371 protein-coding genes, 6 tRNA genes and 3 rRNA genes (1 of these 380 cut by a window edge) are annotated in these 461,373 nt (G+C 42.9%); 174 read left to right on the top strand and 206 right to left on the bottom strand.

All coding sequences use genetic code 11. From position 1 onward, the window contains the following. Positions 1–304: the 3' end of an aconitate hydratase gene (locus MuYL_RS04815; RefSeq protein WP_094569448.1), read on the top strand. The gene continues 1,964 nt to the left of window position 1, outside the view; 304 of the gene's 2,268 nt are visible here — the last part of the coding sequence; the start codon falls outside the window, past its left edge; the stop codon is at positions 302–304. 145 nt (positions 305–449) lie between these two features. Further along, positions 450–770 carry a hypothetical protein gene (locus tag MuYL_RS04810; RefSeq protein ID WP_094569447.1) on the top strand — a complete coding sequence of 107 codons (321 nt, stop codon included), beginning with the start codon at positions 450–452 and terminating at the stop codon, positions 768–770. Positions 771–878: 108 nt separating this feature from the next. Here the strand turns inward: MuYL_RS04810 and MuYL_RS04805 are convergent, their stop codons facing one another. The 7 genes from MuYL_RS04805 to MuYL_RS04775 all read right to left on the bottom strand — a co-directional run bounded on the left by MuYL_RS04805 (position 879) and on the right by MuYL_RS04775 (position 9,724). Beyond that, positions 879–2,528, bottom strand: coding sequence for an ABC transporter substrate-binding protein (locus MuYL_RS04805; RefSeq protein WP_094569446.1), 1,650 nt, complete (start codon positions 2,526–2,528; stop codon positions 879–881). 52 nt (positions 2,529–2,580) lie between these two features. Further along, complete coding sequence (gene ftcD / locus MuYL_RS04800) at positions 2,581–4,266, bottom strand: glutamate formimidoyltransferase (RefSeq protein WP_094569445.1); 1,686 nt, start codon at positions 4,264–4,266, stop codon at positions 2,581–2,583. 59 nt (positions 4,267–4,325) lie between these two features. After that, positions 4,326–5,528: an imidazolonepropionase gene (gene hutI, locus MuYL_RS04795; protein WP_094569444.1), complete on the bottom strand. Its 1,203-nt coding sequence runs from the start codon at positions 5,526–5,528 to the stop codon at positions 4,326–4,328. Between the two features lie 250 nt (positions 5,529–5,778). Continuing rightward, entirely contained in the window at positions 5,779–7,452 is a 1,674-nt protein-coding gene (hutU, locus tag MuYL_RS04790; RefSeq protein WP_094569443.1) for a urocanate hydratase, read from the bottom strand. Further along, the gene (hutH, locus tag MuYL_RS04785) at positions 7,430–8,989 is read right to left on the bottom strand and encodes a histidine ammonia-lyase (protein WP_094569442.1); all 1,560 of its coding nucleotides are present in this window, start codon (positions 8,987–8,989) and stop codon (positions 7,430–7,432) included. The genes hutU and hutH overlap by 23 nt, the downstream gene beginning before the upstream one ends. Then, positions 8,982–9,491: a MarR family winged helix-turn-helix transcriptional regulator gene (locus MuYL_RS04780; protein ID WP_094569441.1), complete on the bottom strand. Its 510-nt coding sequence runs from the start codon at positions 9,489–9,491 to the stop codon at positions 8,982–8,984. The genes hutH and MuYL_RS04780 overlap by 8 nt, the downstream gene beginning before the upstream one ends. A 20-nt stretch (positions 9,492–9,511) precedes the next feature. After that, a complete protein-coding gene (locus MuYL_RS04775; RefSeq protein WP_094569440.1) occupies positions 9,512–9,724 on the bottom strand; it encodes a hypothetical protein in 213 nt (70 codons plus the stop codon). A 46-nt stretch (positions 9,725–9,770) separates the two neighbouring features. Here MuYL_RS04775 and MuYL_RS04770 point away from each other — a divergent pair, with 46 nt between their 5' ends. Then, entirely contained in the window at positions 9,771–11,603 is a 1,833-nt protein-coding gene (locus MuYL_RS04770; protein WP_094569439.1) for a patatin-like phospholipase family protein, read from the top strand. A gap of 612 nt (positions 11,604–12,215) precedes the next feature. Here the strand turns inward: MuYL_RS04770 and MuYL_RS04765 are convergent. From MuYL_RS04765 to MuYL_RS04745, 5 genes are all read right to left on the bottom strand, one after another. Beyond that, on the bottom strand, positions 12,216–12,533 hold the full coding sequence (locus MuYL_RS04765; protein WP_094569438.1) for a 2Fe-2S iron-sulfur cluster-binding protein: 318 nt from the start codon (positions 12,531–12,533) through the stop codon (positions 12,216–12,218). Between the two features lie 81 nt (positions 12,534–12,614). Beyond that, positions 12,615–13,625 carry an NAD(P)/FAD-dependent oxidoreductase gene (locus tag MuYL_RS04760; RefSeq protein WP_094569437.1) on the bottom strand — a complete coding sequence of 337 codons (1,011 nt, stop codon included), beginning with the start codon at positions 13,623–13,625 and terminating at the stop codon, positions 12,615–12,617. Positions 13,626–13,699: 74 nt separating this feature from the next. Continuing rightward, positions 13,700–14,599, bottom strand: coding sequence for a LysR substrate-binding domain-containing protein (locus MuYL_RS04755; protein ID WP_245845777.1), 900 nt, complete (start codon positions 14,597–14,599; stop codon positions 13,700–13,702). 54 nt (positions 14,600–14,653) lie between these two features. Continuing rightward, positions 14,654–14,866: a hypothetical protein gene (locus tag MuYL_RS04750; protein ID WP_094569436.1), complete on the bottom strand. Its 213-nt coding sequence runs from the start codon at positions 14,864–14,866 to the stop codon at positions 14,654–14,656. Positions 14,867–14,985: 119 nt separating this feature from the next. Next, complete coding sequence (locus MuYL_RS04745; RefSeq protein WP_094569435.1) at positions 14,986–15,375, bottom strand: VOC family protein; 390 nt, start codon at positions 15,373–15,375, stop codon at positions 14,986–14,988. Between the two features lie 232 nt (positions 15,376–15,607). Here MuYL_RS04745 and MuYL_RS04740 point away from each other — a divergent pair, with 232 nt between their 5' ends. Together MuYL_RS04740 and MuYL_RS04735 are read left to right on the top strand one after the other, a co-directional pair. Beyond that, positions 15,608–16,081 carry an RNA polymerase sigma factor gene (locus MuYL_RS04740; RefSeq protein ID WP_157740605.1) on the top strand — a complete coding sequence of 158 codons (474 nt, stop codon included), beginning with the start codon at positions 15,608–15,610 and terminating at the stop codon, positions 16,079–16,081. A gap of 3 nt (positions 16,082–16,084) precedes the next feature. After that, positions 16,085–16,669: a cupin domain-containing protein gene (locus MuYL_RS04735; protein ID WP_157740603.1), complete on the top strand. Its 585-nt coding sequence runs from the start codon at positions 16,085–16,087 to the stop codon at positions 16,667–16,669. Between the two features lie 31 nt (positions 16,670–16,700). On the opposite strand, the gene MuYL_RS04730 is transcribed toward MuYL_RS04735, so the two are convergent. The 3 genes from MuYL_RS04730 to purU all read right to left on the bottom strand — a co-directional run bounded on the left by MuYL_RS04730 (position 16,701) and on the right by purU (position 21,097). After that, a complete protein-coding gene (locus MuYL_RS04730; protein ID WP_094569432.1) occupies positions 16,701–19,364 on the bottom strand; it encodes an outer membrane beta-barrel protein in 2,664 nt (887 codons plus the stop codon). A 109-nt stretch (positions 19,365–19,473) separates the two neighbouring features. Then, a complete protein-coding gene (locus MuYL_RS04725) occupies positions 19,474–20,229 on the bottom strand; it encodes a PIG-L deacetylase family protein (protein ID WP_094569431.1) in 756 nt (251 codons plus the stop codon). Between the two features lie 40 nt (positions 20,230–20,269). Further along, entirely contained in the window at positions 20,270–21,097 is an 828-nt protein-coding gene (purU, locus tag MuYL_RS04720; protein ID WP_094569430.1) for a formyltetrahydrofolate deformylase, read from the bottom strand. 170 nt (positions 21,098–21,267) lie between these two features. On the opposite strand from purU, the gene MuYL_RS04715 reads away from it, so the two are divergent. The 4 genes from MuYL_RS04715 to MuYL_RS04700 all read left to right on the top strand — a co-directional run bounded on the left by MuYL_RS04715 (position 21,268) and on the right by MuYL_RS04700 (position 26,464). Then, positions 21,268–21,465 (top strand): YqaE/Pmp3 family membrane protein, encoded by a 198-nt coding sequence (locus MuYL_RS04715; RefSeq protein WP_094572853.1) that lies wholly within the window; start codon positions 21,268–21,270, stop codon positions 21,463–21,465. A gap of 105 nt (positions 21,466–21,570) precedes the next feature. Beyond that, positions 21,571–23,526 (top strand): tetratricopeptide repeat-containing sensor histidine kinase, encoded by a 1,956-nt coding sequence (locus tag MuYL_RS04710; protein ID WP_094569429.1) that lies wholly within the window; start codon positions 21,571–21,573, stop codon positions 23,524–23,526. A 140-nt stretch (positions 23,527–23,666) separates the two neighbouring features. After that, complete coding sequence (locus MuYL_RS04705; RefSeq protein WP_094569428.1) at positions 23,667–24,998, top strand: Gfo/Idh/MocA family oxidoreductase; 1,332 nt, start codon at positions 23,667–23,669, stop codon at positions 24,996–24,998. A gap of 116 nt (positions 24,999–25,114) precedes the next feature. Further along, positions 25,115–26,464, top strand: coding sequence for a sigma-54-dependent transcriptional regulator (locus MuYL_RS04700; protein WP_094569427.1), 1,350 nt, complete (start codon positions 25,115–25,117; stop codon positions 26,462–26,464). A gap of 56 nt (positions 26,465–26,520) precedes the next feature. Here the strand turns inward: MuYL_RS04700 and MuYL_RS04695 are convergent, their stop codons facing one another. The 3 genes from MuYL_RS04695 to MuYL_RS04685 all read right to left on the bottom strand — a co-directional run bounded on the left by MuYL_RS04695 (position 26,521) and on the right by MuYL_RS04685 (position 27,852). Then, positions 26,521–26,880 (bottom strand): hypothetical protein, encoded by a 360-nt coding sequence (locus MuYL_RS04695; protein WP_094569426.1) that lies wholly within the window; start codon positions 26,878–26,880, stop codon positions 26,521–26,523. 25 nt (positions 26,881–26,905) lie between these two features. Beyond that, complete coding sequence (locus MuYL_RS04690; RefSeq protein WP_094569425.1) at positions 26,906–27,259, bottom strand: glycoside hydrolase; 354 nt, start codon at positions 27,257–27,259, stop codon at positions 26,906–26,908. Positions 27,260–27,495: 236 nt separating this feature from the next. Continuing rightward, the gene (locus MuYL_RS04685; RefSeq protein WP_157740601.1) at positions 27,496–27,852 is read right to left on the bottom strand and encodes a glycoside hydrolase; all 357 of its coding nucleotides are present in this window, start codon (positions 27,850–27,852) and stop codon (positions 27,496–27,498) included. Between the two features lie 391 nt (positions 27,853–28,243). Between MuYL_RS04685 and MuYL_RS04680 the strand changes: the two genes are divergently transcribed. The 6 genes from MuYL_RS04680 to MuYL_RS04655 all read left to right on the top strand — a co-directional run bounded on the left by MuYL_RS04680 (position 28,244) and on the right by MuYL_RS04655 (position 37,548). Beyond that, positions 28,244–30,253: a glycoside hydrolase family 127 protein gene (locus MuYL_RS04680; RefSeq protein ID WP_094569423.1), complete on the top strand. Its 2,010-nt coding sequence runs from the start codon at positions 28,244–28,246 to the stop codon at positions 30,251–30,253. An 81-nt stretch (positions 30,254–30,334) separates the two neighbouring features. Further along, complete coding sequence (locus tag MuYL_RS04675; RefSeq protein ID WP_094569422.1) at positions 30,335–32,557, top strand: putative Ig domain-containing protein; 2,223 nt, start codon at positions 30,335–30,337, stop codon at positions 32,555–32,557. Between the two features lie 25 nt (positions 32,558–32,582). Then, a complete protein-coding gene (locus MuYL_RS04670) occupies positions 32,583–33,506 on the top strand; it encodes a dihydrodipicolinate synthase family protein (RefSeq protein ID WP_094569421.1) in 924 nt (307 codons plus the stop codon). Between the two features lie 112 nt (positions 33,507–33,618). Beyond that, the gene (locus MuYL_RS04665) at positions 33,619–35,193 is read left to right on the top strand and encodes an aldehyde dehydrogenase (NADP(+)) (RefSeq protein ID WP_094569420.1); all 1,575 of its coding nucleotides are present in this window, start codon (positions 33,619–33,621) and stop codon (positions 35,191–35,193) included. Between the two features lie 85 nt (positions 35,194–35,278). Continuing rightward, positions 35,279–36,277 (top strand): 4-hydroxyproline epimerase, encoded by a 999-nt coding sequence (locus tag MuYL_RS04660; RefSeq protein ID WP_094572852.1) that lies wholly within the window; start codon positions 35,279–35,281, stop codon positions 36,275–36,277. 23 nt (positions 36,278–36,300) lie between these two features. Continuing rightward, entirely contained in the window at positions 36,301–37,548 is a 1,248-nt protein-coding gene (locus MuYL_RS04655; protein WP_094569419.1) for an NAD(P)/FAD-dependent oxidoreductase, read from the top strand. Between the two features lie 69 nt (positions 37,549–37,617). Here the strand turns inward: MuYL_RS04655 and MuYL_RS04650 are convergent, their stop codons facing one another. Continuing rightward, positions 37,618–38,157 (bottom strand): O-acetyl-ADP-ribose deacetylase, encoded by a 540-nt coding sequence (locus tag MuYL_RS04650; protein ID WP_094572851.1) that lies wholly within the window; start codon positions 38,155–38,157, stop codon positions 37,618–37,620. A gap of 132 nt (positions 38,158–38,289) precedes the next feature. On the opposite strand from MuYL_RS04650, the gene MuYL_RS04645 reads away from it, so the two are divergent. Then, positions 38,290–39,168: an AraC family transcriptional regulator gene (locus MuYL_RS04645; protein ID WP_094569418.1), complete on the top strand. Its 879-nt coding sequence runs from the start codon at positions 38,290–38,292 to the stop codon at positions 39,166–39,168. A gap of 21 nt (positions 39,169–39,189) precedes the next feature. Here the strand turns inward: MuYL_RS04645 and MuYL_RS04640 are convergent, their stop codons facing one another. Both MuYL_RS04640 and MuYL_RS04635 read right to left on the bottom strand, forming a co-directional pair. Beyond that, positions 39,190–40,092, bottom strand: coding sequence for a hypothetical protein (locus tag MuYL_RS04640; RefSeq protein WP_094569417.1), 903 nt, complete (start codon positions 40,090–40,092; stop codon positions 39,190–39,192). 224 nt (positions 40,093–40,316) lie between these two features. Next, entirely contained in the window at positions 40,317–40,940 is a 624-nt protein-coding gene (locus tag MuYL_RS04635) for a polysaccharide deacetylase family protein (RefSeq protein ID WP_094569416.1), read from the bottom strand. Between the two features lie 163 nt (positions 40,941–41,103). Here MuYL_RS04635 and MuYL_RS04630 point away from each other — a divergent pair, with 163 nt between their 5' ends. From MuYL_RS04630 to MuYL_RS04610, 5 genes are all read left to right on the top strand, one after another. Continuing rightward, on the top strand, positions 41,104–42,546 hold the full coding sequence (locus MuYL_RS04630) for a TolC family protein (protein ID WP_094569415.1): 1,443 nt from the start codon (positions 41,104–41,106) through the stop codon (positions 42,544–42,546). Positions 42,547–42,653: 107 nt separating this feature from the next. Next, positions 42,654–43,985 carry an efflux RND transporter periplasmic adaptor subunit gene (locus tag MuYL_RS04625; protein ID WP_094569414.1) on the top strand — a complete coding sequence of 444 codons (1,332 nt, stop codon included), beginning with the start codon at positions 42,654–42,656 and terminating at the stop codon, positions 43,983–43,985. Positions 43,986–44,200: 215 nt separating this feature from the next. Beyond that, complete coding sequence (locus MuYL_RS04620; RefSeq protein ID WP_094569413.1) at positions 44,201–45,208, top strand: NAD(P)H-dependent glycerol-3-phosphate dehydrogenase; 1,008 nt, start codon at positions 44,201–44,203, stop codon at positions 45,206–45,208. 25 nt (positions 45,209–45,233) lie between these two features. After that, positions 45,234–45,548: a hypothetical protein gene (locus tag MuYL_RS04615; RefSeq protein ID WP_094569412.1), complete on the top strand. Its 315-nt coding sequence runs from the start codon at positions 45,234–45,236 to the stop codon at positions 45,546–45,548. Between the two features lie 52 nt (positions 45,549–45,600). Next, positions 45,601–45,924: a hypothetical protein gene (locus MuYL_RS04610; protein WP_094569411.1), complete on the top strand. Its 324-nt coding sequence runs from the start codon at positions 45,601–45,603 to the stop codon at positions 45,922–45,924. 175 nt (positions 45,925–46,099) lie between these two features. On the opposite strand, the gene MuYL_RS04605 is transcribed toward MuYL_RS04610, so the two are convergent. Next, entirely contained in the window at positions 46,100–47,926 is a 1,827-nt protein-coding gene (locus MuYL_RS04605; protein WP_094569410.1) for a DEAD/DEAH box helicase, read from the bottom strand. A gap of 172 nt (positions 47,927–48,098) precedes the next feature. On the opposite strand from MuYL_RS04605, the gene MuYL_RS04600 reads away from it, so the two are divergent. Next, positions 48,099–48,968 carry an alpha/beta fold hydrolase gene (locus tag MuYL_RS04600; protein WP_094572850.1) on the top strand — a complete coding sequence of 290 codons (870 nt, stop codon included), beginning with the start codon at positions 48,099–48,101 and terminating at the stop codon, positions 48,966–48,968. A gap of 93 nt (positions 48,969–49,061) precedes the next feature. Here the strand turns inward: MuYL_RS04600 and MuYL_RS04595 are convergent, their stop codons facing one another. Continuing rightward, on the bottom strand, positions 49,062–49,529 hold the full coding sequence (locus tag MuYL_RS04595) for a DUF4293 domain-containing protein (RefSeq protein ID WP_094569409.1): 468 nt from the start codon (positions 49,527–49,529) through the stop codon (positions 49,062–49,064). Positions 49,530–49,640: 111 nt separating this feature from the next. Here MuYL_RS04595 and MuYL_RS04590 point away from each other — a divergent pair, with 111 nt between their 5' ends. The 3 genes from MuYL_RS04590 to MuYL_RS04580 all read left to right on the top strand — a co-directional run bounded on the left by MuYL_RS04590 (position 49,641) and on the right by MuYL_RS04580 (position 52,922). Beyond that, on the top strand, positions 49,641–50,159 hold the full coding sequence (locus MuYL_RS04590) for a DUF892 family protein (protein ID WP_094569408.1): 519 nt from the start codon (positions 49,641–49,643) through the stop codon (positions 50,157–50,159). A 91-nt stretch (positions 50,160–50,250) separates the two neighbouring features. Further along, a complete protein-coding gene (gene truA / locus MuYL_RS04585; RefSeq protein WP_094569407.1) occupies positions 50,251–51,024 on the top strand; it encodes a tRNA pseudouridine(38-40) synthase TruA in 774 nt (257 codons plus the stop codon). Positions 51,025–51,113: 89 nt separating this feature from the next. Further along, positions 51,114–52,922: an ABC transporter ATP-binding protein gene (locus MuYL_RS04580; protein ID WP_094569406.1), complete on the top strand. Its 1,809-nt coding sequence runs from the start codon at positions 51,114–51,116 to the stop codon at positions 52,920–52,922. Between the two features lie 4 nt (positions 52,923–52,926). On the opposite strand, the gene MuYL_RS04575 is transcribed toward MuYL_RS04580, so the two are convergent. The 9 genes from MuYL_RS04575 to MuYL_RS04535 form a co-directional block, all read right to left on the bottom strand. After that, positions 52,927–53,124 (bottom strand): hypothetical protein, encoded by a 198-nt coding sequence (locus MuYL_RS04575; protein WP_094569405.1) that lies wholly within the window; start codon positions 53,122–53,124, stop codon positions 52,927–52,929. A gap of 427 nt (positions 53,125–53,551) precedes the next feature. Continuing rightward, positions 53,552–54,451: an ATP synthase F1 subunit gamma gene (gene atpG / locus MuYL_RS04570; protein ID WP_094569404.1), complete on the bottom strand. Its 900-nt coding sequence runs from the start codon at positions 54,449–54,451 to the stop codon at positions 53,552–53,554. A 110-nt stretch (positions 54,452–54,561) separates the two neighbouring features. Then, entirely contained in the window at positions 54,562–56,136 is a 1,575-nt protein-coding gene (gene atpA, locus MuYL_RS04565) for a F0F1 ATP synthase subunit alpha (RefSeq protein ID WP_094569403.1), read from the bottom strand. A 28-nt stretch (positions 56,137–56,164) separates the two neighbouring features. Then, on the bottom strand, positions 56,165–56,716 hold the full coding sequence (gene atpH / locus MuYL_RS04560; RefSeq protein ID WP_094569402.1) for an ATP synthase F1 subunit delta: 552 nt from the start codon (positions 56,714–56,716) through the stop codon (positions 56,165–56,167). A 149-nt stretch (positions 56,717–56,865) separates the two neighbouring features. Beyond that, positions 56,866–57,360, bottom strand: a complete 495-nt coding sequence (locus MuYL_RS04555; RefSeq protein WP_094569401.1) for a F0F1 ATP synthase subunit B — start codon at positions 57,358–57,360, stop codon at positions 56,866–56,868. A gap of 89 nt (positions 57,361–57,449) precedes the next feature. Then, positions 57,450–57,692 carry an ATP synthase F0 subunit C gene (gene atpE / locus MuYL_RS04550; RefSeq protein WP_094572849.1) on the bottom strand — a complete coding sequence of 81 codons (243 nt, stop codon included), beginning with the start codon at positions 57,690–57,692 and terminating at the stop codon, positions 57,450–57,452. Between the two features lie 54 nt (positions 57,693–57,746). Continuing rightward, positions 57,747–58,814 carry a F0F1 ATP synthase subunit A gene (atpB, locus tag MuYL_RS04545; RefSeq protein WP_094569400.1) on the bottom strand — a complete coding sequence of 356 codons (1,068 nt, stop codon included), beginning with the start codon at positions 58,812–58,814 and terminating at the stop codon, positions 57,747–57,749. Positions 58,815–58,829: 15 nt separating this feature from the next. After that, a complete protein-coding gene (locus tag MuYL_RS04540; RefSeq protein ID WP_157740599.1) occupies positions 58,830–59,216 on the bottom strand; it encodes a hypothetical protein in 387 nt (128 codons plus the stop codon). Further along, the gene (locus tag MuYL_RS04535) at positions 59,213–59,431 is read right to left on the bottom strand and encodes an AtpZ/AtpI family protein (protein ID WP_094569398.1); all 219 of its coding nucleotides are present in this window, start codon (positions 59,429–59,431) and stop codon (positions 59,213–59,215) included. Before MuYL_RS04535 ends, MuYL_RS04540 begins: the two co-directional genes overlap by 4 nt. 126 nt (positions 59,432–59,557) lie before the next feature. Between MuYL_RS04535 and porW the strand changes: the two genes are divergently transcribed. The 3 genes from porW (at position 59,558) to uvrC (ending at position 66,809) form a co-directional block, all read left to right on the top strand. Beyond that, a complete protein-coding gene (gene porW / locus MuYL_RS04530; RefSeq protein ID WP_449406599.1) occupies positions 59,558–62,656 on the top strand; it encodes a type IX secretion system periplasmic lipoprotein PorW/SprE in 3,099 nt (1,032 codons plus the stop codon). Between the two features lie 6 nt (positions 62,657–62,662). Then, on the top strand, positions 62,663–64,906 hold the full coding sequence (locus tag MuYL_RS04525) for a transglycosylase domain-containing protein (protein ID WP_094569396.1): 2,244 nt from the start codon (positions 62,663–62,665) through the stop codon (positions 64,904–64,906). 76 nt (positions 64,907–64,982) lie between these two features. Further along, a complete protein-coding gene (gene uvrC, locus MuYL_RS04520) occupies positions 64,983–66,809 on the top strand; it encodes an excinuclease ABC subunit UvrC (protein ID WP_094569395.1) in 1,827 nt (608 codons plus the stop codon). Between the two features lie 125 nt (positions 66,810–66,934). Here uvrC and porN read toward each other — a convergent pair whose 3' ends face one another. The 17 genes from porN to MuYL_RS04435 all read right to left on the bottom strand — a co-directional run bounded on the left by porN (position 66,935) and on the right by MuYL_RS04435 (position 87,634). Further along, positions 66,935–67,900: a type IX secretion system ring subunit PorN/GldN gene (gene porN / locus MuYL_RS04515; protein ID WP_094569394.1), complete on the bottom strand. Its 966-nt coding sequence runs from the start codon at positions 67,898–67,900 to the stop codon at positions 66,935–66,937. 7 nt (positions 67,901–67,907) lie between these two features. Continuing rightward, positions 67,908–69,446, bottom strand: coding sequence for a type IX secretion system motor protein PorM/GldM (gene porM, locus MuYL_RS04510; RefSeq protein ID WP_094569393.1), 1,539 nt, complete (start codon positions 69,444–69,446; stop codon positions 67,908–67,910). A gap of 42 nt (positions 69,447–69,488) precedes the next feature. After that, positions 69,489–70,298: a type IX secretion system motor protein PorL/GldL gene (gene porL, locus MuYL_RS04505; RefSeq protein ID WP_094569392.1), complete on the bottom strand. Its 810-nt coding sequence runs from the start codon at positions 70,296–70,298 to the stop codon at positions 69,489–69,491. A gap of 50 nt (positions 70,299–70,348) precedes the next feature. Then, complete coding sequence (gene porK, locus MuYL_RS04500) at positions 70,349–71,668, bottom strand: T9SS ring complex lipoprotein PorK/GldK (RefSeq protein ID WP_094569391.1); 1,320 nt, start codon at positions 71,666–71,668, stop codon at positions 70,349–70,351. Between the two features lie 467 nt (positions 71,669–72,135). Then, a complete protein-coding gene (locus MuYL_RS04495; protein WP_094569390.1) occupies positions 72,136–72,894 on the bottom strand; it encodes a uroporphyrinogen-III synthase in 759 nt (252 codons plus the stop codon). Positions 72,895–72,918: 24 nt separating this feature from the next. Then, positions 72,919–73,887: a DUF4271 domain-containing protein gene (locus MuYL_RS04490; protein WP_094569389.1), complete on the bottom strand. Its 969-nt coding sequence runs from the start codon at positions 73,885–73,887 to the stop codon at positions 72,919–72,921. A gap of 138 nt (positions 73,888–74,025) precedes the next feature. Next, entirely contained in the window at positions 74,026–74,508 is a 483-nt protein-coding gene (locus tag MuYL_RS04485) for a DUF2147 domain-containing protein (RefSeq protein WP_094569388.1), read from the bottom strand. Positions 74,509–74,551: 43 nt separating this feature from the next. Next, complete coding sequence (locus tag MuYL_RS04480) at positions 74,552–75,874, bottom strand: DUF3570 domain-containing protein (protein WP_094569387.1); 1,323 nt, start codon at positions 75,872–75,874, stop codon at positions 74,552–74,554. A gap of 24 nt (positions 75,875–75,898) precedes the next feature. Continuing rightward, positions 75,899–76,120, bottom strand: a complete 222-nt coding sequence (locus tag MuYL_RS04475) for a DUF4266 domain-containing protein (RefSeq protein WP_094569386.1) — start codon at positions 76,118–76,120, stop codon at positions 75,899–75,901. Positions 76,121–76,135: 15 nt separating this feature from the next. Next, positions 76,136–77,029: an FAD:protein FMN transferase gene (locus MuYL_RS04470; RefSeq protein ID WP_245845774.1), complete on the bottom strand. Its 894-nt coding sequence runs from the start codon at positions 77,027–77,029 to the stop codon at positions 76,136–76,138. Between the two features lie 1,360 nt (positions 77,030–78,389). After that, on the bottom strand, positions 78,390–79,157 hold the full coding sequence (locus tag MuYL_RS04465) for a LytR/AlgR family response regulator transcription factor (protein WP_094569384.1): 768 nt from the start codon (positions 79,155–79,157) through the stop codon (positions 78,390–78,392). 11 nt (positions 79,158–79,168) lie between these two features. Further along, positions 79,169–80,218: a sensor histidine kinase gene (locus MuYL_RS04460; protein WP_094569383.1), complete on the bottom strand. Its 1,050-nt coding sequence runs from the start codon at positions 80,216–80,218 to the stop codon at positions 79,169–79,171. A 31-nt stretch (positions 80,219–80,249) separates the two neighbouring features. Beyond that, positions 80,250–80,624 (bottom strand): DUF2147 domain-containing protein, encoded by a 375-nt coding sequence (locus MuYL_RS04455; RefSeq protein ID WP_157740593.1) that lies wholly within the window; start codon positions 80,622–80,624, stop codon positions 80,250–80,252. A 21-nt stretch (positions 80,625–80,645) separates the two neighbouring features. Next, a complete protein-coding gene (locus tag MuYL_RS04450; RefSeq protein WP_094569381.1) occupies positions 80,646–81,272 on the bottom strand; it encodes a hypothetical protein in 627 nt (208 codons plus the stop codon). 65 nt (positions 81,273–81,337) lie between these two features. Continuing rightward, positions 81,338–85,813, bottom strand: coding sequence for an efflux RND transporter permease subunit (locus tag MuYL_RS04445; protein WP_094569380.1), 4,476 nt, complete (start codon positions 85,811–85,813; stop codon positions 81,338–81,340). A gap of 40 nt (positions 85,814–85,853) precedes the next feature. Beyond that, complete coding sequence (locus MuYL_RS04440) at positions 85,854–86,945, bottom strand: efflux RND transporter periplasmic adaptor subunit (protein WP_094569379.1); 1,092 nt, start codon at positions 86,943–86,945, stop codon at positions 85,854–85,856. Positions 86,946–87,232: 287 nt separating this feature from the next. Continuing rightward, entirely contained in the window at positions 87,233–87,634 is a 402-nt protein-coding gene (locus MuYL_RS04435; protein WP_094569378.1) for a LytR/AlgR family response regulator transcription factor, read from the bottom strand. An 80-nt stretch (positions 87,635–87,714) separates the two neighbouring features. On the opposite strand from MuYL_RS04435, the gene hemW reads away from it, so the two are divergent. The 8 genes from hemW to MuYL_RS04395 all read left to right on the top strand — a co-directional run bounded on the left by hemW (position 87,715) and on the right by MuYL_RS04395 (position 94,039). Beyond that, positions 87,715–88,836: a radical SAM family heme chaperone HemW gene (gene hemW, locus MuYL_RS04430; protein WP_094569377.1), complete on the top strand. Its 1,122-nt coding sequence runs from the start codon at positions 87,715–87,717 to the stop codon at positions 88,834–88,836. A 191-nt stretch (positions 88,837–89,027) separates the two neighbouring features. Next, positions 89,028–89,576, top strand: coding sequence for a fasciclin domain-containing protein (locus MuYL_RS04425; RefSeq protein ID WP_094569376.1), 549 nt, complete (start codon positions 89,028–89,030; stop codon positions 89,574–89,576). A 187-nt stretch (positions 89,577–89,763) separates the two neighbouring features. Next, the gene (locus tag MuYL_RS04420) at positions 89,764–90,645 is read left to right on the top strand and encodes a cupin-like domain-containing protein (RefSeq protein WP_094569375.1); all 882 of its coding nucleotides are present in this window, start codon (positions 89,764–89,766) and stop codon (positions 90,643–90,645) included. A gap of 116 nt (positions 90,646–90,761) precedes the next feature. Then, the gene (locus MuYL_RS04415) at positions 90,762–91,643 is read left to right on the top strand and encodes a cupin-like domain-containing protein (RefSeq protein WP_094569374.1); all 882 of its coding nucleotides are present in this window, start codon (positions 90,762–90,764) and stop codon (positions 91,641–91,643) included. Between the two features lie 111 nt (positions 91,644–91,754). After that, positions 91,755–92,033, top strand: coding sequence for a hypothetical protein (locus MuYL_RS04410; protein ID WP_094569373.1), 279 nt, complete (start codon positions 91,755–91,757; stop codon positions 92,031–92,033). A gap of 91 nt (positions 92,034–92,124) precedes the next feature. Then, complete coding sequence (locus tag MuYL_RS04405; protein WP_094569372.1) at positions 92,125–92,532, top strand: DUF983 domain-containing protein; 408 nt, start codon at positions 92,125–92,127, stop codon at positions 92,530–92,532. Then, positions 92,510–93,172 carry a DUF2461 domain-containing protein gene (locus MuYL_RS04400; protein ID WP_094569371.1) on the top strand — a complete coding sequence of 221 codons (663 nt, stop codon included), beginning with the start codon at positions 92,510–92,512 and terminating at the stop codon, positions 93,170–93,172. The genes MuYL_RS04405 and MuYL_RS04400 overlap by 23 nt, the downstream gene beginning before the upstream one ends. 18 nt (positions 93,173–93,190) lie before the next feature. Then, complete coding sequence (locus MuYL_RS04395) at positions 93,191–94,039, top strand: OmpA/MotB family protein (protein ID WP_094569370.1); 849 nt, start codon at positions 93,191–93,193, stop codon at positions 94,037–94,039. Positions 94,040–94,113: 74 nt separating this feature from the next. Here MuYL_RS04395 and rfbC read toward each other — a convergent pair whose 3' ends face one another. The 3 genes from rfbC to MuYL_RS04380 form a co-directional block, all read right to left on the bottom strand. Continuing rightward, on the bottom strand, positions 94,114–94,662 hold the full coding sequence (gene rfbC / locus MuYL_RS04390; RefSeq protein WP_094569369.1) for a dTDP-4-dehydrorhamnose 3,5-epimerase: 549 nt from the start codon (positions 94,660–94,662) through the stop codon (positions 94,114–94,116). Between the two features lies 1 nt (position 94,663). Continuing rightward, positions 94,664–94,966, bottom strand: a complete 303-nt coding sequence (locus MuYL_RS04385) for a DUF4286 family protein (RefSeq protein ID WP_094569368.1) — start codon at positions 94,964–94,966, stop codon at positions 94,664–94,666. A 117-nt stretch (positions 94,967–95,083) separates the two neighbouring features. Beyond that, on the bottom strand, positions 95,084–96,895 hold the full coding sequence (locus tag MuYL_RS04380; protein WP_094569367.1) for a tetratricopeptide repeat protein: 1,812 nt from the start codon (positions 96,893–96,895) through the stop codon (positions 95,084–95,086). A 178-nt stretch (positions 96,896–97,073) separates the two neighbouring features. Between MuYL_RS04380 and MuYL_RS04375 the strand changes: the two genes are divergently transcribed. Genes MuYL_RS04375 through MuYL_RS04365 form a run of 3 tightly spaced genes read left to right on the top strand, consistent with a single transcriptional unit; the run spans position 97,074 to position 101,318 of the window. After that, positions 97,074–98,969, top strand: coding sequence for a S9 family peptidase (locus tag MuYL_RS04375; protein WP_094569366.1), 1,896 nt, complete (start codon positions 97,074–97,076; stop codon positions 98,967–98,969). A gap of 9 nt (positions 98,970–98,978) precedes the next feature. Further along, complete coding sequence (locus MuYL_RS04370; RefSeq protein ID WP_094569365.1) at positions 98,979–100,622, top strand: sensor histidine kinase; 1,644 nt, start codon at positions 98,979–98,981, stop codon at positions 100,620–100,622. Positions 100,623–100,625: 3 nt separating this feature from the next. Next, positions 100,626–101,318 (top strand): response regulator transcription factor, encoded by a 693-nt coding sequence (locus tag MuYL_RS04365; protein ID WP_094569364.1) that lies wholly within the window; start codon positions 100,626–100,628, stop codon positions 101,316–101,318. Positions 101,319–101,382: 64 nt separating this feature from the next. Here MuYL_RS04365 and MuYL_RS04360 read toward each other — a convergent pair whose 3' ends face one another. Then, the gene (locus MuYL_RS04360; protein ID WP_094569363.1) at positions 101,383–102,003 is read right to left on the bottom strand and encodes a class I SAM-dependent methyltransferase; all 621 of its coding nucleotides are present in this window, start codon (positions 102,001–102,003) and stop codon (positions 101,383–101,385) included. Between the two features lie 110 nt (positions 102,004–102,113). Between MuYL_RS04360 and MuYL_RS04355 the strand changes: the two genes are divergently transcribed. After that, the gene (locus MuYL_RS04355) at positions 102,114–103,955 is read left to right on the top strand and encodes a CocE/NonD family hydrolase (protein WP_094569362.1); all 1,842 of its coding nucleotides are present in this window, start codon (positions 102,114–102,116) and stop codon (positions 103,953–103,955) included. A gap of 195 nt (positions 103,956–104,150) precedes the next feature. Here the strand turns inward: MuYL_RS04355 and MuYL_RS04350 are convergent, their stop codons facing one another. From MuYL_RS04350 to MuYL_RS04330, 5 genes are all read right to left on the bottom strand, one after another. Further along, positions 104,151–105,038 carry a UbiA family prenyltransferase gene (locus tag MuYL_RS04350; RefSeq protein ID WP_245845771.1) on the bottom strand — a complete coding sequence of 296 codons (888 nt, stop codon included), beginning with the start codon at positions 105,036–105,038 and terminating at the stop codon, positions 104,151–104,153. A 21-nt stretch (positions 105,039–105,059) separates the two neighbouring features. Continuing rightward, positions 105,060–106,361: a metallophosphoesterase gene (locus MuYL_RS04345; protein ID WP_394338981.1), complete on the bottom strand. Its 1,302-nt coding sequence runs from the start codon at positions 106,359–106,361 to the stop codon at positions 105,060–105,062. Between the two features lie 21 nt (positions 106,362–106,382). Then, positions 106,383–107,888, bottom strand: coding sequence for a sigma 54-interacting transcriptional regulator (locus MuYL_RS04340; protein WP_094569360.1), 1,506 nt, complete (start codon positions 107,886–107,888; stop codon positions 106,383–106,385). 86 nt (positions 107,889–107,974) lie between these two features. Next, entirely contained in the window at positions 107,975–109,072 is a 1,098-nt protein-coding gene (locus tag MuYL_RS04335) for a vWA domain-containing protein (protein WP_094569359.1), read from the bottom strand. 156 nt (positions 109,073–109,228) lie between these two features. Continuing rightward, positions 109,229–110,089 (bottom strand): carbohydrate kinase family protein, encoded by an 861-nt coding sequence (locus MuYL_RS04330; protein WP_094569358.1) that lies wholly within the window; start codon positions 110,087–110,089, stop codon positions 109,229–109,231. 62 nt (positions 110,090–110,151) lie between these two features. On the opposite strand from MuYL_RS04330, the gene MuYL_RS04325 reads away from it, so the two are divergent. Both MuYL_RS04325 and MuYL_RS04320 read left to right on the top strand, forming a co-directional pair. Further along, on the top strand, positions 110,152–110,574 hold the full coding sequence (locus tag MuYL_RS04325; RefSeq protein WP_094569357.1) for a YybH family protein: 423 nt from the start codon (positions 110,152–110,154) through the stop codon (positions 110,572–110,574). Between the two features lie 92 nt (positions 110,575–110,666). Next, positions 110,667–111,488 (top strand): helix-turn-helix domain-containing protein, encoded by an 822-nt coding sequence (locus MuYL_RS04320; RefSeq protein WP_094569356.1) that lies wholly within the window; start codon positions 110,667–110,669, stop codon positions 111,486–111,488. An 11-nt stretch (positions 111,489–111,499) separates the two neighbouring features. Here MuYL_RS04320 and MuYL_RS04315 read toward each other — a convergent pair whose 3' ends face one another. Beyond that, positions 111,500–112,096, bottom strand: coding sequence for a hypothetical protein (locus MuYL_RS04315; protein ID WP_094569355.1), 597 nt, complete (start codon positions 112,094–112,096; stop codon positions 111,500–111,502). A 12-nt stretch (positions 112,097–112,108) separates the two neighbouring features. Next, positions 112,109–112,591 (bottom strand): RNA polymerase sigma factor, encoded by a 483-nt coding sequence (locus MuYL_RS04310; protein WP_094569354.1) that lies wholly within the window; start codon positions 112,589–112,591, stop codon positions 112,109–112,111. Between the two features lie 188 nt (positions 112,592–112,779). On the opposite strand from MuYL_RS04310, the gene MuYL_RS04305 reads away from it, so the two are divergent. Continuing rightward, a complete protein-coding gene (locus tag MuYL_RS04305) occupies positions 112,780–114,231 on the top strand; it encodes an alpha/beta fold hydrolase (protein WP_094569353.1) in 1,452 nt (483 codons plus the stop codon). A 52-nt stretch (positions 114,232–114,283) separates the two neighbouring features. Continuing rightward, positions 114,284–115,465 carry an alpha/beta hydrolase-fold protein gene (locus MuYL_RS04300; RefSeq protein WP_094569352.1) on the top strand — a complete coding sequence of 394 codons (1,182 nt, stop codon included), beginning with the start codon at positions 114,284–114,286 and terminating at the stop codon, positions 115,463–115,465. 63 nt (positions 115,466–115,528) lie between these two features. On the opposite strand, the gene MuYL_RS04295 is transcribed toward MuYL_RS04300, so the two are convergent. From MuYL_RS04295 to MuYL_RS04225, 15 genes are all read right to left on the bottom strand, one after another. Continuing rightward, positions 115,529–116,104, bottom strand: a complete 576-nt coding sequence (locus MuYL_RS04295; RefSeq protein WP_094569351.1) for a DUF420 domain-containing protein — start codon at positions 116,102–116,104, stop codon at positions 115,529–115,531. A gap of 59 nt (positions 116,105–116,163) precedes the next feature. Beyond that, complete coding sequence (locus tag MuYL_RS04290; RefSeq protein WP_094569350.1) at positions 116,164–116,865, bottom strand: SCO family protein; 702 nt, start codon at positions 116,863–116,865, stop codon at positions 116,164–116,166. Next, on the bottom strand, positions 116,865–117,218 hold the full coding sequence (locus MuYL_RS04285; RefSeq protein ID WP_094569349.1) for a cytochrome C oxidase subunit IV family protein: 354 nt from the start codon (positions 117,216–117,218) through the stop codon (positions 116,865–116,867). The genes MuYL_RS04290 and MuYL_RS04285 overlap by 1 nt, the downstream gene beginning before the upstream one ends. 20 nt (positions 117,219–117,238) lie before the next feature. Continuing rightward, complete coding sequence (locus MuYL_RS04280; RefSeq protein WP_094569348.1) at positions 117,239–117,967, bottom strand: cytochrome c oxidase subunit 3; 729 nt, start codon at positions 117,965–117,967, stop codon at positions 117,239–117,241. A gap of 18 nt (positions 117,968–117,985) precedes the next feature. Continuing rightward, positions 117,986–118,567 carry a cytochrome c oxidase subunit 3 gene (locus tag MuYL_RS04275; protein WP_317043868.1) on the bottom strand — a complete coding sequence of 194 codons (582 nt, stop codon included), beginning with the start codon at positions 118,565–118,567 and terminating at the stop codon, positions 117,986–117,988. Beyond that, a complete protein-coding gene (cyoE, locus tag MuYL_RS04270) occupies positions 118,564–119,427 on the bottom strand; it encodes a heme o synthase (protein ID WP_094569347.1) in 864 nt (287 codons plus the stop codon). Before cyoE ends, MuYL_RS04275 begins: the two co-directional genes overlap by 4 nt. Beyond that, entirely contained in the window at positions 119,424–120,482 is a 1,059-nt protein-coding gene (locus tag MuYL_RS04265) for a COX15/CtaA family protein (RefSeq protein ID WP_094569346.1), read from the bottom strand. The genes cyoE and MuYL_RS04265 overlap by 4 nt, the downstream gene beginning before the upstream one ends. 164 nt (positions 120,483–120,646) lie before the next feature. Further along, positions 120,647–122,533 carry a cytochrome c oxidase subunit I gene (locus MuYL_RS04260; RefSeq protein WP_094569345.1) on the bottom strand — a complete coding sequence of 629 codons (1,887 nt, stop codon included), beginning with the start codon at positions 122,531–122,533 and terminating at the stop codon, positions 120,647–120,649. 16 nt (positions 122,534–122,549) lie between these two features. Next, positions 122,550–123,740, bottom strand: a complete 1,191-nt coding sequence (locus MuYL_RS04255) for a cytochrome c oxidase subunit II (RefSeq protein ID WP_094569344.1) — start codon at positions 123,738–123,740, stop codon at positions 122,550–122,552. Positions 123,741–123,789: 49 nt separating this feature from the next. Beyond that, the gene (locus MuYL_RS04250) at positions 123,790–125,064 is read right to left on the bottom strand and encodes a quinol:cytochrome C oxidoreductase (RefSeq protein WP_094569343.1); all 1,275 of its coding nucleotides are present in this window, start codon (positions 125,062–125,064) and stop codon (positions 123,790–123,792) included. 11 nt (positions 125,065–125,075) lie between these two features. Then, complete coding sequence (locus tag MuYL_RS04245) at positions 125,076–125,660, bottom strand: c-type cytochrome (RefSeq protein WP_094569342.1); 585 nt, start codon at positions 125,658–125,660, stop codon at positions 125,076–125,078. Further along, on the bottom strand, positions 125,644–126,180 hold the full coding sequence (locus MuYL_RS04240; RefSeq protein ID WP_094569341.1) for a DUF3341 domain-containing protein: 537 nt from the start codon (positions 126,178–126,180) through the stop codon (positions 125,644–125,646). The genes MuYL_RS04245 and MuYL_RS04240 overlap by 17 nt, the downstream gene beginning before the upstream one ends. A gap of 2 nt (positions 126,181–126,182) precedes the next feature. Beyond that, complete coding sequence (nrfD, locus tag MuYL_RS04235) at positions 126,183–127,655, bottom strand: NrfD/PsrC family molybdoenzyme membrane anchor subunit (RefSeq protein WP_094569340.1); 1,473 nt, start codon at positions 127,653–127,655, stop codon at positions 126,183–126,185. 24 nt (positions 127,656–127,679) lie between these two features. Continuing rightward, positions 127,680–130,730 carry a TAT-variant-translocated molybdopterin oxidoreductase gene (locus MuYL_RS04230; protein WP_094569339.1) on the bottom strand — a complete coding sequence of 1,017 codons (3,051 nt, stop codon included), beginning with the start codon at positions 130,728–130,730 and terminating at the stop codon, positions 127,680–127,682. Between the two features lie 38 nt (positions 130,731–130,768). Continuing rightward, positions 130,769–132,061, bottom strand: coding sequence for a cytochrome c3 family protein (locus MuYL_RS04225; protein ID WP_094569338.1), 1,293 nt, complete (start codon positions 132,059–132,061; stop codon positions 130,769–130,771). Positions 132,062–132,639: 578 nt separating this feature from the next. On the opposite strand from MuYL_RS04225, the gene MuYL_RS04220 reads away from it, so the two are divergent. From MuYL_RS04220 to MuYL_RS04200, 5 genes are all read left to right on the top strand, one after another. Continuing rightward, positions 132,640–133,506: a DUF4349 domain-containing protein gene (locus tag MuYL_RS04220; RefSeq protein ID WP_094569337.1), complete on the top strand. Its 867-nt coding sequence runs from the start codon at positions 132,640–132,642 to the stop codon at positions 133,504–133,506. A 74-nt stretch (positions 133,507–133,580) separates the two neighbouring features. Further along, entirely contained in the window at positions 133,581–133,754 is a 174-nt protein-coding gene (locus MuYL_RS04215) for a DUF3606 domain-containing protein (protein WP_094569336.1), read from the top strand. A gap of 11 nt (positions 133,755–133,765) precedes the next feature. After that, positions 133,766–136,498: a DNA ligase D gene (ligD, locus tag MuYL_RS04210; RefSeq protein ID WP_094569335.1), complete on the top strand. Its 2,733-nt coding sequence runs from the start codon at positions 133,766–133,768 to the stop codon at positions 136,496–136,498. A gap of 99 nt (positions 136,499–136,597) precedes the next feature. Continuing rightward, positions 136,598–136,795 carry a KTSC domain-containing protein gene (locus tag MuYL_RS04205; RefSeq protein ID WP_094569334.1) on the top strand — a complete coding sequence of 66 codons (198 nt, stop codon included), beginning with the start codon at positions 136,598–136,600 and terminating at the stop codon, positions 136,793–136,795. A 96-nt stretch (positions 136,796–136,891) separates the two neighbouring features. Beyond that, positions 136,892–137,077 carry a hypothetical protein gene (locus MuYL_RS04200; protein ID WP_094569333.1) on the top strand — a complete coding sequence of 62 codons (186 nt, stop codon included), beginning with the start codon at positions 136,892–136,894 and terminating at the stop codon, positions 137,075–137,077. Between the two features lie 75 nt (positions 137,078–137,152). Here the strand turns inward: MuYL_RS04200 and gldB are convergent, their stop codons facing one another. Continuing rightward, positions 137,153–138,196, bottom strand: a complete 1,044-nt coding sequence (gene gldB, locus MuYL_RS04195) for a gliding motility lipoprotein GldB (protein WP_094569332.1) — start codon at positions 138,194–138,196, stop codon at positions 137,153–137,155. A gap of 97 nt (positions 138,197–138,293) precedes the next feature. On the opposite strand from gldB, the gene MuYL_RS04190 reads away from it, so the two are divergent. Further along, entirely contained in the window at positions 138,294–139,943 is a 1,650-nt protein-coding gene (locus MuYL_RS04190) for an NAD+ synthase (RefSeq protein ID WP_094569331.1), read from the top strand. A 544-nt stretch (positions 139,944–140,487) separates the two neighbouring features. On the opposite strand, the gene MuYL_RS04185 is transcribed toward MuYL_RS04190, so the two are convergent. Both MuYL_RS04185 and MuYL_RS04180 read right to left on the bottom strand, forming a co-directional pair. After that, entirely contained in the window at positions 140,488–141,291 is an 804-nt protein-coding gene (locus tag MuYL_RS04185; RefSeq protein WP_094569330.1) for a phytanoyl-CoA dioxygenase family protein, read from the bottom strand. A 253-nt stretch (positions 141,292–141,544) separates the two neighbouring features. After that, entirely contained in the window at positions 141,545–142,345 is an 801-nt protein-coding gene (locus MuYL_RS04180) for an SDR family NAD(P)-dependent oxidoreductase (RefSeq protein WP_245845763.1), read from the bottom strand. Between the two features lie 194 nt (positions 142,346–142,539). Between MuYL_RS04180 and MuYL_RS04175 the strand changes: the two genes are divergently transcribed. After that, entirely contained in the window at positions 142,540–143,772 is a 1,233-nt protein-coding gene (locus MuYL_RS04175; RefSeq protein ID WP_094569328.1) for a hypothetical protein, read from the top strand. Between the two features lie 50 nt (positions 143,773–143,822). On the opposite strand, the gene MuYL_RS04170 is transcribed toward MuYL_RS04175, so the two are convergent. The 4 genes from MuYL_RS04170 to MuYL_RS04155 all read right to left on the bottom strand — a co-directional run bounded on the left by MuYL_RS04170 (position 143,823) and on the right by MuYL_RS04155 (position 148,947). Further along, positions 143,823–144,035 (bottom strand): heavy metal-binding domain-containing protein, encoded by a 213-nt coding sequence (locus MuYL_RS04170; RefSeq protein WP_094569327.1) that lies wholly within the window; start codon positions 144,033–144,035, stop codon positions 143,823–143,825. Positions 144,036–144,037: 2 nt separating this feature from the next. Beyond that, on the bottom strand, positions 144,038–145,480 hold the full coding sequence (locus MuYL_RS04165; RefSeq protein WP_157740590.1) for a PepSY-associated TM helix domain-containing protein: 1,443 nt from the start codon (positions 145,478–145,480) through the stop codon (positions 144,038–144,040). Positions 145,481–145,484: 4 nt separating this feature from the next. Then, positions 145,485–147,848, bottom strand: coding sequence for a TonB-dependent receptor (locus tag MuYL_RS04160; protein WP_094569325.1), 2,364 nt, complete (start codon positions 147,846–147,848; stop codon positions 145,485–145,487). Between the two features lie 712 nt (positions 147,849–148,560). Further along, a complete protein-coding gene (locus tag MuYL_RS04155) occupies positions 148,561–148,947 on the bottom strand; it encodes a hypothetical protein (RefSeq protein ID WP_094569324.1) in 387 nt (128 codons plus the stop codon). A 137-nt stretch (positions 148,948–149,084) separates the two neighbouring features. Between MuYL_RS04155 and MuYL_RS04150 the strand changes: the two genes are divergently transcribed. The 4 genes from MuYL_RS04150 to MuYL_RS04135 all read left to right on the top strand — a co-directional run bounded on the left by MuYL_RS04150 (position 149,085) and on the right by MuYL_RS04135 (position 152,692). Beyond that, on the top strand, positions 149,085–149,555 hold the full coding sequence (locus MuYL_RS04150) for a hypothetical protein (protein WP_094569323.1): 471 nt from the start codon (positions 149,085–149,087) through the stop codon (positions 149,553–149,555). A gap of 206 nt (positions 149,556–149,761) precedes the next feature. Continuing rightward, a complete protein-coding gene (locus MuYL_RS04145; RefSeq protein ID WP_094569322.1) occupies positions 149,762–151,117 on the top strand; it encodes a Gfo/Idh/MocA family protein in 1,356 nt (451 codons plus the stop codon). Positions 151,118–151,122: 5 nt separating this feature from the next. After that, complete coding sequence (locus MuYL_RS04140) at positions 151,123–152,166, top strand: DUF6807 domain-containing protein (RefSeq protein ID WP_094569321.1); 1,044 nt, start codon at positions 151,123–151,125, stop codon at positions 152,164–152,166. 25 nt (positions 152,167–152,191) lie between these two features. Further along, positions 152,192–152,692, top strand: coding sequence for an SMI1/KNR4 family protein (locus tag MuYL_RS04135; RefSeq protein WP_094569320.1), 501 nt, complete (start codon positions 152,192–152,194; stop codon positions 152,690–152,692). A 65-nt stretch (positions 152,693–152,757) separates the two neighbouring features. Here MuYL_RS04135 and rrf read toward each other — a convergent pair. From rrf to MuYL_RS04110, 5 genes are all read right to left on the bottom strand, one after another. Then, positions 152,758–152,869, bottom strand: a 5S ribosomal RNA gene (rrf, locus tag MuYL_RS04130). Positions 152,870–153,082: 213 nt separating this feature from the next. Continuing rightward, a 23S ribosomal RNA gene (locus MuYL_RS04125) occupies positions 153,083–155,960 on the bottom strand. 260 nt (positions 155,961–156,220) lie between these two features. Continuing rightward, positions 156,221–156,294, bottom strand: a tRNA-Ala gene (locus tag MuYL_RS04120). Between the two features lie 100 nt (positions 156,295–156,394). Continuing rightward, positions 156,395–156,469: transfer RNA gene (locus MuYL_RS04115), tRNA-Ile, on the bottom strand. A 309-nt stretch (positions 156,470–156,778) separates the two neighbouring features. After that, positions 156,779–158,299, bottom strand: a 16S ribosomal RNA gene (locus MuYL_RS04110). Together the 16S, 23S and 5S rRNA genes with 2 tRNA genes alongside form the textbook arrangement of a ribosomal RNA operon. A gap of 678 nt (positions 158,300–158,977) precedes the next feature. Between MuYL_RS04110 and MuYL_RS04105 the strand changes: the two genes are divergently transcribed. Together MuYL_RS04105 and MuYL_RS04100 are read left to right on the top strand one after the other, a co-directional pair. Beyond that, entirely contained in the window at positions 158,978–160,363 is a 1,386-nt protein-coding gene (locus tag MuYL_RS04105; protein ID WP_094569319.1) for a methyltransferase RsmF C-terminal domain-like protein, read from the top strand. A gap of 121 nt (positions 160,364–160,484) precedes the next feature. Further along, complete coding sequence (locus MuYL_RS04100; RefSeq protein ID WP_094569318.1) at positions 160,485–161,777, top strand: HAD-IB family phosphatase; 1,293 nt, start codon at positions 160,485–160,487, stop codon at positions 161,775–161,777. A 73-nt stretch (positions 161,778–161,850) separates the two neighbouring features. Here MuYL_RS04100 and MuYL_RS04095 read toward each other — a convergent pair whose 3' ends face one another. The 4 genes from MuYL_RS04095 to MuYL_RS04080 form a co-directional block, all read right to left on the bottom strand. Further along, positions 161,851–162,333: a universal stress protein gene (locus MuYL_RS04095; protein ID WP_094569317.1), complete on the bottom strand. Its 483-nt coding sequence runs from the start codon at positions 162,331–162,333 to the stop codon at positions 161,851–161,853. Positions 162,334–162,412: 79 nt separating this feature from the next. After that, on the bottom strand, positions 162,413–163,939 hold the full coding sequence (locus MuYL_RS04090) for an outer membrane beta-barrel protein (protein WP_094569316.1): 1,527 nt from the start codon (positions 163,937–163,939) through the stop codon (positions 162,413–162,415). Further along, positions 163,936–164,523 carry an RNA polymerase sigma factor gene (locus tag MuYL_RS04085; protein ID WP_094569315.1) on the bottom strand — a complete coding sequence of 196 codons (588 nt, stop codon included), beginning with the start codon at positions 164,521–164,523 and terminating at the stop codon, positions 163,936–163,938. The genes MuYL_RS04090 and MuYL_RS04085 overlap by 4 nt, the downstream gene beginning before the upstream one ends. A 173-nt stretch (positions 164,524–164,696) precedes the next feature. Next, on the bottom strand, positions 164,697–165,455 hold the full coding sequence (locus tag MuYL_RS04080) for a hypothetical protein (protein ID WP_094569314.1): 759 nt from the start codon (positions 165,453–165,455) through the stop codon (positions 164,697–164,699). A 184-nt stretch (positions 165,456–165,639) separates the two neighbouring features. Here MuYL_RS04080 and MuYL_RS04075 point away from each other — a divergent pair, with 184 nt between their 5' ends. Together MuYL_RS04075 and MuYL_RS04070 are read left to right on the top strand one after the other, a co-directional pair. Continuing rightward, positions 165,640–166,599: a tryptophan 2,3-dioxygenase family protein gene (locus MuYL_RS04075; RefSeq protein WP_094569313.1), complete on the top strand. Its 960-nt coding sequence runs from the start codon at positions 165,640–165,642 to the stop codon at positions 166,597–166,599. A 119-nt stretch (positions 166,600–166,718) separates the two neighbouring features. Beyond that, complete coding sequence (locus MuYL_RS04070; RefSeq protein ID WP_094569312.1) at positions 166,719–167,786, top strand: branched-chain amino acid aminotransferase; 1,068 nt, start codon at positions 166,719–166,721, stop codon at positions 167,784–167,786. Between the two features lie 108 nt (positions 167,787–167,894). On the opposite strand, the gene MuYL_RS04065 is transcribed toward MuYL_RS04070, so the two are convergent. The 7 genes from MuYL_RS04065 to MuYL_RS04035 form a co-directional block, all read right to left on the bottom strand. Next, positions 167,895–170,336, bottom strand: coding sequence for an ABC transporter permease (locus MuYL_RS04065; protein WP_094569311.1), 2,442 nt, complete (start codon positions 170,334–170,336; stop codon positions 167,895–167,897). A 382-nt stretch (positions 170,337–170,718) separates the two neighbouring features. Then, positions 170,719–171,168: a KTSC domain-containing protein gene (locus MuYL_RS04060; protein WP_094569310.1), complete on the bottom strand. Its 450-nt coding sequence runs from the start codon at positions 171,166–171,168 to the stop codon at positions 170,719–170,721. 211 nt (positions 171,169–171,379) lie between these two features. Beyond that, positions 171,380–172,402: an asparaginase gene (locus tag MuYL_RS04055; protein ID WP_094569309.1), complete on the bottom strand. Its 1,023-nt coding sequence runs from the start codon at positions 172,400–172,402 to the stop codon at positions 171,380–171,382. A 45-nt stretch (positions 172,403–172,447) separates the two neighbouring features. Beyond that, a complete protein-coding gene (locus MuYL_RS04050; RefSeq protein ID WP_094569308.1) occupies positions 172,448–173,215 on the bottom strand; it encodes a TatD family hydrolase in 768 nt (255 codons plus the stop codon). Between the two features lie 45 nt (positions 173,216–173,260). After that, the gene (locus tag MuYL_RS04045) at positions 173,261–174,205 is read right to left on the bottom strand and encodes an FKBP-type peptidyl-prolyl cis-trans isomerase (RefSeq protein ID WP_094569307.1); all 945 of its coding nucleotides are present in this window, start codon (positions 174,203–174,205) and stop codon (positions 173,261–173,263) included. Positions 174,206–174,256: 51 nt separating this feature from the next. Then, a complete protein-coding gene (locus MuYL_RS04040) occupies positions 174,257–175,240 on the bottom strand; it encodes an FKBP-type peptidyl-prolyl cis-trans isomerase (protein ID WP_094569306.1) in 984 nt (327 codons plus the stop codon). 6 nt (positions 175,241–175,246) lie between these two features. Continuing rightward, positions 175,247–176,257: a DHH family phosphoesterase gene (locus MuYL_RS04035; protein WP_094569305.1), complete on the bottom strand. Its 1,011-nt coding sequence runs from the start codon at positions 176,255–176,257 to the stop codon at positions 175,247–175,249. Positions 176,258–176,464: 207 nt separating this feature from the next. Between MuYL_RS04035 and MuYL_RS04030 the strand changes: the two genes are divergently transcribed. Both MuYL_RS04030 and MuYL_RS04025 read left to right on the top strand, forming a co-directional pair. Then, on the top strand, positions 176,465–176,884 hold the full coding sequence (locus MuYL_RS04030) for a nucleoside-diphosphate kinase (RefSeq protein WP_094569304.1): 420 nt from the start codon (positions 176,465–176,467) through the stop codon (positions 176,882–176,884). Positions 176,885–177,022: 138 nt separating this feature from the next. Next, the gene (locus MuYL_RS04025; RefSeq protein WP_094569303.1) at positions 177,023–177,220 is read left to right on the top strand and encodes a hypothetical protein; all 198 of its coding nucleotides are present in this window, start codon (positions 177,023–177,025) and stop codon (positions 177,218–177,220) included. On the opposite strand, the gene MuYL_RS04020 is transcribed toward MuYL_RS04025, so the two are convergent. Further along, a complete protein-coding gene (locus MuYL_RS04020; RefSeq protein WP_094569302.1) occupies positions 177,207–177,497 on the bottom strand; it encodes a DUF721 domain-containing protein in 291 nt (96 codons plus the stop codon). The two genes, MuYL_RS04025 and MuYL_RS04020, sit on opposite strands and share 14 nt — an antisense overlap. Next, entirely contained in the window at positions 177,490–178,590 is a 1,101-nt protein-coding gene (gene recF / locus MuYL_RS04015) for a DNA replication/repair protein RecF (RefSeq protein ID WP_094569301.1), read from the bottom strand. The genes MuYL_RS04020 and recF overlap by 8 nt, the downstream gene beginning before the upstream one ends. A gap of 254 nt (positions 178,591–178,844) precedes the next feature. Between recF and MuYL_RS04010 the strand changes: the two genes are divergently transcribed. From MuYL_RS04010 to MuYL_RS03985, 6 genes are all read left to right on the top strand, one after another. Next, complete coding sequence (locus MuYL_RS04010; RefSeq protein ID WP_094569300.1) at positions 178,845–179,522, top strand: YfgM family protein; 678 nt, start codon at positions 178,845–178,847, stop codon at positions 179,520–179,522. A 111-nt stretch (positions 179,523–179,633) separates the two neighbouring features. Beyond that, positions 179,634–180,128 carry a 6,7-dimethyl-8-ribityllumazine synthase gene (gene ribH / locus MuYL_RS04005; protein WP_094569299.1) on the top strand — a complete coding sequence of 165 codons (495 nt, stop codon included), beginning with the start codon at positions 179,634–179,636 and terminating at the stop codon, positions 180,126–180,128. A 235-nt stretch (positions 180,129–180,363) separates the two neighbouring features. Beyond that, on the top strand, positions 180,364–180,693 hold the full coding sequence (gene ytxJ / locus MuYL_RS04000) for a bacillithiol system redox-active protein YtxJ (RefSeq protein WP_094569298.1): 330 nt from the start codon (positions 180,364–180,366) through the stop codon (positions 180,691–180,693). 131 nt (positions 180,694–180,824) lie between these two features. Beyond that, positions 180,825–181,703, top strand: coding sequence for a lipoyl synthase (gene lipA, locus MuYL_RS03995; protein ID WP_094569297.1), 879 nt, complete (start codon positions 180,825–180,827; stop codon positions 181,701–181,703). A gap of 26 nt (positions 181,704–181,729) precedes the next feature. Further along, on the top strand, positions 181,730–182,281 hold the full coding sequence (locus MuYL_RS03990) for an RNA polymerase sigma factor (protein ID WP_094569296.1): 552 nt from the start codon (positions 181,730–181,732) through the stop codon (positions 182,279–182,281). Continuing rightward, positions 182,278–183,123 (top strand): anti-sigma factor, encoded by an 846-nt coding sequence (locus MuYL_RS03985; protein WP_094569295.1) that lies wholly within the window; start codon positions 182,278–182,280, stop codon positions 183,121–183,123. The genes MuYL_RS03990 and MuYL_RS03985 overlap by 4 nt, the downstream gene beginning before the upstream one ends. A gap of 345 nt (positions 183,124–183,468) precedes the next feature. On the opposite strand, the gene MuYL_RS03980 is transcribed toward MuYL_RS03985, so the two are convergent. The 5 genes from MuYL_RS03980 to MuYL_RS03960 all read right to left on the bottom strand — a co-directional run bounded on the left by MuYL_RS03980 (position 183,469) and on the right by MuYL_RS03960 (position 189,454). After that, a complete protein-coding gene (locus MuYL_RS03980) occupies positions 183,469–184,974 on the bottom strand; it encodes an NAD(P)H-hydrate dehydratase (RefSeq protein WP_094569294.1) in 1,506 nt (501 codons plus the stop codon). Between the two features lie 39 nt (positions 184,975–185,013). Further along, a complete protein-coding gene (locus tag MuYL_RS03975; protein WP_094569293.1) occupies positions 185,014–185,265 on the bottom strand; it encodes a Txe/YoeB family addiction module toxin in 252 nt (83 codons plus the stop codon). Next, a complete protein-coding gene (locus MuYL_RS03970) occupies positions 185,262–185,516 on the bottom strand; it encodes a type II toxin-antitoxin system Phd/YefM family antitoxin (RefSeq protein WP_094569292.1) in 255 nt (84 codons plus the stop codon). Before MuYL_RS03970 ends, MuYL_RS03975 begins: the two co-directional genes overlap by 4 nt. A gap of 59 nt (positions 185,517–185,575) precedes the next feature. Continuing rightward, positions 185,576–188,422 carry an excinuclease ABC subunit UvrA gene (gene uvrA / locus MuYL_RS03965; protein ID WP_094569291.1) on the bottom strand — a complete coding sequence of 949 codons (2,847 nt, stop codon included), beginning with the start codon at positions 188,420–188,422 and terminating at the stop codon, positions 185,576–185,578. Positions 188,423–188,641: 219 nt separating this feature from the next. Continuing rightward, a complete protein-coding gene (locus tag MuYL_RS03960; RefSeq protein WP_094572846.1) occupies positions 188,642–189,454 on the bottom strand; it encodes a lytic transglycosylase domain-containing protein in 813 nt (270 codons plus the stop codon). A 234-nt stretch (positions 189,455–189,688) separates the two neighbouring features. On the opposite strand from MuYL_RS03960, the gene MuYL_RS03955 reads away from it, so the two are divergent. Continuing rightward, positions 189,689–191,194: a pseudouridine synthase gene (locus tag MuYL_RS03955; protein WP_094569290.1), complete on the top strand. Its 1,506-nt coding sequence runs from the start codon at positions 189,689–189,691 to the stop codon at positions 191,192–191,194. Positions 191,195–191,379: 185 nt separating this feature from the next. After that, on the top strand, positions 191,380–192,519 hold the full coding sequence (locus tag MuYL_RS03950) for a lactonase family protein (RefSeq protein ID WP_094572845.1): 1,140 nt from the start codon (positions 191,380–191,382) through the stop codon (positions 192,517–192,519). Positions 192,520–192,700: 181 nt separating this feature from the next. Here MuYL_RS03950 and MuYL_RS03945 read toward each other — a convergent pair whose 3' ends face one another. The 3 genes from MuYL_RS03945 to hemA form a co-directional block, all read right to left on the bottom strand. Continuing rightward, positions 192,701–193,963 carry a glucose-1-phosphate adenylyltransferase gene (locus MuYL_RS03945; protein ID WP_094569289.1) on the bottom strand — a complete coding sequence of 421 codons (1,263 nt, stop codon included), beginning with the start codon at positions 193,961–193,963 and terminating at the stop codon, positions 192,701–192,703. Beyond that, positions 193,960–195,384, bottom strand: coding sequence for a glycogen synthase (locus MuYL_RS03940; protein ID WP_094569288.1), 1,425 nt, complete (start codon positions 195,382–195,384; stop codon positions 193,960–193,962). The genes MuYL_RS03945 and MuYL_RS03940 overlap by 4 nt, the downstream gene beginning before the upstream one ends. Positions 195,385–195,725: 341 nt before the next feature. Next, entirely contained in the window at positions 195,726–196,952 is a 1,227-nt protein-coding gene (gene hemA, locus MuYL_RS03930) for a glutamyl-tRNA reductase (RefSeq protein ID WP_094572844.1), read from the bottom strand. 151 nt (positions 196,953–197,103) lie between these two features. On the opposite strand from hemA, the gene MuYL_RS03925 reads away from it, so the two are divergent. From MuYL_RS03925 to MuYL_RS03915, 3 genes are all read left to right on the top strand, one after another. Then, complete coding sequence (locus MuYL_RS03925) at positions 197,104–197,481, top strand: DoxX family protein (RefSeq protein ID WP_094569286.1); 378 nt, start codon at positions 197,104–197,106, stop codon at positions 197,479–197,481. 228 nt (positions 197,482–197,709) lie between these two features. Next, positions 197,710–198,540: an alpha/beta hydrolase family protein gene (locus MuYL_RS03920; RefSeq protein ID WP_094569285.1), complete on the top strand. Its 831-nt coding sequence runs from the start codon at positions 197,710–197,712 to the stop codon at positions 198,538–198,540. 153 nt (positions 198,541–198,693) lie between these two features. After that, the gene (locus tag MuYL_RS03915; RefSeq protein WP_094569284.1) at positions 198,694–199,683 is read left to right on the top strand and encodes an MBL fold metallo-hydrolase; all 990 of its coding nucleotides are present in this window, start codon (positions 198,694–198,696) and stop codon (positions 199,681–199,683) included. Positions 199,684–200,263: 580 nt separating this feature from the next. Here the strand turns inward: MuYL_RS03915 and ilvA are convergent. The 12 genes from ilvA to ilvD all read right to left on the bottom strand — a co-directional run bounded on the left by ilvA (position 200,264) and on the right by ilvD (position 214,749). Then, entirely contained in the window at positions 200,264–201,505 is a 1,242-nt protein-coding gene (ilvA, locus tag MuYL_RS03910) for a threonine ammonia-lyase IlvA (protein WP_094569283.1), read from the bottom strand. Positions 201,506–201,555: 50 nt separating this feature from the next. Then, the gene (locus MuYL_RS03905; RefSeq protein WP_094569282.1) at positions 201,556–203,073 is read right to left on the bottom strand and encodes an alpha-isopropylmalate synthase regulatory domain-containing protein; all 1,518 of its coding nucleotides are present in this window, start codon (positions 203,071–203,073) and stop codon (positions 201,556–201,558) included. Positions 203,074–203,194: 121 nt separating this feature from the next. After that, on the bottom strand, positions 203,195–203,791 hold the full coding sequence (leuD, locus tag MuYL_RS03900) for a 3-isopropylmalate dehydratase small subunit (protein WP_094569281.1): 597 nt from the start codon (positions 203,789–203,791) through the stop codon (positions 203,195–203,197). Positions 203,792–203,881: 90 nt separating this feature from the next. Continuing rightward, positions 203,882–205,288: a 3-isopropylmalate dehydratase large subunit gene (leuC, locus tag MuYL_RS03895; RefSeq protein ID WP_094569280.1), complete on the bottom strand. Its 1,407-nt coding sequence runs from the start codon at positions 205,286–205,288 to the stop codon at positions 203,882–203,884. A 23-nt stretch (positions 205,289–205,311) separates the two neighbouring features. Next, entirely contained in the window at positions 205,312–206,490 is a 1,179-nt protein-coding gene (locus MuYL_RS03890; RefSeq protein WP_094572843.1) for a 2-isopropylmalate synthase, read from the bottom strand. A gap of 126 nt (positions 206,491–206,616) precedes the next feature. Continuing rightward, on the bottom strand, positions 206,617–207,372 hold the full coding sequence (locus MuYL_RS03885; RefSeq protein ID WP_094569279.1) for a class I SAM-dependent methyltransferase: 756 nt from the start codon (positions 207,370–207,372) through the stop codon (positions 206,617–206,619). A gap of 78 nt (positions 207,373–207,450) precedes the next feature. Further along, positions 207,451–208,527 (bottom strand): 3-isopropylmalate dehydrogenase, encoded by a 1,077-nt coding sequence (gene leuB / locus MuYL_RS03880; RefSeq protein WP_094569278.1) that lies wholly within the window; start codon positions 208,525–208,527, stop codon positions 207,451–207,453. Between the two features lie 152 nt (positions 208,528–208,679). After that, positions 208,680–209,738, bottom strand: coding sequence for a ketol-acid reductoisomerase (gene ilvC / locus MuYL_RS03875; RefSeq protein ID WP_094569277.1), 1,059 nt, complete (start codon positions 209,736–209,738; stop codon positions 208,680–208,682). 121 nt (positions 209,739–209,859) lie between these two features. Then, positions 209,860–210,438 carry an O-methyltransferase gene (locus MuYL_RS03870; RefSeq protein WP_094569276.1) on the bottom strand — a complete coding sequence of 193 codons (579 nt, stop codon included), beginning with the start codon at positions 210,436–210,438 and terminating at the stop codon, positions 209,860–209,862. 53 nt (positions 210,439–210,491) lie between these two features. After that, positions 210,492–211,097, bottom strand: coding sequence for an acetolactate synthase small subunit (gene ilvN / locus MuYL_RS03865; protein WP_094569275.1), 606 nt, complete (start codon positions 211,095–211,097; stop codon positions 210,492–210,494). Between the two features lie 118 nt (positions 211,098–211,215). Then, on the bottom strand, positions 211,216–212,952 hold the full coding sequence (gene ilvB / locus MuYL_RS03860) for a biosynthetic-type acetolactate synthase large subunit (RefSeq protein ID WP_094569274.1): 1,737 nt from the start codon (positions 212,950–212,952) through the stop codon (positions 211,216–211,218). Positions 212,953–213,045: 93 nt separating this feature from the next. Continuing rightward, complete coding sequence (ilvD, locus tag MuYL_RS03855) at positions 213,046–214,749, bottom strand: dihydroxy-acid dehydratase (RefSeq protein ID WP_094569273.1); 1,704 nt, start codon at positions 214,747–214,749, stop codon at positions 213,046–213,048. Between the two features lie 440 nt (positions 214,750–215,189). Between ilvD and MuYL_RS03850 the strand changes: the two genes are divergently transcribed. Continuing rightward, positions 215,190–216,749 (top strand): toll/interleukin-1 receptor domain-containing protein, encoded by a 1,560-nt coding sequence (locus tag MuYL_RS03850; RefSeq protein ID WP_094569272.1) that lies wholly within the window; start codon positions 215,190–215,192, stop codon positions 216,747–216,749. Here the strand turns inward: MuYL_RS03850 and MuYL_RS03845 are convergent. From MuYL_RS03845 to MuYL_RS03830, 4 genes are all read right to left on the bottom strand, one after another. Next, positions 216,746–218,371, bottom strand: coding sequence for an ATP-dependent DNA ligase (locus MuYL_RS03845; RefSeq protein ID WP_094569271.1), 1,626 nt, complete (start codon positions 218,369–218,371; stop codon positions 216,746–216,748). The two genes, MuYL_RS03850 and MuYL_RS03845, sit on opposite strands and share 4 nt — an antisense overlap. Continuing rightward, positions 218,368–219,513, bottom strand: coding sequence for a ligase-associated DNA damage response exonuclease (locus tag MuYL_RS03840; protein ID WP_094569270.1), 1,146 nt, complete (start codon positions 219,511–219,513; stop codon positions 218,368–218,370). The genes MuYL_RS03845 and MuYL_RS03840 overlap by 4 nt, the downstream gene beginning before the upstream one ends. 86 nt (positions 219,514–219,599) lie before the next feature. After that, complete coding sequence (locus MuYL_RS03835) at positions 219,600–221,750, bottom strand: carboxy terminal-processing peptidase (protein WP_094572842.1); 2,151 nt, start codon at positions 221,748–221,750, stop codon at positions 219,600–219,602. 245 nt (positions 221,751–221,995) lie between these two features. Then, positions 221,996–222,613 (bottom strand): tetratricopeptide repeat protein, encoded by a 618-nt coding sequence (locus tag MuYL_RS03830; RefSeq protein ID WP_157740588.1) that lies wholly within the window; start codon positions 222,611–222,613, stop codon positions 221,996–221,998. Between the two features lie 193 nt (positions 222,614–222,806). Here MuYL_RS03830 and MuYL_RS03825 point away from each other — a divergent pair, with 193 nt between their 5' ends. Then, positions 222,807–224,132: an amino acid permease gene (locus MuYL_RS03825; RefSeq protein WP_094569268.1), complete on the top strand. Its 1,326-nt coding sequence runs from the start codon at positions 222,807–222,809 to the stop codon at positions 224,130–224,132. A 76-nt stretch (positions 224,133–224,208) separates the two neighbouring features. Continuing rightward, a complete protein-coding gene (locus MuYL_RS03820) occupies positions 224,209–224,721 on the top strand; it encodes a hypothetical protein (RefSeq protein WP_094569267.1) in 513 nt (170 codons plus the stop codon). Positions 224,722–224,765: 44 nt separating this feature from the next. Here the strand turns inward: MuYL_RS03820 and MuYL_RS03815 are convergent, their stop codons facing one another. After that, positions 224,766–225,608: an isoaspartyl peptidase/L-asparaginase gene (locus MuYL_RS03815; RefSeq protein ID WP_094569266.1), complete on the bottom strand. Its 843-nt coding sequence runs from the start codon at positions 225,606–225,608 to the stop codon at positions 224,766–224,768. A 98-nt stretch (positions 225,609–225,706) separates the two neighbouring features. Then, positions 225,707–226,615, bottom strand: coding sequence for a cyanophycinase (locus MuYL_RS03810; RefSeq protein WP_094569265.1), 909 nt, complete (start codon positions 226,613–226,615; stop codon positions 225,707–225,709). Between the two features lie 192 nt (positions 226,616–226,807). On the opposite strand from MuYL_RS03810, the gene cphA reads away from it, so the two are divergent. Both cphA and MuYL_RS03800 read left to right on the top strand, forming a co-directional pair. Next, entirely contained in the window at positions 226,808–229,435 is a 2,628-nt protein-coding gene (gene cphA, locus MuYL_RS03805; protein ID WP_094569264.1) for a cyanophycin synthetase, read from the top strand. A gap of 140 nt (positions 229,436–229,575) precedes the next feature. Next, positions 229,576–230,358: a PI-PLC domain-containing protein gene (locus MuYL_RS03800; protein WP_094569263.1), complete on the top strand. Its 783-nt coding sequence runs from the start codon at positions 229,576–229,578 to the stop codon at positions 230,356–230,358. A gap of 542 nt (positions 230,359–230,900) precedes the next feature. On the opposite strand, the gene MuYL_RS03790 is transcribed toward MuYL_RS03800, so the two are convergent. Continuing rightward, entirely contained in the window at positions 230,901–231,164 is a 264-nt protein-coding gene (locus MuYL_RS03790) for a hypothetical protein (protein WP_094569261.1), read from the bottom strand. Between the two features lie 147 nt (positions 231,165–231,311). On the opposite strand from MuYL_RS03790, the gene MuYL_RS03785 reads away from it, so the two are divergent. Further along, on the top strand, positions 231,312–232,016 hold the full coding sequence (locus tag MuYL_RS03785; RefSeq protein WP_094569260.1) for a pseudouridine synthase: 705 nt from the start codon (positions 231,312–231,314) through the stop codon (positions 232,014–232,016). A gap of 359 nt (positions 232,017–232,375) precedes the next feature. Here the strand turns inward: MuYL_RS03785 and MuYL_RS03780 are convergent, their stop codons facing one another. From MuYL_RS03780 to MuYL_RS03770, 3 genes are all read right to left on the bottom strand, one after another. Beyond that, complete coding sequence (locus MuYL_RS03780) at positions 232,376–233,419, bottom strand: DUF4097 family beta strand repeat-containing protein (protein WP_157740586.1); 1,044 nt, start codon at positions 233,417–233,419, stop codon at positions 232,376–232,378. A gap of 82 nt (positions 233,420–233,501) precedes the next feature. Next, a complete protein-coding gene (locus MuYL_RS03775) occupies positions 233,502–234,053 on the bottom strand; it encodes a sugar O-acetyltransferase (protein ID WP_157740584.1) in 552 nt (183 codons plus the stop codon). A gap of 10 nt (positions 234,054–234,063) precedes the next feature. Continuing rightward, positions 234,064–234,699: a DNA-3-methyladenine glycosylase family protein gene (locus MuYL_RS03770; protein ID WP_094569258.1), complete on the bottom strand. Its 636-nt coding sequence runs from the start codon at positions 234,697–234,699 to the stop codon at positions 234,064–234,066. A gap of 63 nt (positions 234,700–234,762) precedes the next feature. Here MuYL_RS03770 and MuYL_RS03765 point away from each other — a divergent pair, with 63 nt between their 5' ends. The 6 genes from MuYL_RS03765 to MuYL_RS03740 all read left to right on the top strand — a co-directional run bounded on the left by MuYL_RS03765 (position 234,763) and on the right by MuYL_RS03740 (position 239,974). Continuing rightward, positions 234,763–236,043: a replication-associated recombination protein A gene (locus MuYL_RS03765; RefSeq protein WP_094569257.1), complete on the top strand. Its 1,281-nt coding sequence runs from the start codon at positions 234,763–234,765 to the stop codon at positions 236,041–236,043. Positions 236,044–236,140: 97 nt separating this feature from the next. Then, positions 236,141–237,619 carry a DUF5687 family protein gene (locus tag MuYL_RS03760; protein ID WP_094569256.1) on the top strand — a complete coding sequence of 493 codons (1,479 nt, stop codon included), beginning with the start codon at positions 236,141–236,143 and terminating at the stop codon, positions 237,617–237,619. 1 nt (position 237,620) lies between these two features. Next, positions 237,621–238,364, top strand: a complete 744-nt coding sequence (locus MuYL_RS03755) for an ABC transporter ATP-binding protein (RefSeq protein WP_094572840.1) — start codon at positions 237,621–237,623, stop codon at positions 238,362–238,364. Positions 238,365–238,407: 43 nt separating this feature from the next. Then, a complete protein-coding gene (locus MuYL_RS03750) occupies positions 238,408–238,902 on the top strand; it encodes a GNAT family N-acetyltransferase (RefSeq protein ID WP_094569255.1) in 495 nt (164 codons plus the stop codon). Between the two features lie 29 nt (positions 238,903–238,931). Then, on the top strand, positions 238,932–239,483 hold the full coding sequence (locus MuYL_RS03745; protein ID WP_094569254.1) for a hypothetical protein: 552 nt from the start codon (positions 238,932–238,934) through the stop codon (positions 239,481–239,483). Between the two features lie 59 nt (positions 239,484–239,542). Beyond that, on the top strand, positions 239,543–239,974 hold the full coding sequence (locus MuYL_RS03740) for a DUF1801 domain-containing protein (RefSeq protein ID WP_094569253.1): 432 nt from the start codon (positions 239,543–239,545) through the stop codon (positions 239,972–239,974). 81 nt (positions 239,975–240,055) lie between these two features. Here the strand turns inward: MuYL_RS03740 and MuYL_RS03735 are convergent, their stop codons facing one another. The 14 genes from MuYL_RS03735 to MuYL_RS03670 form a co-directional block, all read right to left on the bottom strand. Continuing rightward, a complete protein-coding gene (locus MuYL_RS03735; protein WP_094569252.1) occupies positions 240,056–241,282 on the bottom strand; it encodes a transglutaminase-like domain-containing protein in 1,227 nt (408 codons plus the stop codon). A 106-nt stretch (positions 241,283–241,388) separates the two neighbouring features. After that, the gene (locus MuYL_RS03730) at positions 241,389–242,144 is read right to left on the bottom strand and encodes a LytR/AlgR family response regulator transcription factor (RefSeq protein WP_094569251.1); all 756 of its coding nucleotides are present in this window, start codon (positions 242,142–242,144) and stop codon (positions 241,389–241,391) included. Next, the gene (locus tag MuYL_RS03725; RefSeq protein ID WP_094569250.1) at positions 242,141–243,817 is read right to left on the bottom strand and encodes a sensor histidine kinase; all 1,677 of its coding nucleotides are present in this window, start codon (positions 243,815–243,817) and stop codon (positions 242,141–242,143) included. Before MuYL_RS03725 ends, MuYL_RS03730 begins: the two co-directional genes overlap by 4 nt. 156 nt (positions 243,818–243,973) lie before the next feature. Further along, positions 243,974–245,017 (bottom strand): NAD(P)-dependent alcohol dehydrogenase, encoded by a 1,044-nt coding sequence (locus MuYL_RS03720; RefSeq protein WP_094569249.1) that lies wholly within the window; start codon positions 245,015–245,017, stop codon positions 243,974–243,976. 148 nt (positions 245,018–245,165) lie between these two features. Then, a complete protein-coding gene (locus tag MuYL_RS03715) occupies positions 245,166–245,576 on the bottom strand; it encodes an SRPBCC family protein (RefSeq protein WP_094569248.1) in 411 nt (136 codons plus the stop codon). A 103-nt stretch (positions 245,577–245,679) separates the two neighbouring features. Beyond that, positions 245,680–246,054 carry a hypothetical protein gene (locus MuYL_RS03710; RefSeq protein ID WP_094569247.1) on the bottom strand — a complete coding sequence of 125 codons (375 nt, stop codon included), beginning with the start codon at positions 246,052–246,054 and terminating at the stop codon, positions 245,680–245,682. A 161-nt stretch (positions 246,055–246,215) separates the two neighbouring features. After that, entirely contained in the window at positions 246,216–247,469 is a 1,254-nt protein-coding gene (locus MuYL_RS03705; RefSeq protein WP_094569246.1) for an efflux RND transporter periplasmic adaptor subunit, read from the bottom strand. Then, positions 247,459–248,718: an efflux RND transporter periplasmic adaptor subunit gene (locus tag MuYL_RS03700; protein ID WP_170309722.1), complete on the bottom strand. Its 1,260-nt coding sequence runs from the start codon at positions 248,716–248,718 to the stop codon at positions 247,459–247,461. Before MuYL_RS03700 ends, MuYL_RS03705 begins: the two co-directional genes overlap by 11 nt. Then, on the bottom strand, positions 248,705–249,940 hold the full coding sequence (locus MuYL_RS03695; protein WP_094569244.1) for a TolC family protein: 1,236 nt from the start codon (positions 249,938–249,940) through the stop codon (positions 248,705–248,707). Before MuYL_RS03695 ends, MuYL_RS03700 begins: the two co-directional genes overlap by 14 nt. A 4-nt stretch (positions 249,941–249,944) precedes the next feature. Further along, a complete protein-coding gene (locus MuYL_RS23690) occupies positions 249,945–251,837 on the bottom strand; it encodes an efflux RND transporter permease subunit (protein WP_094569243.1) in 1,893 nt (630 codons plus the stop codon). Then, positions 251,834–253,108 (bottom strand): efflux RND transporter permease subunit, encoded by a 1,275-nt coding sequence (locus MuYL_RS23685; RefSeq protein WP_094569242.1) that lies wholly within the window; start codon positions 253,106–253,108, stop codon positions 251,834–251,836. The genes MuYL_RS23690 and MuYL_RS23685 overlap by 4 nt, the downstream gene beginning before the upstream one ends. A 60-nt stretch (positions 253,109–253,168) precedes the next feature. After that, a complete protein-coding gene (locus tag MuYL_RS03680; protein ID WP_094569241.1) occupies positions 253,169–253,402 on the bottom strand; it encodes a heavy metal-binding domain-containing protein in 234 nt (77 codons plus the stop codon). 132 nt (positions 253,403–253,534) lie between these two features. Continuing rightward, on the bottom strand, positions 253,535–253,918 hold the full coding sequence (locus MuYL_RS03675; RefSeq protein ID WP_094569240.1) for an HYC_CC_PP family protein: 384 nt from the start codon (positions 253,916–253,918) through the stop codon (positions 253,535–253,537). Positions 253,919–254,057: 139 nt separating this feature from the next. Next, positions 254,058–254,441 (bottom strand): DUF6799 domain-containing protein, encoded by a 384-nt coding sequence (locus tag MuYL_RS03670; protein WP_094569239.1) that lies wholly within the window; start codon positions 254,439–254,441, stop codon positions 254,058–254,060. A gap of 390 nt (positions 254,442–254,831) precedes the next feature. Between MuYL_RS03670 and MuYL_RS03665 the strand changes: the two genes are divergently transcribed. After that, a complete protein-coding gene (locus MuYL_RS03665) occupies positions 254,832–257,183 on the top strand; it encodes a TonB-dependent receptor (RefSeq protein ID WP_094572839.1) in 2,352 nt (783 codons plus the stop codon). 36 nt (positions 257,184–257,219) lie between these two features. Next, positions 257,220–258,344, top strand: coding sequence for a PepSY-associated TM helix domain-containing protein (locus MuYL_RS03660; RefSeq protein WP_157740582.1), 1,125 nt, complete (start codon positions 257,220–257,222; stop codon positions 258,342–258,344). 140 nt (positions 258,345–258,484) lie between these two features. Here the strand turns inward: MuYL_RS03660 and glmS are convergent, their stop codons facing one another. The 3 genes from glmS to MuYL_RS03645 form a co-directional block, all read right to left on the bottom strand. After that, entirely contained in the window at positions 258,485–260,320 is a 1,836-nt protein-coding gene (glmS, locus tag MuYL_RS03655; RefSeq protein ID WP_094569237.1) for a glutamine--fructose-6-phosphate transaminase (isomerizing), read from the bottom strand. Positions 260,321–260,529: 209 nt separating this feature from the next. Then, positions 260,530–261,918 carry a DUF4270 family protein gene (locus tag MuYL_RS03650; RefSeq protein ID WP_094569236.1) on the bottom strand — a complete coding sequence of 463 codons (1,389 nt, stop codon included), beginning with the start codon at positions 261,916–261,918 and terminating at the stop codon, positions 260,530–260,532. Between the two features lie 15 nt (positions 261,919–261,933). Next, entirely contained in the window at positions 261,934–262,758 is an 825-nt protein-coding gene (locus MuYL_RS03645; protein ID WP_094569235.1) for a glycogen/starch synthase, read from the bottom strand. Between the two features lie 154 nt (positions 262,759–262,912). On the opposite strand from MuYL_RS03645, the gene panC reads away from it, so the two are divergent. Then, complete coding sequence (panC, locus tag MuYL_RS03640; RefSeq protein ID WP_317043865.1) at positions 262,913–263,752, top strand: pantoate--beta-alanine ligase; 840 nt, start codon at positions 262,913–262,915, stop codon at positions 263,750–263,752. A 76-nt stretch (positions 263,753–263,828) separates the two neighbouring features. On the opposite strand, the gene MuYL_RS03635 is transcribed toward panC, so the two are convergent. Next, positions 263,829–264,755, bottom strand: a complete 927-nt coding sequence (locus MuYL_RS03635; protein ID WP_094569233.1) for an NAD(P)-dependent oxidoreductase — start codon at positions 264,753–264,755, stop codon at positions 263,829–263,831. Between the two features lie 164 nt (positions 264,756–264,919). Between MuYL_RS03635 and MuYL_RS03630 the strand changes: the two genes are divergently transcribed. Then, on the top strand, positions 264,920–265,471 hold the full coding sequence (locus MuYL_RS03630) for a hypothetical protein (RefSeq protein WP_094569232.1): 552 nt from the start codon (positions 264,920–264,922) through the stop codon (positions 265,469–265,471). Positions 265,472–265,583: 112 nt separating this feature from the next. Here MuYL_RS03630 and rsmA read toward each other — a convergent pair whose 3' ends face one another. Next, entirely contained in the window at positions 265,584–266,363 is a 780-nt protein-coding gene (gene rsmA / locus MuYL_RS03625) for a 16S rRNA (adenine(1518)-N(6)/adenine(1519)-N(6))-dimethyltransferase RsmA (protein ID WP_094569231.1), read from the bottom strand. A 185-nt stretch (positions 266,364–266,548) separates the two neighbouring features. On the opposite strand from rsmA, the gene pdxA reads away from it, so the two are divergent. The 3 genes from pdxA (at position 266,549) to MuYL_RS03610 (ending at position 272,767) form a co-directional block, all read left to right on the top strand. Then, a complete protein-coding gene (pdxA, locus tag MuYL_RS03620; RefSeq protein WP_094569230.1) occupies positions 266,549–267,610 on the top strand; it encodes a 4-hydroxythreonine-4-phosphate dehydrogenase PdxA in 1,062 nt (353 codons plus the stop codon). Positions 267,611–268,049: 439 nt separating this feature from the next. Further along, positions 268,050–271,136 carry a SusC/RagA family TonB-linked outer membrane protein gene (locus MuYL_RS03615; protein WP_157740580.1) on the top strand — a complete coding sequence of 1,029 codons (3,087 nt, stop codon included), beginning with the start codon at positions 268,050–268,052 and terminating at the stop codon, positions 271,134–271,136. 26 nt (positions 271,137–271,162) lie between these two features. Then, positions 271,163–272,767: a RagB/SusD family nutrient uptake outer membrane protein gene (locus MuYL_RS03610; protein ID WP_094569228.1), complete on the top strand. Its 1,605-nt coding sequence runs from the start codon at positions 271,163–271,165 to the stop codon at positions 272,765–272,767. Between the two features lie 244 nt (positions 272,768–273,011). Here the strand turns inward: MuYL_RS03610 and MuYL_RS03605 are convergent, their stop codons facing one another. Next, on the bottom strand, positions 273,012–277,664 hold the full coding sequence (locus tag MuYL_RS03605) for a cadherin-like beta sandwich domain-containing protein (RefSeq protein WP_094569227.1): 4,653 nt from the start codon (positions 277,662–277,664) through the stop codon (positions 273,012–273,014). Between the two features lie 481 nt (positions 277,665–278,145). Between MuYL_RS03605 and MuYL_RS03600 the strand changes: the two genes are divergently transcribed. From MuYL_RS03600 to MuYL_RS03590, 3 genes are all read left to right on the top strand, one after another. Next, complete coding sequence (locus tag MuYL_RS03600; RefSeq protein WP_094569226.1) at positions 278,146–278,547, top strand: hypothetical protein; 402 nt, start codon at positions 278,146–278,148, stop codon at positions 278,545–278,547. A gap of 118 nt (positions 278,548–278,665) precedes the next feature. Beyond that, the gene (locus MuYL_RS03595; protein WP_094569225.1) at positions 278,666–281,188 is read left to right on the top strand and encodes a TonB-dependent receptor; all 2,523 of its coding nucleotides are present in this window, start codon (positions 278,666–278,668) and stop codon (positions 281,186–281,188) included. A gap of 227 nt (positions 281,189–281,415) precedes the next feature. After that, complete coding sequence (locus MuYL_RS03590; protein ID WP_094569224.1) at positions 281,416–284,535, top strand: WD40/YVTN/BNR-like repeat-containing protein; 3,120 nt, start codon at positions 281,416–281,418, stop codon at positions 284,533–284,535. Between the two features lie 35 nt (positions 284,536–284,570). Here MuYL_RS03590 and MuYL_RS03585 read toward each other — a convergent pair whose 3' ends face one another. Further along, positions 284,571–285,050, bottom strand: a complete 480-nt coding sequence (locus MuYL_RS03585) for a hypothetical protein (protein ID WP_157740578.1) — start codon at positions 285,048–285,050, stop codon at positions 284,571–284,573. 235 nt (positions 285,051–285,285) lie between these two features. Then, the gene (locus MuYL_RS03580; protein ID WP_094569222.1) at positions 285,286–288,678 is read right to left on the bottom strand and encodes a cadherin-like beta sandwich domain-containing protein; all 3,393 of its coding nucleotides are present in this window, start codon (positions 288,676–288,678) and stop codon (positions 285,286–285,288) included. A 170-nt stretch (positions 288,679–288,848) separates the two neighbouring features. On the opposite strand from MuYL_RS03580, the gene MuYL_RS03575 reads away from it, so the two are divergent. From MuYL_RS03575 to MuYL_RS03525, 11 genes are all read left to right on the top strand, one after another. Next, positions 288,849–289,370: a YceD family protein gene (locus MuYL_RS03575; protein WP_094569221.1), complete on the top strand. Its 522-nt coding sequence runs from the start codon at positions 288,849–288,851 to the stop codon at positions 289,368–289,370. A gap of 18 nt (positions 289,371–289,388) precedes the next feature. Beyond that, on the top strand, positions 289,389–289,580 hold the full coding sequence (gene rpmF / locus MuYL_RS03570; protein WP_073407314.1) for a 50S ribosomal protein L32: 192 nt from the start codon (positions 289,389–289,391) through the stop codon (positions 289,578–289,580). Positions 289,581–289,595: 15 nt separating this feature from the next. After that, positions 289,596–290,534, top strand: coding sequence for a phosphate acyltransferase PlsX (plsX, locus tag MuYL_RS03565; RefSeq protein ID WP_094569220.1), 939 nt, complete (start codon positions 289,596–289,598; stop codon positions 290,532–290,534). Positions 290,535–290,546: 12 nt separating this feature from the next. Then, positions 290,547–291,536, top strand: a complete 990-nt coding sequence (locus MuYL_RS03560; RefSeq protein WP_094569219.1) for a beta-ketoacyl-ACP synthase III — start codon at positions 290,547–290,549, stop codon at positions 291,534–291,536. Between the two features lie 121 nt (positions 291,537–291,657). Next, positions 291,658–292,647 (top strand): beta-ketoacyl-ACP synthase III, encoded by a 990-nt coding sequence (locus tag MuYL_RS03555; RefSeq protein ID WP_094569218.1) that lies wholly within the window; start codon positions 291,658–291,660, stop codon positions 292,645–292,647. 234 nt (positions 292,648–292,881) lie between these two features. Further along, entirely contained in the window at positions 292,882–293,346 is a 465-nt protein-coding gene (gene accB, locus MuYL_RS03550; RefSeq protein ID WP_094569217.1) for an acetyl-CoA carboxylase biotin carboxyl carrier protein, read from the top strand. Positions 293,347–293,493: 147 nt separating this feature from the next. Further along, positions 293,494–294,834 carry an acetyl-CoA carboxylase biotin carboxylase subunit gene (gene accC / locus MuYL_RS03545; protein WP_094569216.1) on the top strand — a complete coding sequence of 447 codons (1,341 nt, stop codon included), beginning with the start codon at positions 293,494–293,496 and terminating at the stop codon, positions 294,832–294,834. Positions 294,835–294,903: 69 nt separating this feature from the next. Then, complete coding sequence (gene tatC, locus MuYL_RS03540) at positions 294,904–295,791, top strand: twin-arginine translocase subunit TatC (protein ID WP_094569215.1); 888 nt, start codon at positions 294,904–294,906, stop codon at positions 295,789–295,791. 185 nt (positions 295,792–295,976) lie between these two features. Beyond that, entirely contained in the window at positions 295,977–296,411 is a 435-nt protein-coding gene (rpiB, locus tag MuYL_RS03535) for a ribose 5-phosphate isomerase B (RefSeq protein WP_094569214.1), read from the top strand. 108 nt (positions 296,412–296,519) lie between these two features. Continuing rightward, positions 296,520–298,106 carry a M28 family peptidase gene (locus tag MuYL_RS03530; protein ID WP_094569213.1) on the top strand — a complete coding sequence of 529 codons (1,587 nt, stop codon included), beginning with the start codon at positions 296,520–296,522 and terminating at the stop codon, positions 298,104–298,106. Between the two features lie 110 nt (positions 298,107–298,216). Further along, entirely contained in the window at positions 298,217–299,602 is a 1,386-nt protein-coding gene (locus MuYL_RS03525) for a LutB/LldF family L-lactate oxidation iron-sulfur protein (RefSeq protein ID WP_094569212.1), read from the top strand. Positions 299,603–299,635: 33 nt separating this feature from the next. On the opposite strand, the gene MuYL_RS03520 is transcribed toward MuYL_RS03525, so the two are convergent. Beyond that, positions 299,636–300,493, bottom strand: a complete 858-nt coding sequence (locus tag MuYL_RS03520; protein ID WP_094569211.1) for a DUF4198 domain-containing protein — start codon at positions 300,491–300,493, stop codon at positions 299,636–299,638. 247 nt (positions 300,494–300,740) lie between these two features. Between MuYL_RS03520 and MuYL_RS03515 the strand changes: the two genes are divergently transcribed. The 4 genes from MuYL_RS03515 (at position 300,741) to MuYL_RS03500 (ending at position 305,096) form a co-directional block, all read left to right on the top strand. Continuing rightward, positions 300,741–302,717, top strand: a complete 1,977-nt coding sequence (locus MuYL_RS03515) for an alpha-ketoacid dehydrogenase subunit alpha/beta (protein WP_094569210.1) — start codon at positions 300,741–300,743, stop codon at positions 302,715–302,717. Between the two features lie 252 nt (positions 302,718–302,969). Then, entirely contained in the window at positions 302,970–303,848 is an 879-nt protein-coding gene (locus tag MuYL_RS03510) for a cell division protein FtsX (protein ID WP_094569209.1), read from the top strand. A gap of 66 nt (positions 303,849–303,914) precedes the next feature. After that, positions 303,915–304,202, top strand: a complete 288-nt coding sequence (locus MuYL_RS03505; protein ID WP_094569208.1) for a DUF3098 domain-containing protein — start codon at positions 303,915–303,917, stop codon at positions 304,200–304,202. Between the two features lie 99 nt (positions 304,203–304,301). Next, complete coding sequence (locus tag MuYL_RS03500) at positions 304,302–305,096, top strand: undecaprenyl-diphosphate phosphatase (protein ID WP_094569207.1); 795 nt, start codon at positions 304,302–304,304, stop codon at positions 305,094–305,096. A 61-nt stretch (positions 305,097–305,157) separates the two neighbouring features. On the opposite strand, the gene hflX is transcribed toward MuYL_RS03500, so the two are convergent. The 4 genes from hflX to MuYL_RS03480 form a co-directional block, all read right to left on the bottom strand. Further along, the gene (gene hflX, locus MuYL_RS03495) at positions 305,158–306,342 is read right to left on the bottom strand and encodes a GTPase HflX (RefSeq protein ID WP_094569206.1); all 1,185 of its coding nucleotides are present in this window, start codon (positions 306,340–306,342) and stop codon (positions 305,158–305,160) included. Positions 306,343–306,466: 124 nt separating this feature from the next. Continuing rightward, on the bottom strand, positions 306,467–308,050 hold the full coding sequence (locus MuYL_RS03490; protein WP_094569205.1) for a M1 family metallopeptidase: 1,584 nt from the start codon (positions 308,048–308,050) through the stop codon (positions 306,467–306,469). Positions 308,051–308,123: 73 nt separating this feature from the next. Further along, positions 308,124–308,702, bottom strand: a complete 579-nt coding sequence (gene gldD, locus MuYL_RS03485) for a gliding motility lipoprotein GldD (protein WP_245845759.1) — start codon at positions 308,700–308,702, stop codon at positions 308,124–308,126. Continuing rightward, positions 308,699–309,499, bottom strand: coding sequence for a shikimate dehydrogenase family protein (locus tag MuYL_RS03480; protein ID WP_094569203.1), 801 nt, complete (start codon positions 309,497–309,499; stop codon positions 308,699–308,701). The genes gldD and MuYL_RS03480 overlap by 4 nt, the downstream gene beginning before the upstream one ends. A 180-nt stretch (positions 309,500–309,679) precedes the next feature. Between MuYL_RS03480 and MuYL_RS03475 the strand changes: the two genes are divergently transcribed. The 4 genes from MuYL_RS03475 (at position 309,680) to MuYL_RS03460 (ending at position 314,420) form a co-directional block, all read left to right on the top strand. Beyond that, a complete protein-coding gene (locus MuYL_RS03475; protein ID WP_157740576.1) occupies positions 309,680–310,117 on the top strand; it encodes a hypothetical protein in 438 nt (145 codons plus the stop codon). A 244-nt stretch (positions 310,118–310,361) separates the two neighbouring features. Continuing rightward, on the top strand, positions 310,362–312,932 hold the full coding sequence (locus MuYL_RS03470) for a phosphatidylglycerol lysyltransferase domain-containing protein (RefSeq protein ID WP_094569201.1): 2,571 nt from the start codon (positions 310,362–310,364) through the stop codon (positions 312,930–312,932). Positions 312,933–312,938: 6 nt separating this feature from the next. After that, a complete protein-coding gene (locus MuYL_RS03465; protein WP_094569200.1) occupies positions 312,939–313,646 on the top strand; it encodes an AcvB/VirJ family lysyl-phosphatidylglycerol hydrolase in 708 nt (235 codons plus the stop codon). A gap of 183 nt (positions 313,647–313,829) precedes the next feature. Continuing rightward, positions 313,830–314,420 (top strand): AcvB/VirJ family lysyl-phosphatidylglycerol hydrolase, encoded by a 591-nt coding sequence (locus MuYL_RS03460; protein ID WP_157740574.1) that lies wholly within the window; start codon positions 313,830–313,832, stop codon positions 314,418–314,420. Between the two features lie 6 nt (positions 314,421–314,426). On the opposite strand, the gene MuYL_RS03455 is transcribed toward MuYL_RS03460, so the two are convergent. From MuYL_RS03455 to MuYL_RS03440, 4 genes are all read right to left on the bottom strand, one after another. Continuing rightward, positions 314,427–315,056 carry a hypothetical protein gene (locus tag MuYL_RS03455; protein WP_157740572.1) on the bottom strand — a complete coding sequence of 210 codons (630 nt, stop codon included), beginning with the start codon at positions 315,054–315,056 and terminating at the stop codon, positions 314,427–314,429. Positions 315,057–315,126: 70 nt separating this feature from the next. Then, positions 315,127–316,287, bottom strand: a complete 1,161-nt coding sequence (locus MuYL_RS03450) for a BamA/TamA family outer membrane protein (RefSeq protein ID WP_157740570.1) — start codon at positions 316,285–316,287, stop codon at positions 315,127–315,129. A gap of 537 nt (positions 316,288–316,824) precedes the next feature. Then, the gene (locus MuYL_RS03445; RefSeq protein WP_094569196.1) at positions 316,825–317,580 is read right to left on the bottom strand and encodes a phosphosulfolactate synthase; all 756 of its coding nucleotides are present in this window, start codon (positions 317,578–317,580) and stop codon (positions 316,825–316,827) included. Positions 317,581–317,735: 155 nt separating this feature from the next. Continuing rightward, positions 317,736–319,139, bottom strand: a complete 1,404-nt coding sequence (locus MuYL_RS03440; protein WP_094569195.1) for a tetratricopeptide repeat protein — start codon at positions 319,137–319,139, stop codon at positions 317,736–317,738. Positions 319,140–319,414: 275 nt separating this feature from the next. Between MuYL_RS03440 and amaB the strand changes: the two genes are divergently transcribed. The 11 genes from amaB (at position 319,415) to MuYL_RS03395 (ending at position 328,790) form a co-directional block, all read left to right on the top strand. Continuing rightward, the gene (gene amaB / locus MuYL_RS03435; protein ID WP_094569194.1) at positions 319,415–320,956 is read left to right on the top strand and encodes an L-piperidine-6-carboxylate dehydrogenase; all 1,542 of its coding nucleotides are present in this window, start codon (positions 319,415–319,417) and stop codon (positions 320,954–320,956) included. Between the two features lie 105 nt (positions 320,957–321,061). Beyond that, on the top strand, positions 321,062–322,714 hold the full coding sequence (locus tag MuYL_RS03430; RefSeq protein WP_094569193.1) for a S8 family serine peptidase: 1,653 nt from the start codon (positions 321,062–321,064) through the stop codon (positions 322,712–322,714). Between the two features lie 144 nt (positions 322,715–322,858). Then, positions 322,859–323,842 carry a pyruvate dehydrogenase complex E1 component subunit beta gene (locus MuYL_RS03425; RefSeq protein ID WP_094569192.1) on the top strand — a complete coding sequence of 328 codons (984 nt, stop codon included), beginning with the start codon at positions 322,859–322,861 and terminating at the stop codon, positions 323,840–323,842. Between the two features lie 133 nt (positions 323,843–323,975). Further along, a complete protein-coding gene (locus MuYL_RS03420; protein ID WP_094569191.1) occupies positions 323,976–324,500 on the top strand; it encodes a hypothetical protein in 525 nt (174 codons plus the stop codon). Between the two features lie 4 nt (positions 324,501–324,504). Next, the gene (locus tag MuYL_RS23825; RefSeq protein WP_211710241.1) at positions 324,505–324,609 is read left to right on the top strand and encodes a PhnA domain-containing protein; all 105 of its coding nucleotides are present in this window, start codon (positions 324,505–324,507) and stop codon (positions 324,607–324,609) included. A 127-nt stretch (positions 324,610–324,736) separates the two neighbouring features. Then, positions 324,737–324,946 carry a hypothetical protein gene (locus tag MuYL_RS03410; RefSeq protein ID WP_094569190.1) on the top strand — a complete coding sequence of 70 codons (210 nt, stop codon included), beginning with the start codon at positions 324,737–324,739 and terminating at the stop codon, positions 324,944–324,946. Positions 324,947–324,968: 22 nt separating this feature from the next. After that, positions 324,969–325,196: a hypothetical protein gene (locus MuYL_RS03405; RefSeq protein WP_094569189.1), complete on the top strand. Its 228-nt coding sequence runs from the start codon at positions 324,969–324,971 to the stop codon at positions 325,194–325,196. Between the two features lie 112 nt (positions 325,197–325,308). After that, the gene (locus MuYL_RS23100) at positions 325,309–325,509 is read left to right on the top strand and encodes a hypothetical protein (protein ID WP_157740568.1); all 201 of its coding nucleotides are present in this window, start codon (positions 325,309–325,311) and stop codon (positions 325,507–325,509) included. Between the two features lie 4 nt (positions 325,510–325,513). Next, positions 325,514–325,867 carry a hypothetical protein gene (locus MuYL_RS23505; RefSeq protein WP_211710240.1) on the top strand — a complete coding sequence of 118 codons (354 nt, stop codon included), beginning with the start codon at positions 325,514–325,516 and terminating at the stop codon, positions 325,865–325,867. Beyond that, a complete protein-coding gene (locus MuYL_RS03400; protein WP_211710239.1) occupies positions 325,825–326,367 on the top strand; it encodes a hypothetical protein in 543 nt (180 codons plus the stop codon). Before MuYL_RS23505 ends, MuYL_RS03400 begins: the two co-directional genes overlap by 43 nt. Before the next feature lie 152 nt (positions 326,368–326,519). After that, complete coding sequence (locus MuYL_RS03395; protein WP_094569188.1) at positions 326,520–328,790, top strand: Tex family protein; 2,271 nt, start codon at positions 326,520–326,522, stop codon at positions 328,788–328,790. A 114-nt stretch (positions 328,791–328,904) separates the two neighbouring features. On the opposite strand, the gene MuYL_RS03390 is transcribed toward MuYL_RS03395, so the two are convergent. After that, complete coding sequence (locus MuYL_RS03390; protein WP_073403246.1) at positions 328,905–329,381, bottom strand: Lrp/AsnC ligand binding domain-containing protein; 477 nt, start codon at positions 329,379–329,381, stop codon at positions 328,905–328,907. A 152-nt stretch (positions 329,382–329,533) separates the two neighbouring features. Between MuYL_RS03390 and MuYL_RS23095 the strand changes: the two genes are divergently transcribed. Beyond that, positions 329,534–329,645, top strand: a tRNA-Asp gene (locus tag MuYL_RS23095). A 400-nt stretch (positions 329,646–330,045) separates the two neighbouring features. Continuing rightward, positions 330,046–330,119 (top strand) — tRNA-Ala (locus MuYL_RS03385). Positions 330,120–330,616: 497 nt separating this feature from the next. Here MuYL_RS03385 and MuYL_RS03380 read toward each other — a convergent pair. Further along, positions 330,617–332,116: a catalase gene (locus tag MuYL_RS03380; protein WP_094569187.1), complete on the bottom strand. Its 1,500-nt coding sequence runs from the start codon at positions 332,114–332,116 to the stop codon at positions 330,617–330,619. 193 nt (positions 332,117–332,309) lie between these two features. Between MuYL_RS03380 and MuYL_RS03375 the strand changes: the two genes are divergently transcribed. From MuYL_RS03375 to MuYL_RS03340, 8 genes are all read left to right on the top strand, one after another. Continuing rightward, positions 332,310–333,245 carry a hydrogen peroxide-inducible genes activator gene (locus MuYL_RS03375; protein WP_094569186.1) on the top strand — a complete coding sequence of 312 codons (936 nt, stop codon included), beginning with the start codon at positions 332,310–332,312 and terminating at the stop codon, positions 333,243–333,245. Between the two features lie 153 nt (positions 333,246–333,398). Then, a complete protein-coding gene (locus MuYL_RS03370) occupies positions 333,399–334,037 on the top strand; it encodes an MBL fold metallo-hydrolase (protein WP_094569185.1) in 639 nt (212 codons plus the stop codon). A gap of 786 nt (positions 334,038–334,823) precedes the next feature. After that, positions 334,824–336,050, top strand: coding sequence for an FtsX-like permease family protein (locus MuYL_RS03365; RefSeq protein ID WP_094569184.1), 1,227 nt, complete (start codon positions 334,824–334,826; stop codon positions 336,048–336,050). Positions 336,051–336,059: 9 nt separating this feature from the next. Beyond that, positions 336,060–336,428: a hypothetical protein gene (locus MuYL_RS03360; protein WP_094569183.1), complete on the top strand. Its 369-nt coding sequence runs from the start codon at positions 336,060–336,062 to the stop codon at positions 336,426–336,428. Positions 336,429–336,520: 92 nt separating this feature from the next. Then, positions 336,521–336,892, top strand: coding sequence for a 30S ribosome-binding factor RbfA (gene rbfA, locus MuYL_RS03355; protein WP_170309721.1), 372 nt, complete (start codon positions 336,521–336,523; stop codon positions 336,890–336,892). A 2-nt stretch (positions 336,893–336,894) separates the two neighbouring features. Beyond that, positions 336,895–337,599, top strand: coding sequence for a peptidoglycan DD-metalloendopeptidase family protein (locus tag MuYL_RS03350; RefSeq protein ID WP_094569181.1), 705 nt, complete (start codon positions 336,895–336,897; stop codon positions 337,597–337,599). Between the two features lie 114 nt (positions 337,600–337,713). After that, the gene (locus tag MuYL_RS03345; RefSeq protein ID WP_094569180.1) at positions 337,714–339,678 is read left to right on the top strand and encodes a glycoside hydrolase family 97 protein; all 1,965 of its coding nucleotides are present in this window, start codon (positions 337,714–337,716) and stop codon (positions 339,676–339,678) included. A gap of 301 nt (positions 339,679–339,979) precedes the next feature. Continuing rightward, entirely contained in the window at positions 339,980–341,953 is a 1,974-nt protein-coding gene (locus MuYL_RS03340; protein ID WP_094569179.1) for a KUP/HAK/KT family potassium transporter, read from the top strand. A 132-nt stretch (positions 341,954–342,085) separates the two neighbouring features. Here MuYL_RS03340 and MuYL_RS03335 read toward each other — a convergent pair whose 3' ends face one another. From MuYL_RS03335 to MuYL_RS03325, 3 genes are all read right to left on the bottom strand, one after another. After that, positions 342,086–342,823, bottom strand: a complete 738-nt coding sequence (locus tag MuYL_RS03335; protein WP_094569178.1) for a head GIN domain-containing protein — start codon at positions 342,821–342,823, stop codon at positions 342,086–342,088. A gap of 128 nt (positions 342,824–342,951) precedes the next feature. Next, positions 342,952–344,610, bottom strand: a complete 1,659-nt coding sequence (locus tag MuYL_RS03330; protein ID WP_094569177.1) for a M1 family metallopeptidase — start codon at positions 344,608–344,610, stop codon at positions 342,952–342,954. Positions 344,611–344,674: 64 nt separating this feature from the next. Next, positions 344,675–346,549, bottom strand: coding sequence for a CocE/NonD family hydrolase (locus MuYL_RS03325; protein ID WP_094569176.1), 1,875 nt, complete (start codon positions 346,547–346,549; stop codon positions 344,675–344,677). Between the two features lie 350 nt (positions 346,550–346,899). On the opposite strand from MuYL_RS03325, the gene nagB reads away from it, so the two are divergent. The 4 genes from nagB (at position 346,900) to MuYL_RS03305 (ending at position 352,608) form a co-directional block, all read left to right on the top strand. After that, positions 346,900–348,819 carry a glucosamine-6-phosphate deaminase gene (gene nagB, locus MuYL_RS03320; protein WP_094569175.1) on the top strand — a complete coding sequence of 640 codons (1,920 nt, stop codon included), beginning with the start codon at positions 346,900–346,902 and terminating at the stop codon, positions 348,817–348,819. A gap of 47 nt (positions 348,820–348,866) precedes the next feature. After that, positions 348,867–348,940, top strand: a tRNA-Pro gene (locus tag MuYL_RS03315). Positions 348,941–349,073: 133 nt separating this feature from the next. Beyond that, positions 349,074–349,595: a nuclear transport factor 2 family protein gene (locus MuYL_RS03310; RefSeq protein WP_094569174.1), complete on the top strand. Its 522-nt coding sequence runs from the start codon at positions 349,074–349,076 to the stop codon at positions 349,593–349,595. A 139-nt stretch (positions 349,596–349,734) separates the two neighbouring features. Next, positions 349,735–352,608 (top strand): M16 family metallopeptidase, encoded by a 2,874-nt coding sequence (locus MuYL_RS03305; RefSeq protein ID WP_094569173.1) that lies wholly within the window; start codon positions 349,735–349,737, stop codon positions 352,606–352,608. 97 nt (positions 352,609–352,705) lie between these two features. On the opposite strand, the gene MuYL_RS03300 is transcribed toward MuYL_RS03305, so the two are convergent. From MuYL_RS03300 to aspS, 11 genes are all read right to left on the bottom strand, one after another. Continuing rightward, entirely contained in the window at positions 352,706–353,206 is a 501-nt protein-coding gene (locus tag MuYL_RS03300; protein ID WP_094569172.1) for a heavy-metal-associated domain-containing protein, read from the bottom strand. 132 nt (positions 353,207–353,338) lie between these two features. Then, positions 353,339–354,019 carry an OmpA family protein gene (locus MuYL_RS03295; protein WP_094569171.1) on the bottom strand — a complete coding sequence of 227 codons (681 nt, stop codon included), beginning with the start codon at positions 354,017–354,019 and terminating at the stop codon, positions 353,339–353,341. Between the two features lie 247 nt (positions 354,020–354,266). Continuing rightward, positions 354,267–355,109 (bottom strand): DUF6515 family protein, encoded by an 843-nt coding sequence (locus tag MuYL_RS03290; RefSeq protein WP_094569170.1) that lies wholly within the window; start codon positions 355,107–355,109, stop codon positions 354,267–354,269. Positions 355,110–355,267: 158 nt separating this feature from the next. Then, on the bottom strand, positions 355,268–356,605 hold the full coding sequence (locus tag MuYL_RS03285) for a sensor histidine kinase (RefSeq protein WP_094569169.1): 1,338 nt from the start codon (positions 356,603–356,605) through the stop codon (positions 355,268–355,270). Between the two features lie 119 nt (positions 356,606–356,724). Further along, entirely contained in the window at positions 356,725–357,408 is a 684-nt protein-coding gene (locus MuYL_RS03280; RefSeq protein WP_094569168.1) for a response regulator transcription factor, read from the bottom strand. A gap of 6 nt (positions 357,409–357,414) precedes the next feature. Further along, the gene (locus MuYL_RS03275; protein WP_094569167.1) at positions 357,415–358,299 is read right to left on the bottom strand and encodes a hypothetical protein; all 885 of its coding nucleotides are present in this window, start codon (positions 358,297–358,299) and stop codon (positions 357,415–357,417) included. Between the two features lie 25 nt (positions 358,300–358,324). Further along, on the bottom strand, positions 358,325–358,669 hold the full coding sequence (locus tag MuYL_RS03270; RefSeq protein ID WP_094569166.1) for a hypothetical protein: 345 nt from the start codon (positions 358,667–358,669) through the stop codon (positions 358,325–358,327). Between the two features lie 233 nt (positions 358,670–358,902). Continuing rightward, complete coding sequence (locus MuYL_RS03265) at positions 358,903–359,850, bottom strand: FAD:protein FMN transferase (protein ID WP_094569165.1); 948 nt, start codon at positions 359,848–359,850, stop codon at positions 358,903–358,905. Between the two features lie 211 nt (positions 359,851–360,061). Then, positions 360,062–361,135, bottom strand: coding sequence for a peptide chain release factor 1 (gene prfA / locus MuYL_RS03260; RefSeq protein ID WP_094569164.1), 1,074 nt, complete (start codon positions 361,133–361,135; stop codon positions 360,062–360,064). Between the two features lie 247 nt (positions 361,136–361,382). Further along, positions 361,383–362,690: an amidohydrolase gene (locus tag MuYL_RS03255; RefSeq protein ID WP_094569163.1), complete on the bottom strand. Its 1,308-nt coding sequence runs from the start codon at positions 362,688–362,690 to the stop codon at positions 361,383–361,385. 111 nt (positions 362,691–362,801) lie between these two features. After that, positions 362,802–364,547, bottom strand: coding sequence for an aspartate--tRNA ligase (aspS, locus tag MuYL_RS03250; protein ID WP_094569162.1), 1,746 nt, complete (start codon positions 364,545–364,547; stop codon positions 362,802–362,804). A 460-nt stretch (positions 364,548–365,007) separates the two neighbouring features. On the opposite strand from aspS, the gene MuYL_RS03245 reads away from it, so the two are divergent. From MuYL_RS03245 to MuYL_RS03195, 11 genes are all read left to right on the top strand, one after another. Further along, positions 365,008–367,401 carry a TonB-dependent receptor gene (locus MuYL_RS03245; RefSeq protein WP_245845756.1) on the top strand — a complete coding sequence of 798 codons (2,394 nt, stop codon included), beginning with the start codon at positions 365,008–365,010 and terminating at the stop codon, positions 367,399–367,401. 96 nt (positions 367,402–367,497) lie between these two features. Continuing rightward, complete coding sequence (pnuC, locus tag MuYL_RS03240; RefSeq protein ID WP_094569161.1) at positions 367,498–368,133, top strand: nicotinamide riboside transporter PnuC; 636 nt, start codon at positions 367,498–367,500, stop codon at positions 368,131–368,133. Further along, positions 368,134–369,252 carry an acyl-CoA dehydrogenase family protein gene (locus tag MuYL_RS03235; RefSeq protein WP_094569160.1) on the top strand — a complete coding sequence of 373 codons (1,119 nt, stop codon included), beginning with the start codon at positions 368,134–368,136 and terminating at the stop codon, positions 369,250–369,252. Positions 369,253–369,333: 81 nt separating this feature from the next. Next, positions 369,334–371,043: an alkaline phosphatase PafA gene (gene pafA, locus MuYL_RS03230; protein ID WP_094569159.1), complete on the top strand. Its 1,710-nt coding sequence runs from the start codon at positions 369,334–369,336 to the stop codon at positions 371,041–371,043. 112 nt (positions 371,044–371,155) lie between these two features. Then, positions 371,156–371,782 (top strand): thiamine phosphate synthase, encoded by a 627-nt coding sequence (locus tag MuYL_RS03225; protein ID WP_094569158.1) that lies wholly within the window; start codon positions 371,156–371,158, stop codon positions 371,780–371,782. Between the two features lie 72 nt (positions 371,783–371,854). Continuing rightward, on the top strand, positions 371,855–372,424 hold the full coding sequence (locus MuYL_RS03220; protein WP_094569157.1) for a hypothetical protein: 570 nt from the start codon (positions 371,855–371,857) through the stop codon (positions 372,422–372,424). A gap of 269 nt (positions 372,425–372,693) precedes the next feature. Beyond that, complete coding sequence (locus MuYL_RS03215; RefSeq protein WP_094569156.1) at positions 372,694–373,719, top strand: DUF6515 family protein; 1,026 nt, start codon at positions 372,694–372,696, stop codon at positions 373,717–373,719. A gap of 84 nt (positions 373,720–373,803) precedes the next feature. After that, the gene (locus tag MuYL_RS03210) at positions 373,804–374,886 is read left to right on the top strand and encodes an SGNH/GDSL hydrolase family protein (protein WP_094569155.1); all 1,083 of its coding nucleotides are present in this window, start codon (positions 373,804–373,806) and stop codon (positions 374,884–374,886) included. A gap of 157 nt (positions 374,887–375,043) precedes the next feature. Then, a complete protein-coding gene (locus MuYL_RS23415; RefSeq protein WP_094569154.1) occupies positions 375,044–375,325 on the top strand; it encodes a hypothetical protein in 282 nt (93 codons plus the stop codon). An 84-nt stretch (positions 375,326–375,409) separates the two neighbouring features. Then, positions 375,410–376,393: a DUF2157 domain-containing protein gene (locus MuYL_RS03200; RefSeq protein WP_094569153.1), complete on the top strand. Its 984-nt coding sequence runs from the start codon at positions 375,410–375,412 to the stop codon at positions 376,391–376,393. Continuing rightward, positions 376,390–377,559 carry a hypothetical protein gene (locus tag MuYL_RS03195; RefSeq protein ID WP_094569152.1) on the top strand — a complete coding sequence of 390 codons (1,170 nt, stop codon included), beginning with the start codon at positions 376,390–376,392 and terminating at the stop codon, positions 377,557–377,559. Before MuYL_RS03200 ends, MuYL_RS03195 begins: the two co-directional genes overlap by 4 nt. Before the next feature lie 64 nt (positions 377,560–377,623). Here MuYL_RS03195 and MuYL_RS03190 read toward each other — a convergent pair whose 3' ends face one another. The 4 genes from MuYL_RS03190 to MuYL_RS03175 form a co-directional block, all read right to left on the bottom strand. Further along, a complete protein-coding gene (locus MuYL_RS03190) occupies positions 377,624–379,747 on the bottom strand; it encodes a xanthine dehydrogenase family protein molybdopterin-binding subunit (RefSeq protein WP_094569151.1) in 2,124 nt (707 codons plus the stop codon). 134 nt (positions 379,748–379,881) lie between these two features. Then, positions 379,882–382,044 (bottom strand): xanthine dehydrogenase family protein molybdopterin-binding subunit, encoded by a 2,163-nt coding sequence (locus MuYL_RS03185; protein ID WP_094569150.1) that lies wholly within the window; start codon positions 382,042–382,044, stop codon positions 379,882–379,884. Positions 382,045–382,123: 79 nt separating this feature from the next. Next, positions 382,124–383,104: an FAD binding domain-containing protein gene (locus MuYL_RS03180; RefSeq protein WP_094569149.1), complete on the bottom strand. Its 981-nt coding sequence runs from the start codon at positions 383,102–383,104 to the stop codon at positions 382,124–382,126. After that, positions 383,101–383,745: a (2Fe-2S)-binding protein gene (locus MuYL_RS03175; protein ID WP_094569148.1), complete on the bottom strand. Its 645-nt coding sequence runs from the start codon at positions 383,743–383,745 to the stop codon at positions 383,101–383,103. Before MuYL_RS03175 ends, MuYL_RS03180 begins: the two co-directional genes overlap by 4 nt. Before the next feature lie 420 nt (positions 383,746–384,165). Between MuYL_RS03175 and MuYL_RS03170 the strand changes: the two genes are divergently transcribed. Both MuYL_RS03170 and MuYL_RS03165 read left to right on the top strand, forming a co-directional pair. Next, positions 384,166–386,217, top strand: coding sequence for a prolyl oligopeptidase family serine peptidase (locus tag MuYL_RS03170; RefSeq protein WP_245845752.1), 2,052 nt, complete (start codon positions 384,166–384,168; stop codon positions 386,215–386,217). A gap of 55 nt (positions 386,218–386,272) precedes the next feature. Further along, entirely contained in the window at positions 386,273–387,061 is a 789-nt protein-coding gene (locus MuYL_RS03165; RefSeq protein WP_094569146.1) for a GDSL-type esterase/lipase family protein, read from the top strand. Positions 387,062–387,133: 72 nt separating this feature from the next. On the opposite strand, the gene MuYL_RS03160 is transcribed toward MuYL_RS03165, so the two are convergent. The 5 genes from MuYL_RS03160 to MuYL_RS03140 form a co-directional block, all read right to left on the bottom strand. Beyond that, the gene (locus tag MuYL_RS03160; RefSeq protein WP_211710238.1) at positions 387,134–387,673 is read right to left on the bottom strand and encodes a hypothetical protein; all 540 of its coding nucleotides are present in this window, start codon (positions 387,671–387,673) and stop codon (positions 387,134–387,136) included. Positions 387,674–387,819: 146 nt separating this feature from the next. Continuing rightward, positions 387,820–388,410, bottom strand: a complete 591-nt coding sequence (ruvC, locus tag MuYL_RS03155) for a crossover junction endodeoxyribonuclease RuvC (RefSeq protein WP_094569145.1) — start codon at positions 388,408–388,410, stop codon at positions 387,820–387,822. A gap of 126 nt (positions 388,411–388,536) precedes the next feature. Continuing rightward, complete coding sequence (gene aat / locus MuYL_RS03150; RefSeq protein WP_094569144.1) at positions 388,537–389,178, bottom strand: leucyl/phenylalanyl-tRNA--protein transferase; 642 nt, start codon at positions 389,176–389,178, stop codon at positions 388,537–388,539. A gap of 10 nt (positions 389,179–389,188) precedes the next feature. Then, positions 389,189–391,129 (bottom strand): DUF3857 domain-containing protein, encoded by a 1,941-nt coding sequence (locus MuYL_RS03145; protein WP_094569143.1) that lies wholly within the window; start codon positions 391,127–391,129, stop codon positions 389,189–389,191. Between the two features lie 5 nt (positions 391,130–391,134). Then, the gene (locus MuYL_RS03140; RefSeq protein WP_094569142.1) at positions 391,135–393,120 is read right to left on the bottom strand and encodes a DUF3857 domain-containing protein; all 1,986 of its coding nucleotides are present in this window, start codon (positions 393,118–393,120) and stop codon (positions 391,135–391,137) included. A 362-nt stretch (positions 393,121–393,482) separates the two neighbouring features. On the opposite strand from MuYL_RS03140, the gene MuYL_RS03135 reads away from it, so the two are divergent. Next, complete coding sequence (locus MuYL_RS03135; RefSeq protein WP_094569141.1) at positions 393,483–394,862, top strand: DUF1800 domain-containing protein; 1,380 nt, start codon at positions 393,483–393,485, stop codon at positions 394,860–394,862. A gap of 73 nt (positions 394,863–394,935) precedes the next feature. Next, positions 394,936–396,135 carry a DUF1501 domain-containing protein gene (locus tag MuYL_RS03130; protein WP_094569140.1) on the top strand — a complete coding sequence of 400 codons (1,200 nt, stop codon included), beginning with the start codon at positions 394,936–394,938 and terminating at the stop codon, positions 396,133–396,135. 60 nt (positions 396,136–396,195) lie between these two features. Here the strand turns inward: MuYL_RS03130 and ffh are convergent, their stop codons facing one another. Then, positions 396,196–397,521, bottom strand: a complete 1,326-nt coding sequence (gene ffh, locus MuYL_RS03125; RefSeq protein ID WP_094569139.1) for a signal recognition particle protein — start codon at positions 397,519–397,521, stop codon at positions 396,196–396,198. Positions 397,522–397,797: 276 nt separating this feature from the next. Between ffh and MuYL_RS03120 the strand changes: the two genes are divergently transcribed. Continuing rightward, positions 397,798–398,805 carry a DUF3078 domain-containing protein gene (locus tag MuYL_RS03120; protein WP_094569138.1) on the top strand — a complete coding sequence of 336 codons (1,008 nt, stop codon included), beginning with the start codon at positions 397,798–397,800 and terminating at the stop codon, positions 398,803–398,805. Between the two features lie 15 nt (positions 398,806–398,820). Here MuYL_RS03120 and MuYL_RS03115 read toward each other — a convergent pair whose 3' ends face one another. The 3 genes from MuYL_RS03115 to treA form a co-directional block, all read right to left on the bottom strand. Further along, the gene (locus MuYL_RS03115) at positions 398,821–399,741 is read right to left on the bottom strand and encodes a TIGR01777 family oxidoreductase (RefSeq protein WP_094569137.1); all 921 of its coding nucleotides are present in this window, start codon (positions 399,739–399,741) and stop codon (positions 398,821–398,823) included. A 24-nt stretch (positions 399,742–399,765) separates the two neighbouring features. Beyond that, entirely contained in the window at positions 399,766–400,587 is an 822-nt protein-coding gene (locus tag MuYL_RS03110) for a thiol-disulfide oxidoreductase DCC family protein (RefSeq protein ID WP_094569136.1), read from the bottom strand. Positions 400,588–400,731: 144 nt separating this feature from the next. After that, positions 400,732–402,306 carry an alpha,alpha-trehalase TreA gene (treA, locus tag MuYL_RS03105; protein WP_094569135.1) on the bottom strand — a complete coding sequence of 525 codons (1,575 nt, stop codon included), beginning with the start codon at positions 402,304–402,306 and terminating at the stop codon, positions 400,732–400,734. Positions 402,307–402,799: 493 nt separating this feature from the next. Between treA and MuYL_RS03100 the strand changes: the two genes are divergently transcribed. Next, a complete protein-coding gene (locus tag MuYL_RS03100) occupies positions 402,800–403,474 on the top strand; it encodes a MarC family protein (protein ID WP_094569134.1) in 675 nt (224 codons plus the stop codon). 195 nt (positions 403,475–403,669) lie between these two features. Continuing rightward, positions 403,670–404,410 carry a M17 family peptidase N-terminal domain-containing protein gene (locus MuYL_RS03090; protein ID WP_094569132.1) on the top strand — a complete coding sequence of 247 codons (741 nt, stop codon included), beginning with the start codon at positions 403,670–403,672 and terminating at the stop codon, positions 404,408–404,410. Between the two features lie 466 nt (positions 404,411–404,876). On the opposite strand, the gene MuYL_RS03085 is transcribed toward MuYL_RS03090, so the two are convergent. The 8 genes from MuYL_RS03085 to metG all read right to left on the bottom strand — a co-directional run bounded on the left by MuYL_RS03085 (position 404,877) and on the right by metG (position 424,704). Continuing rightward, complete coding sequence (locus tag MuYL_RS03085) at positions 404,877–406,883, bottom strand: fibronectin type III domain-containing protein (RefSeq protein WP_094569131.1); 2,007 nt, start codon at positions 406,881–406,883, stop codon at positions 404,877–404,879. 13 nt (positions 406,884–406,896) lie between these two features. Further along, positions 406,897–414,066, bottom strand: coding sequence for a hypothetical protein (locus MuYL_RS03080; RefSeq protein WP_157740564.1), 7,170 nt, complete (start codon positions 414,064–414,066; stop codon positions 406,897–406,899). A gap of 78 nt (positions 414,067–414,144) precedes the next feature. Continuing rightward, positions 414,145–415,827 carry a hypothetical protein gene (locus MuYL_RS03075; RefSeq protein WP_094569129.1) on the bottom strand — a complete coding sequence of 561 codons (1,683 nt, stop codon included), beginning with the start codon at positions 415,825–415,827 and terminating at the stop codon, positions 414,145–414,147. A gap of 69 nt (positions 415,828–415,896) precedes the next feature. Then, the gene (locus MuYL_RS03070; RefSeq protein WP_094569128.1) at positions 415,897–418,008 is read right to left on the bottom strand and encodes a collagen-like domain-containing protein; all 2,112 of its coding nucleotides are present in this window, start codon (positions 418,006–418,008) and stop codon (positions 415,897–415,899) included. A gap of 150 nt (positions 418,009–418,158) precedes the next feature. Next, a complete protein-coding gene (locus tag MuYL_RS03065; RefSeq protein WP_094569127.1) occupies positions 418,159–418,800 on the bottom strand; it encodes a response regulator in 642 nt (213 codons plus the stop codon). A gap of 39 nt (positions 418,801–418,839) precedes the next feature. Further along, positions 418,840–421,803 carry a sensor histidine kinase gene (locus MuYL_RS03060; RefSeq protein WP_211710236.1) on the bottom strand — a complete coding sequence of 988 codons (2,964 nt, stop codon included), beginning with the start codon at positions 421,801–421,803 and terminating at the stop codon, positions 418,840–418,842. A 624-nt stretch (positions 421,804–422,427) separates the two neighbouring features. Then, positions 422,428–422,499: transfer RNA gene (locus MuYL_RS03055), tRNA-Arg, on the bottom strand. A gap of 135 nt (positions 422,500–422,634) precedes the next feature. Next, positions 422,635–424,704, bottom strand: a complete 2,070-nt coding sequence (gene metG, locus MuYL_RS03050) for a methionine--tRNA ligase (protein WP_094569125.1) — start codon at positions 424,702–424,704, stop codon at positions 422,635–422,637. 300 nt (positions 424,705–425,004) lie between these two features. Between metG and MuYL_RS03040 the strand changes: the two genes are divergently transcribed. Together MuYL_RS03040 and MuYL_RS03035 are read left to right on the top strand one after the other, a co-directional pair. Next, on the top strand, positions 425,005–425,922 hold the full coding sequence (locus MuYL_RS03040; protein WP_094569123.1) for a S66 peptidase family protein: 918 nt from the start codon (positions 425,005–425,007) through the stop codon (positions 425,920–425,922). Positions 425,923–425,971: 49 nt separating this feature from the next. Then, positions 425,972–426,388, top strand: a complete 417-nt coding sequence (locus MuYL_RS03035; RefSeq protein WP_094569122.1) for a DoxX family protein — start codon at positions 425,972–425,974, stop codon at positions 426,386–426,388. A gap of 45 nt (positions 426,389–426,433) precedes the next feature. On the opposite strand, the gene MuYL_RS23085 is transcribed toward MuYL_RS03035, so the two are convergent. Then, positions 426,434–426,658, bottom strand: coding sequence for a hypothetical protein (locus tag MuYL_RS23085; RefSeq protein ID WP_157740560.1), 225 nt, complete (start codon positions 426,656–426,658; stop codon positions 426,434–426,436). Positions 426,659–426,995: 337 nt separating this feature from the next. On the opposite strand from MuYL_RS23085, the gene MuYL_RS03030 reads away from it, so the two are divergent. Next, on the top strand, positions 426,996–427,562 hold the full coding sequence (locus tag MuYL_RS03030) for a Crp/Fnr family transcriptional regulator (RefSeq protein ID WP_094569121.1): 567 nt from the start codon (positions 426,996–426,998) through the stop codon (positions 427,560–427,562). Between the two features lie 162 nt (positions 427,563–427,724). Continuing rightward, positions 427,725–428,126: a hypothetical protein gene (locus MuYL_RS03025; protein WP_094569120.1), complete on the top strand. Its 402-nt coding sequence runs from the start codon at positions 427,725–427,727 to the stop codon at positions 428,124–428,126. A 97-nt stretch (positions 428,127–428,223) separates the two neighbouring features. Here the strand turns inward: MuYL_RS03025 and MuYL_RS03020 are convergent, their stop codons facing one another. The 7 genes from MuYL_RS03020 to MuYL_RS02990 all read right to left on the bottom strand — a co-directional run bounded on the left by MuYL_RS03020 (position 428,224) and on the right by MuYL_RS02990 (position 441,438). Next, a complete protein-coding gene (locus MuYL_RS03020) occupies positions 428,224–429,192 on the bottom strand; it encodes a carboxypeptidase-like regulatory domain-containing protein (protein ID WP_157740558.1) in 969 nt (322 codons plus the stop codon). Between the two features lie 302 nt (positions 429,193–429,494). Beyond that, positions 429,495–430,466: a hypothetical protein gene (locus MuYL_RS03015; RefSeq protein ID WP_094569118.1), complete on the bottom strand. Its 972-nt coding sequence runs from the start codon at positions 430,464–430,466 to the stop codon at positions 429,495–429,497. A gap of 204 nt (positions 430,467–430,670) precedes the next feature. Beyond that, positions 430,671–431,645 carry a BT_3044 domain-containing protein gene (locus MuYL_RS03010; RefSeq protein ID WP_094569117.1) on the bottom strand — a complete coding sequence of 325 codons (975 nt, stop codon included), beginning with the start codon at positions 431,643–431,645 and terminating at the stop codon, positions 430,671–430,673. 103 nt (positions 431,646–431,748) lie between these two features. Next, the gene (locus tag MuYL_RS03005; protein WP_094569116.1) at positions 431,749–433,218 is read right to left on the bottom strand and encodes a SusD/RagB family nutrient-binding outer membrane lipoprotein; all 1,470 of its coding nucleotides are present in this window, start codon (positions 433,216–433,218) and stop codon (positions 431,749–431,751) included. Positions 433,219–433,262: 44 nt separating this feature from the next. After that, complete coding sequence (locus tag MuYL_RS03000; protein WP_094569115.1) at positions 433,263–436,502, bottom strand: SusC/RagA family TonB-linked outer membrane protein; 3,240 nt, start codon at positions 436,500–436,502, stop codon at positions 433,263–433,265. 432 nt (positions 436,503–436,934) lie between these two features. Beyond that, on the bottom strand, positions 436,935–438,371 hold the full coding sequence (locus MuYL_RS02995; protein WP_094569114.1) for a RagB/SusD family nutrient uptake outer membrane protein: 1,437 nt from the start codon (positions 438,369–438,371) through the stop codon (positions 436,935–436,937). Positions 438,372–438,393: 22 nt separating this feature from the next. Further along, positions 438,394–441,438 carry a SusC/RagA family TonB-linked outer membrane protein gene (locus MuYL_RS02990; protein ID WP_094569113.1) on the bottom strand — a complete coding sequence of 1,015 codons (3,045 nt, stop codon included), beginning with the start codon at positions 441,436–441,438 and terminating at the stop codon, positions 438,394–438,396. A gap of 299 nt (positions 441,439–441,737) precedes the next feature. On the opposite strand from MuYL_RS02990, the gene MuYL_RS02985 reads away from it, so the two are divergent. The 14 genes from MuYL_RS02985 (at position 441,738) to MuYL_RS02920 (ending at position 460,946) form a co-directional block, all read left to right on the top strand. Further along, a complete protein-coding gene (locus MuYL_RS02985; RefSeq protein ID WP_094569112.1) occupies positions 441,738–442,070 on the top strand; it encodes a PadR family transcriptional regulator in 333 nt (110 codons plus the stop codon). 20 nt (positions 442,071–442,090) lie between these two features. Then, positions 442,091–443,743: a PspC domain-containing protein gene (locus MuYL_RS02980; RefSeq protein ID WP_094569111.1), complete on the top strand. Its 1,653-nt coding sequence runs from the start codon at positions 442,091–442,093 to the stop codon at positions 443,741–443,743. Between the two features lie 123 nt (positions 443,744–443,866). Next, positions 443,867–444,055 carry a bacteriocin-like protein gene (locus MuYL_RS02975; RefSeq protein ID WP_094569110.1) on the top strand — a complete coding sequence of 63 codons (189 nt, stop codon included), beginning with the start codon at positions 443,867–443,869 and terminating at the stop codon, positions 444,053–444,055. Positions 444,056–444,339: 284 nt separating this feature from the next. Beyond that, on the top strand, positions 444,340–446,079 hold the full coding sequence (locus MuYL_RS02970) for a sensor histidine kinase (RefSeq protein ID WP_094569109.1): 1,740 nt from the start codon (positions 444,340–444,342) through the stop codon (positions 446,077–446,079). After that, positions 446,076–446,834 (top strand): LytR/AlgR family response regulator transcription factor, encoded by a 759-nt coding sequence (locus tag MuYL_RS02965; protein ID WP_094569108.1) that lies wholly within the window; start codon positions 446,076–446,078, stop codon positions 446,832–446,834. The genes MuYL_RS02970 and MuYL_RS02965 overlap by 4 nt, the downstream gene beginning before the upstream one ends. Before the next feature lie 11 nt (positions 446,835–446,845). After that, complete coding sequence (locus MuYL_RS02960; RefSeq protein ID WP_094569107.1) at positions 446,846–447,910, top strand: TlpA family protein disulfide reductase; 1,065 nt, start codon at positions 446,846–446,848, stop codon at positions 447,908–447,910. 241 nt (positions 447,911–448,151) lie between these two features. After that, entirely contained in the window at positions 448,152–449,264 is a 1,113-nt protein-coding gene (locus MuYL_RS02955) for an acyltransferase family protein (protein ID WP_094569106.1), read from the top strand. Positions 449,265–449,592: 328 nt separating this feature from the next. Next, positions 449,593–451,959: an ABC transporter permease gene (locus MuYL_RS02950; RefSeq protein WP_094569105.1), complete on the top strand. Its 2,367-nt coding sequence runs from the start codon at positions 449,593–449,595 to the stop codon at positions 451,957–451,959. A gap of 184 nt (positions 451,960–452,143) precedes the next feature. Then, positions 452,144–453,451, top strand: coding sequence for a DASH family cryptochrome (locus tag MuYL_RS02945; RefSeq protein WP_094569104.1), 1,308 nt, complete (start codon positions 452,144–452,146; stop codon positions 453,449–453,451). A gap of 115 nt (positions 453,452–453,566) precedes the next feature. Then, on the top strand, positions 453,567–455,072 hold the full coding sequence (locus MuYL_RS02940; RefSeq protein ID WP_094569103.1) for a cryptochrome/photolyase family protein: 1,506 nt from the start codon (positions 453,567–453,569) through the stop codon (positions 455,070–455,072). Between the two features lie 97 nt (positions 455,073–455,169). Continuing rightward, on the top strand, positions 455,170–455,760 hold the full coding sequence (locus MuYL_RS02935; protein WP_094569102.1) for a Crp/Fnr family transcriptional regulator: 591 nt from the start codon (positions 455,170–455,172) through the stop codon (positions 455,758–455,760). A 67-nt stretch (positions 455,761–455,827) separates the two neighbouring features. Beyond that, positions 455,828–456,718, top strand: a complete 891-nt coding sequence (locus MuYL_RS02930; RefSeq protein WP_094569101.1) for an SDR family oxidoreductase — start codon at positions 455,828–455,830, stop codon at positions 456,716–456,718. 236 nt (positions 456,719–456,954) lie between these two features. After that, a complete protein-coding gene (locus MuYL_RS02925) occupies positions 456,955–457,818 on the top strand; it encodes a leucine-rich repeat domain-containing protein (RefSeq protein WP_094569100.1) in 864 nt (287 codons plus the stop codon). Between the two features lie 674 nt (positions 457,819–458,492). Beyond that, on the top strand, positions 458,493–460,946 hold the full coding sequence (locus tag MuYL_RS02920) for an outer membrane beta-barrel family protein (protein ID WP_094569099.1): 2,454 nt from the start codon (positions 458,493–458,495) through the stop codon (positions 460,944–460,946). Positions 460,947–461,373: the final 427 nt, after the last annotated feature.

Genomic DNA, 461,373 nt, shown 5'->3' with positions numbered 1-461,373 from the left:
GGGTGTACGTGCCATACTGGTAAAATCATTTGCCAGGATCCACGAAACCAACCTGAAAAAACAAGGTATGCTGGGCATCACCTTTGCCGACAGCAATGATTATGATAAAATCCAGGAGGACGACATCATCGATATCACCGGTTTAACAACATTTTCACCTGATAAACAATTAACCGTGGTATTGCACCATAAAGATGGTTCAACAGAATCATTCCAGGTAAACCATACTTATAATGCGCAGCAAATAGAATGGTTTAAAGCCGGCGGTGCATTAAACATCATCAGGAAGCAAATGGCTTCGTAATTAATTCGTACTTAGAATATTTAAGCCTTCTCATTTATGGGGAGGCTTTTTTGTTGGCATTTACCTGTAATAAAATTATTACTTCACCACGCTAAACCGGTAGGTGTTTTCCCGGTCTTAAGGTTATAATCAAAACCTTAAACTTATGAAACGTTACCAGTTTATCATTTTAGGATTCGCCTTCCTGCTCTCGTCCTGTGCATCCGTATCTTATTTTGGCGACAGGTACACCCCCGTAAAGTCAGATGTGGAAATTTATTATTCGGTGCACGATGTTAAAAAACTGTACAAAGTTATTGGCCGTTTAACCAGCCCTAATTATAACCAGGAACGGTTGAAGGCAGAACTAAAAAACTATGCCCGAACCGTAGGCGGCAATGCCGTTGTAATTAATAAGCCGGATGTTACCAACGACGGGCAGTCAGTAACTGTAACTGCTGATGTGTTGCGGTATGCGGATGAATAAGGCTTGTGGTTTCGCATTGCTAAGCGTCTTACTGAATGATTAAATGATGTTGCATTCGATAAACATGCCCTAACTAACCTCTAATCACTAACCTCTAAACGCTAACCTCTAATCTCTTTTAACCACCCTTTTTAGCACCAGCAAATTTTGCCCGTTAAGGCCATAGCCCGAGATGTTGTTCTGGTACAGGTTTACCCGCTTATCGTAATACAAAATAACCACCGGCGATTGCTGCATTACCAGGTTATCCATTTCGCGGTAAAGTACATAGCGTTTTTCGTCGTCAACTTCGTGGTACGCCTGCTCAAAAAGGGCATCAAACTGTTTGTTGTTAAAGCCGGTATAGTTGGGGCCGAAAGGAATCTTATTTTTGGAGTAAAACACCGACAGGTAGTTCTCAGCATCCGGGTAATCGGCAATCCAGGTACCGTAAAAAAAGTTGACGCCATTTTTTGATACCAGCTCGCGCAAACTTGCACCCTGGGTTATTTCAACACTTGTTTTAATCCCTACCCTGTCCAGCTGGCCCTGTACGTATTCTATCAATCCGCGGTAGCCTACGGTGGTATGCAGCACAATTTCGGGCATGTTTTTACCATCAGGGTATCCTGCTTCCTTCAGCAGCTGCCTTGCTTTTTCGGGGTTGTAACTGTATCCTTTAACCTTTGCCGCATCAAACCCCGGCATCCCCATCGGGATAAAACCTGCAGTGCCGGCCGTGCCCATGCTGTTGCGCAGGTATTTAATCATCTTTTCTTTATCAATAGCATAATTAATGGCCTGTCTTATCTTTAGTTTACGCAACGGCGACGACTTTACAATAGCCAGGCTGCTGTCAACCAGCATCCCCAGGTAAATGGTGTTGGTATAGGGGCCGGTGTTAAGGGTAAATTTTCCTTTATATTTTTGGGTGATGGCCCCCGCTTTGGTCAGGATATCATCGCGATAGCTGCCATCAATATCATTTAAAAAATCAAGCTTTTTGCTGATGAACTCCATAAAGGCGGTTTGCTTATCGCCAATAAATGTTGCGCGAATGGCATCAAGGTGCGGCAGGGCTGAGCCGTCTTTATCTTTCTCCCAGTACTTTTCGTTCTTCAGCAGTACCATAATCTCGCCCTCTTTCCAGTATTTAAACTTAAAGGGGCCGGTACCAACAGGGTGCTGCCTGAAATCCTTCCCATAATGATCAACCACCTCATGCGGCACAACAGAGCAATACTGCGCGGTGATCATGCTTAACAGCGGCGGGAAAGGCTGCCTGAGGGTAATACGAAAAGTGCTGTCATTTACCGCGATAAACGGATTATCACAAACCTTATCGCTAAAGATCCATGAGCCGGACGATGCCACTTTCGGATCAATAAGCCGGTGGAAACTGTACACAAAATCACCGGCTACAACTTTACGCCCCTGGCCGTTTGCAAACAGCGGATCATCATGAAAATGCACATCGCTGCGTAAATGGAAGGTATAAGAAAGTCCGTTTGCCGAGATTTCCCAGCTTTTGGCAATACAGGGCCGGGTTTTAAGGCTGTCGTCAATTTGCAGCAGGCCGTTATAAACCTGGTTGGTCATCCAGATGGTGTTTTGGTTGCGCGCAAAAGCGGGATCGAGCGAACTCAGGCCTTCATCCAGGTTAATATTGAAGATTGTCTTTTTTGTGGTGGATTTATCCGGGTTGCAGGAAATGAATAGCAGAAGGAATAGTAATTTGAAAATGTGGTGATTTGAAAATTTGAAAATTTGCTGCGTCATTATCCTTATAAAGCTAGCTATTTTCAGATCATCTAATTGTCAAATCATCAAATTAAACAATCTTCCCGTTAACCAGTTCAATTATCTCCCCCTCCAGCGCTATAGCTTTCCGCTCCAGTTCGCCGCCATCGGAAATAACTTTAATAACGTAGTCTTTATCCTTATAACCGGATGCATTTATCTTCACGTTCATAAAGGCGCCTATTACCGCACTGCGGGCACAAAGGGCTGCTACTCCGGCATCAGTTACCGAGTTTGGGTTACCGGTTTCGGCCATTGCTTTGATCACCGTCAGGCTGCCGTATGCCGCATGCATTACTCTTAAAGGAATTTCAATAGCATAACGGGTAGCATCCTGAATGGCCTTATCCCTCGCGGCTTTTTCCTCATCTGTAACTTTTGGCAGGCTGAACGCTTCCATTATTTTGTTAAAAGCTGCCGTATCCAAATCAACCAATCTCACCAGTTCATCTTTATATTGCTGGCCTTTCTCTGCCCAGTTGCTGAACTCTTCCCAACGGTTGTCCCAGCCTTTTTTGTGCGATGAAAGGTTAGCTACCATGGTTGCCAGTGCTGCGCCTAAAGCACCCATGTAAGCTGATATGGAACCCCCACCCGGTGCCGGGCTTTCACTCGCTGTTTCATCAGCAAACTCAATCAGGGTCATTGAAGCCAGTTTGGTGGATGCATTGTCTTTCAGTAAATATTCAATGATCCTTTCCTCCGGAACGAATGGAGACAGCTCCGACAAGCCCATTGATTTTATGGCGATCTTAACCAGTTCTTTCTCACTTACCCCAACCGAACGCTGTTGTTTCAGCAGGAAATATTTGCCGGCATCCAGCATGGCTTTTAAGGGGACCAATCCCACCAGTTCGCTGCCGGTTACCCGCATCCCGCGCTCTGCCGCTTTGGTGCAAACCTCGTCAAAAGCGATGTGTAAAGGGGTAACTTCAATATTGGTGAGGTTCATAGAGATCTGCGCTATGCCATACTCCTCAATGTACCAGCCGATAGCCTTTACCGATTTTAAGGAACCGGGGATAGATTTTGGCTTGCCGTTTTCATCGTTAATTATTTTGCCATTAATCGGGTCGCCTTCGCGCATTACGCGGCCTGCCTCGCGTATATCAAACGCAATGGAGTTTGCCCTGCGGGTACTGGTGGTATTTAAATTTACATTGTAGGCAATCAGGAAATCCCGTGCACCAATCACGGTGGCACCACGCCTGGCATCATACTCCGCCGGGCCGAAATCAGGTTTCCACTCCGGGAGTTTTATCTTCTTAAAAAAGCCTTCATACTCGCCCGCCCGGATCACCGAAAGGTTATTGCGCTTTTTATCAGCCTGGGCATACTCATATAAATACGCCGGGATGCCTAATTCCTCACCCACCCGTTTGGCAAGTTGCCTGGCATATTCTGCAGTTTCTTCCATGCTGATGTTGGCAATAGGGATCAGCGGACAAACATCTGTAGCGCCCATCCGTGGGTGTTCGCCTTTGTGTTTGCTCATATCTATCAGCTCACCGGCCTTTTTTATCGCCAAAAAAGCAGCTTCAATAACCTTTGCCGGTTCGCCTACAAAAGTTACTACGGTACGGTTGGTTGCCTTGCCGGGATCAACATTCAGCAATCTTACACCCTCAATTGATTCAACCTCATTGGTGATCTGTTTAATAATATCAAGGTTTACACCTTCAGAAAAATTTGGAACGCATTCGATGAGTTGTGTCATGGGGGTTAGAGATTAGAGGCTGGAGATCAGAGATTAGTTGTTTGAATTAGATATAGTAATTAGTTTTTTGGTTTTAGCTTTCCCTGCTGATATAGAATTTCTCTATAATCATTAGCAGGATATATTTGCAGGTCTGCCCGCATACCTGCTGCCAATATGCCCCGGTCAGTTAAGTTCAACGCCTTTGCAGCGCGGAAGGTTAATCCGGCAAACACCTCGGCAGTGCTTAGCTTTTCGGCAGCGCTCATTACGGCAGCCTGCATCAGCAGGTCGCCCATTGGTGCCGAACCGGGATTCCAGTCGCTTGCAATGGCCAGGCAGGCGCCGGCATCCAGCAGCTTCCGTGCAGGTGCATAAGGCATGCCCAAACCCAGCGATGCACCGGGTAAAGTTACGGCTACTGTATTTGAATTGGCTAATAATTTTATTTCTGCATCTCCGCTGGCTTCCAGGTGATCGGCAGAAACAGCGCCCAAATTTACAGCTACCTTACTGCCGCCTGTGGTAAACTGGTCGGCATGTACGGTTATATCAAAGCCCATTTGTTTGGCTTTGGTTAAATAAATGGTTGCATTCTCTGCATTAAAAGCGCTTTCTTCAATAAATATATCAACCCTGCTGGCCAGGTTTTCTTTTTTGATAACAGGCAGCAAACCGGTTAAAATGTGTTCCAAATAATCATTTTGGCTGCCGTTAAAATCTTTCGGAGCCATGTGCGCCGCCAAACAGGTAGTTAAAATACTGGCTTTTGTTTGGGTTGATGCCACTTTAATGGCCCTTAACTGTTTTAACTCCTGCTCAACAGATAGTCCATAACCGCTTTTAACTTCAATGGTGGTTACCCCTTCGGCTAAATGGCGCTCAATTCTTTTTAATAACAGTTCGGTAAGTAAAGCTTCGTCAGCCGCCCGGGTTTGCGTTACGGAATCCCAGATGCCGCCGCCAGCTTTGGCAATCTCCAAATAGGTTTTCCCCTGGATACGCATGGCGTAATCCTTTGCCCTGCTGCCTGCAAAGCAAATATGGGTATGGCAGTCAACAAAGCCTGGTAGCAACACGCCGTCGCCTTCAATTAAATTTATTTGTGCCGATGGATTTTCTTTGCGTAAAGTTTCAAAATCGCCAACAATCAGGATCAGCCCATTTTCAACCATAATCCCGCCGTCAGGAATAACCTGCAGCTGATCATCTGTCAATGCTCCTTTTAAAGGCATCCCCGTTAGGGGCAGGATCTGGGTAAACGGACCGTGGAGTGTTTTCATTATTTATTTATTTAATATCTTCCTTTTCTCCGCGCATCATTTCGAAGCAACCGCTGCTAAGGACAATCAACGAACGTATGTTTCGTTGGGACCTTAAAGCCGCTTGGCTGGTGCCCACATCGCTTTTTATTCCGGTGCGTGTATGGTTCAGAGATTGCTTCGAAGCTGGTTGCAAGCAACCAGGCTCGCAATGACGTTCTATGGGCAAATTCTATTTCCTCGCCCTTCGCCTTTCAGCTTTCACCTCTCCCTACCACACTTTCAAATCAAACTTTTTGGCCCATTCTTCGGCCTTATCGTATCCCGCATCTGCATGGCGGAAGATGCCCATTGCTGGGTCATTGTAAAGCACACGGCTTAAACAGGTTGTTGCCCGGTCTGTTCCATCCGCCAAAACAACCATCCCGGCGTGCTGCGAATAACCCATGCCCACGCCACCACCGTGATGGAACGATACCCATGTGGCTCCGCCTGCCGTGTTCGCCATCAGGTTTAATAAAGGCCAGTCAGAAACCGCGTCCGAGCCATCTTTCATCGCTTCCGTTTCGCGGTTGGGTGATGCTACCGAGCCGCAGTCCAAATGATCGCGGCCTATTACTATGGGGCCTTTCACTTTGCCGGTTTTCACCAGTTCGTTAAACATAAGCCCTGCCTTTTCCCTGTCGCCCATGCCCAGCCAGCAGATACGGGCAGGCAAGCCCTGGAACGAGATCTTTTCCTGCGCGTTTTTAAGCCATTTAATCAGTGGTTTATCTTCCGGGAACAATTCCATCAAAGCACGGTCGGTAGTAAAAATATCTTCCGGATCACCTGATAAGGCTACCCACCTGAACGGCCCCTTGCCCTCACAAAACAGCGGACGGATATAGGCCGGGGTAAAGCCCGGGAAATTAAAGGCATCGGGTTCACCTCCCTGCCTGGCAAACTCGCGCAGGTTATTGCCATAGTCAAAGGTAATGGCACCGCGCTTTTGCAATTGCAGCATCAGGCTTACATGCCTTGCCATGCTGGCTAACGATAATCTTTTATATTCTAACGGGTCTGTTTTTCTTAATACCGACGCCAGGGTTATAGAAAGGCCGTTGGGGACATAACCATTCAGCGGGTCGTGCGCCGATGTTTGGTCGGTTAACAGGTCGGGGATAAAGTTATCCTTCAGCAACCTTTGCAGCAGGTCGCCGGCATCACTCACCAAACCAACCGACAGCGTTTCGCCTTTTTGCATGGCGTCCTTTACCCAGGCAATGGCCTCGGCATAACTATGGGTCATTTTGTCGATATACTGGCTGTCCAGGCGTTTTTGGATGCGTGTTTCATCCACATCGGCACCTAAAAACACGGCACCGGCCATAGTTGCAGCCAATGGCTGTGCGCCACCCATACCACCCAAACCTGCGCTCACAATCAGCTTACCGGTTAGGTCGCCGTTAAAATGCTGGTTCCCGGCCTCAACAAAAGTTTCGTAGGTACCCTGTAAAATACCCTGTGTACCTATGTAGATCCAACTGCCGGCGGTCATTTGCCCGTACATCATCAGGCCTTTTGCCCTCAGCTCGTTAAAGTGTTCCCAGTTTGCCCATGCCGGCACCAGGTTACTGTTGGCGATGAGTACCCGCGGCGCTTCCGGGTGTGTGCGTACAATACCCACGGCTTTACCCGACTGTACCAGTAAGGAATGGTGCTCATCCAGCTCCAGCAGCAGCTCAATTATTTTGCGCAGTGCCTCCGGGTTGCGGGCAGCCTGGCCTATGCCGCCATAAACCACCAGCTCGTCGGGGTTTTCGGCCACCTGCCCGTCAAGGTTATTGAGCAGCATGCGAAGCGGCGCTTCTGTTTGCCAGCTTTTGGCATGCAGCTGCATACCCCTCGGTGCCTTATACACCGGGTGCGTGGCGTAGGTTTTAATAAATTCCGAATTCGTCATCTTTCAGGTTAATTTGGTGAGCGGTTGCTGTATGGTTGGCTGTTGCAAGTAATGAGCCGTCAGTAATTATTTTATGTAAGGCATTAATATCATCGGCAAAAATACGGTCGTCATCAATGTGTGGTACATGCTCACGCACCAGCGCATGACAGGCCTCCACAACGGGGGTTGATTTTAACGGCCGCCTGAAATCAATAGCCTGTGCCGCGTAAAGCAGCTCAATGGCCTGAATATATTCCAGGTTATCAATTACCTGGTTAAGCTTGCGCCCGCTGATGGAACCCATGGATACATGATCTTCCTGCCCTAAAGACGTGGGTACGCTATCGGCACTTGCCGGAAAACAAAGGGTTTTATTTTCGGTAACCAATGCCGCTGTAGTGTATTGTGGGATCATTAAGCCCGAGTGCAGGCCGGCATTACTGGTTAACAGTTTGGGCAAACCGTACCTGCCTTCGCTCATTAAATAACACCTTCTGTCAGCTATATTACCTAATTCTGCTGCCGCGATAGTTGCATAGTCAAGTACCATAGCCAACGGCTGCCCGTGAAAATTGCCCCCGCTAATGGTATCATCGGCATTAAAAACGATGGGGTTATCGGTAACAGAGTTCAGTTCAATTTCGGTAAGTTCTTTTAAATGCAGCCAGGCATTGCGCGATGCACCATGCACCTGCGGCATACACCGCAGCGAATAAGGGTCCTGCACGCGGTCGCAGTTTACGTGCGAATTACAGATGCCGGAATCTTTTAATAAGGTATGCAGGCGTTTGGCAACCAGCTTTGTGCCTTTATAAGGGCGCAACCGGTGCAGCCGCTCATCAAAAGGCCTTGCAGAACCCATTAATCCTTCTAACGATAATGCGCCTATCAGATCGGCACGGTTAAGGGCATCGTCCAGCCGCTGTACCGCCTTTAAAGCAAATGCCAGTATAAATTGTGTACCGTTAATTAAGGCCAAACCCTCTTTGGGGCCTAAAACCAATGGCTGCAGGCCGTGCGCCGCCAAAACTTTGGCAGCCGGTAAGCGCTCACCATTTTCATATACCTCGCCTAAGCCCAGCAGGGGTAAAAACAAATGGGCAAGCGGAGCCAGATCGCCGGAGGCCCCTACCGAACCTTTTTCAGGAACTATGGGGATGATATCTTTATCAATATGCCAGATGATGCGTTGCAATGTTGCTAACGCGATGCCTGAGAAACCCTGCGCCAGTGCCTGCACTTTGCAGATCATCATCAGCTTGGCTATCTCCTGCGGGATAGGATTGCCCACGCCAACGCTATGGCTTTTGAGCAGGTTGCTTTGCAGCAGCGAGGTATCGGCTTCAGAGATCCGGGTATCGCACAGCGGACCAAAACCTGTATTGATGCCGTAAACCGGGTGTTGCGCATGCACTATCTTTTCCACCTCGCGCCATGATGCAGTGATCATTCCGGCGGCCGCAGCGTCAATTACGCCTTTAACCTTTCCGCCTGCAATGTCTAAACAAAGGCCGATGGTAAGGTGGCTGCTGCCGTAGTTAAAAGTATTAGTCATGGGTTTCGGCTTTTAGTTCCATATTCAGTTTATTGCTGATGCGTTCAGAAAGGCTTGTGCTTTTAAAAGCGTTTTCAAGGGCGGTAATACCGGGCAGCAGGTTTTGGCAGGCCGCATCATTCGCCATTACGTCGTCCATTGCTAAAAGTATGGCATCCCAAACCGGCAATATCTGCGCCAGCAATTCACGGCCACTGTCGGTTAACTGCACCATTTGCCTGCGGCCATCGTCGGCACAGGTTGCACTGGTTACCAGCTTTCTGTTTTTTAAATTGGTGATGAGCTGACTTGCCGCCGGGTGCGAAACCTCGGTATGTGCGCTCAGCTCCTTTATAGAAAGTGATTCGTTTTTTGACAGTAAATAAAACACCGGGAACCAGCTGGCATCAAAATCAATCCCTTCAATTTGGTAAGCCCGGTTAATTTCGGCCAGGAAACCCTCGCTCAGCCGCCTTAAACGGCTGCCTAAAACAAGGTATCCCAAACTTTGATATAAATTCATGGCGCAATTTATATAAGTGCTTATACAAATGCAAATAATAAAACCATTATCGGACACTTGATCTGCTTTTTCAGGATGATTGTCAATCTTTTATAAACCAGGTGGTCATTTAGCACGAGGAATCTGCACCAATAACCTGATGATGCGCCGCTATTGGCCGCCATGGTAAAGGGCAGTTGATCTCCGCTTAAGAATTTTCCAATTTGCTGTAACAGAAATTCTTTTTTATCCATATTAATTCCCTAATTTTATAAATAACAACCTTAAAACCTTACTGGTATGGAAAGTACAACCCCATCTGCCCAGCCTGCTGCACTTACATTGCAGGTTAATTGCATTAGCCCTTTTGAAAATATTGCGCTCGCCTTTTCGGGCGGTGGTTTCCGCGCGGCTTCGTTTGCGCTGGGGGTACTCTCCTATCTTGATCATGCAAAGTTTGGCGATGCCGCCGATCCGCTTAACGGCACCTCGCTGCTGCAGCAGGTAACCTACCTGTCATCGGCATCGGGCGGCACCATTGCCACTGCGCTGTACGCTTTGTATAACACCGGCGGCAAAACCTTTGGCGAGTTTTACGTTAAGTTGTACGAAACCCTGCAGGGCGAACAAATCCTAAAAAATGCGCTCGAAATACTGTCAGACAAAAACAGGTGGAAGAACCGGCCCGACAAAAGCCGCAACATTATCAATGCGTTTGCCATGGCTTATGATGAATATATTTTTGAGGGTAACACGCTTAAAGCACTCAATAAAGATGGCGCCGGCAGGCACCTGCAGGAGGTTTGCTTTAACACTACTGAATTTTATACGGGGCAGTCGTTCAGGCAGGATAAGAAGTTGGTTTACGATAATAAGCCTGACAGCTACTTTAAATTTGGGAACCACATTATTTTCCTGGATCCCGCAGTTGCTGACGACCTGAAGCTGAGCGACCTGCTGGCGGCATCGTCCTGCTTCCCGGCCGGGTTTGAGCCCATTATTTTCCCGGACGATTTTACGCACCAGGGACTGAGCGCCGATACCCTGAAAAAAGCCCTTACCATGCAGCCGCAAACCGGCGATAAGCAGGAACGGGAGTTTATTGATAAAAAACGCGTTGGCTTTATGGATGGCGGCATAACAGATAACCAGGGCCTGCAAAGCATGATGTACGCCGACCGGCGCAGGATAGAGAATGAAACTGATTATAAGCCCTTTAACTTAATGCTGGTTAATGATGTCGGCAGCCACTTTATAAAGCCCTACGTAATGCCCGCCGCACCAAAAAAAGGTGGGTTGAGCCTTTGGGCCTTAAACTTTTTTGTTGTTGCCTTTTTTATACTGGCCATTGCCGCTACCGTTACAGGCGTATGGAAACACTGCACCCCGTTAATTATTGCAGGAAGCTTGCTGATCCCACTACCGGTGGTGTTTATGAGCGTTGTTTTATGGCTGAGGGGCAAGGTTTTTGGCGCTTCGGAATCGCCCTCAAGATCGGGTTTGTTAAAAAGCTTTACCGAGCGGATTGTGGTGTTGCTGGTGAAATACTTTACCCGCACGCCGTTGCCAGTGCTTAAACAAATGCTGCAGGCCAGGGCCGAATCAGTACTGCTGCTGAATATGAGTGTTTTTTTAAAGCGGATAAGGCAGCTGCTTTACAACACCTTTTATGGGTCGCCGGAGTGGAAGAACCGTGGTAAAGGCAACCACATTTATGACCTTTCGTTCTCCAATAATATTAACCGCAACCGTAGCCCTGTACCGCCGCCAATGGTACCAAGCCGCGATTTGCAGATTGTGGCCCAGGTAGCCTTTAACATGGGCACTACCCTGTGGTTTGACCAGGCTGACGGCCTGCAGCTGCACGACGAAGCCTGCATTATTGCCTGCGGACAGTTTACCACGTGCTATAACCTGCTGGAATATGTTAACAGGCTGATAAAAAACCCGTCTGCTTATGATGCCGCTTATAAAAACAGGCTGCTGAACCTGCAGCAACAACTAACCGGCGACTATGAGCATTTTAAAACCGATCCGTTTTTTATGTATAACGATGCCGGTAAAACGTATCAGATTCGGGGCTTTAAACCGCTATCTGTAAAAGACATCCCTTTCCCTACCAATTGGGAGTAAAGTTTGAGAACGATGGTGTTCGGTTTGTTTCACCCTGTTTCGGACAAAAAACGAACGGAACAAGACCCATCGCAATTGTTCTTTAGCTATCCGTAAACACATCCGGCTGCCAGCCAATTGGCAGTGGGTTTAAGAACGATGGTGTTCGGTTTGTTTCACCCTGTTTCGGACAAAAAACGAACGGAACAAGACCCATCGCAATTGTTCTTTAGCTATCCGTAAACACATCCGGCTGCCAGCCAATTGGCAGTGGGTTTAAGAACGATGGTGTTCGGCTTGTTTCACCCTGTTTCGAACAAAAAACGAACGGAACAAACACCTCAGTTATTCGTTATTTTTTTAAGCTGATGTTTAAGTAAGGGGATATTACTATTGATATATATAATAATATAAATAAGCATGGCTGATTACCACCATGCAGACTGATAAGCGGTGCTATATTATTATAGTGAGTTATAATAAACCTGTAAGATCAGTAAAAAAGAGAGCCGCTGTCACTAAATGAGACATCCCCGCCAATGTTGTTCCGTTCGTTTTTTGTTCGGAACAACCCGAAACAGGAGTGAAACAGGAAACTACTTCAGCCGGGCGGTAGTTTAAGATAATTCCACTTTACTCCTCGCCCAATATCCTGAACACCATTCCGTCCATATCCTCGCTGATGCGGAGCTGGCAGGCCAGTCGGCTGTCATGTGCGGCATCGGGAAGGGTATCCAGCAGGTCAAGTTCCTGATCTGTGGCGTGGAAATACTTTTCGGGGCCCTCAACAACCTGTACATGGCAGGTGGCGCAAAGGGCCATACCACCGCAGGTAGCCAGTATGTGGTGGTCGGTTGCTTTTAAAACCTCCATCAGGCTCAAACTTATATCTTCGGGAATCTCAACAGGCCTGCGGCTGCCGTCCCTGTCTTCAATAGTTAAATTGATCATGTTATATTTTAAATAATCACCGCCATTAAAATAACGGCATCCAAAAACCTTTTCCCCTTCGCCTTTCAGCTTTTACCTTCTTCAAAACGCGCTCACACCATACACGGTAGTGTATTTAAAGCTTAGTTTCTGGTCGGGATAAACCTGCTTAAAAGCGCTTTGTGCCATCAGGGCCGCTTCGTGAAACCCGCAAAGGATCAGCTTTAGCTTACCGGGATAGATATTGATATCGCCAATGGCATAAACCCCTTTTACATTGGTGCTGTAATCAACGGTATCAACCATAATAGCCGATTTATCTACATTTAACCCCCATTCGGCAATGGGCCCCAGTTTTGGGGTAAGGCCAAACAGCGGGATCAAATTATCGGCAGCTATAACAGATATGGCGTTATCCCGGTCAACAATCTCCACTTCCTGCAAATGGCCGTTACCGTTTATAGCTTTAATATGTGCCTGTAAAACAAGGTTAATGCGGCCCTGCTTGGCCAGCTCAAACACCTTTTCGGCACTGTCCGGCGCACCGCGGAAGGTATCACCACGGTGAATCAGCGTAACTTCTTCGGCTATATCGGCTAAAAAAATAGTCCAGTCGAGGGCCGAGTCGCCACCACCTGCCAGCACTACTTTGCGGCCACGGTACGCCTCGGGATTTTTAACCATGTAGGCTACGCCCTTGCCTTCAAATTCTTCCAGGTTATCAATAGCCGGTTTGCGGGGCTCAAAGCAGCCCAGTCCGCCTGCTATCACCACTACCTTGCTGTGCACTTCGGTACCGTCGCTGGTGGTGGTTATGAACGAGCCGTCGTCCAGCTTTTGCAGTTCATTAACCCGTTCGCCCAGGCTAAAAGTGGGCTTAAAGGGTTCTATCTGTTCCATCAGCCCATCAACCAGCTGCTGTGCGTTAACAGTAGGGAAGCCGGGAATATCATAAATAGGTTTTTGTGGGTAGATCTCGGAAAGTTGCCCACCCACCTGTGGCAAAACATCAATAAGGTGGCAGCGCATTTTTAACAAACCGGCTTCAAAAACAGCAAATAAACCAACCGGGCCTGCGCCTATAATGCAAATATCAGTAGTTATGGGTTCCATGAAAGTACTATTAAATAATGCTTAAAGGTCGTGCTAATTATAACCTTAAACCAATGATAAATAGTAATTACTGATTACTTTAAGTTATAGCTTGAAAGGCAGAATCTTTTAAAAAGATCTATCAGTTTGGAGTTTTTTCCATGAAGCTGGATGAACTGGAAAGTTCGGAAGATTTCGAGCCCTTTAATTTCGATAATGCTCAGCTCATTGTATTTTAATTCGCTTATTACCGATTGAATAGAAAGAAAGGTAGCGGTTTCTGAATACAGCAGGTATTGTTTTATGGCGATGCTGCTTTCGAGCTGAATTTCAATCTGCAGGTCCTTCGGGTTTACACCGGCGCTGTTCAGGGCGTTAAAAATCACATCCAGCGTACCGGAACCTGCCTCGCGTAAAATAAGGGGGATATTTAACAACTGTTTTGGGGTGATCTCCGCTTTTTTTGAAAGCTGGTTATTGGCGCGGGTTACCAGCACAATCTCGTCCTTGGCGAAGGGAGCATACGCTATCTGCGGATAATGGGCGGCCCCTTCAACTATGGCAATATCAATCTTTTCGGCCAGTACCAACTGCGTTATAACATCTGTATTGCCCTGTATAAAGGTAAAGTTTACGGCCGGGTAGGTTTTTTTAAACAAAGCCAGGATCTTGGGCAAAATGGTTTGGGCAACAGTGGTGCTGGCGCCAATGTGTACCGTTCCGGCTTCCAGGTTATTTAACTGGGCAAGCTCGGTTTCCAGATCGGTATAAGTTTGAAAGATCCTTTCGGCATATTGCTGCATGATCTTACCCGCCCCGGTGAGCACGATGCTATTGCCATTGCGCCTAAACAGCTGAACGTTAAGCTGGTGCTCCAGTTCCTTAATATGCTTGGTAACCGCAGGCTGGGTAATAAACAACTCTGCGGCAGCTTTGGTAAAGCTTAGCCTTTGCGCAACCGTGTAAAATACCTTAAGCCTAAAATCGAAGATCATTGTGGCGAAGATAGCTAAAAGCTTAAAGCAGAAAGCTAAAAGTTTATGGTTTGCTTAAGCTTTCTTTGCTGTTGCTACAACTACTATCCCACCAATAACCAGGATGCCGCCAAGGTACGGTGGCCAGTTAACAGATTTTTGCTTATCAACGGAAATCTGCAGCGGCCCGGCATCAACAACTTTTTCTTTTTTGGTGTAAGTAAAGCCTGTCCATATCAGCATAGCGGCTCCAATTACGATCAACACAATTCCTATAGTTCGGTTCATGCAATAAATATTAAATATTTAATACACAATAATAAATTGGCAGAATTGTTTTAACTGATTCAGAATAGCGGGCTGCGGCATGTGCGTGCAAATATCGAATGGGGATGATCGTTATTGTTTCAGGAATTCCCCGGCAAAATTCTTAGCACCGAAATCACTATCCGGAAGCCGTCAGGATCGGTAAAAGTAATACCGTTACCTGCCCAATAAGGGTTTTTAGGTGGCACCGGCCTTATCTTATTATCAATAAATTTTTGTTTAATGGCGTTAAACTCCTCAACAGACTCGGCATAAAATATCAGCAGGTCGTCATGATCGGGGTAGTGTACAGGCGCTATGCCGGAGGTAGTAAATTCCAGGTGCCAGTCGGCGCCGGGAATGCCTAGGAAGATCCCGTTGTAATCGTGATGATCCCTAAATTCACCTAAAACTTTTAACCCCAAAACTCTCCCGTAAAAGTCAATTATGCGGTTTAAATCTTTTGTGTGCCTGGCTGTCCTGAACTTCATAAATTATAATGGCCAAAACTAAACATATCTTTTTACAGAAAAGAATGAAGATGTAATGAGTAATATTTTGACTGAGCGATCCCATGAAATTCCTTTAAGGAATGCTTTATAAAATTAACCTTTCAGATATTATGGTTTGTTTTCTTATCTTCAACCCAATATATTTTAACAAATTAATGAAGAGGCGTGTTCGGCAAAAGACGCTTCAAATTTGCAGGAGTGCCCAGATATTGTGGATAAAAACTATACTTCCCAGCCCGCTTTAGTTGAATTACTTTTACGCCGCGACCCAAAAGGTTGCCAACATTTGTGCGAGAGTTATTCGGGCAGGCTTTACGGCTTCATCGTCCGCATAGTTAAGGATGCAAAGGCTGCCGACAGGGTGCTTGAAAAAACTTTTACCGCTATCTGCAATAACATTCATCAATATACACACAGCCAGCTTACATTTTTAACGTGGGCGCTGCAGCTTGCTCGTTCAGAAAGTATTGATTACCTTTGCATTAGCAAACAAAAAGCATCATTTAAAGAGGATAAAAATAAAGATAACACCGACGATACCACAGCTGTAGCTGAAATTGCCGTTTTTAACATGATACACCAGGGCTACAAAGTTTATGAAGTGGCCGAGTTACTGGGTATGACCGTGGAAGACGTGAAACTGAATATTCGCAAAGCGATGAAACAAAAGAAAAACGCTAACTAACTGATGGATATACAACAGTATATTGAAAGCGGTATTTTGGAAGAATATTGCATGGGCAATTTAGGTGAAGAAGATCAGGCCTACTTGATCCAGCTAACCATGCTTTATCCGGAAATTAAGGCGGAACTAACTGCTGTTGAACTTGCTTTTGAAAAACTTGCCTTGTCAGCGGCTGTTGAACCTGTGGCTGCACTAAAAGATAAAATATTCGCGTCGCTTGGTTTTGCTGAAATAGACATTAATAAACCGCCTGTTATTACCAATTCAACCGATCCGGAACCCTGGTTAAAAGCATTTGCACATTTAATACCCCAAGAACCCACCGAAGATTTTGTGATGCACATTATCAGGCAGGACGAAACAGTGCAACAAATGCTGGTTACCGGCAATACCGATGTGCCTGAAGAAGAACACGGCGAATTTTTTGAAGGCTTGTTTGTTTTAAAGGGCCTTTGTGAATGCACCATTGGCGATGAACTTTTTGCGCTTGGCGCCGGTGATTTTATTGAGATCCCGCTGCATGTTAAACACGATATAAAACTGGTAACCCCCTTTGTTACCGCTGTTTTACAATACAGATTTGTTTAGGTAAGCTCACCTTATACTCTTTTCCAGTCCATTATTTAAACTTTTTGAAGTGATAAGTGTAGGTTAGCAATACGTACCGCCTCAATACCTGGTTTTGAATATCATTAATACTATTGGCCACCACATAATGGCTTGAACTTACGTTTTGGTTTAAAATATCATAACACAACAGTCCAATTTCGCCTTTTCCATCCTTCTGGATCCTGCGGGTAACCGAAAAATTGAGCAGATTCGCGCTGCGCTGAAAACCCGGTTCAACAATAGGATTGTATTTATACGTATAATCGGCCCTCCATCTAAAATTTTGCGGCAGGCTTAAATCTACCGCCATACCTGCGCTTTGAGTGGCATAATTTGTTTTTGGATAATTAACAAGCTGGTATTGCGTAGTGGCATAGTTAATCTTATAGTTGGGTTCAAACGTTATCAGGTCATTCCATTCTGCGTAAAAAGCAGGTTCAAAGGAGACGCTTTGCGTGTTTTGATAGCCGTTTTGGCCGTTAACAATAAAAAAATTATGCCCGGCACTTGCGTTGCCATTTCCTATCACCATAAAGTCCCATTTACCCTGTTTTTTAAAATGCTTACTAATGCTGGTATTTAAATAAGCTGTAAAACGTCCGTTACGGTTTATGGGGGTAGTTACCACGGCACCTTCTGAACTAATGGTTTGCTCGTTCACAATGGTATTTTTCTCGATAACAATGTGTGCGCTTGCGTTAAAGTTTAAACCTGCCGCGCGGTTGTACTTACGGTAGTTGAAATTAATATTGTGGAAATAGGTGGGTTTTAGCAATGGGTTACCTGTAAAGGTGTAAAGCGGACTATAAACAATGGTAATAGGCTGCAAATTGTTAATAGAAGGCTGCTGTACGGTTTCGCCATAGCTTAAAGTAAAATCCTTTACGTGTATCTCCGCTGATGGCAGCAGGTAAAAGAAATCCTGGTTAAGATCATTGGTGTAGCTGTTAAAATGATTGCCTATTTGCTGGCCCAGGGCGGTTACTCCCGCTTTTAATGAAATGTCATCGGTAAAGTTATAGGTGAACTGCGGGTTAAAACCCTCGCCCCACAGGTTGCGGATGAGGTTGCTGCTTTGGTTCTGCAAAAAAATGGTGTACAGTCCGGTCTTAAAGTCTTCATCATAGGTAAGTAATTCGCCTTTGTTGCGATCATGTAGGGTAACCAATAGTATATCTGCTGCTAATTTTTTTGTGATAGGGTAATGATAAGCAACATTTAAACCTTCGGATATATCGCTGTTTGTGTTTTTTGATGAGCGCCTTAATGTGTCAGACGGGAAACCCGCAACATACGATATTAAGTCGTTGCTGTTGAAATTAAGGCTGTTTTCCGGGTGGATGCTGATGGAATTGCTTAGGGTTAGCGAAGCGCCCTTTTTGTTTAATTTACGGTAATAACTCAAATTATGCTGGTATTGAAAAGCGTTACTGCTGCCATTATCGCTGCTGATGGTGGTATTAAGTAACGGAACGTAGGTGTTTGACCGGCTGCTGGTGCTTTTATCCTGGCTGTTATTATAATTATATTCAACATCAGGGTTATACTTTATTATAGTAAGCGAGTCCGGTTTCCATTCCGTTTCTGCATGCAGGATCTGGTTATTGGCTTTTTGATGCCTTATATTGCTGGTTAGTGAATTGATAACGGTGTCGTTAATATTTTGCTGCACCTTTGAAACGGAGTTGTTATCAACAATGCTGTTATCAAACCGGTATTCAATATGCAGCTTCAGTTTTTTGCTGACATCTTTTGTAAAATCAAAGTTTCCGTTCGTTGATTTCCTTAAGCCGGCGCTGCCAAAATTCAAGGTGCTGAACCCGCCATAATTTCCGGAGAAAAACCCCGAACCGCTCAGGTTATCAATGCCAACCTTTGCACTCAGTTGCAGATCGTCCTGGAACTTGGCCATAAATCCCGAGCCAACGTACCTGTCCTGTGTTCCGGCTCCAGCGCCTACTGTGCTCAAGATCCCTTTGGTAAATGATTTTTTAAATTTCAGGTTAATGATCTTCTTAACCTGATAGTCCGGTACCAGGTGATCGGGGTCGTTCTCACGGTCGTCATAAACCTGTACTTTCGAAATCATGTTGGCCTCCAGGTTTCGCGTGGCAATTTTGGGGTCGTTCACAAAAAAATCCTTGCCATTTACCTTTATTTTTGAAATATCTTTACCATTTACAGTAATGCCCCCTTCGCGGTCAACCTGTACGCCGGGTAATTTCTTCAACAGGTCTTCAACCAGGGCATTGGGGCGGGTTTTAAAAGCAGTTGCGTCAAATTCAATGGTATCTTTTTTAATCATAACCGGGATCCGTTCTCCCTTTACCGTTACTTCCCCCAGCATTTTTGCAGACAGGTAGATTTTTCCGAGGTCAACCGGTTCGCCGTTTTTGAATTTAATATTGATACGTATGCCCTGGTAACCAACATGGGTTATCAGCAGACGCGACGGCTCTTCGCGCAAATTATGCAGCGCAAAGGCACCATTTTTATCAGTAACCGTGTACGATATAAGGGATGAATCCTGAACCTTTAACACAGAAACAGTAGCAAGCTGAATGGGTTGTTTGTTTAATGAATCAAGAATGATGGCTTTAACTATACCGTGGTTTTGTGCCTTCGCAGCAATCGAAATAATAATAAGCAGGGGGACTAATAATATTTTTCGCATATATTAAGATAAGGTACAGGCACAACAACTTTTTAAGATGCGTTACCTGACGCTAACTTAAACAATAATATTTTTTCAAACTAAACTTTCAGTTATTGAAATAAAAAAGTTACAAAGCTATCATTCCCATCCCCTTGCCGGTCATCCTAACAAAGCCTTCTGCGGCGCGCACACCTGCTTCCCGGCCCCTGAAATCCTCCATTGAAGTATGGCCACAGGCATAAATACCGGGCGGGTCCTGGCTGGTGTGGCAATACACGGCGTTCTTTTTTTGCTCCTGCGTTTCGCTTATATCAACATAATCAGTTGGATTAAATATCATGGTTTGTTCCCCGGCGCACACTTCAAAAAAGTAAAGTGCAAATTTAGAAGTTGAACGTACCCAACATTGTATGGTAAGCAGGGAGGCAACCTGGTGATCTTTATGCGAATCTACCGGCCAATGGGTGAAAACAACGTCCGGCTTTTCGGCAGTTATTAAACTTTGAAGGTGCTGCAGGGTGGAATTGTCCGCTATAGTGGCGCCATCAATTTGCCCGGCGAAAACTGGTTTGGCGTTTAATATTTTACAGGCGCCAATGGCCTCCTGTTTTCGTGTTTTTGCAGCTTCATCGTGGCTAACCCCGGGAATGCCGGCTTCGCCTGTAGTTAAATAAATTATGGTAACCCCGTGCCCCTGTGCAGACAGTTTAGCCAGCGTACCGCCGCACCCGCTTTCCGGATCATCCGGGTGTGCACCTACACAAACAATTTTCTTTTTAGCAAAAGGTTGAATGTTTTCGGCATTTAATAATGATGGTAACGTTAACATGCCTAAACCTGCTGCGGTAGTTTTTACAAATTGACGGCGGGTATTACTGTTCATTGTTTGTTGAGTTGGGTGTTGATTATGCTTATGGGGTTGGCTATTCAAAAACTACCGTTTTATTCTTGTACACAAACACACGGTCTTCAAAAACCAGCTTAAGCGCCCTGGCTAAAACCGATGTTTCAATTTCTTTGCCGGCTTTAACCATATCGGCAGCGGTAAAAGAGTGGCTTACCGGGATGATCTGTTGGGCAATGATAGGGCCTTCGTCCAGGTCGTTGGATACAAAATGCGCTGTAGCACCAATCAGTTTTACACCACGTTCAAAAGCTTGCCTGTAAGGGCTTGCACCAATAAAAGCCGGTAAAAAGGAGTGGTGAATATTTATTATCCGCGTCGGAAACTTTGCCACCAGCATCGGCGACAGGATCCGCATAAATTTAGCCAGAACAATATAGTCGGGCTGGTACTGATCTATTGTCGCAGCAATTTTCTCTTCAAACGCTTCTTTGCTGATCTGCTCGTGCGATATCGCATAAAACGGCATATTAAACCGTTTGCAAATATCTTCAAGCACGCTGTAGTTACCAATAACACATTGAATAGTAGCCCCGAGTGTGCCAAAATAATTACGGATCAGGATATCCGCCAGGCAATGGTATTCTTTAGTTACCATTACGATTATCTTTTTATCCGGGATGGGATTGATTAAAACAGTAGCATCATCAGGTAACACTTTACGAAGTTGCTTTTCCAGCGTCGTTTCATCGCCGCCAACGGTAACTTCAAGACGCATAAAAAATTGATTTTCGGCCTGATCAACATGCTCACGCAGCGAAACTATATTAAAAAGATTTTTTGCCAATATGGCCGATACCGATGCAACCAGCCCTGCACGGTCAATACACTGAATTACGATGATCATACTAAGGGTAAATATAGCTGATTAGGTTGTAAAAGCTACCATTGTTAAAAATGAGGCTGCGATCAAAATAGCCACAATCTGTAACAAATTAACACCGTTAACGTCATAATTAAAAGCGGTTGCTAATAACTACACGCTTCAACTTATTTTACCCTTTACTAAAAATGATTATGCGGTACTTTTTATGTTTTTTATGCCCGCCGATAGCCATATTAACTACCGGAAAAATAGGCGCATTTATTTTAAACATCCTGCTCACACTATTTTTTTGGGTGCCGGGCATTATACACGCCGTTTTGGTTACCTCAAAGTATTATGATGATAAGCGCCACCGCCAATTAATGCGTGCCACCCGCAGAAGCTATTAATTGGGCTTTTAGTTTAAAATATCCTGTAATAAATTAAAAAATGCGGCATACTTGCCTGCAAATTCCTATTTTTACGGATAATTACCTCTACCGGTTTAATATAGGATGCTTTCCAGGAAACTTTCGCTCCAGTGTGTTTTCATGCTGCTTTTCTCCATTTGTTACATTACTTGTTTTGCCCAACCGGTAAACGCAAACCTTGTAAAGCAATGGCAGCAGGCCCGGTTATCTAAAAATTACAGTGCTGACACGGCTAACGTAAAGTTGCTTAACCAACTATCCAGACAATATTTATACAACAATGCTGATAGCGCGCTATATTTTGCCAAACAGGCTTTGGAAATGGCCGAAGCCCAAAAGAATAAGAGCGGACAGGCACTATCGCTGCTAAACATCAGCAGGAGCTATTATGTTGCCGGCGATTTTATTTCATCGTTAAATGCTGCTACAAAGTCTATCGCCATCAGCAACCAGTTCAGTAACCTACACAGTACAGGCGAAGTATACCAGGTTATTGGGCTTATTTACCAGGCCGAAGCCAAAAATGATGATGCTATAAGCAACCTAAAAAAAGCGCTGGAAATTTTCATCAAACAAAACGACCATTTAGGTGCCAGCAAGGCCTATTTTAACATTGGCCTTTGCTACGATGAAATGGGGCAACCTGGCAAGTCATTCCCATACCTGGACAAGGCCATTGAATCGGCCAATATTGCAGGTGATCGTAGCATGATTTTAATGGCATGGAACCGCCTGGGCGAAGCAAACTCTCATTTAAAAAACTATAAACAGGCGTTAAACTACTATCAGCGGGTTATTGATGCAAAATCCAGCAGCAACTGGGAACTTGATTTTGCGCTATCTGGTATGGCTAATGCTTATTACAACCTTGGCGATTATAATAAGGCGATAACAAACGCACATAAAAGTTTAGCCCTTGCTAACAAGGTAAATTCAGCCCAGGATAAAATCAGGGCTTTAACCATACTGGCTAAATGTTACGCGGCAATAAACGATTATAAGCAGGCTTACAATTATCAAACGTTATTTAAGAATACCAGCGACAGCTTGTTTAACAACGAGAAAAGCAGGGAAATAAATAGCCTTCACCTAAAGCAGCAACGGGCCGAAAATGCAAAACTGATAAACGAAATAAAAATTAAGGAACAGTCCATTACCTTTAGTCAAAGGCTGTTGTTTTTCAGGAACCTGATAGCGGCCTGCGTTATTATTTTTGTGATTGCAATTGTGCGCAGCAACCGCCAGAAAACAGCCTTAAACAAAGTGTTGCAAAAGCAAAATGAAGATATTGCTTTTCAAAAAGCTGAGATTATGCAGCAAAGGGAGACCCTGCACCACCTTAACAGCACCAAGGATAAGCTTTTCTCCGTTATCAGTCACGACCTAAGAGCTCCTTTTTCCGCTATTTTGCAAACAATGGAGAGTATCAGAACAGGTGACTTATCAGCCATTGAGCAAAAAGAAATCCTCGATAGCTTTTATCAGCAGGTAGGTTTGGTTAATATAATGGTAAATAACCTGCTTACCTGGGCAGGCAGCCAGCAGTCGGGTATTAAAACTGATCGGGAGACTGTTAATGTCACTGCCACAATAAATGAAGTACTACAGGTGTCAAAATTCCTCGCAAAAAACAAGCGGATCAGCCTGGTAAATATTTATGATACTGATAAATGGGTAGTTGCCGACCTTAACCATGTGAAAATTATTTTTCACAATCTGATAGGCAATGCTATAAAATTCACCCCCCATGGTGGTACTATTGAGGTATATTATACTGCCGACGAAGAATACGTGGCTGTACATGTTAAGGATAACGGCATCGGAATTCTGCCGCAAAAAATGGAAAAGCTTTTTAAAGTAACAGGTAAAGATATATCAGGTGCAGGTACAAATAACGAAGCCGGTGCAGGCATAGGGCTGGGCTTAATTAAGCAATTTGTTGACGCAAACAATGGCAAACTAGAGGTAAACAGCATACCGGGTGAAGGTTCTGAGTTTATTGTCTATCTTGAAAAAAGCGACATCACAACCGGGATTTAAACATTATTCAGCCAGGTTAAAAGCGTTTAGCAATTTTGAAGTTTTGCCATTGATATCGCTGGCTACAGATTAATTGTTATTTATACAATTGTAAATCATAAAAATAAACCTAAATTTATTGCAACCAATTATTTGATATTATGAGCTCCCGTAGAGATTTTTTACAGAAATCAGCCATCGTAGCCGGTGGCACTTTATTAACATCGGCCTTAAATAACCAGGCTTTTGCCATTTTTAAAAGTGGCCTTCCCCCAAGTGACCAACTGAATATTGGTGCCATCGGCATCAACGGAATGGGCTGGGCAGACGTAACATCAGCCTTAAAAATACCGGGCGTAAACCTGGTTGCGGTATGCGATGTAGATAAAAATGTGATGGATAAAAGGCTGGCTGATTTAGCCAAAACAGGTTACGATACTTCGAAAATTAAAAAATTTGGTGATTACCGTCAGTTGCTCGATCAAAAAGATATTGATGCCGTTGTAATAGGCACACCAGACCATTGGCACGCCCTGATTATGATGCATGCTGTTGAAGCCGGTAAAGATGTGTATGTTGAAAAGCCGGTAGGTAATTCCATTATGGAATGCCGGGCTATGGTTAGCGCGCAACAGCGCTACAACAAGGTAGTTCAGGCCGGGCAGTGGCAGCGCAGTCAGCAGCATTTTAAAGATGCCGTTGATTTTGTGCAAAGCGGGCAGTTGGGAAACATAAGAACGGTAAAAGTATGGTGTTACCAGGGCTGGATGAAGCCCGGTGCGATGGTTCCGGATAGCGCGCCACCTGCCGGTGTTAATTATGCATCATGGCTGGGCCCTGCCAAAACGGTACCTTTTAATGCCAGCCGGTTTCATTTTAACTTCCGTTGGTTTTGGGATTATGCAGGGGGCCTTATGACCGACTGGGGCGTGCATTTATTGGATTATGGCCTGCTGGGCATGAAATCGCCTGTCCCGAAATCGGTTTCGGCTTTAGGGGGGCGATTTGCTTATCCTGAATTAGCTGAAGAAACCCCCGATACCCTCACCACGTTATATGAATTTGATGGTTTCAATATGGTTTGGGATTCGGCCATGGGTATCGATAACGGCTCTTATAACCGTGACCACGGCATTGCCTATATAGGCAACAACGGCACGCTCATTTTAAACCGGGGCGGCTGGGAAGTAATAGAGGAACGCCAGAGCGGCAACAAAGTGAGCAAGCCTTTTGTGGCAAAGTCTGACGATGGACTGGATAAGCATTGGGAAAATTTTGTAAGTGTTGTAAAATCGCGCAAAATGGATAACCTGAATTGCCCTATCCAGGCGGGTGCCCATGTGGCAACCGTAGCACAAATGGGCAACATCGCTTTCCGTAGCGGCAAAAAGCTGGAGTGGAACAACACTGCTCATGAATTTACCGATAAAGCCATTAACAGCGAATACCTGATGAAGGAATATCATAACGGCTATAAGTTGCCGAAAGTTTAATGCTGGAATCACCCAACATCAAATTAAATTTATTTCGGAATTCTATAAGAGGTGTTTTACGTTTTCAATTCGCTTCTTTATAATTCCGAAATAATATTCCACATTTGCATCAAATCATGCAAAAAGACAAGCTTTTAATAATTGATGATGAAGAGCGGCTGCGCAACCTGCTTGCCCGAATCCTTCAGCTGGAAGGATACGATGTATTGGTTGCTTCAACCGGGAAAGAAGCCTTAAAGAAACTACAGCAGGAGCCAATCCCCGTGGTGATCAGTGATGTGAAATTGCCCGATGCCAATGGCATAGAATTAACTGCACAAATAAAGGCTAGCTGGCCAGCTACCGAAATTATTGTTTTAACAGCATTTGGTACTATAAACGATGGCGTTAAAGCCATTAAAGGCGGCGCATTTGATTATATAACCAAAGGCGACGATAACGAAAAAATAATACCGCTGGTAAGCAAGGCCATGGATAAGGCACTGTTGCAGCAAAAGATTTTGGAGCTGGAGAAAAAGCTGAATAGCAAATTTGGGTTCGAAAGGCTTATCGGTAAGTCGGCTGCTATAACCGAAGTTATAAAACTGGCGCAAAAAGTAGCGCTGACAGATACCACGGTTTTGCTGCTGGGCGAAACAGGCACCGGCAAAGAGATTTTCGCAGAGGCCATCCACCAGGCCAGCCCGCGCAATGCCAAGTCATTTGTAGCAGTAAACTGCAGCGCGTTTACCAAAGAACTTTTGGAAAGCGAGCTCTTTGGCCACAAAGCAGGTTCATTTACCGGAGCGGTAAAAGACAAAAAAGGACTTTTTGAAGAAGCTAACGGTGGCACCATATTTTTGGACGAGATAGGCGAGCTGGACCACGACTTACAGGCTAAGTTGCTAAGAGTGCTAGAATCGCAGTCGTTTATAAAGGTTGGCGATACTAAGCCCACCCAGGTTAACGTGCGCATATTAGCTGCTACCAACCGTAACTTACAAACCGAGGTTAACAAAGAAGGCTTCCGCTCTGACCTGTATTACCGGCTATCAGTTTTCCAGATAACATTGCCCGCCCTTCGTGATCGCAAAAAAGACATTAAGTTGCTGGCCGAATACTTTACGCAATATTTTGGTGCAAAGGTTAAAAAGCAAATTACCGGCATGAGCGATACGTTTGTTGAAAAGCTTGAAGCTTACAACTGGCCAGGTAATATTCGCGAATTGAAAAACATTATTGAGCGCGCTGTTATTTTAGCTGATGAAAATACATTGGACGAAACCCTGTTACCTTACGAAATGCAGGGCCCGCAAACCGTTCAGCCCGGCAGTTCACTTTCGGCGTTTGATCTGGCATCTGTTGAAAAACTGCACATCCGGCGCGTGCTTAATCACACCCACGGCAACCGTGCCGAAGCAGCCCGCCTGCTTAGTATAGGCATTGCGACGCTTTATCGTAAGCTAAAAGATTATGGCCTCGAATAGCAAAAAAAAGACCCTGCCGGTTTTGGCAAGGTCTTTTTAACAAACTTATAGTCCGGTTATTTGGCACGTTTAAGTGTAGCGTGCATCTTCATCCCATTATAATCAATATCCATCCCTACTGAATCAGCTTCCGGATAAAACTTGCAGGTATTTTTGATATCCACTCCATTAACAGGAATGCTGAAAGAAAAATCGTTGCCGCTTATTTTACCATCGGCAATAGCTACTGAACCAGCCGGCGAATCGCCTGTACCAGTTAATTTATCACCATCTACCTTGAAATTGTAGCTCAGCGGATATTCATTGCCATCAGGAGCTAAAAGACTGCCGGTCCATTTCCCGGTTAAATCTGCCACAAAGGCAAAGCAAACTGCAAAGCAGCAAAGCAACGCTGTGGTTATAAAGACTTTTTTCATGCTGGTTCGGGTTTTAAATCGATTACTATTTATCTTTCTTAACAATAAAATGAACTTTTTGTCCACCAAAATCAAGATCCATCGCTAATGAATCAGCATAAACTTTACCCGTGTGTGGGTAGTCGTTGCCTGACACCGAAACTTTGAATGAAAACTGGTCGCCGGTAATTTTTCCGTCATCAATAGAAACAGATCCCTGAGGTGAGTCTGCTGTTCCGGTTAGTTTTTCGCCATCCACCTTAAAGTTGTAAGATACCGGGATATCCTGCCCATCAGGAGTAACAATCGTGCCCGACCATTTGCCGGCAATGTCTGCCATTACAGCAAAGCAAACCATAAAGCAGCATAACAATGCTGTGGTTGTAAAAAATTTCTTCATGACAATTTAGTTTTTAGTTTTTAGTTTTTAGTTTTTAGTTTTTAGTTTTTTGTAAGACGCTTTAGTAATACAAGTGTTACAGTAAAGATATAAATTACCACCGTAAAAGTCAGCGGCCGTTATCTGCTTAAAAATAAATAATTTAAGGATAAGAGAAAAATATTTTGAGCGAACAATGTTAGTTGCCAAGAAACGCTATTTGCTCCCTAAAAAACATTTTTATTAAAGCCCCGGTGTTATTTTCTTATTAATGTAGCGTGCGACCGTGCATCGCCCAGGCTAATATCCACACCAACCGAATCTCCGTAAAATTTGCCGGTGTGATCAATTTCCATGTTATTTACAATTACATTAAAAGTAAAGGTGTCTCCCTTTATGCTGCCGTCATTTATCGGCATGTCACCTTTTGGAGTTTTGGCAGTACCTGTCAACTGGTCGCCGTCTATTTTAAAATTGTACAACAAGGGGTATTCGTCTCCCTGGTCGGTTTTTAGAAGGCCGGTCCAGCTGCCGTTTAAGCTTTCAATGGTGGCAAAGCCTGTAAAAAAGCAGCACATTAACAATGCAGTAAAAATGATCTTTGGAGTTTTCATAGATTTTGATTTTTGATTAATCGCTTTTATATTTTCCTTTTTCTGATCGTTTAAAACGTACCCGGATAGGGTTGGTTTTCAATAGCTAAAGGTAGAGCCGGGATTAAATCAAATCATAAACACTGTGTTAAGTTTATAGCAGGTTTTAACATTATATTTAAGCATTAATTAACATTCGCTGCCCATTTCTTCCATTATCCTAACCTTATAAATTACACAAAACGGAATAATAAGATAAAATACGGGAAGAACCTGCTAAAAATCCTTTGATTTTAAACTTTTACAGTATGTACCTTTGAATGTAGAAGTTGTGGTGGCCCACGATACCTGGTTAAGAGTTAGCCCTCGCGCCAGTCACCGCTCAACTTAATCAACTAACGTACAAAAGGATATGATGAAAAAGATCTGTTTACTGGTTATAACTTGTAGCTGGCTTTCAGTAAATGCCCAAAAGCAGGATTACCCAATTCAGCCGGTGCCCTTTACCAGCGTTAAGCTTACTGACCATTTCTGGACATCGCGCATAGAAACAAATCGCACGGTTACAATCCCGGCTTCATTTGCCCGTTGTGACAGTACTGGCAGGATCAAAAACTTTGTTATGGCTGCAGAACATAAAGGTAAGTTCTGCACCACCTATCCTTTTGACGACACCGATATTTACAAAACTATTGAAGGAGCTTCCTATTCATTGGCTGTTCACCCTGATGCTAAATTATCTGCCTATATTGATTCATTGATAACTATTGTAGGCAAAGCGCAGGAACCGGATGGTTATTTATATACCGCCCGCAGTATTGACCCGGTTCACCCGCAATCATGGGCAGGGCCTGAACGCTGGATCAACGAATCGAAGATGAGCCATGAGCTGTACAATTGCGGCCACATGTATGAGGCTGCAGCAGCCCACTTTATGGCTACAGGCAAACGCAACTTTCTAAATATAGCGCTAAAAAATGCCGATCTATTGGTGCGTACTTTCGGACCTTCTAAAAAACACGTTGCACCAGGTCATGAAATTGTGGAGATGGGCCTGGTGAGGCTTTATCGCATAACAGGCAAAGCCGATTATCTGAACCTCGCCAAATTCTTTATTGATCAGCGTGGGATTAAAAAATATAACGACAAGAGTAAAAATGTTTACGAAAACGGAACCTATTTCCAGGATAACGAGCCGGTAATTGCACAGGATGAAGCTGAAGGCCACGCTGTACGCGCTATGTACCTGTATTCAGGCATGACAGATGTTGCCGCCCTAACCGGCGATACTGCTTACCTAAAAGCGATTGACAGGATCTGGAACAATATGGTAACCAAAAAAATGTACGTACAGGGCAGCATTGGCGCTGTTGGCGATGGCGAACGGTTTGGTGAAAACTACGAGCTGCCAAACACCTCCGCTTATAATGAAACCTGCGCGGCTATCGGCAGCGTTTTCTGGAACCAGCGGATGTTCCTGTTGCACGGCGATTCCAAGTACATTGATGTAATGGAAAAAACACTGTATAACGGACTGATCTCCGGCGTGGGTCTTGACGGAAAATCCTTTTTTTATACCAATGCCATGCAGGTAAGCGACAGCTTTAACCATCCTGATTTGGAGCGCGGCCGTTCAGGCTGGTTTATTTGTTCCTGCTGCCCCACCAACGTGGCAAGGCTCATCCCCTCTATCCCCGGCTATGTTTATGCACAAAACGGCAGCGATGTATATGTCAACCTTTTTATAAGCGGCACCGGCAATTTGAAGGTGAACAATAAAGATTTAAAGATTACCCAGCAAAACAATTATCCCTGGGATGGCGGCCTTGCGTTTATCATTAACCCGTCATCAGCAATGGACCTGAACCTGAGGATCCGCATCCCGGGTTGGGCACAAAACCAGGCAATTCCGTCAACGCTTTATTCATATGAGCAGTCGTCGGCACAAAAAATTGAGATCAAGGTAAATGGCAAGGCCATTGATTACCAAATAAAAAATGGTTATGCAGTAATCAGCAAAAAATGGAAAAAGAATGATAAGGTTGAACTAACCCTGCCAATGGATGTGCAGCGCGTTGTTGCCAATACCAGCCTGGCAGATGACATTGGCAAGGTTGCCCTGCAACGGGGACCTGTTATGTATTGCGCCGAATGGAAGGACAACGACGGCAAAGCAAGTAACATAATTGTTCCCAAAAACACTGTTTTTACAACTGCTTATGAACCGGCATTGTTAAACGGAGTAACAGTTTTAAAAGCAAACGTTAAAAGTGTTAATGTTGATGAAGGCGCGCAGACCGTCAGCACTGAAAATAAAACAATGACTGCAATACCTTATTACTCATGGGCTAACCGTGGTAAAGGCGAAATGACAGTATGGTTCCCTGAGCAGGTAAAATATGTTGAATTGATAACAAAATAATTTTCTAAACCGTAGTTTTGACAGTATTAAACCCAAAACCACCGTTGCTACGGTTAAACCAATTATCAAATCAATATTAAAATGATGAGAAAAGTATTTTTACTGACATGTATGGCTGCAATGCTTACAATCAGGCTTACAGCACAGGAAATTTCTATCAAAAATGGGTGGAAGTTTGCTATCGGCGATTCGGCCCAATGGGCATCGCCAAACTATAACGATCAAAACTGGAAACCCATCAACTTGGCGCATAGCTGGGAGCAACAGGGCTACAAAGGTATTGATGGCTTTGGCTGGTACAGGCTGCACTTAGTTATTCCATCATCATTAAAAGAAAAATCATATTTAAAAGACAGCATCCGCATTATTCTTAATGATGTTGATGACAATGACGAGGTTTACCTTAACGGTAAGCTGGTGGCAAAATATGGAGGCAAAAGCGGCGACATAAAAACCGGCAACTATGGCCAGCGAAGTTATGCCTTTGCAGCAAATAACCCTGCTATTTTATGGGATAAGGAAAATGTATTAGCCATTCGCGTATTTGATACCGGTGGTGACGGGGGAATATATGGAGATAAATTCGCTATAGGCATGGCGGACCTGATGGATCCGGTAAGCATTAACACCGATGCCGATTTTACCTATGGCGACAACAATAGCTTAAACAAGTACATTAAACTGGTTACTACAAGTAAATACCTTTATAAAGGGAAATTAGCTTTCAAAGTAACCGATCCGGAAACCAACAGTATTATCTACGACAAAACAAACGAGGCCACGTTTACAGCTGGAAAACCGTTTACTTATACCTTTAGTATAGCCCGTCTTGAAAAAAGATCGTACCGGGTAAGCTACACGTTTACCGAAGAAAAATCAGGTAAATCAATCACCAAAACAGATGGAACACCTTACGTGCTTACGCCGTATCCAAGCCCGAAGCCTAAGATAAACGGGCCCGATGTTTACGGGGCAAAGCCGGGCAGTCCATTTTTATACCTGGTGCCGGCCAGCGGCAAAAAGCCCTTTACCTATGCAGCTGAAGGTTTACCGGAGGGATTAAAACTGGATGCAGCTACCGGTATTATAACCGGCGTTGTGAACAAAAAAGGAGATTACCCTGTAACCCTTACCGTAAAAAATAACCTGGGTGCCAATACCAGGAAGTTTACTATAAAAATAGGCGATGTAATAGGCCTTACCCCGGCGCTTGGATGGAACAGCTGGAACGCTTTCGGACTAAGCGTTAACGATGAAAAAGTACGTATTGCCGCCAAAACCATGATTGAAAAACTAAGTGCCCACGGCTGGAACTTTGTAAATATTGATGATGGATGGGAAGCAGAAAAACGCGCAGCAAGCGGCGAGATAGTTACCAACCAAAAGTTTCCGGATATGAAAGCCACAGCTGATTTTGTGCATAGCCTTGGCTTAAAAGTGGGCATCTACTCTTCTCCCGGCCCGCGTACCTGCGGCGGTTATTTAGGCAGCTGGCAGCATGAAGAACAGGATGCCAGGACTTATGGCGACTGGGGTATAGATTATTTAAAATACGACTGGTGTTCCTACAGCGAGGTAACGGCGCAAATTCCAAACCTTGACGATATGAAGAAACCATACCAGGTAATGCGTGCGGCATTAGATAAAATCCCGCGTGATATTATGTTCAGTTTTTGCCAGTATGGTATGGGCGATGTTTGGAAATGGGGTGCAGAAGTGGGCGGCAATAGCTGGCGTTCTACAGGTGATATTACTGATACCTGGAAAAGCATGAGCGATATTGGATTTAACCAAACTGCAGACGGCCCTTATGCACAGCCCGGTCATTTTAATGATCCTGACATGCTGGTAGTGGGAAAAGTAGGCTGGGGCGATAACCAGCATAATACCCATTTAACGCCGGATGAGCAATACACCCACATTAGTTTGTGGAGCCTGCTTGCATCGCCTTTACTAATTGGTTGTGATATGGGCAAAATGGACAGGTTTACGCTCGGGCTGCTTACCAACGATGAAGTGCTGGCCATTGACCAGGATGCTTTGGGCAAAGCGGCCAGCCAGGCCATTAAAAATGATGATTACCAGGTTTGGATAAAGGACTTGGAAAATGGTAGTAAAGCTGTAGGCATTTTCAATACATCAGATAAGTATCAAACCATTACACTTAACCGCGACGAAAACGGGCTGAAAGGACTGAACAAAATTCGCGACGTATGGCAACAAAAATATTTAATAACCAGCGGCAATACTTATACAGCTAAAGTAGCGCCACACGGGGTGATGCTGGTAAAGCTGAGCAAGTAAAAAGATTAAACAAAAAAACAATAATATGAGCGTAATTTGGAAAGGGGTATTCCCGGCGGTAACCACAAAATTCAATGATAACGATGAAATGGATTTTGCGGCATTTGATAAAAATATCGAGGCACAGTTAGAGGCAGGTGCTAAAGGGATCATCATAGGTGGTTCACTGGGCGAAGCCAGCGTGTTGAGCGACACAGAAAAGATAGAGTTGCTTAAGCAAACTGTAAAAACAGTAAACAAACGCGCTTATGTAATATTAAACATTGCAGAGCAAACTACCAAAGCAGCACTTTTATGTGCCGAAAATGCCTTAAAATATGGCGCCGATGGTTTAATGATGCTGCCGCCGTTAAGGTATCTTGCTGACAAGCATGAAACGCTGGAGTACTTTGCAGCTGTTGCCAAAAGCACGCCGCTGCCAATTATGATCTATAACAATCCTTATGATTATAAGATTGAGGTTACTTTGGATATGTTTGAAGAGCTTTCAAAATATGAAAACATCCAGGCGGTTAAAGAATCGACCCGTGATGTAAGTAATGTTACGCGGATGATCAACAAGTTTGGCGACAGGTTTAAACTAATGACCGGTGTTGATACCCTGGCCCTGGAAAGTATCTTTATGGGAGCTCACGGTTGGGTTGCCGGTTTGGTTGACGCTTTCCCGAGAGAAACTGTTGCTATCTTTAACCTGGCAAAGCAAGGCCGTCACGAAGAGGCTTTAAAAATATACCGGTGGTTCTTACCTGTGCTTGAATTGGATATTCACCCTAAATTGGTACAGTACATTAAACTTGCCGAAACACAAACCGGCCTGGGTACTGAAAATGTAAGGGCACCACGCCTGCCACTTGTCGGCGAAGAACGCACAAGGATATTAGCAATAATTGATAATGCCATTGCCAATCGCCCTGAATTGCCTGCCGGCAGCTGGGGTGTTGAAGCATAAGCAGGTGCTGACCGGATAAGTTGCAAAACTTTTCCCGATATTATCATTGCAGGCGATAGACTTGCGAAGCGCTGAAAGCTTCGCAAGTCTTTGCCCGTTTAATAAATATACTATGGAAACAAGAAATTTAATAGGGTACAATTACCAACCCGAACAAGGCAAAAAATTTAAAGCTGTCGATCCCGCTTCAGGGACAGGCCTGCCCGGTGAGTTTTATGCTGCGAGTATGTCTGAAGCTGATGCCGCTATGAAACTAGCCGACAAAGCTTTCTCATTATACCGCAACATTGGCGGGGCAAAGAAAGCTGCGTTTTTGCGCAGTATAGCTGACGAGATAGTAGCCATTGGCGCACCGCTGATAGAACGCGCTATGGCCGAAAGCGGTTTGCCCGAAGCCCGCCTTATTGGTGAGCGCGCGCGCACTACCAACCAGCTTAAAATGTTTGCCGACCTGTTGGAAGAAGGCTCGTGGGTTGAAGCAATTATAGATACCGCTATTCCTGACCGTCAACCGCTACCAAGAATTGACATTCGAAAAATGATGGTACCGCTTGGCCCCTGTGTGGTATTTGGAGCAAGCAATTTCCCTATGGCATTTTCTGTTGCAGGTGGCGATACCGCCGCCGCTTTAGCAGCAGGTTGCCCGGTAATTGTTAAGGCACACCCGGCGCACCCGGGCACCAGTGCATTAGTTGCAGAGGCTATTAAAAAAGCAGCTGAAAAAACAGAGATGCCAGAAGGTGTTTTCTCAATTCTGTTTGATGATGGCTATGCTATTGGCGAAGTTCTGGTGAAACATCCTAAAACTAAGATAGTAACTTTTACCGGCTCGCTTAAAGGTGGTATGGCATTGGTTAAAATGGCACGTGAACGTGACGAACCGATCCCGGTATTTGCCGAAATGGGCAGCGTTAACCCGATCATCTTGTTACCAAAAGCATTAGAGATCCGGGCAGCAGAACTTGCAAAATTATCAGCCGCTATAACTGCCAATGCTGGCCAGTTTTGCACACAACCTGGTTTGCTGATCGCCGTAAAATCAGCAGCATTAAATACGTTTAAAGAAGCACTTGCTGTAGCTATTGCTGAAGTTAGTTCAGCTACGATGCTTACGCCGGGGATTTGCGCAAACTTTAGTAAACTATCCGCCGGAGTATTGCTGGATGATGCCGTTTCTGTTATAGCCAAGTCAGACAAGCTGGACCAGGAAAAAGCAAACCAGGGAGCAGCTGTGGTTACTGAAATAACTGCTGCTGCGTTTTTGGCAGACGAAAAATTTAAGGAAGAAATTTTTGGGCCCTATTCTATGCTGGTTGTTGCTGATGATATGGCGCAGCTTGAACAGGTAGTAGATTCATTACACGGCCAGTTAACAGCATCCATAATGGCCGAAACAGAAGAATTGCCGAACTACACCGGCATAACCGATAAGCTGGCAAACCTTGCAGGCAGAGTGATACTTAACGGCCCGCCAACGGGTGTTGAAGTAGGTAATGCTATCCATCACGGGGGGCCCTTCCCGGCAACATCTGACAGCCGGTTTACCTCAGTAGGCACATCATCCATCAAACGTTTTGTGCGCCCCGTGTGCTGGCAAAACTGGAGTGAGGATTTGCTGCCTGATGAATTAAAATCAAATAACCCGCTAAAGATCTGGCGGTTGTTTAATAATGAATGGACTAAATAAATCATTAAGTCATTGGGTCATTACTTCCTTGTAAAATTTAGTAAGGCGACCCTGGCGACTCAATGACAAAATGACTAATAAACAAATGACTAAAACATTTTTCTGTATAGATGCACATACCTGCGGCAACCCGGTAAGACTGGTGGCCGGTGGCGGGCCAAACCTGCAGGGTGACAACATGAGCGAAAAGCGCCAGCACTTTTTAAAAGAGTATGATTGGATTCGTAAAGGTTTGATGTATGAGCCAAGGGGGCATGATATGATGTCGGGCAGTATTCTTTACCCGCCTCATGATCCTGCAAACGATGTAGCCGTGCTGTTTATTGAAACCAGCGGTTGCCTGCCCATGTGCGGGCATGGCACTATAGGCACCATTACCATTGCCATTGAGGAAGGATTGATCATACCCAAAATCCCCGGTTTGGTACGCATGGAAGCACCGGCCGGTTTGGTGCTGATTGAATACAAACAGGAAGGAAGCAAGGTTAAATCAGTAAAATTGACCAATGTGGCCTCATACCTGGCCGCTGAAAACCTGGAAGTGGAATGCCCAGATTTGGGTATACTTACGGTTGATGTGAGTTACGGTGGTAATTACTATGCCATTGTTGATCCTCAGCCCAATTTTAAAGGCCTTGAAGACTATACCGCTGATCAACTCATCTCATGGAGCAGGGTTTTACGGCAGCGGATAAACGAAAAATACACTTTTGTACATCCGCAAAACCCAACTATAAACGGCTGCTCACATATCCTCTGGACAGGTAAAACCATATCGCCGGAAGCAACCGCCCGCAATGCCGTTTTCTACGGGGACAAGGCGATAGACCGCTCACCCTGCGGAACAGGCACATCTGCGCGTATGGCCCAGTGGCACGCAAAAGGCAAATTAAAAAAAGGCGATAAGTTTATTCACGAAAGTATTATCGGCAGCCAGTTCATCGGCACTGTTGAGGACGAAGTAATGATAGGCGATAAACCCGCCATTATACCGGGCATTGAAGGCTGGGCAAGGGTATATGGCTACAACACAATTAAAATAGATGACGAGGACCCTTATGCATTTGGTTTCCAGGTGATTTAAGGCTGATTGAATTAAGATTAAATATGAGCAAAGCAATTATAATTGGCGGTGGCGTGATAGGTTTATTTTCGGCTTATTACCTGCACAAATCGGGATGGGAAGTTGACGTTTTAGAGCAGGGCGACCTGTCGGATAATTGCTCGTATGGCAATGCCGGGATGGTTACGCCAAGCCATTTTGTTCCGCTGGCCTCGCCCGGGATGATTGAGCAGGGAATCCGCTGGATGTTTGACAGTAAAAGCCCGTTCTATGTAAAGCCATCCTTAAGTAAGGAGCTGATAGGCTGGGGCTTAAAGTTTATGAAAAGTGCAACCAAAAAACATGTGGAGCGTTCCGCAGGTGGTTTGAGGGATATTTCTTTGCTAAGCAGGAACTTGTACCACGAATTTGAAAAAGAATCGGGTATTGATTTTGGGCTGGAAGACAGAGGTATCCTGATGCTGTTTAAATCGGCAAAGGTAGAGGAAGAGGAACTTCATTTAATTGAAAAGGCAACTAACCTTGGCCTGGACGCCCGGTACCTTACCCCGGCTGAAACCCGCAAACTACAGCCGGATGTTGAGCTGGACATATTAGGCTCGGTACATTATCATTGTGATTCGCACATGTCGCCCAATAAGCTGATGAAGGGGCTGATCAAATATCTTGAAGCAGAAGGCGTCCGCATCCACCGAAACACTGAAGTTTTAGGCATTAATCATGATGGTGGCAAAATAACATCAGTAAGTACCAAAGACAAAACTTTTACCGGCGATAAATATTTAATAGCAGGGGGCTCATGGTCGCCGGCGATAGCTAAAATGGCCGGTTTAAACGTGCCTTTGATGCCCGGAAAAGGCTATTCGTTTATGGTGAATAACCCGGTTAAGCCCATGACAATTCCGTCGATTCTTTGCGAGGCGAGAGTTGCCATAACCCCTATGAACGATGGGATTCGTTTTGGTGGCACCATGGAGATAGGCAAAATAAACAAGCAGGTGAACATGAACCGCGTTAAGGGGATTGTGGAGTCGGTTCCGAAATATTTCCCTGATTTTAAACTTGCGGTACCTGATCAAAAAGATGTTTGGTTTGGTTTCAGGCCATGTTCGCCGGACGGGTTGCCGTATATCGGGATGACCAGCAAATATAAGAACATGGCCATTGCAACCGGGCATGCTATGATTGGCCTGGGCCTTGCCCCGGCCACAGGCAAGTTAATTGCAGATGCTTTTAACGATAAAAAGCCTGTTATAGAAGCGGGATTATTTGACGCTAACCGTTATCAGTAGTATAAGACTTAAAGCATTAGAAGATCTCGGAATTCGTTAGTTAACAACAATTCATATCGAGATCTTCTATCACTTCAAGTCCAGATTTAAAAGTGCTTCGTAAAGCCCACTATTTTCATCGTCAAAACATACAAATGTTACCTTTTCAATCTCGTTTGTTTTTGAAAGGAAGTCACTAACTGTTTCAACAGCAATTTTCGCTGCGATATCTTTCGGGAACCGGTAAACCCCGGTACTAATGTTTGGGAAAGCAATGGTTTTGCAATTGTTGTCAATGGCTAATTGAAGGGCGTTTGTGTAGCAGCGTGCCAGCTTTTCGGCTTCATGATATTTGCCCTCGTTCCATACGGGACCAACGGTATGAATAACGTATTTAGCCGGCAACCGGCCGGCAGTAGTTATCACAGCTTCGCCTGTTTTACAGCCACCCTGCCTGGCAACTATTTTACGGCATTGTTCGAGAATTTCAGGCCCACCGGCCCGGTGAATGGCGCCGTCAACGCCACCGCCGCCCAAAAGTGAGGTGTTAGCTGCATTTACAATAGCATCTGCTATTATTTTGGTGATATCGGCTTTAAGGATCTCTATTGTATAACTAGCAGAGGACATAGCTGGTAATTTATAAAACATAAACAATAAATGTTCCATAATTATTAAAGGAAAAGTAAAAATTATGATTCTCCGATTCCGGAACTTACTGCCTTTTGAACGCATTCAAGTTAATTAACTAAATTTACACCTATGAAAGTGCTGCCCTTTACTATTCCCGTCCCGCATGATCATTCCATCATTGTGCAGGATGAAATATTGCCGCATTTTTATACTTACCTCCATCGCCATGCAGAGATCCAGATCACGTGGATCAGGAAAGGCGAAGGCACGCTTTTAGCAGGGAACAGCATGCATGTTTTTCGGGAAGGAGAAATTTATGTGATTGGCGCCAACCTTCCTCATTTATTCAAAAGCGACCCGGCGTATTTTCAGGGAGACAGCGAAAGGGAGGTGCACACCGTTACTATTTTCTTTAATCCATCGGGGAAATTGTCGGCATTGTTTAGCCTGCCCGAAATGAAAACCGTTAAAACATTTATAACACAAAATCAAAGCGGGTTTAAAGTGCCCGATAGCATGTACACGGCTATGGCTGCAAGGATAGCGGCAATTCAAAAAGCCAGTGGCGTTGAGCAGCTTTACAGTTTTATTGAACTGCTGAATGTTTTGAGTGCAACCAATAATCTCCAGCCGTTGTCGTCGGGCAGCTACTCATTCTCAATGACTGACCCTGAAGGCATGCGGATAGCTTCTGTATATAATTATATTATGCAAAATTACAGCAGCCCGCTAACCCTTGAAGATGTTGCTATGCAGGCGCATTTAACTCCTACAGCTTTTTGCCGCTACTTTAAAAAACACACCCGGCATACCCTGGTTAACTTTGTAAATAAGGTGAGGGTAAACGAGGCTTGTAAAATGCTGGTTAACGGCTCCGCAAAAAGCATTGCCACTATTGCGTATAGCTGCGGCTTTAACAGCATTACCAATTTTAACTACGTGTTTAAGACCATTACCGGTGTATCTCCGCGAGATTATGTAAACAGCTATTCTAATACCATAGAATAAAATTTTCAGGTGATCCTGCTGCTACGGTGTTTTATAAAAATATATGGGCGAATAAACACCCTCGCTTGTTGTAAAATAGCCCTTGCCGTCCGGAGTGAAGCCTATTGCTTCGCCCTGTTTTTCGGGTACATAAAAAGGCTCTTCCGGCTTGGTTTGTAAGGTTTTCCAAATGGGCTCACTACCTTTGCGTTTCCAGTAATAAACCTTTTCGTAGCTTTTTAGTACAACCTGCGCGCCATCCTTTGATATATCCCCCGCAGTTATCCATTTAAACACCTTCAACCCTTTAAAATATAATTTACAGCGTTTGGTTAAGATAACCGTATCATTAGGTTTATAATTTAGCGGCGTTGTATATACCGAAACGGAATCCTGTCGTTTTGAAACAATGTACAGCAGTTTTTCTATCGGATCAACCATCAATGTTTCCGCATCTCTCGGACCATCGGGATATCTTAAATGTAACGGAACGGTGTTAGTGGTTGTATTTTCGGTATCCAGCCATGCTGCTTTTTCCTCAATCCGGTAAACAGTTAAAAAGGACCGGCTTGCATTGTTATCACCTATATCACCCAAATAAATGTAACTTTTATTTTTTGCCGGTCCGGGCCCTACAGCAATATCTTCGCAATCTTTAACGCCTTTTTGTTCTTTTGGCTCGCCTTTAAAATATATGGTTGATTTTAATGTCCCGGTGGGTAATATAGCAAAAAAACGGCTGGTATCGCCGCTATCATTGTGAACGTAGTAAACGTTGGGGTTTAAACCGGATGCGGCAATACCCGAGATCTCATTCATCTCCCTCGCCTCCAGCTTACCGGCAATATCAATTTCGCGGCTAAGTTGCCTGTGCCGGCCATACGCACTTAAAAAAAGTATGATGACCAGCGGAACCAGGATCTTTAATTTATTAGAACGCTTCATTTAATATATTAACCTGTGTATTAAAACATATTATAACGCAAATAAACACTTTTAGTGTGAAGATTTGGTTAAGGCGGCGCATAGATTACAAGCTGCCGACAAGAAATAGCTTATCAAGAAAAATAATATTTCATAATTATTTTTCAAAACAGACGCCGCACTACTTGGTACCGTGGGCACGATGAACATTATTATACCAAAGAACGTTAAATTTTACTGATTACTTAAAGAGCAATGGGTTTAAAGCTATACCCTTCCCTGCTCCAAACTTCAAGCGCCCTTGGCAACGCATACTCCATCCGATCTCTGGCCTTTAAACTATCGTGAAATAGAACGATGTCGCCGCTTTGGGTATGCTTCAAAACATTATCCAAACATTTTTCGGGAGTTATATTTACATCATAGTCGGCAGACAACACATTCCACATAATAAACTCCAGGCCGGGTTTAGCTTGTTTAAGCAGTTTTACCTGCGATCTTTTTGCCCTTCCGTAAGGTGGACGAAACAATTTGGAATCCATTAATTTATCGGCCTCTAAAAAATTATCGAGATATACTTTATCAACTGTATCCCAACCTTTTAGATGATTATAAGTATGATTACCTATGGCGTGGCCTTCACTTTTTAGCTGTTCAAAGATATCGGGATGTTTGCAAATATTTTCGCCTATGCAAAAAAACGTGGCCAGGGCATTATACTGTTTTAAAATATTTAAAACAAATGGTGTAACAATCGGTATAGGTCCATCGTCAAAAGTCAGATAAATGGCCCGGGAGGTTTTATCTGTGTCCCATATTAAATTGGGATATAGCTTTTTAAGCAGCCAGGGGGTTTTTACCAGGTACATTTTAATTGTTAATGGTTGATGGCTCACAGTTAGTGATAACTTTCACGCCGTTAGCTGTTAGACAATTTATTTAGGTGCTAAATGTATCAATAATTAAAATAAAAGATCAGGATTGCGGCGACAATTAAAGCATCAGCCATGATCTACGAAGAAATATAACCTTATGACACAACGTATATTCAAACTAAAAAGGGTAAGTATTTTAAGCATAGCATGCCTAACCTTACTGAGTTTTACAGTAAATGCGCAGCGGGTGATAAGCCTGCAGCAGGCGGTTGATCTTACTTTAGCCAACAACTTGACTATTAAACAGGCTGTGGTAAATGAGAGCCTTGCTAATGAAGATTACAAACAGTCGAAATACAATATGCTGCCGTCTGTAACTGCTAACCCGCAGGCTTCTTATAACTTTGGCCGCAGCCCTAACTTAACCACTTACACCTATAGCAGCCAGTCCTTTTTATACATCAATGGCCAGGCATCAGTTTCTGTTACGCTTTTCCAGGGCGGGCAGTTAAGGAACCAGATCCTGCAAAATAAATTGCAGCTGGATGTTAATAAAACCAGCACGGCCAAAGTAAAAAACGACCTGCTTTTAAATGTAGTTACCGATTACCTTACCATACTTACCGATCAGGACCTTGTTGTTGCGGCAAAACAGCAAATTGAACTGGCCAAAATCACATTAGACCGCGCCCAGAAAAACTACGATCAGCAAAACGCTACCATTGCCGATCTTGCGCAGGCAAAAGCACAGGTTTCAACTGCCGAGCTGAATTTAACAAACGCGCAAAACCAGGTCGACCTGGCTATCCTGATCCTGAAACAATACATGGAAATGGATCCTTCAACACAGATCGCGGTTGAAAAGCCGGATATCAGTAAACTGACCAATATCCGTACCATATATGATGCCACAGAGGTGATAAAAACAGCATTCACTATTAATCCCGATATCCGCCTTGCCGAACTGCAACAGCAAACATCAGCACAGGCCATAAAAGTTGCCAGGGGGGCGTACTATCCTACGGTTTCGTTATTTGGTGGCGCGGGATCAAATTATTCAAACCAAAACAAACAGAAAATAATAGGTACCACCCCTTTTACCCAGCAAGTTGGAACGGTTGCCGCAACCGGACAATCTGTTGTTACCAGCGGGATTCAGCCTATATACGGCCCATATTCATTTACAAATCAGTTTGGAGACAACTTTAACCAATCAGTTGGTTTAAGTGTTCAAATACCCATTTTTAACAAGTTTACCACGCGTACTTCCGTACATAAGGCTAAGCTCAACTATCAAAATGCAGAGCTTACTACGCAGATAGCAAAAAACAACTTAAGTAAAACAATAATCCAGGCAGTGCTTGACCTTGAGGCTGCAGAGAAGAGTTATCAATCGGCATTGCAAACATTCAACTCAAACAAGGAAGCGCTGAACGTAACCAAGCAACGCTACGATGCAGGCTTTGTAAACACGCTGGACTACAATACAGCAGTGACGAATTTCAATAAATCGCAAAATGATATGATTGCGGCGCAATACCAGATGATATTCAGAAGCAAAGTAATTGATTATTACATAGGTAATCCGATAACACTGTAAGAAAAAGTCTGAAAATCAGGAAAAGCCAAAAGAAAAAATAAAGAAATCTCAAATAAAAATAATAAATCCGAAATCGAAATTCCGAAATCTGAAATCATAAAACAATCATGGGAAAAACTACAAAATATATTCTGATCTCATTAGGCGCACTAATCGTTTTGCTTATTGTGCTTAAGGTTGCAGGCGTTATTGGTAAGCCTCAAAAAACACAGGTTGCAACCGAAAAAGCCACAAACCGTGACATAAATGAGTCAGTATCGGCCAGCGGAAAAATCAAACCGCACGTTGAGGTAAAAATAAGCCCCGAAGTTTCGGGTGAGGTTGTTGAGTTACCGATAAAAGAAGGCGACGTGGTAAAAAAAGGGCAGTTGCTTTGTAAGATTCGCCCTGACATTTTAAAATCGGGCTATGATCGCGCTGTGGCCTCGTATAATACTCAAAAAGCAAGTGTAGGTAATTCAAGCCAGATGCTTAAACAAGCAGAAGCCACTTTTGCAAACCAGGCATCAATTTACAAACGCGACCAGGCTTTGTATAACAACAAAGTATTAACTGCTGCGGAGTTTGACGCTGCCAAAGCAAATTACGAAGGCGCAAAAGCTTCATTAGAAGCTGCAAAACAAAATGTTATAGGTTCAACCTATGGCCTTGCCCAGTCACAGGCATCGGTTAAAGAAGCGCAGGATAACCTTGCTAAAACAACCATTTACGCACCTGTTGACGGTGTAGTTTCAAAATTATCCATCCAGATTGGCGAACGTGTTTTAGGTACCCAGCAATTTGCAGGCACCGAGATCATGACCATATCAGACTTGAGCCAACTTGACGTAAATGTTGATGTAAACGAAAATGATATTAACCGCATTAAACTTGGCGATTCGTCAAAAATTGAAGTAGATGCGTTTTATGGTAAAACATTTGGCGGTAAGGTAATTGAAATAGGCAGTTCGGCCAACGTGGTTGGCACCAATGCCGACCAGGTGACTAACTTTACTGTTAAAGTAAGAATCAGCCCGGAATCATACAAAGCGTTGCTGGTTAAAACCGCAACTAACCAGGTACCTTTTCGCCCGGGATTAACCGCTACTGTTGACATTAATACCAATCATACCAATTCATTATCAGTACCTATTCAATCAGTTACTACCCGCCAGGAGAAAAAGGATAGCACAGGCGTTAAAAAAGATGATGACAAGTCAAAACCAGCCATTAGCGAACCTGTAAAAGAATACGTATTTGTTTACAAGGCAGGCAAAGTAAAACAGGTGCTGGTAACAACCGGGATCCAGGATGATACCAACATCCAGATATTATCAGGCCTTAAAAACGGCGACGAAGTTGTTTCGGCTCCATTTGCCACCATATCAAAACTTTTAAAAGACAATATGGACGTTGAAAAAGTAGATAAGAGCAAGTTGTTTGTACCAACGGGAAATTAGCAGCCGATTGGCAGTTTTGAAAAGTTTGTTTAAGCACTACTTACTGCAAACTGCATACCGGAAACTGCAAACTACTTAACAATATTTCACTAAATTTGTCCTGTCAATTAAACCTGGCAGGACATTTTTGTTGACAATTATCAGTGAGCCGGTATGAATATTGTAAATGATACCCTGGTCGCCGCTAACTGCTTACTAAAATTGCCAACTGAACCATGAATAACAAAAAGAAAACGATAGCAGTTGTGGGCGGAGGAAGCTGGGCTACAGCTAATGTTAAAATACTTACCGATAACCATACCGACAAGGAAATTTTTTGGTGGATGAGGAGCGAAAGCGCTGTTCAGCACCTGCAAAAATTTAAACATAATCCCAATTACCTCAGTTCGGTTGAAATTGGCGTTCCAGCCCAAAATATCTCTACTGACCTGAAGCGCATCATCAGCGAAGCCGAATTTGTGTTGCTTAACGTACCCGCTGCTTTTTTAAAAGAGGCATTAAAAGGCATTAGCCCTGCTGACCTTGCCGACAAAAAAATAGTTTCGGCAATTAAAGGGATCGTACCGGACGAAAACCTGATCATTGGCGAATTTCTAAACCAGCATTATGATGTCCCTTTTGATCATTTTATAGTGATCAGCGGTCCGTGCCATGCGGAAGAAGTAGCGCTTGAGAAACTTTCTTATCTAACTATTGCATCGCGCGACCATGAGCTTGCCGCTGAGTTTGCCGGCATGTTTAATACCCGGTATATTAAAACTATCGTATCTGACGATATTTACGGCACCGAATACGGCGCCGTATTAAAAAATATATTTGCCATAGCAAGCGGTATTTGCCATGGCATTGGCTATGGCGACAATTTCCAGGCGGTGCTTATTGCAAATGCCATTCGTGAACTGAAACGATTTGTAGATGCCGTTCATCCGATCAACCGAGACATAATGGAATCGGCTTATCTGGGTGATTTGCTGGTTACTGCTTATTCGCAGTTTAGCCGTAACCGGACTTTTGGCAATATGATAGGCAAAGGGTACACGGTAACATCGGCGCAACTGGAAATGAATATGATTGCCGAGGGGTATTATGCAGTAAATTGCCTACAACAGGTTAACAAACAGTACAAAGTGAGTATGCCCATTTGTGATGCTGTTTATGCTATTTTATACCAAAAAAGGGCTCCGGCACAGGAAATGAAACATTTGGCAGAACATTTGAGTTAGTTTATTTAAATTAACTTAAATATCTATGAAAAACGCAGTTAAAGTAGCAATGATTGCTGCAGGCATTTTTGCATTTACACAAAGTAATGCGCAAACTCACAAAGATTCGACACTTGGCCACAAAATAGGCAAAACAGCTACAAAGGTTGGCCATAAAACATCGCAGATTGCTGCTAGCGGTGCTGCGGCAGTAGTTGATAAAAAATATGAAGGCAAATGCGGCCCCAATGGCCAAACTGTTTACATAAACGAACATTCGCATTACTATTACATCAACAAAAAAGGCCACAGGGTATATCTTAAAAAATCGCAATTGATGGATAAACCTGAAGCCAAATAATTGTAAAAATCAATTCATCAGCACCCTTTTTAAGGGTGCTGATATTACTGCTATGAAAAAGTACGCTTTAATCTTAATTCACCTTTCGTGTGCCTTTGCATTGTTTTGGGCTGCTTGCACTTCAAACGCTTCAAACAATAAGCTTCAGGGTAAGTGGCAATCAAAAGATGGCAGTACTAAATTAAAAATAACCGATAAGTCATTCACAATGGATGATGGCGAAGCTATAGCTGAGGACTACTTTATTAAGGGGGATACCATTTTCACCTCGTTTGAAGGAAATAAACCATATACCGCCTTTTTAATCCAGAAGTTGGATGATCACTACCTTAAACTGATGGGGCCTGATTCCGTTGCTATAGAGTTTAACAAGTAGGTAGTTAAGATACTAATCTTTAAAATCCTAAGCTTCTTAACTAACCTATAATCTCCATTCTCTAACCACTAACTCCAAAATGCAAAAACCCCCAATCTTACGAATGAGGGTTTGCAAACAAACTAACTAAACTAAACTTGTGCCCGAACCACCAGGCACTTATGAAAAACTAAACTTAAAATCTTCTTTTGCGTTCGCCACGGTCTTCACGGCGTTTGCCGGAGAAGTCACGGAAACCGCCAGCAGAGGCATTTCTTTCGCCGCCTTTGTAACCGCCTTCGCGTCTTTCGCCACCGCCGCTTCTTTCGCGGTTGTAGCCGCCTTCTCTGCGTTGGTAACCACCGCCGCCGCCTTCACGACGCTCGCTGCTGCCTTCGCCGGATATTTCTATCCGTACCGGCCGACCTTTAAATTCGGCCTCTTTAAAGCCACCCATTACCTTCTCAACGTCGGCATTCGGTACTTCAAAAAACGAATAAACACCCTTAACATCGATCTTACCTACAGTACGGCCACTTATTTTCGACTGGTTGCAGATGTAACCCAACAAGTCGCCGCGGTTAAACTCATCAACCGAGCCCAGATTTATAAACAAACGTGTATATTCAGATTTGCCAGCGCCTTCACCACGTGGTGCACGCTCACCATCTCTTTCAAAACGACGGCCTTCTTCAAGCGGCGCGTTAAGATCAGGTGCATTTTTATAATAATCAAGGAAACGGTTAAACTCAATTGATGCAAAGCGTTTAATAAAATCCTCTTTGGTTAAGTCTTTAAACTCCTCCATTATCCGTGGCAGGTATTGCTCAATCTGCTGCTCGTTAACCTGTACATCATGTATTTTGTGTACAATGCTGAACAATTGTTTTTCGCAAACATCAAAACCGGTCGGTATTTCAGCTTTAACAAATTTCTTTCCTAAACCGCGCTCAATCTGGCGGATCTTACCTAATTCTTTTGCATTAATGATAGAGATTGATACCCCTGTTTTACCGGCACGAGCTGTACGTCCGCTACGGTGGGTGTAATTCTCAACTTCATCAGGCAAGCTGTAGTTAATAACGTGTGTAACGTCATTAACGTCAATACCACGTGCAGCCACGTCAGTAGCAATTAATAATTGCAGGCTGCGGTCGCGGTAGCGTTTCATTACCTTATCGCGTTGTTGTTGCGAAAGGTCACCGTGTAAAGAATCGGCATTGTAACCGTCTTTTAGCAACGCTTCTGCAATATCCTGGGTTTCTATTTTGGTACGGCAAAATACGATACCAAAAATATCAGGGTTAAAATCAACAATACGTTTAAAAGCAGCATATTTATCACGGGCACGTACTATGTAGTACTCATGCTCGATATTGGCATTACCTGTATTTTTTGTGCCCATGGTAAGCTCAAAGGGCTCGTTCATGTACTTTTTCGCGATGCGGCGAACTTCGGTAGGCATGGTGGCTGAAAACAGCCATGTTTTTTTCTCGTCAGGAGTAGTAGATAAAATACTGTCAATGTCTTCCTGGAAGCCCATGTTTAGCATCTCATCAGCCTCGTCCAATACAACAAATCTAACCTGCGAAAAATCAATCGCTTTACGGTTAATAATGTCAAGCATACGGCCAGGTGTGGCAACAACAATTTGCACACCGCGTTTTATCTGGCGCAATTGGTCAGAAATGCTTGCTCCGCCATAAACTGCAACAACGTTAACGTTGTTCATTTTTTTGGAGTAATTTTTAATGTCATTCGTGATCTGTAAACAGAGTTCACGTGTTGGGCACAATACAAGTGCTTGCGGATAATTTACTTCGAAGTCCAGCAGTTCTAATAGTGGCAGTCCGAAGGCAGCAGTTTTACCGGTCCCGGTTTGGGCTAATCCGACAAAATCGTTGCTGCCTGTTAACAATACCGGAATTGACTGTTCCTGGATTGGCGTAGGATTTTCAAATCCTAACTCAGAGATGGCATTAACAATATCATGACGGATTCCCAGATTAATAAATGGGTTCATGAATTTAAATAACGTATTTGGCTTCATCGCCAAATCGGGCGCAAAGGTATACATTATTATTTATAATTCAAATACCATTTTTCAAATTTATGATTATGGTATTTTATCACTCAAAAACACCGCTTTAAACATAAAAATGTTATTTTTATTGACACTATTAAGCCCCCGTATCATGAAAGTAAAAATCACACTCGTTTTATTGTTCACATTAATTGCCTGGCGCAGCTTCGCCCAGGAGGGTAAATCGCCATTTGATACCACTAAGTATGGTAAAAATACTGCGGTTGGCAAGTATGCCGAAATCCGCGGGTTTAAGATGTATTACGAAACATACGGCAAAGGCGAACCCCTGCTTATCATTCATGGCAACGGCGGCTCTATCAATAACTTTTTGTACCAGATACCCTACTTTGCTAAAAACTACCAGGTAATTATTGCTGATAGCCGGTCGCAGGGAAAGTCTGTCGATCATACCGATTCTTTAAGCTATGAAATGATGACCGATGACCTGAACGCCTTGCTTGATAAATTAAACTTAAAGCAATGCAATGTAATTGGCTGGAGCGACGGCGGCATTGAAGGGTTAATGCTTGCTATGCGCCATCCCGAAAAAGTAAAAAAACTGGCGGTAACAGGCGCCAACCTTTGGCCGGACACCAGTGCGGTTGATCCGTTTGTTTATAACTACGCGTTAAAGATGAATCTTAAGGGACAGGATACCATTAAAAAAATAAAGAATGTTACGCCCGAAATGAAAGATCAGCTTAAGCTGCTTCATCTTTTAACTTACGCGCCGCACATTAAAATTGCCGATGTAAAAAAGATCAGTTGCCCGACGCTTGTTATCGGCGGCGACCACGATGTGATAGTAACAAAACATACCATGCTAATAGCAGACCTGATCCCGAATTCTTATTTATGGATCCTGCCAAATTCAGGACATTCAACACCTATTTATTATAAAGATATGTTTAACCAGGTGGTCGGCGACTTTTTTGCCAAGCCATACCGCAAGATTGAGGGATACGGCAGGTTTAATTAAGCAGCGATGCAACGTTAATTGGGTTGGTTAGGTTGAAGTTTAACACCTTACCATACTTAACCAACCCAATATAACTCACTAAGCTACTCTCCCCTACCTCAACCTATCGGCCGATTTTACCAGCTTTTCATCTGATTTTATAGCGCGGATTGCCAGCAAGATTAACAACATACTTATGGAAGACAGGAAAAGCCCAATGCCCCAGTTATGCGTATCTATCTGAACGCTGCCCATAACTTTCTTTGCCGCCTGTGACAGCCAGAAACTGTAACCAACAATTGCTACCAAAGCAATATAGCATAGCGTTATTTGCTGTTTACGATTTTTATACAAAAATATGAGCACCAATGGCAATAAAGCAACTATAGCAGTTGCAATGGTGAGTCCTAAAAAAAACTCCGTATGCGTATTTTGCCCGTTAATATCCTGGTAAACGCCGGTAACCATTAAGGTAATGGGCTTGGCATCAACATATACGTTATGTACCAATGGGAAAAGGAATAGTGCGAACAGTGCAAGGCTGGCAAGCAACAGGTAAATGCTTTGTATTCGTTGTAACATATAATTAATTTATAAACAAAGATATATTGTTTTAGTGATTGTTATATGTGTTATGTATTCAATTAAATATTGTAATTTTAATCCCTGATTAACCCCTCAATTAAAAGTGTTATGGCCGATCCAGCATCTTCTTCGTTACAGCCGAAAGATGTTCACATGGAAGATTCCCTTTTAAAAAAGATATTCCTTGAACATTTAAACTACATCTACTATGGCAAACAGCACCTTACAGACTTTTTTATAGAGGTGAAGGGAATTGCTACTTTAGAAGTTTTAAAACAAGCTATAGAAGAAGCGATTGAAGACACCAAAAGCCAGATAGGGCAAATGGACGAGATTTACACAGCGATAAAGGAGAAACCATCAAAAACCAACACACTTGGTATAAAAGCTTTAACGCTGGAGGCTTATTTAGCAACCATAAAGGAAGGCAAAACACCTATGGAACGCGATGTATTCATCCTTTTTTACCTGCAGCAAATAGAGGGGGTGGAGATCTCATACTTTAAGGTTTTGAAAAACCTGGCTAAAGCCATAGGCTACAACAACTCGTTTTTAGATCAGCCCTTTGATATTGCTGTTGAGAACAAGATCTTGTTTGAACAGATCTACAAGGAATATATCTCGTAGATTGAAGTTATTATCCAGGTTGCAGAAGTTATAGTTGTTAAAAGCAGCTTATCACGTTTATAACGCGTACAACTTTTCATAACTTTGTTTCGTGACCACACAACGCTATTTCATTGAACTTTCATACGACGGCACTAACTATCACGGCTGGCAAACGCAGCCAAACGCAGTTGCCGTTCAGGAAGTTTTAAACAAGGCACTATCCACAGTTTTACGGCAGCCAACCGAGACATTAGGCTGTGGCCGCACAGATGCCGGCGTACATGCTAAAGTGTTTTTTGCGCATTTTGATTTCGAGGCTATGAATCACGTACCATGGACCTTGAGAGAAACAAACACAATAATTAGGAGTTTAAATTCCATTCTCCCGAAAGATATCGCCATAAAAAGTATCTTCCCGGTTGCTCCGGAAGCTCATGCAAGATTTGATGCCACCTTGCGTAGTTATGAATACCTGATCCATTTTCATAAAGATCCCTTTAAAAATGGATACTCGTGGGAATTACGGGATGAGCCTGACCTGGATTTAATGAATGAAGCTGCCGCCATAATGATGGAATACAAAGATTTTAGTTGCTTCAGCAAATCAAACACGCAGGTAAAAACTAATAACTGCAAAATAACAAATGCCGAATGGATACTTAAAGATGGTGGAATAGCCTTCCACATTTCAGCCGACCGCTTTTTACGCAACATGGTTCGCGCCGTAGTAGGCACATTGCTAATGGTTGGCCGTAATGAAATTGAACCAGAGGCAGTACGTACCATCATTGAGAGCAAAAACCGCAGCAATGCAGGCATGTCAGTACCGGCAGGGGGACTTTATTTAACTGAGGTACGATATCCTTTTGTTGGTGAAAGGTAAAAGGATAAAGCAGAAAGGTAATTTTCAATATATAAATTTAAATTTGTCATTGTCCCAATCACTAATTCAATAAATCACTAATTCAATAAATGGCTGAAGTTACCGGGAAGGCACTTGATTGGAAACTGCTAAGGCGGGTAATGCATTATGTTAAGCCATATAATGTCACTTTTGTTATAGCTGCATTTTTAACTATCTTTTTGGCAGCCAGTGCGCTGATCCAACCCATTCTGATCCAAAAGACGCTGGATAATTATATATTAAAGGACAATTACAGCGGCTTAATTTTTATGGTGGAGCTGATGATAGGGCAGCTTGTTATCCAAACCGCAGCCCAATATTATCAAACTTACTTAACCAATTCGCTGGGCCAGTCTGTTATCCGCGATCTGCGGATCGACATTTTCAACCACATCACAAGTCTGCGGTTAAAATATTTCGACCGTACCCCAATTGGGATGCTGATTACCCGAACCGTTTCTGACCTGGAAACTATTGCTGATATCTTCTCTGAAGGGCTCATATCTATTATGGGCGACCTCCTGCTGGTGGTTGCAGTTATCGGCTTTATGATCTTTAAAGACTGGAAGCTGGCACTTATCACGCTGATCCCGATGCCTTTTTTATTCCTCTCTACTTACGTTTTTAAGGAAGCTATAAAATCATCTTTCCAGGAAGTACGTACTCAGGTAGCGCAATTGAATACGTTTCTGGCGGAACATATCTCAGGCATGAGCGTGATCCAGCTATTCGCCCGGGAAGACCAGGAGATGCGCAAATTTAAAGCCGTTAATATAAAATACAGGGATGCAAACATCCGCTCAAACTGGTACTACTCCATATTTTTTCCGGTAGTTGAAATCCTTTTTGCGTGCTGTATGGGCCTTATGGTTTGGTATGGTTGTAAAAGAATCCTGAGTGACCAGGAACTAAAAGCGCTTTCAGCCTCTCCGACTGGGGTAAGCCCAGGGACAATCCTTGAATTTATAGTTTATTTAAATATACTTTTCAGGCCCATCAGGCAGCTTGCTGATAAATTTAACACCCTGCAAATGGGGATGGTTGGTGCCGACAGGATCTTTAAAGTGTTGGACACCGACGAAGTAGCCGTTAACACCGGAACGCTGCGCCCTCCAGTATTAAAAGGTGAAATTGAATTTAAAAATGTTTGGTTTGCTTACAATGATGAAAACTGGGTTTTAAAAGACATCAGCTTTCATTTGCAACCGGGCAAAACGTTGGCATTGGTTGGTGCAACCGGCGCCGGTAAATCATCAACCATCAATATTCTGAACCGTTTTTATGAAATTGGCAAAGGAGAAGTTAAGGTTGATGGCACAGATATAAGGGAATATGATGTCGACTACCTGCGTTCGCACATTGCAACGGTAATACAGGACGTATTTTTATTTACAGATACCATTTCCAATAATATCAGTTTAAATAACCCGGCGATAACCCGCGAGCAGATTATCGCGGCAGCCAAAGACGTTGGCGCACATGAATTTATTGAACGCCTGCCGGGTGGTTATGATTATAACGTGATGGAACGGGGTGCTACCCTTTCTGCAGGGCAATCGCAATTAATTTCGTTCATCAGGGCTTTGGTGTATAACCCTACCATCCTCGTGCTGGATGAAGCGACCTCATCTGTTGACACAGAGACAGAGATCCTGATCCAAAACGCCATCAGCAAGCTTATGCAGGGCCGCACAGCCATTGTAATTGCTCACCGCTTGTCGACTATTCAAAATGCCGATAAGATTATTGTGCTTGACCATGGTGAGATTAAAGAAAGCGGAACGCACCAGGAACTACTACGCATAGAAAATGGCTACTACCGCAAACTATATGATTTGCAGTTCAATTCAGCGGGAATTGTTAAGTCTGCCGAGTAAACAGTTAGATACCTTTGGTCGGGGCTTTTTTTACAGACTCAACAGGCTGTTCATCCCTTTCGTGTTTTTTTGCAATCTCTCCGCTATGGGGTTCATCAGCGTTGTATTTTTTATCTTCTTTTCTCACTTTGCTTTTTCCACCTTTATCAACAGGCTTATCAGTTGATGAAGGTTTGTCTATTGCGTTTACTGGCTTTGTCATGAAGGAATAACAAGCGAATGGAGAACTTTGTTTAACTATTTATGTCATTGCGGGCGCAGCATGGCAACAGCAATGTACAGAGCGAATAGAAAGGTATGCCACTGGTATGTTCACACGTTTTCACTATACTGGTTAATTTTGTGTATCCGAGCCGTTGGCGCGTTCCATTTTTGCACACGGAACACCCGGAACAAAATGGAACATGCTGATTATCAGCACTTTTAATTTTATAAGCTAATAAATAAATGCAAGTAACTGATAATGAATATGTTTAATACTTATATCAAATTCGGGTTAACTGATAAAGCAAATACTGTATTTTACGTTGGCGTAACAAATAATATTCAAAGCTGCGCTGCCAATTACAAGGGAAAACAAAAAAGGCCTCTCTTTGCAGAGAAGCCCTTGAATATAAAGTCTTTATAAATTATTCAGCTGATAACGCTGCCGCGCCACTCACAATTTCCGTTAACTCGGTAGTGATGGCAGCCTGGCGAGCCTGGTTATAGGCCAGTTTAAGTGCCTTCAACAAATCACCGGCATTTTCGGTTGCTTTGTCCATTGCGGTCATACGTGCGCCGTGTTCAGAGGCGTTTGAGTCAAGCACCGCTTTATATACCTGTATTTTGATATTTTTAGGAATCAGCTCTTCAACAATAGCTTCCTGCGAAGGTTCAAATATGTAATCAACCTGTTCCTGGCTCAAATCCTTTTTGGCTTCTTCTTTTTTAGGCTCAGGCTTGGGAACCGGCAGCAACTGCTCAACAGTTAATATCTGCATGGCAGCATTTTTAAATTGGTTGTAAACCAACTCAACCCGGTCGTACTCACCTTTTAAAAATCCGTCCATAATACTTTGGGTAATTACAGATGTATTTTCAAAGTTCAGATCAAGGTACAAATCGTTATTGTTACCTATAACGTTGTATTTGCGCCTTTGATAAAACTCCTGGCTTTTTTTACCGATAGATACGATTGATACATTGCCGGCTCTTAACTGCTCACTGTATTTTTCGGCTATCAGGTTATTAGCTGTTTTTATAACGTTGGCGTTAAAAGCACCAGCCAAACCACGGTTTGATGAAACCACAACTATCAATACCTTATTTGGCTCGCGCTGCTGTAAAAATGGCGATGAACCATCTTCTATACTCGCAGACAAGTTTGCCAGCAGCTCTTTAAGCTTATTGGCATAAGGGCGTAACTGTACAATAGCGTTGGTAGCCCGTTTCAACTTAGCCGCCGAAACCATTTTCATGGCTTTGGTGATCTGCTGTGTTGAACTTACAGACTTAATCCTGTTTCTTACTTCTTTTAAATTAGCCATTCTTTTTGTGAGTGGTTATCAGTGGGTGGTGAGTTGTGAATGGTGAGTGGTAAATTTTTATATTTATTCACTGCTAACTATTCACCGCTCTCCACTCTCTATTCACTAAATTAATATTTTCCGCTCAGTTCCTTAGCAACTGTTTCAAGCACTCCTGTAATGGTATCATCAAACTTACCTGCTTTTAACGCAGCCAATGTTTCAGGATGACGCACTTCCAATTGGCTTGTAAATTCAGCCTCAAACTCACGGATCTTGTTAACCGGTACGTTACGCATCAGGTTTTTAGTACCCAGGTAAATTACAGCAACCTGTTTTTCAACAGTAACCGGAGAATACTGGCCTTGTTTAAGGATCTCAACGTTACGTGCACCTTTATCAAGTACTGTTTTAGTTGAAGCATCAAGGTCTGAACCGAATTTTGAGAAAGCCTCAAGTTCGCGGTATTGTGCCTGGTCAAGTTTCAAAGTACCGGCAACCTTCTTCATTGATTTGATCTGCGCGTTACCACCTACACGTGATACCGAGATACCTACGTTAATAGCCGGGCGAACACCTGCGTTGAATAAGTTAGATTCAAGGAAGATCTGACCATCAGTAATTGAGATTACGTTGGTTGGAATGTACGCTGATACGTCACCAGCCTGTGTTTCGATGATAGGCAATGCGGTTAATGAACCACCACCTTTTACGATACCGCGGATAGATTCAGGCAAATCATTCATCGCCTGGGCAATTGAATCATTTGAGTTGATCTTAGCGGCACGCTCTAATAAACGACTGTGCAGGTAAAATACGTCACCTGGATAAGCCTCACGGCCCGGTGGGCGACGCAATAATAACGATACTTCACGGTAAGCAACTGCTTGCTTCGACAAATCATCATAAATGATCAAAGCCGGGCGACCTGTATCGCGGAAGTATTCACCAATAGCGGCACCTGCAAACGGAGCAAAGAACTGCATGGTAGCAGAGTCTGATGCGTTAGCTGCAACAACTATTGAATAAGGCATAGCGCCTTTTTCTTCCAGGGTGCGTACAATGTTTGCAACCGTTGAAGCCTTTTGGCCGCAGGCAACATAAATACATATTACCGGTTTGCCGGCATCGTAAAATTCTTTTTGGTTGATGATGGTATCGATACAAACAGCAGTTTTACCTGTCTGGCGGTCACCGATTACCAGCTCACGTTGTCCGCGGCCGATAGGGATCATTGCGTCAATAGCTTTAATACCTGTTTGCAAAGGCTCAGTAACCGGCTGGCGATAAATAACACCAGGCGCTTTACGCTCCAAAGGCATTTCATAGGTTTCGCCTAAAATAGGTCCTTTACCATCAATAGGTGTACCCAATGTATCAACAACACGGCCAAGCATGCCTTCGCCTACATTGATAGAGGCGATCCTGTTAGTACGTTTAACGGTATCCCCTTCTTTGATATCGTCAGATTTACCTAACAATACCACACCCACGTTGTCTTCTTCAAGATTAAGTACGATACCCTGTAAACCAGTACCAAACTCAACCAGCTCACCCGATTGTACTTTTGTTAATCCATAAACGCGTGCAATACCATCACCCACCTGGAGTACGGTACCCACTTCTTCTAACTCAGATTCTGACTTGAAGCCTGCCAATTGCTGACGCAAAATTGCTGATACTTCGTCCGGTCTTACCTCTACCATTTTTAAATTTATTTTAGAGTTTTAGTTTTTAATTACTTACTGCCCTTGTGGCAAATTCTTTCTTTAATTTATGCAGATCGCTTGCTATACTGGTATCAATCTGCCTGTCGCCAACGGTTAATACAAATCCCCCTATCAGGTTAGCGTCAACCTTTGTTTCCAGTTTTACAGTTCCACCTGTTGCCGCTATTATATCGGCTATCATGGTTTGTTTATTGGCTTCAGACAATGCTGTTGCCGATACCACTGAAGCGTGAATGATATTGTTTTTGATATCATAAAGGTTCACATATTCTCCCGCTGTGGTATATAAAACCTCGCCGCGGCCTTTATTAACCATCAGCTTAAAAAACGCAAGCGTTACCTTGTTCACTTTCGAAGCAAAAATCTCTTCGAGTATTTTTACTTTTTTTGAATGTGATACGATTGGGTTAGCCAAAACCGCTCTTAATTCAGGATTTGCTTTCAGGGTGCGCAGGAAAAGTTCCATATCGCCCTTTACCGGCTCAACCAAATTTTGTTCCCGGGCAAGATCAATGATTGATTTTGCGTACCTGGCTGCTACTGTTAATTCTGACATATTTTCTTTCGGATTTCGGAAGTTTTCTTATTTCGGATGTCGGATGTTCGATTTCGGATTTATCTGAAATTTTGAACGCCCGGTTCTTGGTTTCTAAATTGTTTCGGAGGTTCAAATTTTCGTGTTCGAAATTTGAATTCCGGAATCAATTAACTAAGCTTTACGTCCCTTAAAAGATCCTTAACCAATTCGTCTTGTTTTTTCTGATCTTCAAATTGCTTGCGCAATACTTTTTCAGCAATCTCCAGTGAAAGTGATGCTACCTGATTTTTAATATCAGCCATAGCAATTGACTTCTGGTTGTTGATCTCGATGCGGGCAATTTCTATCTGGCGTGCGCCTTCTTTCTGTGCCGCTTCTTTAGCAGTATTGATGATCTGGTTCTTTACCTTGTTTGCGTCTGACAAAATAGCATCGCGCTCGGCACGTGCCTGCTTCAGCAGGTTTTCATTTTCGCTTGTTAAGCGGGCCATTTCTTCCTTTGCTGCTTCAGCCTGCAAAAGTGCTTTGGTTATAGTGTTTTCGCGTTCAGCCACAGCGCCCAAAATTGGCTTCCAGGCAAACTTGCGCAATAAGAACAATAATATAAGGAATGATATTGTTGTCCAGAAAACTAAACCTATCTCAGGTGTAACTAACTCCATATAAATACTTAATGTAATGTTAGACTATTCGTTCTAATAATTTCTTGAAAATATTCCCGGAGCCAACCGCTCCGGGATATTTTTGTTTTTTAGCCAATCATGGCAACAACCACCGCAAAAAGAGCAACACCTTCTACAAGTGCCGCAGCGATGATCATGTTTGTTTGAATTTTGGAAGCAGCTTCTGGCTGGCGGGCAATACCCTCAACAGCTTTACCACCGATTTGGCCAATACCGATACCTGCACCGATAACAGCTAAACCTGCACCAAGCGTTCCAATTTTACCTACTACTCCTGCTGCAACTACAGCTTGAGCAATGGTTCCGATCATTCCAATCATTGTTTGATAATTTATGTATATATAAATAATTAATTATTTGAACTATTAATGATGCTCCTGCACCGCCATACCTATAAACAGCGCCGAAAGCATGGTAAAAATGTATGCCTGTAAAAATGCCACCAACAACTCAATACAATCCATAAACACTACGAATACTACTGAAGCCGGCGATACTGCAAGCGTTTTGAAAATAAATATCAATGATATTAGGCTGAGTACAATAATGTGCCCCGCTGTAATGTTTGCAAACAAACGGATCATTAATGCGAAAGGCTTTGATATAATGCCAATCAACTCAACCGGCACCATGATGATATATAACCAAAGCGGAATATCGGGTGCAAAAATGTGTTTCCAGTAATATTTGTTACCGCTAAAATTAATAACCAGTAAGATGATAAATGAAAGCGTTAGCGTTACTGCTATATTACCGGTAAGGTTATAGGCGCCGGGGAAGAATGGCACCAAACCAAGCAGGTTGTTAATTAATATAAAAAAGAAAACGGTAAGCAGTAACGACATGTAGCGTACATACTTAATACCAATATTCGGGATAGCAACATCGTCGCGGATAAACAATATCAGCGGCTCCATAAAAGATTGCAATCCTTTTGGCGCTTTGCCCGACCGCTTTTTATATGAACCTGCTACCGTAAAGAAAATAATAAGTAATAATATCATTCCAAACCACATACTTGCTACGTTACGGGTTATTGAAAAATCATATACTTTTTTCGATTCGTCAACCTTACCGGCAGCGTCCGCAACCTTTACCTTGTCTTTTTCAAGCAGGTAGGTATAATTTTTACCTGTATAAGGCACTTCCTCGTGCTTTTCGTTAAAAAATTTACCTGACATAAAAACCTCAAGCCCTTTATCAGTATAAACTATTACCGGCAGCTGAATAGTTGCTTTACCAAAGGTATGCCATGAATGAGAATCACCAATGTGCTCAAAAATTGCCTCCTTCGGATCAAATGCTTTTCCGTTATCGGGTTCGGCCTTTTCCTGCCCAAAAACAAGGGCGGGAATTGCCCAGAAGGCTATAAAAACCGCGTAAATGCGTATTTGCTTGAAAATTTTTGAGTTCAAAATCGACCTTTTTTCCATTTAGAATGAACTTTTTTACTTTGAATTTTGGTTGCGCAAGGTACGTAACAAACCGTAAATTTCAAAGACAGTATTTAAGAAATATAAATACATGAAATCTGCCACAAAAAATAGCTTTTCAGGACGGCCTTTTTTAATGAATATTAATACGAAAATAAGGCACGCCAGCAATTTAAAAGTAGTGGCCCCTAAAAAGGCCTGGGCATACATTTCATTGTTTTTTTGTTGTACCGTTAAAACCACCACAAAAACAATTAACGTTAATGCTGAAATGAAAAAGAAGATCGTCCAAAAGCCGGGAACGAGCAGATATCCATCCTCAAAATATTTCAAATAAAGCGGCGGCAAGGCCAGCAGCATGGTGAATATCAAAAATGATATTATGGGTTTATAAATTCTCAATCTTTTAATGATTTAATAACAATATATATGGATAATAATACGCCAAGCAGGGATAATGCTGCGGTAAGCCATTTGGTGGTATGTTGTGCAGACTCGTCAAGCCTATAACCTGCATAGGTAAACACGCCGATTATGGCAATCATCTGGAAGGCAATGCCGGTAAACTTAGCATAATTGCTCATCCCCTTGTTACCATTTTGTTCATCTTTAGCCATGTGCAAATTTATTAAACCTATTGCATAATAGTTAGTAAATTAGCAAGGCTTTTATAACCATGTTTTACATTGAATCGATTTTATAAATTACAAGTATTAAAACAAGTTAACTTCCTGCTTTTTACGGTGGCAATCATTATAGCAGGATGTTCCCTTGAAAAAAAAAGCGGTTTTAACCGCACCATGCAAAACCTAACCGCTCACTACAATATTCTTTTTAACGCTAAAGAGATATTAAGGCAAAAGCAGGTTGGTTATGCTGCTTCATTTGTTGACAATTATAACGAGTTGTTAAGTGTATATCCGGATACCATTGCCCAGTCAGGAACCCCTGATAAAGATTTGGAAGAAGCCATTGTTAAAGCAAACAAAATAATAAACATAAAAGAGCAGAGCAATTACCAGGGCGATGCGTACCTGGTTTTGGGAAAAGCAAATTACCTGGAGGGGAATTATTTTAATGCTACGGAGTTTCTTAACTACGTGATCAAATCGTACCCAAAGCGGCCAGATCTTGTACAGGATGCGCTTACCTGGAAAGCCCGGGCACTGATGCACCTGAACGAACTACCGCAGGCTAAAATTGCAATTGACAGTGCCATTCAAAATATCGACCCTAAAAAAAATAAACAGCTTATTGCCGATATATATGCAACCAAGCTACAATATGACATCAGTGTGCAGGAATATACTGATGGCGAGGAAATGGCCAAAGATGCGATAAGCCATTGCAGCGATAAAATGCAGCGCCTGCGCCTTAATTATATTTTAGGCCAGTTGCAGGAACTTAACCAAAAGCCCGCCGACGCGATTAACAGCTACAGTAAAATTGCAAGCAGCAATGTTTCGTTTGAGATGGCCTTTAATGCCAGTTTGAACAGGATAAGGATTGAGGATGCCCGCGACGGAATTAAAACCGACCGGACGCAACGCCTGATGGCGCTTTTAAAAGAGCCAAATAACAAAGAATTTAAGGACCAGATCTATTTCCAGGCGGCTGAACTTCAGATGCGGGACAAAAACATTGACGGAGCTATAAAAAACTACAAGTTATCGGTTAGAAACAGTTTATCGAACCAAAACCAAAAAGGACTCTCCTATCTGCGGCTGGCCAATATCTACTTTAAAAACAAAGCTGACTACCTGACCTCGAAAAAATATTATGACAGCACACTAACCACGCTGCCCTTAAACTATCCCGGTTATCAAGCCATAAAAAAGACAAATGCTAACTTGCAATTGCTTGCAGATGGCTACCAAACCATTGCCCGCGAGGATACTTTGCAGGCCCTTGCCAAAATGGATGAGAAAGCCAGGAATGCCGTGATTGATAAAATGGTTAGCGACAAGATTCTGGAACAAGAGGCAGAAACTAAAGCCGCAACTGCAGCAGCTTCAGTTAACGAAAGCAATAACATATTGGATAATGGTGCCGACCTGCTTGATAACAACAGTGCGGGAAGCAATGCAGGCGCAAAAACGGGCAGGGTTGGCGCTAAATCTCTTTCATCATCGGGCAATTCTGGCGGCAGTTCATTTTATTTTTATAATACCAGCGCCATTAGCCAGGGCTACAGCGACTTTAAACGTAAATGGGGCAACCGGAAGCTGGAAGATGACTGGCGCCGCAGCAGCCGGTCAAACAGCGACATCACTGCCAATGCTGTAAATATCGCCAATACTGACCCTGACGCCCTAATTACCGGGCAGCCTGGTGCTAATCCTAAAACGCCAACAGCCGGTGGCTATCGTGCGGAACTAATAAAAGGATTACCCCTAACTCCTGAGTTGCTTTCAGCATCGAACATTAAGGTGTATCACGCTTACATAGATATTGCAAACTTTTACCGCGATATTTTGGGTGATAAAAAAGAGGCGGCCTCGATATATGAAACTATTCTGAGCCGTTTCCCTAATGACGCTAATAAGGCTTCCATTTATTATAACCTGTACAGGCTGTATGCCGACATCGACAAGGCGAAGTCTGATAATTATAAAAATATCCTCCTGAGAGACTATGCCAGTACGCCATTTGCTAAAATAATTTCAGATCCGGATTATGCCAAAAAGCTGGAGGATGAAAATGCAGAGTTTACACAAGCTTATAACAAGGTATTTGATCTTTACGCACAAAAAAAATACAGTGAGGTAATTGCAGGCGTACCACAGCTAATTAAGCAATACCCGGGTAATAAACTGTCGGCGCAGCTGTACTATCTTAAAACAATTGCAGAAGGGCATAATGAAAAGGTCGCTCCTTTTACTGATAGCCTGCAGCTGATAGCAAAGAACTTTCCTGATGATAAGCTGGTTACCCCATTGGTTAACCAGCAACTGGCGTACATAACCGCTAACCTTGCTGATTTGCAGGCCAGGCCGGCCATCCTGATAGATGACAACCCGCAGGAAATTCCTTTTACCCTTGACCGGGCTTTAAGGAAAGAAACGGCGTACCGTCCACAGGTAGATCCAAACACGATCAATCAGCCACAGGTTAGGATTGACAGGCCACAGCAAATAGCCATAGAAAAACCGAGGCAAACGCCTCAAATTACACCTGCCATATTACCGCCGGTTAAACAACCACAGGTAATTATAAAACAGGTCCCGCAACTGCCTGCCCCGGTGCAGCCTCCTGCCAGTCAGCCTGAAGTTATTGCGAAGCAGCCTGAACAGGCCAAACAGCCCGAAGTAATTGCGCAACAGCCCGCACCTGTTACACCTGTAACTACACCTCCGGTAAAGCAGGATACTTTACCGCCGCCAGTTAAACGCGATACTATTGCACAAACTGTACAACAAAATGTAGTTATAAAGGCAACTGCTGATGGCAGCGAGATAAAACCGGATGTTGTACTTTCTGTTTTCACTATGCATGATAGCACCAATTACTATTTTGCAGTAAATGTTAAAAGCGGAACAACTAATTTGGCATCGTCACGTTTTGGTTTTGGGCAATTTATAAGGGCTAACTATCCAGGCAAAGGGATTAAACACCAGCTGTTACCGGTGGGAGCTGATAACCAGGTAATATATGTTGGCAGATTTCCGTCATTGGCCGACGTAAAAAAATATGCCCGCGAGGTTGTGCCATTGCTGCCCGATATTATGAAGGTACCAAAGGATAAATACAGCTTTTTTATCATTTCGCAGGAAAATCTGAATAAATTAGCCGACGCAAAACTATTGGATAGTTATTTGGATTATTATCAAAAAAACTTCTAACTTATTATGATCATTAAACTGGCACAACAGGATATACGAAGGTATAACTGGTATATATGGAAAACCGTTATCGCTTTTTTAGCACTTTTTGTTTTGATGCTGGTAGTAACTTATTTTGGTTTATTTGGCCAGCTGCCTTCATTCCGCGCTATTGAAAATCCCAAGAGCGCCCAGGCGTCGGAAGTGCTTGCCGCTGATAAAACAGTTTTAGGCACCTACTATGTACAAAACCGGTCAAGTGTAAATTACTCACAGCTGTCGCCAAACGTGGTAAATGCTTTGGTAGCCACCGAGGACGTTCGTTTTTACGAGCACTCCGGCATTGATTTTCAGCGTTTGCCGGGCATTGTATTCTTTACGCTGATAGGCAAAAAACAGGGAGCCAGCACCATTACCCAGCAATTGGCAAAAAACCTTTTTTCGGGCCAGATCTCGCATAACCCCTTTGTTCGTTTTACTCAAAAATTGAAAGAATGGATAATTGCCATACAGCTGGAGCGCAGGTACACTAAACAGGAAATAGTTACCATGTACCTAAATACGGTTGATTTTGGTGCTTACAATACATTCGGGATAAAATCCGCCGCACGTACTTATTTTAATGTTACGCCTGATAAACTTACACCTGATCAGGCTGCAATGCTGGTGGGAATGCTCAAGGGAACGGCCGTTTATTCACCTATCCGACATCCGGACAGGGCCTTAAATCGCCGGAACCTTATTTTGGGACTAATGGAAGGCCAGGGATTTTTAAGCAGCGGGCAATTAGCCGAACTGAAAGAAAAACCTTTAGGCCTTAACTTTACCCAAATTACCCATAATGACGGGCCTGCTCCTTATTTCAGGGCGGTATTAAAACAGGAGATCCAAAAAATATTTAAAGATCAAAATATTACCAAATCTGATGGCACCCCTTACGATCTTGACCGCGAAGGGTTAAAAATATATACGACCATTGATGCGACCATGCAACAATACGCCGAGCAGGCACAGCGTGATTACATGCCCACCCTGCAAAAAGAGTTTAATGCACAGTGGAAAGGTGTTAACAGGGCAAAGAGCATTAAAAATTACAAATTAATACTTGACCAGGGGATGTTCAGGTCTGACCGGTACAAGGAGTTACAGCTGCAGGGGAAATCTGAAGAAGAGATCAGGCAAAATTTTGATACACCTGACAGTTTAGAGCTTTTTACATGGAAGGGCAATATTGATACGGTAATGAAACCCATTGATTCTATTGTGTACAGTAAAATGATGCTCCGCAACTCCTTAATGAGCATGGACCCTACCACAGGCTATGTAAAAGCATGGGTAGGCGGCACCAACTTTGAGCATTTTAAATATGACCAGGTAAAATACGGAACCAGGCAGGTTGGTTCAACTGCCAAGCCATTTACTTATTCGGTGGCTATTGAAAACGGATTTTCGCCTTGTCAGGAGGTAGATAACGTACCTGTTACTATAACCGGATATGGCTCTGCTCCATGGACACCTAAGCAATCGGCATCAGATTGGCTACAAGGTTCTATAACACTTAAAAAGGCGCTGGGCTGGTCGCAGAACTATGTTGCAGCGTATGTAATGAATGAGGTTAAGCCCATCCCGGTAATGGAACTGATAAAAAAAATGGGGATAACCAGCGACGTACCGCCATATCCGTCAATCTGCCTTGGAACTTTCAATGCATCAGTTTTTGATATGACGGGAGCTTACTCGGTATTCGCCAACCACGGCACATGGACGGAACCTACTTATATATTACGTATTGAAGATAGAAACGGTAACGTGATATATACCCATACCCCGAAGGTTGTACAGGCTATGGACGCCCAAACCGCGTATGTAATGACTTATATGTTAAAAGGTGTAATTGAGGATGGTACAGGTTCAAGATTAATCCGCACGTACGGCTTTCATAATCCTGTTGGGGGCAAAACAGGCACCACACAGGATAACTCCGACGGCTGGTTCATGGGCATTACCCCTCAATTGGTTACCGGTGTATGGACAGGTTGTGAAGACCGCGATATCCATTTCCGCTCCACAAGGTTGGGCGAAGGCGCTAATTCGGCCCTGCCAATTTTTGCCGGCTTTATGAAACGCGTTTACGATAACCCTGCCCTGGGCATAAAAAGAAATGTTGACTTTGATGCACCAAAAGGCGGAGTGAGTATTGTAATGGATTGTAATGCCTACAAACAGCAGCAACAAGGAACCGCTGAGGTAGATAAGAAATTAGGATTCTGATTTTATAGGTTGCATATTGTTGACCATGAGCTTTAGAAGCGTTTAAAGCGTTGTAAGTATTTCCTATCAATAACTAATGACTAAAGAGTTTGATTACAGGGCTATATTAAAAAACATCCCCCACAAGCCGGGCATTTACCAATTTTGGGATGATGAAAAGGAACTGATATATATCGGTAAAGCCAAAGACCTGCGCAACCGGGTTACCAGCTATTTTAATAAGGATAGCCATGTAAACGCAAAAACAAGGGTACTGGTATCAAAAATAAGGAATATAACTTTCACCATTGTTGATACCGAAGTTGATGCCTGGCTGCTGGAAAACAGCCTGATCAAAAAGCACCAGCCGCGTTATAATGTGATGCTGAAGGATGATAAAACCTACCCCTGGATCATTATTAAAAACGAGCATTTTCCACGTATTTTTTATACCCGTCGCATTGTTCGTGATGGCTCAAAATATCTTGGGCCTTATGCCTCGGTAAGTATGATGCATAACATCCTCGGGCTGATAAAGGAAACCTTCTCTTTGCGCACGTGCAACCTGCCGCTCACCAAAGAGAACATCGCTAAAGGAAAGTTCAAAGTTTGCCTGGAGTACCAATTGGGCAATTGCAAAGGCCCTTGCCAGGATTACCAGACTGAAGAGGATTATGACCACAGCATTGAAGAGATTACTGATATTTTGAATGGCAAAATCGGCGCTGTGCTTCGCAACCTCAGGGCTGACATGGAAAAGGCTGTAAGCGACATGAATTATGAACAGGCCCATCGCCTGAAAAGAAAATTCGAGTTGCTGGATAACTACCAAAGTAAATCAACGGTTGTAAATTCATCCATCACAGATGTGGATGTTTTCAGCATTGCATCCGAAGAAAAATATGCCTTTGTTAATTATTTAAAGGTGATGAACGGCACCATCATCCAAACACAAACCATTGAGCTTAAAAAACGGCTGGATGAAAGTGATGAAGAGCTGTTAACATTGGCCATATCAGAATTCAGGACCCGGTATGAAAGCCACTCAAAAGAAATCATTGTACCTTTTGATATTGACCTGGATGATGATAAGATAAAATTCACGGTACCCAAACTGGGCGAAAAAAGGAAATTACTTGATCTTTCGCAGAAGAACGTTCATTTCTTTAAAAGGGACAAGATGGATCAGTATGAAAAACTGAACCCGGAGATAAGAACCGAAAGGCTGCTTACCCAAATGATGAAGGACCTGCGAATGAACCAGCTGCCCAGACATATCGAATGCTTTGACAACTCCAATTTCCAGGGTAAGTACCCGGTATCGGCAATTGTGGTGTTTAAGGATGCCAAACCGTCAAAGAAAGATTACCGCCACTTTAATGTTAAAACGGTTGAGGGCCCCGATGATTTTGCCACGATGGAAGAAGCCGTTCACCGCCGCTACCGCCGCATGCTTGATGAAGGCACAGAGCTTCCACAGCTAATCGTTATTGACGGTGGCAAAGGGCAGCTTTCATCCGCACTAAAAAGCCTTAAACTGCTTGGTATTGATAAGCAGGTAACGATTATAGGCATTGCCAAACGATTGGAGGAGCTTTATTACCCCGGTGACCAATACCCATTGTATCTCGACAAAAAATCAGAGACCCTTAAGGTAATTCAGCAGCTAAGGGATGAGGCACACCGTTTCGGTATCACCTTTCACCGTAAAAAACGCGATAAAGGCACACTGGTAACCGAACTTGAGCTGATTGATGGTATTGGCAAAACAACTGCCGAAAAACTGCTTAAGTACTTTAAGTCGGTAAAGAAAATACGCATCGCAACCGAAGTTGAGTTACAGGAGGTGGTCAATATGAAACTGGCTAAGGCAATAATTTCTTATTTTTCAGTTAGCGATCAGAAGTTAGAGACCGGAGATTAGATTAAAAAACTTTGCTTCGTTCAATGCCTCTGGTTTCGGGCAGCGTAAAACAAAAGAGGCCATGCAAATTTGCATGGCCCTTCATATATTTTACAGAACTAATCTCTGTTCTCTAATTACTAACATTAATACTGCCACAAAGTAAGTTCCCAGTCCATTAGGGTTTTCTTCATTCGTTCCGCCTCGTACAATCGGTCTATACCGCTGGCATAATCCTTTATCCGTTCATCCTTGTCGTTTGATTCTTTGACGATGTAACTGGTGAAGATCCTTTTTACAAAAGCGTCATCAAAACTCAAGCCCGTAGCGTCGCTGTTGCGGCTTACCACTTCTTTGGTGGCTAATATATGCCTTGCTTCAGGAAAATAAACCCAAAATGCCGGTTGATAGTCTTCGTTATTAGCGATTTTCACTTTAATCATTGGGGCAATACCAACAATACGCGGTTCAAAAATAGAACGCTGGCGGTCAAACACCCAATCTTCTTTAATGCGGAATTTGATTACACTGTCCGGATTAAACTCACCTGCCTGTACAGTAGATCCTACCTTGTTACCATTGGCATCAAACTTATCAACCACACTGCTGTCGGCCATTTTACTGCGGGCTTTTCCCTGTGCCAAAGGCACACTAAAGCTATCGCCTCCCGGGTCATCTTTTGTTGAGATCGGATCATACGCGGTTAGTTCGCCGGCATCAATCGCATTCAGCAAAACATCTATTAAACGTTGCTTTGGCGATACCAGGTAGGCATTCATTTTTTCGCGAAGGTCAATTTCACGCCACACCCTTTTTGCAAAAGCTACGTCAGATTCTCTTAAATTAGGATATGGGGTTACTTTTGCGCTTAAAATGTTGGTCTTTTTAAAATAGCCATCAAGGGGTCTTTCAAAAGGCTTTACCGGCCCTGCCTTTTTAGTAGTATCAATACCCGTTGGTTTTGCACTTGTAGCAGCGTTAGGGCTAAATGTTGCGGGTTGTTGCTGCTGCGCTGTTTGCGCAGGTGCTGTAGCTTTTTTCTTGCGCTTTCTCTGTGCATAAGATGAGATGCAAGCTAAACAAAGTAAAACAACTAAAATCCTTGTTTTCATAATTCTTTTAATTAGCGGTTAATACAATCGGGTCAAGACCACGTTGTGTACCATCCGGGCCAACGGCAATAATCTCTTTAAATACAACAGTTGTGCCTGGTGTAACACTGTTCATTGCAGAACGCATAGCGCCTGATAGTTCGCCACCATTTGCTGTATATGATACAACATCCTGGCGAGGTTTAGCAATCATTAAAGTAAAACGGGTTACGTTAAATTTAGCATCAAAATCAAAGCCCTCAAGTTTAGCAAAAAGCCTGTCCTGCGCCCTTATGTTAGCAGCACTTGTGTTTCCACCGCTTTTTCCGGCAAACATAGGTTTTGGATCAGGGATCCGTTTAACACGGAATAAAGAACTGCCTAAAACTGATGATTTACCCGGTGCTAATTCGCCCGAAACAGTAATGGTGGCCTCGCCTATTGAGCTTACAGTAGCCACATAGTGTCCGTTTGAACCGCTTAAGCTTCCGCCCGAAATACTAACTTTAAGTTTTTCCTTTGGAATGCCTGGTGCAGAAACCGAAACTGGGTTTGGAACACCAATATACAATACATTCATCTTATCAGGCGATACCACCGCCGAAGGGCGGGCTACCATGTAAGTTTGTGCCGGTGTTGTGTATGTTTTAACGGTTCCGTCAGTTTGCTTCACGTTGATGGTCGCCGTCCAGGTATGCTGGCCCTCACTGCTTGTGCTGCCAATGTATTTACCTTTACCTGATTCAGTTGGTAATGAAGATCCACCAACTGTAATGCTTGGAGATAGTTTCGAATCATAAGCGGTAAGAAATACTTCGGCAGTGTAAGGCTGCCCTACCAGCACATAGCTTGTTGGCGCTACAGCTACGGCGGCAAACTGATCAAGATTTACCTGGGCCTGATCGACTTCACCTAAAATCTTCTTAACTACTTCGTTTTCTGCGTTTTTATTGTCGGTTTGTATTTTCGCAAGCGTTGTCATGGCCGCGCCTAAGGGAATTCCTTCCCCAAAGTAAGCGTCTTCCCAGGTCTTTGCGGGCCCTTGTCCTGCGGTTGCAGGAGGATCTTCAGCGGCAAGAGAAAAATTCACACCGGCTCTTTCTTTCTCATCTTTTAGTAAAGCAAGTAAGCCCGCACGTGTTTCATTAATTTTTTGACGCAATTCTTCGCCTTTTTTTCCGGCTATCATGGTATGTGGTGAAACATCCAGGTTATCCCGTGCATCAACATCATTCGTAGTAGTATTTATACCACCGCCTGCTGTAGTTAATTCATCTCTTAACGCTTGTATATAATCATTTAAGCTTTTTGACAATGCTGACGCCTTTTTCGCCCGGTCATATATAGGCTGAGCGCGGTCATGCTGTTCCTTAAGCTTACTTTGAAAAGCGTTATATGTATCGTTGATTCCTTTGTCTACGTTTGATGTCGACGTATCTAAGCTATTCTTTATATTTTTGAATGCGTCCAATAAACTATCCGGTACACTAAGAGCCACAAGGCCCAAAAGTACCAGGTAAAGTATTCCCATCATTCGTTGTCTTGGGGTTTGCTTACCTCCAGCCATTTGTCGTAAATGTTATGTTTTAATTAAATAAAAATAGTACCCTTAATTAACACGTGGCTGATTCATTGCTGAAAGCATATTGCCGTATATTGAATTTAATGTTGACAGGTTTTTAGCTAATTTATTAACCTCATCCTTAAACTGTTTCGAATCGCTTGCCGATGCATTAAAATCCTGGATAGTTGAAGACATCTCCTGGTAAAACTTATTCATCGATTTTAAATGATTGCTTGAGTCCTGTAATTCCAACTCGTAAACAGCATTTAAGGCGGTTAAATTTTTAGCCATTTTGTTGATCTGCTCATGGTATGATTTTGAATCAACATTTGAGTTCGCCATCTCAGCCAAATTTGCAGAGGCTTTTTCAAACGAAGCACTTAAATTATCATAACTTGAGGTGGCCTGCTTAATTTTATTGGTGAAAGCAATAGTTGCATCACCAGCGTCAGTAACTCGTGATATAGAGTTTACCTTATCGCCAAATGTTCTTAAGCCGCTTGCAAGGCTGTTGATCAACTCAGGGCCAATTTTTGCTTCGCTTAACATCGCATCTAAAGCAGCAGTGTTTGAAAAGCTGTCCCCCTGTGGTATGGCCTTTTTAACGGCGGCTTTTGGCAATTCGCCATCATAATCCTCGTCAAGTTCCGGATAGGCACGCCTCCAGTCAATTTCCTTCTCTTCTCTTTGGAATCCTAAAAGGAAGAATAAAATGGCCTCAGCCGATAATCCTCCTGCAATAAACCAGGTAGCCCCGGGCCAGTGCAATATTTTAAACATCAGGCCCACAATAACCACTGTTGCGCCCCATGATACGATATTATTAATTCCGTAAGGTTGTTTCTTCCCAGCCATAGTAATTTGAAAAAGATTAAATGTTATTTTTTATTTGGTTTTTGTGTGTATTATCGTTTGTCCCTGATGTCACGACCAAGGTAAGAGGTTACGCAGCGGAAACCGATGTATGATTTTGCGGTGTCCTGGTATTCATAAGTGCGTGTTGAGTTTTGAAGAAAATAACCGATGTCTTTCCATGACCCACCCCGAACAACTTTGCGTTTCAGTACTTCAGGATCGCTGGCCTTAGCTTCATAATTAAATGTTGGTGCTAAATCATGTACGAATGTTGATGCAGATTCGTCAAAGGCTGACATGGTCCACTCCGCTACGTTGCCGGCCATGTTATACAGTCCATAATCATTGGGAAAGTACGATTTAACATTTACGGTGTAAGCTCCGCCATCATCTGTATAATTACCCCTGCCCGGCTTGAAGTTAGCCAGCAAACAACCTTTTGCATTTTTGGCATAGGGGCCGCCCCAAGGATAATCTGTGCCTATTCTTCCGCCGCGTGATGCGTATTCAAACTGCGCTTCATTAGGAAGTTCATAACGGGCACGGTGAGCAAGTTTTCTTGAATCTTTATACGCTTCGTTGTAGCGTGTGCGCCATACTGTAAATGCACGTGCCTGGCGCCAGGTAACACCTACCACCGGGTAATTACGGAATGCAGGATGCGAAAAATACGCTTCGGTCATTGGCTCGTTGGCAGCATAGGAAAAATCGCTTAGCCAAACAAGCGTGTCAGGGTAAACCGGCACGGTGTCACGCAAGATGAAATCTGAACGTTTTTTTGATTTATCGTGATGATATTCTGCAGCATTACGCAAAACCATCAAAGCATAATTATATTTAAGCAAGCGCACATCTAACTCGTCCCGGTCAAAAACCCGGTCATCACCCTGGTAGTACATACCCTGAAGCTTGGCAGCGTTGGCTGCGCTTGCCTTACCCTTTTTATTGCTCATAACCGGGTATTTTTTCACATAGTCCCAGTTAATATATTTTTTACCGCTTGGGTTTACAGAAGCACCTTTACCCGGCTTAAGATAGTATTTATCGTCGTTAATATAATTGGTGATAGCTATCGAGTCACGTACCCAGTTAACAAACTGGTGATATTGACTGTTTGAAATTTCGGTTTGATCCATAAAGAATGGAGCCAGTGTAACCTGTTTGGTTTGAGCGATTTGAGAAAAAGTAACATCCTGATCTGTTTGCCCCATCAGGAACGAACCACCCGGAATGTAAACCATGCCGTAGGGAACCTCTGCACGGAAAGAGCGTTGAGGAACCCCCGTCAACTCGCCCCTGTCACCCCCTTTGCCGCAGCCGCTTAAAACCCCAACTGCCAGAATCCCTAGTAAAAAGTATAATTGTTTCATCTTAAAATTTCAATGTTAGCTATATAAATATAACACAATGTAACCCCCGAATATATTAATTTTGACGGATTATATTGCAAAAAACATTTTTTATCAGTCAAACCTATTCTATTTATAGTTCAAATAGCATAAACTAACAGCTAACAAAAGCATTATTATAATTAATTAGTTAAATGCAATTATGCTAATTAGTTTACATTTTTACGTGAATTTCAAGAAAATAGTTGCAGCAAGTTTTAATTTATTGCGCCAAGTTAAACAAATAATAAAACATTTTAACTAAGTAACTGATTAAGTGTAAGCTATACACTCAAATTTACCGGATCAATAATCAATTACCCGACATTGTAAACATTCAATTTTTTTGCACGCTTAATAAATTTGGCCGGTATTTTCCAATAATCAAGCTAATAAACAAAAAACGCCCCAACTTTAGGAGCGTTTTTATCACAGATCAATTTTACCAGTTATTTATTAACTTGTTTAACATATTGTTCAATGGCCATGGTCATGGAAGGAGCACCTGGCGTAGGAGCCGGGATATCCATAATAAGACCTGCCTCCAACACAGCCTTATGTGTGGTAGCGCCAAAGGCAGCTATCCGGGTGTTGTTTTGCTTAAAATCAGGGAAGTTTTTATAGAGCGATTGGATGCTGGATGGACTAAAAAAAGCTATCACATCATAAAACACTTCTGCCAGATCCGAAAGATCGCTGCAGACAGTACGGAACAGCACGGCTGGCGTAAAATTATAGCCATTCTCAAGCAAAAACTTTTGAGTCTCTTCTGCCGCCACATCTGAACATGGGTAAAGAAACTTCTCGCCTGAGTGTTTTTTCAACACCTCTGCCAGATCTGAAGCCGTTTGCTTGCCAAAAAAGATCTTTCTCTTGCGGTACTGAATATATTTTTGAAGATATAAAGCAATAGTTTCCGACAAGCAGAAATATTTCATCTCAACGGGCACATCAAAACGCATCTCCTCACAAATACGGAAGAAGTGATCTGCCGAGTTACGACTCGTGAAAATTACTGCGGTAAAATCTGCCAGGTTAATTTTTTCTTTACGAAAATCTTTTGCCGGCACCCCCTCTACGTGAATAAATGATCGGAAATCAATTTTCAGGTTAAGCTTTTTAGCAAGCTCCGCGTACGGGTTTTTATCGTTTTCTGGCTTAGGCAAAGTAACTAAAATGCTTTTTACCTTTTTCTTTCTCTCTTCCAAATTCAATTAGTATAACTGCAAAAATTATATATTCAGTGCCTTTATTAATATCAAAATCGGGCAAATTTCGAGGGCACAAAGATAGATAAATAAATAAAATTTATGAAATCGAATGTTAGAAATGATATTTACACTATTCCGAAGGTACTGCCAGGCAAATATTATAGCTATTGATACCAGTGTAAAATTTAACAACAGGTGTATGTACCTGTTTGCAATTAAGCTGAAGCAAATTGCCACCGATAGCAAAACAAAAGCAATACTAAAATAAGTAAGGTTTAAAATTGCGATATATTCACTCACCACTTTGTTAGCTTCAAAAACAAAACCGATAAATTTCAAGATCAAAAATTTAAGCGCAAACATGACAGCTATAATTACAGACAGGGCAATAAACAGCTGGAAACCCGTAATTGAATAATAGAAGCCATTAAAAACAGCCAGCTGGTATAAAACCAGGCCGGATGACAGGCTAAACAATAAAAACAGGCCTACAAAAGCCCAAAAGTTAATCATCCCTCCCTCCTTATCCAACTGTGTTTGTTTGCTATAGAATGACCGAAATACCATTTTAAGGTCCTGGCCTAAAAAAAGATTGAGCAAAGCGGTGTAGAGCAACAATGCCATTATGGTTGCAATAAGCCATGCACTGCGGTAAGGGCGAACATCCCCGGTGCGCAACTGCCTGTCAGACTTTAAAGGGACATTTAGAAAGGAATTAAAATCGGCAAACGGATTTTTATCCATTGATTTTAAAAACTGATTTTCCCGCAACGAGTCAGGCTTTAACCAGATCATCGCCAATGAATCGGCTACAAACTGTTCGCGCTTTTCTTTGGCTATAGCGGCCGTATCAGCCAATGGGAGATACGCCAGGTGTTGATGAGCTACTTTTAAATTACTATCTTTTTTTGCAGGCACTGAATCAGTCTGGGCAATCGCGTCCAGGCAACAAACAGAAACTAAAAGAAAGCAAAAAACAATAAACCTCATTTTAACAAACACCCGCTTTGGTAAAGGCGCAAAATTACCTTAATAATTGATTGTTTTGTAGTTGAACAATTAATTTTGTGTTAAATGAATTACCAGCCTTGGATTTATGGTTTTTAAACGCTGCAAATAAACCAGGCACTATTTAGACAGGCTGGTAAGTGCCTGGTTTAAATTTGCCCGCTGAAAGGTTGCCGTTTTTCCTATGAATTTGAGATGCCAGTACCCCGTAAGATATAAAATCCCGTCTTTTGAAAGGCGCAAACATGAATTCCATTCTTTCCCGCTCCTGCAATCATAAACGAGGCCATCTTCCCAGCAACCGGTATTTTTATTGTAAACAAGATCCCTTAAAACGTCCATCCCTATCAACTTTCTCTTTCTTAAAGTTGTGTCGGGGTTTTTATAATCAGTAAACATTTTTTCGGGATAGTTTGGCCTGTCCAAATCGCTGAACCAAACTATCCTACCCTTGTACTCCCGGCCATATTTATATACCTCTACCACCAGGTTCTTCTTTTCCGAGATCCATCTCCCGGTAATTTTATCACCCTCTGAATTCTGTGCCAAAGCCACTGCGCAATAAAAAAACAACATCCCGGCAATTAACAATCCTCTTTTCATCCTACTCTTTTTTGTGCTAATTATCGAATCTTAGTTACTGGGATTACTTGAACCCCAAATTCACGGAAACAACATCCGAAACCAAACCCACATTTTGTTTATAATGCCCGTATCTTATCTCTACCTCATGTAAGCTCTGCCAGCCTAACACTCCTTTTGGGGGTGCAATACGGAAGCCTACACCGTAAAACTGGCTATTAAATTTTGCATATTCATAATTACTGGTAAAATAAGTTTGTGTGGCATTATTCCCCTCATAAGGCGCAAAATACTTTGCCGCTGTTTGGGTATAATACCTGTAAAAAGGAGATATGGAAAAGAATGGCGAAACTTTATAAGCAACCTCAAGGTTTGCTGTGTTTGACTTACTTCCCCAGCTATCAGTGTAGTATCGGTAATAAGAACGCAGGATAATATTATCACCCAGAAAATAATTGGCCCTGAAACCTAATGGCAGCTTAAATCTGGAAGACGGCAACCGCTCAATGGTATCTTTACCGTTTGAAAAATACACCCTGTGAAACGGCAAACTCAAAAAACCCTGCTGTGTAACCACATCGGCAAGAAACATAACCTGTAGCCTTGATGTTACAATTTGTGAGTATGAAAAAGAAGCAGTGAACGTATTTCTGGGGCTTGTAGGAATTTTAGGCTTTGAATAATCGTCGCCTGAGCTTAATACCGAGTTACCGCTGGCTGTGGTGACGTAAGTTGTCCCACCACTTGAAACTGTAGTTTTGGGAACAAACTCTGATGGATAGATTAGTGTAACATGATCAAAGTATCCTTGCAGCTTTACGCCAAATTCCCCCATTTTATTATGGGTTTTAGCTGAGAAATGCAGATCGGCACCTAATGATTTATAGTTGTACTCGCCTGAATAATACGATCCGATACCAAAGCTGGTCCCTTTTTTTTCATTTTCGATGGTCCAGTCAAGTGAAGGGTAAATCCTGCTGCCGCCAGCGTTTGATGCACCGGTTGTTGAAACATAGGCGGCCGAGGCAGAGGTATGGTGATCAATGCCAAGGCCAACTGATAGTGTGTTTTTATGAAGCGCTCCGTTTAACCAAACAAGCTTAAGATCTAACCCATTAGAAAAATCCGTTACTTTTTCGGTGCCGATTCCCCCGGTTACAGCAGAGTGATCACCATTTTGCTTATAGTAACTCGATACCAGGTTTATCTCATCCACCCTTAAGCGGCGCGGCCGGTAATCACTGGTGTCAGGCTCAGTCGGGGCAGCTAAACTAAACCCCGGTTTAAGCTTATGGAAAACGGTATCTTTTGCAGTTTGTGTTTGGGCATACGCATGCATGCGGCATATCAGGGAAAACCCCAACATGGATAAATATATTTTTTTCATTAAGCTAAGGAGTCTGAATGGTGATTAATTACAGCCGCAGCCGCCGCCGGTTTTACCCGCATTTGCGCCCGATGCACTTTCCCGGTACGATTGGAAGTTCAGTTCGTTCTTCTCAACCTTTCGGTTACTTAATGCCATTTCAGAATCGTTGATCCTGTTTTTTTGATATTCTTTTAGTTGAACACATGAGGTAAGGGATGCCGCAAATAGCAGGCATCCCGTTAGTTTAATCAGCCTGTTAGCCATTATTTTATAGGGGTTTTAATTAAGATTTATATTTTTTGAAGTATATAATTTATCATCGTCATCAATAATTACGGCTTCAATATCAGCCATTTGATTAATCAGGTCCAGGCCTGCATACACACCCATAATAGTTACCGGCGTTGCCATTGCGTCAGCAATTTCAGCGTTAGTTGTAATTATGGTTACACTTTTAATGCCGGTAACGGGCATCCCGGTGCGGGGGTTTATGGTATGCGAGTACTTTTTACCGTCAATAACCGCAAACTTTTCGTAGTTTCCTGAGGTGGCCACAGCAAGGTCAGAAATAGCGAGGTAGGAGAAAATCTGGTTGGAAGCATCAGGATTTGCGATGCCGATGGTCCATTTTTTGCCGTCCGGTTGAAGCCCCCAGGCTGTAAGGTCGCCGGATGCATTAACCACACCGCTTGTAACCCCCTCATTTTTCATAATCAGTTTAGCCCTTTCGGCAGCGTATCCCTTACCAATTCCGCCAAATCCAATTCGCATGCCCTTCTCCCGTAAATAAATGGTGCAGTTTTCCTTATCCAGAACAATGTTGCGGTAGTTTATCAGTCTTACCAGCTTTTTTGCAGTAACCTCGTCGGGCAAGGCGGTCATCTGCTGATCAAAGTTCCACAGTTTTTTATCAAGGGAGCCATAACTAATATCAAAAGCCCCACTGGTAACTTTCGAGATCATTACAGAGCGTGCAACCAGGTCAAAGGTTTCCTGGCTTACAGCCACAGGTTTTATGCCGGCGTTGCTGTTAACCTGATTGGTTTCACTATCATCACTAAAGGTAGTCAGCAGGCGCTCTATCCTTTTAGTTTCATTAATCCCGGCATCAATCTTTTCATTTGCCCACGTTTCATTTTGGGCAACTACACTTAGTTCAAAGCGGTTACCCATCAATTTGCAGCTTCTTTTAAAAATTTGATTTGCCGGCATTACCTGTACAATTAGAAATTTTGATTTTCCTCTAACCTTTGTAGCATCAATGTTACAGTTGAAATCTGAAGACAGGATGAAATTCACACAGAAACAAGTCTATTCCTATACGTTTTAACATTTATTAACATATTAAACATCAAACCGTTGTTTTATACCGGTCATATATTGTCAAAACCTCGCAATAGCGGTAACTACCCATAGTTGCCTGTTTTTAATTTTATATTAATAATTACCGTTTTATACTTGTTATTTTGCTTTCAGTAGAAATTTAATGAAAGCTAAAGCGGTATTCATTTATTTTTCTTCAACAGATATTTATTTAGTCCAATATGGCCAGAATAGAATATTCAACTTATTAACAATTAGTTATATTCAAAAAGTAGCAAATAAGTAACACTGCATTTAGAAATTCTGGTGTTAATATTGAAAGAAACTGCAAAGCCTTCCGAATAACAAGTTTACAATCAGGCTGGTAAGGGATCGGTAATAAACTAACCTATAATAGTTTACCCAAAATGTCGTATTCTTAAAATAATTAAAACATTTGTAATTTATTGTGGATATTACAGCAGGCTTGACCAGGCTATTCCGTTCACTTTAGGGCACCGAGTTGTGTTGATAAGAAGAAAAATCGCAATCGACAATCAGAAAGTTGAGGGGCTCAAAGTGTACCGAAAATGCCTGTTTTTAGTTTTCGGAATAAGGTGGTCAATGGCTTCGGAATATCCACTTAAAGGTCTGACGCAAGTTTTAGTAGGATTTTTTTTCACGAGTATTTGTTAGCTGCCTGAGAATTACCGAACCGGGCACCTGATAGATCCCTTGTTTTTTGATGCCAAATTTAGATCGATTCGAGTAGTGGAGTTCGGGTTGCAGGCCGGACGAGAACTAAAATTCATATATAACCTCAATAAAATCATTATATGATGCCGACAAGATATTACAAACCCGAGTTAGACTTACTGCGTCTTTGTGCATTTCTATGGTGACTTCCGCAAAGAATTTGAGAAAGAAATCACCAGACACGAGCTTGACGCAGGTAGTTACAGGACGAGAAACCGAAAGGTTTCGGGTTCAGACAGTAAGTGGATATACCACACCTTATTGACCCCAGTGGGCCAATTCTAAAATGACCACCCTTAGTGCTTAAGTTCAGACCTATAGATAGAACAAGATAAATTAGCAAGAGGGGTCAACACAAACGTTCTTTCCAAGCTGGTAATGGAATTTTTTTTAATGGCCGAAGTACCGAAACCGGATACTGAACAGGCAACAGACAGGCTCAACTGTAGCGTCCGCTGATCAATATATTTTTGATTTATAACGTTGATTGGTCTAACCATTTTTTTAACTGACCCGACTTTTCTCTGCTAATCAGTACGCCATCATCTAAAGCTGGAGCGATTTCAACTTTTAACTGCCCATTAAAGGACTGATGGATCTTATGAATGGATTTTAGTGAAACAATAAACTGGCGGCTTATTCTGAAAAAAGTATCGGGGTCCAGTTCTTTTTCCAGTATTTCCAAAGTTTGATCGATCATATACCGTTGTGAACTATTTGTGATCAGAAACGTAGCTTTATTTTCCGAAGTAAAATACGCGATATCATTTGCCATAACCAGGATATACTTGTCTCTGTAAGCAACTAAAAACCTCGAACGATAAACAGGTTGTTTCGCCTGCATATTTTTGATCAGGCTCAGCACACTCTCGTTACTTCCCAATCCGGCAATAGACGTGGCTTTAGCAATACTTTTCCCCAACTTATCGGCCTCTAAAGGTTTTAACAGATAAGCCACCCCATTTACCTCAAAGGCCTTGAGCGCGTATTCGTCATAAGCCGTGATGAAGATAACAGGGGCCGTGATGTTAACTTGGTTAAATATCTCGAAACTCAAACCATCAGTCAGCCTGATATCCATAAAAATAATATCCGGTTGTTCATGTGATTTCAGCCATTGTATACTAGCCTGGACTGTTTGCAGGGTCGCTGTTATGGTAATATTCCTGTCTAAAGTTTGAAGCATTTTTTCGAGTCTTTGTATGTTAGGGAGCTCGTCTTCTATAATTAAAACATTAGGCATAAGGATTTTTTTTAAAAATTATTCGAATTGATTAATGGAATCTCTACACTGAAAAAATGCTCATCAGCTGTGACAACAGGTGATAAACTGCTCATCAGGCGGTAACGTTCTTCTATGTTTTTAAGCCCCATATTCGCACTAACCACTGGGATAGCTTTGGGCATTTTATTATTCTCAACGACCATTGCTTTCCCTTCAGGAAAGTAAATATGAATATTAAGCGGCGATTCTGTACTGAACACATTATGCTTAATGGCATTTTCTATCAGTAGCTGCAGCGTCAAAGGAGGCAGGCCAGACAGGGCGGCCAATCCAACTTCGTCTATCCTGACATGAATACCGTTCCCATAACGAATCTGATACAAAAACAAATAAGCTTTTATAAATTCCAGTTCCTCGGTTAAAGGTATCACATTTCGTATCCTGTTCGTCAGCATATACCGGTAAATAGACGATAACTTGGCAACATAGGAAACAGCCGTAGCTGGCTGATCTTCTATTAACGCGGTTACTATGCTCAGGTTATTAAAAAGAAAGTGCGGGTCAAGCTGTAATTTCAATGCATCAAGCTGCGCCTGTGTAGTCAGCTGCTCCATTTCCAATGACTTCAATTTGGCATCATTCCAGCGGTAAAAGAAGTACTCTGCTGCAAAAACGGAGGTGATTAATAAAGAAAAAATTACACCAACGATAACAGTTTGTCTGAACATCAGCTCGTCATAACCAAAATAGTGAGGAAACTTGATTTTAAAAAATAAACTGAGCACCAGGTAAACAATAATGACGTGTAAAGAAAACTGGATACCAAACCTGCTTTTGATGCGACCATCCCAGGGATACCATTTATTAAGCAATGAGGTTAGCTGGATACCTGTCTCAAACAGCGCGGTTGCATAAGCTACACTGAATATAAATTCCAGGATAAAATCACCGAAAGCATAATACCGCCAGCTGTTTAAGGTACGGGCAGCAGGATTGATCAATACCAAAACCAGATATAATACCAATCCGAAGCCGGGATAGCCATATATCCTGTATAACCGATAGCTGTGTTTATGCATACGCTAAAATAGAGAGAACTATTTGAAATAATCAATTTACCCTTGTCCAGGTTTCATTAAAGCTCAGGAAGCCCCATTTAACTTTAAGATTCAATTCTGTAACTGCCTCGTTGATTGTAAACCGGCCATGGTAGGTTTTATTATCTTTCGGGTCGATCACAATACCTTCGAAAATTTTGGTGTTTACCGGTTTTAGATCTTTAGCAATAATTTTGTTGTTGTCTTTTTTGTCCTTTTCAGTTTCGGTATTGATCTGTTTGGCCATGAATACCGGGCCTTCCGGATAGAATTCGATAATATCTTTATCCGGGGTTTTCCATTTACCAGCTATAGCAACCTGCTGAGCGCGGGAAGTTAGGCCGAAAAATACGGAGAAGAGGATAGTCATAAAAATAGGTTTGTGCATGATCATAAATTTAAGGGTGAATTATAAAGGCGCTTTGATACCGATCATCGTACTGATTCCGCTCAAATGCGTACTGGATTTATTGGAAAGTTCAGGTATCGTTGATCCCTGGCATTCCAGGAAAAATATAAATGATTTGGATACCTTGAAATTGATACCACCGCCAGCGTTGATATACATATAAGTTCCGGAGCCGGTAGTGTAATTGACGGTATTTGATGTATTAACAAATGATGTGGCAGGAACATCAATAAAGGATGCCCCGGCACCAGCTAGGACAAATGGCTGCCAGCGGCCAAAGTTATGCTGATAACCGAAAGCCAGACCCAGATTTGTGCTGTTGGCCTTGGCATCAATCAGCGAGTTGATGGCTCCAAAGTTATTTTGAGATTTAAAGTCTACTGTGGTTTGACCGAGTTGCAATTTCACAAAATAATTTTGGTAATAGTTAAGCTGTAGCGCAGTCATCGCATTAGATCCAATCAATGTTTTAGTATTTTTGACCTGATCATACGGAATAAACAGGCCCACTGAACCTCCGAAATCCAGATACAATTTTCGGGCTGTAGGATCATCATTGCTCTGGGCACGGACAGTTGACACAAGTGCGCCGACAAACATCAGCGTAATACAGAATTTAATTTTCATAAAGGGGGTTAAATGATCCGGTAGCACTACCGGCGATTGGTGATATTCAAGGTATTCTAAAAGATTTAAAGTATGTTCCCCGTAGCTTTATAGTAACCGGCGACGGCGGTGAGGTATTCAAAAACACTTTGGGTATAGTCGTTATCCGCCTGAACCAATTGTAGTTCGGCGTCAGCCACGTCGCTGTATTTGGCGAAGCCCTTTTCCCATCTTGCCTGGATAAAGGCCAATGCCTGTTGCCTGGCTGACCTGATATTTTGTTGGCATTTTATTTTTTCGGCATTTTCTGCGATTAACAGGCGATTATTACGGACTTGCAGATTCATTTCGTTCTCCATCAAACTACGCTCGGTGAGCACCTGTTCCAATGCAAGCTTACTTTGCGTTACCCTGCCATTTGTACGAAACCCCGTGAAGATGGGGATACTCAGTTGAATCCCCACATAAAAGCTGTTGGGCACATTGTAGCGGCTGAAATCGAAATTATCCGATTGTGCCTGCAAGGAATACTGGCTGACAAAGGCCAGTGAAGGCAAATATTTAGACTGTTCATTTTTGACCTGCTGGCGCGCGATTTGTGTTTTCCAGTCGTTGACCTGGAAATCCGGTCTTTTGTCCCTGATCAATGCTGAGTCATTTACTACATGGGGTGACTCACCTAACACTTCCGTGCCTACGGTATCTGTCAGCTCAATTTCTTTATCCAACGATAGGTTTAAAAGAGATTTAAGGTAATTACCGGACTGCGCTACGGCTGTTGTCGCCTTGCCATAATTGATCTTCGTCAGCTCCATATTACTCCAGGCATTCAGGGTATCGCCTTTATTGGCATAGCCTTTACCGAATAATAGGCGGCTGTCTTTGAGATTACGTAGTGACCTGTTTAAGGCGGCATTGGTCAATACCAGGTTCTGTCGGACAATTAAAATATTGAAATAAGCTTTCCTGATCTCGTCGGCCAGTTCCCAGCGGCTTAATTCTATGTTGGCATCGTTTAATCCCAGGTTCAGTTGTGCCGAATGCACGTTGCCTGTAACTTCCTGGTTAAAGATTGGCATGCTGACATTCAGGTTACCGGTGTAGGCGTTTTTAGAAGAAGCAGGTATAGCCTGCAAATTCCTGCTGTCATAAGTGATCTGCGATGCAGCATTGATACCGAATGTAGGAAGAAAGAATACGGCAGGCTTGATATTCCTCAGGTAATCTACCGTGATCCCAACTTGTGGGTATTGATAGGACTGCGCTTCTTTCAGGCTATATTTTGTTTTCTGAGCATCGATCTCTGCCAGTTTGATCTGCTGATTAGCACTCAGCCCAATGCTTACTGCATGTTTTAAAGAAAGCGGCATTTTTTGTTGCGCATGGGCGGTGCCTGCGCAACTCAAGCTAATTACAAGGCCAATGAAAAGGGTAAGAGTAGTTACGGCCTTATTTTTCAATAACTTTCTTTGCAAAAAGCCGCCTAGGCTGGCTTTTAACCTCATCATGGTGTTGTAGACCACGGGTACCACCACCAGCGTTAAGAACATGCTGCTGCTCAATCCGCCGATCAGTACCCAGGCCAGTCCGCTACTGAACGCAGAGGAACCGCCTTTGGCCATAGCCAGCGGCAACATGCCGATCACCATAGCCAGCGTGGTCATCAATATCGGGCGAAACCTGGCCTTACCTGCCTCTATGAGCGCTTGGTTGACTTTGCCCACTTCCGATTCGCCTTTTAGAATATCGTTTGTTTTGTCTACCAATAAAATACCGTTCTTGACCACCAGCCCCATCATCATGATCAGTCCAAAAATCGAAAATACGTTCATGGACTTGGCGGTGAGCGCAAGTGCCAGCAGGGCACCTGAGATAGCCAGCGGGATAGAAAACAGGATCACAAACGGGAACAGCCAGTTGTTATACAGGGTTACCATGATCAGGTAGATAAGGGCGAAAGATACCAGCAAGGCTAAACCCAAATCGTTGAAGGCATCTCCCTGTTGTTCCAAATCGCCTTCGTATAAAACTTTCACGTTTTTACCCAAGCCAATTTTGTCAATTTCGTGTTTAATATCCTCACCCACATCACCCACCGGGCGGCCCGAAACTTGTGCCAGCAAAGTGATACTGGGTTGCTTGTTCCGCCGTTCAAGGCCCGAGGGGCCGGATTGCTGAACGATCCGGGCAAACTGGCTAAGGTACACCAAATGGTTATCGGCATTGATGAACGTGAGTTTCATCAGCTGGTCAGTTTGATTACGGTCATCAACATCGAGCTGTATCCGGGTATCTGTCTCCTTGTCATGGTCACGAAGCTTCAATTGGTCGTTGCCATAAACAGCCATCCGCGTAGCATTTCCCACCTCTTCGGTATTTAACCCGAGTTTGGCCATTTTATCCCGGTCTGCAACCAGCTTCATTTCCAGCTTACCTAAGTCAGATGATAGCCTCGGGCTAACCAATCCGTTAACGCTGCGAATATGGTTAAGAACAACAGCTGCAGCAACATTCACGCTATCCCTGTTGGCTCCGGTAATCAGTAGTTGTACAGGCGCTTCATTGGCACCAAACAAGCCAATGGGTGAAACCCGGCTTTTAACACCGGTAACCTGCATAGATAAGGCTTTCAGGTCCCTGGATAATTGCGACAGGGTTTTCTTCCTTTCTGTTTCAGGTACCAGCGATACATTGATGGTGGCCAGGTTAGCACTGTATTTTTCATTAAAACCATCATTCTGATACCCGATATTGGAAAATACCTTGGTAATCTCCGGAACTGATTTCAATTTATTTTCGATGACCCTAACGGTAGAATCTGTTTCTTTTAGTTGAGTGCCGGGCTGCATATCCACAAACAGGGACAATTCTCCTTTATCTGCTGCCGGCAGAAATTCAGTACCCACGGTATTGGAAGTGAGTAATAATAAAGAGCTGCCAAAAATGGTAGCTGCAATCAATCCGATAACAATTTTGTGGTTGAGGCCCCATTTTAAAAGCTGGCCGTATCCATCGGTGAGCCCATGTATTCTTGCCTCGAACCAAAGCCCAGCCTTGCCGAAGATCGCTTTTGGGTCCAAATGCTCCAGCTTGGCGAAACGCGATGCGATCATGGGGGTTAGCGTGAAGGAAACAACTAAACTGGACAAGGTAGATACGACGATCACCAGTGAAAATTCCTTGATCAAACTGCCAACCAGGCCCGGTACCAGTGCCATAGGCAAAAATACAACCACATCTACCAAGGTGATAGATAAGGCTGCAAAACCGATCTCGTTACGGCCATCCAATGCGGCATCCCGTTTATCCTTTCCTTTTCCGAGGTGATGGTAGATATTCTCCAACACCACGATGGAGTCATCTACCAGTACACCAATCACGAGGCTCATAGCCAATAAAGTCATCAGGTTAAGCGAATAATCCAGTGCATACATCATGATAAAGGCGCTGAATAACGAGGCTGGTATGGAAACCATAATGATCAGGGAATTGCGAACGCTGTGTAAAAACACCAGCATCACCAGCGCCACCAGCAGAATGGCAATACCCAGGTCGTCATATACCTGGTGTGCCGCCTCCAGCGTAAATTCGGAGCTATCCTGCGCCACATTAAATTTGATCTTTTTACCGGCGTATTCCTGTTCGATCTTTTGCAGTTCTTCTCTTACAACTTTTGTTACTTCCGCGGCGTTGGCTCCGGATTGTTTATTTATAAATAAAGCTATTGATGACTGGCCGTTAAGGCGACTGCTGATCTCTTCTTCCTTATGGCTGATCTGCACAGTAGCGACATCCTTCACACTCAGGCTGCTGCCATCCGGATAATTTTTGATCTTTAAATTTTTTACCTGATTGGTATCCGTCAACTTACCGCCCAATTTAACACCAAACTGCGCATCCTTATCCTTGATCGTTCCAACAGGGTAATCAACATTGGCTTTCCTGATCGTTTCATAAAGATCGGTTATGGATAATCCGGTGCTGATCAGTTTGTCCTGTTTAGCCAGTACTTTGATCTCTTTTGGAGTGCCTCCAAGGATCTTTACCTTACCAACACCTTTTACTTGGGCCAAACGGGGCTTTAGCCGGTTATTAACCAAATCATATAATTCGGGTGGTGAGACGGAGGCGGTTACGGCCAGTTTTAGCACCGGCAGGTCGTTCACATTGAATTTCTCGAGTACTGGTGCTTTAACCCCCTCCGGGAAATCTGCCAGCGTACTGTTTACAGATCGCTGCACTTCCTGCATAGCTTGGTCGGGGCTCGCATCGGCCATAAATTCAATGGAAACGACAGAAAGGTTATCTGCTGACAAAGAATTTACTTTTTTGCTTTTACTTACGCCTGAAACAGCATCTTCAATTTTTTTGGTGACACTATTTTCCACATCCTCGGGCGAAGCACCCGGATATGCTGTAATCACAGTAATAGTTGGTGTAGCCAGGTTGGGCAACAATTCATATTTTAAATTCTGGTAGCTGATGATACTTAGGCCGCCCAGGATCAGAAAGAATACGACAAATAAGATCGGCCTTTTAATGGCCAGTCCGGTGATGCTCATAAAAATAGAATTGGAATGATTTAAAAATTATTTAACCGGCTTACTTTTGGATCGTAAGCCATTGGATCTTTTTGCCGGATTCTACATTCAGCAGGCCTGATGTCATCACAGTATCTCCGGCTTTTAACCCGCGGGAGACGCCCAGGTAAGTATCATATTCTTTTCCAAGAAAGATGGGTGTAAGTACCGGGTGGCGGGACTGGTGGATCAGGTAGACAGCTGCCTGCTTTTTTTCATAGGTTAAGGCGGTACGGGGTATCACTAATGCCTTTGATCGTTTGTCTGCTCCAAAAACAACAGACACATTCATACCGGCCAATAGTTTCTGCGGATTATCATTGATAATTCTGATCATTACCGGGAATGTTTTGGCGGCTGAAGCAACGGGTATGATAGCAGATACCTTACCTGTATATATTGAACCAGGATAGGCATCAGCCCTTACAGTTACTGCAGCTCCCTTTTTAAGACGGGAAACTTCATTCTCCTGTACAAATACATTAACCAATACTTCTTTCAGGCAGGCCAAGGCACCCAGGGCCGTACCTGGAGTAACGTATTCGCCCTGGTTTATTTTTTTATCGACAACCGTTCCGCTTTCCGGTGCCAGTATCAAGGTCTGGCCCACCTGTTTTTTGCTGATATTTAATTGAGAAGCGGCATTCTGCATTTGCAGTTTAGCATTCTCTACTTCTACTCCGGAGGCATTGCCTGAATCCTGAAGGTCCTTCAGGTTGGCATAATCACTTTTGGCTTTGTTATAGGTATCCTCGCTAATCTGATAAGATGAAAAACGCGTCGATCTATCCACCTTAACCAAGGTTGATCCCTTGGATACGGTATTCCCTTTTTCAACGGTAGAATAAACAACTTTACCATCTGTTTCTGCAGTTAACGTAATGATTTCCCCTGCTTCCACTGCTCCCCTATAGGTGTATGCATCTGAGAAATTTATTTCTTTTACTAATGTTGCTCGCGCTGCATAACCAACTGTTTTTAGCTCCTGTTTAATTTCATTTTGAACAACTTCCTGATTACTGCTCAGCTTAGCCATGACACCTGTAAAAACCAGGGCTGAAAGCCCGATGAAGAGCATTGGTTTGTAGTATTTTTTTATAGAATCCTGATACATCTTGCAAAGTTTTGATGCAAAAATGTACCACTTTAAAGGCCTATTTTATTTTAATTGACCGAGTTGACAGAGTTGGTTACTGAACTTTCACTATCGTTGGATGAATATTGTCATCCTCCCTTAATCTGGTATAATCAAATTAAACTACACCCGTTTCGAATTTACAATTCTTTATCGTGAAATATCAAAGTAGATTTTGAACAGATTGCAAACTCCATATTCACATCCCGCAAGCCAATTGAAAGACTGTTTAACCAATTTTTTTTCAAAACTTAAGAAAGTATTGATCAATTAAAATAATCAAGAAGTTGACGGCGGTAAGTACTACCAATTGGCAATAAGGTGCCGACGTCTATTACAAGCTGACCACCTGTAATTTTTTTAATCCGTTTGAGCGCCACTATGTATGATTTATGGATCCGTTTAAAACTATTATTCGGTTTTTGGTCTATTTCTGATGTGGTAATGGAACTTAGGTGAATACCATCCGCGGTATGTACTTTTACATAGTTAAGATTATCTTTGTCTGACTCAGTGATCAGGGTGCCCGGAACAGAATAGTCCTTACCGACATAAATCTTAAGAAACTCATAATTGCGCTTACCTTTGCCCTCTACGGTATTTGAATAAATATCGAGATAAGCACTAAATTTGCCGCTGCTTAACTTTTTATATCTGACCGTTACCATAATTTATTTGTTACTTTTGTTACTCACGATAGCCGAAAAGTCTTATTTTACTTTATCCTCGATTATTTACTCTTAAAAGCATGGCCGGCATCTATATCCATATCCCTTTTTGTAAGCAAGCATGTTATTACTGCGATTTCCATTTCAGTACTTCATTAAAGTATAAGGAGGAGCTTTTAGAGGCACTTATCCGGGAGATCCGGCTACAAAAAAGCTATTTAGACGATGAGACCATTGAAACCATTTACTTTGGCGGTGGCACGCCATCGTTATTAACCGCCGATGAAATCAACCTGATTATTGGTACGATTACCGGCATCCATACAGTAGCTGCAAATGCCGAAGTCACCATAGAAGCCAATCCTGACGACCTTGATAAAGCTAAACTGCAGGCACTACGCCAAACAGCTATCAACAGGTTTAGCATTGGCATCCAATCTTTTTTTGATGACGACCTGCAATGGATGAACCGGGTACATCGTGGGGCGGAAGCGGAGGCGTCTGTAAAAAGGGCTCAGGATACAGGTTTTGAAAACATAACAGTGGACCTTATATACGGGTATCCGTTACTAAGCGATACCAAATGGAAGCATAACCTTGATAAAGTATTTGAGCTCGATGTCCCCCATGTATCATCCTATTCCATGACCGTTGAACCCCAAACTGCACTGGCGGCATTCATCAAAAAGAAAAAACAGGCGGCAATGGATGATCAGCAAAGCGCCGAACAATTTATTTTACTAATGGACGCCATGAAAACCCGCGGCTTTGAACATTATGAAATTTCGAATTTTTGCAAACCGGGGCATTATTCAAGGCACAATGCCAATTACTGGAAAGGGGTGAAATACCTGGGCATAGGACCATCAGCTCACTCTTTTAATGGTGAAACCCGCCAATGGAATGTAGCCAATAATGCTAAATACATCCAGGCCCTTGAAAAATCAGAAATACCTGCGGAAACCGAACTGCTTACTGAAACTGATCGTTTAAACGAATATATTATGACCTCGCTCCGTACCATGTGGGGCCTTGACCTGAAACGGCTGGATGCCATTGCAGGTGCCGCCGCCGGGCAGTTAACTAAGGGCGCGCAGCGCTATTTTGAAAACGGCTGGCTGGAACAAAAAGAAGAGGTGATATACCTTACTGCAACCGGCAAGCTATACGCCGATCATATTGCTTCGCAGCTATTTTTCTAACTATCAGTTTTAGTTCCCCACTAAAAAATCAAATGTTGAGGGCCAGTATTTTCGACGCGCGTTAACTACGCATTTAACAACTGTACGGTTTAAATTTACTTACAACCACCGGCTATGCGAATTACCAGCGCCGGGAAAAACCACGCGCAAGGGGCAGCCGTATCTTCCTTAAAATTGTAAACAATATACTCATGAAAAAATTAATAATCGCGGCCTTTGCAGTAGTAGCTATTGCAATTGCGCCAAAAGCAAACGCACAAACTAAAATGGTTGGCGGTGCAGCAATGTATCCAACAAAAAACATTATTGAAAATGCAGTAAACTCAAAAGATCACAAAACCCTTGTTGCCGCTGTTAAGGCTGCCGGTTTAGTTGAAACCCTGGAAGGAACAGGTCCGTTCACTGTTTTTGCACCAACCGACGAAGCATTCAACAAGCTGCCTGCCGGAACAGTTGACAACCTGGTTAAACCTGAGAACAAAGCTACTTTAACCAAAATTTTAACTTACCACGTAGTTGCCGGACGCTTAAGTGCAAAAGATATTTTGATGCAGGTGAAAGCAGGTAACGGTAAAGCAGAATTAAAAACGGTATCCGGCGGTACTTTAACCGCTATGGCTGATGGCAAAAAACTTTATCTTGTTGACGAAAAAGGTGGCAAATCATGGATTACCATTGCCGACGTATTCCAAAGCAACGGTGTTATACACGTAGTAAATACGGTATTAATGCCTAACTAATTTAGTTAACGCACCGCAACCTAACTGTTGCGTCTCTTATTAAAAAGCTGTTTCGAAAGAAACGGCTTTTTTTGTATGATTAATTTTATCGCGCGCTTAACACTTTGTCAAAACAATATCAAAAACAAGTTGAGTGTTTAAACGTTTTTTGGGTTTATTTAATTTTGCATGTTAAATAATTGTGAACATGAGCTTTATTTTAACCCCGATAGACAGCGTTGACAATATTACAAAACATGATTTTGTTAATAATTATCTAAATCCGCGCAAGCCGCTCATTATTCGAAAAGCTACCGAGAGCTGGCCGGCCCTGCAAAAATGGACTTTTGATTACCTGAAAGAAGTAGTTGGCGACCAGGTTGTCCCCTTATATGACAGTTCAAAAGCCGACCCGTCAAAACCCATAAATGCATCAGCTGCAGAAATGAAGTTCGGTGACTATATAGACCTGATACAAAAAGAACCAACAGACCTGCGAATTTTTTTATTCGACCCGATAAAGCAGGCACCTAAATTACTGGATGACTACCGTTCACCTACCGAATTGATGGGCGGTTTCCTGGATAAATATCCAAATATGTTTTTTGGCGGAGCCGGATCAGTTACTTTCTTACATTATGATATTGACCTTGCTCATATCTTCCACACTCATTTTAACGGCCGCAAGCATGTTATTCTTTTCGACCAAAAATGGAGCGACCGGCTTTATTGCATTCCTTTTGCTACCTACGCCCTGGAGGACTATGACATTGAACAACCCGATTTTAACAAATTCCCCGCGCTGGATGGGGTTGAGGGACAGGAAGCATTTTTAGAGCATGGCGATACCCTGTTTATGCCTACCGGTTACTGGCACTGGATGAAATACCTGGATGGCTCGTTTTCCATCTCGTTACGGGCCTGGGATAAATCATGGGCCATTAAAGCTAAAAGTTTATACAACTTAACCATACAGCGTAAGTTTGACGACCTGATGAAAAAGAACTTTCAGCAAAAGTATATGGATTGGAAAGAGCAACTTGCAGTGAAACGGGCAAATAAAGCGTTGATGGAGGATCTGCCGGCTTAGCTTCAAACTTTTAATAATTTCTTGATACAATTCGGCGATTTATTTCGTTATTTTGTTAACTTTTCCGATACATAAGTTTTTGTTTTAGCTTATATTAATGGAGAATCTGAATAAATATGAGCTTTATCCTCCGCCCGATAGATACTGTAGAAACTATTACCCCCGAAGATTTTACAGCTAACTACTTAAAACCACGTCGTCCGCTGGTAATTAAAGGATTAACCAGCAACTGGGCCGCCCGGGAAAAATGGACTCCCGAATATTTAAAAAGCGTTGTAGGCAGCAAAGTTGTGCCGCTCTATGATAATTCAAAAGCTGACCCTTCAAAGCCGATTAATTCGTCAGCCGCAGAAATGCCGTTTGACAAGTATATCGACCTGATTATGTCGGAGCCAACTGAGCTAAGGATTTTTTTCTTTAATATATTTAAGCAAGCACCGCAGCTGCTGGACGATATAGCTTTCCCGAAAGATCTGATGGGTGGTTTTTTAGAAAGCATGCCTTCTATGTTTTTTGGAGGATCGAACTCGGTTACGTTTTTGCATTACGATATTGACCTTCCGCATATATTCCATACCCATTTCGGCGGTAAAAAACACGTGATCTTATTTGAGAATAAATGGAAACGCCGTTTATACTGCATCCCTAATGCTACCTATGCACTGGAAGATTATGATGTACTAAATCCCGATACCAAAAAATTCCCTGCCCTTGAGGGGGTAGAAGGCATAGAAGTATTTTTAGAACACGGAGATACCCTTTTTATGCCAACAGGGTACTGGCACTGGATGAAATATGTTGAGGGGGGATATTCACTAAGCCTTCGTGCCTGGGATGCTTCCGTTAGCCGAAAGGCGGCAAGTGTTTATAACCTGGCCATCAAAGGCGGCTTAGATAGCTTGCTAAAAATGGCTTTTAAAGCTAATTACGCTCAATATCGCGAAAAACTGGCTGTAAAATGGGCCAACAGGGAATTGGCTGCAGGCAAGCCGTTTTAAAATACTCAGGCACTGCAAAGTATTGAAGATAACGAAAAGGTATCTGAATAAAAAGAGATTACACAGACATAATCAAATTGCCTGCTAAAAATTATTGCTTAAATTTGTGATATGAAAACAAGCTTAAAAACAGCATTTTTCTTAATTGTATTTGGATTGATGGTGATTGGCACCGTTCCGGTAAAAGCGCAGTGTGCACAATGCGCGGCCCAGGTTGAAACCAACTCAAAAAACGGGGGAATGGCAGCAAAGGGATTAAACAATGGTATTATGTTCCTTTTGGCAGCACCTTACCTTGCTGTTGGCGTGATAGGCATTATTTGGTACAAAAAATATCGCCGTAAAAATGTGGATATGAATATCCGCAGCGAAAAACTGAACTTAAATTAACGTTATCAGTTAAGGGCAAGCAGCTTTTCAGCCAATTTGAATTGCCGTAAGGTTTTAGCCTTCAAATTATTCACCACTAATAATTACATTGATGACGCCAACACCAAAATCATGGGCAATGCTGCATACTAAATGCCCGCGTTGCCGCAGGGGTAGCATGTTTAGCGGCGGAATGTATAATTTCGGTTCAAATAAAATTTATGACCGTTGCCCACACTGTAACCTGCACTTTGAAATAGAACCGGGATATTTTTATGCGGCCATGTACGTTAGTTATGCCATGAACGTGGCGGAAGCAACCACAATTGCAGCTTTAACCTATATCATAACGCGTAATAACGATTCGCCCTGGCTTTATTTAAGCACTATTTTGTTGGGATGCCTGGTGCTTTCTCCTATAAATTTCAGGTATTCCAGGGTTTTACTATTATATTGGCTTTCGCCAAAAATAAATTATCAGCCGCATTTAGATACCGATGATACAACACCATACCTTTGATTTTTTAAAAGAACTGGTTGAAAACAATAACCGCGAATGGTTCCAGGCTAACAAGGAACGTTACGATGCAGCCCGCGAAAATGTAATTGAATTTACGGCGGAACTTATAAAGCTGATGCATAAAATCGATCCGGGAATTGATGCCGGCCTCGACAGTAAAAAATGTGTAATGCGCATCTATCGTGATATTCGCTTCAGCAAAAATAAAACACCCTATAAAAACAACTTTGGTGTAAGCATCCCTACCAGGGGCCTCAAGCTTGGTGGTGCAGAATACTACCTGCACATTACGCCCGACAGCTCATTTATTGCCGGTGGCTACTGGATGCCGGAAGCCGGCCATTTAAAATCAATCCGCCAGGAAATTGACTATAACGGGCACGATCTTAAAAAAATAATTGACGAGCCCGAATTTATTAAATTGTTCGGCAAATTCAGGGAGCAGGACCAGTTAAAAAGTGTACCAAGAGACTACAGTACTGACAATGAGAACATTGATTTGCTAAAACTTAAAAGTTTTATTGCGCAACACTACCTTACAAATAAGGAACTGATAAAAGAAAATTCCGCCGAAACGGTTGCTGCAATATGCAGTCGCATCTATCCGTTAAATGTTTTTTTAAATAATGCTATTGCTTAACGTATTTTAATTATCCCAATGAAAACCAGATCTATTTTAGTTGCGGCACTGTTTTGTTTTACTTTACACAGTTGCGTGGTGATGTCGCCCAAAAAGTATAAAGCATTGGTAGCAGAGCGCGATTCACTCTCCATGCGTGCAAATTCACTTTTTGATACTGTTGCCATGTTGCGCGCCGATACCATGCGCCTGCACCGCGAAATAAAAGAAGCGCAGGGAAATTATGATGCGTTAAAAGGTAATTACAGCAATCTGAATGACAAGTATGGGGCATTGAACAACAACCTGAGCGCCAGCTCATCAAAAGTCAATCAATTATCGGCTGATTTGAAAAAGAGGGAAGCCCGCTTAAAAGAGGTGGAAGATGCGCTGCACAAAAGGGATGAAGCAACCAATGCATTAAGGGATAAATTGCAAAAAGCATTATTGGGTTTCCAGCAAAATGGTTTGTCTGTTGATATCAGGAACGGCAAGGTATATGTTTCATTAACCGACAAGTTGCTATTCCCGTCGGGCAGTATAGTTATTGATGCACGCGGAAAACAGGCGCTTCAGCAGCTGGCCGCGGTTCTTAATAAAGAAGCTGATCTAACTATAGCCGTTGAGGGCCATACCGATGACAAAAAGGTAATTAACCTTGGCCAGATAAAAGACAATTGGGACTTGAGCGTTTTACGATCCACTTCTGTTTGCCGTTATCTTACTGAGGTTGAGAAGATTGACCCAAAAAGACTAACCGCTACCGGCAAAAGTGAATATCAGCCGGTTGATACTGGCAATACCACAGAAGCGAGGGCAAAAAACAGAAGGATTGAGATCATTCTTAGCCCTAAGCTTGACGAGTTATATAACTTAATAAAGCAATAGCAATGGCAAAAAATAAGGGGTAATAATGATCGGCCAATCATTATTACCCCTTATTTTTCTATCCGTTCAAAAAATCAGAACGGGCTTACAAAAGATTCAAAAGACGAAAGCAGTTCATCTTTAGGTGACAGTAATGCTTCACCCGGAGCCAGGCCCCAGTCTATCCCTAAGTTAGGATCGTTCCACATTACCCCGATTTCTGAATCCTTATCGTAATAGTTATTTACCTTGTAATTGAATATGGTATTATCTTCCAATACCGAAAATCCATGCAAAAAACCCGCAGGCACCCAAAATTGCAATTTATTTTCGCCGCTTAATTCAATTGAAAAATGCTTGCCGTAAGTAGGTGAACTTTTACGAATGTCAACCGCGACATCCAGTACCCGCCCCGTTACTACACGTACTAACTTTCCCTGCGCAAAAGGATTTGCCTGCCCGTGCAACGCCCTAACAGCCCCTTTATTTGAAAAAGACTGGTTATCCTGCACAAAATCAACCGATATACCAGCTTCTGTATATTTATCTTTATTGTAGCTTTCGTAAAAATAGCCTCTGTCATCTTTAAAGATGCGGGGTTCAATTACCAGCAACCCTTTAATTCCAGTTTCTGTTATTTTCATTTTAGTCAACGGTTTTCATAAGGGTGTTAAAAATCACAAACTGATTTTCAAACTCCTGATTGTGGATATCCTGAAGCCTATGCAGATGTTTACTGTAGAAATGGTTAAAATCCTCAATGGTTTCAGCGCTATACTGCACGCAGTAAGTTACCCCCTCGTTTGGCGAATCAATAACAGTTAACACCTGGTATGATTTAAAATGCCCGGTTTCCATTACTGCAGGAATATATACCTTCTGCATCCAGTTAAGCCATTTTTGGTGGATAGTTTCATCCACAATTACGGTATCGTTAAATATGATCATCGCCGCAAAAATAGTATTTTTAGTTGAAGTAAATTATAACCCGCCCGGTTGTAAAAAAACTCATTATTAAAGTTCAGTCCCACCTATTGATTTAGCAATTAAACTTATGCAGCCATCTTATGAGGCCGCTTCGTTCTTATCTCCTCTTAATAGCCTGAACCTTTTGCGGGCTTCGTTTATGTAAAGGCTGCCCGCATAATCGGTAATTATCTTCTGGTAATACATTTTAGCTTTTTCTTTATCCTGCAATTGGTTTTCATAAATATCGCCCAACATAAATACAGCATCATCTGCCCAAAGATCAAAACTATGCTCTTCGGCAATCTTTTTCAAAAGAGGTATGGCCATTGTGTAGTCCTTTTGCTGGATAAACAGCCGGGCCCTGGCCATTAAAATATCGTCGGCAAGTGAATTTCCGGGGTATTTAGCATCAATACTATCCAATGTAGCTAAAGCTTTTTCAGGCTGTCCGGCAAATATTTGCAGATCTGCCCGTGCATAAACTTTCAATGCCGATCCGCTGCTGTCGGCCGCAATGTTATCAGAAATCAGCAACGATAAATTTAACGCATCATTGGCAATCAATTGTGACGTTGCCGCTTTTAATACATCAAGCTGCCCCCTGGCCCAGGTAAAATCGCCGGTGTAATAAGCAAGTTTAGCATTACGGTATTTTGCGTCCTGGCTTATTGATGTGTTTGGAAAATCTTTTTCAACCTGGCTGTAAAGTAACGTTGCATCCCAGGGCTGATTATTTAACAGCGTAACATCGCCCAGATCAAGCTTACAACTGGCAAGCAAGCCTGGCTGGATACCCGGAATTTTAACCGTCTCTTCCAGTAACTTTTGTGCATCGGCCAGCTTGTGCAGCCTAAACGCCTGCAGGCTGGCTAATTTTTGCATGGCAAACGCCGTGTTTGAATTTTTTCCAAATTCAGTTAACAGGTCATTATAATCTTTTTCAAGGCTTAAAAGATCCTCCTTAACATATTTACCCGATGTTATCCGTGAATTTTTTGTGTTTATTAACTCAATTTTTGAAGGGATATATAAAGGCTGTTCCTTCCCTTTGCTAACCAGGTATTCGTAGCCTCTTATGGCTGCGTCATAAGCCTCATTGGCCGTAAGTGTGCTGCACAGTTCAAAAACATTATTTCCATCGTCATTTTGCCGCCTGCTTAGTGCAAGTGCCTGGTTCAATGCCATATCAAATTGCTTTTGCTGCAAAAATTGCCAGGTAAGCAGTTCCGGATATAGCGTTTGCTGTGGATCTTTCTGAATTTTTTTCAGCAATGCCGTTTTCAGAATATCATAGTCGGCCTGGCCCTCAAATAAATTCGACATGGTATTTTCGGCCTGTGTAATAAATGGAGGATTTGACGGTAAAAAGTTAAGATATTCCTCAACCAAAGCAGCTTTGTCCCTTTTATAACGGTATAGATTTATTAACTCGTAAGAAAATATTTGATTGTTTTGCAACAGCTTACGCCCTTGCAGAAAAATCTTTATTGCATAATCAACATTTGCATTCTGGTAAAATTGCGAGGCAAGTATGGCTATCTTTCCCTGGTCGGCAGGGAGATTTTTGATCAGGTCATCATATATTGCATTTGCCTTTTCAATAGAACCCTGCTGCGTATATGCTGCCCCCAGCACTATATTATATTGATGATCTTCGGGATGCTTCCGGATCATTTTTTTTGTGATGTTAACAGCGTCGTCAAATTTCTTTTCAGCTAATAGGCTGTTCACATACACGGTGAAATAAGCTTCGTTGTTTTGCCTGTATAATTTCTGGTAAATGTCAAGCGCTTTTTGAGGCTCCCCATTGGCAGCATATTGCTTTGCCAGCAGCAAATCATTGTCCTGGGCATATAGCTCCGGGCCAACTAATAACATCAACAAAAAACACAGAAATATTTGCTTCATTAAATCAAAAATAAGTTATTTAATTTGAACACAGCGTATTTGCAAATTTGAAAATACCCCTTTCAATTCCGATATGTTCAATTTTCTAAATTAACTATGGGTAAAATTGTAGTGACAGTTTGAATTGATAAAGTTTATTGTATAATTTAACCAGATTAAATACCACCACGTATAGCTAATGTTAAATAATTTCAGAGTATTACTGTATGTTTTTGTTATAGCTGCATTAAGTGCCTGTGAGCAACAAGTAACGCCTATTCCTGTAATTGATTTCTTCAGAACGCCCGAAAAAATCAATTACAGGATATCGCCCGATGGTAAATATATTTCATATTTAAAGCCGTTTAAGGACAAACAGAACCTTTTTATCCAATCCCTGGAAGGTGGAAAGGAGGAAATGGCTACCAACTTTACCGATTATTCCATAAGAGGCGATTATTTCTGGACCTATAATAATGAGATCGTTTTTTTTCAGGACATTATTGCAAGTGATGAAATACGAATGTTCGCACTTGATGTTTCCACGTTAAAATCACAAATAATTATTTCCCCTAAAAAAGTGCGCATCTCAATGATAGGGCGGAACAAGCTTGAGCCGGACATCATATCTATCAGGATGAATAAACGCGACTCGGCAAATTTTGATGTTTACCGCCTTAATATTAAGACTAAAGAATTAACCCCTTATTTGGTGAATCCGGGTAATATAACACAATGGTACCCCGACGCTGATGGCAAGATCAGGCTGGTGAGGGCGTCAGACGGGGTGGATGAAACTATACTTTACAGGCCAAATGACAGTGCTCCGTTTAAAGGCATTATTGCAAACAATTTTAAAACCTCGGTAAAGCCAATAGCTTTTACGGGTAACGGAAATAACTTCCTGGCGCTTTCTAATGTAAATCGGGATAAAACAGCCCTTGTTGAAATTAACGCTGAAAATGGAAAAGAAGTTAAAGTAATATTTTCCTCCTCCTATGCGGATATCCAGGATTACCAGTATTCAAGAAACAGGCGTAAAATTGAGCTGGTGGCGTGGGATGCCGCAAAACCGCAGAAACATTTTTTAGACCCGGAAATTAAACGCATTTACAATAAGCTGTCAGCTGAGCTCAAAGGCACCCAGATAGACATAACGGACAGGGACAGTGCAGAAAACAAGTTTATTTTTTTCACCTATACCGACCGGAATCCGGGATCGTACTACCTGTACGAAAAAAGCACGGCCAAATTAACTAAGCTGGGCGATATCAATCCGAACATTAAGCCTGATGAACTTTGTGCTATGCAACCTGTATCCTTTAAAGCCGGCGATGGCATGAAGATAAATGGCTACCTAACGCTTCCGCAAGGCTCAACAAAAACCGACCTGCCGGTAGTGGTTATGCCACACGACGGGCCATTTAGCCATAACTGGTGGGGCTATAACCCCGAAGTGCAGTTTTTGGCAAATCGCGGGTACGCGGTTTTCCAGGTTAATTACCGGGGATCAACCGGTTTTGGGAAAGCATTTTACAGTGCCGGATTTAAAGAAGTCGGTGGAAAAATGCAGCAGGATATTACTGACGGCGTAAATTGGCTGATTGAAAATAAAATTGCGAACCCTAAAAGGGTAGCCATTTTCGGCGGTGGTTTTGGCGGCTTCTCGGCTTTATATGGCTTGTCTTTTCATCCGGGCATGTATAACTGCGCTATAGTGCAGCACGGACTGATAAATTTTTTTACGTACATAAAAGATGCACCGCCTTACCTGAAACCTTTGGTACAAATGACGTATGAAAGGGTGGGTAATCCTGAAACTGACGCCAGCCAGCTAAGAACAATATCTCCTGTTTTCAACATTCGCAAGATCAGGGCACCGCTCTTAATATTCCAGGGAGCACGGGATGATCGTGCAAACATCAGCGAACTTAACCGGTTTGTTCGCGAGCTTCAAAAACAAAACGGCAACGATAATGTTAAATACTTTTTAAAGCCAAGGGAACGTACTTTTTTCAGGAGCCAGGCAAACAGGATGGAGATGTATGCTGAAATTGAAAAGTTCCTTGATGAAAATATGCGGGAGAAACCATAATCCCCGTTTATGAAAAAGCAGGATAACACTTACCGGAAAAACTTTTTACTGATCATCATATTCCTGATACTTATATCGGTAACCTTTATAATAGCCCTTTTTGTGTCCTACAGCCTCAATGCTAAATACGTTGAAAATGAGTTTGCTTCAAAAAAGATAGATGTAATGGAGCAAACTATAAAACCATATACCAGCCTTTTTCAAAACAAAATACCTGAGATAACTTCATACCAGGGCTTCCTTGATTCAGCTTCAGCTGCTAAATACGCCGATTCGGTTTTTCACAATTATAACTTCGTAAAACGTATCGTTTTTTATGACCTGCAAATAGGCAACCAAAAAAACACTGCCATCATAAAGAATCAATTAGGTATTTCAATAAAATCTATCTACCACTACTGGCCTAAGAAAGGAAAAGTGGCCGGACTTAAAATTTGGAACACTGCCAACGAGCCTGATTTTGACCAGATGGCCAAAAAACTGGGCAATTATATAAACTCGTCTGACACAGCACACAGTTCAACGCAAGATGAAATATTTCGCTCGTTTTATGATGTTAAGCCCGGCCAGATAAGCTATTCAAATATTTTGCGCCGCGAGGATGTTAAAATTTTACGCGAATTGCAGAAGCACCCAAATTCACCATCATTTTCCAAGCAAAATATGATGACTTTTTTCATCAATCCTTATTTGCTGAAAGTAAAAAACACCCATAAAGAACTTTACCAGGACGTAACTGTTGAACCTGTTGTATATGATCCGCCGGACAACCAGGCAGGAAACCTGATAACAGAATTAGCCCTGCCTGGCGCATTATCCGATTATAAACTGTATTTCAAATCAGCCCCGGATTACCTTACAAATGAAATTAACCGGAGATTTATGCCTATTGGCGCTTCAGTGCTGTTGGTTTATTGTTTTTTGGTACTGATAGGCTGGCTTATTTACCGCAACCTAAACGTAAATATTAAGCTATTTAAACTCCAATACGACTTTATAAATAATTTTACCCACGAGTTTAAAACCCCGGTAAGCGTTATAAAAATTGCCGGCTCAAACCTTAGCGGCGACAGCGAACTTAGTGAAAAACAGCGCAAGCAATATGGCCGGATCCTAAATGAGGAAGCTGACAAGCTTAATGAACTGATGAATAAGTTATTGTCCTTTACACAACTTGAAAACAAATCGATAAATATTAAAATAGAAGAAATTAATGTTGAGCGCTTTGTGAAAAGCTACATTGAAACCTTCAGAATAAAGTATCCTGATTTTAAAATTACCCATAACTTTCATGAAGTTCATCCGTTGTACACTGATCCTGTGCTTTTAGGCAGCATTTTTCAGAACTTGATGGAAAATGCTTACAAGTATTCGCACCCTAAAAATAAAGAGTTGCATATAAATGTGAGTAATACTAAACGGAATATAGTATTCGCTTTTAGGGATAGGGGAATTGGGATAAGGAAAGATGAACTGCCCAATGTATTTAAGAAGTTTTACAGGATAGAGAACCAGTATAATCAAAACGGAAGCGTTGGGCTGGGTTTGGCTTTTTGTAAAGAACTGGTTAATTTTATGCACGGAGAAATAATTGTCAACAGTAAGGTGAACGAAGGTTCGGAGTTTATAGTTACATTACCTTATGAAAATTAAAATATGAATAAAGAAATAAAAATTGCGCTGGTTGAAGATGATGAAAACCTGCGTTTCCTGGTAAGTGAACGTTTACAGTCTGAGGGATATAAAGTTTTAGATGCCGCTAATGGCGACGACGCTGAAAAAATAATTTTAAGCGAACTACCCGATATTGTTTTGTTAGACTGGATGCTTCCCGGCAAACAGGGGTCGGAGGTTTGTACCAATATTCGAGAAAAAGGATTTGATAATTTAGTGATTATGATGACCGCAAAAGGGCAGGACGTTGATAAAATTGCAGCGTATAACTTTGGTGTGTCTGATTACATCATCAAGCCTTTTAATATGGATGTTTTGGTGGCTATGATTGACAATAAGATCAAATTTTCGTTAAACAGCGAAAAAACAGAGTCATACAAATTTGCGGATATGGAACATTTACCCAATACCCATTTGCTGATAAAAGACAGCCGTAAAATTGAGCTCACCATACTTGAAAACCGCATCCTGCTGTATTTTCTTAAAAACAAGAACAAAGTGATTAACCGCGAGGAACTGATGATGGAAGTTTGGGGATACAATGCCGACGTAAACACCAGAACCCTTGACATGCACATTGTAAGGCTGCGTAAAAAGATAGAATCAAATCCTGACTCGCCACAGTACTTACAAACGGTTAGAGGGATTGGATATAAGTTTGTTTATAATGGGTAAGTAAGCAATCAATATATAAAAATAACGAATGTCATGCTGAACCTGTTTCGGCATGACATAATTTTTAAATCAATTGATACACTCTTGATATTATAAAATCCCGATAAAAAGTCTTCTCCTCAACTACGCCATATCCCCTGCGCTCAAATTGCTTTTGTACATCAGGCAATTTCGATGCCTCTATATTGCAAAGTATCCTAAAAAACAAAAACATCAATTTTAATAAAATAGCCTGCCACCATTTTCCGCTGAGTTGAAAATCAGCGTTAAGCCATGATCCGCCAGGCTTGAGCGACCTGTGAATGTGGTTAAATACCTTCCCGGTGGTCTCTTCTGTAAAATTGTCGAACAGGAACGGCGTAATTACTACATCAAATTTTTTATCGAAGCTGATTCGCTCCACGGCATCATTAATAAAAACTACCTCATTGTTGCCGGTATTCCTTTTTTTTGATAGGGTCATCATGTCAGCAGCAATCTCAACATAAGTTATTTGCAAGCCGGACTGCTGTATTTTAGTCAGTTCATCCAATATCCAGCCCGTTCCCCCACCCGCTATCAACACCGCGGCCCTGGCAGGAACATATTGCAGCAGGTAAACCTGTGCATTCACCAGCGCACACCCATAAACCATGCGCGAAAGCCTGTCATAAAACCATGCTGAATTGTTATAATTAGCGGGCATTTTCCTATTTGTTAGCCAATCAGGCAATTATACAACTTAATTAATCAACCACTCACCTAATCAACTTTATAAACCAATTCTTATCTTTAAGCAACCTTTAAGCAGCAAATATGAAAGTATTATTTACAAGGCTAACTCTTTTAACCGTTTTACTTTTAAACGGGCTGGTTTTATTTGCGCAGCAAACCAAACCTGATGATAAATATAACCGGCAGGAAGTAATGATAACGGTTCGGGATGGCGTTAAACTGCATACAATCATTTTCTCGCCAAAGGGGCAAACGGAAAAATTGCCGTTTTTAATTTTACGAACCCCTTATGGCGTTGATGGCTACCCAAGCCCTGAAAAAAGCACTTACATAAAGGATATGGCGGATGATGGTTATATTTTTGTTTTCCAGGACATAAGGGGCCGATACCAGTCTGAAGGAAAATATGCAATGATGCGTTTTAGCCGTGACAAAACGAATGCAAAAGCCATAGATGAAAGCAGCGATACTTATGATACTATTGACTGGCTTTTGAAGAATGTACCCGATAATAACGGCAGAGCGGGCATGTACGGCATCTCGTACGATGGCTGGACAACTATTATTGCCGCCAGCGACCCTCATCCGGCGCTTAAAGCAGTTTCTGAACAGGCCACACCGTCAGACATGTTTATGAATGATGACCTGCACCACAACGGCGCATTTCGCCTCAGTTACGCTTTTGAATATGCATTTATGGAAGAGATCTCCAAAACAGACTCACTTTACCAGTTTAGCAACTACGATACGTACGATTGGTATTTAAAACTGGGGCCTTTGTCAAACATGAACAAAAAGTATGTACATGGCAAACTGCCAAGCTGGAACGACTTTACAAAACATCCTAATTATGACGCTTACTGGAAAGAGGAGGCGCTTCCGTCAAGGCTTGATTATCCGAGACTGGCTATACAGCACGTTAGCGGCTGGTGGGACCAGGAAGACATGGTTGGCCCTCAGGATGCTTATAAGGCGCTGGAGAAAAGGGATACCAGCCACCGGAATTTTATTGTACTGGGGCCATGGCGGCACGGCGGCTGGGCTGGCGGTGAAGGCCGGAACCTTGGCAACATAAAATTTGATGAACCAACCGCTACCTATTTCCGAAAAGAGATCCAGGCCAAATGGTTTGCATGGTATTTAAAAGATAAAGGCGATGGAAAATTTGCCGAAGCCATATCTTTTCAAACCGGCTCAAACAAATGGAAAAACTATTCTTCATGGCCGCCTAAGCAAGCAACGGTAAAAAACATTTATTTCCGCAGCAATGGTAAGCTCTCATTTGACAGGCCATCCGCTGCAGAAGCCAAATCATTTGACAGTTACGTATCTGATCCTTCAAAACCTGTGCCCTACCGTGCCCGCCCAATTGAAGAAACTTATGGACCGGGATCGAGATGGTACACCTGGCTAACCGACGACCAGCGTTTTGTTGACGGCCGCCCTGATGTTTTAAGCTGGCAAACAGATACCCTTACTCAGGATGTTACCATAACAGGCAACGTTGCAGCAAAACTTTATGCGGCTACCTCAGGCAGCGATGCCGACTGGGTGGTAAAATTGATTGACGTATATCCCGAAAATTACCGGAAAGAGCCAAAAATGTCTGGATATGAGCTAATGATAGCCGACGATGTTTTTCGCGGCCGCTTCAGGAACAGTTTCTCAAAGCCGGAACCCATTACACCCAATAAAGTTGAGCTCTACACTATCGGCCTACATGGCGCAGACCACGTGTTTAAGAAAGGACATAAAATAATGGTGCAGGTACAAAGCACCTGGTTCCCGATAATTGACCGGAACCCGCAAAAGTATGTGCCTAATATTTTCGAGGCAAAAGCAAGTGATTATCAAACCGCAATTCAAAAAGTGTTTCACTCTCTGCAATTTTCCAGCAGTATTGAATTGCCCGTGGTGGAGTAAATTTTTAAATTGGGTTAAAATACGAGGCCACTTGTCACACTATCAGTGTTGCGACGGATGTGACAGTTTTGCTTAATGGACATCCCGTTCTATCATATTGCTTAAAGCTAAAGCCGGTTCGCCTTGTCACACCTGTCACAGTCTGACAAGGTGAGATTAAAATCCTGTAGAATCAGTAGGGGGAACGACAACGATTTATAAGAAACTCCAGACCCCGTTCACCAACAGCACCAGCAAATATTGCAGTATCAGCATACCATCCATATAAAAAAAATAGTAATACTCATTCTTTTCCCATTTCGATTTAAAAATGAGCCAGCCGGTTAATGCAACAGAAAGCGTTAGCGCCCAAAAGTCGTGGTTAAACCAGCTGTTTTTGAAAATCAACAATAAAATAACGTATCCTGCCAGCAGGATCTGGCAAAACAGGTATGCATTTTTTTCGCCTAACACTGTAGGTACGGTTTTGAGGCCAGAATTACGGTCGTCAAAAAGGTCGCGAATATCAAACGGGATAGTAAGCGCAGCAATAAAAAGGAAACGCTTTGCAATAAGTATGGTGGTGTCTCTTAATGATATGCCAGTTAAATGAAAATGCTGTGCCTCCAAAACAGGCAGCAGCACAATGCTCATTGTCCACACCAGTGAGATCATAAATTGCTTTAGCCAGGGGATATGCCTTAGCCCAAATTTGTGGTCGCCAATGGTAAAAACAGGGATACTGTAAAAGAAAGATATAAGCGCCAAAAAAATAAGCAGGATTCTTGACTCCATCGAAAGCAGCACAAACAACGGGATCAATGAGAGCAGCGATACAATGGTAAAAGTTACCATTAATCGGTTATGCGAAAAGAACCAGCGCACGCGCTTATGCGGGGAGTTGGCCGGATCTGAAGGCTTTGTAGCCAGGATGCAAAAATTATAAATCCCTAAAGTTGAGGTAAACAGCAAGCCAAGAACAGTAAAAACAGGCTTTGCCCCTATTAAATAAAAAGTAAGGAGGCCCTGCGCAACCGCACAAAGCGACATAAAAATATTACTGAAGAGCAGAAAATCAAAAACAGAATAGAGTGTTTTCTTCATTTTCACAGGTTAACAGCCACCCTAAGCAGTTTTAAACTTTTTCGAAGGGTTTGTTCCGGTTTTTAATTCAAATATCGTAATCTCCGGCAATATTCCAACACGTCCGCTAAATCCTAAAAAACCGTAGCCCACGTTTACGTACAATTGCTGTTTGCCCTGCTGGTAATGCCCTGCCCATTCGTTATAGATATACTGGATGGGGCTCCATTGAAAATTTGCTGTTCGTACCCCCATTTGCATACCATGCGTATGACCCGAAAACATGGCATCAATCTGCGGGTATTCCGGCAGCACCTGTGCGCGCCAGTGTGAAGGATCGTGCGAGAGCAGCAGTTTTACAGGCAGATCGTCGGTATTCTTTACAGCAAGGTCCATGCGGCCATATTTAGGGAAGCGGCTTAGTTCGCCCCAGTTCTCTATGCCAAGAATCCCGATCTCTTCGCCATCAACCTTTAACCGCCTGTTCTCGTTCATCAGTAAGTCCCAGCCCATCCTTTTGTGAACGGCTATTATTTCTTCAAAATTCTTGCGCTTGGCCTTTTCATCTGGCCACCAGGAATAATCGCCATAATCGTGGTTACCTAAACAGGAGTAAACCCCAAGGGGCGCTTTTACTTTGCTGAAAATATCCTGGTAATCCTTAACCTCTTCAGTAACCGCGTTAACAAGATCGCCAGTAAAAAATATAAAGTCGGCTTTTTCCCGCATCAGCATTTCCACTCCCCCCAGCACTGCTTTCTTATCAAAAAAGCTGCCAGAATGGATGTCAGAAATCTGCCCAAGCCTGATCCCGTCAAATGCTTTTGGCAGGTCAGGAAAATACAGTGTTTGATGCCTGATGTGATAATCATACAGCCCGCTCTTCATCTCGAGCTTTAAAGCTGCAAGCGGAATAGCACCGGCAAGTAACCCGGCTTTCATTAAGAATTCAGACCGGGGAATTGGTGGAATAGCACCCGGAATGGCTGCCAGGGGCTGCTGTATAGCAGCATGCTGACTTTTCAGGCGTTTTTTATAGGAGATGATCCACCTTCTTACATCGTCTGTAAACAAAAAAGGGAGGTACGAGATCTTAAATAAGAATACCACAAAGAACGCCATCACAACAGCAAGCCTTACCACAAGGCCCATTTTTACAAAAACCACAAATATCAGGCCTGCTATCAATAAAACTGATACCATCCAGTACCATCTTTTGAATGATACTTTCTGCAGGAATTTCCATTTGCCGGATAAACCACGTAATCCGCTTAAAACATACAGATCAATAAGTAATAGCGCTAGTATGAGGAAAATTACGTGCAGCGTTTGTCCCTTCATCATGCGCTATAAAAATCTGCCGGGCTAGTATCTGTCATCATCAATGTCCAGGTCATCTTCATCGGGCTGCAAATTAAACAAACTGTTGAACATGTCTGAAAAAGCAAAACCGTTATCTAAAAACCCTTTATTTAACTGCGAGAATTCTGATAATCCGTGTAAAACAAACTCCATTAATAGCAGGTCCTGGTTTTCAGTTAACCGCGGATGGAACTTTTTCACCAGTGCCTTTAAACCGGTAACCGAATTTAAATTCTTTTTATATTCCTGCTGCGGCAACTCGTCAACTAACGATAGGTTATTACCATCGCTAAACCAGTTAATGATCTCTGCATAAGGATTGGGTGCTTTGCTCTTTTTTGATTTTTCGGGGTCGGGGAAGAACTGCAGCATCAACGTTTTGATGGCTTTGCCTATTAATATATTGGCAACCTTTCCGGGGCCTTCCAGTTCACCTTCATAAACCAGTTCAATTTTACCGGTTATGGCCGGGATAACCCCCAGAAAATCGGATATACGTACGAAAGCATTTTTTTCATGATTGATGAGCATTCGCCTTTCAGCATTACTGATCAGGTTTTCATAGGCCGATATGGTTAAACGCGCCGAAACTCCTGATTTTTTGTCGATGTATTCTGAGTTACGCGCTTCAAAGGCAATCTGCTCTACTAAGTCCTTTACCAGGCCATCAGCCTCTACGGCAGCACGCTGATCGGCAGAGATAGAAGCTTCCTGTTGTGTTATTTTACGGGAGATCTCAACAGAACGCGGATAATGGGTAAGGATCTGGCTTTCAATCCTGTCTTTCAGCGGTGTCACTATCGATCCGCGGTTGGTGTAATCTTCTGGGTTTGCTGTAAACACAAACTGGATATCCAAAGGTAAGCGCAGTTTAAAACCACGGATCTGGATGTCCCTTTCCTGCAGGATGTTAAATAATGACACCTGGATGCGCGCCTGCAAGTCGGGTAACTCATTAATTACAAAGATGCCCCTGTGTGCACGCGGGATAAGCCCAAAGTGAATAACGCGCTCATCGGAGTAGGTTAGCTTCATGGTAGCCGCCTTGATTGGGTCAACATCGCCAATCAAATCGGCAACAGTAACATCCGGAGTGGCCAGTTTTTCTGTATATCGCTCAGAACGGTGCACCCAGGCTATCGGGGTATCATCCCCCTTTGCCAGTACTTCATGATGCCCAAACCACGAAATAGGTGCCAGCGGATCATCATATAGTTCAGATCCTTCAATATAGGGCATCCACTCATCCAACAAATTAACCAGCAAGCGGGCTATCCGCGTTTTAGCTTGTCCGCGTAAACCCAGCAATAAGATATTGTGACGTGACAGTATCGCAGTTTGCAAATCCGGAATTACCGTATCTTCAAATCCTACAATTCCCTCAAAACCGCCTTCGCCTTTTTGAAGCTGCACTATAAGATTTTCGCGTAATTCATCCTTAACCGACCGACTTTTATAGTCCGTCTTTTTTAATTGGCCCAGGGTTGTTATATCTTTTTTATTAGTCATTTGTCATTATTTGAATTTGAAAATTTGGCGATCTGATGATTTGAAAATATAGAATATTAACATTTTCAAATCAACTCATCTTCAAATCAACGAACTGTCTTTCTTCTATTCTTTATATAATCTTCAAAAATATATTCACCCAAACCGTTCAGCGAGCTGTAAAAAGCCTTGCCGCCGTTGGTTTCGGTGAACTTGCGTACGAATTGCTGCAGATAGGGGTCTTTGGCTATCATAAATGTGGTGATAGGTATCTTGAGCCTTTTGCACTGGGCGGCCATGTTAAGGGTTTTATTTACCACTTTCCTATCCAGCCCGATGCTGTTCTTATAATATTTTGTACCTTCTTTTAAACAGGTTGGCTTACCATCAGTGATCATAAAGATCTGCTTGTTTTGGGTTTTACGCCTGCGCAACAAGTCGGTTGCTAGTTCCAGTCCTGCGTAAGTGTTGGTATGATAAGGTCCTACCTGTAAATAAGGCAGATCTTTCAACGTAATGGGCCAGGCATCATTACCAAATACCACAATGTCCAGGGTATCTTTAGGGTATTTGGTTCGAATGAGTTCAGCAAGCGCCATAGCCACTTTCTTTGCCGGCGTGATCCTGTCTTCGCCGTAAAGGATCATCGAATGCGAGATGTCGATCATCAGCACCGTTGACGTAAGGGTCTTAAAATCCATTTCCTCTACTTCCAGGTCGCGCTCCGTCATCATAAAATCGCCGATGCCGTGGTTTACCTGTGCGTTATGGATAGACTGGGTCATGTTGATCTGGTCGAGGCTATCGCCAAACTCAAACTCCCTGCGCTCGGCATTCTTTTCATCGCCCTGTCCGGATTGCGGCGAACGGTGATTTCCCTTGCCTGACTTCTTCAGCTTCCCAAAGATCTCCTCCAGCGCCGACTCCCTGATGCTTTGTTCTGTTTTTGCAGTGATCTTAAACTCGCCGTTCTGCTCTTCTTCGCTCAGGTAGCCCTTTTGCTTCAGATCGTCGATAAAATTACCCATCCCATACTCATCGTTGGTTAGGTTGTACTGCTTATCCAGCTCATTCATCCAGGCCAAAGCTTCGCCTGCATCGCCTGCTGTATAGTTGAGCAATTCCAAAAACAATTTTAATAATTCCTCAAATCCGCCTTTTTGGATCTGATTGGGTTTAAACTTCGAAAACTCGAATCCACGCATACAATACCCTTTCTGATATAAAATAACGGAATATTTTTCTTAAAAGTTTTACAAAGCTGGTTTTAGGCAGAATTGTTATGAAAGCATGACAAACGGAGGGAAGTGGGAGTTGTGAGTTGCAGCTGGCCGTTCTTTAAATCCCGATGCAGTTTGCCATCAGATTACCAAACTCTCATCATAAACAGGGTTTGCCCCTCTTTTTCCGGCCACAAAAGCACCAACGCGGCATGCTTTTTCAATCAATCCCTGCATGGGTTCATTCTTTAACAAGCCCGAAACAAACGCCGCCAGGAAGGCATCGCCAGCACCAACGGTATCAACTACCGATACAGGGCAGCCCGGGTGTTCATAAAACTCATAGTCGTGCCAGGCGATTGCGCCATGTTCGCCACGTGTAACACAGATGGTTTTAGGGTGATACTTTTTCTGGAACTCAATAATTTTTTCTTTTATATGGCTATTGCTCCCGCCAATTAATAATGCTGCTTCGTCCTCATTCATCTTTATTACGTCGGCTCCGGCAACCAGTGTCTCAATAGTTGATAAAGTATAATGCGGGGCACGCAGGTTTACATCAAATACCTTTAAGGCGGTAGTTTCCTGTAGTAAATTCAACAGGGTGTCCTTTGTTGTTTCTTCGCGACAGGCCAGGCTGCCATATACAATTGCAGCTGCCTGCCCGGCGGCTTTGGTAAGTGATGTTTCCGTTTGGATATTATCCCAAGATACCGGTTCAGGGATAATGTAAGTTGCAACCCCATCCTTGTCCAACTGAACGGTAACTTCGCAAGTCGGTAGCTTTTCGTCCTGCTGAATCAGTTCGCTGAATAAGCCGTTTGCCTTTAAAAACGTTACAAGGCCCTCGCCCGATACATCCTTGCCAACCCGGCTGGCAAACAAAACATCCATGTGCTGCTGCACTAAATGGCGGGCAACATTCATTGGGGCACCACCGGCTATTTTTTCATCGCCAAAGGTATCCCATAATATTTCGCCGAAACAGAGTATATTCTTCATAAAGGTGAACGCTTAATTGTCAAAGCTAAAAGGATTTTTGGTTAAAATTGTTAAATTGCTTTATGAAAAAAATCATCCTCTCCTCCCTCCTGTTCCTGGCATCCTGTATTATTCTCCATGCCCAGGATCAGCAGGGCATTTTAAAAGTGCTGGAAACCCAGCGGATAGCCTGGAACAAAGGTGATATTGATGGTTACATGCAGGGATACTGGAAATCAGATTCTTTACTGTTTGTGGGAAAAAGCGCTCCCGCCTATGGCTGGCAAACCACGCTTGATCATTACAAAAAAGGATACCCTGATAAAGCTGCAATGGGCTTCCTTACCTTTGATATTCTACAGGTTAAGGTGCTTGACCCCGCCAACGCATTTGTATTAGGCGGCTGGCATTTAAAACGCGAAAAAGACGCGCCTGGCGGTTATTTCACACTTTGGTTTAAAAAGATTGATGGTGAATGGAAAATAGTTTGCGACCATACGAGTTAGATTCGAGATGCTTAAACAATAAAAAATTGGCGCTTACTTAACTGGTTAACATTTCCTGTAACTAATTATTTTATCCTCCGTCTTATTCTTAAATGGTCGAGATTTTTAACAATATCCGTAAAGTACACCGGTTTATAGAACCGTGTGATGAGCTTGCCGATCATATTGAATTTTTCTCAGAATCAACCCCTCCCTTTCCTTTGGATAGTTTTGACCAGAAAGAGGTTCCGCAGTTTAAAAGCGTAAAAATGTTTCCCAGCTATACGCCTACCTTCTGGATAAACCTCGGTACTCCCTATTACTTAACGGTAGCCAATAAACAGTATCTGATAAAAGAAACAGATGATATTTTAGTGTTAAGGGACACCAGCGTTGAAAAATTCAAACAACCTACTGATCATATATTCACTGTTAAATTTCTGCCAGGCGGACTTGAAGCGATTTTAGGGATAAACCAGTTGAGCCTTATCGGGCAGGTTATTAACCTGAATACTATATTACCACCTGCGTTCCTCCAAAAAATCAAACAGCCGCTGTGTTTTGAGGAGCGGATGGCCATGATGCAGCATTTTCTTTTAGCCCGCTTTAAAAATAAAAGCAAGGATCATTACCTGCAGTTTGTACACGATTGCATTGAAAATTATGATTCGGCCGATATGCAGCTCAACACTTCTGAAATGGCAGAAAAGATGTTTGTAACCTCAAAAACCATTAACCGTTATTTTAATAAGGTGGTAGGCACGTCTCCCAAAAACTATTTCACCATTTTGCGCACACGTACCGCTTTAACCGCATACGTAAATCAAAAAGGACTTTTTACACCTTTTGACTTTGGGTATTATGATATGAGCCATTTTTATAAAGACGTGGTAAAGTTTACCGGGCAAAAGCTTACCGCTAACAGCATAAAATAAGAGCAGGCTGATCAGGCCTCTGCTAATTCTTTCAGGACATTATCGGCATCCTGTATTGTTTTTTTATACTTTTTAAAAACCCATGTGGTAAACCAGCGAAAGAATGGAAATGCAACAGCATACCATAGCCATAGCCTGGTTATTTTAAACAAATCCACCCCATCAATAAGCTTACACATTACCGGCAGTACGGTAAGCATAAGCACGGCCCCAAGATAAAAACTCAGTTTTTTAACCAGCGCAAATTGTATTTTACCTTTTGAATAGTCTGCTAATGATTGTTTAAAATTATTGTTTAATATATTAATCGAGCTTAATTTATTTGCTGCCTTGAGTGATAGCACAGCTAACAGCAATGAAATTACGGCAGAAGCCACGCCGCAAACTTGCAGATACCAGGTGCCAAGTTGCTGAAAGTTTATAAATATAAATAAAGCCGTTGCCAAACAAACCAACGAACCGATAGTCTCCGGAACTGTTACTTTACCTATTTTGCTCCTGTAATTTACCTGTGTCATTTTTATAATTAGTGAATCTGTTAATTTTTTTTGTTTCTCAATCTCGGCAGACATTTCGCCCCAAACAACTTTCATTTCTTCCAATTCCATAATTTAATTTCCTTAATTAATTTGAGCTATTAGTTTTTGTTTAATCCGCCCTAGCCGGGTACCAATATTGGTGGTGCTAAAGCCGGTTATGCCTGCTATTTCATCATATGTTTTCCCATCCAGATACAGCAGTATAATTCCCTTTTCAATCTTATCCAATCGCCTTATCTGCGTATATAAAATTTCGATCTGCTCCTCTTTTAGCGTATCATTTAAGTCTGGCTTATTAAGGAGTAATTCATCTATCGGCGTATAACTTCCTTTCTTTTTTTCCTTATTTAGATGAGCTATAGCCGTATTTAATGCGATGCGATACATCCATGTACTAACTTTTGATTCACTCCTAAATGATTCGAAGGATTTCCAAAGCTGGTAAACAATCTCCTGGTAAAGGTCCTGCCTATCTTCCCTGCTATCGGTATATACCCTGGTAACCTTATAAATAAGCCCGGCATTTTCTTTTATAATTTTTACAAACTCTTCTTTACGCTGCATCGAAAAATGAACTACTCCTAATTAGTATCTAAAGGGGCTGAAAAATCACAAAAAAAGCAATTAATATTACAAATGAATATAAGGTTTAATGTAAACGCTGTTATTACCCGTTTTTTTAAGATTGTCCGTTTTTTACTAAAAATCATTCCCTCAATACTTTTACTTTGATTAAAAAAGAAACGATCATCATGACCAGGCATATTATACGTATATTACTATTCATAATTTCCTTTCAGCAAGTATCATTTGCACAGGGAAGTTATACACCCAAAATTGAGCCCTGCGCCTGTGCATTTAAGGCGGATAGCAGCTTAAAAACCCGTTGCGCTTACTTAATAGTCCCGGAAAACAGGAGCAAACCAAAAGGCAAAACAATAAAGCTGCCTTTTATTTATGTAGAGAGCGGTAACCCCCATAAACAAAAAGACCCTGTGCTTTACACATCAGGTGGACCCGGGGCAAGCTCTTTAAGTAGTGTGCGTTTTGCACACTACCGCCAGCTTATAAAAAACAGAGATTATATTGCCTTTGAGCAGCGGGGCACCACCTATGCGAAACCATGCCTCTCATGCGACGGGATCAGCGAAGCGGTAAAAAATGCTTATCGCAAAAACCTGCCTTTGGACAGCTCAATTGCCCGGGAAGCGAAAAACTGCCGTAAAAAATTGATTGCGGACGGTAACGATCTTTCTGCCTATAATACCATTGAAAATGCGGCTGATATTGAAGATTTGCGCCGTGCCTTAAAAATTGATTCTATAAATTTAATAGGAATCTCCTACAGTGGTGGGCTGATGCTTACCGTACTGCGTAATTACCCGCAGCATATCCGCTCCGTTATCCTTGATTCGGCGCTGCCGGGTTTTGTGAACTACGAAGAAGATGCCTTGTTCAGCATTAACCAATCTTTTAATAAGGTGTTTGGTAATTGTGAACGGGACTCCACCAATAATCCGTTGTACGCTCATTTAAAACAACGTTTCCAGGATTACTTTTCATCTATAGACAACAAGGCGTTTACTTTAAGATATTTAGAAAAGGGCAGTGCCGATAGCATCAGCATAAAATACAGGCGTAGTGATATGCTCGATTTTTTGGTGGATAAACTAACCAGCAACGCGGAATTAAAAAATGTACCTTACCTGGTTACCCAGCTTATTGCAGGCAATCAGAAAAAGTACATGACGGCTTATTTCGATAATATTTTTAATGCCGGTAAAAGTAATACTCTTGGCATGCGCTATTCCATGTATTGTTCCGAACAAATCTATTTTGCAGATCAACATTTGATAGATAAGCAAAATGAGGTTTTCCCCTATCTTGCAGGATATCGCTTTAATGATGTTAACCACCCGATATGTAATTGCTGGAATGTGAAACCGGTTAGCAGTATTGCCAAAACGCCCGTATATTCAAACACCCCGGCTTTATTGTCGACAGGGGATACCGATCCATACTGCCCTGCTTTTTATAATGATGTTATTCATCATTATATGCCCAACAGTCAACGGGTGTTGTTTACAGATAAAACGCATGGCCCTGCATTAAATTCGAGGGCTGGAGATGTTTTGATAGCCCAATTTCTTGACCATCCCTATCAGCCGGTGCAGGTTGACGGAAAGAAAATAACTACGTGGTAAATATTAAGTTTGAATTAGCAAGTTGGCGAATGAGTGATTTAAAGATTTTTTTATGAAATCATTTATAACGTTTATATTTTTCATCGTTTGTGTACCTACATTTTCCCAAAAAAGAGATAACCGGATAACAATTGGCACCGTTGATACTGTTTATTCAAAAATCCTGGGTGAAAAGCGGACGTTGATGATACATATACCACAGGGTAATAAGGAAGAGCGTTACCCGGTTTTGTATCTGCTGGATGGGGAGGAGCATTTTTATTCCGCTGCGGGTATTGTTCAGCAAATGGCAGGCGTAATGCCTGACATGATAATTGTTGGCATTGTCAATACAGTCCGCAATCGTGACCTTACACCAACGCATGTAACTGATTCAAAAATTTCTGGTGGGGGAGAAAACTTTTTGAAGTTTATTGAAGATGAATTAATTCCTTATGTGAACGCGCATTATCCTGCGGCCCCATACCGGATTTTAAGCGGGCACTCCCTAGGGGGCTTAACAGTTGTAAATACCCTGCTTAATCACACCAAATTGTTTAACGCGTATATAGCGATTGAGCCAAGCCTATGGTGGGATAATAAAAAGCTATTGAAACAGGCGCAACGCCAGTTAGCTGTTATTGACCTTTCAAAAAGAACGTTGTTCGTAGCCGTTGCCAATAATATGCCGCCGGGTGTTGATACCATTAGTGTAATGAAAGATACCCTTAACAGCAATACACAGTTAACCCGCTCGGTATTGCCATTTGTTAAAGCTTTAAAAGATACTAAACCAAAAAGCCTGCGCTGGAGTTACAAGTTTTATCCTAATGAACGCCACGGCACCATTGAACTAAATGCAGAATACGATGCTTTGCGCTACCTGTTTAACTATTACGCTTTCAGGAGCAGTCAATTTGACGGGCATCCCGAATTGAATGCAGACTCAGTACTTATATCTCATTTTAAAATGCTTTCAGATAATCTTGGTTACACACTTATCCCCGCCGAATCATTGGTGAATAGTGTGGCCTATCATTGCTGGGAGCTTAATCAACCCAAAGAAGCCTTATTGCTTTTTAAACGAAATGTAGAAAATCATCCGCAAAGCGCTAATGCATTTGACAGTCTTGGCGATTTTTATAGCGGAACCGGGGACAAACAAAAAGCAATTGAAGCCTATACCCGTTCGTTAAGTTTGCAGGAAACGGTGGATACGCGAAGAAAGCTGGAGGAAGTAAAGGCGAAGAAGTAAAGACGGGAATATCAGACTTGCGAACTTTTAAAAACCTCGCGAGCCTTTGTTCATTTCAACAGCTTAAAAATGATAATAAGGATAAACCATCAAATAAACAATAACTCCCGTAACAGTTACATACAGCCAAATGGGAAATGTCCACCGCACCAGTTTTTTATGTTTTTCCACTTGCATTTGCAGACCGCGATAAAAACTCAGCAAAATCAATGGCAATACGCCGGCAGCAAGTATGATGTGCGAGATTAAGATGGTAAGATAAATTGGGCGAAGTGATCCAACCGCGCTGCGTTCAGCGTCAGATAAAATACCGTCACCATCCAGGTCACCAAATACTGTTTCTTTTTTCATCAGGTAATGGAATGCGATGTACGAAACCAGGAAAAGTGACGACAGGCAAAACGCCAAAATGTTGATGCGTTTATGCATGGTAATATTGCGCTGCCTGATGAAGTATAACGATACAAGCAAAAGTATGCTGCAAGTGCCATTTAAAACAGCATTAAGCATGGGCAGGTACATAGTGAAGGCAGGTGTATCGCCTGGTACTGGCAGAATCTTCCGGTTGAGGATAACGACAACGACAAATACGAATATGGATACAGCTGCTACAAAACGGAATATAAATTTATCTGTCATTTTTATCAGGATCAGAATTAAAAACTATTTTACTATTTGACATAATCCGGCTGCTTGGCTCAATACAATGGCGTATCGTTTTTCCGCAACTCGTCAGCAATCAATACTTTAATTTCATCATTTAAACGCTCAGCCTCCAACGTGGATGCGCCGGTATAATATCCCCTTATTCGCCTGTCACGATCAACCAGGATAAGTTTATCGCTGTAAACAAATTCATCAGGACCGGTTTGAAGCGCATTAACCAAAAGACCCTGGCGCGCCAGGTTATATATAGTGGCGGTGTCGCCGGTTAAAAACAACCGTTTTTTTGAAAGATCTTTAAATCCGTCCGCGTATTTCTTTAAAGCCGTAACGTCGTCATGTTTCGGGTCAACCGTAACCGACAGAAAATAAACCATTTTGTTACGGGTATAAAATGAATCAATCACATTAACGTTCCTGTTCATAAGGCCGCAAACAGACGGACAACCGGTATAAAAAAAGTTTATGACCAGTATTTTATTATTTAATGTTTTAAGCGATACCGCGTTGCCGTTCTGGTCAGTTAAGTTAAAGTCAGTAAGGGTATGGTAGATGGTATCTGCAACATTCTTTCCCTTAACCTGATGAAAGGTTTTGGCGACCTGTTTAGGGCCGAAAACAGCTAATGGTTTGTACCTGTTTTTACCATGAGCGGTTAGTAAATAATATAAAAATCCTGGTACAACTAAAACTAGTACCAGGATCGTAATCTTTTTTAATATGCCGGCTTTCTTCATTACACCCTAAGGTCAATCCAATAATGGCTCTCGTTTGTAAGTACCAATATTAAACCAATTATAAAAAGTATAGGTATAATAATAGCTAATGCTAAACCTACCTTTTCAAACTTCAGGTGCATAAAGTAAGCTACAATGAAATATGCTTTAAATAACGTTAAAATAATGTACGCAGGATTTACCCAATGCGAAGCGATTTGAAAATGAGGTGCCAACCACAACGCTATAAAAAATTCAACGCAAGTTATACCTAATAAAATGAAAAATACATACCATATTTTCCCCTTGGTCATTGATTCATGCTCTTCGTGCTCAGCGCCGGCTGCATGAATATGTGTAGTTTCTGATGACATATATAAATCGGGTTAAATTATCAAACTAAATAGAAGAACGTAAATACAAACACCCACACCAAATCCACAAAGTGCCAGTAAAGGCCAACTTTTTCAACCATTAAATAGCTGCCGCGTCTTTCGTAAGTGCCTAATAACACGTTAATAGTAATTATAATATTGATTACAACTCCTGAAAATACGTGGAAACCGTGGAAACCGGTAATGGTAAAGAACAGGTTTGCAAACTGATGCGATGACATCTGCTGCTGCGCCAGCGGGATCCCCTTAGCAAAAAATTCTTCTAATGTCTCTTTATTAGGAATAGCAGACCACCAAAAGCCTTCACTGTGCAGGTGATTCCACTCCAAAGCCTGACATCCCAGGAACATTAAACCACCAATAATGGTTCCTATCATCCACCAGATCACTTCTTTCTTCGAGTTACGGTGGCCGGCCTCAACGGCTAACACCATTGTAACAGAACTCATGATGAGAATAAAGGTCATTAAACCTACAAATACCAAAGGAGCACCGTGTTCAACAGATGTGCCGGGAATTGACTGGAATACTAAAGATGGTGACGGCCAGGTTGGTGCACTAAAGCGTAAAGCGCCATAAGCGATCAGTAATGACGAAAAGGTAAACGCATCCGAAAGGAGGAAAAACCACATCATCATTTTACCATACTCTACGTTAAAAGGCGATCTGCCTCCTGACCATGGTGTTGATTTTACCTCATCAACTTGTTGTGTTACTGCTGTACTCATTTGTACTTGGATAATAGATTAATTTTGGTTCAAAAGTAAAAAAACATACAGATAAATCCATATAATATCGAGAAAATGCCAAAAAATAGATGCCATCTCCATCTTGAATATATTCTTTACCTGCGGTATGTTACGGTAAGTGGCTATTAAAGCATTAATTAGCACCAACAAACCGGCAAAAACGTGTAGTAAGTGTATCCCGCAAAATACAAAAACAAATGACCTTGAAGCATTCGGATCTGTAAAATAGATCTGCATTTTATAGGTCAACACATAACACGCATAAATTTGTAAGGCAAAAAAAGCCATGCCTAAAAAAACAGTGATCCATAAATAAAGTTGCTGCTTACCAAACTTAAGCTGCTTAGCCGATCTTGATGCTATAAACATTGTTACGCTGCTGAGCATAATAACTAAAGTGCTGTACAAAAATGCCTGTGGCATTTGTACATTCAACCCGTGTCCTTTTCCGCCGCTGTAAACTATAAAGCCGCTGCTAAAAGCCGCAAAAAGCATAAAGGAAACAAACACAAATATCCACATGGAGAACTTTTTAGCTCCCAGGTTTAATTTATCTTCTTGTTGTATCTGAGCCATCATTTCACCTTTCCTATAAAATCAAATAAAAACATTAACTGCACTATCGGCAAGTAAAAAAACGAGCCGTACATTAGCTTTCTTGCAGAATCTATCTGCAGATCCTTCAAAAGCTTAAACGCCAAATATAAAAACACCACACTGCATATTAGCGACACCCCGCCTACGTAATAGCCACCGTAACCATAATAGGTTGGGAGTAAGCTCACAGGCACTAATAACAAGGTAGATGCAAAAGTAAATATTGCACTGGTTAAATTCCTTTTTCCGGACGGTAACAACCTAAACCCTGCAAGCTTATAATCGTCATCAAGCACCCATGCTATTGCCCAAAAATGCGGAAACTGCCAAACAAACTGAATGCCAAACAGTATCAACGCTATTTCATCGATCTTAGGATGTGCCGCCACATAACCGATTAGTGGTGGTAATGCCCCCGGTATAGCGCCTACGAAAACTGCGATTGGCGATTTCCTTTTTAAAGGAGTATAGACAAAGGCATATAACAGTATTGAAAACACCGAAAGGTAACCTGTTGTTAGGTTAAGTTTTCCCAGCAAATAAGTTCCAAATATGGCCATAAACAAACCAAGCACTAATCCTTGCCCCGTTGTCATCCGCCCCGCCGGGATCGGCCTGTCCATCGTACGCTTCATTAGCTTATCAAGGTCCTTTTCAATAATCTCGTTAAAGCAGTTAGCAGCAGCCGTTACCAAAAAACCACCTGTAATCAGGATCAGCCAATTGCCCCAAACAATTTCGCCATTTACCTTGCTGCCTATTAAAAACGATATAGAAGCAGAAAACACCACCAAAAAGGTGAGTCTCAGCTTAATTAATTTTGTGAAATCTTTCCAGATCATGAATTCCCCCCTCCCTTAACCGACCTGTACAAATTCAGCATCAGGTAAAATTGCGCGCTAAACACTAACGTTGCCAACAATACATGCGCGGCCTGTGCAAATGGCGGTAGCGCCCAATAAGATAATAATATTCCTGTCACCATTTGCAGCATCAACATTAAAAATACAAAACTCATGATCTGCTGTTGTAATGAATGGCGGCTAAATGTCCTGCGGATCAAAGCATATAGCGCAACGTTAATAACCAAAACAAGTATAGCAATATCCCTGTGTTGCGTAAAAATAACGCCTGCATTGGTAATCCAGTCGTCGCGGTAACCACCCTGAAAATGCCCCGCCACCGCGTCAATTTTTTCTCTAACCTCACTGCCAAACGCAATTTGTACGGTGCTTATTAACAAAGCAAATAAAGTAACCACATGCGTTACCTGGTTAACATTAAGCTTTGGCCTGCCGTAAACGCGGGCAAGGTGATAAGTTATTATGCTGATGCCTATTATGGCCAAAGCAAGCAGCATGTGCAGTGTAACAACCCATGCGACCAGATTAGTTGATACCACTATTGAACCCAGCCATGCCTGGAAACCTACCAGGATCACATTAAATATACTTAAAACGGGGATCAGTTTACTTTCGCTGCGATAGCTGAACGCTAAAACCGCAGTAGCCAACAAAAAAAGCCCTGAAGCTGCACCAATCAGCCTGTTGATATATTCGGTCCAGGTCTTTGCTGCATTAAATTCTTCAGGCACCAATATCGATTTATCTTCGCGAATTCTGCGGGCAAGATCACTGTAACCAAAAACATCCAATGTTTTGGCAAAGCGTTGATTTTTAGCTAAACGACCAGCAACGTATTTCTGTTTGTAGTCTTTTGGTAATTCTGAACTGCTCGTTGGCGGAATATATCGACCAAAGCATTTAGGCCAGTCAGGACATCCCATACCCGACCCGGTACTACGCACAACTCCACCTGCAAGTATCAGTATAAACAACAGAATAATTGTGGCTAAATTGACTTTTTGAAACCGGATTTTCGACGTGGATGTCTTCATTTTTTAAAGCTGAGAGCCAAAAGCACAACGCAGAAGACTGGGAACAGCCTCCACAACATGCCTGCCCCAGGTGTTGTATCGGTATATTTTTAAAAATTTAGGGTACCTGTTAAGGAATAATTTCCGGTACAGATACCCTAAAAGGTCAGATCGGTAATAAAAATTTATTTTACCGCTTCGTTAGCTTTTTGAGTACTAGTCCATTTAGTGTACTCTTCTAAACCACCCGGATTATCCTCAAAATCATGAGGAAGGTTTGAGCTCATAGTTTGCGAAAACGGAACATTTTGTGGTATAAAGTCTTCGTCATGTCCCGGTTTGCTGTAATCATACGGCCAGCGGTACACTGTTGGAATCTCTCCTATCCAGTTACCATGCACGTGCTCAATTGGCGCAGTCCACTCTAAGGTGTTTGCATTCCATGGATTCTGAACAGTTTTCTTGCCCCAGAAGATAGAATGAACAAAGTTAAATGCAAATGCCAATTGCGCTATACCGGCCATAATAGCCGCCCAGGTAATAAATACGTTTACGGTTAACCAGCGTTTCATTGATTCAAACTCGGTGAAAGCGTAGTAACGGCGAGGAACACCATCTAAGCCCATAAAGTGCATTGGGAAAAACACCAGGTAAGCACCAATAAAGGTTAGCCAAAAGTGCAGGTAACCCAAACGCTCATCCATCATACGGCGGAACATTTTAGGGAACCAGTGATAAACACCGGCAAGCATACCAAATATAGCCGCAGATCCCATAACAAGGTGGAAGTGGGCAATTACGAAATAAGTATCATGGAGGTTAATATCCAACGCAGCGTTTCCAAGGAAAATACCTGTTAAACCGCCGGAGATAAAGAACGAAACCATACCTATGGCAAATAGCATAGCTGGTGTAAAGCGAATGTTACCGCGCCATAACGTAGCCAGCCAGTTAAATGTCTTAACTGCGGAAGGCACCGCTATAATCAGTGTGGTGATCATAAACACCCCACCAAGGAACGGATTCATCCCGGTTACAAACATGTGGTGTCCCCAAACAATAAATGATAATACCGAAATACCTATTAATGAATAAACCATCGCATGGTAACCGAAGATTGGTTTACGTGAGTTTACCGACAATACTTCGGATGAAAGCCCCATTGCAGGCATAATTACAATATATACTTCCGGGTGACCCAGGAACCAGAATAAATGCTGGAACAATATTGGGCTACCACCTTCGTATGGTTGCACCTGACCGGCTAACACGATATCGGATAAATAAAAACTCGTACCGAAACTGCGGTCAAATATCAATAACACCACACCAGCAACCAATACCGGGAATGAAAGCACACCCAATACGGCAGTAAGGAATAAAGCCCATACAGTTAAAGGCATTTTCCAAAGATCCATCCCTTTAGTACGCATGTTTAATACAGTACTGATATAGTTAATACCACCCATTAACTGCGATGCAATAAAAAGGGTCATACTGATTAACCATAACGTCATACCCATTCCCGAACCTGGCATTGCTTTTGGCAGCGCTGATAACGGCGGATAGATTGTCCAGCCACCGCTTGCAGGTCCTTTTTCAACCATAAACGATGAAAGCATGATAATACTTGCAACCAGGAATAACCAGTAAGAAAGCATATTAACAAATGGAGATGCCATATCGCGTGCACCTATTTGAAGTGGTATTAATAAGTTTGCAAACGTTCCGCTCAATCCGGCAGTTAATACAAAGAATACCATGATGGTACCGTGTATAGTAACCAATGACATATAAAAATCGGGACTGATACGGCCGCCTGGCGCAAAATGACCCAACAATGTTTCCAAAATAGGGAATGATTTGTCGGGATAAGCAAGCTGAATCCTGAACAGCAGAGACAAAGTCATAGCAATAAATGCCATGATAATCCCTGTAACAAGGAACTGTTTGGCGATCATTTTATGATCCTGGCTAAATACATAGGTATTCAGGAAAGTTGCCTTATGATGGTGTTCGTGACCTTCTTCGTGATGTACTACCCCGTGATCGTGAACTGCTAATGTTGACATACTCGTTACTCTTATATTAATTATTTAACGCTAATCTGTTTGATGCTGCCTTTACCTGACCTGCCGGTCTTGCATCAGCTAAGTGCAACTCCTTCTTTAACTGGTCAGATAGATATGGCTTTTGTTTTGAAATCCACTCCTGGTATTCAGCTTGTGAAACTACGCGGACTACTTTTTGCATATTGTAATGAGCACCACCGCATATTTTATTGCAATACAGCAGATATTCAAAATTAGGGTTATCGGTCTTTCTCTTCATTTCGGCAGTTGTAATGGTTGGCACAAATTTGAAGAAAGTAGGCAAACCCGGTACCGCATTTTGCTGCAACCGGAAGTGTGGCATATAAACACTGTGGATTACATCCTGTGCATGTATGTTCAAGCGTACGGATTGATGAACCGGTAATACCAAAGTATCAGCTGACAAATCATCAAAACTGCTTCGGTCTTTGAAATCAACACCTAATTTGTTAGCCGGCGTAGTAAGTCTGAAATTCAATGGACCCAGTTTCCCATCGGCACCCGGATAACGAAGTTCCCATGCAAACTGGTGGCCGGTAACATCTATATTTAAATCACCTTTTTGTTCCGTACTGTTCTCAACTTTCTGCCAGGTAAAAAATCCAAACACAACCAAAATAGTTAAAACCACAGCCGGAACAATTGTCCATATTTTTTCAATAGTATTATTGTGGGGTAAAAAGTAAGCTTTGCGTTTGTCCGATCCGCGGTAAACAAATGCAAACCCAAACAATAAGATCTGTGTTACCACAAATACTATCAACGTTAAAATTGTAGTAGTGGTAAACATATTGTCGATAGCACCGCCATGCGCAGATGCAGCTTCAGGTAAACTCATGCTGCCCTGAACAGTAAGTGACCAATAAGCGCCGTACATCCCAACAACAAGGAATATTGCACAGCATACGCCCATAACACTGCTCCAGTTTATCCCTTTTTTACCCTGCATTTTTTGGGTAAGATCAAAAACCCGGAGTATTTTGCCAAGTATGGCAACACAAAATGAAGCCACCAAAAATAGCAATACGTAATAGGCAACCCCTGTCCACATAGCGCTTTTATCAGCCGCGGCAGTATCAGCAGCAGCGGGTGCTGCCTGCGCCATTAGCTGATTTGTGCCCAACAGCACAAACGCCGCCAAGAGCGATAGTGTTTTTTTAGAATTAATTAGATGTTTGAATCCCATTTTAATGGTTTTTTGGTATTCTTTTTATTTAGTGCAAAAATAACAATTATTACAAATGATGATGAAGGCTCTCTTCAAGTAATGGATGCTTTTTAGGAATAAGTGATTTAAAGCTACTCAACGCTGTTGCAAGCATAAAGATGAATAAACCGGCAAATCCTACAAACATGGCCAAATCAATAGGGCTTAGAATAGTGTACCATTCTGAACCTTTTACAGCGCCAATTGTACCAGGCATGATCATTTGCCAGTAATCAAGCCAGTGACCACATATTAGTATTATACATACTACCTTTAAAATACTAACCTTACGTTTTGAATCACGCGACATGAGCGTAAGCAATGGTGCAAGGAAATTAATAACGATGTTTAACCAGAACCATGGTTTAAACTGTGGCTCCCATCTCCTGTAAAAATAAGCGGCTTCCTCAGGAATGTTTGCGTACCAGGTAAGCAGGAATTGTGCAAACCAAAGGTAAGTCCAGAACACAGAGAAACCGAACATTAACTGCCCTAAATTATGCAGGTGATCGTCAGTAACCCATTCCATGTAGCCCGCTTGCCTTAAAAGGATAAGGGTTAATGTAATAACAGATAAACCACCTACCCAAAGTGCAGCAAAATTATACCATCCAAACATTGTTGAAAACCAATGAGCCTCTAATGACATAATGGTATCAAAAGCAAATAACGGAACTGTGAAACCAAATATTAAAAGGAATATTACCGATACTTTAAAGCTCTTGTTATAGTTAAACATACCGCCAAGTTCATCTTCATTATTAGAATATTTTACCAGCAAACGGCCTAACCAACTGTAGCTTGCCAGGTAAATAACTAAGCGGATAAGGAAAAATGGTATATTTAGGTATCCTGATTTCGCTGTGATTACAGCGTCGTAATTTTCGTTACCTTTTATGGTAACCCCTTTAAGGGCCCAAAGTTTATACAGGTAAGGAATTGTGGTCATCTTACCCTCTTCGTTAGGGCCGGTGTGGGTAATAAATAAGCCCGCACAAATAATAGCAAGTAAAATAATGCCTGCGTAAGGTAAAACCTTTGCAAATGCCTGGGGAATCCGGAGAACCGCTGTTGACCAGCCCGCCTGCGCAACATATTGCACCGCGCAAAAGAAAATTCCGCAAATACAAACACAGGTAAGGTAATAACCATTAAGCAATAAGTCAGCAAATGTGCGCTCGCCATTCCCGGTTAAAAAGCCGGCGATCAATCCAATCGCACCAATAGCGATCATGATTAAGCTCCATGTTTTGGCTTTACCTTTAAATTCAAATTGCTCGTCGAAACTATGAGAATTGTTCATTAATAATAAGCTTATAAAGTTTGTAAATGGTGAACGTACATAATTACCTTCCAGCGTTCTTTGGGCTCCAGCTGCGAAGCGTATGAACCCATTGCGTTTACACCATAAGTAATAGTATGATAAATTTTACCGTCTGTCAGATCTTTCATAGCGCCACCGCGTGATGATTGTCCTTTTGAGTATGATGGAGGCGCAGGATAACCATGTGCTACCACTAAACCATCGCCCTGCCCATTCACACCGTGGCACGGAGAGCAAAAGTGCTCGAACAATATTTTTCCGTCAGCATAGTTTGCCTGTGTCTGCGGCAATGTAGTTTTCACCTCAAGGCCCGCCTTTTCATAGCCATCCTTGGTATTTGGATAATCAAATCTTACAAAACCAAGCGGAGTGGTACCTGCAGGCGGAAGCTGTGCAGTTTTACCATCTTTAAAGTTATCGTTTTTCTGATCTGGATCGTATGCGATGTGCTCGTACATATTGGGAGCGTATTCCCATCCGGTACTTCTTTTATCCTTGCACGATGTAACTATAATCGTTGCAACAATAGTAATAACCGTTATGCCCAATATTTTTATTTTATTCATAGCTAACATATTTTCTATCGTTATGCTTTACTTCTACTGCGCCTGCTTCTTTTAATAAATTGGTGATATCATCATGCGGGATATTTCCCTTTGCGTCAATGGCAATTACAAACCTGTCATCAGTTGCTCTGTAATCCATTACCCTTGGCGTACGGCCGGGAAAAAGATGAGTTGCGTAAAAAAAGGTAAGCGTCATACCAAAAGCCGTAAACAATACTGTCCACTCAAATGTAATAGGAATCAAATCCGGTACTGCAAATGCTGGTTTACCGCCAATATTCATAGGCCAGTCATGCACAAGCATAAAATAAGCCATGCTGAATATGGTAGTACCACCCAGGCAGCCAAACATAAAAGCTGCATAACCTAAGCGCGAATCTTTTATTCCAAGCTTCTTTTCAATACCGTGAATAGGCATTGGTGTAAAAACGTCATAAATCGGAACACTGTTCTTTTGTAGCGTATCAATCCCGTGCATCAATTCATCAGGATCTGCAAATAGGCCTAATATATATTTTGTACTGCTCATGTTTATACTTTTTGGTAGTCAGTAATATCAACACTGTCAAACGTCGTCAGCGTTTCTTTATAATAATCCACCTGTTCTTTGTCAAGATGGCCATCCCTTATCAGCTTCAACTTAGCCTGCTCACTCGAGCTCTTCAATATCAGTTTGACCTCAGCCATTGCTATTGAAGGCAACACGCGGATAAATAAAAGGAACATGGTAAAGAACAAACCAATTGATCCAATAAATACACTTACGTCAACCCAGGTAGGGTAGAACATTGCCCAGCTTGAAGGAACAAAATCCCGGTGTAACGATACTACGATGATCACGAAACGCTCAAACCACATACCGATGTTTACTACAATTGACAGTACCCATGAAATAGGAATGTTTGTGCGGATCTTTTTAAACCACATTAACTGGGTCATCAATACGTTACAGCCGTACATCATACAACCAGCCCACCAGTAGGGACCAATAAACCTGTTCAAGAAAGTGTATTGTTCATACTCGCCGCCAGAATAATAAGCGATGAAAAACTCAGTCAAATAAGCAACACCTACAATTGATCCGGTTAAAAGGATAATCTTGTTCATTGCTTCAATGTGGAACATGGTGATGTAGTTCTCTAATCCCAATACCTTGCGCGTCACCAGCAGCAGTGTTTGCACCATTGCAAAACCCGAGAAGATAGCTCCCGCAACGAAGTATGGAGGAAATATAGTAGTATGCCATCCCGGTTCAAGGGAGGTGGCAAAGTCCATTGATACAATAGTGTGTACAGACAATACCAATGGCGTTGAAATACCGGCAAGTATCAAACATACAGTTTCAAAGCGCTGCCATGTTTTTACTGAACCCGTCCAACCAAATGAAAGCACAGAGTAAATTTTTCTGCGGACTCCTGTAGCGCGGTCACGTATGGTTGCAAGGTCAGGTAATAAGCCTGTGTACCAGAACACCAGTGAAACCGAGAAGTAAGTTGAGATCGCGAATACGTCCCAAATCAGCGGTGAGTTAAAGTTAACCCATAATGACCCGTACTGGTTAGGAATCGGTAAAGAAAACAATGCCATCCACGGACGGCCCATGTGTGCCAAAATGTACGTGGCCGCACAAATTACCGCAAAGATTGTCATCGCTTCCGCCGACCTGTTGATAGAGTTACGCCAGTTCTGACGGAACAGCAATAAGATTGCCGAAATAAGTGTTCCTGCGTGACCGATACCAACCCACCACACGAAACCGGTGATATCCCAGGCCCAGCCTACCGTTTTGTTTAGTCCCCAGGCGCCTATACCATTCCAAAATGTATAGCTAATTGCTACTACCCAAAGGCATGCCCCTAACGAGGCTACAGAAAAGCCTATCCACCACGCTTTGCCGGGCATATTTTCAACAGGGCGAAGTACATCATTCGTAATTTGGGCGTAGGTAATATCCTTGCCCGTAATTAACGGTTCCCTGATTATTGATTCACTATGAGATGCCATATTTTAAAATCTCTCTTGTATAATTTAAGCCTCTAATTCAGATATATTTCTAATTTTTGTTTGGTAACCAACCCCTGGCTGTACGTTAAGCTCTTCCAGAACGTAATAAGTTCTTTCGCTCTTTAACGCTTTTGACACTTCAGATTCAGGATCATTAGCATTACCAAACACGATAGCATTAGCCGAGCAGGTTTGCTGGCAAGCCATTTTAATTTCTCCGTCTTTAAGCGGGCGTTTTTCAATCTTAGCCTTTAACTTACCGGCCTGAATCCTTTGGATACACATTGAACATTTTTCCATAACGCCACGGAAACGTGTTACCACATCAGGGTTAAGAACTAATTGGGTATGCTCGTTGTTCAGGTAATTATCAAAGCGCGAATCATTCCAGTAGTTAAACCAGTTGAATCGACGTACTTTGTAAGGGCAGTTATTAGCGCAGTAACGGGTACCAACACAACGGTTGTAAGCCATGTGGTTCAACCCTTCTGACGAGTGAACCGTTGCTAATACCGGGCATACAGTTTCGCATGGTGCATGCTCACAGTGCTGGCAAAGCATTGGCTGATAAACCACTTTTACATGGTCAAGGTTATCTAACTTAGCAATTTCAGTCTCTTTGGTAGTACCACCCTGGCCATTATCGTTAAAGCTATAGTAACGGTCAATACGGATCCAGTGCATTTCACGGCGGCGCATTACCTCATCTTTACCTACAACCGGCACATTATTTTCAGCATTACAAGCCACAACGCAGGCACCGCAACCGGTACAAGCGTTCAGATCTATTGCCATTACCCAATCATAGGTAGGGCGATCATGCTTTTGCCAGAACAGGTTATTCGCATTGTAATCTTTGTGGCCTTCTTCCCTGCCTGTAGCAGATGAAGGGTTTTTCAGATATTCAGTGAAAGTAGCCTCTTTTATAATACTGTTACGTCCCTCGATAGAGTGGTGAGTTTGTGTTTGTGCCAAAGGTGAATTCTCACCGGTTGCAGTTAATGTTACAGCTGTGCTGCTTTGAAAGGTTCCATTGCGCAAGCTATAAAAAGGAAACGCGTTTTTACCAACGTTGATACCAACAGGGCCAACAACTGTACGACCGTAACCAACAGCAACCGAGATTGTTCCCTGCGCCTGGCCTGGCTGTGACAATACCGGTATAGCTACCGAATAGCCGTTACCTTCAATTTTAACAACATCACCGTCCTGCAAGCCTTTCTTCTTCATATCAGAAGGAGACATGGCAGCAAAGTTATCCCAGGTAACTTTTGAAACAGGATCGGGCAATTCCTGTAACCATGGGTTGTTGGCGCGTTTACCATCACGCATTGCCGGTGACTGATAAAGCGATAGCTCTACTTTGTCTCCTCCAAGGCTGTTGCTGTGGTCAACTATTGTTTGTGCTACCGCATTAAGGTCCTTACTAAACGCGTAAGTACCGGCAGTTTTAGCAGCTTCTCTTACAAAACCAGTTTGCAACAACGTCTCCCATCCGCTCTGTCCGGATAACCCGCCTTTAGCTAACAAGTTTTTATCCCAGTTGTTCCTTACGTAAGTATAGTATTCCTTTGCAGGGTTGTCACTCCACTTCATAAGGCTTTGTTCAGCCTGGCGAGTGTCGTAAACCGGATTAATAGTTGGCTGCATTACAGTATAATATCCTACAATCGCGTTGTCATCACCCCATGATTCCAAATAATGATGATTAGGAGCTATAACGTTACAAAGCGCCGAAGTTTCATCAGAATTTGAAGCGAAAGACACTTTCAAACGAACTTTCTTTAATCCATCAATAATATCCTTGCTGTTGTAGTAATCGTACGCAGGGTTAGCATTCAAGAAGAATACCGCACCTACATCGCCGCGCTTCATTTCGTTGGTAAACTCAACAAACTCAGCGTCGTTACCGGCATACTGTAATGAAGGCGTATCCAGGTCGATAGTTGTTCCGTAGCTTCCTAAAAGCGAGTTGATCGCATTAACCAAAACTTGTGTTGCCACATCGTTAGATCCTGCAACAACCAACGCTTTTCCTTTAGCAGCGGTAAGTTCCTTTGCCGCTATAGTAATTGCATTTTCAGCAACTTTATTGTTTAACGCCTTTGTTCCGGCTAATGAAGAACCAGATATAGCGTTGTATAAGGCGATAAGTGCCGGACCTTCTTCTGATGGCTTAATCGGGATCCTTACGTCGGCATTTGAACCAGTAAGGCTCATTCCGCTTTCGAACTGGATGTGACGCGACATTTTCTTAGCCTCAAGCGACTTGTTGTTCCTGTTTGAAACATATTGCCTGGTGAACTCTTCAGCAGAGATCCATGTACCAAGGAAATCAGCGCCAAAACTTACAATCACGTCGGCTTTATCAAAGCTGTAGTGCGGCAATACTGCTTTACCAAAGCTATTTTGATTGGCTTGTATAATCCCGGTGTATGAAACAGCATCGTAATTGATGTGCTTAGCAGCAGGGAATTGGGTAATAAAATCAGCAATAACACCTTTTGTTGAAGGGCTGGTTACGGTTGATGTTACAATACGGATAGCTTTTCCGCTGGCTTTAATAGCCAACAGCTCCCTTACCACAAAATCGTCTATCTGCGCCCAACCTGCGTCGGCACCGTCTTTAATAGGGTTTTTTAAACGGTTAAAGTCATACAAGTCAAGCACCGACGCCTGTGCCTGCGCACTAGCACCGCCTTTGGCTATAATATCATTAGGATGACCTTCAATTTTTATAGGGCGGCCTTCACGGGTTTTAACCAAAATAGCCTGTCCTTCATAAGTAGAAGTATAGTAGTTCGGAATACCCGGTGTTACTTCCTCTGGTTTAATTAAATAAGGTATTGATTTATGAACCGGCACTTTCTGACAAGCGGCCAGGGTTACTGCACCAACGCCAAAGCCAAGCGCTTTCAAAAAATCGCGGCGCGGCGACTTGCCTGACAAGCCACCACCGGTTAAAACTTCTTCGATAGGAATAGGCTCCGCAAATTCGTTTTTATTTAATTCAACAAATTCCGGGGTTTTGTTCAGCTCTTCTAAACCTTTCCAGTATTTTTTATTGCTATCCATTTAAGCTATATAAACTGTAATGCTACGTTTTAATAATATTAATAATGGCACTTACCGCACTCGATACCACCCATTAATGCTGCGGTAACTTTCTTACCTTCTTTTAACAGGTCATGTACCTGCTGAAGGTTTTCATAGTATGCGTTACCTTTCATGTTTACTTCAGTACGCTTGTGGCACTGGATACACCATTTCATAGTAAGCGGTGAGTATTGGTAAACCTCTTTCATTTCCTGTACCGGGCCGTGGCAGGTCTGGCATTTTAAACCGCCAACTTTTGTGTGCTGTGAGTGGTTAAAATAAGCCAAATCAGGCAGGTTGTGGATACGAATCCATTGAACAGGGTGTGCTTTTGTAGTGTCATATTTCTGTGTTGCAGGATCATATCCCAATGCATCATAAATCTTATGTATTTCGCCTGACGGTGTTTTTGAACCATAGGCTGATGAAATTACCTTGTGGCAGTTCATACATATATTCAATGAAGGGATTGTAGCATTTTTTGACTTGTATGCGCCGGAGTGGCAGTACTGGCAATCAATTTTCATGGCACCGGCATGAAGATCATGCGGGAATTTAATTGGCTGTACCGGCTGATAGCCGGTGTGAACGTTGGTTGTCCAAAGTGACATAAATGTCCAGCTTCCTAAAAACAACGTACCGCAGATCAACACAAAGAAAACAAGTTTCTTATTTTTTGCAAGCTTCTTCAAGCCGGCTAAACGGTCAACAGGCTCACCAGCAACTTCAGGCTCCTCCTCTAAGATCAGGGTGCCTTTGTTTTTCAATAACAAGCGCTCAAGTGTAGCAATAACCCTGTTTAATACCAATATGATAATAAACGCAAGTACAATTACACCTAGTAACGAAAGGATAACTACACTGCTAGGGCCGCTTTCCTCAGCTGCCTGGCCGGCAGTACCGGCAGCAGCTTTTGGCGCATCCTGCTGTGCTTTCCAGGTGGTACGCACATAGGTAATTATGTTCATTACATCCGCATCGCTAAGATCAGTGAACAGCGACATGTTTGCCTGGTTGAACTTATTGTACATTGCAACCGCCTTAGGGTCCTTTGCAGCTATAAGTGCCTGGTTGTTCTGAATCCATTTGACAAGAAACTTATCGTCTGTTTCATCGGTAATAACCGGGCCCAGCGCCGGACCAACCAATTGCGATTCAATTTTGTGGCACGATGTACATTTTGCCTTGAAAATGGCCTCACCCTTAGCGGCATCTGCCTGTGCATTGGCCTGGATAGCCAACATCGCAAAACAGGCAATCAGTAGAACCGACCGTGAGAATTGTTTAAAAATCAATGAGAAACTCCTCATAAAGCGTATTTATACTAAATAATTTTATTGTTAATGATTGATATTCACGAAGAAATGTATGTATAACCCGAAATTTTCAGTGACAAAAGTAAAATTTATTACAGTACCAGTGACAAATAAATGACAGCAATATATAATTTATAATTATTCTAAATAAGTATTTATTGCCCTTTAAATCGCTAAAAATGCTTACTTCTGGTGTTATTTTACCCCGGTATCTAATAACTTATTCCTCAAAAGTATAAGCCCTTTTTGTTAAAGTTAAAACCTTTTTGTGATATCTATGAATTTAGATCCGCATCTTCAGATTTATTGATTTCTTCGCTCGTTTTATCCGGAAGCAATAAACTATAATCGAAACGCATTCAACAAAATAAACAGTCGCCCGGCATTGTAACCTTAATTAACTGCCCCTATTATAGTTCGTTTTACCCGTTAAACGCCGGTTTGCAAACAGAAACTCAGCTCCATTTATACGTTACGGCTAACACTGTAAAAATCAATATTAAACAGGGTTACCTTATGGGGCTCTTCAGTATCAATTAGTACCAAAAAACAAACCATTAAATTATATTTTCATGAAACCAAAAATCTTGATCGCGCTGCTGGCAGGCCTTGTTCTGTTAGGCGCATGTAAGGGCCGGAATGGCTCTGAAGAAATTATTAGCAGCAATAGTTTAGATACTATTGCAAAGTCTGATTCTACAACACAATCTGGTGACAAGCTCGTGAAAACTGCAGAAATGCGGTTAAAGGTCAAAAACGTACAACAGACAAGCGAATTTATAACAGCGCTTACCAGCAAATACCGCGGGCTAATAGTCCATCAGCAATTAACATCGTCAGATCAACGAAGTACGGATGTAACTACAGGCAACGACTCCGTTATGAGGGTTACGGCATTTACCACTACCGCCAATATTACAGTAAAGGTCCCGTCTGAAAAGTTAGAGGAATTCATGAATGATATTTCACATACAGGCATCTACCTTAATAATCGCCGGATGGATATTTCAGATAAATCCCTCGAGTATCTTTCAGCAAGGCTTAAGCTCCAAAACCGAAATGAATTGGTGAGCCAACAGAAAAAAGGAAAAGTTATTATAAAAAACCCCGCGAACGTTTTGCTTTTAAAAGATGAGATGGTTGATCAGCAAATTGGCAACCGGCAAATTGATGATGAAGTTAAGAACAGCATAGTTGTTTTAAGTTTCTATCAAAGCAATACCATTTACAAGGAAACCATAGCAAACGATAATCCCGCAGCTTATAATCTGCCATTTCTTAAACGCCTGGCGAACGCACTTGTGAGCGGATGGTTATTATTTGAGGAACTGCTGTTGGGCCTGGCAAATTTATGGGCACTAATACTTATGGGAACTAGCATCTGCATATCTATAAAATATTATAAAAAGAAACGCATTATGACTTTAGCGAAAGCCTAAATAAACAATCTTCACTAACAGCAAAACCATTACGGGCACACCCTTGTTATTACCCTAATCAATTATTACTTAAGATGGACGATAAAAGAATAACCGGGTACCCTGACAGGGACCTCATTAACACGAGTGAATATTATGAGCTGGAATACTGGTCGAACAAATTCGGTGTAACTCCCGAAAGATTAAAATCGGCCATTAGGGCTGTTGGCTCATCTGCTACGGCAGTACAAGCCTACTTACAAAAGTAAAAGCTACCGCTATGAGCCTGGAAAAATATGCAGAAAAACGAGACTTTACTAAAACTGCGGAGCCTCAAGCTGGCAAAAGCAAGGCAAAGGATCAGCTGAGGTTTGTGATTCAAAAGCACGACGCATCACGGTTGCACTATGATTTCAGGCTTGAAATGGATGGTGTATTAAAAAGCTGGGCGGTTCCTAAAGGTCCGTCCACAGATCCTAAAACAAAGCGCCTGGCCATGATGGTTGAAGATCACCCGTATGACTACCGCAGCTTTGAAGGTATTATTCCCGAAGGTGAGTACGGTGGCGGCACCGTTATTGTTTGGGACGAGGGAACTTATGAGCCTGTAGATGAGATTAAAGGAAAAAAGGCTCAGGAAAAAGCGTTGTTAACCCAGCTAAAGTCAGGCTCGTTAAAAATCAAGCTTCACGGCGAAAAACTTAAAGGGGAGTTTGCGCTGGTAAAAACACACGGCATGGGAGATAATGCCTGGCTGCTGATAAAGCATAACGACGAATTTGCTTCTACTGCAGACATCACTAAAAAGGATGAATCCGTGCTGTCGGGAAAGACCATCGAAAGCATGGAAAAAACCGGTGAAAAGATTTGGCAACACGGCCATGAAGAAGATGTAGTGAACATAAAATCAAAAATTAAAAAAAAGAATCCGGCAAAGGCAATTGAGGAGGCTGTGGGTGAAGACACCGATGTATCAGTTTCGGATTTGGCCGGGTCGAATATTGAACAGCTGATAAAATCTGCACCAAAATCAGCTATCCCCAAAAAAATAAAGCCCATGCTGGCTACCCTGGTTGACGAGCCTTTTGATGACCCCGAGTGGCTATATGAAGTAAAATGGGACGGCTATCGCGCAATGGCTTATATTAATAATGGCGAGGTTGAGCTGCTCTCGCGAAATAACAAAACCTTCAGCGAAAAATTTTATCCCATATACGACCTGCTGGCAAAACTGAACGTTAATATGGTTTTGGATGGCGAGATACTGGTGCTTAACGAAAAAGGGATCTCCAATTTCAGCGACCTTCAAAACTGGCGGAGCGAGGCCGATGGCGACCTGGTTTATTATGTATTTGACATGCTTTGGTACCAGGGTAAAAACCTGATGGACTTACCGCTAAACCAGCGCCAGGCCATATTAAAAGAAGTGCTGCCGGAAAATGACGACCGTTTGCGGGTGAGCAAAGTATTTAATGCCAGCGGCATAGATTTTTTTAACGCAGCAGAGCGAATGGGACTGGAGGGGATTATCGCAAAAAAAGCGAACAGCGTTTATACGCCTGATCTCCGCTCCAAAGATTGGTTGAAAATAAAAGTCCATAAAAGGCAGGAAGTAGTTATTGCCGGTTACACCAAAAATGCAGACACCCCAAAGCAATTTAGCTCGTTGTTGCTGGGTGTTTACGAAAATGAGATGTTGCAATATGTTGGTAAAGTCGGCACCGGATTTAATGATAAGGCGCAAAAAGAAATGATGGCACAATTTAAGCCGCTGATAATTGATAAGAGTCCTTTTGAAGCTATTCCGGACGTAAACAAGCCTTCACGATTTCGGCCCGATCCGCCAACAGCAAAGGCCACCTGGCTGAAGCCCGAACTGGTGTGCGAAGTAGCTTACAGCGAAGTAACAAGCGATGGTGTATTTAGACACCCCTCTTTCCAGGGAATGCGGGTAGATAAAAAAGCTGGAGAAGTGATTAGGGAAACTGCAAAAGCTATAGAAGAAATTATAGATTCGACACCAGAGAAACACCCCGACGCCCATTCCGCTGCATTAAAACCGCCGAAGAGCGAAGGACGCAAGACTTTGTTAAACCCTAAAGATGAAACGCAGGTGCGCAAAATTTGTGGGCACGAGCTGAAATTTACGCACCTTGGCAAGGTTTACTGGCCGGAGGACAAGGTAACCAAAAGAGATATGTTTAATTACTATTACCAGGTTGCTGAGTATATGTTGCCTTATTTAAAAGACCGGCCAATGTCGCTTAACAGGTTTCCCAATGGCATTCACGGGCCCAGCTTTTATCAAAAAGACGTAAAAGACAAAGCGCCCGATTGGGCGAAAACATTTCCATACACCAACGGTGAGGGTGAACATAAAGAATACCTGGTTGCCACCGACGAGGCAAGCCTGCTTTGGATGGTATCCTTAGGGTGTATTGAGATAAACCCATGGTTCAGCAGGATCCAATCGCCTGATAACCCCGACTATTGTGTGATAGACCTCGACCCCGATAAAAACACGTTCGACCAAGTGATAGCGGCGGCACAGGAAGTAAAAAAGGTACTTGATGCAATAGATGTTCCCTCTTTCTGTAAAACATCAGGTTCAACAGGTATGCATATTTATATACCCACGGATGCGAAATATGATTATGATCAAACACAAATGTTTGCCCGCATTATAGTGAATATTGTGAATAAACAGTTACCTGATTACACCAGCCTGGAAAGAATGGTTGCTGCACGTAAAGGAAAGATGTACCTCGACTTTTTACAAAACCGCCCCGGCGCTACTATTGCAGGCCCCTATTCCCTACGCCCAAAAGTGGGTGCAACCGTATCAATGCCCCTGCATTGGGACGAAGTAAGGGCAGGCCTTAAAATGACAGATTTTACCATTTTTAACACAATTGATAGACTTAAGGAAACCGGTGACCTTTTTAAAGGGGTGCTGGGTAACGGTATTGATCTGGAGCTGACCATCAAGAAAGCCAAAGCCACATTTGGCTGAAAAAGAAATCAAAAAACAAGACTACTTATAACAGCCCGATAGTTTTAAAGATCTACTAAAACACTGGCGCTATTGACGTTATTCTTAAATCTTATACCTATGCCCTCATCAGTTGTCGCAGCGATGAAATACAATGAATCATCAGCTACATTGCGGATAATTTATACTTCTGGCAGCGTGTACGATTATAAACAAGTGCCCCCGGATGTTTTTGAGCAGATGAATGCCGCAGCTTCAAAAGGCACATTTTTAAACACCATGATAAAAGGCAAATACAGGTATAAAAAGATCAGATGATAATTAAACCGGTACTATCAGGTAAATTAAATTGAAAAATGCGTTTAAACTTTTGGCTAAACATTTATATTTGCGCCAAAATAAATACGAAACAAGATGAATTCAACAGAAAATGCCAACGCAGAAGGTCACTATAAATTGATGGTTTTAGCAATTGCGATAGGTTTAACGGGTGTTTTTCTGCGTTTTGGTGATTTTCATTATGCTTCAATAATTTCGAACATTATCCTGATTATCGGTGTTTTAATAGCGCTAAAATCAGTATTTGCCATATTGAAGTAAGCTGAAAATCGTCACTAATAAGTCTTAAGCCAATTTCATGGCTTAAGACTACCGCCTCAAGACGTTCATCCCCTCCTACTTTCCTTTGTATTTCGACTCATTTAAGATCTTCTGCGCATCGGCATTATCCATTAACTGAGGCAGGGTAACCTCGGGATGTTTATCCATATACTGCTTTACTATTTGCCACCCCGTCCAAATTGCAAGTTTCGGCGCTGACTCATTCTTTTCGCCCAGGCCCGGAGTGAAGGGCGCTTCATTAAAATATTTTTGAATTTTCGGATAATCACTTTCGTAAAGCAGGTTCTCATCCAAAAAATACGCCCAGATCTTTGATTTAAAATCCTCGCACCATTTCAGTTGTGCAGTAGTGTATTCTATTTTCGTACTGTCGGCAACCTCAGGCATTATCCTGTCCATAAAGTACATGATCTTGCCATTATAAATCATTTTTGATAAAAGAGTTTTACTACTGTCACTCTCCGGGTACATTTCTTCGCGCACAATACCTTCAACCACGCGTGGGGTAATATTCTGTTTGTTAAAAAACTGTGACAGGTAGTGCGGGTAGGCATTGGTAAGTGCCGGGTAAAACCTGGAGTCGCCGCCTAAAAAAAGATCGAGCCCTATCCCGAAATATCCATTACCAATTGTTGTTTGTGCTTCGAAACCCGAATAATAAGCATAAACTTTGGGCAGCTGCTTTTTGGGGAAATAATATTTAATGTGCCTAAAGGCATCGGTAAGTTCCTCCTCCTGCTTATCCAGGCCATCTTTGTAAACCGAATCTACATCATGCTTCAAATCGTTGTAGGCCTGATTAGCAAAAACCTGCCTCAATAATTTAAAATATGCCGTATCCCGTATATTAATATTGCGGTCCTGCAGAATCAGCCCTATAAAATCACGATAAAATACACCGTATTTTTTTTGCAGATATGCGCTTTGCCGGGCCATTGGTATTGTACGCATAGCGTCAAATTCCTTATCAAACCGTTCAATCTTAACATCAACAGGTATATTGCTAACGTCAACTCTTTTGTTGTTTGTACAGGCGCTGAATACCACGGCGACTAAAAAGAAAAAATAAAATGGCTTTTTGGGGATTAAAACAGTCATTGTTTGTGCTTTGAGCAAAAATAATTTTTATTTGCATTTAAATATGCAAACCCCTGAATTAAACCGTTTGTTATTTATCCATCCAGAACATTTATAAATGAAGATCGCATTAGCCCAGCTCAATTATCATATCGGAAATTTCGAGTCAAATACCGCTAAAATTATTGAGCACATAAAAAAGGCTCGTAACAGCGGTGCCGACTTAATTGTATTTGCCGAGCTCTGTGTTTGTGGCTATCCATCACGCGATTTTTTAGAGTTTGATGAATTTATTGACCTATGCGAATCATCAGCACAAAAAATAGCTGAAGAATGCCACGGCATCGCCTGTATTATAGGTTTGCCTACACCTAATCACCGCACAGAGGGTAAAGACCTTAATAATTCTGCCTATTTTATTGAAGAAGGTAAAGTGATAGCAGTTGCCAACAAGGCCCTGTTGCCTAATTACGATATCTTCGACGAGTACCGCTATTTCGAGCCATCAAATGAGTTTAGCTGCATAGAATTTAAAGGGCACCGCATAGCTTTAACTATTTGCGAAGATTTATGGAATACATTTGAAAATCCATTGTATGTAACCCGCCCTATGGATATTTTAATCCAGCAGAAGCCCGATGTTATGATCAATATAGCTGCATCGCCTTTTGCTTATAATCATGATGAGGAGCGAATAGAGATTCTGAGTGACAACGCCCGGAGGTACCAGTTGCCTTTATTATATGTTAATCACGTTGGCGCGCAAACCGAGCTGATATTTGACGGCGGATCATTGGTTTTTGATAACACAGGCGCCCTGATTGATGAATTACCTTACTTTGAAGAGAGTGTTGCTTATTATACTTTAGATGATAAAAGTAAGCTGAGTTTTGACCACCCTACCACAATGAAAGCTGAAAAATTGAGCGATATTGAGCAGATTCATAAAGCGATTATTTTAGGTATTAAGGATTATTTTCATAAATCAGGTTTTAAGCAGGCGATATTGGGTTTATCCGGAGGTATAGATTCTGCGGTGGTTTGCGCGCTGGCAGCGGAAGCTTTAGGCCCAAAAAATGTAATGGCGGTATTGTTGCCGTCCCGTTTTTCGAGCGACCACTCTATTAAGGATGCTGAAGACCTTGTGAACAACCTCGGTTGCCTGAGCGAAACCGTTGCAATAAAAAATATAACCGAGGCATTTGAAAATACTTTAAGCCCGCAGTTTAAGGGTTTGCCGTTTAATATAGCTGAAGAAAACATTCAGTCGCGCAGCAGGGCTGTGGTGCTGATGGCGATGTGTAATAAGTTCGGCTACATTTTATTAAATACGTCAAATAAAAGCGAAGCTGCAGTAGGTTATGGCACATTATATGGCGACATGTGCGGTGGAATTTCCGTCATCGGCGATGTTTATAAAACCCAGGTATTTGAGCTGGCAAGGCATATCAATCGCGATAAGGAGATCATTCCCGAAAATTCCATCATTAAGCCACCATCTGCTGAGTTAAGACCCGACCAAAAGGATACCGACTCCCTGCCTGAATATGATATCCTGGATAAAATTTTAAAATTTTATGTGGAAGACAGGCGCTCGTCAGGCGAAATTATAAAAATGGGTTACGACGAAAATACGGTACGCCGCGTTATCCGCCTGGTTAACCTTGCCGAACATAAGCGTTATCAAACCCCGCCCATTTTAAGGGTATCGCCAAAAGCGTTCGGTATGGGCCGCAGGATGCCGATAGTCGGAAAATATTTATCTTAACTTAAAATGCATTTAACAGCGAGCCGGCGTTGCGCGGTAGATTATACTCAAATCAGATAGCAGCAACGGATCAATTCAAAAAAAATTTGGAGGAAAGTCAGCAAATAGCAGCGGTGCACTTTTACTCACGGAACACCCGGAACAAAGTGAAACATTATAATTATCAGCGAATTATAACTTAACCTTATTATCGAATAAACTCAAATAGCGGGATATTAAAAAAATCCATAAAAACAAGAAGCGCTCCTGATGGGCAGGAGCGCGTTCTAACCAATTATAAACCTAAATTATGAGAAGAGTTGCAAACATGGACTCGAACCATTATTACCGCTGCCGTCCAGCGTTTTTGCATTTACTGCTACAAATATACGTGTTTAAACGACAGTTGCAAAGTATTTAATTTAATTGCCTATTTATTGTTATTTATTTAACATTCAGATTACTTTGATGCGCTATTTGCAATTTAACAGCTGATAAGCGTGCCGCCTTACCCGCTCTTATCCTGCGGGTTATATATACAACTATCAAGGTGATCAGCATACTATTATTTTACCAGGCCCGCAAATTTTTGATAAAATACAGTACGGCTTTCAGCATGTTTAGGTTCGAACCTGCCAACTATTATAGGAAGGTAAATAACCCTGCGCCTGCTTGCTTCGCCAATAACTGTTGATTGGGCCACCCGGTGCCATAAACGACCGTCGTGGACGGTAAGATCCCCCGCTTCGGGAATAATGGCTACCTCATGTTTATCTGCATTATTATCAATAAAATATTTTTTTCTGAAAAGCATTTGGTATAGGCTTTGCCTGTGGGTGCCTGGAAGTACACGCAAGCCGCCGTGCTCAGCCTTAAGGTTGCTTAAGTGAATCCCCACATTTAGCATAGGGTTTAACTTTATACCATGGAAAATGTCACGCAGACCATCCGTGTGCCAGCCCATTTTGGTAAAAGCGCTTTGCGCGCCGTTTACATAATGATTAAATACCATGCCGTCTTTTTCGCTGGTGCCGAGTCGTGCTCCGGGCCCAACCAGCTGCAACAGCGCTTCAAGGCGAGGGTCATCTGCCAGGCCGGAGAAAAGGTCATGTTGCTGGTTAATAAATGCGAAACGCTGTACAATATCGCTGCCATCCAGATCTTTACCATATTTAACCGGCACACCGTTAACCTTCGCTGTCCCTTCATTTAACCATTGCCGCTGCACCTGCTCTGATGCATGAATGATATCTTTAACTGTCTCAAAAGTGATGAAGTTTTTAAAATGAATAAATCCGTGCTCCTTAAAAAAATGCAGTTGTTCAACTGTGAGGTTTTCACCGAGCGTAAATTTTTTATAAGTTGACATGTAAATATAATTAGATTAAGAGTTGCCTAAAAACGACACTGGCTAAGCCGGTGCCGTTATGAATTAAAACAAAGGGTCAGTATTAGCAACAACAGCTACAACATAATGCCCTTTTTGGGTTGGGCATTCGCATGGAAAAGATGGCGATATGTTGTTTATTATTCAAAGTATATAACATCTATAGATTTAATAGACAATTCAAAGGTAGGATTAATATTCTAACATCCAAATATTTTCTGAAAAAATTTCAGTTTTACCTTTTGGGGGCTTTATAAACACTTCCAATAATCTTTTCTATGAGCCTCTTAGGCAAAAATAGAACCAGCCGGGCACCAGCCGCATTTAAAAAACCGGGAATTATTTCAATCTTTTTATTAAACATACCATGGATTGCTGCTTTTGCAACAATAGCGGGCAGCATATTAAATTTATCTGCCAGCTCTTTTAATGCGTCGAGGCCTGCCCTACGGGTAAAGTGTGTATCGGTAGGGCCCGGGCTCAGGCAGCTAACTGAAACAACAGTATCTTTCAGTTCAAAATTCAATGCACGGCTAAAAGATAGAATAAACGATTTTGTAGCTGCGTATACCGCCAGCGTTGGTATAGCCTGATAGGCGGCCGTGCTTGCTACGTTTAAAATATAAGCCTGTGGCTCCTTTTTTAATATTGGGAGTAAAAGATGGGTTAAAGCCACCTGCGCATCAATGTTCAGATTAATCATGTTTAGCTGACCTTCCAGACTTAAGTCTTCAAAATTACCCCAAAGGCCATACCCTGCGTTATTGATAAGAATTTCTATTTTGAAAGATCCATATTCGCACCAGTCGGCCACCTGTTGCGGTGCTATAGTGGTTGAAAGATCAGCAGCCAGCCACAGCGCTTTTACCTGGTGCTCCTTTTCGATAAATGCCGCCAATTCAGCAAGCTCAGCATCGTTTCTCGAAACTAATAATAGCGAATAGCCAAGGCGCGCAAGCTGTAACGCTATTTCACGGCCAATCCCACTGCTTGCTCCGGTTACCAATGCATAATTCTTCATATGCAAAAATAGCATATCCAAATTGGAGTTAATAAAAATGACGACTAATTTTATAGATTAAATTTCTATTTGTATTTTGCACCATGAAAATTGTTAAGTGGCATTATCCTTTTTATCAAAGCCGATGTTGTTAAGTAATTGTTAAATAAATAATCCATTTATACTAACTTGCACCAGTTCAGCGTTTTTTTCATTTTTCAAATACCTTAATGCACAGTTTTACCGTTACATCCGCCCAGCTGATAAGATCTTTTACATTTCATCAAAAATTCAACTACAAACATCACTGGCTGCTCACATGTTTGTTTCTGTTTTTGCTTAATATCGGCTATGCCCAATCAGATACATCGGTTTTACGGCAGCCACGGATTCGTGAAAATAGGTTTGCCGATTCTGTATCCGACCGAATAAAGGATAGCCTGAAGATTGAGCTTGAGCACGTAAAACTCAATGACCCGGTTACCGAAAAGCGCTTTTTAACAACACTGTTAAAAGAAGAGCAGGCAACACCAACCGGCACGCATCGCAAAAAACACGGCCAAAAATTTTACTACAAGCTGGCCGTAGCGTTTACCAAACTTAGGCTCTATCCGCTGGCTATGAAATGTTATTTTAAAACACTGGCCATTGAGAATAAGCCAGACACTATAAAATATGCACCGCTGGTAACCGCATCTGTTGATGGCCGCCAGTTAATGGCCGGTAATTTCAATCATCGGCGCGATACGCTGATCTATGAGGATAGTATTGCCGCCCGCATTATGGCTATCCACAATACCGATATTAGCCTCATCACTAAAGACAGCACATCGTACAACGGCGATGCTGAAATTAAATCGCCACCGCTACAGGGGAATCAGATAATTGATCCGTTCGATGATGGAAAAAAGGCGGTGGCCTATGCTTTAATGATCCATGTGCGGCAACCTGTTTCGGGTAAACGTAAAGTTTATGTATTGAACAATGTTGGCCATACCTTTATTACATTAATAAAATATAATGCCGACAGTACCGATGTTACCCGATCATTTGGTTTTTATCCCAAAAAGAGTTTCCCATTGGCAGCCACGCCATTATTCCCTTCGTCTCGCTCAACGTTTAAGGATGACTCCCGCCATAGCTGGGACGAGGTGTCAGGCACATTTATTTCGCGCAAAAGCTTTAACAAGATCCTTACCATCGTAAAAAAATATGACCATAAGAAATACCAGCTCAGCCACACCAACTGCACCGATTTTGGCTTGGAGTTGGCTGCCGAAGCTGGTATTACAATTACGGATACACAAGGCAAATGGCCGCTAGGTAAAGGCAATAACCCCGCCTGCACCGGCCAAAGCATACTGGAGGGAAAAATAACTGCGGTGAATGATACCTATTCGGGTAAATTATTGGTTGTTGATGATTTGATAAACACCAAATCTTTAACGCATTACCATAAATAATTTTGTCATTCGGGGCATGAGCCCTGAATGACAAAATGGTATCGCTACTTTTATTTCGTAGTGTCTCTTTCCACCAGTTCCATTCCGCATTTGGAACAGATACCGGGTTTATCTGATGTGATATCAGTATTCATGGGACAAAAGTATTTGCTCTTATTCTTTTTAACTTCTTTGCTCATCCCGGCTTGTTTTACAGGGTGATCGCAGGATGAAATTGCACCCATCAGCCCGGCTAAAGCAATAAGTGTCGCTATTTTTTTCATGGTTATTTATTTTTTATTAATGATGCAAAGCCAAGCAGCGCTACAGCTAACACGCCTGATGCCGCCAGCATGCTAACAATGTCACGAATATCTTTGCCGGCCCAGCTCATGTAAAAAAATTTATGCAGAAATATAAACGAAAGTCCTTCTGCTCTATCTAACGCATTTACTTTGGTTGCCAATTTGGCTGTCGTTGTCTCGATATACCAATTTCCGTTGCCGGGGTAACTAACTTTTTGTACCGGCAACCGCTTATTGATAAAGCCATATTCGTTATCAAATTGGCGAACCTGACTTATGGTTAGCCTACCTTTAACCCGCTTTATTTCCTTGTCTTCCGGCAGGTAATAATTGCATAAAAAAGCAGCATAAGTTTTATCCCCGTCTGCTAATTCTGTACCTGTTTGGGTATCGAAATACAGGATAGCCTTTTTGTTATCAGTAACCTGGTAATAAGTGTGCCCGTTGAATTTAGCCAGACCAACCCTGCTTACATTACTGTCAGCAACAGGAAGTTTCAAATTAGCCAGTTTTAATTCTTTACGATCGATAAGCTGTTCATAAGCCGGCCTTTCGTGCTCCGTGTTATACAGTTTGGCAAACAGGTGAAAGGCAGCACTGACGACAAAGGTGAACATCAACAAAGAAACATAAAGCCCTACCTGCCGGTGGTACCGTTGAAAAATACGTTTTTCATCCCTGCCATTTTTAGTACGTTTTTGTGCGGCTGTTTTAAATTTTCCCCAAAAAAGCCCATAGATAACCAAGCCACTTAATAGCGAAAAGAACATTACAATTACCAGCGTTAATAAGAAAACCATGCGGAATGTATCTCCTGCCAAAGCTGCGAGGAAATTCCAGGTATGCAATTGCTCAAACAGCCATAACAGCGCTTTACGGCTATTGTTATTAAAAGTACCCATACGGCTTTGGCAGGTTTCAATATACACATCCATGCCATCCGGCCTGGAAAAACTCACCTTCCAAACCGGCAGCAGGTGATTGATGGGCTGATATTGCCCATCAAACGTCTTTTGCAGGTTGATTGATTTTATGGCCGATACGGAATCCTGCGTAAAATATCGCGCAAGCCAAATGGCATACTGCTGATCGCCATTCTTTAATAATTCACCATTATTTGCAGCAAAGTAATTATACACGCTGTCTTTCCCAAAAACCTGGTAATAAACAACATGGTTAAAACTTACTATCCTGAAATTACGCAAACTGGTAATTTGGTTTGTATCTAATACTTGTTGGATAGACAACCGGGGGGTAAGTTTGCTTTGAACGGGAGGATTGTAAACTTCAACCGGGATATGCGGCCTGAACCAGTTTGACATGAGTGGATGCGAAAGGCCGCTCAGCGTCCAGCATATTACCGGTACAAGTGCTATCAAACCCAACACTCTGTGCCATTTATAGAAACTTGATTTTACTGACATGGCATTAATATTTTGAAATTGAATAGCTGATGCCCAAACTAAAAACACGGGGAGGCGCAGCATTATAAGTATCGCCGTATTGGTTGCTGGTTACTGTAGTTGCATACAGCTTATTGGTTAAGTTGAGTACGTTAAACCATATCCCCGCACCCTTTAAAATATCCTGCTTAAAATCATACCCTAAACGCAGGTTATAAATGTCATAGCCGGAATAAGTTTTGGTATTTGCAGGGTTGGTGTAATATTTATCAATATGCTGCCACTCGGCCAAAATGCGAAACCCCGGCAGATAAAACGGCTTATAGGTTAGTTCTGAATTTACTATCCATGAGGGCGCATTGTTCATTCGTTTACCATTATAGTTGATGGAATAACTTTGGCCTGTTGCATAATTGGTGGCAACCTCGCTATAATCAACATAAGTATGCTTTGCATTGGTTCCGCTAAACCTGAATGTAAGCGCCTGCACGGGCGCATAGGTAAGCGAATACTCAATCCCCCTGTGCCGCGTTGCTCCTGCATTTTCATTTTGAGTAGTATTATCCGGTAGCAACTGATTGATAATCTCGTTATGCCCTTCAAGATCATACAGGCTGATCTCCGCATATAGTTTTTTATCGAAGGCAGAGAACCAGCCTCCTATCTCGTAGTTATCAAAAGTGGCTTGCTTTAAAGTAACCTGCTGGCGCGAGCTATAAAGGTCGGTAGTTTCGGGCGGCTGGAACCCTACGCTGTAATTGGCATAGAAGCCGGAGTTTCTGCCAAGGTCATACGTTAAGCCCAATTTAGGTGCAACTATATTAAAATCATTTCTTTCCTGTTGCTTGTATTTGGTTTGGCCAACAGGCAGGCCGTTATCTAAATTATAATGCACACGGTCATACCTTAACCCCATTACTATCCGTAAAGCTTCGGCAGGCTTTATCTCATATTGCGTGTAAGCAGCCGTGTTAAAGAGCCTTATCTTGTACTGATCAATATATTTACCTGTATTGGTAAAATTTGTATAATAGTTATTGGCTAAATCTTTTTTAATATCCAAAAACTGCGCGTAATAGGAACTTGGACTATCATCCAGGTAAGCGCCAACAATCAACCGTGAGTGTAAAAAATCAAAATCTGTGCGGTGCTGGGTAAGCAGGCCGTAGCTTTGAAATTTCAAGTCATTCACCTGCCCGTTCGAACTAAGATATTTACCGCTGGCGTCACGTACGTCAGAAATATAATAGCTTGGCAATTGAGCGGTGGAGTTATTCCTGAAAAATCCGGTAAAGAAAGTGCTGCTTTTGTCATTCCACTTATGATCAAGCCGCGAGCTGGCCCTGAAAGCATTTACTTTGCGATAAGTAAAGCGCTGATTGCTGCCATAGCTTCGGCTGTAAAAATGTGCGCTATCCAGGCTGCCCGGTGTCTGCGTGTCCAGGTTATTGTAGGATGCTTCGGTTGTGAGTTTGGTAGCACTATCAAACTCATAAGTGGTTTTAATGTTACCCGAGTACTTATCAAAATCGGAGTAATCCTGCCAGCTATCTTTCTGATGGGCAATGTATCCGCCGGCATACAAGCCAACTTTGCCCGATGTAAAACCACCACCAGCATCCACTCTTTTGTAGTGATAATTATCGCCCTGTACAGACAGATCTGCTGCATACCCTGTTGGCGGGCCCTGGGTTATAAAATTAACCGCACCCCCAATTGAGTTACTGCCGTATAATGATGACGACGGGCCTTTAATAACCTCGATATCTTTTATGCCAGACATGTTGATCTCGTATAACGAATTATGATTAAAGATTCCGGTGGGCCGAATAGGCAGCCCATCCTCCATGTATAGGTACAGCGCGTTATAGGTAATAGGCTGACGGATGGCCATAGTGTGCTGCTCATTCCCCAGGTTTACCATATAAACTCCGGCAACCTTATTCAGCAACTGATACAGGGCAGCTGCTTTAGTGTCTTTTATCTGGGTGGCGTTTATCTGTGTTATAGCAATAGGCGCTTCCCGACGTGGCTGCTTTTCACGACTCGCGGTTACTATTACCGGTTGCAGGTCAAGTATTGAAGGTTCCATCGCGACGCTTAACCCATTATCGTCTGCACCATTTTTTAAATCGATTATCTTATTGGTATAACCAATAATGACAAATTTTAGCTGGCTGATGCCGGCGGTTGAAATCTCAAACTTACCAGCGTTATTTGTTTTCGCAAAAGCTTTTGACATCGCACTGCTGCTATCAGAATTACAGATGGTTACACCAGCCAAGGCTTCGTGCGTATAGGCATCAGTAACGGTTCCCCTTAGCGTTTGGGCGAATGTAACTGACGCAGATATACATAAAAAAAGAATCAGGATTAAATATCGTTTCATATAAACTTTGTGAGGAGCAGGCTCCCCGTTAATGTATTAGTATGTAATCAGGCTGGTTTTAAAAGCCAGCCAGGTTTATTCACACCATCAACTATACAGCCATACCACCCCATATTAAAGAATTGTATTTTGAGCCATAAAATAATAATGGTTACAGCATTTCATTAAAACAAACACTATCCTGTTTTTTAAACCAGGCAGGGCGTTTTAATAAAATGAATAAAAATGATATTTAATTGAATTGCGGAGGGCGGAACAGCGTTCTGTTAAATTGAGATAACTCACACAAATGGCAGGGGGTATTAATAATACAAAGCAACTGGTTTTGAAATTTAACTGGTGCTGAATTGGTGATGGCAGCTTCCTGGAAAAGATTTCTTTGCGATTGCCGTTCATCACCGCGTTCGTTTTCCCGGGCTTGTTTGATTTTTTTCAAAAAATAGCACTTTCCATTACAATGCAGCCAGGGCTTATCAATATTTTCACAAAGATTTGCGGCAATATAATTCCTGTTCAGCTCAAAACCCGCGAAGATAAAGAACCGCGTGAAGTTAGCTGAGAGTGTAGAAAAAACCAGAAGATATATAACGACCCGCCGTAACATAACAAAAATTAATACAAATGGGTATTCAGGACTAATTACCTGAACTATAGAAAATACAGCATCACCGGTACAAAAAGTTGTATGGTAAATGAATTTGAGAAAAAGAAATTATACCAGCGATTTGGGCGGATGGAAGATAGTATCAATATAATGGCTTTTATATTGATAAGTATATTGAGGAAATGCGCGTTTATTGCCTTCTAAAATAACTGGTTCAATAAATGCAAGTTTGAATGGCTCCTGAAAAAAAGATACTTCAAGGCGGCTAAAATTATCTTTTGCAGTTTCCTTTTTTTCGTTCTCCTGCGCTTGTTTGATTTTTTTCGCGAAGTAACACTTACCATTACAGTGCAGCCAGGGTTTATTCCGGTTTTCGCAAAGTTTTGCGGCAATATAGTTCTTGTTCAGTTCAAATCCCGCAAAAACAAAAAACCGCGAGAAGTTAACTGCAAGTAGTGAAAAGATAAGAAAATAAGCCGAAAACCGTTTTAACATGCCGCTACAAATCTACTGGCTATCGCCTAATTAACCAAGCCATCTATATTATTTATTACCGCAGCCTGCTTTAATTTTAGTTACCAGCATTAACTATTATACCGAACTTTCTATATTTAACAAATAAACCACTCATTATGAAATTTAAACCTTTAGCTTTCTTATCACTATCAGCAATCGCTTTTTTGATAGCTTGTAAGAACCCGGCCGAAAAAAAACAACAAACAGCAGCTAACCCAATTATCGGCACCTGGCAATTGGTATCCGGCGCTACCATTACCAAAGGGCAGAGCCAGGCAAACAGCTACCCAAAAGACCAGCAAATGATAAAGATAATTAATGACACCCACTTTGCCTTTTTAAACCATATCATGAACACCGCTAAAGACTCATCAAACAAATTTGATGCCGGGGGCGGCCGTTATACGCTAAAAGGCGATCAGTACACCGAGCATCTTGATTATTATAAAGACAAAGCCTGGGAGGGTAAACCATTTACTTTCACCCTTACGTTTAGCGGCGATACGCTTATTCAAAAAGGTATTGAAAAAGTTGAAGGTACCGGGATTGACAGGGTTGTTATTGAAAAATATTTGAAGGTGAAGTAGCATAATATTTATACTAAAATTTAACCTTTGGCTATTGTAATATACATCTTACAGAGATAGTATTACTTTTTACGTAACTTCAATCATATTTTAACAGTTATCAAACTGGTAATTAAACCAATTATTTGCTTTTTGTTATTACGGCTGTCTATCCCTTATAGCGGCTCTAACTTCGGAATCATACAACCAAATAACTACAAATACCTATGGAAGAATCACGTCGTAAATTTATAAGGCAGGCCTCGTTGGTAGGGGCCGGGATGTTGCTCGCCAAAAACAGCTGGAGTGCTAAAAGTTATAAACGCATCATTGGCGCTAATGACAGGGTACGCGTGGGTGTTATCGGATTTTCCGACAGGCACAAAAGCTCACATATCCCCAGCTTTATGAACCACTACAAGGAACTTAATTTTGAAGTGGTTGGCGTATCAGATATCTGGAAAAGGCGCAGGGAAGAAGGCGCCGCCATCTGGAAAGAAAAAATGCAAAATGATGTAAAGGCATTTCGCAATAACGAAGAATTATATGACAGCAAAACCGTTGATGCTGTATTTATCAGCACTGCCGATTTTCAGCATGCCCGCCATGCAATTGAAGCCGTAAAAGCCGGTTGTGATGCCTACGTTGAAAAGCCTTTTGCCGAAACCATGGAAGATAACCGTGCAGCCCTTAAAGCTGTTAAGGAGTCGGGTAAAATTGTGCAGATAGGTTCGCAACGCAGAAGTGGCGCCAATTACCATGCCGCCAATGACTTTATCCGCTCAGGCAAGTTTGGCCCCATTACCATGGTTGAGCTTACCTGGAACGTTAACCAGCCTGGGCGCTGGCGCCGACCCGAACTCTTAGGCGTATTAAAAGAAACCGATACCGATTGGAAACGTTTTATTATGAACCGCCCGTACGAGCCATTTGATCCGCGGATCTATTTAGAATACCGGTTATTCTGGCCGTACTCGTCAGGCTTGCCCGGACAATGGATGAGCCACCAAATTGATACCGTGCATTGGTTTACCGGACTTAAACATCCCCGCAGCGTTGTTGCCAACGGCGGTATTTATGTTTGGAAGGATGGGCGCAGGAATTGGGATACCATTTTAGCTGCTTTTGATTATGGCCCGCTGGATGATCTGTCAACCGGTTTCCAGGTTACATTTGGTTCCCGGATGCATAACGGTGATGAGCATCCTGCAGAGATCTACTATTCAAATGGCGGTGAGTTAAACCTTAATACCAATACCGTTTCGCCAACCGGCGGCTTAACCCAAAAAATGGCTTCAGCCATGAATATGCAAGCCAACCTGTTGCCGGAAGTTAGCCTGGCAAATACCGAAAAAGTGGTAGCATCGGCAAATACGGGCGGCGATGTGCTTACTTCAAACCATGTGCGCAACTGGATGGAATGCGTGCGCAGCCGTAAACAACCCAATGCGCCTGTGGAAGCGGGGTACAGCCACTCCATAGCTAACATTATGACCAACGCTGCTGTACATACCGGTTACAAGGCCACCTTTGATGAAAAAACACAGGAAGTGATGGCGAATGGTAAAATATTTAAATATTGATCCCTATGATAACCAGGTTAACCAAATTAGGATTTGCCATGGCAATAGTCACGCTACCTATCGCTGCGACTGCGCAAAAAAGCGAGCCAGTAAAAGTGGCAAAATCAGCAACGGAAAATAAAGTGGATATTTCGATAGGCGGAAAGCCCTTTACCAGCTTCCTTTATCCCGGCAGTTTGGAAAAGCCGGTTCTGTTTCCGCTTCGAGCAGCAAGCGGTACGGTTGTTACCCGTGGATTTCCGCTTACACCCAACCCGGGAGAACCAACCGACCATCCGCACCATATTGGTATCTGGTTTAATTTTGAAAACCTGAACGGCCTTGATTTCTGGAACAATTCATATGCAATACCTGCAAACAAAAAGAGCCAATACGGCTGGATCCGCACCGATAAAATTATTGAAGCAACCGGTGGGAAAACCGGTATACTAGCGTATCACGCTAACTGGACAAACCAGCAAAAGGACGTAATTTTAGAAGAAACCACCCGCTTTGAATTTAGCGGGGACAAAAACCAGCGGATAATTGACCGGGTTACTACTTTGAAAGCAAACGTTGATGCTGTTTTTAAAGATGCTAAAGATGGCTTGCTCGGCTTACGCTTGGCACATGAGTTGCAAATGCCAACTATAGAAGACCAACAATTTACCGATGACAAAGGCAACGTAACCATAGTTAAAGGCGGCACGGACCATATAGCCAATGGCAATTACATAACCAGCGCCGGCAAAACAGGCAACGATGCCTGGAGCAGCCGGGGAGTATGGTGTAAGGTTTATGGCAAAATGGGCACCGACTCGGTAAGCATAGCTATAATTGATCATCCCAAAAATCCAACCTATCCTACATTTTGGCATGCCCGGGGTTACGGCTTATTTGCAGCCAATCCATTGGGTGAGAAAGTGTTTACTAATGGTAAGTCCGAAAGGAATTTAAGTTTGAAAAAAGGGGAGTCGGTGACATTTAGGTATAGGATTGTGATAAGTAATGGTGAAAGGACGATGAGCAGCGCCGAGCTAAATGAAATTGCTGAAGGATTTGGCAGGTAGAATTTATCCGCAAAAAAACTATTAGATGAAGAATACACTTCAAGAGATATCTAAACTTGCTATCCGATTAGATGAATTTGTATTTACGAGCGAACAAAAAAAGTTAGAATGGTTAGGACAGGCTCCTGCTTCATTGGAAGAAATAGAAGTAGCAGAAGATAGATTAGGAATTCAATTTCCGGAGTCTTATAAAGACTTTCTTCTAATAACTAATGGATTTCTCACACCCAGAGATTCTACTGAACCCACATTTCAAAAAGTTGACGAAATAGATCACTTAAAAAGTATTGATACTTTTTTACTTGAAGTTTGGAATGAAGGAACGCTGGCCGAGGTTGGTGAACAATTAAAAAAGGCTATTGTAGTCGCTGGTATTAATGATGAGCAATATTTTTTCCTGATACCACCCAGTCCTTCATACGATAAATGGCAGTACTGGAAATTCGCAAATTGGATTCCCGGCGAACAACGCTACGAAACTCTAGCGAACTACTTTGATTCAGTTTTAGATTTCTTGAAAAGTTAAGACGTATAGGCCAAGGCTATAAAGCAAGAAACCCCTTCATCGAAAGATGAAAGGGTCTTGATAAGATTTGGCACCGACCTACTCTCCCACATTTTACTGCAGTACCATCGGCTCTGGCGGGCTTAACTTCTCTGTTCGGAATGGGAAGAGGTGGACACCGCCGATATAGGCACCTGAATATTTTTAGTTGATTAGAGATTAGTTAATTAGAGATTAGTTGCCTAAACGCCGTTAACTGTCTACTAATAAACAATGACATATTATTGAAAGAAGTAAGTAGATTGAGAAAACAACAATATTTAGCGTTCAGAGATCAAAGGGTAGTCGGTCAGTTCCAAGGACAAGTCCTAATCTCTGATCTTTAGTCTCTGATCTCCATAATTACCTGCTATGAGAAAGCTTCGGGCGATTAGTATTACTTGGCTATGATGTCACCACCTTTATACCTGTAACCTATCAACGTAGTAGTCTGCTACGACCCTCAATGGAAGTCTCATCTTGTGGCTAGTTTCGCACTTAGATGCTTTCAGCGCTTATCTATTCCGAACGTAGCTACTCTGCAATACAGCTGGCGCCATAACAGATTCACCAGTGGTTCGTCCAACCCGGTCCTCTCGTACTAAGGTCAGCCCCACTCAAACTTCCTGCGCCCACAACAGATAGGGACCGAACTGTCTCGCGACGTTCTGAACCCAGCTCGCGTGCCACTTTAATGAGCGAACAGCTCAACCCTTGGGACCTTCTCCAGCCCCAGGATGTGACGAGCCGACATCGAGGTGCCAAACCTCCCCGTCGATATGAGCTCTTGGGGGAGATCAGCCTGTTATCCCCAGCGTACCTTTTATCCTTTGAGCGATGGCCCTTCCATGCAGAACCACCGGATCACTATATCCGTCTTTCGACCCTGCTCGGCTTGTCTGCCTCACAGTCAAGCAAGCTTATGCTATTGCACTCCGCGTACGGTTACCAAGCGTACTGAGCTTACCTTTGAAAGCCTCCGTTACCTTTTTGGAGGCGACCACCCCAGTCAAACTACCCGCCAAACAATGTCCTCCCGTTAGGGAGTTAGACACCAGATACAGAAAGGGTGGTATTTCAACGTTGACTAACTGACTCCTAGCGAAGCCAGATCACAGTCTCCCACCTATCCTACACATCCTGTAGCCGATTTCAATGTTAAGTTGTAGTGAAGGTGCATGGGGTCTTTCCGTCCCGTTGCGGGTAACCGGCGTCTTCACCGATACCACAATTTCACCGAGCTCATGGCTGAGACAGCGCCCAGATCGTTACACCATTCGTGCAGGTCGGAACTTACCCGACAAGGAATTTCGCTACCTTAGGACCGTTATAGTTACGGCCGCCGTTTACCGGGGCTTCGATTCAATGCTTCGGTTTAACCCTAACATCCCCTCTTAACCTTCCGGCACCGGGCAGGTGTCAGGCCATATACGTCATCTTTCGATTTTGCATAGCCATGTGTTTTTGTTAAACAGTCGCCTGGGCCTTTTCACTGCGGCTGATATTGCTACCAGCGCCCCTTCTCCCGAAGTTACAGGGCCATTTTGCCGAGTTCCTTAGCCATGATTCACTCGAGCACCTTAGGATTCTCTCCTCGACTACCTGTGTCGGTTTACGGTACGGGTTTTTATAACCTGAAGCTTAGCGGGTTTTCTTGGAAGTCTGATTACCTGAACTATCACATCCCCCGAAGGTTCTGCGTACTATCTGCTTTCAGCATGGTCTGCGTACTTAACTACAGTCCATATACCTACAGCATTTAACGAACTATTCCGTCAGTTCGCGTCAGTGTCACTACTCCGTCACCGCATCGCAGTTATAAAAAGTACTGGAATATTAACCAGTTGTCCATCGGCTACGCCCTTCGGCTTCACCTTAGGCCCCGACTAACCCTGATCCGATTAGCGTTGATCAGGAAACCTTAGTCTTTCGGTGGGCAGGTTTCTCTCCCGCCTTATCGTTACTTATGCCTACATTTGCTTTTCTATTCCCTCCACAGTCGGTTGTCCCTCCTGCTTCACCGGATAATAGAATGCTCCCCTACCAGATGCATTGCTGCAAATCCATAGCTTCGGTATACCACTTGATGCCCGTTTATTATCCATGCCCGATCGCTCGACTAGTGAGCTGTTACGCACTCTTTAAATGAATGGCTGCTTCCAAGCCAACATCCTAGCTGTCTGTGCAATCGGACCTCGTTAGTTCAACTTAGTGGTAATTTGGGGACCTTAGCTGATGGTCTGGGTTCTTTCCCTCTCGGCCCTGGACCTTAGCACCCAGAGCCTCACTCCAGCGTATATTATTAAGCATTCGGAGTTTATCTGGATTTGGTAGGATTTGACTCCCCCGCACCCAATTAGTAGCTCTACCTCTTAATAACTTCACCGCCAGGCTGTTCCTAAAAACATTTCGGGGAGTACGAGCTATTTCCCAGTTTGATTAGCCTTTCACCCCTACCCACAGATCATCCGGAAACTTTTCAACGTTTATCGGTTCGGTCCTCCAGTACCTGTTACGGCACCTTCAACCTGTCCATGGGTAGATCACAAGGTTCGCGTCTACCTCCCCTGACTATACGCCCTATTCAGACTCGCTTTCGCTTCGGATCCGTGTCTTAAACACTTAACCTTGCCAGGAAAGAGTAACTCGTAGGCTCATTATGCAAAAGGCACGCCGTCACGGAACTTGTCCGCTCCGACCGCTTGTAAGTACACGGTTTCAGGTTCTATTTCACTCCCCTGTTCGGGGTTCTTTTCACCTTTCCCTCACGGTACTGGTTCACTATCGGTCTCTCAGGAGTATTTAGCCTTACCGGATGGTGCCGGCAAATTCCCACAAGGCGTCTCCGACCTCGCGGTACTCAGGATACCACTATCCACTTATCTATTACCCGTACGCAGCTCTCATGCTCTATGGCCGGGTTTCCCACCCCGTTCCGGTTTTATTTAAGTTTCATGTTGTGGTCCTATAACCCCGGTTATGCCGTAACATAGCCGGTTTGGGCTTCTTCCCTTTCGCTCGCCACTACTCAGGAAATCACTGTTGTTTTCTCTTCCTCTGCTTACTTAGATGTTTCAGTTCAGCAGGTTCGCGCATTTATGCAACTATTCTTCAAATAGTTAGGTTTCCCCATTCGGAAATCTGCGGATCAATTCATATTTGCTAATCCCCGCAGCTTATCGCAGCTTATCACGTCCTTCATCGCCTCTGAGAGCCAAGGCATCCCCCGTGTACCCTTTCTTACTTTCTTCTACTATACCGCCTTTTGCTCGGTATGTATGCTTTTTTGATTCTTGTTGCGTTCTTCCATTTACTCCCTGTTCCGCAAAATCGTATTACTACAATCCTGCTTCCATTTTCGTAAACTTCCGAAGCCTCAACAGTCCTCTATACTGTTGTCTTCTCTTTCAATTTACTTCTTCCAATATGTCAAAGAACTTTTACCCCGGTCTTCCTTTGCGGATCGCCTTTGTCATTATCCATGCCTTGTCAGGCAACTGGTGGGTATCGTGGAGAATAACGGATTCGAACCGTTGACCCCCTGCGTGCAAGGCAGGTGCTCTAGCCAGCTGAGCTAATCCCCCTTTGGATGAGTTAATTAGTGATTAGTTAATTAGCGATTTGTTGTTTCCTCCTAATCTCTGTTCTCTAACCTCTAATCGCCTCTGCAGCTGCGCTGCAGTGTAGTCCCGAGCAGATTTGAACTGCTGACCCCTACATTATCAGTGTAGTGCTCTAACCAAGCTGAGCTACAGGACTGTCTATTTAGTTGCAGTTATTCAGTTGCAGTTGCAGGACTTGTCTGCCTACTGCTGCTGCCACTGCTTACTGCCACTGGTCCTATGCTTTCCCTTTTAAGGTCACATACCCCGATGGCTTCATCTTTTGGGTTTTCCTTTTGTTTCGTTTTAATTAGTATTTGATTAATGACTTCGACCTTGATTTGTCTTTCAACTAATCGCTGATCTCTAGTCTCTAATCAACTAATATATAAGAACCTGGTCATGTAGCTAAACAGCTTCCGCTGATACTTAACTTTTTAGAGAGAGTTTGTGGATACTGCTCCAGAAAGGAGGTATTCCAGCCACACCTTCCGGTACGGCTACCTTGTTACGACTTAGCCCCAGTTACCGACTTTACCCTAGGACGCTCCTTGCGGTTACGCACTTCAGGTACTTCCAGCTTCCATGGCTTGACGGGCGGTGTGTACAAGGCCGGGAACGTATTCACCGCAGCATTGCTGATCTGCGATTACTAGCGAATCCAACTTCACGGGGTCGAGTTGCAGACCCCGATCCGAACTGTGAACAGCTTTTTGAGATTGGCATCCTGTTGCCAGGTAGCTGCCCTCTGTACTGCCCATTGTAGCACGTGTGTAGCCCCGGACGTAAGGGCCATGATGACTTGACGTCGTCCCCTCCTTCCTCTCTATTTGCATAGGCAGTCTGTTTAGAGTCCCCACCATTACGTGCTGGCAACTAAACACAGGGGTTGCGCTCGTTGCGGGACTTAACCCAACACCTCACGGCACGAGCTGACGACAGCCATGCAGCACCTAGTTTCGTGTCCCGAAGGACTTGAGCGTCTCTGCTCAATTCACTAACTTTCAAGCCCGGGTAAGGTTCCTCGCGTATCATCGAATTAAACCACATGCTCCTCCGCTTGTGCGGGCCCCCGTCAATTCCTTTGAGTTTCACCCTTGCGGGCGTACTCCCCAGGTGGAATACTTAACGCTTTCGCTTTGACGCTAACTGTATATCGCTAACATCGAGTATTCATCGTTTAGGGCGTGGACTACCAGGGTATCTAATCCTGTTTGATCCCCACGCTTTCGTGCCTCAGCGTCAATCATACCATAGTAAGCTGCCTTCGCAATTGGTGTTCTGTGACATATCTATGCATTTCACCGCTACTTGTCACATTCCGCCTACCTCTAGTACATTCAAGCCCATCAGTATCAAGGGCACTGCGATAGTTGAGCTACCGTCTTTCACCCCTGACTTAACAGGCCGCCTACGCACCCTTTAAACCCAATAAATCCGGATAACGCTTGGATCCTCCGTATTACCGCGGCTGCTGGCACGGAGTTAGCCGATCCTTATTCTTACCGTACATTCAGCTCATTATACATAATGAGGTTTATTCCGGTACAAAAGCAGTTTACAACCCGTAGGGCCGTCTTCCTGCACGCGGCATGGCTGGTTCAGGCTTCCGCCCATTGACCAATATTCCTTACTGCTGCCTCCCGTAGGAGTCTGGTCCGTGTCTCAGTACCAGTGTGGGGGGTCATCCTCTCAGATCCCCTAAACATCGTAGCCTTGGTAAGCCATTACCTTACCAACTAGCTAATGTTCCGCATGCCCATCCTTATCCTATAAATATTTGATTATTCCCTGATGCCAGGGTAAAATGTTATGCGGGCTTAATCTCTCTTTCGAGAGGCTATCCCCCTGATAAGGGTAGGTTACATACGTGTTACGCACCCGTGCGCCACTCTCATGGAAAGCAAGCTCTCCAATCCCGTCCGACTTGCATGTATTAGGCCTGCCGCTAGCGTTCATCCTGAGCCAGGATCAAACTCTCCATTGTAAAATGTTTTGTTTGTTCACTGACCCTATTATTAATAATAGAATCTGTATATAATTATCTTTATACAGTATCCCTCTTTCTCTCTTCGTCTCATAACAGTGTGTTACCGTTACGCTACATGATTATCCAGTATCTTATAAGAACTTGCCGCCTTTCTGTCTCAGTCAGGCTATATGCTTTCGCAGCTTCCGCTGCTTAACTTTTCACTTTTTATCGGTCCGGAAATCGCTTCCTTCCCTGCCTTCCACTCCCGGAATCACTTCCTTCTTTTTTCGGCTCTTTCGCCCCTTTCTTTTGGGACTGCAAAGGTATAAACCTTTTTTATTCTGGCAAACTTTATTTCGTTTTTATTTTGTCGCCCTTTTCTTTCCCCGCTCTCCCCCTTTTTCCTTCCTCGTTTGCGGGCTGCAAAGATGTGACTTTTTTTATTACTTGTCAAGAGATTTCTTGAAGTATTTTACTTAACTTGTTTTCACTCTTTACTATCAAATAACTACCGCCTTTTTTCCAAAGCGGTCACAAATGTACAGAGTTTTTAGCTATCGCTCAAAGCTTTTTTTGAAATAATTAAAACAATTCCCGTAACTACCTGTAAGCTATCCTTTTTTAAATACAAAACGGAGCATTAACTGCATATCCGGATATCGTAATTATGTATTTTGTATCTTTGAAACAGATATGAACGAATACAATTTCCCCGAAAATTTTCTTGATTCATTAAATGAAGAGCCCGGATTTGACCGCGAAAATTTCGTAGCGGCACACGAAAACATTATATCACCTACATCTATCCGTATAAATCCTTTTAAAGAATCAATATTAAAAACCAACGAACAAGTACCCTGGTGCGCCGAAGGTTACTATCTGGATAGCCGCCCATCGTTTACTTTTGATCCACTTTTTCATTCAGGATGTTATTATGTACAGGAAGCATCATCAATGTTTATTGATCATATTCTTAAATATACCAGGACAAATAAAGATGAACCCATAAAGGTACTTGACCTTTGCGCTGCACCTGGCGGTAAGAGCACACTCATCAATTCCGCTATTACCAGCACTGATCTTTTAGTATCAAACGAAATTATAAAAACCCGTGTACCTGTTTTGTGCGATAACCTTAACCGATGGGGCACAGCTAATACGATAGTAAGTAATAATGACCCACGGGATTTTAGCAGGATTACCGGTTTTTTTGACACCATACTGGTTGACGCTCCCTGTTCCGGCTCAGGAATGTTCAGGAAAGATGCTGCAGCTATGAATGAATGGTCTGAAGCAAACGTAAACTTGTGCCGCCAGCGGCAGGAACGGATATTAGCAGATGTTTACCCTGCGTTAAAAGAAGACGGACACCTTATATATAGTACCTGCTCCTATTCATACCAGGAGAACGAGGAAATTGTGGATTGGCTGTGCCGCGAGTTTAATATGGAAAGTGTACGTATACCTATATATAAGGAGTGGGGAATTGTGGAAACAGTATCGCCGGAGCATAAAGCCTGGGGTTACCGTTTTTATCCGGGCAAGGTAAAAGGGGAGGGCTTATTTGCCGCCTGCCTTAAAAAAAAGCAGGAAACAGATGAATTGCCTGTATTTAAAACAAAAGGCCATCAAAAATTAGCGTTGCAGGAAATCGAACTCATTAAGCAATATATCAAGGAACCCGACGCCTACTATTATAATAAGGTGAACGACGACTGGCTGGCGATAGGCCGCGCGCATAAAGAAAGCCTGGATACCTTGCAGCGCCACCTGTATATCAAAAAATCAGGCGTACGCATTGGCAAGCTTATGGGAAACGATCTGATACCTGATCATGAGCTGGCGTTGAGTTTATATATTAATAAGGATAAGGTATTACAAACCGAGCTGAATATAAACCAGGCAATCCAATTCTTGCGTCGTGATAACATCGAAATCAACACGACAGATAAAGGCTGGAGCCTGATGAACTTTGAGGGCCATGCGCTGGGATGGGCCAAGCTACTTCCTAACAGAATCAATAATTATTTCCCGAAGGAACTGCGGATATTGGCGAACGCACCGTCTTCATCTTTGTAAATCATTTCCAAAAAATCGTTTTCAACAATTACACTACTCATCCTATCAACATTATAAACATCTGTAAAAATCAATTTAAATAATTTGCACATTTGCACAATCGCATATTTGCACATCAAAAATGGATCAATACTTTATTATCGACTTCGACAGCACCTTTACACAAGTTGAAGCGTTGGACGAATTAGCCCGTATATCTTTAAAAAATCATCCCGACCGCGAAAATATTTATAAACAAATAGAGGATTTGACCAATGCTTCTATGGAGGGCCGGTTGTCATTTACGCAAAGTTTGGAGAACAGGGTAAAATTGTTACAGGCAAACCGGGAACATTTAAAGCAGCTGGTTACACATCTGAAGAAAAAAGTATCTACCTCTTTTAGCCGTAACACTATATTTTTCAAGAACCATGCCGATGAGGTGCTGATTGTATCCGGCGGATTTAAGGAGTTTATTACCCCCGTGGTAACTGAATATTATATAAAAAAGGAAAATATTTATGCCAACACCTTTGTGTTTGATGAAGATGGTAACATTGTTGGTTACGATCGTGAAAATCCGCTGAGCCAGGAAGGTGGTAAAGTTAAGCTTTTAAAAGAGTTGGACTTACCGGGAGATATTTATGGTATCGGCGATGGCTATTCTGATTTCCAGCTAAAGGAATCAGGCATGATCAAAAAGTTCTTCGCCTTTACCGAGAACATCGAACGTAAATCAGTAGCTGAAAAGGCGGATCATATTACCCCAAGTTTTGATGAGTTTTTGTACCTGAACAAACTGCCAAGGGCTATTTCTTATCCAAAGAACCGCATTAAGTGTTTAGTTGTTGGCAATGTAGATGAAGATGCGCTGGCGCAAATGAAAAAAGAAGGTTACAACATCCGTCAGCAAGAAACAATAACTGACAAATACCTGGAAGAAGCAGGCATCCTTTTTTGTGATGAAGCGCACCAGCCATCGCCAGAGCAATTGCAAAATGCAGGCAGGCTTAAGGTAATAGGAGTTTTTGGCAAGATCAATAGCCGAAAACTGGCAGACGCGGCATGCGAAAACGGGATCATTATTTTTGATGATCCGAAGCATAATCCACGCAATGATGATTTTATCCCCAAAAGAGTGATGGCATTTATGAACGAGGGAAAAACGCACACCAGCTGTAATTTCCCCGATCTGCAGCCGCCACGCATTAACAATGCACATCGTTTAATTCACATTCACAAGAACGTGCCGGGGATACTTGCTAAGATTAACGATGTTTTTGCCCGCCACAATATTAATATAGTGGGCGAGTTTTTGGTAACTAATACACAAATTGGCTATGTAATTACCGATGTAAATACCGGCTACGACGCTGAAGTATTAAATGAACTGAAAGCAATAGCACATACCATTAAGTTTAGATTGTTGTATTAATGGGACAGAAGAGCCGGGCAACTGAAAGCATGAATAGCCCTGCTTAATTTTAGACTTTAATTTCAGCGTTTTATTAACTTTCAGTCCCCTTAAACGGAATCACAAGCACAGGCACCTCCGAGTGGCGCACGACGTGCTCTGCAACGCTGCCCATTAACAGCCTGTCCAAACCGCTGCGTGAATGCGTTCCGATTACGATAAGGTCGGCAGCAAACTCTTTACTGCACTCAATAATACCATCAGCGGTTAAGCCATATTCGGTAAAATGCGTTACTTCCATAGTGCCGGCAAACTCTTTTATAGTTCGCTCCATGATATTTTCAGACTGATTCTTTTGAATATCAAGAATCTCCATATCCTGAAGTGCAGCATTACCGATGGCCGATCCCATTAACGGATCAATACCTACCCCTGCATCTGGAGCTATCATAGGCTCAATAATATTTACCACGCCTACTTTGGCACCAAACTTATGCGCCATTTCAAAACCGTATTCAGCAGCGTGAGCAGCATATTTACTATCGTCAATACCTATAAGAATTCTACTGATTTTCATGATTAAAGGATATATTATAAAAGTAGTAACAAATAGACAGAGTTATGTTTGGAACATGTATAAAATTAAAGGGAGTAAATTATCGCTTTAGCTTATTTAATTGAAAACCTATGCTAAGTTGCACAGTACCATTTCCAGACTTATAACTTCCCAGATCATTGATAACGGTGTAATCTTTTAAGTTTTTTAAATAGGTAGCTTCAAAAATAAAGCGTTTAATTTGAACGCTCACTCCGCCCGAAACTCCCAGGTTAAACTTTTGCTCATACTTACTTGCATTCAATATCGCCATGGTCTTAGAATAGTACGTACTGTCGGACCGTATGCCATACGGCTGCAAAGTACTGTTAATACCGGTTTGTTTTATTGGAATCCCAATAACCGGACCAGCCTTGATGGTTACATTATTTGCTGCTTTGTAAACCAGGTACAACGGAATATTAACCGAATATAATTTTCCGGATGTTGTTATTTTTAATGATTGCGAGGAATCGGCCTTACTTTCATTGGCATGTGTATAGTTAGATGTAATATTTTGCGGACTTAAGATTTGAACCTGCGAGCTTATTGCCCATTTATTATTTAAATTGTAACTTCCAAATAAACCTATATAAATGTCAACCGGTAAACTGCCATAAAAATTAGCATGCTGTTTTGCCGACTTAAAACTACCTGATCCATTGGCCCCCATTAATACCCCCCAATCAACTTTGGAAACGCTTACGTTATTTGGTTTTACTTTTTTATCTTTTATCATCTTTGGATCGCCTGAAGAAGCTTTCAGCAGTAAGCCACTACTCTGTATTTTATTTGAAGCGCTACCAATTAACATGGCACTTAAACCTGATTGAAGTGCTGTTTTATTTAATGAAGGGTAATCCGGGTTCAAATTATTTACTGTGCTCTCATTACTTTTTAATTTTGTAACTTCCCATTCGCTGTAGTGAGATCTGAACATGCTGTCACTTACTACCGCACTTAATAAGCCCTTTTTCTTGCCTGTCCCCAATAAACTATTAGTCAACCCTTTTTTACCTGTTGAAAACCCATTCGTTAATTTATTATTAGACCGCCGATTTGCAACGAACTGGCTTTTACTTAACAATGGCTTTACCAAATTGCCAGTGCTTTTACCCGGGGTTGCCGGCTTATTTTTAAAATCACCATTTGCTGTCGGCGCATTTGCTATTTTATGATATCCGCTCCCATTATTTCGCAAACTATCCGCCACAATATATTTCGCTAAACTCAGGCTATCCGCAATATTATTAGTTAGCTTTTTCTTTATAGTATCTGCAATTAATGAATCGGGTGCGAACTGATTGCCTTTACTAATTTTATGTTTGGCTTGCTGTTTATGCGACCTCAACAAAATCAAATGCGAAACTGTAAAAACCATAGCAGCTGCCGAAAACACAATAAACAACTTGGGGAGTATTTTAAAACCCTTCAAATTGAACTTGCTTTTACCAGCAGACTTACCTACAATTGGCAAATGCTGATTCAAAAGCGAATTCATTTCAATCCAATCGGAGTGAGGGTTATTATTGATCGGTAATTCGTTCCTTTTTTTCTGCCATAGACCGCGGTAGTTTAATTTCTTCATTTTGCTTTACCACTCCTTTCTGCCAACTGATCAGTGCCTTTTGCGGATGTTTCAAGCAAAGCTCTTAATTGTTTTTTTGCTTCAGATAAATGCCAGCGTGAAGTACCCTCGCTTATATATAATTGTTCGCTTATTTCCTTATGAGTAAAACCATCCAATACAGATAAGTTAAAAACCGTTTGGGTTGCAAAAGGCAACGACCTGATATTTTTCAAAATATCCTCAAAAAATAACTTCTCCAAAACTGAGGGCGAAATAAAAAATTCCGTTTCTTCTCTCTCAGAAAGTTGTATTGTGTTAAATTTCAATTCACTACGACAAATATCTATTGACGTATAGATCATTATTTTTCTGATCCATCCACCCAATTCCCCTTTTTTAATATCAAAATCTTTTATGGACTGAAACACCTTCAGAAAGCCCAAATTAAATGCTTCCTTTGCTAGTCTTTTATCCGGCAAATAGTTATAACATACCCTTAACATATCGGCATGAAATAGTTTGTACAGGGCCTCCTGAGCCGTACGATCATTATTTACACAGCCTTTTACAAGCACTTCTACCTGCTTTTTAGATAAATTCATTTAAAAGTTCATTCCTCATTCTCTTGTTCTTCGTAAGCTGTTTATAAAACGTTGGGGCAAAATCAAAATATCATTATCGAAGTTAATTTAATTATTGAAGAAGTCCCGAGGGGCATAATAATCAAACACGTAATACATATGCACTTCCTACTTTTATCATTTTGTCCGTTTCATTACCTGTTGATTTGTTTGGGTGAAATTAAAACGCCGGCAGTATAATTCCAGTTGAATGAAATGGTAGTGGTGGTGGCAACTATACTTCCGGTATAAGTTATTCCATTCAAAGTTACGCTAAGGGGGAAGGTTCCATTGGCTAAAGAAACAGATTGGTTTTTGGTAAAATTAACAATAGCAGTTATGGGCGTAGTACCCAGTGTGCATTGGGTCGGCTGAACTGCATTGAGAAGGTGTACGCCATAAGTATTATTGACTACGCTATCTGTAAATCTGAGCGAACCACTGCTACAATAACTATTATGCGTTTGAACAACAAAAGACAAATAAGCTGAATCAGAAGTTTTACTCTTATAATAGTGGGGTACGAAAGTAATCTCATCGCCTATAAGCGAAACCATAGTGTATTGCTCCGTAGGATAATAAATAGAATCGCTTACAGTTATAGAGGCAGTTGCTGTGGTTGCACCATTGTTAGTCCTAACCTGGTACTTCCCTGATTTTTTAAAAAAAATCAACGATGTATTGTTTTTGGTTATGACGGAATCATATCCCGAAGGGATTACGCTCCAACTGATAGCATCAGTTGCCTTTGCACCAATTAGGATCAGGGAATCTGGTTGATTAATTTTTACTTTATAACTGGAAGCGACCAGTTGTCCGTTCTTGTAATCAGATAAACTACCATATTTATTACAGGCCGATATAACAAATAAAGCAAGGATAAAAGTTAGAGAGCCATAAATAGAGTTTTTCATTTCTTTTGGTTTTAAATAATTAAAAATCTGTTTATTGCATCATCGTAATGAAAATGAAAAACGTTGGGCAAGGATGGAAATAAAGAATCAGAATACTACGGATTAAGCTCCATAAAAATCAGGCTGATCTTATGGAGCTTTCTGAAAAGTATTTTTAAATAGCAAAACTTTCTACCTTTACCCAATGCATTTCTCTCCCGAAATAGAAGAACGCCTGGCGCAATTACAGGAAAAATATGAAGCCATGGGCCAGGATATGGTTTCATACCTGGATGGCTTGCTTTATGCTGATTTTTTAACTTATTGGGATTATATCCATTTGGATACGCTACTGAGCCTTCAAAATCCGAAAACACCATTCCCGGACGAAGAGATCTTTATCATGTATCACCAGATAACTGAGCTTTATTTTAAACTGGTGCTACATGAATGTCAACAGATCACCACGGTAAGTCCGCTGACGGCGGATTTTTTCGCCACTCGCCTGCGCCGGATAAATAAATACTTTGAAGCGCTTACCCACTCGTTTGACATTATGATTGACGGAATGGATAAGGAGCAATTCTTAAAGTTTCGAATGTCATTGTTACCGGCAAGTGGATTTCAGTCGGGCCAGTACCGGATGATCGAGATCCACGCTACCGACTTTATCAACCTCGTAGCCAAAGACAAACGGGACGAGCTAAAAGATTCACCCATAGAAGAGCAATTTGATTATATCTACTGGAAGTTTGGCGCCACCGAATTATCAACCGGTAAAAAAACGTTAACGCTTAAGCAATTCGAGAAAAAATACGCCAAAACTTTTATTGAGCTGGGAAAGGCAAGCGCTAACCATAATTTTCATGCCTTATATAACCAGCTAAAAAATGCGGGAGAATCAAGTGTGGAACTTGAAGACGAATTAAAACAGCTTGATATAAATGTTAACGTAAACTGGCCGCTGGTTCACTACAAATCAGCAGTAAGATATTTAAACCGAGAACCCGAAGAGATTAAGGCCACCGGCGGCACTAACTGGCAGAAATATCTGCCTCCGCGTTTCCAGAAACGAATTTTTTATCCGGCATTGTGGACCGACCAGGAAATTAACGAATGGGGTAAAGGTTGGGTGGAAAAGATTTTGAAGAGTGGAAAAGCTTAATAGCTTAAATTAAGGCAATTGTAAAAAAGCCTTTAAATCATTAAGAATGAACATTGCCTCGCTAACAATAGCTAAAAATTTCCTACCTTGCCATTTTCTGACTTATAAATACTAAGGCCATGACAGAGACGCTGGACATCAAGATCACCAAGACTACTCATTCCCGTTTACAGGAAACGGATTTTAACAACTTACCCTTCGGTAAAATATTTTCTGACCACATGTTTGTGGCTGATTATGCCGATGGAGAATGGAAGAATTTTCAGATAGTCCCGTATGGCGATATTAGCTTGAGCCCTGCCATTTCATCGCTGCATTATGGCCAATCATTTTTTGAAGGAATAAAAGCCTATAAGCATGATGATGGACAGGTAACTGTTTTTCGTCCTGAAAAAAATGCCGCCCGCTTTAATAAATCAGCAGAACGCTTATGCATGCCAACCTTGCCGGAGGATATTTTTCTTCAAAGCATTGCTGCAGTAGTTGATATTGACCGCGACTGGGTGCCGGCAAAAGCTAATCATGCCTTATATATAAGGCCGTTTATGTTTGCTACCGATCCTTTTTTAGGTGTAGCCCCATCAGGCACCTATAAATTTATGGTGTTGTTGTGCCCGGTTGGCCCTTATTTCTCAAAAACACTACGCGTTAAAATTGAAACCTATTACACACGTTCTGCCGAAGGCGGCATGGGCTTTGCAAAATCGTCCGGAAACTATGGCGGCAGCATGCTTCCGGCCAAAAAAGCAACGGAAGAGGGCTTTGACCAATTAATTTGGACAGACGCGAAGAACCACGAATATGTTGAAGAAATGGGAGCTGCAAACGTAATGTTTGTACTTGATGGCAAGTTAATCACGCCCTCAACCCGCGATACTATTTTGGATGGGGTTACACGCGATACGGTACTAACCCTTGCCCGTGAATGGGGGATGCCTGTTGAGGAACGCCGCGTTTCAGTAGCTGAGATTATTGAAGGTGCCAAAACCGGTAAATTACAGGACGCATTTGGCGCAGGCACCGCCGCTACCATTGCAGCGGTTGGTTCAATAAGCCACAATGGCGAAGAGTATTTTTTAGCAGATCCTAAAACACGTGAGTTTTCGCAGAAAGTATTAGTTGAGCTTGACAATATTAAGTATGGCAGGGTTACCGATACCCACAACTGGAATTACCCGGTTTTATAAGTACAACTTTTCTATAAAAAGCCTCAATTTAACCGGCTTAACGGTTCAGATTGAGGCTTTTCTATTAAATTACCCTGGTACTTACTGTTCCCATTACACATATTTACCTTACTCTGCCCTCAAACTTTTTATCGGATTTGCCATTGCTGCCCTGATGGTTTTAAATGCTATGGTGGAAAGCCCTGTAAGTAAGCCTGCCGAAAGAGAAATCACGAACATCCACCAACTTATAGTTATCCGGTAAGGAAAATCCTGCAACCAGCTATGCATAAAATACCAGCATATTGGCCACGCAATAACGTTGGCTATCAGTAATAGTTTAAAATATTGGGTTAAAAACAGTGACACTACATTTAAAACACTTGCTCCTATAACTTTACGGATCCCAATTTCCTTCGCCTTCTGCGCAACAGAGTACGTTATCAGGCCCAACAAGCCCAGGCATGAAATAAATATGGCAATAACGGCAAATGTGGTAATCATTTTCTGCTGCCGCTGGTCCTGTTCATAATCGCCCTGGAAAATATTATTTAAAAAACCATAGGAAAATGGTGTGTCAGGATTTAAAAGTTTCCAGTTTTTTGCGGCGTACTGAATGGCGGCAGTAACATGGCGACCTTCAATTTTCGCCATAATGGTATTGCACCTCAAGGGGTTTACATTCATAATTGCGCACGGCCCTATTGTTGCATGTAATGAAAAGTAATGGTAGTTTTTTACAATACCCACTATTTTATATTTGTAAACTAAACCATTATGCAGGTGTGACACATATTTTCCGGGTGCCTTGTTTGGATCAAACCCTAAAAGTTTCGCTGCTTCTTCATTTAAAACAATCTCTTTACCAAAATCGTGCAGCTCCATATCTTCCTGCATGTTGGTATTGGTAAAAATTTCCGGTTTAAAATTGCTGCCCGCAACCAATTCAAGACCCAGCGTTTTTAAATAATGCTCATTGGCAAAATCAAGAAAAACAATCTGTTTTTCATTTATGGTTTTTTCTGCCGGGTATAAGTTCATATCACCTGAAATCAGGGGTGCACTTGCAAGGGTTATGGATTTAAAATTTGGATTATTGGCTAATTCCTGCATGAGTAACGAACTGTTTTTTTGAGACTGTTCGCTGTTAAGATTTAAAACTAACTGCTGATCAAGGTCAAACCCTGTTTTTGCATTTATCATAAAATGAAGCTGGTTCCAGATCACGATGGTAGCAAATACCAGGCATGTAGAAATAATGAACTGCGATACGATAAGTACTTTACGTACACTAAACATGCCGGAAGAATCGGTTATTTTTCCTTTTAATACTTTAACAGGCTTAAATGCCGACAAATAAAATGCGGGATATAAACCAGCCAAAAGCCCGGTCAGCGTGGCCGCCACAATCATCCATAAAACCAGATTGCTGTTCTCTTTGGCAAAAAATGATAGTGATTGCCCTGTGAAACTGTTAAATAAAGGCAGAAACGTAAACGCCAGCCCTATAGAAACCACTAACGCGCAAAACCTAATAATCATGGTTTCTATCAAAAACTGGTACCTGATAGCTGCTTTACCTGCACCCATTACCCTTCGTACACCTACTTCGCGCGCACGGCTTATGGCCTGGGCTGTGGTTAGGTTCATGTAATTTATACAACCCAGCAACAATATTACCAGTGCTATAGACCCTAAAAGATATAAATATTTCAAATTACCCTGTTTATACGCCAAGTAATCCTGAAATTCTGATGAGTTAAGATGAATATCTTTAAGTGCCTGTACCGAATTAGTAATATAATCGCTATGGGATTTCATTTCTTCGCCGGCATGCCTTTTTAGATAGGCGTTAAGTTCTACAATTAAATGCTGCGGATCACTGCCATGCTTTACCTTTATATAGGTGTAAAAATTATCATTTACAACCCAGCTGTTGTTATTAGCCATTAGCTCCCGGATACGGTCGCTGTTGTTTGAAGCGAAAAAACCGGCTTGAATATGGTTTAAAAAATCCTCCTTAAAAACGCCTGTAATGGCATAGGTAGTACTGCCCGCCTTTACGGTTTTACCAACAGGATTTGTTTGCCGAAAAAGTTTTTGTGCCAGTGATTGTGAAAGCACAATAGTATTTGGAGCAGCAAGAGCGGTTTTACGATCACCTTGCAAAAAATGAAAAGAAAGCACCTCAAAAAAATTCGGATCTACCCAGTAACCTGAATCTTCCGCAAAAGGGGTTGAATTGCCGATGCCCTGCGCCTGCACTATGGTGACACCGTTTGTTGGGTCAAGACGGGTAGCCTGTTCTATTTCGGGAATCTCACTTTTTAAGTACTTTGCATAGGGCAGGCCAACCGTAGGCGCTTTGCTGCCGTCTTTAAAAGTAGAAGTCACACGATAAATATCATCGCCGTTATCAAAGCCGTTATCAAAACTAAGTTCGTGCTGGCAAAACAGAAACACCAGCGCACAACAGGCTAAGCCTGCGGATAAGCTTAAAACATTAATAAAAGTGGTTGCTTTACGTTTCCAAAGATTACGGATGGCAAGTTTTAAGTAACTTTTGAACATAGGCCTTTAAGGTTATATTCAAAAATAGTTTGATAAGATTAAAGTATTGATATACAGTTAATTTATTTAACAAAATTTAACAAAGCAACACGCATCAATATCTCCACGACTTCAAGTCAACCCCTTTCGGTGACCTTGTTTTCACTTCTTCCACCCATTTTTTTATGAACATCTGGTGATAGCAGTAGTAAACGGCCATCTAAAAGCTGTTCTTGAGCGGCCGGATAAAGAGATAAGCAGAAGAAAAGTAGCTCTATGATCTAGCAGGGTTTTAAATCGAATTTTAAGAATTGGCAGGTAGAAATGAAAAACACGAACCAGGCATCTTTTTAAAATAGCCGGATTCGTGTTATTCAAAAAATCCTGTTTTCGCGCTTATTGCTTATGCTGTTGCTGCCAGTTTACTGGTACTGCGGTAAACGTAGTTGTTAAAAATATGCCTGCGGGCAAATCTGCCGGGAGAGTCTGCATTTATAAATTTCCGGTAGACTTCTTTGGGAACATCAAAATACTCATACGTGTTACCATCTAAAAAGCTCACGGTTAACACTTGTGATTTATACTCAAAATCAGAAATGTTAGAAGTGGTTGTGGTAATGGTATATTCCGCGAAAGACTGATTACGGGTTTCGGGTGCTATGCTCACCAGGAAATGATATGCTTCAATTATAGTTTTGCTTTTTTCCTCGGCTTCTAACCTGCTTTCGGCGCTATCCTGAAATTTATCAGGGTGCCAGGTTTTCATCAGGCCCCGGTAAATGGTTTTTAATTCTTGCAATTCTGCTGCTTCACCTACATTTAACAGCTTCCTGTAATCGACAATTTTTTTCATAACATTTTAATCTTTGCTTATTGTCGTTGATTGAAAAGCTATGCGGTTAAAAGCCCCCATTCAGGAAAATAATTTTGCAAAGGTACGCTTTATCGGCCAGAATATTTGACGGAGTTTGTTAATAGAAGGTAAAGAATTAAACTTTAACCAGTTACGAAACATAGACCCCAACTTAAGGGCACAAAGTGGGTAGCCTGTTAAACTTTTATAATTACGATACCGTTATCTCACCTCTGATATCCGTTTCCAAATACTGTTTAACATCCTGTGGGTTTTCGAACTGGCCCAGCAGGTACATCATTTTGGTGACGGCGGACTCATAGGTCATATCATAACCGTTGGCTACACCTACATCTTTCAGATGTTTGCTGGTTTCATAACGGCCAAGTTCAACAGTACCTACTTTGCATTGAGAGATATCCAGGATCACTTTACCGCTATCGATAGCGTTCTTTAACAGGTCAATAAACCATTGGTCGGTTGTGGTATTGCCTGCACCAAAGGTTTCCATTACTATGCCCCTTACATCTGCTGTCAAGATAGTTTCCACAACTTTAGGGCTAATGCCCGGATATAGTTTCAACACAGCTACATCACTCACCAGGTTTTTATGAACCTTCAGGCCTTCGCCTTCTTGGGGATGCCTGATATCATTTACGCTAAAGCGAAGGTGCACGCCTGATTCGGCCAGGATAGGATAGTTTGGCGAACGGAATGCCTCGAACTTTGACGAATTATATTTGAACGAGCGGTTACCCCTGAATAGCTTGTAATCAAAATAGATACAAACCTCGGGAACACGCGCACGATCGTGCTTTTTGGCTTTGGCTATTTCAATAGAGGTCATTAAATTTTCTTTGGCGTCTGTCCGAATAGCGCTGATAGGAAGCTGCGAGCCTGTAAATATTACCGGCTTGCCCAAGTCCTCCAGCATAAAGCTTAGTGCCGAAGCAGTGAATGCCATTGTATCAGAACCGTGCAGGATTACAAATCCATCAACATCGTCATAATTTGACTGGATAAGGCTTGCTAATTCGCTCCAAATGGCCGGATTCATATTTGACGAATCAATTATTTGCTCAAATGAGTGTACTTTAATTTTGCAATTAAGTTTCTCTAATTCAGGCACATTATCCATTATCTGCTCAAAATTGATCGGTTTGAGCACCTTAGTTAACGGGTCGCTCATCATACCAATTGTCCCTCCGGTATAAATGATCAATATCTGGCTCATGCGTATTCAGGTTGTGTAAAAAATAAAGCTATCAAAAAAATTGGTTCATACACCAAATACCTTTTTTGAATTTTCAGTGGTAATAGCGGCCACCGTTTCAAGATCTGTTTGATGCAGTTCAGCAACTTTTTGGGCAACATAAATCAAATAAGAGCTTTCATTAGGTTTGCCCCGGTACGGAACGGGTGCAAGGTACGGAGAATCTGTTTCTAAAACTATATGATTTAAATCAACTTTCGCTACAACCTGATCAAGTCCCGAATTTTTATAAGTTACCACTCCGCCTATTCCCAGGTAAAAATCCAGCTCAATTAATTTATTGGCCTGCTCAAGTGTGCCGCCAAAACAATGGAAGATTCCTCTCAAATCATCATCCTTTTCCTGTAGCAATATCTCATAAACTTCATTAAATGCGTCGCGGCAATGGATATTGATTGGAAGTTTTAATGACTTGGCCCAGCCTATTTGTTTCCTGAATGCCAGTATTTGCTCCGGCAGTGTGGTTTTGTCCCAGTAAAGGTCGATACCTATTTCGCCTATGGCGTATATTTTATGCTGATGAATGGCCTGTTCAATTATTGCTAGTTCCTCCTCCCAGTTTTCTTTAACGGAGCAGGGGTGCATTCCAAGCATGGGAAAACACAGATCGGGGAAAGCGGACTCAAGCGCGTAAGCCATCGGGATGGATGCCACGTCAACATTGGGTAAAAATAAACGGCCTACGCCAGTTTCTTTACACCGCCGTACCAACTCATTCCTTTTGGCATCATCTGTTTCATAATACAAATGGGTATGCGTATCGGTAAGTAACATAGTGCAAAAATAAAAAAGCCTCCCGATGTATGAGGAGGCTTTTGATTAATTTTTCTTTATCGTGGTTTTCTTTTTATAACCAGCTTTTTTAACCGGTGTTTTGGCTCCGGGCGTTGCTGTATGTTTGGCGGGTATAATTTTTACCAGTTCCACATCAAACACCAAAGTACTAAATGGTGCTATTCCCTGGTATCCGGTTTCACCGTAAGCAAGTTTAGACGGAATGACAAAGGTTGCTTTTGAACCTTCGTTCAATAAAAGTAAACCTTCTTCCCAGCCAGCAATAATTCCGCCGGCTCCAATTGCTAGCTGCAAAGGCTCGTAGTGACGGCCCTCCTGCTGCAAACCCGCAGCCTTCGCGTTAGCTTCTATACTGGTATCAAAAACTTTATCATCAAGGCCTTTGCCGGTATAATTTACCAGCAAAGTATCACCATTAACAGGTTTCCGCTTTGTTGATGGCTGGGTAATTACATATTTTAACCCGCTTGCCGTTGTTTGTAAGTTAAGCTTATGATCCGCAATATATTTATCGGCGCCTGCAATTTCAGCGCTCTTCATTTCGCCCATAAAGGCATCCATTGATTGCGCTTTTAAAATTTTGATAGTAAAATCCAGGTTGCTGCCTTTAGGAAAAAAAGGCGGACGTTTGTCCTCATGTCCCATAAATAAGGAATCCGTAGGTACTTTAACCAACACGCTGTCATTAACAGCTAGCAGCGGGAACACTTCCATCAAATCAGCCACATTTTGCGAAGGCTGGATCCTGGCCTGACCAACGCGGCCACTGGCGTACGTACTGTATAGTACCGAGTCCTTATCCGTCTTTTGGATGTACTGGAATGTAATGATATCACCTTCCTTAATTTTATCGCCCGTATTATGGGTATAAATCTGGTACAATGCGCCTTTTGGTGTGCGTTGCATAGCACTCTGCGCATTAACATTAACTGCTAATATTGAAGCAAAAATAAATAGGATATATTTCATTATAAATAAAAAAGCCTCCCTGGTAAAACAGGAAGGCGGTGTTATATTAAATTATTTCTTTACTGGCTGTTCTGATTGTACAACCGGCGGCGGCAATTGAACCGGCTTTGGCGCATTTGGATTTGGATGAACAATATCAACCAATTCAATCTCAAATACAAGCGGGGTATATGGGCCAATTATCTGGCTTCCCTGTTCGCCATAAGCAAGGCTTGAAGGCAACACCATTTTAGCTTTTGTACCTTTGTTAAACAATAAAAATGCTTCGTTCCAACCCTGGATCATTCCTTGTACACCAAGCGGGAAACGAATAGGTTTATAAGGATTCATCGGACTGACAGGTAATTTTAATTTAACCGCTTCAGATTTTATATTGGTATCAAAACCTTTGCCATTTACAAATGTACCAACGTAATTTACAACTACAGTATCGCCGGCAGCAGCAACAGGCCCGCTTCCAGGTGTTGTAATCACGTAGTTTAAACCTGATGGAGTTGTGGTAACTTTAAGGTTATTGTCGGCAATATATTTTTTTATGGCTGCAGGCTCTTTTGCTTTCGCTGCATCAGCTATTGTTTTTTGGTAAGCCTGTATCCGCCCCTGGAAAACTTCAGGGCTAAGGTTACCCTTAGCTATCACCTTTTCCATTTTTATTACATATACTATGTATTTACCTTTTAATTCTTTAGGCCTTGGGTGGCCTTTAGTCATCGTATCAATATTTATTTTGATGATAGCACTGTCCCCTTCGCTAAGCAACGAAAATACCGACATGATATTTCCTGCCGGCTGGCCTTTAAGGCTTGGCATAGTTAATGGCTGCGGCTGGCCTTTTTCAAATGTGCTTTGCATTACGGAGTCGGCATCATTTTTTACTGTATAATTAAACACCATAAAATCGCCTTCTTTAATGCTTGGGCCAGATTTATCGTCAACTATTTTATATAGTAAACCTCCTTCGCCCTTGTTAAAGCCACCATTACAACTTGCTAAACCAATTGCTGCAAGCGCTAAAAACATCAGTTGTTTTTTCATTTTCTCTTATTGTATTAATAGTTTTTTATATTCAGGTAATATTAATTTAAATTGGTTGACAACCTCTTCAAGGCTACCCGATGACACGCCGCCGGCGGCATTACGATGACCGCCGCCTTCAAAGTATTTTTTGCAGATCTCATTAGCCGGAAACTCTCCTTTTGAACGTAATGAAAGCTTCACCCTGTCATTCCGTTCAACAATAAATGCAGCCAGTTTAACCCCGGCTATTGACAATGCATAGTTAACTATTCCTTCTGTATCTCCGGTTATAACATCATATTTTTCCAGATCGGCCTTAGGCACTGCTATTATTGCGGTATTAAATTCATGCAAAACTTCCAGCCGCTCCGAAAGGCAGATGCCTAAAAAGCGTAAACGGTTTTCAGACGAGTTTTTGTATATCTGTTCGTGGATTTGCCAGTTAACAGCCCCCTCATCAATCAAATCTGCAATAATGCGGTGTACCGCAGAAGTTGTTTTAGGTAATGAGAATGAAGCCGAATCCGTCATTATACCAGTATATAAACAGGTGGCTACGTCCTTGTTAATTAACTTCTTGTTATTAAGCTCGTCAGTAATGAAGGTGTATATTAATTGTGCTGTAGCACATGCGTTGATATCCCAGTAACGGTAATCATCAAAATCCTGCGGTTCCAGGTGGTGGTCGATCATTATTTTAATTGCACTGCTCTCACCAACAAGGGCACCCATTTCATTAATCCGGTTAAGCGCATTAAAATCCAGACAAAATATCATATCAGCGCCGGCAATAAGTTCCGCAGCCTCTGAAGTTTGCTCTGTATAAATTATAACTTCGCCGTTGCCAGGCAGCCAGCTTAAAAAATCGGGATAATCAGTAGGTGTAATAACCTTAGTATGATGGCCCTGCTGTATAAGATAATTATATAAACCAAGCGACGAGCCCATAGCATCACCATCAGGCTTGTGATGAGTAGTAATTACTATTTTTTGGGGCTGCGCTAAAAGTTTTATAAGCGAGGCTGTATCTAACATCAATTTTCAAAAAAGAGTTGCAAAGCTAAATAAATAAATCAAATACAACCATCTTATTTAATGTAAAAGGCTTTATGTTTTAATTGTAAAAAGCTACTTTTGCGGGAAATTAGAAACAGTAGATTGTTGATGGTTCAATATTCACCGCGGAAACAAAATAATTCCATCATAAACCATCAACTTCAAAACAAAAAGTAAATTATTAAGATGAGTAACAATAAAACATTTACCATGATTAAGCCTGATGCTGTTGCAAACGGGCATATCGGTGCAATTTTAGATCAAATAATAAAGGCTGGTTTTAAAATCAATGCTATGAAATACATCGCATTAACAGAGCAAACTGCCGGAAAATTTTACGAAGTTCATAAAGAACGCCCATTTTACGGCGAACTTGTAGGCTTTATGTCATCAGGCCCTATTGTAGCCGCTATTTTAGAAAAAGACAACGCAGTTGAAGACTTCCGTAAACTGATTGGTGCTACTGATCCTGCAAAGGCTGAAGCCGGAACTATCCGCCAGTTATTTGCTGAGTCAATCGGAGCAAATGCCATTCACGGATCTGACTCTTCTGAAAATGCAAAAATTGAAGGCGACTTCTTTTTCTCCGCACTTGAAAAGTTCTAAAGCATTAGTTAACAGGATGTTTTATTAATAAAAAACATCCTGTTATTTTGTTATTCTAAAAAGAAGTGTCTATTTTTATAACGTTTTGAAAAACTGTGTTTTGCAAAGCCCTTATTTATTATAACCCAGAACAAAATCATGAGGCTTCTTCTTAAATATATTTTATACCTGTTACTTATAATCGTGTTGGTTTCGGGCACTATATTGCTTTACAGAACGCATCCTGAGGCACAACTCGCCTTTATACTTCCGGGTTTATTTATTCTTGCTTTTTCAAGAATGAGCGACGATCTAAACTTTAAGTCGTTTTTCCCAAGGTGGACTAAAGGAAAATAATTTCTTCAACTAAATTCGTTTTAGCTTCATCATTTATTTTTTCAATTATTTGCTCACGCATCATCATCAGTTCATTTTTTATTACTGACGACTCCACCCGCAGGAAAAGTTTTTTGTCGTGAATAAACAATTCTTTTGTGCGGTTAGCTACAGGCTTGCCAACCAGTTCGGGCCAATGCGCTATTATAGATGTTTCGTCAAACTTGCGCTTAATTTTGTAAACATTAAGCATTTGCTCAATAGCTTCTTTTAATGATTTATCGTTAGCCTTACGCATCAATCTCCCCTTCCTTTACCTTAAACAATGTTATTTCCACCCCTATTTTCTTAAATATATTTATCACCCGCTCTTCGCTGGTATCTGTAATAAATACCTGTCCAAAATCGTGGTTGGAAATCATCTGCATCAATTTAGTAATCCTTCGATCATCAAGCTTATCAAAAATATCATCGAGTAGTAATATTGGCTTAAACTTATTCTGCTGATCCAAAAAACTGTATTGTGCTAATTTTAAAGCTATTAAAAAAGATTTTTGCTGCCCCTGTGAACCAAACTTTTTCATGGGCATGCCATGAATAGCAAAAACCAGGTCATCTTTATGAATGCCGGCATTGGTACGCTCAAGTATCCTGTCTTTTTCAATATTCTTTTTCAACAGCGTTGACAGGTCATTTTGTAACAGTTGCGATTCGTAAACCATTTCAACCTGCTCCGCATCCTCACTTAAAAAACTGTAGTGCTTATTGAAAATTTCAGTAAAGCTTTCCATAAAAAGCTTGCGTTTCTCAAATATCCGGCTCCCCGAAATGGACAATTGTTCGTCAAAAACCTCCATCAATCCCGGATCGTACCGACCGCTGTCAGCAATTTGCTTTAGCAGTGCATTTCGGTTAGCCAACACCTTATTATATACCAGTAATTCATCAAGATAGGCATTGTCGGTTTGCGAGATTACATTATCAATAAATTTCCTCCGTTCATCACTGCCTTCTATAATAATGCTGATGTCGTAAGGCGACACCATTACCAGCGGAAGTAACCCTATGTGATCCGCCAGGCGCTGATAATCTTTTTTATTGCGCTTAAATTGCTTCTTTTGATTGCGCTTTACAGAGCAGGCAATATGCTCGGCTTTACCATTCCTGTTAAAATTACCGGTTACGATAAAAAAATCAGCCCCCTGCTTTATTTGCTGGCTATCAATTGGGTTAAAATAACTTTTGCACAGAGACATGTAGTATATAGCATCCAGCAAATTGGTTTTTCCGGCACCATTATTACCGGTAAAAACGTTAACTCCCTCGCTAAATGTTAGCCCGGCTTCCGCGTAGTTCTTAAAATTTATGACCGATAATTGCTGTAGATACATAAGGCGTTCAAAGGTAGTGATTAGCGGTTAGAGATTGGAGGATTTTAGTCCGAAAGTGAGGACGACAGAAAGCAGGGAACAAATTAAAGGCTGCAGATCAGGATGATACTTTTAATAATCTGCTATTCCAGCCTTACAACAACTAATCTCCGGCGGTTAACCTCTAATCTCAAGCCCCCATAAATATTTAATTTAAAAGGTATTGCTAAAAATTTTGAAAACTGTATTTTTGCACACTTAATTTTAGAAGAGAAATGTCAAAAACCCAGGCCAATACCAAGGTAGTAGTAGAAGAAAAGCGTTTAAAACCATCAGGTAACTTTATCCAGGAGAACCAAAAAAGCCTGATATTTATAGTTGGCGCTATTTTAGTAATGGTTGTTGCTTATGTTGCATATCAAAAATTCTATATAGCTCCACAAGAGATCAAAGCATCAAACCAAATGCACGTTGCACAAGATTTTTGGGCAAAAAAAGAATGGGACAAAGCTATTAAAGGAGATGCCGGCTATCCTGGCTTCCAAAAAATAATTGACGATTACGGCAATACCAAAGCTGCTAATTTGGCCTACTTCTATTTAGGTACGGCTTATTTAAATAAAGGCGAATTTCAAAAAGCTATTGATAATTTAACAAATTATCGCGGCAATGATAGCATGGTGGCTGCCGAAGCATACGGAAGCACTGCTGATGCATATGTTGAATTGAAGGATTATGATAAAGCATCAACCTACTTCAAAAAAGCGGCTGACAAAGCGAACAATAAATTTTTAACCCCTCTATACTTAAAAAAACTTGGGTTAGTTTACGAAACACAGAACGACAATAAATCGGCTGATGAAACGTATAAAAAAATAAAAAGCGATTATCCTGAAAGTACAGAAGCGCAAAATATTGACGAATATATAGCGCGTACCGAAGCAAAGCTTTAATTGATTTAGAAAGTCGGAACGTCGATTTCGGGTTTATTTATTGGAATTTCCAAGTTCTGATTTATCGCCCCGAAACCGTTGCTCCGACTTTCGCATTTAAATAGATCCTCCATGGCAACACATCTTAAAAACTTGTCTGATTTTTCTGAAACAGAAGTTCCATCTGCGGCTCCCTACAAATTCGGGATTGTTGTTGCCGAATGGAATGCCGGTATCACCAACGCGTTGTACCAGGGTGCTTATGAGAGCCTGCTTGAACACGGCGCTGCGGAGCAAAACATTGTTACACACCAGGTTCCGGGCAGTTTTGAATTAACATCAGGTGCCGATTTCTTGTTAAAAACCGGTAAATTTGATGCTATAATATGCCTTGGCTGTGTTATACAGGGCGAAACAAGGCATTTTGATTTTATTTGCAATGCAGTAGCAAACGGTTTAACCAATGTTGCCTTAAAATATTCAAAACCTGTTATATTTGGGGTATTAACTACTGATACACAGCAACAGGCTGTTGACCGTGCAGGCGGCAAACATGGAAATAAAGGTATTGAAGGTGCCGTAACTGCCATAAAAATGGCTTATCTTGCTGAAACTTTAAAAAGTTAATTCCGTATAAAACCTAATCGGACTTTAAAATGAAAAAAATACTTTACATCGCATTTATAGCTTTAGCATTGGGAACCCTCGCTTCATGCTCAAACAAATTGTGCCCTGCTTACGGATCATATCCAAAAAGCGGACGTTAACAGTTAAATGTCATTTTTTCATCAACTGCCTAAAACCACAGCCGTTTTTGTGTTGTTTTGCGTTTAATTAGGTATTCATCGTTATATATTTTTTTATGAACTGGACATCGCTGGAGTCGGCTGAGCAAATTAATGCTATAAAAAAACAAGAAGGCTATAGTTTAATTTTTAAACATAGCACCCGTTGCTCCATCAGTATGATGGTAAAGAAACGTTTCGAGCTGGATTGGGATCAGTTACCGGCAAATTTACCGCTATTTTTTTTAGACCTGATTAAATACAGGGACCTTTCAAACCAGGTTGCAGCTGATTTTTCAGTTCATCACGAATCGCCACAATTGCTAATGATAAAAGACGGCGAATGCGTGCTTGATCTTTCGCACGGAGAAGTTTCCGTTGAAGAGGCGATGTCAGTAATGGCGTAGTTTTGGAAAAATCAGCGACTGAAGATTAGTTAAAGCAAAAGTATTATACCGTGTATTTATTAAATGTAAAAACTAATCGGCAAGCCGTGATGTCTAATCACTAATCACAACTTTTTACATACTTTTGTAACATGATTGATTTGCCTGTTGTCCCTGCAAACCAAATGCAACGCAAGCCTGACTGGCTTAGGGTAAGATTGCCTGTTGGCAAAGAATATGCCCATGTGCGTGGCCTGGTTGATGAGCATAAATTACATACCATATGCGAAAGCGGAAACTGCCCCAATATGGGAGAGTGCTGGGGTGCCGGTACTGCCACATTTATGATATTGGGAAACATTTGTACCCGCTCTTGTTCGTTTTGTGCTGTTGCCACAGGCCGCCCTTTAGCGGTTGATACAGATGAGCCAAACCGGGTTGCTAATTCGGTTAAACTAATGCAGGTAAAGCATTGCGTAATAACCTCTGTGGATCGTGATGACCTTAAAGATGGCGGATCAATTATCTGGGCCGAAACCATTAATGCCATCCGCAGAGAAAGCCCTGATACTACTTTAGAAACCTTATTGCCTGATTTCAGGGGTATTTGGGATAATCTTAACCGCGTGCTTGAAACCAGGCCGGAAGTGGTTTCGCACAACTTGGAAACCGTAAGGCGCTTAACTAAAGAAGTACGCATCCAGGCCAAATATGACCGCAGCCTAGAATGTTTAAAATATATCTCGCAAGCGGGGTTGCGTACCAAATCCGGAATTATGCTGGGCCTCAGTGAAACGGAAGATGACGTACTGGAGGCTATGGATGATTTACTGGAAGCCGGTGTACAAATACTTACTTTAGGGCAATATTTACAGCCTACACGCAGCCATCACCCGGTAATTGACTGGATCCATCCGGATCAGTTTGAACGATACAAACAATTTGGGTTAAATAAAGGTTTTAGATATGTAGAAAGCGGCCCTTTGGTTCGTTCTTCTTACCACGCAGAAAAACATTTATTTGAAATCTGACAATACATTTATATCTTGAACCCACTTTGAGTAAGAAACGAAAAATATCGCTATCAGAAGAGGAATTGGTGCTTGCGCTGAGGAATCGCGAAAAGATTGCTATTGAAGCTCTTTACGATATGTATTCGTCATCGTTGTACGGCGTTATCTCGCGTATAATAATTGATACGGCAACCGCAGAAGATGTACTGCAGGAAACGTTTGTAAAAATCTGGCATTCCTTTTCGAGCTACAGTACCGAAAAAGGCCGTTTATTTACCTGGATGGTGAATATTGCGCGCAATCTCTCCATTGATAAAATCAGATCGAAAGATTTTAAAAACCAGAATAAAAACCAGGAACTGGAAAATAACGTAACTTCCATAGACGAACAGAGAAGCACGGTTTACAAACCTGAACTGTTGGGTATTAAAGAGTTAGTGGAAACGCTAAAGCCGGACCAAAAGGCTATTCTAGACCTGGTATACTTTAAGGGATACACCCATGTAGAGGCTGCCGAAGAATTGGCGGTTCCGCTTGGAACTGTTAAAACAAGGTTAAGGATGGCTATTCAGCAACTCAGGAAACATTTTAATTGAAAAGGCGGAAAGTGGAAGATATTAAAGCATATATAGAATCAGGCATTTTGGAACTTTATGTTCTGGGAGATGTATCTCCGGAAGAAAAGTTACAGGTGGAAACCATGGCCTCAAAACATCCTTCAATTAAAGCTGAACTGGATGAAATTGAGCTGTCAATGGAGATGTATGCAGAACATAACGCTGTTGAACCTGCTGAAAATTTAAAGAGCAGGGTTCTAAACAGCATACTTACAAATTTTAGCGACGACTATAATTTTGATACAAAGGCAGCACCTGCTATAGATAATGTAGTTGCATTTACAGCTCCCAAAACAAATAATTTTTATAAATATGCGTTTGCTGCATGCCTTGCTTTATTAATTGCAAGTGGTATAGCTTTAATGAATTTATACAATAAATTACAGGAATCAACCACCCAGCTTGCTGCATTACAAGTTGACAAGCAACATTTTGCTAACCGTGTAAACCTGGTAGAAGGAGAACTAAGTGTCCTTCGAGACCCTTCATTTAAATTTCTGAAATTAAACCCAACGGTGCATGCCCCTGCAACTGCTGCAGTAACTATTGCCTGGAGCCCGGTTAAGAAAAAAGTGATGATTGATATGGCTAATGTAAAAATGCCGGCGAACGACAAGGATCACCAGTATCAGCTATGGGCTATTGTTGCCGGCAAGCCTGTTGATTTAGGCGTATTTGACGCCAATCCGGACTCTACCGATATGAAAGAGATGAAAACCATTGCTGCTGTAAAAACCGATGCTTTTGCAGTTACCCTTGAGCCACGTGGCGGCAGCGTAAACCCTACGATGGATCAGATGATGGTGTTGGGTAAGTTTTAATCGCCTAACACATTTAGTAACCTGCGAATTATAGCGTCTTTAGATATCTGCAATATCATAACTACTTATTAATCATTTCAAAAAAATTATTTTTCTTAAAACAATCAGTAAAACAGCTTGTTGTTTTGCTAAGTTTTATACCTGATAACAGGGAGCTAATAATTTTTTAGCATCTTTTTGTAACTAAACAAATAGTCAGCACGTCTTATAGGTATAAAGCTTGAACTTGGATTTTGCTATAGTTATATATCAAAACAAAGCTCACCAATACCCCATTGAGTATTTTGTTCTTTATAAGATCAGTTAATAGTTAAAAAAGGTTGTACGATACTTACAGCCTTTTTTTTATGCCATTAATTTTGCCATTGTTGTTGGCAAACGAACTAAAACCTGCCCGGGCATCACCACATTCAGTTTGTTAGTTAAGGCAAGCTCATCCCCGGCTTTTCCATGAATATAAGCGCCGATGATACAAGCTTTTTCCGGCGAATATTTTTGCGCCAGTAAAGAAGTAATTACGCCTGTAAGCACGTCGCCCATTCCCCCGGTAGCCATCGCAGCATTCCCTGTTGTGTTGAAATATACTGCCCCCCCGGGTGTTATAACTATAGTATAATCGTTTTTGAGTAAAATGTACAGCTTTAGCTCCTTCGCCTTTTGCAGCCCGGTTTGAATGCGTTGCCACCAGCTGGTGTGCTCGCCAAAAAGCCGGTCAAACTCCTTCATGTGCGGGGTCAGGATGCTATTTTCAGGAATGCCGCTCCAAAGTTCCCGGTACTGAGCAAGTAAGTTAAGTGCATCAGCGTCAATTACCATCGGCCTTTTGCAATTAGATAAAATATCAGCAAATAAAGCCATTGATTCTTCCGTTTTGCCCAGCCCCGGACCAATCCCTATCGAACTAAATTTACCCCATTCAATAAGGGGAATCTCTGCGCCATTTCTTACTATTGCCATAAGCTCGGGCATGTAGCTATTTAAAGCGTTCAACCCACTTTTAGGCACACAGGCTGTAGTTAGTCCGGCACCCGCATAAGAACAAGCTGCAGCGCTCAGTAAAGCCGCCCCCATTGTTTCTTCCTGGCCAGCTACCAAAAGTGCGTGCCCGTAAGTCCCTTTATTGGTAAACTTATGCCTTGGCCTTAACAGCCGGCGAATATCTTTCTCCTCAACAGCCTGGTAAGGTGATTTTAATGAATGCACAAATTTCTCATCTATACCGATATTAACTGCTTCCCAGCATTCGATCCATTCGGCTGACTCAGGTAATAAAAAGTTAATTTTAGGCTGCTGGAAAGTAATAACAAGATCTGTCCTTAAAGCTAAGGTATTTGCAGGAATCTCGCCTTCTGAAAAAAATCCGGTCGGCACATCAACTGCAACCACGGTTTTTCCCAGGCTGTTTATATGGCTTACCAGTTTTTTATAGTCGCCTTCAAGTGGCTTATTTAAGCCGGTACCTAATAACGCATCTATAATAACGCCACTTTCATCGCTTGTGAAACTATCTCCCGGCCTAATCTCTGTAATTGGGATGCCCGTTTGGCGGAGTCGTTTTAAATTGGCGTTAAAATCATCAGAAGCTTTGTCTGAAAACCGGGCTACTTTTACCTTCAGTTTTTTATATTGGTGGTCATCCAGCATCCGTGCTATCGCAAGCCCATCGCCTCCGTTATTGCCAGTACCGCAATAAACCGTGATAGTTTTCTTTTTATCAGGAAAATGATTCAGAAACCAACCCACAAACGCTTTTGCGGCCCGCTCCATTAAATCGATTGAACTTATGGGTTCATTGGCAATTGTGTAAGCATCAGCTTCGCGAATTTGGGGTGCGGTTAACAATGGTAACATATAAGCTAAAGTTACAATTGTTTAGTTTTGTTTGAGGAATTAATAATGATATCTGCATTGCAGTATCACAATAGCCTTATCATCAATTTTATATACCAGCCTATGTTCGAGATTTATCCGTCGTGACCACCAGCCAGCAAAATTGTGTTTTAGGGGTTCTCTTCCATTCCCTTCAAATGGCATTTGCTCGATTTCTTTTAATAATGAATTTACCTTTTTTAAAGTCGCCTTATCCGTATTTTGCCAGTATAGATAGTCTTCCCAGGCCTGATCAAGAAAAACCACCTTCATTCTTCGATAAGCTTTCTTTCCTCAACTAGCCCATTTTCGTAATCCTCAAGGCTTTTTAGCAATCTAGCTGCATTCTTCGGACTTTTAAGCAAATAAAAGGTCTCTTCCATACTTTCATAATCGGATTTTGAAAGCACAACCACATCTTCCCCATTAGCACTAGTAACAAAAAGAGGTGTGTGACTATTTCTTACCTTATCCAGATATGACTTTAATTGTTGGCGAAAATTTGTATAAGTCGTAACCTGCATTATTATCAATTTTAATAAAGGTAAAAAACGAATTTAATATGTACAACTTTCTGTACATATTATTTTAATCCCATTTCCTTTTTCAAAAACTGCCCGGTAAAGCTTTCTTTAACTTTACACAAACCTTCAGGCGTTCCGCTGAAAAGGATTTTTCCGCCACCTGAACCGCCCTCAGGACCAAGGTCAATTACATGATCCACAACCTTTATCACATCCAGGTTATGCTCAATTACCAGCACAGTATTGCCTTTATCAACCAATTGCTGCAATACCCCCAGCAAAACGTTAATATCCTCAAAATGCAGACCAGTAGTAGGCTCGTCCAATATATAAAACGTATTCCCTGTGTCTTTTTTGGAGAGTTCAGTAGCCAGTTTAACACGTTGTGCCTCACCTCCTGACAGGGTTGTTGATGATTGCCCTAACGTTATATAACCCAAGCCTACATCAAACAGTGTTTTAACCTTTCTGTAAATAGCCGGGATATGTTCAAAAAACGGGGTGGCATCCTCAATGCTCATATCCAGCACATCGCTGATGGACTTACCGCGATACCTTACTTCCAGCGTTTCGCGGTTGTACCTCCTGCCGCCGCACTCTTCGCAGGGCACCTGCACATCGGGCAAAAAGTTCATTTCTATAACTTTCAAACCTGCACCCTGGCAAGTTTCGCAACGGCCGCCCTTTACGTTAAAGGAAAAACGACCGGGCTTGTAGCCCCTGATCCTTGATTCGGGTAACTGTACATACAGGTTCCTGATGTCAGAAAACACGCCGGTATAAGTTGCAGGATTTGAACGCGGCGTACGTCCGATTGGTGTTTGATCAATTTCAATCACCTTATCAATATGCTCCAGGCCTTCAATTTTTTCGTAAGGAAGGGGATGTTTTTTGGCCCTGAAAAAGTGGTGATTTAAAACAGGATATAAAGTTTCCGTTATCAGGCTTGACTTGCCGCTGCCCGATACACCTGTGATGCCTATTAACTTACCCAAAGGAAAATCAACAGACACTTTTTTTAAATTGTGGCCGGTTGCCTTTTTAAGGCTCAGCACTTTCCCATTGCCTTCGCGCCTTGTTTTAGGTATCGCAATTTCGCGTTCCCCGTTTATGTATGATGTGGTAAGCGTGTGGGCCTTCATTAACTCTTCGGGGGTTCCCTGCGCTACTATTTGACCGCCATGCACACCGGCGGCGGGCCCCATATCTATCACATGGTCGGCATGCAGTATCATATCCTTATCATGCTCAACAACCAATACCGTATTACCCAGGTCGCGCAGATTTTTCAGCGCATTTATTAAGCGTTCGTTATCACGCTGGTGCAAGCCAATACTTGGTTCATCTAAAATGTACATGACATTCATGAGCTGCGACCCAATTTGCGTTGCCAGCCTAATGCGCTGTGCCTCGCCGCCCGACAGTGTTTTGGCGGTCCTGTCAAGCGTTAAATAATTTAAGCCAACATCCAGCAGAAACACAATCCTCGCCCGTATTTCCTTTAAGATCTCTTTGGCAATAACATTCTGGCGTTCACTCAGGCGATCTTCTAAATTGGCAAACCATTCCTGCAGGGTACGGATATCCATACAAGCCAGCTCGAAAATATTTTTACCGTCAATCTTAAAATGAAGCGATTCCTTTTTTAGCCTAGCACCATCGCAAACCGGGCAGGTTCTTAAAACCCGGTAGTTTTCCATATCATCCATCCCTTCTTCACTCCGGCGCTCCTGCTGCTCTTCAAGCATGCGGATAATGCCATCAAAAGCAACCTGGTAACTTTGTACGTTCCACTTGTTGTATTCAACGGCAACGGTAATCATTTCAGTTGATCCGTTCAGGATGATATCCAGGTGATCTTTTGAAAGTTTCTCTATCGGTACCGATAAAGAAAATTCATACTTTTTGGCAAGCGCTTTTAACACCTGGAAAATCCATGTTTCGCGGTACTCGCCAAGTGGCGCAAGGCCGCCGTTAAGAATACTAAGCTTAGGGTTGGGAATAACAGAAGCTTCATCAACCTCAAAAATATATCCCAGCCCATTACACTTCTCGCAGGCACCATAAGGTGAGTTAAACGAAAAAGTATTCGGCTGTGGCTCATCATATGAGATGCCCGAAATAGGGTCCATTAAATATTTACTGTAATAAGCTACATTGTTGTCCTTATCGCCTATGCGGATAATTCCTTTTGCTATTTTTAAAGCTGCCTGTATAGAGGTGTAGAGGCGCTTGGTATCATTTTCGCTAACCACCAGCCTGTCAACAACAATGTCTATGTCGTGGATTTTGTACCTATCCACCTGCATTTTTGGTTCAACGTCGGCAATTGCACCGTCGATCCAAACTTTAAGATACCCTTGTTTGCGAATCTGCTCAAAAAGTTCGCGGTAATGTCCTTTCCTGGCCTTTACTACCGGGGCAAGGATATTCACCGGTTCACCATTAAATTTTTCGGAAATGGTTTTCAGGATCTGATCTTCAGACATGCGTTCCATCTTCTCGCCGCTTACGTAGGAATAAGCCTCGCCGGTGCGGGCAAAAAGCAAACGCATAAAATCATAGATCTCAGTTATTGTACCAACAGTTGACCGTGGATTTTTACTGGTTGTTTTTTGTTCAATCGCAATAACGGGGCTAAGGCCCGAAACCTTATCAACATCCGGCCGCTCCATCCCACCCATAAACTGGCGCGAGTAGGCCGAAAACGTTTCCATGTAACGGCGTTGTCCCTCGGCGTAAATCGTATCAAATGCCAGGGATGATTTTCCGCTGCCACTTAAACCGGTAATTACCACCAGTTGATTGCGCGGAAAAGAAACATCAATATTTTTTAAATTATGTACCCTGGCCCCATACACTTCAACTTCATTTTGCTCGCCCAGGTCGATGGATGTTTTATTCATATATTGAGATTGGTTGATCAGGTTGATTGGGATGGATTAAGTTAATTAAGTTAAAACGCAACAGCTTTTCCATAACTCAATTAACCACTCACCAGTCAATTCAATCAACTTTTTTCAGGCTGCAAATATACGCAAAAAAAGGCCGATCTTCCAGCTTGGAAGGTCGGCCTCAAAGTGCTCCGTAATATAATTTTACTTTCTGCGGATTAAATCCGGTTGTTAGTTAATTGCCAGCAGTTCAATTGTTCCGCTGTTAGCATTAACCGTTTTATAATATTTGTAGCCGTACTTGTTAGGCTGGGTAATAATTGCTTTCATAGCAATCAGGTTATAAACATAAGCCCCGGTTTCGCGGTTTAAATGCATGCGGAAATAATTATCCTCATTCTGTTTATTAATAACCTTTTCTAATTTAATAGATCCGTTGTTGTAGGCGGCAGCGGCAAGCGTCCAGCTGTTGAACTCTGCGTATAACTCTTTGATGTATTTACATGCTGCCACAGTTGATTTGTGCACATTTAAACGCTCATCAATTCCGTGCCCTACTTTAAGTCCGTAGGTACGCGCAGTCCCTGGCATAAATTGCCATAAACCCCTCGCACCCTTTGGCGACGTTCCTTCGCATAAACCCGACTCGACTAAGGGAATGTATTTAAAATCGTCCGGAATTCCGTACGCTTTTAAAATGGGTTCGATAATCGGGAACAGTTTTTCTGCTTTGCTTTGCAGAACGTTAGATTGAACGCATTTAAAACTATGCTTTTGAAGCGAACGATTCAACTTGCGGGTTACACTGGCATTTCTGATTGGTATAGCTTCATTAGCGAAGGTATAATCATTCACAGCTTCTGCTGCTTTGAAAATGAATGATGAAATGCGCGGGCTAAATTTTTCCGATTTATCAACGGGTAACGTAGCCTTTACGTTGTGAATATCGGTGGTTGGCACAGCCTTTATACCACAAATATTGAACGCTGAAATGATAACCAGCAGCACTATTACGGAGCACGTAATTAGGTGTCTCTTTGTCATTTCTTTTTTATCCATAAATTACACATTTGGTAGAATGCGCTGCAAAGGTAAGTTATACAAGTCAGATTATCAAATACTTAGCTTTTTTACGCTTTTTTGAAGTCCGGTTTTCGGTTCAAAAACTTGGTTTAAAACGTTTAAACGCCGATTTTGTTGATGATAAAAAAATTATAAAAATCACCCAAAAAACCGTAACTTTGACCCTCACGCTGCGAAAGCGCAAACAAAAAAAATATGGCATTCAACAGACCAGGGAACAGTCGCGACGACAAATCCGGCAGATCATCAAACAAGGCTTCAAAGGCCGGTGACAGGCCAAAAAGATCAACCTCATCAAGAGGAAATTCTACACCAGGTTCTGATCAACCCAAAAGTTCCCGACCATCAAAAAAATATAACAGCGAAGCACCCGGCGAAAAAAGATCTTTTTCATCATCGGGCAGCAAAAGCAGTTTCGACAAACCGGCAAGCAGTTTTAGCGGCGGCCCGGGCGAGAAGAAAGCATTTACCGGAAAAAGCAGGCCATACAGCGGACGGCCATCAGATGGTGAGTCATCCGGCGAAAAAAGAGCGTTTGCACCAAAAAGCAGGCCATATACCGGCAGAGTGGCTGACAATGATCCACGACCAGGAAAAAGCTTTGGCGGCGAAAGAACAGGTGATAAAAAACCTTTTGCATCGCGCAGCAAATCGTCACCAGGTTCATTTAACGCCGATGACCGGCCTAAAAGAAGCTTCGGTGGCGAAAGAACAGGAGACAAAAAACCTTTTGCACCGCGCGCAAAATCATCAGGCGGTTCATTTAACGCTGATGATAAACCGAAAAGAAGCTTTGGCGGAGACAGCAAGTTTGCGGGCAGGCCTTCTTCAGGAACCGGGTTTAAAAGACCAGCGAGCGACAGGCCAAATGATACCGACAGGCCGCAACGCTCAAAACCCACATACGATAAAATAACAAAAGACCGCGACGCTCCGGAAAGAACTATGCGCGGCCGCAAAAAGGGCCCTGAAAGTAAAGATACCGGCTTGATAAGACTGAACCGTTACATTTCAAATGCAGGTATCTGCTCACGCCGCAAGGCTGACGAACTGATAGCCGCAGGCGTGGTTTCTGTTAACGGAACAGTAATAAATGAACTTGGGCATAAGGTTGATCCGATGAAGGATGAGATCCGCTATAACGGCGAATTGCTTAAGCGCGAGAAAATGGTTTATGTATTGTTAAATAAGCCGAAAGATTATATAACTACTACTGAAGATCCGCAGGAGCGCCGTACCGTAATGCACCTGGTTGAAAAAGCCAGCAAAGAACGCATCTACCCGGTTGGCCGCCTTGACAGGAACACTACAGGTTTGCTTTTAATGACCAACGACGGTGATCTTGCCGACAAACTTTCACACCCGCGTAACAGCATCACCAAGTTGTACCAGGTTGAGCTGAACAAAAGCTTAACACAAGGCGATATGAATAAAATTGGCTTCGGGCTTGAACTTGAAGATGGGGCGATAAAACCTGATTCTATATCATACGTCGCAGGTGGTTCAAAAAGAGAGATCGGCATCCAGATTCACAGCGGCAAAAATCGTATTGTACGCCGTATATTTGAACATTTAGGCTACGAAGTGGTAAAACTGGATAGAGCCGTATATGCCAACCTTACCAAAAAGGATCTTCCGCGCGGACGCTGGAGATTTTTAGAGGAAAAGGAAGTTATCCAGTTGAAGCACTTAATTCAGTGAATTAGAGATTAGAGACCGGAGATTAGTTCCTGTCTATATTATAAAGGAAAGCCTTTGCAGATTTTGCAGGGGCTTTTCGTCTTCCGGGACTTTTCAGATCTCCAGACTAAAAAAACTAATCTCTAATCTCCAACCTCTTATCACTAATTACTATCTTGCAGGCTGATAACCAAATTTATCCTGCAATGAGAAAATTCCTGATATTAATTTCACTGTTATTTCCGGTGCTTATTTATGCGCAAAAAAAGAAGGCCGGACCTCCCTCAACTTATGACCTGCTGATAGGCACTTACACCAAAGGCAAAAGCAAAGGTATTTACGTATACCGCTTTTATGCAGAAAAAGGCAAACTGGAATATTTAAATCAAATTGATGGCGTTAGTAACCCTTCGTACCTAACCGTGTCTGACAATAATAAATTTGTATATGCAGTTAATGAGGATGGAAAAAAGGGTGAAGTAAGTGCATTTAAATTTAATGCAAAATTAGGTAAGCTTGAGTTTATCAACAAACAATCGTCATTAGGTGCCGATCCCTGCTATATTTCTGTAGATAAGGATCAGAAAAATGCATTCGTAGCTAACTACAGCAGCGGCTCAATTGCAGTGCTGCCCATCAACAAAGACGGATCATTGGCAAACGGCATCCAAACCTTGCATGATGACGGGCATAGTGTTAATAAAGACAGGCAGGAAGCCGCTCACGTACACACCGCGGTGCTATCGCCTGATGAAAAATATGTTTTATACACTGACCTTGGAACCGATAAGCTGCACATAACCCGCTATAAGCCCGGAAAAGCAAACCCGCTTACCGACGCTAAGCCGGCTTATGTTACGGTAACGCCCGGAGATGGACCGCGCCACCTGGTATTTTCAAACGATAAAAAACATGTTTACCTGATCACTGAGATGGGATCAAACGTGTATGTTTATGACTATGATAACGGGAAACTAAAACAAAAGCAAAAGGTCTCGTTTTTAATTCCCGGCTTTAAGGGACAAACCGCTGGCGCTGCCGTACACCTTACGCCCGACGGAAAGTTTCTTTATGCATCAAACCGCTTAGAAACCAATACCATTACCGGATTTGCTGTAAATGAAGAAACCGGCGAACTGACACAGGTTGACCAGGTATCTACCTTTGGGAAAAATCCCCGCGACTTTGCGATAGACCCTAACGGTAATTTCCTGTTGGTGGCAAACCAGGACAGCGACAGCATTTTCATTTACAAATTAAACAAAGAGACCGGTAAATTGGCGCTTATACAGGGGATGACTGAAATAGGAAACCCCGTTTGTTTGAAATTTACTTCCGCCGAATAAATTTTACTGTTACAAAACAAGACCGGTTGTAAGTAATTATTCATGAATAAGCGCCGGGGAAGAAATCCTGTAATTACATTTATGCCGCTTGCACATAAAAAAGCGTTACGAAGTTTTTTGTCTTCGTAACGCTCTCCTAACTACCCCTTTCATCTGTATTTACCAGACTCAGTACTTCATTTTATATAATAGTTCCGTTTGGAATTACGGCCCTTTTCTTAACTATTACGATGCCATCCTGAACAACGTATGCGCCGTAGTCGCCATTTTCAAGCGGCTCACCGCAGTTGATCTGCACATCATCGCCGATACTGGCGTTTTTGTCAATAATCGCATTTTTTATGTGGCACCTGTCACCAATACCCATCACCGGCGACTGGCTTTCATGCAATTCCGCTATCTGCTCAAGGGTTTGGTAATTATCGCTACCCATCATATAACAGTTTTCAATAATGGTTTCAAATCCAATTCGCGAACGGATACCAATTAAAGCGCGGGTTAGCTGGCTGGCATTGATAATACAACCATCGGCAATAATAACTTTGTCAACGTGCGTGCCCGACATTTTAGACGGCGGCAACATGCGTGCCCGGGTATAGATCGGGTGCTTGTCGAACAGGTTAAACTTCGGAATATCATCAGTTAAACCAATGTTTGCCTCAAAAAATGATGGGATGGTACCAATATCAGTCCAGTAACCTTCATACTGGTAGCTTAACACCTTATGGTTTATTATGGATTGCGGGATGATCTCCTTACCGAAATCAGTATGGTCATTACCTTCCAGCAACTCATATAAAAGTTTTTTATTGAAAATATAGATCCCCATTGATGCCAGGTAAACCCTGCCTTCAGCCGCCATCTGCGGGCTCACATCTGATGCCCAGCTTTCAAAATTGGTTTTTGGTTTTTCTATAAATGATGTGATCAGGCTCTCGGCATCGGTCTTTAAAATTCCAAAGCCCGGTACATCATTTGCATGCACGGGTATGGTTGCTATAGAAATATCGGCATTGGCCGCAATGTGCTGCTCAATCATGTGCGCAAAATCCATTTGGTACAACTGGTCGCCCGACAGGATGAGCACATATTCAAAATCATGTACAGCCAGGTGGTGTAAGCTTTGCCGTACTGCATCAGCAGTGCCCTGATACCAGCCAACATTGGTTGGGGTTTGTTCTGCAGCCAGGATATCAACAAATGCCTCGCTAAAGTTGCTGAAGTGGTACGTGTTTTTGATGTGCTTGTTTAACGATGCCGAGTTAAACTGCGTTAACACATAAATTCTGTGAATACCTGAGTGCAGGCAGTTTGAGATGGGAATATCAACCAACCGGTATTTGCCGGCAATTGGTACTGCGGGTTTTGAACGTGTTGTGGTTAAGGGTGCCAACCGGCTGCCCTGGCCACCGCCCAGAACAATGGAAATTACTTTAGAGGTCATATAGTTGGTTTTAAACTTTCATAAAGGGTAATATATTCTTTGGACGAGCGGTCCCACGAGAAATCAAGCGCCATCATCAACTTGCGTAAGGCCAGCAACTGCTTTTCGTCATTATAGAGCACCAGCGCACGGCTCACAGCATTGCAAATATCTTCGATACTGGCATTATTGTAACGGATGCCATAACCGCCTTCATCGCCAAAATCAATCACGGTATCTTTTAAACCGCCGGTTGTACGCACCATTGGCATCGTTCCGTATCTTAAGGAATATAGCTGGTTAAGCCCGCAAGGTTCAACCCGCGATGGCATCAGTAAAAAATCAGCACCGGCATACACCAAATGTGCAAGGCTTTCATCATATCCTATAAATGCAGCACATTGCTCCGGGTAAAAATCCCTGAGTTGTATCAGTTCCCTTTCTGTTTCCTTATCACCGGCACCTAACAATAAAAAATTAAACTGCCCGGGATGCTCGTTAAAGCTTTCCTCCATGGCGGTAGCCAACAGGTCGGCACCTTTTTCAATCACCAAACGGCCAATAAAGGCTATCAGCGGCTTTGTTGGGTCAAGGTTAAAGCGAGTGCACAAGGCCTCTTTATTTCCCTGTTTGCCTTTTGGTAATAGTTTTATGGAGAACTTTTCAGCAATCATCGGGTCTGTTTTAGGGTCCCAAATGGCTGTATCTATCCCGTTAATTATGCCAACCCCTTTTGCCTTTTCCAAATAAAACAAATATTCCAGCCCGTTTGAGTTGATAGTGAGCTCCTCCAGGTAGGTTGGTGAAACAGTGGTATATCGCCAGCAGCATTTAACTGCACATGCCAGCGGATTAATGCCGCCCGCCCAATCAAGCAAGCCTGTTTTTGACAGGTCTATTTCCGGCAGGTACGACAGTTTATCCCAGCCAAAAGCGCCGTGATATTGCCCGTTGTGTATGGTAAATACCGTTGGTGTTGCTGCAAGCCGGGTATATAGTTTGGAGTGCTGCAGCAAAAACGGTACCAGCCCTGAATGGTGATCATGGCAATGGATCAGGTCCGGCGATTGCTGCGAATAGCTGATCCAGTCTAAGAACGCTAACTGGAAGGCAATAAACTGCTCCGTTTCGTCCGGGTAACTGTAAATTTCTACGCGGTCTATCAGCCCAGGAATCTTAACTAAAAACAATTCGAAGCCAAGCTTGTCCGTTTTTTCTTTTAATATTTCAAAATATAAACGGCGGGTACCTAATAAGGTTGAGCTTTGAAAAACGGTGTCAAACTCGTTCTCCTGCACAAATTTCCGGTCGTAATAAGGCATTACCACAGCCGCCTTCAAGCCGGCCTGGTTTTGGTATTTAGGTAATGCGCCTACAACATCAGCCAGGCCGCCAACTTTGGCAACCGGGTAGCACTCGGCACTTAGGTGAAAAACTCGCATAAGGGATTTATTGGCTCAATTTAAGCAAACAATTGTTTAAATATAGAACCGCCGGAGCCATAATCTGTTTAAAAAAATAATTTTTATTATTTGTTTACCCGATGTGGCTATTCATTTATAAAATACAAGGCATATTGCGTGTTTTTTATCAGAATGATATTTTTTTAACACTTTCCCGGGTGGATTTTAAGGAAATGACAATAAGCATTAAGGATTGCAGGCAGATTAAGATAGCCGGGCGGCGCGATGTGTTTGCGTTAAGAACCCCTTTAACATTTAACCCAGCCTAAACGCACTCGCGGGAGGCGGACTTTAGGATGGTTATTCTTTAGTTGATTTGCTTAGTTATTGTTGATCAGGATATCTTTGGCCATTATCATAGGCACGCTGATATATTTTTTCTCCATGTAGTTGATCACCTTTTCCAAAATCTCGCGGCTTTGCTGATCCATGCCCTGCACTTCTTCGGCAAAAACACTGTTAATGGCTGTGTTACGGATCTCCTTTATTTTTTCGGGAACCTGGCGCATGGCAACCTCTATGCGGCGTTGCTTAAGCTCCAGTAAAAAGTCGGCTATGTTTTTATTTATAATTTCTTCGGCGTAGGTAAGTTCTTCGTAACGTTCCTGCAGGTTCTTCTTGGCAACTTCGTTTAATGAATACACTTCAATAAAGTTTACCGGGAACTGCTCAAGCACGTCTGAATGGGTATCGTTTGGAACGGCCAGATCAACAATGGTTTTGCGCCCGGTTTCGCCGTTTAACAAGCCTGCATATATTTCCGGCGTAATAATAGGCTCGGTTGATGACGTGCAGGTTATAATGGCATCAAAGCCTTTGTTAAAAGTTTTTAAAGCTTCAAGGTTAAATGCCTCTCCGCCCAAATCGGCAGCCAGCTTAGCGGCATTTTCAACGGTGCGGTTAAATACCGAGAAATTTGAAAACTTATGCTTTTGCAGGTATTTTGAAATATTACGGTTGGTTTCGCCTGCGCCAATGATCAGGATGCGTGCGTTGGTGCAAAGCTTAAGGTCGCGCAGTTTACGGTAAGCCAGCGATACTACCGAAATAGGATTTTTTGAAATATTGGTATTGGTATAAACTTCTTTTGCCGTTTTTACAATGCAGTTCATGAACATGCGCAAACCGTCGCCGGTAAGGCCGGCATCTTTGCAATTTTCATAAGCCTTGCGGAGCTGGGCCAGGATCTCTTTTTCGCCCACAATCATACTTTCCAGCGAGCATGAGGTGCGCAACAGGTGTTCAAGCGCTTCCCGGTCTTCATAAATAGCTGCCGAATCTAAAAAAGTACCGGTTGATACCGGGCATAGCCCCATATCAATGGCATCCATAAACTGTTTGGCGAAAGTCTTGTCAACAGTATGTGCAGTAAGCATAACAAATTCAACCCTGTTACAGGTTGACAGGTAAAAGATTTCGTTAATCCCAAATTCTGTTTTTACCTTTTGCAGCTTATCGGTCAGATTTTCCTGGCAAATCACCAATTTACCCAACTCCTTCAACTCGATCTGTTTATGCGTAAAAGCGATTACCTTTAGATACTTCAAAGCTATATTAAATTTGAACCCAACAAAAGTAACAGGATTAACAGGATGCAGTGTCAATCCTTTGTCATACAGTTGCATTTAGAATGTTTATAAATAAAGGGTGTTCTTTTGACATTTAAATCGATTTTACCTATAAAAACGTACATAATCTATGACATCACTAAAAAAAATCAGCCTGGTTATCCTGGTAACAGGGTATTTGGCCGCGGGAGCCAACCATTTCAGGGCGCCTGACAGCTATATACACATCATTCCGCCCTACATCCCGCTACCGAAACTAATGAACATTCTTGCCGGTTTTTTTGAAATATTATTTGGCATAATGCTCATATTTAAAGTAACCCGGTTTTGGGCCGCCTGGGGCATAATTTTAATGCTGGTTGCCTTTTTGCCGGTGCATATTGATATGGTTTTACATGCGCCTTTCCAGTTGGGCAGCCTGTATGTAACACCGCTGATTGCCTGGATCAGGTTGCTGGTTTTTCAGCCTTTATTAATATTATGGGCCTGGTGGTATGCGAAGGAATGATGTGCAAAATGTTACCTTTCCCCTCTTTCTGCGAAGCAAAGAGAGGGTCAGCGAGCGAAGCAATGCTGGGGTGAGTCAGCCCGTCATGCATTTGCGTTAATATCGCTCGCAGGTTTTACTCACCCGGTCGACGCTTCGCTGGACCTCCCTCTCTTCGCTGCGCGTAAAGAGGGAAGGGGAAATAGATGATAAACATTAATCATCCAATATCATATCTTTGATATCACTATGATCAAAAAACAAAACTTCAACATTCCCGGTGCCAAAGGCCGCGGTATGCTGATGGATCTAACTTATAAAACATCGGCCACAAATGCGCCGCTGGTAATTTTTGCCCATGGTTTTAAAGGGTTTAAAGACTGGGGCACACACAACCTGGTTGCCAATCACTTTGCCGAACATGGTTTCAGGTTTCTAAAATTCAACTTTTCGCACAATGGCACCACTGCCGATCAGCCTAACGATTTTGCAGACCTGATAGCCTTTGCTGATAATACCTTTTCAATTGAGCTGGAAGATTTGAAGGCGGTGGTTGATTTTGCCTGCGGCGGATCAGGAATTGCCGCGGCTAATGGCGTTTACCTGATAGGGCACAGCATGGGCGGCGGCATAAGTATTATAAAAACGGCTGAAGACCCCCGCATAAAAAAGCTGGTTACCATGGCCTCTATTTCGGGCTTTAGCGATCTGTGGCCCAAAAACATTGAGGAGCAATGGCGTTTAACCGGCATCACTTACATGTTAAACAAACGTACCGGCCAGCAAATGCCGTTAAAAGTAGGGTTGCTTGATGACCTTGCTAAAAACCCGGCGCGGCTGGATATTCTTGCCCACGCTGCAAAAATTAAGCAGCCCTGGCTTATTGTTCATGGCGATGCCGATACCTCTGTACCGCTAAGCCATGCCGAAGAATTAAGTAAAGCACAAGCTCATGCCGGGTATTCGGTGATCACAGGAGCCGATCATGTATTTGGGGCTACACACCCTTATATGGAGCAAACCTTGCCGGCACATCTGCTGGAGTTTTGCCGGCAAACAATTGCCTTTTTTAATAAGTAACTACTTTACTTAGCCGGGCGATGCGATAATTAACGTTGCGAAACTTAACGTGAAAACACTTGTTATCCCCATCAGCGGAATGTAACAATTCAGCATAACTAATAGTTACAAATTGCCCTTTAGTATATTTAAGGCATAATTTCACACCGATTTATGAGTTTATCAGGCGCGAGCAAAAAGGGGAGAAAGTTTTTAAATCCGATACCTACCGACGAGGCTGGGTTTGGCAAAATGATCCCCATATTAAAAGAATATTATACCAACAAAGCCGAAAACACGCCCAAACAGCAATTGGGCCCTTTTAAAACTGATCTGTCCATATTAGTTGCCCCGCCTGCCACCGGTTTAAGGATCACACTGATAGGGCATTCCAGCTTACTGATTGAAATTGACGGCAAACGCATCCTTACCGACCCGGTGTGGAGCGACAGGGTATCTTTTAGTTCATTTTTCGGGCCCAAAAGGTTTTTTCAGCCGCCCATAACCCTTGATGAGCTGCCGCCATTGGATGCTATCATCCTGTCTCATGACCATTATGATCACCTGGACAAAAACACCATAAAGTATTTTTCTAACCAAACCATTCCTTTTATTTGCTCGCTGGGTGTTGGCCAGCACATTGAAAAATGGGGGATCGAAAGAAATTTTATTAACGAGGTGGATTGGGGCGACAGTGTAATGATTGGCGACTGCAATATTATCGCTACACCATCCCGGCATTTTAGCGGGCGCGGCATCGTTGGCCGCAACGAAACCTTATGGTCGTCATTTGTAATTAAAGGCCCTAAGCATAATATATTTTTCGGTGCCGATTCAGGCTGGTTCCCAGGCTTTAAAGAAATTGGCGATGCTTTTGGCCCGTTCGATTTAACGATGCTGGAGATTGGCGCCTATGGAAAAAACTGGGCCGACATTCACATGGGTCCGGATAATGCATCTAACGCGCACCTGGCTTTAAAAGGCAAATTAATGATGCCGATCCATTGGGGAACGTTTAACCTGGCACCACATGCCTGGTACGAACCCATTGAGCGCCTGCTTAACTACGCCAAAGAAAAACAGATCCAACTGTTTGTTCCTGAACCGGGCACACCTACCGAAGTAAAGCCGTATGTTTCGGGCTGGTGGCAAAAGTATTTGTGAAATAATATGCCATTACCGGAATAACCAGATCTTCCTATTTTTTCAGTATAAGACACTGTATCGCCTGTATTGTCTGTATCGTTGTATCGGACATTACAACGATACAGTACAGTTTTTTATGCCTTTGTTGGTGTTAGGAAGATATTAATTTGTCATCCTGAGCGAGAGCAAAGGATCTTCTACACAAGACATGAGCGCAGGACAAGTATAGCGGCGACTTATCAGTTGGATAAGATCCTTCACTGCGTTCAGAATGACAAAGGGTTAATTTATCATATTTTGATTCTTACTGATACCTATAGTGACGACACCATCAAGGGAGGAATAGTATAATATAAATACTTAATATATAAATAGTTATATAATTTATATAGAATAGTATAGGTTATAATAGTATAAAAACCATCGTTAAATTATACTGACATTATCAATTCTTATATTGCTTTAAATGTTTGCTGTATCAGTGTATCCTTACTAAGGTTATGATACAGGCAATACATCGGGAATGGAGAACAGTCTTTGTATCGCTGTATCATTGTATCGTTTCACCGCGACAATACACGTGATACAGGCGATACACTTACACTAAAAACTCAAACAAAGTTTGGTCTTTGTTAAGCTCTACTACTTCAAAACGGTTTTCTTCCATCCGCTTAAGCAGCGCGGGATAATCAGCCGCATCTTTAAGTTCGATACCTACCAGTGCAGGACCGCTTTCTTTAGATGTTTTTTTGATAAATTCAAAGCGTGTAATATCATCGCCAGGGCCAAGCACATGGTTTACAAATAGCTTAAGGGCACCCGGCCTTTGCGGAAATTTAACAATAAAGTAGTGCTTCAAGCCCTCGTACAGCAGCGATTTCTCCTTGATCTCCTGCATGCGTTCAATGTCGTTATTACCGCCGCTCACCACACACACCACCGTTTTGCCCTTTATTTTATCCCTGCAGGCATCCAGCACCGCTACAGATAAGGCACCTGCCGGCTCCACAACAATAGCATCCTCGTTGTATAGTTTTAATATGGTGGTACATACCTTGCCTTCGGGCACGGTCAGCATGTCGTCCAGCACCCCGCGGCAAAGCTCAAAAGTGAGCTTACCAACTGTTTTTACAGCTGCCCCGTCAACAAAACGGTTAATATCCGGCAAACTCACCGGGCCGCCGTGTTCAAACGCTTTGAGCATGCTTGGTGCGCCTTCCGGCTCAACACCTATCAATAAAATACCGGGGTTTTGTTGCTTTAAATAACTTCCTGCTCCGGCAGCCAGTCCGCCGCCGCCAATAGGCATAATCACTACTTCGGTACCGGGCAGGTCTTCCATGATCTCTACACCAACCGTGCCCTGGCCTTCAATAACGCTGTAATTATCAAACGGCGGGATAAATGTCATCTGGTGCGCCCGGGTGTATGCCAAAGCTTCTACCAGGCAATCATCAAAAGTATCGCCAACCAAAACTATTTTTATTTTGCCATTACCAAACATCTCTGTTTGCCTGACTTTTTGTTTGGGGGTTATTTCGGGCATAAAAATTACGCCCCTGGTATTCAGTTTATCACACGAAAAAGCTACGCCCTGGGCATGGTTACCCGCACTGGCGCAAACTACACCGCGACCAAGTTCCTCAGCGGTAAGCTGGCTGATCATGTTGTAAGCGCCCCGCAGTTTGTACGAGCGTACAATTTGCAGGTCTTCGCGTTTCAGGTACAATTTACAGTCGTAGGCTTCTGATAAACCCGCATTATATTCAAGCGGCGTATGTTTCACCACCTGCTTTAAGCGCTGCGCGGCAGCAACAAAATCTAATTTAACATCGGCCATATTATTCCGGGCAGTTTCCTTTTCCTTTTATCAATTCCTGTTATTATCCCTTAAATGATGTTCAGCATTTTTTGTGTTGCCTTTATAGCGCAAACCGTCTGGTCGGAGTCGAGCCCCCGGGTTATAAATTTCTTTTGATCAGTTTGCCAGGTTATAATGGTTTCGCACAATGCATCAGAGCTGCTGCCCGGCGCAATGCGCACGGCATAGTCTATCAGTTTCGGCAAGCTTCTTTTCTTTTTATCGTAAACCCTTGCCAAAGCATTCATAAATGCATCGAACTGGCCGTCGCCCTGTGCATTCTCCTCAAATTTCTCGCCGTCGATTTTTACCGAGATAGTAGCCGATGGCCTTAACCCCATAGCGTGCATTAACACGTACGATTCCACCACTACCTTTTCTTCATAAAGGCTGCTGTCCAGCACATCCGAAATAATGTACGGCAAATCTTCTTTGGTAACAGTTTCTTTTTTGTCGCCCAGCTCAATAACCCGCTGGGTAACTTTTTTCAGGTCGGCGTCATTTAGTTTTAACCCTAACTCCTGCAGGTTCTTTTCAATATTGGCTTTGCCCGATGTTTTTCCGAGGGCATATTCCCTTTTGCGGCCGAAGCGCTCAGGCAACAGATCGTTAAAATATAAATTGTTCTTATTATCCCCGTCAGCATGGATGCCGGCGGTTTGCGTAAACACGTTATCGCCAACAATTGGCTTGTTAGATGGGATCCTTACGCCCGAGAATGTTTCAACCAGCTTACTTACCGTATATATCGACGATTCTTTTATCGCTATTTCAACCTCAGGTGCAAAATCATTAATTACAGCAACAGCGCTGGCCATGGCAGCATTCCCTGCTCTTTCGCCCATGCCGTTTACAGTTAAATGCAAGCCGCTTACGCCTGCTTTTACAGCCTCCAGTACGTTGGCTGTGCCCAGGTCATAATCATTATGGGCGTGAAAATCAAAATGCACACCGGGGTAACGTCCTACCAGTTCTGTTAAAAACTTAGCGGTTTCCGAAGGCGTTAAAATCCCCAGCGTGTCTGGCAATAAGATCCTTTTGACAGGCTGCTTGGTAATAAAATCCAGGTACTGGTAAACATACTCCGGCGAATTGCGCATGCCGTTGCTCCAGTCTTCCAGGTAAACATTGGTGGCTATCCCTTTGCTTTGCGCCAGTTCAATAACATGCTTTATTTCGGCAAAGTGCTGTTCGGGTGTTTTTTTAAGCTGATGGGTTAAATGGTTTAACGAGCCTTTGGTTAACAGGTTTTGAACCTTAACGCCCGAATTTGCCATCCAATCTATTGAAATGCCATTGTCAACAAACGACAACACCTCAATGCGGTCGGCATAGCCGTTTTCTTCGGCCCAAACCAAAATACTTTTAACGGCATTGAACTCGCCGTCTGATACGCGGGCCGAGGCAATCTCAACCCGGTCAACATGGAGTTCCTCTAACAATAATTGTGTTATGGTCAGTTTCTCTGAAATGGAAAATGACACACCAGAAGTTTGCTCGCCATCGCGAAGCGTGGTGTCCATAATCTCTATTTTCCTTCGTTCCATTTTCCGGGTTATATTGGGGTGGTGGTTGTAGCCTCACCTAAATCCCCTCCAAAGGAGAGGACTTAAGCTTTGCTTTTTGTAAATCCCTCTCCGCTGGAGAAGGGTTGGGGTGAGATAAAAATTAAAGCGGCAGATTTGCAGCAAACTCTTCTATTTCGCCTTTAATGCTTTGCAGGTAATCAATATCGTCAAAGCCGTTCAGCATATTGTCTTTTTTGTATGGACTAATATCAAACGCTTCCTTTTCGCCGGTTTTAAGCAGCGTAATGGTTTGCGCAGACAGGTTAACCTCCAGCTCTGTTTCAGGATCAGCATGAATTGCAGCAAAGATCTTTTCAGCAAACTCCGGGCTAACCTGCACCGGCAATACGCCAACATTAAGGCAGTTGTTCCTGAAGATATCTGCAAAAAAGCTGGATACCACGCACCTGAAACCATAATCATACACGGCCCATGCGGCGTGCTCCCTTGATGAGCCTGAACCAAAGTTTTTACCGCCAACCAATATTTTACCACTGTAAACAGGGTTGTTCAGTACAAAATCCGCTTTCGGGGTATTGTCAGCATTATACCGCCAATCGCGGAAAAGGTTATCACCAAATCCAACCCTTTCCGTAGCTTTTAAAAAGCGGGCCGGGATGATCTGGTCAGTATCTATATTTTCTATCGGAAGCGGAACCGCAGTGCTTCTTAATATCTCAAATTTATCGTAAGCCATTGTTTTTGTTTTTTGATGTCAGCGATTTGAATGATTTCGCCGATGACTATTTTTTCCTAATCTCTGATCTCCAGCCTCTGATCACTAACACTAAACCAATTCTTCAATTAATGTTCTCGGGTCAGTAACCACACCGGTAACAGCGGCGGCGGCAGCAACCAGCGGACTTGCCAGCATGGTACGCGCACCCGGTCCCTGGCGGCCTTCAAAGTTCCTGTTTGAGGTGCTTACCGCATATTTACCAGCCGGAACTTTATCGTCATTCATAGCCAAACAAGCTGAACAGCCCGGCTGGCGTAATGAGAAACCTGCTTCGGTTAAAATATCCAGCAAGCCTTCTTCCTTTATCTGCGACTCTACAATATGCGAGCCGGGTACCAGCCATGCGGTAACATTATCAGCTTTGTGCCTGCCTTTTACAAGCGAGGTAAATGCGCGGAAATCTTCAATCCGTCCATTGGTACAGCTGCCCACAAACACGAAATCAACTGGTTTGCCAATCATTGAGTCGCCTTCATGAAAGCCCATGTAGTTTAATGATTTCTCATAGGTTGCGGCACCGCCTTCCACCTGTGCAGCATCAGGGATATCATGCGAAATCCCCATGCCCATTCCCGGGTTGGTACCGTAAGTTATCATGGGTTCAATAGCCGAGCCATCAAACGTTAATTCTTTATCAAAAACAGCATCGGCGTCTGTTTTCAGTGTTTTGTAATAAGCCAATGCTTTGTCCCAGGCTTCGCCTTTTGGGCTAAACTCGCGGCCTTTAACATAGTTGATGGTGGTTTCATCCGGAGCGATCATACCGCCGCGGGCACCCATCTCAATACTTAAGTTACAAACCGTCATGCGACCCTCCATGCTCATGTTTTCAAACACATCGCCGGCGTACTCTACAAAGTAACCTGTAGCGCCTGATGTGGTCAGTTTTGAAATAATGAACAAGGCAACATCCTTAGGCGTTACACCAACTCCCAGTTTGCCATTAACGTTAATGCGCATTTTTTTAGGCTTGGGCTGCATAATGCACTGGTTAGCCAACACCATCTCCACTTCCGACGTTCCTATCCCAAAGGCAATGGCACCAAAAGCGCCATGTGTTGAGGTATGTGAATCGCCGCAAACAATGGTTGCACCCGGCTGGGTAATTCCGTATTCCGGGCCAACAACGTGAACAATGCCATTTTTTTGGTGACCTAATCCCCAATAGCTGATGCCATATTCTTTTGAATTTGATTCAAGCGCATCCAGCTGGTTTGCAGAAAGCGGATCGGCTACCGGTAAATGCTGGTTTATAGTAGGCGTGTTATGATCTGCCGTAGCAAATGTACGGTCAGGATATAAAACGCTTATTCCCCTGGTCTTTAATCCTAAAAAGGCTACCGGGCTTGTAACTTCATGGATAAGGTGGCGGTCGATGAATAAAACATCAGGACCTCCTTCAATCTTGCGGACAACATGCGTGTCCCAAACCTTATCAAATAATGTCTTGCTCATTTTTATAATTGCTTATTTGTTATTCACTTTTGAAAAATATTGACCGATATGTTACTCCCGGCAACCAGCATTGTTAAATCTTCATCGGTAATATCCAGTTTATTATCTGCCAGCGTCAGGAAGTTTTTATACGCTTCGGCCAGTTCGTTTTTATCCAGGTTATAACCCAGGCGCTCCAGGTGATGTTTCAGTGCATGCCTGCCGCTGCGGGCAGTAAGCACAATGGTTGCACTTGGGAAACCTACATCTTCAGGCCTGATGATCTCGTAGTTCTCGCGGTTCTTTAAAAAACCGTCCTGGTGAATGCCGCTGCTGTGTGCAAATGCATTGCTGCCTACAATGGCCTTGTTTGGCTGCACCGGCATGCGCATTTGTGTACGAACCAGCTGGCTGATCTCGTAAAAATTGCGGGCGTTAATGTTGGTGTGTAAACCAAGCTGGTGTGTCTTCAGGATCATGACGACCTCCTCGATAGACGTATTGCCTGCTCGTTCACCTATCCCGTTAATGGTACCTTCAATTTGCCTTGCCCCGTTTTGCAGGCCCGCAATGGAGTTAGCGGTTGCCAATCCCAAATCGTTATGGCAATGTACCGAGATGATGGCCTTATCAATATTTTTTACGTTCTCTTTCAGGAAACGGATCTTATCGCCATACTGGTTTGGCAGGCAATAGCCGTTGGTGTCCGGAATGTTTACCACGGTTGCACCGGCAGCAATAACGGCTTCAACCATTTGCGCCAGGTAATGTACATCCGCCCTGCCGGCATCCTCGGCATAAAACTCAATATCCTCAACCGATTTTTTGGCATATTTAACGGCTTCAACAGCGCGTTCCAGGATCTCTTCGCGGGTGCTGTTAAATTTGGTTTTGATGTGCATGTCAGACGAGCCTATCCCTGTATGGATCCTCGGCCTTTTGGCGTATTGAAGCGATTCAACGGCTGCATCAATATCGCCTTTATTTGCGCGGGTTAAGGCACAAACTATGGGATGTGATACCGCTTTGGAGATCTCCACAACACTCTGAAAATCGCCGGGACTCGAGATGGGGAAACCCGCCTCAATAATATCTACGCCCAATGCCTCCAGCTCCCTGGCTATCTCAATTTTTTCGGGGGTAGTTAACTGGCAGCCCGGTACCTGCTCGCCGTCGCGAAGCGTGGTATCAAAAACATAAACGCGGTTTGGATCGTGTAACATATTCTTTAGATGTTTTGACGCCTGGCCCCCGGAGTTGAAATTCCTGCCCGGCATCGGTTAATGCTTATCTATTTATTTTAACGCTTAAACCCGGCTAATCAAATCCGGGCTATGCGGTTTTATTCTTTATTCTTTTACAGCTATAAATCTTAATCTCGTATAGTCAGAAAACCACTGCCCGTCCTTGTTGTAATGCGGTTCAAGCAAATCGGTTATTTCTGACAGAATCTGCTGCTGCTCATCACCCTTAATTCCTTCAAAATAAGTATCGCCGAACATGTTCAGCCATTTGGTTACGCCCAGTCTGCCATCCTGTAACAGGGTTGGCCTGTCAAAATGAATAGCGTAGGTTACCCTGAAACCACGGGCCTCCAGCTTGCTGCTATATTCACTTAACGATGGGAAATACCAAAGCTTGCGTTGCGCCAGCTGGTGGTAACCATACTTTTCAAGCACCTGTTGTGTTGCGGCAATCATATGCGCCATATTCCCCTTGCCGCCCATTTCGGCAACAAAGCGCCCGCCGGTTTCCAGGCTGTCATAAACACACTTTATCACATCGTCAGCCGCGTGCATCCAATGCAGCGCTGCGTTTGAAAAAACAGCATCAAATTTCCGGTTGAAATGAAAATTGGCGCCATCGGCAACCTTAAAATCAACATCCGGAAATTCTTTTGCCGCCTTTTCGATCATTTCGGCCGAAGCATCAATACCGGTAACTTCGGCACCCAACTCTTTTATTTGTTTGGTAAGCGGCCCGGTACCGCAGCCAAGGTCCAGAATTTGTTCGCCCGGTTTTACATCCAATAATTCAAGTACACTTTCTCCGTATTGAAACACAAAGGCGTGTTTATCGTCATATAATTCAGCGTTCCATTTCATCTTTACCTTGTATTACACCGGATTAATCTGCCGGATTAATTTTTTGCGATCCCGCCGGTTTGGTTTCCCTTTATGGGTTTACAACAACTCCAGGATCTTTTGACCCATAGCCGTTGTACCTAATATTTTGCTTTTGTCGGTGCTGCTGTCTGCAATGTCGCCTGTGCGGTAACCTGCTTTCAGCACTTTATCAATGGCGTTTGTTACCCGCTTCGCTTCTTCCTGCAAGCCGAAACTAATTTCAAGCATCAGGGCTACAGAAAGGATAGACGCCATCGGGTTTGCCTTATCCTGCCCGGCAATATCATGTGCCGATCCGTGGATAGGCTCAAAAAAGCCGGTACCATCTCCTATTGATGCCGATGCCAGCATTCCCATTGACCCGGCAATCTGCGATGCCTCGTCGGTTAAAATATCACCAAAAAGGTTAGCGGTTACTACCACATCAAACTTTTTAGGGTTTTTTATCAGCTGCATGGCTGCATTATCAACAAACATGTGCTCGGTTTCAACATCAGGGTAACGTTTGGCTACCTCCTGCACCACCTCGCGCCAAAGCCGTGAAGTTTCAAGTACGTTTGCCTTATCAACCGAACATAACCTTTTGCCGCGAAGCCGCGCAGCTTCATACGCCTTTACGGCAATACGTTCAACTTCATAACGGCTATAAACCATCAGGTCAGACGCGGTATTGTTATCTGCGCTGCGCTTTTTCTCGCCGAAATAAACGTCACCTGTTAACTCACGGAAGAACAAAATATCCGTACCCTTCAATATCTCCGGGCGGATACTAGATGCGTTCAGCAATTCATCAAAAAGCATTATCGGGCGAAGATTGGCATATAATCCCAGTCCTTTACGAATGGCTAACAGTCCCTGCTCCGGCCTCACTTTCGCAGTAGGATCATTATCGTATTTGATATGGCCTATCGCGCCAAATAATATGGCATCACTTGCTTTAGCTTTAGCCAGCGTTTCGTCAGGCAGCGGGCTTCCTGTGGCCTCAATAGCTGCATGACCCATCAAAGCCTCGTCAAACGTAAACTCATGGCCAAAATCCTTTGCAATTTTTTCCAGCACAGCCTTTCCCCAGGTTGTAACTTCTGTACCTATGCCGTCTCCGGGTATTACCAGTATGTGTTTCTTAAGTCCCATATATACTTTTTTGTTGCTACCGAAGATCAGACGACCGCCTGCAACAACAATTCATTTATTTCTTATTTTATTACCTGCCAAACACCAATTATAGCGACAGGCTAAAAACCTATCGCTATAACTGTTTTTTTATTTTATAACCGGGGCCGGGCTTATGCCTCTACCACCTGGTTTTCAGGGCGTAAACTGCGTACAGTTTTGCCAGCCTGCCACATTTCGCTTTCGCGTAGTTCTTTCAGCTCAGCATCCAGTTTTTCACGGTAGTCATCCTTGCTGTTTGAGTCGATTGATTTTTGTGACTCCACGCCTGTTGCAACGCTTTTGTATAATTCCTCAAATACCGGTTTGGTAGCATCGCGGAATTTTTTCCACCAATCCAACGCACCTCGCTGAGCAGTAGTTGAACAATTTGCGTACATCCAGTCCATACCATTTTCTGCAACCAATGGCATTAGTGATTGGGTAAGCTCTTCAACCGTTTCGTTAAATGCTTCAGATGGTGAATGCCCGTTTTTGCGTAAAACATCATATTGTGCAGCAAAAACACCCTGGATACAACCCATTAATGTTCCGCGTTCGCCGGTTAAATCACTGTAAACTTCTTTTTTAAAGTCGGTTTCAAACAAATAACCGCTGCCTACTGCAATACCTAATGCAATAACCCTGTCTTTTGCCTTGCCGGTAGCATCCTGGAAAATAGCATAGCTTGAATTTAAGCCGCGTCCCTGTAAAAACATGCGGCGTAATGAAGTGCCTGATCCTTTTGGCGCTACTAAAAATACGTCAACATCAGCAGGGGGAACTATACCGGTTTGATCTTTGAAAGTGATGCCAAAGCCGTGTGAAAAATATAAAGCTTTGCCGGGGGTTAAATGTTTTTTAACGGTAGGCCATAGTGCAATCTGTGCAGCATCGCTTAATAAATAGCAAATTACCGTACCTTTTTCAAGCGCTTCTTCAATTTCAAAAAGTGTTTCGCCGGGTACAAAGCCATCGCTGATAGCTTTATCCCATGTTTTAGTGCCTTTACGCTGCCCAACAATTACATTAATGCCATTGTCTTTTTGATTAAGCGCCTGGCCAGGACCCTGAACACCATAACCAATTACTGCTACAACTTCATCTTTTAATACTTCCTGTGCCTTTGATAAAGGGAACTCTTCGCGGGTAACTACATTTTCTTCAGTACCGCCGAAATTTAATTTTGCCATCGTTTTTGATTTTTATGATTGCACCGATCTTTTTTTGATTGCACCGGCGCCTTGTTTATTTTATAATTTGGTTTAATTAGTTTGTTCTATTTGTTGCTGCAACGCGTAATGTTTTGCGTCTTCATTTTTTTGTTATGATCACTATCCCTGTGGCCCAACCCATTTTTGTTAAAATAAGATCTTCACGGCTATCCAGGTAACTGATCAGGTCGGTTGCCTTTTCAGCGTGGCCTGTTGGCCAATTTGTCTGCGGCAGCATATCATCTATAATGTAAATACCCCCCTTTTCTACCATATCCAGCACTTCATCCAGCAGTAAATACTTGCCCGGCCAGGTATCCGCAAAAATAAAGCTGTACTTCTGCCCGGCATTTTGCTTAATCCATTCGCCGCCATCGGTACAAACCAGTTTCAGCCTTTTATCAACCCCAAGGTTTTCTTTGGCGATGCTTAGCAGCGTTTCATCATTGTCTATCGAGATCAATGTTGATGCTTCATCCATCCCATCCAATATCCAGGTAGTTGACAAGCCCGTGCCTGTTCCCAGTTCCAAAAAACGCCCACCCGGTTTTGACGCAGCCAGTGTTTTAAGTAATGAACAGGTCAATACTTCTGATGGCATGGTAAAACCGCTTGCTTCTGTAGCTACTTTTATAGCGTTGTAAGCCGATGGATATTTTTGTCTTATTTCTTCTAACATGGATTAGTCGTTGGTCATTGTGTCATTGGCGGATGGTTTTAAAATCTTTCCCCCTACATTGAAAATACTTTTTCCCCTTTGTTTAAGTACTCGTTTTCAATTACATCCTCACCGGGTTCAAGTCTTTCAAAATCACGTAATTTACTGTTAAAGCCTTCACTATCTTTTATAATAGCTACACGTGCGCTGCGCACAAACTCAATCAGTCCGTAAGGCTGCAAAATACTGATCAGGTTATCTGTTTCTTCGCGGTGGCCGGTTGTTTCAAACACGGTATAGTCCTTTCTAAGGGTTACCACACGGGCACCGTTCTCACGCAGCAAGCGCTCAACGCTAACTTTTTCGGCAATCACATCGGTTGATACCTTGTACAATGCCATTTCCTGCCATATTACATCCTCATTGGTGTGATAATATACTTTTAAAACTTCCACCTGCTTCTCAATCTGCCGGCAAAGTTTGCGCACCACATCTTCCGACTCGGTGATCACAATATTAAACCGGTGAATACTCTCAATTTCTGATGGAGAAGTATTCAAACTATCAATATTGATCTTCCTGCGGGTAAATATTATTGCAATCCGGTTCAGCAAACCAATCTGGTTCTCTGTGTAAACCGTGATGTTAAATTCCTGCTTATCTGTTTCCTGGTTACTCATTGTCTTTGTTTTTTAAAGAGGCTCTTCTCGCCTCACCTAAATCCTCTCCAAAGGAGAGGACTTGAACTTCGCTCTTTTTATAGCCCTCTCCTTTGGAGAGCGTTGGGTGAGGCTACGATTATTTAAGCCTGATCTCGCTAACACTGCATCCCTGCGGTACCATCGGGAACACATTATTTTCTTTGGTTACCATTACTTCTAACAGGAACGAACCTTTGTGCTCCATCATTTCTTTCAAAGCAGCCTGTAAATCCTTGCGGTCATCAATCATTTTACCTTTTATACCATAAGCGGCTGCCACAGCAACAAAATCAGGGCTTTGAATATCCACAAATGAGTAACGGCGCTCGTTAAATAACTCCTGCCATTGGCGAACCATGCCCAGGAAACGGTTATTCAGGATGATGATCTTCACTTCAACGCCGGTTTGCATAATGGTGCCCAGTTCCTGCAAGGTCATCTGGAAGCCCCCGTCGCCAATAATGGCAATTACATCGCGCTGCTGTGCGCCAAACTTGGCACCTATAGCAGCAGGCAGTGCAAAGCCCATGGTGCCCAAACCACCGCTGGTAACGTTGCTGCGGCTCTTGTTAAGGTTGGCGTAACGGCAGGCCACCATTTGGTGCTGGCCCACGTCGGTAACTATAACGGCATCCCCTTTGGTAAGCTGATTCAGTTGTTTAATTACCTCGCCCATGGTCATTTCTGCTGTCGATGGATTCAGCTCTTCGTGGATAACCGCATCATATTCCTTTTGGGTATATTCATTAAATAACTTCAGCCAATCGGTATGCTCCTTTTGCTCCACCAAAGCGGTAAGCAACGGCAACGTCTCTTTACAATCGCCCCAAACCGGCACGGTTGATTTTACATTCTTATCTATCTCGGCAGGGTCAATATCCAAATGGATCACTTTTGCCTGTTTTGCATATTTATCAAGGCGGCCGGTTACACGGTCGTCAAAGCGCATGCCTATAGCAATCAGCACATCACACTCATTGGTTAATACGTTGGGGCCGTAGTTGCCGTGCATGCCCAGCATACCCACATTTTGCGGGTGATCTGTAGGGATAGCGCCTGCTCCCAATATGGTCCAGGCTGCAGGGATCCCGCTCTTTTCAACAAAAGTTTTAAACTCCTGCTCGGCACTGCCTAATATTACACCCTGTCCCCAAATAATGAAAGGTTTTTTAGCTGAGTTGATCAGCTCTGCCGCCTCTTTAATGTACTGGGGGCGTACAATAGGTTTCGGCCTGTAGCTGCGGATATGATCGCATTTGGTATAACCTTTATAGTCAAATTTCTGGATCTGCGCGTTTTTGGTGATATCGATCAGCACAGGGCCCGGGCGCCCGCTTTTCGCAATGTAAAATGCTTTTGCAATAACCTCGGGGATCTCGTTTGCATCCGTTACCTGGTAGTTCCATTTGGTAACCGGGGTGGTAATATTAATCACATCCGTTTCCTGGAAAGCATCGGTACCTAAAAGGTGGGCAAACACCTGGCCTGTGATACATACCAGCGGCGTACTGTCTATCTGCGCATCAGCTAAACCGGTAACCAGGTTAGTGGCACCCGGGCCGCTGGTGGCAAACACCACACCCACTTTGCCTGATGTACGGGCATAACCCTGACCAGCGTGAATACCGCCCTGCTCGTGGCGAACCAATATGTGATTTAATTTTTCTTTATAATCATACAAAGCATCATAAATGGGCATAATTGCGCCACCCGGATAACCAAAAATAGTATCCACACCCTCAATGATCAAAGCATCCAGCAATGCCTGCGATCCTGATAATTCAACTGCCTCCTTAGCGGCCGGTGCGGTTAATGTTTCCTGTGCAACTTCCATAATCTTTATTTTTAAAGTGATTTCACTGATTTTTTAGTGATTTCACCGATTGCATTCTGTTTATTTTTAAAAACCTTTCAGCTTTCGCCTCTCTTACGGCATCTCATCGGTAACACAACCATCTGCGGCGGTGCTAACGGTTTTTGCATACCTGTATAGCAGCCCTTTGCTAACCTTTAACGCGGGCTGTACCCAGGCTGCCTTACGTGCAGCAAATTCTTCGTCGCTTATCATTACATTAATGGTGCGGTTTATGGCATCAATAAATATCCTGTCCTCATCTTTTACAAAGGCAATACCCCCGCCGTCATAAGCTTCCGGCGTGATATGACCGACGACGAAACCATGGGTTCCGCCCGAGAACCTGCCATCAGTAATCAATGCTACTGAGCTTCCCAGTCCTGCGCCAAAAATAGCCGATGTAGGTTTCAGCATTTCAGGCATACCCGGTGCGCCTTTAGGGCCCACGTTACGGATAACCACCACATCGCCTTTTTTCACAAAGCCGCTCTGGATTCCGTGGATCAGTTCAAACTCACCGTCAAACACCCGTGCAGGTCCTTCAAAGCTGGTGCCTTCTTTACCGGTTATTTTGGCAACGCTGCCGCCTTCGGCAAGGTTTCCGTATAGGATCTGTAAATGGCCGGTAGCTTTAATAGGGGTTTCAACCGGCAGAATAATTTTTTGAGTATCAAAGTTAATCTCCGGTACATCCGCTAAGTTTTCGGCAATTGTTTTGCCGGTAACGGTAAGACAATCGCCATGCAGCCAGCCTTGCGCCAGGCAATATTTCATTACAGCCGGTACGCCGCCCACCTTGTGCAGGTCTTCCATCATGTATTTACCGCTTGGCTTCATATCGGCCAGCACAGGGATGCGGTTGCTCACCGCCTGGAAATCGTCCTGGGTTAACTTAACGCCAATTGCTTTTGCCATCGCAATTAAATGCAGCACCGCATTGGTGGATCCGCCTAACACCATAATAACCACTATGGCATTCTCAAATGCTTCGGCGGTCATGATGTCGCTTGGTTTAATATCTTTTTCTAACAGGATCTTAATGGCTTTACCGGCCGCTAAGCACTCTGCTTTCTTTTCATCACTTAATGCAGGGTTTGATGACGAGTACGGCAAACTCATTCCCAAAGCCTCAATAGCCGCAGCCATGGTGTTTGCGGTGTAGATACCGCCGCAGGCACCGGCACTCGGACAGGCATTTTTGATCACTCCCATAAAATCGATATCGTCAATTTGCCCGGCTATCTTTTTACCCAAAGCTTCAAATGCCGATACGATATTCAGGTCCTCGCCCTTCCAATGGCCTGGTTTTATGGTACCGCCATACACCATTATTGACGGGCGGTTTAAACGCGCCATTGCCATAACAGAACCCGGCATGTTTTTATCACAGCCAGGCAGAGTAATAACACCATCATAATACTGTGCACCAACAACCGCCTCAATCGAGTCGGCAATAATATCGCGACTAACCAGCGAGTAACGCATTCCGTCAGTACCGTTGCTCATTCCGTCACTTACACCAATGGTGTGAAAGATCAGGCCTACCATATCTTCGCTCCAGATGCCCTGTTTAACCAGCTTGGCCAAATCATTCAGGTGCATGTTACAGGTGTTGCCATCGTAACCCATACTTGCCACGCCGACCTGCGGTTTTTGCATATCGTCGTCAGTAAGTCCTATACCGTAAAGCATTGCTTTTGCGGCAGGCTGGGTTTCATCCTGGGTGAAGGTTTTGCTGTATTTATTTAGCTCGGTAGTTTCGGTTTTTGCACTCATATCTCATTGCTGTTGCCAGCTGTTGGTACTAAAATTTTAATTACAACCAGGGTTTAACCGGGTATTACAATTTGGTATTTGTAAGGTAGAGATAGCCCAAAGGAATACCAAGCGATTAAAAAGAAATGTTCAATTAGTATTTAATTTGGCATCATTTCAATTAATCAATATAAAAAATTGATTAATTGAATTATAAAGATACAATATATTTTACAATTTATACCAAAGTTCAAAACGGTATTCGGTACGTTTTTTATGCATGCATAGCAAGGGTGCTGATTTCTGCCTAAAATGAGTCAGAGGATGTGCAAATGTGCAAATTTCGGATGTGCGGATTAGGAGGTTTTTGAGCCTTGATTCATGATTATTAAGCATGGCTTTGATTAAGGAGAGTGTTTATTGGCCGTCCTAAAATCAAGTAAAGAATTGTTTTCGGAAAAATGAACCAAAGCAATATTCATTTGGCAATTCGCTCGCTAAAAATGGGGATTCTGTTTCTTTCAAAACGATTAAAATATGTTAAGTTCACAACAAATTTCTCACAAATTCATCGTAAATTAGTTTTCCACATGACAGATAACCTAAACCCAAACATTTTTTTGTCCTACTCATGGGCCAACGCTAATATAGCAGATGAAATTGATAAGGATTTTGCAAACATAGGCATTCCCTTCAAAAGAGATATTCGAGATTTAGAATATCGGACGAGCATTAAGGAATTTATGCAACAAATAGGTAAGAGTGATTATGTATTGATGATTATCAGTAATGAATACTTACGGAGTTTAAACTGCATGTATGAAGTAACTGAATTATTGAACACGCACGAATTCGAAAAAAGGATATTACCACTAATCACTGACAACGCCACTTCCATTTTTCACCCTCTCAATCAAGATGTGTATTATGATTATTGGTTAGATGAGAAAAAAAAGGCAGATAAGCTTCAAAGAAAACACACAAATGAGGTTTCAATAGAATATGTCAAGAAATGTCAAAATATAAGAGATAATCTTCCAAAGTTTTTTCAAAAAATTACTGACCTTAACGTTTCTACATATAAGAAATTAAAAAATGAAAATTACCGAGCCCTTTTCAAGATTATTGGCTTTAACGATGAAAAAATAATCGAAGAATTAATCCGAACACTAAAAATTGAAGATGCTGAAGAACGAGATATGGCATTGGAAGAGTTTTTAAAGACATATCCTAATAATAGATATGGATTTTTCCAAAGGGCGTATTTAGCTCATCAAGCGAACCAAAATAAAAAAGCCAAAAAGTACTATGAAGAAGCAATTAGGGTTGATCCTAAATATAAAGAGGCGCATAATAATCTTGGGCTATTATTAAAAGATCACTTTTTAGACTTTGAAAAAGCAAAATTTCATTATGAAGAAGCCATCAGACTAGACCCCAAATATGACAAACCTCACTATAATTTGGCATTATTACTCGGAAATAACCTCGCCAAGTTCAATGAAGCAAAATTCCATTATGAACAAGCATTGAAAATAACCCCTCATCATGCCAAAGCTCGCAATAGTTTAGGTTCACTTTTAAAAACCCACTTTTCAGATTTCGAGGGCGCAAAAATGAACTATGAAAAAGCTATCATAAGCAATCCAAAATATTTCAAAGCCTTTTATAATTTAGCCTTACTTTTAAAGAACGAATTTTCCGATTTCGAAGGTGCAAGAATCAATTATGAGCACGCAATCAACATTGAGCCAGAATACGGGAAGGCCCACAACAATTTAGGGTCGCTTCTTGAAAATCATTTTTTAGACTTCGACGGCGCAAAAAAACACTATGAACAAAGCATAAAAATCGACCCGCGTTACACTAAAGGTCATAACAATCTCGGGGAGCTTTTTGAAAAACATTTTTCGGATTTCAATCGCGCCCGATTCCATTACGAAGAAGCTCTAAGGATAGATCCAAAATTTGGATTAGCCAGCAAAAATTTAAAAAAATTAATTGAAAAACATTTCAATTAATACTCTCCATCGCCCAAAAGCGCCCGCAAACTTTCAATGGTATCGGCTTCTTCTTTGGGCTTATCCTGCCGCCATCTAAGTATGCGCGGGAAGCGCAGGGCTATGCCGGATTTATGCCGGGCAGACCGGTTAATTCCCTCAAAGCCGATCTCAAAAACCAACTCGGGTTTAACGGTACGTACAGGGCCAAATTTTTCCAGCGTGTTGCGCTTCACAAAGTAATCTACCTTATTGATCTCGGCATCTGTAAGGCCGGAATATGCCTTGGCAAAAGGCACCAGCTTGTCGCCATCCCAAACGGCAAAGGTATAATCTGTGTACAGGTCGGCACGGCGGCCGTGGCCCTTTTGGGCATAGATCATCACCGCATCAACCGAAAGCGGGTCTATCTTCCATTTCCACCAGTCGCCGCGCTTGCGGCCCACCTGGTAAGCAGCGCTTTTGCGTTTCAGCATTAAACCTTCGGCAATCATCGCACGCGACTGCTCCCTTACCACAGCCAGTTCCCCCCAGCTCTCAAACGAAATGAGTGCCGAAATGCGGAATATCTCCGGGAAAGGTGTTGCGGCTTGTAATCCTTCCAAAATCTGCCGGCGCTCGGTCTGGGTTTTATTCCTGATATCTTCGCCCGCATATTCCAGGCAGTCGTAAGCTATTACTGCAACCGGGCTTTCTTCCAATATTTTTTTGCTCAGGTTTTTCCGGCCTATGCGGGTTTGCAGCACATTAAAAGGCATGGGCAAGCCATTTTGAAAACTCAACAGCTCGCCATCTATTACCGTACCATCGGGCAGGGCATTTAAAAAAGGGTGCAATTCGGGGAACTTATCTGTAGCCAGGTCCTCGCCCCTGCTCCAGATAAAGATCTCGCCACCTCTTTTGATCAATTGTGAGCGGATCCCGTCCCATTTCCATTCAGCCTGCCATTCAGCCTCATCTCCCAGTGACGCTTTCAGCTCATCCGTTGATTTTTGCCTTTCAGATGTTTCCTGAATGGGGTAAGCCAGAAAGAAGGGGTACGGGCGTGAAATATCATCCGCGGCATTTTGCTCCTGTACCAGCTGCTCAAAACTATAGGTTTCCGGCATCCAGTTCCCCATTATGCGGTGGGTTAAGGCAGGCGCTTCTATTCCGGTGATCTCTGCCAGTGCCTTTACCACGAGGCTTTGTGAAACCCCCACCCTGAAACTTCCGGTAAGCAGTTTATTAAATACAAAGCGTTCGCTGCTATCCAGCATGGCCCATGAGTCAAACAGCCAAAGCTTTTTTTCTTCTTCGCTTTTAGTGCCCAGCCCGTTTATTTCTGCAATCCATTCGGTAAGTGTCTTGTTGCTGCTGCCCCGGTTTTGGGGCATTAGTAAGGCCATGGTCTCGGCAAGGTCGCCAACAACATGGTAGCTTTCTTCAAACAGCCATGCCGGGATGTTGGAAGCCTCAATGGCCCATTTACGTACCAGTGTGGAGTTGATCTGCCGCTTAGGTTTCCGGCCGGAGAACAAAGCCAGCATATGCATTTTATCCGTATCAGGCACACTATTAAAGTACGCCTTCAACACCTTAACCTTTTCATTGGTTTTATTGGTTTCATCAAGCGAAAGAAACAATTGGGCAAAGGCTCTCATGATAAATGCCCTCCCGCCTCACCTAAATCCTCTCCAAAGGAGAGGACTTTGCTTGTACCTTTATTATCTTTTTTAGAACCCTCTCCTTTGGAGAGGGCAGGGTGAGACACAGCATGAACTTCCGGCTCTTCCTCCGGCACACTACCAACTCCTTCATCGTCGCCGTAAAGTGTGTGCACCTCGTGTGCGTCAAAACCTATCCCGTTTAAATACCTGGTAAAAGTTGCGGTGTAACCATGGGTCAGGTAAACACTGTCGCAGCCCGTAGCATCAATGGCACTTACCAAACCATCCCAGTCGGCATGATCCGAAAGCACAAAGCCCCGGTCGGCCGCCCGCCTGCGTTTTGCGCCGCGAATAGCCATCCAACCCGAACAATAACCAAAACTATAGGGGCTAAACTTTCGCATCCATGGCGTACCCACCGATGATGGGGGCGCTATAATTATGCCTTTACGCACTTCCTCCTTTGGGGTATCGGGCGTAATTCTTGAGGTAGGGTTTAGGATGATGCCGTTGCGGCGCAGCGCTTCGTTGGTATTTTCAATGACGCCATGGGTATAAACGGTGCCTATTGAAAGATCAAGATTTTGCAGGATGCGCTGGGCTTTACCCAATGAATACCCTACCACTACCGTAGCCAGGTTATGTTCCGCATTGCTGCGCCACCAGTTATTCATATCGTTAAAGATCTCAACCTGCGGTTTCCACTGGTAAACAGGCATGCCGAAGGTACACTCCGAAATAAAATGATTACAGCGCACCGGTTCAAACGGGGTCGAGATGCCGTCGTCCTCCACTTTGTAATCGCCGGATACCACCCACACCTCGCCGCGGTACTCCACCCTGATCTGCGCCGAACCTATAACGTGGCCGGCAGGAAACAGGGAAATTTCCACACCATTTTTCATTACCTTCTCGCCGTACTCCACCGTTTGTAACTGAATTTCGCCAAGACGATATAACAGCACCTCGCGCGAGTGGTGATGGGCAAGGTAGTGCTTATTCCCCCAGTAGGCATGGTCGGCATGGGCGTGTGTTATCACAGCGTCGTCAACCGGCTTCCATGGGTCTATATAAAACTTCCCGGCAGCACAGTAGATCCCTTTGTCAGTAAATTCAAGCAGTGGCTTTTTAGGCATTTATTAATAACCTGAATTTTTAAATTTGGTTTTAAACAACAAATCCCGGCGTTAACCAGGACTTGCTTATACTATTTTTATAACGCTTAGTTTCTTAAAGCGGGTGTTGTATTGGTAAACTTGTTATCCAGGCTGATGTAGTCTGTAAGGATCTGGCCGGCTTCGCGCTTCAGGAAATCCAGATCTTCATTACGAGGACGGGTTTGGCCTTTTTTCAAAACAGGTAACCCCATAGCAACCCTGCGTAAATTGTTTTCTTCAAACGCTTTCTTCTCGTCCTGATCACGTTGCTCCTTTAATTTTTGCTCATTCAGGGTAACGCTTTTTTCGGTTTGATGCTTTTTAATATCAGCAATATCCTCCAGCATGTATTTGTAGTTAGGGCTGGTCTCCATGCGCTGGTCATGCAGTTTTTTAAGCTGTGGTAATATGGCGTTAAAATCTCCCACCTTGGTATAGGCGCTTTTTTCAATCACATCAAACGGCATTGCTGACGGCTCGGTATCCTCACCATATTTATCCAGAGGAATAACCGAAGGGAAAGCAATGTCAGGTGTAACACCCTTATGCTGGGTTGAATTACCGGTTATGCGATAAAATTTGGCAATTGTTAAGTTCAGCTGGCCAAATACGCTTTGACTGCCGGTTGTTGTTGTCTTAGTTACTTTATCTTTGCCAACAAGTGCGGCAGCACGTTCCAGTATCGACGGCGGGATCACCCTGTCAAGGTCAATAGCATTTTGTACAGATCCCTTACCGTAGGTTTGAGAGCCTAAAATAATACCACGGCCATAATCCTGTATCGCACCTGAAAATATCTCTGTTGCAGATGCGCTGAAACGATCAACCAATATGGCAAGCGGGCCGGCATAGGCTACAGAAGGATCTTCATCTTTATCCACTTCCACCTCGCCGTTAGGGTTTCTTACCTGCACTACAGGACCGGTTTTTATAAATAAGCCGGTTAAATCAACTGCTTCCAGTAATGAGCCGCCACCATTCTGGCGCATATCCATTACTATACCATCCACACCTTCAAGCTTTAATGAATCGATCAGCAGCTTAACATCATGTGTGGTACTTTTATAGTTAGGGTTGCCTGATTTATAATCGTTGAAATCGAGATAAAAAGCAGGAACTGAGATAACCCCGATTTTCACGGTTTTGCCGTTCTCATTATAAGTACGGATCTCTTTTTTGGCTGATTCATCTTTCAGGATGATCTTTTCCCTTACCAATTCAACAACCTTAGGCTTGCTGCCCACGCTTAACCCTTTTGGTAAAAGCTCAAGCCTTACCGTAGTTCCTTTTTTACCGCGAATTAATGCAATGGCATTTTCAACGCGCCAGCCTACCACATTTTGAAACTCGCCATCGGCACCCTGCGCAACGCCCACAATACGGTCGTCCACATTTACCTGTTTGCTTTTTTCAGCGGGCCCGCCTGCGGTTAATGATTTGATGATGATAAACTCATTCTCGGTATTTAAACCAGCGCCTATCCCTTCCAGCTGGCGCGACATTTCAATATTGAAGTTGGCTGCGTTGGCCGGGTTAAAGTAATTGGTGTGGGGGTCAATAGCCTCGGTAAAGGCATCCATAAACAGTTGAAAAACATCCTGGTTATTTAGCTTATTAGCTTGTGCTAATAAACTTTCGTAACGTTTTTTCAGCGTTTGTTTGTTTTTAGCTGCATCAGTACCTGCAAGCTTAAGGTTCAGCATATCATACTTTACCCTTTCGCTCCAGATCTTATTCATCTCAGTTTCTGACGATACAAAAGGAAGGCTCTCCCTGTTGTAAGTAAAGTTGTCGTTTTTTGAAAAGTCAAAATCGTTATCCAGCTGCGTCAGCGAGTATTTGATCCTGTCGATATAACGCTTTTGGTAAACATTAAATATGTAGAAAACATCGCTTAAGTTGCCGTTTTTAACGTCGTCATCTAAAACGGTTTTATACTTATCAAAGTCGGTAATATCAGAAGCCAGGAAGTAATTATGGCTTTCGTCCATCATTTTTAAATAACGGTTATAAACTATGGAAGAGATCGAGTCGTTAAGCTCCACCTTTTTATAGTTGTATTTTGAAATAAGCGTTGCTATAGTTTTACAAACAATAGCCTGCTTTTCATCGGGCTGAATATTGTTTGAGCCGTCAACGTTAACATGTTTGGCTGGTTTGGCGCTGCACGCCAGCGTGGCACCAAGAACCAGCACTAAATATAATTTTTTGAACATATCTTTTACACTCTTTAAATCCGGGGTTATATAAAACATCAATACTTGTGCCTAAATTCGGTTTACTAATTTAAAAAAAAGAGACAGCCCATCGCCGTCTCTTTATTGAATAACAATATTACAATAATGTTTGAATTGTTTTCACAAAACATGCACACATTTTACGATAATGTTACAAATTTATTGTGCGGAAAAAAAAGAAACAAGTTATTGAGTGTCAAGATTCAGCAAAGGCCCTGGCATTATTATTCAGCTTTTGAACTGCTCATAGCTGCCTCGGCATAGCGCACATCGGTTTTGGGGGCGTTATTTTTGTTTTGTTTGATGAGTGCCATTTTTTTGTCAATAGCCGTTAATTCGGTATTAAAACCCCTCATGGTGGCCATGTCATGCGCCTCTGTTAAATCCTGCTGGGCCTGGGCATAGTCGCCAAGTTCCGATTTTATGATTGCCAGTTCCATTAAGTTGGCAATGGTATGTTTATCATCGTTTTGTCGGCGCGATATGATATTGCTTTGCAGCAGGTACCATTTGGCTTCCGAATAGCGGTTTTGCTGGATATAAAGTTTAGCAAGTTCGCTGAAATTATAGCTGGCGTCATTATATACCCTGAAACGCATGTTATGCTGTGCCGTACGCATTACCATATTTTCAACTGCCTGGTAGCTGTACTCGCTGCGGTCTAAAGTAAAGTTATGAATTTTAGCAGGCTTAATAGCTGTATTAACCTTTATCCGGGCTACGGAATGATCGGTTACCTGTTCAACTAAAGGAAAGCGCTGGTGATTTTTAAATATGTTATACCACTGTGCAGAAGCCGTGAGGCTAAACATAGAACAGAGAATAAGAAGGGTAAATTTCATTTAATCTTTTGTCGCCGGTTAAATTAATTATGTAAAAGTAAATATTCTTCCGCGAAATATCGAAACGCAGATTTACTGCCGAAAGTATAAGCGGTTTACAAAAAGCATTTTACGCTGTTCGAAAATAAAAATAAGGAATAAAAAATATATTTATAAATTACAGCCTGACATTAATTTAAACCACGGGTTATACATGGCTGAACCATCCAAAAAAATAGGCATCTGGACAAGTACGTCCTTAGTGGTAGGCAGTATGATTGGTGCCGGCGTGTTTTTAGTTCCCTCTGCAATGGCCTCCTACGGCAGCGTGAGTTTATTGGGATGGGTATTTTCAGCTATCGGCGCCTTTTTCCTGGCACGTGTATTCAGCAGGCTAAGCGCTCTGGTGCCCAAAAGCACCGGCGGCCCCTATGCTTATACCCATCATGGCTTTGGCGATTTTGCCGGCTTTATAGTGGCCTGGGGCTATTATATTTCTGTTATTACTGCTAATGCGGCTATAACTATTTCGTTTGTGAGCGCCATGAGTACTTTTTTTCCGGCGCTTGCTACCAATGCAGCAGCTGCAATTTTAACCGGATTAAGCGCGATATGGTTTTTAGCATGGATCAACACCCGGGGAGTACCGGCATCGGGCCGGGTGCAGCTGGTAACTACCATTTTAAAATTACTGCCCTTACTGGTGATCTCCATCGGTGGGTTATTTTTTATCCGCGCCGAAAACTTCCATCCGTTTAACAGCAGCGGCGGCTCGGTTTATGATGCCATTAACGCTACCGCTACCATTACCATGTTCTCGTTTGTGGGCATTGAGTGCGCCACCATCCCGGCCGACAGTGTTGAAAATCCGGGAAAAATAATTGGCCGTGCTACCATGCTGGGGCTGCTTATTTGTACCATTGTATATATCCTGGGCAGTGTAAGCATCATGGGGATCATCCCCGCTGCACAGCTTAAATATTCTGTAACGCCTTATGCTGACGCTGCCGCCATTATGTTCGGCAACAACGCCCGCTACTGGGCCAGCGCAGGCATGGCTATTGCAGCCTTTGGCGCGCTCAACGGCTGGACACTCATACAGGGAAAATTACCTTACGCCATAGCAAAAGACAAATTATTTCCGCCGGTTTTTGGCAGACAGAATAAAAAGGGGGCGCCTTATGTGGGCATAATCGTCAGCAGTACGTTTGTATCTGTATTTATGATGATGAACTACACCAAAGGCCTGGTTGAGCAGTTCAGGTTCCTGCTGTTGCTATCAACCTTAACTACACTGGTACCTTATCTTTTTTGTGCTGCCGCGTTTGTGATCATCCGGTTAAAAATAAAACAATCAAAGGGGCTGCCCGCAGCCATTATAGTAGGCGCTCTGGCTTTTGCCTACTCAATATGGGCGGTTGCCGGCTCGGGGCAAAACACCGTGTACTGGGGCTTTTTATTGCTGATGGCGGGTATCCCGTTCTATGTTTGGGCCACTTATAAAAAGAACAGCGAGCTGAAGGATGTAAGCGAAGTATAACGTAATTAATTTGTTACCAATATTTTATCAAACCATTGCGGTTGTTTTTAGTCAAAAAGGCTAATAATTATCACGCATGAAAAAGCTTATCCTAATCACAGTTTTATTATTGTCTGCCTCTTTATTTACGCGGGCGCAGGACACCACAAGATCAAAGGCTCAACCCGACAGTATTATTAAGGTCATCCCCTTTGGCGAGGGAACACACACTGCTCATCTTTATACCATTGGCGGCAAACTGCAAACGCCGGAAGATGTTAAGATGAGGTTATTGAGCTACGCACCTTCGGCTGCTGAATACAACCTGGCTAAAAGTAACATTACCTGGGGATATATTTCATTTACTGGATTTGTTGCATCGGGAACCGGGGCAGCAATAGCGTTTGCAAAAACCAGTAAATTTGCCGGCGAAACCACCGCGCTGGTGAACGGACAGCCAACCTTTATTTACCAGCACCACAATAAAACCGCTGCCTATATTTTAACCGGGGTTGCTACTGCGTTTTTAACTACAGCAATTATCAAGCTGGTTCATTCGGGAAGGCATGGCAACAGGGCTTTAAAACTGTATAACCAGCGTTTTGAATAAACACCCTGAAGGAAGGTTTTTTAAGAATTATTTAATTTAATCAATTAAGCAAATACTTCAACGCCTTCGTCATAGCTTGCCCAAACCATATAGGGATGGGTATCGGCATGGTAAATTTCGCCCGTGGCGGAGATACCGATTACGCCGGCAAAGCCATCATAGGGTTTTAGTTCACTTAAAGTTTTTTTGGTGGCCTGCGCCAGCGGCAAGGCATCGGTTACGCGGATCACAATATTTGAGGCAACTGCGCCGCTAACAATATCTTCGCCCACCCCTGTGCATGAGATGCCGGCAAAGGCATTGGCATAGTTACCGGCTGTTGTGGCGGAGTCACTTACGCGGCCCGGCATTTCAAAACCCTTGCCACCGGTTGATGTGGCCGCAGCCAGGTTGCCGTCGCTGTCAAGCGCAACGCAGCCCACTGTTCCCAGCCTGATGGAATCGCTCAGCTTTTTTTCGTACTCCTCGCGGCGCTGCGGTATTTCGGGGTTATGGTAATTAAAGCCGTGTTCACGCGCGAAGTCATGTGCGCCTTTACCGCTTAAAACGCGGTCATCAAAAGCCAGTAGTTTTTCAGCGATGCAAATAGGGTTTTGCACATCCTCAATATTGATCACCCCCGAAAACTTCAGGGTTTTACCATCCATCAATGAAGCGCTGAGCCTTATTTTACCATCACTCTGGATCTGCGACCCCGTGCCGGCGTTAAAAAGTTCGCAGTCTTCCAGCAGCTGTACGGTGTAAACAACCGTTTCAAGCGCAGTATGCTCCTGCAGGTATGTATGCCCAAGCTGTACTATTTCAGCAAGCGCATCCTGCTTGGCTTTTTTTACTTCCTGGTTGGTCAGCGATTCGCTGAAAAAACCGCCGTGGATTATTATTTTCATGTTAGACAGATATAATGAAGTCCGAAAGTATTAGCGTCTGAAAAGTCCGGAAGGAAAATAAGGCACTTCCGCTAACCTCCAATCACTAATCTTCAGACTTAGCTTCCCGGTGCGGTAACCACCACCCCTTCTTCGGCTTTAGTTGCTTTCTTTATCAGCAGCTGGCTTTGTGCCAGGTCATATTTATCAAATATAGACATTACGCTTACGCGCATATTTTTTATGGATACGGGCGAGCCCATTTCAACATCATAAATATTGGTTTCGGCCATTTTGCGCCCGTTAACCAAAATTGTTAATCCCGATCCGATGGCTTCCATCATGGTGCCTTCGGTTATCAGCAGGCCGGCATCTTCACCCAGCCCTATCCCAAGCATGCCCGGGTTACTGGCCACGGCGTACAATAACCTGCCGATGCGGCCACGCTGCACAAAATGGGTATCAATTATTACAGAGTCAATAAAGCCCAGTCCTGCTGTTATCTGCACCTCGCCCTTGATCAGCGCTTTGCTGCTTTGGCCGCGGTAGATCATATTGGTTGATGCTGCCGCTGCGCCTGCCGATGTGCCGGCTATTACAAAATGCTCATGCTCGTAGCGGTTCTTCATGATCTGCAAAAACTCAGTTCCGCCAAAAATGGAGCTCAGCCGTAACTGGTCGCCGCCGCTAAACATCACTACATCGCATTTGCGGATGCGTTCCAGATATTCCGGGTTGGAGGCGTCCTCCCGCGTGCGGATATCCATTACGCCGATGGGATTGGCGAGCAGGTAATTAAAAGCTTCGGTATATTCTTCGCCAACCAGTTCAGGAATTTGCGAAGCCGTGGTAATTACTTCAACCTTTGATGCCGACTGCCTGGCTGATTCGGTGATGATCCGCTTCAGGATCCCCTGTTCAAAAAACTTTAAGTGATCAGGCTTTAAGATCTCTTCCTGGGCACCTAAATTGGTGTTCATATCAACGGCACCGCCAATAATTATCAGTTTACCTTTCGGGACAGTCATTTTTTATTAATTTAAATAAGCACTCACGTATTCAACTAACCAGCTGCAACAATATACAAATTAAAATAAAAACCACCATAAAGGTTAGCTGTTGCAAATAATAATGCCTTTTTTACCCTTAAAATTTTATTACACACTTAAGTTTTTTAGTTTTAGAACAAATTACCCCTTTACGAACGTTTTACCATCACTATGAAGATAGAAAATATACAAGTATTGCGCGGACCCAACATTTGGAGTGTTAGCCGTAAAAAATTGATCCAGATGAGGCTGAACCTCGAAGACCTGGAGAACAGGCCAACAAACACTATTGACGGGTTTTATGAACGACTTGAAAATTTAATGCCATCGTTGTATAGCCACCGTTGCTCACCGGGTGTTCCGGGTGGTTTTTTTCAGCGGATCCAGGCCGGTACATGGATGGGGCACGTTATTGAGCATATTGCCCTGGAGATCCAGACCCTGGCCGGCATGGAGACCGGATTTGGCCGTACCCGCGAGACTAAAACACCGGGTATTTACAACGTGGTTTTTACTTATCTTGAAGAAAAAGTGGGCATTTTTGCTGCCGAAGCATCGGTAAAAATTGCAGAAGCTTTGATAAACGGCGACGAGTATGACCTGGAACACGACATTCAGAAAATGCGCGAAATCCGCGAAAACACCCGCCTGGGGCCAAGCACCGGTTCAATAGTTGAAGAGGCCATTGCAAGGGATATCCCCTGGATCAGGCTAAACAACCAGTCGCTGGTGCAATTGGGTTACGGCAAAAACCAGGTACGCTTTCGCGCTACCATGACCGAGAAAACCAGCAGTATTGCCGTTGATATTGCAAGCAATAAAGATGAAACCAAGCGCTTGCTTATGGAGCAGGCTATTCCGGTTGCCAAAGGCATCACCATATCAACAATTGAAGGTGTGGACGAGGCCATACGCAAGGTGGGCTTCCCGCTGGTATTTAAGCCGCTTGACGGCAACCATGGCCGCGGCATCTCTATCAACATAAAAACACACGAAGAGGCTGTTGAAGCTTATGAACACGCTGCCCGCATCTCGCGCAAGGTAATAGTTGAACGTTTTGTTACCGGGTACGATTTCAGGGTGCTGGTGATTGACAATAAAATGGTTGCTGCCGCACTGCGCGACCCGGCCCATGTGAAGGGCGACGGCGTTTCGACCATACAGCAACTGATTGATAAGGAAAACGAAGATCCGCGCCGCGGTTACGGACACGAGAACGTGCTGACCCTGATCTCGATTGACCGCGACACGCTGGACCTGCTCGAGAAAAAAGGATATACGCTTGATACCGTCCCGAAAAAAGGCGAGAAGGTGTTTGTAAAATCAACCGCCAACCTGAGCACCGGCGGTACTTCTGTTGATGTAACGGACCATGTACACCCGCAAAACATTTTCATCTGCGAAAGGATCTCCAAGATCATCGGCCTTGATATTTGCGGCATTGATATAATGGCCGAAAACCTTACTGAACCGCTTACCGAAAATGGCGGCGTAGTGCTGGAGGTAAACGCAGCGCCGGGTTTCCGCATGCACATTGCACCAAGCGAGGGCCTGCCGCGCAACGTTGCCGGCCATGTAATAGACATGCTGTACCCCCCGGGAAAATCAGCAAGGATCCCTATTATAGCAATAACCGGCACCAACGGCAAAACCACCACCACCCGCCTGATAGCCCATATCGTAAAAAATAACGGCTTCAGGGTTGGCTTCACCACATCTGACGGCATTTACGTGCAAAACCATATGATGCTTAAAGGCGATACCACCGGCCCGGTGAGTTCGGAGTTTATTTTGAAGGACCCAACGGTTGATTTTGCCGTGCTTGAAACTGCAAGGGGCGGCATCTTACGTTCGGGCCTGGGCTTCGGCTTTTGCGATATCGGCGTGGTAACCAATATCCAGGAGGACCACCTGGGCCTGCAGGATATCCATACGCTTGATGATTTAACCCGCGTAAAAAATGTAGTGGTTGATGCTATAAAGAAAGATGGCTGGGCTGTATTAAATGCCGATAATGAATACTGTGTGCGCATGGGTAAAAACGCGCATTGCAAGGTGGCCTATTTCAGCCTGCACGAAAACAATCCGATCGTTAAATCGCACTGCAAAAAAGGCGGGATAGCCTGTATTTATGAAAACGGCTTCATCACCATACAAAAAGGCGACTGGAAGATCCGTGTGCAACGCACCACACTTATCCCGGTTACTTTTGGCGGTACCGTTCCGTTTATGATTGAGAATGTACTGGCCGCCACGCTGGCTACCTTCCTGTACGATTTTAAGACCGAAGACATCAAGATCTCGCTGGAAACCTTTATCCCGTCGGCGGCGCAAACACCGGGCAGAATGAATATCTTTAATTTCAGGGATTTCCGCTTCATGATCGACTTTGCGCACAACCCGGCAGGCTTTAAAGGGATCAAGGCGTTCCTGGATCACATCGACTCTCCGTTAAAAATAGGCATCATTGCGGGCACCGGCGACAGGCGCGACGAAGATATCCGCGAGCTGGGCAAACTATCGGCAGAGATGTTTGATTATATCATCATCCGCCAGGAAAAACACCTGCGCGGCCGCACTGCCGAAAATATTGTTGGTTTACTGGTTGAAGGGATCGACTCGGTTGATAAAGAGAAAAAATATGAAGTGGTGCCCAATGAAATTGACGCGATTAAACATTCCATGAGCCTTGCCCGCCCCGGTACATTTATAGTGGCGCTAAGCGATGTAATTGATAACGCCATTGAAACCGTACAAAATTACCAGGAACAGGAAAGAAATGGCACGTTTAATATGTAGGGATTTGCACATATAATCCCGTCATGCTGAATTTTTTTCGGTACCCCATACGCTAAGTGTACGCTGTGCATGCGGAAATGTCCTGTGGGTTGCCGAAATAAATTCGGCATGACATATGGGGCAATAAATTTGATAAAAACATGAACAAACTAAAATCTATCCTATCCCTAATCGCATTATCTTTTGCTTTATCATCCTGCCTTACCTCAAACAAAGATTACACCCCGGCAGATGCCCATTCGCACAACGATTATAAAAACAGCATCCCGTTTTACAGGGCTTATGATGCGGGTTTTGGATCGATAGAGGCGGATGTGTTTGCTGTTAACGGGCAGTTGCTGGTGGCACATAGTGAAAAGGAAATTACGCCAAGCCGGTCGCTTAAGCGGTTGTATTTAGACCCTTTGATTGCGAAGTTTAAACGCGATACCACCCGGAAGCTCAGGCTGCTCATCGAAATAAAAAAAGACTACACCATTACCCTGCCGCTGGTGATTGAAGAGCTTAAGCCGCTTAGCCAATATTTGGATTATCCGGGCCACACAGGCAGGCTCTCCATCGTGATGACGGGGGCCGTTCCGCCGGGCGAGGTAATGTTGAATTATCCTGCATGGTTAAATTTTGACGTTGGCCACGTTGGTGGTTTTACCCCGCAGCAACTTACAAAAATAGGGTTGATCAGTGTACCGTTCAGTCATTTTTCTACCTGGAATGGCGAAAGGGACATCAGTCAGCCGGATGTTGACCGCCTGAGAAGCATTATAGACAGCGCCCACGCCGTTGGCAAAAAGATCCGTTTTTGGGATACACCCGATAACCCGGCCTGCTGGAAAGAACTGATCCGGCTGCATTCAGACGTTATCGGAACAGACAAGATCAATGAACTGGCCATTTACCTTAATAATAAGGCATACCTGGAATAGCAGTTTGTTTCACCCTGTTTCAGCATGTTCGGCACAAATAGCGAACGGAACAGGATATTGGAATTTAAAATAAATCAGCTGCTGTTTCACATTTGTTTCAGCATGTTCGGCACAAATATCGAACGGAACAGCACCATATCATCACTTATAACAACGTTATTTAATTCAGACTCAAATTGGGTATCAACCTTATTTAATTAAGATCCCGGGAAATAGAAACTTAAAAAGAGTTGGCATATTTTTGATGGCCGTTTCATTAGTATGGGCTTTCTTAATCTTAGTGATATATTCTGATAGCATGATTAGTAGCACCGGTACAATAGCAAATACCGTCTTTTGCTTGGTATTATTTAGTATAAGTATTTGTTTAATTATCAGGTAAAAAAGTAAAGGCATCGTTGTAACCTCCACCGGCTGATCTGCTTATAAGGTCTTCACTCTACTATATAATATATAATAAGTAAAGATACAGAAAGACTAACAACCATGTTCCGTTCGCTATTTGTGCCGAACACCGCGAAACAAGGTGAAACAAGTTTTCTCTAGCGGTCAGCCTCTGCGACATGTGCTTTTCGCAGTCTTTGTAAGTAAACAAGCAAGCCAATTGGTACAACAAGGTATATAATGCTGTCATTTAACCAATGCCCTATAGTTTGATAAGTATGTCCTGGAATAAATGCCGGGGAAAGATAAATATCAAACGGGAAGTACAACAGCAATACAATACTCAGTATGGTGATAAACCTTCTGTATTTAAAAAAATAAACTTCTATTGAGGTGCCGTTTGCTTGTTGGTATTTTGTCATTATTAACTGTAAGGTTCATCCAATATACCTTATTCCAATTACTGCCACAAGCACAGTGAGCCTTTTGTAATTGCTGTTGTTTCGTTCGCTATTTGTACCGAACACCCCGAAACAAGGTGAAACAAGTTTTATTTACCTTTGCCCGATATGCCCTTACTTAAGATCCTGTTTCATGATGAACACCTGGTAGCCATCAACAAGCCGCATGGCCTGCTGGTACACCGTTCGTCCATTGCCAACGATGCCACCGAGTTTGCCCTGCAAATGCTGCGCGACCAACTGAACAGGCACGTGTTCCCGGCACACCGGCTGGACAGGAAAACAGGCGGCGTACTTTTATTTGCCCTTAGTAAAGATGCAGAGAAACTGATGCAGCAGCAGTTTTCTGATAACCGGGTTAATAAAAAATACCTGGCCATAGTGAGGGGACATACCCCAGATACCGAAGAGATAAATTACCCGCTGCGCAAAGAGAACGGCACTTTACAGGAAGCCTTTACCAAATATAAAACCCTTGCCCGTGCCGAGCTGGATGTGCCGCTGGGGAGCCATCCTACTTCGCGCTATTCGCTGGTGGAGGCAAATCCCGAAAGCGGCCGCATGCACCAGCTGCGCAAGCACTTCGCCCATGTATTTCACCCCATAATTGGCGACCGTACCCACGGCTGCAACAAACAAAACAAATTATTTAAAGAGCGCTGGGAACTGGATACCATGCTGCTGCATGCCTCACAGCTGGCATTTACGCACCCGGTTACGCAGCAGCCTGTACATATTGAAGCCCCCTTACAGGATGAGTTTTTAAGGGTGATGAAGATTATGGGCTGGGGTTTAAATGATTTGGCGTCCTGAATTCCGCCGGCTAAAGCGTCTGGCAGATGTTATCAAATCATCGTAATTCGAGTTTAGGCTTTGACGCTGTGTTGTTAAATGGCGGAATATTTAGCGACATTGCAAGCGATTTTGTAAATAAAAATATGAAAAATGCTGATTATCAGAAAGTTAAATATTTATCATTTATTTAAAATAAGTAAATAATTGATAATCAGCATGTTTCACTTTGTTCCGGGTGTTCCGTGTGCAAAAATGGAACACCGGAACGCTTGCGGTACTCTCAAATCGAATGCTTTTAATCCAAAAGTAACGCAAAAGGCACCGAAATAAATCCGGTGCCTCTTCAAATTTTGTTTCCTGGTTGTTAATGCCGGCTGCTAATTAAACCTCACATTTAAATTACCGCTGCCTGCGCTTGCCTCAACAGGGATGCCGCCACCGTTTACACTGCCGTTAATGCGGTTTTTACCCCATTCGCCTGTGAAGCCGCTTATTTTTGATGGCCGCTGACTTACGCTTTCGCCCCGTAAAGAAAGATCCAGCCCTTGTTTTAATGGCAGGCTCAGGTTAACATCGCCTGAGCTGGCCGTAAGCTTAACGTATTTACCGGCCTGTTTCATTTCCACATCCAGGTTGCCTGCACTGGTACTGGCATCCAGGCTGCAGCTCATGCCTTTAAGATCAATGCCGCCGCCGGATGTACCGGTTACCAACTCGCCTTCAACGTTTCTGCCTTCAACCCCGCCGCCGCTGGTGTGCGCAACAATATTGCCCTTTAAATTAGCCAGTTCAATGCCGCCGCCGCTGGTAATCAGCTTCATTTTACCGGTACAGTTTTTTGCTACTATGCCGCCACCGCTGGTGCTCAGGTCAATATCTTCGCTTGAATTAGAAACTTCAATCCCGCCGCCCGATGTTCTGCCCCGGATCACGCCGCTCAATTTATCAATTACCAAACCACCGCCGCTGGTTGAAAAAGTTTCATTCCCTTTTAAATTATCCAGCACAATGCCACCGCCGCTGGTTTTTAAATTGGTAGCAACCTGTTGCGGAACAAATATTTTAAATGAAATACTCAGGGACTGTGTCCAGTTCGAAAAGTTGTGTTTGGTTTTTACGGTAGCGCTCAGTTCGTGCCCGTTCACCGCAATGTTCATGTCGTAGTCTCTCGCAAGGCGTTTTTGAATTTCCTCTTTTGAGAGCTCCCTGCCATTATTACCCCTGATATAAACCTCTACCCTTGGCGCTTCGCCGGGCCGGCCGCTAACATTTATACCGCCTGCCGAGGTGCTAACCATAACGCTGCTGATGGCATCGTTAGCTAATGATTTGGTTGAATAAGGCGCTTTGCCGTCGTTATCTTGCGCCAACGCTACTACACTTTGACAGGCTACAATAAATAAGGTCAAGTATGTTTTCATGATATTTTATACTGGTTTATCTATCAGACTCTATTTCGTGCCCTCACGTTGCATCCCGGCGCGCATTTATTTTAAACACCGGTTAAATTGCTTTTATAACCTTACAAGGGTTGCCGGCAGCAAAAACCCGCGGCGGAACATCTCGCGTCACTACGCTGCCCGCACCAATTACAGCTTCGTCGCCTATGGTAACACCCGGGCAAACAATTACACCTGCACCAATCCAGACCCTGTTGCCAATGGTAATGGGTTTGCCCAGTTCCGTTCCCGAAAAATTACGTTCTTCCGGGTCAAGGCTATGGGTGGCGGCCAGTAACTGCACTTTTGGCCCGCACATAACATTATCTCCTATGGTTACCGGAGCAACATCGAGTATCACACAATCAAAGTTCATGTAAAAGTCTTTACCGGTTTTAATGTTAAAGCCATAGTCGCAATAAAATGGGGGCTCTATCCAGCTTCCTTTACCTGTTTCGCCTAAAATGCCGGCCAACATAGCCGAAATGGTTTCTGTTACGTATCCGGCGCTGTTGTACGCTGCCAGTTTAACCCTCACATCGCGGCGCAGCGCCACCAGTTCAGGGTTGTTGGCGTTATATGGCAAGCCGGCTATCATTTTTTCTTTCTCTGTCATACCTGTTTAACTATTGGATTTTGTTTTTTGGTGCCGATAAGTAGTAGTGCCACAGCAGCATGGCGGCAATGGTTCGGTAGGGCTGCCATTGCATCGTTATTGCCATTATTTGCTCCCTGGTGACAGTTGCCGGCAAATTTTTAATTTTTTTGAGGGCGTTTACTGCTGCAAGGTCGCCAATAGGGAAAATGTCCGGATGCTGCAAAACAAACATCAGGTAAACGTCAGCAGTCCAGTTGCCGATACCTTTAAGGGCCACTAATTTTGCACGTACCTGTTCATCCGGCAGTTCTTCCATTTCGGCTAGCCTGAGCTGCCCGCTCAATAAAGCTTCGGCAAGATATTTAATATACCCGCTCTTTTGGCGGCTTACATAACAGGCCCTCATTTCTTCGCCGGTGAGCAACAAAAGCCGGGCAGGTGTAAGTTCCTGTAAACGTTCTTTCAGTTTCTTTAAGGCTGATAAAGCCGATGCCAGCGAAACCTGCTGTTCCAAAATAATGTGTACCAAAGTTTCAAATGTGTTGGGTCTCCACCAAAACGGCGGATAGCTATGGGCGCGGATAATTGCTGCCAGGTCAGGATCGGCAGCGGCAAGGCCATCGCAAATGGACTGATAATTTTCTTTGGTAAACTTATCGGGCATATTGTTGTTTTAAAATTACTAATTTTCTTAGGATTTAGCATTTACTTTTCTGAATTTTACTACATGAACAATTTGCCCCCATTAGCCGAGCGTATGCGCCCAAAAAACCTGGATGATTATGTGGGGCAAAAACATTTGGTCGGCCATGGTGCCGTGTTACGAAAGGCTATTGCATCAGGCGCTTTGCCATCGATGATCTTCTGGGGCCCCCCAGGTGTAGGGAAAACAACCCTGGCGTATATCATTTCACAAACCCTCGACCGGCCTTTTTTTGCCTTGAGCGCCATTAACTCGGGCGTTAAGGATGTGCGCGAAGTAATTGAAAAAGCATCGTTGTTAAAAGCTGAAGGCTTGGTGCTGCCGGTGTTGTTTATTGATGAGATCCACCGGTTCTCCAAATCGCAGCAAGATTCCCTGCTGGGTGCGGTTGAGCGGGGCATAGTAACCCTTATTGGCGCAACCACAGAAAACCCTTCATTCGAGGTGATCTCGGCTTTGCTGTCGCGCTGCCAGGTTTATATCCTGCAGCCTTTAGACGAGTATGATTTGATGAGCCTGCTTGACAAAGCGATGCGGGAGGACGTGGTGCTGGAAAAGAAAGTCATCATTGTTAAAGAGAACGAAGCACTGCTCCGTCTTTCCGGTGGTGACGCCCGCAAGCTGCTCAATATTTTTGAACTGCTGGTAAATGCTTTCGACAGCAAAAAGATCACCTTAACTAATAAGAATATACTGGAGCATGTGCAGCAAAATATGGCGCTGTACGATAAAACAGGCGAACAGCATTACGACATTATTTCGGCCTTCATTAAATCTATGCGCGGCAGCGATCCTAATGGTGCAGTTTATTGGCTGGCAAGGATGATAGTAGGCGGCGAGGACCCGTTGTTTATTGCCCGGCGCATGCTGATCCTGGCATCAGAAGATATAGGCAATGCCAATCCCAATGCGCTGCTGCTGGCACAAAGCTGTTTTGAGGCGGTAAATAAAATAGGCATGCCCGAATCGCAATTGATCCTGTCGCAAACGGCCATCTACCTGGCAACATCGGCAAAAAGTAATTCGGCTACCACAGCCATAGGTGCCGCAATAGCCATGGTTAAACAAACCGGCGATCTGCCTGTTCCGCTGCACCTGCGCAATGCACCAACCAAACTGATGAAAAATATAGGCTACGGTAAAGACTATAAATACGCCCACAGCTACGAAGGCAACTTTACCGAGCTCGACTTTTTGCCGGACGCCATTAAAGGCACTAAACTTTATAATCCCGGTAACAATGCCCGCGAAAATGAATCAAAAGAGAAGTTAAAAAAACTTTGGGGCGAGCGGTATAAGTATTGAACCTCCCGTACTTAACGAGAAGTAATAACGTGTAAGTAATAGGTTAAAACGCAATTTTTAACTATTATTACCTCTGCAATTATTTTATAAAGCGTAAATGATATCAACTTTCTTCAGGCACGAGCTAAAAGCTTTCTGGCGATCAAAAAATACCGGCAAAAGCATTGCGATACGGGTAGTAATGGGCCTATTAATTTTATACCTGTTTATTAACGTACTGGTGATGGGCTTTTTCCTGGATAAATTCCTGGAAAAAGCATTCCCTCATGATGACCTGGTGATGTCATTTTGCGGCATCCTGCTTTTTTATTTTTTGTTTGATCTTTTTGCACGCTTACAATTTCAGGAACTGCCTACCCTGCGCGTTCAGCCTTATCTACAGCTACCTGTAAAACGGAATTCGCTGGTGCGTTACCTGGCATTTACCTCGCTGCTTTCGGTATTTAATCTTTGGCCGTTTGTGCTTTTTGCACCCTTTATTGTAAAGATCATAGCAACAGATTCGGGTGCGGTGGTTGCGCTGGCCTTTTTTATATCGCTGGCCGGACTCACCATATTTAACAATTACCTGGCTTTATACCTGAAACGTAAAGCCAATTTAAACGGGTGGATCTTTTTAGCCGCCGCAGCAGTAATTATACTCATTGGGTTATCTGATTTTTTATGGCACCTGATCTCGATCCGTAAGTTTTCATTTTTATTCTTTGGCAACGTAATTACACATCCCGCGCTGGCTGTTGCTCCTGTTTTACTTGGCACGGTAATGTATTACCTTAACTTTCTGTATTTAAAGGAGAACCTGTACCTGGAAGAACTGGGCTCGCGCAAAGCTGCAAAATACAAAAGCAGTACAGAGTACCCGCTGCTCAGCCGTTTCGGCAGTGTTGGCGACCTGGCCGCTAATGAATTTAAATTGATATTCCGCAATAAGCGCTCCCGATCGGCCTTTATTATGGGGCTTTTTATTATGTTTTACGGGTTAATATTTTACACTAACCCTAAAATGAACAGCGAAAGCCTCAGCGTATTTGTAAGCATGTTTATGACGGGCATCTTCGTTATCAACTACGGTCAGTTTATGTACAGCTGGCAGGCGTCGCACTTTGATGGGTTGCTGGTTAGCAAGGTTAAGTTTGCTGATTTTGTTAGGGCCAAATATTTAATGTTCACTATTATATCCACATTTTTTTTACTGTTAACTACGCCTTACGCTTATTTTGGCTGGAAGATCCTGGTTATTGAGGTGATTATGTATTTATGGAATATCGGCGTAAACACAACCCTGGTGCTGTTTTTTGCCAACCGCAATTATAAGCGGATCGACCTATCGAAAGGTGCAGCCTTTAACTGGGAAGGCGTAAGCGGTAACCAATGGATCCTGTCGTTTCCGCTGTTGATTGCCCCATATGTTTTTTACGGCCCGTTTGCGCTGCTGCACCACGAAAATGCCGGACTGGCCTTATTAGCCGTAATTAGCCTGGTATTTATATTTACACGCAGCTTTTGGATAAAGAAACTGGAAACCGATTTTTACACCAAACGATACACCATTGCTGAAGGGTTCAGAAATAAATAATATGATTGAAATTAAAAACCTTAAGAAAATATATAACGGCGTAACCGTTGTAAATATCCCAGGCGTTGCAATAGCAACGGGCGAAAGCGTTGGCCTGGTAGGCAATAACGGCGCAGGGAAAACTACCTTGTTCCGCATGATGCTTGATCTTATCCGTCCCGAAACCGGGCAGGTTTTGATGAAGGGGGAACCAGTTGCCGGAAACGAGGACTGGAAAAACTTTACCGCATCGTACCTTGATGAGGGCTTTTTGATAGACTATCTTACCCCCGAAGAATATTTTTATTTTATTGGCGGCCTGCACCAGCAAAGCCGGGCGCATGTTGACGACTTTATGGCAGGCCTTACCGATTTTTTTAACGGCGAGATCCTGAAAAAAGGGAAATACATCCGCGATCTTTCAAAAGGCAACCAGTGTAAAGTTGGTGTCGCGTCGTGCCTGTTGCAAAGCCCCCAATTGCTGATGCTGGATGAGCCTTTTGCCAATATTGACCCCAGCACACAGTTCAGGCTAAAAAGCATTGTGAAGGACCTCAACAAAAACAAAGGTGTAACAACGCTGATTTCCAGTCATGATCTTAATCATATTACCGATGTGTGCGACCGCATCTTATTAATGGAGAAAGGCGTGATCATTAAAGATATTGCAACCAGTTCATCCACCTTAAATGAGCTGCAGGAATATTTCGGGGTTGGGCAAACTGCAGCAACCCATATAAAAGTTGACGAAGAAGAAAATCATTAATACCGTAGAGAGGCGAAGCATTATGTCGCTATTATTGTGAAATATGTACACTATCCGGAAAGCAACATTAAACGATGTTGAAACCATTATAGATATTGCAGAAAAAACCTGGTGGCCCTCTTATTCGCCTATATTAGAAAAAGAGCAGATCAGCTTTATGCTGGGTGAGATCTATTCCGTTGCAAAGATCAAATTGCAAATAGACAATAGCTCGCAAATCTATTTGTTACTGTTGGAAGATGAAAAACCTGTTGCATTTGCGGCATACTCGCCCAGGGAAGAAAATCCTGAAATTTATAAGCTGCACAAGCTTTACTGCCTGCCCGAAACGCAGGGAAAAGGCTACGGCAAGGTGCTGATAAATGCGGTAGCTCATAAAACCATTGAAGCCGGTAAACATATTCTCGATCTGAATGTGAACCGGCACAACAAAGCAAAGAGCTTTTACGAAAAAATGGGCTTTGAAGTGGCTTATGAAGAAGATATTGCCATTGGCCCGTATTGGATGAATGATTATGTGATGCGGAAGGAATTATAATTGTATATTTAACTCATAATGAGCAATCTATGCAAACACTTCGTTCTCCTTTAATTGTTATTGTGATTTTTGCAACTTGCTTTTGCCTCAATGCATCTGCACAGTCATCTGTTGATTGTACAAAATTACTAAAGAAAGAGATCGACCCCGATTCAGCAAGGAATATGGAAAATGATGTTGCTGACCATGCGGATTGCTTTGGTTTGGACAGCATCGGTATTAAGATATTTGCCGACCGCACTACACTGCGCGCGCTCTTGGTAAAAAATGCCTCAGCAAGTACAGGAAAACTTACTTACGCCAATCTTTTATCAGATATTAATAAAGCAAAAAAAGATACCGGCTATTATAACCCTTTGCGTAACCTGGTAATTGCCCAAACTACGCTCGAAGCTACAAAAATATCAGTAGCCTCGTGGGACAGCAGCGTGAAGCTTTTAAAAGTTATCGGAATGCCTGACAGCGAAATGGAAAACTTTCATCAGTTTCTGCTGGAGAAGAAGGATAAAAACTGGAACTACAGACAATTGGTGACCGCCTACCGGATGAAACAAATGGACGCGCCCAAAACTAAAAATTGATATCTTGCCGGTATTAATTGACAGAAGGCAAAGTAAGTAACCATCATTTGATTTTTCGTATGAACGTACAAGAGCAGATCAACGAGTATATTACCAGCCAGCCTGAACCAAAACTTAGCGATATGCAACAGCTGCACCAGCTCATGCTCCAAATTTTACCAGGTTGTAAATTATGGTTCGACAATGGAAAAAACAGCGAAAATAAAACTGTTAGTAACCCTACCATAGGCTATGGATCTTACACCATAAAATATGCTGATGGAAAGACCCGGGATTTTTTTCAAATTGGTTTAAGCGCCAACAAAACCGGGATCTCTGTCTATATCCTGGGTATCAAAGATAAAACTTATTTAGCCCAAACGTTTGGAAAAAAACTGGGAAAGGCTAGCGTGACCGGGTATTGCATCAGGTTCAAAACCCTAAAAGATATCAGCACTGAAATACTTGAAGCGGCAATACGCTATGGGACTCAGGTTACCAACGAAGATTAAGTTTCGAGCTATAAAATCCCCCCCGATATTACAAAGGCAACCCGAAAATCAACCAGGTTGCCTTTATCAATTATCATGATTTTATTCAACATCCGGTTTCTGCCAAAAATATTCCGGGTTATTAGTCGCATACTCGGTCTTGTTCGCCCCGAATTTATTAGTGCTGTTTATGGTGGTAAATTTACCGGGATATAAATTAACATACTGAATAGCCTGTTTGCCCTTCTTTTGGGTTTCCAGGTCCCATTCACTTTTAGCGGCACATCTTATCCAGTATAAGTTTTTCGATATATAATTAAGGTAGGTTTCCTGTGTTTCTTTGTTCTTATGGTTCCAGTTGGCGTCGTCATTCAAAACCAGCGGACTATCATTGATCAATCGCTCCCTCACTTCTTCAATGCTCAAATAGTTTCCCTTGTCGTCTCTCATATATGCGCCAAAAGTAGGGTCCATCCAAATCCATTTATTCACGTTTTTTGACCATACAACGTTAATTACATGGCAGTCAAAATCTGCTGTATCTTTGGGCATACAGGTCACCAGCCTTGCTTTAAAACCTTCGGCCTGGTAAGCATCTTTTAAAATGGTTGCCATCATGCGGCAGTTTAAGCCACGGTCATCCTTTTTACAAACAGCTATCAGGTCAATCGCATTTTTTGATGGCGGGTTATTTGAATTGCCATCATGCCTTACCGCATCATGTACCCAATAAAGCAGGTTTTTAATTTTGCTGATCTCATCACCGTTACCACTTACTGAGTCAAGGTTAAATTTGGTTTTAAAGTTAACCAGCTCAGGAGCGCTGGCAGCTTGATAAGTGAATACGGGCAGATCAGCTTTTTCCTTGTTATAAGGACCGGCTTTTTTTAGCACATAGTTATAGTCTCCTTTTTCTCTTAGCTGATTTAATACTGCCTTAAACTGCTCATCATCGCGCAGGCTGTTCAAATCGCCATCTGTTTTTGCCAGCGTATAATTCGAAAACCCTGTCTTATAAGCCTTTTCAAAACAGGTGATGGCTTTATTTTTTTCACCATTCATTGAAGTGTAACAAGCCAGGTTATAGTACATGCCCGGCAAATAGCCTGGGTTGTTTTGTTTAAAAGCGGGCGACAGCTTATCATACCTGTCAAACCACTCGTTAGCCAGCGAAATAGATTTAGGATAATCTTTTAAAGCATAGGCGGCATGCATACTGCTATCTGTTTTAATATAATAGGCATTAAAATCTGCTGCTTCTTTACTCTCCTGTGCATCAGCGAAAAGGGTCACTAAGCAAATACCGCATATTAATAATAGTTTTTTCATTGTTTTTATTTTTTGTAAGATGAAAAGTTTGGGCAATAGGTTGCTAAGGCTGCGTAATATATTGGTTACGCCGCGGGAGTAATCGGTTAAGAATTAACAGGAGGAATTAGCCGGTGTCGAGCGCTCGCTTTACCTCGTCTTTTTTACTTCGTGATACCGGCACTTCCGTTCCGTTAAACAACAGTAGATGATCGCCGTATTCTTTTTTCCAGCTTTTGACAAACTTTTTGTTGACCAGGTGCGACTGGTGGCAGCGGATAAAACCATAATCTTTCAGTATCTCTTCGTACTCATAAATGGGTTTGCTCACCAAAAGTTCTTCTCCATCCTGCAAAAAGAAAGTACTGTAGTTATTTGACGATTCGCACCGTATTATCCCGCTTGTTTTTACAAACCTTGTTTCTTTAAGCGTAGTAAGCGCAATCCGCTGATCTTCTTTATTCTGCTGACTTTTTAATAAATGGATTAGGTTTTCAAGCTGCTGGTTCTGAACTTTAAGCCGGCACTTTTTAACTGCCCTGTCAACTGCTGCCTGCAGCTCATTAATATCAATGGGCTTTAACAGGTAATCAACCGCGGCAAACCGCATGGCTTGTATGGCGTAATTGTCAAAAGCGGTAACAAATATTACCTCAAAATCATAGTTGCTTAGTCCACGTAATAAGTCAAAGCCTGTTTTATTGGGCATTTGGATGTCTAAAAAAACAAGCTCTGGCTGGTGTTTAAGGATAATACTGACCCCTTCATCGGCACCCAGCGCCGCAGCACAAACTGTTATTTGCGGGCAATAGGCATACAGCAGTTCCTGTAGATTGTCCAGGTTGTGTTTTTCGTCGTCAATTAAAACTGCACTAATGCTCATAAAAACCAGTTTTTAAACTTTAGTTCGATAATAGTACCCGATGGCGAATTGCCTTTCACTTCAAATGATATGGCCTGCCCCCTGCTATACTCGTTTAATAATTTTATCCGGTCCTGTGTAAGCTTCAATCCAAAGCCATTGCTATTGGTATTGGCAAAAAAACCGCTGCCATTGTCTGCTACACTTACTATCATATCATTGGCCTGCCTGGCAAAACTGATGGACACCAAACCTTTTTCCTGCAAGGGAGATACACCGTGCTTAACAGCATTTTCAATCAGCGGCTGCAATAATAACGATGGAATTTCTGTTTCAAATGCATTTATCCCGGCATCAACGTTTACTTGATAGTTAAACCCAAATCGCAATTGCTCCAGCTTTAAGTAAGTTTGTAAAGCTATTATCTCTTTATCCAGCGAGGTTTGATCCTTGTTGCTGTTATTCAATGATTCGCGCATCAGTTTGGCAAAGTCAGACAGGTAGTTGTTAGCTCCTTTAATATCCTGTTTATTAATGAGGCCCTGTATTGAACTTAGCGCATTAAAAATAAAATGCGGGTTAAGCTGTGCATAAATACTTTTTAGTTCCAGTTGCAGCTTTGTTTTTTTAACCAGCTCCCGCTCCGCCCGTTGTTTTTGCCTGATGTTAACAATGATCAAAATAATGGCACCCAAAAAAGCGCATATTAAAATGCCGGCGACCACCTTAAACAGCGTTGATTGATACCAGGGTGTTTTAACTTCAAAAGGATAGCTTGTTATATTTTGGCGCTGTACGTTATATCGTATTTTTAATAAATACTGCCCCGGCGTAAGGTTTTTGAGCCATACAAACTGGTTGTCAAAATCATTTTCTTTCCAGCCGCTAAATACTTCGCCATTTTTTTCAAGTTGATATTCTACTTGTTTTCTGTCGTAAATATCAGCCAGCAAATAAAATATCAGGTTATTATCAGTTGGTTCAAGGATTAACTTTTTAGGCCTCAACGTTTGGGGGTCGAGCTGATCGGCAGTGTAGTGTTTTTTCCACCGTTTTATCTCTTCATCCGTTGCCCGGTATGACCATGGCCTGCTCAGCCTTTTAAAAAACAAATCGAATTCATTAGCAGTATAAATTTCGCCTATTACCGGTTTTATTGCCGGCCACGCCACAACAGAGGTAGCCACTATTTTATCACTCCCCTTTTTCCTTACATCCACTATCACTTTATTCCCAAAATCACCCCTGTAACCACCCAGGTAAGCCATTTGCGGCATTCCGGAAACCGATGTTAACATATCGTCCGTAAATTTTGCAATAGCGCTCCATGGCTCCATTACTTTGCCATTGCCATCTGTTACCCTGAACTCGTACGCCCGGGCGTTGGTTTTATTAACACCGTGTAACAGAAATTGAGCTTTTGCCGTATCGAACGTGGAAATTGCCGTAAAGTTTAATGGTCTCTCCTTTTGAAAAGCCGGCGAATGCGATAATGAGGCAAACAGCGTCTCGTTTGAATTCATTATCCAAAAAGAATTGTTAGTTTCATAAACTGCCGTAATTATGCCGAGGTTGGCGGGCTTATCGGTAGTACCCGTGGGGTAACTTTGCGAATACATTGCATAATTAAACTGCGATTTAACAGGCTTTGCTAACGCGATGAGAAGTAATAAAAGCAGGCTGATCTTTTTCATATTTGTTTATTGATGATCAAATGTCTGCTGTTCATTTTTAATATTTTCCGGCAATGTGAATCCTGCAAATTGTAATGTGAATTTGGAAATAAAGCTAATAAAAAAGGCACCCACAACAGCGGATGCCCTTTACTAAAAAAATTCAGAACAGTACTTTTATAAAGTAGCCATATCAATTACAAACCGGTACCTTACATCGCCTTTTACCATGCGATCATAAGCAGTCTGGATGTCTTTAATATCAATCATCTCAATATCCGAAACGATGTTATTTTCGGCACAGTAGTCCAGCATTTCCTGGGTTTCGGCAAGCCCGCCAATTCCCGACCCGGCTAAGCTTTTACGGCCGCCAAGCAAGCTAAATGCAGCAATCTCGGCTGGTTTTGGCGGAACACCTACGCAAATATGTACGCCATTGGTACGCAGTAATGACAGGTACATATTAAAATCGTGTTCAGCTGAAACAGTATCCAGTATAAAATCAAAAGTTCCTTTTGCTGCTTTCACCTGTTCAGGATCTGTAGTAACAACAAAATGGTGTGCGCCTAGTTTTTTAGCATCGGCTTCCTTTTTAGGAGAAGTACTTAATACGGTAACATCAGCGCCGAAAGCAACGCCAAACTTAACGGCCATGTGGCCAAGACCACCTAAGCCCAGCACGGCCAGTTTGTGTCCTTTACCAACTTTCCAGTGCCTTAAAGGAGAATAAGTGGTGATGCCTGCGCATAACAATGGGGCAACTGCAGCCAGGTTCAATTTATCTGATACATGCAGCACAAAATCCTCGTGAACTACAATGGTATTTGAGTAACCACCGTAGGTTGGCGTTTTACCATCCTGCTCAAGGCCATTGTAAGTTTGCGAGTTGCCGTTTAAACAATATTGCTCCAGGTCCTGCTTGCAGTTTTCACAAACACGGCACGAATCAACAAGGCAACCAGTTCCGGCCAGGTCACCAACTTTAAATTTCTTTACGTGGTCTCCTACCTTAACCACGCGACCAACAATCTCGTGTCCCGGCACCATTGGAAATATCCCGGGGAACCAATCGTTCTTTATCTGGTGCAGATCAGAATGGCAAACACCGCAGAATAAAATATCAAATTGTACATCATGCGGGCCTACTTCCCGGCGCTCAAACGTCCAGGGGGCTAAAGGTGTAGTTTCGCTTTGAGCCGCATAAGCTTTGGTTTCAATCATGGTAATGTTTTTAAATAGTTAGCAAATTTAAGCAACCTGAGCGTTGCATTGTAGCAAAGATACATGCAAGCAGTTTACAATTTAATGGCAAACCACACTAAATTGTAGCTGTAATGTCAGGATTCATATACCGGCTTTTAATGGCACCTTAATTGGTCTCGGTGTATTTCTTAAAATTATCTAAAATAGCCTGCCAGCCGCCTTTTTGCATCTCAACCGGGTTAGTACCTTCCGGATCAAAGGTTTCAATAACTTTGGTTTTGTCACCCTCTTTTATAAAATCTATTTTAACTTTTCTGCTGTCCTCTAGTATGTATTCAAGCAGGTTATATGTTTTCACTTCGATGTAAGTGCCTTCAAAATCGAAACTGAAGCTGCCGTCTTTTGCTGCCATTGTTGTTTTGAACTTGCCACCCGTACGTACATCATTTTCTGCATAGGGTGCATGCCAGTCGTCAGATGCGTGTGTCCATTGGGTAATGTGTTCAGGTTTTGTCCAAAAATCCCAAACTTTCTCAGTAGCTGCATCAATAACAACCTGCACAGTAATTGTTTCCATAAATAGGTAGTTAGTTTTTAAATAAAGGTAGGGCAGAATTTTTTAAAAATAAAAAGCCTTCAGAAATAAATCTGAAGACTTCATAATATGTTTTTAACGGATATTAAATTGCCTGAAATAGCAGCTGTGCCGGTTTACCTAAAAAAGGAATTGGCTTCTCTTCGCCGTTGCTTGCGCCAATTAAACCATAAATCCAGAAACCAGCAAACAAAAGGTTTGTGAAGAGCACCAGATTAAATAATGAAAACACCCCATTTAATGTACCCAGCTTACTTAAAATCACCAACACGCCATATCTTGTTGCAATGTAAGTAAGGTATAAGAGCAGTGTTTGCCGTAAATGAAAACTGCTTAAGCTCGTCTTCTCGGCCTGGTGATATCCAAAGTATGACACCGACCAACCTAAAACAAAAAAGTAACTGCACAAACCAGCAGTTTTCCCGTCGTCCTGAACCCCAAAAATATTATTCCCCCTCATAGTTTTTTTAAATAACTTAAAAAGTAACCTTTATAAAACCCTGTTGCCCACCATTAAATAATTTGTTTACGGTGAACAGTTGTTATACGAAGGGCTTGACTTTTTTGTTATCCTTTTTTTAAGAAAACTAAAGGCCGGGAACCAGGATTATTAAAAACTGCTTACATTGTCATTCCGCCCATTTGATCATTCCCGTTCTTAAATATGGCTTCACTATTCAATAAATAGGCACCATTGGTTACCACCACATCTCCTGCAATCAACCCTGAAATTATCGAATTGTAGCTTTGATTGCCCGGGCCAATTTGTACCATTCTTGCAGAAAAGCTCCCATCATGGTTTCTTAGCCAAACTTTGCTGCCTTTCCCATCTGTTAAAATAGCAGACGCAGGCACCGCCAACGCATGTTTTAAACCGCTGGCAAGGGCGATATTGGCGAGCATCCCGGGCCTGATGATTCCTTGCTGATTCGGAATACTGATGCGCACAAGGTCAATTTTAGATGCATCTGACAGTTCGGGGTTTACAAATTCAACATTCCCTTTAATCACTTGTCCGCCGAGGTCGGGGAACGATACACTTACAGGATCGCCGGCTTTAACAGCTCCCGATTCGGCAGCATAAAGCTGTGCTTCAACCCATAAGCTGCCCAGTGCCTGTATTTTCAAAATGGTCATACCTTCAGTTACGTAATCGCCTTCGTGTACCGCAATTTCACTTACCGTACCACCCGCCCTGCTTTGAATGACGATGGTTGATGATACCTTTCCTGAAGACGCTAAACGCTTTATCTGCGCTTTGGTAATTCCCCATAGCTGTAACTTACTTTCGGCGGCGTTAATTAGTTGAGCGTAATCCACATCGGGATTATTCAAAACCTTTTGCTGTTGCCTGGCTAAAAGATATTCCTTTTCTGCTTCCTGTATTTCTTCGCTATAAATGGAATAAACAGGTTGGCCCGCCGCTATCTTTTCGCCGATGGTCCTGATAAATAATTGCTGAATTCGCCCACCTATCCTGGCGCTTAGCTCCCCTGCTTTGTTTTCATCGGCTGCAACGGTGCCTGTTAATATTTTTTCGGTGCCAACGTTTTCTTCCCTTATGGTGTCTGTTTGGATGCCTGCCAATTGTATTTGCGATGCGGTAAGTTTTATTTTATCATCAACAGTGCCGGCATTGGCCCCGGTTAGCTCTACCCGAATGAGTTTCATACCGCAAATGGGACAATTACCATCATGATCTTCATGTACCTGCGGATGCATAGAACAGGTGTAATAAGCCTTACTTTGTTCCTTCACTACTTTTTGTGGCTTTTGTTTACAAGCGGCAAACAGAGCGGTCAACAGCAAAACGAACCCTACAATTTTGCCTGCTACTATAATCTTTTTTAGAGTACTCCTTTGCTTATTTCTCATTGCGCTGCGTTTTAATAAAACTTTCGCTGTCTGTTAAATATTGGGCATTTTCTGCCACACTGTCCGTTACCGACAGTCCGCGTTTAATCTGAACTTCATTACCTTCTGTCACACCGGTAATTACCTCGCGGGCTCTGTAAAAACTTCCTTCTTTAATCCATACTATTTTACTTTGCCCTAAGTCTTGTACTGCGGCACCTGGCAGCCACAGTCCATTAACCGCCGCTGTTTTTATAGTGGCTACAACCAGGCTGTTTACTTTCAGCAAGTGATCCATATTAGTTATATAAACCCTCACGCTGGTACTTTTATCGCCATCTTTTAAAAATGGCTCTATAAAATTCACTTTCCCTTCAATTGCCTCACCGGGCAGATCAGCTGAGGTGATCTTTACAGGCTGATTTAACCTTAAGCCAGAGACCGCTGTGTGCGAAATTTTTAGGACAGCCCATAAATGATGCGGATCCACAACATTAAAAATGGTTTGCCCTTTTTGCACATACATCCCCTCTTTAATTGCCAGGGGCAAATTGCTGTTAAAGCTTTCTTCAGGCTTTACCGTCGGGGAGCCTGACATTTGGCTGTGCGCAACATCATGCACATGCCCGCTATACGGGCTGTAAACAGGTAAACTATAAAATGCCTTACCGCTTTTTACAACCTGGCTTACCTGTGACCCCGTCATGCCCAATAATAAAAGTTTTTGACGCGCGGCAGTTATCAGGCCAGCTTCTCCGGGTGAGTTTTTAGATAGATAGATGAGGTCCTGTTGCGCGTTAACCATATCAGGACTATAGATATCAAAAATCCGTTGCCCCTTGTGAATCTCCTGGAAAGCAGATTTAATGTAAAGCTTTTCAATCCGCCCGGAAAACCGGGATGCTATATTATTAAATGTACGGGTATCAAAATCAAGGTATCCCTCTGCTGAAATCGCGGCAGACACTTCTTTTTGCTGCGGCGCAATTGCATTAACCGAAGAGATTACGGTACTGTTTACCGGCTGCAACACGGTATTTAAACTAATGCCAGCCCCCTCACTTGCCTGCCCTGATTTTTTTACCAGGGTCATTCCGCAGATAGGGCAGCTACCCGGGTGATCTTCCATTATTTGTGAATGCATCGGGCAGGTGTATTTAACACCGCTGTTAACCTGCGCTGCTGCCGGTGCCGGTTTAGGATTTGAGCAGGAACCAAAACTAAAAGCCGCCGCAAACAATCCGATAATGATGAGCTTAATATTTTTCATATTCCCTTTCATAAGCTACCTGTAATTGTAATATTTCCCGTAGTCGGTCTAAAGCTTCCATCCGGGCCGCCTGCAAGTCTTTAATACCAGCTAATACAGACGGAAGATCGCCGGTATTTTGCTCATAACTCTGCAAGGCTGTTTTGTAGGTATTTTGCAAAGCAGGAATTATGTTTTGCTCATAGTTCTTCAGTTGCTTTTTTTTGCTGCTCAAATCTGTTCTTAAGCCGATAAGTTGCCCCTGCGCCTGGTTAAGCAAATCAAGTTTCTTTTGCTGCAATGCCTGTACTTCATAACGGATCCCTTTTAAGTTGGCTTTATATTCCCTGGACGCCCAGGGCACTATAGGAATTGTTACCGAGCCCATTAAAATATATTGATTAGCATATCCCCCGTAGCTGATCATGTGCGCTGCCTGGATGCCAAAATCCGGCTTGCGTTTACTGTATTCCATTTTGGCATTTAATTGCTGTAATTCAATATTGCGGCTAATGCCCTTTATATCGCTGCGTTGTGCGGCAAGGGCCGCAGTATCCGTAAGGCTTATTTCGTAATCTTTCAAAACAACGGCAGTATCTACGTTAAAAGCGGTAAGCTTATCCCTGTTCATCAGGGTGTTCAGCATAATGTTTCCCTGGCTTATCTCGTTGGTAAGTTGTTCGCGATTGTTGTCCAACTGGTATAACTCAGCTTTAGCTTTGTATATGTTGCTCAGCTTTTCTTTCCCGTAGGTTAACCGGATGTTGGCGTCTTTAAGCATATATTCCAACAAGCTTTGGATATTTTGAAGTAATACCTGCTTCTTCTCCAGCACCACACGCGCATAGTAATATTGTTTCGCCTGGGCAACCAGCTGGTTTCTCAAATAGTTTTTATCTTCCGCCGTCACTTTTGAAATGCCTTTCAAATAGTCCTCCTTCGCTCTTAATTTGGATGAGTTGGTGAACATCTGCTCCGCCTGGATCATAAATGACCCTCCGTTCGGACTGAGCAGGTACGGCGTTTGGTACTGCCCTGCACTAACCTTTGGCGCATCAAGGCTCCTGGCCCCGGTGGCGTAAGCATCCTGCGCGCTGATCTTAAGATCATAAGCCTGCAGCGTTGGGGTAACTGCAATCCGCGCAAGTACGCTGTCCAACCGCAACCTCGGCGCCTGTGCCCTAACCACAGTTACTGCAAAACAGGTGAGTAAACAGTATATTATTTGATATTTCGTTTTCATTTCATTATTCTTTTACGTTCAACACTTCCAGTTTGCCATACTTTTTCAGCTCATATTCCTTCACCATTAAAAAAATAAGCGGGGTAACCAGCAGGATGTGCGTAGAAGAGGTTAAAACCCCGCCAATCATCGGCAATACAATCGGCAACATCACGTCACTGCCGGTACCGGTAGACCACAATATGGGTACCAGTCCAAACAGCGCCACACAAACCGTCATTAGCTTAGGTCTTAGCCGTTTTACTGCGCCGTTCATCACATACTCGTGAAGGTCGGCGCGGGTAATGGTTTCTTTTGAATTTCCTTTCAGAGCCACCAGTTGCTGCATAGCATCATTCAGATAAATCACCATTACGATACCGGTTTCCACTGCTATGCCGAACAGCGCAATAAAGCCTACCGCTACCGCAACCGATAAATGCACACCAAAAAAATACACCATATAAGCGCCGCCAATCAATGCGAATGGGATACTGATGAGGCTAAAAAACGCTTCGCGAACGGAGTGAAAAGCAAAATAAAGACAGGCGAAAATAATTACCAGTACTACTGGTAATACCAGTTTCAAAGTACGTTCCGCACGAATCAGGTTTTCATACTGGCCGCTCCATTCAATAAAATAGCCCTTGGGTAAGGTTTTTACCATATCGTTGAGTTTGGCCTGCGCTTCGTTCACCGTACTTCCCAGATCCCTGTCGCGCACATTAAAAAGCACCGTTCCGCGCAGCAAAGCATTTTCTGACTGGATCATAGCAGGCCCGTCGCTGATAATGATATCCGCTACCGATGATAAAGGGATGGGCCCGTAACCTGTTGTTTGCACCAGCGTGCGTTTTATTGCGTCCAGGTTATTGCGGTAATCCTGCGCCAGGCGAAGGTTTACGCTAAACCTCCTGCGACCTTCAATGGTTGGCGTAAGGCTCATACCGCCTAATGCGCTTTCAACAACTTCGTTAACATCATCTACACTCAATCCGTAACGGCCAATGGCATCTTTATTCACGCGGATGTCTAAATATTTACCCCCGGTTATCGGGTCAACATACAGATCTTTTACGCCGTTAATACCCTGCAACGCCTGTTTCATTTTACCTGACAGGGCGTAAATCGTATCCAGGTTTTGCCCGTAAACTTTTAAGCCCACATCCGTACGGATGCCGGTTGAAAGCATATTGATGCGATTGATAATAGGCTGTGTCCAACCGTTTACCACACCAGGAATCTGTAGTTTGGCGTTGAGTTCGTTAATAATATCCTCCTTCTTTATTCCCTTTCGCCATTCATCCTTTGGTTTTAAAAGTATAATCGTCTCTACCATGTTAATAGGCGAATTGTCGGTGGCTGTATTTGCCCTTCCGGCTTTACCCAGCACATTTTTAACCTCAGGAATGCTTTTAATTATCCTGTCCTGTACCTGCAAAATTTGCTTTGCTTCTGCATTTGAAACATCAGGCAGCGTAACCGGCATAAATAGTATCGTTCCTTCATCCAGTGGCGGCATAAACTCAGTACCCAGCGTAATCAGTAAGGGTACGCTAATGAGTAAAGCGATAATGTTAATCCCGATTGTGGTTTTACGCCAGGTCATGCACCAGTTTAATATGGGATGATAAACTGTTTGCAGAACCCGGTTAAGCGGATTATGATCGTCGGTTCTTAATTTTCCCTTCAGAAAAAATGAGATGAGTACAGGTGCAAGTGTTACCGCCAGGATGGCATCAATGGCCAAAATAAATGATTTGGTCCATGCCAGCGGGCCGAATAATTTACCCTCCTGCCCCTCCAATAAAAATACCGGCAGGAATGAGGCTACGATAATGAGCGTGGAGAAAAACACACCACGCCCCACCTGTTTACAGGAGGCTTCTATGATTTTTATTCTTTCTGCTGTGGTCATAATTTTTCTTTTTCTTGTGCAATTGCCAGGTTGCGGTGCGAGTTTTCTACCATTACTATCCCGTTATCTACAATAACCCCAATGGCTAAAGCAATCCCGGTTAATGACATAATATTGGAGGTTATGCCAAAGGCATTGAGCAGGATAAAACTGGCTGCAATGGTAATGGGGATCTGGATAATAATGCTCAGGGCACTGCGCCAGCTAAACAGGAACAGGATAACAATTACCGACACGGTGATCATCTCTTCTATCAAAGTATGTTTTACCGAACCAATGGCGTTTTCAATCAATTCGCTCCGGTCATAGGCAATCTTAAACTTAACACCCGGCGGAAAGCCTTTTTCAATATCTTTCATCTTATCTTTTACGGAATGGATCACTTTATCGGCATTTTCACCATAACGCATTACTACTATGCCGCCAACAGCTTCCCCTTCGCCATTTTGATCAAATATCCCAAGGCGCAAATCGCCGCCCATTTGTACTGTCGCAATATCCTTCACCTTTACTGCAACGGTATTGATGGTGCCTATAGAAATATTTTCTACATCCTGAAGGCTTTTGATGTAGCCCAGCCCGCGAACAATGTAACCGGTGCCATTCATCTCGAACTTGCGACCGCCCACATCATTGTTATTGCTTTTTACTGCTTTAAGCACCTGTGATAGGGGGATGTTATAATAATTTAGTTTTTGCGGATCAATGGTGACCTGGTACTGCTTTTCAAAGCCGCCGAAGGACGCCACTTCGCTTACCCCCGGAACTGTTTGCAGGCCCAGTTTTACATACCAATCCTGCAATGCCCGTTGCTCGCCGAGGTCAATCCCTTTGGCATCCAGCGTATACCATAAAATATGGCCCACACCCGTTCCGTCCGGACCCAGGGTGGGTGTAATTCCCTGAGGTAATAAACGCTGGGCGTAGTTCAGCCGCTCCAAAACCCTGCTGCGGGCCCAGTAAACATCGGCTTTATCATCAAATACAATGTAAACAAAGCTCATTCCGAACATAGAAGTGGCACGGATAGCTTTTACTTTAGGAATACCCTGTAAATTACTTACCAGCGGATAGGTAACCTGGTCTTCCATAATTTGCGGGCTGCGGCCCTGCCACTCCGTAAATACAATTACCTGGTTTTCGGAAAGGTCTGGTATCGCATCAATTGGGTTTTCCTTAACTGAATAAGCGCCCCAGGCGAATAAGACAATCGCAGAGAGCAGCACCAGGTACCTGTTCTTTAGCGATAGCGAAATAAGTTTATTAATCATCTTTATGGTATAATATCCCCGAAGCTTTAGCCGCGGGGATAAATTAACTTACAAAAGCATTTAGGTAGTTTTCTTTTTGGCAACTTCCTTTTTAACCAGGGTCATCCCGCATTTTGGGCATTTGCCGGGTTTATCGCTCAATACCTCAGGATGCATGGTGCAGGTGTACTGCACTTTTGCAGGTTTTACTTTTTTGGTTTTAGTGGTGTCAGATCCCGTCCTGTTTAGGGGCGCTGCAAAAACGCTTGCAGCAGAGAAAAAGATAGCCACAGCAATCAATGTTACTTTTTTCATGATTAAAAATTTAAAGAATGGACAAATACGAACAGGCGGCAAATGCCCATGCGCGGGTTATTAATTAAGATGATTGATTTAATTATACTTTAGCTTTGTACGGCAGTAAAAACTAAAAAAAGAAGAGACAGGTCAGATCCTGTAAGTGCAATTGCGGGTATAAATGGGGGTATCACAACTCCCCGGTGGGGCATTGCTTTGATATCCTATACTTATAATTTGATCTTTAATTGAAGCGATTGGTTTCCAGCCGGTTAGCGATGGCAAGGTTACCGGCAACAACGGAATAAACACAAAGGAATTGGCACTAACATGATTATCCTTTATTTTAAAACTTTGCTTTTCGTTTTTGCAGCAATTATCTTTTTTAGCTGCATCGCTTCCTGCGTTTTCGTCAACGCCGTAAATCAGCGTTATTGATGCAAGTTTACCACAGCAATAAAACCGGTTAACCCCCAATCCTAAACAGGATAAAAGGTAAATGGCTGTTATTGTAATTAGTGCTGAACGTTTCACAGATCAAAGTTACAGATTTATTTAAATTTTAGTACCGCTGTTTAGTCATAAAAATACCATGTAATTTTTATGACTAAACAGCCTTCGCGGGTAAACCCGGCAGTACAATTTACCGGCTCCTGCTAAAATCATTTAAACATTACATTTTCATGGTGTCTTTTTTCAGGGTATCCATCATCATATGCTTTTTCATCATTCCCGTTTTCAATGGCACCTTCATTATCTTCCCATCCGACATAACGCACTGGTCTTCCTTTAACATCATTCTCTTACCACCCTTTATTTTGCAGGTTCCGTCGGCCATTACCATCGTTCCGTTAGCCATTGTTCTAGTACCGGTCATCGGCATGGTTTTGCCATTCATCATGGTTATCATTTTCCCTTTTTTCATCATCACACAATCAGCCATCCCATGTTTGGATGCATGTGACATTTTATGCATTGCAGAATCGGGCATGCTATTTTGTGCCGCAGCGCTACAACTTAGTACAACTGCTGTTAAAGCGATCATGGTCTTTTTCATGGGTTCCGTGGTTACTATTAATTGGTCCTCATTTAATTCAATTGATTGTTTTACAAAAATGCAATTAAATGGAGCACCATTAAATGACGCCAGTCACATTATTAATTGATAATCAATAGCTTGCCACACATACCCTTTAAATTTCATATTGATGCTATTAAAACCTCGGTATGAATTGCAAAGGCGTTATTCTTTATATTTATTTGGACTTATTCTAAATAAAGATATCTTTGCCAAAAAACATAGTGTGGTCACAAAACCCATGCTGAAATCAACAACTGACCCTTTTGTCAATTATTATTTGAAAAAACCATGACATTTGTATCTACCAGCTCTTACACTTCCACTCCGAATGCGCCAAAGTTCGCACTTTCATTCCTAAAAAAAATAATGCTATTAATCTTGCCAAGCTTGTTATTTTTCACTTTAAGCATAAAGGCACAGGCTATAACCGGCACAATAAAAGGCTCGGTAAGAACCTCCGACGGCAAACCCGCCGAATATGTAAACATCACCCTTAACGAAACCAACCAGGGCACCGCAGCAGCACAGAACGGCCATTATTCAATTAGGAACATAAAACCGGGCAACTACACACTTGTGGTAAGCTTTGTGGGCCTGCAAACCCAAAGCAAACAGGTGACAGTGGTGGCCGGGGAAACCATAACGGAGAATTTTGTTTTATCCGAAGGCGGCAAACAACTCCAGGAGGTATATGTTAAAAGCGCCCGGCATAATAAGTTTCTTAAGAAAGAGACTGAAGACGTTGCCCGACTGCCCATCAAAAACCTCGAAAACCCGCAGGTTTACAGCGTTGTAACCAGCGAACTAATGAAGGAACAAGTGGTAACCAGCTATGTGGATGGCTTTAAAAACATCCCCGGTACAGGTGTTCCTCTCGTTTACAATAACGGGCGAACCACCCTTTTGTCGCGGGGCTTTGTTACCGGCAATTTTATACGAAATAGCGTGGCGGGTTATAATTTCAACAGCATCGATCCGGCAGATATCGAAAAGATAGAAGCCATCAAGGGGCCCACCGGAACGCTGTTCAACAGCAGCCTGGCTTCGTTTGGCGGGCTGTTTAACCGGGTTACCAAACAGCCCTTTGCAACACCCCGCACAGAGATTGCCTACCAAACCGGAAGTTTTGATCTTAACAGGCTTACCGCTGATGTTAACCTACCTTTAAACCAGGATAAAACTGTACTGTTCCGCATCAATACCGCCCTGCACAACGAGCGCAGTTTCCAGGATGCAGGTTTTAACCGCGGCTTTTTTGTGGCCCCAAGCCTCACTTACATTATAAATGACCGCTTGTCAGTTGATATCAATGCCGAAATAGGTAACTCAAATGCCACATCGGCCTACCGGCTTGCACCCGATACCAAAGGAAGTATCCACAATGTAAAAGACCTCGGCATCGACTATAAGCGCTCATTCGGTAACAACAGTGTTGATTACCTAAGCAGGCAAATTGATATTTATGCGTTGGTAAACTACAAGATCTCCAACCACTGGAAATCGCAAACCATGTTCAATAAAACGTACTCAACCACCAACGGCATTGTTACACAACTCAATCTGGTTGATAGTGTAAAGAAAATAAAACAACAAGCCACCAAAGAAGATTATCCCTATTACATCACCAACTTACAGGAAAACTTTATCGGCGATTTCAAGATCGGCCAGTTTCGTAACCGTATTATTGCCGGGGTTGAATATTACAACCAAAAAAGCAACAATACCAATACCACCGTAACAATGCCCGCTATCAGTTACCTTGATCCCGGCGCAGCTTATAATAATTTCACCTACGATAAAGTACAGGCGCTGGTTGCGGCCGCAGCGCCAAAAGCAGGCGGCTACGTTCAAAATAACCAAAGCTCGTACGCAGCCTATGTGTCGGATGTATTTAACATTACTGAACGTTTAAACGCCATGGCCAGCATCAGGATAGACAAGTTTGACAACCAGGGGGCATACACCCCTGCTGATGGCAAAGTTTCCGGTAAATTTAGCCAAACGGCCTGGTCTCCTAAACTGGGCCTGGTTTACCAGCTGGTTAAAGATCAGGTGTCGTTTTTTGGTAACTATATGAACGGTTTTAACAACGTAAGTTCAACCAGTTTTGACAACACACCATTTAAACCGCAATATGCGAACCAATGGGAAGGGGGCATAAAAGCAGATGCCTGGGACCATAAAATCAGTTCCACAGTCAGCTACTACGATATCTCGGTAACCAACACCACCATGGACGACCCGGCGCACCCCGGCTTCTCAACCCAGGCGGGTACCCAGCTAAGCAAGGGGCTGGAAGCTGAGCTAATTGCCAATCCGTTCGGGGGATTTAACATTGTTGCCGGTTTTGCTTATAACGATAGTAAAATCACCCTTGCGGCTCCGGGTAGCGGGCTACAGGGTTTACGCCCCGCCAGCTCAGGTCCGGCACGTTTAGCTAACCTGTGGATGAGTTACCGTATTACTGAAGGCCAACTGCATGGCTTAGGTATTGGCGTAGGCGGCAACTATGGCAGCCAATCGTACCAAAGCAATACGCAGGCATTTAAATTCGTCATTCCGTCATACACCACCGTTGATGCTACTATATTTTATGATCAGCCTAAATACCGCTTAGGTTTCAAGCTGGATAACCTTACTAATGAAAAATACTGGTCGTTCCGCCTGGCACCACAAAACCCAACGCGGGGAACACTGAGCATGAGCATTAAATTTTAATCAACAACAATAAAAACGCCACCGCACTTTATGGCTATGCAAAAGTTAACATTTAAAAAGATCATCAGGCAACTACACCTCATTTTAGGCCTGGCCAGCGGGTTGGTTGTAGTTGTGGTGGCCATAACCGGCGCTATGTATGCATTCGAAGAGGAGGGCCGGGACCTTTTCCAGCACGAATTTTATCATGTAAAACAAGCGGGCGCTACCCGGTTGCCATTTAAGCAACTGACAGACACCCTTAAAGCGCATTATCCAAAATTTAAGGTAACCAGTATCCGCTTTAAAGAAAATACCGATGCCGCCATTATCTTTTACAGTAAAAAGGAGTTTGCGGTAAGTATTGATCCGTACACCGCCGGCATCATCGGCGAACAAAATCTTAAAACTGATTTCTTTTCGGTAGTACTCACCATTCATACCCACCTCATGCTGGGAGAATTAGGCGGGACTATTATTAAAGTCAACGTACTTATATTTTTTATCATGTGTATAAGTGGTTTAATCCTTTGGTGGCCCAGGCAAAGGCGATTTTTTAAACAGGCAACCACCATCAATTTTAAAACCCAAAACTGGAAAAGGCTTAACTGGGACCTGCACAGTGTACTTGGCTTTTACGCGCTGCTTATATTAATGATCATTTCGTTAACGGGAATGTTCTTTATATACGATTCGGTAAAAAATACGGCTGCCTTTTTAACCGGCCATGCACCCGTAAAAAAAGAGAAGAAGCCAAAGGTTGATCCCGGCCTTCAGAAACGATTTAACATAGATAAAGCGTACCTGTACATGGCATTTAACTATCCCGGGGCTATTGAAGTGAACATTACCCCCGCCGCTGCCAAAACCGATGCCATCCGGGTATTGATGCGCTATCCTTACACCATCGCCCGCAGGCAAAATGCGATTTATTTTAATCCGTACAACGGAGCGGTCATTAAAGCTGACCTGTATAAAAACAATACTGCGTATGACAACGTGGCGGCAAGCAATTATACGTTACACACAGGCCGGGTCAATATCATCGGCATTGGCTCAAAAATCATCTATTTTTTATCCGGACTGATAGCCGCCTCACTGCCCATAACCGGCTTTTTAATGTGGTTAGGTAAACAAAAGAAGCAAAGACCTAAGAAATTAGCGTATGCCGAACGCGCCTGACGGTCTTTTATTAAGTCGGCCAATAGCCTGAATACCTAAAATTGATAGCATTTCCGAAAATTATCTGAAGTGCTATCAATTTTATCCAATCCCATATACTTACTTCTGTATATCCAATGTTTACTACCTGCTGCAAACATCTACTCCACCGTAACTGATTTAGCCAAATTACGGGGCTGATCTACGTTACAGCCGCGCATTACAGCTATATGGTAAGCAAGCAATTGCAATGGTATGGTTGCCAGCAGTGGCACAAACGCTTCGCCGGTTTGCGGAATCTCAATCACATAATCAGCCATACTTTTTACCTCGGTATCCCCTTCGGTAACAATAGCTATAACATGGCCTTTCCTCGCTTTAACTTCCTGTATATTGCTGACAACTTTTCCGTACGATGAATCTTTGGTTGCAATAAATACCACCGGCATTTCATCATCTATCAGGGCAATTGGCCCGTGCTTCATCTCAGCAGCCGGATATCCTTCCGCATGGATATATGATATTTCCTTTAGTTTAAGTGCTCCTTCCAGTGCAACCGGAAATGAACTCCCCCGCCCTAAAAACAGGCAATTGGTTGAGTCTTTAAACCGCCATGCTATTTCTTTGATATGGTCGTTAAGTTTTAAGGCCTGCTCTACCAGTTCCGGAATTTCGTTAAGTTCGGTTAATTGTTCAATCAGTTTGCTTTCAGTTATGGTGCCCCGTTGCTGTGCAATGTAAAAGGCCATTAACGTTAAAACCGTTACCTGCGCGGTAAATGCCTTGGTGGATGCTACCCCAATTTCGGGACCGGCATGGGTATAAACACCCGCATGGGTAGTGCGCGGAATAGATGCGCCTACAACATTACAGATGCCGAAAATAGTAGCGCCCTTTTCTTTCGCCAGTTCAATTGCAGCCATGGTATCGGCTGTTTCCCCTGATTGGGAAATGGCGATTACCAGGTCTTTTTCTGTTATGATAGGATTTCTGTACCTGAACTCCGAAGCGTATTCAACTTCAACGGGCACACGCGCATATTCCTCAATCAGGTATTCGCCAACCAGGCCCGCATGCCACGATGTACCGCAGGCTATGATAACGATCCGGTCTATATTCTTGAGCTTACCGGCAAATTCTTTAATACCCCCTAGCTGAACCAATCCCTTTTCTGGATAGATCCTGCCGCGCATACAATCGCGGATGGAACGGGGTTGCTCGTAGATCTCCTTTAACATAAAGTGATCAAACCCGCCTTTTTCCAGCGCGTCAAGCTTTAAATCAAGCTCCTGGATATAAGGCGTTTGTACAATATTGTCAATGTTTTTTATCAGCAGGTCTTCGCGGCTGAGGTAGGCAATTTCGTTATCATTAAGATAGATCACATTTTTTGTGTACTCAACAATCGGCGTAGCGTCCGAAGCTATGAAATATTCACCTTTGCCAACGCCAATTACCATGGGGCTACCTTTGCGGGCCGCTATCAGCAGGTCTGGTTCGTCGGCGCTCATTATCACAATGGCGTATGCGCCAATTACTTTTGTTAAAGCAACCCTAACGGCTTCACGCAGATCCAGGCCTGTTACATCCTGGATATCTTCAACCAGGTGTATTAAAACCTCTGTATCAGTATCGCTTTTAAAAACATGGCCCTTGCTTAAAAGCGCTTCTTTGATAACGCCATAGTTTTCAATTATCCCATTGTGAATAATAGTGAGTTTACGGTTACCTGATGAATGCGGATGCGAGTTCCTATCGCTTGGCACACCGTGTGTTGCCCAACGTGTATGGCCCATTCCAATGGTGCCGCCCAAATCAACATCTTTAACAAAAGCTTCAAGGTCACTAACCTTACCTGCCTTTTTATATACTTTTAATTCTTTGTCAAATAACGAAACACCAGCACTGTCATATCCCCTGTACTCCAACCTGTGTAAGCCCTTAATAACGATGGGGTAAGCGTCTCTAAAGCCAATGTATCCTACAATTCCACACATAAATAGATAGTTAAATGAATAATGTTTTCACCGCAAAAATAACAACATTAGTTATTAAAGGATAAGATTTGGCTGTAATTGGCGATATTAAAATAATTTAAGAAGTTTTGGTAACTTACTAAGATTCAATCAATAAAGCCAAAAAAAGAGAAAGGCCCGGCAGACAAGCTTACTTATCCATCGGGCCTTTAAATATAATTTGGAATTAACTACTTAGCTATTTTTGTGTAGATGATATCTAGTTTTATTCGATAAGGCGATGTTTTATCTGAACCTACCGCTACCGTACGCGCGGCAATCTGGGAGGTAGCAACAATATCAACGCTCGACTTATTAGTGGTGTCAATAGGGGCTATATAAGTGCCGTAATCAATTGTCTTCTTCAGTAAAATATCCTGCAGGTAGGCCGTTAAAATAAACCGGTATTGCTTATTGGCATAATAACCAAAAGCATTAGCGGCTACGTTACGCGGGTCGCTCGAACTAACATCAGCAACACCAATACGCTGATGCGCAATATCAAGCCTGTAAAGGGTGATTTTAGGTATTGGACGATAAGGGATGTTTGATCCCGGATTAGGGGTTACCACCAGTTCTGCACGGTTCAATATAATATCACTATCTTTTTTAAGAAGGTTGCTCCTGATATTAGCCAGTAAGTTAGGGAAGCTTACTTTAGTGCGTAAGCCGCCAAGGCCCTGTAAGTAAAAAACGTTGCCTGATGTTGTTGTATTGTTAAGTTCAGCATTAATGGTAGTTGAATAAGTATGCTTTACTGAAGCCGCCAGTTTGGTAATAGGAAGTTTTATCTGGGTGGTATCAATAACGCCGCTTTTTACAATCTTGCAATACACGGTAAGCGTATCGCCCGCTGCAAACATTAAACTGCCACCGGCGCCAGTAGTTTGTGCTTTATCTAAAGTTAGATATAATCCTTTAACAGAATTTTGAAAGATCTTGTTTGATGAAAGCGTTGCGCTGTTTGCGTTGAAAAAGTTCGAAATAATAAAGCTGTTGCTTATAGGCACCCTTAACTGGGCCGGAACTTTTATTAGCGTATCAGGCTTGCCGGTTATGATATTCGAAATTTTTATCGAATCGTGCGTGCGTGCTTTAAACGTTACCGAGCCAAGTAAATTAGAAGTATTTGCCTGCCATTGTTTGGTGTTATAATAAGAAGTGCTTTCGTTAAAAAGCTCAGATAGCTGGTAAACATTTAATTTGTATGACGATGCAACCGAATCACCGTAAAAGCCGTCAATGTAATGCATCACCAACCGGGTCGAGTCAATCGATATAGTTCCTGAAGGCAGCGTGTATGCCGCTGCACCAGGCAAGCTCAAGCTGGCAGCCAGGTTTGATTCTGTTACCCCAAAAACAGGATCGGTAAAATAAGCCAGCGCATTTTTAGTGGCTCCTGTTGTTATAATAGAATCTTCCTTTACAGTATTCACTATTATGGTTGACGTATCTACCTGTGTACCATTAATTTGGGTTGATGAATCAACACCCAGGCCAACGGTATCCTGGTTTTTACAACTATTCAAAATAAAAAGACTTATTAACAGGGTCAATAAGTCTAAACGGAAAAATTTCATATATGATCTCAAAGCTTATACAACATGTGCCAATTCTTCAGTGGCAATTTCGTCGTAAAAATTGTAATAATTTTCGAAATCTGCGGTGGATTCGAATTCTAAAACCGATTTATTGCTGTTTTTAACATTATTTAACACATCCTCGTCAATATTTTCGCCTGCTAAAACTATTGCATCACTATAATGAATAGCTCCGGCATACAATGCAGAATTACTGCCGGGTTTGTAAACCTCAATGTGTTTTTCGGTCATATCGCCCATAACGGCTTTTTGAGAAAAATCGGCATCCAACTGCTCGGTAAAATCGTTTTGGTAAATAGAATAAACAACTTTTGAGTTTTTGAAAGTAGGATCGTCCTTGTAAGTTGTCTTTAAGTAAGCAGGCACTAAAGCGCTCATCCAGCCGTGGCAATGAATAAGGTCAGGCGCCCATCCTAATTTTTTAACGGTTTCCAACGCGCCTTTGCAAAAGAAGATCATGCGCTCGTCATTGTCTGCATAAAATTTACCGTCTTTATCGGTAAACACATGCTTACGCTGGAAATACTCTTCGTTATCTAAAAAATAAACCTGCATTCGTGCAGCAGGGATAGAAGCAACTTTAATAATTAACGGATTGTCATTATCATTAATGATAATATTCATTCCAGATAAACGGATCACTTCATGTAACCGGTTCCTGCGCTCATTAATATTTCCGAAACGGGGCATCAGGATACGGATCTCGTAACCTTTTTCCTGCATAGCCTGCGGTAGCTGGCGTGTGATTTCAGAAATTTTTGAGAGTTCAAGGAAAGGAGACATTTCGTGAGTTATAAACAAAAGCTTAGATTTACCCATCACTATATCAGTATTAAATTTATATAAAGAAGTCAAAAAAAATTGAGTGTGCAAATATAAGCATTATTATATGAACTGGCAACCAATTATGCAAGTAACTTTTGGTAAATATTAATCATTTACACAACTTTGCCGCAAACCCGTAATTTCATTTGTGTTGAAAACATTTACTACCAGGAAATCTTTACAGGAATATCTGCAACAAATAAAAGCCTTAAACCAAACCATTGGTTTTGTGCCAACTATGGGCGCTCTGCACCGTGGACACCTTTCATTAATTGAGCTCGCACAGCAGCAAAATAATGTAACCCTATGCAGTATCTTTGTTAACCCCAGCCAATTTAACGACCCTAACGACCTGGAGAAATATCCGCGTACCATTGAGGCCGATACGCAATTACTGGAGCAGGTTAACTGCGACATTTTGTTTAGCCCCGGGGTAAATGAAATGTATGATGGTAATGAACAATGGCATTTAAATATTGGCGAAACAGAGCATTTGCTGGAAGGGGAATTCCGCCCGGGCCATTACCAGGGGGTAACGCAGGTAGTAAATAAGTTTTTCAATATCATAACCCCGGATACCGCTTACTTCGGCCAAAAGGATTACCAGCAGTTTTTGATCATCAGCAAAATGGTAACCATTCTCCATATGCCCGTTAAATTGGTGATGTGCCCTATAATGCGCGAAGCCGACGGCCTGGCCATGAGTTCAAGAAATATCCATTTAACAGCTGCCGACAGGCAGCATGGACTGGTCCTTTCAAAAACACTGAACTGGCTTGGTAACAATTTTGATAAAAAAAATATCCCTGCTTTAAAAAAGGAAGCAGCACAAATGATAAACGCCGAACCCGGCGTTGAGCTCGATTATTTTGAGATTGCCGATGCCGATACGCTGCACCAGGCTAATGAAGCCTCTGCTGGCATTGTAGCCCTTGTGGCGGCTAAAGTTGGCCACACCCGGCTGATAGATAACATTGTGATTAGTTAACAGCCGAAGGGCGGCTGCAATAGCGGCTATCGTTCATAACTATTCAATCTTATTTCCTGCTCCCTGACGCTTTCGGCTATAAACTAACAGGCAGCTTGTTCCCCATCACCTCGCTTATTTTCCGGTACGACTCAAAAGTCCACCCGGCTACATGGGGGGTTAATATTACTTTGCCCGATTGCTTCAGCTCATCAAACCATTCCTGCTCCACCAGCGCCGGGAATTTTTCAACCTCAAGTACGTCAAGGCCTGCACCTAAAATTTTACCTTGTTTTATGGCATTTAGCACAGCCCTTACCTGTGCCGTTTTACCGCGCGAAGTGTTTATGAAGAAGATGGGTTTTTTGAAATGAAATAAATACTCTTCGCTAACCAGGCGTTCGGTTTCTGAAGTTAGCGGAACATGCAGGCTTAAAACATCACTATGTTTTACAATCTCTTCCATACTTACCTCGCGGGCATATTTATCGCTAAATCCCGTTTTGTACTTGTCATAAGCAATAACACTTACCTCAAAGCCCGACAGTTTTTTTGCAAAGCTTTTACCCATAAAACCGTAGCCTATTATGCCAACAGTACGGCCTTTAAGCTCGTAGCCGCGGTTTGCTTCCCGGAGCCAGCTCCCGGTCCTAACCTGTTCATCGGCCACGTTAAAATTATTCATCAGCGCCAGCAGCAGGCCAACTGCATGTTCGCCAACTGCATCCATATTGCCCTCGGGGGCATTAATTAACGTTATCCCCTTTTCAGCGGCATAGGCTTCATCAATATTGTCCATACCCGCACCCGCCCGGCAAATAAAGCGAAGGTTTTTACCAGCGTCAAGGTATTGCCGGTTCAACAAAAACTTTGAACGGATCACCAAACCGGCGTATTCTCCCAATAAATGCAGGGCTTCGTCAGGCCTAATATCAGGTCTGTAATCGCATTGGTAACCCTTGGCAGCAGCCATTCCAATAAAAATGGGGTGGATATCGTCAACAATAAGAATATTATTTTTCAAGTGGCTGATAATTTTGATAAAGGTGTAAAATTATAAAATGCTGGGTTTAATTAACATTATTACAGCTATTTATTAACAAAAGATGACATTTTGTGCGTTTTCTAAAACTGGCACGCTTATAGTATGTTGTTAACTGACCGGGGCATATCCCTGGCAAATAAAAGATGAAATTAAAAAAATTTGGCGCCAGTATGAAGATACAGGCCGGCAGGCTTTCGCAGGAAGGCTTTAAGCAAATTTTTGACCATATAGATCAACTTCATATAAAAAAGGGGGTGGATAAAATGGGGGTGGATAAATTTATAGAACAATGTGCATTTCTTGCAGCCGGCTCTGGAGTTATTTCGGGTACGGGCGGTGTACTCACTATGGCAGTAGGTATTCCGCTTGATTTTGTTAACTTATTAACGCAGCAGTTCAGGGTTACCATGGCCATAATGTATCATAGCCGGGGCAGCTGCCAGGTAGGCTTTGAAGAATTTATGTCGTTTATCGCAACATCACTTAAAGTAGAGGCGGGGGTTACCCTAACCAAAACGATGATGGAAGGAGTAGCTGAGAAATTGCTGATGATTCTAGGAACCCGAACTGCCGAAAGGTTAGTGCCGGTAGTTGGGGCAGTTATCGGGGGCACCACCAATTATCTTTTTATAAAGCGAATGGCGGCATCAGTAAAAAGCCAGCAAAGCGAGCCGGTTATTATCAAAGTAGATTGATTTTTTTTAATTCACTTGATTATAGTTGATGGTTCATAGCCGCAAATGCAGGGGATTAAATTAAATAGATTGATCAACCAGCATGCCATGAACCGTCAGCAATGAGCGGCTGTTACCTGTTGGCAATTATCATGTTGGTAAGCTTCACAAAATCATCCACGCTCAAGCGCTCCGCCCGCAGGTCGAGCAGGGGCTCTTCGGTCATTTTTTCTTTGTTAATTAAGGATGACAGCGCATTTCGTAAGGTTTTACGGCGCTGGTTAAAACCTGCTTTCACCACCTGCCAAAATAGCTTTTCATCGCAGTCAAGCTGTGCTGTTTGATTACGGGTTAGCCTGATTACTGCTGATAACACCTTGGGCGGCGGATTAAATACCCCTGCTTTCACCGTAAATAAATATTCAACTTTATAATAAGCCTGCAAAAACACGCTCAATATACCATATTCCTTACTGCCCGGTTTGGAATTACAGCGTTCCGCTACTTCTTTTTGAAACATGCCAACCACCTCAACTACCTGCTGCCTGTTATCGAGTACCTTAAATAATATTTGCGATGATATATTGTAAGGAAAGTTGCCGATAATGCCCAACGGACCGTTAAAGTATGCACCAAAATCCATCTCCAAAAAGTCGGCATTAATGAGCTTTTTGCCTAACGCCGGATATTTTTTTTGCAGGTATTCATACGATTCTGTGTCGATATCAATTAGCGAAACTTCCAGTTTAGGTTTTTCCAATAAAAAATCAGAAAGGATGCCCATGCCGGGGCCAACCTCAAGTACTTGGTTATAAACGCTCCCGGGGCGAAGGCTGTCAACTATTTTAGCAGCGATATTTTTATCAGTAAGAAAATGCTGACCTAAATGTTTTTTTGCTCTTACCAATGTCATTATTAATCAAATATTTGAGCAAATTAAGGCATATTTGTTCTTTAATAAGAAACTAATCTTTTTATTTGCATGGTTAAAGCTGAAAGTTTAAGACAAAAAGCGGAAAGCTAAACCAATAAACTGAGGAACTATGTTGATCCGAATTCTGTGGAATCATCAGCTAATCAGTGTAATCATACTTAAAAATGAGCGAGAAAATCAAAATAGGGATCAGCATAGGCGACGTAAATGGCATTGGGTTGGAAATAATTATAAAAACCCTGGCCGATAGCCGTATTTATGATTATTGCGTACCTATAGTTTACGGGCATACCAAAGTGGCATCGTTTTACCGCCGCACTACACAAATAGAGGACCTTAATTTTTTTGTGATCAATAATCCGGACGAATACAAAAAAGATCAAAGAAAGCCCAATATGATCAACTGCTGGGAAGAAGACGTAAAAATTGAACCCGGCGTTGCCAATAACGATATTGGGAAGTATGGTTTCCTATCGTTAGAGCGGGCAACTAGCGATCTTATAAACGGGCAAATTGACGCGCTGGTTACCGCACCTATTAATAAAGACAGTATCCAGAGCGAACAGTTTAACTTTCCCGGACACACCGAGTATCTACAGGATAAAGACGGCGCCGCTGAATCGTTAATGTTTTTGGTGAGCGATACTTTAAGGGTTGGTGTGGTAACGGGTCATATTCCTATTTCTAAAGTTTCAGAAAGCATTACTACCGGCAAGATCTTGTCAAAACTTAAGTTGATGGACGCCAGCCTGCGGAACGATTTCTGGATCCGCAAACCTAAAATCGCTGTTTTAGGCCTGAATCCACACGCCAGCGACAACGGCCTTATTGGCGATGAAGAACAAAAAGTAATTATCCCGGCGATTGAAGAAGCCAGGAATAATAATATTATGGCTTTCGGCCCTTATTCAGCCGATGGTTTTTTTGCTAACGGCACCTACCTGCAATTTGACGCCGTGCTTGCCATGTACCACGACCAGGGACTGATCCCGTTTAAACAAATTGCATTTGAATCCGGTGTGAATTTTACTGCCGGTTTGAATTTTGTGCGCACTTCGCCCGATCATGGTACCGCTTATGACATTGCCGGAAAAAACCTGGCATCAGAGATCTCATTCCGCGAAGCGCTGTTTACAGCCATACACATAGTAAAACACCGCCGCGAAACGCTTGAGTTGCATGAAAACCCACTGGTTTTTTCTAAACTGAGCCGCGACAGGGATTAAGAGTTACAGGCTATTATTAATTATAAAAGGCTTACTGATTATTTGGTAAGCCTTTACGCTTTCTTTATCGGGTTATTACGCTTTTAAATGCCCGGTGGCTGTAAATTGCCTTATTCCTTTACATTCTAACCATCATGCAATAACCACGCAGTTATTTCTGTCATATTTTTTTAACCCGAGCAGAATTTAGCGATATTTACATAAACAGACAGTTGTTTTACCGGAAGGCAACTTATTGCTTAGTTATTAAATAACAATTAAGCAATACATAAATTATCGATTTAATCTATCATTAATAAAACTTCCGATAAAATCAATAGAAATATAATCTTAGTGTACTTTTTAAAATTATTTAAAAAGTGTGTGCTTTTCTTTGGCTTTTTTTATAAGTTTAGCAATTATTTCTCAACCCATACTTAAATACCTAAAATCAAGATTTATGAAGATTAATTTACCACTAAAATTCTGTTGGTTATCAGCGGCGTTACTAGCCACCTGCTGTGCCAATAGTTTTGCAAGCCCTTTAAAAACTAAAGGATTATCACCAGTTGCCAGGCATGCCCAGGCTCCTGTAAAAGGGATTGTAAAAGACGCTACCGGCGAAACGCTTGTAGGCGTATCTGTATCTATTAAAGGTACTACAACGGGCACTCAAACCGACGTTAACGGCGCATTTACTTTAAATGCAAACCCTGGCGACGTATTGGTGTTTACCTATTTAGGCTATGTGAAACAAGAAATTACTGTAGGGAGTGATGCCAGTATTACAGTAACCATGCAATCTGACTCCAAACAATTATCAGAAGTAGTAGTAACTGCGTTAGGTATTTCAAGGGAGTCAAAAACCCTATCATACGGCGTGCAGACCATCAAAGGAAACCAGGTTACTGACGTTCCTGATGCCAGCCTTGTAAACAGCCTCTCTGGTAAAATTGCAGGCGCACAGATCACCAAAAGTTCATCTGGCGTAGGCGGTTCAACTAAGGTTGTTTTACGTGGTAACAAATCAATCAATGGCGATAACAACGCTTTATACGTAATTGACGGTATCCCAATGCCACGTAACTTAAGCGGTCAGATTGGCGGCGTATTTGGTGGCATGGACCGTGGTGACGGTATCGAAAACCTTAATCCCGATGATGTTGAAAGCATCAGCGTATTACCAGGTTCTTCTTCGGCAGCACTATATGGTAGCCAAGGTTCAAACGGTGTTATCCTAATTACTACTAAAAAAGGCAAAGCAGGTAAACCCCTGATTAGTTTCTCATCAAACACAACTTTTGAAAGCCCTTTTGAAATTCCAAAACTTCAAAACACCTACGGTGAAACAACAGAAGAAGGCGGTCAGCCGGTTACTTTCTCTCCACAAAGCTGGGGAGCAAAAGTTACTCCAAATAATTCTGCTGATCCTAAGGCATTTTTTAACACTGGTAAAACGTTTATTAACGCGCTTTCACTACAAACCGGAACGGAAAAAAATCAAAGCTATTTTTCTTTCGAAAGCACCAATTCAACTGGTATTATCCCAAGCAATAAGTTAGACAAATACAATTTTACAGCAAGGAACACCAGTAAGTTTTTTAATGATAAACTGACGCTTGATGTATCGGCTAACTATGTGTCTCAAACGGTTAATAACAGGCCAAACCAGGGCTACTATTACAACCCGCTTGTTTCCTTATACTTGTTCCCACGTGGAGTAGACTTTAACCAATACAAAAACAACTATGCAGTTTATGATCCTACCCGCGTATTATACAGCCAAAACTGGCCGTATGCTATCAACGACATTGCTACGCAAAACCCATATTGGATCATCAACCGTAACACTAATCAGGATCGCCTGAACCGTATATTAGGTACCGTTAGCTTAAAATATGATATCACCAGCTGGTTAAATATTGCCGGCCGGTTAAAAGTTGACAGAACTGAAGATATTTTTGAGGCACAAGAATTTGCAACCTCAAGCACAGTACTTGTAGGCCCTAAAGGCGCTTATACTTACAATCCAAGCAGCATCAACCAAACTTATGCGGATTTGATTGCCAACTTGAATAAAAAGTTCGGCAAATTTAGCCTTACTGCAAATATTGGCGGCAGCTTTCAAAACTCACAAACCCAGGGTTCAAATACCAGTGGTAACCTGTTGAATATTGCTAATGTTTTCTCAATATCTAATATTGATTACACAAGGGTACACCCAACTCAGTACGCTGACAGGCAACAGATTCAATCTGCATTTGGTACAGCTACCTTAGGCTATAACGATTACCTGTTTTTAGATGTAACCGGCAGAAATGACTGGGATTCAACGTTAGCGTTTACAAGCAAGCAAGACTTTTTCTATCCTTCAGTTGGTTTAAACCTGGTATTAAGCCAGGCTGCTAAACTTCCTGATTTCATCAGCTTTGCTAAGATCCGTGGTAACCTTACCAATGTTGGTAACGGTGCCGGTGCAATTCAATATGCTACCAACCCAAGCTACGCGGTATCAAACGGTGCTGTGAATTCTATTGGCGCTAAAGCGTTGTTAACCCTGAAACCTGAGAAAACCCGCTCTTATGAGTTAGGAACTGACCTGCGTTTCTTTAACGACAAACTGACATTTATCTTTAACGCTTACAAATCATTTACTAAAAACCAAATATACCCTATCACAGTTAGCCCTACTACCGGTTTCAGCACCTACTACTTTAACGGTGGTGATTTAGAGAACAAAGGTTTAGAGTTAACTTTAGGATACAACGCTAAATTCGGGGACTTTACCTGGAAACCAAGCTTTAACTTCTCATTAAACAGGAGCAAAGTTCTTGACGTATTGGAATACAATGACCCTGCAACAGGCAAACTGACCAGCCTTGATTATGTAAACCTTTCAGGCGATGTGTATAACTTAAGGGTACAAAAAGGTGGCGCTTATGGCGATATGTACGCGTTGGCTGCTGAAAAAGATGCCAGCGGTAATTACATTGTTGATGCAAACGGCGTCCCTATCAAATCATCAGAATATACCAAAATCGGTAACGTAAACCCTAATTTTACTGCAGGTTTGCAAAACGAATTTGCTTATAAAAGCTTCAGGTTAAGTTTCCTTATTGACGGAAAATTCGGCGGACAGGTTGTTTCCGGTACACAGGCAATCCTTGATCAGTATGGCGTTTCAGCGGCTTCGGGTGCAGCCAGAGATGCTGGTGGTGTTGTTGTTAACGGTAAAAAAGTTGACGCTAAAACTTACTATCAGACAATTGGTGGCAGAAACCCTACTGCTGACCTATATACTTACAGTGCAACTAACATCCGTTTACGCGAGCTGGTATTTGGTTACACTTTACCAGGAAGCCTGTTAAATAACAAAGTTAAAAACATTGGAATTTCTGTAGTTGCAAGAAACCTTTGGATGATCAAGAACAATGCACCGTTCGATCCGGATGCTAACCTATCTACAGCAAACGGCTTACAGGGACTTGACGTGTTCAACCTTCCAACCATCAGAAGCGTAGGCTTTAAAGTTAGCGCCCAGTTTTAATTGTTAGATTCATAAATGATATTGAAATGAAAACAAAATATTTAAATAAAAAATTCGGTGTCGCTTTAGCCCTGCTTGGGTTAGGCTTTACACTCACCCAGTCATCGTGTACAAAAAACTTCGAAAAATACAACACGAACAAGTACAATGCTACCGACTCACTGTTGAAAATTGATGGTGAAGGTTACGGTTCATTTTTGATCCCGATGCAGTTAGGTGTTGTTAACTCAACCAACTACAACTTCCAGGTACAGCAGAACCTTAACGCGGATATTTACTCAGGCTTCATGATGTCTGGCGATCCTTTTAATGGCGGCGTAAATAATACCAATTATGGTTTGGTTAGCGGCTGGAACACTGCAGCGTTTGATTTGGCCTATCCGTCGATAATGAGTAACTGGCAATCAGTTTACAAAAAAGCAGCTACAGCAGCTCCTGACTTTTTAGCCGTAGCTTACATTTTAAAAGTTGAAGGGATGCACCGTCTTACTGACATCTACGGTCCTATACCTTATGTTCAATTTGGTAAAGGTGGCCTTTCAACTCCGTATGACAGCCAGCAGGCGGTTTATAACGAATTCTTTAAAGAACTTGATATTGCTATCGCATCTTTAAAAACTTACGTTGCTGCTCACCCTGGTGCTACGCCAATGGCCGCATACGATTTAATTTATGGTGGCGATTATACAAAGTGGATAAAATTTGCCAACTCATTAAAATTGCGTTTAGCTATGCGTATTTCAATGGTTGATCCTACCACCGCAAAAACTCAGGCAGAAGCTGCCATGAACGATGCAGGTGGATTAATCACTACCAATGCTGATAACGCCTATGTAAAGGCAGCAAATGGCGTAACGTTTACCAACCCGCTTTGGTCTGTTGATTATGAATATACAGATATCAACCTTGGAGCGCCAATGGAATGTTACCTTAAAGGCTTCAATGACCCAAGGCTTCCTGCTTACTTCCTGGTAAACAAAAATGGTGAGTACCGTGGTATCCGTAATGGTGTGCCAATCAGCTCAACCAGCCAGTATGCCGATGCGAGCAACTTTAATCTTACCAACACTTCTCCTATCCGCTTTATGGCCGCATCAGAAATATATTTCCTGAAGGCTGAAGCTGCTTTACGTGGCTGGAATGCCGGCGGTACAGCGCAAAGCCTTTATGAGCAGGGTATCAATACCTCATTTGATCAAAGTGCTGTATCATCAAGTACCTATTTAAATGATGCTAAAAGCACTGAAGCGCCTTATGTTGACTTATCCAGCGCTACCAACAACGTTCCTGCAGGTTCCCCTTATTTAAGTAAGATAACTGTTAAATGGGATGAAGCGGATACTTACCAGCACAAACTGGAACGTATAATTACCCAGAAATGGTTAGGCTTATGGCCTGACGGTGAAGAAGCATGGGCTGAGTTCAGGAGAACCAACTACCCTGTTTTAATGCCTGTTGTGGTTAACAACAGCCAGGGCACCATCAGCACTACCGGCTTTATCCGAAGGTTGCCATTCTCTGCAAACGAATACAGGGATAATAAAGATGAAGTTACTAAAGCATTAAGTTTACTTAACGGCCCCGACAACGGCGGCACTCGTTTATGGTGGGATTTAGCTACCAAAAACTAATATAAAACTTGATAAACTTTAAAACGAGAAAGGCCCTTAGTAAAGGGCCTTTCTCGTTTTAAGAATTCATGTTGTGGGTTACACTACCTTACTAACGGGTTGAATATTATTGGTCTGTATTATTTTCAATGCTTACATTCATCCATTTTTGCTTTCGTGTAAAACTACACTAAAAGCCGGTGTCCTGTTTGGCATCAACTTTTAGTGCAGCGGTAATTAAAGTTCAGGTATACTTAATACATTATCAGTATTTGATGATTATAAAGCCTGATTTTCGTTTGTATTGTGTGCCGTTATAATATTCCAGCAAGTAAAAATAAGTGCCCCGCGGTTGCAGCCTGCCATTTAAGCTGGAATGTCCATCAAACACTACAGATGAATTATTGTACCCTTTCGCGTTATAAACCAGCGCTCCGCTTTGTGTAGCTATAGAAAGGCTATTATTAGGGTACGCAGCTAATCCGTCAATTAAAAGGAAATCATTTTGGCCATCGCCATTTGGGGAGATCGCCTGGTGTACCAAAATTTCATCCGTGGCTGTCTTTACACTATCTGAACCCTGCGCTGCAAGCGACAAACCCGCCACCGGACCTGCTGCCCTTGTAGCGGTAATGATATAATTTTTAACCGTAGCACCATCCTGTGCTGTTACTGTTGTTGTAATAACATTGGTTCCCACGGCCAGCGGAATGGATGGCGATGCTGCACCTGAAGCCACAGTTGTGCCGTTAACCTTAATGGTTGCGGTAGCATCCTGAACAACAGAAGTAACCGTAAGGCTGGTTTCGCTGTTGGGAACCGAGGTGGTATAGTTTTTATATCCGGGCCCTGTTACGGTTGTAAGCGCGGTACTTGGGCTTATCTTTAAGCTCGATAGCAGGGCATTGGTTGATAAGCCTGCTGCTGACCGTGTTACTGTTAATGTGTATGTTTTAACAGTGGTTCCGTCTGAGGCCGTTACAACGGTATTAATTACATTATCACCAACACTTAACGGAACACTTGCTGATGCTACTCCTGACGCGGTTGTAGTTCCGTTAACTTTTATAGCAGCATCACCGGCAGTAGCTGTTGGGGTTAGTTTAATTGATGTTGTTGCATTGGGTACACGCAAAGTATAAGCCGTTGTTAAAGTTGCAAATACCGGGTTGAGCGCACCTGCATTGGTTATAAGGTTAGCAAGCGTAGCAATGGATGATGTAGCCCTTGTAGCGGTAATGATATAATTTTTAACGGTAGCTCCGTCCTGTGCCGTTACCACAACGGTAATAACATTGGCGCCTGCGGCCAGCGGAATGGATGGCGATGCAGCGCCTGAAGCTACAGTTGTGCCGTTAACCTTAATGGTTGCCGTAGCATCCTGAAGAACTGCAGTAACGGTAAGGCTGGTCTCACTGTTAGGAACCGATGTGGCATAGTTTTTATATCCGGGCCCGGTTACCGTAGTAAGAGCAGTACTTGGGGTTATCTTTAAGCTCGATAAAAGGGCATTGGTTGATAAGCCCGCGGCTGATCGTGTTACTGTTAATGTGTATGTTTTAACGGTAGTGCCATCTGCCGCTGTTACCACCGTATTGATCATATTATCACCTGCATTTAACGGAATACTTGGTGATGCGACTCCTGATGCAACTACCGTTCCGTTAACCGTTATAGTCGCGTCGTTGGCGGTAGCTGTTGGCGTTAGCTTAATAGATGCTGTTGCATTGGGTACGCGCAAAGTGTACGCGGTGGTTAATGTTGCAAATGCCGGGTTAAGCGCGCCTGCATTGGTGGTAAGGTTGGCAAGCGTAGCGATTGACGAAGCCGATTTTCTTGTGGCGGTAATGATGTAATTTTTAACGGTGGTACCATCCTGTGCTGTTACCGCTACAGTAATTACGTTAGCTCCCACTGTAAGCGGAACTGCTGGTGATGCTATGCCCGAGGCTACCGTTGTTCCGTTTACTTTAATGGTTGCCGTAGCATCCTGAACCACTGAAGTAACGGTAAGGCTGGTTTCGCTGTTCGGAACGGTTGTGGTATAATTTTTATATCCGGGCCCGGTTACGGTAGCTAGAGCGGTACTTGGGGTTATCTTAAGGCTTGTTAAAAGGGCATTGTTTGACAGTCGGGTTACGATCACCGCGTAAGTTTTGTTAACCGTTCCATCGGCCGACGTTACAACCGTATTAATTGTGTTTGGGCCAACAGCCAGCGTCAGGTTTGCTGATGCGGTACCAGAGGCAACGGCTGTGTTATTTACTTTTATTGTTGCGCCGGGTGCATTAGCCGTTGGTGTTATACTAATTGATGTTGTTGCATTGGGCACACTTGCCGTATAGCTGGAAGTTGAAGAAGCAAATACCGGTGATAAGGTGCCGTGATTAAGCGCCAGGTTTGAAAGCGTGGCGTCGGTTGCGGCATTTGATATAACAGGCAGCGTGGTGGTAAATAAACCACGCCCATGGGTTGCTGCAGCTAACGTGCGGTCGGAGGCACGGAATTTTAACATGTCAACTTCAACGTTTGCCAGCCCGGAGTTTGTGGGCGACCAAACCGTAGAGCTGCTGTTAAGTTTATCCGTTGTCCATACCCCCAGTTCGGTAGCTATGATAGCCCTCGTCGAGTCTCCGGGATAAAACATCGCCCATCGAACGGGCATATCAGGCAGGTTCCCCTCTACCAATGTCCAAACTGGTGTAACCGCAGTGGCATTTTTTGTTTCGTAAACACTTGGGTATCCATAATTGAAGTAGGATACCAAAAGATGATCTTCTGAAGAAGGGTCAACAGCAACACACGAAACTGAACCTGTGCCGTATCCGCTTGGCGACAAAACAGTGCCAGCAATACTTGTTCCGGTATTTGCATTATCAACTACGGCCACTTTGCCGTTATCCAGCCCGAAATATACCCTGTTAAGTGTTTTTGGGGCAACGGTAACCGATGTTACATTTGCACCGCTAAAAGCAGTAACGGCTACATCCGAAGTACTGGTGCCTGCTGTAATATTGTTCCACCGGAAGTAACTTCCTGATGCATCGCCCGAATACAGATTTTTTGAATTGGAATCATAGTCTGACGGATTTATAAAACCACCCGTATTTCCTAAAAAATGCTGGATGAAATTTACCCCATTATCAGTTGACACCCAAAAGTTGTTATAAACATATGAGGTTAGCTGTATGTTACCATTCGTCTGATCTATAAAAGCGTTCCCGCCGTCACCGCCGGTAGCCTCGGCGGTGGCATTTATCCCCGCAGTGGTGTATTGCTGCGTGCCATTGTCCTGCGCGCCTGCAAGGAAATAATTGGTATTTGTAGGATGCACTGCAACAGAATAAAATTGGGTAACGTTATAGCCGTTATTCCTGTCGGCAAATGAAGGATGCGCGGCAGTGGCGGTTGACGTATAAAAAATACCACCATCGGTTCCCATCAAAAACCTGCCGGCCGAACCTGGTGCATATACATAAGCATGATGGTCGGCATGCACATATTGGTCAGCATTTAAGCCGCTTACTTCACCAACATACCATTGTGTTTGAACCGCCCAGGTAGTGCCGCCATCAATTGATCGCCCACCATCCAAACTGCCGGCGTAAACCACATTGGCGTTGGTGGGGTCAACAGCTGCCGCGATGGAATACCATGCCTGGCCGTTGTTAAATGTGCTGCCTGTAGGAACGGTCTTAACCGCCCAGGTATTAGTAGCTTTATTGTATCGCTGAAAAGAAGTAAGGCTGTAACTATTAGTCCCTTCAAATAAAGCGTAAACGGTATTAGCGTCACCGGGCGCGCAAGCAAGCTTAATACGCCACCAGCTGGTAGTTGAAGGCGTAATGGTACCCGATGTGCCAGGAGTGATATTGGTCCATGTTCCTGAATTTCCTGTGGCTGCGCCATTAACCGCAAAATCAGAAATATAAATATGCCCTGCACTGAAAACCCCGTCACTGGCGTACACATCACCATTGGCAGCCAACTGAACGTCTGCAGCACCGGTTGTTGATATTGCGGTACTCCAGGAAGAACCGCCGTCGCCTGATTTCATTATTCCAAAATCACGAGCCGCCAGGTACACACTGCCGTTTTTATCAACCGCAATTGCATTTATGTTGGTGTAAAACGAAGTACTTGTCAGCCTGGTCCAGCTTGCACCGCCGTCAGTGCTTTTCCAAACCCCCAAACCCTGTATGGCATCACCATTATAATATCCTTCGCCGGTGCCTGCATAAATCACCTGTGGGTTAACAGGATTTTGCGCAATGCAACTGATGGCAATATTCTCAAAAAAGTCATTTATTTTGGTCCATGATACGGGAGATGCAGTAATATCATTTGTAACCCATAAACCACCGCCTACGCCACCAGCAAATACTTTTTTATAGCCATTCGCGGCATCGCCTAAATCAAACATCAGGGCCCTGGTACGGCCGCCTACATTGCTTGGGCCACGTTCACTCCATGTAATTCCGCTTATAGAAGCAATTGGAGCAATAGCGCCTGGTTTATTTGCAGATTTTATAAGGTTAGCACGTTGTGTCACCAATCTATCCTTAATCCTTCGGGCCTGTATCAACCTTTCAGTCGGCACTACATTAATTGACGGGTCCTTTGTCCGGGCCGTTTCCTGGTCCTGGCGGCCGCTTATATCATCATCCACGCCATCTTCAGGATGCTTTTTATCTTTATCAAAGTCCTTATCTTTTATATTAGCTCTATCACGTTCAACAACTACCTTTTTCGCTTTTGAAACCTGCCGTGGGGTATCAGCAACACTTGAATTATCAGTAGTCAGCAAAAAATTTTTCAATAAAACTTCTCGTTTTGCAGCAATAGCATTTTGGATAAACACACCAAAAAGCAAAACCAATAAAGTTTTGCCAAATACTTTTAAGTAAAATGTTTTCATGAGGGGGTGAAGGTTTGTTATTATTCAGTTAATAAAATGCAAAAAAAATTAGCGTAATAAATCAGGAGTTTGTGTTAAAACGGTGGTAATAGGACCTTACGGATTTTCAGTTTAAATATATACATATATATTAATTATTAAAACAAGATATTTTAAATAATTAGCTTTATTAAAAAGGTTTAAAAATCACAGACTAATGTTATCCAGTGGTTTAGCCAGCCGATACAGATAGAGTTGCGTTTTTTTTGCGGGTATTTGCTATAATAATAATTGATAATATCTCCCTGCATTAGGGCGGATTTTAAAATCATAATGTTATATTTACAATGCTGCTTGTACCATTAATCACAATTTTATCAAAACAACGTTTTCCATATTTTTAATCGCATTAATTGGGTATTTCTCATTCGGCGCGTCGTTATTTTATTGGGCAGAAATTCAGCTCTGTAAAATAAACGCGGAGCGGTACCTTGATAATGACTTGGAAACTGCTGGCCAAAAGTTCATTTTATTTTCATCGGATAGCAAAGGGTTTAAGCTGGTTGATGATGACGAAATACTTGCCAACGGCAAAATGTATGATATTGTTAAAACAAGTAAAGCTAATGGAGTAACATCGTATTATACCTGTGCTGACGCCGATGAGGACGCTTTGGTAAATAAGCTTACCCATGTTGAAAAGAGTAATGCCACGGGAAAATTACTGGTTGGTAAGACTATTAAAATATATGCGGCGAAATATTTCGCCTCGGGAAAGAACCATCAACACTTATATTTTTCTTTAAACCTCCCGGCCCGTGCACCATTCCCGGAATCCGCTTTTTTATATGATTTCCTTTTTAAGGACATCTATGCCCCACCACCAGATTGTTTGGTTTCCTGATTCCCTTTAGCGCGTCTAAACACTCATTACTTTTAAAATAGCAATGACGCTCATTTCCTGCAGGTGAGCCTGGTCGTAATTTGATTTTATCAATGTAATTTCTACTAAATTTTTACGAATGAAAATACCTGTTACATTTAAATATATTTTATCTGTTTATCTGTTAGTAATGGTTCATGCAATTGCTGAGGCTCAAAGCTCCATTAGCGGAAAAATAACAGATAGCAAAAGTCATTCCGGTCTGGCCGGCGCCACGGTGCGTATTCCTGATCTTAATATTTCGTCCATTTCCGATTCTCTTGGCAACTATCGCCTAAAAAATATTAGCCATGCTGCTTACCTGGTAGAGGTTAAAATAATAGGATATGCTACCCACATTGAAACGGTTGATATAAAAGGCGATGTAAAGAAAGATTACGCGCTTGCGCCTTCTGCAACGGTACTGAACGAGGTGGTGGTAACCGGAGTTAGTTCTGCAACCGACAAACAGAAGACACCTATACCATTAGCTACAGTAAGCAATTCAGAACTGCTTCAAAATTCATCGAGCAATGTAATTGATGCCATTACCAAAACACCCGGTGTTTCGGGGATGACAAACGGACCCAGCATTTCAAAACCTGTTATCCGCGGTTTGGGCTATAATCGGGTACTTACCATAAATGATGGCGTGCAGCAGGTGGATCAGGCATGGTTTGACGAATTTGGGATCGAGGCTGATGGCAATGCTGTAAATCGTTATGAAATTTTAAAAGGCCCCGGCTCGCTGGCTTATGGTTCTGACGCTATAGCTGGTGTAATAAACCTGATCCCGGAAGCTGCCTTGCCGGAAGGGCAAACAAAAGGTGATGTACTTTTCAATTATCAGACCAACAACGGGCTTATAAATAATATGTTTCACCTGGCGGGCACAAAAAATGGGATTGCCTGGAGTGCGCGGATAGATAATACCATGGCACATGCTTACCGCAATAAGTATGACGGATATGTATTGAACTCTCAATTCAGCAATTTTAATGCAGATGCAACTATTGGCATCCACCGTAAATGGGGATATTCACAACTACATGCAAGTTATTTCGATTTGCGGACCGGTATAGTAGATGGAACGCGGGATTCGCTTAGCGGCAAAATGGTTAGGCCGGTTTCGTACCCCGACCTGAACGGAGGCGAGCCTACCTACGTTTTGCCAACTCACCAGGAACAAACCACTTATACCCCTTTTGTTATCAACCAAAAAATACGGCATACAAAAGTTGTATGGGATAACAATATTGCCGCCGGCAGCGGCCGCATTAAAGGAATATTTTCGTGGCAAAAAAACCAGCGCCAGGAAAATAACGACCCAACTATCCCGGATGTTTCTGATATCTATTACAGTTCAAACGCTGCTACTTATGATGTACGTTATGTGTCATCGCAGGAAGGTACGTTTAATTATACCGGGGGTGTAAACGGGGTTTATCAATCATCGCAAAGCCTGGGTACGCTTTTGCTGATCCCTAATTATAACTTTTTTGAAATTGGCGCCTTTGCTATCGCCAATAAAAAAATCGGTAACCTTAACCTGAGCGGCGGCATTCGCTATGATACCCGTACATTTAACGGGATCGACCATTGGGTTGATTCCACTACGCAGGCGCCGGTAGCCCCGAATGCCGAAAACGCGTTTCACGAGTTCCAGGGATTTAAATCTCATTTTAACGGGATCTCATTTAGCGTTGGCGGTGCCTACAATTTTTCGAAAAATGTGTTTTTAAAAGCAAATTTATCAAGAGGGTGGCGCGCGCCAAATGTTGCCGAGGCAGCCGCAAACGGCGTACACGATGGTACTGTAGTTTATGAAATTGGCGACCATGACATCAAGCCCGAAACCAGTCTTGAAGAAGATATTGCGTTTGGGGTAAATTCGAAGGACGTAGACTTTGAAATTGATCTATTCAATAACCGGATCAGCAATTTTATTTACGCAAGGGGCCTTAAAGATGCTTTGGGCGCCGATTCGATTAATAATTCGTTAAACGCAGTTGGCTTAGGCGCTGCGCCTGTTTATAAATACACTAACGGGACGGCGCAACTGTACGGCGGCGAGGTTGCTTTTAATATCCATCCATCGTCGATATCATGGGTGGAGTTAAACACCACATTCAGTTATGTGTACGGACATTTGGTTAACGCACCCGACTCAACCAAATATTTGCCATTTGTTCCGCCAACACGAATTACCGCCGACTTGAAGTTCCCGGTTACCAAAATAGGCAACTTTATAAAGAACGCTTATTTTAAAGCGGGGATGCTAACCTGTTTCCAGCAAAACGATGTGTATCGCCAGTATGCTATTTACAGCGGGTTAAATACAGCGTTAACACCTTACGAATACGCTGCAAGTACTTCTGCTACTAAAGGTTATGTGTTGTTCAATGCAGGCGCAGGCGGTGATATTGTATCAAAAGGTAAAACTATTTGCAGCTTGTATCTGATCTGCAACAACATTTTTAACACCGCGTATATCGATTATATGAGCCGCTTTAAATACCTGCCGGTAAACTACACCACCGGCAGGGTTGGTGTCTATAATATGGGACGAAATTTGAGCATAAAGCTGTTGATCCCTTTAAATTTTTCAGGTAGCCATATTTAAACCCGTATAATGGGTTTGGGCTCCCGGATAAGCTTATGCCGCTTGTAAGGCCATTTCTACCGATTGGGGAAATGGCCTCCTGCCAATCATTTAACAGGCATTTTTGCCAGGTTGAGTTTTCTTTTTTGACGGCTTTAAATTGGTACCGGTATATGGTTGTTTTTATTAAATTTGGTTGATAAACAAACAGATATATCGTACTAACCTGTCAATTAAATTATAAGCATATGAGGTTTCCAAATCCCCTTAAACGCCTTTTGCTGGCTGCCACGCTTTTATTTTTTCTATGCTCTGTCGATAAAATTAAAGCACAAATAATAAACCCGTCGGCATTCAATATGCTGCAATGGCGCATGATTGGGCCGCACCGTGGTGGAAGAACGGTAGGCGCAACTGGTGTTGTTCAGCAACCTAACGTTTTTTACATTGGAGTAAACAATGGCGGTGTTTGGAAAACAACAGACTTTGGCCGCACCTGGCAACCGGTGTTTGACGAGCAGCCCACCGGCTCCATCGGCGACGTGGCCGTAGCCCCCTCAAATCCCGGCGTGATATACGCGGGCAGCGGCGAAGGTATCCAAAGACCTGACCTTTCAGTAGGCGATGGCATTTATAAGTCGGCCGATTCAGGTAAAACGTGGGTTAATACAGGATTAAAGGACGCGCAGCAAATTGGCGGGCTGGCCATTGATCCCAGGAACGAGAACAAGGTTTTTGTGGCGGCTTTAGGGCATCCTTATGGCCCAAATTCTGAAAGGGGGGTGTACCGGACAACGGATGGCGGTAAAACCTGGGAAAGAGTATTATACAAAGACGAAAATACGGGTGCTATACAGGTGACGATCGACCCCAATAATCCGGATATTATTTACGCCGATATGTGGGCCGGGCGACAGGGTCCATGGGAAAACGGGGAGTGGGAAGGCACAGAAAGCGGTTTGTTCAAATCTACTGATGGCGGCACTACTTGGAAAAAATTAACTGCTGGCCTGCCAACCATTACCGATGGTTTGGGGCGAATTGGTTTTTGCATTGCTACAAGTAATTCAAATCGGATGTATGCCTGCGTTGATGCAGCAAAAGGAGGCGGTTTATACCGCTCGGATGATGGCGGTGAATCATGGAAAGAGCAAAGCACAGATATCCGGTTATGGGAGCGGGGCGATGATTTCGCCGAGTGTAAAGTTGATCCTAAAAATGAAGATATTGTTTATATAGCTAATGTTGTTACCTGGAAATCGCTTGATGGCGGAAAAAACTGGAAAGCCATCAGGGGAGCTCCCGGGGGCGATGATTACCATCGTTTGTGGATCAATCCCCAGCATCCCGAAATAATTTTGCTGGCAAGCGATCAGGGTGCTGAAATTACCGTAAACGGGGGCCAAACGTGGAGCTCATGGTATAACCAGCCTACTGCACAGTTTTATCATGTAAGTACCGATAACGCTTTTCCATATAACGTGTACGGCGGGCAGCAGGAAAGCGGCTCAATAGGCATTGCCAGCAGGGGAAACGACGGCCAGATTACCTTCAGGGAATGGCATACAGTAGGTGCGGAAGAGTATGGTTACGTAGCTGCGGATCCGCTTGATCCGAATATTATTTATGGCGGCAAGCTTACCAGGTTCGACAAGCGTACGGGGCAGGTGCAAAATATAGCGCCCGAGGTTAGCAGAACGGGGAAATACCGGTTTGTACGCACAGCGCCTGTTGTTTTTTCGCCTGTAGATCAGAAGACGCTGTTTTTCGCCGGAAACGTATTGTTTAAAACCTTAACCGGCGGCAACTCATGGCAGGTTATCAGCCCCGACCTAACCCGCACCACCTGGGATGTTCCTGCAAGCGTAGGCATCTATACCAGTGAAAAATTAAAGCAAATGCCGCAGCGTGGGGTAATTTACACCGTAGCCCCGTCCAACAAAAACATAAGCACCATTTGGGCCGGTACCGACGACGGCCTTATACAGCTTACTAATGATGGTGGTAAAACCTGGAAAAACATTACCCCACCCGAAGTTACATCATGGAACAAGGTTTCGTTAATTGACGCAGGACATTTTGATAATCAGACCGCTTATGCGGCTATTAACAAGATCAGGCTGGATGACATGAACCCTTACATCTATAAAACACACGACGGCGGTAAAACCTGGAAAAAGATTGTTACCGGTTTGCCTCCCGATCCGGTTAACGCTGTACGGGAAGACCCAATATGTAAAGGTTTGTTATTTGCTGGCACAGAAAGAATGGTTTATGTTTCGTTTAACGATGGCGAATACTGGCAGCCTTTAAGGTTTAATATGCCTGCCACCTCTATTCGCGACCTCGTAATAAAAGGCAACGACCTGGTTGTAGCAACCCATGGGCGGTCTTTTTGGATATTGGATGATATAGCTGCGCTGCGAAACCTTGCTAAAATAAAGGATGCCAGCCAGACAACGTTATACCAAACCAGTGAATTTTACCGGGTGCGATGGAATATGAATACCGATACGCCGCTACCACAAGAAGAACCAGCCGGGCAAAACCCGCCTGATGGTGCAATTATTGACTATTATTTAAAGGATAATGCAAAGGCTGTAATTAGCCTCGAGATATTGGATGCAACCGGGAAACTAATGCGGGTTTATAAAAGTGATGACAAACCTTATGACGTGCCCCCGGTAAATATCCCCTTGTACTGGATCAGGCCGCAGCAAATACTCGCTACTGAAAAGGGTTCGCATCGGTTTGTATGGGACCTGCATACCCAGCCGCTTGACTTACCACCGGGCTATCCAATTGCCGCAATTTACGGGCAAACAGCGCCGGTGCCAACTTCACCATGGGTAATGCCTGGAAATTATACGATAAAATTAACAGTCGATGGAAAATCATACACACAGCCACTTACCGTTAAAATTGACCCGCGGGTAAAAACACCCCTGGCGCAGTTACAAAGGCAATATGATTTTTCTGATAAATGCTACCGGCATTTAAAAACCGTAATGGTAACAATGGAAAAGTTAAACAGCTTACATGAACAGATTAATAAACTATTGCCAAACGCGAGCGGCGAGTTGGCAGTTGCACTTAAAAAAACAAATGCCGATGCGCTAAAAATTGAAAATGGTACGGTGGGAACTAAAGTTGAAAATTTTAATAGCTTACGCAGCAGCCTTGGCGGACTAATGAATTTATTGCAGGAAAGCGAAATGCCTGTTACTACTCAAGCCGCCGGTGCTGTTAACCAGGCAGATAGTTATTTCAACAACTTAAATTTAAAATATAATGAAATTACCGGCAATAATTTAAAAGCTTTAAATGTGCAATTGGCCCGGGCAGGAGTGAAAGAAATTAGTTTATAGGTATTTTCCGGGAAGAGGGGTCTTAAGCGTGATTTTTATTGCATCAACACCGGGGCCAGCTCAACTGCTGATTCGTTAGAGGTTAGGTGAACCTGTTTTTTGTCAAGAGTGCCCTCCAATATAAAGCCAGCCACTTTCGGGGCTTTGAAATTGCCCTGCTCTGTAAATTCCAATTGGATCAGCTTGGTTTCAATGCCGGGTTTAATTACAACTATATTTTTTGAGTTCTTTGACCTGCCGATAATAACCGAATCCTGGTTTACCTGTAAAACATTCACCGAATATTTTACGCCTTTGTACCAGGCTGTTTGCCATGCCGGCGATGGTTTGTTTTTGCTGACTTCCATGAAACATGATAGGGTTTCAGTATAGCTTTTAAGGGCTTTACCATCTCTGTCAACAGGAGCATTGCCAGCGTACTGTGTCTTAGAAAATAACCAGATTTTCTGAGCCTGGTATTTGAGGATCAAACACGATGAGCAAATTAAAAGCATGAACAAGAGTGGTTTCGCCATGATTAATAAAGGTATGTAATTTTAAATATACCCGAAATTTAGACAAAATTAGTAAACTTTAACAGGAAAGGCCCTCTGTAAAAGGGCCTTTCCTGTTTTAAAAATTCATGTAGCCGATTAAGCTACCTTAGCAAAGTCTTTGAATATTGCCGGACCCTGCCACCCCGACCCTGAACGTTTACTAAGTTTTATTTTGGTTAGCTATTCTAAAGGACGTAAGAAAATTGATATGCTCTTAATATTTGATGATTATAAAGCCTGATTTTCGTTTGTATTGTGTGCCGTTATAATATTCCAGTAAGTAAAAATAAGTGCCCCGCGGCTGTAAGCTGCCATTTACGCTGGAATGTCCGTCAAACACTACAGATGAATTATTGTATCCCTTTGCGTTATAAACCAGCGACCCGCTTTGCGTAGCTATAGAAAGGTTATTGTTGGGATAAGCAGCTAATCCATCAATTAAAAGGAAATCATTTTGACCATCGCCATTTGGGGAGATCGCCTGGTGTACCAAAATTTCATCCGTGGCTGTCTTTACACTATCTGAACCCTGCGCTGCAAGCGACAAACCCGTCACCGGACCTGCTGCCCTTGTAGCGGTAATGATATAATTTTTAACCGTAGCACCATCCTGTGCTGTTACTGTTGTTGTAATAACATTGGTTCCCACGGCCAGCGGAATGGATGGCGATGCTGCACCTGAAGCCACAGTTGTGCCGTTAACCTTAATGGTTGCGGTAGCATCCTGAACAACAGAAGTAACCGTAAGGCTGGTTTCGCTGTTGGGAACCGAGGTGGTATAGTTTTTATATCCGGGCCCTGTTACGGTTGTAAGCGCGGTACTTGGGCTTATCTTTAAGCTCGATAGCAGGGCATTGGTTGATAAGCCTGCTGCTGACCGTGTTACTGTTAATGTGTATGTTTTAACAGTGGTTCCGTCTGAGGCCGTTACAACGGTATTAATTACATTATCACCAACACTTAACGGAACACTTGCTGATGCTACTCCTGACGCGGTTGTAGTTCCGTTAACTTTTATAGCAGCATCACCGGCAGTAGCTGTTGGGGTTAGTTTAATTGATGTTGTTGCATTGGGTACACGCAAAGTATAAGCCGTTGTTAAAGTTGCAAATACCGGGTTGAGCGCACCTGCATTGGTTATAAGGTTAGCAAGCGTAGCAATGGATGATGTAGCCCTTGTAGCGGTAATGATATAATTTTTAACGGTAGCTCCGTCCTGTGCCGTTACCACAACGGTAATAACATTGGCGCCTGCGGCCAGCGGAATGGATGGCGATGCAGCGCCTGAAGCTACAGTTGTGCCGTTAACCTTAATGGTTGCCGTAGCATCCTGAAGAACTGCAGTAACGGTAAGGCTGGTCTCACTGTTAGGAACCGATGTGGCATAGTTTTTATATCCGGGCCCGGTTACCGTAGTAAGCGCGGTGTTAGGGCTTAACTTCAGGCTTGATAGCAGGGCATTGGTTGATAAGCCCGCGGCTGATCGTGTTACTGTTAATGTGTATGTTTTAACAGTGGTTCCGTCTGAGGCCGTTACAACTGTATTAATAACATTATCACCTGCAGTTAATGGAATGCTTGCTGATGCAACTCCTGATGCAACGGCAGTTCCGTTAACCATAATACTCGCATCACCGGCGGTAGCTGTCGGGGTTAGCTTAATAGATGCTGTGGCATTGGGTACGCGCAAGGTATAAGCCGTTGTTAACGTTGCAAATGCCGGGTTGAGCGCGCCTGCATTGGTTATAAGATTAGCAAGCGTAGCGACTGAAGATGATGCCCTTGTAGCGGTAATGATGTAATTTTTAAGGGTAGCACCATCCTGTGCTGTTACCGCTACAGTAATTACGTTGGCGCCAACTTTTAACGGAATAGTTTTTGCCGCGCCTGAAGCTACCGTTCCTCCGTTTACTTGAATGGTTGCTGAAGTATCCTGGGCCACCGAAATAAGATTAAGGCTGGTTTCACCGTTCGGAACCGCTGTGGAGTAATTTTTATATCCGGGTCCGGTTACGGTTGTAAGTGGGGTACTGGGGCTGATCTTTATGCTTGTTAAAAGGGCATTGGTTGATAAGCCAGCTGCTGATCGGGTTACTGTTAGCACATAGGTTTTGGTAGTTGTTCCATCCACCGCCGTTACAACAATATTGATAGCGTTATTGCCGACGTTTAATGGCAAGCTTGCGGAGGCTGCGCCAGATGAGACGGCTGTGCCATTAACTTTTATGGATGAAACACTATCACCGGCGGTAGGTGTTATTTTTATTGACGAGGTCGCATTTGGCACATGCGCGGTATAAGCGGCTGTTGACGGTAAAAAGACCGGCGATAAGGTGCCGCTGTTTATTGTAAGGTTGGCAAGAGTTATAACTTTTAGCACCTTGATATTAATATTAGTTGAGTTAAGACCGTCATTGTTATAAGCCGTAACTGTGTAATCAGTTGCCGGACTCGAAGCAATCGGAGTGCCGCTGATGGTTCCGGTACTGGTATTGAAGTTCAGCCCTACCGGCAGCGCAGGGGATATAGAGAAGCCACCTGTTGGCGTAAACTCTTTAATAGATGTGTTATAAAAATCAGGTATATAAAGATTGTTTTTTGTGTCGATGGCTATGCCTTGCGGGTAATTTAAACCAGATCCAATACTGATTATCGCCCCTCCCGATACAGGGATTTCCTTTATACTTGCGCTGTATAACTCTGCATAATATACATTGCCGCCGCCGTCAACTGCCACTCCGTAGGGGTCATTAACATTGCTGGCCAGTGTAATAGCAGTATTGCTGCCTACAGGGATTTTCTGTATCAGATTGGTGATGTTGTCGCTTACATATATATTTCCCTTTGCATCCAGGGCAACGCCGGTTGGGTGATTAAAGGCCGGCCCAACATTTTTTACTGTTCCGCCGCCTGCAGGTATTTTTTCAAGTAAGCCATTACCAAGGTTTGTTACAAACAAGTTACCGGTAGCATCGATAGCTAAGCCATATGGCTGATTAAATCCTGACGCTATAGTAGTAATTACACCGCCAGCAGCTGCAATTTTTTTAACAACATTGTTCCCGTTATCCGCAACGTAAACGTTCCCCTGTTTATCTACAGCTACTCCAACAGGTCCGTTGAATCCCGTTCCTATAGTAATTGGGGTGCCGCCGCCGGCAGGTATTTTTTTTACAACATTATCAGCAAGCTGTGAAAAGTACACGTTGCCAGCTGTGTCGATCGTCACATTCCGGGGGCTGTTTATACCCGAGGCAGCGACCGTAATGGCAATGCTTCCGGCGGGCCCCACATTACTGCTTGTGGGCACCAGTGGTTGTATAGTCTCATTTATATGGTAAACCTGGGGGCCTTTGTAGCTTAGCTGCGGCGGAGGATATTGCCCATCATTCGTATTAACCACAACCGAACTGCGACGATCTGCATTATAGCCAGAAGTTTTATAGTTCGTCGACGGTGATATTTTTGTTGGAGTGCTACCACCAGCAGGAAACCGCTTAATATTTAAGTCAAAAGTATTCGGGACAAAAATATTGTTCCCTGCCAAACAAATACTATTTGCTGAAATAAGTATAAAAAATAAAATTGTGCGTAAATTTATAATCATGGTTTAAGTATTTTGCCTCTAAATCTAGTCATATATTATAAATATCAAATACCTTAAACAACAAGTTTTTCCGTTTAAAAACTGTGATTCCATAGGCTGATTTCTCTATTTAAAAAAACACTTTTCAATTCTCAATTTAATCCTTACATTTGCGGGCTAATTGTTGCTCATTGAAATCGCTAAGAAATTATTCGATTCCGTTTACCGGCCTGAAACTGGGGAAGCACCAGTTTGAGTATATTGTTGACGATGCTTTTTTCGACGCATTTGAATATTCGCTGGTAAAAAAAGCCGACCTAAATTGCAGGGTAGAATTGGAAAAGCAGGAGACTATGATCATCCTGGATTTTCAGATCACCGGTACAATTGATTCAAACTGCGACAGGTGTTTGGCGCAATATCCGCAACCGGTGGATATACACGAACAACAGGTAGCTAAGTTTAGCGAAGAGGAAATTGGTGACGACGAAGAGATTATCATCCTTACTAAAAATGATCACGAGATCAATATAGCGGGGTTGATTTATGAATACATAAACGTAGCGTTGCCGTTTATAACCGTATGTGATAACGAAGGGAACTATCCCTATTGTGATAAAGAAATGCTTGACAGCTTAAATAAGCTTTCGGCAAATACAGAAAAAGATGAGCAGGCAGACCCACGGTGGGATGCGCTCAAAAAGATTAAATAAATATAAATACCAGGTTTTATGCCACATCCAAAACGTAAAATATCCAAATCAAGGAGAGATAAACGCAGAACGCATGATAATGCAGTAGCGCCAACCCTTACTACCTGCAAAACTACAGGTGCTGTACATTTACCTCACAGAGCTTATACTGTTGACGGTAATGTATATTACAACGGTAAATTACTGATTGAGAAAGCAGCTGTAGCTTAAGTTTAATTTTCTGGTATGAAGATTGGCTTAGATATTATGGGCGGTGATTACGCTCCCAAAGCAACCGTTTTAGGGGCAATTGCAGCTTATAAAGTTTTAACTGCCGACCAGAAACTGGTGCTTATTGGCGATAAAGACCAAGCTGTAAGCATACTTCAGGAAAATAATTTCAGTCCTGATCATTTCGATTTTGTACATACAACAGAAGTGATAGGTATGGGCGAGCACCCTACAAAAGCAATTGTTCAAAAAACCGACTCCAGTATTTCTGTTGGTTTTAAATTACTTAAAGAGGGCGCCATCGACGCATTTTCATCAGCCGGTAATAGCGGTGCTATGCTGGTAGGTGCTATGTTTAGCGTGAAATCCATTCCGGGTATTTTACGCCCGGCAATAGCAAGTTTTGTACCCAAACTGGAAGGCGGTTTGGGTATTTTAATTGATGTGGGTGCCAACGCTGATTGCAAACCTGAATATTTATTACAGTTTGGGGTGTTGGGCAGTTTATTTGTGCAGCATGTGTATGGCCTTGCCAATCCGCGCGTTGCATTAATTAACATCGGCGAGGAGGAGGAAAAGGGAAATCTGCTGAGTATTGCCGCCTGGCAACTGATGAAGGAATCGAAACTTATCAATTTTACCGGTAACGTTGAAGGCCGTGATTTATTTGGCGACCATGCTGACGTTTTTGTTTGCGACGGCTTTACTGGTAATGTGATATTGAAACTTGCCGAGTCGTTTTATGTAGTTACCCTGAAGCGGAAATTAAAGGATGAGTTTTTTGACCGGTTTAATTATGAACAATACGGGGGCAGCCCAATATTAGGGATTAATGCGCCTGTAGTTGTTGGCCATGGCATATCAAATCCGGAGGCTATAAAAAACATGGTACTGCTTTCAAAAAACATGATTGAGAGTGGCCTTACAGATAAAATAAAACTGGCTTTCCAGTAAAGAATATTGAGAATGAACAAAATTCATGCTGCTATTACAGCTGTGAATGGTTACGTGCCCGAATATGTACTAACTAATCACGAACTGGAAACGATGGTGGATACCAATGATGAGTGGATAACCACCCGTACAGGTATCAAGGAACGAAGGATACTGAAGGGCGAAGGATTGGGCACCTCAGACATGGCAGTACCCGCTGTGAATGGCTTGCTAAAAAAACGCGGCATCGGTGCCGATGAAATTGATCTGATCATATTTTGCACGTCCACCCCGGACCGTGTATTCCCTGCCACAGCAAACATATTGGCCGATAAAATTGGGGCTAAAAATGCCTGGGGTTACGACTTGCAGGCTACCTGTTCAGGCTTCTTATTTGGCCTGGCAACAGGTTCGCAGTTTATTGAAAGCGGCAAGCATAAAAAAGTATTGGTAGTTGGCGGCGATAAAATGTCGTCAATGATTGATTATACCGACCGTGCAACCTGCATTATTTTTGGCGATGGCTGCGGTGCGGTTTTATTGGAACCAAATGACGAAGGAAACGGAATTATTGATTCTGTTTTAAAGAGTGATGGGGCCGGGCTTCCCTTTTTGCATCAAAAGGCAGGAGGATCGGCAAGACCAACTTCGCACGAAACAATTGACAACCGAGAACACTACCTGTACCAGGAAGGGCAAACCGTGTTCAAATTTGCGGTAACCAATATGGCCGAAGTTGCTGCTGAAGTTATGGAACGCAATAACCTGAAAGCAGATGATATTGCATGGCTGGTGCCGCACCAGGCCAACAAGCGTATTATTGATGCAACGGCAAGCCGCACCGGTGTCAGCGCCGATAAGGTGATTATAAATATTGAAAAATACGGTAACACAACAAACGGGACATTGCCGTTGTGCTTGTGGGAGTGGGAAGATAAATTCAAGAAAGGCGACAACCTTATAATCGCTGCCTTTGGCGGTGGATTTACCTGGGGATCGATCTATTTAAAATGGGCTTATTAATGTAAAGGTTCAGGGATGTTGAGAATGCCGATGCAGATATAAAATAATTTTATAATTTTAGTCCGCACATTTGAGATTTTCACACCTTACATCAGCAATACTTTAGAGTAAAAAAACAAAAATGAGTAAAATTCATGCTGCTATTACAGCTGTACATGGTTACGTACCCGATTACATACTAACCAACAAGGAGCTGGAAACAATGGTAGATACTAATGACGAGTGGATAACTACGCGTACAGGTATTAAAGAACGAAGAATACTAAAAGGAGAAGGGCTGGGTACATCAGACATGGCCGTTCCGGCTGTTGAGGCATTGTTAAAAAAACGTGGGATAGGTGCTGATGAACTTGACCTGATTATTTTTTGCACAACTACACCCGATAGGGTTTTTCCTGCTACGGCAAACATACTGGCTGATAAAATTGGGGCTAAGAATGCATGGGGTTATGACCTGCAGGCCGCCTGCTCAGGTTTTTTATTTGGCCTTGCAACCGCTTCGCAATTTATTGAAAGCGGCAAGCATAAAAAAGTTTTGGTGGTGGGCGGCGATAAAATGTCGTCAATAACCAATTATAAAGACCGTGCCACCTGTATTATTTTTGGGGATGGCTGCGGCGCGGTGCTGCTGGAGCCCAATGAGGAAGGAAACGGCATTATCGATTCTATCTTAAGGAGCGATGGTTCCGGGGTGGCATACCTGCACCAAAAGGCAGGCGGCTCGGTAAAACCGGCAACGCATGAAACAGTAGACGCGCTTGAGCACTTTGCCTACCAGGAAGGCCAGGCAGTTTTTAAATTTGCGGTAACCAAAATGGCCGATGTAGCTGCCGAGGTGATGGAACGCAATCATCTTAATGCAGACGATATTGCATGGCTGGTGCCACATCAGGCTAACAAACGCATTATTGACGCCACCGCTAACCGTACAGGTGTTACTGCCGATAAGGTTATTATAAACATTGAAAGGTATGGCAATACCACTAACGGAACAATTCCGCTTTGTTTATGGGAGTGGGAAGATAAGTTTAAAAAAGGCGACAATCTGATCCTGGCTGCTTTTGGCGGTGGCTTCACCTGGGGATCAATCTATTTAAAATGGGCCTACTGATGTGTAAATGTGCGAATGATTGGTGTGCGAATGATTTAAATTTTCTTATTTTGCACCGCTAACATTTCAAAACAAAAACATTATTAAATTGGCATCGTTTACCTTTATAAACCAACTATTAATTAACTAATTAAAAAACAATTGCACATTTGCACCTTCGGAATTCACGAATTTGAAGTTTGCACATCTGCACATTATCATATAACTTTATCCAAAACCAATTAACCCCCGAGCATGGATATTAAACAAATTCAGGATCTTATACGCTTTGTTTCCAAATCAGGAGTAAACGAAGTTTCAATAGAGCAGGAAAACTTTAAGATCACAATAAAAACCAACCAGGTTGCAACCATTGTGAACGCAACAGTACCTGATGTTAACGCCGCACCTTTAGCCGCTCACGTTGCAGCGCCTCCCGTGGCTGTACCCGCTGCAGCACCTGTAGCCGATACCTCTCATTACGTCACCGTAAAATCGCCAATGATAGGAACTTTCTATCGCTCGGCAAGTCCGGAGAAACCACTTTTTGTGAATGTTGGCGACGAAATAAAATCAGGGACAGTGCTTTGCATTATTGAAGCAATGAAATTATTTAATGAAATTGAATCGGAAGTTTCAGGCCGTATTGTAAAAATACTGGTTGATAACGCATCTCCGGTTGAATATGACCAGCCGCTATTTTTGGTTGAACCAATGTAATTAGTTGGTTACGTTGAATGGTTGATTAAGTGAGTGGTTCGCTCGTCAACTATTTAAAATAATTTGCTGATAAAACTTAAAGTTGATATTAAGCGGCCGGTAACCTAATCAGCCTCTTAACTTAATCAACCACTTAACTAGAACAACATGTTTAAAAAAATATTAATAGCTAACCGGGGAGAAATAGCCTTGCGAATTATTCGCACCTGTAAGGAAATGGGCATAAAAACCGTAGCTGTATATTCAACTGCCGACAGGGATAGCCTTCATGTACGTTTTGCGGATGAAGCTGTTTGTATTGGGCCTCCGCCAAGCCGTGACTCCTATTTAAACATCCCGAATATTATTTCGGCTGCGGAACTTACCAATGCTGATGCTATTCACCCGGGCTACGGATTTTTATCAGAAAATGCAAAGTTTTCGTCTATTTGCGCAGAATATGGCATAAAATTTATTGGCGCAACTGCGGCACAGATCAATGCCATGGGCGATAAGGCTTCAGCAAAAGAAACCATGAAAAAGGCCGGTGTACCCTGCATTCCCGGTTCGGAAGGCTTGCTGACCGGTGTACAGGAAGGTATCAATATCGCAAAAAAAATAGGATATCCTGTTATATTAAAGGCTACTGCCGGTGGCGGTGGCAGGGGTATGCGTATTGTTTGGAAGGACGAAGAATTTGAAAATGCATGGGATAGTGCACGTGCTGAATCAGGTGCTGCTTTCGGTAACGACGGTATGTATCTTGAAAAATATGTACAGGACCCGCGCCACATAGAGATCCAGGTAGTTGGCGACCAATATGGTAAAGTTTGCCATTTGAGCGAACGTGACTGTTCTATTCAGCGCCGTCACCAAAAGCTGGTTGAAGAATCGCCTTCGCCTTTTATGACAGAAAAGCTGCGTAAAAAAATGGGCGAGGCTGCTATAAAAGGAGCAAAGGCTGTTAAATATGAAGGTGCCGGAACAGTAGAGTTTTTGGTTGATAAGGATCGGAACTTTTATTTTATGGAGATGAATACCCGCATCCAGGTAGAACACCCGGTTACCGAAGAGGTTATTAACTTCGATTTAATAAAAGAGCAAATAAAAGTTGCAGCAGGGATCCCTATTTCAGGCAAAAACTATGAGCCGATACTGCATGCTATTGAGTGCCGTATAAATGCCGAAGACCCTTTCAATAATTTTCGTCCGTCCCCCGGAAAAATTACAAATTTTCATTCGCCGGGCGGTCATGGTGTTCGTATAGACACACATGTTTACTCGGGCTATGTGATCCCTCCAAATTACGATTCAATGATTGCTAAGGTTATTTGTGTGGCGCAAACCCGCGACGAAGCTTTGGCTACCATGGAGCGTGCGTTAAGCGAATTTGTTATTGAAGGCGTTAAAACCACCATACCATTTCATTTAAAACTTTTAAAGGACCCTAACTTCCGTGCAGGAAACTTCACAACCAAGTTTATGGAAACCTTTGAATATTCTGAATAAGCAACCGGGGTTTAAAAATTAAACATACAAAATGCTCCGTGCGCTTTAAGCCGGTTTTTTATTTTCAACATGGCCAACATAGGTAATAAGCTAATCAAAGCGATAAAGGATAAAGGGAATACGTTAGAAAATGAAATGTCATTCTTTGAGCATTTGGAAGCTTTGAGATGGCACCTTATCCGCGCGGCGCTGGCCGTAGTTATATTTGCATCTGTTGCTTTTGCCTGGTATAATGAGATCTTTGAAAATATCATAATGGCACCAACCCATACCACCTTCTGGGCATACCGGATGATGTGTGATATGGGCGAATTGTTCCAAAACTTATTACCGAAACTATTTAGCGCCAAAGATTTTTGTGTGGAGAGCATAAAAGTCCATTTGATTAATACAGAGATGGCAGGACAATTTACCCTGAAGATCAATTCATCGTTAATGATTGGTCTTGTTTTAGGGATTCCCTATCTTTTTTGGGAATTGTGGCGGTTTATAAAGCCTGCCCTACACGAAAAAGAAAGAAAGGCAGCCAGCGGCTTCGTGTTTTACGCCTCTCTGCTCTTTATTGTTGGGGTAATGTTTGGTTACTTTATAATTACCCCGCTATCGATCAGGTTTTTAGCAGGCTACACTGTGAGTGATACCATTCAAAATTTATTTGATATCGACTCTTATATCTCATCAGTAGCAACATTAACGCTTGCCACCGGTGTTGTATTCCAACTGCCAATTTTAGTTTATATAGTTTCAAGCCTTGGCTTTTTAACACCAAAATTGATGCGCAGCAGCAGGCGTTATGCTATTGTAATAATATTAATAATTGCCGCAATAGTTACCCCAACACCTGATGCACTTACCATGACCGTTGTGGCTATACCGCTTTTATTTTTATATGAGCTAAGTATTATAGTTGCCGGTGTGGTTGAAAGAAGACGCAGGGCTAAAGAATTAGCTTCTTAGTAAGACTTCCGATGCTTGATGTGCGGATTTGCAAATGTCCTTTTGATTCACGCAAATCCGCACATTTTCGGTTTATACCTGTTACAATATTTCCGCTATCCGGACATTTGCATATCCGCACATTGTCTTTTATTCCCACAAAAATTTTACCTTAGCCCCCTTCAATAATTATTAAATTTGATGTTATGAATAAAGGGCTAAAGATTGCCATTGGCGCTGACCACGCCGGTTTTGAATATAAAAAACAGCTTATTGAGGGGCTTGATGTAAAAGAAGTGAAAGATTTTGGAACTTACTCCAATGCATCCGCAGACTATCCCGATTTTGCGCACCCCGTAGCTTTAGCTGTTGAAAGCGGCGAATTTGATTTTGGAATATTGGTATGCGGCAGCGGCAACGGTGTTGCTATTACCGCCAATAAACACCAGGGCATTCGCGCAGCCATATGCTGGAACGAAGAGCTTGCCGAAAGGGCCCGCAGCCACAATAACGCAAATATTGTTTGTATTCCCGCCCGGCACATCTCTATTGAAGAAGCAAAAGAAATAGTAGGAGTGTTTTTGAGCACCGAATTTGAAGGCGGCAGGCACGCAACCAGGGTGGATAAAATATCTTGTTGAGTGATTAAAGGCCAGAGATTAGTTGTTAGTAAACTGATCCTATGGCTTAAGTACCCGCCACTTTTGCCATGAACCATGAACTAAAGAAAACAAACTGACCCATTAGATATGAACAAATTATTACTAACATTAGCCTCAATTGGCCTGGTAACTGGGGCTTGCGCGCAGCAAAACCCAACCGCCATGAAATATGCGCCGATTATTAATGCCGATCTGGCCAAACAGCATTTAAGCATCATTGCTTCGGATGCCTTTGAGGGCCGCGAAACCGGCAAACCCGGAGCCGACAAAGCGGCCCATTATATTGCCGATGAGTTTAAATCATTAGGCCTCCAGCCTATTGTGAACGGCAACTCTTATTTTTTAGACATTCCGTTAGTCGAGAATGCATTTAAGGTGAGTAGCTTTACCGTAAACGGAAAATCATTTGCAAGCGGAACAGATTTTTACGCAAACGGATCTGCGCCCGCTAAAAATTTATTTACAGGTGAATTCGTTTTTATCGGCTATGGCATTGAATCTGATAATTACGACGATTTAAAAGGCGTTGACATAACCGGCAAAATTGTACTGTATATTAATGATGGCGAGCCAATGAACAATGGCATATCAAAAATTACAGGCACCGATAAAAAATCAGAGTGGACTACAGTCCGTTCAAAACGCCTTAAATTCTTAAGAAGTAAAAACCCGTTGCTAATACTGGCGGTAGGTCCAAACGTTGCTGATATTTTGAAAAGATTTGGCGGGCAAATAGGTGCCGGGCAATTATCTATTAAAAAAGACGGTCCTGTTGAAACCTCTGCTATTGCCTATAATATAACCCCTGAGGTAGCAAATCAATTACTTAAAAACTCAGGCAAAACGTATACAGAGTTAAAAGCATCCATTGATGCTACCGGCAAGCCGCAGACACAAACTATAAGTGCTAACATTTCAACGTCATACGCTAACGAAAGTAAAAATGTAAAAGCAGTTGACGTTTTAGGTTACCTTCCGGGCAGCGACCCTAAACTTAAAGACGAAGTCCTGGTTATATCTGCTCATTATGATCATATCGGCATGTTACCTGAAGGCGCCAAAGACCGCGTAAATAATGGCGCTGACGATGACGGATCAGGAACAACCAGCATCATGGAAATTGCTCGTGCATTTTCAAAAGCAAAAAAAGACGGACACGGCCCGCGCCGCAGTATCTTGTTTTTAGGGAATGTAGGCGAAGAAAAAGGCTTGCTTGGGTCTGAGTATTATACCGATCATCCGGTTATTCCTTTGGCAAATACCATCGCCGATTTAAATATTGATATGGTTGGCCGTGTTGGGTTTGACTATATAGGCAAGCCTGATTCTGCAAATTACGTTTATGTAATTGGCTCATCAATGTTAAGCACCGATTTGCACAAGGTTGGGGAGAAAGCAAACAACGCCTATACTAAACTAAAATTAGACTATAAATATGACGATCTGAATGACCCTAATCACTTCTACGAGCGTTCAGATCATTACAATTTCGCCAAACATGGTGTTCCTATCATCTTTTACTTTAACGGCGTACATGCTGATTACCACCAGCCCGGCGATGAAGTAAGCAAGATAAATTTTCCCCTGTTAGCCAAACGTGCCCAGTTAGTATTTTATACTGCATGGGACTTGGTGAATGCTGATACCCGCCCCGTGGTTGACGCAAAGAAATAGTAAGTAGTTAATTAGGTTGACCGGGTTGATTAAGTTTAAAGCATGGAAAGTTTAACTTAATCAACCCAATCAGCTACTCACTTAATTAACAATTCCCTACCTTCGTAAATATGGGAAGCACTGCGGAAGAATTTTTGGTTACCTCGGAAGATAAGGCTTTTGATATGGATCACCGTCGTATTATCAATTACAACATTGGTAAGTACGATGCGGCTGTGGACCGGGGGTTAGCGAGGATCATTAACCTGGAGAATACCAAGCGCAAGGCACATGTGGTGAAGTGGAAAGTGATAGAGAACCTGGATAAAATATTACCGGAGTTTGAAGCCAATTTTCAAAAACGCGGCGGTAAAGTGATCTGGGCAAATGATGCCGAAGAAGCCAACCGCGAGATCCTGAACATTATAAAAAAAGCCGGTGCCAAAACTGTTGTAAAATCAAAATCAATGGTTACGGAAGAAATTCAGATGAATGAATTCCTGGAGCAAAACCATATTGAATCATTAGAAACAGACCTGGGCGAGTATATAGTGCAATTGTTAGGGCAAAAGCCGTATCATATTGTTACGCCGGCCATGCACCTGTCCAAAGAAGATATTGCAAAGCTGTTTCATGAAAAATTTGGAACACCGCTTGATTTTACACCCGAGCAGCTTACTCAGAAAGCCCGTGAATTATTGAGAGACAAATACGTGCAGGCTGATATTGGCATAACAGGTGCAAATTTTTTAATTGCGGATACCGGGAGCATTGCCATAACCGAAAATGAAGGCAACGCACGATTAAGTACCTCCTTTCCCAAAATACATATCGCAGTGGTGGGAATAGAAAAGATCATCCCTTCTATCATGGATCTTGACCTGTTTTGGCCGATGCTTGCCACGCATGGAACCGGGCAAAACTTAACGGTTTACAATACCATTTTAAGCGGCCCCCGCCATGGTGAAGAAACCGACGGCCCCGAAGAAATGTACGTGATTTTGCTGGATAACGGGCGTACCAACCTGCTCGCACAAAAAGACCAGCGCCAGGCCCTGTACTGCATTCGCTGTGGTGCCTGCCTGAACGCCTGCCCGGTTTATAAGAATATTGGCGGCCACACTTACGAAACTACCTATAGTGGCCCTATTGGCTCCATTATTACGCCTCATATGGCCGGGATGGATGAATTTAAGCACCTGAGTTATGCATCGAGCTTATGCGGAAAATGCACCGAAGTATGCCCGGTTAAGATAGATATCCATAAAATGCTGTTGCTTAACCGCCGGGATGCGGTAAATGAGCAATTGATAACCACAAAAGAAAAATGGGGCTGGGCGCTTTGGAAAAAAGGGATGCTTAGCCGCAAGCTCACCGATTATTTAAGCGGCAAAACAAAAAATTTGATGCTCCGCATGTTCTTCAAAAAGACCTGGGGACATTTTAAAGAAATGCCGAAAGTAGCTGATAAATCATTTAGCCAGCAGTACCAGGAGAAAAACGGTTTTGGCGATTAAATAAAATGTGAACGGCATTCCTGATCGCTAACCTTAATGCTTGTTTCCAAATCCAAACTCTTTATAAGTATTGGGCAGATCTTCTGAGCTGCTGAAGGGGAATGTGTAAGAAGTCCACCAGCTTTCATAATCGGCATCCTTATCTTTAGTTTGCTCAATTCTTACGCTGCGCAGCAGGTAAACTCCCTCGCGGCTCAGGTTAAAGGTTACTTCGCCATCCGTACTGGTGGTAAGGTTTTGTGTGTACACGTTACCTGTTGTAGTCTTAACATATAAGGTTACAGCAGCCGCGGGTGCGGGCTTTCCTTTAAACTTCAGCAAACCCACCATGTCATCGCCATATTTCTTATTGTAAGGATTCTCCTTTAAAATAATTTCGTAATCCTCATTAAGTACCTTTCCATAGGCGTTGCCATCATGATTATCTACCGATACCAGAGTTTTTAAATAGCGGGTATATTTTTCCCTAACCCTAAACTGGTTGCCGCTTTTTACCTTTTCGGCCATTTTATCCAAACCCTGACTGTTCAAAAATTCGGCATAAGCATCGCGCGAGGTAAAGCTAAACTCGTAGCCCCGTGTCATTTCGATCAAAGACTGCCCGCTGTTTAAGATCTCGTAGTTCAATACCGGTGCTGCGCTGTCTTTTGCCGCCCTGGTTAGATCAATTTTTTTAGAACCGTTATGCAACATAAACCGCGTGGTTTTGGCCGGCTGATAACCAATCTCGGCCTCTTTGGTAAATGCTTCACCGCTTAATAAATGCAGGTTAAGCTTATCGCCCTTATGCATAAAGAACAATTCAGGCAGCAGGAAAAAATCGTGTGTGGTAGTGGCTAATCCAATAGCAGCCGCAAGTATTATAAGCAAAAGTGGTTTACGTTTCATCATAGGGTTGATTTGTTCATTCGTTCATTATTGCACAGTTTAATGCCAGGCACCTGGTTATTGTTTAATCAGCTATGGAACCTGTCAGTTGTTCTGGAATTATAAGGTAAACAATTTTGCGCGGTAATAATAAATAAACCGCCCTTATATGCTTTTCCCTAACCTTTGAAGTATCTAACTAATGAACCATTAAACTAATGAAGCATTCCTCAAACATACAAAGTTTTAAAAACTTCATTAGTTTTACCTCATGATTTTCGACCGAAAAAACTTAAATAGTAACCAATTAATTGAGTTTTATAAAAAGTTGCTGTGGCCGCGCCTTGTTGAGGAGAAAATGCTGATCCTTTTGCGGCAGGGGCGCATCGGCAAGTGGTTTTCAGGAATAGGTCAGGAAGCTATAGCCATTGGCAGCACACTGGCCATGAATAACGATGAGTATATTCTGCCAATGCACCGTAACCTCGGCGTATTTACCGCCCGCGATATTCCACTTTCACGGCTGATGGCGCAATGGCAGGGCAAGGCATCCGGCTTTACAAAGGGGCGCGACCGTTCATTCCACTTCGGCACACAGGAATACAAGATCATCGGCATGATCTCGCACTTAGGTCCACAACTCGCCCTTGCAGACGGGATTGCCCTTGCAGACGTATTGAGCAATCGCAAAAAGGCAACTCTTGTATTTACCGGCGAGGGAGCAACCAGTGAAGGTGATTTTCATGAAGCACTGAACATAGCGGCGGTGTGGAACCTGCCTGTTATTTTTTTGATTGAAAATAACGGTTACGGTCTTTCTACCCCTGTTAGTGAACAATACAACTGCAAATATCTGGTTGATAAAGCGATAGGTTACGGCATGGGAGGCCGCCGTATTGACGGTAATAACATCCTGGAGGTTTACCATACGGTGAGTGAGTTGGCAGCCAGCATGCGCGAAAATCCCAAACCCGTTCTGCTGGAATGTATGACCTTCCGGATGCGCGGGCATGAAGAAGCATCAGGCACCAAGTATGTGCCGCAGCATTTATTCGACACCTGGAAGGAAAAAGATCCAATCCGCAATTTTGAAAATTACTTACTGAGCGAAAATATCCTGCGGCCTGAATGGATCCCGCAGATGAAAAAAGAATTCTTTAGCCAGATAGAGGCCGAAATTGAGCGGGTATTTACTGAGCCCGAAATTATCCCCGATATGGAAACGGAAATAAGGGATATGTTTAAGCCATATAGTTTTCCAACCTATCCATTACCCGCCGCGGCAACCAATATGCGTTATATAGATGCCATCAGCGACGGATTAAAACAAAGTATGCGTAAGTACGATAACCTGGTAATCATGGGGCAGGATATTGCCGAATACGGTGGTGCATTTAAAATTACGCAAGGCTTTGTTGAGGAATTTGGGAGGCAAAGGGTACGGAATACACCTATTTGCGAGTCGGGCGTGGTTGGCGCAGCAATGGGATTAGCTATAAACGGGCATAAGGCCGTTATGGAAATGCAATTTGCTGATTTTGCCACCGTTGGCTTTAACCAGATAGTGAATAACCTGGCGAAAACGCACTACCGTTGGGAGCAGGCGGTTGATGTGGTGATCCGCATGCCGGCTGGTGCCGGAACAGGTGCCGGACCATTTCATTCGCAAACCAATGAAGCCTGGTTCACCAAAACGCCCGGATTAAAAGTTGTTTACCCGGCTTTTCCCGCCGATGCCAAAGGCCTGCTGATGGCCGCTATTGACGACCCTAACCCCGTAATGTATTTTGAGCACAAATACTTATACCGCAGCACCAGCGGTGATGTGCCTGGCGGAGACTACTACGTTGAGATAGGTAAAGCCAAAGTAATAAAAGAGGGCACTGCAGCCAGCATTATTACATATGGGCTTGGCGTTCACTGGGCTATTGAATATGCAGCAAAATACCCGGAATTATCCGTAGAAATTATTGACCTGCGCAGCCTGCAGCCATGGGACAAAGAAGCTGTTGAAGCCAGCGCAAAAAAAACCGGCAGGGCACTGGTACTGCAGGAAGACACCCTTACCAGCGGCTTTGGCGGCGAGATAGCGGCCCACCTGGCCGAGCATTGTTTTAAATACCTGGATGCTCCGGTAATGCGCTGCGCCAGCCTGGATACCGCCATCCCCATGAACAAAGCGCTCGAAGAGCAGTTTTTAGCGAAGGCAAGGTTAGCAGAAACAATGGAAAAGCTGTTGAATTATTAAATAAGATGGATAACAATTGCCGAATGATGATATGCCGCCGTTGGGGAATTTATGCCGGAGCCTTCGTTAAAATTTGTTAAACTTATTGCCTTTTGAGCTTTGTTCCGATAATAATAACAGATAAACTTTTACCTTTAGGCTTAGGTTTCTTATTTTCGCAATTCAGTTAGGTGAAAAGAGTTTAAATTGAGGTAATAAAGCGTAGCTTTTTATCTAAAGTCTCAAATCCTATAGCTAAAATCTAATATCAGTATGGAAGAATTTGAAGCAAGCGCGTCGGCAAAAAAAACTAAAACGATATATATATCTACCGTTTTTGGCATTGCCATGGTGCTTTCAATGATAGGGCTATTGGGTTTGATATTGGTGGAAGCTAACAACCTGTCGCGATATGTTAAAGAAAATATAGTTTTAAATATTTTTGTTGATGATGCGGCACACGAAACCGATGTACTGCAACTGCAGAAACAGATTGAAGGAAACATAATGGTTAAGCAAACCCAGTACGTAAGTAAAGAACTGGCTGCACGGAACCTGCAAAAAGATTTGGGTGAGGATTTCGTAAAATTTCTGGGTTACAACCCGCTTTCACAATCTTTGGATATCTATCTGAAAGCAGAATATGCAAATAACGCTGATATAGAAAAATTAAAGGCCGAGTTGCTAAAAAATCCATTGATTAAGGAAGTAAAGTACCAGAAGTCGTTGGTTGACCAGATGAACGAGAACATTACCACCATTAGTCTTATCATACTTGTATTTGCAGGCATATTCGTTATTTTATCTGTTGCGCTCATCAATAACACTATCAGGCTTGCTATTTACTCACAACGGTTCCTGATCAAGTCAATGCAGCTTGTAGGCGCAACAAAAGGATTTATCCGTAAGCCCTTTATGCTTTATGGAATCTGGCACGGCCTGTTGGGTGGTTTGATAGCGATCTTAATTTTAATAGGAACACTTTCAGTAGCGTATAAAGAAATTCCGGACCTGATCATCCTCAGGAATTATACAGAATTCGGACTAATCTTTGTTGCTATTATCGGGTTAGGAATCTTTATTTCGGGATTCAGCACCTTTTTGGCAGTTAACAAATTTTTACGGTTAAAAATATACAACCTTTACAGGTAACACCTTTCGGATGCCGGATTTCCGGCTTCGGATTTAATAGACATTTATTAATTCAAAAACATTCAAATGGCACAAAAAATAACCAAACCGGCTGCCCCGGTTAAAACCACCACTGCTGCCAAGCCAGCTTACAGATCAACAACAGACGCAAAACCGGTGAGCTTTATATTTGGTAAAGAAAATTATCGCCTGTTAATCATCAGCATTGCAGTGGTTGCGTTTGGTTTTATCCTGATGTCTGGCACAACTGATATTTATAGCACTACCAAAATTGTTATAGCGCCCATGGTTGTGTTAGGAGGTTTTGCCCTTGGCTTTTTTGCAATCTTTAAAAAGTCTGTAAAGGTTGATTAAGCCAAGGAGTGGTTAGTTTGATATAGCTAGAAATCGTCAATCTAACCCGATTTAACCAACTTAATCATCACCGAAAACACTATAATTTTTCCAGCCCCTATGAACATTATCCATGTTATTGTCCTGGCCATTATTGAAGGCCTGACAGAATTTTTACCGGTATCGTCAACCGGCCACATGATCATTGCTTCTTCTGTAATGAACATAGCATCTGATCCGTTTGTAAAGCTTTTTACCATTGCCATTCAATTAGGGGCAATTTTATCAGTAGTGGTACTGTACTATAAAAGGTTTTTAAAATCATTAAATTTTTATTACAAGCTTTTTGTTGCTTTTATACCTGCAGCTGTGTTTGGGGTATTGTTCAGTAAAAAGATAGACAGCCTGCTTGAAAGTGCCCTTACCGTTGGGATTACCATGTTTGTTGGCGGGATTATTTTACTATTTGTTGATGCCTGGTTTAATAAACCAACTGTAAAAGAAGAAAAAGATATTAGTTACCTTACTGCACTTAAGATTGGATTTTTTCAGTGTTTGGCTATGATACCGGGAACCTCGCGCTCTGCCGCTTCAATTGTTGGCGGGATGTCTCAAAAGCTCACCCGTACGGCGGCTGCTGAGTTTTCATTTTTTTTAGCGGTGCCAACCATGTTTGCAGCAACCGGGAAAAAACTTTGGGACTTTCATAAAGAGGGCCATGTTTTTACCGGCGAGGAGATTAAATTTTTGGCAGTGGGTAACGTAATAGCATTTGTAATTGCAATGCTCGCGATAAAATCTTTCATCACCTTTCTGGAGAAAAAAGGCTTTAAAATATTTGGCTGGTACCGGATAGTCTTGGGCGCTGTAATTATCGGCCTGATAATAAGCGGCCACGATCTGAAGACAATATAAATACTACATTCAGGTATCTAAAGGAGACGCGATAGCTCTCGTCTCATCAATCCATCATTTATCAATATAACAATTGATCGTAAGGATATCTTGCGGTATGGATCGCTTTTACCTCTTCGTATAATAAGCTTCTGAATTCCTCGATGTTTTCCTTTTGAGTGGCTGATATAAATATGGCAGGGCTGTTGTTTTTTGCCATCCAGCTGTTTTTAAAATCATGCAGTGTTATTGGCTCTTGCTGCTCCTCCGCCTGGTGTTGCTCCGGTTTAAAAGCATCAATTTTGTTAAAAACGGTAATAACCTTTTTATCTATTGCGCCAATATCCTTTAAAGTTTCATTTACCGTACTAATCTGGTCTTCAAAGTTGTGGTGCGAGATATCCACCACGTGGATCAATATATCTGCTTCACGTACCTCGTCCAGGGTTGATTTAAAGCATTCAACCAATTGGTGTGGCAGCTTGCGGATAAATCCCACCGTATCTGATAAAAGAAAAGGCACATTTTCTATTACTACCTTCCTTACCGTAGTATCCAGCGTTGCAAATAACTTATTTTCCGCAAATACCTCCGATTTGGAGATCATGTTCATTATGGTTGACTTGCCTACGTTAGTATAACCTACCAAAGCAACCCTTACCATCTGCGTGCGGTTTTTGCGCTGTGTTTCGTTTTGCCTGTCTATTTGCTTCAGCTTGTCTTTAAGTAACGAGATCTTGTTCAGGATCAAACGCCTGTCCGTCTCTATTTGCGATTCACCAGGTCCGCGCATACCTATACCGCCCTTTTGGCGCTCAAGGTGGGTCCACAATCTCGTTAGCCTGGGCAACAGGTATTGTAATTGCGCCAGTTCAACCTGCGATTTAGCCTGTGCAGATTGCGCTCTTCCGGCAAAGATGTCCAGGATAAGGTTATTGCGATCCAGGATTTTTACCTGCAATTCATTTTCAATATTCCGCAGTTGCGAGGGTGTTAACTCATCATCAAAAACCACCATATCAATTTCCTCGGCAGTTACGTAAGCCTTAATGTCTTCCAGTCTGCCCGATCCAACAAATGTAGCGCGATCCGGCTTCTGTAGTTTTTGTGTGAAAGTTTTTACCGTTTCAGCGCCGGCTGTAGCCACCAAAAATTCAAGTTCTTCCAAATATTCCTTCGCCTGCTCATCTGTTTCGCCCTGTGTTATTACACCAACCAAAACAGCACGCTCCTGCTTCACAGCAGTATCATAAAATTTTTGCTTCATTAAGTAATGATTTACAATATGGATGCCAATATAATAAAATGGCAGTCATTCAGACTTTTTTGCAGAAGAAATCAGAGATTCATCGCTTTTTGACCGGTTGATGCGCTATTGTTCCCGGTACCGCCTAATTCCCTTCGCTCACTGTAAATGTTGCCAATAAATTCACGTTGGGGTCGGGCTTTAGTTCTTTTGGTTTTGAGGCAACTTTAAACCTGGCGATATTGATTCTTTCATTCACGTTTATGGTGTGCAGGTGCTTACCTGTAGCTACCTCTAATTGCAGCTTAAATAAGCGCTCCTGTTTTTGGGTAACTTTCAGCTCTATTATTCCTTTAGCCGCATTATATTTCCAGGTGATGTCTAAATCCGGATGCCCGGTTTTATAAACCCATTGCTCAAAAAATTGCTTAAGGTCCTGTCCGCCGGCCTGTTCCATTATCTTTTGTAAGCCGCTGGTATAGGCATTTCCGCCATTGTATTTGGCATAATAGTTCCTGATCCCTTTCCAAAAAGCTTCGTCGCCAAGTTTCCTGCGGAGCATGTGCAGTACCCAGCCGCCTTTTTGATAGCTGTTAGCATTTAGCAGCTGCATGTAGTCGTCCTTTACGGCCGTATCAACTATTGGGGTAAGTCGCCTTTTTTCAAAGGAAAGTACCATCTCCCGGTCGGCTGCTTCACGTTTTTTTAAAGTGTCAATTCCGTATTTATTTTCCAGGTACAGGTTGGTCATATAAGTAGCAAAGCCTTCACTCAGCCAAACATGCCCGAAGTTTTTTTCGCTGGCGGCATCGCCAAACCATTGGTGGGCAATTTCATGCGCCATCAGCTCTTCAATACCGGGCGAAGTAGTTGAGTTTTCAAAATAAAAGATAGCGCCGGCATTTTCCATCCCGCCGAAGATGGTTTTTGACTGCACATTGGCAAGTTTTTTATAGGCAAAAGGCCCAACGTTTTTTATGTAAAACGGTAAGATGTTTTTAGCTATAGCATAGCTTTTAAAGCCCTGCTCTTTGTTTTCAGGGAAAACATAGGTGTAAACAGGTATGCTGCCTGCATCGCCGGGATGATCTATGGCAAAATCAGCAACGCCAATTACCATTACCTTTGTGGGAAGCTGCGCGGTTTCTTTCCAGTGGGTCAGTTTCAAATGGTTAGGAAGGACGGTTTCTTCCACCTTTAAGCCGTTTGAGATTACGCCATAATGGTCAGGTGCGGTAACTACAAAATCAACCTGCGCCTTATCCCCGGGATAGTCCGCACAGGGCAGCCAGTTGTGGGCGCGATTAGGCCAGTTATCACCAAAAAAGGTTCGGTGTCCAAATTTGTTGGTCGATATGATCAATCCGTCCGCAGGGATACCCTGGTAAACAATGTTATAGCTGTGCAGGCTGTTTGTTTTGGCCGAAGCATTAATAGTTAACAATTCATCATCCTGAGTAAAAGGAACGTTTTTAGTGTCTTCTGTTACAGCAGACACCAACATGCCTTTCCCCTTGTCGTTTGGCCGTGCCAGGCTGAGCTGAAATGAGTTGACGTCCTTCAGAAACTTGATCCTCACTTCTGCCTGTCCTTTCAGAGTGTCGTTTGCATCAGTTAGCTGTATGGCAAACCGGTAATGCTGCACATCAAAAACAGGGGCCGCAGTCTGTGCTTTGGCCACTAAACAGGTCATCAACCCAAAAAGAACTAATGAAAAGGCTTTATACATGATAATATATTTAAAACGATACGTAAATATTTTCGCTGCTGACTTTACCGGCTTTCAAGAGGCGCTGACAGCCTTACTTCCACCTGAAACTTTTTATCATCAGGTCCACATCTTTTTTTACAAAAGTGAGTACAGGTTGTATAGAATCCAGCCTGGGTTCAGAATTGAAGTAAAGTGCTCCTCGAATATAGTTTTTGGTGCTGTCGGTAAGGTAAAACTGGATGGACGATGCCGCATTGCCGTCAATGGAGTAATAAATTCCATACACTTTTTGCTCCGGATAATTTATAATACCTTCGTCAATGCCGGTTGCTTTAACCGTGTGTTTAAAGCTTAGTTTATGTGCATCTTCTACAAGTTCATTAAATTCCTTTTTCGAACGTATGGGCTCATAGCTAAGGTGCAACGTTCCGTTAAATTGAGGGAACTGCATGTTTAGCCAGCAAGGCTTAGCATCGGGATTTTTATCGGGCTCCATCACCGCATATTTGGGGTATTGAAAAGTGAACGGGCAATTTGATACGTATGGCTGGTATGATTTTTCCGGGAAAATAATACGATAATACCCCCTTGGCTTTGGCGAGTAATCATGGTTGCCGCCACACGCGGCCAAAAGCATTACAGAAAAAATGATGAGTGCGAGTTTTTTCATGGATGCAGTTCTTTTGCGGTCCATATTTCCCAACTTTTTTCAGCCTGTAACACTAACATTTCATACCCGTTTTTAATTGTTGCACCCTGTTCTTCTCCTTTTGTTAAAAATAAAGTTTTTTCAGGATTATATACCAAATCGTACAGTAAATGATCTTCGGTTATAGCATCATAAGGAATAGGGGGGCATTCATCAACTTTCGGCGCTGTACCAAGTGGGGTGGTATTAATAATGAGCTTATGTTTGGCAATGTCGTGCGGTTTAAGATCTTTAAACAAAAGGTTATCGCCAATCGCAGTCCTGGTTACCACTTTATAATTAATACCCAGGTTATCCAGCACGCACTTAACGGCTCTTGCAGCGCCTCCGTCCCCTAAAACAAGTGCTTCGTCATGATGGTCTTTCAGCAAGGGGGTTAGCGACATTTCAAAACCATAAATGTCCGTGTTAAATCCCTCCAGCCTGAAATCATGCCCCTTTACGCCAACTTCCCCCGAAAAGGCAGCCAAAACCGGGCTTTCGGCCATTATCCGGATACAGTTTACCGCACCGGCGTTTTTGGCATCGTGTTCTATCCAGTCGAGGTATTTAAGGATATTTACTTTATGCGGCACGGTCACATTCAGCCCGCACAGTTCAGGATATAAGTCTAACAGGTCCTGCAGGTCTTTTATATGCTCCAGCGGATAAAGCTCGTAAACGGCATCGGTGATGTGCTCTTTTTCGAATTTTTCGGTAAAATATTTCTTTGAAAAAGAATGAGAAAGCGGATAGCCGATAAGCCCGTAATGTTTCATTAAGTTAGATTTGAGATATTAGACTTGATATTTGAGACATAAACCACATGTTCAAATGCCAAATACTTTCAAAACGTAATATTAATAAGAAATAGGGAAATATGATGAGTGATTTGTAAAGAGATGGAAATTTGTATGCCTTTACTTTTATTGGCTATATTGTACCGTTACCTGTATCACATGAAAAGATCATTTATTCTGCTATTGCTGTTATTTACCCTTGCAAAAAGTTACGGACAAGCTCAGCCTGTTACCGCAACTAAACCGCCTGCCGAAATGATTGGCAACTTTGAAGATGATTATGAAATAAGATATACCATCAGCGATACCCTTTGGCTGCAATTGCCGGATACCCGCTTCCACATTATAAAATGGAATAGGGATAAAAAGTACATCATCGCAAAAAATGATAAAAAAAATCCGGGAGATGGAAATCTGTACACCCGCATTGACTATATGAACTTTAATAATATGGATCCCTGGAAATGGGGCTATTGCCTTACCGTTTACAACGCGGCTACCGATGTCATTGCCGAAGCAACAGCAGCTGCCGACAGGGACAACCCGAAGAAAGGCTGTGGTGGTTACCCTTTTTCAAGGATGAAGAAGTTAAAGTAATATTGTCTTTTGTAATTTAATTATAAAACGCTCCCATAGATGTAGCATAAGCATCCTGTTACCCGTAATTTATTTCATCTGTTTGTAAAATCTCACCTTTAAATTCAAATGAAGACGCGGTGTACTCTTATCGTGAACGGATGTAACGAAAACTTTACCAATTTTGAGGCGAAGTTGAAATTGGGGTTGTCTTTTAACAAATAAGGCCCCATTAAATGATTATATAAAATACGTTTTTGAATACATGTTTAAAAAGCTACTTATAAAGCCCAGGTTATACCTGAGTGAGATTACTGGTGTACTATTATTAATTCTTGCTATTTATTTTATCAGAAGCCAGGGTGAGGAGCTTAGAAATGTAGGTACTTATATCCGTTCAGGTAACCCTTTGTGGATTATCATAGGATTTATGTTAACGGCTTTGTATATCTGTTTACAAGCGCTTATGTACCAGGCTAGCTTTCGGTCTCTTCAACTTAAGTTAAGTTTGTGGAAATCAACTATTCTGTTCTTAAAAAGAAATCTTATCAGTATCTTCTTGCCCGGGGGCAGCATAACTTCATTAGCCTTCTTTACAAAAGACATTCAAAAAGAAACCAGTGAAGAAAACAGGGTCCGGATCCATTTTGCAAGTACCATATACGGTTTTACAGGTATTGTTTCCATAATTATTATCTCCATTCCGGTTTTAACGTATTTAACGCTAAGCGGCGATAGCTGGAAAAATGCTAATCAGGCAGTTGCTATTATAATTTTCTTCCTGATATTAATACTTTATGTTCTAACTTCTTTTTTTAGAAAAGGATGGGTTTATCGTTTGCTAAACAGGTATATACCCCAGATAAATACAGCATTTAAAAATCATCCGGATTTCAAGTTATGGTTATCCCTGGTAAATATTTACGCCATTTTAATTGATCTTGCCGGTGTGGCGCACCTTTATATTGCCATGCTGGTAATGGGTGCCGATGCAAGCTGGAAAATAGCCCTCATTGGTTATGTTATAGCAACGTTGATACTTGTTATTTCGCCATTTTTACGAGGACTTGGTGCTATTGAGTTTTCACTTACCGTAATATTAAAACATTATGGATATTCTACCTCCGAGGCATTGGCAATAACCCTCATTTATCGCTTATTTGAGTTTTGGCTACCGGCGGTTGCGGGAATTGTTAGCTTTATTCTCAGAAAAGGAAACATGGTACTTCGGGTAATCCCCGCTCTTTTGCTCTTGGGATTAGGCCTGATCAATATTATTTCAGTACTAACCCCATCATTGGGGTATCGTGTAAAACTATTAAAAACATTTTTGCCTGCCGAGACTATTTCCGTATCTAATTACCTGGTATTTATAACTGGCTTACTTCTCATTATAACGTCTACATTTCTTTTTAAAGGGTTAAAGAACGCCTGGCGGTTTTCCATTTTACTGTGTGCTTTGTCCTTAATCGGAAATATTACTAAAGCAATTGATTACGAAGAGGGAATATTGGCGCTTATCGTGTTGCTGGCGCTGTGGTTTACCAAAAAGCAATATTATATAAAACATAATATCCGCCTGCAAACAATTGGAATAGAGTCAGCTATATTGATATGCGGCGGAATTCTTATTTATGGCGTTACGGGGTTTTATTTTTTGGATAAACGACATTTTGGCATCGATTTTCATTTTATAGATTCAATTAAGCAAACCTTGTATAACTTTGTTTTGCTGGATGTTAAAGATCTGGTTCCCCAAACAAAATTTGCGTCTGTTTTCTTAAATACCATCCGCATTAGCGGGGCTTTATCAATTGGTCTTATTTTTTTTACGCTGCTAAAACCTTACTTTATTAGTATTAAGCATGATGATGAAGACTTTATTAAAGCCGAAGAGCTTATCAAAAAGCTGGGGTCATCGCCTGTGGATTATTTCAAAACATATGAAGATAAGCTGCTGTATTTTGGTAGACGGCGCGAAGGCCTGATCTCTTACCGCATGGCAGGTAGTTTTGCCGTAGTACTGGAACAGCCGGTGTGTGCCAACAGGCAGGACGAGATGGCGCTGCTGGAAGAGTTTGAAGAGTTTTGCATTGAATCGGGTTTACGATCAGCCTACTACCGCGTTGAAGAAGAAAGCTTGCCTCTTTTTCATTCCCTGGGGAAAAAATCGCTTATCATTGGCCAGGAAGCCATAATCGATCTTGAAAAATTCACTTTAGAAGGAAAAAATAAAAAATCTATGCGAAATGGGTTAAACAGTCTTCAAAAGAATGGGTTTAAAACCAATATTTATCATGCTCCTATTAAAGATGGCCTGCTCCAAAAACTGGAATACGTTTCGAACGATTGGCTTAAATGTACTAATAGGGAAGAAATTGTATTTACACAAGGAATGTTTGACTGGGGAAAGCTAAAAAACCAAACCATTATTACAGTAGAGAATGAGGATGAACAAGTTTTCGGCTTTTTAAATATTATCCCTGATTTTTCCCCGAATGAGGCAACTTACGACCTGATTAGAAAAAGTAGCGAAGCCCCGGGCGGCGTAAACGATGCGCTTATTATAGCATTAATAAACTACTGTAAGCTTAAAAATTATAAATACCTTAACCTGGGTTTGGCGCCTTTATCCGGAATTGACCAGGCAAAAGACCTGCCTGAAAAAACATTGAAATTTGCTTATGAAAAGCTTCAACAATTCAGGCACTACAGGGGGCTTAGGGATTTTAAAGAAAAATTTTCGCCTGCATGGCAAAATAAGTATTTGATCTATGAAAATCATTATGACCTCATCAGCCTGCCAAATGTGCTCAATAAAGTAATGAAACCCTGATTTGCAATGAAACGCTTTAAATTCATCATACTGTTATTGTTAGCCGGAACATTGTGTACCGGTAATGTTAATGCAACCATTCCGGAATATTTTGGCTCAACGCTCATTACGGATCTGCCAATAATTATTACTAAGGCTAAAACTGATAAGGAAGATAAACTTGTTCTTTTTATTTCAGGAGATGGCGGATGGAACAAGTTTAGCCAAAAACTTGCTGATAGTTACGCCCTAAATGGATTCCCGGTGATAGGATTAAACAGTTTTAAATATTTCTGGAAAAAGAAAACTCCTCAAGAAACTGCCAATGACATTGCGGAACTATTGAATAAGTATGCCAATGAATGGCACAAAAAGAAGATCATAATATGTGGATTTTCATTTGGTGCAGATGTTGCGCCTTTTATTTACCAGCGGCTGCCGGATAACTTAAAAAATAAAACAGTTTTAGTTCAGCTAATTTCGCCTTCTTCATTTACTGATTTTGAGATTCACGTTATGGACTTATTGAGCTCAAATAATTCTGTACGATCAATGAATATTGCTTCGGAAATTAAATTAATGGATTTACCAGTGGTTTGCTATTATGGCGATTTGGAGAAAGACAAGCCCCTAGGCGACCTTAAAAAAGCTAATTTAAAAGTTGTAATTTTAAAAGGAGACCATCATTATGAAAAAAGTTATCCCGAAATAGCAAAAATAAACCTATTATTATAGATGCTATTTCGTGTTATATTTAAGCTATATAAATATAGGTGGAAAGAAATTTGCATATGCCTGTCTGTCCTGTTTTTTTTCAGCAGTTGCGGCCTTCTGTTAAAGAAAAGGACGGTAGCAAATAGCGGCATTGAAACTGAAGAATTCGGGCTCCCATTAATTATTTATCACCCGGAACACCCAATGGCTTCAAAAATAATCGTGCTGCTTTCAGGCGATGGTGGCTGGCTTGGTTTTAACGACACACTTGCTGTTCAGTTCGCGAAAAGGGGCTATCTGGTTTTAGGCTTTAACTGCAGGACATATTTCTGGCACCAAAAAACTCCGGATCAAACTGCAAATGACTTTATTAAGTTAATTAGAAAATACAACGAGGAGTTAAAGCCTAAAAGAATTGTTCTGAGCGGTTATTCTTTTGGTGCTGATATCGTTCCATTTATATACAACCGGTTGCCTGAAGATTTAAAAGCCAAAGTTAATAAGCTTCAGTTACTTTCTCCATATTTGTCTTCTGATTTTAAAGTCCGTTTAGCAGATTTAATTAGTACCGGTGATGACGACAGGCCCTATAAAGTAAAGGACGAAGTGGAAAAGGTAAATATTCCTGTGTACTGTTTTTATGGACAGGCAGAAAACCCAAAACCGCTGGCTGATATTATCATGAAAAATTTTTTTGTTAAACTGCTTCCCGGAGACCATCACTATCTGAATGGATACACGCAAATTGTGTCGTCAACGCGAAGAAACAGGAACATAAAATACTTAAGCCGTTAAATAACATTAGTGCAAGTTCACCTTCATACCAAACCGGTAAGCTAAACCACGGGGATTTACATCTTCGTTATTAAAAGACATGTGCACCCCTGTAAACCCGGTGCTGGTATATAGCGTTGCTCTATGGCTCAGTTTTAGCAATAAACCAAATCCGCCAAAAGTGTATAAGCCCCTGTCTGTTATATTCCTGGTGCTTTCAATATGCATAGGGTCCTCCTGTTCATATTTTATAAAAGTTGAGTATCCAACATCTGCAACTGCAAACGGAGATACGATCCATTTGGAAAAAGGCACGTAACGAAAATCTGCCAGAACCGGCAATATCTTCATATACCTAAGGTTATAACCGTTATCTACATGTAATGGGCCATAATCGTAAGCAACGCCCAGCCCCATTGAGAAGTTATCTGACGCGTTATACGTCAAGAACGCATATCCGCCATTAAAATGGCTATGATGCACCGTTATGAAATGCTGATATTCGCCAATAACAGCGAGTTTTTTATACCAGGGTGAAGCTATCCTGATAGTATCGGTAAACTGTTCCTTTACCGGGTTTGCCAAACAATTAACAGAGGCCGAAAGAATTATTAATAAAAGTACTATTCTATAGTAAAATCGTAAATGCTTAATCATTGTATATATTTTATTCTTAAATTCTATGGTTTGAAAAGTCTCTTAATAGGCACAGACTATATTTGAACCATCAAAAGACTTCATTTAGCCCTATAAACAAGCCTCTTGCGCCGTAATTACCTGCTCCATAATCCATACAAATATTTGAGCGTGTGTATTTGTTAAATAACAGGCGAAGGCCTACCCCTTCTCCTGAGTTCCACCGTTCAAATAAATGTATTTTTTGCTGGTTGCTGCCGGTTTGGATATTTACAAACGCCACCCCGCTCAATAGCTTATTTCCGGTAATCGGGTATCGGTACTCCAATTCATTAAAATAGAAAGAGGTTCCTTTAAATCTCCCTATGGTATAAGGGCGACCGCTTCTTTCTTCCGCATCAGTACCTGTACCTGGTAATTCCAGATATGGAATAGAGCCTTTTAACAGGTAATTTCCCCATAACCAAAAAGCTAAAACATGTTCAGGATTAGCACTTGATAGCGACCAGTATTTTCTAAATTCTGTTTTCAATTGAGTGGCACTGTGTTCACTCCCAAGCCCCTCTGCATTTAGGCGAAGGACAACATCAGCGTAAATACCCTTATATGGCCTGTTTAGATAATCACGTGAATTATACTGGAAGTTAAACAATACCCCATTTGCCCAATATCCGATTGAAGGATATTTGTTTTCTGTGCTATACCAGGTATTATGGCTGTGTCTTCTTACAGCCCCCTTTTTTGGTTTATCAATATTTTGATACCCATCAACAATGATCCCCATGCCGGCATAAAAATTATCAAACAGCTTGCGATAAACCTTTTCATACAATTTCAAATAGGTAAACTTAATGGGCAGCACACCAGGATTATTATCCACGGGCAATCCATTAAATACAAAATTGTCATCACTTTGGTGTGCATGGCCTGTCCCCACCCCGTAATCTAAAGCAACTGTTCTTCCAACCTGGTAGCCTCCCTGTAAATTCCATATATTATGATTGCTAAAAGTATTGTGTTTAAACTCAGCTGAAGCAAGCCCGTTTGTTGAAACGAAAACATTGGTATTGAAAACAGAAAAAGTTGTATTGGCAGGATCGCCATAATTTTTTCCCCCGGAGACTATAATTCCAAACTCTAACCCATAACTGGGGTTGTAGCCAACAGAAGGTAAAAGTGATAAGTTTGAATGTGATCCGGTTGTGTCATTATAGCTTTTACGCTTAAAAAATGAATTGATAATATCTTGCATATCCCTGGTTTTATACAGTGAATCAACCGAAAGCTTTTTAGCATTCGCAAATAGTATCTGATTAAATAAACAGAACAGCAACAGCAAATTTCTGCGAAGACACATACAAGAATAGGGGTTTAACCATGCGAAGATAAAAACACTAATATTAGCATTATTGAAAACATTGGAGCCTTGTTTACCAAAGGTATTATTGTTGCAACGTGTCTTTCAAGGTTGTAAAATCATAAGTGGTTATAAATCTTTATTTTAAATCAGGAGTCCAAAATTAAAATCCCAATATAGCCTCTGGTTGTAAAAAATGCCAGCATAAAAAATTACCCAGAAATGACGGCCTAAAGTATAAATGGTGGGTTTCTCATTCATCTAAAGCCCCTGTAAGCGCTGCTCCCCTATACATTAATGAGCCTGCCCTGCTTGAAGATGAATAAAATAGTATTGTATCCGATAATAGAATAGTCTAAATTAATATTTCGGCTTCAATCCCTCCAGAAATTGAACAACTCGGATTGATAACGTAGGTGATAGTATTGTTTCTTACAAAAAATGATCAAAAGTATCACTCCTGATACCGAGGCGGAGTGTTTCGAGCGGGATTACATCAGCGGGGGCGATATTGCCCAGGCTTACATTGGCACCAATCAGCTTAATGAACCAAACCTGCTGCGCTTTTTGAGGCGCTTCCCAAATAATGGTTTCCTCGGGGATCTGGGTCAGGATCTCATCAACCAAACCCTGCCTTACTTCTCCCGAATCGCGGTAGATGCCAACATTGCCACTTTCGCGCGCTTCGGCAATTACCTTCCATGAACCGGCTTCAATTTCAGCACGCATCAGGTTGATCCATTTATAGGGGGCAAAGATCTTCTGAACATCCTTTGAACCTACTTCAGAGATCACCGTGGTGATTTTAGAAAGCTTTTGAATGTAATCGCATTTGATATCGTGCTCCAGGGTAATGGAGCCATCAGATACCTCGGCATAGTCCATTTTGAATTTATCCAGCAGGCGGCAATAGTCATCAAACTGATTTCTAACGATCATGGCCTCAAATAACGTTCCCCCGAAATATACCGGGATGCCGGCATCGCGATAGATCTTTAATTTTTCGGTAAGGTTAGGCGTAACGTATGAAGTGGCCCAGCCCAGCTTAACCATGTCAGTATAAGTACCTGCAACTTCGATAAAATCTTCAACCTGGCGCAAGCTTAGCCCTTTGTCCATCACCATGGTAATGCCGCTGTTACGTGGCTTTGCTACTCGTTCCGGAAGATTATTAATTTGGTAATTCATAAAACACTAACAGGTTATAGACTATAACTAAAAGTTTTAATGGCGCAAAGGTCGCAAAAAAAGCCAAAATTTGTATAAATTTTGGCTTTTTTAGAGATCAGGCGGGACTTAAGCATTAGCGCTTAACTATTCTCTGGTCTCTAACCTCTAATTAACTATTTCGTATATCGATTAATAATGTCAACAATCACCTTATTCTCCTGCAACTGTGGCAGGTAGTCAAACAGGATGTAATGTTTCTCCGGATCAGCGGACAGCGCCATTTCCAAATGGCTCAACGCCTCGTTGTATTCGCCTTTTGCAAACAGGTAGGCTACCATTCGGTAATACAGCTCTGCGGCATCCGGGTTGTTTTTTATGGCCTGCGATATTACTTCAATGGCGTCAACCAGGCGGTGCTGCTCATATAATATAGATGAGTAATCCAGCCAGGCGTCCACATCAATGGGGTTCAGCTCCACCACCTTTTCGTACGCATGTTCAGCTTCAGGCATGTGCCCCAGCTTATACTCCGCGTCAGCAATAGCGAACCAGTAGTCGGCGTTGGCAATATCCAGATCAAGCGCTTTTTTATAGAAATGAAGGGCCTCAAAATAACGTTCTTCAAAATCAAGCGTAACACCTATCCCAAACCAGGCATCGGCCAGTTTAGGATCCATCTTTACTGATTTTTTATAGAACGCGCGGGCGTCATCCATCTGCTCCAGCTTTTCGTAACATTCGCCTATAGCGCAATAGGTATCAGCATTAGGTTGTTCGTACTCAAAAGTTTGGCGGTAAACCTCAATAGCCTCGGCATATTTCTCCAGGTTAACCAATGCATTACCCTTATTAAAATAAGCCGATGCAAAACTATCCTTTATCAATATGGCGTAATCATACGCATCAATTGCTTTCTCAAATAAGCTCAGCTTGGTAAACGCGTTGCCCAGGTTATACCATGCTGCATAACTGTAAGGCTCGTTATCAATATACTGCTGGTAAAACGTAACGCTTTCCTGCTGATTATCCAAAACATCATAACAAAAAGCAAGCTCGTATAAAGCATCCTGGTTCTCCATGTTTTGCTTCAGGCAAAGCTTCAGATAGGTTATGGATGTTTCATAGTCGCCCATGTTTTGATATACGTAGGCAATATGCAGTAGCACCTCGTCGGTCTCTTCGGCAAGCTCCAGCGCTTTTTCATAATTTTCAAGCGCCTCGCCATAACGTTCCATGCTTTCGTACATGTTACCGCGAATAAGGTAAATATCAGGGTCTGATGCTTCGAGCATTGCAGCTTTTTCAAGTGCGTCGAAAGCATCGTTAATCTTGTTGGTAATCACTAAAAGCTGCGCCTGTTTTATCAGGAAAACTGCTGCAAACGGGTGTTGGTTGCGGGCATATTCTGCAACCTGTAAAGCTTTCGGCGGATCGTTCTTTTCGATATAGTAGTCGATAATGTTCTCAAACGCCTGAGCATCAAAAAAGTACTGATCATGATTACGGATCATTTCTTCGTACCGCTCTACTGAAAACTTTGGGTCTTCGGTAAAACCAAATTCAAATTCTTCTTCCATTCAATTTTGTTTCAGAACATATTCTCTGTTGAAGTCTTCAAAATCGCTTTTAGGAACTCCCTCCGGATCTTCCCTGCGCGGTTGACCCCGGATTTTAACTGAGATTAAATTACAAGTAATAAACAACCATAAGATAATTTAGTTATCAACATTCAAACATTGTTAACAGGGGCGATTACAAAGCCTTGATAATTAATGTGAATCATTTTGCCGGCAAGGGATGAGTTGATAATAAATTGCCTTAAAGATTTTTACCTTTGGCAAAAGTAACAATTATGAGCCTCAATATTTCAGATATTCTTAATCGTTTACATATAAACGACACAAACGACGCCTTTAGTACAGGCAGCAATTGGCTAAGCAATGCTGATGCCGCGGTAAAAGATATTATATCGCCAACTGACGGAAAAAAAATTGCAGCAGTAAAATTTGCTGCTGCCGATAACTATAACCAGGCGGTTGAACAGGCACAAAAAGCTTTCATTAACTGGCGCACCCTACCCGCACCCAAACGCGGTGAAATTGTGCGCGAGATAGGCAATGCACTGCGCGACAAGAAAGAAGCGCTGGGTGCGCTCGTATCATACGAGATGGGTAAAAGCCTGCAGGAAGGCTATGGCGAAGTACAGGAAATGATTGACATTGCCGACTTTGCCGTGGGGCTTAGCCGCCAGTTGTATGGCCTTACCATGCACAGCGAGCGCCCGCAGCACCGGATGTACGAGCAATATCACCCGCTGGGCATTGTAGGTATCATCTCTGCGTTTAACTTTCCTGTTGCGGTATGGAGCTGGAACGCCATGCTGGCCTGGGTTTGCGGCGACGTATGCATCTGGAAGCCATCAGAAAAAACGCCATTAACAGCTATTGCCTGCCAGCACATTGCGCAGGAGGTGTTTAAAAAACACCATATTGACGAAGGTGTGTCCTGCCTGCTAATTGGCGACCGCGAAATTGGCGAGCTGATGGCCAATGACCCAAGGGTGCCTTTGGTTTCGGCTACCGGTTCAACTCGCATGGGTAAATCTATCGGCGCAGCAGTGGGTGCGCGTTTGGGGCGGAGCCTGCTTGAACTTGGAGGTAACAATGCGATAATTATTACCGAAAATGCCGACCTGGATATGTCATTAATAGGAGCTGTATTTGGAGCAGTAGGTACAGCGGGGCAGCGCTGCACCAGCACCCGCAGGCTTATTATTCATGAAAGTGTGTACGATGCTTTTAAACAAAAGCTGGTAAATGCCTACAAACAGATCCGCATTGGCGATCCGCTGGATGAAAACAACCATATGGGCCCCCTGATTGACCAGGATGCGGTAGCCCTATATTTGGATTCGATTGAAAAATGTAAAGCCGAGGGGGGTAATTTTGTGGTTGAAGGCGGCAAGCTTGAAGGGGACAAATATGCTTCGGGCTGCTATGTGAAACCGTGTATTGCCGAGGTGGAGAACCATTACAAAATTGTACAGCACGAAACTTTTGCGCCAATACTTTACCTCATTAAATATAAAACACTGGAAGAAGCTATTGCCTTGCAAAACGGAGTGCCGCAAGGGCTATCATCCGCTATTATGACTGGTAATTTGCGGGAGGCAGAACAATTTCTAGCATATGCTGGTTCTGATTGCGGAATTGCCAATGTTAACATAGGTACATCAGGGGCAGAAATTGGCGGCGCATTTGGCGGTGAAAAAGAAACCGGTGGTGGCCGCGAGTCGGGCTCTGATGCGTGGAAGGTTTATATGAGGCGGCAAACCAATACTATAAATTATTCAAAAACGTTACCTCTGGCACAAGGAATTAAATTTGATCTCTAAATTTTTAGTGAGTGGTTGATTAAGTTGTATTTGGTTGATTAAGTTAAACTTCAAGGATCAACCACTCACTTACTCAACTATTCAACCTAATCAACTAACTAAATAATGCATAAACTACGTAAATACGCACTAAGTTCCCTGGTATGCGGGGCAATGTTTTTAAGCCTGAACGCCATTGGGCAGCAAATACCAAAACAGGCTCCTGATCCCCCTAAAAACTGGCACACCCTTGATCTTAAGGCAGATGGATTTTATGGAATAAGCCTTAAGCCTGCCTATCTTTTTTTAAAAGGGAAAAAAAGCAAAACGGTTATAGTCACCACAATTGACAGCGGTATTGATACCCTGCAAAATGATCTGAAAAGCATTTTATGGGTAAATCCCAAAGAGATCCCGAATAACGGGATTGATGATGATAAAGACGGCTATGTTGATGACGTACACGGCTGGGACTTTTTAGGCGGCAAAGGCGGTAAAGTTGATTTTACCGAAACTACAGAAGAAGTAAGGCTGTATCACAAACTTAAAGGTAAATATGCTGCGGTTACCACCGCCCCTGCCGGGCAGGAAAAAGAGTTTGCTTTTTGGCAAAGCGTAAAAACAAACTACGACAGCACCATGAGCAAGTCGCAGGCTGAGGTGAAGGATCTGACCATGGAAGTTAACGTGCTTACAGCAACTAATTATTACATAAAAAGAGAGTTGAAGTTAAAATCGGATCAAACCTTTACATTGGGCGATTTAAAAAAGATAAACACCACTAACGATACGATAAATCAAAGTAAAACGGTTTGGGAATCTGTTTTCTCGCAGATTGGGGATGATGCCAACAATGCCAAGGTACTTAAGGACCTGACCGAATATTTTGCCAAACAAAATAATAACATCAGCCCCGATTTGGATGCCCGTGCAAGGATAGTTGGCGACGATCCGGATGTTAACGATGGCAAACCTTACGGTAACAATATCCTAAAAAATGCTGATGCGTCGCACGGAACAGGCGTAGCAGGTTTAATTGGCGCTGTGCGTAATAATGGCTACGGCATTGACGGTGTTGCTGATAATGTACGGATAATGTCAATTAAAGCTGTGCCCAATGGCGATGAGTATGATAAGGATATTGCTAATGCGATCCGTTTTGCGGTTGACCATGGTGCGCAGATCATCAACATGAGTTTCGGTAAAAAGATCTCGCCGCATAAAGATTGGGTTGATGCTGCCTTTAAATATGCGGCCCAAAAAGATGTGCTGCTGGTAATGGCATCAGGTAATGACGGGCAGGATGTGGATGCAAAACCTGAATTTCCGAATGATACCTATCTTGACGGATCAACTACCGATAACGTTATTAATGTAGGCGCATCGGGTCCTAAAGCGGATACCGCTCTTGCGGCTACGTTCAGCAATTATGGTAAAAACAATGTTGATGTTTTTGCACCCGGTGTAAAAGTAACATCAATTGACACCGATGCTGAATTTAATACGGCTGATGGTACCAGCTTTGCCTCGCCCATTGTTGCCGGTGTGGCCGCACTTTGCCTTGAATATTACCCCGGCCTTAGTGCAAAGCAACTGAAGCAGGTAATTATGGAAAGTGCAACCCCTGTAACCGGAAAAAAAGTTAATAAACCCGGCGCCAAAGAAAAAGTTGATTTTACGTCGCTTTCAAAAACCGGTGGCATAGTAAATGCCTATAAAGCGCTGGAGATTGCGTCGAAAATGAAGGGCGAAAGGCAGTTGGCAACTGGCAGTTTTTAGTTGACAGCTAGCAGCGATTTGGGAAGAACAAGGTTAACTTATTCCATCAAAGCGTAAAAAGCTTGTTGTAGTTATAACACTAATTGCAAATAACACATTGTTGTTTATATTTGCGTTCGCAAAAAACATCATTTTAATAATACGATGAGAGAAATACAATTCAGAGAAGCGCTTCGTGAAGCAATGAACGAAGAAATGCGCAAGGATGATAAAATATACCTGATGGGTGAAGAAGTTGCCGAATATAACGGTGCTTACAAGGTTAGCCAGGGTATGCTGGACGAATTTGGTGCTAAACGCGTAATTGATACGCCCATCTCTGAATGCGGTTTTGCCGGTATCGGAATTGGCTCGGCAATGAACGGTTTACGCCCCATTATTGAGTTCATGACCTTTAACTTTTCGCTGGTTGCTATCGATCAGATCATCAACGGAGCAGCAAAGATCATGTCAATGAGCGGTGGCCAGTTTTCGGTACCGATCGTTTTTCGCGGCCCAACCGGTAATGCCGGGATGCTGAGCTCGCAGCACAGCCAGTGCTTTGAAAGCTGGTATGCCAATTGCCCGGGCTTAAAAGTGGTTGTGCCATCAAATCCTTACGACGCAAAAGGCTTGTTAAAGTCAGCTATAATTGATCCTGATCCGGTTATTTTTATGGAGTCGGAATTGATGTATGGCGATAAAGGTGAAGTTCCTGAAGAAACATATTATATCCCGCTGGGAAAAGCCAAAGTTACCAAAGAAGGTACTGACGTTACCTTAGTTGGTTTTGGTAAAATCATGAAAGTGGTTCACGCTGCAGCTGCCGAACTTGATAAAGAAGGAATCCACGCCGAAGTGATTGATTTGCGTACCGTACGCCCGATTGATTATGACACTGTTATTGCCTCTGTTAAAAAAACAAACCGTTTGGTAATAGTTGAAGAGAGCTGGCCATTGGGTTCAATTGCTACCGAAGTTGCATTTAAAGTGCAGAAAGATGCATTTGATTACTTAGATGCGCCGGTACTGCGGATTATGGGCGGAGACGTGCCGTTGCCTTACGCGCCAACCCTGATCCAGGAATACCTGCCAAACCCTGAACGTGTTATTAAAGCCGTTAAGGAAGTAATGTACGTAACCAAATAGGTGACGTGGAAGTTGATAAGGTTTAAATAAATTAACTTAGTCAACATGATCTGTTTAGCCATCTAAAAAATATATTGCCCGCTACATAAGTAGCGGGCTTTTTTATTTACTTTGGTGGTTTAAAATACTTACCATGAAACGCTTAAACACAAAACACAATTTGATAAGGCTATTAGTTACCGGGATACTTTGCTGCTGTGCAGCATTTGCAAATGCACAGGATGCCGCTATAGTGCAAAAACCTGCTGCTACCGCAACAACAAAACCACCTGTAGTAGCTGTTAAGGGCGCAGCCGACCTGGTGAACACCTTTTTTAAAAAATATAAAGAAGAAGGTACCTCCGCAGCTGTTGATTATATTTTTGGCACCAACAAATATTTTACAAATACAGCCGGGATCACTCAGCTGAAAGCTAAGTTAGATTCCTTGCGCCAGGGGGTGGGTAACTATTTGGGCAAGGATTTGATAGTGCAGAAAAACGCATCAAACAGCCTGGTTTTTTATAGTTACCTGGTAAAGCACGAAATTCAGCCAATCAGGTTTACATTTATGTTTTATAAACCGCAGAACGACTGGGTATTGTATCGCTTTAAATACGACGACCAGATGGATGCCGAATTAGAAGACGCCGGAAAAATCAATAATAAACACCCCTAATATATTGGACACACCAAACGTAAAAGACAGTAACGGCAACACACTGATTGACGGCGACTCAGTAACCTTGATTAAAAGTTTAAAAGTGAAAGGCTCGACCACTACTTGAAAACAAGGCATTACTATAAAAAAATCTCCTTACGGATAACGACGAAGAAGTAGATTGAAAGGTTGATGGCATGAGCGTAGTACTAAAAACCTGTTTTTTGAAAAAGAAATAAGTTTTATATTTAGATATGCAAACACTAAAGAACAAAAGGAATTTACTGGTACCAGTTGGATTCTTTTCAATATTTATAATTGAAGGTATTATCAAGCTGTATAAAGGGATTGTTGAGCATGATGCTTTACATATTGTGATGTCGGCTATAGGCACCATGGTAAGCCTTTTTGGCATTATAATGATTGCATCTTATTTTAGAAAAGGAAAACATTTTATAAATTGAGCTTTAATATTATATTAGTTAAATGGAAAAAAAATTAAGTACAAGAAAAAAGCTGATTACACCGAATATCATTTTCTTAGGCTTTATAGCGGTTAGCATTAATAGTTTATTCAAAGGGATTGAACACCATGAGACATGGCGGATTGTGTCATCAGTTGTGGGTGGTTTGATTTTTGTTGGGTTTGTTGGGTTGTCAATTTATACTGCTATAAAACAAGAAAAAACCACACATCTGGCTCAGCAGAATTAAAGCGAATAAACAAGGCCTATCGTATAAGCGCCGTTTGATAGTAGATTTTTTGTGATACTTACTGATTACCTGAACCAAAACAATAAAGCGACAAAATTTCAATCTCTCCAACATGAAGAAAAACTCCAAAATATATTTATACTGCTTGTACATCAGTGTCTTGGTTATTAACTCCACCACGCTTATCAATGGTATCCGGCAACATGAAACCTGGCGGATAGTTGTTGGCGCTATATCGTTAGCACTGATGCTTATTGCGGTTGTGTTAACCTTTATTGGTTACAAAAGGAATAATGGGGAGCAGGTTTCCTGAAAAGATGCTTTTTAACGTTAAAAAATGCACATTCTATTACTTGCTGGGTGTAATTCTTTTGGCGATTTCATCTTGTGACCTAGCTTCAAAAAAAACTTCAGACAAAACGCTTAAACCCAAGCAGTCAATATTAAAAAATATAGCTTATTCAGATAGCGCTATTAAATCAATTCATGTTTTTGTTGCCCTATGTGATAATAAGTACCAGGGCATAATACCCGTTCCTGCTAAACTAGGCAACGGACAAGAATTAGACAATAATTTATATTGGGGCAGTGGTTACGGTGTACGTACCTATTTTAAAAGAAGCAAAGAATGGAAATTGCTCAAAACCCTGAAGGTTGGCAAACCATTTTAGAGCGATTAATTTTTAAAAACACCCTCAAAAACTATTACCTGGTTGCCGATGCATATGATGGTCAATATATTAAGCAAACTACTAAGGATTTTTTATTTAGCTGCTCGGGGCAATTAAAAGATACTTTACACATTGGGAATAAAATTATCGGCATAAATGGGAACGCCGATTTGCTGGCTTATATAGGCCATGATGGGCTGATGGATTTTCATATAACAGATTCAATTAAAAACTTTGACGGCCATGCAAGGGATTGCATCATGCTGGCTTGCGTAAGTAAAACCTATTTTGCCCCGTTTATAAAAGCATCTAAAAGCTACCCCCTGGTTTGGACTACTGGTTTAATGTGCCCGGAAGCGTATACGCTGCATGATGCGATTTCAGGATATGTAAGGCATGAATCACATGAGCAAATAAAATCAAGGGTGGTAGCGGCTTATAATAAGTATCAAAAATTTGGATTTGAAGCAACTAATAAACTGTTGGTATCTGGGTGGTAAGCTATATTGTTCATAATAACAATAATTATTAAAACCTCGAAGAAAACCTGCTTTTGACACTTAGACTGACTTTTCCCAAATTGGGCATCTGTTGAAAACCTCCCCTTGAAAATCCCCGCAATTCTGCTCAACTTCGCATTCCAAATTTGATTATGAGTATTCATTATAAAAAAATAGCTGCCGAACTTTCCATCGCCGAAAAACAGGTTAGCGCCACTATAGCCCTGCTTGATGAAGGCGCCACCGTTCCCTTTATTTCGCGTTACCGCAAGGAAGTTACCGGCACTTTAGATGAGGTACAGGTAGCCGCCATCCGCGACAGGGCACAACAACTGCGCGACCTGGACAAACGCCGCGAAGCCATCCTAAAGTCACTTACCGATATGGGCAAGCTTACGCCCGAACTTGAGGCGAAGATCAACGAGGCTGAAACGATGGTGTTGCTGGAAGATATCTACCTGCCCTATCGTCCAAAAAGAAAAACCCGTGCTACCACCGCCCGCGAAAAAGGTTTGCAGCCGCTGGCCGATTTACTGATGGAGCAAAAACGGATAGACCCGGAAACCGAAGCTGCCAAATTTATTGATGAAGAAAAAGGGGTAAAAACATTTGAAGAAGCATTAGCCGGGGCAAGGGATATTATTGCCGAGTTCATCAGTGAGAACGCCGAAGTGCGCACCCGTATGCGCAGCCTGTTTATAGAAAAAGGCACCTTTCAATCAAAAGTGATTGAGGGTAAAGAACAGGAGGGTATTAAGTATAAAGATTATTTCGACTGGACAGAGCCTGTAAAATCAGCGCCGTCGCACCGCATCCTGGCTATGCGCCGTGGTGAAAAGGAAGAGATTTTATGGCTGGATATAAAACCCGTGGAAGAAGAGGCTATAGCCTTGCTTGAAGACGCTTTTGTTATTGGTAACAACCCGAGTGCCGACCAGGTAAAACAGGCCATTACCGATGGCTATAAACGCCTGCTAAAGCCATCAATGGAAACTGAGGTGCGCCTGTTTACCAAGAAACAAGCCGATGAAGAGGCGATCCGTGTTTTTGCGGAAAATGCCCGGCAGTTGTTGTTAAGCGCCCCGCTTGGCCAAAAGCGTACCATGGCTATTGACCCCGGTTTCCGCACCGGCTGCAAAGTGGTTTGTTTGGATGAGCAGGGGAAGTTGCTGGAATACACGGCTATCTTTCCGCATACAGGAGCAGGACAAGCCAAAGAAGCGGAGAAAACCACAGAATTTCTTTTCAAAAAATATAATATTGAAGCCATTGCAATTGGCAACGGAACTGCCGGGCGCGAAACCGAGGTGTTTGTCCGCAACCTGAACCTGCCCGGTGTAGCCATAGTAATGGTTAACGAGAGCGGTGCTTCTATTTACTCGGCATCTGATGTTGCACGGGAGGAGTTTCCGGATAAGGACGTGACTGTGCGTGGTGCGGTATCCATTGGCCGCAGGTTAATGGATCCGCTGGCCGAACTGGTAAAGATCGACCCAAAATCAATAGGTGTTGGGCAATACCAGCATGACGTGGATCAAACCAAACTGCAAACATCGCTTGATGATACTGTGATGAGCTGCGTAAACGCTGTTGGCGTTGAACTGAATACGGCATCAAAACAAATCCTGGCTTATGTTTCCGGCTTAGGGCCGCAACTGGCGCAGAACATTGTAGCCTACCGCGATGCCAATGGTGCCTTTAAACACCGCAACGAGCTAAAGAAGGTACCACGCCTTGGCGATAAGGCATTTGAGCAGGCAGCAGGCTTCCTGCGCATTCGTGACGCTAAAGATCCGCTGGATACCAGCGGCGTTCACCCGGAAAGATATGCCCTGGTTGAGCAGATGGCAAAAGACCTGAAATGCTCGGTAAAAGATTTAATGGGCGATGATAAATTGCGCAAAAGTATCCCGCTGCAAAAATATGTTTCAGCAGATGCGGGATTGCCAACCCTGAATGATATTATGGCCGAACTTGCCAAGCCGGGCCGCGACCCGCGCGAGCAGTTTGAAGCATTTAGCTTTACCGAGGGCATTAACTCCATTAATGATTTAAAGGTGGGTATGAAGCTGCCGGGCATCGTAACAAATATTACCAACTTCGGGGCTTTCGTTGATATCGGCGTTCACCAGGATGGATTGGTGCATTTGAGCCAGATCACCAATCGCTTTATAAAAGATGCCAACGAAATACTGAAGGTGCAGCAAAAAGTTGAAGTAACGGTTACAGATGTTGACATAAACCGCAAGCGGATTGCGCTTTCAATGAAAGAAAACGAGCCAAAGCCCGCTGAAAGGGAAAGACGCGAACCGGCAAACCAGCAGCGCAATTTTCAAAAACCGGCGTTTAACAAAAAGCCGGTTGAGCAGCCGGAAACTGACATAGCCATTAAGCTGGCTGCGTTAAAGAATAAATTTAAATAAAGCTGGGCTGGAAAGAAAAGTAATAATTGGAACAGGATCGGCTAAAAAGGACTGAATGTGTTACCAGGGATGAGTTTTAAGGACTATCCCTGGTAAAAAGAGCTAAGTGTAAAGTTATTCCAAAGTTATCTGCCTCCTGATACTTTCTTCAAGCGATATAAACGTTTCTGTGCGCTGGATGCCTTTTACACCCTGGATCTGTTCGTTTAGTACTTCGCGCAGATGCGTGGTATCATGGCATACAATTTTGGCAAAAATGCTCCATGCACCGGTGGTGTAATGCAGTTCAACAATCTCTTTAACCGTTTTTAATTGCTTGACCGCCTCATTGTATTGCGAACCTTTTTCGAGGAAAATGCCCAAAAATGCAGTTATATCATAACCTAATTTTTGCGGATCTACTTCTAAACTGGCACCCTTTATAACACCCATCTCCTCCAATTTTTTCATCCTCACGTGTATAGTTCCGCCGGAAACGATCAATTCTTTAGCGATCTCCGTGTAGGGAGTGGTCGCATTTTTCATCAATATTGATAAAATCTGGATATCGAGATTATCAATTTCTAAATTTTGGGCTTTTCTGTGGGACATAAATTTGAAATTCTTTATTAATATACAAGAATAATTAAAATCTGATAAAAATAAAAATATTTCATTGAAATATTTGCAACAAACTGATAGGTCTGTTAGATTTGTAATAAGCAAATGACAATTGCAAACCGTTCTTTAAAAAAATAAAACATTGTTGGGTGGTGAAATTTTAGGCAGACACACCTCCTTGTCCCGGTGGCGGAGATCATGGAAAACCCGAAGCGGGCTAACCACTCTGTGAAGGTTCGAATCCTTCCCCAACAGCTTTTAAGTCCGAAGTTGAAAATTTTCAGTCCAAAGTAGTAAAAAACGAAAAACTGAAAACCCCAACTGAGCGCTTATTACAACCCTGTAGGATGGTGAAATTTTTGGCAGACACACCTCCTTGTCGCGGTGGCGAAGATCATGGGAAACTCTTAGCAATAAGAATAACCACTTCGTGGAGGTTCGACTCCTTCTCCTACAGCTCTTCTCATAATTTAGGTTTATAATTGGTTAGAATGCGCTCCTGCCCATCAGGGGCGCTTCTTGTATATATAGGTTTTTATTGAGCGCTGCAAAGCGACGTTTACACATCCCGCTAAAATGTTTCTGCCCCGCTTTAAATTAATTGGCAATTAAGTTTTAAATTAATGCAGGATGTAATATATTTGCCACCCGATCAGGGGGATTAGCTCAGCTGGCTAGAGCGCTTGCATGGCATGCAAGAGGTCATCGGTTCGACTCCGATATTCTCCACCTGATAAAAAGCCGCTTACATAACAATGTAAGTGGCTTTTTTATTTTAATTGCTGGTATACCTATTTCTCACCAATTTTACTAAATGCCCTGCATTCGTAAATCCAATCGCTAATGATTTATATATTACTATTTATTTACTTCTTTTAGGATGAGACGGATGATATATCGATAGGTGTATTTTTTGTAAATGTTGTTATGGGGTATAACAGGCTTTACAGGAAATACAGCAATTCAATCGTCAATATATAAATGATCTATATATTAAAAACACCAGATACCGCTGGCTGATTTCCATTAGTATAACTGAGAGATGTGAGTTTATTATCCGTGTTTCAATTTCCGATGGCGCCGGAGGCGGTTAGGTTAGACATAATCGCATTACCTGAATATTCGTCAGTGCGGTGAAGCATACTTACTTCTGCTTTCGTAAACCAATAAGCTGACAGTTTGCAGCATAAACCACTACAAACTGTCAACTGCTTAATGCAAACCTTTTATGCGTGTGCAGCCATTGAACTCATTGCTGCGTCCATGTCTAACTGCAGGCCCTTTGCAATGGCCATTCCCAGGCCAATATCTGCCCTAAACCAGTGGCAAAGCTGCCTGTTTACAATTATATCTTTTTTAGGGCCTTCAATGCCGCTCATGGAGCCAACTATATTCGCTACCAGGTCGTGCTTAGCGTGGTCATCCATCAGCCTGTATAGGTCGCCCGGCTGGGTGTAGTGATCATTCTCCCCTTCGGCGTTGCGGTCATACCAATCGGCTACACCGGTACCTAAATCCCATGCCGGTTCTTTATAGCTTTCATCCGCTACTATATCATCAAAGCTGTTTGGAAAATAATTTGGTGCCGAACCCTGGTTGCCATCTACCCGCATCTTTCCGTCGCGTTCGTAGTTGTTTACAGCAAACGGACACCTGTTAACCGGGATCTGCTCATAGTTACCCCCCAAACGGTGGCGGTGCGCATCAGGATACGATAGTAAACGGCCCTGCAGCATTTTATCAGGCGAATATCCTACCCCATCAACCACATGGGCCGGTGCAAAAGCAGACTGCTCAACATGCGCAAAATAGTTATCCGGGTTTTTATTCAGTTCCATTACGCCCACATCTATTAAAGGGAAATCGGCATGGGGCCATACCTTGGTAAGGTCAAACGGGTTCCACCTGTAGGTTTTGGCCTGTTCTTCGGTCATCACCTGGATCTTCATTTTCCATTTCGGGAAATCGCCGTTATCGATATGGGTAAGCAGATCGTGTTGTGCAAAATCAGGATTCTTCCCTTTCATTTCCACGGCGTCATCATTGGTGAAGTTTTTTATACCCTGCTCTGTCTTAAAATGAAATTTCACCCAGTGCCTTTCATTGTTAGCATTGATCATTGAAAAAGTATGGCTTCCAAACCCATCCATGTGCCGGTAGCCATAAGGCGTTCCGCGATCACTCATCAGGATGGTTACCTGGTGCAGGCTTTCCGGGTTTAACGACCAAAAATCCCACATCATGGTTGGGCTTTTACAATTGGTGTATGGGTCGCGTTTTTGTGTATGAATAAAATCACCGAACTTTTTGGGGTCTTTTATAAAAAATACCGGCGTATTGTTGCCTACCAGGTCCCAGTTTCCTTCTTCGGTATAAAATTTCATTGCAAAACCCCGTGGATCGCGCTCGGTATCTGCAGAACCTTTCTCGCCGCCCACGGTTGAAAAGCGCATAAAGATTTTTGTTTCCTTGCCGATGGTGTTAAACAGCCTGGCGCGGGTATATTTTGAAATATCGTGTGTTACGGTAAATGTGCCATACGCGCCTGATCCTTTGGCATGTACCACCCGTTCAGGAATCCGCTCGCGGTTAAAATGGGCCATCTTTTCGTGCAGGATAAAATCCTGCAGCAGGATCGGGCCCCTTGGACCAACGGTCATGGAGTTTTCGTTCTCAGCATAGGGAATACCCGACGCTGTGGTGAGCTTCTTTTTGTTTGTTTCCATAATAGTATAGTTTAATTAACCAAACTTCACCATAATAGTTCAATAGAAAAAATCAATAATTACTATATTTGAATAGAGAAAAGCTATATTGTAGATACCAACAGGCAGCCGCAAATTAAGGATCAGGGTCAAACCAACACGTTAAAATCCTTATTTCCCGGCGCCTGATGCTGTTGACCCAAAATTTAAAAACATGACCATTACCCAGCTTGAATATATTGTTGCAGTTGATACCTACCGGAGCTTTGTGGCTGCAGCCGAAAAATGTTTTGTTACCCAGCCCACCCTGAGCATGCAGGTGCAAAAACTGGAAGATACCCTGGGCGTTAAACTGTTTGACCGCAGCAAACAGCCGGTAACACCAACGGAAATTGGCGTAGAGATTATAACCCAGGCGCGTATCCTGCTGGCCGAAAGCGAAAAGATAAAGGAAATTATTACCGACCGGCAAAAAGAGTTGTCGGGCGAGTTGAAGGTGGGCATCATTCCTACCATAGCGCCCTACATATTGCCCAAAATATTACATGGTTTTATTGAAAAATATCCGCAGGTAAAACTGGTAGTATGGGAACAAACCACCGAGCAGATTATTGAGCAGCTTAAACTAGGGATGATAGATTGCGGCATATTATCAACCCCGCTGCATGAAAGCACCCTTACCGAACTGCCCGTTTTTTATGAAAACTTTGTTGCCTATGTATCAAAAAACAGCAAGCTTTCAAAAAAGAAGAGCATTGTGCCCGATGATATTGATATGGAAGAGATCTGGATATTGAACGAGGGCCATTGCATGCGCGAGCAGGTGTTAAACATTTGCCAGCGCCGTAAAGCAACGCAGGGTTTTAAACATTTTGAATACAATACCGGCAGCGTTGAAACACTGAAACGTATGGTTGACCAAAACAACGGCGCCACGATATTGCCCGAGCTGGCCCTGTCTGACCTTACGGATAAGCAGCTGGATAAGGTTAGGTATTTTAAATCGCCTGAACCTGCGCGCGAGGTAAGCATCGTTATCCAGCGTAACTTTTTAAAACGCCGGATGATTGAAGCGTTAAAGAATGAGATCCTGGAGTTTTTGCCTAAACGCATGAAAACCAAAAAGAAAAAGGAAGTGATGGAGATTTGAGGGGAGTTGGGAAACTTCCGAAAGATGGGAAATGATGCTTTTAACTATCCCCGTTAGCTGCGACCTCAAGATCAGCTGTTAAAAATCCAGAAAATTTCTTCCGGACCTTACTGACCTTCCGGACTTTCGGACTACAAACCTTATCTTTGCACCATGGCAAACGTTCAATCTTTTGTAAATAACCCGTACCAGGAAAATACCTATATCGTGTATGATGAAACCGGCGAATGCGCTATCATTGATCCGGGCATGGATACCGCTTCCGAACAAAATGTGGTGGTGGATTTTATCCGCAAAAATAACTTAAAACCTGTTTTGCTGCTCAACACGCATTGTCATATCGACCATGTGCTTGGCAATAAGTTTATTTTCGACCAATACGGCCTGAAGCCGCAATTCCATGAAGGTGAGTTGCCTGTGCTGGATGCCATCCCGGCTTATGCCCCTGCAATGGGCATCAGGTATGAGCTGTCGCCCCTGCCGGATAATTACCTCCCGGAAACAGGTACCGTTACCTTTGGGAACACCAGACTGCATTTAATATTTGCACCGGGCCATTCGCCTGCGCACTTATGTTTTTACGATAAGGAATCTAATATTTTAATGGGTGGCGATGTATTGTTCAGGGGCAGTATTGGCCGCAGTGATTTACCCGGCGGGAACTTTACCCAGCTGATAGATAACATCGAACAAAAATTACTGATCCTTCCCGATGACTGTGTAGTTTACCCCGGGCATGGGCCTGATACCACTATTGGTTACGAGAAAATGACCAATCCGTTTTTGAACTAAACAACTGTATCGCCTGTATCGGCTGTATTGTCCTGTTACAAACGATACAGCGATACAGAGCGGCTTTTATACAGCAAGGGAATTAGATTAATATAGTATATTAATGGTTTAACTACTGTATTTCCTGTAAAACCTGTTATCCCCTGCAACAACGTTTACAAAAAATACAGTTATTGATATACTACTCATCGCATCTTTAAAAAAGGTAAATTAAATATTAATATATAAATCACTTATATGATATTGATGATAGGGTTACTGTATTTTCTGTAATACCTGTCCCCCCCCCTGTACAACATTTACAAAAAATACAGTTATTGAAATACCCATCGCATCTTAAAAAAAGGTAATCATTTATATATAAATACTTAAATGATATTGATGACAGCGTACTGTATTTCCTGTAATACCTGTTATCCCCCTTTACACCATTTACAAAAAACACAGTTCCAGATATACTACTCATCGCATCCTTAAAAACAATCATTTATATATAAATCAATTATATGATATTGATGATGGAATTACTGTATTTGCTGTAACGGCTGTAATCCCCCTATACAGCATTTACAAAAAATACAGTTATTGCTATGCTACCTTTTTACTTTTCACTGTTGAGCGCTGTATTGCTGTATCGCTGTATCGTTCACCAGGAACAATACAAACAATACAGGCGATACAAACTCGTTAAACCCCGTGTATAAATATTGCCAAAAAGCCATTACCTTTAAGGCGTTATTGACGCAGGTGTAAATGCACTGATTCACTAACTCACGCATTCGACAATTGAACACATCCATCTATATAGCCAAACGGTATTTATTTTCGCGTAAGAAGATGCATGCCATCAATATTATTTCGGGCATTTCTATGATCGGGGTATTGATAGGTAGTGCGGCGCTAATTATTATTTTATCGGTTTTTAATGGCTTTGAGGAAGTTATTCTGTCGCTTTACAGCAATTTTACCGCCGAAATAAAGATAGAACCACGGCTCGGAAAAACGTTTAATCCCAACACGGTTTACTTTCAATCCCTGCAAAAAAACGAGAAGGTATTTTCATTTATAGAGGTGCTGCAGGAAAAAGTGCTGGTAAAGTACGATGGGCGGCCCTTTATCGGTTCAATAAAAGGGGTAAGCGCCCAGTTTATGAAAAAGGGCGGCTTGGACAGTATTATCCAGATAGGCTCATTTACCTTAAAACGCGATGGAACCAATTTCGCTGTTATCGGCTCGGCGGTGCAAAGCAGCCTGGGCATCAGCGTACGTGACCAGTTTACCCCTATCGAGATCTACTCGCCCAACCGCACAGCAGGCAGCGGGGCAAGCGCACTAAATGCTTTTACAGTTCGCCCTATCAACACCTCGGGCGTTTTTGCCCTCGGGCCCGAGTTTGACGACCTGGTAATTACCCCTATTGATTTTGCCCGCGATCTGCTCAATCAGCCGGTAAACGTTTCATCGCTGGAGTTAAATTTTAAAAAAGGGACCAACATTGATGCCGAACAAAACGCTATAAAAGATAAGATAGGGCATGATTTTACGGTAAAAAACCGCGCACAGCAAAACACCGAACTGTATAAAACATTAAACTATGAGCGCTGGTTCATTTTTATGATCCTGGTGTTTGTGCTGATTATTGCAATATTTAATATTATAGGCTCGTTAACCATGCTGGTTATGGATAAGCGAAAAGATATAGCTATATTAACCAGCCTTGGCGCCAATAAGCAGCTGATACAGGGCATCTTCTTTTTTGAAGGGATGATGATATCAATAATAGGGTGTATTGCAGGTATATTTTTAGGGCTGGTATTTTGTATATTGCAGCAGCGTTTTGGTTTGGTGAAAATGGGCACAGATAAATCGATAATTGATGCTTACCCAATTGCACTGCTGTTGAGAGACTTTATATTGGTATTTTTAACGGTTAGTGTTATTTCGGTAATTGCATCAGGCATAAGCGCCCGTTTAAGCATTAAAGGACTAAACGATATTAAACAGGATTTGTAAATTTATTGAATGCAGGTGAGGCTGATAAAGTATTTAATGTACGCAATGGTTATTGCTGCATACTCATGTAATAGCGGCAGCGGCGATAAAACCCAGCCTGTTGTTTACAAGGGGGTGTATAGCTTTGGCCCGGAGGTAAAATCATTTAAGGATTGTGATAATGGCCGCGAATTTTGGGTTACGGATAACTCTGCCCAGCTGGAGCTGAAATATTCGCAGCTTAATTTTGAAAAACCTTATGAGCCCGTTTATGTTGAAGTAGAAGGAATCAAGATCCCGTCGGACAAAGAAGGGCTGGGGTCTGAATATGACAGTACGCTGGTAGTTAAGAAATTAATAAAAATAACAAAAGAGATCCCGGCAGATATGTGCAAATGAGCACCTGGCTAACTACGGGAATACAGAATAATTTCACAAGGATAGTTGTTGGCTTTTAGCTTGCTGCTTTTACCTTTAAGGCTTAAATAAACATGGAATCAAAACGTCAGCAAAAATTTGCAGGAGTAATACAAGAGGATCTTGCGGCTATATTTCAGCGCGAGGGGATAAATTATTTGCCAAATACGCTTATCACCATAACTAAAGTAAGGGTAACACCCGACCTTGCCATAGCGCGTGTTTTTTTAAGTTTTTTTAATAACACCAATACCCAGCTGGCTTTACAAACCATAAAGCTGCACGCCTCTGAAATAAGATATAAGCTTGGTGCCCGGATAAAAGACCAGGTAAGGATAATACCGCAACTGGAATTTTTTGTGGATGATACCAGCGAATACGTGGAACGGATGGACAAGATTTTTGATAAGATCAGCAAGGAAGACAGGCAGCCTGAAACGGAATAGTAATGGATGCCGCTGCACGCCTGGCCGCTTATTTTAAAACACACCCCGCCAACATCGGTAAAGTAGTTGATTTTGATGCCGGAGCCCACCGCCTTTATCATTTTGATTTTACTGCTGCCAATCATGATCTTGATGCGGATACCTTTTCTGATACCGTAAAGTTTAGCCGTTGGGTAAACAAAAAGCTAAGCGAACACGATTGCAAATACGGTGTGGGGGGTTACCTGGAGCACCGCACCATTTACGCCCGCAGCGCACATTTTGATACGGATGATGAACCGCGCCGCCTGCATTTAGGTGTCGATATCTGGGCGAACGTAGGCACACTGGTATATTCGCCTTTGGATGGCATTGTACACAGCTATCAGGATAACAATAATTTTGGCGATTACGGCCCTACCATTATTCTTCAACACCAGCTGGATGACTTAACACTCTATACCCTGTACGGGCATTTGAGCCGTGAAAGCCTTGATGGGCTATATGTTGGCAAATCCGTAAGCAAAAATGAACGAATAGCCACATTCGGTGTAATAGAAGAGAACGGCCATTGGCCACCGCATTTACACTTTCAGCTAATATTTGATATGCAGGGCAAGCTAGGCGACTATCCCGGTGTATGCCGTTATTCTGAGAAAGAGCGCTATCAGCAAAACATCCCCGATCCGCAGCTGATCTTGAAGTTCCCCAAAGCGGTGAATGGTTAACTGATGCCCGGTGTTCAGCGTTGATATCGCCGCTGTAAAAATTGTCAATCTTACATTAATAATTCACCCATTTTATTTAGCTTCGGGTAATTATAAACTGTAACCGTTAATCCAATGAAATTTAAAGCATTACTACTGCTGTGCCTAACTTTGCCGTTAGGTGCTGTGCTGGCGCAATCCGCTAAAACTTACCAGGTAAAATCGCCTGACGGTAAAATCAGTATCAACATCAGCGCGGGCGCTACTGTAAGCTGGTCTGTTAAGCATGAGGACACGGAAGTGATAACACCCTCCTCAATTTCAATAACGCTGGACGATGGCCAGGTGCTGGGCAGCAATACCGTTGTAAAAAAAGCAGTTCCGGTTTCAAACAACTCGGTAATTAATACACCGGTTTATAAAAAGACAAGCGTGCAGGACAACTACAACCAGCTCACCTTAAACTTTAAAGGCGATTACGGCCTTGTTTTCAGGGCGTATAATGACGGTGCCGCCTATCGTTTTGTTACGCAGAAAAAAGGAATGATCACTATTGTGAACGAAGAAGCAAACTTTAATTTTAAAGATGATAACAAGGCGTTTTTACCCTTCGTGAGCGATTACCGCAATAAGGATAAATTCACCACTTCGTTCGAGGGCCATTATGACCAGATCAATCTATCGGCTGTAAAAAAGGATACGCTTGCATTTTTACCCATATTGGTTGATGTAGGCAGCGCTAAAAAAGCAGTGATAATGGAGGCAGATCTGCAGGATTATCCCGGAATGTACCTTACCACCTCCGAAGGGCATAACCTGCATGGCGTATTTGCAAAATATCCAACAGAGGAAGCTGTTTTGCGCATTAACTATGTGGTAAATAAGCGCGCCAATTATATTGCAAAAACAGATGGCACCCGCAGTTTCCCGTGGCGGGTAGTAGTTATCAGTACCGAAGATAAGCAACTGGCTGATAACGACATGATGCAAAAGCTTGCCGCACCGTCGCAAATAACCGATTACTCGTGGATTAAACCCGGTAAGGTGGCCTGGGACTGGTGGAACGACTGGAACGTTACCCACGTTGACTTTAAAGCCGGCATAAATGTGCCCACTTATAAATACTATACAGACTTTGCCGCAGCAAACAAACTGGAGTATATTATTATAGACGAGGGCTGGTCTGACGATTACGACCTCAACAAAACCAAGCTTGATGTACAGCAGATAGTTGATTACGCCAAACAAAAAAATGTGGGCGTTATTTTATGGTCAACCTGGTATGCATTTTCAAAAGACACCGAGGCAGTGATGGAAAAGTTTGAAAAGATGGGTATTAAGGGATTTAAGGTTGATTTTATTGACCGCGATGACCAAAAGATGGTAAGCTCGTTATACGACATTGCCAAAAAGGCAGCAGCCCACCATTTATTGATTGATTATCACGGGATGTATAAACCCAGCGGGATGCAGCGCACCTGGCCCAATATTATCAATTGTGAAGGTGTAAAAGGCCTGGAGAACATGAAATGGGGAACAGACAACCAACCGGGTTATGATGTAAGTATCCCATTTATCCGCATGATGTCAGGATCAATGGATTATACCCCCGGCGGCATGCGCAATGCTACTAAGGAAGCCTTCAGGCCGGTAAATTCAAACCCGATGACGCAGGGCACCCGTTGCCATCAGCTGGCTATGTACACTGTATTTGAGGCGCCGCTGCAAATGCTGAGCGATAACCCCAGCATATACCAGCGCGAGCAGGAAAGCACCAATTTTATTGCCGCCATCCCAACTACATTTGATGCTACCGTTTCGCTCGACGGTAAAGTGGGCGACTTTGTGAGCATTGCCCGCAAAAAAGGAACCACCTGGTACGCCGGTGCCATGACCAACTGGAACGCCCGCGATTTAACCATAGACCTTTCTTTTTTGGGCGATGGAACCTATAAAGCTACCGTGTTTGAAGATGGTATAAATGCCGGACGTGATGCAACGGACTATAGCACAAAAACCATTAACGTAACCGCAAAAGATAAACTGAGCATAAAAATGGCGTCAGGCGGTGGCTGGGCAGCACGTTTTGAACGGCAATAAATAGCCTGCAAGGTCGGAAATTAGGAAAATCGATAAATTAAAGCCTATCATTATGATAATCACACTATCATAATGATAGGCTTTATTATTTTCAAGGTTTTTATTAATCAACTGATTATAAGTAAAATACGTTCAATCAGCGTAATTTACCTTGTCATGGTACGCCTATTGATGAAGCATTTTCGATATAAAATTATACTATCAAAATGATAATGTTCTTTTCAGCATGCTTTATTACCCTATTGCAAACAAGCATGCCTTGTATTTCCATAAAACCCCTGTTAATTTTTCAAACTAATTCATGCATTCACACTTAACAAAACTTTCATTTGCGGGCGCCCTGGTTACCCTCGGAATAATTTTCGGCGATATCGGCACGTCGCCGCTTTACGTTTTTCAAACTTTGCTTGTTGAGGGCGGTAAAGTTGATCCTGCTTTGGTACTGGGTTCTATATCCTGCATATTCTGGACACTTACCCTGCAAACCACTTTTAAATACATCGTTATTACACTACAGGCTGACAACCATGGTGAAGGCGGTATATTTTCGCTGTATGCCCTTGTAAGGCGTTACGGAAAATGGCTGGCCATCCCTGCAATAATCGGAGCCGGTACTTTACTTGCAGACGGCATCATCACGCCACCAATATCGGTAACATCAGCTATTGAAGGCTTAAGTAACGTACCCTCGCTGGCAGCATCTTTTGTGCCTGGCAACAGGCTGATCTTAGGGATAGTGATCGGCATTATGTTGTTGCTATTCTTTTTCCAGCAATTTGGCACCAAGGTGGTGGGTTCGGCATTCGGGCCGGTTATGCTGCTGTGGTTTTTAATGATCGGAGTTTTAGGAGCCATGCAGTTTGCACATAACCCTGCCATTATTAAGGCTCTAAACCCCTATTATGGCATCCACTTATTGATGACGCACCCAAGGGCTATTTACCTTTTAGGAGCCGTTTTTTTATGTACAACAGGAGCCGAGGCTTTATATTCAGACCTTGGGCATTGCGGCCGGAAAAACATCCAGGTGAGCTGGATCTTCGTTAAGATTGCCCTTATTTTAAGTTACCTGGGCCAGGGTGCATGGGTATTAATGCAGCCCGCCGGGAAGAATTTTACGGGTGTAAATCCTTTTTACCAAATAGTGCCCAACCCGCATGTGTTTATGATTCCATGCGTTGCGCTGGCAACTATGGCAACTATTATTGCCAGCCAGGCTTTAATCAGCGGTTCATTTACCCTCATCAGCGAAGCCGTAAGTATGAACTTCTGGCCGCGGATCACCATCAAATATCCGTCGAACATTCGCGGGCAAATATATATTCCAAGCATTAACTGGATCCTTTGCTTTGGTTGTGTGGCAGTGTCTTTATACTTCCAAACCTCTGAAGCCATGACAGCCGCTTACGGGTTTTCCATCACCGTAGCTATGCTGATGACCACCATACTGATGTATTATTTTATGCGCTATGTTAAGCACTGGCCAATATGGCTGGTTACTATTATCCTTTGCGTATTCTTAACCGTCGAATTCTCGTTCTTCGTGGCAAATGCCATAAAACTACTGAAAAGGCTCTTCTTCCTGGTGTTTGAATTTGGCCTGATATTTACCATGTATATCTGGTTTAAGGCACGTAAAATTAACAACCGCTTTTTACATTTTATCGATCTGAAGGAACAGATCCCATTATTGAAGGCTTTGAGTGCCGACAAATCCATCAGCAAATACTCTACCCACCTTATCTATCTTACAAAAGCAAACAACGCTAAACAGATAGAAGAAAAGATCATGTATTCTATTATGAGCCGCAAACCCAAGCGTGCCGATATTTACTGGTTCATCCACATTGAAACCACTAATGAGCCCTATACTATGGAATATAGTGTTGATCAGCTGGAGCCCGGCAAGGTAATCAGGGTTGAGTTCAGGTTAGGGTTCAGGATTCAGCCGAGGGTAAACGTGCTGTTCCGCAAGGTTATTGAAGACATGGTAGCCCGCGGGGAAGTTGATATCACCAGCCACTACGATTCGCTGAGTAAATTTAAGATCAACGCCGATTTCAGGTTTGTAATTATGGAAAAATTCCTGTCTTACAACAATTCGTTCAGCGTTAAGGAAGGTTTTATACTGAACAGTTATTTTGCCATTAAAAAACTGGCGCAATCCGAAGCTAAAGCTTTTGGGCTTGATACCAGTGAAACTTATGTAGAAAAGATCCCGCTGGTGGTAAAGCCGGTAGGCAATATAATTTTGAAAAGGGTACCCGCGGCTTAAGGCTACCCGTTAATTACAGCGGGCACACGAACAATAAAACCCGCTGTAATTAATAAAAAAGCGCCACCGATCAAAGATCAAATGACGCTTTATGTTATATATAGGCCCTTCGCAGGGCAAGTTAGGGCTCGCTTAATTTACGTAGATATCGCCGCTGCCGTTTTTTGATTTGGAAACATTTTTAGGGTTTCCTGAGCAATGGATATCACCCGATCCGTGCAACGCAGCATCAATTTTCTCACTGGCATTTACATAAGCATCGCCTGAGCCTGTAAGGCGGATCATAGTAGTAGCTGTTTCAAGGTTCCTTGCAGTGTAATCACCCGAGCCTACCAGGCTTACGGTAGAGGTGTTAGCACGACCGGCAAGCCGCATGTCGCCCGATCCTGAGATGCTGCTTTCCAGGCTTTTAACATCTATCTTTCCGCTCATATCGCCTGATCCGCTGATTTTTAGCCTTAATGAATTAGTGGTAAGGCCTTCTTTAAAAGAAACATCGCCCGATCCTGTGATGCTCACCGCATTCAGATCTTTCGCAACAACATATACCGCAATTTTTTTATGATTACCAAACCAATTTCCCCAATTCCAGTTGTCGTGTTTGCTATAAACCTTTAAAACGCCGTTATTTACTTCAGTAATAATCCGGTCAATCACATCAGAGGGCGCTTCAACCTTCACCGATTCTGTTGATCCCTGGATAATAAATACGTCAAACGGCCCTGCTACGTTTACCCCGTTAAAGCCTGATAAATGACGGTCCACAATTTCAGCAGAAAGAACTTTTACGTTTGGGTTGGGCTTTGCATAAGTATAACCGGCGCCGGTTAATAGCAAAGCAGCCAGCATGATTTTAGCTATTGATTTCATGATTATTAGTTTTGTTGATTAGACGCAGTTTGCATCACAAGGTTGCATTAAAATTAAATAAAATATCGAACACCTGTAGTGCTTAATAAACAACAAATGTCCGATATTCAATGCCTTTGACGAAAAGGTTAATCAACCAGTACCCCGATATAATAATTAAAGGTATCCACCTCAATATTATCCTTCTTAGCGCCGCTGATTTCAACAGGCTTAAAACGGGTTGAAGGCGTAATAAACTGGTATTCGCCGCCTTTTAGCTTTACCCGCACCGACATATCGAAACCTTTTACATCAGAGATCCAGCGTACATACAGTTTCCCGCCGGTTTCCATAAAGTTTAATATCGGGATGCCCCTGTATTTTAAATACTGGTCAAACACGGGCGAGAGATTTTTACCCGATTGTTCATTGATGTAATTTACCACATCATCGTAAGTAACGGTTTTATGATAAAAGGTTTTGTTGAGCCCGCGTAAAATACTGCGCCACTTTTCATCGTCGTTAATAACGGTGCGGATCATGTTCAGCATGTTGCCGCCTTTATAATACATATCGCCCGACCCCTCTTTGTTCACGTTATAAACGCCAAGGATAGGCGCATCGTTCTGGATGGCGAACCGTGTGCCATGCACATACTCCTGCCCTGCTTGCTTGCCGTAGCGCTGCTCAATAAATAACGATTCAGAATAATTGGTAAAGCTCTCATGGATCCACATGTCGGCAAGGTCTTTTGAGGTAATGTTATTGCCAAACCACTCATGCCCGCTTTCGTGAACTACAATAAAATCCCATTTTAAACCCCAGCCTGTTCCGGAAAGGTCGCGGCCCAGGTAGCCGTTCTGGTAATGATTGCCATACGCGGTCCCGCTTTGGTGTTCCATACCCAGGTGCGGCGCTTCTATCAGTTTATAGCCATCTTCGTAAAAAGGATAAGGGCCAAACCAATGCTCAAAAGCCTTTATCATATCTTTTACATTTTCGCCGAACTGCTTTTTGGCTTTTTCAACATTATAGCTCAATACCCAATAATCTAAACTTAGCTTGCCTTTTTCGCCGGCGTAGCTGTCGCTGATGTGGGAGTATTTGCCGATGTTGGCCTCAATATCATAGTTATTGATAGGATTTGACACAAACCAATCGAACCGGGTATAACCGTTTTTAAGGTCGGTAACCTTGCGCAGGCGGCCGTTTGATGCATCCGTTAATCCTTTAGGCACACTTATGCTGATCAGGGCGCTGTCAACTTCGTCTTCCTGCTGATCTTTATTAGGCCACCAGATGCTGGCACCTATACCCTGGCAGGCTGTTGCTACCCAGGGGTTACCCAATGAATCTTTTGAGAATACAATCCCTCCATCCCATGGTGCGCGTTTGGCAATAGTAGGGTTGCCGGAATAAAATACTGTAAATTCATCTTTACTTCCTTTATTAATAGTAGCGGGGAAAGTTACAAACACCGCATTAAATTCACGGGTAAAAGGCAATTCTTTACCCTTGTAAACTACTTTTTCAACCTTTAAATTAGCAAACAGGTCAAACTGTAGTTCAGTAAAGTCTTCTGTTGCTGTAAATTTAAACAGGTTACTGCCGCTGATGAATTTATTTTCGATGTCAAACTTAACATCCAGGTGGTAATAGTTGATATCATAACAGGTGCGCAGCGGGCTCATGTAGCCGCGCAGGGAGTCGGCCCGGGTAAAGGTTTCTTTCTTTACGCCCAGCTGTGCTTTTGCGCCAAATGAGATTAACCCAAGGACGCAGATAATTAATGATTTGTTCAGTTTCATTTATGTTTAATCAATTTTCAAGTCTTTATAAATCGGCAAAATCGTTTAATAAGCGATGCTGTTTTTACTGTAGTACAGTAATCTTAACGCTTGATTTATTCTGTGTATCATGATAGATCCGGATGGTTGATTTCTGAAAATCCGAATCTTTTGCCTGGTTAATGTCCACAAACTTTTGCGGATTACGGTCGGCCAACGGGAACCATGAGCTTTGCACCTGGATCATAATTCGGTGCCCTTTTCTGAAAGTATGACCAACATCAGGCAGGTTATATTTAACTTCGGTTACCTTACCGGGGGTAAAGGGTTCCGGTTTTTCAAATGAGTTACGGAATTTACCCCTGAAGATCTCGCCGCGAACCAGCATTTCATAGCCGGCCATGGTTACGTTTTTGGGATTAGGGCTTGGATTAGGGTAATTATCCGGAAAAACATCTATCAGCTTAACCACATAATCAGCATCGGTAGTACTTATGGACGAGAACAAATCGGCTACAACCGGGCCCGTTAATGTCATATCGCTGGTTAAAGTATCGGTTTGATAACCCTTAACGTCAGGCCGCCGCTCTGCAAAACGCTGGTCATCCAGCATATATTCTCTTGTACGGCCTCTTTGTACACCATCCTGGTAAGGCACCGGATTATTCGGATCGCTCACATACTCATCAAAGCTTTCAGTTCCTGTTGGCGCCTCGAAAGACAGTTTGCCATCAGCATGAAAGTATAACGTTTTTTCAGTCGAGTTTTCCGGTGGCCATTTGCTGAATTTTTTCCATTCGTTGCTCCCTGTTAAAAATATGGTAGCTTCCGGCAGGTCCATTTCGCCCTCTCCCTTCAGGTAATACTTAAAGAAAGGCAGTTCAACATTTTCACGGAACCACAAGCTGGCTTTTGAGCCAAAATCCTGGTCGCCGAAAAACTGGCCGCCATCGGCTCGCTCCCAGCCACCGTGATACCATGGCCCCATTACCAGCATGTTTTTGTGGCTTTGCGGATTTTGTTTTTCCAGTGCCTCGTACACATGTAAAGCGCCAAAGCAATCTTCAGCATCAAAAAAGCCTCCAACGGTCATGGTTGCCGGGGCGATATTTTTTAAATGCGGGCGAATGTTCATGTCCTGCCAAAAGCTGTCGTAATTTGAATGCGCCATCATATCGTTCCAAAACTTAACCGAATCGCCAAAATAGTATTTCTTATAATTCGGTAATGCACCCAGCTTTAAGTAGAACTTATAATTATCTGTGTATTTATATTTAATAGCCGTTTTAAACTGTGCCGGAGTAATGGGCACAGGGCGGGGTACGCCAAAGCTGGTGATAAATGAAAAAGCATCCATAACGAACAGGGCACCGTTGTGGTGAAAATCATCCCCGATGAACCAATCCGTAACCGGGGCCTGCGGCGAGACGGCTTTAAGTGCAGGATGGGCGTTAGGCAACGAAGCAGTTGAGTAAAACCCCGGATATGAGATGCCTTCAATCCCAACTTTACCATTGTTATTGGGCAAATTTTTTACCAGCCAGTCTATCGTATCATAAGTGTCTGAACTTTCGTCAACCTGCTGTTTGCCTTTTTTGTTGTCAATATTTGGCCGCACATCAATAAAATCACCTTCGCTCATCCACTTTCCGCGAACGTCCTGGTAAACAAAAATAAATCCGTCCTTTTCAAGCAGTGCATTTTGACCTAGCGACTTCCGGTAATTATTTGCACCGTAGGGCGATACCGTATAAGGGGTACGCGTCATTAAAATAGGATATTTTTTTGTTTGGTCCTTAGGCAGATAGATGGATGTAAACAGCTTTTTACCATCACGCATGGTAATATACTTTTCCATTTTGGTATAGTGATCCCTGATGTAGGCGGTGTCGGGAGTTGACTGTGCAAAGGTAACGGTGCACCACAACATAACCCCGGTTAAGAGTAGCAGTTTTTTCATCTTAGTTCGGTCAGTTTAATTAGCTAATTTAAAAAGATAATCAATAATATACCATACATGTTAACAGTGTTACAAAAACAAGGTAAACTATTGTTACAGCAGGATAATATATGGTGACCGATAACAGTACAAAAGACACTTATTAAATTATTTTAATAAGTGTTGTTATTATAAAAAATAATTTATTAAGTTTGTTTTGAATAATGCTTTACACATTTAAAAACGGACTTTACATCAACCTTATGTCGGTAAGGGGAATTATAGTTAAATTGGTTTGAATAAATCCTCGCCCCGGCGGGGATTTTCTTTGTAATGCTTTTTTTAACCTTTACTAACCAAAAAACAAATAAATGGCGCGATTAAATTTACTGGAAGAGACGCGGTACGAGAAGCTGCCGGTAACGGTGTATGCTAACCAGCAGGAAGGCTCGCTGGCGGTAGCGCAGCGGATAGCCGGGCTGATAAAAGACAAGACAGCGAAAGGAGAGCACACGGTGCTGGGCCTGGCAACCGGCGTAACGCCGATACAGGTGTATGCCGAACTGGTGCGGCAGCACCGGGAAGAAGGGCTGAGCTTTAAAAACGTGATCACCTTTAACCTGGACGAATACTACCCCATGCAGCCGGATGCGGCACAGAGCTATGTAACGTTCATGAACGAGAACCTCTTCGCCCACGTAGATATTGATCCGGCCAATGTACATATCCCTGACGGGACGCTGGACCAGGAAGCGGTAGCCGCCTTTTGTTTGGCGTATGAGAAAAAGATCACCGAACTGGGCGGGCTCGACCTGCAGATCCTGGGGATCGGCCGTACGGGACACATCGGTTTTAACGAGCCCGGCTCGGCCCCCAACTCCGGCACCCGGCTGGTAACGCTGGATGACCTGACGCGCAACGATGCCTCCAGGGACTTTGGCGGCAAGCAGAATGTACCCACCAAGGCCATCACCATGGGCATCGGAACGATCTTCAAGGCCCGGGAGATCATCCTGATGGCCTGGAGCCAGAAGAAAGCATCCATCATTAAGAAAGCCGTGGAAGGGGAAATGTCTGGCGATGTGCCGGCTACTTACCTGCAGTTATCGGATAATGTGGAGTTTGTGCTGGATGCCCCGGCAGCAAGCTCGCTTACCCGGTTTGATACCCCATGGCTGGTAAAAGACTGCGTTTGGGAAAACGGGCTGAAAAAGAAAGCCGTGATCTGGCTGGCCGACACGCTGGACAAGCCGATCCTGAAACTGACAGAAGAAGATTATAACAACCATGGCATGGCCCAGCTGGCCGTAGAACAGGGGCCGGTATATAACATCAATATAGACATTTTTAACCAGCTGCAGCACACCATTACCGGCTGGCCGGGCGGCAAGCCTGACTCGGACGACAGCCAGCGCCCCGAACGGGCACAGCCGGCACGCAAACGTTCCATCATCTTCTCGCCCCACCCCGATGATGATGTGATCTCCATGGGCGGCACCTTCATCAGGCTGGTGGACCAGGGGCATGATGTGCATGTGGCCTATCAAACCTCCGGCAATACAGCCGTATGGGATGATGATGTGCTGCGCTTTGTGGAGTTTGCCATTGACTTTAATGAAAGCATTGGCGATGATAGCAGCAAACTAAAAAAAGTGTATGAAGACATGCGTGCCTTTATCCCGACCAAACAACCCAACCAGGTAGATACCAAAGAGATCAGGGATGTAAAAGGCTTTATCCGCAAAACGGAAGCGATCTCGGGGGCAAGATATGCAGGGCTGGAAGATGACCATATCCACTTTATGGCGCTGCCATTCTACGAAACCGGCAAGATCAAGAAGAACACCGCAGGCGAGGCCGATATCCTGCTGACTATGGAACTGTTGCAAAAGGTAAAACCGCAGCAGGTATTTGCAGCAGGCGACTTTGCCGACCCGAACGGCACACACCTGGTGTGCTTTAACATTATTATAGCCGCCCTGAAAAGATTAAGGGAAACCGAGGACTGGGTAAAGGACTGCTGGCTGTGGATGTACCGCGGTGCATGGCTGGAGTTTGAGATCCATGAGATAGAGATGGCTGTACCCTTATCGCCACAGGAGGTGATCCGCAAGCGCAATGCCATCTTTAAGCACCAGAGCCAGAAAGACAGGCCGGTGTTCCCCGGTGATGATGCCAGGGAGTTCTGGGTGAGGGCGGAAGACCGTACCCGTGAAACCGCACATGCTTATGACAAGCTCGGAATGGCTGAATATGAAGCCATGGAAGCTTTTGTAAGATATATGTACTAAATTAAAGCTTGCAAGTGTAAGTTTAAATATTACCTTTGCATCCCTTTCGGGATGTAGCGTAGCCCGGTATCGCGCCACATTTGGGATGTGGAGGCCGCAGGTTCGAATCCTGCCATCCCGACAAAAGCGGTACCACGAAATATTAAAAACCTCTGAATCAAAAGTTCAGAGGTTTTTGTTTTCAGATCCTGCATCATTATTGCGCAACTCACAATCGCGGATAGCTTCACTCAAACAACAATTTAAACTTAAAAATGAAATCGAAATTTTTAACAACAGCCTTTATCGCACTTTATTCAATTACATTAGTCTATGGACAGCAAACTGTAAAGAAAATATTAAAAGACAGCGCGCAAGCTGCTCAACAACAAACTGAGATTTACAAAGCGATATTTAAAGCCGATAGCCAATTGTTTAACGCTTTTAATAATTGCGACAGCACTACCTATAAAAGAGCACTAACAGCCGATTTTGAGTTTTATCATGACCAGGGAGGGTTGCATTACCTGAACGAAGAGCTGCTGTCTTTTAAAGAAATGTGTAACCGCAATTCTCACATTAGAAGGGAATTATTAAAAGAGACTTTAGAAGTTTATAAAATTGGAGAAAACGATGCCCTTGAGATAGGGGTTCATCGCTTTTTTCATACAAACAAAGGTGAAACCGAACATTTAAGCGGCATATATAAATTCATTCAAATTTGGCAAAAGGAAGAAGGAACATGGAAGCTTAAACGGGTTATAAGTTATGGACATGACAAAATGAACAATAATTAGCAGAAACTTGATCTCCGGTGAGAGTATCCCTGCTTTTCAACGCTATTAGCCTTCGTTTTCGTCAAAAATAATCAACCCTAACTATTTGTAACTAAGGCATTCGTTTTGCATCTTAGCAGAATATACCCTGAATTAAAAAATGAAATTAAACTATAAGATTTCTGTTGCGGCGCTGGCTTTGCTTGTTGCTTCGGGCGGGGCATTTGCCCAGGTAAAAAGAAAGCCTGTTCCCTCACCCAAAAACAAACCCGGCACACTTGAACAAAAGCATTTGGTTAACCCTAATGCGGGTGCGTTACCTGTTGATCCGGATGTAATTATTGGCAAATTACCCAACGGCCTAACTTATTATGTCCGCAAAAACACCGAACCTAAAAACCGTGCGGAACTATACCTTGTAAATAAGGTTGGGTCGGTACTGGAAACAGACGACCAGCAGGGACTGGCACACTTTACCGAACACATGGCCTTTAACGGCACCCGTGATTTTCCGAAAAATGACATGGTAAGCTTCCTGCAAAAGTCGGGCATTAAATTTGGCGCCGACCTGAATGCTTATACTTCGTTTGATGAAACCGTTTATCAGTTACCGCTGCCCACCGATAGCGTGGCGGTATTTGAAAAGGGATTTAATATCCTGGCCAACTGGGCTTCGTATGTTACTTTTGACCCCAAGGAGATTGATGCAGAACGCGGAGTGGTACTTGGCGAAAAACTGGCCAACGGAAAGAATGCCCAAGAACGTTTAAGCAACCAAACTTACCCCGTGCTGCTAAATAATTCACGCTACGCGCAGCGCATTCCAATAGGTAAAGAAGAGATCCTGAAGACCTTTAAACCGGAAACCATAAAAAGCTTTTACCATGACTGGTACCGGCCTGACTTGCAGGCTGTAATTGCCGTGGGCGATTTTGACCCGGCACGCGTGGTGGAGCTCATCAAAAGAAATTTCTCTTCATTGCAAAACCCTGCTAACGAAAAGCCACGGACCGTTTATTCGGTGCCACCTACCGCCGGAACTGTAGTTAAAATAGCTACTGACAAGGAGTTTCCGTACACCCTGGCTGAAATTATTGTAAAGCATCCGCAGGCAATAGTGAAAACAGTTGCTGATTTTATGCAGGGGATCCGCGTTCAGTTATTTAACCAGATGTTAAACGACAGGATTAGCGAACTTACCCAAAAACCAACCCCACCGTTTGTTTACGGTCAAAGCAGTTATGCGCCCTTTATTGGCAGGCTTGACGCTTTTACCACCATTGCGGTGGCGAAACCCGGCGGCCTTGAAACGGCCATAAAAGCAGCAGTTGCCGAAACAGAGCGTGTACGTCGCTTTGGTTTTACCTTAACCGAACTGGAAAGAGCAAAACAAAGTGCTTTAATAGGGATTGATAACGCTTACCGCGAAAGAGATAAAACCCGGTCAGTAAATTTTGTTGGCGAATACCAGCAAAACTTTATTACGGGCGATGCTATTCCCGGTCTGTCGTACTCGTACAATTTTTACGTAAATAACATCAACAAGATCAGCCTGGAGCAAATGAATTCTTTGGCCGGAAAATTTGTGAGCGACCAAAACAGAGTGATTATTATTGAGGCCCCGGAGAATGAAAAAGACAAATTACCAAATGAGAAAACCATTTTAGAATGGATTGGATCTGCCGGCAAAAATATAACGCCTTATGTTGACAATACAACCGACAAGCCATTGCTTGCCAAATTGCCAACGCCAGGCAAAATAAGTGATACAAAGGTGGATAGCCTGATAGGCACTACTACCCTAACGCTCAGCAACGGTTTAAAAGTAATATTAAAACCAACTAAGTTTAAAAACGACCAGGTATTGATAAACGGCTATAGTTTTGGTGGCACTTCGCTGGTAAGCGATGATGATTATACTTCGGCAGAACTTGCCGGTGGCATTATAGGAAGCAGCGGCATTGCTGATTTCACACAGATCCAGCTGAACAAGCTTTTAAGCGGTAAAAACGTAAGCGTTTCGCCTTACATCAGTAACATTGCCGAAGGGATAACCGCCGGTACAACGCCAAAGGATTTTGAAACCGCGATGCAACTTATTTACCTGTACTTTACGCAGCCCCGTAAAGATAATGATGTATGGCAGGCAAATATCAGCCAAACCAATGCTTTACTGGCCAATCGTGGTCTTAACCCAGGCAGTGTATTCCAGGATACTGTTACCGCTACGCTGAACAATCATAATTTCAGAGAGATGGTTGTTACGCCGGAAAGGCTTAACAAAGCCACCCTTGATAAAGCATACTCCTTTTACAAAGAGCGTTTTGCTGATGCAAGTTCATTTGTATTTACTTTTGTAGGGAATTTTGATGTGGAGGTACTAAAGCCTTACATAGAAGCGTATCTCGGCAGCTTGCCGTCAACAAACAGCAAAACCACCTACAAAAATTTAAACATCTATCCGCCTGCAGGCCAGATAACCAAAACAGTAAACAAAGGCATAGGCGAAAAAGCCAGTGTTCAGCTGGTTTTCAACGGTGCTTATGAATATAACGCCGCCAACAACATCCAGATAGACGCCCTTGAAGAAATTTTGCAGATCAGGCTGTTAGACAGGCTGCGCGAAAAAGACGGCGGCACTTATGCCCCCGGTGTAAGGGCTAATTATAAAAAGATTCCTAACAGCAGGTATAGCTTTACAGTATCATTTGAGTGTGCCCCTGCTGACGTTGATAAGCTGACCAGCGACGCGCTTGATGAAGTGAATAAATTAAAACAGACGGGGGCTTTACAGGCTGATATTGACAAATTTGTTGCTGAAGAGGCGCGTTCAACACAGGTGCAATTAAAGGAAAATGTATTTTGGGCGGGCTATTTGGGAGCAGCATCGCAAAATGATGACAATCCGGATGAGATATTGCGCCATGTTAGCAGTTTAAGCGACATAACACCGCAAAGCACCAAAGATGCCGCTAACAAATATCTTAATGGCAATAACCTGATAAAATTTATTTTATTGCCTGAAAAAAAGTAAGCCAAAGCAACCAAAAAAGTCATGAATCGTTATTGATGCATGGCTTTTTTTTTAATGCCGACCGTGCCGAAACAGCAAACTCAACAAATTATAACAGCTATATCGCCACATGGTAAACCCTTCCCGAACCGGAAGCAGGGGTATCAGCAAGCTGGCCGAGGTATTTTTTTGATACTGATTTTGGTGCGAAACCTTTATCTATAATAGTTAAAGCAGTTTCGCCTTCGGGCGATTTGCCTGCATTCATCAACTGAAAGGTGTCGCCACCATAGCTAAAATGATTGTCGGCAACCTGAATGCCGGCAAAGTTAAAGGTGGCTTTAAGGTTATTCACAAAAAACCCTGCATCCCGTACCTTTTTACTGATCTGGTCAAAGTTTACCTGCTCGCCGGGCTTAAAGGTTAGCAGGTAAGTATTGCGGATCAGGTCGGTTTTTATCTCACCGATAAAAGGAAGTGATTTCAACGACTTTTCGGCAGCTTTGGCGCATAAGGCGCAGGTAAGGCCGCTCACCTGCAGCTCAGCTTTGGTAAATTGAGCTTTGGCAATTCCTGTGGTAAGTACCAGCAGGATGATAAATATTTTCAGAGTTTTCATATCGATCAAAAACTAAAGATAAAAATTATAAATCATATTGAACAAATCCGAAACGATCCGGGCTTTTGCAAAATAACAAACCCCGCCGGTAAGGGCAGGGCTTGTTACTATTGAATCTTTTATATTCCCGGATTATTGACCGGTTGTTTTAGCCTGGGTTTTCATTTGATCATTGGCAACAATCACAATTTCTACACGACGGTTCTGTGCACGTCCGTCAACTGTATTGTTATCGCCGATAGGCTCAGTTTCGCCTTTACCCTGTACAGTTAATCGTGAACCATTAATGTTATCAGCCGTGATCACTGATTTTACAGCTTCCGCTCTTCTGATAGACAGGTCCATATTATGAGCTGCTGTACCGGTATTATCTGTATGTCCAACAATCAGGATATTTGTTTCAGGATTGTTTTGTAAAGAAGCGGCCAGTTTTTGAAGGTTAGTTTGTGCAACAGCCTTAACGTCTGCTTTGTCTGTATCAAACAAAATTCCGGAACTGAAATTTACAATGATCCCTTCACCTGCCCTGGTAACGGTTGCTCCAGGAACGGTTTGTTTAATTTCAGCAGCTTGTTTATCCATTTTATGACCGATAAGCGCTCCGGCAGTACCGCCTACGGCACCACCAATTATAGCGCCTAATGCGGTATTTCCCGCCGCCTTACCAATAAGCGCACCTACAACACCGCCGCCGCCGGCTCCTATAGCTGCGCCTTTTTGAGTTTTTGTTAATGAATTACAGCCCGCGCCTAACATGCCGGCCATTGCTAAAGCTATACTATAAGTAGCTAATTTAGTTTTTAAAGTTTTCATGGTTTAAATATATACATGGCGTTTTACAAAGCAAATGCCAAAAAGAGAAAGTGAGCTAAATTATACATTTATTTCTCCAGGATATATTTTTATCACAATTGAGAAATATTTTTAATCAAAATAGCATTATGCATTAGGAAATTAAGCATAACACGCCCGATATTTGCTACAGTTTTAATAAACAAAAATAAATAAAAAGGCCCCGTTTAACAGGGCCTTTCGATTATAATAATATTTTAACAAGCAATTAGATGCCTTTATCGTCATTTGGCAGGCTGGCTATGCGGTAAGCAGTATTACCATCAGGGCCTGTCACTTTTTCGTAATAAATATTGTTAGGAGACACGTAATATTTCTTCCCGTTCAAGGTTACTTTACGGCAGTCATCAGGCAATTGATTCACTACGTCGCCAACCTGCGGTGCGGTAACTGCTGCATTAGGATCGGTAACTTCATCACCGGTATTTAAAACACCATCTTTGCCTGCTACTACATATATCTTTTTGCCTTTATCATCAGCACTTTCTTTGTAGTAAACCCCGTCAAGCTCATAATACTGCACGCCATCAATTTTTATAGGCTGGGCATCATCCGGCAGGCTTGGAACACCCGCACCAACCGGTGGTTCAGTAACCTGGTAACCACCGTTATCATACGGGCTGTAAAATACGCCGCCATAATAGTAATAAAGCGATGAGCCCCAATAAAAAGGATAGTAACCAAAAGGCAAAACACCCAAGTAAAAGCCAAGATGGGGGTACCCGTAATAGCCTAACCCTGTACGGTAAAATGCCCCGCCGTGGTAACCCGTTGAGCCACCCAGGTAATTGCCGGTACGGCCCCTGTAGCCCACAACAGCAGCATTATTGCTTCGTGTGCTTAACATACTGCCACGATCGTTTAAACCGGTTGCCGGGCGTGATATACCAAAACCACTGCTGCGAAAGCCTCCGCCTCCCCCGCCGCTCATCCTTACACCGCCTCCACCCCCGTGGGTTGCACCACGTTGTGCGCTTGCCGAAGCAACCACAACCACAGAAAGCATCCCTGTTAAAAACAAACCGGATGCATATTTATATAAGCTTTTCATATTTTAATTTATTAACAGAATTTTCTTGTTTTAAGTATCTCGCTCTTCTAAAATAAATTGTTCTTTATTTAGACTTAAAAACAGGCAATGGTTTAATCAGCTAATCAAAATTATTTATAAGAAAATCAAATTCCTAATTGACCGGTTTTAATTTTATTTTAAGGCGTGAATGTTATGGCATCAGGCGCAAAAATCAGCTTAAATGTAGTCCCTATGCCCTTTTCAGACTGCACTTCTATCCGAATATGATGGAACCCTGCAATTGATTTAACAATGGGCAGGCCAAGACCGAAACTGTCTTGCTGGAGCGACTGCCGGAATTTTTTAAACCTGTTAAAAATATAAGGAATGTCTTCCGGACTTATACCAATTCCCGTATCAACAACACTCACCGTAAAAGCATTGTTTTCACGGGCGGCAATTACTTTTATTCCCCCATTTGTCTTATTATACTTTATCGCATTGTTAATGAGGTTAAATAACAGGTTAAATAACAGAAATTTATTTACGTTAACCAGGGACCAGTCGGCCGGTATATCTGCTTCGTAGCTGATATTTTTATCCTGCAACCTTATAGAGATTTCGTCATAAACGTCCTGAAGTAATACAGCCAGCGAAATTTTATCTTCCTTCAAAAACTGTTCATTTTCAATTTGAGAGATCAATAACAGTGTTTTGGTGATGCTTTTTAAACGGTTAAGTATTTTTTGCATTTCCAGCAGCCGCGTCTTAAGCTCATCAACAATATCCTCGCGCTCAAACATGTTCTCAATTTTTGATTGCAGGATAGAGATCGGCGTCATCAGTTCATGCGAAGCATTCGAAATAAATTCACGCTCCTTCTGGAAAGTGCTTTCAATGGTTTCTATCATTTTATGGATACTTATATCCAGATATTGAAAATCGGAAGTGGTTGTTTTTACCTCTTTAAAGGAGCCAAAATTTGGAAATTTATGCCCTACCAGCTTTGTTTTAATAATTAAGCCAAGCGGCCTGAGCACATAATTTGAATAAACCTGGTCGGCCAATATGGTCAATAATATCATGGCCACCAAAACCCTGAAAGCAAGGCTTTGCAATGGCCGGGTAGTTTCTTTAATGGCATCAACACTAATAGCAATTTCAAGCAGGTATTTCTTATTGTCGGCTCTGAAATTATGGCTCAGGATGCGGTATTCAATAGTGTCGCCCTGTAGTATCCTCTTTTCGTTTTTTATAGTATCAATATAGCCCGGTAACGAATCTACATCCAAACTAACGTAATCTTCCTTAAGCGGGGTGTAATAGCTGGCATCGCTCTCGCCATTCTGGATGTAGGTTTTTATGCCCTGATTCTCAACTATCTTCAGTAGCTTGTCCTTTTGCTTTCGAAGCTTGCTGTCTGTATATGTTTGGTTAATATTTTTGATCAGGGCAGGTAAAAGCAGCACAAAAATAGTTACAATAACCAGTTTTGATATGGTATTAAAAAGCGTAAGTTTAGTTTGTAGCTTCATTTACCGGTGCAAGATGTAACAAGTCTGGAACAAGCTGTAAGGATTCAAGATGCATGATCTGCTAAATATCAGTTTAAAATCACTGACTCTTTTATCTCGATTCCTGGCTCTGTTCCTTATCAACTGCTTATTTTTATTTTATAACCCAGCCCGCGCACAGTTTCAAGCCAATCGGGCGATGCAAAGGCATTTAATTTTTTTCGGATATTTTTAATGTGCGCGTCAATATAGTTAGAGTCGTAATCATCGTTTATAATACTGCCCCAGATATGCTCGCTAAGCTGCGAACGTGTAAGCGTACGATTTTTGTGCAAAATTAAATACGCAATAAGGTCGAATTCCTTTTTTGTTATTGTATTTACCTCGGCAGCATGGTAAGAAATAATACGGTCAGTTAAATTAATCACAAAGCCGCCCAGGTCAACCAGGTTTTGGTTTAGCCCAAAGCGTCTGCGGGTTATGGCCTGCATGCGGCTGTGGAGTTCTAATAAAGAAAATGGTTTGGGTAGGTAGTCATCAGCGCCCAGATCAAGCCCCTTGATCCGGTCAAAAACTTCGGCCCTTGCGGTTAGTATAATACAGATAGCTTCCGGGTTACTTTTCTTTGCTTCTTTAAGCAAATCCAGGCCGTCGTAGTCAGGTAAACCCAGGTCAATCAAAATAAAATCATAAAGATTAACCCCAATTTTTTCAGAACCGGATCTTCCGTCAAAGCACACCTCGCAGATGTAATTATAATTGGTCAGAAAGATCTCCAATTCATTTGCAAGGGCCTTTTCGTCTTCAATTATCAGAACATTCATACTTGTTTAAAAAAATAGGTAATAAAATGTGAGGTTAAAAAAAACCTCGTGCCGGTTCTTTAATTCGCCTTCCACATTTACGGGGATTGAATATTTCCAGGAAGCCTCTAATGTATAGTGCGGCCTGTTGTATGCAATGGGCAGCTTCACGCTGTAATTTAGGGCATTGAAACGCCCGTTGTTATACGGCTTTTCCGGCGATCCTTCTAACGGCTCGGATACATCATATAATAGAAAACGGTTAGGATGATCTCTCGAGAATTTTTGAACAAAGTTTTGTGTGCCGAAAATGGCACTTATGGTTGGATTGAACGAGAGGTAATCTTTATCGTCAAAAACACTCCAACTGGTTTCAATATATTTTGAAGTGTTAATCGTTAAAAAAAAGTCGCTTGATTTACCAAAGAGGTAATCGGCAGTGACACTTGATTTTGCTATTTTCCAGTCGAAACTATTTTTAAAATTGATATCATTTGATGACGCCGATTTAATTATGTCCGCAGCGGCTTTAGCAAACAGGAATCTTGAATAACTTATGGTACCTGAAACATTTTTACTGTACTTGTAGAAAAATCCGGTACCCAGATCAAGTTCATCAACCAGCGGATTATAACCCAATACCTTTACTGCCGAACCGTAAACGAAAAAACCTGATTTGGCATTGTACACAAAATCGGTACTCATAAACGGGTATTTTATAGGGCCAGTGCGTCCAAAAAACAAAGCGTCGCTGCCGTAATTCACCCCTATAGAAACAGATCGCTTCCTGATTACCGTATCTGTATCCCTGGTAGTAAGGTGTTTGCCCCCTTTGTAAATTAACGGCTTAAGCGCCGCCGCATTTAAGGCAGTACCGGTTACAAGCAGAAGTAATACAAAGTAGTATTTCATTTATAAGTTAGTGTGTAGGTTGAGTTTAATTGCCATTTCTGCGGGGTATTTCCGGCGGTCTTTCCAAGCCTTCAGGCCTCCTTACCCGTTTCGGCTTTACTTTTGATTTTGCAGGGTCGTCGCCCGGTTCAATTTTTTCCGGTTTGGGCTGCTTTTTAGCTTTTGCTACTTCTTTGATTTTCTTTTTATCTTCCAGCTCCTGTTTTCTTTGTTTTGTAGTAGTAGTATCTGTTATTGTAGCTTTATTCAGAGACAAACTTATCTCCAATTTATTACAAACAAAATCAAAATAGCTATTTTTTATTTTAGCAGACGATAAACGGGGCGCAAATAACAATAACAGGACAATATACGCAAACCGCTTTATCATTGAAGAGGAGAAAATGTTAAAATTCTTTTCAAATAGGTATTCAATTAAACTTAACCATTTAACTATTAATGTCCCTTAGGCCACCAAAAAATGGCATTATGCACTGCGAAATCTAAACTGATCGGAATTTATATAATTGAGGTTTATTTCAATAGTATTAAAGGTGTTAAATGTACACCTGCACGAGCTAAATTAAGCTTTTATTTATTCAAATTAAATTAAAGAATAAAAAATCAATTGATGGTTATATTTTTTGAAGTATAAACACGGTTAAGGTCATCAATAATCACGGCAGCCATTTGGTTTAGTTGATTGATAAGATATAAACCGGCATTAATGCCAATTGCCAAAACAGGTGTAGCCATTGCATCGGCCAGTTCGGCTGTGGTACTTAAAATGCTTACGCTTTTTATTTTACTAACAGGGAAACCCTTTTTAGCATTGAAAGTATTTGAAAGCTTTTTGTTGATTACAACTGCATACTTTTCGGCATTTACCGATGTCGCCACAGCCATATTGCTGATAGTTACATTTGCAAAAGGTTGTGTTTCCTGTGAAGGATCAGCTGTTGCTATCGTCCAGGGCTCGTTGTCAGGCTGGTTTCCCCAGGTAAGTAAATCGCCACCGGCATTAATAACGCCGCTGCTAACACCGTGTAACTGCAAAATGTATTTAGCCCTGTCGGCAGCGTAGCCCTTGCTGTTCGATGCAAAGCTCAACCGCATCCCGGTTTCTTGTAAAAAAACAGTTTGAGCCGTTGCATTTAGTTCAACACTCTTGTAGTTCACTTTATTAACTGAGGTTTTAACACCCGCGTTAATTTGACCTGCATCTGATTTTGCTTCTTCTCTGTCAGCGGCATAATAAGTAATGTCGAAAGCGCCGTGGGTAAGCGCCGAGATTTGCAGCGAGCGGTCAATCAGCCTGAAAATTTCCGCGTTTGCTTTTACCGGCTTAACCCCGGCATTGCGGTTTATCTCATTAATACAGCTATCGTCGCCAAAAGCGCTTAACAGCTTTTCAACCCGCATAATTTCGGCTATCGCATCATTAAACCGATTTTCGGCCCACGACGGATTATCGCCAACCACACTGATTTCAAACTGGTTACCCATTAAACGTACGGAACGCCTGAAAACGATTGAGTTATTATTATGAGATAATGTTTTTATTGCCAACATACGCTTACAATTTAAAAGCATTTAAAAATTCATAGCTAAACCCGGTTTTAACTGCTTAATTTAAAGCAGATAGTGCAGAATTTTGCTAATGTTTAAATGCTAAAGTAGCGGGGCTTTATGAAAATAAGATGAAAACGTATTTTTCATAAATGCAAAAGCCGCTTTACGCGGCCTTTTTACAATTCGGTTATAATTTAAAGACGGAGCCTATTTAAGCAATTGTTCCTTCTTTAAGTTTCTCGGCATTCTCTGCAAATTGCAGGGCTTCCATAATGTCCTGTAAATCGCCGTTCATTACGCCAACCAGGTTGTATATGGTTAAGCCTATGCGGTGCTCGGTTAAGCGGCCCTGCGGATAGTTGTAGGTACGCACTTTTGCAGAACGGTCGCCGGTTGATACCATTGTTTTACGTTTTTTGGAAGTGATCTCCAGGTGCTTTTGAAGCTCCATTTCGTAAACACGTGAGCGCAACACCTGTAAGGCTTTATCGTAGTTTTTTAATTGCGATTTCTGATCCTGGCACTGTGCTACAATACCGCTTGGAATATGCGTTAACCTAACGGCAGAGTAAGTGGTATTTACTGATTGCCCGCCCGGTCCTGATGCGCAGAACAGATCCTTACGGATGTCGCTTACCTGCAAATCAATATCAAACTCATCTACTTCGGGCAGTACCACAACGGTTGCTGCTGAAGTATGCACGCGGCCCTGTGTTTCCGTATCGGGCACACGTTGCACGCGGTGAACGCCCGACTCGTATTTTAAATTACCGTAAGCGTCTTCGGCATTAACATTAAATACAATTTCTTTATACCCGCCAGAAGTTCCCTCGGTGTAATCAACCAGTTCAGTTTTCCAGCCACGCTTTTCGCAATAGCGCATATACATACGGTAAAGGTCACCGGCAAATAGAGCGGCTTCGTCGCCACCGGTACCGCCACGGATCTCAACGATCGCATTTTTTGAATCTTCAGGGTCTTTAGGGATCAGCATCAGGCGAATGGCTTCTTCCATTTCGTCCTGTTTAGTCAGCAACTCATCAAGTTCCATTTTAGCCATCTCGCGGAATTCTTCGTCCTTTTCGGTGGCTAAAATCTCTTTGTTGCTGTCAATATTACTCATGATATTGCGATAGATGTTGTATTGATCAACAATCTTGGCAAGATCTTTATACTCTTTATTCAGCTGGGCAAAACGCTTCATATCAGCCATGGCATCAGGGCTGCTCAGTTCTGCTTCTACATCTTTCCAGCGTTGAAATATCGCTTCTAATTTCTCTAACATAATTTTGACCGCTTATTTTATTGACTGCGGTAATTTGCTGTTCTTTACTATAATTGGTTCTAGCAAGCCGCTGATCTTCATCCACGGCTCCTTTATTAACCTCATAAAACTTAGTTTAAAAAGCCCACAAAAGTACGCAATTTTGGGCAATATTAGTTCATCGCCGTGTAAACAAAGAATACGGAGTTTTAGCTTCGTTTTTTGCCCGTTAGGCTTTGATTTAGCTAATATGATTATTGATTACGCTTTATTTACTACGCGCCGTCATGTAATCAAGCGTTAAGTTACACAAGGCTTTTACACCCAGGGTAAAGCCGCTTTCGTCAATAAAAAAGTCGGGCGTATGGTGTGCGGGTGCTTTTACAGGATCGCCGCCTCTTGGCAATCCTCCCAGGTGAATAAAAATTCCAGGGGCCTTTTGCTCATAAAAACTAAAATCCTCGGCACCTGTTTCCGCGTTACGAAGCACAATATTCTCTTTTCCGGCAGTCGCCTGCAAAGTGGGCAGCATTTGTGCTACCAGGGCAGGGTCATTATAAGTTATGGGGTAATGGTGTTCGTAAGGAATGGTTACTTCGGCAGTGGCACCCATAGCCTCAGCAGTTTTAGTGGCTATTGTTCTAACCCTTTCAATAACCATCTTTTCATCATCATCATTTAAAGTGCGGATGGTTCCCAGCATAGTGACAGTTTCCGGGATGATATTTGACCGGTTACCTCCATTAATAGCGCCAATAGTTACTACCGCGCCATTACGCGTTACTTGCAAATTGCGGCTAACAATGGTTTGAAGGGCATTGATGATCTGCGCCGATGTTACAATAGGGTCAACGCTCGACCAGGGATAAGCACCGTGTGCCTGTTTGCCGGTTACTACAATCTTCATTGGGTTTACCGCTGCCATATCCCCGCCGGGGCGGTAAGATATCGTACCTGCAGGCTGGTACGACTGGATGTGCAAACCAAATACCGCATCCACATGCGGGTTTTCCATTACACCTTGCCTCACCATTTCTTCGGCGCCCCCTTTTTCGCCGGCTGGCAATCCTTCTTCGGCAGGCTGAAAAATAAATTTAACCGTTCCATGCAGGTCTTTTTTCATTGAAGTTAAGATCTGCGCAGTTGCCATCAGGATAGACATATGCGAATCGTGCCCGCAGGCGTGCATTACGCCAACTTCCTGCCCGTTATACATGGTTTTTACTTTTGATGCGAAAGGCACTGGCGTACGCTCGGTCACTGGCAGTGCATCCATATCGGCCCGCAGCGCCACCACAGGTCCCGGTTTTCCGCCGCGTAATATGGCCACAACGCCCGTGGTTGCCACTCCCGTTTTAACCTCAAGCCCAAGCGACTGCAGGTATTTGGCTATAATGCCCGAGGTGCGAACCTCGTGATTACCCAATTCAGGGTGTTCGTGAAAATCGCGGCGCCAGGCAATAATCTGGTCTTGAAGGGCATCGGCTTTTTTGCTGACATCTTCCTTAACTGATTTTGTTTGCGCAAATGCGGGTATTGAGGCAACGAGAAGGATAAACAAGTATAATTTTTTCATAGGGCTGATTTTCCCCTAATATAAAAAAAGGATGGCTTATTTAAAAACCATCCTTTTTTGAACCTTGATTTTTACAAATCAAGAAAATCGCTATAATCCATTAATCCCGGTCTATAATACCGTCTTTATCTTCAACTCATTCATCTGCGCGTCGGCAATGGTTGATGGGGTATCTATCATCACGTCGCGTCCTGAGTTATTTTTAGGGAACGCAATCACATCACGGATAGAATCCAATCCGGCAAAAATTGAGCAGAGCCTGTCGAATCCGAATGCAATACCACCATGCGGAGGTGCACCGTATTCAAAGGCATCCATCAAAAAGCCGAATTGTTTTTGTGCTTCTTCCGGTGAAAAGCCTAAATGCTTAAACATTAACGATTGTAGCGCCCGGTCATGGATCCTGATTGAACCGCCACCTATTTCGGTACCGTTAATTACCAAATCATAAGCATTTGCCCTAACATCGCCCGGTGCAGTATCCAGCATGGCAATATCTTCCGGTTTCGGCGATGTGAAAGGGTGGTGCATGGCATGGTAACGGCCACTTTCTTCGTCCCACTCCAATAAAGGAAAGTCGAGCACCCAAAGGGCAGCAAAAGTATTTTTATCGCGCAAACCTAAACGGGTACCCATTTCCAGGCGCAGCTCGTTCAATTGCTTGCGTACTTTATCTGTTTGTCCGGCCAATACTAATATTAAATCACCAGGCTCAGCGCTGAAAGCAGCGGCCCAGTTGGTTAGTTCATCTTCATTATAAAACTTATCAACAGATGATTTTAAAGTACCGTCGGTATTATAACGGCAATAAATCATACCGGTAACGCCAATTTGCGGGCGTTTTAACCATTCGGTCAGTTCATCAATTTGTTTACGGGTATAATCAGCACAACCTTTGGCGTTGATGCCCACAACCAATTCGGCATTATCAAAAATGCTGAACCCTTTGCCTTTAACCACATCATTCAGCTCCACAAACTCCATCCCGAAACGAATATCCGGTTTATCAGAACCGTATAAACGCATGGCATCAGCATACTGCATCCTTGGGATGGCAGGCAGGTTAATACCTTTTACTGTTTTAAACAGGTGATGGGTTAAGCCTTCAAATATGTTTAAGATATCTTCCTGGGTAATGAAAGCCATTTCGCAGTCGATCTGTGTAAACTCAGGCTGACGATCAGCACGTAAATCCTCATCCCTGAAACATTTTACGATCTGGAAATAACGGTCAAAACCGCTTACCATCAGTAATTGCTTAAATGTTTGGGGCGATTGTGGTAAAGCGTAAAACTCACCCGGGTTCATGCGGCTTGGCACCACAAAGTCACGCGCACCTTCAGGGGTTGATTTGATCAATACAGGGGTTTCCACCTCGATAAAATCACGTCCATCCAAATATTTCCGAACTTCCTGTGCCATTTTATGGCGCAGCATCAGGTTATTGCGAATTGGGTTACGGCGCAGATCCAGGTAGCGGTATTTTGCACGCAGCTCTTCGCCACCGTCGGTTTCATCCTCAATCATGAAAGGCGGAATTTTAGCCGGGTTCAGGATCTCTATCTCAGTTACGCCGATTTCAATATCGCCGGTGGCCATTTTTGCGTTTTTGCTGGTACGCTCAAGCACCTTGCCAGTAACCCGGATCACAAACTCACGACCAAGGCTCCTGCTTAATTCGCGCAAAGAATCATCACTATCGGTATTAAAAACCAATTGGGTTAATCCATAACGGTCGCGAACATCAATAAATGTTGTTCCGCCAAGGTCGCGTGATTTTTGGACCCAACCGCATAAAGTTACCGTTTCACCTAAGTGACTGATATTTAATTCGCCGCAAGTATGTGTTCTTAACATGATTGTGTTTTAAAAAGTCTGCAAAAGTACTGTTTTGAGGTGAAAGGTGAAAGGATAAAGGTGAAAGGCGCTGAATTGCCTGAACGATGATTTACTTGATTCTTGGATTGAAGGACTGAAACAGCAGAAAGGCATCATGGGAATCCTTTAATCCTAAAAATCATATTCAGACAACAATTCCTAAACCGAACATCCGAAATTCGAAATCAAAACATATATTTGCCACATAATTCTCAAGGGGTGCCTTGCTTTGGTCGCGAAATATGCTGCAGTGTATTTTACCAAACTGAAAGACAGGCTGAGATCAAACCCGTTGTGAGGAGTTAAAAGTCGTGAGACCAATAACTTCCACATACACCTGATCCGGGTAATGCCGGCGTAGGGAGAGGTAACAAGTTAAGTGTACTGCGTAGTCGCCCTGATACGGAGATGGTTTAACTAATTTTATTTTATCATCATTTTGAAAAATTTATTTGCGGCATTTATTGCCCTACTGCTGCCTGTCCTGGCAGCGGCCCAACTTTCCATTAGCGGAAAAATCACTGATCAGCAAACCGGCGAAGCACTGCCCGGCGCTACTGTCGCCCTTACAAATGTTGCGGCCAACGCCGTATCAGATGCAGCAGGCAATTACCGGATTGAGAACCTTAAGGCCGGCAGCTACACGTTAAAAGTTTCTTTTATTGGCTACCAAAGCGCTTCAAAAAACGTTTTGATAAATGCCAGTGCGGTAAACAACTTTTCGTTAACCCGGGCCACGCTTTTTACTGAAGAGGTAACCGTGAACGCTACCCGGGCGACTGAAAAATCTCCTACCGCTTTTACCAATCTCAATAAAAAAGAGATAGAAAAAAACAATTCGGGTCGCGGGTTTGAGTATTTGCTGGAGCAAACACCTTCAACGGTGGTTACTTCAAATGCCGGTGCGGGCGTTGGCTATACCAGCATCCGCATCCGTGGTTCTGACGCCACCCGCACCAATGTGACCCTTAACGGCATCCCGCTGAATGATGCGGAAGACCAGGGCGTTTATTTTGTCGATCTGCCCGACCTCGCTTCATCGGTTGATAATATACAGGTACAGCGCGGGGTAGGTACGTCAACCAATGGCGCCGGTGCATTTGGTGCCAGCATTAATATACAAACCACTACACGCCGTGATACCGCTTATGCCGAACTGAATAATTCGGCAGGATCATACGGCACACTGAAGAATACCGTAGGTTTCGGAACCGGTTTGGTTGGGAATCACTTTAGTTTCGACGGCCGTTTATCGCGGATGGTATCTGACGGTTATATTGACCGCGCATCGGCTGATCTTAAGTCGTTCTTTTTGAGCGGTGCTTATTATGGCAAAAAAAGTGTGCTTCGGCTAAATGTATTTTCGGGTTACGAAAAAACCTACCAGGCTTGGGATGGTGTGCCTGAAGACAGCCTTAAATTTGGCAACCGGAGATACAACGAGCTGGGCTACATTAACTCCAGCAATTCATTCTATAAAAACCAGACCGATAACTATACCCAAAATTATTATCAGCTGCTTTACAACCAGCAGCTTAGTGATAAGTTATCCTTTAGCGGCGCATTGCACCTTACACGCGGTTATGGCTATTATGAGGAATATAAAAACAATGCAGCAGTTGCCGACTACGGTTTAAAGCCTGTAATAATTGGTAAAGATACCCTGGCCAATACAGACCTGGTGAGACGGCTTTGGCTAAGTAACTACTTTTATGGTGCCACTTATAATTTAACTTATAAGCCAAATAAGGCACTTGATGTAATACTTGGCGGCGCATATAACGAATATAAAGGCGATCACTACAACAACATTGAATGGACGCAGCAAAGCACCAACACCTCGCCCGATTACGAATATTCGCGCAACAATGCTAAAAAAACGGATTTCAATATTTTTAGCAGAGCCGAATATCGCGCAGGCAATGTGCTGTTTTATGGCGATCTGCAATACCGGCATATTTCCTATTCGTTTTTAGGATTCGATCAAAATCTTAATAATGTACAGCAGCAGGTTGGGCTTAATTTTTTTAATCCCAAAGCGGGCATCACTTACCAGCTCAATTCAAACAGCAATGTATATGCATCTGTAGCGGTAGGCAATCATGAGCCAAACCGCAACGACTTTGTAAACTCATCGCCGCAGAGCCGTCCGAAAGCTGAACATTTAACCGATTTTGAGGCCGGGTATCGCATAAATGAAAGCACTTTTAGCGGCAGCATTAACGGCTTTTACATGCTGTACAAAAACCAGCTGGTACTAACAGGCTCGCTTGATGATGTTGGCGAAGCTATCCGCACTAACATAAAAGACAGCTACCGCGCGGGGATTGAGGCCAGCGCAAGGATTAAAGTTGCACAGCCACTAAACTGGTATGTAAACGCTACATTAAGCACCAACAAGGTAAAAAACTTTACACAGTATCTGCAGAACTATGATACTGGCACACTGGATGCAACGGCATACAAGAAATCTGACATCGCTTATTCGCCCAACTTTACCGGTTCAAGCACCATTAGCTATCACCCTATAAAAAATGGTGAAATAGCTTTTATAAGCAAATATGTAAGCAGGCAATACCTTGATAATACATCGACAGAAAGCCGCTCTATCGACGGGTATTTCGTGAATGATTTGCGCCTGAATTACAACTTCGGTATTAAAGGCATTAAAAACGTAGGCGTGGGTTTACTGGTTAATAATGTATTCAGCAAGAAATATGTGTCTGACGGAGCTACCTATCCGGATATTGAAAGCGGGAAAGTGGCTAACTACAATTACTTTTTCCCGCAGGCACCGGTTAATTTTTTAGCATCGCTGAATTTGAAGTTTTAGAATAAGGGTTTTCCCCTCCTCCCGCGCAGCGACGGGAGGGAAATAGAACTTACTAATATGATATTATCGTTTTTTAAAGATTAAAAATACCAAATAATGAACTTGCATCATTGGATCCAACTATTCCTCGACCAGATTCACCAAACTACACTTTGGGAGTGGCTGGCTGTGCTGCTGGGCGTAGCCGAGGTATTACTGGCTAAAGTGAACAACATCTGGCTTTATCCCACGGGTATAGCCGGAACTTTCATCGGCATTTATGTATTGCTTACGGCCGGGCTGTACGGCGAATCGGCATTGAATATTTATTACCTGGTGATGAGTGTTTATGGCTGGTATTACTGGCTAAAAAAACGCAATGAACCTACTGTAAAAATAACATGGGCAACCCGCCGGGAGTGGTTAATTACACTGTTGATTGTATTTGTTGGATGGCCGGTGCTTTACATGATCCTTAAAAATTTTACCACATCAAATGTTCCGGTGTGGGATGCATTGGTGTCATCAACGGCATGGGCCGGGATGTGGCTGCTGGCAAAGCGCAAGCTCGAAAACTGGATCTTGCTCAATGTCTCCAACCTGTTTGCAATGCCCCTGTTATTTTATAAAAACCTCATCATGTTTGCGGCGCTTACCCTGTTCTTATTCATCGTGGCCTTTTTCGGATTTTTTGAATGGCTCGCCATCCTGAGAAAAGAAAAGACGGCTGAAAACTCTTTAATCATCTCCTAAATGGAAAATACAATTTCGCACCCTTCTGCTTTTATTGAAGTGGAGGCTGTAAATACAATCCGCAACAATGCACCCGCGGCTGAACAACTGGGAATGCTTCACCCTGAACAGTTACAGGTAATTTATAAGCAACAATGGTTTAAGCTACTGGTGCCAGAAGTTTACAGCGGCAAACAGGTAACTTTACTACAGTTGCTGCAATTGCAGGAGGCCGTGAGCTGGGCCGATGGCAGCACCGGCTGGGTAGTTACCTTATGCAACGGCGCAGGCTGGTTTGGTGGTTTTATTGATCCTGAACTTTCTACAGGCATCTTTTCCGACATTACGGTTTGCCTTGCGGGCAGCGGTGCTGTTTGCGGCACTGCCGAGATAAACGAAAACGGCTATAAGATAAACGGCACCTGGAAATATGCCAGCGGTGCACACCATGCTACCCATATTACCGCTAACTGCCGCATTACAAAAAATGGCGAAACCGTATTAGCTGATGATGGCGAACCGCTGATATTACCCTTTATATTTGATAAAAAGGACGTTCATATTTTACCAGCCTGGAAATATATGGGCATGGTAGCAACCGGCAGCGATGCTTTTGAAGTTAAAGACCTGGACGTTATGCCTAACAGGCAATTTAAAATTGACTCTAAAGCCGCTGTTGTTAAGGCCCCTTTATATCTATATCCGTTTTTGCAGCTGGCAGAAGCTACTATTGCCGTTAATTTATCAGGCATGGCTATCCATTTTATAGACCTATGCGAAGACATCTTTCATGAAAAAATAAGGCAGCCCCGGATAACCAACGGGCAAAGAACCTTTCTAATAACTGAGCTGAACCGGATAAAAAACGAGCTCGACGTGTTACGCGTGGATTTTTTTGAAACCGCCACGCAGTCGTGGGAGGCCGTTCAATCCGTGGGAAGCATCCCGCAGGAACTATTGGACCAGGTGAGTATGGTTAGCCGCAAGCTGGCGCACTTTAGCCGCGAAGGCATTGATCAACTCTATCCCTTATGTGGTTTAGCCGCTGCTGCGGCTGGTTCAGAAATTAACCGTGCCTGGCGCGATCTGCATACCGCCAGCCAGCATGCTTTGATCACTTTTGGTTTCAGCCAATCTTAAATTTAACTTCCCGTAACGCAAATATCACATTGAAATTTAATTGCATTGCTGATATTTGCGCTACTTAACAATTATTTAAAGATGAAGATCAAACATCTACCCCTATTAATATTTGCTCTTTTTACCGTTTCAGTATCGGCACAAACAAAAAAGAATAAAACAGTTATTGGCACAACCCCTGCCGCTGTTGTTACAACCTCAGCCGAACTTCCGCGCCCCAAATTGGTTGTAGGTATTGTAGTTGACCAAATGCGCTGGGATTACCTGTACCGTTATTACAGCCGCTATTCAAACAACGGCTTCAAGCGCCTGTTAAACGAAGGCTTTACCTGCGAAAACACACAAATAGATTATATCCCTACTTTTACCGCCCCCGGCCACACCTGTATTTACACTGGGTCGGTGCCTGCTATCCATGGTATTGCCGGTAATGATTTTATTATCCAGGCTACCGGAAAATCAATGTACTGCACCGAAGATACTACGGTGCAAACTGTTGGCAGTACTTCAACTGCGGGTAAAATGTCGCCGCGTAATTTACTGGTGACTACGGTTACTGATGAACTGAAACTGGCAACAAACTTCCGCTCGAAAGTTATCGGAATTGCTTTAAAAGATCGCGGAGGCATCCTTCCGGCGGGCCATACGGCCAATGCAGCCTATTGGTTTGACGATAAAACCGGCAACTGGATCACCAGCACCTATTACATGAAAGACCTGCCGCAGTGGGTAAAAGAGTTTAACGATCAGAAAATGCCGGAAACCTATTTAAAACAGGACTGGACCGCTCTTTACCCGTTAAACACCTACCTGCAAAGCTCGCCCGACAGCAATAGCTATGAAGGTAAATTTAAAGGAATGAACGCCCCTACGCTTCCGGTAAAAACATCGGCCATGTATAAAAATAATTTAGGGCTCATCCGTTCAACCCCTTATGGCAATACATTAACACTTGACCTTGCCGTTGCTGCGATTAACGGGGAGCAATTGGGGCAGCATGATGTAACAGATTTTTTAGCTGTGAGCTTCTCATCAACCGATTACATTGGGCACCAATTTGGTGTAAATGCTATTGAAACTGAAGATACCTACCTGCGGTTAGACCGCGATTTTGCCACATTCTTTACTTACCTTGATGCTAAAGTTGGAAAAGGGAATTATACTGTTTTTTTGACTGCCGACCATGGCGCAGCACATAACACCGCATTTTTAAAGGACCATGGCATCCCGGCCGATGTTTGGGATGATGCAGTGGTTTTGAAAAACCTGAATCAGTATTTACAGGATAAATACAAGGCCGAAAAACTGGTATTGAGCCTTACCAATTACCAGGTTAATTTAAATTACAGGGATATAAGATACCTGCACCTGGATGAGAGCGTGTTAAAACAGGATTGCATCAACTTTCTTGAAAAAGACCCAGCAGTTGCATTTGCTGTGGATATGAAAAAAATACAAGCGGCAGATATCCCGGATGCATTGCGCACCCGAATTATAAATGGTTACAACGCGGAGCATAGCGGCGAAGTGCAGATAATTTTAAAACCTGCTTATTTTACCGGTCATGGATCGGGCGATAGCGGCCCTACCGGCACTACGCATGGCACCTGGAACCCTTATGATAACCACATCCCGCTGGTGTTTATGGGCTGGGGCGTTAAGCATGGCAGCCTTATCCGCGAAACACACATGACTGATATTGCAGCTACCGTTGCTGCATTATTACACATACAGGCTCCTAACGGCAGCATAGGGCAACCTATTAGTGAAGTATTGAAAGGGGGCCAGTAAAGTCAGCAAAGCTAGGAAGACTGAAAGATTGAAGGCTATAGCCTGATGAACCTTACGTTTGATATGATAATAAAAAGTATCTTTCGGTCTTTACTAAATTGGAACCCGCAACATGAAAAAATACATCTCCAAATTTCATTACCTGACACAGGATTTGCGCACGAGGAGCCATTTGGAACAGGCCACCATTGCCTGCGAAGCCGGTGCAAACTGGATCCAGTATCGCTGTTTAACCAGGCCTGATGATGAACTGATTGAAGAAATAAATGAAATAGCGGGGCTATGCGATGATTGGGGCACCACCTTAATCCTTACCAACCATTACCACCTGCTTGATAAGGTTGATGCACAGGGCGTTCATATTGAGGATCTGAATGCCGATTTTAAAGCTATCCGTAAAACGATAGGCAATGACAAAACCCTGGGGGCATCGGCAACCAATTTAAGGCAGTTAATGGCGTTGCAAAATACCGGTGTGGTCGACTATTGCGGCTATGGCCCATTTGCGGTTACCAGCACTAAACCCAACAATTACCCGCTGCTTGGTTTTGAAGGCTATCGCCAGCTTGAAAAACATCCCGAAATAACAATCCCGGTAATAGCTGTCGGCGGCATTCAAATGCAGGACGTTGACGCGCTTATAAAAACGGGGGTATATGGCATAGCGGTTTCGGCGGCGGTTAACCTGGCATTTGACGCGGGCAGCGCTTTGAAAAAATTCTATCAAAAAATATATTGACAGGCCGCTGTTGATTGCGTTAATTTAACTTTTTAAACCCGGTTTATTCAAGTCAGCTTAGCCAACCAAAATATGTCATCACACCACATCGTTCGCGAAAAACAGGAACCGGCTTTATTAGCGCTCGGGCTGGATAATTTCGACGATGAATTACTTGGACAATTGCTGGAATGGAGCCCCACGGTGATCACTACCCCGCAAACGGCCGAAAAGCTGAACGCAACGGGGATAAAAATTGACTGGATCATTACCAACGAAAACACCCCGCCTTTTCAATCTGACGTAAAACTGATGCCCTTTGGGGGCGGTAGCCTAGTTAATGTCGCGTTAAAATACCTTGCCGATAATGGCTTCCCTGCGGTAAACATTGTAACCGATGAATTTAACCTGGCGGATTATACGCTTTACGTACCCCAAATAAACATTGTACTATTTAACGGAGGTAAAAAAATATACCCGGTGCATAGCGGGTTCAACAAGTGGACACCGGCTAATGAAACTATTGAAGTGCTAACCCCGGCAAAAAAGCTTGAGGTAACGGGGCTGGAAAAACAGGGCGATGATCTGTACAGAACCACCGGCGATGGCATTTTTAGCCTGCATTTTGGTAACCCGTTTTTATTTATTGCAGAAGAATTGTAAATGATTCCTAAATATTACATGTACCTGTTACTTAGAGTGTATCATTTATGCTTCAGATTACGTATATTTACAATAGATTGCCAATATTAACTTACCTGGTTCAAAGCTGTTTGTAATAATCCTGCTTCAATTAAAACCCGGCTCGTTTTTTGACTATTATTACAAAAAATAATTTAATCCGGATTAAACCGTTAATCAGATTTTTAGTCTATAACTTATACTCCAACTGAAAACCGATTTACATAATTCGCAAATAATTAAATTTCATCATGAAAACTGCATATAAAAATTTATTTAAAACCAGCCTTGCTGTATTACTGGGCTCGTTTTTAGCTACTTCTGTAAGTGCCCAGCACAGGCCGTCAACCAGCGGTGGTGGCGGAGGAGGTGGTGGCGGAGGCTCTTCGTCTCCGGCTCCATCAAGGCCATCAGTAAGCAGCAGCCCTGCACCATCATACAGCGCACCGCGCCAAAGTAACAGTGTTGGCGTTTCAGCAAGGCCGTCAGGCGGGCAACAGCAAAGTGGCGCACGTCCTAATTTTGCGCAGCGCCCTAACGGGGTTTACCAGCCAAGGGTAGGCGTGTCTCAACGCAACAATTACGGATTTAGCCCGCGCCCTTCAACCAGGGGTAATTACGGCTATGCTCCGCGTACCTATGATTTAAGCCACAGGCCTGCTACCGGTGTTTACCGTAACTCTCCACAAGTTGGCTATGGCCGCGGCGGTTACTGGGGTAATCATAATTATTATCATTATTCTCACGGGTATTATAATTCATATTATTCACCACGGATCGGCTTTTCTATTGGGGTATTACCATACGGCTACTATCCGTTTTACTATGGCGATTTTCAATACTATTACAGCGATGGCTTGTTCTATCAGTATGATAACAGCCAGTACACGGTAGTTGAACCACCGGTTGGCGCCGAAGTAAAAGAATTACCTGAAAAAGCGCAATCAATTGTAATCAATGGCCAGCAATATTATGAGCTGAACGGTGTTTATTACCAGCCTGTAACCAAAGACGATGGTACCGTTGTTTACCAGGTTGCCGGCAAAGATGGGCAGCTTAACACCACTGATGTACAGGACGACCAATACCAGGGCCCGCAAATGGGCGACATAGTTGGCCAGTTGCCTCCTGATTGCAGGAAGATTAAAGTTAATGGCGAAAAGCTGTACGTTTCTCCGGATGGTGTTTACTACCAGGAACAGGCAGATGCTAATGGCAATAAAACCTATAAAGTAGTAGGTTTACCATCAGAAGAGCAACAGCCTGATCAAAACTAAAGTATTATAAAATTATCAAAAGGCGACCTGTTAATGCGGGTCGCCTTTTTTGTTGATTCGCTATTTCATTATTACCTTTAAACCATGATAAAAGGCCGAGCCTGTTTTTTGTTGATATTGCTTGCTAATTTTTCGTTTGCATTTTCATCGCCTAAAAAAGCAGGGCTAAAGTTTTTCGGGGCTGATAACAGCAAGATCAGGTACGTGGGCAGGATTGATTTTTCGAACCCGCAAAAGCCACGTATCTGGGCGCCAGGTATTTATATCAAAGCCAAATTCAAAGGCCCGCAATGTGAAATTATTTTAAATGATGAGAACTCAGGCGGCCACAACCTTAATTACCTGGAGATTGTTATTGATGATAACAAGCCCTACCGCATCCAAACTACCGGCAAAACAAATATCATAAAAGTACCCGACGGACTTACCAACACGGCGCATACTATCCTGATCTGCAAAGACACCGAATCAAACATTGGCTATATTGATTTTATTGGCTTCAGGTGCCAACAGCTTTTGTCGCTGCCTCCGCAGCCCACGCGCAAAATTGAATACTTTGGCGATTCTATTACCAGCGGCACTGGTATGGACCTATCGGTAATTGCCTGCGATAAGGGCCAGTGGTACGACCAGCACAATGCTTACATGAGCTATGGCGCACGCACAGCACGCAATTTAAATGCCGACTGGCAGCTAAGCGCGCTGGCAGGCGTTGGCCTGCTGCACAGCTGCTGTAACATGAAAGTGGTTTTACCGCAGATCTATGATAAGGTTTTGCTGGCGGCAGATTCCATCAGCTGGAACTTTAAAAATTACCAGCCCGATGTGGTTACCATTTGTATAGGCCAAAATGACGGCCCCAAGCAGGACTCCACCTTATTTTGCGAAACTTATATTAAGTTCGTTAAATCCTTACGGATGCATTACCCCAAAGCAGAGATCATTTGCTTAACCAGCCCTATGGGCGACAGCACACTGACCTCAGTACTAAAACGGTATCTCACCGGCATCACCGGGTATTTGAACGCCAATGGCGATAAAAAAATTCATCAGTATTTCTTTTCCAAACAATACCATAACGGCTGCGGCGGCCACCCCGACCTTGCTGAACATCAACTTATTGCCGATGAGCTTACCGCTCACATAAAACAGGTAAAAGGCTGGTAAGTTAACGCATCAATGCTTTTTATAAAACTGTTGTTATACAGAAAGTTTCACTTCTGACGGCCTTTAATGCCGGTGATACCCTTATTACCAAACGCCGCTTGCAACTTAACACAACCTTTACAATTTATTATAAGTATCTTTATAAAAATCACAGCTCATGATCTTGTTCTCAAGAAGAAACTTACATTATTCCGATTATAAATGGACTACTTACGTACAGAATGATCCGCGCGTGAACGGCAAACCTGACGATACCCTTTTTAATAAAGAAGAAGGCAACGAAATGGTTTACCTGATTAATAAGCTGATGATATTTTGGGATTACCGCTTTGCCAATACCGGCAACAAAATGGAGAAACTCATCCACGATAAACTGCCGCCAGAACTTACCAAACAGGAAGAAGTACAGGTTTGGTTAAAGGAAAATCTAAAATTTTAACACGCCTATAAAGGTTGGAAGGGTTAAAGGCACTGTAAATACCGATAATGTTTACTATACTTGAGTTAATCAACCTGTAAACCTATGGCCGATAACCTTTATAACAACCTGCATGCCGAAGGCCTGATTAGTGATGAGTCGCTTCAAAAGATCAGGCTGAAGGAACAAAAACCGCTATTGTTTTCTATTCATTGGGAAATAAGGACTTTGCTTTATGCCGGGGTTTTAATGCTTACGGCAGGCCTGGGCTTACTGATATATGAAAATATTGATACCATAGGGCACCAGTTTGTGCTGATGCTGATAGCGGCCATTTGCCTGGGCTGCTTTTACTACTGTTTTAAAAACAAGCTGCCTTTTAGCAAAGAAAAGGTAAGTGCACCCAATTCTTTTTTCGACTACATCCTGCTTTTAGCCAGCGCCAGTATGCTGATCTTTGTGGGCTACCTGCAATTTGAGTACAAAGTATTTGGCACCAATTACGGCATGGCTACCTTTATCCCCATGCTAGCGCTGTTTTTTATAGCCTATTATTTTGATCATATCGGTATCCTTAGCATGGCGATGGCCAACCTGGCCGTTTGGATGGGGGTATCGGTACCCCCCCAACAACTGCTGCTCAACAGTGATTTTGACAGCGAAACCATAATATACACCTACCTGGTATTAGGCATTGTATTAATTGCAGCAGCCTACGCCAGCCGGCAGTTTAAGTTCAAAAAGCACTTTAAATTTAGTTACCAGCATTATGGTATTCATGTGGCTTATATTGCCTTACTGGCCGGGTATTTTCATTATTACAGTTCCATATTGGCTGCGGCCTGGATACTGGGCATTGTATTATTGTCGTTTCCAACGTATACTGATGCTTTTAAAAACAAATCGTTTTATTTTATGCTGCTGGTGGTTTTATACAGCTATATTGCCTTGAGCAGCCTGGTAGTACGGCTATTTTTAAGCGTGGGCGATGTGGGCGGCGTTTACCTGGCGCTGCTTTACTTTATAGGATCGGGTGTCGGGCTCATCTTTGTACTGATCAACCTAAATAAAAAACTCAAAGCGGCATGATAGCATACAATAAAACATGGCTGGCTAACCTGCGTTTACGGGATGAGGTTAAAAAAAATCTGCAGCAAGGCAACATCAGCAAGGCTGAGTTTGATGCCATCACACAAAAATACCCGGTGGGCTTTTATTCGCCAAACATATTTGTACGCATTGGCTTGTTCATACTTACCTGCGTTATTATGTCATTTGGCGATGGCTTGTTAAGCCTGATGGCAGCCAGCGGGAACATAATTACAAGCTTTGGCTGGTTCTTTTTCCTGGGCTTGCTGAGCTATGGTGGGTTGGAGCTTATGGTTAATGGTCAAAATCATTACCGGTCGGGCGTTGATGATGCGCTTTTATTTATATCCGGCTGTTTATTTTCCATTGGGTTCGGAATAATGCTGTCGGATAACAACTATGGCACACACTACCTGCCACTATCCGGACTTATTTTTTTACTAACCCTTGGATTAACCATCCGCTTTGCCGACATGCTTGTCACTGCAGTTTGCTGCATTTCATTTTTCGCATTTTTGTTTTTTGTATGGATAAAAATAGTACCGGCTGGCTTATCAACCGCACCATTTATGATGATGCTGGCCGCTGCCACAGTATATTGGCTGGCCCGCAAATACGATACACATATAGCGTGCATCAATTACGCTAACAGCCTGGTTATTTTACAGGTGGTAGGCCCGGCGGCCCTGTATGCTTCCGGTAATTATTATGTAATACAAACACTAAGCGCCGAAATGATGCACCAGGCAGGGCCCGTTGCTTTTGGAATAGTTTTCTGGATCTGGACAATGGGAATGCCGCTCATTTGCATAGCATTTGGCATTAAAAACAAAAGTGTGATCCTGCTGCGGATGGGCCTCATTATGGTTACGGCAGCGGCTATAACCTTCCGCACCTACTACCACATACTGCCAACTGATGTAATGCTGACCCTTGCCGGGGTAATTCTGATCGCCCTGGTGTATGCAGTAATAAAATATCTAAAAACGCCCAAACACGGCTTTACCTATGCCGAACCGGATGAAGTAATGCTGGCAGATCAGCTAAAAATTGAATCGCTTATTGTGGCTGAAACTTTCTCCCATGCCCCGGCAGCCCCTGCAAATGACAATGTAAAATTTGGCGGAGGTGATTTTGGCGGAGGCGGATCGAGCGGAGCATTTTAACCAGCGCGTCTAAGCGTAAAACACCACCTGTTTCAACTTCTACAACCGTTACAACAACTCCAACCTACGCCAGCAACTTATCCGGAGTAATAGGCAAATCCCGTACCCGTTTACCGGTGGCATTGTAAACGGCATTGGCTATAGCTGCGGCTACTCCTATTGTTGCTATCTCGCCCATTCCTTTTGCACCTATGGGGTTTATCACCGGATCGGGTTTATTTACAAAGTAGGCCTCAACCTGCGGAATATCGGCTTGTACCGGTACGTGGTAGTCGACAAAGTTATTATTTACCAGGCGGCCGTATCTATGATCTATAATGGCTTCTTCCATCAGGGCCATACCTGTACCCATAATGGTGCCGCCAATCATTTGGCTGCGGGCTGTTTTAGCGCTGATAATGGTACCTGCATCGGCAACAGAAATGGCCTTGTCAATTTTTACCACACCGGTAGCGGGATGTACCAGTACCTTCATAAAATGGACGGACCACGAGTACGAAGCATATTTGCTCATATCCGCGTTAGCCTTTGATGCAGTGGTTACCTCCAGCTTTTCCAGATTTTGCTGTTTTAAAATTTGTGTGTAATTGGTAGCGTCACCGGTGCCGGCAAGGGTTTTAAATTTCTCTTTCAGCTCCAGGCAGGCATCGTGTACCGCCGAACCCACCGTTGACGTTACCTGCGAACCGCCCTGTGTTGGCGATGGCGGCAGGGACGAATCGCCGAGGTCAACCCTGATCTTACTGGCGGGGATGCCCATTGCATCAGCAGCAACCGATGTCATTGCAGTACCGGTACCGGGGCCAATATCTGTTACTGCCGTTTGCAATACCAGGGTACCATCGGCCATCATCCTGGCGGTTACCGTCGCCGAACTGCGATAAGCACCAAACATGCCGGCTGCCATACCATACCCGGTAAGCCATCCCTTTTCGGTTAACGAGCCGGGCTGTTGCTTCCGGTTGCTCCAGCCAATCTTTTCGGCACCAATTTTATAGGCCTCACTTAAAAACTTGCTCGAATAAGGCTTACCGCTCAAAGGATCGGTATCTGCATGGTTTTTATTGCGCAGCTCTATCGGGTCTATGTTTAGCGCGTACGAAAGCTCATCAACGGCACACTCCAGCGCAAAGGCGCCGGTAGCTTCACCGGGACCGCGCATAGGGGTAGGCACATTTACATTGAGCGATACGATCCTGTATTTTGTATTTACATTGGGGCAGGCATACATCAGCTGGCTGATATTCACTACGCCTTCGGTAAAATCTTCATAGGTGGATGTTTGCCCGGCGGCCTCATGGGTGATACCTGTAAACTTGCCATCGGCGGTTGCGCCAATACCAACCTTTTGCCAGGTATGGGGGCGGTAACCAACTGCGGTAAACATGTCGGCACGGCTCAGCACCAGTTTAACGGGTTTGCCGACTGCTTTTGAGGCTAATACCGCAGCAATTTCATGCGGCCAGGTGCGTAAGGCAGCACCAAATGCACCACCAACAAACGGCGAGTTAACCTGCACATTTTCGGGGGCTAGTTTAAAAGCCTGTGCTATGGTTCGCTGGGTTGATTTTACCCCCTGCGTTTTATCCCAAACGGTTATTTTATCGTCGGCATCCCAGCGGGCTATAATGGCATGCAGTTCCATTGGGTTGTGTACTTCGGTAGGGATAATGTATTCCTGCTCAACCTTTACAGGGGCCGATTTCCAGGCATCTTCCTGCCCTTTTACATAATCTTTTCCCTTGCCTGGCGCAAAACCATTGGCAATATTTGCCTTCAGGTCAGTTTGGTGCACATCAGTGTTATAGGTTGCGCTTACCAGCGATGCAGCAAATAAGGCCCGCTCAAAGGTATCGGCAATCACCAGCGCAATGGGCTGCCCGTTAAAATAGATCTGATCGTTATAAAAGATCTTTAAAGGCCCCTTTGGCGGCGGCGTATCTGTTTGATAACCCGGAACTTTGGGTGCATTTAAATAGGTAAGCACAGAAAGTACGCCCGGGGCGCCCTCTGCCTTTTTTGTATCGATGGTTTTAAGGCTGCCTTTGGTAACGGTACTGCCTACCAGCACACCATAAATCAGCCCTTTGACACTATACTCTGCAGAATATTTGGCTTTGCCGGTTACCTTTAAACGGCCATCAACACGGCTTAATCCTTCAGTATTGCTTACTATTTGATTTTCCATACCTATATTAACTATAAGGGGTAGAACAATTAAACTTTTAATATTGCCGGCAGGTTAAGTACTGTAAAACCTGTAATAGTTGTTACACCCCTTTACAGTCGTTACAGGCATAACAGCAACCGCCATCACCTTAGCTAACTCAGCTCCAGATCCATTCCTATCAGCTTATCGGGGGTAATAGGCAGTTCCCTTACCCGCTTGCCTGTGGCGTTATACACCGCGTTTGCCACTGCCGCCGCCATTCCTATCAACGCAATCTCACCCATTCCTTTTGCACCCATAGGGTTAATATAGGGATCGGGTTTGTTCACAAAAATTGCTTCAATCTGCGGGATATCCGCGTTAACCGGAACGTGGTAATCGGCAAAGTTGCTGTTCACTATTTTTCCATAGCGGTCATCTATCACCATTTCTTCCATCAATGCCATGCCTATGCCGCCTATGGCGCCGCCTACTATCTGGCTGCGTGCGGTTTTAGGGCTCACAATATGGCCCGAATCAGCTACACAAACCGCTTTATCAATTTTAACCACCCCTGTTGAAGGGTGTACCAGCACTTTTATGTAATGAACGGACCAGGAATACATGGCATATTTATCACGTTCTGTTCCACCGCTTGAAGCTGCTGTTGCCTCAAGTTTTGGCAGGTTATGTTTTTTTAATACTGCGGCGTAATCAGGATGATCCGTTCCGCCGTTGCCTATTAATTTTTGAAAGCTTTCTTTCAGGTCGGTACAAGCCTGGAAAACAGCCGAGCCAACCGTAGCTGTAGTTGCCGAACCACCCTGGCTGGGTGCCTGCGGCAGGGAGGAGTCGCCCATTTCAAACCTGATCCGCTCTGCCGGGATGCCCATTACCTCTGCGGCTATAGCTACCATGGCGGTACCTGTACCGGGGCCAATATCGCTAACTGCAGTTTGCAGGGTAAGGATGCCGTTATCGGTAACAATTGCACGGGCAGCCGCTTTATCGCGATAAGCGCCAAACATCCCGCCACCCATTCCATAGCCCACCAGCCAGCCATCTTTTATGGCGGATGCAGGTTTTGACTTGCGGTTGTTCCAGCCAATCCCTTCTGCACCTAATTTATAGGCCTCGTTTAAATATTTACTGGAGTATGGTTTGCCGCTTTCCGGTTCTGTTTCAGCATAGTTCTTCAGACGAAGCTCAACCGGGTCCATTTCCAGCTGGTACGACAGCTCATCCAGTGCCGACTCCAGCGCAAAAGCGCCCGTTGCCTCACCGGGGCCACGCATCCATGTTGGCGAACCAATGTCAAGCGCAGCTATTTTATAATTGGTATTTACGTTGGGGCAGGCGTAGGTAGTGCGGCTAACCCCTATCGGCCCCTCGTTAAAATCCTCATAAGTTGATGTTTGCCCAATAGCATGGTGAGTAATGCCTACCAGCTTGCCATCTTTTGTAGCCCCGATGCCTATTTTTTGCCAGGTATATGGACGATAACCCACCGAAGTAAACATATCCGCCCTTGCCAGCAACAACTTTACGGGGCGCTTAACCACCTTTGCTGCTAAAATTGCGGCAACTTCGTGTGGCCAAACCTGCAGCGCGCTGCCAAATGCACCACCCACAAATTTTGAATTTACCTGGATATTTTCTTTAGGGAGTTTAAATATGGTGGCAATACCATCGCGGGTATCCTGTACGCCCTGGGTTTTTGTCCACACGGTTAACTTGTCCTCTGCGTCCCATTTGGCTATAATGGCATGCAACTCCATCGGGCTGTGCACTTCAGAAGGGATAACGTATTCCTGCTCCAATTTTACAGGAGCCGTTTTCCAGGCGTCTTCCGTTCCGCGTTTGGTGGTGCCGTCACCTTCGGCAGCAAAAGCTTTAGCAGTGTTGTCTATTAAATTGGTATGGTGCCCATCAGCACTATATTGCGCCTTAACTAACGATGCAGCGAATAAAGCACGCTCAAAGGTATCGGCAACAACAACAGCTATGGGCTGCCCGTTAAACAGAATCTTGTTGTTATAAAATAATTTATAGGTTCCCTTAGCAGGCTCGGGCTTTCCGGCCTCAACCTGGTACCCGGCTATTTTTGGCGAATTTAAGTAAGTGATCACCTTTAAAACACCCGGTGCCCGTTCGGCAGTTTTGGTATCTATAGCTCTTATAGTACCCTTTGTTATGGTACTTCCCACCAATACGCCATAAACCATTCCGGCGGGCGTAAACTCTGCAGAATACCTTGCGGCACCGGTAACTTTTAGCCGGCCATCAATCCGGCTCATTCCGGCAGAAGAGGATGGTTTATTTATTTGATCCTTCATTAGTTCATTTGTTCAATGGTTAATTGGGCCTGTAGGGGCCAGGCTGAATTACCTTCCCAACCCTTGCGGCAGCTTCAACTTAAACCAGTCCTGCTGCATGTTTCAGCGCTTCGGTAATGGTGGCCGGGGCCAGCTTTAATTTAAACGAATTATACTGGTAGCCTTTGGCGCCCTGCATGGCTATCTGTGCGGCCTGCTTAAAGCTTTCTTCGGTAGCGGGTTTGCCTATCAGCGATTTCTCGGCATCAAATAAACGCCATGGTTTATGCGCCACGCCGCCCATTGCAAGCCTTGCATTCTTTATCGTTCCGTTACTGATATCTAAAGCTGCTGCGACCGATACCAGCGCAAAAGCGTATGATTGCCTGTCGCGCACCTTCAGGTAGTAGCTGTTCTTCGCAAAATTATTATCCGGAATCTCTATCCCCGTAATCATCTCGCCGGCGGCTAAATGGTTGTCCAGCTCCGGATGTTCACCTGGCAGGCGGTGAAATTCTGTAAAAGGAATTCTTCGTTCGCCTTTTTTACCGGCTATAATGGCTACGGCATCCAGCGCAGCCAAACCTACGCTCATATCGCTTGGGTTTACGGCTATACATTTATCGCTGGCGCCAAAAATAGCATGCATGCGGTTAATTCCTTCCATTGCTCCGCAGCCGCTACCGGGTGCACGCTTGTTGCAGGGCATGGTGGTGTCGTAAAAATAAGTACAGCGGGTGCGCTGCATCATGTTTCCGCCCACCGTGGCCATATTGCGCAGTTGCGGCGATGCACCTGCCTTTAACGCCATACTTAACAGCGGCTGTTTTTCAAGTACCAAACTATTTTCTGATACCGCGCTGTTCAGGGCCAGGGCACCAATATGGATCCCTGTTTTGGTAGTGCTGATATTTTTTAATGGCAGATGAGTAATATCCACCAGCTTATCAGGCGCGGTAACCCCGCGTTTCATCAGGTCGATTAGGTTAGTACCTCCTGCTATTATTTTTGTACCGGGTTTGGCAATGGCCTCTAAAGCGCTTTGCTGTGTTTGTGCCCGGGTGTATTGAAACTGTTTCATACGGCCTGCCCTCCTTCCTTAACTTCCTGTATAGCGTTCACAATGTTTGGATAAGCCCCGCAACGGCAGATGTTACCGCTCATATATTCCCTTATTTCGGTTTCTGAATTGGCATGCCCCTCGCGGATACAAGCCACTGCCGACATAATCTGTCCCGGCGTACAATAACCACACTGGAAACCGTCATGCTTTAAGAACGCCTCCTGCATGGGGTGCAGCTCATCGCCTTTGGCAAGCCCTTCAATAGTAGTTATTTTTTTACCGCTGGCCATTACGCCCAGGGTTAGGCAGCTGTTAACCCTTTGCCCGTCAACATGTACGGTACAGGCACCGCACTGGCCATGGTCGCAGCCTTTTTTGGTACCGGTAAGGTCAAGCTGTTCCCGTAAAATATCAAGCAGGGTAGCACGCGGCTCAACCGAAAGGCTGTGCGTTACCCCGTTTACCTCCATTTTTACGGGCATTTTTTCAAATGCTGCAGCTATAGTTTCATCAACATGTGCGCCGGCGGCTTTAACAGCAGCAGCGGGTGTAAGTGCAATAGCAGTTAGCAAGGTGCTCTGCTTTAAGAAATTACGGCGTGAATTATCCTTCGCCTCCGGTTCAGCTCCGGGCAAAGCGTGCTCTTTTTCGTCTTCCATAAATAACGGCTTTATAGTAGTACAAGTTAGGGATATTTTTTTTTAACCTGCGAGCCGGAAACAAACAAATTACAAAAATATCGTTATATCTTATTTTATATAATGCTTTTATTCAGCGGGTTATAGCTATCTGCATGTACAACAGGCCCATTAGAGCAATGCTTTAGAGCAGACGGGAATACCTTTTGTAAAACTTGTTACGTTTGTTATTCCCCTTTACAAGTATTACAGGTATTACAGCGGGATTGCCTGATCCGGGATGCTGACCGTTTGAATATTAACCGGATTTCAGCAGGGTGATGCTTTTCAGACTTCCTCAAAAAATACTACCTTAGCGTACTAACCCACAATTTTGCAATGAAGACGATTACCTGTTTATCTACAGCTGTTTTATTTTGCAGCTTTGCCTTTGCTCAACAAATGAATACGAAAACTATAACTTACCCCACAACTAAAAAGGTTGATACTGTTGATACATATTTTGGCACAAAGGTGCCCGATCCTTACCGCTGGCTGGAAGACGACCGCGCGGCAGATACCAAGGCATGGGTGGAAGCCGAAAACAAGGTTACCCAGGCCTACCTTGGGCAAATCCCTTACCGCGATGCCATGCACGCCCGGTTAAAGCAATTATGGAACTACGAAAAATACAGCGCCCCGTTTAAAGAAGGTAAATACACTTACTTTTATAAAAATGATGGCTTGCAGGCGCAATCGGTTTTATGGCGGCAGGTGGGCGATGGCGCACCCGAGGTGTTTCTTGATCCCAACAAATTCTCGACCGATGGCACCACCTCTTTGCAGGGGATAGACTTTACCAAAGACGGCAGCATGGCCGCTTACCAATTGTCGGAAGGCGGGAGCGACTGGCGCAAGGTGATTGTTGTAAAAACTGCCGATAAAAGTATAGTGGGCGATACCCTCACCGACATAAAATTTAGCGGGATAGCCTGGCGCGGCAACGAAGGTTTTTATTACAGCAGTTATGACAAACCTAAGGCAGGAAGCCAGCTGGCGGGCATAACGCAGTACCACAAGCTGTTTTACCATAAGCTGGGCACACCGCAAACCGAAGACGTTTTGATTTTTGGGGGCGATAAAACACCACGGCGATATATTGGCGCCGGCTTAACCGAAGACGAACGTTTTTTAATTATCTCGGCAGCTAAAGAAACCACCGGAAACGAACTTTACATCCAGGACCTCAGCAATCCCAACAGTTTGATCATTAACCTGGTGGATAATTTTGATAACCAGCACAGCGTACTGGGCAATGTTGGCAGCAAGCTTTACATTTTGACCAACCTGTACGAACCTAATTTTAAAATAGTGACCGTTGACGCCGCCGACCCGAAACCTGTCAACTGGAAAGACCTGATCCCGGCTACGGCCGATGTACTGAGCGCCACCACCGGCGGCGGAAAGATCTTTGCCGAATACCTTAAAGATGCTACCTCGTTTGTTCAACAGTACAATATGGACGGCAAACTGGAGCGGACCATCAACCTGCCATCAATAGGTACGGCAAGCGGCTTCGGCACCAAACAGGAAGAAAAAGAGACTTATTATACCTTTACAAACTACGTTTACCCTGGCACCATCTTTAAATATGACATTGCCACCGGTACTTCAACCGTTTATAAAAAATCGGGCGTACAGTTTGATCCTGAAAAATACGAGAGCAAGCAGGTATTCTATAAATCGAAAGACGGAACAAAGATCCCGATGCTGATCACTTATAAAAAAGGCACTGTAATGAATGGTAAAAACCCATTGTTACTTTATGCCTATGGCGGGTTTGGTGTTAACCTTACCCCGGCTTTCAGCACCTCTAACATCATATTACTGGAACATGGCGGCATTTATGCGGTACCCAACCTGCGTGGCGGCGGCGAGTATGGCGAAAAATGGCACAAGGCAGGCATAAAAATGAAGAAGCAAAACGTGTTCGACGATTTTATTGCAGCTGCTGAGTACCTCATCAAAAATAAATACACGTCTAAAGATTACCTGGCTATCTCGGGCGGATCAAACGGAGGCTTATTGATTGGCGCAGTGATGGCCCAGCGGCCCGACCTGTGCAAGGTTGCCTTCCCGGCAGTTGGCGTTATGGATATGCTGCGCTACAACCAGTTTACTGCGGGCGCAGGCTGGAGTTATGATTACGGCACAGCAGAAGACAGCAAGGAAATGTTTGAATACCTCTATAATTATTCACCATACCACGCGCTAAAACCAGCCGACTATCCTGCAACCATGGTTACCACCGCCGATCATGATGACCGCGTAGTGCCTGCGCATTCATTTAAATTTGCTGCGCGATTGCAGGAAAGCCAAAAAGGCTCCGCACCAACCATTATCCGCATTGAAACCAAGGCCGGACATGGTGCCGGACAGAGCACCGAGCAGGTAATAAGCGGACAGGTAGATAAATGGGCATTTATGTTCTGGAACATGGGGGTAAAATTTTAGTACGCAATGCTACAGATCTATTGCTTAACTAACCATTTTAAAACCGACCTGTTATATGATAACCAAGCTTAAGATGTTATTGTTGACCACAGCCACCCTGTTGCTTGCTATTGCCGGTACGGCTGCGCAGGCAAAACGGGATATAAACATTGTATTTATTGGCAACAGCATAACTTATGGCGCAGGGCTAAGCAACCCGACAACCGAGGCACCGCCTGCAATAGCCGTAAACTACCTGGAACAACAAAGCAGTGCCGGCAAGGTGGCGTTTGCCAACCAGGGGCACGGCGGTTTTACCACGGTTGACTTTTTACCCTCAACAAACCGGGCCTTTAAAGAGGTGGAACAAGCTGCACGCAGCTTTACCAATAAACAGGCCCTGCTGATATTTTCTATTAAGCTGGGCACTAATGACAGCGCTGTTGAAGGCCCCACCGGCGCACCCGTATTCCCGGAGGTATATTACCAAAACTTAAAAACCATTGCTGATAGTTTATTAAAGGAGTTTCCGGGCAGTATCGTAATTTTTCAGCATCCGGTTTGGTATAGTCCCAACACTTACAATGGCGCCAAATACCTCGCCGAGGGGTTGGATCGCCTGCAAAACTACATTCCCCAGATAGATCAGCTGGTGGCAGATTATGCGGCAACTTTCCCAAAACGTGTTTTTGTGGGTGACACCAAAGCTTTCGACTATTTTAAAAAACATGCCACTACCGATCTTCAGCCCGAGAATGGCCATGCCGGCACATTTTATCTGCATCCCAACAAGCAGGGCGCTGCGGCACTAGGTAACTTTTGGGGTGAAGCAATCAATAAAGTTTTAAAGAAACTGGGGAAATAGCGCATGAACCCGTTAAAAGCAAAAACCCCGGCATTGTATTGCCTGGGTTTTGTTTATTAGTTTTGATTGATATTAATCATCGTGACCATGTCCGTGTCCATGACCTTTGTCGCCATGATCTCTACCCTTGTCGCCACGATCATCATGTCCGCGGCCTCTGTCACCACGATCCTTATTTTGGCCATAATGGTTGCCATTATCATGCCAGTGGTTACGATAGCGATCATCGCGACTATCCCTGATCACTACCTGATCTCTGCGGCCCCTGTATTCGGCATACCTGGTACGGTAAACGGTGTTACGCTCCCATGGGTTACGTTCGTTAACTACCACTTTGTAGCCGCGGTAACGGTCGTAATTGCTGTAGCGGGCAGGCAAATAAGTGCGGTGTACCCAAACGTTATTTTCTAAATACACATAGCGATGGGCGGGCACATCATAATAAGTGTCAATATCCGGCATGTAATAATAGTCGGCATGATCGTATCCAACAGGGCCCCAGTCAGGCTGCACCCCTATGTTTAATCCAAGGCTCACATGAACCTGGGCATCTGCTATTTTAATTGATAAACAGCTAAGTATTATTGCTGCTATAAAAATTGACTTTTTCATAATTAATTTGATGTTGTTTGAGTGATAGACACCAATTATTATAAATAGTTTAGTTTATTTTTAATATTCGTTAACACGCTGGTGAATTAATTGAGGAGTTAAACTGTGCTTCAACAGTTAAATATGACCTGCAAACATAGCCAGGGCTATTTTTTTGGCTTTGCTAAACCTGCAACCCTGTTGGTATTATCCTTAACAAAAGTATCCCAGCCGGAGTAAGATTTCTTGCTTCCGGAGCTTTTACCCGTCGGGATTCGCTGAAAAGAATGACAAACGGCAACGGCAAGCCCGTCAGTAGCGTCCAAAAAATCCGGGGTTTCTGTAAACTTCAGCAACGATTGCAGCATTGCGGCCACCTGTTCTTTAGTGGCATTGCCATTCCCGGTTATGGATTGCTTTATTTTTCGCGGAGCATACTCGGTAATTACCAAACTGCGAGAGAGTGCCGCGGCTATTGCCATACCCTGTGCCCGGCCGAGTTTCAGCATTACCTGAATATTTTTACCATAAAACGGGGCCTCAATTGCCAGGCAGTCGGGGTTATAGTTATCAATCAGCGCAACAGTTTTTTCAAATATGCGCTGCAGCTTTAACATGGGGTCGTCAATCTTCTCCATTTTTACAACGCCCAGGCTAATCAATTCTATTTTGGTGCCCACCTCCTTTACCAGGCCGTAACCCATCACCACCGTCCCAGGGTCAATACCTAATATTATGCGTTCTTTTTGGAGTTCCATTTCGTTTTGTTGGCATTTTACCCGGCCGCGTTTGAATTTGCCGGCCCGGGTTCGCTATTTCATTTTCGCAGCTAAATGCAAACTACGGTATTTTTTAGCATAAAAATTGTTATTTCTTTAGCCGGTCTAAGGCAGCTGCCCATCCTGCAAAGCAGCGGCATAAGCCACCCTGCTGATCATCCTTGCACCCATTGATTCTAAATGAGCGGTATGCACCTGGCAGTCTATCAAGCTGAACAAACCGGTATTGCATAAATAAATAAGTGCTGTTTTCGAGGCATCGCTCACCCGGCTAAACATACTCTCGCCGCAAAAAACTTTTCCTATTTGTACGCCATACAAACCGCCAACCAAATTGTCCTGCTGCCATACTTCTACCGAATGTGCATAACCCAGGCGGTGAAGTTCAATATATGCAGTCTGCATGCCGGCTGTTATCCAGGTGCCGTCCTGCCCTTCGCGTTCCATTACTGAGCAGGCTGTTATTACTTCTGCAAAGCATTTATCGGTAGTAACGTTAAATGTTCCGGAACTTAACACCCGGCGCATGGATTTGGAGACCTTCAACTCATCCGGGTAAAGTACAAACCGTTCATGCGGCGAATACCACAAAATAGGCTCATCATCACTATACCAGGGAAAGATGCCGTTCTGATAAGCCAGCAGCAACCTACCTGCCGACAGATCGCCGCCAACAGCCAGCAAGCCATCTTCCTCGGCAAGCTCCGGATCGGGAAACAAAATACGTTCATCAAGCCTGAATATCATCCGGGCAAATTTATGCCTTATGACGGATCACCAGCTTTTTATTTTGTGCTTTTGCAACTGCATCCATGTATTGCTGAAACTCGGTATATTTTGCAGCCGGGATAACCTGGTTGGTTAGTTTAAAACTGGCCTTGCTGGTAACCTGGTTTTTGGCTGCATCATATAAGTAGCTTATTTCGTAGGTGCCGTAAGCAAATTTTAAGCTTTGATTAGCGGGCAGGGTTTCCACTTCAAAGCCCGCGGGCAGATCAATGGTAGTAACACATGCTTTTTGCACCGGCGATTCAAAGTAGTAATCCGATTTTCGCTTTTCAAGCACCGGCACCGTTACGCCCCAAAGGTCAAATACTTTTGGGCGATAAAATTGCTTGTTGCCGGCGGCTACATCACAAAACTTATCATATTCAAGCTCCATGTTCAACTCTTTTACGCCATCTTTATCGCCCGATGGTTTAATTTCAAAAAAGTTAGGCTGTTTCATATTAAGTACCCGCTGAAAAAACTCCTTTTGTTCATCTGCCTTTAATGATTCCACACCAAAGTATTCCGAGCGGTACTCACCGGTACCCAAAATTTTAACTTTAGCCTTTGCTCCGCCGTCTGCATCGAGTACTATTTGCACTTCGCTGTTAAAGCGGTTATCGTCCATGGTGCTTCGCGGTGTTCTCACCAGTCGGCCGCCATCTTCGGTAATCAGCAGTCCCCTGCGGTTTTCGGTAAAGGAGCCCAGTTTTCCAAATGGCTGGGTGTTGCTGGTACATTCCAGCCAGGTGGTATCGCCCTTAAAAGGCACACATACTATAATATGATTAAAACGGTTACTCGGAAATGCATCTTCTGCAGGCTCCTGGTTAGCGCCGGCATTAATTATCGTGTAATATGCCTTAATATTTACCGACTTTAATAATGCCACCATGTAATTGGAAAGCGCTTTACAATCGCCATATTTTTTTTGATCCACAAAAGTTGCCGCAAACGGCTTTAGCCCGCCTATCCCTAACTGAATGCTTACATACCGCATATTTTGCTGCAGGTAGCTATATAAAAATCTCGCTTTTGCCTTATCCGTTTTGATGGTATCGGTCATTTTTCTAATCTCGGCTTCGCGGGCCGGAGTTAATGAACATACATCCGCGTTTAATGCCTTTATCCAGTTCCCAAAACTTTGCCAGCTGCTAAAATCTCCTTTAACGCCATAAAACTCAAAGGCGTTTGATGTAAATTGAATTTTCGGCAAAACCCGCCATTTCTCTGCGCCTTCTTCCAGTTTATACCCCTTTAGGTTTGAAACTTCCCAGGCATAGTTGTCCATTCCGTTAATGGTTGACTTTTGGGGCTTAATTGTGGTGTTTTTATTGAGGTACCTGAAACCGGCTGTCTGGCTTATAGCAATATGGTAGTATGAATGCTGAACAGCCTGTTCCAACTGCTGAATATGCCACGTGTCAATATCAATTAAACTGCTGTTATCAATTTCGTAGACCATTTCAACCGTGGTGGGATAGCTTGCAATAGTATGCCCTATCAACATTAAGCGGTCGTCAGTTACCAGGGTAACATTATCTTCTGCAGCATGCTCATACATGTCTCCTTTATGGTATTTTTTTAACTGTTTACCGGCAGCATCATAAATTATCATTTCGAATGAGCTGACGGTGCTGAATTTACGATTGTAAGGCAAACTTATTACAGCTTCGCTGTTAGCTTTCTCATTTAAAATAGTAACTATGGTATGAAACTTTTCAACAGAGTGGCCGGGGCCCTTAACCTCCACATCGTCCATGCTGTAGCGCACCACAGCGTTGGCCTCTTCTTTTAATGAATCGGGAATACTTGCCGCCACGTACAGCTCCTTAGGGATATTTTTATCCTGGGCATAAGCTGTCAGCATCGTAAAACAAGATACGGAAGCAGCTAAACCCAAGCCTTTCAAACATTTATAAACGCTCATTTTCCTTATCCTTTCTTCAATACTATCTGTTCGTTCAGCAATTCATGCATCTTCTTAAAGAAAGCAAAAAACTCTGCGTAATTTTCCTTTACGTACTCAGCTACATTATAGCTAACGCTGTAGCGTACTATTATGGATCCGTCCTGCTCAGCAACAATCCGCTTAAAACCAAAACTCTTATCGGGCATGGTCATCGTTACGCTTTTGGGCAGTGCGTCAGCCTTGTAGCCAGCCGGCATTTTATAGATGCCGTTTACAGAATAGTTACGGGCATAACCAAAATCAACATCGGTTAACCGGTTTTCGCTTAAAAAAGGATTTAGCTTTAATTGCGTAAAGATGTTAGGATTGAGGTAGATGTATGTTTCGTCAGAGCCGGCAAGGTCCATTTTAAAATCAACCCGCTGCATTAAAGGAAGCGAGTCAACTTCCATATTTTCGAGCTTAAGCGACGCCACTTTCAGGTTATTATCATCATTACGCAAAAAGTCGATATACTTTTTTTCGCCGTCTTTTTTATACCGTTCAACGGCATTTATCTTATTGTAACTGCTGCTGCTGATCTGTGCGTTGCCTTCCAGCTTACCATCAGCTTTTATATCAGCTGTTACAAAAACCGATTCGCGAACGGGAATCGATTTTTTTAGCAACACAATGTCATAGATATTCTTCGACTTATCAATGTAAAGGCCTGATGAGTTAAGCAGTTCCGCCGGGGTTTCATTATACATATTGTATTTTCCACTGGCATCAAGCACGTAGCTTTTTGAGGTATCAACCGGTACATAAACCACGCCCCTGTTAAATTGCACCAATGAAGTATAAAACGGCTGCACCCTGCCATGTTCGCGCGTGCTCACCACCATCGGGTAGGCCTCTATATCTGATTTTTTAAGCAAATGGTACAAAATAAGATTGATCTCGGTTGAATTGCCTGTTTTATTTTCCCATGCCCGGTAGGTGCCATCGTTGGTGTACCAGTCATCGCTGCCGTTCCATTTCATGGCGTTTTTTACCTCGGCAAACAAATAGGATATTCTTTCATCGGTTGATTTTATTGCTTTGGCTTTGGCTATAATAGCTTCCTCGCCGTTTATTTTCCTTCTAAGCTGTCCGCCAAAGTCCTCGTCATCAATAAGCCTGCCGCCTACTTTAGCCCAGGTATCAGAATATGACTTTGCGAAGCCGCCCATAGGTTTGATAGATACCAGCTGAAACCTAATGGCCTGCACATTATCGCGGTATGACGACATATATGGCTCATCAGGCAATGAGTGAATATTAGCAATTCCCCTTTCTTCGTTTTCAAGGTTATATGAAAATGCCTGCCCGGCATCCATTAAAGTCCTGCTATCACTTGTGGTGGTGCGCTTTGCAAATGGAAGCGAAATATTTGCATTTGCCCTAAAGTAAAAAATATCAGGAATGGAGGTTTTAAGCTCACTGTAGCGTACGGGGATCTTTTCCTGGAAATCCCAATCGGGAAAGTCGGCAAAAGAGTTAGCGTTCAGGTTATATTTATATTCTATTATACAGCCGGGCTTAATATTGGGCAGCGTAAAAGTTATTTCGCTGCGGTATTTGTCGATACTTTTGGTGTAGATGAGCTTTTTGTCGAGTTTGGTGATCTCCTGTTTTCCGTCAACAAGGTTTATGGTTTCAGCCTGGATACTACCCACGTACTCCAGGTGGTTTCCGCTCACATACTTAATATGTACATCGGCTTCTCCTTTACCATTAACATTAAAGATCTTCACGCGTTTGTGAATCTCCTCGGTGATTGACAACAGGTCGGCACCGAAATAAACGTCGCCTTTCTCAAAAAGCACCTCCGCATTGGCATCCTTTTCAAAATCGCAGGCTTTTAGCTCCAGATCGGCGTTGTCAATCTTTCCGAAAGCCTGTACCATTGAAGGGGCCACCGCAGGCTTTTGTGCTCTTACAGAAAAACATAGTGCTAAAAGTGCAAAAACGGGTAAAAGTTTATTCATTGTGATTTAGTTAAATATAATTACAGGTTGGTTGGGTTTATTAAAATTCTGAATAATGGTTTGGATGCCAAAAAGAATTGATGTTACGCTTATGTGATAATTTCCAGGCGGAAATTTCCTTTCTCAAATCGCACGAACTTAACTTCAGACCGGTGGTGCCGATCTGTCCAAATAGTTGGGTTTGCCCTTTAAAATTCATTACCGCAACAACCGGTAACAAGAGCGCAAATAGTCGTTTCAATCAATAGGGTTTGGTAGTCCGAATATAATAATATTTTTAACTATAAAAATAAATAAGCCTCGTTTTAATTGATTAAACCATCGGCAAAAAGAAAAGTCATAATAGGGAAAATACCCTTATTATGGATAATTTACAGCAGATAAAGCACTTATATGCCAGGGCCGGTTTTGGTTTGAGTTTTGACGACAGAAAAAGAGCCGGAAATTCATCAATAAAACATGCAGTTAATGCATTATTCCGCGCGTCAGAAAATGAAGAGCCCATAAACAGTGTTCCAAATAATATTGATTACTCGATGCTGATCAAGGGCGATAAGGATTCAAAAAAACAACTGCTGCAAATGCAAAGGCAGGAGGAAAAAGACCTGAATATAGCATGGGTCAACAGGATGAGCACAACCGATGCCGTACTGTGTGAGAAGATGACCCTGTTTTGGCACAATCACTTTGCCTGCCGCACCAACAATTCTTTTTATGCACAGCAACTGAACAACATACAGCGCGCTAACGCTCTTGGCAACTTCCGCGATATGGTGCTGGAAGTGTCTAAATCGCCGGCTATGCTCCAGTTTTTAAACAACCAGCAAAACCACAAGGGCCATCCAAATGAAAACTTCGCCCGCGAACTGATGGAACTTTTTACCATAGGACGCGGCAACTATACCGAACAGGATGTAAAAGAATCGGCAAGGGCATTTACCGGCTGGGGGTTTAACAAAACCGGCGAGTTTGTAATGCGCCCATTTTTGCATGACGAGGGCGAAAAAACTTTCCTGGGCAAAACCGGCAACTTAACAGGTGAAGACATCATTAACCGCCTGCTGGAGCAAAAACAAACGGCCCATTTTATATGCACCAAACTTTATAAATACCTGGTTAATGAAACACCTGATGAAGTGGCTGTAACCGCGATGACCGATGTGTTTTATAAGAATAATTACAACATAAAACCTTTGCTGGAATTTGTTTTTACAGCCCCCTGGTTTTACGATGGCCGGAATATAGGCAACCTGGTGAAATCGCCGGTTGAATTTTTGGTTAGCTTAAACAGGCAATTTTATATCACCTACCAGCGGCCGGAAGTATTGCTGCAATTTCAAAAAGTACTGGGGCAGGTGCTCTTTTACCCGCCAAACGTGGCGGGATGGCCCGGTGGAAGAAACTGGATAGACAGCTCCTCCTTAATGTACCGGCTGAAGATCCCTTCCACCATATTGAACGGCGGACTGATTGACTTTACCGGCAAGGCCGACCCTGAAGAGGAAGCTTACATTGCCGCTAATCGCAAGCAGCAGCAATTTGTAAACGAAAAGGTACAGTCACAGCCTGATTGGGATAAGTTTTTAAAGACCGTACCAGCAAATGTTTCAAAACAGGAAATAGCACAGTTTATACTGCAACCGCAAATAACTAAAACATTGAGCATTGAGCTGAGCAATGCTGCTGACATTAAAACGGCAGCCATCCAGGCGGTATCAACACCAGAGTATCAATTAAGTTAATACCGGAATAGTTTGTAATTGAGCAGCCGCAACGGCTGCCCTGATCAACCATTAACGCTATAAAACAACCATTATGGACCGCAGAAATTTTTTGAAAAATACGGCACTGGCCTCAGGCGCTTTTATGATCCCCGCTTTTTTAAAGCCACTGGAAGCGCTGGCAACGGGCAGCTTAACCGGTTATAAAAACCTGGTGATCATCCAGCTTTCGGGTGGAAATGATGGCCTGAACACCATTATACCTTATGGCAATGATATTTATTATCAAAAACGGAACACCATTGCCATTAAGAAACCTGATGTAATTACGCTGAGCGATATGCAGGGGTTAAACCCGGCCTTGTCATCATTAAAAGAAATATACGACCAGGGGTGGATGGGCATTATCAATTCAGTTGGGTATCCTAATCCCGACAGATCACATTTCCGGTCAATGGATATCTGGCAAACGGCAAGCGAATCAAACCAGTTTTTAACAACCGGCTGGATAGGCCGCTACCTTGATTCCAATTGCTCCACCTGTAAAAATCCCTACACCGCCATTGAGGTGGATGATACCCTGTCGCTTGCCATGAAAGGCTCAAAAATGAAAGGCATAGCGGTTGAAGATCCCAACAAACTTTACCAAACCACCCGCGAGCCATTTTTTAAGGAGCTGGTGCATGACCATAGCGATGCGAATTTAAGCGAGGATAATCTTGGGTATCTTTATAAAACGATGGCCGAAACTTATTCCTCGGCTAATTATATCCAGCAAACTTCTAAAACATACCAGGTAACAGGCCAATACCCGGCAACAGCAATGGGTAACCAATTAAAAACAGTTTCAAAGTTTATTAATTCCGGTTTGCAAACCAGGGTTTATTATGTTTCATTAAGCGGGTTCGATACACACGTAAATCAGCAAAACCAGCAGGAACGGGTATTGAAAATTTATGGCGATGCTGTTGCGGCTTTTATTAAAGATTTGAAAAATACCGGCAAACTTGATGATACTTTGGTGATGACCTTTTCGGAATTTGGGCGTAGAGTGGAACAAAACGCCAGCAACGGCACCGACCACGGCACTGCCAATAATATCCTGCTATTTGGCGGCAAACTGAAAAAAGCCGGCATTTACAATAATGCGCCAGATTTGTCGCAACTAGATAACGGCGACCTTAAATACACGGTTGATTTTAGAGAGGTATACGCCACATTGCTCGATAAGTGCCTTGATGTGAACAACAACCAGGTATTAAGCGGTGGATTTAAGGGGCTGAATTTTATATAATTTGAAGATTGAAAATAATGGTGAGTTATTTTCAAATCTTCAAACCAGGATTTTATATAATTACTTTGGCATTCTGCGCATCATGTTGGCCATGGCTGCGGGATTGCTCATTTGCTTCATTACCTTACGCATATCTTCAAACTGCTTTATCAGGCGGTTCACCTCGGCAAGGTTAGTGCCCGACCCCAGCGCTATGCGGTTACGGCGGCTTTGGTTAATACTGTCGGGGTTGCTTTTCTCATAAGGCGTCATCGATTGAATGATTGCTTCTATCGCTTTAAACGCATTGTCATCAACCTCCACATCCTTCATCATTTTGCCAACCCCCGGTATCATGCCCATCAGGTCCTTCATGTTACCCATCTTTTTGATCTGCTGGATCTGGCTGAAAAAGTCATTGAAGTCGAACTTGTTTTTGCGGATTTTTTTTTGCAGCTCGGCAGCTTCCTTTTCGTCAAACTGCTGTTGGGCACGCTCAACCAGGGAAATCACGTCGCCCATGCCCAGGATCCTGGATGCCATACGGTCAGGGTGGAAAACGTCAAGCGCTTCCATCTTTTCGCCGGTACCAATAAATTTGATAGGCTTATTAACTACTGATTTGATAGACAGCGCCGCACCACCGCGGGTATCGCCATCCAGCTTTGTTAATACCACGCCGGTAAAGTCCAACCGGTCATTAAATACTTTGGCCGTGTTCACCGCATCCTGCCCGGTCATCGCATCTACCACAAATAGGATCTCGTGCGGTTTAACGGCAGCTTTCACGTTCTCGATCTCCACCATCATGGCTTCGTCTATTGACAAGCGGCCCGCGGTATCAATAATCACTACGTTATTCCCGTTTTGTTTCGCCAGCGCTATGCCTTCGCGGGCAATAGCAATCGGGTCTTTTGATTCCAGATTGGCATATACCGGTACGTCTATCTGCTTACCCAGTACCTGCAGCTGCTCTATAGCCGCCGGGCGGTAAACATCATCAGCAACCAGCAACACTTTTTTGTTTTTGCTGGTTTTTAAGTAATGCGCCAGTTTACCTGTAAACGTGGTTTTACCCGCACCATTTAAGCCCGCAATTAATATAATTGTTGGATTGGTTGATAAGTTAAGATCGGCAGTGCTGCCGCCCATCAGCTCGGTAAGCTCATCATTCATGATCTTGGTGAGCAGCTGTCCGGGCGAAATTGAGGTCAGCACATTCTGACCGATAGCCTTTTGCCTTACTTCATCAGTAAAAGCCTTGGCAGTTTTATAGTTAACGTCGGCATCCAAAAGGGCCTTGCGGATCTCCTTCATGGTTTCGGCCACGTTTATTTCAGTTATAGTTCCCTGTCCTTTTAATACTTTAAAGGCCCTGTCGAGTTTATCCGAAAGATTTTCAAACATTATACTTATGCTTCAAATTAAAGAATGCAAAGGTAAACTAAGATTTCTAAGATTAAAAGATTTTAGGATGAATGTGTTATAACTAAGATCTGCACGAATAAAGATGGCAAATTACTGCCTCCAAAGCCCGGCCACCGGCACCCTTCGTGTTAAAAATTCACCTGTCATTATAACATTATTAACTATATTATAATAAATTTGCCGCTTAACTGTTAAAGCCTGTAAGTAAAAGCTTTTATACCTTTTTGTTACACTTTACCGCTAAAATGCGCTACTATGTTTAAAACCGGTACCCCACTGTTTTTCTTATTTTTATTTGGTATTGCTATTTCGGCCAAAGCACAAAAAACCGATTCGTTAAAAATTGATACTAACCTGCTCAATAAATTCCGGATTGAACCGGGTAAAAACCCATTGCCATTTCGCTTCAGGGAAATCAGAATCCACCAGGAAGAAGTTCCGGTAACCATGATGGATTACCGGGTAAGCTACTGGCACAAGGCTGTGGTTTTCGGGCTTAACTTCAGCCAATCAGCATTTAGCAGCAATTACAGCGCCGGGGGTATCAGCGCCATTGCATTAGGATCAAACTTTGATTATAAGATTGAATACAACAAATCACCATTAGATTTCACCTCCGAGCTGAACCTTATCTACGGCATTTCAAAAAACAAGGGTCAGGGTTCGCGTAAAACCAACGACCGCATATTTTTCGATAATAAAATAGCCTCTAAGCTTTCAAAACACTGGTTCTTTTTCGGATCGTTAACCTTTGAATCGCAGTTTGACAAAGGTTTTAATTATACTACAGACTCATTAGGGCACAATGTTTCACAACTCATCTCCAATTTGTTGTCGCCGGGCTATTTAACCGAATCGGTAGGTTTTGAATTTAAGCCCACCAAGTATTTCGATCTGAGGCTGGGTACCGGTACTGCCCGGCAGACCTTTGTGGTGGATACTACAATTTATCACAACCAGCCCAGCAATTACGGTGTACCTATTGGCAAAAGGCTCTATAACGAGTTGGCGTTCTCTGTGGTTGCCGTGTACGACAAGGACATAACTAAAACCATGCACCTTAACGCCCGTTACGCGCTGTTCATCCCTTACCAGCAGGCGCTGGCCTACACCAGCCATCGTGTTGATGCGGTGTTAACAGCCAAGGTAAGCCGCCTGATTGCCTTTACTGTAAACGGCACCTTCCTGTATGACAAAAATACTTCATCAAGTGTGCAGGGAACGGAAGGGATAGCAATGGGAGTCGTGTATAAGTTTCCCTGATAAATTTGCTTAATGCTATTTATTCAAAATAGCCATTACTGCTTCGGCTGCAGTTTCATATTCAAATTTAAACCCGCTTTTTAACAGCCTGGCTGGCAATACCCAGCGGCTTTTTAAGATCAGCTCAGTTTCCGTACCTATTAGTACAGCACCGGCTTCCAGCATCCATTGAGGTGCCGGCAGGCCAAAGGGCATCCCATAAGCGTTGCGGATAACCTGCATCAGGTCTGCATTTTTTAGCGGGACAGGGGCAGCGCAATTAAATACGCCGTTCATTTCAGGATGATCCAGCAGCCATTCTGTACTGCGGGCAACGTCGTGTTCATGCACCCATGAAACATACTGCCGGCCGTTACCCTGCATACCGCCCATTCCCAGCTTTACCAAATTAAGCAGCCGCGGGAAAGCGCTGTCGTTGCGACCAAGCACTATCGCCATCCGCAAAGCCACTTTTCGCGTTTTCGGGGTTTCATATTTATTAAATGCCGCTTCCCACCGGGTACAAACATCAACAGAAAACCCTGTGCCAATTTCGCCGGTCTCTTCATCCTGGGGCCGGTCATCCGCATGGCGGTAGATGGTTGCTGAAGTAACATTGATCCACAGTTTTGGCGGCTCAAACAAATCGCGGATCACTTCACCCAACAGTTCAGTTGGCTGCAGGCGTGACGCTAAGATCTCCGCTTTATTTTTTTCGGTGTACCGGCAATTAACATTTTTACCGCAAAGGTTTACCAGCAGGTCGGCATTTACCAGCTCGGCGGTCCACTTACCGCGGGTTTTACCATCCCAGGTTACGGTGCGGATATTTTGTTCCACTTGTTTTTCATGGCGGCTTAATATCACTATTTCAGCTGCTTTATCTTTGTAATAATCTGCCAGCACCCTGCCCAGGTAACCATTACCGCCGGCAAGCACTATCTTTTTGTATTTCATTTCAATAAGTTATAAGCATCCATACTAAACAAACAATATTACGGCCAGTAACATTATTCTGTATAAAGCCCAGGTTATGGTCATCGTCCAGCCCAGTTCCATCAGTTTGGTTCTGCGAATGTGCTCTAAAAACATCAACCCGGCAATCATTAAAAAGTACAGCGCAAAAAACAAAGGCGGCATATTAAACCAGCTGTTAAGCCCCAGGGGAAGCAGCAACAACAAACTGCCCGCAAAAGAGATGGTCATCATATTACCCAGGTAGTTCCAAAGCTTATCTGCCGCGAACGCACTGATTATGGCGCCCTGAAACAGGACCTGTCCGCCACAGATCATATACTCGCGCCATGTGCTGCCCAGGGGCACCATTGGCGTTAGCAAATGCGCATAAGCAGTTAGGATATAACCGGTAAAAAACCAGGTGAAGAGCAGGTAAGCTATGCGGTAGTGTATTTTAAATGTGGGCTGGTAACTAAAGCTGTTCCCACTTTCATCAGCGGGAATAATAACCCTGCGGTTATATGAAATAAAAGCATACAGCTTGCTCATTAACCAGGTGAACGGCCTAAAGGCAAATAATGGCCCGAATATAGGGCAGGCATTGCCTAAAATTTTAAAGATGCTTGTTACGCCGTAGGTTACCTCGCCGTTACTTAAGTTAACCAGGGCAATTTCGTTTACGGCGCGTTGCTTATCAATTAGCGGGCAAACGTCGTCTATCCTGTTTTGATAAGGCTCGCGGCCGTTAGCATCCAGCATCCCGGTTTTCACAAAGGCTTTTGTATACACCCTGCACATGGGGCATTCGCCATCGAACAGGATCATGTGGTTTTCTAATGTTTTCATATTTTCAGTAATTAATGAAATATATGCTTAAAAATATATCAGCTTTCCCGGCTGATATATGCATTGTGATTGCACACCACAAATATAGATAATATTTTAAACTTTCAGTAATTATTGAAAATAAAATTATGCGAGTAATTCAACCTATTGTTTAATGTCTTTTCCCGGCTTAAACTTATCCATTAAATTCAACAGCACGCCGTTTGTCCACCCAAAGCCATCCTGCAAGGGGTATTCGCCCCCGCCTGCTTTGGTGTCGGTGTCCACCACATTATATTTCTCCATCAGCTTGCCGGTAGCATTAAAAATATTGAGGTTGGTATTGATCCAGGCTTCGGCAAAAGTGGTTGCCAGCGTGGTTTTATGGTAATTGTTTAAGCCGTTAATGGCCATATACTGTAACGGGGCCCAGGCATTGGGGCTGTCCCATTGCTGCCCCGACCGGTTAAATGTAGTAACCAGCCCACCCGGATGAAAGAATTTGGTTTTTAAGCCTGCAGCGATTTTTGCCGCCTGCAGGTTGTCGGCAATCTTAAACTCCAGCGGAAAGGTTCCGGCCAGGGTTTGCTGCGGCGATTGCCTTTTAAGCTTCCAGTTGTAGTCCATAAACCAACCTTTAACGGCACTCCAGCAGTATTTTTGGATAGCCGTTTTGCGGATATTGGCCTTGCTTAAATACTGCTTATACATTTCCGCGTTTCCCTGTAACTGGTAGGTGCGTGCAATAGAAAGCTCCAAATGGTAAAGGAGGCAGTTCAGATCCACAGGGATGATATTTGTTGTTTGGATGCTCTCTAGTTTACCCGAAGCGTCAAACCAGCGGGTGCTAAAATCCCATCCTGACTCAGCCGCCGCGCGCACATTCCGGTAAAAATCGCCCGGTTTTTGTTTGGTTAGTTTTGCTGCGTTTACATCCTGTTTAAATGATTCCTCGCGGGGCTTGTCTGAATCATCCCAATAGCGGTTGAGGATTTCCCCTCCCTGCATCCGCACCGCCATACGGTGCGCCTGCCCGGGCTTTAACTGTTTGGCGCCTTCCATCCAAAACGCATATTCTTTTAACAGCTCCGGCTGGTATTTCACCCGCAGTTGTTCGCCTTTATCATGTGTAAGCAGGTCAACCATCATAGAGAAGAAAGGTGGCTGCGACCGCGTTAAGTAATAGGTACGGTTACCGTTAGGAATAAACCCGAATTTATTGATGAGGTAGGCAAAATTATCAACCATATTTTGCATGATAATCGTTTGATGGCTTTGCTGCAGGCCAAGCATGGTAAAATAGGAATCCCAGTAATAGATCTCGCGGAAACGTCCACCGGGTACAATAAAATCATTTGGCAGCGGGATGAGTGATGAATAGCTGCTTACCTTGCCATGATGCCGGTAAAGCACCTGCCATAACGTATCAATATGTTTGCGGACACCTAAAGAAACATCGGTTTTGAAACCACCGTTCGGCAAAACAGGCGAAGTGAAATTTTCATCGACAAATTTTTTCAGGTCAAATCCCGGCTTGTTGTGCTGGTCGGCGTAATCCTTCATAATAAGTTCCGGCTCACGCTTTGGCGTAGCATCAACGAAGGTTTTATTATCCGGATACACATCCGAAAGCTGCACCGCCTCAAACAAACCCGGAAACCATTGCCGCGGCGATTTGGTTTGTGCATAAGCCGTTACAAAAACAAACAGCAGGAATAGGGTTAACCGTAATTTTTTCATAGCCACAGGTAAATATCAATATAAAATGGTACCGGTTCAGATATAATTGGTTATCAAATATATTCAAATCATTTTTAAACGCGTACAAACAAAATTGAGCAGGAGGTATGAAGAGGTCAGTTAGGCTTTTGTATGGTATAATCTATTTAAAAAAGGAATCGGTAAATTTTATGGGAGTTTCGCGGGATTTAGGAAAGTGAGACCTTAGACTACAAAACTTGACTTCTTTTATGGTTGATTTGTATAATGCAGCGGGTTTCGAGGATAAATAAAGGCAAAAGTATAGTTAAACAAGCTTATAGAAAAGAACTTTTTGAGATGTCTATTTTAAACTGAACATATAATTTATATGTTCCAACAATCTCAACAAGAAGCCCTTGCCATGAATGTAAAGATGAACTGAAATACGATATGCAGAATTTAATCGGCATCAAAAAAAGAGAAGCTGCCTATTGTTATTATATTTATGACGTCATAATTTTCTTTGCTTAAAATGTTTGCATCTTTCCATCCGTTTATCCACTCGCTCTTCATAGGCATCATTGCACTATTTCCTGTAGTTAACCCTATAGGTTCTGCCTTTATCATTCTTCCATACTTTGCTCATCTTGATCGGGCTGAAAAGCGAAAGGCGGTTAATAAAATTACTGTCTATGCTTTTTTTATATGCACCGTTTCTTTGTTTGCAGGTCATTGGATCCTGGAATTGTTCGGCATTTCCGTCCCGGTCATTCAATTGGCTGGCGGAATAATGATCTGCAAAATGGGTTGGGAGTTCCTTACGTCAGATAAGCAGGACGACAACCCGAAAGGCGACCTTCGTGATAGTGTGAAACCATCGGGATACCGTAACATTGAGGACAAATTATTTTACCCCATCACTTTTCCCATCACAACAGGAGCCGGTACAATTTCGGTTTTATTTACACTTAGTGCACATAGCGCCTCGCCCGATGCGAAAAGCTATTTTATCAATACAGGAGCCATTTTACTTTCAATCATTTTTATGTGCGTGCTCATCTATATTTTTTACATGAATACCAAAGCGCTGGTTGATTACCTGGGTTCAAATGGCGAAAAGATATTCAACAGGATAATCTCATTTTTGATATTCTGCGTTGGGCTTCAGATTGCTATTACCGGTATAAAAGGCCTTTTTAATTTATAATACCATAACTACTTTAAATAATATAGAACGCTTTACGGATAGGAAATTTAAGCCTGTGGGATAAGTTGCGAGCAGTACCCGACTCCGAATACTTACATTTAGGGCAAATCCGGGTATATCAACAGCGAAATTCCAAATCATAAAATACTGTATAAACCAATTCGGGAATATCATTTAAATTTCAGACAGAAATATATGAAAACTCAAAAATCTCCTTTTTTCAGATTTACACAACGCAGCTTTATCGTGGCCGTTGTGCTATCAATCTTTATTTCAACAGCCCAGGCTCAGGATAAGGCACATATTGAGCCGGTGGGTACGCATAAAATATTTGGAAAGCTTCATGGTATTTCGATAGAAGGGATGGTGCAAAGCCCATCTGCCGAGGTTACGCCGTTACAGTTCATTTGCGTTTTTGAATATCAGGAGGGTGATATATTTAACGCACCTGCATTACCCGCCGCTGCTAACGGATTGTATCACATCGATAAGCAACTGAATGGCCTGTTTACAGATCTCAGAAAAAGCGGCAAATTTTCGGGACATGCTCTGGAAACGCTGCTTATCAACCCGCAAAGAGGAATAATAGGTGCCAAACGTTTAATGTTAATAGGCCTGGGCGACCGTTCCAAATTCACACCCGATATAATGATTGAAGTAGGAAAACTGGAGATAAGAGAAGCCTTAAGACTTGGCGTAACCAGCTACGCCCATGCCAGTGATCTTAAAGATGGCGGCCTAGATTCACCCACAGCACTTATCATCAATAATGTACTCAAGGGGACTATGGACGGCTATGAAACAGAGCTTTACCTTGAATCAAAAAAAGCAGCACAACTAAAGCCGGTATTAAAAATAACATTGCTTGCCGGGCAGCAATTTTTTGACGTATCCGGCATCGCAATCACCCAATTCATCCAAAACTATCATCAATAAAGTAAGCTTTACCGGGCACTTTTATCATTTAAAAAAACCATCAAACAAAATATCATAAAACCAAACATTGGAATAGCTGCGGAGAACTTAGCTATAGTAGTACACGTGGAAAAAACATTTACGTTGCATCCTCTTCGCCAATTTATCTTGCGGATATAATACACTGTATTTCAACACTCATTGTGATCAAATCTAAATTCGCAGCTGGGGTCAATCAGGTTCGGCCTATCCACATATCATGGTGTTTTGACCAAAAAACAGAAGCCTGCAATGATTTGATTTACAGATTTTTATCCTGTTTTAATACTAATTTTAGTGACCCTTACTTAACATAATAATTTGGGACAATGGCGAATACAGTTCACCCTAATTACCTCTTTACTATAATTTAGTATTTTTACTTAACATAATGTTAACCTAATCTCAATGCCCGGCTTATTAATATTTATCCATACAGTTTACTGTGTTAATCCAAATGGATACCAACCGCGTCTGTCTTAATGCTGGTACGACCTTTGGTATTTGATACAGTAAAAATGTAAAAGTAAGTTGAGCCCGATGCCACATCTTTATCAGTATAAGTTTGCATACCGGCATCAAGCGTAGCAATTGGCTGTGCAGCTTTGCCCTCAAGCGCACGATAAATTTGAATGCTTTTTATGTTTTGCCCCATGGGATTATTCCAGCTTAACTTTACTGCCTTCTGCATGGGGAATACTTTGATGTTAGCTACGGACAGCGGTATTTCAGCAGGTATGGTAAACGAAGCTTGATTGCTTGGGCTGCCCAATTTTTTACCATCAAACCCAACGGTGCGTACGCTGTATGAATACGTTGCACCATCGCTAATAAGGCTGTCCAGATAAAAATTTATGCCTGCCGATATGATTTTAACGGTTACGGGCACGGCTTCGGTAATCTTTCCGTCAACAGTGTTTACCCGCCTATAAAGCATATAACCACCGAACGGTTGTTTCTCCTTATTCATGTCTGCCCAGGTAACCAGCAATTTATTGCCGTTTGTTTTTTGCACCTTCAAATCGTAGGGAATAGGTAAAGTAGTATTACCTGCACTGTAGGCATAAACCCGCGCTGATTTAGGGCTAATTGCGTAAGATGTATTTTCGTCGGCCACGGCATAAGTGTACACCATTTTGCCATTGCTTGCCGGTAGTTTATCTGTAAAGCTTACATTCACACTGTCGGTAATTATGGGTGCGCCAATTTGTTTCAACTCCCCGTTGCTTGGTGCCCGGTAAATATAATAAGCGCGGGTATCGCCTTCGTTTTTTTGCCACATTAGGGTTACTTTATTGCTATCCTGCTTTATGCGTAAGTTTTGAGGAGGAAACAAATTTCTGTTGCTGGCTCTTAACACGCCCGGCACGCGGGGCGATAAGGGCGACGTTTCGTAAAACCCTACCAGCTTTATGGTATAAAAATATTCGTCAATAGGTTTAAGCTGTTGGTCCAGGTAGGAAGTATCCGCAGGGCGAACAGTGGCTAACTTAAAATATTTGCCATTGTAACTATCGCTTCGGTAAATTTCAATGGCATTTATCACTTTTGCGTCGTTCACTTTCCAGCTTAAACGAATGCCTTTTTTTACTTCGTCTGAGTGAGTCCTGAAATCGTGCACCGACGGCTCTATGCTTTTATCGGGCACGTCAAACGCTTTTAAAAGCGGCGATGCAATACCGCGGTTCCCGGCGGCATCTATCGGTAAAATAGCATACGTATAAGGCACTTTTGCAACTGCGGTATTATCGTAAAAACTAATGTAAGTTTTGCCGCTCCGTTGTACAAACAAAGGAACACTTGCCAGTTCTTCATAACCCGACCGCAGGTAATAGCTCCTTAAAATTTTGCATCTTACCATCGTGCCCTTGTCCACTATCACAAATTCACCGTGAAAGCCCTGGCGCGAAGGATCAAAACCTGCCGGCCTGATATCGGTAACAAACTTTTCCTGCGGGTATTTAACGATATTTGTTTCCGCCTCCGGGATTGCAGTACCGCTGGTTATCATTTTCACTTTGTACCGGTACACGGTGGCACTATCAGCAGTTGCATCATACCATGCGGTGCCGGTTGCCGCCCGCAGGGCTAATTCCTCATACAACTCCGGCGGCGAACTGGTAATAATATCCGGGGTTATCCTATCCCAAATTAATTGCAAGCGCGCGGCATCAAGCGGGGCAATATCAATACCTGCGGCTCTTTCGGTGTTTATCAGATCGGCCTGGATCTCATCTTTCGAGCGCGGCATTTTTACTTCTGCCACGGTTAGCCATTCGCCATTGTTTTTTTGCCGGGATATCTGGTAACTAAAATTCTTCGGCAACGCGTCACCGCAAATTACCCAAATCCCCTTTGGTCCCGCAAGCGCACTTGGCCTGGTGGTTTGTGCCATACTTATAGTGTATCCTAAAACTAAGCCGGCTGCCAATATTATTTTTTTAAAAGTTTGCATTTCTAAAATTTCATTAAGGTGTGGGGGTAATTTCAGCACAAGATACCGTGTTTCCATCGTCGTCGAGAGAGAAGTCCATGTGAGTGGGCTGCCCGCCGCCGTAACCAAAAAGGGCCTTCGCGCCTTTGGTGGTGGTAACGGTTTTTGTGCCCAAAAATGGTATATACTGCCCAATGGTGATTGTTATGGTAACCCCTGCATCACCGTTTATAGCAAAACCATTTGGGGAATAGGTTGCCTCTGCCGTTAAATGCGCTTTAAGCCCTCCCTTTACCGTAGTTCCTGTCATGGAGAGCATGCCGGCATCAACCTGGGCGTGTGCGCCAAGCAATGCCATGTAATTTCCTTTCGAAAAATTTGCGCCGACCGAAGCCTCTACGGCCACCGTGGCTTCAAAATAAACCGAAGCTATAGCAAAGTTGGCGGCATCAGTTTCGTGCAGTACTTCCAGGCCGCCTGTTAAGAAGAAACCCTTGAAGTCGGATTTGTTGTCGTCAAGCCAGCATTTGTTATTTTTTGCGGTGCTGTACTTTAATACTGTGTTCTCAGTAGCAGCGTCAATTGGCCGGTTGCCGAAGATAACACCGATATTGATGATACCAAATCCATCAACAAACAATTTTCCGGTGTTAAGCGAACCGTTACCAAATATCTGCATACCGGGCGGCCCCATATTCATTTGCATGTCGCCGGTAAATTCATAAGTGCCAAATTTCACATTGTTCATCTTCAGGTCACCATGTAGTTCCTTCGTGGCAAAATCGTAAGCCAGGTCAAGATCGCCAAGCGGAGTGCTGATTTTATCCATTTTCATCCCCTTGGTATTTATTTGCAAGGCACCAAGCACCTGGAAATCATAATATGAAGGGGTCGACGACATTGGTGCGCCGCCTTTCGCTACACTATTTGATTTCGGATCGTTCATTTGCCCATAAAACTCAAGCGTTGTCCAATCTTTAGTTACATTGTCAACATGCATGTTGTTTTTATCTTCGTCGCCAATAGTTATCGAAACATTATCGTCAGTGGCGGGCCCATCTCCGTCCATATTTAATTTATAGCCCTGGTTTAATACAATTTTGCCCAAATTCGGGTCGCCCGGGCCATCCGTACCATTGGCGCCGACCGAAGCTCCGAAGGACAGCACGCATGGTATCGGATTAAATTTACCTGGCTCAACAACAGTGCCCGCAATAGTGGTAACATAGTTTTTCTCGGGGCTTGCTATAAATTTTGCTCCCTTATCTGATGTGAACTGTACGTAGCCCAGGCCCTCAAATTTTATAGGGTCAAAACTCCCGGCATCCATTTTTAACGTACCGTCGTTATTTGCGGTATACAATAAGCTCAACGGTGAGGTGCCCAGGCGGGGTACGTCAATATTAGCATCGCCGGTAAGGGAAAACGAGCCATTGGCACTGGTTACAGACTTGGGGTTGAAGGTGAATTTGTTATTATTATATAGCTTCATTCCCGACGAAGGCGACAAGCTAACCAGGTTTTCGTTATTAAAACTCACCAGCTGAAAGTAATCTACATTTAGGTTGGTTGCACCTATCTTACCCGGTATTTCCGGAATAGGTATAGTAGCTGCCGGCGATTTGTCGGGCGTAGCGGCCGATAGACGCCAATGCCCGCTATGGTCGCTGCCGCAGGCTGCGTCCCACAATAAATGAGTGTATTGTTCCTGCACGTTGGTCAAATTCAGAATCCCGCCTAAGGCCAGATTTTTAACCTTGAAACTATCTATCACACAAAGGTCGCCCCGCAGGTTAAACAAACCGACAGGCACATCTATCACGCCGGTTTTTATCATACCTGTATGAGAAATTATACCACCAAAATGCGGATCGACCGACCATTTATTTACAATCAATTGCCAGCTTTGCAGGTTAACCACCAATGGCTCCGTTCCCTGACTAGTCCTTATCGAATCCCCGTCGAGCACTAAGTCTTTAATATGTACCCGTACAAAACCCTGGTCGCTGTGCGGCACCTTGCCCTTAACCGTTACGTCAAGGTGAATTTGTTTGGTTTTCCTGTCAATGTAGGAATTTGCAGGGTCAGCTTTCGTCTTTTCAAAACCAATGAAAGAAAAGCTTAACGAATCCAGTGCTGCATCCGAAAGATAATAGTTGATGTTGGTTGCCGCGGTATTAAAAATTGCAGGTATTTGAGGCATTATCTTCGGCCTGTTTCCAGCGCTTTTATCATATAGGTAAAAAGGTATCGGCAACTTTGTGTCTTTGTCCTCGAAACTTAAATACGATGACGGGAAATTGAAGGAGTTATCGGTTATGCTAACATTGCCTTTTATGGCGCCCCCGGTTCCGGTTGGTACCAGCGCAAGCGAAACAGACTGTCCCTTGTAAGTATTTGCGCTTTCTAATTTAACGTTGTAGCGATCGAGATAGTTTAATTTGAGATTGGCGTAACCATTAAGTGGAACGTTATCTAATTGCGGTTCGTATTTGCCATTTTTTAACCCATACAATACTGCTGTTACCCTTATTTTAGTAGTCCCGCCGATCATCTTAAACGGAGAGTTGTTGTTTGTACCCAGGTCGACGATACCGTCAACCAGGTATTGGTTTACTGCAACGGGTTTAGCCCGCTCTATAGCTATCGGGAAGCCCCATATATCTTTTATGTCCGGGGCATTAGCGAACGTGCTTAAATCAAAATTTGCATCCTTACGTCCTTTATTATCGTAAGTAAAAAATTGAGTTACGCCACTAACCACCTTGTTATCTATTGTGGCGTGCATTTCCACCTGGTTGTAACCCGCCGCTATCGGGACTCCCGATATGGTATAGTATCCATTATTATCCGTCCTTGCTTCTAATGCCGCGTTCGAGACAGTACCGCCTTTTTTGGTTGGGTCGTAATCCGAAACATATTCGCCGTTGTAATCTATATAAACTCTTGCATTACTAACCGCATTACCGTCGAGTTTTACATAACCCGATATGGTTGCACCATAACCTATTTCTACCTCATAAACTACCGGCAGCCTGCTTTCATCGTTGGTTAAATTAAATATTTGGGGGATGTAGCCTTGTTTTGCCTGATCGAGTATTTGTATGGTATAATTATTAACCGAAATATTTTCAAAATCAAAGGAAATGGTCTTGTTGGGCTTATCGTAAACAGGCAGGTATTGTTTGTTATTGATCAGGATTTTAAAAGTAGTTACATCAATATCCGTAAACGGCACATGCAGATGAAATTGCATTCGATGATGCCGTTTGTACATTTTTATTAGCGGCACATTGTCGGCATCGTGCTGCGTATATGTTTCTTCAAAATAAGCGGGATCAACGGGGTAAATGGTTAACAAATGGTCACCTTTGTCGGGAACGGGCACAAAGTAAGCTTGCAAAAAGTTGTTGTTGTTTTTGATAGTACTATCGCCGCCAGTAACATAACCCGGCACATTAGCATTCGTGTACGCATCTTTTGTTTTAAACATCAACACCTTATTGGGTTTCATTTTTATCTCGTAGTAGTAATTGTGCCCAACTGCTTTTAACGTGCCGTTTGCGTAGCTTACCTGTGTATAACCAGGTACATCTGCCAATAGCGTTACATATTGTCCGTCTGTCCAGAAAAAATCGTTCGATTGAAAATCGCTGTATTCAAAATATCCATTCGCATCTGTTACCAGGTCTATTTTCGGTCCGAATAAAACAGACATTTTAACCTTCGCGTTGGGGATCGGGCTAACCCCGTTATTCATTAACCTGCCCGATATCCTGCTGAAGCTGGACACGATACTTACTTCAATTGGTTTACGCATTTCATAGTAAGCGCCGTTTGGTATTTTAGGTAACGGAACACTCACCGGGAAAAAATATCCTTCGTTACCTTCAGGACTTGGCGAAACCTGGATCTGGTATTGGTCAGGATCAATCACCATGCGTTGTTTAGCCAAACTTGCCATTTGGTACTGGTTGAAGGTGAACGTAGTGTCAATTACCCACTCAACCTTCTGCGCGTTCGGATCTTTGGCAAATACCGGGCTTATCAACGGTTTCTTGGGATGTGTAAATGAGCCCTCCCCATCGGGCATAAATTCAAGCTTGGGTGCGTCCGAGCGGCGGTAAATCACCATCTTCGCGTTTTGAACCAGCATTGCAGCATCTGCAACCGCATTATCGTCTTTTGGGTTAACGCCTAATACATTGAGGTGTACGCGGGTGTCTGTAAGTTCAAAAACATCACTTTTTATCACGCCCAAATCGGTTGTCTGAAAGGGCTGAACAACAAAATGATCGCTTATTACGGGCGAGCCATACTTGCTGGTTTTTATTTTGGGGATGTCGATATAAAAAAAGCGTTCAACAGAACTTCCGGGATCGCCCGCTATTATTGCTTCCGGTTGTTCCCCGGTATCGGCCGATGGCCCTTTTGATACCCCCTTAGCCGCAGGTATATCTGCGGCACCAACGCTTTGGCCGGCATCTTTGTCAAGTTGTACCAGGCCCGAATTTACCGGAATGTCTGCTGGTGTTTTGGCAAGTTCGCTAAAACTAACGCCAATTTGCACACCGCCGCCTCCTTGTTCAACAGGACCGCCTTTCCCCAATACGTCAACTTTTTTGTATCCGTCTGTTTGTTTTCTGGCTGGATCGTCGCCGTTGTTATCAACCGGGGTTTTAGTTTGTTTGCATCCATTTTCGCCGGTTGGGGTTGCTTTTACACCGTCAATAACCCCCATTTTATACGGGGTAAATACCTCTATATCAAAGTTGCCGTTTGCATCGGTAACGCCCTGCCCCATAATAATATGTTCCTGTTGTTGCGCCGGCTCCCATGGCAAAGTCATAGGTTTCCCCTTGTAGCCGGTAAATGTTTGAGTCCATTTAACAACACTACAAGGGTCTGTATTGGTGTTGTAATCAACACCCAGCTTAATGTACACCTCCTGGTTGGCGTACGGGTGTAAAACACCGGGTAAGCTTGGCCATTGGTACATAACTTTACCCCTAACATGCGAAACCGGCGGCTTTTGCGAAATGATATTATAAGCAAGATTTGAATTAAAGGAAAGATCAGTGGGTTTTACCTCGGGATTAAACCTATATAATACCTCGGGGCCGGCAAGTTGCTCCTTTATATTCGACCCTGTGTCCGGTATTATTGCTTTTACATAGTATTCATCGCCCTCATAAAAATTACAAAGCATATTGGTGAATACCACATTTGAATTTCCTGCCGCTCCGCCTTGCGTCACTTCATCAGCCACAACTATGTATCCGTTTTTATCTAACGGCCTTCTTTTGGCATCGGTTTCAAAGTATGGGATGTTGTTTGACTTCTTTTTTCGAAATAATATAACATGGGTGCCATCAGGAATGCGCCCCAACGGGTCAACAGTGAAATTATCAACAGGTATATCCAGGTTAAAATCAGACGTGGTACCGAAAACGTTTTTATAGTCGGCCTCACTTATTTTCTTCGGAAAACCTTTTGTTAAATGTACTGTAAGCTTGTTGGTGTACGCCTGGGTATTTACATCACCCAAGCGCAGGGTATCCTGCAAGGGCATTACTTTATTGTTTGATGTAACGTAGCGTAATGAGGGTATTACATACGTCCCGTTATTATCAAGCGGCTTATAATATGGGCTGTTTATGCGTACGAGGACGTTTTTTCGCCCCGTATCTGATGCTGACAGTGTTAGTTTTGCCGTAAAATTTCCTGCGTCGTCCGTAGTAACAGAAACATATTGCTTTGCCTGGTCTATTGTTTTTACGGTACTGCTGTTAACAATTTGTAAAGTAATGCTGGTGTTGTTGGCGCCAAAATACCTGCTTTTATCCAATGTGTAAGCCAGCCGCCCGCTAATGTTTAACTGCGGTGTTCGTTCAGCACCTTCGTCAAGCAGCATCCATTCGCACGAGGTGGTCTTGTCAAGCACGTTCAGATTATTATCGTAGGCTGTTACAGTAACCTGGTATTTTTCGCCGGTGACAAAGCCTTTTGCAACAGCATCGGCTTGTGACAGCGAAAAATTCTGGACCGGTGCATTGGTAGTAAAAGTAATCACCGGGTGCTCCTTCTTTATTTTACCAAAGTCTGTCACCCGCAAAAAGTCAATCTTATAACGTTGTATTTTCACCATTCCATTGGCGGTGGCCATTTGGGTATAATGGTTTACCAGTTGGGCGTCCAGTGTATCAAATTTCTTAATTGATTCTATTTGTTCACGCCATAGCCAGGCCACTTTCAAATCTGAGTGTTGCCCAATGATAACCGTTGGGTTTTTGATGCCGCACGATGGTGATACCACATTTAAATTATTGGCTATTTGTCCATTGTCAGTAGTAGGCGATGGTTTGTTTTCACCATAGGTAAAATATGAAGCAGCGCTTACCCCATTATTTTTAAAGATTGTCTTCCCGCTGGGATCTGACGCGGTAACCCGCCAGGCATAGCGCTTGCCAGGCTTCAGCTGCAGGTTAAGCACGTTATAAAAGTAGCTCAAACCTGAAACATTTTGCGAAAGCAGCGGCAGGGCGGTAGCGTTTAGCACCTGTGTTGGGTTTACCGCAATGTCCGGCATTTCGGCCATGGTGATATTATACACAGTGCCTACTGGTACCAGGTTGGCATTGAACCAATTAAAGATTATTGATTGGGGATTTGTTGCCGATACGGTTGAGGCATTTGCTGGGGCTGCCAGTTGTGGCGCTTCGGGGTAAATAATAGAAATAGGCGAACAGCTTGCCGCATTTGAGGACAGCACATTTTGTGGATTTGCGTAATCAACAGCCTGCAGGCAAAGGTCGTAATCACCTTCCGGCAGACGCGAAGATACTGCCAGTTTTGCCTTGTCAATACCGGTCACACTAATAGCGTTTACATCAAAGATATTCTTAAGGGCGGTACCGTTTAACTGCTTTATTTCGAAAGGGGCTAATATTATAGCCTGTAACGGGACGTAGTTTGTATAGGTGGCTAACCTCACGTTGTTCCCTTTTCCGGTTAGCTGCCCTGCAAGTTTTATCTTCAGTACCCTGCCGGTTAAGTTTTGAACAGTTATTGCAACCTTTGAAGCATTAACGCCATAATAATCGGAATAGTAGGGAGAATATGGCGGAAAGACATTTACGGTAACGTTTACACTCGGTGTCAATAGCGCATATGCACTGGTTGTAGTGCTTATAAGAAGCAACATGGCTACAGTTAAAAAGTACGTTATGCTTTTAACCTGTTTGGTGCATCTCTTAGTTGGGTACTTATTAAATTGCATGTTTTAAAAAGTATGTATTAGGTTAAATGATGATCGTATTTCATTAAATGAGGGTAGGGTAACATCTTTAGAATTGCTTCTTAAATACATTATCATAATACTTGCTGCATTATTTTTCGAAATTCGGTATTGACTGCTTAAGGTTCCATTAATTACATCGCCCGCGTTTAGTCCGTTATTGTGCTGCAATTGATAAGCCAATGAAACATTAAAATCAAGCTTACCGCCATCCAACTGCTTACCCGCCCCAACTGATGGTCCATATAGAATAGTTCTCATTACCACAATATTTGCCACGGTATAGCTAAAGTTGGTATTAATGTTAAATGCATGCTTGTTAAAGCTTACCTGGTAGGACACGTTGGCTGTTTTGCTGTTAGTTTGGTTCTGACCCGATGTGAACCTGTTGAGATCAACAACCGACTGAACACTGCCGATGAGCGCTATATTTTGCGTAATAAGTGTATCACTTATAGTGTACCTTAACAATGCATTAACATTGTAGTTGGTTCGCGCTACCCTGAACGTATCTATAACCGGGTTAAGGCCTCTATCCTGTGTGATGCCGTAGTTGGAATACCGTAAGTCAATGCCATATTGGGGTTTATTGAACGATGCTCCGAATGAGCTGATATCGCGGTGCGAAGTGTAGGGCTTATCATGCAACAGGTTGTCATTCTGAAAACCCAGGCTGCCTGTTAAACGCACCTGATTTTTCATTAAGTTAACGGAGCCCAGCACGGTATAATTGGCTACGTCCGTTTCAAAATAATACGCCCCCATCGATTTATAATCAGGGTCAATCCTGCGGTATTGCAGGCCCACAGTATAGTTTTTGGCCTGGTAATTTAAAGCGGTTTGCGCCGCGGTAAGCAATTGGGTAGATGCGTTGACCGAGATGAGCTTTTTTATAAAATTTAATTTATCGAGCGAGAGGTTCTGGATAGTGTCGTCAAGCTTATTACGGGTATAAACACTCCCGGCTACGTCCATATCCCAGACAAAATGTTTTAGGAACGAAAATTTTGATGTTATTCCCAAAACAACATTTTCAGCAGGGTGCAATCCGGTAGCTGCAGGGATATTTTTTAATGAATTAGGGTCGTCTTTCGCGTTTAAAAATGTAACATCAATATGGTTGCGTTCTGTACCATAGCCAAACTTTGCAGCATAGCCGGTACGCAGGTATGTAGGTGTTTGAAATGATAAAGGTTGTGTTGAATTTTCATCAATAGCCTTGTTAAGCCGCCCATAAACAAAGCCCAGGCGCAGTTTTCCGGGGTTTAGTTCAACACCCGCGCCAAGCAAATTATAACCCGCCATGGAAAACTCCGACCATTGAATGCTCTGCCAGCCCAAATGCAACGTCACCCACTTATAAGCAGGGCTTATTCCGTACTGGTTAAACGGCTGCCTGAAACCGCGTTGCTGATCGCTCACCACTATGCTGAACGGAAAACTCACACCATAAATTGATATCACCGGTGCGCCGCTAAACAGGTACGAGAAGCTGTGTTCGCGCGGGTCAATACCGCTGGACGAATAAGTACCGAGTCCCAGCCCCAAACTTCCGTTGATAACAAAAGGCTTTTGAGCGCCGAGTTGCGAAACGTCCTGCGCTTTAACCGCAAAGTTTAATAGCATTAACTGTATAAAAAACAGGGTACTATAAGCTAATTGTTTCATTTGTTTGGGCAAGGTGAACGGTAAGGCAAGTAAAAAATGTGTGCCGGCGTTTCACCGGCACATCAGGGTTTATTTTATAGATTTAAAACTTTTATCGCTTAAGTGTAATTGCTGCATGGTGTGGGTTAATGGCTGCCTGCGGGTGGTCCCTAAATCTCCCGCCTGGGTGCCTGGCACCACCACCACCCTAACTTTGTCTATATTAAACATTGCTGAAGGGGCCGTGCTTGTATTAGCGATATCGCACTTCACTTCTATAAAAAGTCCATCGGCTGACGTAATAGTCTTAAAGGTATAGTACTGCAGGTTGTTAGGTGCTAATGCGTTAGTGTATGACAGTTGGATCCAACTACTGTTAGCTCCCGTAGGTGTGATATGAAGGTAAACCAAAACAATGCCGTGGTCAACGCTGGTCGCAACCGAATCGGGAAGCTTAAATGAATTAGCTGCAATAAGAGGCCCGCCTGGTTTTTGATAACTTAAAACAAATGTTGTCGGTGGTCCCGATGTAATTGCACCGGATGGAACTGCCCAATTTAACACAGAGCCTGCCAGGGTTTCAAATGCGGTGACGTTTGCGCCGCCGGATGAGGCTGTTTTTAAAGAAACACCTGCTCCCCAGGCGCCTGCAGTTTTCGGTCCATAAAACAAATAGGTGTTTACATCAAGATAAAAGTCACCGTCGTTCCCTAGTGTGTTTGCCGGAGCCCCGGTTCCGTTAAGAATAGTATTGCCGTTGGCCCCTGCAGCCCCGGTATTACCGGTGGCACCCGTTGCCCCAACTAATGAAGTTGGAGTACCCCAGCCAGTGCGGCCTTTTGGCCCGTAAAGTGTTCTATTGGTTTTGTCAAAATAATAATCACCTGTTGCGCCTACCGATGGGTTGGGCACACCGTTACCGCTGTAAATAATGCTGCCATCAGCACCCGCCGGCCCCACCGGACCTTGTGCACCCTGGGCACCCATCAGCAAAACGCTGGTTGACCATGCATTTCCGGATTTTGGACCGTATAACCTGTATGTTGTAATGTCCAGGTAATAATCGCCGTTTTTGCCCACCGTGTTCGATGGTATGCCGCTACCGCTCAAAACTGTATTCCCGTTCGTGCCATTTGCACCTGTAGCGCCTGTAGCACCCATAAGTACGGTGGGCGTACTCCATCCTGTATTTGTTTTAGGCCCGTATAAGGCACCTGCGGTTTTATCAAAATAGTAATCGCCATTGTTGCCAAGCGCTGCTCCCGGTGCGCCATTCCCGCTGTATATGATACTGCCATCAGCGCCTGCGGGGCCAACGGGTCCCTGCGGCCCTTGTGCGCCTTTTAACAACACACGGGTTCCCCATGTATTTCCGGCTTTAGGCCCATAAAACAGGTAAGTGCTTATATCCAGGTAAAAATCGCCGTTTTGACCAACCGTGTTTGAGGGCGCTCCGTTTCCGCTTAATATGGTTGAACCGTTTGTTCCGTTACTTCCATTTGAGCCGTCCGGACCTTTTAACGAAGTAGCCGTGCCCCAGCCGGCAGCAGTTTTCGGCCCGTAGAGGCCGCCTGATGACTTGTCAAAATAATAATCGCCGTTTTGACCAAGCCTGGCCGATGGAACGCCTGTGCCACTATAAATAACACTGCCGTCGGCCCCAGGAGGGCCAACCGGGCCCTGAACGCCCTGCGCACCCATTAATAACAGGCCAGTGCCCCACGAAGTATTTTTTGGGCCATAAAGTAACAGGTTAGTTTTATCAAGATAGTAATCACCAACTGCACCCAGCGCTTGGGAAGGGACACCTGTTCCATCAAATATTTTGCTGCCTGGTGTACCAGCTGCGCCGGTAGCGCCGGTTGCCCCAGTTTGCCCTGTACCGCCTACCAATGGTATGGGATCGCCCCAGGAGGCTCCCGTCTTCGGGCCGTATAATTTCCCGGAAGATTTATCAAGGTAATAGTCGCCAGCCTTACCAACGGTGTTCGCAGGCACTCCATTACCACCATAAATTATCGAGCCATCCGTTCCTGCCGGGCCTGCCGGACCGGGAGATCCCGTATCACCTTTTGCACCTGCCGGCCCTGCAACACCCGCTGGCCCCGCAGCACCTTCAGGACCCTGAAGCCCTTCTTTGCCGCAGGATGCTATTACAATATATATTAATGAGAAATAGATAAATAAAAGTCTGGTTTTCATAAATCGCAGGTTTATAACTATGACAAAGGTGGTTCACGGTAGTAAAACTGCAATTTAACCGGCGTTTGGGCAACGCATAAGTATGTGAAAATTGGTAAAATAATTATAAAGAATAATATTATAATATTATTCTTTATATGAATGTCCTTATTAAATCAGTTTGTCGTTAAGCGCTTTAACGATAGCCTCGGAACGGGAATGCACCTCTAATTTTTCATAAACGCAACGGATGTAGGAGCGTACCGTGTCAACTGAAATGAAATGTTTTGCAGCTATCATTTTATAAGTTAGTCCTTTTACCAGGCCGGCAAGCACCTCGGTTTCACGTGTATTTAAGTGTACTTTTTCTTTTTTATTTGGCTGCTGGTTTTGTACGTTTTGGAATATAATGCGGGCAATAGATGGTGTAAGCGGCGAGCCGCCTTTATATAGTATTCTGATGTTCTCCAGTATATTCTCGGGTATGGCGCTTTTTATCAAATAGCCGGTTGCGCCTGCATAAATAGCCTCCATTATTTTGTCTTCCTGCTCAATAACTGTGAGCATTAAAATATTTATGAAAGGATATTTTTCTTTTATGCGGCGTGTATATGATATGCCGTTTTCGCCCGGTAGGTCTATATCCATCAGTATCACGTCAGGTACCTCATTATCGCTGAAAAAAATTTCGGGTTTGCAGTGGTCGTCATCGCCTACACAAATAAAATCGTCAGACAAGGCTATCAGGCTTTTAAGCGCCTGACGCAGGTTTGTATTATCTTCAACTATCAGCACCTTTATTGGCATAGCCATCTAATTTAACTCAAATAATTATTGGTATTCCTCACATACTTATGTGATTTTGCAAATAATATTTATTTCGGTTCCCTCACCGGGTGCCGTAATAACGGTCAGTTTACCCTTAATCTCGGCGGCCCTTTTATGCATGTTCGCTAACCCGTTGCCCGGCCTTTTGCTTTCATATTTAAACCCGTATCCATTATCAGTTACCTGCATCAGCAGCGTTTTATTATTGTTTAGTTTAAACGTTACATGAATGTTGCCGGCACCGCTGTATTTTACCGCATTGTTAAAAGCTTCTTTAAATATTAAAAATAAGTTTTTGCGCTTAACCATATCGGTTTTAATATTGTACAGGCTCTCATCCATTAAAAAAACAAGTTGTGTTTCTTTTGCCTCGGCAACCGGGTAACTAAACTCTTCCATGCGCTGCATCAGTTTATATAAATTGTCATTCTCTGGTTTAATAGTCCAAACCATATCATTCATTGAGTTTATCATAGCCCGGGCGCGTACGCCGATATCGCCAACTAAAGTTTTTGCCCCGGCCAGGTCCGTATCAGTTTTTTGCACGGCTACTTCGCTAAAAATGGAAATACTGCTCAGCGTGCTACCCAAATCATCATGAAAGTCTGAAGCTATGTTTTGACGTATGGTTTCAATAGCCTTTAAATGCGCTATTTTATACTGGTATAGCAGGTATAAAATTGATGCAATTACTAATACTATAAAGGCCATAAACCACCACGTAGCCCAAAAAGGCGGTGCTATAACAAAACTCAGCGAAGCGATCACCGGATTCCAGTTGTTATTTTTGTCGCCGCTTTGAACGTAAAAAGTATAACTGCCTGAAGACAGTTGTGCGTAATTAGCGCTCCGTTGGTTCTCCGGGTATTGCCAGTCTTTATCGGCGCCTTTAAGCCGATATCTGAATTTGATATTGTCGGGACTACTGTATTGGAACGCGGTAAAAGGTATATTTATAGAGTTATCGGTATAACTAAAACGTAGTTTTTTATTTGAATAGCCATTTAAAACCGGCTGGTTGTTTACTGACAATCCTTCGATTATTGGCTCAGAAACTTTTAGCCGTTCCTGAGCGCCTGATTGGTAATAGGCATAGCCGCCCATAAAACCAACTGCCATGTCATGTCCAATAGCGCTGAAAGATGACTTTGGCACTACTCTCATCAACTCGTTATCCGTTTCAACCTGCGCAGCTTTAAGCGTATTAAAATCAAATTTCATGAGGCCAACCTCAGTGCCTAACAAAATGTCCCTGCCGCTGACACCTGCTGCTATGCAAGTTGGTTTAACTAAGCCCGCCAGCTTGTTAATTATTCTGAAACTTTTACTCTGCCGGTCAAAAATAGCCAAACCACTAAGCACCGAGCATAAAATATTATTCCCATCTTTGGCAATTTCAAATGTGTAATAATCTTTATAAGGCTTTCCGTTATAACGCCTAACTGTTTTTGTTGATGTGTTAAAATTGATCAATCCGTTCCGGGAGCCTATCCAAAGTTCCCCGTTATCATAGAATCCGTTAACAAGGTCTGTTGCATGCACGTGGAGCCCCCCTTCATCTTTGTCGCTGGCTATTTCAACAGTAATTTTTTTTTCTGCTAAATCATACCTGAATAATCCCTTATTGGTAGTTATATAACAATCCCCTCTATCAGTTAAAATAATTTTTCGGATGTAGCAACCGAGGGAAAGTGAATCAGGAAGCGGCAAGGCTTTCATACTAATAATGCCCTTTTCGGGCGACCACTCCATTATTTTTTTGGATGTAACCAGCAGCCACCTATGTTTCGAGATAGGAGCAAAGTCATTAATCTGACGCATTTCGGGGGTGGTGCAATATGATTTTTCAATTGTTTTGGTACCCCAGTCAATGCGCACCATTCCCCGGTTATTACAGGACAGCCAAACTTTTGAGCTATCTCCCGGGTCTTGTGCTATTTTGGTCACACTTTGCTCTTCTACTTCTTTTTTATCAAGATAACGTATTTTCCATTGCTGGTTATGTTTACTTAACAGGCTGATCCCCGTTTGCATAGCCATCCATAATCTGCCTGCGTTGTCGGTAAACATGCCGAGAATTATGTTGGTGGGAAGCGAGTAAGGGTTGTTTTCGTCGTGCAGATAAGTTGCCTCTATTCTTTTTTCCGCCGTATTATAAACCATAAGCCCCTTGCCATCGGTTGCCATGTAAAGGTGCCGCTTGTCCTTGTCATCCGACAAAAAATGTAAATCATCCACCTCAATATCTTTAGTTTCGGGACTTATAAGGGTGATTTCTTTTAGGTTTTTCAACTTAAACAAGCCCAGGGTGGTGCCCAGAAGCACTTCGCTGCCAGTGCCGATGGCTGTATATACTTTTACCAGCGAATTATTATAAGTGAGTATCATTTCACTATACGTATCCTTAACTGTATTGTATAAATATACTTTTTGCCTGCTTGAAACCAGCAATGTGTGTTTATTAACCATGTACGAGCAGAGCGGATCGATAACACTAACGAGGGATGTATAGGTTATTTTAAGCGTGCGGACATTGATTTTTGCGAGTCCGTAGTCACAAACAAACCATAAATAATCGCCGTTAACGGATAATGCATGGGCAAATATAAAAGGCGCCTTTTTGCCGCCCGGTTGAATGTAGACGAAGCTATCGCTATCATCGTCATAATAGCTCAATCCTCCTGAACTGGCCCAAATGCGCCCGTCATTATCGGCTATAATATGGGCATAACTATCCTTAATGGTGTGCACAGTGGTATTAAAGCTGCTGAATTGCACCGTTTTATAGCCATCAAAACGCTGAACGCCTGCGCCGCTAGTCCAAACATAGCCGCGCTTATCTACCGCAATGCTTAATATTTGGCGGCTTGTAAAATGATTTTGACTATTAAAATTTTCAAAGCGGACGTCTGGGGCAGGCGTAAGTGATTGACTTCTTACAATCAATGGCAAAACAAGCAATAAAATACATCGGTAAAATTTATACACAGTTTTAAAACGGATAGTATTGCTTTATTAGATATAAGGTTCTTTCTGTTTATCAACAATATACCTAAATTAAAATCTTATAAACAATTATCATTAAAATAATAAAAGTTTTTACAACACATCGTATTAAATATTTTGTGCTGCGCCAATGCTTTTTTAAATCGGAAATAGATTTGCCAAGCAAAATCTGGACGGATATCATAACTTTATCGATATAGCCTTAGTAAACTACACGCAATAAATAGCTCATTCGCTAACTTATATCCTTACGCTTTTGGCTGCCGGTATTGGACTGATTATTTTGCTGACCACAAAATATACTACCCCGGCATTTTTTAAATTATTTTTTGCGTGTTTGGTTGTGGGCTTGGGTATAGGGTAAGAGTTCTAAAGATGTAGAAATTCAACCTATTGAGGAATAAGCATCCCGGTAAGAATCAAGCTCTAAAATCGTCGTTTAAACGAAGATAAAACACTCTTTGAAATAAAACGTCCTTAAACGATAGGAGTTTTGAAAAATATCGAACTCTATTTTTCGAACAAGAAAAACGCTGAAATACATTATAAATCAATTAATTTAAATAACAAAAAAAGGAAACATTCTGTTAAGAACATTTCCTTCAGTGGTCCCGACGAGAATCGAACTCATATCTAGAGTTTAGGAAACTCCTATTCTATCCGTTGAACTACGGGACCTTTATTTCGGCTTGCGGGTATTCGTTTTCGGATTTACCGGTTACTATACCCATAATTTGTGCAAATGTGCGAATTATAGATGATTTGTCAAAAACATTTGTGCTTCATCTGTATATCTGCATGATAGCCGTCCGTTTATCTCACCACCGAACCGTTGTGCATTTCATCCGCCGGCATTACAAAGCTGAGCTTGCCGTCGGCATTTTCTGCCATCAGGATCATCCCCTGCGAAAGGATGCCTTTTATTTCACGGGGCTCCAGGTTTACCAGCACGCTAACTTTTTGGCCTATTATGGCTTCCGGTTCAAAATACTCGGCAATGCCGGATACGATGGTGCGGGTGTCAATACCTGTATCAATGCTCAATTTCAGCAGCTTTTTGGTTTTGGCTACCTTTTCGGCAGCAACAATTGTTCCCGTGCGGATGTCCATCGTGGCGAACGACTCATAGCTGATATTCTCTTTTGCAGGCACTATCGCCGGCACTGGCGGCGCGGTGGCGGCCTTTTTATCAGCCAATTTTTGAATCTGTGCTGCGATCACCTCATCTTCCACTTTCTCAAACAGCAATGCCGGCGCATTTAGCTGATGCCCGCTTTCAAAGGCCATCTCCCTATCAAAAGCTATCGCGCTGAATGGCAGGTTAAGCATGTCCAGCACCTTTTTCACTGTGGCAGGCAAAAACGGCTGCAGGCAAGCCGCTAAATGCCCTATCAATATCAAGCTATTCTGCAGGGTTTCTTTGGCTTGCTCTGGGTTAGTCTTAATGGTTTTCCAAGGCTCGTTCTCGGTAAGGTAGCGGTTGCCTAAACGGGCTATATCCATTACGCTTTGCAGTGCCTGCCTGAAACGGTAGGCCTCAAGGTTAACCTCTATCTCATCGTAAAACCGGCTAAGTTCCGCGTTAATGTGTTTATCCGTAAGTACAATTTTACCGGTTTCACTTTCAATTTTACCGTCGTAAAACTTGTGCATCAGTATCATTACGCGGTTAACGTAATTGCCCAAAATAGCAACCAATTCGTTATTTACACGGGCCTGGTAATCTTTCCAGGTAAACTCGCTGTCGCTTGTTTCGGGTAATATCGATGTCAGCACATAGCGCAGTTCATCCTGTTTGCCCGGAAACTCTTCCAGGTACTCGTGCAGCCACACGGCATGGTTGCGCGATGTTGAAAGCTTATCACCCTCCAAGTTCAGGAACTCATTGGCAGGCACATTCTGCGGCAGGATGTATTCGCCGTGGGCATGCAATATTGATGGGAAGATGATACAATGAAACACAATATTATCTTTCCCAATAAAATGCAGCAGGCATGATTCATCTGCTTCATTCTCCTGCTTTTTCCAATACAGCTTCCAGTCCTTACCATTGTCAATGGCCCATTGTTTAGTGGCCGAGATGTAACCTATCGGCGCATCCATCCAAACGTATAGCTTCTTGCCTTTGGCTTCTTCCAGTGGCACGTCAATGCCCCAGTCAAGGTCGCGGGTCATGGAGCGGGGCTGCAGGCCCGATTTAAGCCACGACTTGCACTGCCCGAACACGTTCACCTTCCAGTCGCCCTCCTTGGTATCAATCCACTTCTCCAGCCAGGGCTGGTACTTGTCAAGCGGCAAAAACCAATGCTTGGTAAGCTTTAAAACCGGGGTTTTGCCGCTCAGGGTTGATATCGGGTTAATCAGGTCTGTTGGATTTAATGATGTACCGCAATTTTCGCACTGGTCGCCGTAGGCATTTGGGTTGCTGCAGTTAGGGCAGGTGCCGATGATATACCGGTCGGCCAGGAACTGCTGGTAATCTTCATCAAAATATTGCTCTGAAAACTTCTCCACAAACTCGTCCTTTTCATACAAGTTCAGAAAAAACTCCTGCGACAGGTCATGATGAATGGGCGATGACGTGCGGTGATAGATATCAAAAGAGATCCCAAACTCTTCAAAGCTGGTTTTTATCTGGTTGTGGTATTTGTCAATGATGGCCTGTGGGGTGGTATTCTCCTTTTTGGCTTTGATGGTTATGGCCGCGCCATGCTCGTCTGATCCGCAAATGTAAACTACATCTTTATGTTTGAGGCGCAGGTAGCGCACAAAAATATCGGCGGGCAGGTATGCCCCTGCGAGGTGCCCGATATGCAGTGGGCCATTAGCATAAGGCAAGGCAGACGTAACCGTGAACCGTTTGAATTTATTAAGCTTCGACATTATGTGGCAAAGATACTTTTTTAGTCGCGAAAGTCCGAAAGCCTGTGCATACTGATGGCGGGTTGCCGATGCCAAAAGCACCCTGGAACAGGCTTGTTCCGCGGAACAAGTGTGCACAAGTGGAACAGGTGGAACAAAGTGGAACAGTAACAATAGTTAATAAAATTTCATTTATAGAAATTTTGGCCATGTTTTACCAAAAATCCACAGATTCAGCCTGTTCCAGCTGCTGATTGCACAAAGGTGGAACAAGCGAAACAACACCCGCGAAAAGTCCAAAAGTTTTTTTTAATATTGATCATGCAAAACGCTGCCGCATCTCCTTTATTTCCGCCTTACTTAAAAGCGGGCGACAAAATTGCCATCACCTGCCCTGCAAAAAAATTACCCAACCCTATGACGGATGCCATAAAACTGCTGCAATCCTGGGGACTGGAAGTGGTTTTGGGTGATACGCTAACTGCTTCCTGTCACCAGTTTGCCGGCGACGATGCCTTCAGGGCCAAAGACATGCAGCGCTTTATTGATGACGACAGCGTTAAGGCTATCATTGCGGCACGCGGCGGCTACGGAACCGTCAGGATGATCGACCTGGTGAATTTCGACCGGTTCGCGCAAAACCCCAAGTGGGTGGTAGGCTTCAGCGATATTACCCTGCTTCACAGTCATCTATTTGCCAATTTTAATGCCCCCGGCATTCACGGGCAAATGCCCATGACCATCCCCGATGCATCCGCGCGTTCACTGGATACTTTACGTAAAGCATTATTTGGCGAAGAGATCAGCTACCGCCTGGCGCCCAATGCTTTAAACCGGCAGGGGGAAGCAGAGGGCGTGCTGATAGGCGGCAACCTCTCCATGCTGCTATCAGCCTCAGGCTCCGTTTCGGAACCGGATTACGCAGGGAAGATCTTATTTATTGAAGATATAGGCGAGTACCTGTATGCTGTTGACCGCATGCTCCGCACCCTGAAACGGGCGGGTAAACTACAACACCTTAAAGGCTTGATTGTAGGCGGCTTTACCGACCTGAAGGATAACGACATCCCCTTTGGCCAAACCGTTCCCGAAATGGTGATGGAGGTGGTAAAGGCTTACCAGTACCCGGTTTGCTTTGATTTCCCCGCCGGGCACGTGGCCGATAATTGCAGCCTGGTGTTAGGTAAAAAATTAAATTTATCAGTAACCGGTACGGGGGTAAATATTACTTATCCCTAAATTTGTTGCAACCCCTATCCAAAACCATACATTATCTAAATAAAAAAGAATGGCGCTTTTAAACAAATTAGGAAATTACAGAAATTTTGGCCTCCTCATTATCAGGGTTGGCCTGGGGCTCATGTTTATTTTTCATGGCTATCCTAAACTCCTGGGCGGGCAAAAGGAATGGGAACAAACCGGCAGTGCTATGGGCTACGTGGGCATCCATTTTTTACCAACGGTATGGGGCTTACTTGCAGCACTTACAGAAACCGTTGGTGGTGTTTTGTTAATCCTGGGACTTGGCTTTAGGCTGGTATGTTTACTTATGGTAATCAACCTGTTGGTAGCAATTGAGTTCCACCTTCACCAAAGCGGCGAAATGGGCGGCCTGATGGGAGCATCCCATGCTATTGAAGATTGCATTATGTTTGCAGGTCTGCTTTTTGTTGGCCCCGGCAAGTACAGTGTGGATAAGAAATAATTTTAAACTAAGGGGACCCTGCGTTAAACAGGGTCCGTTTTTACGCTAACATACACAAACTGTTATCGTATTGCACTTAGTACCTGTCATTGAGCAATTGCTGTAACCGCAGCCCGAGCAATGCGCCGTCGGGTCCACATCCGAACAAGTTAAATAATAATCGCCGGCGCTGCCACTGTAGCAATTCCATTGGTACTTTTGCGCCCCGCCCGAAATTCTTTTCATTTCATCCCTCGATAATTTTTCCCTGATAACTGATGCATTTTTCATACTTGTTGTGGTTAAGGTTAATATTAATCTAAAGTTAACTATTTTACATCCCCCCGCTATATCATTTCAAAACTAACTTATTCACAAAGGTTTACAACTATTGTTAGTTTTACCTCTAAGCAAATTAGCCCACTGTTATCAGGTAATACACCCTGGATAAAAAATCATATTTCTCCGTTAATATTTATGAAAGATTGGAATGGATTTTGTAATTTTAGGTTAATATCCTAACTGACCTGATTCGCAACTATGAATACAATTCTTCATTATTCACCCACCTTTTGGCCGCCTGGTAATCGTACACTTTATTCAGTTCACCATTATATTTTATGTATTTATGAATAAGAATAATTTCGTCCTTTACCTTTCAGGAATAGCCCCGTTATCCGGGCCGCTGAAGCAGGAGTTGTTTGAATTACTGCACGAGGAAAATTACAAGCCCCGGCAAATTCTATTTTCGCCGGGGCAGCAGGAGAACCGCTTGTGCTTTATCCAAAACGGCTTTGCCCGAAATTACTATTACGACGCATTTGGCAACGATCAAACCGTGAGGTTTTGGCACACCGGTGACATCCTCCTGTCTTACCAGGGCTACTGGGGCCAGCCGGCATACTTTTACACCGAAATAATGGAAGCCACCAAATTGGTGTCGTTAAAATATGACGACCTGCGCATGCTGCTTATCAAATTCCCCGAAACAGCCGTACTGGTTAAAACCATAGTCAGCAGGTATCACCAGGAGGAGAACCAGAAACAACGGTTAATTTCTTTAAGTGCAGAACAGCGCTTCCGCGAGATGAGAAAAAACAACCGGCTGGTATTTCAGAAAGCACCGTTAAAAATTATTGCATCCTACCTCAACATGAGCAGGGAAACATTAAGCAGGATGATTTCAAAAGGCTAATGCCTTCCGTTTAATCAATAATTAAGTTTGTGATAATTGCCTAATCTGGTTGTGACTTTTATCACACCTAAGGTTGCTCGCTTAGCTTAACTTTATTAAAAGTAAGCCATCTGTCCACAATGGCTTATAAACAGTCTTACTTATTCACAAAAATTAAATATTATGAAAAAATCGATTATTTTGACTTTTGTATTAGCGACAACAATTGCTTTTTGCGGAAACCAAAGCGCAAATGCTTCTAAAAAAAGCACGTGTTCCAGCGGCGTGGAGGTTACGATTAATAAAATTAACCTTCCATTAGTTAAACCAAAGCCACTTTTGCAATTTGTAGGCGGAGTGCCTGACCCCCTTAATTCAGCTATTATTTATGATTTGTATGGGTCGAGCTCCAGTGTCACATCCGTTACTGTTTTCAATAACGGAACACAGCAATTTGGCACAGGTGCCACAGCCACGGGCTCCTACAGACAAGAAGGAACAACTACATTTTTTATTTTAAATGTTACAATTTACAGAGGTAATGGAACTTCATTTACATTCTTTGGAACTGTTGATATATCGTAATTCAACTGCAAAAATTCCATTGTATTATTAAGCGCTTTATAAAATAACAAAGCCGGAGTTTCAATTTCCGGCTTTGTTATTTTATCGATAATCTATGCTACTTAATCAGGCTGTTCCCCAAATCCCTCACATAATCCTCATCAACATCCCTTGATCCCTGTGAGGCTATAAAAGCATCTGCTTCGCCTCCCAAAAGTTTCTTCAACGCACTCTTTTTAAGCGAGATGGCTTGTGGTTTCCCATCGGCGCCAACAAAATAATAGCGTTCCACATCTACATACTCATCATACCGATGGCCCATCTCCAGCACGCCATCGGTATGAAAATCAGCCCGCTGTAATTTGGTGTCAATTTTTTTGTAGATCTTGTATTTAGGGGTGCTTACCAACACTTCAACAAACGGTTTTCCGTTTATTGCCGGTGCGTTTTCATAAACATGGGCATGCCCTTTTCTGTCAAATAAACTAAAGCTTTTAATCTGGTCGGGAGATACCTGCGCCATTGACTTGCCGTCGTTGGTATAAATGATGCTTCCGTTCAATTTATCATAGTTGTAAAAATTGGTATTCTCAAATATGATCGTCTCATTTTTTCCAATACCAAAGGCGGGTACCCAATCGCTGTAAAGGTAGCGGCTGCCCCTTGTGGCTTCCTGTTGAAAACCCTCCCTTACCGTTTGAACACCCACACCCTCTGCAACCAACTGCTGCCTGGCCTGTAAAAACCCGCTGTTTGCATTTTGTTTGATTGAATTAAGTGAACTTACCCCATCGGTAACCGCATCGGCGGGCAATACCACGTTCACGTTGGTTTTATTTTCAATCCGTACATGGGTCTCCTTATAATTAACTGCCGAAACCTGCAGTGCCGAAGCGGGGTCTGCCTTTAATACAAATGAGCCTGTCGAATCGGCAAAAGTGGCGTAATTATGCTGGGCGTCGCGTACAAAAGCATAGGGAACCGGTTGCCCTTTTTGATTGTTAACCGTGCCGCTTACGGCAACAGTTTGCCCTAAAGCAAATGTGCCTGACAGCACAACTATTGAAATAGTAGTAATAATTTTCATATTTATTGAATAAAGTTCAAGGCTTAAATATACCAACAATTACAAAACAAAAACCTGTAATCAATGGTATTAGCGCCCATTTTTAAATTATCAGGTAAAAAATTTGTTACAACACAAGGAATTAAAAATCCTCTCGCAGCTAGCGCTAAGCCATTCCGTAATTGCCAGGCCCGCTGCCAGCAGCGGCTTTAAAGCAAACGCTACCCTATGCAGATTGAGGAGTAAAAAAGCCATGGTTATCCGTCAGGAATCTCTGGGTCCCAATGAGACGAAGTTACTTGCGAGTTCTTATTGGCAGTTCTTTATAAACTGAAAGCAAGGTCCCTCACATAATCCTCATCAACGTCTCTGTCGCCCTGGGCGCTTATAAATTTGTCCGCGTCGCCAGCCATTAATTCCTTCAGCGTTTTCTTTTTTAATGAAATTTGCTTCGGTTTATCTCCCGGGAGCCTTACAAAGTAATAATGCACTGCGTCGTCATACTCGTCATACCGATGGCCGGATTCTATAACCCCGTCGGTATGAAAGTCTGCCCTTATCAGTTTGGTATCCGTTTGTTTGTATATTTTATACCTTGAGGTGCTTAATAATACCTCGGTAAATGGCTTGCTGCTTACCGCAGGTGCGCTTTCAAAAATCTGCGGGTATAATTTCCCATTAAATAAACAAAAATATTTTATTGCCTGTTTGTTCACCTGCATAATCCGCTTCAGATCCTGTGTATAGAGCAGGTCGCCGCTAGTTTTATCGTAATTGTATAAATTGTTAATATCATACAGCAGGGAGTCACCGGCGCCAACGGCAAAGCCATGCACCCAATTGGCAAAAAGATAAGGGCTGCCTTTGGTAGGTTCCTGGTTAAAACCGGCCTTAACCGCCGTACTTGATCCGCTTTGGTTAACCAGCGGTTCTTTATTTGAAAAAGCAGCAGCAGCCCCCGCATTGGTTGCTCCGGCAGTAGAAGATGCGCCGTTTGCTGACGATGAGTTCCCTTTAGCCATCACTATATTAATTGTGCTTTTACCATCAATTTTTACCTTCGTATCAGCATAACCGGCAGCAATAGCGATCAATGTGGATGATGGATCAGCTTTAATCCGGAAGGCTCCGCTGGAGTCTGCATAAGTAGCATAAAAGTGCTGTGCGTCCCTAATAAACACCAGGGGAACATGTTGCCCCTGGTCATCTTTAACGGCCCCGGTTATAGCAATAGTTTGGCTAAAAGCGTTGACGCCGCTAACAATTATAATAAATGACAGCAAGAAATTTTTCATAGTATTATAAATTTAAAACCTGGAATACAGCTAAATACGTAAAACGAAAAATCAGCTCAAATATTCTTTAAGCTATTAAGTACGCTGATGTTTTATTCTGTTTGTAATTTGCGCAAACATCACGGCTTAACAAATATAATTCATAAAAAAGCCGCCCACAACTTAAATGGGGCGGCTTGGTAGTATCAATCAATACAATAGTTACTATCTTGAACCGTTGTAAGTAAGCGTTACGTGCGCTTGTCTGCTTGATCCGGTCGGTGGCGGCGCACCTCCATACCAGGCAAAATTCAATACAAATGTCTTGGTAGCAGGGTCATAATAATTATCCTGATCAGCTATATTTTTCAAATTTGGGTTACCTGATGCAGTCACTGTAACTTTATTAGTTGCAGGATCTACAGCAAGTTGTAAGCCGGCAATACCGCCTACACCCGAACCATCTGCCCAATAAATTGAGAAGAAATTGCTGGTAGGGCCATTAGTTATAACATCGCTGGTCTTGCCGGCTACAATAGTGCCATTCAAAGAACCAACTTCAGCATCCCCGCCTGCTACATACCGCTGAACGGTTCCGGAAATATTATAATTCCCATCATACGCATTTTTAACAGCGATGGCTGCTGCCACCACACTATAACCAACCTTTTGGCTGAGGCTGCTAAGACTGGTTATTTTATAAACAGCACCGTAGGTTTTTGAAAGATCCAGCTTGCTGCCATCAACTTTGTAAATTACATTTTTAGCAAACTGACCGGGTGCAAACTTTACAGTTAATTGGGTACCATCGCTGTTAACAGATATGCCGTCAGCGCCTGCATAAACGCCACCCGATGCTATATCAGCAGCAGTTGGAAAAGTATATAAATCACTGGTAAAAGCTGTTAGCCCAGAGCTGGCACTAGAGTCAGCATCAGCCGTAAGTGTAACAGTTACTGCCTTTTGTAAATCAGCACTATTGGCTGCATCGCGCCTGATCGTGAAAAGCACAACAGTCTTAATGTCATTAAATACATCAAAATATTGAGTGTAAGGACTACCATTGGCTTCGGTAATGTACACATATGACTTCCCTGACGAAAGGGTTTCGGTTCCTTTAAACGGATCTTTCCGGCAAGCGCTAAAAAGAACCATCAGCGAGCAGCTAAGGAACGTATATTGTAAAAATTTATTTTTCATTTCAATAATTTTTAAATGTTAATGAGCTATCATGAGCATTACCTCTTTTAACTGAGCCGCCGCTCATGATAGTTTCAACTATTTTGTTAAAGCCTGCAAATACTTATTTTGATTGACCTATTACATCCCACCATACAGCATTGTCCTGCGAGTCGGTACCTGCAGTAGGTACTTCTCTTGCAATGGCCGCGTTAACGCTTACACCATTGGTTGTCTGCTCAGATGAAGCATAAATATAACGCCTAACAATTTTCTTTGACGAATTGGAAGCTGCTACTGCAGGGGTAAGCACAGGATAACCTGTTTTACGCCAGATGTTCCAGCCCATGTGTCCGTCAGGGTAAGATGATACCCATTGCTGAACGGCAATGTTCTTTTCGTTAGCAACACCCGGAGTTGCGCTTACAGCAACGTTAGCACTGGTAAGATAAGTATTGGTAGGCGCATCAACACCCCATTGCTCAAATGATAATTTAACCCCGCTTTGGTAAGTAGCAACCAGGTCACCGGTTACCCAGCCAATGTTAATGGCTTCAGCCACAGCCAGTGTAGTTTCAGCAGCAGTAATAACGTTTACAGCAGATGCATCTTTACGTTTGTCTGCACGCATAATAAGCGCCCAGTCTGAATTTGCACTGATGTAATTATTTGCTGTAGTACGGTCAACACCGTAAGGTACACCATCGCTTGAAGTTACGGTACCACCTGTTGTTAAGTTAGGATCGCTGAATGAACCACCGAATACCAGTTGCCTGCCATCGTTGGTAGCTGCAGTGTAATCAGTAAGGGTTTTACTTTCAGCCCAGTCAGTTCTGCCATTGTAAAGGCCCCACCATGGTGATTTATATGATCCACCTGGATAAGTTACAGCAAAATTCTGTGCATTTGTAGTAATGTATCCACCAGCCATTGCTGCTTTAAACGCAGTAGCGTAAAAATCGCCTGCTCCAGGTACTTTTTTTGAAGCCTGCATAGAAACCAGCATAATTAATGAATTACCGGCCCTTTTCCATGCAGCAGCGTCGCCTCCGTAAAAAAGGTCTCCCGGTACAGTACCACCGTCCATTGAAGCTACAGCAGCTGCAATTTTGGTAACTATTCCTTTGTAAATATCCTCCTGCTTGTCATAAGCCGGGGTAATAGCCTTTAAGCCCTGTAAAGCCTGGCTGTAAGGAATATCACCAAACTCATCCGTTAACACCCAGTAAATATACTGCTGCATAATTTGAGCAACAGCAACCGAGTTTTTGCTTTGGTTAAGGTTAATAACGTTTTGCAAGTCGTACAGCGAGCCATTGTAGTTTCCGGTGAAGCCGTTTACCGGGGCGGTATATAATGATGTGCCCGGGTATTGTGTTTCAGAGAAATACTGTGCGTAAGCACCGCCGGCCATTGAGCCGGTTGAAGCATAGCCCGGTAGCCCGGCCTCAACATTTGCTAATAATGCTGATACTATTGGTGTTGTTACCGCAGTAGGATCCTGGTTTGTTGTACCAAAATCATTTGGTTTTTTACAGCTCGAGGCCCCCCATAACAGTAAGGCAGAAAGCGTGCATATATATATCTTTTTCATCGTGTTTTAAATATTTAAATTAAGTTTTCGTTCAAGTACACTGATCAGAATCCTACTTTAAGGTTAAATCCGAAACCTCTTGTTCCTGGCAACTGTCCTGACTCACCCTGAACTGCACTGATTTGTGACGGATCAAAGTCTCTTGATTTAGCATAAATTAACCAAAGGTCATGTGCCTGTATCTGGAAGCTAGCATTCTTAATAACATTACCAATTCCTAATTTTTTAACCGGGATGCGGTAAGAGATACCAGCCTCACGTAATTTTATGAAGGTAAGGTCATAAACAAACTCATCTAAAGTACCGTTGTTAAAATTGTTATGATAGTAATCATAAGCGCTAACATACATGCTAACCGGCTTGCCGTTTGCATCAACACCAACCTGGTGAACACCACCGCCATCAGCAACATTATCACGAACAGGGTTACCCTTGTCGTTCAAAGCTGCCGTACGGTAAGTGGTACCGCTGAATGCACCGAATGCGTTAGATAATGAAGCAAATTTACCGCCAAACTGGTAATCTATGTTAAAGTTAACAGAGAAGTCTTTGTAGATGTTAAATGTATTCTGGATACCACCTGTGTGCTTAGGTAATACGCTTCCAAAATAAACACTTGGATTTCTTTGGTAAAAACCGCTAGCATCAAGAATAGGAACACCTGCAGAATTGCGAAGGATACCTGAACCAAAGATCTGTCCCCAGGCCATGCCTGCTTTTTGAACCAGGTATGGAAGTTGTGAGAATGTGTTGTAAGCAACAATAATTTGCTGAACGTTGTATTTATTGCTGATCTCAACTACTTTATCCTGTAACAGGTTTGAGTAAGTTAAAGATACGTTCCATGCAAAATTTGGTACTCTTACCGGGTAAGCGTTAAAGGTTATATCAAAACCTTTTTTGGTAACATTACCAAAGTTGGTAAGGATAGATGAGAAACCTGAAGCACCGTTCACGTTAATTGATGAAGGGATACCTGTTTCAGCACCATCCCAGTAAGTACCTGAAATTCCGATCCTGTCATTCAGGAATCTTAAATCGAGACCAAGCTCTTTTTGGGTTACTGTAGAACCGTGGATCAGCGGATCAACGTTTTGGTCAGGAGTTGACATCAACAGCTGGCCATTGAATTTTTGAGCAGCTACGCCATAAGACGCACCCGGGTAACGGTAAGCGCCAAAAGTTTCGTTGCTGGTACCAAGCGCTTTAGGGATCTGGCCGTAGGTTGCACGTACTTTACCATAACTTAACCATTTATCCTGGCTTTTCAGCAAATCGCTAAACACGAATGATAAACCTGCTGATTTTGACAATACGTCATTTTTAGCCTGTGGCAGCGTTGAGAACCAGTCATTACGTAATGATCCGTCAAGGAAGATCAGGTCTTTCCAGCCTAAAGCAAGGTGGCCTAACACAGCATTGTATCTTTCCTGTAACCTTGTGTTGTATATGGATGCAGGGTCAACACTGTTTGAAATGGTATAAAGATAAGGGATGGTTAAGCCGTTGTTGGTTTGAGCACCATTTTCTTTATCGGTCCAGTTAAATTTATCTGTACCAAAGTTTGCGTCAATCTTAAAGTCTTTTATCTTTTTGCTGTAGGTAGCTAAAAACTCTAAGTTTTCGCGGTTCGAGTAGCTGTTGTAAGTAAAGTAGCTGCCTTTCAAGCCTGTTTGAACCTGGCTTTGCGCTAACTCGGTAGATTCGATATTCTCGGTCCACGTAGTATTTTGCTGTTTACGGTAAGTTAACCTGAAGCTTAAGTCGTTATTAACTTTATAGGTTAAGGCTATGTTTCCGTAAAAACGATCGCGGTTATAGTGGTCTTTTTCAAGGTCCTGGTAGGTATAATAGTTATACCAGTAGTTACCACCATAAAAGTTGGTAGGGTTGGCAGGGTTCCATGCAGCAGGGTCATTGTGGTTCCAGCTGGCATATTGGCCCGGGCCATATTGTAAGCCTCTTAATTCTTTCATGATTCCCATGTCAAGGTCACGGTGGAACCATTGGGTAAATGAACCTGAGGTTTGGTTAGCGTAACCATCCTGAACAGTACCTGTTTGTTTCTGGTTAACATAGTTAATGTTTGCAGATAATGAAAGGTGTTTGTTCAAATCATAGTTGTAGTTCAGGTTCAGGGTATTTCTTTTCAAATCCTGGTTAGGAATGATACCTTTTTGGTAAACGTTACCGTAGCTTAATTTAACGCTGTAATCATCACCTGCCTTGTTAAAGGTTATGCTGTTATCAAGCAAAGGCGCTGTTTGATAGAAATCAATAGCGTTATTAGGCTGTGCAGTCCATGAAGCAGTTTTACCGGTATATTTTGTTCCGGCATACCATGCGTACCATGGAATATACTCCTGTCCCGATAATTTAGGTCCCCAGCTGCTGTCATCAGAATAATCAGGGTAGTATTTACCGCTTAATGATTTCCAATGATCAGGGTCACCGGCTTTCCAAGTATACTGCTCAAATACAGGGTTGTTACCGCCACCATAAGTGTTCTGGTAGTTAGGCAAAATGTAAGCCTTGTCAAAAGTAGCACCTAACCTAAGGTCGATACCAAGGCCACCGTTCTTTTTAGCTTTAGAGGTTGTGATAACGATTGCACCGTTAGCACCCTGTGAGCCCAATAGTGCTGCGGCTGCCGCACCTTGTAATACAGTAACACTTTCAACGTCATCAAGGTTGATGTCGTCAGCATTTGGAAGGATAGTACCATCCACAACATACAAAGCGCCCTGGCCAGATCCGAAACCTGAAGCACCACGAAGCCTTACCTCTGTGTTACGGCCCAATGCTGCAGCCGACTGGCTACGAACCTGGATACCTGCAACCTTACCGGCCAAAGCGTTGTTGATGTTAGGCTGGCGAACTGTGTTCAGTTCAGTAGCTGTAACCACTTGCGCAGAGTTTGAGTTTGAACGCGCTGTTTGCTTGATGCCGTAACCACCGGTTACCACAACTTCTTTCAACTCATTTGCGTTTGTTTCAAGCGTGGCATTAATAACATCAGTAGCGCCAATAGTTGCAGTTACTCTTTTGTAACCAACAAATCCGAATGCTAATGATTTTGCTGATGCCGGCACTTTGATGGTAAATTTACCATAGTCGTTGGTTTGGGTACCAACCTGAGTTCCGGGTACTGTAACACTTACCCCAGGAAGCGGCAAGCCGTCCTCCTTTGAAGTAACTGTACCAGTAATTGTTCGATTTTGTGCAAATGCCTGTGTTATGCATAACACCAGGAAACACAAACTTACTAGTAAAAGTTTTTTCATTTCGTTAATAATAAGATCAGTTAATAGTTAATTAATCATAAAAGTAGTGTTACATTATCAATTTGTCAAGATAAATCTTAAAAAACATTGTTTTTTTTAAAAAAAAGCAGTTATTAAGCTATAAAACTTTCAATTTAATAACAATTTATTACATGGTACCTTGCATTGCACTTAACCTTGCATATAACAGCGAAACAGATTGACCGCTGGTTAAACCCCGGCTAAAATGTTGTACATTAAAACGTTACGAATCCCGATGCGGTGTCCCGGCAGATGAAAGGATAAGAAATGATAGTTTTCGACGGATTAGCGCCCTGAGGTGGAATATCGGCTATATTTTACTGTAATTCGGCTTAGCCTTAAAAAAAAATGAAAAATGGGCCCTTTAGCATCGCTAAAAGGGCCCATTAACTAAACTATTAACTGAACTGATTACGGATTTTGAGTAATATTTGGGTTTGCATTGATTTCGTACTGCGGAATAGGCATCTGAAACAGGTTACTGCCTGCCGAAATAAGTTTAACAGGGGCCTGCGGACCGGCACCGCCTGCCTGGTCGCCAAAATCCGACCGCTGTATGGCAGCATTAAGCCTTTTTAAATCAAAGAACCTTGATCCTTCAAACGCCAGCTCTAACCGCCTCTGCAATAAAATAGCATTGTAAAGATTAGCGCCCGTTTCGGCACCGGCAGCAAAACCAGTGTAACGGCCTGCTCTCAGCGTATTCAAATCGGCCAGCGCATTTGCCGGCTGCGACAGGTTATAGTATGCTTCGGCCCGGTTCAAATACACCTCGCCCAGCCTTAATGCTTTAAAATCTACCGTATTTGCTGCACCAGTTGCCCTGCCGAAGTATTTTTTTATGTAAACAAAGTTTTCGGAGTTAAAAACCGTGGTACCGGTATAAGCTGCTTTACGCACATCATTGGCAGCAAAAAGGTTATAAAACGCATTGTCAACCACGTACTCCGGCTTAACGCCCTGCGGGCTTGATTGCTCATAGCCAACCCCGATCGGAATTCCGTCCGCATCAATAATTTTTACCCTGAACAAAACTTCGGATGTAGCCGGGTCATCGCCGTCAAGCCATATCGATCCAAAGTTATCCGTGTTTGCAAGCACGTGCCCGTTAGCGCCGGCTTCATTAATACAGGCGGTTGCCGCATCTGCACTTTTTTGCCACTCGCCGCGGTATAAATAAACCCTCGAAAGTAATCCTTCTACAGCCGACTTGTTTAAACGTCCCTCACCATTATCAGCAGCTATTAATGACTGCGCCTGCACCAGGTCTGCAACTACCATATCATAGGCAGCCTTGTCCGGCGTTCTTGATGGCAGCAGCGTTGGGTCGGTTGAGGTTACATAAGGCACCCCCGGATCCTGCGCACCTGCTGATGCGTACGACTTGGCATACAGGCGCAACAGGTCAAAGTGCGACAGCGCCCTTAAGGCCAGCGCCTCACCCTGAACGTTATCCTTAAAAGTACCCGCCGAGAGGTGGCCCAGGTTGGTTAGGATATAGTTTGCCCGCAACACCGTGGTATAAGCATCGGGCCACATGTTCCAAACACTGTTTGAGTTAAAAGTAAAATTAAAAAACACCTGCTCAGACTTACGTCCCTGCGAACAAATGATCAGGTTGTCTGACAGTACATCAGGCGTGGTGGCCATTGAGCCGCCATCCTGGCCGCCATAATAATTGCCGCCCTTAAGTCCTGAATAGGTACCCAGTATGGCATTGGTAAAGTTAGCGGGGGATACAAACGCATTGCCCGCCGGGATAGCATTTGTAGGGCTTTGTATCAATTCCTTTTTACATCCGGCTAATGATAACAACATTAGCGATGCGTATATATATGTTCTCTTCATTTTTTTATCCTTTAGCGTTCGATTAAAAGGTTATGTTGGCACCAAATGTAAACTGGCGGGTACTTGGGTAGCTGTATAAAGTGTTCTGACCGGGAATCAATAAGCCCGATTCAACACTTCCTATCCCAACTTCCGGATCGCCGAAAAAATGGTGCGGATTAATGGTCAGCAGGTTCTGGCCCTGTAAAAACACCCTTAAAGAATACACTTTAAATTTCTGGGTGATAGCTTTAGGAAGGGTATAAGCCAGCTGCAATGTTCTAAACCTTATATAATCATCCTTTTGCAGGTATTGATCAGTTACGTAGGTTTGGTCGGCACCCGCGGCATCAGGTTTTGGAAGCACATTAACATCCCCTGGTTTTTTCCAATAGTTTAAAGCCAGGGTTGATTGCGCCTGGTAATAATTTGACCCCCACGCATCTAAATTCTGGTACACGTTATTATAAGTGTATCCGCCATAAGAATAAGTAAAGTCGGCGGTAAGTTCAAACCCCTTGTAGGATACGCTGGTGCCGAAGCCCCCATAAAATTTAGGGTTAGGGCTTTTGCCCGATTCAACCACCGCATTGTCGAAATTATAAGTTTCGGTTATGTTACCGTTTTTATCCAAAAACTGCGCAGCGCCGGTTTGTGAATTAACCCCGGCATACCTAACTACTTTATAGGTGTAAATAGCCTCGCCCGGTTTAACAACACCAACGCCGTTGCTGGCAATTTCATTTGCCCCGCTATATAAAGACGTAACTTTGTTTTTGTTATAGTTGATGTTTCCGTAAACACTCCATTTAACATCCTTATTTCTAACAATGTCGCCGTTTAGCGAAAGGTCGATACCTTTATTATATAAACCGCCTACGTTTTTGTACACTGCTGAAAAACCGGTGGTTTGCGATACCGGCAGCTGGAACAGCAAACCGCTGGTAGTTTCGTTATAATATTCAAACGAACCTGTAATGCGGCTGTTAAATAATTCAAAATCTATACCCACATCGCGCTTAAGCTTTTTTTCCCAGGTTAAGTTAGGGTTAGGGATTTGAGTAGGTATAGCAGTTGATTTACCGCCATAGTTCCCAAAGCCGTATAATCCCAGGGCCTGGTAATTGCTGATCCCGCTAAAATTACCGGTATTACCTATTGAAGCACGCAGTTTCAATACATTTAACCAGGTAATGTTTTTAGCAAAATCTTCAGAAGTGATCAGCCAGCCGATACTGCCTGCGCCAAAGGTGCCATAACGGTTGTTGGCTCCAAATCGCGATGAACCGTCATTACGGATACTTCCTGTAACAAAATATTTGCCTTTATAGTTGTAATCTACCTCACCTAACAATGATGCAATGGTATAAGCAGAATAAGAAGTACTATTTTTCCCTGAATTTGCCGAAGCGTTATCCTGCGTAGGCAGGTCGGGGCTTGGAAAGCCTTTACTTTCCAGGGTGTATGATGTAAACACATCCTTCTGAAACTCCTGAACACCCAATATGGTGAAATGGTGGTCGCTGTTGACATCAAATCTGTAGATAGCCTTATTGATCCAGTCGTAATTAAAATCACGCGATCCATTATCCGTTTTATCGCCGGGCGCCGCAGGGTCGCCAACATAGTTGTCCAGGATCGATCCGGGTTTGATAAAATACTCGCGGGTATAATCATTAAGCGTTAAACCAATCTGGCTCGAGATGCTCAGCCCCTTGATAGGATGAAAATCAACAGTGGTAGTATTATACCCGTTTAAATACTTCTGATTTTCGGGGTTATTCTTTAAAGCCTCCAAAATAGGGAAGCCCTGACTGGTTAAGTTATAAGAGCCATCCGCGTTATAAACCTTTTCATAGGGATTATAAGCATAGATTGCATAAAATGGGTTCTGTGCATTATACCTGTCTCTGGTTTCGTTTGTTGACCTTTCGCCCAAACTCAGGTTATTGCTCAGCGTTAAATAAGGCTTAACTTCTGTGCTCAGGTTAAGTTTGCCATTGTATTTATTCAGGTTTGATCCAACAACAATACCATCTTCATCATATTTCTGAAATGAAGCATAGTAGTTGGTCTTGTTCTCGTGCCCGCTGATCACCAACTGGTGCTGCATAATTTTACCGCTGCGCAAAATATCATCCTGCCAGTTATGTGATTGTGCAATCAGCGCATTAAATGCGGTTTGCCGCTGGGCGTCGGTAATCTGGGTAACATCAGTTGGCAGGTTATTGGCTGATAAATAATTAGCCAAATCGCCGTTGGTGTAACCAAGATCATACTCATACTGCAGCTTTTGTGCAGCACTCATCATCTGAAAATTATCAGGAATCTTGCGGTTGGTACCATATTGAAAGGTGTAAGAAATATGGTTTGACGATTCCGATCCATTTTTAGTGGTAATTACCACCACGCCGTTTGAGCCACGTGCACCATACAGGGAAGAAGCTGATGCATCCTTTAATACAGAGATATTGGCAACATCGTTAGCGTTAAGGGTGTTGTAAAACTCAGGCGCAGCTGCATCTGGAATCTGCACTCCGTCAACCACTAAAAGCGGCTGCTGGCTGGCATTAACCGAGCCTGTGCCCCGGATGCGGATAAACGCATTTGCGCCCGGGCGGCCATTTTCAGTGGTGATCTGCACACCGGCGGCCTTGCCTTGCAGCAGGTTATCAATACCGGGGATGGGTTTGTCGGCGATTTCTTTGGGCGATATGGTTGAGATCGCCGCAGTGTTATTTGCCCGGGTTTTGGTTTGGTAACCCGTAACCACCACTTCATCAAGCTCGCGATTGGAGGGTACTAGCACAACCGTTAGTGATGATTTACCGGCTACGCTAACATCTTGTGTTAAATAGCCTAAAAAAGAGAAAGATAAGGTGGCATTATCCGGCACCGTTAATGAAAACTTACCGTTAACATCGGTTTGCGAGCCACTGTTTTGCCCTTTTACCCGCAAAGTTGCCCCGGGGATAGGCTTTCCATCGTCTTTGCCCGTAACCACACCGGTTACTGAATGGCTTTGTGCAAATACCTGTGTTATACACAACATACTGAAGCACAAAAATGCAAGTACAAGTTTTTTCATAAAGAGTTTGTTTAATTACGTACTAAAAATACAAATAAAGAATATAATCGTATTATATAATCGGGTAAAATCCTACTCCCTGTGCGTGTGTAATTAAATTATTACAAGAGGAACAAAAATTTAAAACAAGCTGTGGTCTGGTTATCAGTTATTTAAAGTTACAAATAAACATTATCACAACATCAATAAATTGTAAAGGAAGCACCGACCTCCTGTGTGCGTAATCAAATTTTTACAAAAAACAATTATTTCAGTACTATGTATTGCATAATACAATTTAAAACATATATCTTTGTTGTATGATTGTTGAAAACACACAAACCCAAATGCGGAAAGGAATACTGGAGTATTGCATTCTTTCCATCATAGCAAAGGGCGAAACATACGCATCAGATATTATTGCTGAGCTGAAGAAAGCCCAATTGCTGGTAGTTGAGGGTACGCTTTATCCTTTGCTCACCCGTTTAAAAAACAATGGCCTGCTTACCTACAATTGGGTTGAATCAACATCAGGGCCGCCAAGAAAGTATTACATCCTGTCTGACGAAGGCAGAAAAGTACTGGAGCAGCTGGATAAGACCTGGGAGGAACTATCATTTGCGGTACAAACGGCTATTGGCAACAGAAAATAAACCCTGAAATCACTATTATCATGAACAAAACAATTATTATAAATATAAACGGCATCGTATTCCATATAGAAGAGGATGCTTACGAGATCCTCAAGAACTACATGACGGAGGTAAAACGTCATTTCTCCAATTCGGCAGACAGCCTGGAGATCACCACGGATATTGAAAATCGCATTGCCGAAATGTTTAGCGAAGCGCTGGAGAAAGAAAACAAGCAGGTTATTGTAGAGCAGGATGTTAACCGCATTGTGGAACAAATGGGCTCCGTTGCTGATTTTGAACATGCCGAAGGCGAAAGCAACGCTTCTGCACCATTCACCCCTTACAACACTGAGGGTCGCAGGCTGTTCCGTGATCCTGATGACCATCTGGTAGCCGGCGTTTGCTCAGGCATTGCCAACTATTTTGATATTGATGCGGTTTGGATCAGGATTTTATTTGCCATATTCATCGCTGTAGGCGGCACCGGCTTCCTGCTTTATATTATCTTATGGATAGTGGTGCCCAAAGCAATTAGCCGCGCCGACAAAATGGCCATGAAGGGCGAAAAGCAGAATCTGCAGGGTTTTAAAAAGAATTTTGAAGAAGAAATGAGCTCCATGCGTCAAAATCTATCCAATTTCGGCCATGAAGCCCGCCCGTTCGTTTATAAGGCCCGAGATTTTGTCGGCGATTTTTTTCATCACCTCGGTATATTTTTTAACGGCGCCGGCAAAGTGCTCATCAAGCTCATTGGCGTACTGGTGCTGCTGGCTTGTTTTGGCTTCGCCATTTTCCTGATCGTCGTATTTGTGGCCAGCATAGGTTTTGGTGCCGATATGGTCAACCACATGTTTCCGTTCAGGGTAATCCGGAATGAATTTGCCAACAATATTTTTGTTTCCGCCTTTTTAGTAGCCATTATCCCGCTGCTTACCATTATCATGATCATTATAAAAGGGATCTTTAATACCGGGCATGTGGGTAAATCAACCGGTACTGTATTCCTGGTGATCTGGCTTTGCGCCCTGGGGATGCTGGTATTTTATGCCGCTAAAATAACTTCCGGTTTCCGTGATTCGGCCAGCTTTACCGAAACCGTAAACTTAAAGGCTACAAAAGGCAATACCTATTACCTGAAACTGAACGATATCAAATATTTTTCGCACGAGGACAGCGTAAGGCTCGATATTAAAAATCATTTCCGCAATATGATCGTAACGGATGATGAATATAACGGCTTTCAAAACGAGCCGCGCAGCGTTACCATACATATAGAGAAAAGCAACGTTAGTCACCCGGTCCTCGAGGAATCGTTCAGGGCAAGCGGGCCTAATTACGAAGCAGCATTATTTAATGCACGCAGTACAACGTATATTTTTGCCCAGGAAGATACGCTGATAAAGTTTGACCATACCGTGCGCTACAAGCCAAACAGATCATGGCATGCTGAAGAAGTTGTGCTTACTTTAAAGGTCCCTTTAAACGCAAAGGTTATCATTGATCAAAAACTCGACAATTATGTTCAGGATATTAATTTATACGATTGCCGCAATTTGAACAAAACCGATAACAAAGCCAATTTTGCGGTATTTACCATGACTGATAATGGGCTGCAATGCAAAGTTGATACGCTGGTTATCAAAAAGGATAGCCTTAAAAAGGACAGCCTCAAAATTGACAGCGTTCGCTAAACTGCTTCCCCGGGTGTAATATGCTTGCACCCGGGGAAAGTTTTTTAAATTGCTTGCAATTAATATAAAGTGCTTGTATATTGCTTAATAATTAACAACAAACACTAAACTTTAATTACAGGCATGGAAAACTTAAAAAAATTAACAAAAGACGAAATGAAACAGGTTAAGGGTGGGTTAAATCACGCTTCGGTTGTGTATTGTAACGATGGTATGCAATTTGGGGAGACAGGTTTATGCGGCGATTATTCGGTAGACCATATTTGTGATTTTGACCAGGGCTTTAACCGTTGCATTAATGTAACCAACTAATTGCAAAAGAACTACCTAAAAAGGCCCGTATCTACGGGCCTTTTTAGGTTAAATTATTTTGGATTAACCACCAGGGATAATTCCGCGAATTTACTTTGGATCATTCCTGAATTTTATTTACTTCGATCAAAACATCAGTTTTATTTAAAACCGGTTCAAACCGGCCATAGGGAGGATAGTCCCCGAAATCACCTAATTCAAATTAAGGCGTACCAGATTCAAACCAGCATATCCTAACAAGGGTTTAAAACCTTTACTTTGATAGATATAATTATAAGGAGCGGATGCGCGGTATTGTCATATTCTTGTTTTTCTGTTTTTTTCAGCTGTGTTGCCAGGCGCAGAAGCCGGAAATGTACCTGGATGGTATCAACCCGGTTATTCAGCACGATAGCCATGGCGATTCCATACGCAAGTACTTTTCCTATACATTTTTTAATTATGAAAACTCCCGCTCTAAAAATAAAAAGGTATTAATTGCTGCCTTTTATTCCAACAAACTGGCGGTAAACTATCGCCAGGCTTTACAAAAGATCCCCCGGTTAAAACAATACGGCAACCCCGGATCGCAATCGTATATACAACTTTTTAACGGCTACGCAGGAAAATATGCGATCCCGATTTTTGATTCGTCCGGAATAATTATAACCGTTAATGGCATCAATCCACAAAACGTTAACCAATATCAATTCAGGGTTATTGAGGATAAGCAAAAAGTGGTATTGCCGTGGACGAGGCCAACGTTGTTTTGCAAAGCCTATTTAATGACTAAAATTGCCGATCCTGATAAAACAGATGAATTCTCGGCTTATCTGGGCCAGTTTAAAACAGCCTATGGGAAAGCCCTCACCTTCCAGGTACGCAAGCTCAGTACGCCCGATAGTATTGAAGCTTCGGTAACGGCCTATTGGGTAAAATGGCAGCCCCGGGTGATCGGGGTGTTCACGTTTGCGCAGCTGCCCGATTTTTTAAGCCTTTTTAAAAAACAGTGGACAAGCCCCTTGGAAAACCCCGATCAGCCCGATTGGAGTAAGGATGCTGCTTTGAAATTAAAAAAAGACTTTAGCTATAATGAAAATAACCTGATCTTTTATTTGGATGACATTATTAAATCAAAAAGCATCATTGAATATAACCTGGTAAACGGGAAAGACAGTACCGGCTGGACCGTCAATGATTTTGATTTTAATTTGGTTTGGCTCAAAAACCTGTCGCCTGGAAATTACCGGCTAAAAATACGTTACAGCGTACAGCGCAATAATATCTTCACCTATGCATTCGCCCTTCAAGCCGCCTGGTATCAAACTGTATGGGCTAAGGCTGCTTTAAGTTTGCTTGGCATACTGGCCGCCGGTTTTTTGTTATTACTATGGCGATCAGGAAAGCAGGCGGAAAAACTGAAAGAAGAAAGCACTTTAAAGCAGTTGGTGCAAACGGAACTCCGTTCTATCCGGTCGCAGTTTAACCCGCATTTTGTGTTTAACGCCCTCAGCTCCATTCAAGGGTTAATCACCAAAAACGATTCGCAAAAGGCGTCGAAATATCTGATCGAGTTCAGCAATTTAATGCGCGATTCGTTAAAAGCCAGCGACAAGGAGTTTGTAAGCATTTTTACCGAAATCAAGATCCTGGAAAACTACCTGGCGCTCGAAAAGCTGCGTTTTGGGTTCAGTTATCAAATTAAAGTAAGCGATGAGATAGACGCCAGCGCCCTCGAAATACCCGCTTTGTTTTTACAACCCCCGGTAGAGAATGCGGTAAAGCATGGCATATCGGCCCTACAGGAGAACGGGCAACTGGTTGTACTGTTTGAGAAATTGAATAACGACATGATGGTGAGCGTAAACGATAACGGCAAAGGGTTTAACCAAAATGATAATACCGGCGGATTTGGCCTTCAGTTAACTAAGGAGCGGATAAAATTATTGAACCAAACGCTTAACGGACAGCAAATAGAATTTTCAGTAACAAGGACGGATAATTTAACCCATGTTATTTTCCACTTTAAAAATTGGCTAATATGATACGAGCGGTAATTATTGACGACGAAAAAAACAATATCGAAAATATTGTGCGCTTACTAAAAAAGCATGAACTGCCGGTAAGTGTTGTGGGCTCGGCCACTAATGCCGACGATGGTGTAGATTTAATTACGGCAAGCAATCCTGATTTGTTGTTTTTAGATATCCAAATGCCGGATAAGGATGGCTTTGAAGTGCTTAAAGCTTTGCCGCATTACCAGTTTGAAGTCGTTTTTGTGACCGCGTTTGACATATATGGCATACAAGCAGTTAAGTTTTCGGCTATTGATTATTTGTTGAAACCGATAGACCCGGAAGAGTTAAAAGCCTCTGTGAGTAAGGTTGAGGCAAAGCTTAATAAAAGGAAAGCAAACCTTCAGCTTGAAAATTTAATGGAATTTATCAAAGATAAAGACGCAAAAAAAGACCACAAATTAGCCCTGGCATCTACTAAAGAGATTAGGTTTGTACATACCGGGGATATCATCCGTTGCGAATCATCAAATGCTTACACCGAGTTCTTTTTATCCGATGGAAAAAATATCGTCGTATCAAAACCCATTTTCGAATATGAAGAATTATTAACCAGCTATGATTTTATCCGGTGCCATCAATCGCATTTGGTCAATATAAAGTTTATCAAAAGTTTACTCAAGGAAGATTCGGGCTACCTGTTAATGGATGACAATACCAGGGTACCCATCTCCAGGAACAAAAAGGAAAACGTAATAAAAGCCTTACATACTATTAAAAAATAAAAAAACTCATCATGAAAAATCTTTTACTGGCAGCACTAATGTGCTGCAGCAGCTATTTAAGTGCCCAAAATTTATCGCCTGTTGCCATTGATGATAAAAAAATGGATGCCTATCTCGGCGGTCGAAAGCCTGCAACACTAATAATCGAGATAAAAAACCTCCCCGATTATGGCTGGGCCATTAAAAATGAAACCTTGTCAGAATTTTACGGACTAATTTCTGTTGCTTATTGGAATAATGACATGCCCCGCCAGGTTTTTAATGAAATAAACGCTCATCATCCTTTTTTTACAAGCAACGGTAGCGCTATGTATTACAATTACCTGGATATCTACGTCGTGAGCAAAAAACGCTTTAAAAAAGAAGAAGCACTGGTTGGCACCATAAAACTATTTGACAGCTTATTTACCCAGCAGCGAGCTGACGTGTTAAAACTATTTCTTTTAGAATCAGAGAAGGATAGTTATGCCCGGAGTTACCCCATAATAATCAATAGTATTAAAACAAGTTGGTGCAAGGAAATCGCAGCAACTGAATTAACTAAAGTTGATGCCAACCAAAAAAGAATAGATAGCCTTTTCGCCTTATCAAAAAAATTAGAAAAGGCAGATATTGGTACACCGTTAATTCGCTTACCTTTCGATGCCAGCTTGTATCAATTAGATACGGTAGCAAACATTGATGACTTCATAGTAAGCCTTAAATCAAAATTCCCCAACAAGGCCCTCATTATCGACTTTTGGGCCACCTGGTGTGTCCCCTGTATAGCTGATCTTCCCTACAGCAAAACTCTGCACGAGAAAAATAAAGACTTGCCTATAGAATATATTTATTTGTGTACCTCGAGTGGTTCAAGCGCCCAAATATGGAAAAACAGAATAGGAGATTTGCAAATTCCGGGTATCCATATTTATGTGAATGATAAAATTATCTCGAGGCTAAAAACCGCGTTGAATGCAGAAGGGGGATTTCCAACTTATGTGGTTATAGATATCAATGGCAAAGTAAATCAAACAAAAATCACACGAATGTCGGCTTTGGACAGGGCTAGTGTAAAAAAAACAGTGGGGCTATAGCCTATATGGTATTACCGACTTGTAGAGAACCTCAATTGCGCGATTAATTAATTGGAATTCCTTCCCGCCCCGGAATGTAATTAACAAAGTGGGTATAACTTAATTAAATTGAAGACACGCTTCGGTACAGTAAAAAACCGCAGCAGCCTGAATTTTGTTGGATTATTAATTTTAGATACCTTGGGCAAAGGCAAACCAGGCGCTATCATCATTAAAATTCAACCTGACAGCATATATATAAATGGATCTGAATAAAACCGCCCCGGCAATTCTGCAAACAAAACAGCATTTTGATATCCTTGACGGGTTAAGGGGCGTTGCCGCACTTTCTGTTGTAACGTTTCATTTTATGGAATGGGTGTACACCGATTCCAGCAAAAACTCTATCGGGCACGGTTTTTTGGCTGTCGATTTCTTCTTCTGCCTTTCTGGGTTTGTTATCGGCTACGCTTATGATGACCGTATTGCAAAAATAGGGATCCTGGAGTTTTTCAAATCAAGGATCATCCGGCTGCACCCTATGGTTATAGCAGGCTCGGTGTTAGGCCTGCTGGCATTTTTATTCGACCCCTTTGGCGGTCATCCCGAATTGTACAGCACCGGTAAGATCGTACTGGCATTTATATGCTCAATACTGCTTATCCCATTTCCCGTAATAACCGACCGTGGGTTTAACCTGTTCAGCTTTAATGCACCGTCATGGTCTTTGTTTTGGGAGTATATAGCCAATATTGTTTACGCCTTTGTGCTTTACCGCATCAGCCGCGGCTACCTGCTGCTGTTAATCCTGCTCTCGGCGGTGGCCATTTGTTTTGTATGTTACCGTTCGGGCAATTTATTGGGTGGCTGGAGCGGCCCCACCTTTTGGGACGGCAGCGCCCGCATCTCGTACTCTTTTTTAGCAGGATTGCTTATTTACCGTTCTAACCTGATCATCAAAAACAAGCTGGGGTTCATCGGCGTAGCTGTATTATTGTTCCTGGCCTTTATTGTGCCCTCGTCAAAATGGAACTGGCTATCCGAACCTTTAATCGTGTTGCTTTACTTTCCCTTACTGCTGGCGCTGGGGGCAGGGGCCACTTTATCACCTGGCTTAAAAAAGTTCTGCGTATTTTCAGGAAAGCTTTCCTATCCCCTATACATGACGCATTACGCCGCGTTATGGATGTTCGGCAACTACTACACCAGCCATAAGCCGGGTACTATGCAACTGGCTTTCATCATCACAGCAGGGGTAATATTATTGGTTGGGGCATCGTATTTAGTAATGGTGATTTACGATATCCCCGTAAGGAAATATTTAAGCAACAAACGGAATGAGCGGCTTGCCAAACAGAAAAATGGTGGTGTTTAAACACGTGTGTTATTAGTATAAATGTTCGATTAAGCGTTTCTACATAATTCGGTTACTTAAACCCAGCCCGGATCAGGATTAAAACCACCCTAATTTATTCAACATCAGCAGTTGATCTAAAAACTGGTTTATTCTCACTGTGGGATCTTCATTTTACCAGTGATCAAATGCGCACACTTGTTGTAACGTTTCCGAACGGCATCGCAAACAAATTTCAATTAAATTATTGCTTATCAGATAGTTGAATTAATGGCACGGGTTTTAAACACCTATCAATGAACTAAGTTGGTAACTTTCAATTTAGATACTCATTCAAAGAAATAAAGCTATGTTCAAAACGTATTTTAAACTTGCCTACAGGAATATCATAAAGGATAAAGCATATTCTATTATTAATATTACAGGACTAGCGATAGGCATAGCATCAAGTATCCTGATCTTTCTTTGGGTGCAAAATGAATTAAGCTATGACAAATTTCATAAAAATGCCAACCAAATATACCGCATCACCAACGATTTTGGCAATTCAAAAAGCGCAGCAAACTCGGCAGGTATGCCTGCCGGATTGAAAGCAGAAATGCCAACTATCAGGAACACGGTTCGTTTGGGCTTAAGTACTGCTACCCTGCTGCAAACAGGCGCCAAAAAATTTGAAGAGAAACGTGTTTTTTATGCCGATCCGAGTTTCATGGATGTGTTCTCCTATCCGTTGGTGAAGGGTGATCGCACCACCGCACTAAAGCAGCAAGATGCCGTTTTAATAACACAAGAAATGGCAACAAAATATTTCGGAAACGAAGACCCCATTGGTAAGGTAATAAGGAAAGACAATCAGGAAAACGTAGTAGTAACAGGGGTTTTAGCCAACATACCTGCGAATTCTGATCTTCAATTTGACTTCATTCTTCCGATGGCCTCCCTGGCCAAAACCTTTGACGATTTGAAAAATAACACCTGGGATAACTTCAATCTTTACGACTATGTTCAATTGGATAGGAGTTTTGACCCTTCCACCCCCAATTTATTACGGCTGGAAAAACAAATTGACCAGATTTTCCAGAAGCACAGCCCCGGAACAAAGGCATCGTTCCAATTGCAGCCCTTAACCAAAATCCACCTGGCCCCCGAAAGACTGGGAGACTTGCCCGGGCACGGAAATGCGCAATACGTAAATATCTTTTTTATCATCGCTATTTTGATTCTTGTAGTAGCCTGTATCAACTTCATGAACCTGGCTACCGCGCGTTCAGCCCGGAGGGCAAAAGAAATTGGCTTGCGCAAAGTGGCAGGCGCTGTACGGGGACAGTTGATCCTGCAATTTTTAAGCGAATCTGTATTTATTTCTTTTCTCTCCCTGTTACTTGCGCTCGTGATCGTTCATCTATTCCTGCCTGGATTTAATGAACTGGCCAACAGAAAACTCACCATAGATGTTTCAGATGCGAAGCTTTGGCTAAGTCTTATAGGGATTGCCTTGCTAACCGGACTCATCTCCGGAAGCTATCCTGCCTTATTTCTTTCCGGCTTTAACCCGGTTAAAGTACTCAAAGGGAATGTAAAGTCAATGGGTGGCAATTTATTGTTCCGCAACGCGTTGGTTGTAATCCAATTCATGGTCTCTATCGTCTTGTTGGTGGGCACAGGTGTTATCTATAATCAACTTAAGTATATCAAAGATAGAAGTCCCGGCTTCGAGAAGGCTAACCTATTGTATATACCAATGACGGGGGATATCTGGAACAAGCAACAGGCTTTTAAAGATGCGTTAACCCAAAACCCGCTAACAAGCGATTTTGCTATCACTTCTGATTTGCCCACCAACCTGGGGGGCTGGACAATTAGCGTAGGATGGGATGGGAAAGATCCCCACTCACAGATCTCCATCCCGGTAATGGCAGTAAATGAAGATTTCGTACACGCATTCAGAATGAAGTTATTGAATGGCCGAAGTTTTTCAAGGGCATTTAAGACCGATTCAAATAACTACATGATTAACGAAAAAATGGCGGGTATTATGGGTTTAAACGCTAATACTGCTGTGGGTAAACCTTTAACGCTGTGGGGTAACAAGGGCACTATTGTCGGCGTGGTAAAAGACTTTAATTTTAAGCCAATACAGCAGGCCATCGAACCATTGGTTATGCCTTTTAATAAGATGGGCGGTTTTGCAGTGGTGCGGACACAACCCGGAAAAACCAATGCTACCATAAAGGCTTTAACAACAATCAGCAGGGATCTCAACCCGGCCTACCCTTTCAAATTTAATTTTCTTGACCAGGACCTTGCCAATCTTTATAAAGGCGAACAACAAATGGGTAATATATTTAACCTGTTCGCTATTTTGGGCATTTTTATCTCCTGCCTGGGCTTATACGGCTTATCTGCCTTTATGGCCGAACAGCGCACCAAAGAGGTTGGTGTACGCAAAGTATTAGGCGCATCTGTATTAAACCTGGTTTATTTATTATCGTCCGGCATCACCAGGTTAATCCTGATTGCTATAGCTATAGCTGTACCACTTTCCCGGTACCTGGTGAACAGTTGGCTGGCGGGCTTTGCCTACCATATTGATGTCAGCTGGCTGGTATTTTTCACGGCATCGCTGGCAGCATTGAGCATTGCCTTGCTTACGGTTAGTTATGAATCTGTTAAAGCAGCAATTGTTAACCCTATAAAGAGTTTAAGAACAGAATAAGGCATATCCGTTTTTACGATGCTCCTATTTCTGGAACTTACGTAGCTGCACCAAAATAATTTATCCCCATCACCAGCAGCTTACCTAACAATGATCTGTTTTTTTACCTTATTCGTATATATTTAGGGAGCGTTGGTGATTTAAGACCGCCTGTAATAAACGCTTCTATTAATAGGACGAAAATATGGCTGCAAAAAGAGTCGCTTTGGTATGGTTTAAAACTAACCTCCGTTTACGTGATAATGAATGTTTGTTTAAAGTAATAGCGGAAAATGATGAAGTGATCCCATTTTATTGCCTTGACAATTCGCTTTTCCAAACAACAAAGTTTGGGTTTAAAAAAGCCGGAGATTTTCGGATGAAATTTCTGAAAGAAAGTTTGCAGCAACTGGATGAAGATTTACGGGCAGCCGGCTCCGGGTTATTGTTACTCAGCGGCGAGCCGGGAAAGGAGATTTCCCGGCTTGCAAAAGAAACTGGCGCAAAAAGCCTTTATGCGGAAAAAGAAGTTGCGCCGGAAGAGCTGGAAACGGCAGAAAAAGTAGCCGGTGAACTGCTTAAATTGAACTGTACTTTTTTAACTTTTGAATGCCGGAACCTCTTCCACTCATCCGATCTCCCTTTTCCGGTCGGGCAATTGCCGGAGATCTTTACAGAATTCAGAAAAAGAACGGAAAAAGCCGTAGCCGTCAGGGCGGTATTCCCTCCACCATCCCGAATTACCTCACCCCAAATAGCGCCATTAAATTTAGATCGGCTCAATAAATTAATTCCGGGTGATGTAACGGCTGATCCGCGTGCTGCGATTCAATTTAGAGGCGGGGCGGAAGCAGCCTATCAGCGTTTACAATATTACTTTTACCAAACGCAAGCCTTGTCAACCTATAAAAACACACGTAATGGAATGGTCGGCGAAAGGTACTCGTCAAAATTCTCTGCGTGGCTGGCTTTGGGCTGCATCTCCCCAAAAGAGATTTATCAAGAGGTAAAATCGTACGAAGCCCTGTACGGCGCTAACGACTCTACTTACTGGTTGATTTTTGAATTGCTGTGGCGGGATTATTTTGGGTTTTGTATGGAAAAGAACGCGCAACATTATTTCTTAAGGTCGGGTAACCAGCAGTCAAAAGCAGCTGATCCGGCACTGTTTAATACTGCGTTGAATAACTGGATAACCGGTAAAACCGGGGTCCCGTTTATAGATGCAAATATGACCGAGCTAAACCTCACCGGTTTTATGAGCAACAGGGGCAGGCAAAATGTAGCCAGCTATTTGTGCAACGATCTGCATTTAGACTGGCGCTACGGTGCAGCCTATTTTGAGCAGCAATTGATTGATTACGATGTGTGCAATAACTGGGGTAACTGGGCCTATCTGGCAGGTGTAGGGAACGACCCCAGAACCAACCGATATTTTAATATTGCCAAACAAGCAGCTACCTACGATTCCAACGGGACTTTTCAGCAACTTTGGCTTCATGAAAAGTCTTAATGGCAATAAATCACGTAAATATTAAAGCTTAGCATCAATTTCGCGTGGCTTTACAGGGCAATACAGCCTTTGAAGCCATTTTTAATATATAACACAGCTTAGCGTTTAACAGGCCATGGTAAATTCAGTCACAATTATTTTTCCTCACCAATTATTTCAAAACCACCCTGCATTACAGGAAGGACGGGTGGTTTATCTGGTGGAAGAATGGCTGTTTTTCCGGCAATATAATTTTCATCAACAAAAACTGGTGCTGCACAGGGCAAGCATGAAATTTTATGAAAACTGGCTGCAACAAAGTAATTACGTTGTTAATTACATTGAAACGGGGGTAAAAGAAAATGATTGCAGGCAGCTGGTGGCAAACCTAGCTGAAAAAAATATAACCCAAATACACATTGCCGCAGTGGCAGATGACTGGTTACTAAAAAGGATGCAGGGTGCCTGCACTAAAAATAAAATAACGCTCCATATTTACGAAAGCCCAAATTTCTTAAACACGCCCGAAAGCACGGAATTCTATTTCAGCAAAAAGAAAGCCTATTTTCAAACCGATTTTTACAACTGGCAGCGGCGGCAAAAAAATATACTGATGGAAGCGGATGGTAAACCAATTGGCGGCCAATGGACATTTGATGCGGATAACCGGCAGAAATTCCCTAAAAAAGAAAAAGTACCTGCGCTTGAATTCCCCGGCGAAAATAAGTTTGTAACCGAGGCCAAACAGTATGTAAAGACACATTTTCCTAATAATTACGGCTCGGTAGCCGGTCCGTGTTTATTTGTAGTAACATTTAACGATGCTGAAAACTGGCTGGATGATTTCTTAAAAACCCGCTTTGAAAAATTTGGTGTTTACGAGGATGTAATTGTGGCAAAAGAATCAGTACTCCATCATTCTGTGTTAACACCCATGCTTAATATTGGGCTGCTGCAACCCCAGCAAATTATTGACGGGGCCCTGGCAGCGGCAAAGCAATATAACATCCCGCTAAATTCTGTGGAAGGATTTATAAGGCAGATAATGGGCTGGCGCGAATTCATCCATCTTGTATATGAACGCGAAGGTGGGAAGCAGCGTACAACCAACTATTGGAAATTTAAAAGAAAAATTCCGCACAGCTTTTGGACAGGCGAAACGGGCGTAGCGCCTATTGATATCACCATTAAAAAGATTTTACAGACCGGCTATTGCCACCACATAGAAAGGCTGATGGTACTCGGCAATTTTATGCAGCTGTGTGAATTTGATCCGGATGAGGTGTACCGTTGGTTCATGGAAATGTTTATTGATGCCTACGATTGGGTAATGGTGCCCAACGTTTATGGTATGACACAGTTTGCCGATGGCGGCCTGATGACCACAAAACCCTATATAAGCGGCAGTAATTATTTAATGAAAATGAGTGATTATGAAAAAGGGGGGTGGCAACCGTTGTGGGATGGATTGTTTTGGCGGTTTATGCACAGCCACCGCAGTTTCTTTCTTAAAAATCCCCGGTTGGGGATGCTGGTAAATACCTTTGATAAAATGGTAACTGAAAAGCAGCAAACTCATTTAAGCAACGCCGAAAAGTTTTTAGCACAGCTGGACAGCCAACTACAGGAAAGCCCCGATTAAAGGCAGCATGAGCAGTATTATAATAAACCGGTCAGGCATCAACTTCATACATTTCGGAGTTTCAAAAACGCTAAATTTGCAATGATATAAATCAGCAATGTTCGAAGTCTTCTTTTCTCATATACTACAAAAAGTATCCCTTACCGATGCGGAGAAGGAAGTTGTAAAAACTTTTTTCACCTTTAAAAAGCTTCGGAAGCGGCAGTATTTACTCCAGGCTGGTGATGTTTGCAAATACATGGCCTTTGTTGAAAAAGGGCTGTTACGGTCATACAACGTGGATGACAAGGGAGATGAGCATATGAACATGTTTGCCCTGGAAGGCTGGTGGACCTCGGATATGCACAGTTTTTTTACGGGCGAAAAGGCGGTAATTAATATTGATGCCATAGAAGATGCTGAAGTTTTAATGATCTCGCCTGAGGCGTTTGAAGAAATGACCCTGAAGGTCCCCAAAATGGATCGCTACTTTCGGATACTTTTTCAAAACAGCCTTTTTACCAAAGAACGGAGGTTAATCAGTTCGGTTACCCACACAGCCGAGGAAAAATACACATCGCTTATAGAAAGCAACCCGGCGCTGGTGCAAAGGGTGCCTCAAAATTTAATCGCATCATACCTTGGGCTCGCCCCGGAAACCCTGAGCCGGATCAGGAAAAACATTGCGCTTAGAAAGTCAGCCGGTTGACATGGATCAAGGCTATTTCCTGACCTGGATCAACGGCCGCCGCTTGGCTAAAGGGTAACTTTGCGTCATGTCAGTCACCAAAATTCCAAGAATCCTCATCACCGGGGCAACCGGCCAGGTAGGCAGCAAAACAATAAGTTTCCTGCTTTCAAATAAGGAAATTGAAATTATAGCTTCGGTGCGCTCGCCGGAAAAAGCAGCTGCTTTTAATAAAATGGGGATCGCCACCGTTATCCTTGATTTTGATGATGAAAGTACGCACCTGCCTGCTTTAAAAAACATCGACAGGGTTTTGATCGTAACCGGTTACACCGTTGATATGCTGCGGCAGAGCAAAACATTTTTGGATAACGCAAAAAAAGCAGGCGTTCAGCATGTGGTTCATTTGGGTGCTTGCGGTGGCGATGACACCAGCGTAGCACATTGGGCATGGCACCAGCTGGTAGAAAGATATATAGAATGGCACGGGTTTTCCTACACCCATTTACGCCCTGAAACGTTTATGCAAAACCTGTTGAGTTATGGCGGTAAAAAAGCAATTGAAAATGGGATCTTACATGCTTATGTTGAAGGTGCACGCCTGAGCTGGGTAGATGTGGACGACGTTGCGCGGGTAGCTGCCTTAGCATTAACACACCCTGAAATACATGCGGGCCAAACGTATAGGTTAGGCTACGATGCCGCAACGTTTTACGAAATTGCAGCTATCATGACTGCTATAACGGGCAAGCCGTTTCGCTACGAACCGCTTTCGCCCGAAGTTTTTTTACAATCGATGATCAGTTCCGGTGCCGAGATGGCCTATATGGGTTGCGTATATGAGCACTGGAAACGCTATGCAGCAGGAACCATCCCCGGTGCGGATGAAACTTTCGACAATTTTCCTAAAATTACCGGGAAACAACCGGTAACGCTGGCCCGTTTTGTTGAAAAGCATAAAGCGGAGTTTGACTATTAAACAAGCCTGGTCTAGTTGTTAAATTTGCATTACCATCCCTTGTTTCATTAAAATGTTCCTATGTTTATTTTAGAACCATTTGAGTTAAAAGTATTTTGGATGATCTGCTATTTGCACAGCACGTTTTATCCTAAGTGGAGCGGACGTTTAATAATTTTTATTTTGCAATCCTAAATAAACTCTATAATAAACTGATATTTGAAATAGTTTGACCAATATGAATTGAGAGTTGCCAAATGAAACACCACTTTGGAGATTTTTTAGACAGGACCGACGGTTATTGGACTATTGTGCCAAACAGAGAACGATATGCCTATGCCACTGACAGCGATATTCCCGACAAGGAAGCCGTAAAAATTCTGACAATTAGTAAGACGGATGCGAATTGGAAACAAGTTTTTGACTGCCCCAACATTGAAGAGCTTACTTTGCATGAGCCGAGCACCGAACAAGTTGAAAAGATACAAACCTTGAAATCACTTAAAAGGTTGAGAGTGACTTTTTTTAGAGCAAAAGATATAGAATTTATTGGGAGGTTATATAATTTGGAAGAAGTCATCCTTGAATATGTATCAGGATTTTCTGATCTGTCACCACTGCAAAATTTGACAAAATTAACTTCCCTACATCTTGAAAATCTGCGGAGAGTCTCAAATTTTGATGGCCTTAAAGGCATTAATAGTTTAAAGTATTTACATATTGATGGCACATTAGATTGGAATCAGCCAATAGAGAACTTTGACTTTTTAACCGGACTGCCAAATATCGAGGTGTTTTCATTAGGTTTTATTACATGTAGAACTGAATTTCCTTCATTTTTATCAATATTAAACTTAAAAAAACTAAGAAAAATAAAAATAGGACGATCTACATTTGAAACGATTGAATATGCATTTCTACAAGTCGCCTTGCCTCAAGTTGAAGGGTGTTCCTGGGATTTATGTTGGGACTATCACGACAATTTTGAATTTTTAGGTAAACGAGCAGGGTTTGTAAAAAAAAGTTCCGCATATGCAAAATCGAAATGTGAAAGGTTTATTGAAATTTATGAAAAAATGAAAGAAGAATCAGCAGAAATTATAAAAAGCGTCCTCGGCTAACAAGCCACTCTTAACCAAAACCTTTATTTAATCTAGGTTTCTCTAGTTACCCAACAGTGTTAGTATTATGCTGTAGATTTCTAGAAGATTTGACGAGAATCTTTTCAAATCCTTTAACTTTCCAATAAATTGATTCCACTTTCGCTTAAGTAGCACCTTGAGCTATATTTCTTAAGTTTTCCACAAGGCTGTCGGAATTTCGCCCGGCATGGCAACAGATCTCCTGTATGCCGGGCCAACTTTTAACTGCTTCTTTAATTTTACTTCTTGCCAATTGTCGTTCAAACGTTAGTTTAAGCCATTTATAAAGCACCCCAATCCGTTGACCGATAAAAACGGGCCGCTTACCGATGAAAATGCGCCACTGACCAAAAACCAGCGTTTTGCTGTAACCTTAGCCCCCGTTTTCGCATCTTATAGATAATAAAAAACAAATTTAAAGTGCTAACCGGTGGCCAAAAAAGGCAGCCAGCTAAAAGCAGGGCGAAATCTCTTACATGAAATTATTGCCTGAATACACCCGAAACAAAAACATATGAAGCAAATAAGTTATACATTCTAATACATCAGCCACCGCCCGGTAAATAGCCGGAAAATTCACCAATCAACTAACAAATTTTAAAAAGAACGAAATTCTTTAATGGGCTTGCTATTGCCCGAAAAATTGACAAACCATGAAATCCTTTACCATAAAAATATTAGCCATTATCATGTTTGCCGCTGTATGCGTTTCAACCGCATTTGCACAGCCCGCAAAACCATCAGCCAAAATTACCGGCGCACTGCTTGATGAAAAAGGCAAACCAATGGACTACGCCACCGTTAGCTTACTTAATGCAAAAGACTCGTCAGTAGTTAAGGGCACGTTGAGCAACGATGCCGGCGCTTATTCCTTCGACCATATTAATGCCGGCACTTACATTATTAAAGCCAGCGTGGTAGGTTATGAAAAAACAGCCAGCAAGGCCTTCGCGGTAACAGAGGGCGCTACGGTTGCTGTTCCCGGATTACAAATGCTGCAGGTAAGCCATGCTTTAAATACGGTTACCATTACCGCCGCCAAACCTTTAATTGAACATAAAATTGACCGCACCGTAATGAATGTGGAAAACAGCGTAATTGCCGCCGGCAATACCGCGCTCGAAATACTGGAACGCGCACCCGGAGTAACCGTTGATAAAGACGACAACATCAGCATTAAAGGCAAACAGGGCGTTACCGTTATGATCAACGATAAGCTTACCTACCTTACCTCAACCCAGCTGGCTACCTTGCTGCGTTCAACCGACGGAACTACTATCCAGTCTATCGAAATCATTACCAACCCTTCGGCAAAATACGATGCGGCAGGGAACTCCGGCATTATCAATATCAAGCTTAAAAAGAACAAGCAATCAGGCACCAACGGCAGCGTAACACTGGGCGCGGCTTATGGAGCAACGTTTAAAGACAATAGCACCATAACCCTTAACCATAAAGAAGGCAACCTGAATGTGTTTGGTTCATTTAGTCATGACGACCGCCAACGCGAGCATACACTTAATATAAAAAGGATTGTTACGGACAGCACCGGGGCTAAAACCTACTTTAACCAGTTTTCATCATTACCCAACAAGAATCACAATAACAGCTACAGGTTAGGTGCCGACTATGACATCAGCAGCAAAAACACGTTAGGTTTTGTGATGAATGGTTACTTTAATAAGGAACAAGATAACAGTGCCAACAAAACTTACATCGGCACGCAGCCAAACAGCATCAATTCCTACCAGACCACTGCGGCACTCATTAATCAAACCTATAAAAACTTTGCGTTTAACCTTAACGACAGGTATAAAATTGATACCGCCGGCCAGGAAATTGGCGTTGATCTTGACTATTCAAAATTTAACAACAGCTCAAATTCTCAGTACAACACCTATTTTTATTTACCGGATGGCAGCGCAATGATGCCGCCGCTATTTTTAAGGAACCAGGCCCCTTCGGAAATTACCATTAAAACAGCAAAGGTTGACTATACTTATCCTATCAACAAGATCCTGAAGCTGGAAACAGGGTTTAAGCTGAGCGATGTAAAAACAGATAACAACTTACAGGCCCAGAAACAGGTTAACGGCAGTTACCTAAATGATACCACCCTTACCAACCATTTTGTTTATACCGAAAAGGTAGACGCCGTGTACGCCAACCTGAGCCAGAATTATAAAAACTTTTCTATCCAAACCGGCTTAAGGGCAGAGTACACCAGCTCAACCGGCAACCTGGTTACCACAAACAAAATTGTAAAGCGCCACTACCTCGACTTTTTTCCAAGTGTTTTTATTAACCAAACCATTAATGATAAAAACGAGATTGGCTTATCCTACAGCCGCAGGATTGACAGACCCGGATATGACGACTTAAATCCTTTTGTGTTTTATCTTGATCAGTACACCTACCAGCAGGGTAACCCATTTTTAAACCCGCAATACACCAATAACTTCGAGTTTAACTATACTTATAATAAATCCATTACCTTAACCCTGGGTTACAGCCATACCATGGATGCTATTACGCAGATCTTATTAACAAACCCGGTAAGCAAGGCTACCTACCAAACCAATTTAAACCTGCAAAGCCAAAATAGCTACAACGTAAACCTGTATGCACCCTATACCATAGCCAAATGGTGGACTGGCAATGTTAATGCAACTGCATTTTACCTGAAGTTTAAATCCGATTCGCTGTTGGGCAGCACCTTAAACAATGGCAAAGCAGCTTTCCAGTTGCGTACCACACAAACCTTTATTATAGCCAAGGGCTACAAAGCCGAGTTGAGCAACTATTACAACTCCGCTATGACCTACGGCATCTTTAATATTAAGCCGCAATATGCTACCGATGCCGGCATCAGCCATTCATTTGCCGATAAAAAAGCGAACATAAAGCTGTCTGTGAGCGATATATTTAACACCCGCACAAACGACGTTACCAGCTATTACGGCACCAATAACCTTGACATTAAACAAAAGAACGAAAGCAGGGTAACCCGCTTAACCTTCACTTACAACTTTGGCAACAATAAAATAAAGGTACGCCAGCACCAAAGCGGCGCCGATGACGAAAAAGGAAGAGTAAAAGGGAATTAATTGTTAAGTAGTAAACAGGGAGTGGTGAGTGGTTAACAGGCGTTTATGATCGGCTGCTTTCCATTCACCGCTCCTTTTTCATTACCCGCATTTTATGCCCAAAGCGTTCCATTTTTTCCACGGAACAAAGCGGAACACCATGAAACATGCTGACCATCAGTGACTTTTGATTTATTAGAAATACAAGTATCTGATAATCAATCATTAACCAATTTGCCTTTTTTGACTGAATTATTGTAATTTATTCATAATCAGCGTGTTTCACCTTTTAAGTTTATAAAAATTACTGGGTTTGCCTGGGTTTAACCGGGCGTTGTAGCGGCATTTTATAAACCTGCACGTCTTTTCAGGCATCCCGCCCGTTCAGGCATTTTGCCTGAATGCTACTAATTTAAGCGTCCCGCTTAAGTTAATTAATGACTTTTTG

This window comes from Mucilaginibacter xinganensis, assembly GCF_002257585.1.
GTDB classification, from domain to species: Bacteria; Bacteroidota; Bacteroidia; order Sphingobacteriales; family Sphingobacteriaceae; genus Mucilaginibacter; species Mucilaginibacter xinganensis.
The sequence above is the reverse complement of the archived record's forward strand: the minus strand, read 5'-3'. Positions and strand labels throughout refer to the sequence as shown.

Bases quoted from the DNA above. Each gene is read 5' to 3' on its own strand.
- gldD (WP_245845759.1), bottom strand. From the start codon at position 308,702: ATGAAAAAACTCGCACTCATCATTTTTTCTGTAATGCTTTTGGCCGCG.
- MuYL_RS04465 (WP_094569384.1), bottom strand. From the start codon at position 79,157: ATGCCTAATGTTTTAATTATAGAAGACGAGCTCCCTAACATACAAAGA.
- MuYL_RS23690 (WP_094569243.1), bottom strand. From the start codon at position 251,837: ATGACCACAGCAGAAAGAATAAAAATCATAGAAGCCTCCTGTAAACAG.
- MuYL_RS02925 (WP_094569100.1), top strand. From the start codon at position 456,955: ATGAAACACCACTTTGGAGATTTTTTAGACAGGACCGACGGTTATTGG.
- MuYL_RS04170 (WP_094569327.1), bottom strand. From the start codon at position 144,035: ATGAAAAAAATAGCGACACTTATTGCTTTAGCCGGGCTGATGGGTGCA.
- MuYL_RS03850 (WP_094569272.1), top strand. From the start codon at position 215,190: ATGAACCAAAGCAATATTCATTTGGCAATTCGCTCGCTAAAAATGGGG.
- hutH (WP_094569442.1), bottom strand. From the start codon at position 8,989: ATGACTAATACTTTTAACTACGGCAGCAGCCACCTTACCATCGGCCTT.
- rpiB (WP_094569214.1), top strand. From the start codon at position 295,977: ATGAATAAAGGGCTAAAGATTGCCATTGGCGCTGACCACGCCGGTTTT.
- MuYL_RS04690 (WP_094569425.1), bottom strand. From the start codon at position 27,259: ATGAAGAAATTTTTTACAACCACAGCATTGTTATGCTGCTTTATGGTT.
- MuYL_RS04100 (WP_094569318.1), top strand. From the start codon at position 160,485: ATGGATCAATACTTTATTATCGACTTCGACAGCACCTTTACACAAGTT.
- MuYL_RS03235 (WP_094569160.1), top strand. From the start codon at position 368,134: ATGGAAAATACAATTTCGCACCCTTCTGCTTTTATTGAAGTGGAGGCT.
- MuYL_RS03180 (WP_094569149.1), bottom strand. From the start codon at position 383,104: ATGAAACAGTTTCAATACACCCGGGCACAAACACAGCAAAGCGCTTTA.
- MuYL_RS04770 (WP_094569439.1), top strand. From the start codon at position 9,771: ATGGAAAGTACAACCCCATCTGCCCAGCCTGCTGCACTTACATTGCAG.
- MuYL_RS04060 (WP_094569310.1), bottom strand. From the start codon at position 171,168: ATGAAAAAAATTGTCGATTACAGGAAGCTGTTAAATGTAGGTGAAGCA.
- MuYL_RS04765 (WP_094569438.1), bottom strand. From the start codon at position 12,533: ATGATCAATTTAACTATTGAAGACAGGGACGGCAGCCGCAGGCCTGTT.
- MuYL_RS04040 (WP_094569306.1), bottom strand. From the start codon at position 175,240: ATGAAAAAACAACTGATGTTTTTAGCGCTTGCAGCAATTGGTTTAGCA.
- MuYL_RS03730 (WP_094569251.1), bottom strand. From the start codon at position 242,144: ATGAGCATTAGTGCAGTTTTAATTGACGACGAAAAACACAACCTGGAC.
- MuYL_RS03005 (WP_094569116.1), bottom strand. From the start codon at position 433,218: ATGAAAAAGATATATATATGCACGCTTTCTGCCTTACTGTTATGGGGG.
- MuYL_RS03715 (WP_094569248.1), bottom strand. From the start codon at position 245,576: ATGGAAACAATTACTGTGCAGGTTGTTATTGATGCAGCTACTGAGAAA.
- leuD (WP_094569281.1), bottom strand. From the start codon at position 203,791: ATGGCTTACGATAAATTTGAGATATTAAGAAGCACTGCGGTTCCGCTT.
- MuYL_RS03210 (WP_094569155.1), top strand. From the start codon at position 373,804: ATGATAAAAGGCCGAGCCTGTTTTTTGTTGATATTGCTTGCTAATTTT.
- MuYL_RS03580 (WP_094569222.1), bottom strand. From the start codon at position 288,678: ATGATTATAAATTTACGCACAATTTTATTTTTTATACTTATTTCAGCA.
- MuYL_RS04265 (WP_094569346.1), bottom strand. From the start codon at position 120,482: ATGAAGACATCCACGTCGAAAATCCGGTTTCAAAAAGTCAATTTAGCC.
- MuYL_RS03370 (WP_094569185.1), top strand. From the start codon at position 333,399: ATGGCAAACGTTCAATCTTTTGTAAATAACCCGTACCAGGAAAATACC.
- MuYL_RS04655 (WP_094569419.1), top strand. From the start codon at position 36,301: ATGAGCAAAGCAATTATAATTGGCGGTGGCGTGATAGGTTTATTTTCG.
- MuYL_RS02965 (WP_094569108.1), top strand. From the start codon at position 446,076: ATGATACGAGCGGTAATTATTGACGACGAAAAAAACAATATCGAAAAT.
- MuYL_RS03530 (WP_094569213.1), top strand. From the start codon at position 296,520: ATGAACAAATTATTACTAACATTAGCCTCAATTGGCCTGGTAACTGGG.
- MuYL_RS04230 (WP_094569339.1), bottom strand. From the start codon at position 130,730: ATGGATAGCAATAAAAAATACTGGAAAGGTTTAGAAGAGCTGAACAAA.
- nrfD (WP_094569340.1), bottom strand. From the start codon at position 127,655: ATGGCATCTCATAGTGAATCAATAATCAGGGAACCGTTAATTACGGGC.
- MuYL_RS03020 (WP_157740558.1), bottom strand. From the start codon at position 429,192: ATGAAAATTATTACTACTATTTCAATAGTTGTGCTGTCAGGCACATTT.
- MuYL_RS03075 (WP_094569129.1), bottom strand. From the start codon at position 415,827: ATGAAACAATTAGCTTATAGTACCCTGTTTTTTATACAGTTAATGCTA.
- MuYL_RS03030 (WP_094569121.1), top strand. From the start codon at position 426,996: ATGAATAAGAATAATTTCGTCCTTTACCTTTCAGGAATAGCCCCGTTA.
- MuYL_RS03970 (WP_094569292.1), bottom strand. From the start codon at position 185,516: ATGCAGGTTACGACTTATACAAATTTTCGCCAACAATTAAAGTCATAT.
- MuYL_RS03490 (WP_094569205.1), bottom strand. From the start codon at position 308,050: ATGTATAAAGCCTTTTCATTAGTTCTTTTTGGGTTGATGACCTGTTTA.
- MuYL_RS04470 (WP_245845774.1), bottom strand. From the start codon at position 77,029: ATGGGTAACCGCTTTGAACTAAGTGTAGTTGCCCAAAATGAAACGTGG.
- MuYL_RS03340 (WP_094569179.1), top strand. From the start codon at position 339,980: ATGCATTCACACTTAACAAAACTTTCATTTGCGGGCGCCCTGGTTACC.
- MuYL_RS03955 (WP_094569290.1), top strand. From the start codon at position 189,689: ATGGCATTCAACAGACCAGGGAACAGTCGCGACGACAAATCCGGCAGA.
- MuYL_RS03420 (WP_094569191.1), top strand. From the start codon at position 323,976: ATGAAACGCTTAAACACAAAACACAATTTGATAAGGCTATTAGTTACC.
- MuYL_RS03650 (WP_094569236.1), bottom strand. From the start codon at position 261,918: ATGAAATTTTTCCGTTTAGACTTATTGACCCTGTTAATAAGTCTTTTT.
- porK (WP_094569391.1), bottom strand. From the start codon at position 71,668: ATGAAACAATTATACTTTTTACTAGGGATTCTGGCAGTTGGGGTTTTA.
- MuYL_RS03335 (WP_094569178.1), bottom strand. From the start codon at position 342,823: ATGAAATCAATAGCTAAAATCATGCTGGCTGCTTTGCTATTAACCGGC.
- MuYL_RS04355 (WP_094569362.1), top strand. From the start codon at position 102,114: ATGAAAGTATTATTTACAAGGCTAACTCTTTTAACCGTTTTACTTTTA.
- MuYL_RS04610 (WP_094569411.1), top strand. From the start codon at position 45,601: ATGAAAAAGTACGCTTTAATCTTAATTCACCTTTCGTGTGCCTTTGCA.
- MuYL_RS04625 (WP_094569414.1), top strand. From the start codon at position 42,654: ATGGGAAAAACTACAAAATATATTCTGATCTCATTAGGCGCACTAATC.
- MuYL_RS03400 (WP_211710239.1), top strand. From the start codon at position 325,825: ATGGAAATTGCTCAAAACCCTGAAGGTTGGCAAACCATTTTAGAGCGA.
- MuYL_RS02955 (WP_094569106.1), top strand. From the start codon at position 448,152: ATGGATCTGAATAAAACCGCCCCGGCAATTCTGCAAACAAAACAGCAT.
- MuYL_RS04080 (WP_094569314.1), bottom strand. From the start codon at position 165,455: ATGAAAAACTCTATTTATGGCTCTCTAACTTTTATCCTTGCTTTATTT.
- MuYL_RS03185 (WP_094569150.1), bottom strand. From the start codon at position 382,044: ATGAAGGATCAAATAAATAAACCATCCTCTTCTGCCGGAATGAGCCGG.
- MuYL_RS03305 (WP_094569173.1), top strand. From the start codon at position 349,735: ATGAAATTAAACTATAAGATTTCTGTTGCGGCGCTGGCTTTGCTTGTT.
- ruvC (WP_094569145.1), bottom strand. From the start codon at position 388,410: ATGGAACTCCAAAAAGAACGCATAATATTAGGTATTGACCCTGGGACG.
- MuYL_RS04350 (WP_245845771.1), bottom strand. From the start codon at position 105,038: ATGAAGAAAACACTCTATTCTGTTTTTGATTTTCTGCTCTTCAGTAAT.
- MuYL_RS03870 (WP_094569276.1), bottom strand. From the start codon at position 210,438: ATGTTAGAAGAAATAAGACAAAAATATCCATCGGCTTACAACGCTATA.
- MuYL_RS03975 (WP_094569293.1), bottom strand. From the start codon at position 185,265: ATGAAGGTGGTTTTTCTTGATCAGGCCTGGGAAGACTATCTATACTGG.
- MuYL_RS03395 (WP_094569188.1), top strand. From the start codon at position 326,520: ATGAGTATTCATTATAAAAAAATAGCTGCCGAACTTTCCATCGCCGAA.
- MuYL_RS03740 (WP_094569253.1), top strand. From the start codon at position 239,543: ATGAACGTACAAGAGCAGATCAACGAGTATATTACCAGCCAGCCTGAA.
- MuYL_RS03090 (WP_094569132.1), top strand. From the start codon at position 403,670: ATGAAAACTCAAAAATCTCCTTTTTTCAGATTTACACAACGCAGCTTT.
- MuYL_RS04405 (WP_094569372.1), top strand. From the start codon at position 92,125: ATGACGCCAACACCAAAATCATGGGCAATGCTGCATACTAAATGCCCG.
- MuYL_RS03445 (WP_094569196.1), bottom strand. From the start codon at position 317,580: ATGAATTACCAAATTAATAATCTTCCGGAACGAGTAGCAAAGCCACGT.
- MuYL_RS03520 (WP_094569211.1), bottom strand. From the start codon at position 300,493: ATGATGAAACGTAAACCACTTTTGCTTATAATACTTGCGGCTGCTATT.
- MuYL_RS04275 (WP_317043868.1), bottom strand. From the start codon at position 118,567: ATGATGGCTCAGATACAACAAGAAGATAAATTAAACCTGGGAGCTAAA.
- MuYL_RS23685 (WP_094569242.1), bottom strand. From the start codon at position 253,108: ATGATTAATAAACTTATTTCGCTATCGCTAAAGAACAGGTACCTGGTG.
- MuYL_RS03775 (WP_157740584.1), bottom strand. From the start codon at position 234,053: ATGACAGAGAAAGAAAAAATGATAGCCGGCTTGCCATATAACGCCAAC.
- MuYL_RS04575 (WP_094569405.1), bottom strand. From the start codon at position 53,124: ATGACAAAGCCAGTAAACGCAATAGACAAACCTTCATCAACTGATAAG.
- MuYL_RS03000 (WP_094569115.1), bottom strand. From the start codon at position 436,502: ATGAAAAAACTTTTACTAGTAAGTTTGTGTTTCCTGGTGTTATGCATA.
- MuYL_RS04050 (WP_094569308.1), bottom strand. From the start codon at position 173,215: ATGTTACTTACCGATACGCATACCCATTTGTATTATGAAACAGATGAT.
- MuYL_RS04345 (WP_394338981.1), bottom strand. From the start codon at position 106,361: ATGATGAAGGGACAAACGCTGCACGTAATTTTCCTCATACTAGCGCTA.
- MuYL_RS04630 (WP_094569415.1), top strand. From the start codon at position 41,104: ATGACACAACGTATATTCAAACTAAAAAGGGTAAGTATTTTAAGCATA.
- MuYL_RS03160 (WP_211710238.1), bottom strand. From the start codon at position 387,673: ATGAAAAAGTCAATTTTTATAGCAGCAATAATACTTAGCTGTTTATCA.
- MuYL_RS04240 (WP_094569341.1), bottom strand. From the start codon at position 126,180: ATGAGCAGTACAAAATATATATTAGGCCTATTTGCAGATCCTGATGAA.
- MuYL_RS04220 (WP_094569337.1), top strand. From the start codon at position 132,640: ATGAAACCAAAAATCTTGATCGCGCTGCTGGCAGGCCTTGTTCTGTTA.
- MuYL_RS04485 (WP_094569388.1), bottom strand. From the start codon at position 74,508: ATGAAAAGAGGATTGTTAATTGCCGGGATGTTGTTTTTTTATTGCGCA.
- MuYL_RS04580 (WP_094569406.1), top strand. From the start codon at position 51,114: ATGGCTGAAGTTACCGGGAAGGCACTTGATTGGAAACTGCTAAGGCGG.
- MuYL_RS04185 (WP_094569330.1), bottom strand. From the start codon at position 141,291: ATGTCAACTTATAAAAAATTTACGCTCGGTGAAAACCTCACAGTTGAA.
- MuYL_RS03630 (WP_094569232.1), top strand. From the start codon at position 264,920: ATGAAATTAAAAAAATTTGGCGCCAGTATGAAGATACAGGCCGGCAGG.
- hutU (WP_094569443.1), bottom strand. From the start codon at position 7,452: ATGACGAATTCGGAATTTATTAAAACCTACGCCACGCACCCGGTGTAT.
- MuYL_RS03945 (WP_094569289.1), bottom strand. From the start codon at position 193,963: ATGACCTCTAAAGTAATTTCCATTGTTCTGGGCGGTGGCCAGGGCAGC.
- MuYL_RS03790 (WP_094569261.1), bottom strand. From the start codon at position 231,164: ATGACAAAATACCAACAAGCAAACGGCACCTCAATAGAAGTTTATTTT.
- MuYL_RS02995 (WP_094569114.1), bottom strand. From the start codon at position 438,371: ATGAAGAGAACATATATATACGCATCGCTAATGTTGTTATCATTAGCC.
- MuYL_RS04160 (WP_094569325.1), bottom strand. From the start codon at position 147,848: ATGAAACGATATTTAATCCTGATTCTTTTTTTATGTATATCTGCGTCA.
- MuYL_RS03270 (WP_094569166.1), bottom strand. From the start codon at position 358,669: ATGATAAAGCGGTTTGCGTATATTGTCCTGTTATTGTTATTTGCGCCC.
- MuYL_RS04380 (WP_094569367.1), bottom strand. From the start codon at position 96,895: ATGAAGCAAATATTTCTGTGTTTTTTGTTGATGTTATTAGTTGGCCCG.
- MuYL_RS04680 (WP_094569423.1), top strand. From the start codon at position 28,244: ATGATGAAAAAGATCTGTTTACTGGTTATAACTTGTAGCTGGCTTTCA.
- leuB (WP_094569278.1), bottom strand. From the start codon at position 208,527: ATGGGACTTAAGAAACACATACTGGTAATACCCGGAGACGGCATAGGT.
- MuYL_RS03780 (WP_157740586.1), bottom strand. From the start codon at position 233,419: ATGAAAACATACTTGACCTTATTTATTGTAGCCTGTCAAAGTGTAGTA.
- MuYL_RS03145 (WP_094569143.1), bottom strand. From the start codon at position 391,129: ATGAGCGTTTATAAATGTTTGAAAGGCTTGGGTTTAGCTGCTTCCGTA.
- MuYL_RS04200 (WP_094569333.1), top strand. From the start codon at position 136,892: ATGAATTCAACAGAAAATGCCAACGCAGAAGGTCACTATAAATTGATG.
- MuYL_RS03375 (WP_094569186.1), top strand. From the start codon at position 332,310: ATGACCATTACCCAGCTTGAATATATTGTTGCAGTTGATACCTACCGG.
- MuYL_RS03915 (WP_094569284.1), top strand. From the start codon at position 198,694: ATGAGTTTATCAGGCGCGAGCAAAAAGGGGAGAAAGTTTTTAAATCCG.
- MuYL_RS04435 (WP_094569378.1), bottom strand. From the start codon at position 87,634: ATGGTAACGGTCAGATATAAAAAGTTAAGCAGCGGCAAATTTAGTGCT.
- ligD (WP_094569335.1), top strand. From the start codon at position 133,766: ATGAGCCTGGAAAAATATGCAGAAAAACGAGACTTTACTAAAACTGCG.
- rfbC (WP_094569369.1), bottom strand. From the start codon at position 94,662: ATGAAAATAACAGAAACTGGAATTAAAGGGTTGCTGGTAATTGAACCC.
- MuYL_RS03765 (WP_094569257.1), top strand. From the start codon at position 234,763: ATGAACAATTTGCCCCCATTAGCCGAGCGTATGCGCCCAAAAAACCTG.
- MuYL_RS04140 (WP_094569321.1), top strand. From the start codon at position 151,123: ATGATAACCAGGTTAACCAAATTAGGATTTGCCATGGCAATAGTCACG.
- MuYL_RS03595 (WP_094569225.1), top strand. From the start codon at position 278,666: ATGAAAATACCTGTTACATTTAAATATATTTTATCTGTTTATCTGTTA.
- MuYL_RS04370 (WP_094569365.1), top strand. From the start codon at position 98,979: ATGAAAAAGCAGGATAACACTTACCGGAAAAACTTTTTACTGATCATC.
- MuYL_RS03175 (WP_094569148.1), bottom strand. From the start codon at position 383,745: ATGGAAGACGAAAAAGAGCACGCTTTGCCCGGAGCTGAACCGGAGGCG.
- MuYL_RS02990 (WP_094569113.1), bottom strand. From the start codon at position 441,438: ATGAAAAAACTTGTACTTGCATTTTTGTGCTTCAGTATGTTGTGTATA.
- MuYL_RS03450 (WP_157740570.1), bottom strand. From the start codon at position 316,287: ATGCAAGATATTATCAATTCATTTTTTAAGCGTAAAAGCTATAATGAC.
- MuYL_RS04620 (WP_094569413.1), top strand. From the start codon at position 44,201: ATGAATAACAAAAAGAAAACGATAGCAGTTGTGGGCGGAGGAAGCTGG.
- aat (WP_094569144.1), bottom strand. From the start codon at position 389,178: ATGATATTCAGGCTTGATGAACGTATTTTGTTTCCCGATCCGGAGCTT.
- MuYL_RS03695 (WP_094569244.1), bottom strand. From the start codon at position 249,940: ATGAAAACGAAATATCAAATAATATACTGTTTACTCACCTGTTTTGCA.
- MuYL_RS03275 (WP_094569167.1), bottom strand. From the start codon at position 358,299: ATGAAATACTACTTTGTATTACTTCTGCTTGTAACCGGTACTGCCTTA.
- MuYL_RS04725 (WP_094569431.1), bottom strand. From the start codon at position 20,229: ATGAACAGTAATACCCGCCGTCAATTTGTAAAAACTACCGCAGCAGGT.
- treA (WP_094569135.1), bottom strand. From the start codon at position 402,306: ATGAAAAAATTACGGTTAACCCTATTCCTGCTGTTTGTTTTTGTAACG.
- MuYL_RS04165 (WP_157740590.1), bottom strand. From the start codon at position 145,480: ATGTCAGTAAAATCAAGTTTCTATAAATGGCACAGAGTGTTGGGTTTG.
- metG (WP_094569125.1), bottom strand. From the start codon at position 424,704: ATGTCGAAGCTTAATAAATTCAAACGGTTCACGGTTACGTCTGCCTTG.
- cyoE (WP_094569347.1), bottom strand. From the start codon at position 119,427: ATGATCTGGAAAGATTTCACAAAATTAATTAAGCTGAGACTCACCTTT.
- accB (WP_094569217.1), top strand. From the start codon at position 292,882: ATGGATATTAAACAAATTCAGGATCTTATACGCTTTGTTTCCAAATCA.
- MuYL_RS04410 (WP_094569373.1), top strand. From the start codon at position 91,755: ATGAAAACAAGCTTAAAAACAGCATTTTTCTTAATTGTATTTGGATTG.
- ilvB (WP_094569274.1), bottom strand. From the start codon at position 212,952: ATGGAAGTTGCACAGGAAACATTAACCGCACCGGCCGCTAAGGAGGCA.
- porL (WP_094569392.1), bottom strand. From the start codon at position 70,298: ATGGCTGGGAAGAAACAACCTTACGGAATTAATAATATCGTATCATGG.
- MuYL_RS04400 (WP_094569371.1), top strand. From the start codon at position 92,510: ATGATACAACACCATACCTTTGATTTTTTAAAAGAACTGGTTGAAAAC.
- MuYL_RS02935 (WP_094569102.1), top strand. From the start codon at position 455,170: ATGTTCGAAGTCTTCTTTTCTCATATACTACAAAAAGTATCCCTTACC.
- MuYL_RS03290 (WP_094569170.1), bottom strand. From the start codon at position 355,109: ATGAAAAGCTTATATAAATATGCATCCGGTTTGTTTTTAACAGGGATG.
- MuYL_RS03195 (WP_094569152.1), top strand. From the start codon at position 376,390: ATGATAGCATACAATAAAACATGGCTGGCTAACCTGCGTTTACGGGAT.
- MuYL_RS04650 (WP_094572851.1), bottom strand. From the start codon at position 38,157: ATGTCCTCTGCTAGTTATACAATAGAGATCCTTAAAGCCGATATCACC.
- MuYL_RS03215 (WP_094569156.1), top strand. From the start codon at position 372,694: ATGAAAACTGCATATAAAAATTTATTTAAAACCAGCCTTGCTGTATTA.
- MuYL_RS03500 (WP_094569207.1), top strand. From the start codon at position 304,302: ATGAACATTATCCATGTTATTGTCCTGGCCATTATTGAAGGCCTGACA.
- MuYL_RS04490 (WP_094569389.1), bottom strand. From the start codon at position 73,887: ATGAGGTTTATTGTTTTTTGCTTTCTTTTAGTTTCTGTTTGTTGCCTG.
- MuYL_RS03705 (WP_094569246.1), bottom strand. From the start codon at position 247,469: ATGAGAAATAAGCAAAGGAGTACTCTAAAAAAGATTATAGTAGCAGGC.
- ffh (WP_094569139.1), bottom strand. From the start codon at position 397,521: ATGTTTGAAAATCTTTCGGATAAACTCGACAGGGCCTTTAAAGTATTA.
- uvrC (WP_094569395.1), top strand. From the start codon at position 64,983: ATGACTAAAGAGTTTGATTACAGGGCTATATTAAAAAACATCCCCCAC.
- MuYL_RS04445 (WP_094569380.1), bottom strand. From the start codon at position 85,813: ATGAGCATCACCGGACTGGCCATTAAAAGGCCGATCTTATTTGTCGTA.
- MuYL_RS04150 (WP_094569323.1), top strand. From the start codon at position 149,085: ATGAAATTTAAACCTTTAGCTTTCTTATCACTATCAGCAATCGCTTTT.
- MuYL_RS04555 (WP_094569401.1), bottom strand. From the start codon at position 57,360: ATGGAGTTAGTTACACCTGAGATAGGTTTAGTTTTCTGGACAACAATA.
- MuYL_RS03350 (WP_094569181.1), top strand. From the start codon at position 336,895: ATGGATGCCGCTGCACGCCTGGCCGCTTATTTTAAAACACACCCCGCC.
- MuYL_RS04190 (WP_094569331.1), top strand. From the start codon at position 138,294: ATGAAGATCGCATTAGCCCAGCTCAATTATCATATCGGAAATTTCGAG.
- ilvA (WP_094569283.1), bottom strand. From the start codon at position 201,505: ATGGCCGATGTTAAATTAGATTTTGTTGCTGCCGCGCAGCGCTTAAAG.
- atpB (WP_094569400.1), bottom strand. From the start codon at position 58,814: ATGGAAAAAAGGTCGATTTTGAACTCAAAAATTTTCAAGCAAATACGC.
- MuYL_RS03080 (WP_157740564.1), bottom strand. From the start codon at position 414,066: ATGTTGCTTCTTATAAGCACTACAACCAGTGCATATGCGCTATTGACA.
- MuYL_RS04475 (WP_094569386.1), bottom strand. From the start codon at position 76,120: ATGGCTAACAGGCTGATTAAACTAACGGGATGCCTGCTATTTGCGGCA.
- MuYL_RS03040 (WP_094569123.1), top strand. From the start codon at position 425,005: ATGCAAAACGCTGCCGCATCTCCTTTATTTCCGCCTTACTTAAAAGCG.
- MuYL_RS04320 (WP_094569356.1), top strand. From the start codon at position 110,667: ATGGTCGAGATTTTTAACAATATCCGTAAAGTACACCGGTTTATAGAA.
- MuYL_RS03755 (WP_094572840.1), top strand. From the start codon at position 237,621: ATGATTGAAATTAAAAACCTTAAGAAAATATATAACGGCGTAACCGTT.
- MuYL_RS03820 (WP_094569267.1), top strand. From the start codon at position 224,209: ATGAAAAAGCTTATCCTAATCACAGTTTTATTATTGTCTGCCTCTTTA.
- MuYL_RS03555 (WP_094569218.1), top strand. From the start codon at position 291,658: ATGAGTAAAATTCATGCTGCTATTACAGCTGTACATGGTTACGTACCC.
- MuYL_RS03720 (WP_094569249.1), bottom strand. From the start codon at position 245,017: ATGATTGAAACCAAAGCTTATGCGGCTCAAAGCGAAACTACACCTTTA.
- MuYL_RS04755 (WP_245845777.1), bottom strand. From the start codon at position 14,599: ATGATCTTCGATTTTAGGCTTAAGGTATTTTACACGGTTGCGCAAAGG.
- MuYL_RS04675 (WP_094569422.1), top strand. From the start codon at position 30,335: ATGATGAGAAAAGTATTTTTACTGACATGTATGGCTGCAATGCTTACA.
- ftcD (WP_094569445.1), bottom strand. From the start codon at position 4,266: ATGACACAACTCATCGAATGCGTTCCAAATTTTTCTGAAGGTGTAAAC.
- MuYL_RS04335 (WP_094569359.1), bottom strand. From the start codon at position 109,072: ATGCGTGGATTCGAGTTTTCGAAGTTTAAACCCAATCAGATCCAAAAA.
- MuYL_RS04615 (WP_094569412.1), top strand. From the start codon at position 45,234: ATGAAAAACGCAGTTAAAGTAGCAATGATTGCTGCAGGCATTTTTGCA.
- MuYL_RS02970 (WP_094569109.1), top strand. From the start codon at position 444,340: ATGCGCGGTATTGTCATATTCTTGTTTTTCTGTTTTTTTCAGCTGTGT.
- MuYL_RS03085 (WP_094569131.1), bottom strand. From the start codon at position 406,883: ATGCAAACTTTTAAAAAAATAATATTGGCAGCCGGCTTAGTTTTAGGA.
- MuYL_RS04205 (WP_094569334.1), top strand. From the start codon at position 136,598: ATGCCCTCATCAGTTGTCGCAGCGATGAAATACAATGAATCATCAGCT.
- MuYL_RS04460 (WP_094569383.1), bottom strand. From the start codon at position 80,218: ATGCATAAACACAGCTATCGGTTATACAGGATATATGGCTATCCCGGC.
- MuYL_RS03810 (WP_094569265.1), bottom strand. From the start codon at position 226,615: ATGACTGTCCCGAAAGGTAAACTGATAATTATTGGCGGTGCCGTTGAT.
- MuYL_RS03165 (WP_094569146.1), top strand. From the start codon at position 386,273: ATGATAACCAAGCTTAAGATGTTATTGTTGACCACAGCCACCCTGTTG.
- MuYL_RS03785 (WP_094569260.1), top strand. From the start codon at position 231,312: ATGCCCTTACTTAAGATCCTGTTTCATGATGAACACCTGGTAGCCATC.
- MuYL_RS04090 (WP_094569316.1), bottom strand. From the start codon at position 163,939: ATGAAGAAATTAAACTACCGCGGTCTATGGCAGAAAAAAAGGAACGAA.
- gldB (WP_094569332.1), bottom strand. From the start codon at position 138,196: ATGACTGTTTTAATCCCCAAAAAGCCATTTTATTTTTTCTTTTTAGTC.
- MuYL_RS04805 (WP_094569446.1), bottom strand. From the start codon at position 2,528: ATGACGCAGCAAATTTTCAAATTTTCAAATCACCACATTTTCAAATTA.
- MuYL_RS03660 (WP_157740582.1), top strand. From the start codon at position 257,220: ATGCAAAAGTTAACATTTAAAAAGATCATCAGGCAACTACACCTCATT.
- MuYL_RS03710 (WP_094569247.1), bottom strand. From the start codon at position 246,054: ATGAGGGGGAATAATATTTTTGGGGTTCAGGACGACGGGAAAACTGCT.
- MuYL_RS03345 (WP_094569180.1), top strand. From the start codon at position 337,714: ATGAAATTTAAAGCATTACTACTGCTGTGCCTAACTTTGCCGTTAGGT.
- MuYL_RS03390 (WP_073403246.1), bottom strand. From the start codon at position 329,381: ATGTCCCACAGAAAAGCCCAAAATTTAGAAATTGATAATCTCGATATC.
- MuYL_RS03510 (WP_094569209.1), top strand. From the start codon at position 302,970: ATGGAAGAATTTGAAGCAAGCGCGTCGGCAAAAAAAACTAAAACGATA.
- rpmF (WP_073407314.1), top strand. From the start codon at position 289,389: ATGCCACATCCAAAACGTAAAATATCCAAATCAAGGAGAGATAAACGC.
- MuYL_RS04295 (WP_094569351.1), bottom strand. From the start codon at position 116,104: ATGACAGATAAATTTATATTCCGTTTTGTAGCAGCTGTATCCATATTC.
- MuYL_RS04215 (WP_094569336.1), top strand. From the start codon at position 133,581: ATGGACGATAAAAGAATAACCGGGTACCCTGACAGGGACCTCATTAAC.
- MuYL_RS03410 (WP_094569190.1), top strand. From the start codon at position 324,737: ATGCAAACACTAAAGAACAAAAGGAATTTACTGGTACCAGTTGGATTC.
- leuC (WP_094569280.1), bottom strand. From the start codon at position 205,288: ATGAGCAAGACATTATTTGATAAGGTTTGGGACACGCATGTTGTCCGC.
- rbfA (WP_170309721.1), top strand. From the start codon at position 336,521: ATGGAATCAAAACGTCAGCAAAAATTTGCAGGAGTAATACAAGAGGAT.
- MuYL_RS03065 (WP_094569127.1), bottom strand. From the start codon at position 418,800: ATGGCTATGCCAATAAAGGTGCTGATAGTTGAAGATAATACAAACCTG.
- MuYL_RS03605 (WP_094569227.1), bottom strand. From the start codon at position 277,664: ATGAAAACATTTTACTTAAAAGTATTTGGCAAAACTTTATTGGTTTTG.
- pdxA (WP_094569230.1), top strand. From the start codon at position 266,549: ATGAGCGAGAAAATCAAAATAGGGATCAGCATAGGCGACGTAAATGGC.
- MuYL_RS04685 (WP_157740601.1), bottom strand. From the start codon at position 27,852: ATGAAAACTCCAAAGATCATTTTTACTGCATTGTTAATGTGCTGCTTT.
- MuYL_RS04710 (WP_094569429.1), top strand. From the start codon at position 21,571: ATGCTTTCCAGGAAACTTTCGCTCCAGTGTGTTTTCATGCTGCTTTTC.
- MuYL_RS03515 (WP_094569210.1), top strand. From the start codon at position 300,741: ATGATTTTCGACCGAAAAAACTTAAATAGTAACCAATTAATTGAGTTT.
- MuYL_RS03200 (WP_094569153.1), top strand. From the start codon at position 375,410: ATGGCCGATAACCTTTATAACAACCTGCATGCCGAAGGCCTGATTAGT.
- MuYL_RS04535 (WP_094569398.1), bottom strand. From the start codon at position 59,431: ATGGCTAAAGATGAACAAAATGGTAACAAGGGGATGAGCAATTATGCT.
- MuYL_RS04020 (WP_094569302.1), bottom strand. From the start codon at position 177,497: ATGCGTAAGGCTAACGATAAATCATTAAAAGAAGCTATTGAGCAAATG.
- ilvD (WP_094569273.1), bottom strand. From the start codon at position 214,749: ATGAGTGCAAAAACCGAAACTACCGAGCTAAATAAATACAGCAAAACC.
- MuYL_RS03100 (WP_094569134.1), top strand. From the start codon at position 402,800: ATGTTTGCATCTTTCCATCCGTTTATCCACTCGCTCTTCATAGGCATC.
- MuYL_RS03220 (WP_094569157.1), top strand. From the start codon at position 371,855: ATGTCATCACACCACATCGTTCGCGAAAAACAGGAACCGGCTTTATTA.
- MuYL_RS03950 (WP_094572845.1), top strand. From the start codon at position 191,380: ATGAGAAAATTCCTGATATTAATTTCACTGTTATTTCCGGTGCTTATT.
- MuYL_RS03670 (WP_094569239.1), bottom strand. From the start codon at position 254,441: ATGAAAAAGACCATGATCGCTTTAACAGCAGTTGTACTAAGTTGTAGC.
- aspS (WP_094569162.1), bottom strand. From the start codon at position 364,547: ATGTTAAGAACACATACTTGCGGCGAATTAAATATCAGTCACTTAGGT.
- MuYL_RS04705 (WP_094569428.1), top strand. From the start codon at position 23,667: ATGAGCTCCCGTAGAGATTTTTTACAGAAATCAGCCATCGTAGCCGGT.
- ilvN (WP_094569275.1), bottom strand. From the start codon at position 211,097: ATGAGTAACCAGGAAACAGATAAGCAGGAATTTAACATCACGGTTTAC.
- MuYL_RS02920 (WP_094569099.1), top strand. From the start codon at position 458,493: ATGAAATCCTTTACCATAAAAATATTAGCCATTATCATGTTTGCCGCT.
- hflX (WP_094569206.1), bottom strand. From the start codon at position 306,342: ATGAAGCAAAAATTTTATGATACTGCTGTGAAGCAGGAGCGTGCTGTT.
- MuYL_RS04035 (WP_094569305.1), bottom strand. From the start codon at position 176,257: ATGTTAGATACAGCCTCGCTTATAAAACTTTTAGCGCAGCCCCAAAAA.
- glmS (WP_094569237.1), bottom strand. From the start codon at position 260,320: ATGTGTGGAATTGTAGGATACATTGGCTTTAGAGACGCTTACCCCATC.
- recF (WP_094569301.1), bottom strand. From the start codon at position 178,590: ATGTATCTACAGCAATTATCGGTCATAAATTTTAAGAACTACGCGGAA.
- lipA (WP_094569297.1), top strand. From the start codon at position 180,825: ATGATTGATTTGCCTGTTGTCCCTGCAAACCAAATGCAACGCAAGCCT.
- MuYL_RS03310 (WP_094569174.1), top strand. From the start codon at position 349,074: ATGAAATCGAAATTTTTAACAACAGCCTTTATCGCACTTTATTCAATT.
- MuYL_RS04425 (WP_094569376.1), top strand. From the start codon at position 89,028: ATGAAAAAATTAATAATCGCGGCCTTTGCAGTAGTAGCTATTGCAATT.
- MuYL_RS03360 (WP_094569183.1), top strand. From the start codon at position 336,060: ATGCAGGTGAGGCTGATAAAGTATTTAATGTACGCAATGGTTATTGCT.
- MuYL_RS03760 (WP_094569256.1), top strand. From the start codon at position 236,141: ATGATATCAACTTTCTTCAGGCACGAGCTAAAAGCTTTCTGGCGATCA.
- MuYL_RS04660 (WP_094572852.1), top strand. From the start codon at position 35,279: ATGACTAAAACATTTTTCTGTATAGATGCACATACCTGCGGCAACCCG.
- MuYL_RS02945 (WP_094569104.1), top strand. From the start codon at position 452,144: ATGGCTGCAAAAAGAGTCGCTTTGGTATGGTTTAAAACTAACCTCCGT.
- MuYL_RS02930 (WP_094569101.1), top strand. From the start codon at position 455,828: ATGTCAGTCACCAAAATTCCAAGAATCCTCATCACCGGGGCAACCGGC.
- MuYL_RS04180 (WP_245845763.1), bottom strand. From the start codon at position 142,345: ATGCTATTTTTGCATATGAAGAATTATGCATTGGTAACCGGAGCAAGC.
- MuYL_RS03480 (WP_094569203.1), bottom strand. From the start codon at position 309,499: ATGAAACATTACGGGCTTATCGGCTATCCGCTTTCTCATTCTTTTTCA.
- atpH (WP_094569402.1), bottom strand. From the start codon at position 56,716: ATGTCAGAATTAACAGTAGCAGCCAGGTACGCAAAATCAATCATTGAT.
- MuYL_RS03330 (WP_094569177.1), bottom strand. From the start codon at position 344,610: ATGAAACTGAACAAATCATTAATTATCTGCGTCCTTGGGTTAATCTCA.
- MuYL_RS02960 (WP_094569107.1), top strand. From the start codon at position 446,846: ATGAAAAATCTTTTACTGGCAGCACTAATGTGCTGCAGCAGCTATTTA.
- MuYL_RS03285 (WP_094569169.1), bottom strand. From the start codon at position 356,605: ATGAAGCTACAAACTAAACTTACGCTTTTTAATACCATATCAAAACTG.
- MuYL_RS04315 (WP_094569355.1), bottom strand. From the start codon at position 112,096: ATGGAATTGGAAGAAATGAAAGTTGTTTGGGGCGAAATGTCTGCCGAG.
- MuYL_RS03010 (WP_094569117.1), bottom strand. From the start codon at position 431,645: ATGAAAAATAAATTTTTACAATATACGTTCCTTAGCTGCTCGCTGATG.
- MuYL_RS04635 (WP_094569416.1), bottom strand. From the start codon at position 40,940: ATGTACCTGGTAAAAACCCCCTGGCTGCTTAAAAAGCTATATCCCAAT.
- MuYL_RS23100 (WP_157740568.1), top strand. From the start codon at position 325,309: ATGAAGAAAAACTCCAAAATATATTTATACTGCTTGTACATCAGTGTC.
- MuYL_RS04175 (WP_094569328.1), top strand. From the start codon at position 142,540: ATGCACAGTTTTACCGTTACATCCGCCCAGCTGATAAGATCTTTTACA.
- atpE (WP_094572849.1), bottom strand. From the start codon at position 57,692: ATGATCGGAACCATTGCTCAAGCTGTAGTTGCAGCAGGAGTAGTAGGT.
- MuYL_RS23415 (WP_094569154.1), top strand. From the start codon at position 375,044: ATGATCTTGTTCTCAAGAAGAAACTTACATTATTCCGATTATAAATGG.
- MuYL_RS23085 (WP_157740560.1), bottom strand. From the start codon at position 426,658: ATGAAAAATGCATCAGTTATCAGGGAAAAATTATCGAGGGATGAAATG.
- MuYL_RS03735 (WP_094569252.1), bottom strand. From the start codon at position 241,282: ATGAAAAAACTATTATTAATATGCGGTATTTGCTTAGTGACCCTTTTC.
- MuYL_RS03140 (WP_094569142.1), bottom strand. From the start codon at position 393,120: ATGAATAAACTTTTACCCGTTTTTGCACTTTTAGCACTATGTTTTTCT.
- MuYL_RS03255 (WP_094569163.1), bottom strand. From the start codon at position 362,690: ATGAAAAAATTATACTTGTTTATCCTTCTCGTTGCCTCAATACCCGCA.
- MuYL_RS03645 (WP_094569235.1), bottom strand. From the start codon at position 262,758: ATGGGTAAATCTAAGCTTTTGTTTATAACTCACGAAATGTCTCCTTTC.
- MuYL_RS03300 (WP_094569172.1), bottom strand. From the start codon at position 353,206: ATGAAAACTCTGAAAATATTTATCATCCTGCTGGTACTTACCACAGGA.
- MuYL_RS04415 (WP_094569374.1), top strand. From the start codon at position 90,762: ATGAGCTTTATCCTCCGCCCGATAGATACTGTAGAAACTATTACCCCC.
- MuYL_RS04250 (WP_094569343.1), bottom strand. From the start codon at position 125,064: ATGAACAATTCTCATAGTTTCGACGAGCAATTTGAATTTAAAGGTAAA.
- MuYL_RS02980 (WP_094569111.1), top strand. From the start codon at position 442,091: ATGAACAAAACAATTATTATAAATATAAACGGCATCGTATTCCATATA.
- MuYL_RS03835 (WP_094572842.1), bottom strand. From the start codon at position 221,750: ATGTTCAAAAAATTATATTTAGTGCTGGTTCTTGGTGCCACGCTGGCG.
- MuYL_RS04750 (WP_094569436.1), bottom strand. From the start codon at position 14,866: ATGAACCGAACTATAGGAATTGTGTTGATCGTAATTGGAGCCGCTATG.
- MuYL_RS03135 (WP_094569141.1), top strand. From the start codon at position 393,483: ATGGATAATTTACAGCAGATAAAGCACTTATATGCCAGGGCCGGTTTT.
- MuYL_RS03130 (WP_094569140.1), top strand. From the start codon at position 394,936: ATGGACCGCAGAAATTTTTTGAAAAATACGGCACTGGCCTCAGGCGCT.
- MuYL_RS03925 (WP_094569286.1), top strand. From the start codon at position 197,104: ATGACATCACTAAAAAAAATCAGCCTGGTTATCCTGGTAACAGGGTAT.
- MuYL_RS03525 (WP_094569212.1), top strand. From the start codon at position 298,217: ATGGGAAGCACTGCGGAAGAATTTTTGGTTACCTCGGAAGATAAGGCT.
- MuYL_RS04590 (WP_094569408.1), top strand. From the start codon at position 49,641: ATGGCCGATCCAGCATCTTCTTCGTTACAGCCGAAAGATGTTCACATG.
- MuYL_RS04730 (WP_094569432.1), bottom strand. From the start codon at position 19,364: ATGCGAAAAATATTATTAGTCCCCCTGCTTATTATTATTTCGATTGCT.
- MuYL_RS03115 (WP_094569137.1), bottom strand. From the start codon at position 399,741: ATGAAATACAAAAAGATAGTGCTTGCCGGCGGTAATGGTTACCTGGGC.
- MuYL_RS03070 (WP_094569128.1), bottom strand. From the start codon at position 418,008: ATGAAAACCAGACTTTTATTTATCTATTTCTCATTAATATATATTGTA.
- MuYL_RS03680 (WP_094569241.1), bottom strand. From the start codon at position 253,402: ATGAAAAAAGTAACATTGATTGCTGTGGCTATCTTTTTCTCTGCTGCA.
- MuYL_RS03035 (WP_094569122.1), top strand. From the start codon at position 425,972: ATGGCGCTTTTAAACAAATTAGGAAATTACAGAAATTTTGGCCTCCTC.
- MuYL_RS03465 (WP_094569200.1), top strand. From the start codon at position 312,939: ATGAAACGCTTTAAATTCATCATACTGTTATTGTTAGCCGGAACATTG.
- porN (WP_094569394.1), bottom strand. From the start codon at position 67,900: ATGAAAACAAGGATTTTAGTTGTTTTACTTTGTTTAGCTTGCATCTCA.
- MuYL_RS03825 (WP_094569268.1), top strand. From the start codon at position 222,807: ATGGCTGAACCATCCAAAAAAATAGGCATCTGGACAAGTACGTCCTTA.
- MuYL_RS02940 (WP_094569103.1), top strand. From the start codon at position 453,567: ATGGTAAATTCAGTCACAATTATTTTTCCTCACCAATTATTTCAAAAC.
- MuYL_RS02950 (WP_094569105.1), top strand. From the start codon at position 449,593: ATGTTCAAAACGTATTTTAAACTTGCCTACAGGAATATCATAAAGGAT.
- MuYL_RS04810 (WP_094569447.1), top strand. From the start codon at position 450: ATGAAACGTTACCAGTTTATCATTTTAGGATTCGCCTTCCTGCTCTCG.
- MuYL_RS03905 (WP_094569282.1), bottom strand. From the start codon at position 203,073: ATGGAACGAAGGAAAATAGAGATTATGGACACCACGCTTCGCGATGGC.
- MuYL_RS04640 (WP_094569417.1), bottom strand. From the start codon at position 40,092: ATGAAGCGTTCTAATAAATTAAAGATCCTGGTTCCGCTGGTCATCATA.
- MuYL_RS04280 (WP_094569348.1), bottom strand. From the start codon at position 117,967: ATGAGTACAGCAGTAACACAACAAGTTGATGAGGTAAAATCAACACCA.
- MuYL_RS04480 (WP_094569387.1), bottom strand. From the start codon at position 75,874: ATGAAAAAAATATATTTATCCATGTTGGGGTTTTCCCTGATATGCCGC.
- MuYL_RS03770 (WP_094569258.1), bottom strand. From the start codon at position 234,699: ATGCCCGATAAGTTTACCAAAGAAAATTATCAGTCCATTTGCGATGGC.
- MuYL_RS02975 (WP_094569110.1), top strand. From the start codon at position 443,867: ATGGAAAACTTAAAAAAATTAACAAAAGACGAAATGAAACAGGTTAAG.
- MuYL_RS04595 (WP_094569409.1), bottom strand. From the start codon at position 49,529: ATGTTACAACGAATACAAAGCATTTACCTGTTGCTTGCCAGCCTTGCA.
- MuYL_RS04600 (WP_094572850.1), top strand. From the start codon at position 48,099: ATGAAAGTAAAAATCACACTCGTTTTATTGTTCACATTAATTGCCTGG.
- MuYL_RS04085 (WP_094569315.1), bottom strand. From the start codon at position 164,523: ATGAATTTATCTAAAAAGCAGGTAGAAGTGCTTGTAAAAGGCTGTGTA.
- MuYL_RS03405 (WP_094569189.1), top strand. From the start codon at position 324,969: ATGGAAAAAAAATTAAGTACAAGAAAAAAGCTGATTACACCGAATATC.
- MuYL_RS03425 (WP_094569192.1), top strand. From the start codon at position 322,859: ATGAGAGAAATACAATTCAGAGAAGCGCTTCGTGAAGCAATGAACGAA.
- MuYL_RS03470 (WP_094569201.1), top strand. From the start codon at position 310,362: ATGTTTAAAAAGCTACTTATAAAGCCCAGGTTATACCTGAGTGAGATT.
- MuYL_RS04290 (WP_094569350.1), bottom strand. From the start codon at position 116,865: ATGAAGAAAGCCGGCATATTAAAAAAGATTACGATCCTGGTACTAGTT.
- MuYL_RS03170 (WP_245845752.1), top strand. From the start codon at position 384,166: ATGAATACGAAAACTATAACTTACCCCACAACTAAAAAGGTTGATACT.
- MuYL_RS03475 (WP_157740576.1), top strand. From the start codon at position 309,680: ATGAAAAGATCATTTATTCTGCTATTGCTGTTATTTACCCTTGCAAAA.
- MuYL_RS03700 (WP_170309722.1), bottom strand. From the start codon at position 248,718: ATGAAAAATATTAAGCTCATCATTATCGGATTGTTTGCGGCGGCTTTT.
- MuYL_RS04455 (WP_157740593.1), bottom strand. From the start codon at position 80,624: ATGCACAAACCTATTTTTATGACTATCCTCTTCTCCGTATTTTTCGGC.
- MuYL_RS04155 (WP_094569324.1), bottom strand. From the start codon at position 148,947: ATGTTAAAACGGTTTTCGGCTTATTTTCTTATCTTTTCACTACTTGCA.
- MuYL_RS03325 (WP_094569176.1), bottom strand. From the start codon at position 346,549: ATGAAAAAACTGCTACTCTTAACCGGGGTTATGTTGTGGTGCACCGTT.
- MuYL_RS04385 (WP_094569368.1), bottom strand. From the start codon at position 94,966: ATGATCATATTTAACGATACCGTAATTGTGGATGAAACTATCCACCAA.
- MuYL_RS04780 (WP_094569441.1), bottom strand. From the start codon at position 9,491: ATGAATTTATATCAAAGTTTGGGATACCTTGTTTTAGGCAGCCGTTTA.
- MuYL_RS04325 (WP_094569357.1), top strand. From the start codon at position 110,152: ATGAAAAAAATCATCCTCTCCTCCCTCCTGTTCCTGGCATCCTGTATT.
- amaB (WP_094569194.1), top strand. From the start codon at position 319,415: ATGAGCCTCAATATTTCAGATATTCTTAATCGTTTACATATAAACGAC.
- MuYL_RS04695 (WP_094569426.1), bottom strand. From the start codon at position 26,880: ATGAAAAAAGTCTTTATAACCACAGCGTTGCTTTGCTGCTTTGCAGTT.
- rsmA (WP_094569231.1), bottom strand. From the start codon at position 266,363: ATGACATTGGTAAGAGCAAAAAAACATTTAGGTCAGCATTTTCTTACT.
- MuYL_RS03745 (WP_094569254.1), top strand. From the start codon at position 238,932: ATGCAAACACTTCGTTCTCCTTTAATTGTTATTGTGATTTTTGCAACT.
- MuYL_RS04645 (WP_094569418.1), top strand. From the start codon at position 38,290: ATGAAAGTGCTGCCCTTTACTATTCCCGTCCCGCATGATCATTCCATC.
- nagB (WP_094569175.1), top strand. From the start codon at position 346,900: ATGGCGCGATTAAATTTACTGGAAGAGACGCGGTACGAGAAGCTGCCG.
- MuYL_RS03585 (WP_157740578.1), bottom strand. From the start codon at position 285,050: ATGGCGAAACCACTCTTGTTCATGCTTTTAATTTGCTCATCGTGTTTG.
- MuYL_RS03890 (WP_094572843.1), bottom strand. From the start codon at position 206,490: ATGTTACACGATCCAAACCGCGTTTATGTTTTTGATACCACGCTTCGC.
- MuYL_RS04065 (WP_094569311.1), bottom strand. From the start codon at position 170,336: ATGTTCAAAAGTTACTTAAAACTTGCCATCCGTAATCTTTGGAAACGT.
- MuYL_RS03460 (WP_157740574.1), top strand. From the start codon at position 313,830: ATGGCTTCAAAAATAATCGTGCTGCTTTCAGGCGATGGTGGCTGGCTT.
- MuYL_RS04305 (WP_094569353.1), top strand. From the start codon at position 112,780: ATGACCAGGCATATTATACGTATATTACTATTCATAATTTCCTTTCAG.
- MuYL_RS04055 (WP_094569309.1), bottom strand. From the start codon at position 172,402: ATGAGCCAGATATTGATCATTTATACCGGAGGGACAATTGGTATGATG.
- MuYL_RS03815 (WP_094569266.1), bottom strand. From the start codon at position 225,608: ATGAAAATAATAATCCACGGCGGTTTTTTCAGCGAATCGCTGACCAAC.
- MuYL_RS04440 (WP_094569379.1), bottom strand. From the start codon at position 86,945: ATGTATCAGGATTCTATAAAAAAATACTACAAACCAATGCTCTTCATC.
- MuYL_RS02985 (WP_094569112.1), top strand. From the start codon at position 441,738: ATGATTGTTGAAAACACACAAACCCAAATGCGGAAAGGAATACTGGAG.
- MuYL_RS04775 (WP_094569440.1), bottom strand. From the start codon at position 9,724: ATGGATAAAAAAGAATTTCTGTTACAGCAAATTGGAAAATTCTTAAGC.
- MuYL_RS04225 (WP_094569338.1), bottom strand. From the start codon at position 132,061: ATGAGGAGTTTCTCATTGATTTTTAAACAATTCTCACGGTCGGTTCTA.
- MuYL_RS03665 (WP_094572839.1), top strand. From the start codon at position 254,832: ATGCTATTAATCTTGCCAAGCTTGTTATTTTTCACTTTAAGCATAAAG.
- atpG (WP_094569404.1), bottom strand. From the start codon at position 54,451: ATGGCTAATTTAAAAGAAGTAAGAAACAGGATTAAGTCTGTAAGTTCA.
- MuYL_RS03015 (WP_094569118.1), bottom strand. From the start codon at position 430,466: ATGAAAAATTTCTTGCTGTCATTTATTATAATTGTTAGCGGCGTCAAC.
- MuYL_RS04030 (WP_094569304.1), top strand. From the start codon at position 176,465: ATGAGTAACAATAAAACATTTACCATGATTAAGCCTGATGCTGTTGCA.
- MuYL_RS03190 (WP_094569151.1), bottom strand. From the start codon at position 379,747: ATGGAAAATCAAATAGTAAGCAATACTGAAGGATTAAGCCGTGTTGAT.
- MuYL_RS03560 (WP_094569219.1), top strand. From the start codon at position 290,547: ATGAACAAAATTCATGCTGCTATTACAGCTGTGAATGGTTACGTGCCC.
- MuYL_RS04715 (WP_094572853.1), top strand. From the start codon at position 21,268: ATGCGGTACTTTTTATGTTTTTTATGCCCGCCGATAGCCATATTAACT.
- MuYL_RS04330 (WP_094569358.1), bottom strand. From the start codon at position 110,089: ATGAAGAATATACTCTGTTTCGGCGAAATATTATGGGATACCTTTGGC.
- MuYL_RS04360 (WP_094569363.1), bottom strand. From the start codon at position 102,003: ATGCCCGCTAATTATAACAATTCAGCATGGTTTTATGACAGGCTTTCG.
- MuYL_RS04420 (WP_094569375.1), top strand. From the start codon at position 89,764: ATGAGCTTTATTTTAACCCCGATAGACAGCGTTGACAATATTACAAAA.
- MuYL_RS04135 (WP_094569320.1), top strand. From the start codon at position 152,192: ATGAAGAATACACTTCAAGAGATATCTAAACTTGCTATCCGATTAGAT.
- MuYL_RS04045 (WP_094569307.1), bottom strand. From the start codon at position 174,205: ATGAAATATATCCTATTTATTTTTGCTTCAATATTAGCAGTTAATGTT.
- MuYL_RS03280 (WP_094569168.1), bottom strand. From the start codon at position 357,408: ATGAATGTTCTGATAATTGAAGACGAAAAGGCCCTTGCAAATGAATTG.
- MuYL_RS03725 (WP_094569250.1), bottom strand. From the start codon at position 243,817: ATGAAAAAGATCAGCCTGCTTTTATTACTTCTCATCGCGTTAGCAAAG.
- MuYL_RS03885 (WP_094569279.1), bottom strand. From the start codon at position 207,372: ATGAAATGGAACGCTGAATTATATGACGATAAACACGCCTTTGTGTTT.
- MuYL_RS04760 (WP_094569437.1), bottom strand. From the start codon at position 13,625: ATGGAACCCATAACTACTGATATTTGCATTATAGGCGCAGGCCCGGTT.
- MuYL_RS04395 (WP_094569370.1), top strand. From the start codon at position 93,191: ATGAAAACCAGATCTATTTTAGTTGCGGCACTGTTTTGTTTTACTTTA.
- hemW (WP_094569377.1), top strand. From the start codon at position 87,715: ATGGCCGGCATCTATATCCATATCCCTTTTTGTAAGCAAGCATGTTAT.
- MuYL_RS04095 (WP_094569317.1), bottom strand. From the start codon at position 162,333: ATGAAAATCAGTAGAATTCTTATAGGTATTGACGATAGTAAATATGCT.
- MuYL_RS03830 (WP_157740588.1), bottom strand. From the start codon at position 222,613: ATGAAATTTACCCTTCTTATTCTCTGTTCTATGTTTAGCCTCACGGCT.
- MuYL_RS04255 (WP_094569344.1), bottom strand. From the start codon at position 123,740: ATGGGATTCAAACATCTAATTAATTCTAAAAAAACACTATCGCTCTTG.
- MuYL_RS03265 (WP_094569165.1), bottom strand. From the start codon at position 359,850: ATGTTGGCAATAAAAACATTATCTCATAATAATAACTCAATCGTTTTC.
- MuYL_RS03590 (WP_094569224.1), top strand. From the start codon at position 281,416: ATGAGGTTTCCAAATCCCCTTAAACGCCTTTTGCTGGCTGCCACGCTT.
- MuYL_RS04670 (WP_094569421.1), top strand. From the start codon at position 32,583: ATGAGCGTAATTTGGAAAGGGGTATTCCCGGCGGTAACCACAAAATTC.
- MuYL_RS03960 (WP_094572846.1), bottom strand. From the start codon at position 189,454: ATGACAAAGAGACACCTAATTACGTGCTCCGTAATAGTGCTGCTGGTT.
- MuYL_RS04340 (WP_094569360.1), bottom strand. From the start codon at position 107,888: ATGACTAATAAAAAAGATATAACAACCCTGGGCCAATTAAAAAAGACG.
- MuYL_RS04105 (WP_094569319.1), top strand. From the start codon at position 158,978: ATGAACGAATACAATTTCCCCGAAAATTTTCTTGATTCATTAAATGAA.
- MuYL_RS04745 (WP_094569435.1), bottom strand. From the start codon at position 15,375: ATGAAGTTCAGGACAGCCAGGCACACAAAAGATTTAAACCGCATAATT.
- MuYL_RS03120 (WP_094569138.1), top strand. From the start codon at position 397,798: ATGTTTAAAACCGGTACCCCACTGTTTTTCTTATTTTTATTTGGTATT.
- MuYL_RS03295 (WP_094569171.1), bottom strand. From the start codon at position 354,019: ATGAAAACTTTAAAAACTAAATTAGCTACTTATAGTATAGCTTTAGCA.
- MuYL_RS03840 (WP_094569270.1), bottom strand. From the start codon at position 219,513: ATGCCTAAAAAGCCACTGCTTGAATTTACTGACAAAGGGATCTACTGT.
- MuYL_RS04605 (WP_094569410.1), bottom strand. From the start codon at position 47,926: ATGAACCCATTTATTAATCTGGGAATCCGTCATGATATTGTTAATGCC.
- MuYL_RS03980 (WP_094569294.1), bottom strand. From the start codon at position 184,974: ATGTTACCATTGTTAACCGCACCCCAAATTCGCGAAGCTGATGCTTAC.
- MuYL_RS03800 (WP_094569263.1), top strand. From the start codon at position 229,576: ATGAACAAACTAAAATCTATCCTATCCCTAATCGCATTATCTTTTGCT.
- MuYL_RS04025 (WP_094569303.1), top strand. From the start codon at position 177,023: ATGAGGCTTCTTCTTAAATATATTTTATACCTGTTACTTATAATCGTG.
- MuYL_RS03750 (WP_094569255.1), top strand. From the start codon at position 238,408: ATGTACACTATCCGGAAAGCAACATTAAACGATGTTGAAACCATTATA.
- MuYL_RS04310 (WP_094569354.1), bottom strand. From the start codon at position 112,591: ATGCAGCGTAAAGAAGAGTTTGTAAAAATTATAAAAGAAAATGCCGGG.
- MuYL_RS04070 (WP_094569312.1), top strand. From the start codon at position 166,719: ATGACAGAGACGCTGGACATCAAGATCACCAAGACTACTCATTCCCGT.
- MuYL_RS03110 (WP_094569136.1), bottom strand. From the start codon at position 400,587: ATGAAAACATTAGAAAACCACATGATCCTGTTCGATGGCGAATGCCCC.
- MuYL_RS04375 (WP_094569366.1), top strand. From the start codon at position 97,074: ATGTTAAATAATTTCAGAGTATTACTGTATGTTTTTGTTATAGCTGCA.
- tatC (WP_094569215.1), top strand. From the start codon at position 294,904: ATGGCCAACATAGGTAATAAGCTAATCAAAGCGATAAAGGATAAAGGG.
- porM (WP_094569393.1), bottom strand. From the start codon at position 69,446: ATGGCTGGAGGTAAGCAAACCCCAAGACAACGAATGATGGGAATACTT.
- pafA (WP_094569159.1), top strand. From the start codon at position 369,334: ATGAAGATCAAACATCTACCCCTATTAATATTTGCTCTTTTTACCGTT.
- MuYL_RS04365 (WP_094569364.1), top strand. From the start codon at position 100,626: ATGAATAAAGAAATAAAAATTGCGCTGGTTGAAGATGATGAAAACCTG.
- plsX (WP_094569220.1), top strand. From the start codon at position 289,596: ATGAAGATTGGCTTAGATATTATGGGCGGTGATTACGCTCCCAAAGCA.
- MuYL_RS04525 (WP_094569396.1), top strand. From the start codon at position 62,663: ATGATCATTAAACTGGCACAACAGGATATACGAAGGTATAACTGGTAT.
- ribH (WP_094569299.1), top strand. From the start codon at position 179,634: ATGGCAACACATCTTAAAAACTTGTCTGATTTTTCTGAAACAGAAGTT.
- MuYL_RS03430 (WP_094569193.1), top strand. From the start codon at position 321,062: ATGCATAAACTACGTAAATACGCACTAAGTTCCCTGGTATGCGGGGCA.
- MuYL_RS03610 (WP_094569228.1), top strand. From the start codon at position 271,163: ATGAAAACAAAATATTTAAATAAAAAATTCGGTGTCGCTTTAGCCCTG.
- MuYL_RS03025 (WP_094569120.1), top strand. From the start codon at position 427,725: ATGAAAAAATCGATTATTTTGACTTTTGTATTAGCGACAACAATTGCT.
- atpA (WP_094569403.1), bottom strand. From the start codon at position 56,136: ATGGTAGAGGTAAGACCGGACGAAGTATCAGCAATTTTGCGTCAGCAA.
- MuYL_RS04075 (WP_094569313.1), top strand. From the start codon at position 165,640: ATGCATTTCTCTCCCGAAATAGAAGAACGCCTGGCGCAATTACAGGAA.
- ytxJ (WP_094569298.1), top strand. From the start codon at position 180,364: ATGAACTGGACATCGCTGGAGTCGGCTGAGCAAATTAATGCTATAAAA.
- hutI (WP_094569444.1), bottom strand. From the start codon at position 5,528: ATGAAAACACTCCACGGTCCGTTTACCCAGATCCTGCCCCTAACGGGG.
- accC (WP_094569216.1), top strand. From the start codon at position 293,494: ATGTTTAAAAAAATATTAATAGCTAACCGGGGAGAAATAGCCTTGCGA.
- prfA (WP_094569164.1), bottom strand. From the start codon at position 361,135: ATGTTAGAGAAATTAGAAGCGATATTTCAACGCTGGAAAGATGTAGAA.
- MuYL_RS04010 (WP_094569300.1), top strand. From the start codon at position 178,845: ATGTCAAAAACCCAGGCCAATACCAAGGTAGTAGTAGAAGAAAAGCGT.
- MuYL_RS04700 (WP_094569427.1), top strand. From the start codon at position 25,115: ATGCAAAAAGACAAGCTTTTAATAATTGATGATGAAGAGCGGCTGCGC.
- MuYL_RS04450 (WP_094569381.1), bottom strand. From the start codon at position 81,272: ATGAAAATTAAATTCTGTATTACGCTGATGTTTGTCGGCGCACTTGTG.
- MuYL_RS03225 (WP_094569158.1), top strand. From the start codon at position 371,156: ATGAAAAAATACATCTCCAAATTTCATTACCTGACACAGGATTTGCGC.
- MuYL_RS23505 (WP_211710240.1), top strand. From the start codon at position 325,514: ATGCTTTTTAACGTTAAAAAATGCACATTCTATTACTTGCTGGGTGTA.
- ilvC (WP_094569277.1), bottom strand. From the start codon at position 209,738: ATGGCAAAATTAAATTTCGGCGGTACTGAAGAAAATGTAGTTACCCGC.
- MuYL_RS04665 (WP_094569420.1), top strand. From the start codon at position 33,619: ATGGAAACAAGAAATTTAATAGGGTACAATTACCAACCCGAACAAGGC.
- MuYL_RS03845 (WP_094569271.1), bottom strand. From the start codon at position 218,371: ATGAGAGCCTTTGCCCAATTGTTTCTTTCGCTTGATGAAACCAATAAA.
- MuYL_RS04145 (WP_094569322.1), top strand. From the start codon at position 149,762: ATGGAAGAATCACGTCGTAAATTTATAAGGCAGGCCTCGTTGGTAGGG.
- MuYL_RS03940 (WP_094569288.1), bottom strand. From the start codon at position 195,384: ATGCGAGTTTTTCACCTAAGTGCCGAGTGCTACCCGGTTGCCAAAGTT.
- MuYL_RS03380 (WP_094569187.1), bottom strand. From the start codon at position 332,116: ATGGAAACAAACAAAAAGAAGCTCACCACAGCGTCGGGTATTCCCTAT.
- MuYL_RS03455 (WP_157740572.1), bottom strand. From the start codon at position 315,056: ATGATTAAGCATTTACGATTTTACTATAGAATAGTACTTTTATTAATA.
- purU (WP_094569430.1), bottom strand. From the start codon at position 21,097: ATGATCATCGTAATTCAGTGTATTGACCGTGCAGGGCTGGTTGCATCG.
- MuYL_RS03440 (WP_094569195.1), bottom strand. From the start codon at position 319,139: ATGGAAGAAGAATTTGAATTTGGTTTTACCGAAGACCCAAAGTTTTCA.
- MuYL_RS04285 (WP_094569349.1), bottom strand. From the start codon at position 117,218: ATGTCATCAGAAACTACACATATTCATGCAGCCGGCGCTGAGCACGAA.
- MuYL_RS04735 (WP_157740603.1), top strand. From the start codon at position 16,085: ATGGATATACAACAGTATATTGAAAGCGGTATTTTGGAAGAATATTGC.
- pnuC (WP_094569161.1), top strand. From the start codon at position 367,498: ATGAACTTGCATCATTGGATCCAACTATTCCTCGACCAGATTCACCAA.
- MuYL_RS03505 (WP_094569208.1), top strand. From the start codon at position 303,915: ATGGCACAAAAAATAACCAAACCGGCTGCCCCGGTTAAAACCACCACT.
- MuYL_RS04260 (WP_094569345.1), bottom strand. From the start codon at position 122,533: ATGTCAACATTAGCAGTTCACGATCACGGGGTAGTACATCACGAAGAA.
- cphA (WP_094569264.1), top strand. From the start codon at position 226,808: ATGAAGATAGAAAATATACAAGTATTGCGCGGACCCAACATTTGGAGT.
- MuYL_RS03920 (WP_094569285.1), top strand. From the start codon at position 197,710: ATGATCAAAAAACAAAACTTCAACATTCCCGGTGCCAAAGGCCGCGGT.
- MuYL_RS04300 (WP_094569352.1), top strand. From the start codon at position 114,284: ATGAAATCATTTATAACGTTTATATTTTTCATCGTTTGTGTACCTACA.
- uvrA (WP_094569291.1), bottom strand. From the start codon at position 188,422: ATGAATAAAACATCCATCGACCTGGGCGAGCAAAATGAAGTTGAAGTG.
- MuYL_RS04245 (WP_094569342.1), bottom strand. From the start codon at position 125,660: ATGTTAGCTATGAATAAAATAAAAATATTGGGCATAACGGTTATTACT.
- MuYL_RS03615 (WP_157740580.1), top strand. From the start codon at position 268,050: ATGAAGATTAATTTACCACTAAAATTCTGTTGGTTATCAGCGGCGTTA.